At 56.4% G+C, this 461373-nt stretch carries 418 protein-coding genes, 4 tRNA genes, 3 pseudogenes, 1 riboswitch and 1 other annotated feature (2 of these 427 cut by a window edge); of the genes and pseudogenes, 228 read left to right on the plus strand and 197 right to left on the minus strand.

From position 1 onward, the window contains the following. From nnr to hflC, 9 genes are all read left to right on the plus strand, one after another. On the plus strand, nucleotides 1–47 hold the 3' end of the coding sequence (gene nnr, locus ACOKCT_RS04490) for a bifunctional ADP-dependent NAD(P)H-hydrate dehydratase/NAD(P)H-hydrate epimerase (RefSeq protein WP_420193194.1). It extends 1480 nt beyond the left edge of the window; 47 of the gene's 1527 nt are visible here — the last part of the coding sequence; the start codon falls outside the window, past its left edge; its stop codon occupies nucleotides 45–47. Next, on the plus strand, nucleotides 40–501 hold the full coding sequence (tsaE, locus tag ACOKCT_RS04495) for a tRNA (adenosine(37)-N6)-threonylcarbamoyltransferase complex ATPase subunit type 1 TsaE (protein WP_103177963.1): 462 nt from the start codon (nucleotides 40–42) through the stop codon (nucleotides 499–501). The genes nnr and tsaE overlap by 8 nt, the downstream gene beginning before the upstream one ends. 16 nt (nucleotides 502–517) lie before the next feature. Then, nucleotides 518–1852, plus strand: coding sequence for an N-acetylmuramoyl-L-alanine amidase AmiB (gene amiB / locus ACOKCT_RS04500; RefSeq protein WP_263951581.1), 1335 nt, complete (start codon nucleotides 518–520; stop codon nucleotides 1850–1852). Between the two features lie 9 nt (nucleotides 1853–1861). Further along, complete coding sequence (mutL, locus tag ACOKCT_RS04505; protein ID WP_103177965.1) at nucleotides 1862–3709, plus strand: DNA mismatch repair endonuclease MutL; 1848 nt, start codon at nucleotides 1862–1864, stop codon at nucleotides 3707–3709. Then, a complete protein-coding gene (miaA, locus tag ACOKCT_RS04510) occupies nucleotides 3702–4652 on the plus strand; it encodes a tRNA (adenosine(37)-N6)-dimethylallyltransferase MiaA (RefSeq protein WP_103177966.1) in 951 nt (316 codons plus the stop codon). Before mutL ends, miaA begins: the two co-directional genes overlap by 8 nt. A gap of 85 nt (nucleotides 4653–4737) precedes the next feature. After that, nucleotides 4738–5046: an RNA chaperone Hfq gene (gene hfq / locus ACOKCT_RS04515; RefSeq protein ID WP_032616179.1), complete on the plus strand. Its 309-nt coding sequence runs from the start codon at nucleotides 4738–4740 to the stop codon at nucleotides 5044–5046. Between the two features lie 77 nt (nucleotides 5047–5123). Beyond that, nucleotides 5124–6404 carry a ribosome rescue GTPase HflX gene (hflX, locus tag ACOKCT_RS04520; RefSeq protein ID WP_103177967.1) on the plus strand — a complete coding sequence of 427 codons (1281 nt, stop codon included), beginning with the start codon at nucleotides 5124–5126 and terminating at the stop codon, nucleotides 6402–6404. Nucleotides 6405–6520: 116 nt separating this feature from the next. After that, on the plus strand, nucleotides 6521–7777 hold the full coding sequence (gene hflK, locus ACOKCT_RS04525; protein WP_103177968.1) for an FtsH protease activity modulator HflK: 1257 nt from the start codon (nucleotides 6521–6523) through the stop codon (nucleotides 7775–7777). A 2-nt stretch (nucleotides 7778–7779) separates the two neighbouring features. Next, complete coding sequence (gene hflC, locus ACOKCT_RS04530) at nucleotides 7780–8781, plus strand: protease modulator HflC (RefSeq protein WP_103177969.1); 1002 nt, start codon at nucleotides 7780–7782, stop codon at nucleotides 8779–8781. 41 nt (nucleotides 8782–8822) lie between these two features. On the opposite strand, the gene ACOKCT_RS04535 is transcribed toward hflC, so the two are convergent. Next, nucleotides 8823–9113 (minus strand): hypothetical protein, encoded by a 291-nt coding sequence (locus tag ACOKCT_RS04535; protein WP_103177970.1) that lies wholly within the window; start codon nucleotides 9111–9113, stop codon nucleotides 8823–8825. A gap of 360 nt (nucleotides 9114–9473) precedes the next feature. On the opposite strand from ACOKCT_RS04535, the gene ACOKCT_RS04540 reads away from it, so the two are divergent. The 4 genes from ACOKCT_RS04540 (at nucleotide 9474) to rlmB (ending at nucleotide 14675) form a co-directional block, all read left to right on the plus strand. After that, on the plus strand, nucleotides 9474–10772 hold the full coding sequence (locus ACOKCT_RS04540; RefSeq protein ID WP_039028486.1) for an adenylosuccinate synthase: 1299 nt from the start codon (nucleotides 9474–9476) through the stop codon (nucleotides 10770–10772). A gap of 201 nt (nucleotides 10773–10973) precedes the next feature. Further along, a complete protein-coding gene (gene nsrR, locus ACOKCT_RS04545) occupies nucleotides 10974–11399 on the plus strand; it encodes a nitric oxide-sensing transcriptional repressor NsrR (RefSeq protein WP_032616184.1) in 426 nt (141 codons plus the stop codon). A gap of 38 nt (nucleotides 11400–11437) precedes the next feature. Next, nucleotides 11438–13879: a ribonuclease R gene (gene rnr, locus ACOKCT_RS04550; protein ID WP_156653768.1), complete on the plus strand. Its 2442-nt coding sequence runs from the start codon at nucleotides 11438–11440 to the stop codon at nucleotides 13877–13879. 64 nt (nucleotides 13880–13943) lie between these two features. Then, nucleotides 13944–14675 (plus strand): 23S rRNA (guanosine(2251)-2'-O)-methyltransferase RlmB, encoded by a 732-nt coding sequence (gene rlmB, locus ACOKCT_RS04555; RefSeq protein WP_039028446.1) that lies wholly within the window; start codon nucleotides 13944–13946, stop codon nucleotides 14673–14675. An 87-nt stretch (nucleotides 14676–14762) separates the two neighbouring features. On the opposite strand, the gene ACOKCT_RS04560 is transcribed toward rlmB, so the two are convergent. Then, nucleotides 14763–16052 carry an MFS transporter gene (locus ACOKCT_RS04560; RefSeq protein WP_103177972.1) on the minus strand — a complete coding sequence of 430 codons (1290 nt, stop codon included), beginning with the start codon at nucleotides 16050–16052 and terminating at the stop codon, nucleotides 14763–14765. Between the two features lie 182 nt (nucleotides 16053–16234). Between ACOKCT_RS04560 and ACOKCT_RS04565 the strand changes: the two genes are divergently transcribed. Continuing rightward, nucleotides 16235–17857, plus strand: coding sequence for an isovaleryl-CoA dehydrogenase (locus ACOKCT_RS04565; protein WP_159340438.1), 1623 nt, complete (start codon nucleotides 16235–16237; stop codon nucleotides 17855–17857). A gap of 3 nt (nucleotides 17858–17860) precedes the next feature. Here ACOKCT_RS04565 and ACOKCT_RS04570 read toward each other — a convergent pair whose 3' ends face one another. The 3 genes from ACOKCT_RS04570 to bsmA all read right to left on the minus strand — a co-directional run bounded on the left by ACOKCT_RS04570 (nucleotide 17861) and on the right by bsmA (nucleotide 20709). Beyond that, entirely contained in the window at nucleotides 17861–19786 is a 1926-nt protein-coding gene (locus tag ACOKCT_RS04570) for a methyl-accepting chemotaxis protein (protein WP_159340439.1), read from the minus strand. Between the two features lie 171 nt (nucleotides 19787–19957). Then, a complete protein-coding gene (yjfN, locus tag ACOKCT_RS04575) occupies nucleotides 19958–20245 on the minus strand; it encodes a DUF1471 family protease activator YjfN (RefSeq protein ID WP_103177975.1) in 288 nt (95 codons plus the stop codon). Nucleotides 20246–20379: 134 nt separating this feature from the next. Further along, nucleotides 20380–20709, minus strand: coding sequence for a biofilm peroxide resistance protein BsmA (bsmA, locus tag ACOKCT_RS04580; RefSeq protein WP_159340440.1), 330 nt, complete (start codon nucleotides 20707–20709; stop codon nucleotides 20380–20382). A 138-nt stretch (nucleotides 20710–20847) separates the two neighbouring features. Here bsmA and yjfP point away from each other — a divergent pair, with 138 nt between their 5' ends. Then, nucleotides 20848–21579, plus strand: coding sequence for an esterase (yjfP, locus tag ACOKCT_RS04585; RefSeq protein WP_103177976.1), 732 nt, complete (start codon nucleotides 20848–20850; stop codon nucleotides 21577–21579). On the opposite strand, the gene ulaR is transcribed toward yjfP, so the two are convergent. Together ulaR and ulaG are read right to left on the minus strand one after the other, a co-directional pair. Then, entirely contained in the window at nucleotides 21576–22331 is a 756-nt protein-coding gene (gene ulaR / locus ACOKCT_RS04590) for an HTH-type transcriptional regulator UlaR (protein WP_103177977.1), read from the minus strand. The two genes, yjfP and ulaR, sit on opposite strands and share 4 nt — an antisense overlap. 108 nt (nucleotides 22332–22439) lie before the next feature. Next, entirely contained in the window at nucleotides 22440–23504 is a 1065-nt protein-coding gene (ulaG, locus tag ACOKCT_RS04595; protein WP_420193195.1) for an L-ascorbate 6-phosphate lactonase, read from the minus strand. Between the two features lie 354 nt (nucleotides 23505–23858). Between ulaG and ulaA the strand changes: the two genes are divergently transcribed. The 6 genes from ulaA to ACOKCT_RS04625 are packed head-to-tail and all read left to right on the plus strand — an operon-like array spanning nucleotide 23859 to nucleotide 28268. Then, nucleotides 23859–25259: a PTS ascorbate transporter subunit IIC gene (ulaA, locus tag ACOKCT_RS04600; protein ID WP_103177979.1), complete on the plus strand. Its 1401-nt coding sequence runs from the start codon at nucleotides 23859–23861 to the stop codon at nucleotides 25257–25259. 12 nt (nucleotides 25260–25271) lie between these two features. After that, nucleotides 25272–25577 (plus strand): PTS ascorbate transporter subunit IIB, encoded by a 306-nt coding sequence (gene ulaB / locus ACOKCT_RS04605; RefSeq protein WP_103177980.1) that lies wholly within the window; start codon nucleotides 25272–25274, stop codon nucleotides 25575–25577. Nucleotides 25578–25587: 10 nt separating this feature from the next. Then, on the plus strand, nucleotides 25588–26055 hold the full coding sequence (gene ulaC / locus ACOKCT_RS04610; RefSeq protein ID WP_159340442.1) for a PTS ascorbate transporter subunit IIA: 468 nt from the start codon (nucleotides 25588–25590) through the stop codon (nucleotides 26053–26055). Between the two features lie 13 nt (nucleotides 26056–26068). Further along, nucleotides 26069–26719, plus strand: coding sequence for a 3-keto-L-gulonate-6-phosphate decarboxylase UlaD (locus ACOKCT_RS04615; protein ID WP_103177982.1), 651 nt, complete (start codon nucleotides 26069–26071; stop codon nucleotides 26717–26719). A 9-nt stretch (nucleotides 26720–26728) separates the two neighbouring features. Next, on the plus strand, nucleotides 26729–27595 hold the full coding sequence (locus ACOKCT_RS04620) for an L-ribulose-5-phosphate 3-epimerase (protein ID WP_159340443.1): 867 nt from the start codon (nucleotides 26729–26731) through the stop codon (nucleotides 27593–27595). Further along, nucleotides 27582–28268 carry an L-ribulose-5-phosphate 4-epimerase gene (locus tag ACOKCT_RS04625; protein ID WP_103177984.1) on the plus strand — a complete coding sequence of 229 codons (687 nt, stop codon included), beginning with the start codon at nucleotides 27582–27584 and terminating at the stop codon, nucleotides 28266–28268. Before ACOKCT_RS04620 ends, ACOKCT_RS04625 begins: the two co-directional genes overlap by 14 nt. An 85-nt stretch (nucleotides 28269–28353) precedes the next feature. On the opposite strand, the gene yjfY is transcribed toward ACOKCT_RS04625, so the two are convergent. Next, the gene (gene yjfY / locus ACOKCT_RS04630) at nucleotides 28354–28629 is read right to left on the minus strand and encodes a DUF1471 family protein YjfY (RefSeq protein WP_103177985.1); all 276 of its coding nucleotides are present in this window, start codon (nucleotides 28627–28629) and stop codon (nucleotides 28354–28356) included. A 344-nt stretch (nucleotides 28630–28973) separates the two neighbouring features. Between yjfY and rpsF the strand changes: the two genes are divergently transcribed. The 5 genes from rpsF (at nucleotide 28974) to ACOKCT_RS04655 (ending at nucleotide 31508) form a co-directional block, all read left to right on the plus strand. Continuing rightward, nucleotides 28974–29369, plus strand: coding sequence for a 30S ribosomal protein S6 (gene rpsF / locus ACOKCT_RS04635; protein ID WP_103177986.1), 396 nt, complete (start codon nucleotides 28974–28976; stop codon nucleotides 29367–29369). Nucleotides 29370–29375: 6 nt separating this feature from the next. After that, a complete protein-coding gene (gene priB, locus ACOKCT_RS04640) occupies nucleotides 29376–29690 on the plus strand; it encodes a primosomal replication protein N (protein WP_103177987.1) in 315 nt (104 codons plus the stop codon). A 4-nt stretch (nucleotides 29691–29694) separates the two neighbouring features. After that, nucleotides 29695–29922, plus strand: a complete 228-nt coding sequence (rpsR, locus tag ACOKCT_RS04645) for a 30S ribosomal protein S18 (RefSeq protein ID WP_000135199.1) — start codon at nucleotides 29695–29697, stop codon at nucleotides 29920–29922. A gap of 41 nt (nucleotides 29923–29963) precedes the next feature. Continuing rightward, the gene (rplI, locus tag ACOKCT_RS04650; RefSeq protein WP_103177988.1) at nucleotides 29964–30413 is read left to right on the plus strand and encodes a 50S ribosomal protein L9; all 450 of its coding nucleotides are present in this window, start codon (nucleotides 29964–29966) and stop codon (nucleotides 30411–30413) included. Between the two features lie 153 nt (nucleotides 30414–30566). Next, a complete protein-coding gene (locus ACOKCT_RS04655) occupies nucleotides 30567–31508 on the plus strand; it encodes a DMT family transporter (RefSeq protein ID WP_159340444.1) in 942 nt (313 codons plus the stop codon). A gap of 23 nt (nucleotides 31509–31531) precedes the next feature. Here ACOKCT_RS04655 and ACOKCT_RS04660 read toward each other — a convergent pair whose 3' ends face one another. Beyond that, complete coding sequence (locus ACOKCT_RS04660; protein WP_114316074.1) at nucleotides 31532–32173, minus strand: OapA family protein; 642 nt, start codon at nucleotides 32171–32173, stop codon at nucleotides 31532–31534. A 231-nt stretch (nucleotides 32174–32404) separates the two neighbouring features. Between ACOKCT_RS04660 and fklB the strand changes: the two genes are divergently transcribed. Then, nucleotides 32405–33025 carry an FKBP-type peptidyl-prolyl cis-trans isomerase gene (fklB, locus tag ACOKCT_RS04665; protein ID WP_168191996.1) on the plus strand — a complete coding sequence of 207 codons (621 nt, stop codon included), beginning with the start codon at nucleotides 32405–32407 and terminating at the stop codon, nucleotides 33023–33025. 308 nt (nucleotides 33026–33333) lie between these two features. Beyond that, nucleotides 33334–34743 carry a D-serine/D-alanine/glycine transporter gene (gene cycA / locus ACOKCT_RS04670; protein ID WP_103177992.1) on the plus strand — a complete coding sequence of 470 codons (1410 nt, stop codon included), beginning with the start codon at nucleotides 33334–33336 and terminating at the stop codon, nucleotides 34741–34743. Between the two features lie 88 nt (nucleotides 34744–34831). Here the strand turns inward: cycA and ytfE are convergent, their stop codons facing one another. Next, a complete protein-coding gene (ytfE, locus tag ACOKCT_RS04675; RefSeq protein ID WP_180210219.1) occupies nucleotides 34832–35494 on the minus strand; it encodes an iron-sulfur cluster repair protein YtfE in 663 nt (220 codons plus the stop codon). 243 nt (nucleotides 35495–35737) lie between these two features. Between ytfE and ACOKCT_RS04680 the strand changes: the two genes are divergently transcribed. Next, a complete protein-coding gene (locus tag ACOKCT_RS04680; RefSeq protein WP_159340445.1) occupies nucleotides 35738–37387 on the plus strand; it encodes a methyl-accepting chemotaxis protein in 1650 nt (549 codons plus the stop codon). Nucleotides 37388–37473: 86 nt separating this feature from the next. Here the strand turns inward: ACOKCT_RS04680 and ACOKCT_RS04685 are convergent, their stop codons facing one another. From ACOKCT_RS04685 to ACOKCT_RS04695, 3 genes are all read right to left on the minus strand, one after another. Further along, on the minus strand, nucleotides 37474–38439 hold the full coding sequence (locus ACOKCT_RS04685) for a DMT family transporter (protein WP_336997266.1): 966 nt from the start codon (nucleotides 38437–38439) through the stop codon (nucleotides 37474–37476). Nucleotides 38440–38514: 75 nt separating this feature from the next. Continuing rightward, a complete protein-coding gene (locus tag ACOKCT_RS04690) occupies nucleotides 38515–39339 on the minus strand; it encodes an AraC family transcriptional regulator (RefSeq protein WP_220435221.1) in 825 nt (274 codons plus the stop codon). Nucleotides 39340–39420: 81 nt separating this feature from the next. Next, nucleotides 39421–40269, minus strand: coding sequence for an SDR family oxidoreductase (locus ACOKCT_RS04695; RefSeq protein WP_220435222.1), 849 nt, complete (start codon nucleotides 40267–40269; stop codon nucleotides 39421–39423). Nucleotides 40270–40358: 89 nt separating this feature from the next. Between ACOKCT_RS04695 and ACOKCT_RS04700 the strand changes: the two genes are divergently transcribed. After that, nucleotides 40359–40739 (plus strand): winged helix-turn-helix transcriptional regulator, encoded by a 381-nt coding sequence (locus tag ACOKCT_RS04700; RefSeq protein ID WP_220435223.1) that lies wholly within the window; start codon nucleotides 40359–40361, stop codon nucleotides 40737–40739. A gap of 91 nt (nucleotides 40740–40830) precedes the next feature. Here ACOKCT_RS04700 and ACOKCT_RS04705 read toward each other — a convergent pair whose 3' ends face one another. Then, entirely contained in the window at nucleotides 40831–42774 is a 1944-nt protein-coding gene (locus ACOKCT_RS04705) for a bifunctional 2',3'-cyclic-nucleotide 2'-phosphodiesterase/3'-nucleotidase (protein WP_420193196.1), read from the minus strand. A gap of 191 nt (nucleotides 42775–42965) precedes the next feature. On the opposite strand from ACOKCT_RS04705, the gene cysQ reads away from it, so the two are divergent. Beyond that, entirely contained in the window at nucleotides 42966–43706 is a 741-nt protein-coding gene (gene cysQ / locus ACOKCT_RS04710; RefSeq protein WP_114316070.1) for a 3'(2'),5'-bisphosphate nucleotidase CysQ, read from the plus strand. Here cysQ and ACOKCT_RS04715 read toward each other — a convergent pair. Then, a complete protein-coding gene (locus ACOKCT_RS04715) occupies nucleotides 43700–44257 on the minus strand; it encodes a YtfJ family protein (RefSeq protein ID WP_220435225.1) in 558 nt (185 codons plus the stop codon). The two genes, cysQ and ACOKCT_RS04715, sit on opposite strands and share 7 nt — an antisense overlap. A 329-nt stretch (nucleotides 44258–44586) precedes the next feature. On the opposite strand from ACOKCT_RS04715, the gene ACOKCT_RS04720 reads away from it, so the two are divergent. Further along, nucleotides 44587–44793, plus strand: a complete 207-nt coding sequence (locus ACOKCT_RS04720; protein WP_032616223.1) for a DUF1107 domain-containing protein — start codon at nucleotides 44587–44589, stop codon at nucleotides 44791–44793. 58 nt (nucleotides 44794–44851) lie between these two features. On the opposite strand, the gene ACOKCT_RS04725 is transcribed toward ACOKCT_RS04720, so the two are convergent. Together ACOKCT_RS04725 and msrA are read right to left on the minus strand one after the other, a co-directional pair. Then, nucleotides 44852–46189 (minus strand): hemolysin family protein, encoded by a 1338-nt coding sequence (locus ACOKCT_RS04725; RefSeq protein WP_103178002.1) that lies wholly within the window; start codon nucleotides 46187–46189, stop codon nucleotides 44852–44854. A gap of 188 nt (nucleotides 46190–46377) precedes the next feature. Next, nucleotides 46378–47019, minus strand: coding sequence for a peptide-methionine (S)-S-oxide reductase MsrA (msrA, locus tag ACOKCT_RS04730; protein ID WP_103178003.1), 642 nt, complete (start codon nucleotides 47017–47019; stop codon nucleotides 46378–46380). A 223-nt stretch (nucleotides 47020–47242) separates the two neighbouring features. Here msrA and tamA point away from each other — a divergent pair, with 223 nt between their 5' ends. Genes tamA through ACOKCT_RS04745 form a run of 3 tightly spaced genes read left to right on the plus strand, consistent with a single transcriptional unit; the run spans nucleotide 47243 to nucleotide 53096 of the window. After that, complete coding sequence (tamA, locus tag ACOKCT_RS04735) at nucleotides 47243–48976, plus strand: autotransporter assembly complex protein TamA (RefSeq protein ID WP_420193197.1); 1734 nt, start codon at nucleotides 47243–47245, stop codon at nucleotides 48974–48976. Then, nucleotides 48973–52749 carry an autotransporter assembly complex protein TamB gene (gene tamB, locus ACOKCT_RS04740; RefSeq protein ID WP_220435226.1) on the plus strand — a complete coding sequence of 1259 codons (3777 nt, stop codon included), beginning with the start codon at nucleotides 48973–48975 and terminating at the stop codon, nucleotides 52747–52749. The genes tamA and tamB overlap by 4 nt, the downstream gene beginning before the upstream one ends. A 2-nt stretch (nucleotides 52750–52751) precedes the next feature. After that, complete coding sequence (locus tag ACOKCT_RS04745; RefSeq protein WP_103823030.1) at nucleotides 52752–53096, plus strand: gamma-glutamylcyclotransferase family protein; 345 nt, start codon at nucleotides 52752–52754, stop codon at nucleotides 53094–53096. A gap of 146 nt (nucleotides 53097–53242) precedes the next feature. Here the strand turns inward: ACOKCT_RS04745 and ppa are convergent, their stop codons facing one another. Next, the gene (gene ppa, locus ACOKCT_RS04750; RefSeq protein WP_103178006.1) at nucleotides 53243–53770 is read right to left on the minus strand and encodes an inorganic diphosphatase; all 528 of its coding nucleotides are present in this window, start codon (nucleotides 53768–53770) and stop codon (nucleotides 53243–53245) included. 308 nt (nucleotides 53771–54078) lie between these two features. Here ppa and ytfQ point away from each other — a divergent pair, with 308 nt between their 5' ends. The 5 genes from ytfQ to ACOKCT_RS04775 all read left to right on the plus strand — a co-directional run bounded on the left by ytfQ (nucleotide 54079) and on the right by ACOKCT_RS04775 (nucleotide 60324). Continuing rightward, on the plus strand, nucleotides 54079–55035 hold the full coding sequence (gene ytfQ / locus ACOKCT_RS04755) for a galactofuranose ABC transporter, galactofuranose-binding protein YtfQ (RefSeq protein ID WP_103178007.1): 957 nt from the start codon (nucleotides 54079–54081) through the stop codon (nucleotides 55033–55035). 103 nt (nucleotides 55036–55138) lie between these two features. Further along, nucleotides 55139–56641 (plus strand): galactofuranose ABC transporter, ATP-binding protein YtfR, encoded by a 1503-nt coding sequence (ytfR, locus tag ACOKCT_RS04760; RefSeq protein WP_420193198.1) that lies wholly within the window; start codon nucleotides 55139–55141, stop codon nucleotides 56639–56641. 10 nt (nucleotides 56642–56651) lie between these two features. Beyond that, nucleotides 56652–57677 (plus strand): galactofuranose ABC transporter, ATP-binding protein YtfT, encoded by a 1026-nt coding sequence (gene ytfT / locus ACOKCT_RS04765; RefSeq protein ID WP_420193199.1) that lies wholly within the window; start codon nucleotides 56652–56654, stop codon nucleotides 57675–57677. After that, the gene (yjfF, locus tag ACOKCT_RS04770; RefSeq protein WP_103178010.1) at nucleotides 57664–58662 is read left to right on the plus strand and encodes a galactofuranose ABC transporter, permease protein YjfF; all 999 of its coding nucleotides are present in this window, start codon (nucleotides 57664–57666) and stop codon (nucleotides 58660–58662) included. The genes ytfT and yjfF overlap by 14 nt, the downstream gene beginning before the upstream one ends. A gap of 93 nt (nucleotides 58663–58755) precedes the next feature. Continuing rightward, the gene (locus tag ACOKCT_RS04775) at nucleotides 58756–60324 is read left to right on the plus strand and encodes a methyl-accepting chemotaxis protein (RefSeq protein WP_220435229.1); all 1569 of its coding nucleotides are present in this window, start codon (nucleotides 58756–58758) and stop codon (nucleotides 60322–60324) included. Here ACOKCT_RS04775 and ACOKCT_RS04780 read toward each other — a convergent pair. After that, a complete protein-coding gene (locus ACOKCT_RS04780) occupies nucleotides 60299–60643 on the minus strand; it encodes a LysR family transcriptional regulator (protein ID WP_220435230.1) in 345 nt (114 codons plus the stop codon). The two genes, ACOKCT_RS04775 and ACOKCT_RS04780, sit on opposite strands and share 26 nt — an antisense overlap. Nucleotides 60644–60802: 159 nt before the next feature. After that, nucleotides 60803–61801, minus strand: a complete 999-nt coding sequence (fbp, locus tag ACOKCT_RS04785) for a class 1 fructose-bisphosphatase (protein WP_103178013.1) — start codon at nucleotides 61799–61801, stop codon at nucleotides 60803–60805. A gap of 179 nt (nucleotides 61802–61980) precedes the next feature. Between fbp and mpl the strand changes: the two genes are divergently transcribed. Next, a complete protein-coding gene (gene mpl, locus ACOKCT_RS04790) occupies nucleotides 61981–63354 on the plus strand; it encodes a UDP-N-acetylmuramate:L-alanyl-gamma-D-glutamyl-meso-diaminopimelate ligase (protein ID WP_103178014.1) in 1374 nt (457 codons plus the stop codon). 91 nt (nucleotides 63355–63445) lie between these two features. Here mpl and yjgA read toward each other — a convergent pair whose 3' ends face one another. Next, entirely contained in the window at nucleotides 63446–63997 is a 552-nt protein-coding gene (gene yjgA, locus ACOKCT_RS04795; protein ID WP_103178015.1) for a ribosome biogenesis factor YjgA, read from the minus strand. A gap of 95 nt (nucleotides 63998–64092) precedes the next feature. On the opposite strand from yjgA, the gene pmbA reads away from it, so the two are divergent. Together pmbA and cybC are read left to right on the plus strand one after the other, a co-directional pair. Continuing rightward, nucleotides 64093–65445 (plus strand): metalloprotease PmbA, encoded by a 1353-nt coding sequence (gene pmbA, locus ACOKCT_RS04800; RefSeq protein ID WP_220435232.1) that lies wholly within the window; start codon nucleotides 64093–64095, stop codon nucleotides 65443–65445. Nucleotides 65446–65605: 160 nt separating this feature from the next. After that, a complete protein-coding gene (gene cybC / locus ACOKCT_RS04805) occupies nucleotides 65606–65989 on the plus strand; it encodes a cytochrome b562 (RefSeq protein ID WP_220435233.1) in 384 nt (127 codons plus the stop codon). A gap of 73 nt (nucleotides 65990–66062) precedes the next feature. On the opposite strand, the gene ACOKCT_RS04810 is transcribed toward cybC, so the two are convergent. Beyond that, complete coding sequence (locus tag ACOKCT_RS04810) at nucleotides 66063–66341, minus strand: Hok/Gef family protein (protein WP_309236373.1); 279 nt, start codon at nucleotides 66339–66341, stop codon at nucleotides 66063–66065. 299 nt (nucleotides 66342–66640) lie between these two features. On the opposite strand from ACOKCT_RS04810, the gene ACOKCT_RS04815 reads away from it, so the two are divergent. From ACOKCT_RS04815 to ACOKCT_RS04860, 10 genes are read left to right on the plus strand one after another with little or no spacing between them, the layout of a single operon-like run. After that, nucleotides 66641–66979, plus strand: coding sequence for a glycine dehydrogenase (locus tag ACOKCT_RS04815; protein ID WP_103823041.1), 339 nt, complete (start codon nucleotides 66641–66643; stop codon nucleotides 66977–66979). Between the two features lie 10 nt (nucleotides 66980–66989). After that, the gene (locus ACOKCT_RS04820) at nucleotides 66990–67352 is read left to right on the plus strand and encodes an SFCGS family glycine-rich protein (RefSeq protein ID WP_006179053.1); all 363 of its coding nucleotides are present in this window, start codon (nucleotides 66990–66992) and stop codon (nucleotides 67350–67352) included. 2 nt (nucleotides 67353–67354) lie between these two features. After that, on the plus strand, nucleotides 67355–67654 hold the full coding sequence (locus tag ACOKCT_RS04825) for a DUF4312 family protein (RefSeq protein ID WP_006810338.1): 300 nt from the start codon (nucleotides 67355–67357) through the stop codon (nucleotides 67652–67654). Between the two features lie 22 nt (nucleotides 67655–67676). Next, nucleotides 67677–68453, plus strand: coding sequence for a DUF4311 domain-containing protein (locus ACOKCT_RS04830; protein ID WP_039030609.1), 777 nt, complete (start codon nucleotides 67677–67679; stop codon nucleotides 68451–68453). 13 nt (nucleotides 68454–68466) lie between these two features. Next, nucleotides 68467–69108 (plus strand): DUF4310 family protein, encoded by a 642-nt coding sequence (locus tag ACOKCT_RS04835; protein WP_103178023.1) that lies wholly within the window; start codon nucleotides 68467–68469, stop codon nucleotides 69106–69108. Nucleotides 69109–69150: 42 nt separating this feature from the next. Continuing rightward, nucleotides 69151–70284, plus strand: coding sequence for an amidohydrolase/deacetylase family metallohydrolase (locus tag ACOKCT_RS04840; protein WP_220435234.1), 1134 nt, complete (start codon nucleotides 69151–69153; stop codon nucleotides 70282–70284). Beyond that, the gene (locus ACOKCT_RS04845) at nucleotides 70268–71386 is read left to right on the plus strand and encodes a DgaE family pyridoxal phosphate-dependent ammonia lyase (protein ID WP_220435235.1); all 1119 of its coding nucleotides are present in this window, start codon (nucleotides 70268–70270) and stop codon (nucleotides 71384–71386) included. The genes ACOKCT_RS04840 and ACOKCT_RS04845 overlap by 17 nt, the downstream gene beginning before the upstream one ends. Then, nucleotides 71383–72123, plus strand: a complete 741-nt coding sequence (gene dagF, locus ACOKCT_RS04850) for a 2-dehydro-3-deoxy-phosphogluconate aldolase (protein ID WP_420193200.1) — start codon at nucleotides 71383–71385, stop codon at nucleotides 72121–72123. The genes ACOKCT_RS04845 and dagF overlap by 4 nt, the downstream gene beginning before the upstream one ends. A 54-nt stretch (nucleotides 72124–72177) precedes the next feature. After that, complete coding sequence (locus tag ACOKCT_RS04855) at nucleotides 72178–73314, plus strand: lactonase family protein (protein ID WP_220435237.1); 1137 nt, start codon at nucleotides 72178–72180, stop codon at nucleotides 73312–73314. 19 nt (nucleotides 73315–73333) lie between these two features. Continuing rightward, entirely contained in the window at nucleotides 73334–75244 is a 1911-nt protein-coding gene (locus ACOKCT_RS04860; RefSeq protein WP_420193201.1) for a BglG family transcription antiterminator, read from the plus strand. Between the two features lie 2 nt (nucleotides 75245–75246). Here the strand turns inward: ACOKCT_RS04860 and nrdG are convergent, their stop codons facing one another. From nrdG to treR, 5 genes are all read right to left on the minus strand, one after another. Beyond that, nucleotides 75247–75711, minus strand: a complete 465-nt coding sequence (gene nrdG, locus ACOKCT_RS04865; RefSeq protein WP_220435239.1) for an anaerobic ribonucleoside-triphosphate reductase-activating protein — start codon at nucleotides 75709–75711, stop codon at nucleotides 75247–75249. A 243-nt stretch (nucleotides 75712–75954) separates the two neighbouring features. After that, complete coding sequence (nrdD, locus tag ACOKCT_RS04870; RefSeq protein ID WP_220435240.1) at nucleotides 75955–78093, minus strand: anaerobic ribonucleoside-triphosphate reductase; 2139 nt, start codon at nucleotides 78091–78093, stop codon at nucleotides 75955–75957. A 370-nt stretch (nucleotides 78094–78463) separates the two neighbouring features. Continuing rightward, entirely contained in the window at nucleotides 78464–80119 is a 1656-nt protein-coding gene (gene treC / locus ACOKCT_RS04875; RefSeq protein ID WP_420193202.1) for an alpha,alpha-phosphotrehalase, read from the minus strand. Between the two features lie 48 nt (nucleotides 80120–80167). Then, the gene (gene treB / locus ACOKCT_RS04880; RefSeq protein ID WP_220436662.1) at nucleotides 80168–81586 is read right to left on the minus strand and encodes a PTS trehalose transporter subunit IIBC; all 1419 of its coding nucleotides are present in this window, start codon (nucleotides 81584–81586) and stop codon (nucleotides 80168–80170) included. 125 nt (nucleotides 81587–81711) lie between these two features. Continuing rightward, the gene (gene treR / locus ACOKCT_RS04885) at nucleotides 81712–82659 is read right to left on the minus strand and encodes a trehalose operon repressor TreR (RefSeq protein WP_220435242.1); all 948 of its coding nucleotides are present in this window, start codon (nucleotides 82657–82659) and stop codon (nucleotides 81712–81714) included. A gap of 388 nt (nucleotides 82660–83047) precedes the next feature. Here treR and mgtA point away from each other — a divergent pair, with 388 nt between their 5' ends. Together mgtA and ACOKCT_RS04895 are read left to right on the plus strand one after the other, a co-directional pair. Then, the gene (gene mgtA, locus ACOKCT_RS04890; protein WP_420193203.1) at nucleotides 83048–85750 is read left to right on the plus strand and encodes a magnesium-translocating P-type ATPase; all 2703 of its coding nucleotides are present in this window, start codon (nucleotides 83048–83050) and stop codon (nucleotides 85748–85750) included. A 153-nt stretch (nucleotides 85751–85903) separates the two neighbouring features. Then, nucleotides 85904–88288 (plus strand): beta-N-acetylhexosaminidase, encoded by a 2385-nt coding sequence (locus tag ACOKCT_RS04895; RefSeq protein WP_420193204.1) that lies wholly within the window; start codon nucleotides 85904–85906, stop codon nucleotides 88286–88288. A gap of 137 nt (nucleotides 88289–88425) precedes the next feature. Here the strand turns inward: ACOKCT_RS04895 and gbpA are convergent, their stop codons facing one another. The 5 genes from gbpA to ACOKCT_RS04920 form a co-directional block, all read right to left on the minus strand. Then, entirely contained in the window at nucleotides 88426–89874 is a 1449-nt protein-coding gene (gene gbpA, locus ACOKCT_RS04900) for an N-acetylglucosamine-binding protein GbpA (protein ID WP_420193205.1), read from the minus strand. 185 nt (nucleotides 89875–90059) lie between these two features. Continuing rightward, on the minus strand, nucleotides 90060–90446 hold the full coding sequence (gene ridA, locus ACOKCT_RS04905) for a 2-iminobutanoate/2-iminopropanoate deaminase (protein WP_103823057.1): 387 nt from the start codon (nucleotides 90444–90446) through the stop codon (nucleotides 90060–90062). A 68-nt stretch (nucleotides 90447–90514) separates the two neighbouring features. Further along, nucleotides 90515–90976, minus strand: coding sequence for an aspartate carbamoyltransferase regulatory subunit (gene pyrI, locus ACOKCT_RS04910; RefSeq protein ID WP_103823058.1), 462 nt, complete (start codon nucleotides 90974–90976; stop codon nucleotides 90515–90517). Between the two features lie 12 nt (nucleotides 90977–90988). Continuing rightward, nucleotides 90989–91921, minus strand: coding sequence for an aspartate carbamoyltransferase (gene pyrB / locus ACOKCT_RS04915; RefSeq protein WP_420193206.1), 933 nt, complete (start codon nucleotides 91919–91921; stop codon nucleotides 90989–90991). Nucleotides 91922–91955: 34 nt separating this feature from the next. Then, complete coding sequence (locus ACOKCT_RS04920) at nucleotides 91956–92087, minus strand: pyrBI operon leader peptide (RefSeq protein ID WP_370463881.1); 132 nt, start codon at nucleotides 92085–92087, stop codon at nucleotides 91956–91958. Between the two features lie 176 nt (nucleotides 92088–92263). On the opposite strand from ACOKCT_RS04920, the gene ACOKCT_RS04925 reads away from it, so the two are divergent. The 5 genes from ACOKCT_RS04925 (at nucleotide 92264) to ACOKCT_RS04945 (ending at nucleotide 99043) form a co-directional block, all read left to right on the plus strand. Further along, entirely contained in the window at nucleotides 92264–92716 is a 453-nt protein-coding gene (locus tag ACOKCT_RS04925) for a YhcH/YjgK/YiaL family protein (RefSeq protein ID WP_420193207.1), read from the plus strand. A 188-nt stretch (nucleotides 92717–92904) separates the two neighbouring features. Then, a complete protein-coding gene (locus ACOKCT_RS04930) occupies nucleotides 92905–93813 on the plus strand; it encodes a dihydrodipicolinate synthase family protein (RefSeq protein ID WP_420193208.1) in 909 nt (302 codons plus the stop codon). A 14-nt stretch (nucleotides 93814–93827) separates the two neighbouring features. After that, nucleotides 93828–95795 carry a YjhG/YagF family D-xylonate dehydratase gene (locus ACOKCT_RS04935; protein ID WP_420193209.1) on the plus strand — a complete coding sequence of 656 codons (1968 nt, stop codon included), beginning with the start codon at nucleotides 93828–93830 and terminating at the stop codon, nucleotides 95793–95795. Nucleotides 95796–96034: 239 nt separating this feature from the next. Beyond that, entirely contained in the window at nucleotides 96035–97417 is a 1383-nt protein-coding gene (locus ACOKCT_RS04940) for an MFS transporter (protein WP_156237649.1), read from the plus strand. A gap of 12 nt (nucleotides 97418–97429) precedes the next feature. Then, a complete protein-coding gene (locus tag ACOKCT_RS04945; RefSeq protein WP_420193210.1) occupies nucleotides 97430–99043 on the plus strand; it encodes a glycoside hydrolase family 43 protein in 1614 nt (537 codons plus the stop codon). A 4-nt stretch (nucleotides 99044–99047) separates the two neighbouring features. Here ACOKCT_RS04945 and ACOKCT_RS04950 read toward each other — a convergent pair whose 3' ends face one another. Next, nucleotides 99048–99806 carry an IclR family transcriptional regulator gene (locus tag ACOKCT_RS04950; RefSeq protein ID WP_420193211.1) on the minus strand — a complete coding sequence of 253 codons (759 nt, stop codon included), beginning with the start codon at nucleotides 99804–99806 and terminating at the stop codon, nucleotides 99048–99050. A gap of 254 nt (nucleotides 99807–100060) precedes the next feature. On the opposite strand from ACOKCT_RS04950, the gene ACOKCT_RS04955 reads away from it, so the two are divergent. Further along, nucleotides 100061–100420, plus strand: coding sequence for a hypothetical protein (locus tag ACOKCT_RS04955; protein ID WP_114388072.1), 360 nt, complete (start codon nucleotides 100061–100063; stop codon nucleotides 100418–100420). Between the two features lie 64 nt (nucleotides 100421–100484). Here ACOKCT_RS04955 and argF read toward each other — a convergent pair whose 3' ends face one another. Both argF and argL read right to left on the minus strand, forming a co-directional pair. After that, nucleotides 100485–101489 carry an ornithine carbamoyltransferase gene (gene argF, locus ACOKCT_RS04960; RefSeq protein ID WP_420193212.1) on the minus strand — a complete coding sequence of 335 codons (1005 nt, stop codon included), beginning with the start codon at nucleotides 101487–101489 and terminating at the stop codon, nucleotides 100485–100487. Next, a complete protein-coding gene (argL, locus tag ACOKCT_RS04965; RefSeq protein WP_371413825.1) occupies nucleotides 101459–101764 on the minus strand; it encodes a putative translational regulatory protein ArgL in 306 nt (101 codons plus the stop codon). Before argL ends, argF begins: the two co-directional genes overlap by 31 nt. Here argL and rraB point away from each other — a divergent pair. From rraB to ACOKCT_RS04995, 6 genes are all read left to right on the plus strand, one after another. Further along, nucleotides 101654–102076 carry a ribonuclease E inhibitor RraB gene (gene rraB / locus ACOKCT_RS04970; protein WP_103178050.1) on the plus strand — a complete coding sequence of 141 codons (423 nt, stop codon included), beginning with the start codon at nucleotides 101654–101656 and terminating at the stop codon, nucleotides 102074–102076. The two genes, argL and rraB, sit on opposite strands and share 111 nt — an antisense overlap. Nucleotides 102077–102120: 44 nt before the next feature. Next, a complete protein-coding gene (miaE, locus tag ACOKCT_RS04975) occupies nucleotides 102121–102879 on the plus strand; it encodes a tRNA isopentenyl-2-thiomethyl-A-37 hydroxylase MiaE (RefSeq protein ID WP_420193213.1) in 759 nt (252 codons plus the stop codon). A gap of 34 nt (nucleotides 102880–102913) precedes the next feature. Then, a complete protein-coding gene (locus tag ACOKCT_RS04980; protein WP_420193214.1) occupies nucleotides 102914–103645 on the plus strand; it encodes a topoisomerase II in 732 nt (243 codons plus the stop codon). 104 nt (nucleotides 103646–103749) lie between these two features. Continuing rightward, a tRNA-Leu gene (locus ACOKCT_RS04985) sits at nucleotides 103750–103834 on the plus strand. 358 nt (nucleotides 103835–104192) lie between these two features. Continuing rightward, the gene (locus tag ACOKCT_RS04990) at nucleotides 104193–104918 is read left to right on the plus strand and encodes an HNH endonuclease (RefSeq protein ID WP_420193215.1); all 726 of its coding nucleotides are present in this window, start codon (nucleotides 104193–104195) and stop codon (nucleotides 104916–104918) included. Nucleotides 104919–104978: 60 nt separating this feature from the next. Further along, a protein-coding gene (locus tag ACOKCT_RS04995) for an IS3 family transposase (protein WP_114386812.1) occupies nucleotides 104979–106126 on the plus strand; the annotation gives its coding sequence in 2 pieces (ribosomal slippage) (nucleotides 104979–105216 and nucleotides 105216–106126; 1149 coding nt in all). 15 nt (nucleotides 106127–106141) lie between these two features. On the opposite strand, the gene ACOKCT_RS05000 is transcribed toward ACOKCT_RS04995, so the two are convergent. The 7 genes from ACOKCT_RS05000 to glaH all read right to left on the minus strand — a co-directional run bounded on the left by ACOKCT_RS05000 (nucleotide 106142) and on the right by glaH (nucleotide 113462). Then, nucleotides 106142–106939 carry an HNH endonuclease gene (locus ACOKCT_RS05000; protein ID WP_420193216.1) on the minus strand — a complete coding sequence of 266 codons (798 nt, stop codon included), beginning with the start codon at nucleotides 106937–106939 and terminating at the stop codon, nucleotides 106142–106144. A 125-nt stretch (nucleotides 106940–107064) separates the two neighbouring features. Further along, the gene (gene symE / locus ACOKCT_RS05005) at nucleotides 107065–107397 is read right to left on the minus strand and encodes an endoribonuclease SymE (RefSeq protein WP_420193217.1); all 333 of its coding nucleotides are present in this window, start codon (nucleotides 107395–107397) and stop codon (nucleotides 107065–107067) included. 305 nt (nucleotides 107398–107702) lie between these two features. Further along, a complete protein-coding gene (gene csiR / locus ACOKCT_RS05010; protein WP_420193218.1) occupies nucleotides 107703–108386 on the minus strand; it encodes a DNA-binding transcriptional regulator CsiR in 684 nt (227 codons plus the stop codon). A gap of 45 nt (nucleotides 108387–108431) precedes the next feature. After that, entirely contained in the window at nucleotides 108432–109715 is a 1284-nt protein-coding gene (gene gabT, locus ACOKCT_RS05015; protein ID WP_420193219.1) for a 4-aminobutyrate--2-oxoglutarate transaminase, read from the minus strand. 17 nt (nucleotides 109716–109732) lie between these two features. Next, nucleotides 109733–111181, minus strand: coding sequence for an NADP-dependent succinate-semialdehyde dehydrogenase (gabD, locus tag ACOKCT_RS05020; RefSeq protein ID WP_420193220.1), 1449 nt, complete (start codon nucleotides 111179–111181; stop codon nucleotides 109733–109735). A 23-nt stretch (nucleotides 111182–111204) separates the two neighbouring features. Then, a complete protein-coding gene (lhgO, locus tag ACOKCT_RS05025) occupies nucleotides 111205–112473 on the minus strand; it encodes an L-2-hydroxyglutarate oxidase (RefSeq protein ID WP_420193221.1) in 1269 nt (422 codons plus the stop codon). A gap of 11 nt (nucleotides 112474–112484) precedes the next feature. Continuing rightward, complete coding sequence (gene glaH / locus ACOKCT_RS05030; RefSeq protein ID WP_420193222.1) at nucleotides 112485–113462, minus strand: glutarate dioxygenase GlaH; 978 nt, start codon at nucleotides 113460–113462, stop codon at nucleotides 112485–112487. 348 nt (nucleotides 113463–113810) lie between these two features. Between glaH and ACOKCT_RS05035 the strand changes: the two genes are divergently transcribed. Both ACOKCT_RS05035 and patD read left to right on the plus strand, forming a co-directional pair. Further along, entirely contained in the window at nucleotides 113811–115292 is a 1482-nt protein-coding gene (locus tag ACOKCT_RS05035; protein WP_420193223.1) for an APC family permease, read from the plus strand. 33 nt (nucleotides 115293–115325) lie between these two features. Beyond that, nucleotides 115326–116750 carry an aminobutyraldehyde dehydrogenase gene (gene patD, locus ACOKCT_RS05040; protein ID WP_420193224.1) on the plus strand — a complete coding sequence of 475 codons (1425 nt, stop codon included), beginning with the start codon at nucleotides 115326–115328 and terminating at the stop codon, nucleotides 116748–116750. A 90-nt stretch (nucleotides 116751–116840) separates the two neighbouring features. Here patD and ACOKCT_RS05045 read toward each other — a convergent pair whose 3' ends face one another. From ACOKCT_RS05045 to ACOKCT_RS05060, 4 genes and pseudogenes are all read right to left on the minus strand, one after another. Then, nucleotides 116841–117662, minus strand: a complete 822-nt coding sequence (locus tag ACOKCT_RS05045; protein ID WP_420193225.1) for an alpha/beta fold hydrolase — start codon at nucleotides 117660–117662, stop codon at nucleotides 116841–116843. A gap of 30 nt (nucleotides 117663–117692) precedes the next feature. Continuing rightward, nucleotides 117693–119303, minus strand: coding sequence for an MFS transporter (locus ACOKCT_RS05050; protein ID WP_420193226.1), 1611 nt, complete (start codon nucleotides 119301–119303; stop codon nucleotides 117693–117695). Next, a complete protein-coding gene (locus ACOKCT_RS05055; protein WP_114317152.1) occupies nucleotides 119300–119710 on the minus strand; it encodes a DoxX family protein in 411 nt (136 codons plus the stop codon). Before ACOKCT_RS05055 ends, ACOKCT_RS05050 begins: the two co-directional genes overlap by 4 nt. A gap of 5 nt (nucleotides 119711–119715) precedes the next feature. Beyond that, a pseudogene (locus ACOKCT_RS05060) lies at nucleotides 119716–120069 on the minus strand (amidohydrolase); the annotation flags it as partial. Between the two features lie 21 nt (nucleotides 120070–120090). On the opposite strand from ACOKCT_RS05060, the gene ACOKCT_RS05065 reads away from it, so the two are divergent. Then, complete coding sequence (locus ACOKCT_RS05065; RefSeq protein ID WP_420193227.1) at nucleotides 120091–124563, plus strand: trifunctional serine/threonine-protein kinase/ATP-binding protein/sensor histidine kinase; 4473 nt, start codon at nucleotides 120091–120093, stop codon at nucleotides 124561–124563. Here the strand turns inward: ACOKCT_RS05065 and ACOKCT_RS05070 are convergent. The 6 genes from ACOKCT_RS05070 to ACOKCT_RS05095 form a co-directional block, all read right to left on the minus strand. Next, nucleotides 124555–125172, minus strand: a complete 618-nt coding sequence (locus ACOKCT_RS05070) for a response regulator transcription factor (protein ID WP_039030554.1) — start codon at nucleotides 125170–125172, stop codon at nucleotides 124555–124557. The two genes, ACOKCT_RS05065 and ACOKCT_RS05070, sit on opposite strands and share 9 nt — an antisense overlap. A 167-nt stretch (nucleotides 125173–125339) precedes the next feature. Continuing rightward, entirely contained in the window at nucleotides 125340–126647 is a 1308-nt protein-coding gene (locus ACOKCT_RS05075) for an McrC family protein (RefSeq protein WP_420193228.1), read from the minus strand. Further along, a complete protein-coding gene (locus ACOKCT_RS05080) occupies nucleotides 126644–128689 on the minus strand; it encodes an AAA family ATPase (protein ID WP_420193229.1) in 2046 nt (681 codons plus the stop codon). Before ACOKCT_RS05080 ends, ACOKCT_RS05075 begins: the two co-directional genes overlap by 4 nt. Nucleotides 128690–128823: 134 nt before the next feature. Next, nucleotides 128824–129210 carry a VOC family protein gene (locus tag ACOKCT_RS05085; RefSeq protein WP_114316009.1) on the minus strand — a complete coding sequence of 129 codons (387 nt, stop codon included), beginning with the start codon at nucleotides 129208–129210 and terminating at the stop codon, nucleotides 128824–128826. Between the two features lies 1 nt (nucleotide 129211). After that, nucleotides 129212–130369, minus strand: coding sequence for an MFS transporter (locus ACOKCT_RS05090; RefSeq protein ID WP_420193230.1), 1158 nt, complete (start codon nucleotides 130367–130369; stop codon nucleotides 129212–129214). After that, nucleotides 130366–130524, minus strand: a complete 159-nt coding sequence (locus tag ACOKCT_RS05095; protein ID WP_168194500.1) for a hypothetical protein — start codon at nucleotides 130522–130524, stop codon at nucleotides 130366–130368. Before ACOKCT_RS05095 ends, ACOKCT_RS05090 begins: the two co-directional genes overlap by 4 nt. 97 nt (nucleotides 130525–130621) lie before the next feature. On the opposite strand from ACOKCT_RS05095, the gene ACOKCT_RS05100 reads away from it, so the two are divergent. Then, on the plus strand, nucleotides 130622–131392 hold the full coding sequence (locus tag ACOKCT_RS05100; RefSeq protein WP_420193231.1) for a DeoR/GlpR family DNA-binding transcription regulator: 771 nt from the start codon (nucleotides 130622–130624) through the stop codon (nucleotides 131390–131392). Here ACOKCT_RS05100 and ACOKCT_RS05105 read toward each other — a convergent pair. Beyond that, nucleotides 131389–131685 (minus strand): SH3 domain-containing protein, encoded by a 297-nt coding sequence (locus ACOKCT_RS05105; RefSeq protein WP_114388052.1) that lies wholly within the window; start codon nucleotides 131683–131685, stop codon nucleotides 131389–131391. The two genes, ACOKCT_RS05100 and ACOKCT_RS05105, sit on opposite strands and share 4 nt — an antisense overlap. A 208-nt stretch (nucleotides 131686–131893) precedes the next feature. On the opposite strand from ACOKCT_RS05105, the gene ACOKCT_RS05110 reads away from it, so the two are divergent. After that, nucleotides 131894–133015 (plus strand): cupin domain-containing protein, encoded by a 1122-nt coding sequence (locus ACOKCT_RS05110; protein WP_114388051.1) that lies wholly within the window; start codon nucleotides 131894–131896, stop codon nucleotides 133013–133015. A 41-nt stretch (nucleotides 133016–133056) separates the two neighbouring features. Here the strand turns inward: ACOKCT_RS05110 and ACOKCT_RS05115 are convergent, their stop codons facing one another. Next, nucleotides 133057–133242, minus strand: coding sequence for a DUF2767 domain-containing protein (locus tag ACOKCT_RS05115; RefSeq protein WP_114317151.1), 186 nt, complete (start codon nucleotides 133240–133242; stop codon nucleotides 133057–133059). A gap of 210 nt (nucleotides 133243–133452) precedes the next feature. Here ACOKCT_RS05115 and ACOKCT_RS05120 point away from each other — a divergent pair, with 210 nt between their 5' ends. From ACOKCT_RS05120 to foxA, 3 genes are all read left to right on the plus strand, one after another. Then, nucleotides 133453–133686, plus strand: coding sequence for a DUF2171 domain-containing protein (locus ACOKCT_RS05120; protein WP_103178088.1), 234 nt, complete (start codon nucleotides 133453–133455; stop codon nucleotides 133684–133686). 137 nt (nucleotides 133687–133823) lie between these two features. After that, nucleotides 133824–134804 carry a helix-turn-helix domain-containing protein gene (locus ACOKCT_RS05125; RefSeq protein WP_114388050.1) on the plus strand — a complete coding sequence of 327 codons (981 nt, stop codon included), beginning with the start codon at nucleotides 133824–133826 and terminating at the stop codon, nucleotides 134802–134804. Between the two features lie 121 nt (nucleotides 134805–134925). Beyond that, the gene (gene foxA / locus ACOKCT_RS05130) at nucleotides 134926–137034 is read left to right on the plus strand and encodes a ferrioxamine B receptor FoxA (protein ID WP_420193232.1); all 2109 of its coding nucleotides are present in this window, start codon (nucleotides 134926–134928) and stop codon (nucleotides 137032–137034) included. A 102-nt stretch (nucleotides 137035–137136) separates the two neighbouring features. Here the strand turns inward: foxA and ACOKCT_RS05135 are convergent, their stop codons facing one another. Then, the gene (locus ACOKCT_RS05135) at nucleotides 137137–138552 is read right to left on the minus strand and encodes a PLP-dependent aminotransferase family protein (protein ID WP_420193233.1); all 1416 of its coding nucleotides are present in this window, start codon (nucleotides 138550–138552) and stop codon (nucleotides 137137–137139) included. A 176-nt stretch (nucleotides 138553–138728) separates the two neighbouring features. Between ACOKCT_RS05135 and ACOKCT_RS05140 the strand changes: the two genes are divergently transcribed. Next, entirely contained in the window at nucleotides 138729–138890 is a 162-nt protein-coding gene (locus ACOKCT_RS05140; protein WP_420193234.1) for a DUF1127 domain-containing protein, read from the plus strand. 170 nt (nucleotides 138891–139060) lie between these two features. Here ACOKCT_RS05140 and ACOKCT_RS05145 read toward each other — a convergent pair whose 3' ends face one another. Beyond that, the gene (locus ACOKCT_RS05145; protein WP_420193235.1) at nucleotides 139061–140452 is read right to left on the minus strand and encodes a PLP-dependent aminotransferase family protein; all 1392 of its coding nucleotides are present in this window, start codon (nucleotides 140450–140452) and stop codon (nucleotides 139061–139063) included. Nucleotides 140453–140552: 100 nt separating this feature from the next. On the opposite strand from ACOKCT_RS05145, the gene ACOKCT_RS05150 reads away from it, so the two are divergent. Then, nucleotides 140553–141032 carry a carboxymuconolactone decarboxylase family protein gene (locus ACOKCT_RS05150; RefSeq protein ID WP_103178094.1) on the plus strand — a complete coding sequence of 160 codons (480 nt, stop codon included), beginning with the start codon at nucleotides 140553–140555 and terminating at the stop codon, nucleotides 141030–141032. Here ACOKCT_RS05150 and ACOKCT_RS05155 read toward each other — a convergent pair. After that, nucleotides 141019–141921, minus strand: a complete 903-nt coding sequence (locus tag ACOKCT_RS05155; RefSeq protein WP_420193236.1) for a LysR family transcriptional regulator — start codon at nucleotides 141919–141921, stop codon at nucleotides 141019–141021. The genes ACOKCT_RS05150 and ACOKCT_RS05155 overlap by 14 nt on opposite strands. Before the next feature lie 100 nt (nucleotides 141922–142021). Here ACOKCT_RS05155 and ACOKCT_RS05160 point away from each other — a divergent pair, with 100 nt between their 5' ends. The 4 genes from ACOKCT_RS05160 (at nucleotide 142022) to ACOKCT_RS05175 (ending at nucleotide 144991) form a co-directional block, all read left to right on the plus strand. After that, entirely contained in the window at nucleotides 142022–143437 is a 1416-nt protein-coding gene (locus tag ACOKCT_RS05160; protein WP_420193237.1) for an aldehyde dehydrogenase family protein, read from the plus strand. A 172-nt stretch (nucleotides 143438–143609) separates the two neighbouring features. After that, nucleotides 143610–143933: an antibiotic biosynthesis monooxygenase family protein gene (locus tag ACOKCT_RS05165; RefSeq protein WP_420193238.1), complete on the plus strand. Its 324-nt coding sequence runs from the start codon at nucleotides 143610–143612 to the stop codon at nucleotides 143931–143933. Further along, entirely contained in the window at nucleotides 143926–144321 is a 396-nt protein-coding gene (locus ACOKCT_RS05170; RefSeq protein ID WP_220435283.1) for an amino acid-binding protein, read from the plus strand. Before ACOKCT_RS05165 ends, ACOKCT_RS05170 begins: the two co-directional genes overlap by 8 nt. Beyond that, nucleotides 144296–144991, plus strand: coding sequence for an ArsR/SmtB family transcription factor (locus ACOKCT_RS05175; RefSeq protein ID WP_420193239.1), 696 nt, complete (start codon nucleotides 144296–144298; stop codon nucleotides 144989–144991). The genes ACOKCT_RS05170 and ACOKCT_RS05175 overlap by 26 nt, the downstream gene beginning before the upstream one ends. 52 nt (nucleotides 144992–145043) lie before the next feature. On the opposite strand, the gene ACOKCT_RS05180 is transcribed toward ACOKCT_RS05175, so the two are convergent. Continuing rightward, nucleotides 145044–145544, minus strand: coding sequence for a GNAT family N-acetyltransferase (locus ACOKCT_RS05180; RefSeq protein ID WP_220436665.1), 501 nt, complete (start codon nucleotides 145542–145544; stop codon nucleotides 145044–145046). A 24-nt stretch (nucleotides 145545–145568) separates the two neighbouring features. Then, nucleotides 145569–145838: a DUF1778 domain-containing protein gene (locus ACOKCT_RS05185; protein WP_103823103.1), complete on the minus strand. Its 270-nt coding sequence runs from the start codon at nucleotides 145836–145838 to the stop codon at nucleotides 145569–145571. Nucleotides 145839–146162: 324 nt separating this feature from the next. Here ACOKCT_RS05185 and ACOKCT_RS05190 point away from each other — a divergent pair, with 324 nt between their 5' ends. From ACOKCT_RS05190 to ACOKCT_RS05210, 5 genes are all read left to right on the plus strand, one after another. Then, entirely contained in the window at nucleotides 146163–146552 is a 390-nt protein-coding gene (locus tag ACOKCT_RS05190; protein ID WP_420193240.1) for a hypothetical protein, read from the plus strand. Between the two features lie 96 nt (nucleotides 146553–146648). Continuing rightward, a complete protein-coding gene (locus ACOKCT_RS05195; RefSeq protein WP_114315995.1) occupies nucleotides 146649–147116 on the plus strand; it encodes a MarR family winged helix-turn-helix transcriptional regulator in 468 nt (155 codons plus the stop codon). Beyond that, entirely contained in the window at nucleotides 147116–148183 is a 1068-nt protein-coding gene (locus tag ACOKCT_RS05200; protein ID WP_103823106.1) for an HlyD family secretion protein, read from the plus strand. Before ACOKCT_RS05195 ends, ACOKCT_RS05200 begins: the two co-directional genes overlap by 1 nt. Before the next feature lie 2 nt (nucleotides 148184–148185). After that, the gene (locus ACOKCT_RS05205) at nucleotides 148186–149265 is read left to right on the plus strand and encodes a DUF2955 domain-containing protein (protein WP_103823107.1); all 1080 of its coding nucleotides are present in this window, start codon (nucleotides 148186–148188) and stop codon (nucleotides 149263–149265) included. An 84-nt stretch (nucleotides 149266–149349) separates the two neighbouring features. After that, the gene (locus tag ACOKCT_RS05210) at nucleotides 149350–151023 is read left to right on the plus strand and encodes a hypothetical protein (protein ID WP_420193241.1); all 1674 of its coding nucleotides are present in this window, start codon (nucleotides 149350–149352) and stop codon (nucleotides 151021–151023) included. Nucleotides 151024–151039: 16 nt separating this feature from the next. Here the strand turns inward: ACOKCT_RS05210 and ACOKCT_RS05215 are convergent, their stop codons facing one another. Further along, nucleotides 151040–151165 carry a hypothetical protein gene (locus ACOKCT_RS05215; protein ID WP_255410173.1) on the minus strand — a complete coding sequence of 42 codons (126 nt, stop codon included), beginning with the start codon at nucleotides 151163–151165 and terminating at the stop codon, nucleotides 151040–151042. An 88-nt stretch (nucleotides 151166–151253) separates the two neighbouring features. Here ACOKCT_RS05215 and ACOKCT_RS05220 point away from each other — a divergent pair, with 88 nt between their 5' ends. Both ACOKCT_RS05220 and ACOKCT_RS05225 read left to right on the plus strand, forming a co-directional pair. Next, a complete protein-coding gene (locus ACOKCT_RS05220; RefSeq protein ID WP_420193242.1) occupies nucleotides 151254–152330 on the plus strand; it encodes a hypothetical protein in 1077 nt (358 codons plus the stop codon). Beyond that, the gene (locus ACOKCT_RS05225) at nucleotides 152327–153400 is read left to right on the plus strand and encodes a glycoside hydrolase family 88/105 protein (RefSeq protein ID WP_420193243.1); all 1074 of its coding nucleotides are present in this window, start codon (nucleotides 152327–152329) and stop codon (nucleotides 153398–153400) included. Before ACOKCT_RS05220 ends, ACOKCT_RS05225 begins: the two co-directional genes overlap by 4 nt. Nucleotides 153401–153430: 30 nt before the next feature. Here ACOKCT_RS05225 and ACOKCT_RS05230 read toward each other — a convergent pair whose 3' ends face one another. The 3 genes from ACOKCT_RS05230 to ACOKCT_RS05240 form a co-directional block, all read right to left on the minus strand. After that, nucleotides 153431–154711, minus strand: coding sequence for a DUF445 domain-containing protein (locus tag ACOKCT_RS05230; protein WP_420193244.1), 1281 nt, complete (start codon nucleotides 154709–154711; stop codon nucleotides 153431–153433). A gap of 143 nt (nucleotides 154712–154854) precedes the next feature. Then, nucleotides 154855–155499, minus strand: coding sequence for a LysE family translocator (locus ACOKCT_RS05235; RefSeq protein ID WP_420193245.1), 645 nt, complete (start codon nucleotides 155497–155499; stop codon nucleotides 154855–154857). 47 nt (nucleotides 155500–155546) lie between these two features. After that, entirely contained in the window at nucleotides 155547–156290 is a 744-nt protein-coding gene (locus ACOKCT_RS05240; protein WP_114388032.1) for an AraC family transcriptional regulator, read from the minus strand. A gap of 358 nt (nucleotides 156291–156648) precedes the next feature. Here ACOKCT_RS05240 and ACOKCT_RS05245 point away from each other — a divergent pair, with 358 nt between their 5' ends. The 4 genes from ACOKCT_RS05245 to ACOKCT_RS05260 all read left to right on the plus strand — a co-directional run bounded on the left by ACOKCT_RS05245 (nucleotide 156649) and on the right by ACOKCT_RS05260 (nucleotide 159387). Further along, nucleotides 156649–156867: a polymorphic toxin type 44 domain-containing protein gene (locus ACOKCT_RS05245; RefSeq protein WP_420193293.1), complete on the plus strand. Its 219-nt coding sequence runs from the start codon at nucleotides 156649–156651 to the stop codon at nucleotides 156865–156867. Continuing rightward, nucleotides 156845–157267 carry a hypothetical protein gene (locus tag ACOKCT_RS05250; protein ID WP_103178112.1) on the plus strand — a complete coding sequence of 141 codons (423 nt, stop codon included), beginning with the start codon at nucleotides 156845–156847 and terminating at the stop codon, nucleotides 157265–157267. The genes ACOKCT_RS05245 and ACOKCT_RS05250 overlap by 23 nt, the downstream gene beginning before the upstream one ends. Before the next feature lie 5 nt (nucleotides 157268–157272). Continuing rightward, nucleotides 157273–157452: a hypothetical protein gene (locus tag ACOKCT_RS05255; protein WP_420193246.1), complete on the plus strand. Its 180-nt coding sequence runs from the start codon at nucleotides 157273–157275 to the stop codon at nucleotides 157450–157452. Nucleotides 157453–158016: 564 nt separating this feature from the next. Beyond that, on the plus strand, nucleotides 158017–159387 hold the full coding sequence (locus ACOKCT_RS05260) for an NAD-dependent succinate-semialdehyde dehydrogenase (RefSeq protein ID WP_214421590.1): 1371 nt from the start codon (nucleotides 158017–158019) through the stop codon (nucleotides 159385–159387). A gap of 63 nt (nucleotides 159388–159450) precedes the next feature. Here ACOKCT_RS05260 and ACOKCT_RS05265 read toward each other — a convergent pair whose 3' ends face one another. The 40 genes and pseudogenes from ACOKCT_RS05265 to hpaG form a co-directional block, all read right to left on the minus strand. After that, entirely contained in the window at nucleotides 159451–159996 is a 546-nt protein-coding gene (locus ACOKCT_RS05265; protein ID WP_103823123.1) for a YfaZ family outer membrane protein, read from the minus strand. A 366-nt stretch (nucleotides 159997–160362) separates the two neighbouring features. Then, nucleotides 160363–161316, minus strand: a complete 954-nt coding sequence (yjiA, locus tag ACOKCT_RS05270; RefSeq protein ID WP_103178117.1) for a GTPase — start codon at nucleotides 161314–161316, stop codon at nucleotides 160363–160365. A 10-nt stretch (nucleotides 161317–161326) separates the two neighbouring features. Continuing rightward, entirely contained in the window at nucleotides 161327–161530 is a 204-nt protein-coding gene (locus tag ACOKCT_RS05275; protein ID WP_032616354.1) for a YbdD/YjiX family protein, read from the minus strand. A 96-nt stretch (nucleotides 161531–161626) separates the two neighbouring features. Further along, nucleotides 161627–163780 (minus strand): carbon starvation CstA family protein, encoded by a 2154-nt coding sequence (locus ACOKCT_RS05280; protein ID WP_114315979.1) that lies wholly within the window; start codon nucleotides 163778–163780, stop codon nucleotides 161627–161629. Nucleotides 163781–163992: 212 nt separating this feature from the next. Then, nucleotides 163993–164262 carry a YkgJ family cysteine cluster protein gene (locus ACOKCT_RS05285; protein ID WP_103823127.1) on the minus strand — a complete coding sequence of 90 codons (270 nt, stop codon included), beginning with the start codon at nucleotides 164260–164262 and terminating at the stop codon, nucleotides 163993–163995. Beyond that, nucleotides 164259–165830 carry a cobalamin adenosyltransferase gene (locus tag ACOKCT_RS05290; protein ID WP_269776043.1) on the minus strand — a complete coding sequence of 524 codons (1572 nt, stop codon included), beginning with the start codon at nucleotides 165828–165830 and terminating at the stop codon, nucleotides 164259–164261. Before ACOKCT_RS05290 ends, ACOKCT_RS05285 begins: the two co-directional genes overlap by 4 nt. Before the next feature lie 46 nt (nucleotides 165831–165876). Further along, entirely contained in the window at nucleotides 165877–166959 is a 1083-nt protein-coding gene (locus ACOKCT_RS05295) for a chemotaxis protein (protein ID WP_103823129.1), read from the minus strand. 43 nt (nucleotides 166960–167002) lie between these two features. Next, nucleotides 167003–167902, minus strand: a complete 900-nt coding sequence (locus ACOKCT_RS05300; protein ID WP_290503544.1) for a helix-turn-helix transcriptional regulator — start codon at nucleotides 167900–167902, stop codon at nucleotides 167003–167005. Nucleotides 167903–168106: 204 nt separating this feature from the next. After that, complete coding sequence (locus ACOKCT_RS05305) at nucleotides 168107–169354, minus strand: capsule biosynthesis protein (protein ID WP_420193247.1); 1248 nt, start codon at nucleotides 169352–169354, stop codon at nucleotides 168107–168109. A gap of 85 nt (nucleotides 169355–169439) precedes the next feature. Next, entirely contained in the window at nucleotides 169440–171443 is a 2004-nt protein-coding gene (locus tag ACOKCT_RS05310; RefSeq protein WP_420193248.1) for a capsular polysaccharide biosynthesis protein, read from the minus strand. 50 nt (nucleotides 171444–171493) lie between these two features. Further along, nucleotides 171494–172042, minus strand: coding sequence for a dTDP-4-dehydrorhamnose 3,5-epimerase (gene rfbC, locus ACOKCT_RS05315; RefSeq protein ID WP_032175613.1), 549 nt, complete (start codon nucleotides 172040–172042; stop codon nucleotides 171494–171496). A 52-nt stretch (nucleotides 172043–172094) separates the two neighbouring features. Next, a complete protein-coding gene (rfbA, locus tag ACOKCT_RS05320; RefSeq protein ID WP_059308801.1) occupies nucleotides 172095–172967 on the minus strand; it encodes a glucose-1-phosphate thymidylyltransferase RfbA in 873 nt (290 codons plus the stop codon). 147 nt (nucleotides 172968–173114) lie between these two features. After that, nucleotides 173115–174002, minus strand: a complete 888-nt coding sequence (gene rfbD / locus ACOKCT_RS05325) for a dTDP-4-dehydrorhamnose reductase (protein ID WP_313228238.1) — start codon at nucleotides 174000–174002, stop codon at nucleotides 173115–173117. Further along, nucleotides 174002–175087, minus strand: a complete 1086-nt coding sequence (gene rfbB / locus ACOKCT_RS05330) for a dTDP-glucose 4,6-dehydratase (RefSeq protein WP_313228240.1) — start codon at nucleotides 175085–175087, stop codon at nucleotides 174002–174004. The genes rfbD and rfbB overlap by 1 nt, the downstream gene beginning before the upstream one ends. A 145-nt stretch (nucleotides 175088–175232) precedes the next feature. Further along, on the minus strand, nucleotides 175233–176255 hold the full coding sequence (locus ACOKCT_RS05335) for a glycosyltransferase family 1 protein (RefSeq protein WP_420193249.1): 1023 nt from the start codon (nucleotides 176253–176255) through the stop codon (nucleotides 175233–175235). Then, entirely contained in the window at nucleotides 176243–178252 is a 2010-nt protein-coding gene (locus ACOKCT_RS05340) for a glycosyltransferase family 2 protein (RefSeq protein WP_420193250.1), read from the minus strand. The genes ACOKCT_RS05335 and ACOKCT_RS05340 overlap by 13 nt, the downstream gene beginning before the upstream one ends. Before the next feature lie 67 nt (nucleotides 178253–178319). Next, on the minus strand, nucleotides 178320–179228 hold the full coding sequence (locus tag ACOKCT_RS05345; protein WP_420193251.1) for a glycosyltransferase family 92 protein: 909 nt from the start codon (nucleotides 179226–179228) through the stop codon (nucleotides 178320–178322). Nucleotides 179229–179457: 229 nt separating this feature from the next. Continuing rightward, nucleotides 179458–180141 (minus strand): cytidylyltransferase domain-containing protein, encoded by a 684-nt coding sequence (locus ACOKCT_RS05350; RefSeq protein ID WP_420193252.1) that lies wholly within the window; start codon nucleotides 180139–180141, stop codon nucleotides 179458–179460. Beyond that, a complete protein-coding gene (locus ACOKCT_RS05355; RefSeq protein ID WP_420193253.1) occupies nucleotides 180138–180794 on the minus strand; it encodes an HAD family hydrolase in 657 nt (218 codons plus the stop codon). The genes ACOKCT_RS05350 and ACOKCT_RS05355 overlap by 4 nt, the downstream gene beginning before the upstream one ends. Then, the gene (locus tag ACOKCT_RS05360) at nucleotides 180778–182391 is read right to left on the minus strand and encodes an aldolase catalytic domain-containing protein (protein WP_420193254.1); all 1614 of its coding nucleotides are present in this window, start codon (nucleotides 182389–182391) and stop codon (nucleotides 180778–180780) included. The genes ACOKCT_RS05355 and ACOKCT_RS05360 overlap by 17 nt, the downstream gene beginning before the upstream one ends. Further along, nucleotides 182379–183473, minus strand: coding sequence for a hypothetical protein (locus tag ACOKCT_RS05365; protein WP_420193255.1), 1095 nt, complete (start codon nucleotides 183471–183473; stop codon nucleotides 182379–182381). Before ACOKCT_RS05365 ends, ACOKCT_RS05360 begins: the two co-directional genes overlap by 13 nt. Next, on the minus strand, nucleotides 183457–184452 hold the full coding sequence (locus ACOKCT_RS05370; protein ID WP_420193256.1) for a hypothetical protein: 996 nt from the start codon (nucleotides 184450–184452) through the stop codon (nucleotides 183457–183459). The genes ACOKCT_RS05365 and ACOKCT_RS05370 overlap by 17 nt, the downstream gene beginning before the upstream one ends. Nucleotide 184453: 1 nt before the next feature. Beyond that, on the minus strand, nucleotides 184454–187765 hold the full coding sequence (locus tag ACOKCT_RS05375) for a glycosyltransferase (RefSeq protein ID WP_420193257.1): 3312 nt from the start codon (nucleotides 187763–187765) through the stop codon (nucleotides 184454–184456). 300 nt (nucleotides 187766–188065) lie between these two features. Further along, nucleotides 188066–189268: a sugar transporter gene (locus ACOKCT_RS05380; RefSeq protein WP_420193258.1), complete on the minus strand. Its 1203-nt coding sequence runs from the start codon at nucleotides 189266–189268 to the stop codon at nucleotides 188066–188068. Between the two features lie 14 nt (nucleotides 189269–189282). After that, nucleotides 189283–189933 carry an ABC transporter ATP-binding protein gene (locus tag ACOKCT_RS05385; protein ID WP_047721809.1) on the minus strand — a complete coding sequence of 217 codons (651 nt, stop codon included), beginning with the start codon at nucleotides 189931–189933 and terminating at the stop codon, nucleotides 189283–189285. A gap of 12 nt (nucleotides 189934–189945) precedes the next feature. Beyond that, the gene (locus ACOKCT_RS05390) at nucleotides 189946–190689 is read right to left on the minus strand and encodes an ABC transporter permease (RefSeq protein WP_249577082.1); all 744 of its coding nucleotides are present in this window, start codon (nucleotides 190687–190689) and stop codon (nucleotides 189946–189948) included. Between the two features lie 111 nt (nucleotides 190690–190800). After that, nucleotides 190801–192564 (minus strand): polysaccharide biosynthesis/export family protein, encoded by a 1764-nt coding sequence (locus ACOKCT_RS05395; protein ID WP_420193259.1) that lies wholly within the window; start codon nucleotides 192562–192564, stop codon nucleotides 190801–190803. Nucleotides 192565–192581: 17 nt separating this feature from the next. Continuing rightward, nucleotides 192582–192956, minus strand: coding sequence for a hypothetical protein (locus ACOKCT_RS05400; protein ID WP_032180729.1), 375 nt, complete (start codon nucleotides 192954–192956; stop codon nucleotides 192582–192584). A 490-nt stretch (nucleotides 192957–193446) separates the two neighbouring features. Then, nucleotides 193447–193959 (minus strand): 4-hydroxyphenylacetate 3-monooxygenase reductase subunit, encoded by a 513-nt coding sequence (locus ACOKCT_RS05405; protein WP_263951470.1) that lies wholly within the window; start codon nucleotides 193957–193959, stop codon nucleotides 193447–193449. Between the two features lie 17 nt (nucleotides 193960–193976). Continuing rightward, complete coding sequence (gene hpaB / locus ACOKCT_RS05410; RefSeq protein ID WP_039030502.1) at nucleotides 193977–195539, minus strand: 4-hydroxyphenylacetate 3-monooxygenase, oxygenase component; 1563 nt, start codon at nucleotides 195537–195539, stop codon at nucleotides 193977–193979. Nucleotides 195540–195770: 231 nt separating this feature from the next. Continuing rightward, nucleotides 195771–196687 (minus strand): annotated as a pseudogene (locus ACOKCT_RS05415) (nucleotidyl transferase AbiEii/AbiGii toxin family protein). Beyond that, nucleotides 196680–197453, minus strand: coding sequence for a type IV toxin-antitoxin system AbiEi family antitoxin (locus tag ACOKCT_RS05420; protein ID WP_103178139.1), 774 nt, complete (start codon nucleotides 197451–197453; stop codon nucleotides 196680–196682). Before ACOKCT_RS05420 ends, ACOKCT_RS05415 begins: the two are co-directional and overlap by 8 nt. Before the next feature lie 101 nt (nucleotides 197454–197554). Next, a complete protein-coding gene (gene hpaA, locus ACOKCT_RS05425; protein WP_313228260.1) occupies nucleotides 197555–198445 on the minus strand; it encodes a 4-hydroxyphenylacetate catabolism regulatory protein HpaA in 891 nt (296 codons plus the stop codon). Between the two features lie 9 nt (nucleotides 198446–198454). After that, nucleotides 198455–199801, minus strand: a complete 1347-nt coding sequence (hpaX, locus tag ACOKCT_RS05430; protein WP_313228262.1) for a 4-hydroxyphenylacetate permease — start codon at nucleotides 199799–199801, stop codon at nucleotides 198455–198457. A 17-nt stretch (nucleotides 199802–199818) separates the two neighbouring features. Beyond that, complete coding sequence (hpaI, locus tag ACOKCT_RS05435) at nucleotides 199819–200616, minus strand: 4-hydroxy-2-oxoheptanedioate aldolase (RefSeq protein ID WP_313228264.1); 798 nt, start codon at nucleotides 200614–200616, stop codon at nucleotides 199819–199821. A 10-nt stretch (nucleotides 200617–200626) separates the two neighbouring features. Continuing rightward, nucleotides 200627–201430, minus strand: coding sequence for a 2-oxo-hept-4-ene-1,7-dioate hydratase (hpaH, locus tag ACOKCT_RS05440; protein WP_313228286.1), 804 nt, complete (start codon nucleotides 201428–201430; stop codon nucleotides 200627–200629). A gap of 201 nt (nucleotides 201431–201631) precedes the next feature. Beyond that, the gene (locus ACOKCT_RS05445) at nucleotides 201632–202012 is read right to left on the minus strand and encodes a 5-carboxymethyl-2-hydroxymuconate Delta-isomerase (RefSeq protein WP_103178144.1); all 381 of its coding nucleotides are present in this window, start codon (nucleotides 202010–202012) and stop codon (nucleotides 201632–201634) included. A 9-nt stretch (nucleotides 202013–202021) separates the two neighbouring features. After that, nucleotides 202022–202873, minus strand: coding sequence for a 3,4-dihydroxyphenylacetate 2,3-dioxygenase (gene hpaD / locus ACOKCT_RS05450; protein ID WP_180209944.1), 852 nt, complete (start codon nucleotides 202871–202873; stop codon nucleotides 202022–202024). Between the two features lies 1 nt (nucleotide 202874). Then, a complete protein-coding gene (gene hpaE, locus ACOKCT_RS05455) occupies nucleotides 202875–204341 on the minus strand; it encodes a 5-carboxymethyl-2-hydroxymuconate semialdehyde dehydrogenase (protein ID WP_103178146.1) in 1467 nt (488 codons plus the stop codon). Further along, the gene (gene hpaG, locus ACOKCT_RS05460) at nucleotides 204341–205615 is read right to left on the minus strand and encodes a 4-hydroxyphenylacetate degradation bifunctional isomerase/decarboxylase (protein WP_313228266.1); all 1275 of its coding nucleotides are present in this window, start codon (nucleotides 205613–205615) and stop codon (nucleotides 204341–204343) included. Before hpaG ends, hpaE begins: the two co-directional genes overlap by 1 nt. 272 nt (nucleotides 205616–205887) lie before the next feature. Between hpaG and hpaR the strand changes: the two genes are divergently transcribed. Both hpaR and tsr read left to right on the plus strand, forming a co-directional pair. Further along, nucleotides 205888–206328, plus strand: coding sequence for a homoprotocatechuate degradation operon regulator HpaR (gene hpaR, locus ACOKCT_RS05465; protein ID WP_313228268.1), 441 nt, complete (start codon nucleotides 205888–205890; stop codon nucleotides 206326–206328). A gap of 85 nt (nucleotides 206329–206413) precedes the next feature. Beyond that, entirely contained in the window at nucleotides 206414–208078 is a 1665-nt protein-coding gene (tsr, locus tag ACOKCT_RS05470) for a methyl-accepting chemotaxis protein (RefSeq protein WP_103178149.1), read from the plus strand. A gap of 112 nt (nucleotides 208079–208190) precedes the next feature. Here the strand turns inward: tsr and ACOKCT_RS05475 are convergent, their stop codons facing one another. Together ACOKCT_RS05475 and ACOKCT_RS05480 are read right to left on the minus strand one after the other, a co-directional pair. After that, nucleotides 208191–209552, minus strand: a complete 1362-nt coding sequence (locus ACOKCT_RS05475; protein ID WP_180209948.1) for an MFS transporter — start codon at nucleotides 209550–209552, stop codon at nucleotides 208191–208193. A 207-nt stretch (nucleotides 209553–209759) separates the two neighbouring features. Continuing rightward, nucleotides 209760–210674, minus strand: coding sequence for a GntR family transcriptional regulator (locus ACOKCT_RS05480; RefSeq protein ID WP_313228270.1), 915 nt, complete (start codon nucleotides 210672–210674; stop codon nucleotides 209760–209762). Nucleotides 210675–210822: 148 nt separating this feature from the next. On the opposite strand from ACOKCT_RS05480, the gene ACOKCT_RS05485 reads away from it, so the two are divergent. Then, the gene (locus tag ACOKCT_RS05485) at nucleotides 210823–211845 is read left to right on the plus strand and encodes a zinc-binding alcohol dehydrogenase family protein (RefSeq protein ID WP_313228271.1); all 1023 of its coding nucleotides are present in this window, start codon (nucleotides 210823–210825) and stop codon (nucleotides 211843–211845) included. Nucleotides 211846–211924: 79 nt separating this feature from the next. Here the strand turns inward: ACOKCT_RS05485 and opgB are convergent, their stop codons facing one another. From opgB to ACOKCT_RS05525, 8 genes are all read right to left on the minus strand, one after another. Continuing rightward, nucleotides 211925–214216 (minus strand): phosphatidylglycerol--membrane-oligosaccharide glycerophosphotransferase, encoded by a 2292-nt coding sequence (gene opgB / locus ACOKCT_RS05490; RefSeq protein WP_103181024.1) that lies wholly within the window; start codon nucleotides 214214–214216, stop codon nucleotides 211925–211927. Nucleotides 214217–214431: 215 nt separating this feature from the next. Continuing rightward, complete coding sequence (locus tag ACOKCT_RS05495; protein ID WP_103178152.1) at nucleotides 214432–214938, minus strand: DUF2501 domain-containing protein; 507 nt, start codon at nucleotides 214936–214938, stop codon at nucleotides 214432–214434. An 83-nt stretch (nucleotides 214939–215021) separates the two neighbouring features. Then, nucleotides 215022–215759, minus strand: a complete 738-nt coding sequence (gene dnaC / locus ACOKCT_RS05500) for a DNA replication protein DnaC (protein WP_103178153.1) — start codon at nucleotides 215757–215759, stop codon at nucleotides 215022–215024. Further along, nucleotides 215756–216301 carry a primosomal protein DnaT gene (gene dnaT, locus ACOKCT_RS05505; protein ID WP_156653883.1) on the minus strand — a complete coding sequence of 182 codons (546 nt, stop codon included), beginning with the start codon at nucleotides 216299–216301 and terminating at the stop codon, nucleotides 215756–215758. Before dnaT ends, dnaC begins: the two co-directional genes overlap by 4 nt. Before the next feature lie 105 nt (nucleotides 216302–216406). Further along, complete coding sequence (locus ACOKCT_RS05510) at nucleotides 216407–216835, minus strand: organic hydroperoxide resistance protein (protein ID WP_103178155.1); 429 nt, start codon at nucleotides 216833–216835, stop codon at nucleotides 216407–216409. 30 nt (nucleotides 216836–216865) lie between these two features. Then, nucleotides 216866–217507: a TetR family transcriptional regulator gene (locus ACOKCT_RS05515; protein WP_156653884.1), complete on the minus strand. Its 642-nt coding sequence runs from the start codon at nucleotides 217505–217507 to the stop codon at nucleotides 216866–216868. 66 nt (nucleotides 217508–217573) lie between these two features. Continuing rightward, nucleotides 217574–218047 carry a threonine/serine exporter gene (locus ACOKCT_RS05520; RefSeq protein WP_103178157.1) on the minus strand — a complete coding sequence of 158 codons (474 nt, stop codon included), beginning with the start codon at nucleotides 218045–218047 and terminating at the stop codon, nucleotides 217574–217576. Then, complete coding sequence (locus ACOKCT_RS05525) at nucleotides 218038–218814, minus strand: threonine/serine ThrE exporter family protein (RefSeq protein ID WP_103178158.1); 777 nt, start codon at nucleotides 218812–218814, stop codon at nucleotides 218038–218040. The genes ACOKCT_RS05520 and ACOKCT_RS05525 overlap by 10 nt, the downstream gene beginning before the upstream one ends. 435 nt (nucleotides 218815–219249) lie before the next feature. On the opposite strand from ACOKCT_RS05525, the gene ACOKCT_RS05530 reads away from it, so the two are divergent. Both ACOKCT_RS05530 and bglJ read left to right on the plus strand, forming a co-directional pair. Next, a complete protein-coding gene (locus ACOKCT_RS05530) occupies nucleotides 219250–219981 on the plus strand; it encodes a helix-turn-helix transcriptional regulator (RefSeq protein WP_103181025.1) in 732 nt (243 codons plus the stop codon). Continuing rightward, nucleotides 219981–220616, plus strand: a complete 636-nt coding sequence (gene bglJ, locus ACOKCT_RS05535) for a DNA-binding transcriptional activator BglJ (protein ID WP_103178159.1) — start codon at nucleotides 219981–219983, stop codon at nucleotides 220614–220616. The genes ACOKCT_RS05530 and bglJ overlap by 1 nt, the downstream gene beginning before the upstream one ends. A gap of 41 nt (nucleotides 220617–220657) precedes the next feature. Here the strand turns inward: bglJ and ACOKCT_RS05540 are convergent, their stop codons facing one another. Beyond that, nucleotides 220658–221116 (minus strand): YbaK/EbsC family protein, encoded by a 459-nt coding sequence (locus ACOKCT_RS05540; RefSeq protein WP_156653886.1) that lies wholly within the window; start codon nucleotides 221114–221116, stop codon nucleotides 220658–220660. Between the two features lie 328 nt (nucleotides 221117–221444). Here ACOKCT_RS05540 and ACOKCT_RS05545 point away from each other — a divergent pair, with 328 nt between their 5' ends. Further along, complete coding sequence (locus ACOKCT_RS05545) at nucleotides 221445–222788, plus strand: PTS sugar transporter subunit IIC (protein ID WP_103178161.1); 1344 nt, start codon at nucleotides 221445–221447, stop codon at nucleotides 222786–222788. A gap of 55 nt (nucleotides 222789–222843) precedes the next feature. On the opposite strand, the gene fhuF is transcribed toward ACOKCT_RS05545, so the two are convergent. Next, complete coding sequence (gene fhuF, locus ACOKCT_RS05550; protein WP_313228273.1) at nucleotides 222844–223632, minus strand: siderophore-iron reductase FhuF; 789 nt, start codon at nucleotides 223630–223632, stop codon at nucleotides 222844–222846. 156 nt (nucleotides 223633–223788) lie between these two features. Between fhuF and ACOKCT_RS05555 the strand changes: the two genes are divergently transcribed. Next, nucleotides 223789–224019: a DUF1435 domain-containing protein gene (locus ACOKCT_RS05555; RefSeq protein WP_103178163.1), complete on the plus strand. Its 231-nt coding sequence runs from the start codon at nucleotides 223789–223791 to the stop codon at nucleotides 224017–224019. A 39-nt stretch (nucleotides 224020–224058) separates the two neighbouring features. Here the strand turns inward: ACOKCT_RS05555 and ACOKCT_RS05560 are convergent. The 4 genes from ACOKCT_RS05560 to rsmC form a co-directional block, all read right to left on the minus strand. Then, nucleotides 224059–224144, minus strand: a tRNA-Leu gene (locus ACOKCT_RS05560). Between the two features lie 31 nt (nucleotides 224145–224175). After that, nucleotides 224176–224262: transfer RNA gene (locus tag ACOKCT_RS05565), tRNA-Leu, on the minus strand. A 29-nt stretch (nucleotides 224263–224291) separates the two neighbouring features. Further along, nucleotides 224292–224378: transfer RNA gene (locus ACOKCT_RS05570), tRNA-Leu, on the minus strand. A 141-nt stretch (nucleotides 224379–224519) separates the two neighbouring features. Then, nucleotides 224520–225548, minus strand: coding sequence for a 16S rRNA (guanine(1207)-N(2))-methyltransferase RsmC (gene rsmC, locus ACOKCT_RS05575; protein WP_103178164.1), 1029 nt, complete (start codon nucleotides 225546–225548; stop codon nucleotides 224520–224522). Between the two features lie 102 nt (nucleotides 225549–225650). On the opposite strand from rsmC, the gene ACOKCT_RS05580 reads away from it, so the two are divergent. The 8 genes from ACOKCT_RS05580 (at nucleotide 225651) to ACOKCT_RS05615 (ending at nucleotide 232058) form a co-directional block, all read left to right on the plus strand. After that, the gene (locus ACOKCT_RS05580) at nucleotides 225651–226064 is read left to right on the plus strand and encodes a DNA polymerase III subunit psi (protein ID WP_103178165.1); all 414 of its coding nucleotides are present in this window, start codon (nucleotides 225651–225653) and stop codon (nucleotides 226062–226064) included. After that, the gene (gene rimI, locus ACOKCT_RS05585) at nucleotides 226033–226476 is read left to right on the plus strand and encodes a ribosomal protein S18-alanine N-acetyltransferase (protein ID WP_103178166.1); all 444 of its coding nucleotides are present in this window, start codon (nucleotides 226033–226035) and stop codon (nucleotides 226474–226476) included. Before ACOKCT_RS05580 ends, rimI begins: the two co-directional genes overlap by 32 nt. 17 nt (nucleotides 226477–226493) lie before the next feature. Next, nucleotides 226494–227171, plus strand: a complete 678-nt coding sequence (gene yjjG, locus ACOKCT_RS05590) for a pyrimidine 5'-nucleotidase (RefSeq protein ID WP_103178167.1) — start codon at nucleotides 226494–226496, stop codon at nucleotides 227169–227171. Nucleotides 227172–227261: 90 nt separating this feature from the next. Further along, complete coding sequence (prfC, locus tag ACOKCT_RS05595) at nucleotides 227262–228851, plus strand: peptide chain release factor 3 (protein ID WP_103178168.1); 1590 nt, start codon at nucleotides 227262–227264, stop codon at nucleotides 228849–228851. Nucleotides 228852–229155: 304 nt separating this feature from the next. Continuing rightward, complete coding sequence (gene osmY, locus ACOKCT_RS05600) at nucleotides 229156–229773, plus strand: molecular chaperone OsmY (RefSeq protein WP_103178169.1); 618 nt, start codon at nucleotides 229156–229158, stop codon at nucleotides 229771–229773. 126 nt (nucleotides 229774–229899) lie between these two features. Continuing rightward, entirely contained in the window at nucleotides 229900–230061 is a 162-nt protein-coding gene (locus tag ACOKCT_RS05605) for a DUF1328 domain-containing protein (RefSeq protein WP_002887716.1), read from the plus strand. 147 nt (nucleotides 230062–230208) lie between these two features. Then, the gene (locus ACOKCT_RS05610; protein ID WP_103178171.1) at nucleotides 230209–231279 is read left to right on the plus strand and encodes a patatin-like phospholipase family protein; all 1071 of its coding nucleotides are present in this window, start codon (nucleotides 230209–230211) and stop codon (nucleotides 231277–231279) included. Further along, nucleotides 231276–232058: a TatD family hydrolase gene (locus ACOKCT_RS05615; protein WP_103178172.1), complete on the plus strand. Its 783-nt coding sequence runs from the start codon at nucleotides 231276–231278 to the stop codon at nucleotides 232056–232058. The genes ACOKCT_RS05610 and ACOKCT_RS05615 overlap by 4 nt, the downstream gene beginning before the upstream one ends. Here the strand turns inward: ACOKCT_RS05615 and ACOKCT_RS05620 are convergent. Next, nucleotides 232053–232913, minus strand: coding sequence for a YjjW family glycine radical enzyme activase (locus tag ACOKCT_RS05620; RefSeq protein ID WP_103178173.1), 861 nt, complete (start codon nucleotides 232911–232913; stop codon nucleotides 232053–232055). The two genes, ACOKCT_RS05615 and ACOKCT_RS05620, sit on opposite strands and share 6 nt — an antisense overlap. Next, nucleotides 232885–234435 (minus strand): YjjI family glycine radical enzyme, encoded by a 1551-nt coding sequence (locus tag ACOKCT_RS05625; RefSeq protein WP_180209058.1) that lies wholly within the window; start codon nucleotides 234433–234435, stop codon nucleotides 232885–232887. The genes ACOKCT_RS05620 and ACOKCT_RS05625 overlap by 29 nt, the downstream gene beginning before the upstream one ends. Before the next feature lie 261 nt (nucleotides 234436–234696). Between ACOKCT_RS05625 and deoC the strand changes: the two genes are divergently transcribed. The 5 genes from deoC to yjjJ all read left to right on the plus strand — a co-directional run bounded on the left by deoC (nucleotide 234697) and on the right by yjjJ (nucleotide 240491). Next, nucleotides 234697–235476, plus strand: coding sequence for a deoxyribose-phosphate aldolase (gene deoC, locus ACOKCT_RS05630; protein ID WP_168192000.1), 780 nt, complete (start codon nucleotides 234697–234699; stop codon nucleotides 235474–235476). A gap of 124 nt (nucleotides 235477–235600) precedes the next feature. Then, complete coding sequence (gene deoA / locus ACOKCT_RS05635) at nucleotides 235601–236923, plus strand: thymidine phosphorylase (protein ID WP_103178176.1); 1323 nt, start codon at nucleotides 235601–235603, stop codon at nucleotides 236921–236923. A 51-nt stretch (nucleotides 236924–236974) separates the two neighbouring features. Beyond that, complete coding sequence (deoB, locus tag ACOKCT_RS05640; RefSeq protein WP_103178177.1) at nucleotides 236975–238198, plus strand: phosphopentomutase; 1224 nt, start codon at nucleotides 236975–236977, stop codon at nucleotides 238196–238198. Between the two features lie 105 nt (nucleotides 238199–238303). Further along, nucleotides 238304–239026: a purine-nucleoside phosphorylase gene (deoD, locus tag ACOKCT_RS05645; protein WP_103178178.1), complete on the plus strand. Its 723-nt coding sequence runs from the start codon at nucleotides 238304–238306 to the stop codon at nucleotides 239024–239026. 136 nt (nucleotides 239027–239162) lie between these two features. After that, nucleotides 239163–240491 carry a type II toxin-antitoxin system HipA family toxin YjjJ gene (gene yjjJ / locus ACOKCT_RS05650; protein ID WP_420193260.1) on the plus strand — a complete coding sequence of 443 codons (1329 nt, stop codon included), beginning with the start codon at nucleotides 239163–239165 and terminating at the stop codon, nucleotides 240489–240491. 70 nt (nucleotides 240492–240561) lie between these two features. Here the strand turns inward: yjjJ and lplA are convergent, their stop codons facing one another. Together lplA and ACOKCT_RS05660 are read right to left on the minus strand one after the other, a co-directional pair. Beyond that, nucleotides 240562–241578 carry a lipoate--protein ligase LplA gene (gene lplA, locus ACOKCT_RS05655; RefSeq protein WP_103178180.1) on the minus strand — a complete coding sequence of 339 codons (1017 nt, stop codon included), beginning with the start codon at nucleotides 241576–241578 and terminating at the stop codon, nucleotides 240562–240564. Nucleotides 241579–241613: 35 nt separating this feature from the next. Further along, nucleotides 241614–242261 carry a YtjB family periplasmic protein gene (locus ACOKCT_RS05660; protein WP_103178181.1) on the minus strand — a complete coding sequence of 216 codons (648 nt, stop codon included), beginning with the start codon at nucleotides 242259–242261 and terminating at the stop codon, nucleotides 241614–241616. 122 nt (nucleotides 242262–242383) lie between these two features. On the opposite strand from ACOKCT_RS05660, the gene serB reads away from it, so the two are divergent. From serB to nadR, 3 genes are read left to right on the plus strand one after another with little or no spacing between them, the layout of a single operon-like run. Beyond that, the gene (serB, locus tag ACOKCT_RS05665; protein WP_103178182.1) at nucleotides 242384–243352 is read left to right on the plus strand and encodes a phosphoserine phosphatase; all 969 of its coding nucleotides are present in this window, start codon (nucleotides 242384–242386) and stop codon (nucleotides 243350–243352) included. A gap of 11 nt (nucleotides 243353–243363) precedes the next feature. Continuing rightward, nucleotides 243364–244749 carry a DNA repair protein RadA gene (radA, locus tag ACOKCT_RS05670; protein ID WP_103823183.1) on the plus strand — a complete coding sequence of 462 codons (1386 nt, stop codon included), beginning with the start codon at nucleotides 243364–243366 and terminating at the stop codon, nucleotides 244747–244749. Nucleotides 244750–244784: 35 nt separating this feature from the next. Next, nucleotides 244785–246017 carry a multifunctional transcriptional regulator/nicotinamide-nucleotide adenylyltransferase/ribosylnicotinamide kinase NadR gene (gene nadR / locus ACOKCT_RS05675; protein ID WP_103178184.1) on the plus strand — a complete coding sequence of 411 codons (1233 nt, stop codon included), beginning with the start codon at nucleotides 244785–244787 and terminating at the stop codon, nucleotides 246015–246017. A 107-nt stretch (nucleotides 246018–246124) separates the two neighbouring features. Here the strand turns inward: nadR and ettA are convergent, their stop codons facing one another. Beyond that, entirely contained in the window at nucleotides 246125–247792 is a 1668-nt protein-coding gene (gene ettA / locus ACOKCT_RS05680; RefSeq protein WP_103178185.1) for an energy-dependent translational throttle protein EttA, read from the minus strand. A 220-nt stretch (nucleotides 247793–248012) separates the two neighbouring features. Between ettA and sltY the strand changes: the two genes are divergently transcribed. Then, nucleotides 248013–249950, plus strand: coding sequence for a murein transglycosylase (gene sltY, locus ACOKCT_RS05685; protein WP_103178186.1), 1938 nt, complete (start codon nucleotides 248013–248015; stop codon nucleotides 249948–249950). Nucleotides 249951–250005: 55 nt separating this feature from the next. Further along, nucleotides 250006–250332, plus strand: coding sequence for a trp operon repressor (gene trpR / locus ACOKCT_RS05690; RefSeq protein ID WP_103178187.1), 327 nt, complete (start codon nucleotides 250006–250008; stop codon nucleotides 250330–250332). A 60-nt stretch (nucleotides 250333–250392) separates the two neighbouring features. Here trpR and yjjX read toward each other — a convergent pair whose 3' ends face one another. Beyond that, entirely contained in the window at nucleotides 250393–250908 is a 516-nt protein-coding gene (gene yjjX / locus ACOKCT_RS05695) for an inosine/xanthosine triphosphatase (RefSeq protein WP_159340007.1), read from the minus strand. 49 nt (nucleotides 250909–250957) lie between these two features. On the opposite strand from yjjX, the gene gpmB reads away from it, so the two are divergent. Beyond that, entirely contained in the window at nucleotides 250958–251605 is a 648-nt protein-coding gene (gene gpmB / locus ACOKCT_RS05700; RefSeq protein WP_103178188.1) for a 2,3-diphosphoglycerate-dependent phosphoglycerate mutase GpmB, read from the plus strand. On the opposite strand, the gene robA is transcribed toward gpmB, so the two are convergent. Then, complete coding sequence (robA, locus tag ACOKCT_RS05705) at nucleotides 251602–252471, minus strand: MDR efflux pump AcrAB transcriptional activator RobA (RefSeq protein ID WP_103178189.1); 870 nt, start codon at nucleotides 252469–252471, stop codon at nucleotides 251602–251604. The two genes, gpmB and robA, sit on opposite strands and share 4 nt — an antisense overlap. A 212-nt stretch (nucleotides 252472–252683) precedes the next feature. Here robA and creA point away from each other — a divergent pair, with 212 nt between their 5' ends. Genes creA through creD form a run of 4 tightly spaced genes read left to right on the plus strand, consistent with a single transcriptional unit; the run spans nucleotide 252684 to nucleotide 256690 of the window. Then, the gene (creA, locus tag ACOKCT_RS05710) at nucleotides 252684–253154 is read left to right on the plus strand and encodes a protein CreA (protein WP_103178190.1); all 471 of its coding nucleotides are present in this window, start codon (nucleotides 252684–252686) and stop codon (nucleotides 253152–253154) included. 14 nt (nucleotides 253155–253168) lie between these two features. Further along, complete coding sequence (gene creB / locus ACOKCT_RS05715) at nucleotides 253169–253858, plus strand: two-component system response regulator CreB (RefSeq protein WP_420193261.1); 690 nt, start codon at nucleotides 253169–253171, stop codon at nucleotides 253856–253858. Beyond that, on the plus strand, nucleotides 253858–255282 hold the full coding sequence (gene creC, locus ACOKCT_RS05720; protein ID WP_103178192.1) for a two-component system sensor histidine kinase CreC: 1425 nt from the start codon (nucleotides 253858–253860) through the stop codon (nucleotides 255280–255282). The genes creB and creC overlap by 1 nt, the downstream gene beginning before the upstream one ends. Nucleotides 255283–255340: 58 nt before the next feature. Continuing rightward, on the plus strand, nucleotides 255341–256690 hold the full coding sequence (gene creD, locus ACOKCT_RS05725) for a cell envelope integrity protein CreD (RefSeq protein ID WP_103178193.1): 1350 nt from the start codon (nucleotides 255341–255343) through the stop codon (nucleotides 256688–256690). Nucleotides 256691–256735: 45 nt separating this feature from the next. Here the strand turns inward: creD and arcA are convergent, their stop codons facing one another. After that, a complete protein-coding gene (arcA, locus tag ACOKCT_RS05730; RefSeq protein WP_039030451.1) occupies nucleotides 256736–257452 on the minus strand; it encodes a two-component system response regulator ArcA in 717 nt (238 codons plus the stop codon). Nucleotides 257453–257547: 95 nt separating this feature from the next. Between arcA and yjjY the strand changes: the two genes are divergently transcribed. The 7 genes from yjjY to ACOKCT_RS05765 all read left to right on the plus strand — a co-directional run bounded on the left by yjjY (nucleotide 257548) and on the right by ACOKCT_RS05765 (nucleotide 264400). Next, nucleotides 257548–257688 (plus strand): protein YjjY, encoded by a 141-nt coding sequence (gene yjjY, locus ACOKCT_RS05735; RefSeq protein WP_001541509.1) that lies wholly within the window; start codon nucleotides 257548–257550, stop codon nucleotides 257686–257688. A gap of 399 nt (nucleotides 257689–258087) precedes the next feature. Beyond that, a complete protein-coding gene (locus tag ACOKCT_RS05740) occupies nucleotides 258088–258774 on the plus strand; it encodes a tRNA/rRNA methyltransferase (protein WP_103178194.1) in 687 nt (228 codons plus the stop codon). 212 nt (nucleotides 258775–258986) lie between these two features. Further along, on the plus strand, nucleotides 258987–259055 hold the full coding sequence (gene thrL, locus ACOKCT_RS05745) for a thr operon leader peptide (RefSeq protein WP_103181027.1): 69 nt from the start codon (nucleotides 258987–258989) through the stop codon (nucleotides 259053–259055). Then, nucleotides 258994–259112: a sequence feature (Thr leader region), on the plus strand. It overlaps the preceding gene by 62 nt. 25 nt (nucleotides 259113–259137) lie before the next feature. Beyond that, a complete protein-coding gene (thrA, locus tag ACOKCT_RS05750; protein WP_156653894.1) occupies nucleotides 259138–261600 on the plus strand; it encodes a bifunctional aspartate kinase/homoserine dehydrogenase I in 2463 nt (820 codons plus the stop codon). A 1-nt stretch (nucleotide 261601) separates the two neighbouring features. Next, entirely contained in the window at nucleotides 261602–262531 is a 930-nt protein-coding gene (gene thrB, locus ACOKCT_RS05755) for a homoserine kinase (RefSeq protein WP_103178196.1), read from the plus strand. A 3-nt stretch (nucleotides 262532–262534) separates the two neighbouring features. Beyond that, the gene (gene thrC, locus ACOKCT_RS05760; RefSeq protein WP_420193262.1) at nucleotides 262535–263821 is read left to right on the plus strand and encodes a threonine synthase; all 1287 of its coding nucleotides are present in this window, start codon (nucleotides 262535–262537) and stop codon (nucleotides 263819–263821) included. 291 nt (nucleotides 263822–264112) lie between these two features. After that, the gene (locus ACOKCT_RS05765; RefSeq protein ID WP_103178198.1) at nucleotides 264113–264400 is read left to right on the plus strand and encodes a DUF2502 domain-containing protein; all 288 of its coding nucleotides are present in this window, start codon (nucleotides 264113–264115) and stop codon (nucleotides 264398–264400) included. A gap of 30 nt (nucleotides 264401–264430) precedes the next feature. On the opposite strand, the gene yaaA is transcribed toward ACOKCT_RS05765, so the two are convergent. Together yaaA and ACOKCT_RS05775 are read right to left on the minus strand one after the other, a co-directional pair. Next, nucleotides 264431–265204 (minus strand): peroxide stress protein YaaA, encoded by a 774-nt coding sequence (gene yaaA, locus ACOKCT_RS05770; protein ID WP_103178199.1) that lies wholly within the window; start codon nucleotides 265202–265204, stop codon nucleotides 264431–264433. Nucleotides 265205–265270: 66 nt separating this feature from the next. Then, a complete protein-coding gene (locus ACOKCT_RS05775) occupies nucleotides 265271–266701 on the minus strand; it encodes an alanine/glycine:cation symporter family protein (RefSeq protein ID WP_103178200.1) in 1431 nt (476 codons plus the stop codon). Between the two features lie 261 nt (nucleotides 266702–266962). Between ACOKCT_RS05775 and tal the strand changes: the two genes are divergently transcribed. The 3 genes from tal (at nucleotide 266963) to ACOKCT_RS05790 (ending at nucleotide 270028) form a co-directional block, all read left to right on the plus strand. Beyond that, nucleotides 266963–267916, plus strand: coding sequence for a transaldolase (gene tal / locus ACOKCT_RS05780; RefSeq protein WP_103178201.1), 954 nt, complete (start codon nucleotides 266963–266965; stop codon nucleotides 267914–267916). Nucleotides 267917–268027: 111 nt separating this feature from the next. Then, nucleotides 268028–268615, plus strand: coding sequence for a molybdopterin adenylyltransferase (mog, locus tag ACOKCT_RS05785; RefSeq protein WP_103178202.1), 588 nt, complete (start codon nucleotides 268028–268030; stop codon nucleotides 268613–268615). A gap of 123 nt (nucleotides 268616–268738) precedes the next feature. After that, nucleotides 268739–270028 carry an MFS transporter gene (locus ACOKCT_RS05790; RefSeq protein ID WP_156653895.1) on the plus strand — a complete coding sequence of 430 codons (1290 nt, stop codon included), beginning with the start codon at nucleotides 268739–268741 and terminating at the stop codon, nucleotides 270026–270028. 27 nt (nucleotides 270029–270055) lie between these two features. Here the strand turns inward: ACOKCT_RS05790 and ACOKCT_RS05795 are convergent, their stop codons facing one another. From ACOKCT_RS05795 to satP, 4 genes are all read right to left on the minus strand, one after another. Next, nucleotides 270056–271192 (minus strand): ABC transporter substrate-binding protein, encoded by a 1137-nt coding sequence (locus tag ACOKCT_RS05795; RefSeq protein WP_159340005.1) that lies wholly within the window; start codon nucleotides 271190–271192, stop codon nucleotides 270056–270058. Between the two features lie 17 nt (nucleotides 271193–271209). Next, the gene (locus ACOKCT_RS05800) at nucleotides 271210–271986 is read right to left on the minus strand and encodes an ABC transporter ATP-binding protein (RefSeq protein WP_420193263.1); all 777 of its coding nucleotides are present in this window, start codon (nucleotides 271984–271986) and stop codon (nucleotides 271210–271212) included. Next, nucleotides 271983–273056, minus strand: a complete 1074-nt coding sequence (locus ACOKCT_RS05805) for a FecCD family ABC transporter permease (RefSeq protein WP_103178206.1) — start codon at nucleotides 273054–273056, stop codon at nucleotides 271983–271985. The genes ACOKCT_RS05800 and ACOKCT_RS05805 overlap by 4 nt, the downstream gene beginning before the upstream one ends. Before the next feature lie 249 nt (nucleotides 273057–273305). Continuing rightward, nucleotides 273306–273875 carry an acetate uptake transporter gene (satP, locus tag ACOKCT_RS05810; RefSeq protein WP_103178207.1) on the minus strand — a complete coding sequence of 190 codons (570 nt, stop codon included), beginning with the start codon at nucleotides 273873–273875 and terminating at the stop codon, nucleotides 273306–273308. A 296-nt stretch (nucleotides 273876–274171) separates the two neighbouring features. Here satP and dnaK point away from each other — a divergent pair, with 296 nt between their 5' ends. From dnaK to nhaR, 4 genes are all read left to right on the plus strand, one after another. Then, nucleotides 274172–276091 (plus strand): molecular chaperone DnaK, encoded by a 1920-nt coding sequence (gene dnaK / locus ACOKCT_RS05815; protein ID WP_103178208.1) that lies wholly within the window; start codon nucleotides 274172–274174, stop codon nucleotides 276089–276091. Nucleotides 276092–276177: 86 nt separating this feature from the next. Continuing rightward, nucleotides 276178–277311: a molecular chaperone DnaJ gene (dnaJ, locus tag ACOKCT_RS05820; protein WP_103178209.1), complete on the plus strand. Its 1134-nt coding sequence runs from the start codon at nucleotides 276178–276180 to the stop codon at nucleotides 277309–277311. A gap of 172 nt (nucleotides 277312–277483) precedes the next feature. Next, the gene (nhaA, locus tag ACOKCT_RS05825) at nucleotides 277484–278659 is read left to right on the plus strand and encodes a Na+/H+ antiporter NhaA (RefSeq protein ID WP_159340004.1); all 1176 of its coding nucleotides are present in this window, start codon (nucleotides 277484–277486) and stop codon (nucleotides 278657–278659) included. A 59-nt stretch (nucleotides 278660–278718) separates the two neighbouring features. Then, nucleotides 278719–279618 (plus strand): transcriptional activator NhaR, encoded by a 900-nt coding sequence (gene nhaR / locus ACOKCT_RS05830; protein WP_103178211.1) that lies wholly within the window; start codon nucleotides 278719–278721, stop codon nucleotides 279616–279618. A gap of 59 nt (nucleotides 279619–279677) precedes the next feature. Here nhaR and rpsT read toward each other — a convergent pair whose 3' ends face one another. Continuing rightward, complete coding sequence (rpsT, locus tag ACOKCT_RS05835; protein ID WP_008502037.1) at nucleotides 279678–279941, minus strand: 30S ribosomal protein S20; 264 nt, start codon at nucleotides 279939–279941, stop codon at nucleotides 279678–279680. 154 nt (nucleotides 279942–280095) lie between these two features. Between rpsT and ACOKCT_RS05840 the strand changes: the two are divergent. From ACOKCT_RS05840 to ispH, 6 genes and pseudogenes are all read left to right on the plus strand, one after another. Next, nucleotides 280096–280263, plus strand: a pseudogene (locus ACOKCT_RS05840) (DUF2575 domain-containing protein). A gap of 7 nt (nucleotides 280264–280270) precedes the next feature. Further along, nucleotides 280271–281209, plus strand: coding sequence for a bifunctional riboflavin kinase/FAD synthetase (ribF, locus tag ACOKCT_RS05845; RefSeq protein ID WP_103823205.1), 939 nt, complete (start codon nucleotides 280271–280273; stop codon nucleotides 281207–281209). 33 nt (nucleotides 281210–281242) lie between these two features. Continuing rightward, nucleotides 281243–284059 carry an isoleucine--tRNA ligase gene (ileS, locus tag ACOKCT_RS05850; protein WP_420193264.1) on the plus strand — a complete coding sequence of 939 codons (2817 nt, stop codon included), beginning with the start codon at nucleotides 281243–281245 and terminating at the stop codon, nucleotides 284057–284059. Then, nucleotides 284059–284559 (plus strand): signal peptidase II, encoded by a 501-nt coding sequence (gene lspA / locus ACOKCT_RS05855; RefSeq protein ID WP_420193265.1) that lies wholly within the window; start codon nucleotides 284059–284061, stop codon nucleotides 284557–284559. The genes ileS and lspA overlap by 1 nt, the downstream gene beginning before the upstream one ends. Before the next feature lie 93 nt (nucleotides 284560–284652). After that, nucleotides 284653–285102, plus strand: coding sequence for an FKBP-type peptidyl-prolyl cis-trans isomerase (gene fkpB, locus ACOKCT_RS05860; RefSeq protein ID WP_103178216.1), 450 nt, complete (start codon nucleotides 284653–284655; stop codon nucleotides 285100–285102). A gap of 1 nt (nucleotide 285103) precedes the next feature. Continuing rightward, nucleotides 285104–286054 (plus strand): 4-hydroxy-3-methylbut-2-enyl diphosphate reductase, encoded by a 951-nt coding sequence (ispH, locus tag ACOKCT_RS05865; RefSeq protein ID WP_028015471.1) that lies wholly within the window; start codon nucleotides 285104–285106, stop codon nucleotides 286052–286054. Nucleotides 286055–286073: 19 nt separating this feature from the next. Here the strand turns inward: ispH and ACOKCT_RS05870 are convergent, their stop codons facing one another. After that, nucleotides 286074–286976 carry a LysR family transcriptional regulator gene (locus tag ACOKCT_RS05870; protein WP_156653899.1) on the minus strand — a complete coding sequence of 301 codons (903 nt, stop codon included), beginning with the start codon at nucleotides 286974–286976 and terminating at the stop codon, nucleotides 286074–286076. Nucleotides 286977–287068: 92 nt separating this feature from the next. Between ACOKCT_RS05870 and ACOKCT_RS05875 the strand changes: the two genes are divergently transcribed. Continuing rightward, nucleotides 287069–287710: an alanyl-tRNA editing protein gene (locus ACOKCT_RS05875; RefSeq protein ID WP_159340001.1), complete on the plus strand. Its 642-nt coding sequence runs from the start codon at nucleotides 287069–287071 to the stop codon at nucleotides 287708–287710. Nucleotides 287711–287913: 203 nt separating this feature from the next. Further along, a complete protein-coding gene (locus ACOKCT_RS05880) occupies nucleotides 287914–288684 on the plus strand; it encodes a glucose-6-phosphate isomerase family protein (RefSeq protein ID WP_103178219.1) in 771 nt (256 codons plus the stop codon). A 28-nt stretch (nucleotides 288685–288712) separates the two neighbouring features. Here the strand turns inward: ACOKCT_RS05880 and ACOKCT_RS05885 are convergent, their stop codons facing one another. Genes ACOKCT_RS05885 through ACOKCT_RS05905 form a run of 5 tightly spaced genes read right to left on the minus strand, consistent with a single transcriptional unit; the run spans nucleotide 288713 to nucleotide 293014 of the window. Then, nucleotides 288713–289531, minus strand: a complete 819-nt coding sequence (locus tag ACOKCT_RS05885) for a PTS system mannose/fructose/sorbose family transporter subunit IID (protein ID WP_103178220.1) — start codon at nucleotides 289529–289531, stop codon at nucleotides 288713–288715. Then, complete coding sequence (locus ACOKCT_RS05890) at nucleotides 289531–290328, minus strand: PTS mannose/fructose/sorbose/N-acetylgalactosamine transporter subunit IIC (protein WP_103178221.1); 798 nt, start codon at nucleotides 290326–290328, stop codon at nucleotides 289531–289533. The genes ACOKCT_RS05885 and ACOKCT_RS05890 overlap by 1 nt, the downstream gene beginning before the upstream one ends. 10 nt (nucleotides 290329–290338) lie before the next feature. Further along, nucleotides 290339–290833 (minus strand): PTS system mannose/fructose/N-acetylgalactosamine-transporter subunit IIB, encoded by a 495-nt coding sequence (locus ACOKCT_RS05895; protein WP_420193266.1) that lies wholly within the window; start codon nucleotides 290831–290833, stop codon nucleotides 290339–290341. 10 nt (nucleotides 290834–290843) lie between these two features. Further along, entirely contained in the window at nucleotides 290844–291272 is a 429-nt protein-coding gene (locus ACOKCT_RS05900) for a PTS sugar transporter subunit IIA (RefSeq protein WP_420193267.1), read from the minus strand. A gap of 2 nt (nucleotides 291273–291274) precedes the next feature. Then, a complete protein-coding gene (locus tag ACOKCT_RS05905) occupies nucleotides 291275–293014 on the minus strand; it encodes a class I mannose-6-phosphate isomerase (protein ID WP_420193268.1) in 1740 nt (579 codons plus the stop codon). A 183-nt stretch (nucleotides 293015–293197) separates the two neighbouring features. Between ACOKCT_RS05905 and ACOKCT_RS05910 the strand changes: the two genes are divergently transcribed. From ACOKCT_RS05910 to ACOKCT_RS05930, 5 genes are all read left to right on the plus strand, one after another. Then, nucleotides 293198–294205 carry a LacI family DNA-binding transcriptional regulator gene (locus tag ACOKCT_RS05910; protein WP_420193269.1) on the plus strand — a complete coding sequence of 336 codons (1008 nt, stop codon included), beginning with the start codon at nucleotides 293198–293200 and terminating at the stop codon, nucleotides 294203–294205. Between the two features lie 133 nt (nucleotides 294206–294338). Next, nucleotides 294339–295160: a 4-hydroxy-tetrahydrodipicolinate reductase gene (gene dapB / locus ACOKCT_RS05915; protein ID WP_420193270.1), complete on the plus strand. Its 822-nt coding sequence runs from the start codon at nucleotides 294339–294341 to the stop codon at nucleotides 295158–295160. A gap of 455 nt (nucleotides 295161–295615) precedes the next feature. Then, nucleotides 295616–296764, plus strand: coding sequence for a glutamine-hydrolyzing carbamoyl-phosphate synthase small subunit (carA, locus tag ACOKCT_RS05920; protein ID WP_103178227.1), 1149 nt, complete (start codon nucleotides 295616–295618; stop codon nucleotides 296762–296764). A gap of 18 nt (nucleotides 296765–296782) precedes the next feature. Next, nucleotides 296783–300007 carry a carbamoyl-phosphate synthase large subunit gene (gene carB, locus ACOKCT_RS05925; protein WP_159339996.1) on the plus strand — a complete coding sequence of 1075 codons (3225 nt, stop codon included), beginning with the start codon at nucleotides 296783–296785 and terminating at the stop codon, nucleotides 300005–300007. Nucleotides 300008–300195: 188 nt separating this feature from the next. Then, a complete protein-coding gene (locus tag ACOKCT_RS05930; protein WP_420193271.1) occupies nucleotides 300196–300429 on the plus strand; it encodes a YgdI/YgdR family lipoprotein in 234 nt (77 codons plus the stop codon). Nucleotides 300430–300480: 51 nt separating this feature from the next. On the opposite strand, the gene ACOKCT_RS05935 is transcribed toward ACOKCT_RS05930, so the two are convergent. Beyond that, a complete protein-coding gene (locus tag ACOKCT_RS05935) occupies nucleotides 300481–302958 on the minus strand; it encodes an autotransporter outer membrane beta-barrel domain-containing protein (RefSeq protein WP_420193272.1) in 2478 nt (825 codons plus the stop codon). Between the two features lie 190 nt (nucleotides 302959–303148). On the opposite strand from ACOKCT_RS05935, the gene ACOKCT_RS05940 reads away from it, so the two are divergent. The 4 genes from ACOKCT_RS05940 (at nucleotide 303149) to folA (ending at nucleotide 306698) form a co-directional block, all read left to right on the plus strand. Beyond that, a complete protein-coding gene (locus tag ACOKCT_RS05940; protein WP_231736585.1) occupies nucleotides 303149–303319 on the plus strand; it encodes a hypothetical protein in 171 nt (56 codons plus the stop codon). 396 nt (nucleotides 303320–303715) lie between these two features. After that, nucleotides 303716–304246: a glutathione-regulated potassium-efflux system oxidoreductase KefF gene (gene kefF / locus ACOKCT_RS05945; RefSeq protein ID WP_103178231.1), complete on the plus strand. Its 531-nt coding sequence runs from the start codon at nucleotides 303716–303718 to the stop codon at nucleotides 304244–304246. Further along, nucleotides 304239–306104 carry a glutathione-regulated potassium-efflux system protein KefC gene (kefC, locus tag ACOKCT_RS05950; protein WP_420193273.1) on the plus strand — a complete coding sequence of 622 codons (1866 nt, stop codon included), beginning with the start codon at nucleotides 304239–304241 and terminating at the stop codon, nucleotides 306102–306104. The genes kefF and kefC overlap by 8 nt, the downstream gene beginning before the upstream one ends. A 114-nt stretch (nucleotides 306105–306218) precedes the next feature. Next, the gene (gene folA / locus ACOKCT_RS05955) at nucleotides 306219–306698 is read left to right on the plus strand and encodes a type 3 dihydrofolate reductase (protein ID WP_103178233.1); all 480 of its coding nucleotides are present in this window, start codon (nucleotides 306219–306221) and stop codon (nucleotides 306696–306698) included. 44 nt (nucleotides 306699–306742) lie between these two features. On the opposite strand, the gene apaH is transcribed toward folA, so the two are convergent. From apaH to lptD, 6 genes are read right to left on the minus strand one after another with little or no spacing between them, the layout of a single operon-like run. After that, nucleotides 306743–307591: a bis(5'-nucleosyl)-tetraphosphatase (symmetrical) ApaH gene (apaH, locus tag ACOKCT_RS05960; protein ID WP_180209037.1), complete on the minus strand. Its 849-nt coding sequence runs from the start codon at nucleotides 307589–307591 to the stop codon at nucleotides 306743–306745. 2 nt (nucleotides 307592–307593) lie between these two features. Next, nucleotides 307594–307971: a Co2+/Mg2+ efflux protein ApaG gene (gene apaG / locus ACOKCT_RS05965; RefSeq protein WP_103178235.1), complete on the minus strand. Its 378-nt coding sequence runs from the start codon at nucleotides 307969–307971 to the stop codon at nucleotides 307594–307596. A gap of 3 nt (nucleotides 307972–307974) precedes the next feature. Further along, the gene (rsmA, locus tag ACOKCT_RS05970) at nucleotides 307975–308796 is read right to left on the minus strand and encodes a 16S rRNA (adenine(1518)-N(6)/adenine(1519)-N(6))-dimethyltransferase RsmA (protein WP_103178236.1); all 822 of its coding nucleotides are present in this window, start codon (nucleotides 308794–308796) and stop codon (nucleotides 307975–307977) included. Further along, nucleotides 308793–309779 (minus strand): 4-hydroxythreonine-4-phosphate dehydrogenase PdxA, encoded by a 987-nt coding sequence (gene pdxA / locus ACOKCT_RS05975; protein WP_103178237.1) that lies wholly within the window; start codon nucleotides 309777–309779, stop codon nucleotides 308793–308795. Before pdxA ends, rsmA begins: the two co-directional genes overlap by 4 nt. Further along, entirely contained in the window at nucleotides 309779–311065 is a 1287-nt protein-coding gene (gene surA, locus ACOKCT_RS05980) for a peptidylprolyl isomerase SurA (RefSeq protein WP_103178238.1), read from the minus strand. Before surA ends, pdxA begins: the two co-directional genes overlap by 1 nt. 53 nt (nucleotides 311066–311118) lie before the next feature. Next, nucleotides 311119–313473: an LPS assembly protein LptD gene (gene lptD / locus ACOKCT_RS05985; protein ID WP_420193274.1), complete on the minus strand. Its 2355-nt coding sequence runs from the start codon at nucleotides 313471–313473 to the stop codon at nucleotides 311119–311121. Nucleotides 313474–313713: 240 nt separating this feature from the next. Here lptD and djlA point away from each other — a divergent pair, with 240 nt between their 5' ends. Next, nucleotides 313714–314532, plus strand: coding sequence for a co-chaperone DjlA (gene djlA / locus ACOKCT_RS05990; RefSeq protein WP_103178240.1), 819 nt, complete (start codon nucleotides 313714–313716; stop codon nucleotides 314530–314532). Nucleotides 314533–314574: 42 nt separating this feature from the next. Here djlA and rluA read toward each other — a convergent pair whose 3' ends face one another. The 6 genes from rluA to araB all read right to left on the minus strand — a co-directional run bounded on the left by rluA (nucleotide 314575) and on the right by araB (nucleotide 324764). Next, nucleotides 314575–315234, minus strand: a complete 660-nt coding sequence (gene rluA / locus ACOKCT_RS05995; protein WP_420193275.1) for a bifunctional tRNA pseudouridine(32) synthase/23S rRNA pseudouridine(746) synthase RluA — start codon at nucleotides 315232–315234, stop codon at nucleotides 314575–314577. A gap of 12 nt (nucleotides 315235–315246) precedes the next feature. Beyond that, nucleotides 315247–318153, minus strand: a complete 2907-nt coding sequence (rapA, locus tag ACOKCT_RS06000; RefSeq protein ID WP_114387961.1) for an RNA polymerase-associated protein RapA — start codon at nucleotides 318151–318153, stop codon at nucleotides 315247–315249. Between the two features lie 129 nt (nucleotides 318154–318282). Next, entirely contained in the window at nucleotides 318283–320640 is a 2358-nt protein-coding gene (gene polB / locus ACOKCT_RS06005; RefSeq protein WP_420193276.1) for a DNA polymerase II, read from the minus strand. Between the two features lie 154 nt (nucleotides 320641–320794). Then, on the minus strand, nucleotides 320795–321490 hold the full coding sequence (araD, locus tag ACOKCT_RS06010; RefSeq protein ID WP_420193277.1) for an L-ribulose-5-phosphate 4-epimerase: 696 nt from the start codon (nucleotides 321488–321490) through the stop codon (nucleotides 320795–320797). Between the two features lie 51 nt (nucleotides 321491–321541). Further along, nucleotides 321542–323044 carry an L-arabinose isomerase gene (gene araA, locus ACOKCT_RS06015; protein ID WP_159339993.1) on the minus strand — a complete coding sequence of 501 codons (1503 nt, stop codon included), beginning with the start codon at nucleotides 323042–323044 and terminating at the stop codon, nucleotides 321542–321544. 10 nt (nucleotides 323045–323054) lie between these two features. Beyond that, a complete protein-coding gene (gene araB / locus ACOKCT_RS06020; RefSeq protein WP_156653910.1) occupies nucleotides 323055–324764 on the minus strand; it encodes a ribulokinase in 1710 nt (569 codons plus the stop codon). 335 nt (nucleotides 324765–325099) lie between these two features. Here araB and araC point away from each other — a divergent pair, with 335 nt between their 5' ends. Continuing rightward, nucleotides 325100–325945: an arabinose operon transcriptional regulator AraC gene (gene araC, locus ACOKCT_RS06025; RefSeq protein WP_103823228.1), complete on the plus strand. Its 846-nt coding sequence runs from the start codon at nucleotides 325100–325102 to the stop codon at nucleotides 325943–325945. Nucleotides 325946–326074: 129 nt separating this feature from the next. Continuing rightward, the gene (locus ACOKCT_RS06030; protein WP_103178247.1) at nucleotides 326075–326842 is read left to right on the plus strand and encodes a DedA family protein; all 768 of its coding nucleotides are present in this window, start codon (nucleotides 326075–326077) and stop codon (nucleotides 326840–326842) included. 6 nt (nucleotides 326843–326848) lie between these two features. Here ACOKCT_RS06030 and thiQ read toward each other — a convergent pair whose 3' ends face one another. The 4 genes from thiQ to sgrR all read right to left on the minus strand — a co-directional run bounded on the left by thiQ (nucleotide 326849) and on the right by sgrR (nucleotide 331923). Beyond that, entirely contained in the window at nucleotides 326849–327544 is a 696-nt protein-coding gene (gene thiQ / locus ACOKCT_RS06035) for a thiamine ABC transporter ATP-binding protein ThiQ (protein WP_159339991.1), read from the minus strand. After that, nucleotides 327528–329138, minus strand: coding sequence for a thiamine/thiamine pyrophosphate ABC transporter permease ThiP (thiP, locus tag ACOKCT_RS06040; protein WP_156653911.1), 1611 nt, complete (start codon nucleotides 329136–329138; stop codon nucleotides 327528–327530). The genes thiQ and thiP overlap by 17 nt, the downstream gene beginning before the upstream one ends. Continuing rightward, complete coding sequence (gene thiB, locus ACOKCT_RS06045) at nucleotides 329114–330097, minus strand: thiamine ABC transporter substrate binding subunit (protein WP_420193278.1); 984 nt, start codon at nucleotides 330095–330097, stop codon at nucleotides 329114–329116. The genes thiP and thiB overlap by 25 nt, the downstream gene beginning before the upstream one ends. 34 nt (nucleotides 330098–330131) lie before the next feature. Next, nucleotides 330132–330231, minus strand: a riboswitch (TPP riboswitch). Between the two features lie 36 nt (nucleotides 330232–330267). Continuing rightward, entirely contained in the window at nucleotides 330268–331923 is a 1656-nt protein-coding gene (sgrR, locus tag ACOKCT_RS06050; protein WP_420193279.1) for an HTH-type transcriptional regulator SgrR, read from the minus strand. An 87-nt stretch (nucleotides 331924–332010) separates the two neighbouring features. On the opposite strand from sgrR, the gene sgrT reads away from it, so the two are divergent. Next, the gene (sgrT, locus tag ACOKCT_RS06055; RefSeq protein ID WP_103178252.1) at nucleotides 332011–332163 is read left to right on the plus strand and encodes a glucose uptake inhibitor SgrT; all 153 of its coding nucleotides are present in this window, start codon (nucleotides 332011–332013) and stop codon (nucleotides 332161–332163) included. A 101-nt stretch (nucleotides 332164–332264) separates the two neighbouring features. Beyond that, complete coding sequence (locus tag ACOKCT_RS06060) at nucleotides 332265–333443, plus strand: sugar efflux transporter (protein WP_420193280.1); 1179 nt, start codon at nucleotides 332265–332267, stop codon at nucleotides 333441–333443. Between the two features lie 45 nt (nucleotides 333444–333488). Here the strand turns inward: ACOKCT_RS06060 and leuD are convergent, their stop codons facing one another. From leuD to leuL, 5 genes are all read right to left on the minus strand, one after another. After that, on the minus strand, nucleotides 333489–334094 hold the full coding sequence (gene leuD, locus ACOKCT_RS06065) for a 3-isopropylmalate dehydratase small subunit (RefSeq protein ID WP_103178254.1): 606 nt from the start codon (nucleotides 334092–334094) through the stop codon (nucleotides 333489–333491). A 10-nt stretch (nucleotides 334095–334104) separates the two neighbouring features. Continuing rightward, on the minus strand, nucleotides 334105–335505 hold the full coding sequence (gene leuC / locus ACOKCT_RS06070; protein WP_103823236.1) for a 3-isopropylmalate dehydratase large subunit: 1401 nt from the start codon (nucleotides 335503–335505) through the stop codon (nucleotides 334105–334107). Between the two features lie 2 nt (nucleotides 335506–335507). Then, nucleotides 335508–336599 (minus strand): 3-isopropylmalate dehydrogenase, encoded by a 1092-nt coding sequence (gene leuB / locus ACOKCT_RS06075; protein WP_103178256.1) that lies wholly within the window; start codon nucleotides 336597–336599, stop codon nucleotides 335508–335510. Beyond that, nucleotides 336599–338170, minus strand: a complete 1572-nt coding sequence (gene leuA / locus ACOKCT_RS06080; protein WP_103178257.1) for a 2-isopropylmalate synthase — start codon at nucleotides 338168–338170, stop codon at nucleotides 336599–336601. The genes leuB and leuA overlap by 1 nt, the downstream gene beginning before the upstream one ends. A gap of 93 nt (nucleotides 338171–338263) precedes the next feature. Then, nucleotides 338264–338350, minus strand: a complete 87-nt coding sequence (gene leuL / locus ACOKCT_RS06085; protein ID WP_103178258.1) for a leu operon leader peptide — start codon at nucleotides 338348–338350, stop codon at nucleotides 338264–338266. Between the two features lie 635 nt (nucleotides 338351–338985). Between leuL and leuO the strand changes: the two genes are divergently transcribed. The 23 genes from leuO to mutT all read left to right on the plus strand — a co-directional run bounded on the left by leuO (nucleotide 338986) and on the right by mutT (nucleotide 366133). Further along, entirely contained in the window at nucleotides 338986–339930 is a 945-nt protein-coding gene (gene leuO / locus ACOKCT_RS06090; RefSeq protein ID WP_103178259.1) for a transcriptional regulator LeuO, read from the plus strand. A 385-nt stretch (nucleotides 339931–340315) separates the two neighbouring features. Next, a complete protein-coding gene (gene ilvI, locus ACOKCT_RS06095) occupies nucleotides 340316–342040 on the plus strand; it encodes an acetolactate synthase 3 large subunit (protein ID WP_103178260.1) in 1725 nt (574 codons plus the stop codon). Beyond that, entirely contained in the window at nucleotides 342040–342531 is a 492-nt protein-coding gene (gene ilvN / locus ACOKCT_RS06100; RefSeq protein WP_032616525.1) for an acetolactate synthase small subunit, read from the plus strand. Before ilvI ends, ilvN begins: the two co-directional genes overlap by 1 nt. A gap of 179 nt (nucleotides 342532–342710) precedes the next feature. Beyond that, the gene (cra, locus tag ACOKCT_RS06105; protein ID WP_103178261.1) at nucleotides 342711–343715 is read left to right on the plus strand and encodes a catabolite repressor/activator; all 1005 of its coding nucleotides are present in this window, start codon (nucleotides 342711–342713) and stop codon (nucleotides 343713–343715) included. Nucleotides 343716–344313: 598 nt separating this feature from the next. Continuing rightward, a complete protein-coding gene (mraZ, locus tag ACOKCT_RS06110) occupies nucleotides 344314–344772 on the plus strand; it encodes a division/cell wall cluster transcriptional repressor MraZ (protein WP_103178262.1) in 459 nt (152 codons plus the stop codon). A 2-nt stretch (nucleotides 344773–344774) separates the two neighbouring features. Next, nucleotides 344775–345716, plus strand: a complete 942-nt coding sequence (gene rsmH / locus ACOKCT_RS06115) for a 16S rRNA (cytosine(1402)-N(4))-methyltransferase RsmH (protein WP_103178263.1) — start codon at nucleotides 344775–344777, stop codon at nucleotides 345714–345716. Then, complete coding sequence (gene ftsL, locus ACOKCT_RS06120) at nucleotides 345713–346078, plus strand: cell division protein FtsL (protein ID WP_103178264.1); 366 nt, start codon at nucleotides 345713–345715, stop codon at nucleotides 346076–346078. The genes rsmH and ftsL overlap by 4 nt, the downstream gene beginning before the upstream one ends. Before the next feature lie 15 nt (nucleotides 346079–346093). Beyond that, a complete protein-coding gene (locus ACOKCT_RS06125; RefSeq protein WP_114315899.1) occupies nucleotides 346094–347860 on the plus strand; it encodes a peptidoglycan glycosyltransferase FtsI in 1767 nt (588 codons plus the stop codon). Next, complete coding sequence (gene murE / locus ACOKCT_RS06130; RefSeq protein WP_103178266.1) at nucleotides 347847–349334, plus strand: UDP-N-acetylmuramoyl-L-alanyl-D-glutamate--2,6-diaminopimelate ligase; 1488 nt, start codon at nucleotides 347847–347849, stop codon at nucleotides 349332–349334. The genes ACOKCT_RS06125 and murE overlap by 14 nt, the downstream gene beginning before the upstream one ends. Then, on the plus strand, nucleotides 349331–350689 hold the full coding sequence (murF, locus tag ACOKCT_RS06135; protein WP_156653914.1) for a UDP-N-acetylmuramoyl-tripeptide--D-alanyl-D-alanine ligase: 1359 nt from the start codon (nucleotides 349331–349333) through the stop codon (nucleotides 350687–350689). The genes murE and murF overlap by 4 nt, the downstream gene beginning before the upstream one ends. Beyond that, nucleotides 350683–351765: a phospho-N-acetylmuramoyl-pentapeptide-transferase gene (gene mraY, locus ACOKCT_RS06140; RefSeq protein WP_103178268.1), complete on the plus strand. Its 1083-nt coding sequence runs from the start codon at nucleotides 350683–350685 to the stop codon at nucleotides 351763–351765. The genes murF and mraY overlap by 7 nt, the downstream gene beginning before the upstream one ends. Before the next feature lie 2 nt (nucleotides 351766–351767). After that, entirely contained in the window at nucleotides 351768–353084 is a 1317-nt protein-coding gene (murD, locus tag ACOKCT_RS06145) for a UDP-N-acetylmuramoyl-L-alanine--D-glutamate ligase (RefSeq protein ID WP_103178269.1), read from the plus strand. Next, nucleotides 353084–354328: a cell division protein FtsW gene (gene ftsW, locus ACOKCT_RS06150; RefSeq protein ID WP_039030375.1), complete on the plus strand. Its 1245-nt coding sequence runs from the start codon at nucleotides 353084–353086 to the stop codon at nucleotides 354326–354328. The genes murD and ftsW overlap by 1 nt, the downstream gene beginning before the upstream one ends. Next, nucleotides 354325–355389: an undecaprenyldiphospho-muramoylpentapeptide beta-N-acetylglucosaminyltransferase gene (gene murG, locus ACOKCT_RS06155; RefSeq protein WP_103823248.1), complete on the plus strand. Its 1065-nt coding sequence runs from the start codon at nucleotides 354325–354327 to the stop codon at nucleotides 355387–355389. Before ftsW ends, murG begins: the two co-directional genes overlap by 4 nt. A 59-nt stretch (nucleotides 355390–355448) precedes the next feature. Next, nucleotides 355449–356924: a UDP-N-acetylmuramate--L-alanine ligase gene (murC, locus tag ACOKCT_RS06160; RefSeq protein ID WP_103178271.1), complete on the plus strand. Its 1476-nt coding sequence runs from the start codon at nucleotides 355449–355451 to the stop codon at nucleotides 356922–356924. Beyond that, nucleotides 356917–357837 carry a D-alanine--D-alanine ligase gene (locus ACOKCT_RS06165; RefSeq protein WP_103178272.1) on the plus strand — a complete coding sequence of 307 codons (921 nt, stop codon included), beginning with the start codon at nucleotides 356917–356919 and terminating at the stop codon, nucleotides 357835–357837. Before murC ends, ACOKCT_RS06165 begins: the two co-directional genes overlap by 8 nt. A 1-nt stretch (nucleotide 357838) precedes the next feature. Next, a complete protein-coding gene (gene ftsQ, locus ACOKCT_RS06170; RefSeq protein ID WP_103178273.1) occupies nucleotides 357839–358672 on the plus strand; it encodes a cell division protein FtsQ in 834 nt (277 codons plus the stop codon). Between the two features lie 2 nt (nucleotides 358673–358674). Beyond that, the gene (gene ftsA, locus ACOKCT_RS06175; RefSeq protein WP_103178274.1) at nucleotides 358675–359931 is read left to right on the plus strand and encodes a cell division protein FtsA; all 1257 of its coding nucleotides are present in this window, start codon (nucleotides 358675–358677) and stop codon (nucleotides 359929–359931) included. Nucleotides 359932–359994: 63 nt separating this feature from the next. Continuing rightward, nucleotides 359995–361146 carry a cell division protein FtsZ gene (gene ftsZ, locus ACOKCT_RS06180; protein ID WP_103178275.1) on the plus strand — a complete coding sequence of 384 codons (1152 nt, stop codon included), beginning with the start codon at nucleotides 359995–359997 and terminating at the stop codon, nucleotides 361144–361146. A 101-nt stretch (nucleotides 361147–361247) separates the two neighbouring features. Continuing rightward, nucleotides 361248–362165, plus strand: coding sequence for a UDP-3-O-acyl-N-acetylglucosamine deacetylase (gene lpxC, locus ACOKCT_RS06185; protein ID WP_103178276.1), 918 nt, complete (start codon nucleotides 361248–361250; stop codon nucleotides 362163–362165). A 251-nt stretch (nucleotides 362166–362416) separates the two neighbouring features. Next, the gene (secM, locus tag ACOKCT_RS06190) at nucleotides 362417–362920 is read left to right on the plus strand and encodes a secA translation cis-regulator SecM (protein ID WP_139156317.1); all 504 of its coding nucleotides are present in this window, start codon (nucleotides 362417–362419) and stop codon (nucleotides 362918–362920) included. A 60-nt stretch (nucleotides 362921–362980) separates the two neighbouring features. Continuing rightward, the gene (gene secA / locus ACOKCT_RS06195; RefSeq protein WP_103178277.1) at nucleotides 362981–365686 is read left to right on the plus strand and encodes a preprotein translocase subunit SecA; all 2706 of its coding nucleotides are present in this window, start codon (nucleotides 362981–362983) and stop codon (nucleotides 365684–365686) included. A gap of 57 nt (nucleotides 365687–365743) precedes the next feature. Further along, complete coding sequence (mutT, locus tag ACOKCT_RS06200) at nucleotides 365744–366133, plus strand: 8-oxo-dGTP diphosphatase MutT (protein ID WP_103178278.1); 390 nt, start codon at nucleotides 365744–365746, stop codon at nucleotides 366131–366133. Nucleotides 366134–366171: 38 nt separating this feature from the next. Here mutT and yacG read toward each other — a convergent pair whose 3' ends face one another. From yacG to coaE, 3 genes are read right to left on the minus strand one after another with little or no spacing between them, the layout of a single operon-like run. Then, on the minus strand, nucleotides 366172–366366 hold the full coding sequence (gene yacG, locus ACOKCT_RS06205; protein WP_103178279.1) for a DNA gyrase inhibitor YacG: 195 nt from the start codon (nucleotides 366364–366366) through the stop codon (nucleotides 366172–366174). Between the two features lie 9 nt (nucleotides 366367–366375). Then, nucleotides 366376–367119: a cell division protein ZapD gene (zapD, locus tag ACOKCT_RS06210; RefSeq protein ID WP_103178280.1), complete on the minus strand. Its 744-nt coding sequence runs from the start codon at nucleotides 367117–367119 to the stop codon at nucleotides 366376–366378. Continuing rightward, nucleotides 367119–367730, minus strand: a complete 612-nt coding sequence (coaE, locus tag ACOKCT_RS06215; protein ID WP_103178281.1) for a dephospho-CoA kinase — start codon at nucleotides 367728–367730, stop codon at nucleotides 367119–367121. Before coaE ends, zapD begins: the two co-directional genes overlap by 1 nt. Nucleotides 367731–367965: 235 nt before the next feature. Between coaE and ACOKCT_RS06220 the strand changes: the two genes are divergently transcribed. Further along, the gene (locus ACOKCT_RS06220) at nucleotides 367966–369009 is read left to right on the plus strand and encodes a GMP reductase (protein WP_103178282.1); all 1044 of its coding nucleotides are present in this window, start codon (nucleotides 367966–367968) and stop codon (nucleotides 369007–369009) included. Between the two features lie 31 nt (nucleotides 369010–369040). Here the strand turns inward: ACOKCT_RS06220 and hofC are convergent, their stop codons facing one another. The 4 genes from hofC to nadC form a co-directional block, all read right to left on the minus strand. After that, the gene (gene hofC, locus ACOKCT_RS06225) at nucleotides 369041–370237 is read right to left on the minus strand and encodes a protein transport protein HofC (protein WP_103178283.1); all 1197 of its coding nucleotides are present in this window, start codon (nucleotides 370235–370237) and stop codon (nucleotides 369041–369043) included. Beyond that, nucleotides 370227–371612, minus strand: coding sequence for a type II secretion system protein GspE (gene gspE / locus ACOKCT_RS06230; protein ID WP_103178284.1), 1386 nt, complete (start codon nucleotides 371610–371612; stop codon nucleotides 370227–370229). The genes hofC and gspE overlap by 11 nt, the downstream gene beginning before the upstream one ends. After that, the gene (ppdD, locus tag ACOKCT_RS06235) at nucleotides 371609–372061 is read right to left on the minus strand and encodes a prepilin peptidase-dependent pilin (protein WP_156653917.1); all 453 of its coding nucleotides are present in this window, start codon (nucleotides 372059–372061) and stop codon (nucleotides 371609–371611) included. The genes gspE and ppdD overlap by 4 nt, the downstream gene beginning before the upstream one ends. A gap of 183 nt (nucleotides 372062–372244) precedes the next feature. Beyond that, complete coding sequence (gene nadC / locus ACOKCT_RS06240; RefSeq protein ID WP_103823262.1) at nucleotides 372245–373138, minus strand: carboxylating nicotinate-nucleotide diphosphorylase; 894 nt, start codon at nucleotides 373136–373138, stop codon at nucleotides 372245–372247. An 87-nt stretch (nucleotides 373139–373225) separates the two neighbouring features. On the opposite strand from nadC, the gene ampD reads away from it, so the two are divergent. Continuing rightward, entirely contained in the window at nucleotides 373226–373789 is a 564-nt protein-coding gene (ampD, locus tag ACOKCT_RS06245; protein ID WP_180210889.1) for a 1,6-anhydro-N-acetylmuramyl-L-alanine amidase AmpD, read from the plus strand. Further along, nucleotides 373786–374640, plus strand: a complete 855-nt coding sequence (ampE, locus tag ACOKCT_RS06250) for a beta-lactamase regulator AmpE (protein WP_420193281.1) — start codon at nucleotides 373786–373788, stop codon at nucleotides 374638–374640. The genes ampD and ampE overlap by 4 nt, the downstream gene beginning before the upstream one ends. Nucleotides 374641–374658: 18 nt before the next feature. Here the strand turns inward: ampE and ACOKCT_RS06255 are convergent, their stop codons facing one another. The 3 genes from ACOKCT_RS06255 to aroP all read right to left on the minus strand — a co-directional run bounded on the left by ACOKCT_RS06255 (nucleotide 374659) and on the right by aroP (nucleotide 378548). Continuing rightward, nucleotides 374659–375609, minus strand: coding sequence for a family 43 glycosylhydrolase (locus ACOKCT_RS06255; protein ID WP_103178289.1), 951 nt, complete (start codon nucleotides 375607–375609; stop codon nucleotides 374659–374661). Nucleotides 375610–375619: 10 nt separating this feature from the next. Continuing rightward, complete coding sequence (locus ACOKCT_RS06260) at nucleotides 375620–377017, minus strand: glycoside-pentoside-hexuronide (GPH):cation symporter (RefSeq protein ID WP_420193282.1); 1398 nt, start codon at nucleotides 377015–377017, stop codon at nucleotides 375620–375622. Nucleotides 377018–377177: 160 nt separating this feature from the next. Next, nucleotides 377178–378548, minus strand: coding sequence for an aromatic amino acid transporter AroP (aroP, locus tag ACOKCT_RS06265; RefSeq protein WP_420193283.1), 1371 nt, complete (start codon nucleotides 378546–378548; stop codon nucleotides 377178–377180). Nucleotides 378549–379086: 538 nt separating this feature from the next. On the opposite strand from aroP, the gene pdhR reads away from it, so the two are divergent. The 5 genes from pdhR to ACOKCT_RS06290 all read left to right on the plus strand — a co-directional run bounded on the left by pdhR (nucleotide 379087) and on the right by ACOKCT_RS06290 (nucleotide 386690). Then, nucleotides 379087–379851, plus strand: a complete 765-nt coding sequence (pdhR, locus tag ACOKCT_RS06270; protein WP_039030352.1) for a pyruvate dehydrogenase complex transcriptional repressor PdhR — start codon at nucleotides 379087–379089, stop codon at nucleotides 379849–379851. A gap of 121 nt (nucleotides 379852–379972) precedes the next feature. After that, nucleotides 379973–382636 carry a pyruvate dehydrogenase (acetyl-transferring), homodimeric type gene (aceE, locus tag ACOKCT_RS06275; RefSeq protein ID WP_103178292.1) on the plus strand — a complete coding sequence of 888 codons (2664 nt, stop codon included), beginning with the start codon at nucleotides 379973–379975 and terminating at the stop codon, nucleotides 382634–382636. Between the two features lie 14 nt (nucleotides 382637–382650). Beyond that, nucleotides 382651–384555, plus strand: a complete 1905-nt coding sequence (gene aceF, locus ACOKCT_RS06280) for a pyruvate dehydrogenase complex dihydrolipoyllysine-residue acetyltransferase (protein WP_103178293.1) — start codon at nucleotides 382651–382653, stop codon at nucleotides 384553–384555. A 199-nt stretch (nucleotides 384556–384754) separates the two neighbouring features. Next, a complete protein-coding gene (gene lpdA, locus ACOKCT_RS06285; protein WP_103178294.1) occupies nucleotides 384755–386179 on the plus strand; it encodes a dihydrolipoyl dehydrogenase in 1425 nt (474 codons plus the stop codon). 226 nt (nucleotides 386180–386405) lie between these two features. Continuing rightward, the gene (locus ACOKCT_RS06290) at nucleotides 386406–386690 is read left to right on the plus strand and encodes a hypothetical protein (RefSeq protein ID WP_103178295.1); all 285 of its coding nucleotides are present in this window, start codon (nucleotides 386406–386408) and stop codon (nucleotides 386688–386690) included. 87 nt (nucleotides 386691–386777) lie between these two features. Here the strand turns inward: ACOKCT_RS06290 and ACOKCT_RS06295 are convergent, their stop codons facing one another. Next, nucleotides 386778–387569, minus strand: a complete 792-nt coding sequence (locus ACOKCT_RS06295; RefSeq protein ID WP_103178296.1) for a DUF2950 family protein — start codon at nucleotides 387567–387569, stop codon at nucleotides 386778–386780. Between the two features lie 10 nt (nucleotides 387570–387579). Then, nucleotides 387580–389085: a DUF3300 domain-containing protein gene (locus ACOKCT_RS06300; RefSeq protein ID WP_420193284.1), complete on the minus strand. Its 1506-nt coding sequence runs from the start codon at nucleotides 389083–389085 to the stop codon at nucleotides 387580–387582. Nucleotides 389086–389399: 314 nt separating this feature from the next. On the opposite strand from ACOKCT_RS06300, the gene acnB reads away from it, so the two are divergent. Beyond that, complete coding sequence (gene acnB, locus ACOKCT_RS06305) at nucleotides 389400–391997, plus strand: bifunctional aconitate hydratase 2/2-methylisocitrate dehydratase (protein ID WP_156653918.1); 2598 nt, start codon at nucleotides 389400–389402, stop codon at nucleotides 391995–391997. Nucleotides 391998–392154: 157 nt separating this feature from the next. After that, nucleotides 392155–392517, plus strand: a complete 363-nt coding sequence (gene yacL / locus ACOKCT_RS06310; protein WP_103178299.1) for a protein YacL — start codon at nucleotides 392155–392157, stop codon at nucleotides 392515–392517. Between the two features lie 30 nt (nucleotides 392518–392547). Here yacL and speD read toward each other — a convergent pair whose 3' ends face one another. From speD to ACOKCT_RS06325, 3 genes are all read right to left on the minus strand, one after another. Further along, nucleotides 392548–393342, minus strand: coding sequence for an adenosylmethionine decarboxylase (gene speD / locus ACOKCT_RS06315; RefSeq protein WP_103181029.1), 795 nt, complete (start codon nucleotides 393340–393342; stop codon nucleotides 392548–392550). Nucleotides 393343–393347: 5 nt separating this feature from the next. Next, nucleotides 393348–394205 (minus strand): polyamine aminopropyltransferase, encoded by an 858-nt coding sequence (gene speE, locus ACOKCT_RS06320; protein WP_103178300.1) that lies wholly within the window; start codon nucleotides 394203–394205, stop codon nucleotides 393348–393350. Between the two features lie 110 nt (nucleotides 394206–394315). After that, nucleotides 394316–394663, minus strand: a complete 348-nt coding sequence (locus tag ACOKCT_RS06325; protein ID WP_103178301.1) for a YacC family pilotin-like protein — start codon at nucleotides 394661–394663, stop codon at nucleotides 394316–394318. Between the two features lie 145 nt (nucleotides 394664–394808). Between ACOKCT_RS06325 and cueO the strand changes: the two genes are divergently transcribed. Then, nucleotides 394809–396362 carry a multicopper oxidase CueO gene (cueO, locus tag ACOKCT_RS06330; RefSeq protein ID WP_420193285.1) on the plus strand — a complete coding sequence of 518 codons (1554 nt, stop codon included), beginning with the start codon at nucleotides 394809–394811 and terminating at the stop codon, nucleotides 396360–396362. A 91-nt stretch (nucleotides 396363–396453) separates the two neighbouring features. On the opposite strand, the gene ACOKCT_RS06335 is transcribed toward cueO, so the two are convergent. Further along, nucleotides 396454–398841, minus strand: coding sequence for a glucose/quinate/shikimate family membrane-bound PQQ-dependent dehydrogenase (locus ACOKCT_RS06335; RefSeq protein ID WP_103178303.1), 2388 nt, complete (start codon nucleotides 398839–398841; stop codon nucleotides 396454–396456). A 205-nt stretch (nucleotides 398842–399046) separates the two neighbouring features. Between ACOKCT_RS06335 and hpt the strand changes: the two genes are divergently transcribed. Next, nucleotides 399047–399583, plus strand: coding sequence for a hypoxanthine phosphoribosyltransferase (gene hpt, locus ACOKCT_RS06340; protein ID WP_103178304.1), 537 nt, complete (start codon nucleotides 399047–399049; stop codon nucleotides 399581–399583). A gap of 76 nt (nucleotides 399584–399659) precedes the next feature. Here hpt and can read toward each other — a convergent pair whose 3' ends face one another. Next, the gene (can, locus tag ACOKCT_RS06345; RefSeq protein ID WP_103178305.1) at nucleotides 399660–400322 is read right to left on the minus strand and encodes a carbonate dehydratase; all 663 of its coding nucleotides are present in this window, start codon (nucleotides 400320–400322) and stop codon (nucleotides 399660–399662) included. 107 nt (nucleotides 400323–400429) lie between these two features. Here can and ACOKCT_RS06350 point away from each other — a divergent pair, with 107 nt between their 5' ends. The 4 genes from ACOKCT_RS06350 (at nucleotide 400430) to ACOKCT_RS06365 (ending at nucleotide 403979) form a co-directional block, all read left to right on the plus strand. Then, nucleotides 400430–401356 (plus strand): ABC transporter ATP-binding protein, encoded by a 927-nt coding sequence (locus ACOKCT_RS06350; protein ID WP_103178306.1) that lies wholly within the window; start codon nucleotides 400430–400432, stop codon nucleotides 401354–401356. Continuing rightward, the gene (locus tag ACOKCT_RS06355) at nucleotides 401353–402123 is read left to right on the plus strand and encodes an ABC transporter permease (protein WP_103178307.1); all 771 of its coding nucleotides are present in this window, start codon (nucleotides 401353–401355) and stop codon (nucleotides 402121–402123) included. Before ACOKCT_RS06350 ends, ACOKCT_RS06355 begins: the two co-directional genes overlap by 4 nt. Before the next feature lie 105 nt (nucleotides 402124–402228). Next, the gene (locus ACOKCT_RS06360) at nucleotides 402229–402669 is read left to right on the plus strand and encodes a PTS sugar transporter subunit IIA (RefSeq protein WP_103178308.1); all 441 of its coding nucleotides are present in this window, start codon (nucleotides 402229–402231) and stop codon (nucleotides 402667–402669) included. A 62-nt stretch (nucleotides 402670–402731) separates the two neighbouring features. After that, entirely contained in the window at nucleotides 402732–403979 is a 1248-nt protein-coding gene (locus ACOKCT_RS06365; protein WP_420193286.1) for a polysaccharide deacetylase family protein, read from the plus strand. Between the two features lie 2 nt (nucleotides 403980–403981). On the opposite strand, the gene panD is transcribed toward ACOKCT_RS06365, so the two are convergent. From panD to thpR, 9 genes are all read right to left on the minus strand, one after another. Further along, nucleotides 403982–404362 carry an aspartate 1-decarboxylase gene (panD, locus tag ACOKCT_RS06370; protein ID WP_032616579.1) on the minus strand — a complete coding sequence of 127 codons (381 nt, stop codon included), beginning with the start codon at nucleotides 404360–404362 and terminating at the stop codon, nucleotides 403982–403984. Nucleotides 404363–404447: 85 nt separating this feature from the next. Further along, a complete protein-coding gene (panC, locus tag ACOKCT_RS06375; RefSeq protein ID WP_103823278.1) occupies nucleotides 404448–405302 on the minus strand; it encodes a pantoate--beta-alanine ligase in 855 nt (284 codons plus the stop codon). An 11-nt stretch (nucleotides 405303–405313) separates the two neighbouring features. Beyond that, nucleotides 405314–406105: a 3-methyl-2-oxobutanoate hydroxymethyltransferase gene (panB, locus tag ACOKCT_RS06380; RefSeq protein ID WP_103178311.1), complete on the minus strand. Its 792-nt coding sequence runs from the start codon at nucleotides 406103–406105 to the stop codon at nucleotides 405314–405316. A 122-nt stretch (nucleotides 406106–406227) separates the two neighbouring features. After that, the gene (gene folK, locus ACOKCT_RS06385; protein WP_103178312.1) at nucleotides 406228–406707 is read right to left on the minus strand and encodes a 2-amino-4-hydroxy-6-hydroxymethyldihydropteridine diphosphokinase; all 480 of its coding nucleotides are present in this window, start codon (nucleotides 406705–406707) and stop codon (nucleotides 406228–406230) included. Continuing rightward, complete coding sequence (gene pcnB, locus ACOKCT_RS06390) at nucleotides 406704–408101, minus strand: polynucleotide adenylyltransferase PcnB (protein ID WP_210405546.1); 1398 nt, start codon at nucleotides 408099–408101, stop codon at nucleotides 406704–406706. The genes folK and pcnB overlap by 4 nt, the downstream gene beginning before the upstream one ends. 53 nt (nucleotides 408102–408154) lie before the next feature. Then, the gene (gene gluQRS / locus ACOKCT_RS06395) at nucleotides 408155–409042 is read right to left on the minus strand and encodes a tRNA glutamyl-Q(34) synthetase GluQRS (RefSeq protein ID WP_103178314.1); all 888 of its coding nucleotides are present in this window, start codon (nucleotides 409040–409042) and stop codon (nucleotides 408155–408157) included. Between the two features lie 72 nt (nucleotides 409043–409114). Then, a complete protein-coding gene (gene dksA, locus ACOKCT_RS06400) occupies nucleotides 409115–409570 on the minus strand; it encodes an RNA polymerase-binding protein DksA (protein ID WP_012016093.1) in 456 nt (151 codons plus the stop codon). 177 nt (nucleotides 409571–409747) lie between these two features. Then, the gene (gene sfsA, locus ACOKCT_RS06405) at nucleotides 409748–410452 is read right to left on the minus strand and encodes a DNA/RNA nuclease SfsA (protein WP_103178315.1); all 705 of its coding nucleotides are present in this window, start codon (nucleotides 410450–410452) and stop codon (nucleotides 409748–409750) included. Nucleotides 410453–410464: 12 nt separating this feature from the next. Continuing rightward, entirely contained in the window at nucleotides 410465–410995 is a 531-nt protein-coding gene (gene thpR, locus ACOKCT_RS06410; RefSeq protein ID WP_103178316.1) for an RNA 2',3'-cyclic phosphodiesterase, read from the minus strand. Nucleotides 410996–411068: 73 nt separating this feature from the next. Here thpR and hrpB point away from each other — a divergent pair, with 73 nt between their 5' ends. The 6 genes from hrpB to fhuB all read left to right on the plus strand — a co-directional run bounded on the left by hrpB (nucleotide 411069) and on the right by fhuB (nucleotide 422331). Then, complete coding sequence (gene hrpB, locus ACOKCT_RS06415; protein WP_420193287.1) at nucleotides 411069–413498, plus strand: ATP-dependent helicase HrpB; 2430 nt, start codon at nucleotides 411069–411071, stop codon at nucleotides 413496–413498. 112 nt (nucleotides 413499–413610) lie between these two features. Beyond that, a complete protein-coding gene (gene mrcB, locus ACOKCT_RS06420; RefSeq protein ID WP_263951330.1) occupies nucleotides 413611–416127 on the plus strand; it encodes a bifunctional glycosyl transferase/transpeptidase in 2517 nt (838 codons plus the stop codon). A gap of 236 nt (nucleotides 416128–416363) precedes the next feature. Beyond that, entirely contained in the window at nucleotides 416364–418613 is a 2250-nt protein-coding gene (gene fhuA / locus ACOKCT_RS06425) for a ferrichrome porin FhuA (RefSeq protein WP_103178319.1), read from the plus strand. Between the two features lie 54 nt (nucleotides 418614–418667). Continuing rightward, nucleotides 418668–419465 carry a Fe3+-hydroxamate ABC transporter ATP-binding protein FhuC gene (gene fhuC / locus ACOKCT_RS06430; RefSeq protein WP_420193288.1) on the plus strand — a complete coding sequence of 266 codons (798 nt, stop codon included), beginning with the start codon at nucleotides 418668–418670 and terminating at the stop codon, nucleotides 419463–419465. Then, complete coding sequence (fhuD, locus tag ACOKCT_RS06435; RefSeq protein ID WP_420193289.1) at nucleotides 419465–420352, plus strand: Fe(3+)-hydroxamate ABC transporter substrate-binding protein FhuD; 888 nt, start codon at nucleotides 419465–419467, stop codon at nucleotides 420350–420352. The genes fhuC and fhuD overlap by 1 nt, the downstream gene beginning before the upstream one ends. After that, nucleotides 420349–422331: a Fe(3+)-hydroxamate ABC transporter permease FhuB gene (gene fhuB / locus ACOKCT_RS06440; protein ID WP_159339970.1), complete on the plus strand. Its 1983-nt coding sequence runs from the start codon at nucleotides 420349–420351 to the stop codon at nucleotides 422329–422331. The genes fhuD and fhuB overlap by 4 nt, the downstream gene beginning before the upstream one ends. A gap of 93 nt (nucleotides 422332–422424) precedes the next feature. On the opposite strand, the gene hemL is transcribed toward fhuB, so the two are convergent. Next, nucleotides 422425–423705 (minus strand): glutamate-1-semialdehyde 2,1-aminomutase, encoded by a 1281-nt coding sequence (gene hemL / locus ACOKCT_RS06445; RefSeq protein WP_159339969.1) that lies wholly within the window; start codon nucleotides 423703–423705, stop codon nucleotides 422425–422427. A gap of 177 nt (nucleotides 423706–423882) precedes the next feature. Between hemL and clcA the strand changes: the two genes are divergently transcribed. Both clcA and erpA read left to right on the plus strand, forming a co-directional pair. Further along, nucleotides 423883–425259 (plus strand): H(+)/Cl(-) exchange transporter ClcA, encoded by a 1377-nt coding sequence (gene clcA / locus ACOKCT_RS06450; protein WP_159339968.1) that lies wholly within the window; start codon nucleotides 423883–423885, stop codon nucleotides 425257–425259. Nucleotides 425260–425338: 79 nt separating this feature from the next. Continuing rightward, complete coding sequence (erpA, locus tag ACOKCT_RS06455) at nucleotides 425339–425683, plus strand: iron-sulfur cluster insertion protein ErpA (protein WP_039030319.1); 345 nt, start codon at nucleotides 425339–425341, stop codon at nucleotides 425681–425683. A gap of 40 nt (nucleotides 425684–425723) precedes the next feature. On the opposite strand, the gene ACOKCT_RS06460 is transcribed toward erpA, so the two are convergent. The 3 genes from ACOKCT_RS06460 to mtnN are packed head-to-tail and all read right to left on the minus strand — an operon-like array spanning nucleotide 425724 to nucleotide 427855. After that, a complete protein-coding gene (locus tag ACOKCT_RS06460; RefSeq protein ID WP_214421634.1) occupies nucleotides 425724–426347 on the minus strand; it encodes a TRIC cation channel family protein in 624 nt (207 codons plus the stop codon). Between the two features lie 16 nt (nucleotides 426348–426363). Beyond that, nucleotides 426364–427164 (minus strand): vitamin B12 ABC transporter substrate-binding protein BtuF, encoded by an 801-nt coding sequence (gene btuF, locus ACOKCT_RS06465; protein ID WP_420193290.1) that lies wholly within the window; start codon nucleotides 427162–427164, stop codon nucleotides 426364–426366. Next, nucleotides 427157–427855, minus strand: coding sequence for a 5'-methylthioadenosine/S-adenosylhomocysteine nucleosidase (mtnN, locus tag ACOKCT_RS06470; RefSeq protein WP_148568694.1), 699 nt, complete (start codon nucleotides 427853–427855; stop codon nucleotides 427157–427159). The genes btuF and mtnN overlap by 8 nt, the downstream gene beginning before the upstream one ends. Nucleotides 427856–427937: 82 nt before the next feature. Between mtnN and dgt the strand changes: the two genes are divergently transcribed. From dgt to cdaR, 3 genes are all read left to right on the plus strand, one after another. Beyond that, nucleotides 427938–429452: a dGTPase gene (gene dgt / locus ACOKCT_RS06475; protein ID WP_420193291.1), complete on the plus strand. Its 1515-nt coding sequence runs from the start codon at nucleotides 427938–427940 to the stop codon at nucleotides 429450–429452. A 130-nt stretch (nucleotides 429453–429582) separates the two neighbouring features. Further along, complete coding sequence (degP, locus tag ACOKCT_RS06480) at nucleotides 429583–431010, plus strand: serine endoprotease DegP (RefSeq protein ID WP_103178329.1); 1428 nt, start codon at nucleotides 429583–429585, stop codon at nucleotides 431008–431010. Nucleotides 431011–431169: 159 nt separating this feature from the next. After that, nucleotides 431170–432327: a DNA-binding transcriptional regulator CdaR gene (gene cdaR / locus ACOKCT_RS06485; RefSeq protein ID WP_103178330.1), complete on the plus strand. Its 1158-nt coding sequence runs from the start codon at nucleotides 431170–431172 to the stop codon at nucleotides 432325–432327. A gap of 91 nt (nucleotides 432328–432418) precedes the next feature. On the opposite strand, the gene ACOKCT_RS06490 is transcribed toward cdaR, so the two are convergent. The 4 genes from ACOKCT_RS06490 to map all read right to left on the minus strand — a co-directional run bounded on the left by ACOKCT_RS06490 (nucleotide 432419) and on the right by map (nucleotide 437307). After that, entirely contained in the window at nucleotides 432419–432808 is a 390-nt protein-coding gene (locus tag ACOKCT_RS06490; protein WP_032616607.1) for a DUF3461 family protein, read from the minus strand. Between the two features lie 111 nt (nucleotides 432809–432919). Continuing rightward, nucleotides 432920–433744, minus strand: coding sequence for a 2,3,4,5-tetrahydropyridine-2,6-dicarboxylate N-succinyltransferase (dapD, locus tag ACOKCT_RS06495; protein WP_008501915.1), 825 nt, complete (start codon nucleotides 433742–433744; stop codon nucleotides 432920–432922). 30 nt (nucleotides 433745–433774) lie between these two features. Beyond that, nucleotides 433775–436450 carry a bifunctional uridylyltransferase/uridylyl-removing protein GlnD gene (glnD, locus tag ACOKCT_RS06500; RefSeq protein WP_103181030.1) on the minus strand — a complete coding sequence of 892 codons (2676 nt, stop codon included), beginning with the start codon at nucleotides 436448–436450 and terminating at the stop codon, nucleotides 433775–433777. Nucleotides 436451–436512: 62 nt separating this feature from the next. After that, the gene (map, locus tag ACOKCT_RS06505) at nucleotides 436513–437307 is read right to left on the minus strand and encodes a type I methionyl aminopeptidase (RefSeq protein WP_103178331.1); all 795 of its coding nucleotides are present in this window, start codon (nucleotides 437305–437307) and stop codon (nucleotides 436513–436515) included. Nucleotides 437308–437628: 321 nt separating this feature from the next. Between map and rpsB the strand changes: the two genes are divergently transcribed. From rpsB to tilS, 20 genes are all read left to right on the plus strand, one after another. Further along, a complete protein-coding gene (gene rpsB, locus ACOKCT_RS06510; RefSeq protein ID WP_103178332.1) occupies nucleotides 437629–438354 on the plus strand; it encodes a 30S ribosomal protein S2 in 726 nt (241 codons plus the stop codon). Between the two features lie 117 nt (nucleotides 438355–438471). After that, the gene (gene tsf / locus ACOKCT_RS06515) at nucleotides 438472–439323 is read left to right on the plus strand and encodes a translation elongation factor Ts (protein ID WP_103178333.1); all 852 of its coding nucleotides are present in this window, start codon (nucleotides 438472–438474) and stop codon (nucleotides 439321–439323) included. A gap of 149 nt (nucleotides 439324–439472) precedes the next feature. Further along, nucleotides 439473–440198 (plus strand): UMP kinase, encoded by a 726-nt coding sequence (gene pyrH / locus ACOKCT_RS06520; RefSeq protein WP_032616613.1) that lies wholly within the window; start codon nucleotides 439473–439475, stop codon nucleotides 440196–440198. 168 nt (nucleotides 440199–440366) lie between these two features. After that, nucleotides 440367–440924: a ribosome recycling factor gene (gene frr, locus ACOKCT_RS06525; RefSeq protein ID WP_103178334.1), complete on the plus strand. Its 558-nt coding sequence runs from the start codon at nucleotides 440367–440369 to the stop codon at nucleotides 440922–440924. A 92-nt stretch (nucleotides 440925–441016) separates the two neighbouring features. Further along, nucleotides 441017–442216: a 1-deoxy-D-xylulose-5-phosphate reductoisomerase gene (gene ispC, locus ACOKCT_RS06530; protein ID WP_103178335.1), complete on the plus strand. Its 1200-nt coding sequence runs from the start codon at nucleotides 441017–441019 to the stop codon at nucleotides 442214–442216. Between the two features lie 185 nt (nucleotides 442217–442401). Next, nucleotides 442402–443160, plus strand: a complete 759-nt coding sequence (ispU, locus tag ACOKCT_RS06535; protein ID WP_103178336.1) for a (2E,6E)-farnesyl-diphosphate-specific ditrans,polycis-undecaprenyl-diphosphate synthase — start codon at nucleotides 442402–442404, stop codon at nucleotides 443158–443160. Between the two features lie 12 nt (nucleotides 443161–443172). Further along, complete coding sequence (gene cdsA / locus ACOKCT_RS06540; RefSeq protein WP_039030306.1) at nucleotides 443173–444030, plus strand: phosphatidate cytidylyltransferase; 858 nt, start codon at nucleotides 443173–443175, stop codon at nucleotides 444028–444030. Between the two features lie 11 nt (nucleotides 444031–444041). Continuing rightward, nucleotides 444042–445394 (plus strand): sigma E protease regulator RseP, encoded by a 1353-nt coding sequence (rseP, locus tag ACOKCT_RS06545; RefSeq protein ID WP_103178338.1) that lies wholly within the window; start codon nucleotides 444042–444044, stop codon nucleotides 445392–445394. A 29-nt stretch (nucleotides 445395–445423) separates the two neighbouring features. Continuing rightward, entirely contained in the window at nucleotides 445424–447841 is a 2418-nt protein-coding gene (gene bamA, locus ACOKCT_RS06550) for an outer membrane protein assembly factor BamA (RefSeq protein ID WP_103178339.1), read from the plus strand. A 118-nt stretch (nucleotides 447842–447959) separates the two neighbouring features. Beyond that, the gene (gene skp, locus ACOKCT_RS06555) at nucleotides 447960–448454 is read left to right on the plus strand and encodes a molecular chaperone Skp (RefSeq protein ID WP_103178340.1); all 495 of its coding nucleotides are present in this window, start codon (nucleotides 447960–447962) and stop codon (nucleotides 448452–448454) included. A 3-nt stretch (nucleotides 448455–448457) separates the two neighbouring features. Next, the gene (gene lpxD, locus ACOKCT_RS06560; protein ID WP_103823301.1) at nucleotides 448458–449483 is read left to right on the plus strand and encodes a UDP-3-O-(3-hydroxymyristoyl)glucosamine N-acyltransferase; all 1026 of its coding nucleotides are present in this window, start codon (nucleotides 448458–448460) and stop codon (nucleotides 449481–449483) included. 102 nt (nucleotides 449484–449585) lie between these two features. Continuing rightward, nucleotides 449586–450041, plus strand: a complete 456-nt coding sequence (gene fabZ / locus ACOKCT_RS06565) for a 3-hydroxyacyl-ACP dehydratase FabZ (protein WP_007373234.1) — start codon at nucleotides 449586–449588, stop codon at nucleotides 450039–450041. Nucleotides 450042–450044: 3 nt separating this feature from the next. Further along, nucleotides 450045–450833, plus strand: coding sequence for an acyl-ACP--UDP-N-acetylglucosamine O-acyltransferase (lpxA, locus tag ACOKCT_RS06570; RefSeq protein WP_103178342.1), 789 nt, complete (start codon nucleotides 450045–450047; stop codon nucleotides 450831–450833). After that, nucleotides 450833–451981, plus strand: coding sequence for a lipid-A-disaccharide synthase (gene lpxB / locus ACOKCT_RS06575; protein WP_263951325.1), 1149 nt, complete (start codon nucleotides 450833–450835; stop codon nucleotides 451979–451981). The genes lpxA and lpxB overlap by 1 nt, the downstream gene beginning before the upstream one ends. Further along, entirely contained in the window at nucleotides 451978–452574 is a 597-nt protein-coding gene (rnhB, locus tag ACOKCT_RS06580) for a ribonuclease HII (RefSeq protein WP_103178344.1), read from the plus strand. Before lpxB ends, rnhB begins: the two co-directional genes overlap by 4 nt. Nucleotides 452575–452608: 34 nt before the next feature. Beyond that, nucleotides 452609–456091, plus strand: a complete 3483-nt coding sequence (gene dnaE / locus ACOKCT_RS06585; RefSeq protein ID WP_103178345.1) for a DNA polymerase III subunit alpha — start codon at nucleotides 452609–452611, stop codon at nucleotides 456089–456091. 12 nt (nucleotides 456092–456103) lie between these two features. After that, a complete protein-coding gene (accA, locus tag ACOKCT_RS06590) occupies nucleotides 456104–457063 on the plus strand; it encodes an acetyl-CoA carboxylase carboxyl transferase subunit alpha (protein ID WP_103178346.1) in 960 nt (319 codons plus the stop codon). Nucleotides 457064–457163: 100 nt separating this feature from the next. Then, nucleotides 457164–459302, plus strand: coding sequence for a lysine decarboxylase LdcC (locus ACOKCT_RS06595; RefSeq protein WP_263951324.1), 2139 nt, complete (start codon nucleotides 457164–457166; stop codon nucleotides 459300–459302). A gap of 59 nt (nucleotides 459303–459361) precedes the next feature. Continuing rightward, entirely contained in the window at nucleotides 459362–459751 is a 390-nt protein-coding gene (locus ACOKCT_RS06600) for a VOC family protein (protein WP_103178348.1), read from the plus strand. A 62-nt stretch (nucleotides 459752–459813) separates the two neighbouring features. Beyond that, a complete protein-coding gene (gene tilS / locus ACOKCT_RS06605; RefSeq protein ID WP_159339963.1) occupies nucleotides 459814–461106 on the plus strand; it encodes a tRNA lysidine(34) synthetase TilS in 1293 nt (430 codons plus the stop codon). 28 nt (nucleotides 461107–461134) lie between these two features. Here the strand turns inward: tilS and rof are convergent, their stop codons facing one another. After that, on the minus strand, nucleotides 461135–461373 hold the 3' portion of the coding sequence (gene rof, locus ACOKCT_RS06610) for a Rho-binding antiterminator (protein WP_103178350.1). 22 nt of this gene lie beyond the right edge of the window; 239 of the gene's 261 nt are visible here — the last part of the coding sequence; the start codon falls outside the window, past its right edge; it ends in the stop codon at nucleotides 461135–461137.

Genomic DNA, 461373 nt, shown 5'->3' on the forward strand with positions numbered 1-461373 from the left:
TAAGGCGTGTCGTTAACCCGAAAATAACTGACGTAGAAAATGATTAATCGCGTGATCCCTTTACCCGACGAACAAGCAACTTTAGATCTCGGCCAGCGCGTGGCGCAGGCCTGCGAGGGCGCAACAGTCATCTATCTGTATGGCGACCTTGGCGCGGGTAAGACCACCTTTAGCCGGGGCTTCTTACAGGCGCTGGGACATCAGGGTAATGTGAAAAGCCCGACCTACACGCTGGTCGAGCCCTACACCCTGGAAAACCTGATGGTCTACCACTTCGATCTCTATCGCCTTGCCGATCCTGAAGAGCTGGAATTTATGGGGATCCGTGACTACTTTGCCAACGATGCCATTTGCCTGGTCGAGTGGCCGCAGCAGGGGACCGGTGTTTTACCTGAACCCGATGTTGAAATTCACCTGGAGTATCAGGCGCAAGGGCGTGAAGCCCGCGTGACTGCTCTCTCCGCATCAGGAAATTCGATACTGGCGCGTTTAGCCGGTTAAGTTAAGAGATAACGGGATGATTAATCGCGTTAAAAGCTGGCTGATAGCTGCAACGGTGCTGTTTTGCGCACAGGCCGGGGCGGCAACCTTGTCCGATATTCAGGTTTCCAACGGAGACACTCAGGCCCGGATCACCTTCAGCTTTATGGGCGATCCTGAGTATGCGTTTTCGCAGGACGATAGGCGCAGCGTCGCGCTGGATATTAAACAGACCGGCGTTATCAAGGGGCTGCCGTTACAGTTCAGCGGCAACAACCTGGTGCGCAGCATTCGTTCCGGTACGCCAAAAGATGCGCAATCCCTGCGTCTGGTGGTGGATTTAACGCAAAACGGCAAGACCCGGGCGGTGAAGCAACAAAACGGGGCGAACTATATGGTGGTCTTTACCATCAACGCCGATGCACCACCGCCGCCTCCGCCGCCACCGGTCGTGGTCAAGCGGGTGGAAGAGCCTGTCGTTGCACCGCGCCCTTCGGAGCCCGCACGAAATCCGTTTAAATCCGGCAGCGATCGTATTACCAGCGTCACCAGTAGCAACACGGTGACCCGTCCCGCGGTGCAGGCGCGCCCGGCAAGCGGCGATAAAGTTATTATCGCCATCGATGCTGGACACGGTGGCGATGATCCTGGCGCCATCGGGCCGGGGGGAACGCGTGAGAAAAACGTGACCATCGCCATTGCCCGTAAGCTGCGGACCTTGCTGAACGACGACCCGATGTTTAAAGGCGTGTTAACCCGTGACGGTGACTATTTTATCTCGGTCATGGGCCGTTCTGACGTGGCGCGTCAGCAGAATGCCAATTTCCTGGTCTCAGTGCATGCCGATGCAGCTCCCAACCGCAACGCGACGGGGGCGTCCGTATGGGTACTTTCCAACCGTCGCGCCAACAGCGAAATGGCAAACTGGCTTGAGGAACATGAAAAGCAATCCGAGCTGTTAGGCGGGGCGGGCGACGTGCTGGCGAACAGCCAGTCGGATCCCTACCTGAGCCAGGCGGTACTGGATTTACAGTTCGGCCATTCCCAGCGTGTCGGGTATGATGTAGCGACTAACGTCCTGAATCAGCTGCAAAGTGTCGGTTCCCTGCATAAGCGCCGCCCGGAACATGCCAGCCTCGGCGTGCTGCGTTCGCCGGATATTCCGTCCATTCTCGTGGAGACGGGCTTCATCAGTAATAACGGTGAAGAGCGCCTGCTGGCCAGTGACAGCTACCAGCAGCAGATTGCCGAAGCGATTTATAAAGGCCTGCGTAAGTACTTTGATGCGCATCCGCTCCAGTCTGCCCCACAGGGTGTCGCGGGGCAGACCGCCAGCGCCATGTTACCGGGCGAGTCAACCTCGACCAATTAAGGAGCTATCATGCCGATTCAGGTTCTGCCGCCGCAGCTTGCGAACCAAATCGCCGCCGGTGAGGTGGTAGAACGACCTGCGTCGGTAGTGAAAGAGCTGGTGGAAAACAGCCTTGATGCGGGCGCCACCCGCATCGATATCGATATCGAACGCGGCGGAGCGAAGCTCATCCGGATCCGTGATAACGGCTGCGGCATCAAAAAAGAGGAGCTGGCGCTGGCGCTGGCTCGTCACGCAACCAGCAAAATCGCCTCCCTCGACGATCTCGAAGCCATTATCAGCCTCGGTTTCCGCGGCGAAGCGCTGGCCAGTATCAGCTCCGTCTCCCGCTTAACGCTCACCTCCCGCACGGCGGAACAGCCGGAGGCCTGGCAGGCTTATGCCGAAGGCCGGGATATGGACGTGACGGTCAAACCTGCTGCGCATCCGGTGGGAACGACGCTGGAGGTGCTGGATCTCTTCTACAACACCCCCGCGCGGCGCAAGTTTATGCGCACCGAGAAAACCGAATTTGGCCATATCGACGAGATTATTCGCCGCATCGCCCTGGCGCGCTTCGATGTCACCATCAATCTGAGCCATAACGGCAAGATGATGCGCCAGTATCGCGCCGTGGCGCAGGGCGGGCAGAAAGAGCGCCGGTTGGGTGCCATCTGCGGTACGCCGTTTTTGGAAAAGGCGCTGGCCATTGAGTGGCAGCATGGCGATCTGACCCTGCGTGGTTGGGTGGCCGATCCGAAAGCGAGCAGCGCGGCTTTTGCAGAGATCCAGTATTGCTACGTGAACGGACGCATGATGCGTGACCGTCTTATCAACCATGCGATCCGCCAGGCGTGCGAGGATAAACTCGGTGCCGGTGAGCAGCCCGCTTTTGTGCTCTATCTGGAGATCGACCCGCACCAGGTGGATGTCAATGTCCATCCGGCGAAACATGAGGTGCGTTTTCACCAGTCCCGGCTGGTGCATGACTTCATCTACCAGGGGGTGCTGAGCGTATTGCAGCAGCAGGCCGAACCGAGCCTGCCGTTGAGCGAAGAGGTGCCTGCGCCGCGTCAAATCCCGGAGAACCGCATCGCGGCGGGTAGAAACCAGTTCGCTGAGCCCGCTGTGGCGCGGGAACCTGCCGCACCGCGTTTCTCGTCTGGCGGATCAGCTTCCCGGGCGTCCGGGGCGAATTATCCACATGCCCAGCCGGGCTACCAGAAGCAGGCAGGCGCGGTGTATCGCACCTTGCTGGACACCCCGGCTCCGGCACAAAAAACGGCTGAGGCTGCTCCCACAGCACCTGCCCTGATGGGCCATAACCAGAGTTTTGGTCGGGTGCTGACCATCATAGCACCCGATGCCGCGCTGCTTGAGCAGGACGGTCATCTGGCGCTGTTATCCCTGCCGGTCGCCGAACGCTGGCTGAAACAGGCGCAGCTGGCGCCCGGTCCCCATCAGGCCTGCGCCCAGCCGCTGTTGATCCCGGTGCGGATTAAAATCTCGCCGCAGGAGACGCAGGTGGTGCAGCGTCATCAGGCTGCCCTTGCTGAAATGGGTATCGAAATGGTGCTGGAATCGCATCATGTGACGCTTCGTGCCGTGCCTTTACCCTTACGCCAACAAAATTTACAAAACTTGATTCCTGAACTGATAGGCTACCTGGCGCAGCAGACAACGTTTGATGCCGCCAATACTGCACAGTGGATCGCCCGCCAGCTGGCCAGCGATCACCCAGCGTGGAGTATGGCGCAGGCTATCACCGTGCTGGCGGAGGTTGAACGCCTCTGCCCGCAGCTGGTGAAGGCTCCGCCGGGTGGTTTATTACAACCTGTTGATTTACAAACGGCTAAGGCCGCCCTGAAAAATGAGTGATGTAAGCAATACCCGCCTGCCTAAGGCGATATTTTTGATGGGGCCAACGGCCTCGGGTAAAACCGCGTTAGCCATTGAGTTACGTAAAGTTTTGCCAGTAGAGTTGATTAGCGTTGATTCCGCCCTTATTTATCAGGGGATGGATATTGGTACGGCAAAGCCTAACGCAGACGAGTTGCGCGCGGCGCCGCACCGATTGCTGGACATCCTTGACCCGGCGCAGGCTTATTCGGCGGCTGATTTTCGTCGCGATGCGCTGGCGCATATGGCTGAGATCACAGCAGCAGGGCGTATCCCGCTGCTGGTGGGCGGAACAATGCTCTATTTCAAAGCGTTACTGGAAGGGTTGTCGCCGTTACCTTCGGCAGACCCGGCCATTAGAGCAAAGATTGAGCATCAGGCAGCAGAGCAGGGATGGGGCGCACTGCATGCGCAGCTGGCAGAAATTGATCCGGTTGCGGCAGCACGTATTCATCCAAATGATCCGCAAAGGCTTTCCCGGGCACTGGAAGTTTTTTTCATTTCGGGTAAAACTTTAACGGAACTGACGCAAACGTCAGGAGAGGCTCTGCCGTATCAGGTGCATCAGTTCGCCATCGCCCCGGCGAGCCGTGAACTGCTCCATCAGCGAATTGAGCAGCGTTTTCATCAGATGTTGGCTTCAGATTTTGAAGCAGAAGTGCGGGCGCTATTTGCCCGTGGAGATTTGCATACGGATATGCCTTCCATTCGTTGTGTGGGTTATCGCCAGATGTGGTCATACATTGAAGGTGAGATTTCGCATGATGAAATGGTTTATCGAGGTATTTGCGCCACGAGACAGTTAGCGAAGCGCCAGATTACCTGGTTGCGCGGTTGGGAGGGAGTTCACTGGTTAGACAGTGAAAAACCGCAACAGGCGTTACACGATGTATTACAGGTTGTTGGTGATATCGCAGACTGAATGTGTACAATTAAGCCGTATCGTGCGCAATTTTTCAGAATCGCAAGGTTCTAAGTACAAAACAAGCATATAAGGAAAAGATAGAATGGCTAAGGGGCAATCTTTACAAGATCCGTTCTTGAACGCACTGCGTCGGGAACGTGTTCCAGTTTCTATTTATTTGGTGAATGGTATTAAGCTGCAAGGTCAGATTGAATCTTTCGATCAGTTCGTGATCCTGTTGAAAAACACGGTCAGCCAGATGGTTTATAAGCACGCGATTTCTACTGTTGTTCCGTCTCGCCCGGTATCTCATCACAGCAATAACGCTGGCGGCGGTTCCAGTAACTACCATCATGGCAGCAACGCGCAGGGTTCTTCTGCGCCTGCGCAGGACAGCGAAGAGACCGAATAAGGTTACTGGCTGTTATTTCCATATCGGGGAGCCAGGTTTTCTGCGTTCCCCGCTGATCTTTTTTGAGAGGTTTACGCTTGTTTGACCGTTACGATGCCGGTGAGCAGGCGGTGCTGGTACACATCTATTTTTCGCAAGACAAAGATATGGAAGATCTCCAGGAGTTTGAATCTCTGGTCTCTTCCGCCGGTGTCGAAGCAATGCAGGTGATTACCGGTAGCCGTAAAGCGCCGCACCCAAAGTTTTTTGTTGGTGAAGGTAAAGCAGTAGAGATTGCGGATGCCGTAAAAGCGACTGGCGCATCGGTCGTGCTGTTTGATCACGCCCTGACACCGGCCCAGGAACGCAACCTGGAACGTCTGTGCGAATGTCGTGTTATCGATCGGACGGGTTTGATTTTAGACATTTTTGCCCAACGTGCACGTACCCATGAAGGGAAATTGCAGGTTGAGCTGGCGCAGTTGCGCCATCTGGCGACGCGCCTGGTGCGTGGCTGGACACACCTTGAACGGCAAAAGGGCGGGATTGGTTTGCGCGGCCCGGGTGAAACCCAGCTTGAAACCGACCGTCGCTTGCTGCGTGGCCGTATTACCCAAATCCTCTCTCGGCTGGAAAAAGTTGAGAAGCAACGTGAGCAGGGGCGCCGCTCCCGACAGAAAGCAGACATCCCGACGGTGTCGCTGGTCGGTTATACCAACGCCGGTAAATCCACCCTGTTTAACCAGATTACTGAGGCCCAGGTTTACGCCGCAGACCAGCTGTTTGCGACCCTGGATCCGACGCTGCGCCGCATTGATGTGACGGATGTCGGAGAAACCGTGCTGGCGGATACCGTTGGGTTTATCCGTCATCTGCCGCACGATCTGGTGGCCGCGTTTAAAGCCACCCTGCAGGAGACCCGTCAGGCGACGTTGCTGTTGCACGTTATCGACGCTGCGGATGTACGCGTTCAGGAAAATATTGATGCAGTGAATATCGTGCTGGAAGAGATTGATGCCCACGAGATCCCGACGCTGCTGGTGATGAACAAGATCGATATGCTGGACAATTTCGAACCGCGTATCGACAGGGATGAAGAGAACATACCGATTCGGGTCTGGCTTTCTGCGCAGACCGGTGTCGGTGTACCACTGCTTTTCCAGGCTTTAACAGAACGTCTTTCCGGTGAAGTGGCTCAGCACACGCTGCGTCTGCCACCCGAGGAAGGCCGACTGCGCAGCCGTTTTTATCAGCTTCAGGCGATAGAAAAAGAGTGGATGGAGGATGACGGCAGCGTGGGGTTGCAGGTGCGTATGCCAATCGTCGACTGGCGTCGCCTCTGTAAACAAGAACCTGCGCTGGTCGACTACGTCGTCTGACCGGAAAGGAGATGCCTGAAGGATTTTGCCCTTTGGGATACCCGAACCGCTGCGAATGCTCCGGCATGCCAGGCGTTTGAGGGTATATCACCGCATAACAAATATGGAGCACATACATGGCGTGGAATCAGCCCGGTAATAACGGACAAGACCGCGACCCGTGGGGGAGCAGCAATAATCAAGGCGGCAACTCCGGGGGAAATGGCAACAAAGGTGGTCGCGAGCAGGGGCCACCCGATCTGGATGATATCTTCCGCAAGCTGAGCAAAAAGCTGGGCGGACTCGGCGGTGGTAAAGGCACTGGCGGCGGTACTGGCCAGGGGCCGCGTCCTCATATGGGCGGTCGTGTGGTGGGCATTGTTGCCGCAGCGGCGGTGATTATCTGGGCTGCCAGCGGGTTCTACACAATCAAAGAAGCCGAGCGCGGTGTTGTCACCCGTTTTGGCAAATTCAGCCATCTGGTTGAGCCAGGCCTGAACTGGAAGCCGACCTTTATCGATGACGTCACGGCGGTGAACGTTGAATCGGTACGCGAACTGGCGGCATCCGGCGTGATGCTGACGTCAGACGAAAACGTGGTGCGCGTTGAGATGAACGTGCAGTATCGTGTGACCGATCCTGAACGTTACCTCTTTAGCGTGACCAGCGCCGATGACAGCCTGCGTCAGGCGACCGACAGCGCCCTGCGTGGCGTGATCGGTAAATACACCATGGACCGCATTCTGACCGAAGGCCGTACCGTTATTCGTAGCGATACCCAGCGTGAGCTGGAAGAGACCATTCGTCCGTATAACATGGGTATCACCCTGCTGGACGTCAACTTCCAGGCTGCTCGTCCGCCGGAAGAGGTCAAAGCGGCGTTTGACGATGCGATTGCTGCCCGTGAAAACGAACAGCAGTACATCCGTGAGGCTGAAGCCTACACCAACGAAGTTCAGCCGCGTGCGAACGGTCAGGCACAGCGTATTCTGGAAGAGGCGCGAGCCTATAAGACCCAGACCGTGCTGGAAGCCCAGGGTGAGGTGGCTCGCTTTGCGAAAATCCTGCCGGAATATAAAGCCGCGCCGGAAATTACCCGTGAGCGTCTCTATATCGAAACCATGGAGAAAGTGCTGAGCCATACCCGTAAGGTGCTGGTCAATGACAGCAAAGGTGGCAACCTGATGGTTCTGCCGCTGGATCAGATGCTGAAAGGCGGTAACGCGCCGGCGACAAAAAATGACAACAGCGGTGCCAACAACCTGCTGCGTCTGCCACCTGCGTCTTCCGGAAACGCCAGCGCAAACACCCGCTCTTCTTCAAGCGATGGTGACATCATGGACCAACGCCGCGCCAACGCGCAGCGTAACGACTACCAGCGTCAGGGGGAATAACGATGCGTAAGTCAGTAATTGCGATCATTATTATCGTGCTGGTTGTGCTTTACACCTCAATTTTTGTGGTTAAAGAGGGCGAGCGTGGGATTAAATTCCAGTTCAGCAGCGTCGTGCGTGACGGCGACAAGCGTCCGGTCATTTATGAGCCAGGCCTGCACTTCAAAGTGCCGTTTATTCAGTCTGTGAAAACGCTTGATGCGCGTATCCAGACGATGGATAACCAGGCCGACCGTTTCGTGACTAAAGAGAAAAAAGACCTGATCGTTGACTCCTATATCAAGTGGCGTATCAGCGACTTCAGCCGTTACTTCCTGGCAACCGGCGGCGGCGACGTCTCTCAGGCCGAAGTGCTGCTGAAACGTAAGTTCTCTGACCGTCTGCGTTCTGAGATTGGTCGTCTGGATGTCCGGGACATCGTAACCGACTCCCGCGGTCGTCTGACCTCTGAAGTACGCGATGCGCTGAACTCCGGTTCTGCCGGCACGGAAGATGAAGTGACAACCCCAGCGGCTGACGATGCCATCGCCAAAGCGGCTGAACGCGTTCAGGCTGAAACCAACGGTAAAGTGGCGGTTATCAACCCGAACAGTATGGCGGCATTGGGTATCGAAGTGGTTGACGTGCGTATCAAGCAGATCAACCTGCCAACGGAAGTCTCTGAGGCGATCTACAACCGTATGCGTGCCGAGCGTGAAGCGGTAGCCCGTCGTCATCGTTCACAGGGTCAGGAAGAGGCTGAAAAGCTGCGTGCAACCGCAGACTATGAAGTGACCAAAACCCTGGCAGAAGCGGAGCGTCAGGGCCGTATCCTGCGCGGTGAAGGCGATGCCGAAGCGGCGAAGCTGTTTGCGGATGCCTTCAGCCAGGATCCAGACTTCTATGCCTTTATCCGTAGCCTGCGTGCCTACGAGAGCAGCTTCCAGAGCAATCAGGACGTTATGGTTCTCAGCCCGGATAGCGATTTCTTCCGCTATATGCGCTCGCCTACGACACCACGATAAGCAGCGTTAAAAATGGCGCCATAAGGCGCCATTTTTTTATCTTAATTACCCAGCAGCTTGCTAAACAGCCCGCCGATAACAGGCAGCGATCCCAGCGTAGACTCAATGGTATAGCCGACAGTCGAACCCACCGATTGACCTAATTTTTCGCCCAGAGTGGGAGCAATTTGCCCAAGGTTAATGTTACCGATCAGGGGAACATCCACGCTCAGCAGATCGCCTGCGGTGGTCCAGGCAAAGTTACCGATCTTGCCACCCAGCGAAGCGATGCCATCCTGCAACCAGCCCGCGCCGCTTACAGCTTCAATTTCTAAAAGAGTCAATTCTTTCATTTTCATCATCCTAATTAGTGTAATTACAACAACAACTCATATTTGAGATGCGGGCAAAGGGTGACAATTTTTAAAATAAGCGGCAAGGCCAGAATTTATGAATTTTTAACTTCACATACGGAATCATATAACCGCTCCGCCGGTAACCCGATAAAAGGCCTTTGTTAAAAAACTCACATCAATTTGCCAGGTGCTTCGCCATGATTAGTGATGTGATTCGTCTCGCTCCACAACATATTGAGGTAATCGTTTAACTGCGCATAAAGCAGTCCGTTTCGCCGAAATTTGTATACAAAAAAAGCTGAACATCATCAAAACCGATGGTAGAATCCATTTTTAAGCAATCGGTGATTTTGAAAAATGGGTAACAACGTCGTCGTACTGGGCACCCAATGGGGTGACGAAGGTAAAGGGAAGATCGTCGATCTTCTGACTGAACGTGCTAAGTTTGTTGTACGTTATCAGGGTGGTCACAACGCAGGCCATACTCTCGTAATCAACGGTGAAAAAACCGTCCTCCATCTTATTCCATCAGGCATTCTTCGTGACAATGTGACCAGCATCATCGGTAACGGTGTTGTGCTGTCTCCTGCTGCGCTGATGAAAGAGATGAAAGGTCTGGAAGACCGTGGCATCCCGGTTCGCGAGCGTCTGCTGCTCTCTGAAGCCTGTCCGCTGATCCTCGACTACCACGTTGCGCTGGATCTGGCGCGTGAAAAAGCACGCGGCGCGAAAGCGATCGGTACCACCGGCCGTGGTATCGGCCCGGCTTACGAAGATAAAGTCGCCCGTCGCGGTCTGCGTGTTGGCGATCTGTTCGATAAAGCCACCTTTGCTGAAAAACTGAAAGAGGTGATGGAATATCACAACTTCCAGCTGGTGAACTTCTACAAAGTTGACGCCGTTGACTACCAGAAAGTGCTGGATGACGTCATGGCGATCGCTGACATCCTGACCGGTATGGTTGTTGATGTATCCGATCTGCTGGACCAGGCGCGCAAGCGTGGCGATTTCGTCATGTTCGAAGGTGCGCAGGGTACGCTGCTGGATATCGACCACGGTACCTATCCATACGTAACCTCCTCCAACACCACCGCAGGTGGCGTGGCAACCGGCTCTGGCCTGGGTCCGCGTTATGTGGATTACGTTCTGGGCATCATCAAAGCTTACTCCACTCGCGTGGGTGCGGGTCCGTTCCCGACCGAACTGTTTGATGAAACCGGCGAGTTCCTGTGCAAGCAAGGTAACGAGTTTGGCGCGACCACCGGTCGTCGTCGTCGTACCGGCTGGCTGGATGCGGTTGCTGTGCGCCGTGCGGTGCAGATCAACTCCCTGTCTGGCTTCTGCCTGACCAAGCTGGACGTCCTGGATGGTCTGAAAGAGGTGAAAATCTGTGTTGCCTACCGTATGCCGGATGGCCGTGAAGTGACCACCACTCCACTGGCCGCTGACGACTGGCAGGGCATTGAGCCGATCTACGAAACCATGCCAGGCTGGTCTGAAACCACCTTTGGCGTGAAAGAGCGTAGCGGTCTGCCGCAGGCAGCGCTGGATTACATCCAGCGTATTGAAGAGCTGACCGGCGTGCCGATTGATATCATCTCTACCGGCCCGGATCGTTCTGAAACCATGATCCTGCGCGACCCGTTCGACGCATAATGAGGGTTTCGCCCGGCGGCGCTACGCTTGCCGGGCCTACAACACCCATCACAGGCCGGAAAGCGATGCGCATCCGGCTTTTTCGTTCTCCTTTCCCCCTTTCAGTTTAAATAAATTCGCCGTTGACTATCTGGCTGGTTTATCATCATTAATGAATATCTCTGCGGATATACCGCGTTTTACCCTTTTCCTGAGGTTGATGTGCAGTTAACAAGTTTCACCGATTACGGATTGCGTGCGCTGATTTACATGGCGTCGTTACCCGCTGGACAGATGACCAGTATCTCTGAGGTGACAGAGGTCTACGGTGTGTCCCGTAATCATATGGTCAAAATAATCAATCAACTTAGCCGAGCCGGATATGTTGCTGCCGTCCGCGGGAAAAATGGCGGCATCCGCCTCGGTAAACCGGCACAGAGTATTCGTGTTGGTGATGTGGTGCGCGAACTGGAGCCATTGTCTCTGGTGAACTGCAGCAGTGCGTTCTGCCACATTACCCCCGCCTGTCGACTGAAACAGGCGCTTTCAAAGGCTGTGCAAAGTTTTCTCATGGAACTGGATAACTACACGCTGGCCGATTTGGTTGAAGAGAATCAACCGCTATATAAATTATTGCTGGTGGAATGAAGAAAACGTCCACCGGAGATGACAACGGAGGAACCGCTATGTCACAAGATCCTTTCCAGGAACGCGAAGCCGAAAAATACGCGAACCCTATCCCCAGCCGCGAGTTCATCATTGAACACCTCACAAAACGTGAAAAACCTGCCAACCGTGAAGAACTTGCCGCTGAACTGAACATTGAAGGCGAAGAGCAAATTGAAGCCCTTCGCCGCCGCCTTCGCGCAATGGAGCGCGACGGACAACTCGTCTTTACCCGCCGTCAATGCTATGCCCTGCCGGAGCGTCTCGATCTGCTGAAAGGCATGGTAATTGGCCACCGTGATGGTTACGGCTTCCTGCGCGTCGAAGGCCGCAAGGACGACCTCTACCTCTCATCTGAACAGATGAAAATGTGCATTCACGGCGACCAGATCCTGGCCCAGCCGCTGGGTGCAGACCGCAAAGGGCGTCGTGAAGCGCGCGTTGTGCGTGTGCTGGTGCCAAAAACCAGCCAGATCGTAGGCCGCTACTTCACGGATGCCGGCGTGGGTTTTGTGGTGCCGGATGATAGCCGCCTGAGCTTTGACATCCTCATTCCGCCTGAAGAGGTGATGGGCGCGCGGATGGGCTTTGTGGTGGTGGTTGAGCTGACTCAGCGTCCAACCCGTCGTACCAAAGCGGTCGGTAAGATTGTGGAAGTGCTGGGCGATAACATGGGCACCGGCATGGCCGTGGATATGGCACTGCGCACCCATGAAATCCCCCACGTCTGGCCAAAAGCCGTTGAAGAGCAGGTTGAAGGGCTGAAAGAGCAGGTACCGGAGTCGGCAAAAGCGGGCCGCGTGGATCTGCGCAGCCTGCCGCTGGTCACCATTGATGGCGAAGACGCCCGTGACTTTGATGACGCCGTCTACTGTGAGAAAAAACGCGGCGGCGGCTGGCGTCTGTGGGTAGCGATTGCCGATGTGAGCTATTACGTCCGGACCGGTACGCCGCTGGATGGCGAAGCGCGTAACCGCGGCACCTCGGTCTACTTCCCGTCCCAGGTGGTACCGATGCTGCCGGAAGTGCTCTCCAACGGCCTGTGCTCGCTTAACCCGCAGGTTGACCGTCTCTGCATGGTTTGTGAAATGACCATCTCCAGCAAGGGGCGTTTAACCGGCTACAAATTCTATGAAGCGGTGATGAGTTCACATGCGCGCCTGACCTATACCAAAGTGTGGCATATGCTGCAGGGGGATCGGGATCTGCGTGAACAGTACGCTCCGCTGGTGAAGCACATCGAAGAGCTGCATAACCTCTATAAAGTGCTGGAGCAGGCGCGTGAAGAGCGCGGCGGGATCTCATTTGAGAGTGAAGAGGCGAAGTTCATCTTTAACGCTGAGCGTCGCATTGAGCGTATCGAACAGACCCAGCGTAACGATGCCCACAAGCTGATTGAAGAGTGCATGATCCTGGCGAACATCTCCGCGGCACGCTTCGTTGAGAAAGCCAAAGAGCCTGCGCTGTTCCGTATCCACGACAAACCGACCACCGAAGCTATTACCTCTTTCCGTACCGTACTGGCGGAGCTGGGTCTTGAGCTGCCGGGGGGCAACAAGCCGGAGCCGCGCGATTACGCCGAGCTGCTGGAATCGATTAGCGATCGCCCTGACGCGGAAATGCTGCAAACCATGCTGCTGCGTTCCATGAAGCAGGCAATTTACGATCCTGAGAACCGCGGCCACTTTGGTCTGGCGTTGCAGTCTTATGCGCACTTTACCTCGCCGATCCGCCGTTATCCGGATCTGTCACTGCACCGTGCCATTAAGTATCTGCTGGCACATGAGCAGGGCCACAAAGGCAACACGACCGAAACCGGGGGTTATCACTACTCCATGGAAGAGGTCCTGCAGCTGGGCCAACACTGTTCCATGACCGAACGCCGCGCTGATGAAGCGACGCGCGACGTGGCGGACTGGCTGAAGTGTGACTTTATGCTGGATCAGGTCGGGAACATCTTTAAGGGCGTGATTGCCAGCGTCACCGGTTTTGGCTTCTTTGTACGCCTTGATGAACTCTTTATCGATGGTCTGGTGCATGTCTCATCCCTGGATAACGACTACTACCGTTACGATCAGGTTGGGCAGCGCCTGACCGGCGAGTCCAGCGGCCAGACCTACCGTCTGGGCGATCGCGTGGAAGTGAAGGTCGAAGCCGTCAACATGGACGAGCGTAAGATTGATTTCAGCCTGATCTCCAGCGAACGCGCGCCACGTAACGTAGGTAAAACCGCGCGGGATAATGCGAAGAGAGGGGCCGCCGGAAAAACCAGCGGCAAACGCCGTCAGGCCGGTAAGCGGGTAAACTTCGAGCCGGACAGCGCCTTCCGTGGTGAGAAAAAACAAAAGCCGAAGGCCGCGAAGAAAGAAGCCAGAGCCGCCAAAAAACCGTCGGCCAAAACCCAAAAAATAGCTGCGGCGACCAAAGCGAAGCGCGCGGCAAAGAAAAAAGTGGCGGAGTAATTCTCCCCTGACCTTGATCCTCTCCCGGCAGGGAGAGGTGAACAGTAATTAATGAGAACCATCAATGAGTGAAATGATTTACGGCATCCACGCGGTGCAGGCCCTGCTGGAGCGCGCACCGGAGCGTTTTCAGGAAGTCTTTATTCTGAAAGGGCGTGAAGATAAACGCCTGATGCCGCTGATCCATGCCCTGGAAGCGCAGGGCGTGGTGATCCAGCTGGCGAACCGTCAGTACCTGGATGAGAAAAGCGAAGGGGCAGTACACCAGGGCATCATCGCCCGCGTGAAGCCGGGCCGCCAGTATCAGGAGAACGATCTGCCGGATCTGATCGCCGCGCTGGATAACCCGTTCTTCCTGATCCTCGACGGCGTGACCGATCCGCACAACCTCGGTGCCTGCCTGCGTAGCGCCGATGCGGCGGGCGTCCATGCGGTGATTGTGCCAAAAGATCGCTCCGCGCAGCTCAACGCGACGGCCAAAAAAGTGGCCTGCGGCGCGGCGGAGAACGTACCGTTGATCCGCGTGACCAACCTGGCGCGCACCATGCGTCAGTTACAGGAAGAGAACATCTGGATCGTCGGTACTGCGGGTGAGGCAGACCATACCCTGTTCCAGAGCAAAATGACCGGTCGTCTGGCGCTGGTGATGGGGGCGGAAGGTGAAGGCATGCGCCGTCTGACGCGGGAGCATTGCGACGAACTGATCAGCATTCCGATGGCGGGCAGCGTCTCGTCCCTGAACGTTTCCGTAGCAACCGGCATCTGCCTGTTCGAAGCGGTACGCCAGCGCGGGTAGTCTGTTGTGCCCGGTGGCGCTGCGCTTACCGGGCCCACGGTCCGTGCTGTTGTAGGCCGGGTAAGGCGAAGCCGCCACCCGGCACTATCACTCCTCCAGCGACCGCAAATGGTCATCCTTCTTAAGCGTCATCAGCGCCACAATACTCACCACCGCCGTGACCATCACGTAATAGGCCGGAATATCCAGGTTCCCCGTCTCTTTTATCAGCCCGGTAATGATTAGCCCCGCACAGCCCGAGAAGATGGCGTTCGACAGCGAATAGGCCAGCCCCAGTCCGGTATAGCGCACCCTGGTCGGGAACATCTCTGACAGCATGGCCGGGCCTGGCCCTGCCAGCATCCCCACCAGGCCACCGGCAATCAGCACCACTATCGCTTTCACCGCCAGGGTGCTGGACTCCGCCTGCAAAATTTTCAGCAGCGGCAGGGCAAGAATCAGCAGCAGCGCGGCGGCGATAACCATCACCGTGCGGCGTCCGATGCGGTCGCTGAGGATCCCCGATGGGATAATGGTCAGCGCAAAACCGATATTGGAGATGACCGCAATCAGCAGCGCCTGGTTAAAGCCCGTATGCAGGGCCGATTGCAGGTAGGCGGGCATGATCACCAGATAGGTATAGCCGGCGGCAGACCACACCATCACCCGGCCAATTCCCATCCCGATGGCTTTCAGCGTGTCGCTGGTGCGCGCCTTCACGGCCACCGGTTTGGTTTGTTGCTTCACGAAGCTGGGCGTCTCTTCCATGCTCACCCGCAGCCACAGGGCCACCGCCCCCAGCGGCAGGGCGATAAAGAAGGGAATGCGCCAGCCCCAGTCGTGCAGGGCGTCTGGCGTCAGCAGCGCGGAGAGCAGCGCCACAATGCCCGCGCCGGCCAGCAGACCCAGCGCGACGGTAAAGGACTGCCATGCGCCGTAGAGCCCACGTTTACCGCGCGGGGCGAACTCGGTCATCAGCGACACCGCACCGCCATACTCTCCCCCGGCGAAAAGCCCCTGCAGGATCCGCAGACCGGTGATGATGAGCGGGGCGGCAATGCCGATGCTGGCATAGACCGGCACGATGCCGATTGCCGCGGTTGCCAGGGTCATCATCACCAGCACGATAATCAGTGTGGGTTTGCGGCCGATGCGATCGCCAATCCGGCCAAATATGATGGCCCCCAGCGGACGAAAGAAGAAGGCGATGGCGAAAGAGGCGTAGGTGAGGATCAGGCTGGTCAGTCCCGCCTCACCGCTGAGCTGAAAGAAGTTCTTCGCGATCACGGTGGCGAGAAAGCCGTACACCGCAAATTCGTACCATTCGATGAAATTACCAATTGAGCCAGCAATTAAAGCGCGTTTATGGGCATCCGGCGCCCGTTGAGTGGTTTGCATCGTCATCTCTCCATGAGGGTAAGAATAAATTATTCACCATAACAAACGATAAGAAATTTATTATTCGTTCATTGTGTGACCAGATTCACGCTTGAGCGTGGCGATATTGTGCGCCCGCTGCTGTGCAGCGCCTGCCCGGTTTGTCCATACTTATTCCATTGCCATAGAAGGAGGGATACGTTATGCACTGGCAGACGCACACTGTTTTTAATCAGCCTGCGCCACTCACCAACAGCAACCTGTTTCTTTCCGATCGCGCGCTGTGTGAAGCGGTCAATCGTGAAGGTGCCGACTGGGACGCCGGGCTGCTCGCCAGCATCGGTCAACAGCTGGGTACGGCAGAATCCCTGGAGCTTGGCCGCCTGGCCAACGCCAATCCCCCTGAACTGCTGCGCTATGATGCCAGCGGAACCCGGCTGGATGATGTGCGCTTCCATCCCGCCTGGCACCTGCTGATGCAGGGGCTTTGTGCCAACCGGGTACATAACCTGGCGTGGGAGGAGGAGGCGCGAAAAGGGGCCTTCGTGGCCCGGGCGGCACGTTTTATCCTCCATGCGCAGGTTGAGGCCGGCACGCTTTGCCCCATCACCATGACCCACGCCGCTACGCCGCTTTTGCAGCAGGCGCTACCGCGCGCGTTTCACGACTGGCTGGCGCCGTTACTGAGCGACCGGTATGACTCGCATCTGGCGCCGGGTAACCAGAAGCGCGGCCTGCTTATCGGGATGGGAATGACGGAAAAGCAGGGCGGATCGGATGTTCTCAGCAACACCACCCGGGCAGAACGCTGCGGCGACGGGAGTTATCGGCTGGTGGGGCATAAGTGGTTTTTCTCGGTGCCGCAAAGCGATGCCCACCTGGTGCTGGCGCAGGCCAAAGGCGGCCTGTCGTGCTTCTTCGTCCCCCGTTTTCTGCCCGACGGTCTGCGCAATGCCGTGCATCTGGAGCGCCTGAAAGAGAAGCTGGGTAACCGCTCGAACGCCAGCAGCGAAGCCGAGTTCCTCGATGCCACCGGCTGGCTGCTGGGCGAAGAGGGGGAAGGGGTGCGCCAGATCCTGAAGATGGGCGGCCTCACCCGTTTCGACTGCGCGCTCGGCAGCCACGGCCTGATGCGCCGGGCCTTCTCGGTGGCGTTGTACCATGCCCACCAGCGGCAGACTTTTGGCAAAAACCTGATCGACCAGCCGCTGATGCGCGATGTGTTAAGCCGCATGGCGCTCCAGCTGGAGGGGCAGACGGCGCTCTTGTTCCGCCTCGCGCGGGCCTGGGATCGCCGGGACAATGAACACGAAGCCCTGTGGGCGAGGCTGTTTACTCCGGCCGCGAAACTGGCGATCTGCAAAGCGGGGATACCCTTCGTCGCCGAAGCGATGGAGGTTCTTGGCGGCATTGGCTATTGCGAAGAGAGCGAGCTGCCGCGCCTGTACCGTGAGATGCCGGTTAACAGCATCTGGGAAGGCTCGGGCAATATCATGGGGCTGGACGTGCTGCGGGTGCTGGCGAAGCAGCCTGGCGTGATCGATCTGCTCTTGGCAGATTTTGCCGAGGTTAAAGGTCAGGATCGTCATTTCGATCGCAGCTGGCGGCAGCTTCAGCAAAAACTGCGTAAACCGCAGGAGGCGCAGGGCAGAGAGATCGCCCGGCAGATTTACCTGCTGGGCGCAGGGGCGCAGATGCTGCGCCACGCTTCTCCGCCACTGGCGCAGGCCTGGTGCCGTGAAATGCTCGACGCCCGTGGCCGATCGTTGCTCAGCGAGCAGGTCCAGGACGACCTGCTGCTGCGCGCCACGGGCGGCGTGGCCTGATCCTTACAGGCGGAACAGGCTGACCAGCTCGGTCAGGTGTGAACCCTTCTCCCGCAGGGTTTGCGCCGTCTGTTCGCTGCGTGAGACGCGGTCGGCGTTGATATGCGACGCTTCGCCGATATGGGTCATCGCCAGATTCACCTGACCGATACCCGCCGACTGCTCGTGGGAGGCATGGTTAATCTCGGTTACCAGCGCCTTGATGTTATCGATGTGCGCGATGATGCTCTCCATCGCCTGGCGGGTCTGCTCCGACAGGGCGTGGCCTTCGCTCACCTTGCTGAGCGTATCGCCAATCAGCTGCTCAATCTCCTTCACCGCGTTGGCGCTGCGCGCTGCGAGGGCGCGGACCTCCTGGGCTACCACGGCGAAGCCTTTACCGTGCTCGCCCGCCCGGGCGGCTTCGACGGCGGCGTTGAGCGCCAGAATATTGGTCTGGAAGGCGATCCCCTCAATCACCCGGGTAATGGCTTCGATACGTTTCGATGCCTCGCGAATATCATCCATGGTGGAGACAGCATTGCTGACGGTCTTCCCGCCCTGGTGCACCGCCCGGGAGGTTTCGCCGACCAGATGCTGGGTCTGCTCCATATTGGCGGCGTTCTGCTGCACGGTGGCCGCCAGCTGCTCCATACTGGCGGATGTCTCCTCCACGCTGCTGGCCTGCTTATTGATCTGCTCGGAGATCTCGCCGGTATCCGCCGCCAGGGCGTTGGTCCCCAGATGAATATCGCCCGCAGCTTCCCGCACCTGGAGCACGATTTTTTGCAGCCCGCCGCCAATGCCGTTGATGGCGCCGATCAACTGACCTACCTCATCCTGACGGGTGGCGGGCAGGGTGGCGCGCAGATCGCCTGCGGCATACTGTTCGGCCAGGCCAATCACATCGCGCAGCGGGCGCGTGAGCCAGCGGCGGATAATAAACACGAACAGCATGGCAAAGAGCGCGGAAAGCGCCACGCCCGCCAGCAGGAAGCGGTCGCGCATGTTGGTCACATCAGCCAGCAGTACGGTTTTATCCACCTCGCCCACAATCGTCCAGTTCCAGCCCGGTAGCGGTGTCCAGGCCATGATCAACGTGCGGCCATCAGCGCTCTGGCGTTCCAGAGTGCCGGATTGATCCCCCAGCAGCTGTTGCTGAACGGCGTTATCCCACTTCGGCAGCTCTCCCTCCTCTGCGCTATGGAACAGGTACTGGCCGTGGTTCTTGCCGTTACTGCGGTTCAGTACAAAGAAGTGACCGCTCTCGCCCAGACGGCGGCTAAGGATCTTCTCGCGCATGACGTTCCAGGAGTGGGTAATGTCGACCCCAACGAAGATAATGGCGATCACCTGCCCGCCCGCATCTTTTACCGGCTGGTACTGGGTGATATAGCGCTTACCGAACAGCAGGGCGAGGCCGCGATATACCTCGCCTTTGTTGACCACTTCCCATGCCGGGCTGGCATGGTCGAGTACCGTACCGATGGCCCGGTCGCCGTTCTCTTTACGCAGCGAGGTCGCCACGCGGACAAAATCGTCGCCGCTACGGACAAAGAGCGTAGAGATCGCGCCGGTGCGATTCAGAAAATCATCGGGGGTGGTGTTGTTCTCATGCAGTTCCGTATCGCCGCCTTTCAGCAGGGGGACGCTCTGGTCGTTGATGACGCGGGTCTGGCTGGCATCAATACTCAGCGGCTGCGGTAAAAAGGTGGTGAACAGGCGGGTGTAACTTTCTACCTCTTCGGTGAGGCTGGTATTGAACATCTGCACCATATCCACCACGCCGGTAGACTGGTTATGCAGGTCTTCTACGGCCAGCGATTCAAGTTTTTGACTGGCGTTGTAGCTCAGGAGAAAGGTGAAAAGTAAAAAGAGAGTGGCAACACTCAAGCCGGTAAGCAGCGATAGCTTTGTGCCCAGACCTGCACGGCGGAAAAAGTTGATCATAAATTGCTCATTGTTAAAAAGGTATCGCTTTTCAACGGCAGAGCGGGGATAACATTTATTGGCTTTATGTAACAAAATGTTACAAAGTTATCTCGGAGGAGTTATGGCAAGGATAATAGAATTGTAAAGATTAAAAAGCCACTCTTTTTTAGTGGCTTTTATTGACGATTTTCAGACATAAAGTATGGCCTGCGCCCGCCAGCGATCGGCATGGCTCTCTTCCTGCATTTTTATGATGCGATACCATGAGGCACCCTGCTCATCGGCCTTCAGCGCGATCATGCGCTCTACGTCCTGCGGGCTCCCTGAGATATCACTCACAGAGATCAATCCAATTTCGTTTAAACCCGTCACACAATCAGCGCTGGCAAATTCAGCTGACTGTGCTGCCGTACTCACCAGACCGGCTGAGAGTAGCAGTGTGGTCAAAGCAAGAGATCGTTTCATCGTCAGCTCCATTTTACGTGTCCCCGGTATCCGCCGGGCAATCCTTCGCTAATAAACTCATTCCATTGTCACTGGCTGGAGTTTATTGTGGACAGGAAAACGTCTATGGACGCAAAGCAGTGTAAATGTCGTTTAAATACCGCGCGTTATTTACGGTATAAAATGGCTTGCGAATACCATTGTCCCGTCACGATGGTTTCATCGATAAGGACAATGACGTAATAATCTGCTTTCGCGGCGACAGCTTTTGCTTTAATGGCCTCTGCCGCATCATCGGGAGAGCCTCGCTCGAGTGCGGTCACGGTACCCATTCGCTGTAATCCTTCCGTTTGATTACGACGTATCTCCTGGGGGTGATCGGCGACCGGTGGCGCAGGCTGCGGCGTACCTTGCAATACGCTACATCCGCCCAACAACACCATCAGCGTTAAAGCAGCAAACTTTCGCATAAACCTGTCTCGTTTCCTGATAGCCATAGTGTAGATCTCTGTTGATTTGACATTGGGGGAATGTTCCCAAATTGTTAGCTATAGCGTAAATTTCGAATGAAAATTGTGTGAAAGCGTAAGCCAGTTCTCAACATTATGATTCACCCATAAGTATGAGGCCCAATAATGATTGAACTTGAAGTACGGCAGCTTGGCGACCATGAGATTGTACATGCTGTTCCGGCAGGAAAAGGGGCTAAACCGCTTCCGGTTGTTATTTTTTATCATGGTTTTACCTCATCAAAACTGGTCTACAGCTATTTTGCGGTGGCGCTGGCGCAGGCAGGTTTTCGGGTGGTAATGCCGGATGCCCCCGATCACGGGGCCCGTTTTAGCGGTGATGAGCAAGCCCGCCTGGGACAGTTCTGGCCGATCCTGCATGGCAACCTCACCGAGTTTGCCCCGCTGCGGGATGCGCTATATCAGGCCGGGCTGGTGGCCGATGAACGGCTCGCGGTGGCCGGGGCTTCAATGGGGGGAATGACCGCGCTGGGCATTATGGCGCGCTATCCGGAGGTCAAATGTGTGGCAAGCCTGATGGGCTCGGGCTACTTTACCTCGCTGGCCCGCACGCTGTTTCCGCCGCAGCAACCCGGGTCATTCGCGTCGATGGTCGCACCGCTTGCTGACTGGGAGGTAACGACCGCGCTACCGCGTCTGGCTGACCGCCCGCTGCTGCTGTGGCACGGTGAGGAGGATGATGTGGTGCCCGCCGGGGAGACGTTCCGCCTGCAACAGGCGTTGCAGCAGGAAGGGCTGGATAAAAATCTGACCTGTCTGTGGGAGGCGGGAGTCAAACACCGTATTACGCCGGGTGCGCTCGACGCCACGGTCGCGTTTTTCCGCCAGCACCTTTAAACGCGCAGGATCTTCACACCCTGATCTTCCAGTTTCTGGAGGATCTGTGGATTAGCGTTTTTACCCGTGATCACCATGTCTATCTGCTCGGCACGGCTGAAGAGCATGCCCGCACGTTCCCCAACCTTGCTGCTGTCGACCAGGACCACCAGCTTGCCGACCACGTTCAGCATCTTCTGCTCCGCCATCGCCGTCAGCATGTCGGTTTTATACAGCCCTTCGGCGGTGAGCCCCTTGCCGCTGGTAAACATCCAGTGGCCGGCATAGAGCGTGTTCTCGCTGTCCTGCGGGCTTAGGGTGATGGACTGGCTCTTGTTGTACTGCCCGCCCATGATCACCACGCTTTCGTGCTCCTGGTCGATCAGGTAGTTGGCCAGCGGCAGGTAGTTGGTGATGATCTGCACCGGTTTGCCGCACATCTCACGACCCAACAGAAAGGCGGTGGAACCGCAGTTGATCACCACGCTTTCGCCAGGATTAACCAGCTGGGAGGCGGCTCTGGCAATACGCACTTTCTCGTCGTGGTTCTGCGCCTGATGGATATTCATCGGCGACCAGCGTGGGCGCTGCTGGCTGATCCCTTCCGCGCCGTTACGCACCTTTTTCAGCTTGCCGCTCTCATCAAGTTTGTTGATATCCCGGCGTGCCGTGGCGGGAGAAACGCCCAGCCGGGCAATCACCTGCTCAACGGTAACAAACCCCGTTTGCGCCAGGAGTTCCAGTAAGATTTGATGACGTTGTGCTTCTGTCATGAGCTATTCCGAAATAAATTGATTTTAAAAGATGATATTTGAAATAGCCTGAAATTACTAAGCAAAAGTTGGAATCGCCAGGCACAGCGCCTGGCGATGAGGGGACAATTACAGGAAAGATTTGAACGGCAGATCCGGCTCAATGGTAAAGCAGTCGTCAAAGCCGCGCGGGTAGTGATATTCGAAATTATCTTTATCCAGCGGCCAGGTAAACTTGCCGCCCACCTGCCAGATAAAGGGCTTAAAGCCATATTTCAGACGATCTTTTTTCATCTCCCACAGCACGCGGATCTCCTGCGGATCGGCCTGGAAGTTTGACCAGATATCATGGTGGAACGGGATCACCATCCGGGTATTCAACGCTTCAGCCATGCGCAGAATGTCAGCGCTGGTCATCTTATCGGTGATGCCGCGCGGGTTTTCGCCATAGGAGCCCAGCGCCACGTCGATATGGTGCTCGTTACCGTGTTTGGCATAGTAGTTGGAGTAGTGTGAGTCACCGCTGTGGTACAGCGTACCGCCCGGGGTTTTGAACAGGTAGTTTACCGCACGTAGGTCCATGCCGTCCGGTAACACACCCGCGGCCTTCTGATCGGCTGGCAGAGTAATCAGCGCTGTACGGTCAAACGCGTCGAGGGCATGAATTTCAATGTCTTTGATTTTCACCACATCGCCCGGTTTCACCACGATGCAGCGCTCTTTTGGCACGCCCCAACCGATCCACAAATCGACGCAGGTCTGCGGTCCAATGAAAGGCACGTCATCTGCACAGTTCTGCATGACTGCCGCCGCGACGTTAACGTCGATGTGATCGTTGTGATCGTGGGTCGAGAGGACGGCATCTATCTGACGAATCGCAAAGGGATCAAGGACAAATGGTGTGGTACGCAGGTTTGGCTGCAGCTTCTCGACGCCCGCCATACGCTGCATCTGATGGCCTTTTTTCATCAGTGGGTTGCCGTGGCTCTGTTTGCCGGTGCCGCACCAGAAATCGACGCAAACATTAGCCCCGCCCTGAGATTTCAGCCAGATGCCGGTACAACCCAGCCACCACATTGCAAATGTGCCCGGCGCGACCTGCTCCTGCTCGATCTCCTCATTCAGCCAGCTTCCCCATTCCGGGAAGGTGCTGAGGATCCATGATTCGCGGGTAATAGTGTTCACTTTACTCATAGTCAGACTCCCTCTCTATCACAAGTAATCATTTGATGACATGTTTTGATTGATATTGTCACCAATGAATCAGCATTGCAATGGTGTTCTGCGAGCGTTACGCCAATATAAAGCTGCTCTGATTAAAAATAATATACGTGATTTTTATGCTTTTTATTATATAACTTATTGAAATAAATGATTTTTATTGGTGTTTTGCAGATGCAGATAAAGACATTGCACTTAGGGTGGAAATAATTTGCGTGATACGTCACAAATAATCAAATTCAATCTTGTCGTGATTATTTGTGATTACTAGAGTGGGGGCCTGTTGTACGAACACCAGGCATCGTATTGCCTTTACCGGAGAGTGTTATGGAGATCCTCTACAGCGTCTTTACCGTCTTTTTTAATCAGGTCATGACCAACGCCCCGTTGCTGTTGGGTATCGTGACGTGCCTGGGTTATATCCTGCTGCGTAAAAGCGTGAGCGTGATAATCAAAGGCACCATTAAAACCATCATCGGTTTTATGCTGCTTCAGGCGGGTTCAGGCATTTTAACCAGCACCTTTAAACCCGTTGTTGCCAAAATGTCGGAAGTCTATGGCATCAACGGCGCCATATCAGACACCTACGCCTCAATGATGGCCACTATCGAACGTATGGGAGATGCCTATAGCTGGGTAGGGTACGCCGTCCTGCTCGCACTGGCGCTGAACATCATTTACGTTCTGCTGCGTCGGATTACCGGCATCCGCACCATCATGCTCACCGGCCACATCATGTTCCAGCAGGCTGGATTGATTGCGGTTTCCCTCTATATCTTCGGCTACCCGATGTGGACCACCATTATCTGCACGGCGATCCTGGTCTCGCTCTATTGGGGCATCACCTCCAATATGATGTACAAGCCGACGCAGGAAGTGACCGACGGCTGCGGTTTCTCTATCGGCCACCAACAGCAGTTTGCCTCATGGATTGCCTATAAAGTCGCCCCCTATCTGGGGAAAAAAGAGGAGAGTGTTGAAGATCTGAAGCTGCCCGGCTGGCTGAATATCTTCCACGACAATATCGTCTCTACTGCCATCGTGATGACCATTTTCTTCGGTGCGATCCTGCTCTCATTCGGTATTGATACGGTGCAGGCGATGGCCGGTAAAACGCACTGGTCTATCTATATCCTGCAAACCGGCTTCTCCTTCGCGGTAGCGATTTTCATCATCACCCAGGGCGTGCGCATGTTCGTGGCCGAACTGTCTGAGGCCTTCAACGGTATTTCTCAACGCCTGATCCCTGGCGCCGTACTGGCAATTGACTGCGCGGCGATCTATAGCTTCGCGCCGAACGCCGTCGTCTGGGGCTTTATGTGGGGCACCATCGGCCAGCTGATTGCGGTGGGCATCCTGGTGGGCTGCGGCTCCTCCATCCTGATCATTCCTGGCTTTATCCCGATGTTCTTCTCCAACGCCACTATCGGCGTGTTCGCTAACCACTTTGGCGGCTGGCGCGCGGCGCTCAAGATCTGCCTGGTAATGGGCATGGTTGAAATCTTCGGCTGCGTGTGGGCGGTCAAACTGACCGGTATGAGCGCCTGGATGGGCATGGCGGACTGGTCGATTCTGGCACCGCCGATGATGCAGGGCTTCGCCTCTGTCGGCCTTGCCTTTATGGGCGTCATCATTCTGATTGCACTGGCGTATATGTTCTTCGCCGGCCGTACGCTGCGGGCGGAAGAAGATGCGGAAAAACAAACAGCAGAAGTTTCTGCTCACTAAGGAGTTTTGATTATGACCGTACGTATCCTGGCTGTGTGTGGCAATGGGCAAGGGAGCTCCATGATCATGAAGATGAAAGTGGACCAGTTTTTAACCCAGTCAAACATTGACCACACGGTAAACAGCTGCGCGGTGGGTGAATACAAAAGTGAACTGAACGGCGCGGACATCATCATCGCTTCTACCCACATCGCCGGTGAGATTAGCGTCGCAGGCAATAAATACGTGGTAGGGGTGCGCAACATGCTGTCGCCTGCGGACTTCGGCCCAAAATTGCTGGAAGTGATCAAAGCGCACTTTCCGCAAGATGTGAAGTAAGGAGAGGCATATGAAACTACGTGATTCGCTGGCGGAGAATAACTCCATCCTTCTCCAGGCCGAAGCCAGCACCTGGCAGGAGGCGGTAAAGCTGGGCGTTGATCTGCTGGTTAAGGCGGATGTCGTTGAGCCGCGCTATTACCAGGCCATTCTTGATGGCGTTGAGCAGTTCGGGCCCTATTTTGTGATTGCGCCAGGGCTGGCGATGCCGCATGGCCGCCCGGAAGAGGGGGTCAAAAAAACCGGTTTCGCCCTGGTCACCCTGAAAACGCCGCTGGTGTTTAACCACGAAGATAACGATCCGGTAGACATCCTGATCACCATGGCGGCCGTTGATGCCAATACTCACCAGGAGGTGGGCATTATGCAGATCGTCAACCTGTTTGAAGATGAAGCCAATTTTGACCGTTTACGCGCCTGCCGTACCGCGCAGGACGTGCTGGATTTAATCGACAATGCCACTGCGGCGGCAGCTTAAAAGGGAGTTGAACATGTCATTACCAATGTTGCAGGTTGCGCTGGATAACCAGACTCTGGCCCACGCTTACGAAACCACGCGTCTGATTGCGGAAGAGGTGGACATTATCGAAGTGGGCACCATTCTGTGCGTAGGGGAGGGGGTCCGTGCCGTCCGCGATCTGAAAGCCCTCTATCCGCATAAGATTGTGCTGGCCGACGCCAAAATTGCCGATGCGGGCAAAATCCTGTCGCGGATGTGTTTCGAAGCCAATGCCGACTGGGTGACGGTCATCTGCTGTGCAGATATCAACACCGCGAAAGGCGCGCTGGAGGTCGCGAAGGAATTTAACGGTGACGTGCAGATCGAACTCACGGGCTTCTGGACCTGGGAGCAGGCAGAAGCGTGGCGCGCTGCAGGTATTCAGCAGGTGGTCTATCACCGCAGCCGCGATGCGCAGGCTGCGGGGGTTGCGTGGGGCGAGGCGGATATCAGCGCCGTTAAGCGTCTGGCGGATATGGGCTTTAAGGTTACGGTGACGGGCGGGCTGGCGCTGGAGGATTTGCCGCTGTTTGCCGGTATTCCAATCCACGTCTTTATCGCCGGTCGCAGCATTCGCGATGCCGCCTCGCCGGTGGAAGCGGCGCGTCAGTTTAAACGTTCCATCGCCCAGCTGTGGGGATAAGGAGCGGTTATGTTAAGCAAACAGGTTCCGCTTGGCATCTATGAGAAGGCGCTCCCCACCGGGGAGTGCTGGCTTGAGCGGCTGCAGCTGGCGAAACGGCTGGGATTCGATTTCGTTGAAATATCGGTGGATGAGACGGATGCGCGCCTCTCCCGTCTCGACTGGAGCCGCGAGCAGCGTCTGGCGCTGGTGGACGCTGTCGCCGAAACCGGCGTAAGAGTTCCCTCGATGTGCCTGAGCGCCCACCGTCGTTTCCCGCTCGGCAGTGAAGATGACGCGGTGCGGGCGCAGGGCCTTGAGATCATGCGTAAAGCGATTCGCTTTGCGCAGGACGTCGGGATCCGCGTAATCCAGCTTGCCGGTTATGACGTTTACTATCAGGAAGCCAATGATGAGACGCGTCGTCGTTTCCGTGATGGCCTGAAAGAGAGCGTTGAAATGGCCAGCCGCGCGCAGGTCACCCTGGCGATGGAGATCATGGATTATCCGTTGATGAACTCCATCAGCAAGGCATTGGGTTATGCCCATTACCTGAATAATCCGTGGTTCCAGCTCTATCCCGACATCGGCAATCTCTCTGCGTGGGATAACGACGTGCAGATGGAGCTACAGGCCGGCATTGGGCATATCGTGGCGGTACATGTGAAGGATACCCGCCCCGGCGTCTTCAAAAACGTACCGTTTGGCAGCGGAGTCGTCGATTTTGAACGCTGTTTCCAGACGTTAAAACAGAGTGGCTATTGTGGGCCTTACCTGATCGAGATGTGGAGTGAAACGTCGGACGATCCCGAGCGCGACGTGGCGCAGGCGCGCGACTGGATACTTGAACGTATGGCGCGAGCCGGGCTTGGGGAGGAAGATCATGCAGCAGCTTAAACAGCAGGTGTTTGAGGCAAACATGGATTTGCCGCGCTACGGTCTGGTGACCTTTACCTGGGGAAATGTCAGCGCGATTGACCGTCAGCGCGGGCTGGTGGCGATCAAACCCAGCGGAGTGGCCTACGAGACCATGCGCGTGGATGACATGGTGGTGGTGGATCTCAGCGGCAATGTGGTGGAGGGGCAATGGCGACCCTCATCTGATACCGCGACCCACCTGGCGCTCTATCGGCGTTATCCCTCCCTTGGCGGGATAGTGCATACCCACTCGACCCATGCGACCGCCTGGGCGCAGGCAGGGCTGGCGATCCCCGCGCTCGGCACCACCCATGCAGACTACTTCTTTGGCGATATCCCCTGCACGCGCGCGCTCACCGAAGAGGAGGTGCTCGGCGAGTACGAACTCAATACCGGCAAGGTGATCATTGAAACGCTGGGTGACGGCGAACCGCTGCACAGGCCGGGGATTGTGGTCTTTCAGCATGGCCCTTTTGCCTGGGGAAGTGATGCTCACGACGCCGTACACAATGCCGTGGTAATGGAAGAGGTGGCGAAAATGGCGTGGATAGCGCGAGGAATTAATCCACACCTGAAGCCTGTCGACAGCTATCTGATGAACAAACACTTTATGCGCAAGCATGGTGAAAATGCTTATTACGGGCAGAAATGAAAGTAAAAAAAGCCCCCGGGCAGGGGGCTAATGAGACTATGACAATTTTTTCGTTGTTGGCTTTCCTGGTGCTAGCGTCAAAGCGTTACCGATAGATATCTGCGCTGACGTGCATATTGCCGTTGCTGCCCGGTTCACGGGTGAGCATGACGTGATAGTAGCGGGCATCCCGCGCATCGGCTTCTGCATTAATGGCTTCAGTCGCTTCACTTTCCGTGGCGAAGTTATGGTTGATATAAATGACGCCCAGACTTTGCACATCATCCATATTTCTGGCCTGTCGGCCATCAACCTGAATGGCTGCTGTCGCGTTTGCACAAAGCAAAAGCGCAGCCAGAACGGCAAGGGTGATTTTTTTCATGATATGCGCTCCACGACTCACTACGGTGCGACGATATTCACGGCTGTCTTTTGTCCAGAGACAGGGTCTGATTAAAGTGTAAGCACGATTCTTACAGGCTATGGCGACCATTTCTGATGCAGTTGTTCAAAAAATCGCCGCGATCGGCCGTGAGTAATGGTAAATCACCCACTTAGACCCGCTTTGCGCTTTGTGCGAATTATTTGCGCAATCAGCTTGAGTTTCGGGGGGCGCGCAAGTATTATGACGCGTCAATTTTTCAGCCGACCTTTAACACGTTCCTTGCCTCCCCGGGCCTCGGCTGACCCAGACAGGAGGCTGAATAATCCGTAAGGAGCAATTCGATGCGTCATTACGAAATCGTTTTTATGGTCCATCCTGACCAGAGCGAACAGGTTCCGGGTATGATCGAGCGCTACACTGGTGCAATCACTGCAGCAGAAGGCACGATCCACCGTCTGGAAGACTGGGGCCGTCGTCAGCTGGCTTATCCGATCAACAAACTGCACAAAGCTCACTACGTTCTGATGAACGTTGAAGCTCCGCAGGAAGCGATCGATGAGCTGGAAACTAACTTCCGCTTCAACGATGCCGTTATCCGCAGCATGGTTATGCGTACCAAAAACGCAGTGACCGAAGCATCTCCGATGGTTAAAGCGAAAGACGAGCGCCGTGAGCGTCGCGATGATTTCGCAAACGAAACCGCAGATGATTCTGATGCTGGGGATTCTGAAGAGTAATTTCTGATGACCAACCGTCTGGTGTTGTCCGGTACCGTGTGCAGGACCCCACTTCGCAAGGTCAGCCCATCAGGAATTCCTCACTGCCAGTTCGTGCTTGAGCATCGTTCAGTGCAGGAGGAAGCCGGGTTTAACCGGCAGGCGTGGTGCCAAATGCCCGTTATTATTAGCGGTCACGAAAACCAGGCCATTACTCACAGTATAACGGTCGGTAGCGCAGTAACGGTTCAGGGGTTCATCTCTTGCCACAAGGCAAAGAACGGCCTGAGCAAACTTGTTCTGCATGCCGAGCAGATTGATTTGATAGATTCTGGAGACTAGCCAAATGGCACGTTATTTCCGTCGTCGCAAGTTCTGCCGTTTCACCGCGGAAGGCGTTCAAGAGATCGACTATAAAGATATCGCAACGCTGAAAAACTACATCACCGAAAGCGGTAAGATTGTCCCAAGCCGTATCACCGGTACTCGTGCAAAATACCAGCGTCAGCTGGCTCGCGCTATCAAACGCGCTCGCTACCTGTCTCTGCTGCCGTACACTGATCGTCATCAGTAATCGGGCACGGTCCATTAATACGACTTTAAGAGGATAAGGTAATGCAAGTTATTCTGCTTGATAAAGTAGCAAACCTGGGCAGCCTGGGTGATCAGGTAAACGTTAAAGCGGGCTACGCTCGTAACTTCCTGGTTCCACAGGGTAAAGCTGTTCCTGCTACCAAGAAAAACGTAGAGTTTTTCGAAGCACGTCGTGCTGAACTGGAAGCCAAACTGGCTGACGTTCTGGCGGCTGCTAACGCTCGCGCTGAGAAAATCAACGCACTGGGCACCGTTACCATCGCGTCTAAATCTGGCGACGAAGGTAAACTGTTCGGTTCCATCGGTACTCGCGACATCGCTGACGCTGTAACTGCAGCTGGCGTTGACGTTGCTAAGAGCGAAGTTCGTCTGCCGAACGGCGTTCTGCGTACCACCGGTGAGCACGAAGTGGACTTCCAGGTTCACAGCGAAGTCTTCGCGAAACTGGTTGTTAACGTTGTTGCTGAGTAAGTAATTACTCTTCACCACGTCGAAGCGCCGGCCTTGTGCCGGCGTTTTGCTTTTTAACGTCTCCTGTTACTTTCTTTGTGACTTGTATGGTGGCTATTCCTTGCGCATTCCCTGATAATAAAATGAAACGCTATTTTATCTTTGGGATTTGTCATGGATACCGCTCTGCCTGCACCGCTTTTCTCCCGTAAAAACATCGTGTTCGCCAGCGCTACGCTGTGCTGTCTGCTATGGGGTAGCTCCTATCCCGCGATCAAGAGTGGCTACGAACTCTTTCATATCGCCACCAACGACATTCCATCAAAAGTGGTCTTTGCGGGTTATCGCTTTGTTTTTGCTGGCCTGCTATTGCTGCTGCTCGCTTTGGCCCAGCGCAAGCCGATTGGTCGGCTCAGCCCGCGCCAGTTCGGGCAACTGACGATACTGGGCCTGACGCAGACCACGATCCAGTACACGTTCTTTTATATCGGTCTGGCATACACAACGGGCGCCAAAGGGTCGATCATGAACGCGACCGCCACCTTCTTCAGCGTCATGCTGGCGCACTTTATCTATCAGAACGACAGGATCAGCTACAACAAAGCCCTCGGTTGTATCCTCGGGTTTGCCGGGGTGATGATCGTGAACTTTAACAGCGGCTTGCAGGACTTCCACTTCGTCTGGAACGGGGATGGTTTTGTGGTGCTGGCGGCGTTTATCCTCTCTGCCGCCACGCTGTACGGCAAACGCATCTCGCAGACGGTGGATCCGATGGTGATGACCGGCTGGCAGCTGGCGATAGGTGGTGTGATGCTGGTGGCAGGCGGCTATATCACCGGCGGAACGCTGGCCGTTCCCAGCGTCAAAGCGGCGGCCATCCTGGGCTACCTGACTCTGCTCTCCTCGGTGGCGTTTGCACTGTGGAGTTTGCTGCTGAAACACAACCGCGTCAGTATGATCGCCCCGTTCAACTTCTTAGTGCCGGTGGCCGGAACCGTCCTCTCGGCCATTTTCCTCGGTGAAAATATCCTGGAGATCAAATATGTCGTGGCGCTGGTGCTGGTCTGCTCTGGGATCTGGTGGGTGAATAAAGTCAGTGGAAAAGAGGCCCGGTAAGCGTTACGCCACCGGGCGAAGCGCTATCTGGCGCGGATGAAGCTGCCGTCAGACTGACGGGTAAACAGCACCTGCTGGCCGTTGCCGCTGTCAATGGTCAGCCCTGTCACCACGCCGCTCGCATTCTGGCGAATCTGCACCATCTGGCCGTTTTGCAGGTTACTCAGCGGCTTGCCTGGTCCCTCAACCTGCGCCATGGCATAGACGTCGGTCGGCGGCAGGTTGTGATCGCGGAACAGCTGCGCCATCGTTTTGCCCGACTCTACACGGTAGGAACGCCACTGCTGTTCAATACCGGGAGGGGATTGCTGGGATTGCACCGGCGCGGCGGCCTGCTCCTGGGGCTGCTCTTCCTGAATCGGCTCCGGCTCAACAGGTGCGACCTGGCCGGGATCGTTAGAGGGTGACACCAGCTGCGTTTGCATCGGCTGTGAATCTGGCTGCGGCTGCGTCTGCGAACGGAAATCCAGTTCGGCATCACGACGCACGGGCGCTGTGGCGCTGTCGTCCGCGCCGCCTGGCAGCAGAAAACCGACAATGACCATCAGCGCACCGATAATAATGCCTCTGCGGTGCAGCGGCGGCAGCGGGTCCATGATGCGAAAGTTATCTGGCGCATGCCAGATTTTCGTCAGGGTAGGTTTTAGTTCAAATGGCCCGGGCATGGCTCTCCTCCTGCTCCGCGTCTTTTTTCCTGTCCCGAAAAGTATAGTTTGCTAACTGCCTGATGAGCGTAACAAAGCCAGCTTCCGTGACACGCATTCGGGAAAAATCCAGATAGCCTCTATTGTTTCCGTTTCGTCGTAATTTGTCATCTTTCCATAAGACAAAGTTTTACCGGATGGAAGGTGGCTGTTATGCTGCCCGCTACTTTAAATGTGATGGAAGGAAATCCCATGACCACCCCGACTTTTGACACAATCGAAGCGCAGGCAAGCTACGGCATTGGTTTGCAGGTAGGACAGCAGCTGAGCGAATCAGGTCTGCAGGGTCTGTTACCTGAAGCGCTGGTGGCGGGTATCGCCGATGCGCTGGAAGGTAAACAACCAGCGGTTCCGGTAGATGTGGTTCACCGCGCGCTGCGTGAAATCCACGAACGTGCAGACGCTGTGCGTCGCGCCCGTTTCGAAGAGATGGCTGCGGCAGGCGAGAAATTCCTTGAAGAGAACCGTGAGCGTGAAGGCGTGAACAGCACCGAAACCGGTCTGCAGTTCCGCGTTATCACCCAGGGCGAAGGTCCAATCCCGGCGCGTACCGACCACGTTCGCGTGCACTACACCGGTAAACTGATTGACGGCACCGTGTTCGACAGCTCTGTTGCCCGCGGCGAACCGGCAGAATTCCCGGTAAACGGCGTGATCCCAGGCTGGATCGAAGCCCTGACCCTGATGCCGGTGGGTTCTAAATGGGAGCTGACTATCCCACAGAACCTGGCCTACGGCGAGCGTGGCGCTGGCGCCTCTATTCCGCCATTCAGCACCCTGGTCTTTGAAGTTGAGCTGCTGGAAATCCTGTAAGCGGCCTCTCCTCTTCCTCTCCCCGGCAGGGGAGGGGAAATTAGTTAAAAAACCTATAGTTACGCCCCAATCAACAGATTATCTTGCAAAAGGTCACAGTAAGTGTATTTTTGTGAGCTGTTTTGCGTGGCTTAAGTGATATGTCACTCAATTTCAACATATTGTTAACATAATATTTAAATCAAAGTATTCATCCCGCCGATTCTTACCTAATATCGATGTGTCCTTAACCGGGGCATCGCTTTTCGACGTAATAAAGGGCCAGAAGAGCCTAAACAACACAGGCAGTAACAACAGGAAAACATCACATGGTAGATCAGGTAAAAGTCGTTGCCGACGAAGAGGCACCGTCTGAACAATCGCTACGGCGAAATCTCACAAACCGTCATATTCAGCTTATCGCCATCGGCGGCGCTATCGGTACCGGGCTGTTTATGGGGTCAGGCAAAACCATCAGTCTTGCCGGGCCGTCGATCATTTTTGTCTATATGATCATCGGCTTTATGCTCTTTTTCGTAATGCGGGCAATGGGCGAGCTGCTGCTCTCGAATCTCGAATACAAATCCTTTAGCGACTTTGCCTCCGACCTTCTCGGGCCGTGGGCGGGCTATTTCACCGGCTGGACCTACTGGTTCTGCTGGGTGGTGACCGGGATGGCCGACGTCGTCGCCATTACGGCTTACGCGCAGTTCTGGTTCCCGGGACTGTCGGACTGGGTGGCCTCGCTGGCGGTCATCATTCTGCTGCTGAGCCTTAACCTCGCCACCGTAAAAATGTTCGGTGAGATGGAATTCTGGTTCGCGATGATCAAAATCGTCGCCATTGTCGGCCTGATTGTGGTCGGCCTGGTGATGATCATGACCCACTTTACCTCCCCGAGCGGCGTGCAGGCCTCGTTCACTCATCTCTGGAATGACGGGGGCTGGTTCCCGAAAGGGCTGAGCGGATTCTTTGCCGGCTTCCAGATTGCGGTCTTCGCTTTCGTGGGGATTGAGCTGGTGGGAACCACTGCCGCAGAAACCAAAGATCCTGAGAAGTCACTGCCGCGGGCGATTAACTCCATTCCCGTGCGTATCATCATGTTCTACGTCTTCGCGCTGATCGTGATTATGTCGGTGACGCCGTGGAGCTCCGTGGTACCCAGCAAGAGCCCGTTCGTTGAGCTGTTTGTGCTGGTCGGTTTACCGGCGGCGGCAAGCCTGATTAACTTCGTGGTGCTGACCTCCGCGGCCTCTTCGGCTAACAGCGGCGTCTTCTCCACCAGCCGTATGCTGTTTGGTCTGGCGCAGGAAGGGGTGGCCCCGAGTGCGTTCGCCAAGCTCTCTAAACGTGCGGTACCGGCGAAAGGGCTGACCTTCTCCTGTATCTGCCTGCTGGGCGGCGTGGTGATGCTCTACGTGAACCCAAGCGTGATTGGCGCCTTCACCATGATCACCACGGTTTCGGCGATCCTGTTCATGTTCGTCTGGACCATCATCCTCTGCTCGTACCTGGTGTACCGCAAACAGCGTCCGCACCTGCATGAAAAATCCATCTACAAAATGCCGTGGGGCAAGCTGATGTGCTGGGTCTGCATGGCCTTCTTCGTGTTTGTGCTGGTACTGCTGACCCTGGAAGAGGATACCCGTCAGGCGCTGATGGTCACGCCGCTGTGGTTTATCGCCCTGGGACTGGGCTGGCTGTTTATCGGTAAGAAGCGGATGGCTGGCATGCGTTAATTGTGTTGTGCCGGGTGGCGGCTGCCTTACCCGGCCTACGGTTCGTTGCTTTTGTAAGCCCGGTAAGCGCTAACGCTACCGGGCTTTTTTATTCCCCGGCCAGCGCCCGCGGGAACAGGACGTTATTCTCCAGACTGATGTGCTCCATCAGATCGTCGATCATCTCGTTAATGCCGTTATACATCGCGCGCCAGGTGGTGCAGGCATCCGCAGGTGGGGTCACGTTATGGGTGATGTGCTTGATCACCTCAATCAGTTCACCGGCGTCGTCGTGCTCGCTTTCCATCACGCTGATCGGCCCCATCGCCTGGCTGCCCATTCCCTGTTTGATCATCGGGAACAGGATCTGCTCCTCTTTCATCATATGGCTGGAGAGCTCTTCATGCAGCAGGGTCAGGTTCTTTGCCAGGCCGCGCGGTACAGAGGCTTTATCAGCATGGACGCGCTCAACTTTGGTGGCCTGCAGGATCAGCTCCGGTAGCTGTTCGCGGTGGCGATCGTGAAAGCGCACGATGATGTGATCGATGATTTCGGCCAGCGCCACGCTGCGCCACTCTTTTTCCAGCGGCTGCTCGGCCAGCTTCGCCAGTTCTGCTTCGATGAGGTCCAGATCCAGTTCCTTACGCGACGCGGCACGCGCCAGGGTTTGCTTACCGCCGCAGCAGTAATCCATATCGTATTTACGAAACAGCGCGGAAGCGCGTGGGATGGAGAGCGCCAGCTCGCCTAAAGGTTGGTCGCGGAAGGCCATGGTCGTTACCTCATCGTTATTTGATAAGATGTATTTTAAATGCATCTTTTAGGCGAAGCTATAACCCTTTATAGGCAGGGGTAAAAAAGCGATACAGATCACAAAAAAATGCCGATTTAACTCTATGAATGGATTTAAAAAACGGGTTTAGAAACTTTTTAAAGGCACAGAGACGGTAAACAACCCGCTGCGCCTGCCGATAGATACAGGTCAGACAATACCTGCATATAAAAAAGGCAACGCATGTTTAAACGTATAAAAGTGATAACCCTTCTGATTTCGGTGCTGCTGGCGCTCGGGATCATGCAACTGATCTCCGCCGGCATTTTCATCAATGCGCTTAATAACGACAAAGAGAACTTCACCGTTTCCCAGGTTTCCAGCCAGAATGTGGCCGAGTTCACCGACGCCTGGATCAGCCTTAACCAGGCGCGCGTCACCCTCAACCGCGGCATGCTGCGCCTGCAAAGCAGCATGGCTTCGCAGATAAACGGCGGGCAGCTGAACGAGCTGGTCAACACGGCAAAAAATCTGCTGGCAGACGCCCAGTCCCATTACGACAAATACTACGCGCTGCCGGAAACGCCGGGCCTGGATGAAAAACTCTCCAGCCAGCTGGAAGAGCAGTACCGCATCTACTCGGCCACCCTGACCCAGATGAACCTTCTGCTCTCCCAGGGCAACCTCGAAGATATGTTTAAGCAGAACGCCGAGCAGAAGCAGACCGCAATGCAGAAAGTCTATCGTGAATGGCGCCAGGCTCAGGCAGCCCTTACCGATAAAGGCATCGAAGATAACGAGAGCGACTACAAACGCATCCTGTGGATCCTTTCCGGGATGATGCTTCTGGTGATCGCCGTGATTGTCTCCAGTTGGATCGCCATGCGCCGTGTGCTGCTGCTGCCGCTGCAGGAGGTCATCGATCATATTCGCGCTATCGCCGCGGGTGACCTGACGCAGCCTGTTGACGTTCAGGGCAAAAACGAAATGGCGGTGCTGGCCTATAACGTTCACGAGATGCAGAAGGCGCTGGCGAACACCGTAGGTGTGGTGCGTGAGGGCTCCGACACCATTTATACCGGTGCGGGCGAAATCTCCGCAGGCAGCAACGATCTCTCTTCCCGTACCGAGCAGCAGGCGGCCTCGCTGGAAGAGACTGCCGCCAGCATGGAACAGCTGACCGCCACCGTGAAGCAGAACGCCGATAATGCCCGTCAGGCGTCACGCCTGGCGCTGGATGCCTCAAGCACCGCCAAAAAAGGCGGAAACGTGGTGGAAGGGGTGGTGCGCACCATGGACGAGATCGCCAACAGTTCCAGCAAAATCGCCCAGATCACCAACGTGATTGACGGCATCGCCTTCCAGACCAACATCCTGGCGCTGAACGCGGCGGTAGAAGCGGCGCGTGCCGGGGAGCAGGGACGCGGATTTGCGGTGGTGGCAGGGGAAGTTCGCACCCTGGCCCAGCGCAGCGCCCAGGCGGCGAAAGAGATCAAAGGGCTGATTGACGACTCGGGTGCCCGGGTCAGCGCCGGTTCCGCGCTGGTGAATGAGGCCGGGGAGACGATGGCGGAGATCGTCAGCGCCGTAACCCGCGTCACCGACATTATGGGCGAAATTGCGTCCGCCTCTGATGAGCAAAGCCGGGGTATCGATCAGGTCGGCCAGGCGGTGGCCGAGATGGATCGCGTGACCCAACAGAACGCCTCGCTGGTGGAGGAGTCTGCGGCGGCAGCGGCAGCGCTGGAAGAGCAGGCGGCACGCCTGAACGAGGCGGTGGCGGTATTTAAGATTGCGAAGGGCCCGGTGGCTAAGGCTGCGCCGGTGAAAACCTATGCTGCAAAAGCCAAACCGGTACAGGCGACCACCGACGCCAACTGGGAAACCTTCTGACAGAGGCCGGGTGGCGCTAACGCTTACCCGGCCTACGGAACGCATGACTTTGTAGGCCCGGCAAGCGCAGCGCCGCCGGGCAATAATTACAGCTCCGAAGCCGGAACGACCGAAATTTTTTCCGGCTTTGCTTTTACCGCAATCACCACCCCCACCACCAGCAACACAATTCCCGTGCCGGTTAACAGCGGCGGCAGGCTCTGGCGCATCAGGAAGGTATAGAGCAGACCGGCCAGGGTTTCGAAGACAATCAGCGGCCCTAAGATCACCGTCGGTAATTTCTGGCTGGCGACGTTCCAGCACAGGGCGCCCACCCATGAGCAGCAGACGGCAATCGCCAGCATCAGACCGAGAAAGACCCATGGCCGTGGCCCCAGCGGCAGGGCAAAGTCCGGCTGCTGCACGTTCAGCCATGCGCAGGCGGCAAGGTAGCCCAGTAACGAGACCGGCAGTGTCACCAGCGCCTGGGCGGTGGCCCACATCATCGGATGTTTGTCGGGGTTTTCCCGCAGCCAGCGGGCGTTACGCAGGGCGTACCATGCCCAGCAGACCACCGACACCGACGCCAGCAGGATCCCCGAAACATAGCGCCAGCCACTGCCTCCGGCCACGCCGTGACGCAGCTCGGCGATATTCACGCACACCAGCCCCAGCGCAATGGCAAACAGCCCCGGGAGCATCTTTGACCACGCCAGCTTACCATCGCGCTGGCTGTAGAGCAGGTTGGCGAACACCGGGATCACCACCGGCAGCGTGCCGATGATCATGGTCGACACCGGGGCCCCGGTACGCTGGATCGCGCTTGCCAGGCAGACGTAATAGATCAGGTTGCCCATCATCGTCAGAGACAGGGCGGTGAGCCAGTCCCGGCCTTTCAGCTGGCGTAACCGCGCCCGGCCGAGCCAGGCGATCGGCAGGGCGATCAGCCCCAGCGCCAGATAGCGCCCCATCGACTGTAGCGCCGCCGGGTATTCCGGGACGATCAGCGGCCCGACAAAAATCAGTCCCCACATTAACCCTGCAAGCAGGGCATACAACACGCCGCTAATCATTTTTCCCTCCCTCTGCTCTGAACCTGCTGGCAGTGTAGAAAGGCAACAGAGGGCGGTATTGTATGAGATTGCGCATTAGCGCTGCGTTACCTGTTTCTGGTAGCGCACCGGCGTAATGCCATAGCGACGGGTAAAGGCCCGGGTCAGGTGCGACTGATCGGTCAGGCCCGTCGCGGCGGCCACCTCTGCCGCCGGGAGTCCCTGGGTGAGAAAGGCTTTGGCGCGCCACAGGCGGATCGCCATCAGCATCTGATGCGGTGTGACGTGAAAATGGGCTTTGAACTGGCGCTGGAAATGGTACGGGCTGAGCGACACCACCTGCGCCAGCTCATCGAGGGTCAGGGAGTGCATATAGTTGTCATGCAGATAGTCGCGCACGCGCTCGAAGCGATGCGCCCCTTCGTGCCGCACCGGGGCATGGCGCGCCAGCGGCTGGAAGGTATCAATAAGATCCAGCAGCAGCCCTTTTTGTGCCAGCGGATCGTCGGTATGCCACAGGCCGTAGATCAGCTGACAGATCTGCTGTGAACGGCGGGGATCGTGGCGGGTCACATCGCTGAACCACCAGTGGCGGATGCCTGTCACCTCCTCCAGCAGCTCCGGCTCGAGATAGATCATCCGGTAGCGCCAGCCGTCGGCAGTTTCGGCCTCGCCGGTATGCAGTTCATCGGGATTCATGGTGACGACGGAGTGAACGGGGGCAACGTATTGCGTGCCGCGATAGCGGAAGCGTTCGGCACCGGCTTCTATGGCGCCAATACCGAAGGCTTCATGGGTGTGGGGCTCAAAGGCGTAGCGGGAGATATGGGCGTGATACAGCTCCACGCCCGGCAGCTGCGCCAGATGGCGAAAGCGCGCGCTGTCTCTCTCATCGAAAAACTGTTCAGGTACGCCTTGCACGGTGAGCCTCCTCGCGGGTCAGAGTCTCATTATCAGAGATGACCCGCAGGGATGCCACACTAATTAACCATGTTTTAACAATTACAGGATGTGCTTCACGCTCTCCGCAAGCGTGGTGGTCGGGCGGCCCAGCAGGGCGCTCAGGGTGCGGCTGTCATCAAATAGGCCGCCTTTCGAGGCACCAATATCGGAGTCGGCCAGCATCTCCGCCAAACCTGCCGGCAGACCCACTCCCTTCAGCGCGGCGGCAAAATCGGCTTCGCTCAGGTTCTGATAGACCACGTTTTTACCGCTCTGGCGACTCAGCTCGGCAGCAAGCTCGCTTAATGTCCACGCCTGGTCGCCTGCCAGCTCATAAACTTTACCGGCATGACCCTCTTCGCTGATAACGCGGGCCGCAGCGGCGGCATAGTCGGCGCGGGTGGCGGAGGCGATTTTGCCTTCACCGGCCGCACCAATAAACACGCCGTGTTCCAGCGCAGGCGGGGCGCTGGCGAGGTAGTTTTCGGTGTACCAGCCGTTACGCAGCAGGGCGAAAGGAATACCGGATTCGGCCAGCGCTTTTTCGGTGGCGACGTGCTCCACATGCAGGCCCAGCGGGGAAGTGTCGGCATGCAGCAGGCTGGTGTAGGCGATAAATTTCACGCCCGCCGCCTTCGCCGCGTTAATGACGTTCTGATGCTGCGGCGCGCGCTGGCCCACTTCGCTGGAGGAGATCAGCAGCAGTTTATCCACGCCCACGAGTGCGGTGGTGAAAGCGGCCTGGTCGGTATAATCGGCCTGACGCACGGTCACACCCTGCCGGCTTAGCGCTTCGGCCTTCGCCGGGTTGCGTACAATGGCGACCAGTTGGCTGGCAGGAACGGTTCTCAGCAGCTGTTCAATAACGAGTTGGCCAAGCTGGCCGGTAGCGCCTGTAATTGCGATCATGATGAATATCCTTCGTCTCGGGTGAATGTTGTGGCACACTATCACTCAAACTAACTTTTAGTAAGTACGTACAAAAAGGTAAGTATCTCATGGCAAACCCAACCCTCAGCGAGCAAATGCGCGACGGCAATCTCTTTGCCGAGCAGTGCCCTTCCCGGGATGTGCTTAAGCATGTGACCAGCCGCTGGGGCGTGCTGATCCTGGTGGCATTACGTCAGGGGACGCATCGCTTTAGCGATCTGCGCCGCAAGATGGGCGGGGTGAGCGAGAAGATGCTGGCCCAGTCGCTACAGGCGCTGGAGCAGGATGGCTTTGTCAATCGTGTGTCGTATCCGGTAGTGCCCCCGCACGTGGAGTACAGCCTGACCCCATTGGGGGAAGAGGTGAGTGAGAAGGTAGCGGCGCTGGCCGACTGGATCGAGCTGAATTTGCCCCAGGTGATGAGCAACCGGAATGAACGGGTTTTGTAGGCCCGGCAAGCGCAGCGCCGCCGGGCATTGTGCGGTCTGCTTGCCGGGTGGCGGCTGCGCCTTACCCGGCCTACGAAACGGCAACGTGCTTTTACCTGCTTAAATTTAACTGATAAATCGCAAATCCAATCTCATCGGTCGCGACCTGCTGCATCGGGTACTGCGCTTTCTCTTTGATAAACGCCGCCGCTTTTTCCGTTGGTGCGGTCTCAAAGCGGATATCCAGCTTCACATCGCTGTGAACAGGGGCCAGACGCCAGTTGTTGTCTGCTGCCGGATGGATTTCGCCGCTCTTCTTCGACTGCTCGCCAATCCACGTTGCCAACACCGAACGGTTCTCATCCGGTGAGGCGAAGGCGATATGGCTGTCGCCGGTCCCGGCAAACTTACCGCCGTAAGCGCGGTAGTTGTTGGTCGCCACCAGGAAGGTCGCTTTCGGATCAATCGGCTTACCGTTAAAGGTCAGGTTCTTAATGCGTTCGGCCTGGGCATTCACCACCTGGCACTCGCCGTCATATTTCGCCGGCTGGGAGACATCAATCTGGTACTCCACCCCGTCGATCACATCGAAGTTATAGGTGCGAAAACCGTCCCAGTTAATCAGCGACTGCGGTTTGGTGCTGGTCGGGTCGATCTGGTTAAACTGGCCCGCTGAGCACTCCAGCCACTCCTTCACCTCCTGGCCCGTGGCTTTGACCACCACCAGGGTGTTCGGATAGAGATAGAGATCGGCGGCGTTACGGAAGGTCAGTTGGCCTTTTTCGACTTCAACATAGCTGGCCGGATCGTTCTTGCGTCCACCCACTTTAAACGGCGCCGCAGCGGAGAGGACCGGCAGTTTCGCCAGATCCGGATCGCCCTGAATATAGCGCTCCACGTAGGCTTTCTGCGCCATGTTCACCACCTGCACGGTAGGATCGTCCTGCACCAGCGCCAGATAGCTGTACATGTTGTCGGCAGATTTGCCGATAGGTTTGCTGACAAACTCACGGGTGACGTCGTGATCGTGCTTCAGCACCTCGACGATCTTTTTATCCTCGCCCACCAGCGCTTTTTTAGCGGCCAGATCGTAGATCGGGCGGGCTTCGGCCTTCGACTGGGTGACCTGCCATTTACCGCCGTCATTATTCAGCACCAGATCGACCACCCCAAGGTGATCCCCCCACATGCCCGGCATCACCGCGGGCACGCCGTTCAGGGTGCCTTTGGCAATGTCAGCCCCTTTAATGCTGGCGAAATCTTTGCCCGGGAAGACCGCATGGGCGTGGCCGAAGAGAATGGCGTCCACCCCTTTGACTTCGCTGAGGTAGTAGACCGAGTTTTCCGCCATCGCCTGGTATGGATCGGCAGAGAGACCGGAGTGGGCTACCACCACCACCAGATCGGCGCCTTTCTCGCGCATCTCCGGCACATACTTGCGGGCGGTTTCGGTGATGTCATTGACCGTCACTTTGCCGCTCAGGTTGGCCTTATCCCAGGTCATGATCTGTGGCGGGACAAAACCGATATAACCGATCTTCAGGGTCTGCGGTTTCCCGTCCTGATCGACCACGGTGGTCTCTTTGATCAGATAAGGGGTAAACAGCGGCTTCTGGGTCTTAACGTCGATGATATTGGCGTTAACGTACGGGAATTTGGCTCCTGAAAGCGCCATATGCAGATAGTCCAGCCCGTAGTTAAACTCATGGTTACCCAGGTTACCCACCGCGTAATCCAGGGTGTTCAGCGCCTTGTAGACCGGATGCACATCACCCTTTTTCAGACCTTTCGCCGCCATGTAATCCCCAAGCGGGCTACCCTGAATTAAGTCCCCGTTATCGACCAGGACGCTGTTTTTCACTTCGCTACGGGCTGCGTTAATCAGGCTTGCGGTACGCACCAGACCAAATTTTTCCGTCGGGGCGTCTTTGTAGTAGTCGAAGTCCATCATATTGCTGTGCAGGTCGGTGGTTTCCAGAATGCGGAGATCAACCGTCGCTGCCTGTACGCTCGCCGCAATCAGCGTCGCCAGGAGCGTTGCGCTAAACTTAATCATCAGAGGAGTCCTTTTATTCGATCCAGGCCACAAAAGAATATGTATCTATATTTTTTTGCTTACAGAATTGTGAATCCTGCCAGAAAAAAGGGCCCTGAAACCGGAATTGCTTCACAGATAGCGGATTTATTCACAATGCGATATAAATAAAACAAAGAGTTATACCCACTGTGATAACAAAGAGGTGGAGAATGTTAGATAAAATTTGTCAGCTCGCACGGGAAGCGGGCGAGGCCATTATGCAGGTCTACGATGGCAAGATCCCAATGGACACGATCCGTAAAATCGACGACTCCCCAGTGACCGCAGCCGATCTCGCGGCGCACGGGGTGATCCTGAAAGGCTTGCAGGCGTTAACGCCCGATATCCCTGTGCTTTCCGAAGAAGATCCCCAGCCCTGGGAGGAGCGTCAGCACTGGCAGCGTTACTGGCTGGTTGATCCGCTGGACGGCACCAAAGAGTTCCTCAAGCGTAACGGTGAATTCACGGTAAATATTGCCCTGATTGATAAAGGCAAAGCAGTGCTGGGGGTGGTCTACGCCCCGGTGCTGAAGGTGATGTACAGCGCCGCCGACGGCAAAGCGTGGAAAGAGGAGTGCGGCGTGCGCAACCCGATCCAGGTGCGTGACGCCCGGCCACCGCTGGTGGTGATCAGCCGCTCTCACTCGGATAACGAACTTGAGGAGTATCTGCATCAGCTTGGCGAGCACCAGACAACGTCGATCGGGTCATCGCTGAAGTTCTGCCTGGTGGCAGAAGGGCAGGCGCAGCTCTATCCCCGCTTTGGGCCAACCAACGTCTGGGATACGGCGGCAGGCCATGCCGTTGCCGCCGCCGCGGGGGCCCATGTTCACGACTGGCAGGGCAAGCCGCTCGACTATACCCCGCGGGAATCCTTCCTTAATCCAGGCTTCCGGGTCTCGCTTTACTGACCGACCAACTTATGCAGCAGGGCGACCACCTGCTGCACCTCCTCCTGGGTCAGCGCCCCGTCTTTCGCCCACTGCACTTTACCTTGCTTGTCCAGCACGACGACGGCTGAGCTCTCTTCTTCCAGTTGCCAGGCGCCGCGGGCTGCGCCGTTGCTGTCGACGATGAACTGTGACCATGGGTAGAGCTTTTTATTACTCTCCAGGCTGCTGCGCACGAACATGCCGGACCCCGGTATCGCATCATCGGTGTTTACTACGGTAGTGGTCTGATAAGTATCTTTTGGTAAATGTGCCGACTTGATCGCTTCAATCAGGGTTGCGTTTTTCTCTTTTGCCGAGGTGCGACCGGCAATATGTAGCACCACTCGCACTTTGCCAGGAAGCTGCGCGCTATTCCAGGTTTTGTAGCTAAACTCATTATTGTCGAGGATCAATTCTCCCCGGTCGGCAATGCCCACCGGTGGCACACGTTGTCCCTTCTCAAAATTATGTGCGGAAGCCATCAGTGGCAGCATCAGGCAGGCAGTTGCCAGGATGTTACGTATGGTCATGGTGTTTTCCTTTTTGTTTTATTAGCAGGTGATCCGACCACTTGGTCTGATGTTTTAATCATAAGTGCGATCGCGGCGCTTTACCCGCAATCCCGGTGCCAGAGTGAGGGGGAACGCACATATCTGCACAAAAACGATGGCTTATACTGCCCGAAAGTTACGATTGCAAAGAATATTCTGATTATTTGTCATCAAAAGGTAAATAAACTTATGCAGACTGGGTATCACCATTTTTCTCGTCTATAGTCATTGGGCAACAAAATTTGCGCTCCAGAGGGTCGGCCCGATTGTGGTGCCGCAAGAGCGTATGATTCGCAGGAGATAATAGAATGAAAATTTTTCAACGCTACAATCCGCTTCAGGTAGCTAAATACGTAAAAATCCTGTTCCGTGGACGGTTGTATATCAAGGACGTTGGCGCTTTTGAGTTTGATAAGGGCAAGATCCTTGTCCCAAAAGTGAAGGATAAACAGCACTTTTCTGTGATGTCCGAAGTCAACCGTCAGGTTATGCGTCTGCAAACTGAGATGGCTTAACCAACGTGCTATGCAGTAAAAGAAACGGCTCCCGATGGGAGCCGTTGATGTTTCTGGTTTAGGCCGAGGCGTTCTCTTCAGCATCCGGCATTTTTGGCACGAGCACCGTCGGTTTGTTGTCGATGCGCGTCACCAGAAGTTGATCGATGCGGTAGTTGTCGATATCCACCACCTCGAACTTATACCCCGAGAACTTCACCGAGTCGGTGCGTTTCGGGATTTTACGCAGCATAAACATCATAAAGCCGCCAATGGTCTCGTAGTTGCCCGACTGCGGGAACTCGTCGATGTCCAGCACGCGCATCACGTCGTCGATAGGCGTACCGCCGTCCACCAGCCATGAGTTCTCATCGCGCGCCACAATCTGCTCTTCCAGACCCTGGCCCACCAGATCGCCCATCAGGGTGGTCATGACATCATTGAGGGTGATGATCCCCACCACCAGCGCATATTCGTTCATGATCACCGCAAAGTCTTCCCCGGCGGTTTTGAAACTTTCCAGCGCTTCGGAGAGCGTCAGGGTGTCCGGGACAATCAGGGTATTGCGGATCTGCACCCCGCTGTTCAGCGTCAGGCTCTGGTTCGCCAGCACGCGGTTCAGCAGGTCTTTGGAGTCGACATAGCCGATGATGTGATCGATATCTTCATTACAGACCAGGAACTTGGAGTGCGGATGTTCCGCCACCTTTTTCTTCAGGCTCTGCTCATCTTCGTGCAGATCGAACCAGATCACGTTCTCACGTCCGGTCATGGATGACGGCACGGTACGGGATTCCAGCTCAAACACGTTCTCGATCAGCTCATGCTCCTGCTTACGCAGCACCCCCGCCAGCGCGCCGGCTTCGAATACCGCGTAGACATCGTCAGAGGTGATGTCATCTTTACGCACCATCGGCAGTTTAAACAGACGGAAAATGGTATTGGCCAGTCCGTTAAAGAACCACACCAGCGGGCGGAACACGAAGAGACAGAAGCGCATCGGGTTGATGATGCGCAAAGCCACAGCTTCTGGCGCAATCATACCGATGCGTTTCGGGGTCAAATCGGCAAAGAGAATGAACAGGCCAGTCACCAGCGAGAAGGAGAGAATGAAGCTCAGCTGCTCGGAAAGCTCAGGGGAGAAGTATCGGGAGAAAACGCTATGGAATGCGGGCGAGAATGCAGCATCACCCACAATACCGCCAAGAATGGCGACCGCATTGAGGCCGATTTGCACCACGGTAAAGAACATCCCCGGGTTTTCCTGCATTTTCAGGACGCGTTGGGCATTGAGATCGCCATCATCGGCGAGCAGTTTAAGTTTAATTTTACGGGATGCGGCCAGAGAGATTTCTGAAATAGAGAAAAATGCACTGACAGCGATGAGACAAAGTATTACTAAAATACTGTTTAACATATCTTATCCGGCTTCTCGCCAGATCCTCGGAGGGAAGTTGGTCATACAGGTGTGTAGATATTTTGAACACCGGTCCGAAGCGGTAGGCCGGTTATTTCGAGGGGTAGTATAGCGTAAACGGCTGTAAAGTCGCCAGAGATCGCATTTTGAGCCGGTTTTGCTCGTCAACAGGCAAAACCGGCTTACTGTTATGCCAGCTGCGGCGGCAGGCAGACACCAATGCCACCGATACCGCAGTAGCCGTACGGATTTTTATGCAGATACTGCTGGTGGTCATCTTCCGCATAATAGAACGGTAAGGCGTTGGTGATTTCGGTCGTCACCGGGCGATCGTCACCGGCGGCGTGCATCGCCTGCTGGAAGCGCGCCAGACTGTCGCGGGCGGCGGCATCCTGTTCCGGCGTGAGCGGATAGATCGCCGAGCGGTACTGGGTACCGTGGTCATTGCCCTGACGCATACCCTGCGCAGGATCGTGGTTTTCCCAGAATACCTGCAGCAGCTGTTCGTAGCTGACGACGTTCGGATCATATACTACGCGTACCGCCTCGGCGTGACCGGTCTGGCCGGAGCAGACTTCGCGGTAGGTTGGGTTCGGGGTATAGCCCCCGGTATAGCCTGCCGCGGTGCTGTAGACGCCCGGCAGTTGCCAGAAGAGGCGCTCCACGCCCCAGAAACAACCCATCGCGAACAGGGCAATTTCCATCCCTTCCGGGACGTTGGTCATAGAGTGGCCGTTGACGGCATGGAGAGTCGCGACAGGCATAGGGGTGTTACGTCCCGGTAATGCGTCCGCCTGAGCAACCAGGTGCTTTTTATCAAATAAACTCACGGTGTGGCCTCCGGGTGGGTGATGTTTGGGTTAAGGTTGTCACGACGCGTTTAATTGAACACAATAAATGCGGTGAATGAGTCTAGATTTAAACATAAGAAATATTAGGGTGTTTAACCATTTTTCAACCCGCGTATTGGGTTTTGGGCTTTTGCCGTGATTTGCTGCGGAGCGGCACTTCATATGCTTCCAGGGGTGGAAACAAGGATATTCAGGAGAAAACGTGCCAAAAATCCGCCAGTTATGTTTAGCCAGTCTCTTGCTGACAAGCGGAATCGCCAGCGCGGCGAACGTTCGTTTACAGGTTGAGGGGCTATCCGGGGCGCTGGAAAAAAACGTACGCGCACAGCTCTCCACTATTGAGAGCGACGAAGTGACGCCCGATCGTCGCTTTCGCGCTCGCGTGGACGATGCCATCCGTGGCGGTTTAAAAGCGCTCGGCTACTACGAGCCGACCATCGACTTCGAACTGCGTCCACCGCCGGCCAAAGGGCGGCAGGTGTTGATTGCCCGCGTCAAGCCTGGGGTTCCGGTGCTCATCGGCGGCACGGACGTGGTGCTGCGCGGCGGCGCGCGTACCGATCAGGACTATCTTGAACTGTTGAACACGCGGCCAAAGAACGGCACCGTGCTCAATCACAGCGACTATGACGGCTTCAAAAAAGATCTGACGAAGGTGGCGCTGCGCAAAGGCTACTTCGACAGCCAGTTCAATAAAAGTCAGCTCGGCATCGCCCTCGACCGCCATCAGGCATTCTGGGATATCGACTACGACAGCGGAGAACGCTACCGCTTTGGTGATGTGACCTTCGAAGGCTCGCAGATCCGTGATGAGTATTTGCAGAATCTGATCCCTTTTAAAGAGGGCGACTATTACCAGTCGAAAGATCTGGCCGAGCTCAACCGCCGTCTGTCAGCTACCGGCTGGTTTAACTCCGTGGTGGTGGCGCCGGAGTTTGATAAAGCGCGACAGACCAAAGTGCTGCCGCTGCACGGCGTGGTATCGCCACGCACCGAGAACACCATTGAGACCGGGGTGGGCTACTCCACTGACGTCGGCCCGCGCGTAAAAGCGACGTGGAAAAAGCCGTGGATGAACTCCTACGGCCACAGCCTGACCAGCAACGTCAGTCTCTCAGCCCCGGAACAGCAGCTCGATTTCAGCTATAAAATGCCGCTGCTGAAAAATCCGCTTGAGCAATATTACCTGGTGCAGGGCGGCTTTAAGCGTACCGATCTGAACGACACCGAAGCGGATTCCACGACCCTCGCCGTGTCGCGCTACTGGGATCTCTCCAGCGGCTGGCAGCGCGCCATCAACCTGCGCTGGAGCCTCGACCACTTTACCCAGGCCAACGTCACCAACACCACCATGCTGCTCTATCCGGGGGTGATGATCAGCCGGACCCGTTCCCGCGGCGGCCTGATGCCGGACTGGGGGGATTCCCAGCGCTATTCGATAGACTACTCCAATACCGCCTGGGGCTCGGATGTGGATTTCTCCGTGGTACAGGCGCAAAACGTCTGGATCCGCACCTTTTATGACCGTCACCGCTTTGTGGTGCGTGGCAACCTGGGCTGGATTGAAACCGGCGACTTTGAAAAAGTGCCGCCGAATCTGCGCTTCTTCGCCGGGGGCGATCGCAGCATTCGTGGCTATAAATACAAATCCATCGCGCCAAAAGATGACGACGGCAAGCTGATCGGGGCCTCGAAGCTGGCTACCGGCTCGCTGGAGTATCAGTACAACGTCACCGGAAAATGGTGGGGCGCGACCTTTATCGACAGCGGAGAAGCGGTGAGCGATATCCGCCGCAGCGACTTTAAAACCGGCGCAGGCGTCGGGGTGCGCTGGGAGTCACCGGTCGGGCCGATCAAGCTCGATTTCGCCGTGCCGGTGGGCGATAAAGATGAACACGGTTTACAGTTTTACATCGGTCTGGGGCCGGAATTATGAGTTTATGGAAGAAAATCAGCCTCGGCGTGTTGCTGTTTATCCTGCTGCTGCTGGCTGCGGTGGCCTTTCTGGTGGGGACCACCAGCGGGCTGCATCTGCTGTTTAAGGCGGCAGACCGCTGGGTGCCGGGGCTGGAGATTGGCCAGGTCACCGGCGGCTGGCGCGACTTACACCTGAAAAACGTCCGCTATGACCAGCCGGGCGTGGCGGTCAACGCCGGGGATCTGCATCTGGCGGTGAAGCTCAGCTGTCTGCGCGACAGCAGCCTGTGCATTAACGATCTGTCGTTAAAAGATGTCTTCGTGACGATAGATTCCAAAAAAATGCCACAGTCAGAGCCCGTTGCCGAAGAGGAGAGCGGGCCGCTGGATCTCTCCACGCCATACCCGATATCGCTTAACCGGGTGGCGCTGAATAACATCAACGTCAAAATCGACGACACCACCGTGTCGGTGATGGACTTCACCTCCGGCCTGCGCTGGCAGGAGAAAAACCTGACCCTGACCCCGACTTCTCTGCAAGGGCTGCTGATTGCCCTGCCGAAAGTGGCGGAGGTGGCCCAGGAAGAGATCGTCGAGCCTAAAATTCAGAACCCGCAGCCGGAAGAGAAGCCGCTGGGCGAAACCCTGAAGGATCTCTTCTCGAAACCGGTCCTGCCGGAGATGACCGACGTTCACCTGCCGCTGAACCTTAATATTGAAGAGTTTAAGGGCGAGCAGCTGCGCCTTACCGGCGATACCGATCTGACGGTCTTCAACATGCTGCTGAAAGTGAGCAGCATCGACGGCAACATGAAGCTCGACGCGCTGGATATCGACACCAACCAGGGGAGCGTCAACGCCACCGGCAACGCCCTGTTGCGGGATAACTGGCCGGTGGATATCACTCTCAACAGCACCCTGAACATCGACCCGATTAAAGGCGAGAAGGTGAAGCTGAAGGTGGGCGGCGCCATGCGCGAACAGCTGGAGTTTGGCGTGAACCTCTCCGGCCCGGTTGACGTGGTGCTGCGCGGCCAGACCCGGCTTGCAGAGGCGGGCCTGCCGCTCAACCTTGAGGTGGTGAGTGAGCAGCTCTACTGGCCATTTACCGGTGAGAAGCAGTACCAGGCCGATGACGTGAAGCTGAAGCTCACCGGCAAAATGACCGATTACACCCTGTCGTTCCGCACTGCGGTGAAAGGGGAGGGGCTGCCGCCTGCCGGCATCACTCTGGATGCGAAGGGCAACGAGCAGCAGATCAATCTCGACAAGCTGACGGTGGCGGCGCTGGAGGGCAAAACCGAGCTGACGGCGCTGCTCGACTGGCAGAAGGCGATCAGCTGGCGCGGGGAGCTGAAGCTCACCGGGATCAACACCGCCAAAGAGGTGCCGGACTGGCCCTCGAAGCTCGACGGGCTGATTAAAACCCGCGGTAGTCTCTACGGCGGTAGCTGGCAGATGGAGGTGCCGGAGCTGAAAATCACCGGCAACGTGAAGCAGAACAAAGTGGATGTGAACGGCTCGCTGAAGGGCAACAGCTACCTGCAGTGGGTCATCCCGGGCCTGCACGTCGCGCTGGGGCGCAACACCGCCGATATTAAGGGCGAGCTGGGGGTGAAAGATCTCGATCTGGATGCCACCATCGACGCGCCGAATCTGGATAATGCCCTGCCGGGGCTGGGCGGAACCGCGAAAGGACTGCTGAAGGTGCGCGGCACGGTAGAAGCCCCGCAGCTGCTGGCGGATATCACCGCCAACGGCCTGCGCTGGCAGGATCTCACCATCGCCCGGGTGCGGGTGGATGGCGACGTGAAATCCACCGATCAGATCGCCGGGCACCTGAACCTGCGGGTCGATCGCATTTCCCAGCCGGGCCTCAACCTTAATCAGGTGACCCTGGAAGCCAAAGGCAGCGAGAAACAGCACGATCTCCAGCTGCGCATTCAGGGTGAACCGGTCTCCGGCCAGCTGCACCTGGCGGGCAGCTTTGACCGCCAGGAGACCCGCTGGAAGGGCACCCTGGATAACACCCGCTTCGCCACCCCGGTGGGGCCGTGGTCGTTATCGCGCGCTATTGCCCTGGATTACCGCAACGCAGAACAGAAGATCAGTATCGGGCCGCACTGCTGGACCAACCCGAATGCCGAACTGTGCGTGCCGCAGACCATTGACGCAGGCGCAGAAGGGCGGGCGGTGGTCAACCTTAACCGCTTCGATCTGGCGATGCTCAAGCCGTTCATGCCAGACACTACGCAAGCAAGCGGCGTGTTCAGCGGCAAGGCGGATGTCTCCTGGGATACCACCAAACCGGGGCTGCCGGAGGGCAACGTCACGCTCGCCGGGCGTAACGTGAAAGTGACGCAGGTGGTGAACGATGCGCCGCTGCCGCTGGCCTTCAGCACCCTCAATCTCACCGCCGATCTGCATAACAACCGCGCCGAGCTGGGCTGGCTGATCCGCCTCACCAACAACGGGCAATTGGACGGCCAGATCCAGGTGACCGATCCGCAAGGACGGCGCAACCTGGGGGGCAACGTCAATATCCGCAACCTTAACCTGGCGATGGCGAATGCCATCTTCTCCCGCGGTGAGAAGGCGGCAGGCATGCTGAATGCCAACCTGCGGCTCGCGGGCAGCGCCCAGAGCCCACAGCTGTTCGGTCAGATGCAGCTGAACGGGGTGGATATCGACGGCAACTTTATGCCGTTCGATATGCTGCCGAGCCAGCTGGCGATGAACTTTAACGGTATGAGCTCGACGCTTACGGGCACCGTGCGTACCCAGCAAGGGCAGATCAACCTCAGCGGCGATGCGGACTGGAGCCAGCTTGATAACTGGCGCGCCCGGGTGGCGGCCAAAGGCAGCAAGGTGCGGATCACCGTGCCGCCGATGGTGCGTTTAGACGTCTCGCCGGATGTGGTCTTTGAGGCCACGCCGCAGCTGTTCACCCTTGATGGCCGCGTCGATGTACCGTGGGCCCGTATCGTGGTGCATGAACTGCCGGAAAGCGCGGTGGGCGTCTCCAGCGATGAGGTCATGCTCAACAACAACCTCCAGCCGGAAGAGCCACAGAGCGCCTCTATCCCGATCAACAGCAACCTGATCGTACACGTAGGCAACAACGTGCGCCTGGATGCGTTTGGGCTGAAGGCCAGACTGACCGGCGATCTGAAAGTCGCGCAGGATAAACAGGGGCTGGGCCTGAACGGGCAGATCAATATTCCGGAAGGGCGTTTCCACGCCTACGGCCAGGATTTGATGGTGCGTAAAGGCGAACTGCTCTTCTCCGGCCCGCCGGATCAGCCGCTGCTGAATATCGAAGCGATCCGTAATCCGGAGGCCACCGAAAATGATGTGATCGCCGGGGTGCGCGTGACGGGCACCGCGGACGAACCGAAAGCGGAAATTTTCTCTGACCCGGCCATGTCCCAGCAGGAAGCGCTCTCATACCTGCTGCGCGGGCAGGGGCTGGACAGCAATCAGAGCGACAGCGCGGCGATGACCTCAATGTTAGTCGGTCTGGGGGTTGCACAAAGTGGTCAGGTTGTGGGTAAAATCGGCGAGACGTTTGGCGTAAGCAATCTGGCGCTGGACACCCAGGGGGTCGGCGACTCCTCTCAGGTGGTGGTCAGCGGCTATGTACTGCCGGGTCTGCAGGTGAAATATGGTGTGGGGATCTTTGACTCATTAGCAACTCTCACGTTACGCTATCGCCTGATGCCTAAGCTATATCTGGAAGCGGTGTCTGGCGTAGACCAGGCACTCGATCTGCTCTATCAGTTTGAGTTTTAGCAATGCGAATATTTGTCTACGGCAGTTTAAGAACAAAGCAAGGCAACAGCCACTGGATGACTAACGCCCAGTTGCTGGGGGATTACAGTATCGAGAACTACCAGCTGTACAGCCTGGGCCACTATCCAGGCGCCGTTCCGGGAGAAGGAGCAGTACACGGTGAGGTTTATCGTATTGATAATGCCACGCTGGCCGAACTTGATGCCTTGCGCACCAAAGGCGGGGAATATGCTCGCCGGTTAATCCAGACACCCTACGGCAGTGCATGGATGTACGTGTACCAACGTTCGGTGGAAGGTCTGACGCTGATTGAAAGCGGTAACTGGTTAGACAGAGACCAGTACTGATATGAATAACGCCACCTTCGGGTGGCGTTGTTTTTTCAGGCCGCACAGATTTTGTAGGCCGGGTAAGGCGCAGCCGCCACCCGGCAAAAGGCCGCACAGACAAAAAAAAGCCCCGACAAGTCGGGGCTCTCTTCACGCAGTAAGCATTACTTCTTAGCGCGTTCGAAGGAGGCAACGATTTCCGCTTTAGCGGCTTCTGCGTTGTCCCAGCCTTCCACTTTCACCCATTTGCCTTTCTCGAGATCTTTGTAGTGCTCGAAGAAGTGGGCGATCTGCGCTTTCAGCAGCTCTGGCAGGTCGTTCACATCTTTGATGTGATCGTACTCTTTGCTCAGCTTGGTGTGCGGTACCGCAACCAGTTTCGCATCTTCACCCGCTTCGTCGGTCATTTTCAGCACGCCAACCGGACGGCAGCGGATCACGGAGCCCGGCTGCAGTGGATATGGCGTTGGGACCAGCACGTCTACCGGGTCACCGTCCAGAGACAGGGTGTGGTTGATGTAACCGTAGTTGCACGGATAGAACATCGCGGTAGACATGAAACGGTCAACGAACAGTGCGCCGGTGTCTTTGTCGATTTCGTATTTGATAGGATCAGCGTTCGCCGGGATTTCGATAACTACGTAGATGTCTTCCGGCAGTTCTTTACCCGCTGGGACGTTGAGTAAGCTCATGTCTGTGTCCTTTAAATGATTGGTAATCAAGTGGCGAGTATTATAGCCAACTGGCGCGGAATGTCTCCGCCTGTTTTCGCCAATCCCTGTTCCTGAAAACCATTATCAGCACTTTCTCATGACAAGATAATCCATAAACTCAGCCGCATTTTTAATGGCTCAGTGAAAGCGATTACAAACTTGTGATTAACGTTTTATTCACTTTTCCGAAGTGTGATGTAACACACTCCGTTACATCTCGCATTGTCTATAGTCTCTTCGCAGAACATTTTTTACCCAACAATAAACTACCCTACGAGGACGCACTTATGTGGAAGCGCTTACTTCTTGTCACAGCAGTTTCGGCAGCCATGTCGTCTATGGCGATGGCCGCCCCCTTAACCGTAGGATTTGCCCAGGTCGGCTCAGAGTCCGGCTGGCGCGCCGCTGAGACCAACGTCGCGAAGAGTGAGGCCGAAAAACGCGGCATCACGCTGAAGATCGCCGATGGTCAGCAAAAACAGGAAAACCAGATCAAAGCGGTACGCTCTTTTATCGCTCAGGGCGTTGACGCCATCTTCATTGCCCCGGTCGTGGCGACGGGTTGGGAACCGGTTCTGAAAGAAGCGAAAGATGCCGAAATTCCGGTCTTCCTGCTCGATCGTTCCATCGATGTAAAAGACAAATCTCTCTATATGACAACCGTTACTGCCGACAACGTGCTGGAAGGCAAATTGATTGGTGAATGGCTGGTGAAACAGGTGGATGGTAAGCCGTGTAATGTGGTGGAACTGCAGGGCACCGTCGGCGCTAGCGTGGCCATCGACCGTAAGAAAGGCTTTGCTGATGCCATCTCCAAAGCATCAAACATCAAGATTATCCGTTCTCAATCCGGCGATTTCACCCGCAGTAAGGGGAAAGAGGTCATGGAGAGCTTTATCAAAGCTGAGAACAACGGCAAGAACATCTGCATGGTTTACGCCCATAACGATGACATGGTGATCGGCGCTATCCAGGCGATTAAAGAGGCGGGCCTGAAGCCGGGTACCGACATCCTGACCGGCTCTATCGACGGCGTACCGGATATCTATAAAGCGATGATCGACAAAGAGGCCAACGCCAGCGTGGAACTGACGCCAAACATGGCAGGTCCGGCCTTTGACGCGCTGGAGAAATTCAAGAAAGACGGCACCATGCCAGAGAAAGTCACGATCACCAAGTCCACGCTCTATCTGCCTGATACCGCTGCAGAAGAGTTAGAGAAGAAGAAAAATATGGGCTACTAAGCTCGACTGAAAATGCCGGGCGACGCTGCGCTTGCCCGGCCTGCGGCTCGCTTTTTGTAGGCCGGATAAGCGTAGCGCCATCCGACATGATGCAGGGGGAACCATGACCACAGACCAACACCAGGAAATCCTCCGCACAGAAGGATTAAGCAAATATTTTCCCGGCGTAAAAGCGCTGGATAACGTCGATTTCAGCCTGCGGCGTGGCGAGATCATGGCCCTGCTGGGTGAAAACGGCGCCGGAAAATCGACCCTGATTAAAGCCCTGACCGGTGTCTATCATGCCGATCGCGGCACCATCTGGCTGGAAGGCCACGCCATATCGCCCAAAAATACCGCCCATGCCCAGCAACTGGGTATCGGGACGGTCTATCAGGAAGTGAACCTGCTGCCGAATATGTCGGTGGCGGATAACCTGTTTATCGGCCGCGAGCCACGTCGCTTTGGCCTGCTGCGCCGTAAAGAGATGGAAGACCGCGCCACAAAACTGATGGCGTCATACGGTTTCTCTCTCGACGTCCGCGAGCCGCTCAACCTCTTCTCGGTGGCGATGCAGCAGATCGTCGCCATCTGCCGGGCTATCGATCTCTCGGCAAAAGTGCTGATCCTCGATGAACCTACCGCCAGCCTGGATACCCAGGAGGTCGAAATGCTCTTCACCTTGATGCGCCAGCTGCGCGACCAGGGGGTGAGCCTGATTTTTGTCACCCACTTCCTCGATCAGGTGTATGAGGTGAGCGACCGTATTACCGTCCTGCGTAACGGCGGCTTCGTCGGCTGTCGCGAAACCCGGGAGCTGCCGCAAATCGAGCTGGTGAAAATGATGCTGGGCCGCGAGCTGGAGAGCAATGCCCTGCAGCGTGCGGGCCGGACGCTGCTCAGCGAGAAGCCGGTGGCGGCGTTTAAAGGGTACGGCAAGAAAGGCACCATTGCGCCCTTTGATCTTGAGGTGCGCCCGGGCGAAATCGTCGGACTGGCGGGGCTGTTAGGGTCGGGACGTACCGAAACGGCAGAGGTGATCTTCGGGATTAAACCTGCCGACAGCGGCACTGCGCTGATCAAAGGTAAACCGCAGACGCTGCGCTCTCCGCATCAGGCTTCCAGCCTGGGGATCGGTTTCTGCCCGGAAGATCGCAAGACCGACGGTATTATCGCCGCCGCTTCGGTGCGCGAGAACATCATTCTGGCCCTGCAGGCCCAGCGCGGCTGGCTGCGTCCCATTCCCCGTAAAGAGCAAAATGTGATTGCCGAGCGCTTTATTCGCCAGCTGGGCATCCGCACCCCGAGTGCGGAGCAGCCGATCGAATTTCTCTCCGGCGGTAACCAGCAGAAGGTGCTGCTGTCACGCTGGCTGCTGACCAAGCCGCAGTTCCTGATCCTCGACGAGCCGACCCGCGGTATCGACGTAGGAGCGCACGCGGAAATTATCCGCCTGATCGAAACCCTCTGCGCCGACGGTCTTGCGCTGCTGGTGATCTCCTCGGAGCTGGAGGAGCTGGTGGGGTATGCGGATCGGGTGATCATCATGCGCGACCGTCAGCAGGTGGCCGAGATCCCGCTGGATGCGCTCTCCGTTCCGGCAATCATGAACGCCATTGCGGCATAAGGAGTAGATCGTGATGTCACGTTCACTTTCTCAGACCGGCGAGACGAAGCGCCGCTTCAGCTGGCCCACCGGCACGCCGCAAATCATTGCGCTGATCCTGGTGTTGCTGGTGGACAGCCTCGTTTCGCCGCATTTTTATCAGATTATCCTCCAGGATGGGCGCCTGTTCGGCAGTCCGATTGATATTTTAAACCGCGCCGCGCCGGTCGCCCTGCTGGCGATCGGCATGACCTTGGTGATTGCCACCGGCGGTATCGACCTGTCGGTCGGGGCGGTGATGGCGATTGCCGGGGCGACGGCGGCCTCAATGACCGTGGCCGGACACAGCCTGCCGGTGGTGCTGCTGGCGACGCTGGGCACCGGCGTGCTCGCGGGATTGTGGAACGGCATCCTGGTGGCGATCCTCAAAATCCAGCCCTTTGTCGCCACCCTCATTTTAATGGTGGCCGGACGCGGGGTGGCGCAGCTGATCACCTCCGGGCAGATCGTCACCTTCAACGCCCCGAATCTGGCGTGGATTGGCAGCGGATCGCTGCTCTTCTTCCCGACGCCGGTGATTATTGTGGTGGTCGCCCTGATCGCCTTCTGGCTGTTCACCCGCAAAACCGCCCTCGGGATGTTTATCGAAGCGGTGGGGATTAACATTCGCGCCGCGAAAAACGCCGGGGTCAGCACCCGTCTGATGGTGATGCTCACCTACGTGTTGAGCGGGGTCTGTGCCGCCATTGTCGGGATTATCGTCGCGGCGGATATTCGCGGGGCCGATGCCAATAACGCCGGGCTCTGGCTGGAACTGGATGCGATCCTCGCGGTGGTGATTGGCGGCGGCTCGCTGATGGGCGGGCGCTTCAACCTGCTGCTGTCGGTGATTGGCGCGCTGATTATCCAGGGGATGAACACCGGGATCCTGCTGTCGGGTTTCCCGCCGGAACTCAACCAGGTGGTGAAAGCGGTGGTGGTGCTCTGCGTGCTCATCGTGCAGTCGCCGCGCTTTATCAGTCTCATTAAGGGGATGCGTGGTCATGATAAAACGTAATTTACCGCTCATGATAACCCTGGGCGTGTTTGTGCTGGGGTATCTCTACTGCCTGACGCAGTTCCCCGGTTTTGCTTCGACGCGGGTGATCTGCAACATCCTGACCGACAACGCCTTCCTCGGGATCATCGCCGTCGGCATGACCTTCGTGATCCTCTCCGGCGGGATCGACCTCTCCGTCGGGTCGGTGATCGCCTTTACCGGCGTCTTCCTGGCTAAGGCGATTGGCTACTGGGGGATCTCTCCGCTGCTGGCCTTCCCGCTGGTGCTGGTGATGGGCTGCGCCTTTGGCGCCTTTATGGGACTGCTGATCGACGCCCTGAAGATCCCGGCGTTTATTATCACCCTCGCCGGGATGTTCTTCCTGCGCGGCGTCAGCTATCTGGTGTCGGAGGAGTCGATCCCGATTAACCATCCGGTCTACGACACCCTCTCAAGCCTGGCGTGGAAAATTCCCGGCGGTGGCCGGCTGAGTATTCTCGGGCTGGTGATGCTGGGCGTGGTGGTGATCGGCATTTTCCTCGCCCACCGCACCCGCTTTGGCAACGAAGTGTATGCCATCGGCGGTAACGCCACCTCGGCGAACCTGATGGGGATTTCCACCCGTAGCACCACCATTCGTATCTATATGCTCTCCACCGGGCTGGCGACACTGGCGGGGATCGTCTTCTCCATTTACACCCAGGCGGGCTATGCGCTGGCGGGGGTAGGGGTGGAGCTGGACGCGATTGCCTCGGTGGTGATTGGCGGCACGCTGCTCAGCGGCGGCGTCGGCACGGTGCTAGGCACGCTGTTTGGGGTGGCGATCCAGGGGCTGATCCAGACCTATATTAACTTCGACGGCACCCTCAGCTCGTGGTGGACCAAGATTGCGATTGGCATTCTGCTGTTCATCTTTATCGCCCTGCAGCGCGGCCTGACGGTGCTCTGGGAGAACCGCCAGAACTCGCCTGTCACACGGGTGAGCACCACCAGCAAGCTATAAGCGCCTGAATTTACGTCAAGTCTAAATCTTTTCCGGTAGCGGCCGATAACCCTTAATTCTGTCCAGATTTATCTCGCTACCGGAAATTACATCATGCTTAAAACGCTATCGATTCGTACCGGCTTGCTTTCGTTACTGGCCGTTATGACCCTTCTGCTGCTGCTTGTCAGCGGTATCGGCATTTATGCCCTCACCCAGAGCTCCTCCTCTTTGCAGCGCATTAACCATCTTCAGGGCGAACAGCTGGTGCAGCTCAACTCGGGCTACACCCTGATCCTGCGCGCGCGCAACGAGGCGGGGCAGGCCGTCCGCATGATGGAGGTGGGGCTGCTGGATGACGCCACAAAATCGGTGAAAAACATCAATGACGAACTCAAACAGGCGCAAACCACGCTGAAAAGCGTGATCGATAGCGGGGTAAACGATCCCGAAGGTGAGGCGCTGCTGAAGAAAGTTGCCGCGAGCCTCGCCGCCTATAATGCTGAGGGGATCGTGCCAATGCAGAACGCCCTGAATGCGCAGAATGCCGATGACTATTACGATCTGCTGGAGAACCGTCTGGTGCCGGTAGCGCGTCAGTTTGATAACGATATGCAGGCCTTCCAGGCCTGGAGCGACAGCCGGGGCAAAGCTGAAGTCGCCGCGGTGCAGGCGAGTAAAAGTCGGGTGATGCTGCTAATCATCGTCGCCGCGCTGCTGACCGCGGGCATTATCGTGCTGGCGTGGCTGGCACTGCGCCATATGCTGCTGAAGCCGCTCTCCTCCTCTATCGCCCAGCTTGAACACGTGGCCGCCGGGGATCTGACCCACGCCCTGACCACTCCCGCAAGCCAGGAGTTTAACCGTCTCAACGCCGCCATTGAGGGAATGCGCCAGTCGCTGATGGGCTCGGTGCTGCGGGTGCGTGACGCCAGCTCGCAGATCGATACCGGCAGCCGGGAGCTGACCGCAGGCAATATGCACCTTGCCCAGCGTACAGAATCGACCGCCACCTCGCTGGAGCAGACCGCGGCCAGCATGGAAGAAATCACCGCCACGGTGAAGCAGAACGCCCACAACGCCGAGCAGGCGCATCAGGTGGCGAAGACGATGTCAGATACCGCTGACCGCGGCAGCGAGATGGTCTGTTATGTCATTGAGAAGATGCGCGATATCTCCGGCAGCGCCGATCGTATCGCCGATATTCTCAGCGTGATCGACGGTATCGCCTTCCAGACCAATATTCTGGCGCTGAATGCCTCGGTGGAAGCCGCCCGCGCGGGTGAGCAGGGGCGCGGCTTTGCGGTGGTGGCCGGTGAGGTCCGTAACCTCGCCAGCCGTAGCGCCGATGCGGCAAAAGAGATCCGCACGCTCATTAGCGATTCGCAGGCGCACGTCAGCGAAGGCAGCGAACTGGCGCAGCAGGCGGGGGAAACCATGGACGAGATCGCCAACGAGGTGATGCGCATGACCCGCCTGATGCGTGAGATCGCCAATGCCTCGCACGAGCAGAGCCGTGGTATTGAGCAGGTGAATATTGCGGTCAACCAGATGGACGAAACCGCGCAGCAAAACGCGGCGCTGGTCCAGCAATCGTCCGCCGCGACGCGCTCGCTGGAAGAGCAGTCCCGCGAGCTCATCGAGGCGATGTCACTGTTTAAGCTGTCGTCGCAACAGGCGTAGCCTTATCGTCTTCCGGTGTCGGGAGGCTTTCCGCGCCAGCCGGGGTGCTGGCGATATGGTCATGAATGGCGCCCAGCAGCTTTTCCATCTCGGCGGTCAAGCGCAACGCATAAGGCGTTGGCTCAAGAAACAGACCCTTGCGGGTAAACAGCGGCTCATTAAACAGCATGCCAAAGCGTTTCAGGGCCAGGCTGACTGCTGGCCTGGACATCTCAAGACGTGAAGAGGCTTTGGCCATGCTCCCGCACCTGACGACTTCAATAAATACCGGAATCAGATTGAGATCGATGCCAGTGGATGAGCGAGAGAGGTTTTTCATATCGGCTGATTTCCATTGAACGCTATTTGAACGCCGTCATGATGACGCATTGATTCAGCGGGTTACAGCAGCATTTTTATATAGTTTTATACCAACAAAGATATAAATGTTTGGAAAAACAAAAGGGGCCGAGCGGCCCCTTTTGGTCAAACTCAACAATCAGGCATCCGGAAATTCACGGATAAAGCGTTCCACGTCGTCAACCATATGATCGTTGCCAACGAAGAAGGAACGGCGCTGGTGCAGGCTTTCAGGAATGATATCCATAATCCGCTCTTTGCCGTCGCTGGCTTTACCGCCCGCCTGTTCGGCGAGGAAGGCCATTGGGTTGCACTCATACAGCAGGCGCAGCTTACCTTCCGGGTGGCTGGCGGTGCTTGGGTAGAGGTAGATACCGCCCTTCAGCAGGTTGCGGTGGAAATCCGCCACCAGGGAGCCGATATAACGCGAGGTATAAGGGCGCTGGGTCGATTTATCCTCTTCCTGGCAGAATTTAATGTACTTCTTCACCCCGGCCGGGAATTTAATGTAGTTCCCTTCGTTGATGGAGTAAGTGCTGCCTTTCTGCGGGAAGCGCATGCGCTCCTGGCACAGGCAGAATACACCCAGCGACGGATCGTAGGTAAAGGCATGGACGCCGCAGCCGGTGGTGTAGACCAGCATGGTGGAGGAGCCATATACCACATAACCCGCAGCAACCTGCTTATTGCCCGGCTGCAGGAAATCTTCTTCGGTGACCGGCGTGCCGACAGGGGTGACGCGACGGTAAATGGAGAAAATGGTGCCGACAGAGACGTTAACGTCGATGTTGGAGGAGCCATCCAGCGGATCCATCAGGACGACATACTTGGCGTGTTCACACCCTTCAAAGACGACGATTTCATCTTCTTCCTCGGAGGCGATCCCCGCAACGATGTCGCGTGCGCGCAGTGCAGCTTTCAGTTTTTCATTCGCGAACAGATCGAGTTTCTGTTGAACTTCGCCCTGCACGTTTTCAGCACCGCTGGCACCCAGGATATCGACCAGTCCGGCTTTGTTGATATCGCGATGGATGATCTTGGCGCCCAGCTTTATTGCCGACAACAAAGCAGTGAGCTCACCGGTAGCATGCGAGAACTCGTGCTGCTTTTCGACAATAAATTCACCTAACGTTTTCATAACACTTTCCCTGCATTGGATGTTGAGTAAAGTTGTTGATGCCCAACAATCTTAACAAACTTTCAAATTGTCGCGCAGAGGTGAATCGCGCCAGCTTGCTACAGATTTTCCTGAAATGCATTTCTCTGCTGCTGACATATGCGTAAAATGTGCGCCACATTGAAGAAGGATAGTGACGTATGCGCATTCATATATTGGGGATTTGTGGCACTTTCATGGGCGGCCTGGCTATGCTGGCGCGCGCTCTTGGCCATGAGGTGACAGGTTCGGACGCCAATGTGTATCCGCCGATGAGCACGCTGCTGGAAAACCAGGGCATTGATCTGATTCAGGGCTACGACGCCAGCCAGCTGGAGCCGCAGCCGGATCTGGTGATCATCGGAAACGCCATGACCCGGGGTAATCCCTGCGTAGAAGCCGTGCTGGAAAGGAATATTCCCTACATGTCAGGGCCGCAGTGGCTGCATGATTTCGTTCTGCGCGATCGCTGGGTGCTGGCGGTGGCGGGAACCCACGGCAAAACCACCACCGCCGGTATGGCGACGTGGATCCTCGAAGCCTGCGGCTACAAGCCGGGCTTTGTGATTGGTGGCGTACCGGGGAACTTTGACGTTTCTGCCCGTCTGGGCGAGAGCCCGTTCTTTGTTATTGAGGCGGACGAATATGACTGCGCGTTCTTTGATAAACGCTCCAAGTTCGTTCATTACTGCCCGCGCACGCTGATCCTCAACAACCTTGAGTTTGACCACGCGGACATTTTCGACGACCTGAAAGCGATTCAGAAGCAGTTCCACCACCTGGTGCGCATCGTACCGGGCCAGGGACGCATCATTCTGCCGGAGAACGACATTAACCTGAAGCAGACCCTGGCGATGGGGTGCTGGAGCGAGCAGGAGCTGGTGGGCGAGCAGGGCCACTGGCAGGCGAAAAAGCTCACCAATGATGCCTCCCGCTGGGAAGTGTTGCTGGATGGCGAAAAAGTCGGGGAAGTGCAGTGGGCGCTGGTGGGCGAACACAACATGCATAACGGCCTGATGGCGATTGCCGCGGCCCGTCATGTGGGCGTCTTGCCTGCCGATGCGGCCAACGCGCTGGGCTCCTTTATCAATGCCCGTCGTCGTCTTGAGCTGCGCGGCGAAGCCAATGGCGTGACGGTGTATGACGATTTTGCCCATCACCCGACCGCGATCCTCGCGACGCTGGCTGCCCTGCGCGGCAAAGTGGGCGGCACGGCACGCATTCTGGCCGTACTGGAACCGCGCTCCAACACCATGAAGATGGGGATTTGCAAAGACGATTTAGCCCCCTCTTTAGGTCGCGCGGACGAGGTCTTCCTCCTGCAACCGCAGCACATTCCGTGGCAGGTGGCGGAAGTGGCCGAAGCCTGCGTCCAGCCTGCGCACTGGAGTGCCGACGTGGATACGCTGGCGGAGATGGTGGTGAAAACCGCGCAGCCGGGCGATCACATTCTGGTGATGAGCAACGGCGGGTTTGGTGGGATCCATCAGAAACTGCTGGACGGTCTGGCGAAGAAAGCAGAAGCAGTGGCGTAAAAAAAAGCCCGGTAGCGTTAACGCTGACCGGGCTTTTTTTGTAGGCCGGATAGGCGTTTACGCCACCATCCGGCAAACAGCAAGTAAGATATTAACCTTCGGCTTCCGCCAGCTCGCGCAGATACTGGAAAATCAGACGTGCAGACTTCGGCGGCTTGTTCGCCTCTTTCTCTTTTTTCGCGTTACGGATCAGAGAGCGCAACTGCTGGCGATCGGCGTCCGGCCACAGGTTCAGCACTTCCGGTACGGCGTCATCGCCCTGTTCAATCAGACGATCGCGGATCTGCTCCAGCTTATGGAACAGCGCAACCTGCTGGTTGTGGCGGTTTTTCAGCTTATCCAGCGCCTGGCGAATCGGCTCTACGTCGCGCTGGCGCAATAATTTACCAATCAACTGAAGCTGGCGGCGACGGCCCTCTTTCTTGATGCGCTGTGCCAATTCGATGGCGGCACGCAGATCCGGGTCGAGCGGGATTTTATCCAGCGCATTCTTACCCAGCTCTACCATCTCCGCACCAAGCTGTTTTAACTCTTCGGCGTCGCGTTTAATTTCACTTTTACTGACCCAGATGATCTCATCATCTTCGTCTTCGATGTCATCACCGGGAACGTCGTCGAGCCAGTCTTCGGGCTGCTTAGTCATGTCAGGCTCCTTAAAAAAAGAGGCTAATGTTACCAGTTTAGACGCGTACTGAGAAACGGTTCTCTGTTAGACTTCAGCTAACTACACCTTACATTATGGCATTTACGATGAAAGTGATCTCACAAGTTGCAGCGCAGCGTAAAGCACTGGAAGAGGCCGTCTCCATGGCCCTGGAGCTGGCGTCAGCGAAATCGGACGGGGCAGAAGTCGCCGTCAGCAAAACCACTGGCCTGAGCGTCAGCACCCGTTATGGCGAAGTGGAAACCGTTGAATTTAATAGCGATGGCGCGTTAGGGATTACTGTTTATCACCAGAACCGTAAAGGCAGCGCCTCCTCTACCGATTTAAGTCCTGACGCCATTGCGCGGACCGTGCAGGCGGCGCTGGATATCGCCTCCTACACCTCTCCAGACCCCTATGCCGGGGTGGCTGACAAAGAGCTGCTGGCCTTTGAGGCCCCGGATCTGGATCTCTTTCATCCGGCGGAAGTGACCCCGGACGAAGCCATTGAGTTCGCCGCTCGCGCGGAGCAGGCCTCCCTTAATGCCGATAAGCGTATCACCAATACCGAAGGCGGCAGCTTTAATAGCCACTACGGCATTAAAGTCTTTGGCAACAGCCACGGCATGTTGCAGGGCTATTGCTCCACCCGTCACTCTCTTTCCAGCTGCGTGATTGCCGAAGAGAACGGCGACATGGAGCGCGATTACGCCTATACCATTGGCCGCGCGATGGGCGATCTGCAGACGCCGGAGTGGGTTGGGGCGGAGTGTGCAAAACGCACCTTATCCCGCCTGGCTCCGCGTAAACTCTCTACCATGAAAGCACCGGTTATCTTTGCCAATGAAGTGGCGACCGGGCTGTTCGGGCATCTGGTCGGCGCGATTGCCGGCGGCGCGGTCTACCGTAAATCCACCTTCCTGCTCGATGCGCTGGGAACGCAAATCCTGCCGGAGTGGCTGACCATTGAAGAACACCCACACCTGCTGAAAGGACTGGCCTCCACGCCGTTCGACAGCGAAGGCGTGCGCACCGAGCGTCGCGATATCGTCAAAGAGGGCATCCTGACCCAGTGGCTGCTGACCAACTACTCCGCACGCAAACTGGGGCTTAAGAGCACCGGCCATGCGGGCGGTATCCACAACTGGCGCATTCCGGGCCAGGGCCTGAGTTTTGAGCAGATGCTGAAAGAGATGGGCACCGGGCTGGTAGTCACCGAGCTGATGGGGCAGGGCGTGAGCGGCGTCACCGGCGACTATTCGCGCGGGGCGTCTGGCTTCTGGGTGGAAAACGGTGAGATTCAGTATCCGGTGAGCGAAATTACCATTGCCGGTAACCTGAAAGATATGTGGCGCAATATCGTGACGGTGGGCAACGATATTGAAACGCGCAGTAATATCCAGTGCGGTTCCGTTCTGTTACCGGAAATGAAAATCGCCGGTCAGTAATACCCGTCATACTTCACGCCGCAGATGCGTTGGCTGCGCGCGCTCACCCCGGTCACTTACTTATGTAAGCTCCCGGGGATTCACGCGCTTGCCGCCTTTCTGCAACGCGAATTATTTAGGGTATTAGTCGGTTTTTTTAATAATAAAAAGGAAGTGAGCAATGCGTAAAACCCTGTTAGCTATCCTCGCAGCGTCATCGCTGGTCATGAGCACCCCGGTCTTTGCCGACCTTGAAGACAATATGGACACCCTCAGCGAAAACCTGAAAGTTGTGCAAAAAACCGATAACGCGGCGGAGATGAAAGAGGCGTTAACCAAAATGCGTACCGCGGCGGTAGACGCGCAAAAAGAGACTCCGCCAAAGCTGGAAGGCAAAGCGGAAGATAGCCCGGAGATGAAAGATTTCCGCCATGGCCTTGAGACGCTGGTGGGCCAGATTGACGGCGCGCTGAAGCTGGCGAACGAAGGCAAAGTGAAAGAGGCCCAGGCGGCAGCCGATGGCTTTGTTACCACGCGCAATACCTATCACAAAAAATACCGTTAATGGGTGCCTGAGCCTTACGTCCTTGATACACTCATGAAATGCAGGGGGATTGTACTCCCCCCGCATACTCGCTCTACTCCTTGCCAGAGTTGCAATCCAGTCGGGCAGTCACCTCCAGTGAACCTTTGCGATAGCTAATTTCGCAAAGGTTTCGCCGGGTTATCAGTGTGAGCAGGATTGCTGTTATTGCGGCAATCGTTGTTACTCTGATAATAAGTTTTGTGCTTTTCATGGATGCCTCCTTGCTTTTAAAGCGGGCGAGGTAGCGAACTCCACGTGTTCGGACGTGTCGTTTCGAGCCCCCGCCCTGATTTTTCGTCAGGCGGGGCTTTCCACTTCCCGTCCCATGCATGAGACGGTCAGTCTCAAGCACCCACGGCCACTCTAACGAATCCTCATAAGAAAACCTTATCCAGCTCACACTTCTACGAGTCTGCTCGTAAACTTTTTCACTTCCACAACGTGGCTTTTGCCATTCAGGAGCGTGATATTCATCACGTTAGGCCAGCGAAAAATCGTTATTCAGCGCAATTATGTGGCACAGATCACTGGTGCCGCTCTCCTTTCCACTTCGAAGTGGAAAACAACTCGCTACAAACCCCTGACACCCGGCGTTAGTTTTATCCCAGAGCCAATAACGGGGTAAGACGAGTGATTAACGGAACGGTAATAAACGACACTGGAGACCAGGCGGCGCAAACTGAACAGCTGGCCGACACCATGCTCAGGCAGATTTTCGCCCTGCTTAGTCATCACCACATTATCCCCAATGCCGTTCAGGAGCAGATGCTGACCTCCCACGTTCGCGCCATGGCGCACCGGTCGGTAACCGGAGAGCCGTTGCCGGAGGTCGAGGCTGACCTGTTTGACGAAATTTCACCAGAATCCATGCGACTTGCCCGTGAAGTGGTGGCGCAGTTTGGCAATCTTCCTGATGAAGAAGCCTGGCTGCTCTCCGTTCATTTCGAAGTCGCCAAAGACAACCTTTAAGGAGCACATCATGGAACAAATTACAGTGGTCATCGGCGATCGCCTGGGTAAAGGCCAGAAGGTTGCAGCAGGCGTTGAAAAAGCGGGTGGCCGTGCGGTCGTGGTGCCGGGCATGGCGGCAGATATGAAGCTGGGCGACGTGATGAAGGCGGAGAACGCCACCTTCGGTATCTCCTTCTGCGGCAGCGGCGGCGCGGGCGCTATCACCGCCCAGACCAAATATGGCTACAAAGCGAAGTACGGCATGCGCTCGGTCGATGAAGGCGTCACCGCCATCAACGAAGGCTGCAACGTGCTCGGCTTTGGCTTTATGGATAAAGAAGAGCTGGGCGAGCGTCTGGTTCAGGCGTGGCAGAAGAAGCACGGCGCATAAGCATGAAAGAACAGTTCACCACCACGGTGAGAGTGAAGGGCAAGGGCGACGCCAAAGCGCGCGCCTTTGCCGACGCGCTGAACCATGTTCAGGCCGCGGTGATGAAAGCATCGCCGCATATCTTACTGCGTATTGAGCCACAGGATGTGCAGGTTGTTCAGGCGCAAGAAGCGGTGCGTAAAGAGGCGTTTCTGTTCTTCTTTTTGCGCCGGGAAAGACGCACCTACAGCGTGGAGCTGGACGTGACCGTCAACGTGACTGCCATCAATCTGGACCAGGTGGACTTTGTCACGCAACGCTGATTCTTACTAATAGGGCAGACGAATGTTCCTGATAATTTTAATAAAATCGCTCATCATCGGCGGCCTGGTTGGCGTCGGCGTTGGGGCCGGGGCTGCACGCATGTTTCATGCGCCTACCACACAGGGTATGGGCGCTTTTCGTACGTTGGGGGAGCTGAACTCCTGCGAGGGGGATCCGGCGTCCCACTTCTCCTTTGGGTTAGGCTTCTTCTTTAACGCCTGGGCCTCGTCGGTTGCGGCGGGTTCCTTCACCCAGGACGTTGATCACCGCATCATCCCGAACTGGGGTGCCGCGGCGCTGATGATCAAAAACCGCAACGTCGGCGAGACGCTGCACGATCCCCGCAAAATGGCGATCGCCTGCGGCGTGATCGGCATGATTGTCGTCACCTTCCTGAACCTCACCGCCTCCTCCGTTCCGGCTGCGTTGCAGGTCACCGCCGTTAAGGTGCTGGTGCCGGCGGCAAACCTGCTGGTTAACACCGTGATGCCGGTGATCTTCTGGCTGGCGGCCATCGACGCGGGTAAAAAATCGGGCTTCTGGGCCACCGTCTTTGGCGGCGCGGCGCAGCTGATTATGGGTAACGCCGTGCCGGGTCTGGTGCTGGGTATTCTGATCGGTAAAGGGGTGGAAGAGAGCGGCTGGAACCACGTCACCAAAGTGATGATGGCGGCCATCGTTCTGCTCTTCGTGCTGAGCGGCTTCTTCCGCGGCTTCGACATGAAGATGATCGAATCCTTCCATCTGACCGTGCCGAACTGGCTCGACATGATCCACAACTCGCTCAGCGGCAAGTAACAGGAGCCTCTAAATGGAACAGAATAAAGGTTTTTGGTATGCCGACTGGTCGTTCCCGATCTTTGTTGGCCTGCTCTCCTCCGGCGTCTTCGCCGGGACACACATGTATTACCTCTACGGCATCGGCGCCTTTAACGAAGTGGCCTTCGTGGCGATGCTGAAAGCGGGCATCGATACCGGTGCCTACGGCGCGGTGGCGGCGTTCGGCGCCAGCTTCCTGTTCGCCCGTATTATCGAAGGCTCCCTGGTGGGGATTCTGGATATCGGCGGGGCGATCCAGACCGGCGTCGGCTTAGGCGTGCCGGCGTTGCTGCTGGGGGCGGGCATCATGTTCCCGGTGACCAACTTTATCGCCTCGCTGGCAACCGGCCTGGTGATTGGCCTGGCGATTGGCTACGTCATCATTCTGGCGCGTAAGTTCACCATCAATCAGAGCAACTCCACCTACGGGGCAGACGTGATGATGGGCGCGGGTAACGCCTCCGGCCGCTTCCTCGGGCCGTTAATTATCCTCAGCGCGATGACCGCCTCGATCCCAATCGGCATCGGTTCCCTGCTGGGCGCACTGCTGTTCTATATCTGGCAGAAGCCGATTACCGGTGGCGCCATCCTCGGCGCAATGCTTTTGGGCTGGCTGTTCCCGGTCGCCCTTTAATACCCGCGGGCGCTTCGGCGCCCGTCTTCTCAGGAGAACCCCATGTTTGATTTACTCCTGCGCCGTGCGCGCTTCACCGACGATACCCTGACCGATATCGCCATTCAGGACGGGAAGATCGCGGCGGTTGGCGACATCACCGATCCCGCACAGCACACCGTTGAACTCAACGGTGACACGTACGTCAGTGCAGGCTGGATTGATTCCCACGTTCACTGCTACCCGAACTCGCCGATTTATCACGACGAGCCGGACAGCGTCGGTATCGCCACCGGCGTCACCACCGTGGTGGACGCGGGCAGTACCGGGGCGGACGACGTGGATGATTTTTACGCGATCACCCGCAAGGCCACAACCGAGGTCTTTGCCCTGCTGAACATCTCCCGCGTGGGGCTGATTGCCCAGAACGAGCTGGCAAACATGGCCAATATCGACGCCGACGCGGTAAAGCAGGCGGTGAAGCGCCACCCTGATTTTATCGTCGGCCTGAAAGCGCGCATGAGCAGCAGCGTGGTGGGTGAGAATGGCATTACGCCGCTGGAACGTGCGAAGGCCATCCAGAGAGAGAACGGCGATCTGCCGCTGATGGTGCACATTGGCAACAACCCGCCAAACCTCGACGAAATCGCCGAACTGCTGAGTTCAGGCGACATCATCACCCACTGCTACAACGGCAAACCGAACCGCATTCTGACCCCCTCCGGGGAGCTGCGCGCCTCCATCACCTCCGCCCTGAAGCGCGGCGTGCGGCTGGACGTGGGCCACGGCACGGCGAGCTTCAGCTTTGAGGTGGCGAAACGCGCCATCGCGATGGGCATTCTGCCGCACACCATCAGCTCGGATATCTACTGCCGCAACCGCATCAACGGCCCGGTAGGTAGCCTGGCGAGCGTGATGTCGAAGTTCCTCGCCATCGGCATGTCGCTGCCGCAGGTGATTGAGTGCGTCACCGCCAACGCGGCCGAGGGCCTGCGCCTGACGCGCAAAGGCCGCATTCAGCCGGGTTTCGACGCCGATCTGACGCTCTTCACCCTTAAGCGCCAGCCAACACTGCTGGTGGATGCCGAAAACGACAGCCTGCAGGCTGAAAACATTCTGGTGCCGCTTGCCGCGATCCGCGCGGGCAAGGGCTACATGACCGAACAAGGGAGCACGGAACATGCCTTCAATTTTTGAGAAATATAATTTAAAACAGGTGATTAACACCTCCGGGCGCATGACGGCGCTCGGCGTCTCCACCCCGCGCCCGGAAGTGGTGCAGGCTGCAATGGACGGCATGAACCAGTACTTCGAGATGAAGGATCTGGTGAACAAAACTGGTGAATACATTGCAAAACTGCTGGATGTGGAAGGGGCAACCGTCGTCTCCTGCGCCTCGGCGGGCATCGCCCAGTCGGTGGCGGCGGTGCTGGTGAAGGAGAGCGACTGGCTGCTGGAGAATCTCCACGTCACCCCGATTGAGAACAATGAGATCGTCCTGCCGAAAGGCCACAACGTGAACTTTGGTGCCCCGGTGGGCACCATGGTGGCGCTGGGCGGCGGCAGGCTGGTGGAAGCGGGCTACGCCAATGAATGCTCCGCCGATCAGCTGGCGGCGGCGATCACCCCGCGCACCGCGGCGATCATGTACATCAAATCCCACCACTGCGTGCAGAAGAGCATGCTCAGCGTCGAACAGGCGGCGGTAGTTGCGCGTAAACACGACCTGCCGCTGATCGTCGATGCCGCAGCGGAAGAGGATCTGCACACTTACTACCGCGCCGGGGCTTCTCTTGTTATCTACAGCGGCGCGAAGGCGATCGAAGGGCCCACCAGCGGGCTGGTGATCGGCAGAACCCAGTATGTGGAGTGGGTGAAGCGTCAGACGGCGGGCATTGGCCGGGCGATGAAGGTGGGTAAAGAGGGCATTCTGGGCCTCACCTGCGCCATCGAACACTACCTGACGGCGACCAAAGAGAGCGGGGCGGAGATGGTGGCGAAGATGACGCCGTTTATCGACGCGCTCAACACCCTGAACGGCGTCACCGCCCGCGTGGTGTGGGACAGCGCGGGCCGCGACATCGCCCGCACCGAGATTAAGTTCGACGAAGCCACCACCGGCGTCGGCACCGGCGATCTGGTGCATGCGCTGAAGCAGGGCGAATACGCCATCTACTTCCGCGGCTATAAAGCGAACGAAGGGATTATCGAAGCGGACGTGCGCAGCGTCAGCGCAGAGCAACTGAACATTGTCTACCGCCGCATCAGTGAAGTATTAGGCCAGGAGAAAACCGCATGAAACTGACCCCCAATTTTTACCGTGACCGCGTCTGCCTGAACGTGCTGGCCGGCTCGAAAGCCAATGCCAGGGCCATTTACGAGGCGGCGGAAGGTCATGTGCTGGTAGGCGTGCTCTCCAAAAATTACCCGGACGTGGCAAGCGCGGTGGCGGATATGCGCGAGTACGCTCAACTTATCGATAACGCCCTCTCCGTGGGGCTGGGGGCGGGTGACCCGAACCAGTCGGCGATGGTGAGCGAGATCGCCCGTCAGGTGCAGCCGCAGCACGTCAACCAGGTCTTCACCGGCGTGGCGACCAGCCGCGCGCTGCTGGGTCAGAGTGAGTCCGTGGTTAACGGCCTGGTCTCCCCCACCGGCACCGTCGGGATGGTGAAAATCTCCACCGGCCCGCTGAGCAGCGCGGCACCTGATGGGATCGTCCCGGTGGAAACGGCCATTGCCCTGCTGAAAGATTTTGGCGGCAGCTCAATCAAATACTTCCCGATGGGCGGCCTGAAATGCCGGGACGAATACCAGGCGGTGGCGGAAGCCTGCGCCCGTCACGACTTCTGGCTGGAGCCGACCGGGGGTATCGATCTGGAAAACTTTGAGGAAATCCTGCAGATCGCCCTCGATGCAGGCGTGAGCAAGATCATCCCGCATATCTACAGCTCGATTATCGACAAAGCCAGCGGGGATACGCGTCCGGAAGATGTGCGTACGCTGCTGGAGATGACGAAAAAACAGGTTAAGTAGTCCCTCACCCTAACCCTCTCCCGCCGGGGGAGGGAAACATGATCAGGAGCCACCATGCACACCCGTAACCTGCTTGTCGCTTCACTCTCAATGCTTGCCACCGCCGCTGTCGCTCAGACCCAGTACGCCTGGGTGGGCACCTACAACCCCAACGGCGAAGGGCTCTACCGCTTTACCGTCGACCCGCAATCCGGCGCGCTTGCCAACAAAACGCTGGTGAGCAAACTGCCGAACGCCGCGCAGTTAACCGTCTCCCACGACGGTAAAACGCTCTATCTGGCAAGCGAAGTGGAGCAGGGGGTGGTGCAGGCGCTGCGGGTGGGCGATAACGGCGAGCTGAGCGAACTGAATCAGGTGGCCTCCGGCGGTGCGGGGCCGGTCTATCTCTCGCTGACGCCGAACGGCAAGCACCTGCTGGTGGCCAACTATGTCAGCGGATCCATTGCGGTGCTGCCGATCAACGCTGACGGCAGCCTGGGTAATGCCACGGATACCCACCAGGATCAAGGCGAGCCGGGTGCCGCTAAACCCGAAGCCGCCGTAGAGGGCAGTTTTGCTATCAGCGATCATAACGGCCCCCATGCGCACATGATCGCCGCCGATCCGAGCGGGAAATATGTCTTTGCCACCGATCTGGGGCTGGATCGTATCTATCAGTACCGTTTTGACGATCGCACCGGGAAGCTCACCCCGAACGATCCGCCGTTTATCAGCGCCTCTTCGAAAGGGGCCGGGCCGCGCCATTTCGTCTTTACGCCAAAAGGTGACGCCCTGTGGCTGATAAACGAAGAGGCGTCTACGCTGACCCATTATGCCGTAGAGGCCAACGGCACGCTGAAAGAGGGCAAGAGTGTCTCTGCGCTGCCAGCCGGCTACAAGGGCACCAGTTTTGCCGCCGGGCTGGCGTTAAGTGGTGATGGTAAGCAGTTGTATGTTGCTAACCGTTTGCATAACAGCATCGGCCACTTTACCGTAACGGCGGAAGGAACGCTGACGCATCAGGACGATGTCTGGACGCGGGGCGATTACCCGCGCACCCTGACGCTGGATAAACAGGGGCGCTGGCTCTATGTCATGAACCAGCGCAGCGACAACATCACCCGGTTTCGCGTGGCGCAGGACGGCAAGCTGAGCGTCGAGCCAGACTATACCCCGGTCGGCAGTCCATCCCAGATGGTCATTTCACCCTAAGCTGTAAGAGGACAACCCCGTGCGATTTCCCAACCAACGTTTAGCGCAACTGTTCGAGATGTTGCAAAACGAGACGCTGCCGCAGGACGAACTGGCGCAACGGTTGTCGGTCTCCACGCGTACCGTCCGGGCTGATATCACCGCGCTGAACGCGCTACTGGCGGGGAACGGGGCGCAGTTTATCCTTAGCCGGGGTAACGGCTATCAACTGAAAATTGACGATCCGGCGCGCTATCAGCTGTTGCAGGCTTCGCATCCGCGGACGTTGCGTATTCCGCGCACCGGCCCTGAACGGGTGCACTACCTGGTGGTGCGCTTTCTCACCTCGGCATTCTCCCTCAAGCTGGAGGATCTGGCCGACGAGTGGTTTGTCAGCCGCGCCACGCTGCAAAGCGATATGGCGGAGGTGCGCGAGTGGTTTCATCGCTATCGCCTGACCCTGGAGACCCGCCCGCGCCACGGCATGAAGCTGTTTGGCAGCGAGATGGCGATCCGCGCCTGCCTCACCGATCTGCTATGGCAGCTGGCGCAGCAGGACAACCTTAATCCGCTGGTGACGGAAGTGGCACTCAATGCGGGCGTGCCGGAGCAGCTCGCCGCCGTGCTGCATGAGACCTTTACCCGCCACCATATCCGCCTGACCGATGAGGGCGAGCTGTTTTTACGGCTCTACGGCGCGGTAACGGTGCGACGCATCAGCGAAGGCTATCCGCTGCCGGAGTTTAACGCCGAAGAGGTGGCCGAGAATGTGCGCGACGCGGCGCGGGATATCGCCAGCGCCATCGCCCGGCTGGCAGATAAAACGCTGTCGCCTTCGGAGGTGACCTGGCTGGGAGTACATATCGCCGCGCGTCAGGTGCAGGAGATCTCCCCCAGCGCCATTAACGCCGATGATGAAGAGGCGCTGATGAACTACATCCTGCGCTATATCAACACCCACTATAACTACAACCTCCTCGACGACGCCCAGCTCCACGCGGATCTGCTGACCCACATAAAAACCATGATCACCCGGGTGCGCTATCAGATCATGATCCCCAATCCGCTGCTGGATAACATCAAGCAGCACTATCCGATGGCGTGGGACATGACCCTGGCGGCGGTGTCGAGCTGGGGCAAGTACACCCCGTATGCGATCAGCGAAAACGAGATTGGCTTCCTGGTGCTGCATATCGGCGTCGGCCTGGAGCGCCACTACAACATTGGCTATCAGCGCCAGCCGCGGGTGATGCTGGTGTGCGACGCAGGCAACGCGATGGTGCGGATGATCGAGGCCGTTTTGCAGCGCAAGTATCCGCAAATCGAGGTGACGCGCGTGCTGACGCTGCGGGAGTATGAGCAGTGCGAGAACATCAGCGAAGATTTCGTCATCTCCACCGCGCGGATCGGCGAAAAAGCCAAGCCGGTGGTGATGATCGCCCCGTTCCCGACCGACTATCAGCTTGAGCAGATCGGCAAGCTGGTGCTGGTGGACAGAACGCGCCCCTGGATGCTGGAAAAGTACTTTGACGCCAGCCACTTCCGCGTGATTAATCAACCCATCGACCAGCAGACGCTGTTCCGTGAGCTGTGCGGTCAGCTACAGGAGGAGGGGTTTGTGGATGCGGATTTTCTCGACTCGGTGGTGGAGCGCGAGGCCATCGTCAGCACCCTGCTCGGCGACGGCATCGCCCTGCCGCACTCCCTCGGTTTGCTGGCACAAAAAACCGTGGTCTACACCGTGCTGGCCCCGCAGGGGATTCAGTGGGGGGATGAAACCGCGCACGTGATCTTCCTGCTGGCGATCAGTAAAAGCGAGTATGAAGAGGCGATGGCTATCTACGATATCTTCGTCACTTTCCTGCGCGAGCGGGCGATGACCCGGCTCTGTCAATGTCACGACTTTGCGGAGTTTAAAGCCGTGGCGATGGAGAGTTTGAGCCGGTTTTGAGCTCAACGCAGATGATGCACCACCTGGTTACTGCTGCCGCGCCAGATAAGCATCGGATCTTTCAGATCCTGCACAAATTTGCCGTCGATCAGCACGTTGATCAGATCCACCACCTGCATTTGCTCATCGTTCAGTTCGTCCAGCTTATAACCCGTCCACACCCAGATATCTTTGCCCGGGCACTCGGCGCGAATGCGCTGCACCAGCTTAAGGATATCCGGCACGTTTTGCGGGTGCAGCGGATCGCCGCCGGAGAGCGAAATCCCCTGGCGTTTGATGCGCGTGTCGTTGAGATCGTCGATGATCCGCTGTTCCATCTCCGCGGTAAACGGCATGCCGGAGTTGAGCCGCCAGGTGCTTTTGTTGTAGCAGCCGGGGCATTCATGAACGCAGCCGGAGACAAACAGGGTGCAGCGGGTGCCGGGGCCGTTGACGATGTCGACGGGGTAGTACTGGTGATAGTTCATTTTCGCTTCTCAATTGACGCCATTACTGCGTTGGCCGCTCTCACTCACCCGGGTCACTTACTTATGTAAGCTCCCAGGGATTCGCTCGCTTGCCGCCTTGTCCTGGCGCCAATTGCTTTGCGAAAAGTATTGCGTCGGCAGAATAACCACGCCGGGTGTCGCGTAGCGATCCCGGCCTACAATGAGAGTGCGGTCCGTAGGCCCGGTAAGCGCAGCGCCACCGGGCATTAACGTGGCAGCGGATTAACCGATCTGCCCATTCCCCAGATGCTTCACGCGGCGCTTCACCTCTTCCTGCTTACCTGCATTGAACGGACGGGCGTCCGGGCTGCCGAGGTAACCGCACACGCGGCGAGTCACGGAGACGCGGGCGGCGTCGTGGTTACCGCATTTCGGGCAAGTGAAGCCTTTGCTGGTGCACTCGAACTCACCGGTAAAGCCGCACTCGTAGCACTCGTCGATAGGCGTGTTGGTGCCGTAGTAGGGCACGTGCTGATAGCTGTAATCCCACACGTCTTCCAGCGCCTTCAGGTTGTGCTGAATGTTCGGGTACTCGCCGTAACAGATAAACCCGCCGCTTGCCAATGGTGGGTAGGCTGCTTCAAAATCGATCTTGTCGTACGGGTTGACCTTCTTCTCCACGTCGAGGTGGAAGCTGTTGGTGTAGTAGCCCTTATCGGTGACACCTTCCACCACGCCAAACTCGGCGGTATCCAGGCGGCAGAAGCGGTCGCACAGGTTTTCGCTCGGGGTGCTGTAGAGGCTGAAGCCGTAGCCGGTTTCCTCTTTCCACCGATCCACCGCGTCGCGCAGGCGCTGGACGATAGCGATACCTTTCTCACGCAGGGCTTCGCTGTCGTAGATGTGCTGGTCGCCAAACAGGGCGTTAATGGTTTCGTGAATGCCGATATAGCCCAGCGAAATGGAGGCCCGGCCATTCTTGAAGATCTCCGACACATCATCGTCGGCCTTCAGGCGCACGCCGCAGGCCCCTTCCATATAGAGGATCGGGGCGACGCGGGCTTTGACCCCTTCCAGACGGGCGATACGGGTCATCAGCGCCTTACGCGCCAGCACCAGGCGCTCGTCCAGCAGTTTCCAGAATGTTGCTTCGTTGCCTTTGGCTTCCAGCGCGATGCGCGGCAGGTTCAGGCTGATCACGCCCAGGTTGTTACGCCCGTCGTGGATCTGCTCGCCGTTCTCATCTTCGTACACGCCGAGGAAGCTGCGGCAGCCCATGGGGGTTTTGAACGAGCCGGTGACTTTCACCACCTGGTCATAGTTCAGAATGTCCGGATACATGCGCTTGCTCGCGCACTCCAGCGCCAGCTGTTTGATGTCGTAGTTCGGATCGCCGAACTTGTGGTTCAAACCGTCGCGGATGGCGAACACCAGCTTCGGGAAGACCGCGGTTTTGCGGTTTTTGCCGAGGCCGGAAATGCGGTTACGTAGAATGGACTGCTGGATCAGGCGCGATTCCCAGCTGGTGCCCAGCCCAAAGCCAAAGGTGACAAACGGCGTCTGACCGTTGGCGGTGTGCAGGGTGTTCACCTCATATTCCAGCGACTGGAAGGCGTCGTAGCACTCTTTCTCGGTGCGGGAGCGGGCATATCCATCCGCATCCGGGATCTGCCACTCTTCCGCCACCTGGCGATGCTTGTTGAAGCTGGCGGTCACAAACGGGGCCAGTACTTCGTCGATCCGGTTGATGGTGGTGCCGCCATAAATGTGGCTGGCGACCTGGGCGATAATCTGCGCCGTCACTGCGGTGGCGGTGGAGATCGATTTTGGCGGTTCAATCTCGGCGTTGCCCATCTTGAAGCCGTGCGTCAGCATGCCCTTCAGGTCGATCAGCATGCAGTTGAACATCGGGAAGAACGGCGAATAGTCGAGATCGTGATAGTGGATATCCCCGCGCTCATGGGCCTGCACCACATCGCGTGGCAGCAGGTGCTGACGGGCGTAGTGTTTAGCCACAATACCGGCCAGCAGATCGCGCTGGGTGGGGATCACTTTGCTGTCTTTGTTGGCGTTTTCGTTGAGCAGCGCGGAGTTGGTCTGTTCCACCAGGCCGCGGATCTCCTGGTTCAGGCGACCGCGTTTTTCACGTTCAATATCCCGGTCGTGACGGTATTCAATGTAGGCGCGCGCCAGCTGCTTATACGGGCCGGACATCAGCTGGTTTTCCACCGCGGTCTGGATCTCGTTAATGTCGACCTTGCTGCGGCCCATCATCTGGTTGCTGACCACCTCTGCGACGGTGGCGCAGTAATCTGCGTCATCGACTCCCGCTGCTTTAGCTGCACGCAGAATCGCTTCCTGAATGCGCTCTGATTTGAAAGGCACGTTACAGCCATCTCGTTTCATCACATGCGGTGTCATGATCACTCCATTTAAGAACAGGTTATCCACAGAGGCAGGAAAAAGGCGCGGGAGCGTAACTCTCGACGCGCGCGCGATTTCTCCTGATTTCGACCCTTTTTATCCACAAATTTATGTTGTGTGGTGTCCGTCGTCTTGTGGAAATAATAGACCATGGATACAACATCTTGGGTCGGCGAGCATTCTAAGTTCTATATGTAGTGATTTGCATCAAACAAGTTTGCGATTTATTTGATTCAGGACAAGGTAAAAAACGAAGTGTACAGATGACGCGCGATAGAGGATTTGTAAATTTTGCAAGCCGAAATCGGGGTGATTTTCCACCCAAAAAGCGTGCGCCGGGCAACCGTGCGGTGCCCGGCACAGAAGGTTATGCCTGTAGCCACCAGACCGCTTCAAACGGCCTCAGGGTCATGGTGCCCGGCTGCGGCGAGACCTCGGCATAGTTGCTCATCACCACCTGCCAGTTGCCGTCCACCGTCTGCGGTTGCCAGGGCTGGCAGGCGCGGCTCAGGTTAGCCACCACCATCAGCGTCTGGCCCTGCCACTGACGGCGGTAGCACCACAGCGACGGGTGATCCGGGAGCAGATCCGCATAATCCCCCCAGGTCAGCACCGGCAGGGTTTTATGCAGCGTAATCAGCCTCTGGTAGGTGTAAAACACCGAGTCGGGATCGGCCAGCGCCGCGGCGACGTTGATCGTCTCTGCGTTATCGCTCAGGGCGATCCACGGCTCGCCGGTGGTGAAGCCAGCGTTGGGGGAGGCATCCCACTGCATCGGCGTGCGGCTGTTGTCGCGGGATTTGCTCGCGAGGATCGCCAGCAGCTCATCGGCGTCCCGCCCCTGCGTGCGCAGTTCGGCGAACATGTTGTGGCTCTCCACGTCCCGGTAGTCGGTGATGCGGGTGAAGTGTGGATTGGTCATGCCAATCTCTTCACCCTGATAGATGTAAGGGGTACCCTGCATGCCGTGCAGCACCATCGCCAGCATCTTCGCCGCCGGGACGCGGTACTCTCCCTCATCGCCAAAACGTGAGACGATGCGCGGCTGATCGTGGTTACACCAGAACAGCGCGTTCCACGCCCGGTTGTGCATCCCCTGCTGCCAGTGGCTGAACAGGGCCTTCAGCGCCACGAAATCGGGCTTCGCCAGCGTCCACTTCTCGCCGTTGGGATAATCCACCTTCAGGTGGTGGAAGTTAAAGGTCATCGACAGCTCACGCCCGTCGAGCGCCGCGTACTGCTGGCAGTGCGCCAGGCTGGTGGAGGACATCTCGCCCACCGTCATCAGATTGCGCGGGGTAAAGACCTCCCGGCTCATCTCCTGCAAAAACGCGTGTATGCGCGGGCCATCGGTATAGAAGCGGCGGCCATCACCGATCGCATCGTCGGGGAAGTCCTGGTCTTTCGACACCAGGTTAATCACGTCGAGACGCAGGCCGTCCACGCCGCGATCGGCCCAGAACTCGCACACCTTTTTCAGCTCGGCGCGCACCTGCGGGTTCTCCCAGTTGAGATCGGCCTGCTCCGGAGCAAAGAGGTGCAGATAGTACTGCTCGCTTTCGGCGTGCCAGCGCCAGGCCTTGCCGCCAAACTTGGAGCGCCAGTTGTTGGGAGTCTGCTCCGGGGTGCCGTCGCGCCAGATATAGAACTCACGGTACGGGCTGGCTTTATTGAGCGACTCGCGGAACCAGGGGTGCTGGGTGGAGGTATGGTTAAACACCATATCCAGCACGATGCGTATCCCGCGCTCATGAGCCTGGGCCACCAGCGCGTCGAAATCGTCCAGCGTGCCGTAGGCCGGATCGATGCTAACGTAGTTTGCCACGTCGTAGCCGTTATCCACCTGTGGGGAGATGTAGAACGGCGTCAGCCAGAGGGCGTCAACGCCGAGGGTTTTCAGGTAGTCGAGACGCGACGTCACGCCGCGCAGATCGCCGGTGCCGCGCCCGGTGGTGTCCTGGAAGCTCTTCGGGTAGATCTGATAGATGACGCCGTTCTGCCACCAGTGAGGAAGGGTATTCATAATGCGTTCCTGCAAATGCGAAGGGGCGCAACTGCGCCCCGAAGAAGATTAAACCGCCTGCAATGTGCCCTGACGATACTTGCGCTGATAGACAACGGTCGTGAGCGCCATCGGCACGACGATCGCCACGGCCATCGCCAGCGCGAAGACCTGCCAGAAGGCGGTCTGGATGGAGAGGATGCCCGGCAGACCGCCGACGCCGATGCCGTTGGCCATCACGCCGTTCAGGCCACACAGCAGGCCCGCCAGCCCGGAGCCGATCATCGCGCAGAGCATCGGGAAGCGATATTTCAGGTTGATGCCGTACATCGCCGGTTCGGTGACGCCGAGATAGGCGGAGATGGCCGCCGGAACCGAGATCTCACGTTCGTTATGCTTACGGCTGACGATGATGATGCCGGTGACTGCCGAGGCCTGCGCAATGTTCGACAGGGCGATCAGCGGCCACACCGGGGTGCCGCCGAGGCTCTGGATCATCTGCATATCAATCGCCAGGGTGGTCTGATGCACGCCGGTGATCACCAGTGGAGCATAGAGGAAGCCAAACAGCGCGGCGCCAATCGGGGCGAAGCTGCCGGTCATCAGGTGACGCACCGCGTACGCCACGCCGTCACCAATCATGCGGCCAAACGGACCGATAAAGGCGTGGGCGAGGAACACCGCGAGGATCAGGGAGCAGACCGGCACCACCACCAGGTAGAGGTAGTCTGGCACCATACGCTTAAGACGGGTTTCAATCATCCCCAGCGCCAGGCCCGCGAGCAGGGCCGGGATCACCTGCGCCTGATAGCCCACTTTGGCGATGGTGAACAGGCCGAAGTTCCACACCTCAGGTACCTGCTGACCAAGTAAGTAAGCGTTCATTAACTGCGGAGAGACCAGCGTTACGCCCAGTACGATGCCGAGGATTGGCGTACCGCCCATTTTGCGCACCGCCGACCAGCAGATCCCTACCGGCAGATAGAAGAAGATCGCCTCGCCAATCAGCCACAGGAAGTCATAGATGCTCTGCAACGCCGGGTACATCTGCGCCAGGGTTTTGCCGCCGCTCATTGGCACATCGCCAATCACGTTACGGAAGCCGAGGATCAAGCCGCCGCTGATCAGCGCCGGCAGCAGCGGGAAGAAAATCTCCGCGAAATGTGAAATGAGCTGTTCATGCCACTTCATATTCTGGCGCGCGGCCTTTTTGGCCTGCTCTTTATCCGCCGATGAATGACCGGTGGTGGCCAGCAGCGCCTTGTAGTAGTCGCCCACCTCGGTGCCGATCACCACCTGGAACTGTCCGGCGTTGGTGAAGCAGCCTTTCACCATCGATAGCTCTTCGATCGCTTTCGGGTTGGCTTTGGCCGGGTCGTTCAGCACAAAACGCAGGCGGGTAATGCAGTGGCTGACTGTGGCGATATTGTCACGTCCGCCAACCAGCACGATCAGCTGGTCGATATCCGTTTGTTTTACTTTGCTCATCATGAAACCTCATGACAGATGGTAGGGGTTATGGACTGGGGGCAAGCCTACTCTTTCAGCATAATTCGGAAAATGGGAACGTTCCCGAAATCGGGCGAGGATCACAATAAAGCCTCTTATGACGCTCAGGAGAGGGCGACGGGAATGACGATCTGACGCGGTTTGCTACGGCCGTTAATCTGCTCAATCAATTGCCTGGCGGCCTGACGACCGGAGTCGGCGTAGCCGGGATCGACGGTGATGATCTCCGGGTGCAGGAACTTCATCAGCGGCGTATTGCCCACGCTCGCCAGCTGCAGGTTATCGATTCGCTGTTCTTGTAAGTACTTACTTGCGCCCAGAGCCAGAGTATCCGTGGCACAGAGCAGGGCGGTGGTCTGCGGGGTCAGCACGTCGGCCACCTTTTCATAACCCTGCTTCATGCCAAGGCCGGGTAACGCGGCTACGGCGGGGAGCGCGTGCTGTTTACAAAACGCGAGGTAGGCAGCATGACGGCGCTGACCGGTGGTAACATCGCTGTGCGGCACGCCGAGATAGCTGATATGGCGATGGCCGCTCTCATACAGGCGCTGCATCAGGGTGAGAATCGCCCCTTCGTCGTCATAGCATACGGAGGCAAACCCGCGGGCATCCCGCGCCATCAGCACCAGCGACGGCTTCCAGGGGATGAGCATCTCTTCATTGATGCCGGTAAAGCCAAACAGCACCACGCCATCAATGTTGCGGCGTTTCAGCATGCCGAGGTGCTCTTCCACCATCTGCGGCGAGAACTTGCTCTCCATCATGATCGGATCGTAGCCCTGCTCATAGAAGGCGGGCAGCATGGTCTGTACGGCCAGGTTCTCTGAAAGCGAATCCAGACGGGTGACGATGATCGCCACCACTTTATCGCTCTGCCCACGCATGGCGCGCGCCGAGCGGGAAGGGGAAAAACCGTGCTGGTTCATAACCGCCTCGACCCGTTCGCGCGTGCGCTGGCTGACACCACTTTCGTTGTTCAGCACCCGTGAGACGGTGGACTTACCCACGCCGCTCAGACGCGCAATATCTTTAATGGTGAGGCGGTTCTGCATGCTTTATATCCTGTTATGCATCAATGAAATAATCATTAATCCTAAGTCGGGTCCCGGGTTGTGCAATGGGCAATGTCTGGTTTACGTTTGGTTTAATACCCGGCCGTTATCATACCGCCCGAATTGCCGTACGCGGTATGGCTAAAACGCTATAGTGCGCACCGACTTACCTTTTTTTCTTACCGGAGGCTGTATGGATCCCGATCCCACCCCTCTCCCGACAGGGAGAACCCGTTCACTCCGGTAAGCCTTTTCACTGCCTTACCGGATGCGTAGGGCAGTGACGTATTCCCGCGTCCCTGCATAACTGATATCGCCGCTCAGGTGTGGCTCTGTCACGTCTGAAGGCAAAACTGCGCCCGTTTTTTGCGGGTGCGGGGGACTTGTTATGTTCAAAAATTTCACACAGCAGCTGTTTACCCGGCTGAGCCGTCACCTGCCGCGCCGTCTGGTGCAGCGCACCCCTATGGCAACCGGCAAAAGTGATGCCGCTATTCCCGCCACCCTTGCCGCCCACTGCCTGCAGGTTGCCGCCATGGATGAGCCCGCCCTGTGGCGGACGTTTGGCAGCCACCCGGAAGGGCTCACCGCCGCCGAGGTTCAGGCTACCCGCGCCCTTCACGGCGAAAACACCATCCCGGCGCAACAACCGGCCCGCTGGTGGGTGCATCTGTGGGCCTGCTACCGCAACCCTTTTAACCTGCTGCTGACGGTGCTTGGTCTTATCTCTTATGCCACAGAAGACCTGTTTGCCGCCGGGGTGATCGCCCTGATGGTGGGCATCTCCACGCTGCTGAACTTTATTCAGGAGGCCCGCTCCACCCGCGCGGCGGATGCCCTGAAGACGATGGTCAGTAATACCGCCACCGTCCTGCGCACCCTCAACGACAAAGGGGAAAGCGGCTGGCAGGAGATCCCCATTGATCAGCTGGTGCCGGGGGATCTGGTGAAGCTGGCGGCCGGGGACATGATCCCGGCAGATTTACGCATTATCCAGGCCCGCGACCTGTTCGTGGCCCAGGCGTCGTTGACCGGCGAATCCCTGCCGGTAGAGAAAGTCGCCCACAGCCGCGATCCGCAGCAGAAAAACCCGCTGGAGTGCGACACCCTCTGCTTTATGGGCACCACGGTGGTCAGCGGCACAGCGCAGGCGATGGTGATCGCCACCGGGGGCAACACCTGGTTTGGGCAGCTGGCCGGGCGCGTCAGCGAGCAGGAGAGCGAACCCAACGCCTTCCAGCAGGGGATTGGCCGCGTCAGCATGCTGCTGATCCGCTTTATGCTGGCGATGACCCCCATCGTGCTGCTGATTAACGGCTACACCAAAGGCGACTGGTGGGAGGCCGCGCTATTCGCCCTCTCGGTGGCGGTGGGGCTCACCCCGGAGATGCTGCCGATGATTGTCACCTCGACCCTGGCGCGTGGAGCGGTAAAACTCTCTAAGCAGAAGGTGATCGTCAAGCACCTCGATGCCATTCAGAACTTTGGCGCCATGGATATCCTCTGCACCGACAAAACCGGCACCCTGACCCAGGACAAGATCGTGCTGGAGCACCACACCGACATCGCAGGCAAGATCTGCGAGCGGGTGCTGGAAACCGCCTGGCTGAACAGCCACTACCAGACCGGGTTGAAAAACCTGCTCGACGTTGCGGTGCTGGAAGGGGTGGATGAAGCCACCGCCCGTGCCCTTTCATCCCGCTGGCAGAAGGTGGATGAGATCCCCTTTGACTTCGAACGCCGCCGCATGTCGGTGGTGGTGAGTGAAGAGCAGGGCGTGCATCAGCTGATCTGCAAAGGGGCATTACAGGAGATCCTCAATGTATCTACCCAGGTGCGGCATCACGGTGAAATTGTTCCCCTGGATGAGACCATGCTGCGACGCATCAAACGCGTCACCGACAACCTGAACCGCCAGGGGCTGCGGGTGGTGGCGGTCGCCAGCAAGTTCCTGCCCGCGCGGGAAGGTGACTATCAGCGTATCGACGAATCCGATTTGATCCTCGAAGGGTATATCGCCTTCCTCGATCCGCCAAAAGAGACCACCGCACCGGCGTTAAAGGCACTGAAAAAGAGCGGCATCACGGTGAAAATCCTCACCGGCGACAGCGAGCTGGTGGCGGCGAAAGTGTGCCGCGACGTGGGGCTGGATGCAGGCGAAGTGGTGACGGGCAGCGAAATAGACGCCCTCTCGGACGATGCGCTGGCGCTGCTTGCAAAGCGCACCACGCTCTTTGCACGCCTGACGCCAATGCACAAGGAGCGCATTGTCACTCTGCTGAAGCGTGAGGGGCACGTGGTGGGCTTTATGGGCGACGGCATTAACGACGCCCCCGCGCTGCGTGCGGCGGATATCGGCATCTCGGTCGACGGAGCGGTGGATATTGCCCGGGAGGCGGCGGATATCATTCTGCTGGAGAAGAGCCTGATGGTGCTGGAAGAGGGGGTGATCGAAGGTCGCCGTACCTTCGCCAATATGCTCAAGTACATCAAAATGACCGCCAGCTCCAACTTCGGCAACGTCTTCAGCGTCCTGGTGGCGAGCGCATTTCTGCCGTTCCTGCCGATGCTGCCGCTGCATCTGCTGATCCAGAACCTGATGTACGACATCTCGCAGGTGGCGATCCCGTTTGATAACGTCGACGACGATCAGATCCAGAAGCCGCAGCGCTGGGAGCCGGCAGAACTGGGCCGGTTTATGCTCTTTTTCGGCCCGATCAGCTCCATCTTCGACATTCTGACCTTCTGCCTGATGTGGTTTGTGTTCCACGCTAACACCCCGGAACAGCAGACTCTGTTCCAGTCCGGCTGGTTCGTGGTGGGGCTGCTGTCGCAAACGCTGATTGTGCATATGATCCGTACCCGGCGCATTCCGTTCCTCCAGAGCCGCGCCGCCTGGCCGCTGATCGTGATGACGGGGCTGGTGATGGTGCTCGGCATCGCGCTGCCGTTCTCGGGGCTGGCAGGCTACCTGCAACTGCAGGCGCTGCCGCTCAGCTACTTCCCGTGGCTGGTGGCGATCCTCGCCGGGTATATGACGCTGACGCAGCTGGTGAAAGGGTTTTATAGCCGCCGGTACGGGTGGCAGTGATTTTTGCCGGGTGGCGCTGCGCTTACCCGGCTACTGGCTTTCTTCCCAAATTCCACAACCTGTGATCGCCATCATCCGCCGTGCTTGACGCAAATTTGCGCACATGTTAACAGAATGTTTTGCCTTTTTCGGCCCGTCAAATAAGGAACATTCATGTTACGGTACAGCCTCTTAACCGCCGGGCTTATGCTCGGCTTTTCTGCGTTTGCGGCTCCCGCAGGCGATCTCCCCCTGATGCCCTGGCCTGCAAAGGTCGAACGTCCCGCCACTCAGGGCGCACTGGTCATTAACAATAACTTCCAGGTGAGCGTCTCTGGGGACGATCTTGGCGACGCGGTGGCACGTTTGCGCCAGCGGGTGGCGCTGCAAACCGGCTGGACGCTCCAGCCGCAGGCCGATAAGCCGGAAAAACCGACGGTGACCATCGCCATCGCCCGCAAGGTGGCACCACTGCCGAAACCGGACAGCGATGAAAGCTACAAACTCACCGTCGATGCCAGCGGGGTAAATATCACCGCCAACACCCGCTTCGGCGCGCTGCGTGCCATGGAGACCCTGCTTCAGCTGGTGCAGAACGGCCCGGAAAATACCTCTGTACCGTGGGTGACCATTGAAGATGCCCCGCGCTTCTCGTGGCGCGGCCTGCTGCTTGATTCGGCCCGCCACTTTATTCCGCTGGAGGACATCAAACGCCAGATCGACGGCATGGCGGCGGCGAAACTCAACGTGCTGCACTGGCACTTAACCGACGATCAGGGCTGGCGGTTTGCCTCGAAGCGCTACCCGAAACTGACCGAACTCGCCAGTGACGGACTCTTCTACACCCAGGATCAGATGCGTGACGTGGTGCGCTACGCCGCCGCGCGTGGTATTCGCGTGGTGCCTGAGATTGACATGCCCGGCCATGCGTCGGCCATCGCGGTGGCCTATCCGGAGCTGATGAGCGCCCCGGGCCCGTACGAAATGGAGCGGCAATGGGGCGTGCTCAAGCCAGTGATGGATCCCACCAAAGAGGCGACTTACACCTTCGCCGGCGCGATGATCGCTGAACTGGCGGCGATCTTCCCGGATCCCTATCTGCATATCGGCGGCGATGAGGTGGACGACACCCAGTGGAAAGCGAATCCCGCCATCCAGCAGTTTATGCGTGACAACAAGCTGGCGGACAGCCACGCGTTGCAGGCGTACTTTAACCGCAAGCTGGAGACGATCCTTGAGAAAAATCAGCGCCAGATGGTGGGCTGGGATGAGATCTTCCACCCGGATCTGCCCAAAAGCATTCTGATCCAGTCCTGGCAGGGGCAGGACGCGCTGGGCGAAGTGGCGAAGCAGGGCTACAAAGGGATCCTCTCTACCGGGTTCTATCTCGATCAGCCCCAGTACACCGCCTATCACTATCGCAATGAGATCGTGCCCCAGGGGCTGAACAATGTGCTTGTCATTACCGACAGCGACAGCGCCCAGAGCTGGTCCTTCACCCTGCCGCGCCTGAAGGGCAAGCCGCTGGAGGGCAGTTTTACCCTGATAAAAGGCGATGCGGGCTGGCGCGGCTTTATCGATTTCAGCGGCAAATCGCGGCGGGCGGTGCAGGATATCGTCTGGCGCAGCGACAATCAGGTGAGCTTCACCGTCGATACCTGGATGGGGGAGACCCGCCCGGTAGTGACGGTGAAAGAGGACAAGATTGACGGCTATTTCCTGTTGGGTAACAGCCGTTATCCGGTGACAGGCCAGCGGCTGGATGCGGTGCCGGAAGGGATCGCCCCGGCGGTGCCGGACGCCAGCCAGCAGGCTAATCTGCTGGGCGGCGAGGCGGCGCTATGGGCGGAAAACGTGGCGGCGCCGGTACTGGATATCAAACTGTGGCCGCGGACATTTGCAGTGGCGGAACGCCTGTGGTCGGCGCAGGAGGTGAAGGATATCGACAACATGTATACCCGCCTGCAGGCGATGGATAGCTGGTCGACGGTGTCGGTAGGGTTGCAGCAGCATGCCCGCCAGCAAGTACAGTTTACGCGTCTGGGGAACACCACCGACACGCTGCCGCTGACGATCCTCGCCCAGGCGCTGGAGCCTGCGCACTATTACACCCGTAACCATCTGAAGTTCCAGGCCGGGAACTACGATCTGTTTGAGCCGCTAAACCGTCTGGCCGACGCGCTCGCGCCGGAGAGCAACCAGGTGCGGCAGATGAACCGCTGGGTGGAGCGGCTGGTGAGCGATGCTGAGGATAGCGAAAGCGCGGAGTCGCTGCGCCATCTCTTTAACCGCTGGCAGAACAATACGCCGGACGTGCTGGCGCTGGCCGAAAACAGTTATCAGCTGAAGGCGATAACGCCGGTGATCCAGACGGTGGACAAGCTGGCGGCGATTGGGTTGCGCTTAACGGATCTGGTGGCGCGTCAGGGGACGCTGGATGATACGGAGATTGCGTCGATTCAGGGCGAGCTGGATAAGGCGGCGCAGATTCAGGATGAAGTGGTGATTGCGGCGGTCTATCCGCTGGAGAAACTGCTGCGCGCGACGCGCAATCAGTAAAAAAACGCCCGGTGGCGCTACGCTTACCGGGCTGACTAAAATTCGGTTCCGTAGGCCGGGGAAGGCGAAGCCGCCACCCGGCAAACAGACCACGGACCCCTGTGCCCGGCCTGTTCACCGGGCATCAGGAGAGCCTATTACTTCAGGGTCCACGCCATCTGCCAGTGAGAACCTACACCCGGTTCGAACTGGTTAGCAGTTGGAGCGTACTGCACGCAGTAGCCGCTGTAAGGTGCTTTCTTACACTGGTAGGTTTTGCCGTCTTTCGGCTGCAGTACCACGGTGCCCGCTTTGTAGGAAGCGATGTTCTGCGGGAAGGTATAGTCATATTTACCTGTAGTACCGGATGACGCTTCGTTCTCCAGCATCATGTCGATCACGTCCTGCGCGAACATTACGCCATCTTTGTTGGTGGCGAAGTATTTCAGCATGTGGTGACCAGCAGTCACGTCAGTCAGGTTCATGGTCACGTCCTGGTTGGCGTTATTCATCTCCTGCTTCAGGTAACCTTTTTCCGCACCCGCGTGGTTCATCGCACGCGCTTCCAGGCTCACATCGCCCTGGGTATTCACGTGGAAGGTCACGGTTGCTGCGCCGTTCTTGATTTTGGAGAACTGCACGTTGGTGATAGCGATATTTTCGTTCACCTGAGCCTGCTGCTCTTCATAGGAGATCGCGACAGATTTCAGGTTGCTGCCATCTTTCACATAGACGTTGTTCGCGCCGTGAACCGGGTTCACCACACCGCTCTCATCTTTAACACCTACGCGAACATCGCTGTGCGCGGCGTTGATTGCCTGCGCCAGGTCATAAGACCACTGGCTTGCCTGACCCTGGGAAGCGGAGGAGATGGTCAGTTCGGTGCGCATGGAGACCACTTCGCCATTAGCATCGAAGAAGCGGGCAATCACTTTATCGCCTGCATTGACGTTATTACCGGCGATCTGGCCGTTCAGGGTTTTCGTCCACTCGGATACCTGAGCCGGGGTTTCGTCAGGGATCACGTTGCCGCCGTTACCGAAATCTACGTCGATAGCCTGGTAGAAGCTGTTAGTGGTATCGGCAATTTCCCATACCGCGTAAATAACCTGGTAGCCGGTACGCTGTGGCACATTACAGGTCATTTCCTGACGCTGAGCTGGTGCTTGGCCATTACCATTTACAGTACAGAATGGCGTGGATTCAAATTGATCGCGGGTCAGCGGTTTATTTGGATTCCAGTCTTGTTTAGTAATATACCAACGCCAGTTGGTGGTTTTATGTGGAGCAGTATGATACCAGGTAAAGGTATTTTTACCGGCAGTAATCGGAGTTTTGGTCCATGCGTTCAGGCTCTGACGATCGAGCTGAGAATACTGCGTAATACCGGCGCTGGCCAGCTGTCCATCCGGCGGCAGCGCGCCAGTTGGGAAGCCAGAGGTGCGTTCAACGCTCTGCGGTTCCCACTGAACAGAACCACAATCAATATTTTTACCAAGCTTACACATATAAGCGCGGCTGGCTGGAGATTCTACATAGCCATGTGCTAAAGCCGATGAAGCAACCGTGAGTGTGGCAAGTGCCAACGCAATTTTAGACAGTTTCATTTTTTATTCCATTAAAAGGGACTAATAATTTTTTGGGCAGGGTCAGTTTCCCCTGGAATAAAAAATTGATCATTTCAATCGGTGATGAAAAATAATGATGAAAATGCTTGAAGTCTATTTATGGCTGTGTATTAACAAAATAAAAAAGGCAACCCGGGCTGCCTTTTGCATATTAAAATCAACTATTAGCGACGCACGGCAATCGCTTCGATTTCGATCTTCACATCTTTTGGCAGACGCGCCACTTCCACGCATGAGCGCGCCGGGAAGCTGGCGTTATGCTCGGTGAAGAAGGCTTCATAGGTGGCGTTAACGGTAGCAAAGTCGTTGAGATCTTTTACGAATACGGTTGTCTTAACGATATCGCCCACTTTCAGGCCAGCGGATTCAACGATCGCTTTGACGTTTTCCAGCGACTGACGCGCCTGAGCGGAGACATCTTCTGGCACATCACCGGTTTTTGGGTTCACCGGGATCTGGCCGGAGGTGATGATCATGCTGCCAAGATCAACGCCCTGAACGTAAGGGCCGATAGCTGCAGGTGCATTTTCCGTCGCGAGTACTTTGGTCATGATTTCTCCTGAATGAATACGAAAAGTCCCGGCCATTATAGAAAGCCAGGCATGCATTGCCACCTCAATTAGTTGGCCAGCACCACATTATGTGAAAACTCTTTTTCACAGTATTTGCATTTGAGTGCGATATCATTGGCGCGTTTTTTCACTGCAAAACTGGAGTTTACTGGCTCAGCATGGCTGATGCAGTTGCTGTTCGGGCACACCAGCACGCTCTCGATGCGCTCCGGCAGGCTCGGGCGGGATTTTCCCACCACTTCGTAGTCGTCGATGCGGTTAACGGTCGCTTCCGGGGCATACAGGGAGAGCTGGTTAACTTGCTCATCGGTCAGGAAGGTGTTCTCGATTTTAATCAGGTCTTTACGGCCCATCTCGCCGGAAGGCAGGTTCAGGCCAATGGTGATGCGCTGGTCGGTTTCGGTCAGTTTGAACAGGGTCAGCAGCTTAAAGCCCACCTGCGCAGGGATGTGGTCAATTACGGTGCCGCGCTTGATGGCTTCGACCTGGAGTTTGTTATCGTGTGTCATTGTCATTTCCCCTTACAGAGCTAAATCGCGATTCAGAACCAGTGCCAGTAACGCCTGACGGGCGAAGATGCCGTTTCCGGCCTGCTGGAAGTACCAGGCGTGCGGCGTTTTATCCACGTCGGTGGTGATCTCATCGATACGCGGCAGCGGGTGCAGCACCTTCATATTGTCGCGTGCGCCTTCAAGGTCGCTGGCGCGCAGGACGAACTGCGCCTTCACGTTGGCGTACTCCGACGGATCCAGACGCTCTTTCTGCACGCGGGTCATATAGAGAATATCCACTTCACCCATCACCTCTTCGATGCTGGCGTGCAGGCTCCACTGAATCTTTTTCTCATCGAGCATATCGAGGATGTACTGCGGCATCGCCAGCGCATCCGGGGCGATAAAGTAGAAGCGGTTGCCGTTGAATTTCGCCAGCGCCTGGGTCAGGGAGTGGACGGTACGGCCATATTTCAGGTCGCCGACCATGGCGATATTCAGGTTCTCCAGGCGGCCCTGGGTCTCCTGAATGGTGAACAGATCCAGCAGGGTCTGGGTTGGATGCTGGTTGGCGCCGTCACCGGCGTTCAATACCGGAACACTGCCGGAAAACTCGGTCGCCAGGCGGGCTGCCCCCTCCTGCGGGTGACGCATGACGATGGCGTCAACGTAGGTGCTGATGACCGAGATGGTGTCCGCCAGGGTTTCGCCTTTTTTACCGAGCGAGGTATTGCTGCTGTCGGAGAAGCCCACCACGCTCGCCCCAAGGCGGTGGATAGAGGTCTCAAACGACAGGCGGGTACGGGTGGAGGCTTCGAAGAAGCAGCTGGCGATCACCTTGTGCTTCAGCAGCTCCGGTTGTGGATTGGCTTTCAGTTTTGCCGCGGTTGCCAGAACCAGCTCCAGCTCTTCACGGCTGAGGTCGTTGATGGAAATGATGTGTTTTTGATAAAGCGGATTCATTTTTATCTCCTGACGCCGGGCAAAAAAAAGCCCCTCAAATGAGGGGCTTCTGGAATAGGGATCGCAACGGGAAGAAAAACAGCAGGCCAGCGTCTGCTTTAAGACGCGCTGGGGCACTCTGTCGAACATGTTTGAGCATGCTTCCTCCTGGCAAATTGTGGGGCATTATACGCAGCCTGACCCGCGGATCAAGCGAATAATGCACACTTTACGCAGCGAAAACGGTTGGGCGTGCATGGTTATGCGCAAGTGCAAATCCCGGTCAAAAAGTGGTGGTATGGCAGCTGAAATTCTCGTATAAAAGTTGAAAATGAAACGATGTTTTATATTGAGGATTTAAACATGATCGTTGGTAATATTCATAATCTACAGGCCTGGCTGCCACAAGAACTGCGTCAGGCGATCGAACACGTTAAAGCGCACGTAACCGATGCTACCCCGACCGGTAAACATGACATCGACGGCAACAACCTGTTCTATCTGGTCTCCGAGGACATGACCCAGCCGTTTGCCGAACGTCGCGCGGAGTACCACGCCCGTTATCTGGACATTCAGATCGTCCTGAAAGGCCAGGAAGGGATGACCTTCAGCACCCTGCCAAACGGCACGCCGGACACCGACTGGCTGGCGGATAAAGACATCGCTTTCCTGCCGGAAGGCGAGCAGGAGAAAACCGTGGTGCTGAGCGAAGGTGATTTCGTGGTCTTCTATCCCGGCGAAGTCCACAAGCCACTGTGCGCGGTGGGCAACCCGGCGCAGGTGCGCAAAGTGGTTGTGAAGATGCTGGTGGCCTGACGCCTTTCCCCTCTCCCGTCGGGAGAGGGAGTTTCATCCTTTCATTCCGTTCTGTGATCAAGCTTAAAAAACAGACACACCCTCGTGTTACCTGATTGTCCTTCGCTTTCTTCGCGTTCTAGTATAAAAGTTAAATAAACGAACGCTGTTCTATAATGTAGAACAAAATGAATCAGCAAGGAGATCGCATGCAGCAGACTGTACAGTTCTCGGGCATTATTCCCCCTGTCTCCACCCTCTTCACCGCCGACGGCAAGCTGGATAAAGCCGGTACCGCCGCGCTTATCGACCATATGATCGACGCCGGTGTCGATGGCCTGTTCTTTTTAGGCAGCGGCGGGGAGTTTTCCCAGCTCAACACCGCGGAGCGCAAAGCGATCGCCGAATTTGCCATCGCGCACGTGAAGTATCGTGTGCCGGTACTTATCGGTACCGGAGGCACTAACGCCCGGGAAACCATCGAGCTGAGCCAGCACGCCCAGCAGGCCGGTGCCGACGGCATCGTGGTGATCAATCCCTATTACTGGAAAGTGTCGGAAGCGAACCTGATCCGCTACTTCGAACAGGTGGCCGACAGCGTCACCCTGCCGGTGATCCTCTATAACTTCCCGGCCCTGACCGGGCAGGATCTGACCCCGCAGTTGGTTAAAACCCTGGTGGACTCCCGGGCCAATATCGTGGGCATTAAAGACACCATCGACTCGGTGGCCCATCTGCGCAGCATGGTCCTCACCGTCAAAGCGGCGCACCCGCAGTTTGTGGTGCTGTGCGGTTACGACGATCACCTGTTCAACACCCTGCTGCTGGGGGGCGACGGGGCGATCTCCGCCAGCGGCAACTTTGCCCCGCAGGTGTCAGTCAACCTGTTGCAGGCTTTCCGCGACGGCGACCTGGCCCGGGCGGCGCAGTATCATCAGACCCTGCTGCAAATCCCGCAGATGTATCAGCTGGATACGCCGTTTGTGAACGTGATCAAAGAGGCGATTTCCCTGTGCGTGCGCCCGGTCTCCACCCACGTGCTGCCGCCTGCCGGGCCGCTGGATGACACGCGCAAGGCGCAGCTGAAAACGCTGCTGCAACAGCTCAAGCTCTGCTGAACCGGAAGGTCACGATGTCGATAGAAACCATTTTTACCCCGCAGGATGACGCCTTCTATTCGGTGATCACCCACGCGGCGGGGCCGCAGGGGGCACTGCCCCTGACCCCGCAGATGCTGATGGAATCCCCCAGCGGCAATCTGTTTGGCATGACGCAGAACGCCGGGATGGGCTGGGATGCCAACAAACTCACCGGCAAAGAGGTGCTGATTATCGGCACCCAGGGCGGGATCCGCGCGGGAGATGGCCGCCCGGTGGCGCTGGGTTACCACACCGGTCACTGGGAGATTGGCCTGCAGATGCAGGCGGCGGCAAAAGAGATCACCCGCAACGGCGGAATACCTTTTGCCGCCTTTGTCAGCGACCCGTGTGATGGTCGCTCCCAGGGCACGCACGGGATGTTTGACTCCCTGCCGTACCGCAACGATGCGGCCATCGTGTTTCGTCGCCTTATCCGCTCCCTGCCCACGCGCCGGGCGGTGATTGGCGTCGCTACCTGCGACAAAGGGCTGCCTGCCACCATGATCGCCCTGGCCGCGATGCATACTCTGCCGACCATTCTGGTGCCGGGCGGGGCCACGCTGCCGCCAACCTTTGGCGAGGATGCCGGCAAGGTGCAGACCATCGGGGCGCGTTACGCCAACCATGAACTCTCGTTGCAGGAGGCTGCCGAGCTGGGCTGCCGCGCCTGCGCCACACCGGGCGGCGGCTGCCAGTTTCTCGGCACGGCGGGCACCTCGCAGGTGGTGGCGGAAGCCTTAGGTCTTGCGCTGCCCCATTCGGCGCTGGCTCCGTCGGGGCAGGACGTGTGGCTGGAGATCTCCCGTCAGTCCGCGCGGGCGGTGATTGAGCTGGATAACCGCGGCATCACCACCCGCGATATCCTCACCGATAAAGCCATTGAGAATGCGATGGTGATCCATGCCGCGTTCGGCGGCTCCACTAACCTGCTGCTGCACATCCCCGCCATTGCCCACGCGGCGGGCTGCACTATTCCGGACGTGGAACACTGGACGCGGATCAACCGCAAGGTGCCGCGGCTGGTGAGCGTATTACCGAACGGGCCGGATTATCACCCGACGGTGCGGGCCTTCCTTGCGGGCGGCGTGCCGGAAGTGATGCTCCATCTGCGCGATCTCGGTCTGCTGCATCTGGATGCGATGACCGTTACCGGCCAGACCGTCGGGGAAAACCTCGACTGGTGGCAGGGCTCTGAGCGGCGGGAACGCTTCCGCCAGTGCCTGCGCGAGCAGGACGGCGTTGATCCGGATGATGTGATCCTGCCTCCGGAGCGCGCAAACGCCCGCGGACTCACCTCCACGGTGGCCTTCCCGGTGGGCAACATCGCGCCAGAAGGATCGGTGATCAAGGCCACGGCCATCGACCCGTCGGTGGTGGGTGAGGATGGCGTTTACCGTCATACCGGCCGGGCGCGGGTGTTCGTCTCGGAAGCCCGGGCGATCAAGGCAATCAAAAACGGCGAGATCGCCCAGGGCGACATCATGGTGGTGATCGGCGGCGGGCCGTCCGGCACCGGCATGGAGGAGACCTACCAGCTTACCTCGGCGCTGAAGCATGTTTCCTGGGGTAAAACGGTCTCGCTGATCACCGATGCCCGCTTCTCTGGCGTCTCCACCGGGGCCTGTTTTGGCCATGTGGCCCCCGAGGCGCTGGCCGGTGGGCCGATTGGTAAGCTGCGGGATAACGACATCATCGAGATTGTGGTGGACCGTCTTACCCTGACCGGCAGCGTGAACTTTATCGGCACGCCACTGACGCCGCTCACCCCGGAAGAGGGCGCCATTGAACTGGCACGTCGCCAGCCGCATCCTGAACTGCATGCCCATGAATTTTTACCCGACGATACGCGTCTGTGGGCGGCATTACAGTCGGTGAGCGGCGGCACCTGGAAAGGGTGTATTTACGACACGGACAAAATTATCGAGGTTATTAACGCCGGTAAAAAAGCGCTCGGTCTTTAATTATATTTATTGCTCTTGTCGTCTACGGAAAATATTCCGTGGGCGGCTTTTCCATGCCTGTTATTTATTTATTTTTACGCTTTTAAAACAGTGATTTGATATATATCGAGCAGTGTCACAAAAGCAAAATAACGTAATTCAGAAATAAGATATGGCCATTGCTGATAAATTAATCAGCTTATTACACTCTATTAACACGTTATTGTGAATTCAGCACACTAAATAAGGGTGTATTTCTGATGATGCCATTAACCATGAAAGATAAAATTGGCTACGGGCTGGGTGACACCGCCTGCGGCTTTGTCTGGCAGGCGACCATGTTCCTGCTGGCCTATTTCTACACCGATGTGTTTGGTTTATCCGCTGGAATTATGGGCACGCTGTTTTTAGTCTCCCGCGTGCTGGATGCGGTAACCGACCCGCTGATGGGGCTGCTGGTGGACCGTACCCGCACCCGTTACGGCCAGTTCCGCCCGTTCCTGCTGTGGGGCGCAATCCCGTTTGGCCTCGTCTGTATGCTCACCTTCTACACCCCGGATTTCTCCGCCAACGGCAAAGTGATTTACGCCTGCGTCACCTATATCCTGTTGACCCTGGTCTATACCTTCGTGAATGTGCCCTATTGCGCCATGCCGGGGGTGATCACCGCCGATCCGAAGGAGCGCCATGCCATGCAGTCCTGGCGTTTCTTCCTCGCCGCGGCGGGATCGCTGGCGATCAGCGGCATTGCCCTGCCGCTGGTGGGGATCATCGGGAAAGGCAACGAGCAGCTGGGTTACTTCGGCGCGATGTGCGTGCTGGGGCTTTGCGGCGTGGTGCTGCTGTTCGTCTGCTTCTTCACCACCAAAGAGCGCTACACCTTTGAGGTGCAGCCGGGATCGTCGGTGGCGAAAGATCTGAAGCTGCTGCTGGGCAACAGCCAGTGGCGGATCATGTGCGCCTTCAAAATGATGGCGACCTGTTCCAACGTGGTGCGCGGCGGGGCGACGCTCTACTTTGTGAAATATGTGATGGATCATCCGGAGCTGGCGACCCAGTTCCTGCTTTACGGCAGCATTGCCACCATGTTTGGCTCGCTCTGTTCTTCCCGTCTGCTGGGCCGTTTCGACCGGGTGAAGGCCTTCAAGTGGATCATCGTCGCTTACTCCCTGATCAGCCTGCTGATTTTCTTCACCCCGGCCGAGCATATCGCCCTGATCTTTGCCCTCAACATCGTGTTCCTGTTCGTCTTTAACACCACCACGCCGCTGCAGTGGCTGATGGCCTCCGACGTGGTGGATTACGAGGAGAGCCGCAGCGGCCGCCGTCTGGACGGGCTGGTATTCTCCACCTACCTGTTCAGCCTGAAGATCGGCCTGGCGATTGGCGGCGCGGTGGTGGGCTGGATCCTGGCGTACGTGAACTACTCCGCCAGCAGCAGCGTGCAGCCGGTAGAGGTGCTCACCACCATCAAAATTCTGTTCTGCGTGGTGCCGGTGGCGCTCTACGTGGGCATGTTCATCATGCTGTCGTTTTACAAACTCACCGATGCGCGGGTGGAGGCCATCAGCCAGCAGTTACTCAAACATCGCGCAGCGCAGGGCGAAGCCATTCCCGCCGCGGCAACGGCAGCATCTCATTAAGCAGGAGGCACTATGTACACCATTACCAACCCGATTCTGACAGGCTTTAACCCCGACCCGTCGATGTGTCGCCAGGGCGAGGATTACTACATCGCCACCTCAACCTTCGAGTGGTTCCCGGGCGTGCGCATCTACCACTCCCGGGATCTGAAAAACTGGCGGCTGGTGAGTACCCCGCTGGATCGCGTGTCGATGCTGGACATGAAAGGCAACCCGGACTCCGGCGGCATCTGGGCGCCGTGCCTGAGCTACGCCGACGGGCAGTTCTGGCTGCTCTATACCGATGTGAAGATTGTCGACTCCCCGTGGAAAAACGGACGCAACTTCCTGGTCACCGCCCCCTCCATCGAGGGGCCGTGGAGCGAGCCGAGCCCGATGGGCAATGGCGGGTTCGATCCCTCCCTGTTCCACGATGACGATGGCCGCAAATACTACATCTACCGCCCGTGGGGGCCGCGCCACCACAGCAACCCGCATAACACCATCGTGATGCAGGAGTATGATCCGCAGACCTGCACGCTGTCGCCGGAGCGCAAAACCCTCTTCACCGGCACGCCGCTCTGCTACACCGAAGGGGCGCATATCTACCGTAAGGATGGCTGGTACTATCTGCTGGTCGCCGAAGGCGGCACCAGCTATGAGCACGCGGTGGTAGTGCTGCGCTCAAAAACCATCGACGGGCCCTACGAGCTACACCCGGAAGTGACGATGATGACCAGCTGGCACCTGCCGGAGAACCCGCTGCAAAAAAGCGGCCACGGCTCGCTGCTCCAGACCCACACCGGGGAGTGGTACATGGCCTATCTCACCAGCCGCCCGCAGCGCCTGCCGGGTATTCCGCTGCTGGGCTCCGGCGGGCGGGGATACTGCTCCCTGGGGCGTGAGACGGGGATCGCGCGCATTGAATGGCGTGATGGCTGGCCGTACGTGGAAGGCGGCAAGCATGCCCAACTGACGGTGCCTGGCCCGCAGATGACCGAGAGCGCCGCCGTGGCGCAGACCAACTGGCGAGACGACTTCGATGGCGAGCGCCTCGACCCGGAGCTACAGACCCTGCGCATTCCGTTCGACGACTCCCTCGGTTCCCTGCGGGCCCGTAAAGGCTTCCTGCGGCTGTACGGCAACGACTCACTGAACTCGACCTTCACCCAGTCCACGGTGGCGCGCCGCTGGCAGCACTTCACCTTCCGCGCGGAAACACGGATGGAGTTCGCCCCGCGTCACTTCCAGCAGAGCGCGGGGCTGACCTGCTACTACAACAGCAAAAACTGGAGCTACTGCTTTCTGGACTATGAGGAGGGGCAGGGCAGAACCCTCAAGGTGATCCAGCTCGACCACAACGTACCCTCATGGCCGCTGCACGAGCAGCCCATCCCGGTGCCGGATGAGGCGCAGAGCATCTGGCTGCGGGTGGATGTCGATCGCCTGGTCTACCGCTACAGCTACTCCTTTGACGGGGAGCAGTGGCACACCGTGCCGGTGACGTACGAGGCGTGGAAGCTGTCGGATGACTATATCGGCGGGCGGGGCTTCTTTACCGGCGCGTTTGTGGGGCTGCACTGCGAGGATATCAGCGGTGACGGCTGTCACGCCGACTTCGACTACTTCACCTACGAGCCGGTATAACGGCTCAGGCCGGGTAGCCCAGCGCGCGTGAGAGCTGGCGCCCGGCCTCCTGCAACTGCTCGCGGAAGCGGGCCAGCTCCTCGTCGTCCACCCGGGAGGTTAAGGTGGAGAGGCTCAGGGCGGCAATGACCCGGGACTCATGGTTACGCACCGGGACCGACACGCAGCGCACCCCTTGCTCGTTCTCTTCGCTGTCCAGGGCATAACCCTGCTCGCGGATCTGCGCCAGCGCGGCCAGCAGCGCCTCGCGGGAGGCCAGGGTCGCCGGGGTAAAGGTTGTGTACTGATAACCCTCAAGCAGCGTGTTCAGCTCGGCCTCGCCCAGCCAGGCGATCAGCACTTTGCCGATGGCGGTGGCATGCACCGGCAGGCGACGGCCAATACGCGAGTAGGCGATGGCCGCCAGCTTGCCTTCGATCTTCTCGATATAGACCCCTTCGCGCCCGTCCAGAATGCCCAGATGGGTGGTCTGCCCGGTACGCTCCGACAACGCCGTCAGGAAGTGCTTCGCTTTCTGGCGGATATCCATGGTGCTCACCACAAAGTGACCGCGCTCGACCAGCTTCATGCCGGGGCGATATTTACCGTTCTCCGGGTTCTGATCAATATAACCGTGCAGTTGCAGGGTTTTGAGGAGCGAATGGAGCGTGCTTTTGCTCAGGCCCATCTGTTTACTGATGTCGGTGATTTTGAGTTCCGTCGCCTGTTCGTTAAACAGATCGAGGATCTGTAAGGCACGTTCAACAGATTGAATAATAGGCATAAGATCGGGACATCCGCGCTGGAATCAGGGCCAAAACGTACCCTGTTTACGCTGAAAAATCAATCGATGCGGGAGGCAGGTTCTTTACGCCGGGTCATATTCATGCTGCTGTAATTTGACTTAAGTAAACTTTGAGGCTTATTACCCTTGATTGAAAGGATAGGCTGTACCTATTACCACATTTTGATTGTTCTTTTACACTTATTTACCGTATGGCTTTCCGCTTTCTGCATGCTCGTTTAAAAGGTATTTTGATGACCGCTTCTAAAACATGGATCACTTTAGGTACTATTGCCAGTCCGGCCACAGGAACGTTATTTTCAAAAGTTCTTACTCAGCATAATCATAAATATATTCTGTGGTATAACAGCGAGCAGCTTTTTAAACCGGGCGATGAAATAAAGGTGGTTTATAATCGTTTATTCGTGAACGACGAGCTACGCGATATCAATATCCTGCAAATCGATAAATACAGCCACACCCTGTGGCGCGTGATGCACAACATGTCCAGATGCCCCGGCCATCGCGATCCGGAGAGCAAACAGTGCGATGCCCCGGTAAAATGTATTTTTAAAAAGTGCCCCTACGGTAAGGTGCGGGTAACAGCAAATTAATTTCCTGAACGGATAATTTGAAAAGCAGGAGGGCCAAAACCCTCCCGTTATTTAAACGCAACCGTTATTCACCCAGGGTCGCAACCATCACCGCTTTAATGGTATGCATTCGGTTCTCTGCCTGGTCAAATACAATACTTGCCGCCGATTCAAATACCTCGTCCGTCACTTCCATTCCGCCATGCAGATCGAATTCCTTCGTCATCTGCTGACCCAGCGTGGTCTGGTCGTCGTGGAACGCCGGCAGACAGTGCAGGAACTTCACATTCGGGTTACCCGTCAGCGCCATCATCTGCGCATTCACCTGATAGCCGCGCAGCAGGGCGATACGCTCGGCCCACTTCTCTTTGGCTTCGCCCATCGACACCCACACGTCGGTGTAGATAAAGTCCGCGCCCTTCACGCCCGCCGCGACATCTTCGGTGAGGGTGATTTTGCCGCCGTTCTTTTCTGCCAGCGCGCTGCACTCCGCCACCAGGCACTCTTCCGGCCAGCAGGCTTTGGGCGCCACCAGACGGAGATCCAACCCGGTGAGCGCGGCTGCTTCCAGCATCGAGTTACCCATGTTGTTACGCGCATCGCCGGTATAGACCAGCACCATCTCGTTGAACGCCTTGCCCGGCAGGTGCTCCTGCATGGTGAGCAGGTCCGCCAGCAGCTGGGTGGGATGGAACTCGTTGGTCAGCCCGTTCCACACCGGCACGCCGGCAAATTCCGCGAGGGTTTCGACCACTTCCTGGCCGTGGCCGCGATACTGAATGCCGTCGTACATCCGGCCCAGCACCCGCGCGGTATCTTTAATTGATTCTTTATGCCCAATCTGGCTGCCGCTCGGCCCGAGATAAGTGACGCGTGCGCCCTGGTCAAATGCGGCAACTTCGAAAGAGCATCGTGTGCGGGTTGAGTCTTTTTCGAAGATGAGCGCGATGTTTTTGCCAGTAAGTTTCTGTACTTCTGTCCCTTTTTTCTTATCGGACTTCAGCTTTGCTGACAGGGCAAGCAGAGAGGTGAGCTGTGCAGGGGTAAAATCGAGCAATTTCAGGAAATGTTTTTTATACAGTTCAGACATTTTATCCTCACATGGCAAAGGCCACTTATTGAATTAAAATTCACTTTATCTGTATCAATATGCACATGCAACCCCGTTGCACAAATCTTTCTTACAAAGGTGGAGGCAAACACATCCGTGTGTGAAAATAGAAGTATCTGCCGCACTTTAAAGAGGAACGAGCCATGGCAAACCCAGAACTGCTGGAAGAACAGCGCGAAGAGACGCGACTGATTATTGAAGAACTGCTGGAAGACGGCAGCGATCCGGATGCGCTCTACACCATCGAGCACCATTTCTCTGCGGATGATTTCGAAGCGCTGGAGAAACTGGCGGTGGAAGCGTTCCGTCTGGGTTATGAAGTGACCGAGCCGGAAGAGCTGGAAGTGGAAGAGGGCGACACCGTCATCTGCTGCGATATCCTGAGCGAAGGTGCGCTGAAGGCAGAGCTGATCGACGCGCAGGTTGAACAGCTGATGAACCTGGCCGAGAAGTTTGAAGTGGAATACGACGGCTGGGGCACCTACTTCGAAGATCCGAACGGCGAAGAGGGTGACGAAGACGACGAAGATTTCATCGACGAAGATGACGACGGCGTGCGTCACTAATTGATTCAGCGGTGGCCTTTGCCACCGCTTTTCCAGGTACAAGAATGGATTACCCGCAGATACTCGCCCCTGTTTTAAACTTCCTCCAGTGCCCGACCCCGCAAGCATGGATTGATAAAGCCCGCGACCCGGCGAACCTGCCGCTGCTGCTCACCGACCATATGGTGTGCGAGCTCAAGGCCGCCCAGACCGCGCTGTTATTAGTGCGTAAATACGTCGCCGACGAGAGCGGGGCCGACGCACTGCTCGAGTGGCTCAAGCCCTACGAAGCCTTTACCTTCCGCGAAGGCCCGGAACCGGACTTTGTCGCCCTGCATAAGCAGATTGGCAAAAGCGTGATGCCGAAGACCGACGACCCCTGGGGCCAGGCGCTCATCGACAGCATGGTGCTGCTGATTAAAGAGGAGCTGCACCACTTCTGGCAAGTGCGGGAGGCGATGCTGACCCGCAATATCCCCTACGTCAAAATTACCGCCAGCCGTTACGCCAAAGGGATGCTGAAAGCCGTGCGCACCCACGAGCCGCTGACGCTGATCGACAAGCTCATCTGCGGCGCCTATATCGAAGCCCGCTCCTGCGAACGCTTCGCCGCGCTGGCACCGTTCCTCGACGACGATCTGCAGAAGTTTTACCTGTCGCTGCTGCGCTCCGAGGCGCGGCATTATCAGGACTATCTGACGCTTGCCCAACAGGTCAGCGACGAGGATATCTCTTCCCGGATACAGCTTTTTGGTGAAATTGAAGCCACACTTATCTCAACACCGGATAACGAGTTTCGCTTCCATAGCGGCGTGCCGGTGTAAATCGGCATAGCTAAAGGATTAAGGATGCGTAACGATGAGAAGAGCGTGGACACCTATAGTCGCAGTGGCAGTTATCTCCGCAGCAGTAGCCTTCTGGGTTTATTACGACAAGCAACGCCTGCAAAACACCCCCGATCACCGGCTTGATACTACCCTCAACGCCATGCCCTCCTGGCAGGTGCTGAAAGAGCAGGACCCCAGGTTTGTGACACGTATTCGCGAGCAGATCCTCACTATGCAAAAAGCGGGCGATTCTGAGCAGGACATTATCGACGTGGTCCAGCCGCAGATCCTTAGCCTGCAGATGTCGCGCCTGCAATATGCCCCCGACGCGAATGCGGTGGCGTATATGAAGATCAACATGGAGCAGACCGCCGCCATTCAGAAGGTGAGTGACGACGCCTGTTTTCGTTTTCTGTTTCCGGGCGTGAAGGGGGGCATCAACCCGATGCGGGTGCTGGATAAAGATATGATGCAGCGCCGCATGCAGGCCGACGCCGAGATGATGCGCGCGGGCTGGAGTAACGATCGCCACACCGTTACCCCGGAAGAACATGCCGCCGCGGTGGAAGATGTGCGCCCGATTATGCAGGAACTCACTGTTCAATACGGCAAGGATATCCGGTTGCTGGTGATGCCAGAGAACGCAGTGGGCAAAGAGAAGCTCACCTGCGAGATGGTGCAGGCGATGTGGGGCAAGGTGCTAAAGCTGCCGGAACAGAAGGCGGCGAGAGTGATTCGTATGGCGGTAACGGAACTGGATTGACGGGAGCGCTGGTTTTTTGGGCACTTAACGCGGTTTAGCGCGTCGCCGCTTGCATGGCGGCGCGCGACAGGTATAATCCACAACGTTTCCGCATCCCCTTCAGTGCCGAAGTGGCGAAATCGGTAGACGCAGTTGATTCAAAATCAACCGTAGAAATACGTGCCGGTTCGAGTCCGGCCTTCGGCACCATCGGAACATCAATAGACGTCAACGGACGTCTTTTTTTGTGCCTGAAATCCAGTATCCGCAAGGCTTTCCTCGCTTTTTTACACAACTTAATTCAACCGACTTATTGATGTGGATACATTTAAGGGTATATCCCAGTTCGATTATGTTCTTACTTGCATAGAACCTTTGAAAGGATGCTTAGCATGGCTCTGAGTGTTGTGAAACTTAGTTCGGCATAGGTTGAGGCAAAAGCTAAAAAATAATTAAGCCTTCGCTCTATGTGAAAATTTTTTCTAAAAAACTAACCGGATCAGTTTAGTTAACGCTCTTTTCAGACATAATCTGGTGATGAATTACGCTGGAAAAACACGATGTAACATTGAATAGCTCGGAAGACGATTTGCTTGAAGTGGCGTGGTATTTGTCGAAGTACGGTAAATCTCAACCACCTGTGGGACTGGGTGTTCAGATATGGAAAGAAGCTTATGCCATATTTTATCCCCGTTTCGGGGCGGGCAAAACCACTAGTGAGTTTCGCAATAGTCTGAAAAATAGTCGTGACCGTTTTGATTCCTGGCTTAGTGATGTGCGTGTCGGCTGGCGTGACGAGCAGGGCGCTCCTGCTGCGCTTTCTCATTCAGCGCAGCGTGTGCATCAGGTATTGAGTGTGCTTTCAGACAGTGCGATTGAGCAGCGCGTTCTTTCGTTAATATCTTCTGATGGAGATGAGCAGGTACAACGTGATTGTCTGGCTATTCAGCAGGATAAAAGTATTGAAGATACTGTACGCGAGCTGTTAATTGCGGCATGGCTAGGGCAGGGTACCTTTCGGAAAAATTGTCTCATGCTGTATCCGGCATGCCGTGTTACGGGAACGACTTTTGCGCCGTTACTGCGTGCCCGCCATATAAAACGGTGGGCTGCCTGCGAGAGTGGGAGTGAACGGCTTGATCCTTACAATGGTATTATATTAGCTGCGCATATTGATATTCTATTCGATCAGGGATGGATTTCGTTTGAGAACGATGGGCGTTTATTAATTAGTAAGGAGCTGGATATTAGTTTTAAAGAGCAGTTTTTGTTGCCCGAGAAAATAAAGGTATGAATCGCCACGGGTTTAACAGACACCTCAGAGTCATTTAAGATGACTTAAAGAGAGGTGCCCATGAGCGGTAAGCGTTATCCCGAAGAGTTTAAAATTGAAGCGGTAAAACAGGTTGTTGATCGCGGCCATTCTGTTTCCAGCGTGGCAACACGTCTCGGTATCACCACCCACAGTCTTTATGCCTGGATAAAGGCATATGGCCCGGATTCCTCAACCAATAAAGTCCAGTCAGACGCTCAGGCCGAGATCCGACGCCTCCAGAAAGAGCTGAAGCGGGTTACCGACGAACGGGACATATTAAAAAAAGCCGCGGCGTACTTCGCAAAGCTGTCCGACTGAGGTACGCCTTTATCCGTGACAACACCCATTGCTGGCCTGTCCGACTGCTTTGTCGGGTGCTGGATGTGCATCCGAGTGGTTTTTACGCCTGGCTTCAGCAGCCGGATTCACGGCGGCATCATGCTGACCTGAGGCTGACGGGGCTGATAAAGCAGTTCTGGCTGGAGTCGGGTTGCGTTTATGGTTATCGCAAGATCCACCTCGACCTGCGGGATACCGGACAACAGTGCGGAGTTAACCGTGTCTGGCGACTGATGAAGCGAGCCGGGATAAGGGCTCAGGTCGGGTACCGTAGCCCACGGGCACGTAAGGGTGAAACCAGCATCGTGACGCCCAACAGGCTCCAGCGGCAGTTCAACCCGGAAGCACCGGATGAGCGTTGGGTAACGGACATCACTTACATCCGGACTCACGAAGGCTGGCTGTATCTGGCTGTGGTTGTTGACCTGTTCTCGCGCAAAGTTATTGGCTGGTCAATGCAGCCCCGGATGACAAAGGATATTGTCCTGAATGCACTTCTGATGGCCGTGTGGCGACGTAATCCTCAAAAGCAGGTGCTGGTTCATTCTGATCAAGGCAGTCAGTACACAAGCTATGAGTGGCAGTCGTTCCTGAAATCATACGGGCTGGAGGGCAGTATGAGCCGTCGCGGTAACTGTCATGACAACGCAGTCGCAGAAAGTTTTTTCCAGCTACTGAAACGTGAACGGATAAAGAAAAAGATCTACGGAACGCGAGAAGAAGCCCGCGGTGATATTTTTGATTACATCGAAATGTTTTATAACAGTAAGCGTCGGCATGGTTCGAGTGATCATATGCCACCAACTGAATACGAAAACCAATATTATCAGCGGCTCGGAAGTGTCTAGATTATCTGTGGCGATTCATCCTGAATCGAACAACGTATCAATATGAGCAGCCAGCATGATGCCATTGTGCGGGTCCAGTCGTTCCTGAGCCGTCCGGCAGTCAGACCAGGGTTTAATGTGGCTGGCTCTCAGCAATGGCTGAAAGCTAATACCCGTTACAGGGCAAGCCGGATAAAGCTTAAGACAATCAGCGCGGAATGCACCTTGTCCAACTCTGGCCTGGATCAATGACGTTCGGGTGGTATCGCTAAGAGATAAATCTTTATTGATGATGTTGAGATCTTGCTGGATCAGATCAAAACGATCGAACGGGTCTTCGGCTTCCGCAATGTGCTCTGCTGTTTCAAAACCAAACTCATGGGACAGCTCAGAGCATAATTCTGTAGGTAAATATTGTCCCATTACCTGCTGCGCCAGTATATCAATCAATGACAACTGATTTTGTAACAACGAAAAGGAGGTAGCATCAAAGCCCCCTGACAGATTGCTATCTAAAACTTCTTTCAGTGAGGGTTCTACGGGGCTTTCGAGCAAGGAATCATTCACGCATTCCAGTGCCCAAAACCCATCGTTCTTTAAACGCCAGAAGGGCATAAGAACTTCATACTTGATCCGTTTAGGTCCGTAGCGCTTCAATAAATCGCGAAGCTGTTGCTGTATCTCAGTTTCAAAATGGAAAAGCCGTCCATGACCTTTCTTGTATTGAGAAAGAACATAAAGGATGAGCAATGGCTTATTCAGCGCTGGTGCATTGTCGTACCAGGCTGTTTTCATTTGGGCAATTTTGTGACTCAGGGATTTTGCGATAGTCATGTTTCTGTTACAGGAGCCAGTAGTTTCTGCGATGATGCTCGCAAAACTCTACCCGATCAACCTACCAGCTTCTCACAAGCAACAAAAAAGGCGCCCACCGACGCCTTAATCATTCATTCGCTATCTTAAACCTTTCGAAGCTTCCCGGAGATCACCCCAACAAAGTCCATCACCTGCTGTTGCTTCTGGTCCGACAGTTGGCTCACCTCACGCATCAGCTTCTCCATCTCCGGTTCTCCCTGTCGGGAGGTGAGGATCATACAGCCCTTCATCACCTTCACGTCCACCTTCGTTCCGGTGCTGAATCCAGCTTCATTTAGCCACAGGCCTTTCATGATAAACGCCGGGATGCGGGTGTAATCTCCATACCGCGTCGCATAACTTACGGTAAATACCCGGTCGTCAGCGGCAAAGACTTCTGGTTGCAGTGATTCTGCAATACAATCGATATCAGTCATGATTACTATTCGCTATTCATAGTGATTGTGATGAGCGATACGGGCATGTTGGCGCATGCCCGTATTGCGTTAAATAACACCTGTAAATCTAACCAGTAAATAAAAATAAGTCCAGATTAATATAAAACGTAATAAGCGCGTTTAGACTGCTTTTAAATATTAATAATGATGAATACAAAAAATGTTTTTAATTTATATGGCTTAACTGCAACGGGGAAATTAAAGGTTTTGTAATAAATATGCGGACATTGCACCTGAAAACTGGCAATAAACGGATAGTGCCCTTTTTAAGATGCATTTAACTTTCAGGTCGCCAGACCCACCCCCATCGCCCCCCGAATAATCGGAATCGGCGTCAGCAAATGCTGATACATCAGTTCCCCCGCCTTATCCGCATCCCGCGCCAGCACCGCGTCCATCAGCTTCTGATGCTCCACATGCTTCTCCTCCAGCATCGCAACAGACAAAACCGTCTTCCGCAGCCACACATACCGGTACCGCGCCGCCAGGTCGAACAGCCGCTCCCGCATCTGCATCAGATAGTGCGACCCACACCCCGCCACAATCGCAGTATGAAACGCCTGATGCCGCTGGTCCCACTCGTCCAGCATCGTCTCGCTGGCGTCGCGGGATTCCAGCTTGTTCAACAGATGTGCCCGGGCGAGCAGCTCCGCTTCCCACTCTTCGCCGCCGCGCGCAATGGCGAGGCGGACCAGCATCGCCTCCATGTTGGCGCGAGCATCAAAGATATCAAGCAGCTCCTGTTCGGACATGGGCGCCACCCGGTAGCCTTTCTGGTTAATGACCGTGACCAGCCCCTCGGCAACCAGCTGCGACAGCGCTTCGCGCAGCGGGCCGACGCCCAGCTCATAGCGGGAGGTCAGCAGGCTCATGCGCAGCTTCTCATCTGGCTGATAAACGCCGCGGATAATGTCGTTCTTCAGCCAGCGGTAGCCGTCGATGGCCGTCGCCTGGGAAATGATGGTCATGGTCCTGCTCCTTGAATATTGCCCGGTTGGCACCGGGCATAAAGATTAACCCTGCTTCGCCTCGTCAAAACACTCGGCGATAATCGCCAGCCCCTGCTGAAGCTGCGCCTCTTCCACGGTCAGCGGCACCAGGATGCGCAGCACGTTATGGTACGGGCCGCAGGAGAGCAGGATCAACCCCTTGTCCCGCGCCCGGGCCACAATCTGCGCCGTCAGGGCAGCGTCCGGTTTATGGTGGTCGCCCTCTTCAAACAGCTCGATGGCGATCATCGCCCCCAAGCCGCGAACGTCGCCGATCTCCCGGTGTTTTTCAGCAATAGCCAGCAGCCCTTCACGCAGGGTATTGCCCAGTTTGTTGGCTTTGCCCAGCAGATCCTCCTGCTCGAACACCTTCATCACCGCCAGCGCGGCGGCGCAGGCGATGGGGCTTCCGGCGTAGGTGCCGCCCAGCCCGCCCGGGGCGATGGCATCCATCACGTCGGCGCGGCCGGTAACGCCCGCCAGCGGGAAGCCACCGGCAATGGATTTGGCGAAGGTGGTGATGTCCGCCGCCACGCCCATCTGCTCCATGGCGAAGAAGGTGCCGGTGCGGCCTGCGCCGCTCTGCACTTCATCGGCAATCAGCATGATGCCGTGCTCGTCGCACAACGTGCGCAGGCGCTGCATAAAGGCAGGGGAGGCGGCGTAGAAGCCGCCTTCACCCTGGACGGGTTCGATCACGATGGCGGCGATATCTTCCGGCGCGGCATCGTTCTTGAAGATGCGATGGATGCTGGCGATGGCGTCGTCATCGCTGATGCCGTGCAGGGCGCAGGGATAGAGGGCGCGGTAGACGTGGCCCGGCATCAGCCCCATGCCCGCCGAGTAAGGGTTCACTTTCCCGGTGAGCGACAGGGTGTAGTGGGTGCGGCCATGGTAGGCCCCGGTAAAGGCGATGGTGCCGTTGCGCTTGGTGGCGGCGCGGGCGATTTTCACCGCGTTCTCCACCGCTTCGGAGCCGGTGGTCACCAGCAGGGTCTTTTTCGGGAAATCCCCCGGCACTTTCTGGTTCAGGGTTTCGCAAAGCTCCAGATAGGGTTCATAGGCCAGCACCTGGAAGCAGGTGTGCGACAGCTTTTTCAGCTGCGCTTCTACGGCGCTGACCACCTCCGGGTGCAGATGCCCGGTGTTCAGCACCGCAATCCCCCCGGCGAAATCAAGATACTCACGGCCTTCGACGTCCCACACCCGGCAGTTCTCGGCGCGGGCGGCAAAGATGGGGTGGATCTGGCCCACGCCGCGAGGGATGGCATTGCTACGACGCTGCATTAATTCTTTATTGCTGCTCATTTAAATCTCCTGAAAGATTAAAGGCCGATGCACATATATTTGATTTCTAAGTAATCTTCGATGCCGTATTTAGAACCTTCCCGACCCAGGCCAGAGGCTTTAATGCCGCCGAACGGGGCCACTTCGTTAGAGATAATGCCGGTGTTGATCCCGACGATGCCGTACTCCAGCGCCTCGCCGACGCGGAACACGCGGCTTAAATCGCGGGCGTAGAAGTAGGCGGCGAGGCCGAACTCGGTGTCGTTAGCCATATGGATCACGTCCGCCTCATCCTTAAAGCGGAACAGCGGGGCCAGCGGGCCGAAGGTCTCTTCTTTCGCCACTTTCGCATCACCGGGTACATCTACCAGAATAGTCGGCTGGAAGAAGTTGCCGCCTAATTTATGCAGCGATCCACCGGTAGCCACGCGGGCGCCTTTCTCCACCGCGTCGGCGATGTGTTCTTCGACTTTCTCCACCGCCTTGCCGTCAATCAATGGCCCGATAGTGACGCCCTGGGTCAGGCCGTCGCCAATCTGCATTTTTTCCACGGCCTGCTGGAGTTTTTCGGCAAAGCGGTCGTACACGCCCTCCTGCACGTACAGGCGGTTGGCGCAGACGCAGGTCTGCCCGGCGTTGCGGAACTTGGAGGCCAGCGCCCCTTCCACGGCCTTATCCAGATCGGCATCGTCAAAGACAATAAAGGGGGCGTTGCCGCCCAGCTCCAGCGAGACCTTTTTGATGTCCTTCGCGCACTGGGCCATCAGCTGGCGGCCAATATCGGTCGAGCCGGTAAAGGAGAGCTTGCGCACCAGCGGGTTGCTGGTCAGTTCGTTGCCAATGTCGGATGCCGAACCGGTGACCACGTTAAACACGCCTGCCGGAATGCCCGCGCGGCTCGCCAGTTCGGCCAGCGCCAGGGCGGAGTAGGGGGTCTGGCTGGCGGGTTTGAGGACCATGGTGCAGCCTGCCGCCAGTGCCGGGCCCGCCTTGCGGGTGATCATCGCCGCCGGGAAGTTCCACGGGGTGATGGCCGCCGTCACGCCAATCGGCTGCTTAATCACAATCAACCGCTTGTCCGCCTGATGGCCCGGAATGGTGTCGCCGTAAACGCGTTTCCCCTCTTCGGCGAACCACTCTATAAAGGAGGCGGCATAGCTAATCTCGCCTTTGGCTTCGGCCAGCGGTTTGCCCTGTTCGAGCGTCATCAGCTGGGCCAGATCGTCCTGGTTCGCCATCATCAAATCGAACCAGCGGCGCAGAATGTTGGCGCGCGCTTTGGCGGTGAGCGCGCGCCAGGCGGGCAGGGCGCGGTTCGCCGCCTCAATCGCCTCGCGGGTCTCACCGGCACCCATTTTCGGGACGCTGCCCAGGGTCTGACCGTTCGCCGGATTGGAAACGGCAATCGTCTCGCCGCTGTGCGCGTCGCACCACTCTCCTTCTATATATGCCTGCTGACGGAATAAGCTGGGATCGTTGAGTTGCATGATAGCTTCCTGTCTCAGAATGATTAACGGGTATAGGCGGCGTGTAGTGTCTCCACGCTGCAGGCTGCCCGCAGCGCGTGGCCGGGGTTGTGCTGACTGGCGAGCAGGGTCTGGACCTTGCTGACAATATGCGCCCCGATGGGGATCGCCGAGGTCGCCGCCGGTGAGGGCGCATTACAGGTATGGATGGTGCGCGGCGTGGTGACAAATAAAAAGTCGTCGATGAGCTTCCCTTCTGGCGAAACTGCCTGCGCCCTCACACCCGCAGGCCAGGGATGCAGATCTTTCAGGGTCAGGCTCGGGCAATATTTTTGCACCTGGCGCAGGTAGCCGCTTCTGCACAGGGAGTTTTTCATCTCGCCTAAGCCCGAGCGCAGGTTGTTTTGTAGCACCCGGCGAATGCCCGTTGAGCCCAGAATTTCCAGCATATCGGTGAGGGAGAGATCGCTCTTGCGGTAGCCCTCGCGCTTAAAGGCGAGCACCGCGTTGGGCCCCACCGTGACGCTGCCGTCGATCATCCGGGTAAGGTGTACGCCCAGGAACGGCATGGCCGGATCGGGGATCGGGTAGATAAGGTGGTTCACGATCTGATTGTGCTCCGGCGCCAGGCGGAAATACTCCCCGCGGAACGGACAGATAATAAAGCCGGGGTCGATGCCGAGCATTTTCACCAGCCGGTCGGCCATCAGCCCGGCGCAGGCAATCAGGGTAAGGGTTTCAAACTCGCGCCCGTCGCGGGTATGAATGACAACGCCGCTGGCGTGCTCCTTCAGGGCGCTGACCTCAGCGTTGAAAATCACCTCCCCGCCTTGTTGCTGGAAGCGTTTTGCCATCGCCGCTGCCACCTCGCGATAGCTGACGATCCCGCTGGAGGGGACAAAAATCCCGCCCAGCCCGGTGATGTTGGGCTCGCGCTCGCGCAGTTCGGCAGCGCTCAGCCACTCGCGCTCGATCCCGTTGGCGGCGGTGCGATCCCACAGTGCCTGCATCCGTGCCATCTCCAGCGGGGAGGTGGCGACCAGCATCTTGCCGCAGGTGTCATAGCGAATAGCGTTCTCATCGCAGAAGGCTTTGGTGGCCCGGTTCCCCGCCAGGCAGAACTGCGCCTTCAGGCTGCCGGGAGTGTAATAGACCCCGGCGTGGATCACCCCGCTGTTGCGCCCGGTCTGGTGGCAGGCCGGGCCAGCCTCCTTCTCCAGCAGGGCGATGCGGGCATCCGGGTAGAGCGCAATCAGCTGCATGGCGGTCGACATGCCGATAATGCCGCCGCCGGTAATGACAAAATCATACATCCGCGCTATCCCTACTGATGAGTCTGATAGTGGGTGGTGGCATAGCTGATATACCCGCGCTGACGCATCAGCTCCCGGCGCAGATCCGGGTGCGGGGTGAAGCGATCCCGGCCATGTAGCCAGAACATATTGTTAATCAGCAGGAACTTACCCACCGGGACCGGAATGGAGATGATGTTTTTGCTGCCCTCCAGCGCGTCAGAAAGTTCGCTCAGCCAGACACCCTCTTCAAAATCTTTCGGCTGTACGAACTGGTCGATATAGCGCATCACCGGGCGCCCCTGCTGGTCAACATCGAACACCGGGTGGAACACATCCTGAGAGACGTTTTTGCTCGGCGGTGCCGTCCAGCGCAGCGGGCGACGGGCCAGCGGATGGCTGAAGAATTTATCCAGCGCTTCCCAGTCGTCGAGGTGCAGCAGCAGGGAGTTGCCGCCCTGCATGTTCTGTTCGTCGATTTTCATCATCAGCACGTAGTCGGTCACTTCGTCGACGAAGGTGCCATCGTTGTGCAGCTCCAGCACGCGGTGGGGCTGGCGCAGGTAGCTGTCTGAGTTATCGACGTTTTTCACCGTAAAGCGGGCGTAGTACTGGCCGCTCATGGCGTCGTAATTGGAGCGGCCGATCAGGTGCGCCACCGCGGTGGCAATCTTCACCATCTCGTCCGCCTGGGCGACGTTATCCACCCCGTCGGCGGAGATCAGCAGGGCACCTTGGTCACGGCTGAGCAGGGTGTTCAGCAGCAGGGGCTGAAGCTGGTTGCCGCACAGGTCATCGAGGATCTTCGCCACCCGAAAGCGCAGGAAGGATTTGTACTCCAGCGCCTGGATGGGCCACTGCTCCACCTCCCGCAGGAACTGCTGCGTGACCTCCGCAGAGAACGTCAGCTCCAGCAGGCGCGGAGACTGTGCGGAGGGCGCAATGCTAAAACCGGTGATGGTCCGGGCTAACGCCTCGTCGGGCTGTTGTACGGCGGTCAGTGCATTCATCAGAATCAATCCTCTCAGAAAGTATTCAGGGAACGGGGTGTTTCGTAGCCATAAATTAAAAATATCTACGTTTTTGCAAAATGGATTTATTCAGGGGAGATTGTTTGAATTCTGTGATACAGGCAGGAAAAACAGGCGAAGTGGTCGGGAAAATACGCTCTCAGGTCGCTATCTGATCGCACTGGCGTGATGCGCCTCACGGAAAATGTTGGTTAACCATAACAAAAGCGTGACATATCCATACAAATCTTAACAAATCGCCCGGGCGACGCTGTACGGCCTTCAGGGGCTCTTCTATACCTTGATTCGTGTTACCTGCGACTCAACCACAACACAGAGAATAAACGTATGGAACAGACTTCTGGCAAGAAAAGTGAAGCTATTCATAGCGATAATACACAGCAATTTCACCGCTCCATCGGCCTTATCTCTAATTTTTCGCTCGGATTTACCTACCTCTCGCCGCTGACGGCGGTCTACTCCCTTTTTGCCCTGGCGGTGACGCTGGCGGGGCCACCGGCTATCTGGTGGATCCCGATTGTCGCCTGCGGGCAGTTGCTGGTGGCGTTGGTGTTTGGCGAAGTGGCGTCGCAGTATCCGATCACCGGCGGGTTGTACCCGTGGGCGCGCCGTCTGTGGGGGCGAAAATATGCGTGGATCGCCGCCTGGATCTACCTCTGGGCGCTGGTGGTGACCATCACCTCGGTGGCGGAATATACCGCCACCTTCGTCGGGTCACTGTTCGGTTTTGAAACCTCGGCAGGCAACATGCTGATCACCTCGGTGGTGCTGCTCCTGATGATGATGGCCATCAATATGTCGGGCACCAAAAACCTCGCCCGGGTGGCCCGAATTGGCTTCTGGTGCGAGATCGTCAGCGTGATTGCGCTGGGGATCTACCTGCTGATTTTCCACCGCGCGCAGCCCTTCTCGGTGGTCTTCGACTCGATGGGCGTGATCGCCAAAGATGGCAGCTACCAGCCGGCGTTTATGGCGGCGGCGCTGATCGGCCTGTTTATGTTCTTCGGCTTTGAAGCCTGCGGCAACGTGGCGGAAGAGGTGAAAAACCCGAGCAAGAAGATCCCGCTGGCGATGATCCTGAGTATCGTCTTTGGCGCCATCTCGGCGCTGATCTCGATCCTCGGCTATCTGTTGGCCTCCCCGAATCTGATGAACATCGTCAACGGTCAGATCGCCGATCCCATCCCGGCGATCCTCAATGAAGCCCTGGGGGAAACCGGCGCCACGGTGTTTATCATCATCGCGGTGATCGCCATGCTGTCGTGCATCCTGTCGCTACAGGCCGCGTTGAGCCGCCTGATCTTCTCCTTCTCCCGCGACCAGATGCTACCGGGTAGCGCCTGGATGTCGAAGCTGTCGAAAAACAGCGTCCCGGACAACGCGATGATCGTCAGTTGCCTGTTGCCGGTGCTCATCTGTGTGTGGGTTTACTTCCAGCCGGATAACCTGGCGCGCATCACCGCCTTTGCGGTTATCGGCATCTACATTTCGTTCCAGATGGTGGTGCTGGCGGCGCTGCGCCAGCGGCTGAAAGGCTGGAAACCGGCCGGGGAGTGGAGCGTCGGCGGCTGGGGCATGCTGGTCAATATCCTGGCCCTGGCCTACGGCCTGTGCGGTATCTGGCTGCTGGCCCAGCCTGCCGAGAGCGCAAGTTTTATCGACCGCTGGACGGTGCTGGTGGGGCTATCGGTGGTGGTGATCTCCGGCCTGATTTACATGGCGCTGGCCCGTCCGTTCGGGCGCTCAAACGCGCCGGAAAACGACGCGATCGAGCATGCAAAACGCCTTAACGCAGGACAATCTCTGTAATTCACTCAGACCATAAAAACAATGGAGTCGGCTATGCAACACAACTTACTGATCAATGGCGAACTGGTTGCGGGTTCAGGTGAGATGCAACCCGTGTACAACCCGGCTACCGGCGAGGTCCTGCTGGAAATAGCCGAAGCCAGCCCGGAACAGGTGGACGCCGCAGTGCAGGCGGCCGATCGCGCCTTCCGTACCTGGGGCCAGACTACGCCAAAAGCGCGCGCCGAGTGTTTGCTGAAGTTGGCGGAGGTGATTGAGCAGAACGCCGATACCTTTGCCCGTCTGGAGTCGCAGAACTGCGGCAAGCCGCTGCACTGCGTGCTGAACGACGAGATCCCGGCCATTGTCGATGTGTTCCGCTTCTTTGCGGGCGCCACCCGCTGCCTGAACGGTCTCGCCGCCGGGGAGTATATGGAGGGGCACACCTCGATGATCCGCCGCGATCCGGTGGGCGTTGTCGCCTCCATCGCCCCCTGGAACTACCCCCTGATGATGGCGGCGTGGAAGCTGGGCCCGGCGCTGGCGGCGGGCAACTGCGTGGTGCTCAAACCCTCTGAGATCACCCCGCTTACCGCCCTGAAGCTGGCCGAGCTGGCGAAAGATATCTTCCCAGCAGGGGTGATTAACGTCCTGTTTGGCCGGGGGAAAACCGTGGGCGACCCGCTGGCTGGCCACGACAAGGTGCGCATGGTCTCCCTGACCGGCTCCATCGCCACCGGGGAGCACATTATTTCCCATACCGCGCCGTCGATTAAGCGCACCCATATGGAGCTGGGCGGCAAAGCGCCGGTCATCGTCTTTAACGACGCCGATATCGACGCCGTCGTTGAAGGCGTTCGCACCTTCGGGTTCTACAACGCCGGGCAGGACTGCACCGCCGCCTGCCGTATCTATGCGCAAAAAGAGGTCTATAACACGCTGGTGGAAAAACTGGGCGTCGCCGTCGCCAGCCTGAAAATGGGCGCACCGGACGATGAAACCACCGAGCTGGGCCCGGTCAGCTCCGCCGCCCATCTGACCCGCGTCAGCGAGGCGGTAGAGCGCGCCAAAGCCCTGCCGCACATCCACGTGGTCACCGGCGGCAATGTGGCGGGCGGCAGCGGGTATTACTATCAGCCCACCCTGCTGGCTGGCGCGAAGCAGGAGGATGAGATCGTCCAGCGCGAGGTCTTCGGCCCGGTGGTGAGTGTGAGCATGTTTGACGATGAAGAGCAGGTGCTGGAGTGGGCCAATGATTCCCGATACGGGCTGGCCTCATCGGTCTGGACCCGGGATGTGGGCCGCGCACACCGCATGAGCGCCCGCCTGCAATACGGCTGCACCTGGGTGAACACCCACTTTATGCTGGTGAGCGAAATGCCGCACGGCGGGCAGAAGCTCTCCGGCTACGGCAAGGATATGTCGATGTACGGGCTGGAGGATTACACCGTGGTGCGGCACGTGATGGTGAAGCACTAACCGGCATTGCCCGGCGGCGCTCCGCTTGCACGGGCCTGGGGTTTTATTTCGTAGGCCGGGTAAGCGTAGCGCCACCCGGCGTTTAACCACTTACAGCGACTTCACAAACGTCAGCAGGTCTTCATTCAGTTGGTCCTGATGCGTCAGCGCAAAGCCGTGCGGCGCGTTGTCATACACCTTCAGCTGTGCGTTGCCGATCAGCTCCGCCGCCACTTTGCCGGTGGTTTCGAACGGTACGATCTGGTCGTTGCTGCCGTGGATCACCAGCGTCGGCACGTCGACTTTTGCCATATCCGGGCGGAAGTCGGTCTCGGCAAAGGCGGTCACGCAGTCCAGGGTGCCTTTCAGCGAGGCCAGCAGAGCGATGTTCAGGGTCTGGGTCAGGCCGCCTTCAGAGACTTTCTGCCCGGCGTTGAGGCCGTAGAACGGGGTGGCGAAATCGCTGATGAACTGGGCACGATCTTTCAGCAGCCCGTCACGAATGCCGGCGAAGACTGACTGATCCACACCCTGCGGATAAGAGTCGGATTTACCGAAGATCGGCGTTACCGCACCCAGCAGCGCCAGGCCAGCCACGCGGTCGGTGCCGTAGGTGCCGATATAGCGGCTCACGTCGCCGCCGCCCATGGAGAAGCCCACCAGGGTCACGTCACGCAGATCCAGCGCGGTGATCAGGTCGTTGATGTCCGATGCGAACGTGTCGTAGTCATAGCCATTCCACGGCTGATCCGAACGGCCAAAGCCGCGGCGGTCAAAGGCGATGGCGCGAAAGCCGCGCTCGGCCAGATAGTTAAGCTGGCTGTCCCACATGTCGGCATCCAGCGGCCAGCCGTGGCTGAACAGCACCGGCTTACCTGCACCCCAGTCTTTGTAGTAAATCTGCGTGCCGTCTTTCGCTTTAATCGTCGCCATAGTCTCTTCCTCAAAAGGTTGTTTTAGGTTTTAAACCGGCGCCACCAGATAGCGGGTCGCCGGGGGTGCATCGCCCTGATGAAAAGCCAGGACGCGGCTTTGCAGCAGGTGGTCATTCATGGTGTGCCGCTCCTGCAGGCGCAGGTGTTCCACCCACGATCCCAGCAGGAAGGTCTCGATATAAAGGCCCGGCCGGTCGATATCTTCATACACCGCCCAGCTGATGGCCCCCGCCCGGCGGCGTACCCGGCGCAGCTCGTGTACCGCCTGCAGAAAATCGGGTACCGCTTCGGGATCGACAAGGTACTCACAGGAGACCAGCACCGGCCCGCGCTCGTTGGGGATGTTCTCCCGGGCGTCGTCGGCGATAAGCCCGCTGGTGTCGAGGTTCAGATTGGGATCTTTCTCCAGCTTCCAGCGCAGCACCGTGGCGCTCGCCAGTAGCATCCCGATCGTCGCCACGCAGAGTGAGGTGGCGGTGTTGACGTGCGAGGCGATCTGCCCCCAGATGGCGCTGCCCGCGGTCATCGAGCCGAAGAAGACCGTCAGATAGACCGCCAGCGCCCGGGCCTTCACCCAGCGTGCGGCACTGCGTTGCGCCCCCAGGTTGAGGGTGGAGAGCACCGCGATCCACGCAAAGCCGGTAAAGAACTCAAACAGGTTCAGCAGCCAGAAGTGGCGCACAAAGGCCAGGGCCAGCATGGTGAGGGCGAAGACCAGGCTTGCCGCCACCATCAGTTGGTCGGCATTGAGGCGCTGACGCAGACGCGGCAGCAGCACCGCCCCGGCAATCGCCCCCAGACCGATACAGGCCAGCATGATGCCGTACCCCGCCGGGCCGAGGCCCAGCTCCCGGCGTGCCACCAGCGGCAGCAGCGCCCAGCCCGCGCTGGCGAAGACAAAGAACGCCACGGTACGAATTAAGACGTTACGCAGCACCGGGGCGGCGTGCACATAGCGCACCCCGGCACGCACCGCCGAGAAGAAGTGCTCCGGCGGCAGGCGCTGCACCGATGCCGCAGGTTTCCAGCGCCACAGCACCCAGGCTACGCCCAGCACCGACAGGGCGTTGAGCAGGAATACCATCCACGGCCCCGCCAGCGAGAGCAAAAAGCCCCCCAGCGCCGGGCCGATGGCGCGGCTGATGTTCACCCCCAGCGAGTTCAGCGCCACCGCCGGACCCAGCTCCGCCTTGCTCACCAGATCCGGCACCACCGCCTGGAACGGCGGCGAACTCATGGCGCTGCCGACGCTCAGCAGAAAGGCTGCCACCAGCAGCACCGTCGGGGTCACCTGGCCGGTAAATGACAGCACCGTCAGTCCCGCCGCGGCGATAAATACCCACAGCTGGGAAAAGAGCAGGTACTTACGCCGGTCGACGATGTCCGCCATCACCCCGGAGGGCAGGGCGAAGAGGAACATCGGCAGGCTGCTTGCCGCCTGCACCAGGGCGATATCCAGCGGATCGGCGCCCAGCGTCAGCATGCTCCAGTTCACGCCGACGTCGCTCATCCACGAGCCGACGTTCGACACCACCGTGGCGATCCACAGCATGCGGAATACTCGCTGGTGCAGCGGCTGCCACGTTGAGATCGCCGGGGCAGGCGGATGTTCGATGTGCGCGTCGGTCACCTGGGTCATGCGAATCTCTCCGTGGCACGTGTACGCAGCCGCCAGCCACCGGGGCCGGTGATGGCCAGGGTGGTGAAGATGATCAGCAGCAGCCAGCCAAACTGACCTTCGGCGATCGACCAGCCCGGATGCACTACCAGCATCGCCACCAGCAGCACGGCGATGATTGGCACGCAGGCCAGCCGGGTCGCCACGCCGAACAGGATCAGGATCGGGCAGATCACTTCGGCAACGATCGCCGGGATCAGGCTGAAGTACGGCCCGAAGCCAAAGGGATCTTCGATCCGCGTCAGTTCTTCGCTGAAGTGCAGCACTTTCGGCAGACCATGCACGTAGAGCAACAGCAGGCTGCCGGTGATGCGCAGGAAGAACAGCCCCAGGTCGATCCGGGGCAGGTTGGGTTGAGTTGAGTTCATCATGATCAGAACGCGAAGCAGCTGCAGCCCAGCGCTCCCCAGAAGGCGTTATCGTCGGCCACCGGCATCTCTGCCGTGCGGGCAAAGTCGTGCGAATGGTTGTGCACCCCGCACGGACCGCTGCAGTGGTGCGCAGGCTGCATCCCCACGCGGGCGGCCTGCGGTGGCGCGCTGCGGTAGTGACCCGGCACCTTGACCACCGGGGACCACTCCGGCAGAACCGGAATGGCAGGCGGCGCCAGCGGGCCGAAGCTGCCTGCGGCGTAAACGATGTTGCCATCCACCACCGTCAGCACCGACTCGATGCCCTTGATCTCCTCTTCCGCCACGCGGAAGTAGTCTTTGCTCAGCACCGCAACGTGCTGCTGGCGGTAGGCAAGGTGGATCAGTTTTCCCCCACGCTGCCCTATGCCGCCCTGAGCTCAGCCTTTCGCACCCTGGTGCTGCACCTGCTGGGGCTGTCGGCAACGGAGGTGACGCAGTGGAAGATCCGCCTGTCGCGGGAGCTGGAGGGGTATGAAGAGCTGGCCGTCAGCCTGGTGCCGGAGCTGCGGCTGCTGCTGGAGAACAAGCCGCGCTTCTCCAGCGACAGCTTCTCCCTCGATGCCCGGGCGCGCTTCAGCCATATGGTGCTGGCGCTGGTGAAGACCTTCGCCAGCGCGGGCTGCCCGCTGGTGCTGCTGCTGGATGATATCCACTGGATCGACGCCGCCAGCCTGCAAATTCTGGAGTACCTGCTGACCAACGCCAGTAACGTGCCGCTGCTGCTGGTGGTGGCGCACCGGGATGTCTGCCCGGTGCCGGACGCAACCCTGAATCAGCAGCTGGCGAACCTGCACCGGGCCTCGCGCAATACCACCGAGCTGCGCCCGGAGCCGCTGTCGGTGAAGGCGGTGTCGCGCTGGCTGGCGAGCATCTTCCATACCCGCTCCGCCAGCACCGCGGATCTGGCCGGGCTGATCCACGAGAAAACCGGCGGCAATCCGCTGTTTGTTCATGAGTTCTTCCGCCGTATCGTCGATGACGGGCTGGTAACGCACAACAAATATCAGGATAAGTGGCACTACGATCTGCACGCCATCCGCACCCGGCACTACACCGAAAATGTGGTCACGCTGGTGCTCCAGCAGCTGGAGGAGATGCCCGAAGAGACCCGTCGGCTGCTGGGCAGCATCGCCTGTCTGGGCGGCAGCGGCGAGCTGGAGATGGTCTGCCGGGTGGTGTCGATGTCGGTGGCGGAGATCCGCTACGCCCTGCATCCGGCGGTGACGGCGCAGCTGATCACCCTCAGCGACGAAGGCTATGCCTTTACCCACGACCGGGTTCAGGAGGCGGCCTTCGCCCTGCTGGATAACGCCGAGCGCAGCCGCCTGCACCTTACCACCGCCAGCCTGCTGGCGGAGTCGGCCCGTCAGGCGGCGGGTAACGAGATCCTGTTCCGCGCCGTCCACCACGTGACGGCGGCGCTGGACAGCATTCAGCCTGCGCCCCAGCGCCAGATGTTCCGCGAGCTGAGCCTGCTGGCCGCCCGCCGCGCCCGCCGCTCGGGGGATTATCTGTCGGCCCTGAGCTATATCCAGACCGCCCGGGCGCTGGGCAACGCCGGATCGGCGCCCGAGAGCGCCAGCGACTTTATTCTCGACAGCGAAGAGGCGGGCTGCGAGTTTGCGCTGGGCAATCTCGAGGCCACCCGCAGGCTGTGCGACCGCATTCTCGGCTCCCCCGGCGGGCTGGCGGAGAAAGCGCTGGCGGCCAACCTGCTGGCCGAAGTCTACATGCGCCAGTCCGACAACCGGCTGGCGCTGGAGGCAGCCCTCTGCTGGCTGGCGGTGTTTGGCATTCATGTCAGCCGCTTCCCGGAGACCGCCGAGTGCGACGAGGCCTGGCAGAGCCTGTGCAACCGCGTTGGCGAGAACCCGCAGGACCATTTTAGCCGCCTGCCGCTGATGAAAGATGGCGACACCGAGGCGGTGATGAACCTGCTCAACAGCGCCAGCCTGTTCGCCAGCTTCACCAGCTCGCGCCTGCATTTCATTCTACTGTGCCGGATGATGCACCTGACCCTGGATCACGGCATCACCGGCGCCTCCACCACCGCGATGGCGTGGTTCGGAGTGCTGATTGGTCACCGCTACGCTGAGTATCGCCTCGGCTTCCAGTACGGCACCCTGGCCCGGGAGCTGGTCAACCGCCACGGCTACGACGCCTTTGAAGCCAAAACCCTGCTGGCGCTGGATCAGCTTAGCGTCTGGACCCAGCCGCTGGGCTACACCATTGAGTGCGCCAAGGCCTGCTTCACCTCCGCTGTAACCCACGGCGATATGACGGTGGCCTGCTTCGCCGCCTGTCACCAGGTGATCAATTTCCTCACCCGAGGCGATCATCTCGACGCGGTGCTGATGAGCATTGAGCGCGGACTGGCCTTCGTGCGCAAAACCCATTTCCAGGACGTGGAGGCGATCCTGCTGATGCAGCGCTACTATGTGGAGCACCTGCGTACCCCGGTGAACGGGCAGTGGAGCGCCAGCGAGGTGCTACCGCAATCCCTGCTGCCCGGAGCTACAGAGCAGGCTCCGGAGCAGACCTCCACCATGCTGTTCTGGTTCTGGCTCTACCGCGGCATGGCCCACTTCGCCTGCGGCGAGTTCCCGCAGGCGGCAGATAATCTGGCCCAGGCCGGGCGCTTTGCCTGGTCCGCCCCGGGCCATATCCACCTGCTGGACTACCACCTTTACAGCGCGCTCACCCTCTCGCAGCAGCTGACCCCGGAGACCTTTTCCGCCGATCTGCGCCGTCAGATCCACCGTCATTACGACAAGATCGCCCTCTGGGCGCGGATTAACCCCGGCACCTTTGCCGATAAAGAGGCGTTGATCTACGCCGAGATCGTGCGCCTCGACGGCATGAACAGCATCGCTCTCGAACAGTACGAGAAGGCGGTGCGCCTGTCGCGCGAAGGGGGCTTCAACCCCTTCAACGCCCTGGCCCACGAGCTGGCGGGCCGCTTCGCCCACGCCTGCGGCTACACCACCGCCGCCGAGGCCCACTTCCGCGGGGCGATGACCGCCTGGGGCCGGGCCGGGGCGCAGTCCAAAATACGCCAGCTGGAGCGGGATTTCCCCTATCTGCTGGCCCCCGGCCAAGCCAACGCCTGGGACACCGTGGCCTTTGCCCGTAACGAGGAGATCCGCGACTTACAGAGTGTGATCAAGGCGTCGCGCGCCCTGTCGGAAGAGATTAACCTCGAACGGCTGATCGAAACCCTAATGACCATCCTGCTGGAGCGGGCCGGGGCGCAGCGTGGCTTTTTAATCCGGGTGAATGACAACAATATCCCGGAGATCGAGGCCAGCGCCAGCGCCACCACCGACGGGGTGCAGGTGCAGATCCGCAAAGAGGTGCCGACGGCCACCGAGATGCCGCTGACGGTACTGGCGGCGGTGATCCGCACCGGGCAGGAGATCCACACCGGCAAACCGGAAGAGTTCCACCCCTTCAGCCAGGACCCGTATCTGGTCACCTCCGGCGCGGCGGTGATGTGCGTGCCGATGTTCAAGCAGGCGCGGCTGGTGGGGGTGCTCTACCTGGAGAATCGCCTGATGCCGGAGGTCTTTACCGTCGAGCACTCCCGGGTGGTCAGCCTGCTGGGGGCACACGCCGCCATCTCGCTGGAGACCGCCCGGCTCTATGCCGAGCTGCTGGAGGAGAACCAGCAGCGGCGTCGGGTGGAGAAAGAGCTGCGGGCCAGCCAGACCTCGCTGATGCTGGGGGAGCAGATCAGCCATACCGGCAGCTGGCGCTGGGAGCTGCAGCAGGATCTGATGTTTATGTCGGAGGAGTATGCCCGCATTCTGGGCTTGCCGGAGAAGCAGAAGATGATCTCGATGGCGGAGTTTCTGACTTTCGTGCATCAGGATGACTATCCGCGCATCAGCACCCTGGTGACCGAGAGCGTGCGCGACGGCCTGACCATGCGCGCCGAGTTCCGCATTATTCGTGGCGACGGCGCCGTGCGCACCATTCTGGGGATTGGCGATCCGGTCGGCGTGGGCAGCGAGGTGAATGAGTATTACGGCATCATCACCGACATCACCACCCAGCGGACGGCGGAAGATGCCATGCGGGTGGCGCAGGCCGAGCTGGCCCGCGTCTCCCGGGCGACCACCGTCGGGCAGTTAACCTCATCCATCGCCCACGAGATCAACCAGCCGCTGATGTCGATTGTCGCGAATGCCGGAGCCAGCCTGCGCTGGCTGAACCGCGATCCGGCCCGGCTGGATAAGGCCAGGCTCGGGCTGGAGGAGATTGTCTCCGAGGGGGAGCGGGCAGGGGAGATCATTCGCAGCCTGCAGTCCCTCACCCGCAAACAGGATCCGGCCTTTGCCCGCATCGATCTGCATCATCTGGTGCGGCACATCATCACCCTGTCGCGCAGCGAGCTGGAGCGGCGGAGCATCAGCGTCAACTATGCCCTGGCGGCGGCAAACAGTTTTGTTGTGGCTGACAGCGTGCAGATCCAGCAGGTGCTGCTGAATCTGGTGATGAACGCGGTGGAGGCGATGGCCGAGATCAAAACGCGGCCCGGTATGCTGCTGCTCTCCACCTCGAACCCGGAAGGGGGCGGGATCACATTTGAAATCGCCGACAGCGGTACCGGCATCGCGCCGGGGCAGACCGAGCGTATCTTTGACTCGTTCTACTCCACCAAAGCTCAGGGGATGGGGGTGGGGCTGACCATCAGCTACAGCATTATCGAGCGCCATCGCGGCAAGCTGACGGCCCGCAACCGCGAGCCGTACGGCTCTGTCTTTGCCTTTACCCTGCCGCTGGCGGAGGGCGAGACGTCACTCTGAGGGCTGGCTTCTGGTCAGGCGCTCCGCGGCCCTGACCAGATCCGCCAGCGAGCGGGCCTGCATCTTCTCCATCACCCGTCGGCGGTGGACTTTGACGGTGATTTCACTCACCCCCAGCTCGGCGGCGATCTGCTTGTTCAGCATCCCGCTGATCGCCAGCTGCAACACCTCCTGCTCCCGCGGCGTCAGCGAGAGATGGCGCTGCTTCAGAGAGTACTGCTCCCGCAACTGCAGGGCGTTCTCTTCCGCCAGCTTCAGCGCGTCGCCAATGGAGTTCAGCAGATCGTTCGACGCCACCGGCTTGGTGAGAAACTCATACGCGCCGCCCTTCATCGCCTTCACCGTCATCGGAATGGTGCCGTGGCCGGTAAGATAGATTATCGGGATCTCGCGCCCGCTGGCCTTCAGGGAGTCCGCCACTTCAAACCCGCTGATGGTGGGCATCTGCATATCGAGGATCACGCAGGAGGGCACATCTTCAAAGGTGTGTTGCAGAAAAGATTCTGCCGAGGAGAAGTCGAGGGCGTTCAGCCCCGCGGATTCCAGCAGCCCGACCACGGACCGCCTGACAGCGTGATCATCATCAACGACATAGACAATGTGTTCCATTAATAGCCCCAATGTTTCAGCCTGACAGAGATGAGAGGATTTTCGCTCAGCGTGCAAGCTACCTCCCTGACGATCAAACGAGTATGGCGGCAGCTTTCGAACGCAATTACTCTAACACATTAATTCTCATTATCATTTAACAATATGATAACTATATGAAAGGCGAATTATTGCAGGCTCAGCGCATCGGGTAGCCGCAGCTCAGACGCTTGCAGGGTTTCGCCAATATAAAAGGGTACAATCCATAAGCGTATACCTGTATTGCAAAATTCGTAGGGCATTTGCAGCGGCTGATTAAAATGATCGTGTGCAGGGTAAATAAGTAACATATCCCCGTTGCCCTGTAGGTAGTTCACCCCGTATGCCAGCATCTGAACGAGATCGTCCCGGGACTGATCGAGCTGAGCCTTACGATCGTCCGCAATTTTCCATTTAATATCGCAAATGATTGTCGCTCCAGCGCTTCCCTCTCGCGGCCTTAATTTGATGTCGGGCCAAAGAGCAAAGAGTTCATCGCTGTTGAATCGCACCAGTTTATGTTCATAGACTTGTGGCTCCACATGCCAGCTGTGGCGATAGTGATGACGCATCCATGCCGTGACAAAAGACTCAAATACCGCCTCCATTGGGAAAAGCAGAGAGATGGCGCTGGATTCCCCCTGCATACAGTGAGGCGACTGACCCAGCAGGATCAACCGGGCCCAGGCGAGTGCATGTTCGTAATGGTGCATATGGCGATCCAGCCGCACCTGGTCGAAGGCAACGCGAACATCGTTGATAGACGGGATATCTTCAAAGTGTGCCTGCAATGGGCGAAGTTGCTGCAAAAGTTGTGGATGGCGCGTCTGGCGATAGACCTTAGCAAGCGCGGTTTTCAGGATGCAATTTTCCGGGCGTTCAACGTTGTACTCATCAAACTCAACCTGAAAACGATCCTTTCTTACACAATTTTTGCTGAGCTGGGCGGAGATCTGCAATTTTCCCTTCATCCACGGCAAATTATCCTGAAGACGCAAATAGTCTCGTTTGAGGCCCTGACGCACAATTTGCTGTACGCTATCGATAAATTGCTGAATAAACACATCCAACAGCGGCATTTTTGAGGTCCTGATGCTGGATGTGGAGGTAGCAATATGGCGAAAGGATTTTAGCGTACGCAGCATCATCAGGAGCTGTTGACGTGCGATGTCGACATTCTCTTCGCTGTGTCCAGTTTTTGGCAGCACTTCAATAAAGCTATTGCCGGGCAGGGCGATCACCCCGGCATAATTCTTTACCTGAAGGGTCTTTACACCACCCCGGCTACGTAAAGTAAGCAGGCGATGCGTGTTCTCCGCATCATCCCTCAGAGCGCGCTGCTCAAGCCACTCAAACAGGCGAGCGGGCAAGGCGACCGCATGAGCTACGCGGTCGCTATCTTTTTCACTTACCAGGTGTCCGTATTCGAAGACGGTAAAATGTTGTCGGGAACTCATTCCCCGTTACCTTTGCGTAAAGCATAAATTTGCTGCCAGGCGAGTGGGTTATTCCAGATGTCGTCATCTTCGTCAGCCAGCAAGAAACGGGAGCCGATCTCTTGCAGGTCGTTAGTGCCACTCATGCCGAAGAGGTCAGCGAACTGTTTCTGATCTTTTACCTCGCGGATAAATTGCAGTTGTTCGTCTTTCTGGTTATCGCCCAGCACCATGCGGATCTTTTGCCAGTCATTATAGAAGTACTCTTCCAGCAGCGGCAGAACCTTATTTCTCATGATCCGCTTGAGTCTTGCAAAGGCCAGTTCTTCGTCTTCTCTGGCCTGCACAACCGGGATGAAAAAGGCGTGACCCAGCGTATGTTCGCTGTCATACAGTACCTGGATGCGGTCATTTAGGGTTTGCAGCAGGCGCGGCAGATTTATGCCCTTAACGATGGTATTAGCCAGAACATCAATATCTGGCAGCATGGCTTCAAATTCGAACCGGCGTCGCAGGGCGGTGTCCAGCGCAGTGAGAGAGCGGTCGGCGGTATTCATAGTACCAATCAGATAGAGATTATTTGGCACGCTGAATGAGGTGGCGGAGTAAGGCAGCATAGCACTAAGCGCTTCAGGCTCTCCGGCGCGTTTAGAAGTTTCAATCAGCGTGATCAGCTCGCCGAAAATTTTAGAGATATTGCCACGGTTAATTTCGTCAATAATCAGGACGTAGTTTTGTCGTTTTTCAGGCGTCTCCTCAGGGTTTAAGGATATTTCGCCCTGATCAACCAGATAGTTAATAATGCTGCGTACATATGAAGGATTATGTACTTCAGCCTTCGGGTTTTGGTAAACCAGACGGATGTCTTTGAGGTAGGCATTATAGCCCTGGCCTAAATCATCTTTTTTCGATTGCGACGGGAAGATCCCAAAGGTAGTCTGGCTCTTATAAGTCAGCTGGAAAGGTTTTCCTCGCTGCGTTTCAAGGGTAATGCTCTCGCCTTCTGCCAGACGCCCTTGCAGACGGGCAAGCGCTTTATCAAGTTTTAGCTGAGCGCCTGCGTGACCGAATGCGGCATCCTCACAGATTTGTTTAAAAATACCCGGTTTGATTTCATAGCGAATATTACCGTCGTCAGTGGTCTCCGCTCTTAACCCCTCAATAAACTCCTCGTAGCCGAAGCTCTGATGGAAAGTAATAAAACGCACCCGTTTTTCATCAATCAGTCGGTCGTAGATTTTTTTTAGCTCGCGACGTTTTTCGGTTTCATCTTTACCAAACTGCTGCAAGTACGCTTCGGGTTCGCAGGCACGCACGGCCAGGGCAATAGTGCGATAGGTTTTACCGGTACCAGGCGGGCCATAAAGGATGGTATTTTTCGGCAGTTGCGGAGTGCTCACTTTTTCGTCCTGCTCCTCCTCTGAGAAGGTCATGTCACTGCCGAGTGTCGTGATATCATTTTTTTTCTCAATCACCTGGTTATAGAGATGCCAGAGTGACATGTTAAGTTCGATAGGATCGACCTCATCACCCAATGCTCTATGCAGCGCTTTTTTGAGATCCAGATTACGTACAAACCATTCCTGCTCCTTTGGAAGTCCGAGCTGAAAATGGTTATTGCAGTAGTTATAGCTACTGAAAAAATAACTGACGTTGACGACATTAGTGATTTGCTGAGGATAAAAGGCTGCAAAGGCGCGATGGCACAATGCCAAGTAAACTTTGTTCAGCACGCCGTCAGCTTTCAGCTTGTTCAGGCGTTTAATTACCTGTTCGTAATTGTCCAGGGAACACTCTTTAGCTATCTGACGGGTAAGTGCGAGAAGCTGTTTTTGCGCAGATTCGAATTCAAACTGGGACATGCCGCCCTGTTTCAGGCTTGAGATACCATTGCTGCGTTCATACCAGATCTGTCGGATCGTATCCGCACTAAAATTGGGGTTTTCTGCCTGAATCTTGTCAACAAGTTTGCGGTAGCGCTTACCCCATTCCGGGCTATACCGATCGTTTTTTGCAATGTGGGCGTTGAAGAAAGGGGCTAACGCAGATGAATCCTGAACCATGACGCACTCCATGTGTAGGGTAAAGAAATTAAGATAATCCGTATCTTATAGGATTTATCTGAATTGCGTCACTGCCTGTTCAGGGGAGGCAGTGACGAATTATCCGGTTGTGTTTCAGTCCTGAATGCGCTGTCTCACTCCCCCACCAGCTCAATACGGTTCCCGTCCGGGTCCGCAATGACCGCTTCATAATAGCCATCACCCGTCATCCTTGGGGCGCTCAGCAGCGTGTTATTCAGCCGCGCCTGCTCCGCCATCCGATCCACATCCGCCTTGCTGCCCACGTTCAGGGCAATATGCGCCCAGCCGACAAACTCCGGGTGCGACGGGCGATCGGGCAGATCGGGCACCGTCATTAGCTCGATGGTCGGCCCGTCGGAAAGCGTGATAAAGTGCGATTCAAAGCCCGGACGGTTTTTACTGAGGTAGCGTTCGTTACGCTGGCCGCCAAATATCGTCTGCCAGAAGTGGACCTGCGCGTCCAGGTTACGGGTCCAGAGTGCCACGTGTGCAATATTCATCTTATCCCTCGCTGTGGGCGGGTTGAGAGGCGGTGACGGTCACGGAGAGCAGTGCGACGACCAGCATCAGCACCATAATGACCATAAACGCCTGGGTTAAAGAGGTGGCATGCGCCACGAAACCGATAATCGCGGGCCCGGCGAGCACGCCGAGATAGCCCAGGGTGGTGATGGCCGGGACGGCGACCGCCTGCGGCATGCGGGTCTGACGGCCAACGGCGGAGAACATCACCGGCACGATATTGGCGCAACCGGCGCCCACCAGCACGTAGCCCAGCAGTGACAACTGCCACTGCGGGACAAAGGTCACCAGCGCAAACCCTGCGGCGGCCACGATGGCGCCCCCCACCACGGCGCGCAGCGCACCGGTGCGGGCGATCAGTTTATCGCCGGTTAGGCGGAAAAAGGTCATCGCCACCGAGAAGCAGGTGAAGCCCAGCCCGCCCAGCGACTCCGGCACGCCGCGCACCTCGGTCAGAAACACCGCGCTCCAGTCCAGTACCGTGCCTTCGGCGAGAAACACCGCAAAGCAGATGAGGCCGATCAGTAGCACCACGCCCCGCGGCACCGCAAAGGCCGGGCCAGAAGCGGGATTGGCCCAGGGCAGCAGCCCTTTCAGGCTGAAAGCGAGCATCAGGATAACGCTCAGGATGATGATCAGGCAGGCGATAAAAGCGCTGGCTCCGAGGGTCAACAGCAGGGTCATCGCCCCCGCACCCGCGATGCCGCCCACGCTGTACATGCCGTGAAAACCAGACATCACCGGCCCGGGGGCGTCGCGCTCAACGATGATCGCCTGAATATTCATGGCGCAGTCCGTCACGCCGACCCCCACGCCAAACAACAGCAATGTGGCGGCGAGCAGGCGTGGATCCGGGATGATAGCAAGCAGTGGGGTAGTGAGCAGGACGATCGCCATCGCGGTGATAATCACCCGGCGGCAGCCGTAGCGGCTGGTCAGCATCCCGGTGAGCGGCATCGCAATTAACGCCCCCATCCCCAGACAGAGCAGGAGCGAGCCAAGCGTGGCCTCGTTAACGTCGGTGTTGGCTTTGGCGAAAGGCACCAGCACCGCCCAGGTGGCGGTCACGTAACCGGCAATAAAAAAGACGATCCGGGTGGCAAGCCGCTGGACGGCTCCGGTGGTCTGAGAGGTCATTTCACATCCTTATCAGGTTTCAGTAACGGGGAGGCAGGCGTCTTGCGCTGCACCGTTTCCCCGGCGCGCGCATCTGCGTTCACAGGTTCAAACAGGAAGCCGTCATAGGGCTGAGTGGCGGGCACCTGCTGATGGTAATCATCATCGCGCTTCATTGTGACGCTCCGGTTGTGATGGCATGGATTGACAGAGCAGGCGTTCATGCAACATTATGCGCACTGTTGCTCGATTTAAATCCAGAGAAGATAATTTATGCTCGATTATGCAGCTTTCCCGGAACAACGACAAGATCGGATCCGCCAGATCCTGCAAGAAAATGGCCGGGTGGTCTGCGCCGACCTGGCGATCCGCATGCAGGTGTCGGAACACACGATTCGCCGTGATTTACATGAGCTTAGCAAAGAAGGGTTCTGTAAGAAGGTCTATGGCGGCGCGGTGTTACAGCTGGCCGATGCCGGGAACTTCTACAGCCGAGAGCAGCAAAACCACGCAAAAAAAGCCACGATCGCGCAGAAAGCGGCAACGCTGATCAAGCCGGGCAGCTGCATTTTTATTGATACCGGCACCACCAACCTCGCGCTGGCGAGGGCTCTGCCGCCGGATTTGGCCGTTACCGTGGTGACTAACTCCCCGGCCATCGCCGCGGAACTACTCCGTCACCCGCTGTGCGAGGTGATCATCACCGGCGGACAGATCCAGCGCAGCTCCGGCGGGGCCGTGGGGGCGACGGCGGCCAGCCAGATCCAGGGGATGATTTTCGATCAGGCGTTTATCGGCGGCTGCGCGATGGATCCTGGCATGGGGCTGACCGGGTTCGACTTTGCCGACTGCGAGTTCAAGAAAGCGGTAATTAGCCAGAGCAGCCAGACCATCGTGGCGCTCACCACCGACAAAATCCCCGGCGTGGCGCGCTTTGTAGTGGCGAAAAGCAGTGATATCGACGTGCTGGTGGTGGAAGCGAGCCTGGATCAGGAGGCGATCGCAGCGTTTACGGCAGAGGATGTGCGGGTTATCAGCGCCTAACGCACCGCAAACACCACCGCCGTCCAGCTAACGCGCGTAGCAGGGGGAAATTCGGGACAGGGCTGGATCGGCGTGCAGGCGCCCGCCCAGATAAAGGTCTCTTCATCAATCCGGTACCAGTGCGGATTGCCCTGCACCGCATCACCCACCACCGCCGCCTGAATGCGAACCACGCTTCCTTCAGGCAGCTCACCGGCCACAGGTGCGAAAACGGACGGGTTCTCCTTACGGGTATAAACCCCCATCAGGGTCTTTACGCTGGCGGAAACCGGCAGTTCAATAAACGGGCTCATGGCAGGCCTCATGACAATATGCTCTTAGTGATTAACGATATAAGTCGCTCTGTAACTCGCGCTCACGATAAAGCGTGAAACTGTCACCCTGTGTCATGCGAATGGCTGAATGCGGCAGGTTTTCATTCCCCCTTGACCCACGACAAGGCAGCGCGGCCCCACCTCTTCCTATAATCACACCCGTTTGTCTTTTTAACTGGTGCTAACCATGGCGTATCAACTCAACCTGAACTGGCCGGAATTTTTAGAAAAATACTGGCAAAAGAAACCCGTTGTTCTCAAAAACGCACTGCCCAATTTTGTCGATCCTATCAGCCCCGATGAGCTGGCAGGGCTGGCGATGGAGCCGGAGGTGGACAGTCGCCTGGTGAGCCATAAAGAGGGCAAATGGCATGCCAGCAACGGTCCGTTTGAACACTTCGATGGCTTAGGCGAAACCGGCTGGTCGCTGCTGGCGCAGGCGGTAAACCACTGGCACGCACCTTCTGCCGAACTGGTGCGCCCGTTCCGCGTGCTGCCGGACTGGCGTCTGGACGATCTGATGATCTCCTTCTCGGTGCCGGGCGGCGGCGTGGGTCCGCATATCGATCAGTACGATGTGTTTATCATCCAGGGGATGGGCAGCCGTCGCTGGCGCGTGGGTGACAAGCTGCCGATGCGTCAGTTCTGCCCGCATCCGGCGCTGCTCCATGTCGATCCTTTTGAGCCGATCATTGATGAAGATCTGGCCCCGGGCGATATTCTCTATATTCCGCCTGGATTCCCGCACGACGGCTTCACCCACGAGACGGCGCTCAACTACTCCGTAGGCTTCCGCGGGCCAAATGGCCGGGATCTGATCAGCAGCTTTGCCGATTACGCGCTGGAAAACGATCTGGGCGGGGAGCACTACAGCGATCCGGATCTCACCTGCCGGGAGCATCCGGGCCGGGTTGAAGCCTATGAACTTGAGCGTCTGCGCAAGATGATGATCGACATGATCAGCAAGCCAGATGATTTTACACAGTGGTTTGGCAGCTTCATCTCCACGCCGCGCCATGAGCTGGATATTGCCCCGGCGGAACCGGAGTACACCCCGGAAGAGGTGCTGGACGCGCTGACGGGCGGCGAAACGCTGACTCGCCTGAGCGGGTTGCGGGTGCTGAATGTCGGCGGCAGCTTCTTTATCAACAGCGAGCGGCTGGAGGTGTCGGATGCAAATGCAGCGGATGCACTGTGTCGTTACACCGAGCTTAGCCGTGCGGAGCTGGGGGATGCCCTGCAAAATCCGGCATTTGTGATAGAGCTGACCGGACTGATTAACCAGGGTTACTGGTTCTTCGACGAATGATCCCAAAGGCGGCGCGGGGCACAGGCCCCACGCCGCCACCTTTAAGCGGCGAGGATATGACAGGCTTTCCAGTAATCAAGAAGGCGCTCGTCATCAGGTTCTCGCTCCGCTTTACTTTTCATGGCCCGTGCCAGATTCTCTCTCGACACCTCCTGGCCTTTCTGGACGATATCTAAAACCGCTTCACCAAGAGCCAGGGATATTTCGGTACGATGCGTTTCTACCATATATGCCTCCGTGTTGAGTGCGTGAAGATAATTATGCGACATAATCACGTGCCTGGAATATTTCTCAGTTGATTCTTATATATTTCGTGCGAACCTTAAACGCGGCGGGAAATAATGTTTCGAAATGCTAATGAGGCGGTAGAAACGTTATTTTTGGACTACAGTTAGTTTCGTGTCACACCCGTAGAAACCAAATGAGGAGAATTAATTATGGTAAACCAGAGTGAAATCAAGGACCATGCTCAGGTAATGGCAAGCTGCGGTACCCACGTTGGCACCGTTGACCATCTTGACGGCAACCGCATTAAGCTGGCAAAAAATGACTCCGAGTCCGGCGGTAAACACCATTATATTCCGCTTGAATGGGTCGATAAAATCGACGGGAATAATGTGGTTCTGACCAAAGACCATAAAGAAGTGTTTGCCGGCTGGCAAGAAGCGTAATAATCGTCAGCACCAGGCGGATATATTTGAGCTCCGGCATCTTGTCGGAGCTTTATATTTATTAAATTTGCCTGCATTGCCGCCGCGTTAAAGGAGTGATACTGTTTTATTTTTAATATGCTTTTCCAGGCGCAGGTATGTCCGACACAATGCTCCCTCACCCGGCCCCCACAGCGAAAAAAACCTTTTCCGTTGCTGACTTTAAGGTCTTTGGCGAGCGCTACGGCATTGACTACCGTTTTCCGCTGCTCACTGATACATGCGCCAGCAGCAGCCCGGTTCTGCACGGCGATGTCGAAGAGATGATCCTGCCGTCCGGCATCTCATTAACCCACTCCGATGTCCGCGTTCTGCAACCCTATGAAACCACCTCCCGCCACAGCAGCCCGCTCTATGTGCTGGTGGTGCTGGAAGGGTGCGTGACCCTGACCCTCAGCGGCAAGGTTTACTCGGTGCGTCCGGGTATGGCTTTCAGCGCCAGGCTCAGCGAACAGCAGGCGATGTCTGCCCGTCATGATGCAGATATCGCCCTGAAAACCCTCTCTTTTGGTGTTTACCCCGACGATGCCCGCCGGGAAAACCTGCTCGCCTCTCTGCTGGCGCAGTGGGAGAGGCTGAATGCCCCCACCTTTGTCTGGCAGGTGCCGGATTTTGTGCTGGCCGGGATCCAGCATGCCCGCCAGCGCGAGCGCAGCAGCCTGTCGCGCCAGCTGCTGCTGGAAGGGGTGATGTACCAGCTCCTCGGCCATGGCCTGCACCTGCGGGAGCAGCAGGGCACGGCGCTTGCTGGCGCATCAAGCGGTGAACAGGCCCGGCTGGAGCAGATCCGCCATCTGCTGGAACAGGCTCCGGAGCAGGAGTACACCCTCGCCCAGCTGGCCGCTCAGGCAGCGATGAGCCCCAGTAGCCTGCGCAGCAAGTTCCGTCAGGCCTATGGCTGCACGGTATTCGACTACCTGCGCGACTGCCGCCTGGCGCTGGCGCGCCGCTATCTGCTGGAAGGCCACAGCGTACAGCAGGCGGCGTGGATGTCGGGCTACCAGCACGCCACCAACTTTGCCACCGCCTTTCGCCGTCGCTACGGTATCTGCCCCGGCGCGGTCCGTAACGGCTGCTAATCCCTTTTTTCCTCCATCGCCAACGCCATTCGTGCGGTTTGGCATTGCGCATACGTACTCTGGCAGCGCGCATAGCTATCTTCTAAATGAAAAAGGTAATAATTCTCATTAATAATTAGAAATGGCTCTGGAGATTTTCATGTTCGCTAAATCGCGGCTGGCACTGCTGGTGGGATGGATTACCGGGAGCGTCGCGCTCCCCCTGATGGCGCAGGAGACGCCAAAAACCGAAACGGTTGTTGTCACCTCGCAGATGCAGAGCGGCGCCACCAAGCTGGCGACGCCGGATATCGAGACCCCGCAGGCGGTGTCGATTGTTACCCATGAGCAGTTTGAGGAGCAGGGCGCCACCAGCGTCCGCCAGGCGGTGAGCTACACCCCGGGTGTCTACAGCAACCAGATCGGCGCCTCGAACCGCTTCGACTACATCGTGCTGCGCGGCTTCTCCGATGGCAGCCTGGATAACGTCTATCTCGACGGCCTGAAGATGATGGGCGACACCAACTCCCACAGCTCGCTGGTGGTTGACCCCTGGTTCCTGGAAAATATCGAAGTGGTGCGCGGCCCGGCCTCGGTGCTGTATGGCCGCTCGTCGCCGGGCGGGATCGTGGCGCTCACCTCGCGCAAACCGTCGTTCGATCCGGGCGGCGAGATCAAGCTGTTCGCCGGGAACAACGATCAGCGCGGGGCGATGTTTGACGTCACCGGCGCGCTGGACGATAACGACCGCGTGGCGGCCCGTCTGAGCGGCATGACCCGCTATGCCGATTCCCAGTTCGATCCGCTGAAAGAGGAGCGTTACGCCCTGATGCCGAGCCTGACCTGGCGCATCACCGATAACACCCGCCTGGATCTGATGGCCTACCTGCACCGCGATCCCGAAGGCGGGAGCCACTCCGGCCTGCCGTACGACGGCACCGTGGTGCCGCACAACGGAAAGATGATCTCTAACACCTTCTTCGAAGGCGAGGACGATTATGACAAGTACGATCGCCGCGAGGATATGGTCGGCTATAACATCGAGCACATGTTCGACAGCGGCTGGTCGGTGCGCCAGAAGCTGCGCTATCTGCACACCAAAGTGGAGCTGAACCAGGTCTATGCCGCGGGTTGGCTGAACGACACCGAACTCAACCGCGGTTACTCTGGCTCGGACGAGAAGATGAACGCCATCACCCTGGACAACCAGATCGACGGCAGCTTCGATACCTGGGCGGTTAACCACCGGGTGCTGATTGGCCTCGATTACCAGGATCGCAGCAACCACACCACCGGCTACTACGGCAGCTTCCCGCCGATCAACGCCTTCCACCCGGTCTACGGTGCCGGGCCGGACAGCATCACGATGTACAGCAAGGAGAAGCACAAGCTGCGCCAGACCGGCTACTACCTGCAGGATCAGCTCTCGCTGGACCGCTGGCGCCTGACCCTGGGCGGGCGCTATGACCAGGTGAGCGTCTCCAATGTCGACAAGCTCAACGATACCCGCAGCGATCTGGACAAGAATAACTTCAGCAGCCGCGCGGCGCTGCTCTACCTGTTCGATAACGGCATCGCGCCGTATATCAGCTACTCCACCGCTTTTACCCCGACCAGCTTTGCCGATGAGAACGGCGATCTGCTGGACCCGATGAAAGGCAAGCAGTGGGAAGCGGGGGTGAAGTTTGAGCCGGAGGGGATGAACAGCCAGTTCAGCGCCTCGGTGTTCCGCATCAACCAGAAAAACATCGCCACCAAAGAGGAGCCGACCGATCCATACCGCTCCATCGGCGAAATTGAATCGGAAGGGGTGGAGCTGGAAGCGGTAGGGCAGTTGACCGACAGCCTGCGCCTGCAGGCGGCCTACACCTATACCGACATTCGCTACAAGAAGAGCAGCCCGGAGGAAGAGGGCAAGCGTGCGGTCTATGCCCCACGCAACATGGCCAGCGGCTGGCTCAGCTATGACGTCAAAACCGGGCCGCTCGATGGCCTGACGATGGGCTCCGGTGTGCGTTACGTCAACGGCGTGACCAGCGATCGCATGAATACCCATACGCTGCCGTCGTACACGCTGGTGGATCTGGCGGTGGGCTATGACCTGTCGAAGGTGGGATTGACCGGGGTAAGCGCCCAGTTGAACGTCAACAACCTGACGGACGAAAGCTACGTGGCGGCCTGTAACTCGCTCTCCTACTGCTACTTTGGTGCCGAGCGCAGCATCGTCGGCAGCGTGTCGTGGACCTTCTGATGTGAAAATGCCCGGTGGCGCTGCGCTGACCGGGCCTACAAAAGAGTCGAACCGTAGGCCGGGTCAGGCGCAGCCGCCACCCGGCGAACAGACCGCACCGCGTTACTCCGCCATCGCAATATTCACCGCTTCCCCCATCTGCTCTACCGCCGCACGGTGCTTCTCGTTTGGCGGCAGGGCGCAGTTGATCCGCAAACAGTTCCGGTACTTGCCGGAGGCCGAGAAGAGCGATCCGGCGGCGATCTGGATGTTAAACCGCGTCAGCTCCCGCGACACGCAGACCATATCTACATGTTCCGGCAGCTCCACCCACAGCATGTAGCCGCCCATCGGGCGGGTCACACAGATGCCGCAGGGGAAGAACTGCCTGACCCAGCAGGTGTAGGTCTCGATATTCTGCTGGTAGATCTGGCGCATCCGCCGCACGTGGCGGTGGTAATACCCTTCCCGGATAAAGGTAGCCAGTGCCAGCTGGCTGGCGGGCACGTTGGTGCCGCTGGCGGCATACTTCATGTGCATAATCCGGTCGTGATAGCGGCCCGGGGCAATCCACCCCACCCGCAAACCGGGGGCGACAGTTTTGGTAAAGGAGTTGCACAGCAGCACCCGGCCATCGATGTCCAGCGAGTGAATGGTGGAGGGGCGGGGATATTCGAACGCCAGCTCGCCATAAATATCGTCTTCAAAAATGACGATATCGTGCCGCTGAGCCAGCGCCAGCAGCTGACGTTTGCGGGACTCGGGCATGATAAACCCCAGCGGGTTATTGCAGTTGGGCACCACAATCACCCCTTTGATCGGCCACTGCTCCAGCGCCAGCTCCAGGGCTTCGACGCTGATCCCCGTCACCGGATCGGTGGGGATCTCGATCGCCTTGATCCCCAGACCGCGCAGCATCTGCATGGTGCCGTAGAAAGAGGGGGATTCCAGCGCCACGATATCGCCGGGCTTACAGATGGTCAGCAGCGCCAGAGAGAGGGCGCTGTGGCAGCCGCTGGTGACGATCAGATCGTCGGCGGTGACCATCGATCCGGCGTCCAGCATCAGGCGGGCGATCTGCTCGCGCAGTTCACGTCGCCCGGCGAGTTCGTCATAGCTGAGCACCTCTTTAACGCTGTGCTGCACCACCCGGCTCAGCTCTTTCCACAGGGGCTTGAGGCTTGGCTGGGTCAGGTCGGGCTGACCGCCGCCAAACGCCGTGATGTCGGTTTTGTTGCGCCCTTCCATCAGGGTCAGCACCTCATCCCACTGGGTTACCTCCACCGGACGCTGAACCGGGCGCGACATTGCCGGCACCGGCGGCTGCGCCTTTCGCGGCGCGACAAAATAGCCCGAGCGCGGCTGGGGGGCGATCAGCTGTAAGTTTTCGAGGATCTGATAGGCCTGCTGTATGGTGCTGATGCTGACGCCGTGCTCCTGGCTCAGGGCACGCACCGAGGGTAAACGCTCCCCGCTGCGATAGAGCCCTTGTTCAATGCGTTCCGCCAGAAGATTGGCCAGATGTTGGTAGCGCGTCATGCTGTATCCCTTATTCTCACCATACAGAAAAGTAAACCGGTACAGATGGCGGTAAAAACTGCCATGCAGTTCCTGTTTTAGACGATCTGTATGTTAAAAAAAAGTAATTTTTGAATCTGTATTGGAAGGTGTGGGATCCGTGATGATAACCCCTCAGACACCCCGAGGAGAGCATCATGGAATTCCACGAAAATCGAGCCAAACGACCCTTTGCGATCTTTATCTGGATGGGAAAAGTCCTTGTCCGCTGGTATCGCATCAACCGCACACGCCGCATTCTGCAAGGCATGAGCGATGAGCAGTTAAAGGATGTGGGGCTGTCGCGCTTTGATATGTAAGAGAGGGGGGTGAAAGTATCCGGCCGCACCCGCGTTAACATCGCCCGGTGGCGCTGCGCTTACCGGGCCTACGGGGTTGTGCGGTCTGCTGCCCGGTGGCGCTGCGCTTACCGGGCCTACAAGGGCACGAACCGTAGGCCGGGTAAGGCGTAGCCGCCACCCGGCGCTTGTCAGCGCAACAGTGCCAGCGTCTGCTGTTTCGGTTTTTCCAGCAGAGCCACCGCCTCCTGGTACGACCGCACGTTGTTATACCCCATCACCAGCCCGTAGCGCTTGCCCGAGCCGCTGTACCACGCCGACAGGGCGTTGACCTGTAACTGCTGCTGTTGCCAGCAGTGGGCGATCTCCAGATCACAGCTGCCTTTGGTTAAGAACGCCACGATATGCATCCCGCCGTCGTTCTGCTCGGTGAAAAACCGGTCGCCGTAGACCGCGTGCAGGGCGGCAATCATCCAGTCGCGTCGCTGTTGATAGAGCGCGCGCATCTTTTTCAGATGGCGGAAGAAGTGGCCGTCGTTGATAAAGGCGGTGAGGATCTTTTGCGTCAGCACCGGCTGGCCGCTGGCGAGCAGATCGGCGCAGTCGTTAAAAGCTGTTACCGTGCTGGCGGGCATCACCACATAGCCGAGGCGCAGGGACGGCATCACGGTTTTGCTGAAGGTGCCCATGTAGATCACCCGATCCTGGCGATCGAGGCTTTTCAGCGACGGCAGCACCTTGCGGGTGTAGTGAAACTCGCCGTCATAGTCATCCTCAATGATCCACGCCTCGTTGCGGGTGGCCCAGTCGAGCAGTTGCTGACGGCGCGGCAGCGAGAGGGTAACCGCCAGCGGGCTCTGGTGCGATGGGGTGACGATGGCAAACCGGGCGTCGGCGTGGTGGTGCAGCAGGTAGTCTGTGTCCATCCCCGCACGATCTACCGGCACCGTATAGAGCCGGGGCACGATGCGCCGCAGCAGCTGCTGGCCCATAAAATAGCCCGGATCTTCAAACACCACCTTGTCGTTGCGGCTGGCGAGGGTATCGAGGATCAGGCGCAGGCTACCGCTGTAGCCGCTGGTGATCAGCACCTGATCCGGCGTGCAGGTCAGCCCGCGGGAGATGTTCAGGTAGCGGGCAATCGCCTGGCGCAGGGGAGCCCAGCCCATCACCGGCGGGTTGAGCATCTCCTCCTGACGCATGGCGCGCACCGCCTGGCCCGCCAGCAGCAGCCATTTTTTGTAGGGGAAGCTGTCCAGCGCCGGAATGCCGGGGCGTAAAAAACCGGCCCGTTCGCGCTGGCTGACCAGGGACTCCGGTAACGTGCCGGTGACGGGATCGTCGGGCGGCGGTGGCGCGGCGGGGAGGTTTAAGTCCGGGTTCACCCGGGTACCGCGCGCCCCCTGGCTCACCAGATACCCCTCGCCGATGAGAATGGCGTAGGCGGTTTCCACCGTTTTGCGCGCGACCTTCAGCTCCTCCGCCAGCACGCGAATGGCGGGCACCTTGTCGCCGGGCTTCAGTACGCCACGGGTGATGTTATCCCGGTAGCGGGTATAGATCTGGTGATAGCCCGGTTTCATGTCCTACCTCGTTTCGCAGTTTTTGTATCTTTTTACTATGTCATGAACGGCGTAAATTTGCCCCATCGCATGACCTGTACCGCACAAAAGAGGAAAGACCATGAGCACTCGCGTTAACCACCATAAAGCCACACCTGCCCTCGCTAAAGCGCTCTCCGACCTGAGCATGGCGGTGAGCCAGACCTCCATCGACCCGGCGCTGAAGCACCTGATCGACATTCGTGTCTCCCAGCTCAACGGCTGTACCTTCTGTCTGGATATGCACGCGAAAGAGGCGAAAATTGCGGGCGAGCGCGAGCTGCGCCTCTACCATCTGGCCGCATGGCGTGAATCCCCGCTGTTCAGCGCCCGGGAAAAAGCGGCGCTGGCCTTCGCCGAAGCGCTGACGCAGATCGGCCCGCACGGGATCAGTGACGTTCTCTATCGCAGCGTGGCGGAACACTACTCGGAAAAGGAGATTTCAGAGCTGAACTTTGCCATTGTGGCGATCAACGCCTGGAACCGCTTAGGCATCACCTCCCGTATGGAGCCGGGCTCCCTCGACGGTGCCTACGGTCTTAACAAGGCTAACCTCGAGTAAGGCCCCGCTCGCGGATCATCGCCACCAGCGCCTGCAACCCAGGCGGGACGTGACGATGGCCAGGGTAATAGAGACGCAGTCCGGCAAAGGGCTGCGTCCACTCCTCCAGCACGCTCACCAGCTCCCCGCTTTGCAGCTCCTGTTGAATATAGAGTTCCGGTAAAAATCCCACCCCCAGCCCGGCTTTTACCGCCCGGATCGAAGCAAATAGATTCGAGGTGGCAAAACGCGGCACCACCGCCAGGGCAATCTGCTCTCCGCGCCGCTCCAGCTCCCAGCGGTAGATCCCGCCGTGCGCCATCCGCATGCCGATCCCCTGATGTTGCAGCAGATCGTCCGGCGTACGCGGAATGCCGTGACGGGCAAAATAGTCTGGCGTGGCGGTGATGAGCTGGCGGATATCGGGGGTAAGCGGCACGGCGATCATATCCTGCGGGACCGATTCCGCGAGGCGGATCCCGGCGTCGTACCCTTCCGCCACGATATCGATCATCCGCGCTTCGCTTACCGCTTCGACGCGCATTTTCGGGTAGCGGATCATGTAGTCGATCAGCAGCGCGTCCAGGAACAGGGCGCCGACGTTGTTCGGCACGTTCAGGCGCAGGATGCCAGCGGGCTCGTCGGCATCGCTGTGGATCTCCAGGCTGGCCTGGCGGATCTCCTGCAAAGCCGGCCCCACGCGCGCGACAAAGCGTTGCCCCGCCTCGGTGAGGGCCACACTGCGGGTGGTGCGATTGAACAGGCGCGTTTGCAGGCGGCTTTCGAGCCCGGCAATGGCATTACTCGCGGCGGTGGCCGACATCCCCAGCTCCTGGGCGGCGGCGCGAAAGCTGCCGCGACGCACTACGGCCATGACCACTTCCAGCTCTGTCAGTCCTGAACGGTGCATAGATTATCCTGAAAATCGAAACAACCTTTGCAGCATAGCGTGGATTATCGTAACGGAGAAGGCGTGTCAGACTCGCTGCATCCAGTCTGAGGAGGTCGCTATGCATCACATCGAACAGGTTTATATCAACGGTGAGTTTGTCACCCCACACGGCACGGAGCGCTTCGATTTGTATAACCCGGCGACGGCACGCGTCATCGGTCAGGTGCGTCTGGCCGACGCGGTGGATGGCGAACGTGCCATTGCCGCGGCCAGAGCTGCGTTTCCGGCGTGGTCGAAAACCACAAAGCAGGTGCGCATTGCCGCCCTGCAACGGATGCACGCGGCGGTGGCCGCCCGCCACGACGATCTTCTGGCGGCGGTGGTTGAGGAGTATGGTGCCCCCGCGTCGCGCTCGGCCTGGATGGCGAGCTATCCGGCAGAGGTGATTGCCCAGGCCATTGCGGCGCTGGAGGCGTTCGAATTTACGACCGTCGCGGGTGCGGCCACAGTAGAGATGACCCCGCTTGGCGTGGCCGGGCTTATCACCCCGTGGAACAGCGATGCGGGCTTTATCTGCGGCAAACTGGCGGCGGCGCTGGCTGCAGGCTGCACCGCGGTGATCAAGCCCAGCGAGATGAGCGCCCTGCAAACGCAGATTGTGACCGAGGCGCTGCATGCCGCAGATCTGCCGCCGGGGGTGTTTAACATCGTGACCGGACGCGGCGATACGGTGGGGGAGACGATTAGCCGTCACCCGCATGTGGCAAAAATCTCCTTTACCGGGTCGACCCGGACCGGCAAAGCGATCCTGCGCAACGCGGCGGAGAACTTTACCCGCGTTACCCTTGAGCTGGGCGGTAAATCCCCGACGCTCATTCTTGAGGATGCCGATATCAGACAGGCGGTTCCGCTGGCGATCCAAGCCGGGTTGATGAACAGCGGGCAGGCGTGCGTGGCCGGTACGCGCATCCTGGTGCCGCAGTCGCGGAAAGCGGAATTCGAGCAGGCGCTGGCCCAGGCCATCGCGGTGGTGAAGTCGGGCGATCCGCGCGATGCGAAGACCGTGGTCGGCCCGATGGTGAGCGAGAGACAGTGGCAGCGGGTGCAGGGGTATATTCAGAAAGGGCTGGCAGAGGGGGCGCGTATGCTGGCGGGCGGGGTAGGGCGGCCGGAGGGTACCCGGGACGGCTGGTTTGTCCGGCCAACGCTGTTCACCGATGTGCATAACCAGATGGCTATCGCCCGGGAAGAGATTTTTGGTCCGGTGCTGTGCGTGATCGCCTACCGCGATGAGGCGGAGGCCATCGCCATTGCCAATGACACCGACTATGGCCTGAGCGCGCTGGTGCTCGGTGGCGACAGCGGGCGTGCCCGGCGCGTGGCGCAGCAGATCCAGGCGGGTCGCGTGCTGGTCAATACCCTCACACACGAGCCCAAAGCGCCGTTTGGCGGATTTAAGCACTCCGGCGTGGGGCGCGAGATGGGGGCCTGGAACATCAGCGCGTTTATGGAGCCGAAGTCGATCCTTGGCTAAAAAACGCCCGGCGGCGCAAGCTTGCCGGGCCTACGGTTCGTACCTGGGTAGGCCGGGTAAGCGCAGCGCCACCCGGCAGCCCCGGCGCACAAAAGCGACATTTCGCTCATCACCGAAGCATCACGTTTCTCTTTCCTTCATGCTCTCTTTAACCTCACAACGGAGAGAGATCATGATCGCAGTCCTGTTTGAAGCCAAAGCCGCGCCCGCGCATCAGGCGCGTTATCTGCAGCTGGCCGCGGAGCTGAAGCCGCTGCTGGCGGATATCGACGGTTTTATCGATATCGAACGTTTCCAGAGCCTGTCCACCGAGGGCAAAATTCTCTCCCTCTCCTGGTGGCGGGATGAAGAGGCGATTCGCCACTGGAAGCAAAACGTGTTTCACCAGGCCGCGCAGGCCGAAGGGCAGGCGTCCATTTTTTCCTGTTACCGTATTCGCGTGGCGCAGGTGGTGCGGGATTACAGCTCAGAAACCAGAGGGCACGCCGATGTATGACATCCATGTGATATTCAACGACACACCCGGCGAGCTGGCACGTTTTGGTCAACTGCTGGGGCGCAACGGCGTAGGGCTGGAGGGCGGCGGCGTGTTTGGCGTAGAGGCGCATTTCCTGGTGGAGGAGGGCGAAAAGGCCCAGCGCGTGCTCCTTGCCGCGGGTTTTAATGTGAAAGCGGTGCGAAAACCGCTGATCCGTAAGCTGAAACAGGCGCGCCCCGGCGAGTTGGGTGAGATTGCCGCGGCGCTGGCGTCGCAGGGGGTGACTATCCTGACGCAGTACAGCGATCACGCGAATCACCTTATTCTGCTGACGGATAATGATAAGCTGGCCGCAGAGATCACCGCGCCATGGGCTGCCAATGCTAAAGACGAGTTTACCTCCTGATAACAGCGCTGCACTGGAGCTGGCCGTTGCGGCTGTCGCAGCGGCGATGGCCGACCCGTCGCGTATCAAAATGCTCTGTGCCCTGATGGACGGGCGGGCGTGGACCGCCACGGAGCTTAGCGCGGCGGCGGATGTGGCCCCTTCAACCGCCAGCGGTCATCTCGCCCGGCTGGTGGACGGCAGGCTGATTACCTGCCTTTCTCAGGGGCGGCATCGCTACTATCGTCTGGCGGGGCACGACGTCGCTGAGCTGGTGGAGCAGATGATGGGGCTATCGTGGAGCCGTATCACGCCACCGGAAACCACCGCGCCTGCGTCGATGCGTTATGCCCGCACCTGCTACGACCATCTGGCGGGCATGGTCGCCGTGCAAATCTATGATTTTATGCAGGCCGAGGGCTGGCTGATGGCGGACGGTTCTGCCCTTACCGGGAAAGGCCGCGAGGCGTTCCTGGCCCTGGGTATCGCGCTTAAGGCTAACACCCGGCGCAAAGCCTGTAGCGCCTGCCTGGACTGGAGCGAGCGCCGCTTCCATCTGGGCGGTGAGGCAGGTGCAGCGCTGCTGGTTCATCTGGAAGCCAAAGGCTGGATCCAGCGGGTGGAAGGGTTTCGTGAAGTGACGGTGACGGCGTCAGGCCAGCGGGCCATTAACCGGTATTTCCGCCGTTGAGGTGTGTATCCCGTACGCCGGGATCGCTACGCGCCACCCGACGATTCGCAACCTACTCAACAAACAGCTTCTCGATTGATTTTGTAGGATAAAAAAGAGAGTTGGCATTGCTGCCGGTTAGCGAGATAAAGCCGAGCTTGAGATAAAACGCTTTCGCTTTATCGTTGAGTGCATCCACAAACATGCCGTGAATGCCAACGGCCTGTGAGGCCAGGTAGACCACTTTCATGGCATGGGTCACCAGCGTCATCCCCCAGCCCTGTCCCTGGAAATCCTGATGTATGGCGAGACGTCCTAACGTGACGCTGGGCACATTGACGTACGGCACTTTGCGCTGCTGCGTTTTTGAGGGCAGTGTCTCTTTCTCAAAGCAACTGCCGGACAACGTATAGTAACCCAGCACTTTTGGCTCAGGGTCATCGGTGACAAGAAGATAGGCGCGTAGCAGGCGCCCGCTGTGTTGGCGTGCAAGGTGATCGAACAGAAAGCGGTTCAGGGTGCTATCCCCGCAATTGAAGTCTGTTAAATCATAGCGAGCCTCATGCGAAAACATCCTTATCGTCAGTTTAGTCACGCCTTACTCCATGTTTTGTAAGCGTTTCGCTGCGCGTTTCAGCTGGTCGTTCGGCTCTGGCGGATTGTCGAGCGCATCCATCACCCGGTTCCACGAATTTTCATTGAGGATGAGACGACGATGCTGCTCAATGACCTCTGCAGCACGTTCAGAGGCACTGTTAACCATAAACTGGGTAATTGTCTGGTTAGTCATCGCCGCAGCCTCTTCGATCAGATCCTTGTCTTCTTCCGTTAACCTGAGGTCGATGCGCTGTTTTTTCAGTGCTGACATTTTTACTCCAGAAGTGATCTTTAACGTACGGAATTTTTCCGTACATGGACTATAAATCGGAAAGGCGGGATTTTCAATCAACGTGTGTGCTTTCCCGGCGTATACTTCGGCGCCCTTACGAATAGATATTATTTGTGCTGTGAATCCATTTAGCTGAATTCATATTTATTCATTATATTGTTTATTAGAATTGTCTTATATCAATAATTAATATTATTACGATTGCCAAACCTCACGCTTTATGAAAAGTTGATACTTATAATTGCAGCTTGGATATTAAGTTGCTCGCATAATGGAATATATTAACAGGGACGTGTATAAATTATGTCAACATTAAAAAGCTATGCTGAAAGCGTGTTATTTCAAAGCGTTATTTCTCTCGCGGGTGGGGAGTGTGCGCCGGATAGTCTGGCCGCCCTTTCCGAGAATTATATTTCCCGGCTCAGCAGCCACGATCTGCCGGTTACGCTACGTAACACCCTGAAAGAGATAAAATCTCTGGTCTCATTATTGAGCGATAAAAATAAAGCCACGTTATTTAAACATGAAGTGTGGATGAATAAAAACCACGAACTGGTGACGCTGATCGCGGAGCTTTATACCGAAGTCGTGGCATGGAATGCCGTTGAACAATACCTTTCAGCATCCGAGTTTCTCTTATTTTCCCAGGAGCACAAGCCCTTTCAGAACACGTTGCATAAGGTGATTAACTAGCCTGAACGTTTCGCAATTCCTGCTCTTAAAATCCTCGTTTCTTGATACTTACCCTGATAACTATTATCTTCTCAGCGTGTGAAACGAGGATCCCCCATGCGTGAAGAAGATCTGTTCTGCCGCAGGCCGATGGGCATGCGGATGGCAATGATTGTGCGTCAGTGGCGCGCAGTGATTGACGAAGCCATTCTCGACACCGGGTTAACCCAGTCGAGCTGGACGGTGATGATGCAGCTAAAGCAGTTGGGGGATAACGTCTCGGTGAGCGAACTGGCGGAGGTGCAGGGCATTGAACTGCCGCCGCTGATGCGCACCCTTTCACAGCTGGAAAAGCAGGGCTACCTGCTGCGCACTACATCGCCTTATGACAAGCGTATCCGGCTGCTGACGCTCACACCCGAGGGTAACGCGGTGCTGAAAACCCTGACCCAGATTATCGAGACGTTCCAGGAGCGGGTATCGCAGAATATCGCCCCGGAACATCTCGAGATTTTCAGCGCCACACTCAATCAAATCGCCTGCAACTTGCGGACTATCCGCGAAGAAGATAACAAGACCGAATAATCATGACCCCTGAACAAAAGTTTGCCCGCTGGGTAAGGGTAAGTATTGCCTCTTTCCTGCTGATGTTTGTCTATTTCATTATCGCTGATATCTGGATCCCGCTGACGCCGGACTCCACGGTGATGCGTGTGGTGACGCCCGTTTCCGCGCGCGTCTCCGGCTATGTAGCGGCGGTGCACGTGCATAATAACAGCCAGGTGAAGCGGGGCGATTTGCTGTTTGAACTCGATCCGACGCCATTCCGTAATAAAGTGGAAGCGGCGCAGATCGCGCTGGAGCAGGCGCGTCTCGCCAATCAGCAGCTGGACGCGCAAATTGTGGCGACCCAGGCGAGCCTGAAAACCGCCCAGCTCACCGCCCGTAACGACAAAGTTACCTTCGATCGCTATCAGAAACTCAGCACGTTGCAGAACGTCTCCCAGGCGGATCTGGATAAAGTCCGCACCACCTGGCAGGGCAGCGAGCAGGCGGTGGCGAATCTGGAAGCCACCATCCATCAGCTGCGTATTGAGCGCGGCGAGCGGGACGAAAAGCGTAACGTGACCCTGCAAAAATACCGCAACGCGCTGGACGAGGCGGAACTCAATCTCCGCTGGACGAAAATCTACGCCGAGGCGGACGGGACCGTCAGTAACGTGCAGCTGAGCCCCGGTTTTTATGCCACCTCCGGCTCGGCGGCGCTGGCGCTGGTGAATAACCAGAGCGATATCGTCGCCGATTTCCGGGAAAAGAGCCTGCGCCATACCCGTCAGGGAACCGATGCCGCCGTGGTGTTTGACGCCTTCCCGGGCCACGTTTTCCGCGCCCACGTCACCAGCAGCGACGCCGGTATTCTGGCCGGGCAGGAGGCCGTCAACGGCCAGCTCTCTGAGCCGGAAACCTCCAACCGCTGGGTGCGAGACGCGCAGCGCATGCGCATTCACGTGGCGCTGGACGAGCCGCTGCCAAAGCACCTGCCGACCGGGGCGCGCGCCACCGTGCAGCTCTATAACAGCGAAGGTCCGTTTGCCCGCTTCTTCTCCGGGATGCAGATCCACCTCGTCAGCCTGCTGCACTATGTGTACTGATTATGTCTATTAATACCCTGGCGCGGGTCTTTACCCCGCACGGCAACATCGTCTACACCGCCAACGACTTTCGCCAGACGCTGCGCATCGTCTTTGCCGGGATGATCGCCCTGAGCGTGTCGAGCTTCTACAACACCAGCTACGGCGTCTTTTTCGTGATCTACCCGATCATGCTGCTGTCGTTGGTGCCGGTGTTTAACCGCCACGTGGCAAAACAGTTTGTGTTCAGTTCGGCGCTGAACTGCATTGAAATGGTGTTTATCATCGGTTATCTGGCGCAATGGCCAGTGATCATGACCCTGGTGGTGTTTGGCCTCTATGTGATGCGTTTTCGCTTTATGAGCCAGGGGCCGCTGTTCCTCTTTGGCTCGATGGGGGTGGTGTGCCAGAGCACCATGCTCAACTTTATGAGCTACCCCACCACCAACTGGCACACGCTGCTCTTTTCCAACCTCGAAGCCAGCGTGATGGCGGTTTGCTTAAGCGCGCTGATGCACTATCTGCTGCCGGATGTCGAACCGCGAACGCCACCGCCGCGGCTGGAGAAAGACGCCGCCCGCGTGCGCCACGAATCGCTGCTCTCCGGGACCGTGGCGACGCTGATTTTTGTGGTGTTCCAGATAAGCGATCTCAGCGATTCGCTGTCGGCGCTGATGGCGGGCATCCTGATCCTCTTCCCGATGCACTATCGCGGCGCGGTAATGAGTTCGCTGTGGCGCGTGGTGGGGGTGGTGCTCGGCTGCCTCTATATTCTGCTGGTGCAGATGGTGCTCTACGATCACAGCAGCCACATGCTGCTGATGATGCCGCTGATTGGGCTCGGGCTGGCGTTTGGCGCCCGCCTGCACGTGATGGAGAAGGTGGGGGCCGGGGTCGGTTTTGCCAGCATCACCACCATCGGCATTATGTTCGGCCAGAACATGCACCCGGACGGCGACCTGGTGTTCAGCGATCTCTACCGCATCGTCTCGGTGACGGTGGCGCTGGTGGCGACCCTGACGATCGTGTTCCTTATGCATCTGTTTCTTAACTGCTTTGCGCCGACGCGCTATATCATCACGCCACCCGCCGGGGATAAATGATAATGTGCGGTAGTCTGCACATTAATTCATCCTTCTGTGGTAGTAATGCCGGTTGGCTAATCGGATGACAAAGGGAAGGGATCTATGTGGCAGACGCGGGCGCTGGAGCTGAATAATCAGGCTTACTGGAACTGGGAAAAGGCTTGCGAACTGGTGGACTGGGCCGTCGCGCATGACTTTAACACCGTGGTTGTCGGGCAGGTGGATCTGTTCGACAAACTGGTCTCCCCGAAAGGCTATACGCCGCATCTCGACAACGACCGCCTCTCCAGCCAGCAGCGTGCCCGCTGCGTCTACCTCAACCGGCTGGGCCAACTCTGCCAGCAAAAGGGGTTGCGTTTTTACCTGCAGGCCAAAGAGTTCAGCTTCCCTACCGAACTGCTGCTGGCGCACCCGCATCTGTTTGAGCCGGGCCACGGCGTGCGCCTCGACGTTGATTTCTGGTGCGGGTTCCTGACCCGTAAAATCGCCCTGATCTGCCAGCGGATTCCTGCCATTAGCGGCCTGCTGGTCGCGATCTCCAGCACCGACGGCCTGCTGCCCGTGTCGCGCCCTAACTGGGAGTTACAGGCAGAGGGCGAAGTCAATCAGGTCCAGCGCGACGCCCGAAGCCTGGCCATCTACAGCCGCTGCTTTAATGCCATGTCCCGCACCATGCAGGCCGAAAATAAACATCTGGTGCTGCGGGTATTTCCGGCGGGCAATCACGATCTGCACAACGTGCTGGAGGCAATCCGCCCGCTGCCCGAGAGCGTCAGCGTCTCCATTAAACTCACTCCGGAACGTTTCTGGCAGTCATTTCCCAATAACCCGGCCCTGCTGGCGGTGGAGGAGCGCGAAGTGTGGGCGGATATCGATCTGGTGGGCGAAGAGGTGGGCTGGGGCGTCTTTCCCTGGCTGCGCATCGACGAACTGCAGGGGCGTCTGCTGTGGTGCCGCTCGAATCCGGCGATCCGCGGCGTGGTGTGCAAAGCCAGCTGGGAAGGGGTGGATAACCACTGGGTGATGGGCACCCTGAGCGAGTGCAATCTGGTTGCCTGTAGCCGGATGTTAGCCAGCGAAGGCAGCCACCTTAGCGTGGCGCAACTGCTGCATAGCTGGCTGGATGAGCGCTATGGCTGGCAGCCGGATGCCGACACTTTTGCTGCCTTCCACGCGCTGCTTGAGCAGGCCGGGCAGGTGCTCTATGGCGCCATCTACGTGCGCGATCACGTTTTTCATCGCCACAGTCAGGTGCCGGAAAGCTATGGCCAGGCAGTGTGGAGCCTCTACGGGCAGCTCAACCGCAACCACTGGCTGCCGGGTTCGGAGCGCGATATTTTCTTCAGCGCCAGCGACGTGGAAGCCTCTGCCGCGTCGCTGGCGCGCATTGCCCGCGAAAAAGACGAGGCCCGGGACGCCTCGCAGACGTTACAGGAAGCGGCCCTGCGCTTTACCGACACCGCCGCCTTCCCGTATGCGCTGAAACGCCGCTGGCTTGAGGAGTGGCAGGGCTTTGCCCTCTATTGCCATCTGTTTGTCCATGCCCAGAAGGCGTTCTTTACCCTGCGCTTTGCCCGCGAGGTGGAGAACAGCTGGAGCATGCGCGAAATCTGCCAGATCAACATCCAGGAGCTCTATCGCAGCGCCGCCGAACTGGACGACTTCTGCTTAAAGCATGCCGATGCTTCTCCCGGCATGCACGTGCTGTTCGATGCCTCCCGCGTGCGCGCGCTGGCGGACAGCCTGAGCGAAGAGCTGAAAGCGCTGAAGTCTTAGTGTGATCAACATCACGTCAGGTGGAGAGGGCTAAAAACCTGACGTGATCGTCCTCATCATTCTTCTTCCTTGCCGGTTGCGTGGTGTGATCGGCATCACGCTGCATCGCTGCCTGTCGTCCGGTTTGTGAGTTGTCAGGCATATCCCTCCAATCCCCCTCCTGGGCTGCTCGCCCCGCAAGGCCAATCTGCTGATGATAGCGGCGTAATGGACGGGTTGATGAGGAAGATATGTCACAAGGTGACTGGCAGTTAGCACAGGGCGACGCACTCACGCGTTTTCTGGGGTCAGCGGCAAAAGCAGAGCGCTTTGCCGAGTTCTATACCGGTGAAACGACAGAGCCCACCATTGAGGTGGGGCCGGATGCGCCGTCGTTTTGCCGTCGGGTGTTCCTGAAGACCCACGCCCGGCGGCGGGTGGATCCCGCCCAGGCTCTGCCGTGCCGGGAAGGGGTTTTTAGCGGCGACAACAACATTCTCTCTTTTTCGGGCTTTTATCCACTGGCGTACCATCTGCAGCGCTGGCTGCGGGTGGATCTTTTTGCGCCCCATAGCGGCACCTTTACCTTTCGTCTGACGACCTGCGGCGGCGTGCGGATCTGGCGTGACGACGAGCCGCTGGCCTGCTTTACGCCCTTCACCCGCAACCGCATGCAGCACACCGAGGTCGCGCTACCGTTGAGCGCCGGTAAGAACCGCCTGCTGATCCATCTGGATGAACTGTTTGAACGCGATACAACATTTGCCCTGCAAATGGTCTACCTCGACGCGATCCCGCTTGGCTATGGGCTGCCGGAGGCGTGCCCGCAGCTCAGCGCCCCACGGCAGTACACGCCGCCTGCGCACAGCACGACGGCCCACGACGATAGCGGCCAACGCCTGTTGACGCTGATGGCGCAGCGGGAATATGGCCCGGAACTCGACGCGCTGCTGTACAGCACCCTGAAGCGCGTCAGCGCCCGGGAAGCGGGCTCGGTGTTTTCACTCCTGTCGCTGCTCGTTCTCTGGCATCGCCATCAGGGAGAGCACTTCCCGGCGGTGCTGTGGCGGCGGATAAAATCCACGCTGCTGGGCTATCGCTACTGGCACGATGAGCGGGGCTGCGACGTGATGGCGTTCTGGGGCGAGGAGAACGTACTCGCCTTCCAGACGGCGCAGTATCTGGCGGGGAAATTGTTCCCGGATGCGCTGTTTATCGCTTCTGGCCGTCTGGGGCATCAACAGCAACGTCTGGCGCTCGCACGTGCCGCCGATACCGGGGCATTACTGGCCCATGCAGAAACATTCTTAAAAGGGGCGACAGCATGAACAGCGCGCAGCAGAGGAAAATACTGGATCGCGTGGTGCGCGGTTTCTGCCGACTGAAAAATCTTGATGAAGTGGGGGCTGGAGACGGGTTCTCCATCAACTTCGAAGAGTGGGAATGGGAGATTGGCGTCGGGCTGTACGGCTTCTGGCGCTTTGCGGAACACCAGCAGGATGCGGCGCTGCAGCAGTCGATTCTGGCGTGGTACGAAACGCAGATTGCGAAAGGGCTGCCGGAGATGCAGATCAACACCACCGCGCCGATGATCGCCCTGGCGCTGGTGGCCGGGCATCATCAGCGCCAGGATCTGCTTGAGACGGTCAGCGACTGGGCCGACGCCCTGCTGCGCGACCTGCCAAAAACCGAAGAGGGCGGATTCCAGCACGTGGTGAAAGAGCAGGCGAACACCGGCCAGCTGTGGGATGACACGCTGTTTATGACCTGTCTGTTCCTCGGGGTGGCGGGGATTGTGCTCAAACGCCGGGATCTGATCGACGAGGCGAGCTACCAGTTCCTGCTCCACACCCGCTATCTCAGCGATCCGGTGAGCGGGCTGTGGTATCACGGCTGGACCTTTGTCGATAAGCACCATTTCGCCGGGGCGTTCTGGGCGCGCGGCAACGCGTGGATCACCGTCGCCATTCCGGAATTTATCGCGCTGATGGGCGAGCATCTGGACGCCAGCGTACGTCGCTATCTGGCGCAGGTGGTGGCGCGTCAGGTGCGCACGCTGTGCGATCTGCAGGCGGAGAACGGCATGTGGCACACGGTGCTGGACGATCCGCTTTCGCCGCAGGAGTCCTCCGCCACGGCGGGTATCGCCTGGGGGATGCTGCGCGGCGTGCGGATGGGCATTCTGGATGCGGCGGTGAGCAGGCATGCCCTGCGGGCGTTCGAGGCGGTGATGGCGCGCATTGACGAGGAGGGGATTGTGCTGGAAGCCTCCCGCGGCACCATGCTGGGCTGGGATATTCAGTACTACTGCGATATCGCGATGGCCCCGGTGCCCTACGCCCAGGCATTAACCATCCTGCTGCTGCTGGAGATCGATCAGGGCGGCTGGCTGGCGTAATGTGCAGAAGGCCGGCGATCCGGCCTTTTTTTAGCGGCCCAGCAGCGGCAGGAGTTCCGGCAGTTGTGAGAGTAAAAACAGGATCAGCCCAATCGTGCCGCCCACCAGCGTGCCGTTGACGCGGATAAACTGTAAGTCCTTGCCGATGTTCAGCTCAATCTGGCGGGACATATCTTTGGCATCCCAGCCTTTTACCGTGTCGCTGATATGACGGGTGAGGAAGCGGGCAAAATCGGGTGCCACGCGGTGCGCGGCCTGCTCCAGATGTTCGTTCAGCGAGGCGCGCAGGTTGTTGTCCGCCACCAGGGTTTCACCAAACCACAGCCCGGCGTTGGCAAGGCGCTGCTTCACGCGGGAGTCGTCGCGCTGCATATCGGCCTTCAGCCACTGGCGCAGGTCGGCCCACATCTCGCCCAGATAGCGGTTAAACGCCTCGTCGTTCTTCAGATACGTTTTGATGTTCTCGGCTTTGGCCGCGGTTTCCGGGTCGTTTTTCAGGTTATCAACCAGCTTAAATACCGCGCGGTCGAAGGCCTGGCGGATCTGATGGGTACGATCGTGGCTGACATCATCCAGGATGGCATTCACCGCGTTTGAAACCACCTCGGCGCTCTGATCCCCCAGCCACTCGGTGGGCAGCACCATCGATTTGCGCGGATGTTCGGTCTTCAGCCAGTGGACGATTTGCGCGGCGATAAAATCGCGCGTGCTGTCGCGCTGCAGCAGGGTAATCAGGCGATTAATCACCGCGTCCAGCAGCACCTGATGACGCCCGTTTTTCGTCATGCTTTCCAGCATGGCGGCGCTGGTTTCGCTGAAATCGACCTTATCCAGCGCTTTATGCACCGCCCGCTTCAGCATCCGCTGAATGCGCCCGTCGTCTGTCAGCTCCAGAAAACCGCTCATCACCTGCATGATGTGCTGCCCGACGCGCTCGGCGTTGTCCGGCTTGCTGAACCAGTTGCCGATAAGCAGCGCCGGTTCATGCTTGCGGATGAGCGCCACCAGCGACTGGGTATCAAGAAACTTCTCCTGCACAAACTGGCCGAGATTGTCGCCAATCCGGTCCTTATTGCGCGGGATAATCGCCGTATGTTTCGAAATAAAGGGGATCGGTACGCGACGAAACAGGGCCACCACGGCAAACCAGTCCGCCAGCGCGCCAACCATCGCCGCTTCGGCAATGGCTTTTACGCCGCGCACCCAGAAGGTTTGTGGCAGAAAGAGGGTAGCGATAAAGGTCGCGGCGGCAATCAGCAGCAGCGACAGCGCCAGTAGCTTGGCGCGTTTGAGTTCAGCGAGTTTTTCCATAGGGTTAAGGATAGAGGGAGAAAAGGCGAAGGGGCAAGGGAGCGGGCATTTTCCCCGGTGGCGCTGCGCTTACCGGGGCTACGAGGAGTGCCAGGGGGTTGTAGGCCTGATAAGCGTAGCGCCATCAGGCGTTTTCTCTGCATTCACAAGGGTAAGAAGAATCGCCATAAAATCCCTACGCCAAACGCAATCAGCACTACCCCCGCCACGCGCTCTATCTTCCAGAGGTGGTCGCTCAGCCGCCGCTGAACGGCGGGCAGGGCGATGAACGACACCACCGCCAGATCCCACGCCAGCACCACTGTGACCATCCAGATGCCGCTTACCGACTGCTGGAGCAGCGTCACATTCGGCCCGAGCAGGGCAGTCATCAGCGCCAGGTAAAAGAGGGCGTTTTTCGGATTTAATACCGCCGAGCCCAGGCCGAGCAGAAGCTGCCTGCGTAAGCCTGGGCGTTCCGGCTCCGCATTATCCAGCTTCAGGGTGCGGGCGCGGCTATGGAGCAGATGCCAGCCTATCCACAGCAGATACAGCCCACCCAGGAGTTCAATGGCGTTAAACAGTAGCGTGAACTGACGCAACGCGCTGGCGCCAACGATCACCAGCAGGATATAGAGCCCATTGCCCAGGGCTATCCCCACGCACAACCCGGCGCTGCCGCGCAGGCGATGACGGGCGGCGAATCCCATCAGCAAAAAGAAATCCGGGCCGGGGCTGAGCAGGGCGACGAAGTGCGCCAGCGCGAGCGCCAGAAAAGCGGGCGGAAAGAGAGCGGTAGTCAGTTCCATAGTGACCTCATCAGCAAAACTGAGGTCAGGCTACAGGGGATGGCGCGCTAATTATTGTCGGATATTGATCGCCCGGTTGCGTACTGGCGCGGCGTGGCGGCGGTGTAGCTGACAAAGGTTTTATGGAAGTGGCTCTGATCGGCAAAGCCGCTCTGGTAGCTGACGTCTGCGATGTTGTCCCCGGCGCGCAGTCGGGCTTTGGCGAACTCTACCCTTGAGATGGCAAGGAAGGTGCCGGGGGTCAGGCCGGTATCCTGCTTAAAGGTTCTGATTAGCGTCTCTTTGCGCAGGGAAAAGCGTCGGGCTAAAACATCCAGCGAGGGCGGTTCCTGCAGGCTTTGGCGCAGGGTCTGTAACAGCGCAAGGCTGGAAGGACGAAGAGGCTCAGGCGTGGCGCTGCTTTCAGCCAGAGCAGATAGCAGGGCGTTGATCGCCCCGGGCGACAGCGTGTCAACCACAGCCAGATACTGGCGGAAAAGCGCTTCGCTGCGGATCACCTGCATGGCGGGCTGAAGGTCAGTCTCCAGATAGAGCATGTGGTAACTGCGGGGTTGTCCCGCAACGGGGTTACAGCTGTGCGGCAGATGCGCGGGGATCACAATTAGATCGCCAGGATGGAGGGTGAACGGCTCGCCGTTGCAGGTGCAGCAGGTTTGCCCCTCGAGAATGGCGCCAATAGAAAGCTGGGCATGGCTGTGACGCTTATAGGCTTGCGTGCTCTGCCAGGTGCTGCGCAGCTCCACGCCGGGCTGGCGTATGAAGGTCTGATTGACTTGGCGGGTATGGGGCATAGCGGTCACCAGTGTGAAGGGTAAGGGGTTTAGGTGCTTATAGCATGAGCGGACAAAGGTGTCGCCTGGAATAATTTGGGAGAGGTCGTTATGTGATAAGAATAGTGGTATAAAATTCAGGGTTAAATAAAATAGCGACGACGCATCATGGACTTATAGGCGAAATTATCAAAGGAATGAATATATGGCCGTTATACCATTATTACCCAAAGAGGGTTTGGATCTTATTCATAAGAATATGCGCGAGGCGCGTATAAATGGAATGTCGAGAAATATGGCCTTGCCGCAAACTTATTACTGGTTCTATCAATAAGTCCGGAATCGAGGGCCCTGGGATTACAAACAGCAAGACAGAAAACTGGCAAATTTTGGCAATTTTAATTATGGTGCAACAGGATTTGCCGCGGGTATACCTGAGAAAACGCTCTATATGGGAGCGGGTTTTGCGCAGTCACATGCTAAGACGTCGCGTCCACAATGGGGTGCATGGCATGGCGAATTTCCCTATGGTGACGACCCGCGCGATCAGTTTTGGATTAAACAGGGAATAAACTATGCACGTCAGCACGGCTATTAAATGGTTACATCGGCTGATCACCATCCTGTTACTTATTATCGTTGCAGGCTATTTTTCTTATGAATACTTCATGGAGAGTCGAAGCGACGATCGTTTAGTGATGCAAAAGGAGATTTCAGAAAACGTGACGCTTTACGTCACGCAGTATGGGGGTGGGGCAACCGTGCCTGATGTCTATCGTTATTACCTGGATAAAAAAAATCAGACGATAGAGCAGCTCAGGGAAAGTGAGCCTTTTCTTGTTTCAGATAATGGCAGTGCCATAATTAGCGGCTACGGAAATACTATCAATGTTAAGTTATCAGGGCGTATCTACTCTTTCAGTAATCTTACAATGTTCTACGCTCAGGAAAATCTGGTTATCCCTGTGATTAATCTTACTGCTACAGGAGTACGTTAATTCATATGGACATGAAAAAGCATGCAGTGGTGAGACTCAAACGCGATGATATGCCACTACATATTATCCTGCATACTAATGAACTGTTAGCATTGGCAGAAAAGTCTGATAAGGAAATCGATTATAGCGATATTCCAGAAACTACCGATGAACAGTGGGGTAATGAGGTTCGCGGGAAATTTTAGTGATCTAAAATAACAGATGCCACCTGAAGGTGGCGCGCTCGATATAATTGGCTTCACCCTCGTAAAACCCTTTGTGGAAGCGGTTTTTATAGCAAGCCAACGATGGTGGCTCTATTTAGAAAAATAGAAATCGTGACAGTAAATTAAATGAAAAATAGCAATTTTTTCTCCTGTATGTATAAGCATATTTTAAAGGCTTTGATATTCTTGACGGTTCAGATCTGGAGTTTGTTTGAAGCCGTATTATTTGTAGGCGGGTTTATAGTTTGCCTTATGTTGCCTGTCGTGTGGCCAATGAAGTTCGTTTATGCCGCGTTATGGCTTGTTGTATTCTACGTATGTTTAAACGTTATTGGTGTATTAGAAAAATCTCTTGCCAGAAAAAAAAGCGAATAGGAAAAGATTGTCTTCAAAGACAGCTGGAACGAACGCTGCGTCGCCTGAATGGAGCAATTATATCTCACGCCACCCGCCGGGTGGCACACCCTGTATACCTAACTTTACCTGCGAAACCAGCTATTTTGACTACTCTTAATACCCCAAGCGGTAAAAAAGGAGGCAACAATGGCCTATCAGACAGTGAATCCTGCCAACAACAAACTCATCAAAGAATATCCTTCTCATACTGATGCTGACGTCGAAGCGGCGCTGAATACGGCTGATGCGCTCTACCATTCCGACTGGTCAAAGGGCAGTATCGACAAGCGCCTGGCGGTGCTGCATAAGCTGGCGGACCTTATTGATTCCCGCACTGAAGAGCTGGCAAAAATCGCCAGCGAGGAGATGGGTAAACTCATAGCCCAGAGCCGTGGCGAGGTAAAACTCTGCGCCCAGATAGCCCGCTACTACGCCGACAATGCGAAGCAGTTTCTTGCGCCGGTGAAGTATCCGTCGGAGCTTGGCGAAGCGTGGGTGGAGCATCACCCCATCGGCGTGGTGATGGCCGTAGAGCCGTGGAACTTCCCTTACTACCAGCTGATGCGCGTGCTGGCACCGAACCTGGCGGCGGGTAACCCGGTTATCGCCAAACATGCCAGCATCGTGCCACACTGTGCCGAGACCTTCGCCCATCTGGTGCGCGAAGCCGGCGCTCCGGACGGGGCGTGGACTAACCTGTTTATCTCTTCAGATCAGGTGGCCAATATCATCGCTGACGATCGTGTGCAGGGCGCGGCGCTGACCGGGTCTGAGAAGGCCGGTAGCATCGTGGCGGCCCAGGCGGCGAAGCACATCAAAAAATCGACCCTTGAGCTGGGCGGTAACGACGTCTTTGTGGTGCTGGACGATGCCGATCTGGAGAAGGCGGTAAAAATTGGCGTCAATGCGCGCCTGGCCAATGCCGGACAGGTCTGTACCGCAGCCAAACGCTTTATTATCCACGAGAAAGTGGCGGAGGAGTTCCTGGCGAAGTACACCGAAGCCTTTAAGCAGGTGAAGATTGGCGATCCGCTGGACGAGAGCACCACGCTTGGGCCGCTCTCCTCGAAAGACGCGCTGGAAACCCTGACAAAGCAGGTCGATGAGGCGGTGAAAAATGGCGCCACGCTGCATTACGGCGGCAAACCGGTGCAACGCGAGGGCAGCTTCTTTGAGCCGACCATCCTGACCAATATCACCCGCGATAACCCGGCGTACTTCGAAGAGTTCTTCGGCCCGGTGGCGCAGATTTATGTGGTGAAAAATGATGAGGAGGCGGTGAAACTCGCCAACGACTCGCACTACGGTCTGGGCGGCGCGATCTTCAGTAAAGATACCGATCGTGCCAGAAAGATGGCCTCGAAGATCGAAACCGGGATGGTGTGGATCAACTGGCTCACCGATACCGCGGCAGAGCTGCCGTTTGGCGGGGTGAAGCGTTCTGGTTACGGGCGTGAGCTGTCGGATCTGGGGATCAAAGAGTTTGTGAACCAGAAGCTGGTGGTGATCCGCCGGTAAAAGTTTTTACCGGAACAAAGGCGGCAGCGGATGCCGCCTTTTTTATGCTTCGGCCTGGTTTTATCAGAAGGTGACGCCGCCGCCAACGTAGGCGCCGTCAATCAGGGTGTGGCCCGGACGGCCATCTTTGCCGTCAACGCTGACGTGACGGTAACCCACCTTCAGGGTTACGGGGGTAACCGGCGTCCAGCTCACGCCGCCGTTGGCTTCAACGTAGTTTTTCACGCTGTTGTTCAGTCCTTCCGGCGCGACATAGCCTTCACCATAAACGTGGATGCTGTCGGTCAGGGCCAGGTTGACGCCACCACCGATAGGGAATGCCACGCCGTTATCGCCTTTCTTCGGTCCGAGGTAGATGGCTTTCGCACCGGCATTGAGCATCACCGGCCCCACTTCCAGGTTATAACCCGCGCCAACACCGCCGGTCTGGGTGCCGTCATCGGTGTTTTTCAGCCAGTTACCTTCGGCATACAAACCTGAGGAGGATTTACCCATCTCAAGGTTCAGATTGGTGAAGTTTTTGCTCTGCTCAATGCTGCCGCCCATGGCCATCGCGGAGCCAGAAATCGCGGTCAGTGCAGCAAGGATGAAGATATTAAGCTTTTTCATGTTTTATGCCTCGTCATCTAATTTGTCTGCGCACACCCTAACAGGCGAGGTTTATGGCTGCAAATGTGCTCATGAGCGCGGTTTTATGCTGATTTTGTGTGGATTTTGTTCAGATAATGTGAGCGAAAGGTGTAAATGGTGCCAGGTCAATCCTTAAATTTTTCACGTTGAGCGGAGGTTTAGATGAGCGCCTAAACAGAAACTGAACGGGGCGGGAAAAGTAATTAGTTAAGTATTAATTGAGTTTCTTATAATTTCCGAAAATGTTTCTGAAGTAACAGATAAAAACGTGGATTTACATTTTACATGAGCGGAACCTGATAAAAGATGATGCCCATAATGCTGATATGAGCATCATCCGGACTGTTACTTCCGTAATCCCGCAAACCCTGCGCGAATCTCTTCTTCTGGCAGTTCAATGCCAATAAACACCATGACGCTGTGCGGCTGCTCGTCGCCCCAGGGGCGATCCCAGTCGGCGCTGTAGAGACGCTGTACGCCCTGGAACAGCAGGCGGTTCGGTTCGCCGTCGATCCAGAGCATCCCTTTGTAGCGCAGCAGTTTGTCGGCAAACGACAGCAGCAGGTTCTCCATTACCCGGGAGACTTCGCTGATATCCACCGGGTAATCCAGCTCCACCACAATCGACGCCACGTCGTTCTGCTTGTCCGCCATAAAGTGGAAGCGCGGTTTAGTGGTGACATTCTCTTCCAGCATAAAGCCGTTGGTGTTGAACAGCTGAGACAGGTCGATATCGCCATGGGTGACGGTATAGATGGGGGCCCGGGAGTTGATGCGCATCAGGCGCTCGCGCAGTTTTTCACTCTCGCCCGCCACATCGGTTTTGGTCAGCAGGATGCGGTCGGCGTAGCCCACCTGCGACTGGGCGATGGTGAACTGGTTCATCTGGTCGTCGGCGTGGACCGCATCGACCAGGGCGATCACGCCGTCCAGCAAATAGCGCTGGCAGAGGATCTCATGGGAGAAAAAGGTCTGAATAATCGGGCCGGGGTCGGCCATGCCGGTGCACTCAATCACCAGGCGGTCGAAGTCGATCTCACCCCGATCGCGGCTGTCGAGCAGGTCGAGCAGGGCATCTTCGAGTTCGTTGGAGCGGGTGCAGCAGATGCAGCCATTGGTCAGGGTTTTGATCTGTGTGGCGCGATCGCCAATCAGCTGGTCGTCCACCGAGACTTCACCGAACTCGTTTTCGATGACGGCGATTTTAAAGCCGTGCTGTTCGTTAAGGATGTGACGCAACAGGGTGGTTTTGCCCGCGCCGAGAAAGCCGGTGAGTAGGGTAACTGCAATCGGTGTCATGGTCTCTCCTTCAGCAGCAGCGTACGCCGCCTTCTCCTCCTCCGCCGTAGCGCGCTTCCTGACGCTCGCGGAAGAATTCGTTGTAGGTCATGTACGGCTTATCCGGATGGTTGGTCTTCATATGCTCAACGTAGTTGTCATAGTCCGGAATGCCAATCAGCATTTTCGCTGCCTGACCGAGGTATTTTTTTGCTTCGCCTAAGTTACCAAACATTGTGCCATCCAGATAGAAAAAGCCCGGTGGCGCGCAGCGATCCGGGCCTACAGTACCGTTGTAGGGCGGGTCAGCGCAGCGCCACCCGCCATTGTTTTAGTGGTGTGAAGAGGTCTTCACGCCGCCTTCCGGCACCGGTACGTACGGCGTCTCTTTATCGGTACGACCCTCGGCGTTACGCACTTTCATCCAGGTTTTGATGCCGTAGAAGATGATGCTGTAGACCACCACCAGGAACAGAATGCTCAGACCCGCGTTGGTGTAGTTGTTCACCACGATATGGTTCATGTTGGCAATCTGCTGGGCAGTCAGCTCACTGCCGCCTGCGGCAATCTTCTCTTTGTACTGGTTAGCCATAAAGAAGAAGCCTTCCAGCTGCGGGTTGGAGCTGAACAGTTTCAGACCCAGCGCCCAGGTGGTGCAGAGCAGCAGCCACAGAGCAGGTACTACGGTCACCCAGATATATTTGGTGCGCTTCATCTTCACCAGCACCACGGTGCCGAGCACCAGGGCGACAGCCGCCAGCATCTGGTTAGAGATACCGAACAGCGGCCACAGGCTCTTCACGCCGCCCAGGGGGTCGACTACGCCCTGATACAGCAGATAGCCCCACAGACCTACGCAGCCCGCGGTACCCAGGATGCCCGCCACCAGCGAGTCGGTCTTCTTCAGGAACGGCACGAAGTTACCCAGCAGATCCTGGAGCATAAAGCGGCCTGCACGGGTACCGGCATCCAGCGCGGTAAGGATGAACAGCGCTTCGAACAGAATACCGAAGTGGTACCAGAATCCCATGTCCGCCCACGGCAGCACTTTGTGGAACACGTGGGCGATACCGACCGCCAGGGTTGGTGCGCCACCGGCACGGTTCAGCACCGACGGTTCGCCGATGTCTTTGGCCGTCTGCATGATCTGCTCAGGGGAGATCACAAAGCCCCAGGAGCTGACGGTCGCTGCCGCGTGGGCGCTTACGTCTTTCAGCTGCGCCATGATCAGCGCCGCGTTGTCACCGCCCATCTCATGCAGGTTCGGCATGGTAATGCCCAGGCCCGCAGGTGGGGTGTTCATCGCGAAGTAGAGACCCGGCTCGATGATGGAGGCCGCCACCAGGGCCATGACCGCTACGAAGGATTCCATCAGCATTGCGCCGTAACCGATAAAGCGCGCGTCGGTTTCGTTCGCCAGCAGTTTCGGCGTGGTGCCGGAGGCGATCAGGGCGTGGAAGCCAGAGACCGCACCACAGGCAATGGTGATAAACAGGAACGGGAACAGCGCGCCTTTCCACAGTGGACCGGTACCGTCGATGTACTGGGTCACCGCAGGCATTTTCAGCTCAGGGTTGATGATCACGATGCCGATCGCCAGACCGACGATCACGCCGATTTTCAGGAAGGTCGCCAGGTAATCGCGCGGCGCCAGAATGAGCCATACCGGCAGCAGGGCAGAGATAAAGGCGTAACCAATCAGCGCAAAGGTGATGGTGGTGTCTTTAAAGGTCAGCGCCGGGCCCCAGTACGGGTCGTGGGCAATCACGCCGCCGAAGTAGATGGAGGCCACCAGCAGCACAATACCGATCACTGACACTTCACCCACGCGGCCCGGACGCAGGAATCGCATATAGATCCCCATGAACAGCGCAATCGGCACGGTAGAGCAGACGGTGAAGACGCCCCACGGACTTTCCGCCAGCGCTTTCACCACGATCAGCGCCAGCACCGCAAGGATGATGATCATGATCAGGAAGCAGCCGAACAGGGCGATGGTGCCTGGAACGCGGCCCATCTCTTCTTTGATCATCTCACCCAGAGAAGCGCCGTTACGGCGAGAAGAGATAAACAGCACCATAAAGTCCTGCACCGCACCCGCCAGCACCACGCCCGCCAGCAGCCACAGGGTACCCGGCAGATAGCCCATCTGCGCCGCCAGGACTGGCCCAACCAGCGGACCCGCGCCTGCGATAGCCGCAAAGTGGTGACCAAACAGCACGTAGCGGTTGGTTGGCACGTAGTTCAGGCCGTCATTGTTAATGACCGCCGGGGTGGCGCGCGTCGGGTCGAGCTTCATGACCTTTTGCGCGATGTAGAGGCTGTAGTAGCGGTACGCCACCAGATAGACCGACACGGAGGCCACGACGATCCACAGGGCGCTGATGTGCTCGCCGCGACGCAGGGCGACGACGGCAAGGCAACATGCCCCGAGTATCCCAAGCAGCAGCCAGGGGACGTGCTTAAGTAGTTTTTTGATATCCATAATAAGACCTGGTTTTTAGATGAAAAAAGCGTCAGGGTTCGCTGTAGAGAGAGTGATTAATGCTACGGCGATCTTGCCAGAGCCTTGCGCGTGTAAAGGAAGGTAAATCGGTGAGTGGTTGTATGGCGGGATGAGCGGTCAACTGCGAGGGCGAGTGGTTCAGGCTCGCCGTCAGAGGAGGGAATTGTGTGAAGGGGATCACGAACCAGGGGTTAGTCCAGGGTTTCCAGTACCTTGCAGGCGATCTGGTTCAGGGCAATGAACTCGCTCCAGCTGTATTGCTGCTGATAATTCAGCACAAACTGTTTTTCCACCTGGCAAATAAGGGGGCGGGTTTCATAGATGCTGCACAATTTTGTCTCTATGCAGTAGTGGCGGCAAACGCCGTCGCCACGGTCGAGAAATCGGGTCTCATCAGCCCGGTTCACGTGGCGGCAGCAGGCGCCGCACTGATTGCAGGGAAACGCCGGGGCCAGAATCATAGTGATTTTAGCCAGTCGTTGACCGAGGCAAGGTTCCCTGCCTCGAAGGGCAGTTCGATGTTGCGTTTTTCGATCTCCTGACGCAGCAAGAACTCCCGTTCCAGCTCGGTGTTGACCAGCGTCAGGTGGTGGGAGAAAGACGCAAGCTCATCGGCATTCATCGAAAACTCAAGGGCTGCCAGCTCTTTCAGGTAGCGATCCAGTTCGACGTTTACTTTCTCGTAATAGGCTACCCCGCGCTGGAACTTATCCTGGAAACGGTCCAGAAACGCCCAGACGCTTTTCATCATGCTGCTATGCTCCAGAAAATAGTGCATCACCAGCGTGAGCAGGCCGGTCGCCAGCGCGCCGCAAAATGCTGCCAGCTCCGGGCCGAAGGGGAAGGCGAAGAGAGTTGAAAGATGTTCATTGATAACGACGCCCGCAGCAACTGCCACGCCAGCGGAAATGATTTTACTGACGGCTTTCATCAGCTCACCTGGCGCCAGGTTTTGCGGGTTAAAGACCATCACTTTCCACGCCTGCACCAGGTTATTCCACATCTCACGGATCAACCTCACCGCCATTTTTTGCGTAGTGAAGACGATATTCATCAGCGTGGTAGTCACGGTAGAGAGTACGCCGCCGATAGCCCCCTCTTTAAAGGCGATAAGGAATTCGCTGAACCTGACACGGATACGCTCCCATACGGCGCGAAGTGCCTCGCCAAGATCGCCCGCAAAATCGCTGGCCTGGAAGCGCTCGCGATGGCGTTGGTAAATGGCCGGAATGCGGTCGCGAAATTCGAACCACACCTCTGCCAGCACCAGGCCAAGCATCTGGCGAGTGCCCATTTTGAAGCCGTTAGCCAGGGATGCCTGTGAAATATTCAGGGCAAATTTACTGCTGGTGTAGTACGCCTGGTTTAACGTGGCATTGTAGCGAGCGCGGGCCTTCTCATCCGCCTCGCGCATCTTATCAAAATCGGCGCTGGCTTTATTTTCCAGCTTTTTCAGGCGCTTTTGTTCCTGCTCCGTAAGCGCCGGTTTGCTTTTCAGTTCGGCAATCTCGGTTGTCGTCGCCTGATATTGCTCCTGTAACACCTTAATGAACTCGCTCATCGGTTTGGCTTTTTTGGCTTTGTTGAGCGATTCGTTGGTGAAGGTCAGGTTGCTGGCATCATTCGCAAGGTCAGCGCCGTCCATCTCCGATAAAATGCGTCCGGCATCGTGGTGAATTTCATTGGCCGCAATGATGTGGTCAAGGTTAGTTACTCCATCGGCGGCGAAGGTTGCGCCGGTATAGCTGTCTTGTAGATCTCCCGCCTGGCGCTGTTTTTTGCCCTCGCGGTTGGTATCTATGTAGTTTTTATGATGATGATAGAGGGTGGAGTTATAGGCTTCGCGTTGTTCATAGCGCTGGCGCTCTGCTTCGGTGCCATAAATGTTTTGCCGGACATTATGGAGAGTATTTACATCGCCACCGGTTTTGTCTTCAAAGAGTAAAAAATCGAGTCCGAAAGAGGTGGTCAGGCTTTTCACGACCGTGGTGTGTAACTCTGATCCCCAGTCGAAGGTTGTTGTGCTCATGATAACGTTCCCTGAATAAGTTCGCCGGGCGGAGCCCGGCAGTAAGTTAGGCTTTCGCTAAAAAGCGAACATACTCCTGGTCTGAGGTTTCCAGGGCCTTATCCAGCGCCTGTTTGTTCAACACGTTGATGCCGTTTTCATCCACTTCCAGCTCAATAACGCCCTCGTCATTGATAACCGCCTCGTTCTGGGCGTTGGTCACCGGTTTGAACAGTGGGGTGGTGATGACATCGGTCATGATGGCGGCGAGCATGTACCCGTTTTGAATCGCCCGCAGGACGGATTCCGGTTCATTAATCTCTTTCTGACCTGCCGTGATTTTTTGATGGGTTGCTTTCAGGATGTCAAAATAGTCAGCGAAGGTGTCGTGCATGCGTACCAACGCGTGGTAAATGTTATCGACGTAGTGGTTCACATTTGCCAGATGCGCTTCGGCCTGATCCATCTGCGTGATGGCCTTGCGCACCTTACGCGCCATCTCCTGGGCATTTTCCAGCGCCTTCTCAGCATGATTGTTGTAGGCCCAGCCCATAATAGCTATCAGCGGGGCTACTACAGCGCCTCCCAGCACCATTGCACCGCCGGCCATTCCCCAGCCGCCAGCCGCCAGCGATCCGCCACCGATCGCAGCCATCGTGGCATTATAGGCAGCGGCGCCAGAGAGGGCGGCAATCGGCGTTCCGGTAGAGGCCGCCGCAAATGCCATCACCCCGCTGTAGACGGCAAACCCCGCTGCGGCACCAGAAGTACCTGCCCCAATGACAGTACCCAAAAACTCCGTCGCGGAAATAGAGAGTTTTTCAATCTGATTCAGACGATGCTGGGGAACCTGTACATTCAGATCTGTTTGTCCCTCTCTGGCCATTTTCTCTAACAACGCTTTAGCGATGGTATTGAATTCCTTAAATTCAGTACCAATTTGCAGTTCTTTCTCGCCCAGGCGTTCAAGCTTCTGTGAAGAGAGAGTATTAGCCGCCTCGAAAGTCTCCTTACGATTATCAAACCGTTCCTGTGCGCCATCGAAAATATCGTTAGCTTCGGATTTTTTTTGGTAGCCGTCGTACGCTTTTTTCCCGCCAAAGGCGGTCGCCGCTGCCGCAACGCCCAGAATGATAAAAGGTAATGCCATCTGTATTTCTCCGTTGTGTGTCGTCTGTAATGCAACGTCCGTCTTAATCCACAGACTCAGGGGTCGCTGCCAGGTAATCATGTAAAGTTTTTAAGAACGTGGCCTTCAGCCATGCCGGTTCCAGCACCTCGATGTTAGGCAGCCAGTAGAAGAGCAGCGGCAGGATCTGATTTTCATGTGCGGCATGGCAGCGCAGGGTGATGCCGTTTTTATCTTCCGCCAGAATTTCCTGGCCGGGCAGCAGATTGCGGCGTTTAAAATAGTGCGCAATAGTGGCGGGAATAAGCACATCCACTTCGAATGTCTCTTCGCTGACCCACGGGTCGGGATTTTTTTCCAGCAATTCGAGGGTGTCATTATCTGGCGAGAAGGTTTCGCTGCGAATATCCAGCCACTGAATAAGGCTTAAAGAAAACGATTTCAATCTGCCATCTTCGGTGGCTTGTAAATACCATATATTTTTTTTGTTAATTATTTTATAAGGGTTAACCTGGCGCGATTTTCCTTTATAGAGGATCTGGCAAATCTGCTGGCCCTTAATCGCCTTCTCAAAGGCCGCAAGCTGCGCGTGAATATCCCATTTTTCTTTCCGCTCGGCCTCGTTGCCGAGGATCATAATATGGTTTTCCTCCACCCGTGACTCCAGTTTCTGCCAGAATTCACGCCCTTTATCAGGAAAATAGTCATCCACATTCAGGAAGTTAGCAATGACGTGATGCAGCCCCGGTCCGGTGTGTCCTTGCGGGGAATGAATAAGCCGGTACAGCCCGTTTCCGGTGTACTCCACAATTGGCGAGAGTGCATTCAGATCGCGATAGACGGTGCGCTCAGTAATATTAAATTTATGCATCAATGCCTGGCGGTTAACCACGCCGTGTAAATGAAGCTCCAGCAGAATATCTACCAACCTTTCAGCCGAGCGACTCCTGGTCGGAATTGTCATATAGCTTTCCCGTGATTTAAAACATTGCTGTGAATTACGCCGGTGCGTGCTGACAAAATATGTCAGTGCAAAAAGCGGCGTGAAAATTTGTCTTAGGTTATAACGGCCAGATTAGGGGTAAACATTAGTTATTTTTACAACGAGGGGATAAAAGCGAGGGGCAGATCGGATCCGCCGGGGCAATCTCCCCGGCGTAGGGGTGAATTAGCGTTCGAGTTCGGAATCGGTAATGGAACCCGGCAGGGGGAGTTCGGTCGGAACGTTAAGCCAGTCGGACTTACCGTAAAACACGGCGTTGATCTGCGTGTTGTAGAGCAGGTGGGTACGAAAACGCTGGAACAGCTGCTTGTCAGGCGCGAAATCCGCTCGCCAGAACTGGTTCAACGGCCCCTGCCAGGTTAAGCCTTCGATGTCGTACAGCGCTTTGCCCATCACCTTGAGCGGCTTGTTGTGGATAAGCGCCGACAGCCCTGCAGTGCTGTTAACGGTGATCACACCCCGGGTGTGGGTCAGCAGGGCGGGCAGGGAGAGATCGTGGATATAGATCACCCGGTCAGCCGTAATGCCGTACTTCTCGCACAGCGTATTAATCAGCACGCCATAATAGCGATGACCGCGATCCATAGGGTGGTGCTTGAACACCAGATGGCGTTCTTTTGGCGCATGGCGGGCGAACGAGCGGATCACGGTTTCGATATAGTCACGCACGTCTTTATACGGGCTGTGATGAATGATCTGGCTGTCGTTGTAGACCTGCAAAATCGCCAGGTAGTAAGCGTTGTCCAGCGTTTCGGTGATATGCCGCAGCATGTGGCGCTCCTTCCAGCGATACCACAGCTTACGGCGGCCGGCACGGAACCAGCAGCGCATCTCATACCACGGGGAGAACGACTTGTGGTGGCGGTAGCCGCGATAGCGATGGCGACCAAACCAGCCCGCCGCGTAGTAGAGCATGGCGTGGGCGGCACGGTTAAAGGCGCTGGGCTTCCACGGCGTCGGGGTTTTCAGCTCCGGCAGCGGCTGCTCGCGATAATATTTCGCATCGATGGGCATTGAGGAGAAGGCGTTCACGCCCCCTTTTTCCAGGGTGATATAAAATGGCCGGAAATACCCCTCCTCAAAGGCGAGAAAGTCGATGGCTTTGCCGCGCGCCCACTTCTTCGCTTCGACATGCATCGGGCGGCAATCCCCGAAGCAGACGATGGTGTCGAAGGGGTAGGTTTTATGCAGGTCGCGCAGCCAGAAGGCAAAATTTTTCACCGGGCCGGTGTAGTGCAGCGACGTCTCTTTCGCCGCATACCAGGCGTCTCCGGCGTTAAAGCAGACCTGCTTTACTTCGCGGTGGCTGTGCTGCAGCCAGGTCGCCAGACGTGAAAAGCAGGGGCCCATCGGTCCTTGTAGTAAAAGATATCGACGGCCATTTAGCAGGTGGCGGATAGCTTGCTCTTCCATTATTTTTCCCAGATCGGTCCGTTGATGAAGAGTGAGTAACGGCTTGATGACCGCTTTTCTTTAATAAATCAGGATAAATAGTTTGCTAGCGAAGTGTCTGAACGAGATAGCTCAGTTTGAGCTGCCAGCGCTGCCAGCGGCTGGCTTTTTGCGATAAGGAGTGACCCTGCGCGGCCAGCTGGCGGATCAACTGCTCCGGGCTCATCCACAGCCCGCTCTGCCAGTCGATATAGCGCGGGTAGGCCACCAGCGTCAGATAGACCAGCGCCGCCAGCGAAAGAGGGCGCTGACGACGCGGGGCGGGATGCCTGTCTTCGGTGAGCCCCCAGCCGCTGTAGAACGGCTGGCCCCAGGTGGTGACCTTTACCCCCTGCACCAGTGCTTCAAAGCCGCTCAGCGAGGTCATGGTGTGCAGCTCATCCACATGGGGATAGAGACTGGTGAGGCCCAGATCCAGCACCTGGCTGTCGACGCAGCTTGCCAGACATTCGGCAGAGATAGCCCCGGCCCGGTTGCCCGCCACCACGTCCGGGTGCGGTTTAAACAGGATATGCGCCTCTGGTCTGGCGTCACGTACCGCCCACAGCAGCGCTTCGTTGCTGCGGATGACCGGGCTGCCGGTGAGGATCGAGGCATCGCCATCCACCTGGCCCACCACCAGCACCAGAGAACGGCCATCACCGGGTGGGGTGAAGGGCTGTACGGTGCCGACGTTATATTTGCTCACCCCGTGCTGGCGGAGCAGATCCACCAGCGTCTCACCGCGAGCCAGCTCCTGGTCGGTAAGCTCATGCTGATTTAGCAACTGCTCCAGCCCGCTTGGACGGCGACTGTCGAAGTAGATCCCCACCGGGTCGATGGAGAGCGACGAAGGGCGGCACAGATTCGAGCCCAGCCCCCGGGAGCGGATAAAACCATCTTCCACCCGGATGGCGCTTTTGAGTTCAGGATGACGGCTGCCCCACACCAGCACCTGTTCGTCGGCGGCCAGCGTTTCAGGCAGTTTGCGCACAAAGCGCAGCTCTTCGGCCAGCGGCTGGCAGAAGGCGCGCATAAAGGCGCGCTTCCACAGCGAGAAGCCCACCATATAGAGACGGCGATAGCGCGGGGCGGGATTCTGCTGACCGGCAATAATGTCGAGTACCTGCTCCACTTCGCAGCGCTGGCCCAGGATCGGGTCCAGATAGCGCGGGTAGAGGATCAGCGCCGCCGCCACCAGCTGGGGCAGGGCGATCGGCCCCTGGCGACGCGGGCAGGTTTTGCTGTCGTGGGTCAGCCCCCAGCCCGCATAAAACGGCATGCCGAAGCAGTAGACCGTTTTCCCGAGCAGCAGCGCTTCAAAGCCCATCTGGGAGGAGACGGTATAAACCGCCTCTACGCTGTTCAGCAGGGCATGGGGATGGCAGTGTTCGGCCACCACCTCCACATCGTCCAGCGCCAGCCGCGCCAGCACGCCGCTTTTTTTACCCAGCCGGGTATCCGGGTGGGTGCGCAGCAGCAGGCGGGCATCGGGGTGATTACGTCGGGCCGCCGCCACCATTGCGACAAAATCGTCTTCGCTTGCCAGCGCACCAGGAATGGAGAGATCCCCCGCCACCTGGTCAATCAGCAGCACTTTCGGGCGCGGGTCGTTATGCAGACGGGCCGCCAGCGTATCCGGCAGGCCGCTGCCTGCGGCATAGCAGTTGTACTTGGTGATGCCAAGACGCAGCAGTTCAGCTGTGAGCGCTTCGGCACGCGCCAGCATGCTGTCATCGCAGGGAGTCGCGATCAGCTCTTCAAGGCGGCTCGGCTGGCGGGCATCGTAGTAAATTCCCACAGGATCGGCGATCAGGGAGACGGCTTTGCCCCCCCTGGCGGGATGGCCAATATACCCGATAAAGCCATCCTCAAGCTGCCAGTACGGCAGGCCTAGATCGTGGGCTTTTTGTCTGATTTGGCGGGTATTGGTTTTTTGGCCCCAGCCGACCAGGACATCGTCTTGCGCCAGTGCTGTGTTGGTTTTAAAGGCGTGTAACGGGTGGCCCAGCATCGGCTCAAGCTGCGCTTTTCGCGCCAGGATCCCGGCTGAACCTGTATAGAATGTCATGTGCGCTCTGTGCATCAGAAAACGCCCCGCGTCACTGCAGGGCGTGGGACTCAGAAGTACTCTGCGTCAGGGAAGGATTTGGCAACGCTGTCTTTGGCGGAGGTGAGGATCTCGCTGTCGATTTCTGGCCAGGTAATACCAATGGTCTCATCGTTCCAGCGGATGCCGCGGTCGCTCTCCGGCGCGTAGTAGTTGGTGGTTTTATACAGGAACTCTGCGGAGTCGCTCAGGGTCATAAAGCCGTGGGCGAAACCTTCCGGGATCCACAGCTGGCGCTTGTTCTCGCCAGACAGATGCACACCCACCCACTGACCGAAGGTCGGGGAGCTTTTACGGATATCCACCGCCACGTCGAAGACTTCACCCGCCACGCAACGCACCAGTTTGCCCTGCGCATGTGGCGCCAGCTGGTAGTGCAGGCCACGCAGAACGCCTTTTGAGGATTTAGAGTGGTTGTCCTGCACGAAGTTGACGCTGCGGCCAATGGCAGCTTCGAACTGCTGGTGGTTAAAGCTTTCGAAGAAAAAGCCACGGTCATCGCCAAACACTTTTGGCTCAAAGATAAAGACGTCGGGGATTGCGGTCTGAATTACGTTCATGATTACGGCCTGATTGATAAATGGGGCATGACGCCCCAGGTGTTAATGGTGACTACTTGAGCATTTTCAGCAGATATTGCCCGTAAGCATTCTTCGCCAGCGGTGCAGCTAACTTGCGCACCTGGTCGGCATCGATAAACTTCAGACGGTAGGCAATCTCTTCAGGACAGGCCACTTTCAGCCCCTGACGGGTTTCAATGGTCTGAATGAAGTTGCTGGCCTCAATCAGGCTCTCGTGGGTGCCGGTATCAAGCCAGGCATAACCACGACCCATCATGGCGACCGACAGATCGCCCTGCTCAAGGTAGATACGGTTCACGTCAGTGATTTCCAGCTCGCCGCGCGGGGATGGTTTCAGGCTTTTGGCAATCTCAACCACGCGGTTGTCATAGAAGTAGAGACCCGTTACCGCATAGTTGCTTTTCGGTTCCAGCGGTTTCTCTTCCAGAGAGATGGCGGTGCCCTCATGGTCGAACTCCACCACGCCATAACGCTCAGGATCGTGTACATGATAGGCAAAGACGGTAGCGCCCGCAGGTTTGGCGGCGGCGGCTTCCAGCTGTTTTTGCAGGTCGTGGCCGTAGAAGATGTTGTCGCCCAGCACCAGCGCACAGTCGTCGCCGCCGATAAACTCTTCGCCGAGGATAAAGGCCTGCGCCAGGCCGTCCGGGCTTGGCTGCACTTTGTACTGCAGGTTCAGGCCCCACTGGCTGCCGTCGCCCAGCAGCTGCTCAAAGCGCGGTGTATCCTGCGGGGTGCTGATGATCAGGATGTCGCGGATACCGGCCAGCATCAGGGTGCTCAGCGGGTAGTAGATCATCGGCTTGTCGTAGATTGGCAGCAGCTGTTTGCTCACCGCCATGGTGACCGGATAGAGGCGAGTCCCTGACCCACCGGCCAGAATAATACCTTTACGCTTGTTCATAATCCTTCATTTCTTCTGTTTTGCTCGGGAGGGCGGCGAACCGCCATCCGGCATCTGTTTGATTGCTGTAGAGGGAGCTAAACGAGCCGCTCCCTGACAAAGGTCCGTGTCGATAAAACAAGGCATGCATAGCATACCCTGTTGCATTTACTTTCCAAGAATTTCGGCAAGCATGCGATCGACGCCGAGGGTCCAGTCCGGCAGCGTCAGCCCGAAGGTGCGCTGGAACTTGCTGGTATCGAGGCGTGAGTTATGCGGACGTTTTGCCGGCGTCGGAAACGCGCTGGTCGGCACTGCGTTCACCTGGGTGACCGCCAGCTCAACGCCTGCCGCCCGTGCAGTCGCGAAGACCCGCTGGGCATACTCGAACCAGGTGGTGGTGCCGGAGGCGATCAGGTGATAAAGGCCGGCGACCTCCGGCTTATCCTGGGCGATACGGATCGCATGCGCCGTGCAGTCAGCCAGCAGCTCTGCCCCGGTCGGCGCGCCAAACTGATCGTTGATCACCGACATTTCGCTGCGCTCTTTGCCAAAGCGCAGCATGGTTTTGGCGAAGTTAGCGCCACGGGCGGCATAGACCCAGCTGGTGCGGAACACCAGATGACGGGAGCAGAGCGCAGCAGCCTGCTCGCCCGCCAGCTTGGTTTCACCGTAGACGTTCAGCGGTGCAGTCTGGTCTGTCTCGACCCAGGGTTTTTCACCGCTGCCATCGAAGACGTAGTCGGTGGAGTAGTGCACCAGCCAGGCGCCCAGCGCCTCGGCTTCTTCAGCGATGGCGGCTACGCTTGTGGCGTTGAGCAGCTCGGCAAAGTCGCGCTCGCTCTCGGCTTTATCCACCGCGGTATGGGCGGCGGCATTGACGATCACGTCCGGCTTCAGCAGACGCACGGTCTCAGCCACGCCTTCAGGGTTACTGAAGTCGCCGCAGTAGTCGGTGGAGTCAAAATCCACCGCGGTGATGCGACCCAGCGGCAACAGCGCGCGCTGCAGCTCCCAGCCCACCTGGCCATTTTTGCCGAACAGCAGAATATGCATCAGTTACGCTCCTGATAGTTCTTCGCGATCCAGTCCTGATAACTGCCGCTTTTCACGTTGTTGACCCACTGCTGGTTATCCAGATACCACTGCACGGTTTTGCGGATACCGGACTCGAAAGTTTCCTGCGGCTGCCAGTTCAGCTCATGGCTCATTTTGCTGGCATCGATGGCGTAGCGACGGTCGTGGCCCGGGCGGTCAGTCACGTAGGTGATCTGGTCGCGGTAGGAACCGGTTTTCGGCACCATCTCGTCGAGCAGGCCGCAGATGGTGTGGACCACCTCCAGGTTCTGCTTCTCGTTATGGCCGCCGATATTGTAAGTCTCGCCCACCACGCCGGTAGTGACCACGGTGTAGAGCGCACGGGCGTGATCTTCCACATACAGCCAGTCGCGGATCTGATCGCCTTTGCCGTAGATGGGCAGCGCTTTGCCATCCAGCGCATTGAGGATCACCAGCGGGATCAGCTTCTCAGGGAAGTGATACGGGCCGTAGTTGTTGGAGCAGTTGGTGACGATGGTCGGTAGACCATAGGTACGACGCCACGCGCGCACCAGGTGATCGCTGGAGGCTTTCGACGCTGAGTACGGGCTGCTTGGCGCGTACGGCGTGGTCTCGGTAAAGAGCGGCAGCTCACTACCCGCACTCACTTCATCCGGGTGCGGCAGGTCGCCATACACTTCGTCGGTGGAGATGTGGTGGAAACGGAACGCCTGCTTGCGGGTTTCATCCAGCTCGCTCCAGTAAGCGCGAGCCGCTTCCAGCAGCGTGTAAGTGCCAACGATATTGGTTTCGATAAAATCAGCCGGGCCGGTAATGGAGCGATCCACGTGGCTCTCGGCGGCCAGATGCATCACCGCATCCGGTTTATGGGTGGCAAAGACCCGATCCAGCTCTGCACGATTGCAGATATCCACCTGTTCGAAGGCGTAACGGTCGCTCGCTGCAACCTCGGCCAGCGATTCCAGATTGCCCGCGTAGGTAAGCTTATCAAGGTTGATCACCGCATCCTGCGTATCCCGGATGATATGGCGAACAACAGCAGAACCGATAAAACCGGCTCCACCGGTTACAAGGATTTTCATAAGCGATTTTTACTTTTCTATTGAATGAAATGGTCACCAGAACACAATCTCTGCTATCCGTTCAGACCGTGTTTTAGCGGCAGGCAGTCTGAAATACAACGCCTGTTACAGGGTGGAAATCATTATTTCCCTTGCCGTCCCGTTTTTAACTGATTAACGAGTACGAGTATTCCTTCGCATTTTTCGCCAGCGTCTGACGTTTTTGCCCGGAATTCACCAGCAGTGCCAGGGTATCGATCCACTTCTGTGGATCGTTATTCAGCAGCACGCCATTGATATTTTGCTCTATAAAGTCACTGTAGGGCGCGCAGTTGCTGTAAACCCCCACTGCGCCCATGCGAACGAAATCATAAAATTTTACCGGCCCGCGCGCCATATTAAATTCTGACGCCAGTAACGGCGCCAGACCAATATCGATTCGGTGATGCTGGGTGTAATCCAGATAGTTCTGCCAGCTCATGGGATGCAGTACCGTCACGCGCGGCAGATCGCGATAGAGCTTATAGATTTCGTGTTCGCCAAAGATTTCGAAGCTGGCCTGCGGGCACTGGGCCAGCACCCCGTCCATCACCTCACGCAGCCAGTACTTTTCGGCCTGGTGCGAGCTGGAGCCGTGGTAAGCAATTTTTACCGGTTGCTTAACGGCCAGCAGCGGCGGCGTGGGCTGCGCGGGCACCACATCGGGGTTGAGGTGGGCATATTTACTGGCCAGGTAGGGCGTCGACACCCAGATACTGTCGCAGTGCGAGGTGATCCAGCGATGCTGGGCCGCAGAACGACGAATGATCTTCGTCCGGTAGGCTTTGGGTAGCGCCCCTAACGCGGACGGGTCAAACAGATCGTCATCCATGAAGTAGACCACCTGGGAGAGATCGTCGATGTTGCGCGCAATTTCGCGCTGCCACTCGGCGGAGATAAAGCGGATAACCACAATGGCCGCCCCTTTATCCACGTCGATAGTGGGCGTGGTTAAGGTATCCACCAGCTGACAGACCGCGCCGGGAAAGCGACGCCGGATGGCCGCTTCAAAATAGGCCAGCGTCGGTGAATTCCCTTCATGCAGAATCAACAGAGAGCGGCACGCCCAGTTGTCAGCAGGCGTCTCGCTGCTTTGCTTATTCAACTTCAGATACGGTTTAAAGAGTGCCTTTCTGATCAGTTCGTCCATGGCAGCACCACATTAGGAGCATGACTTAATGAGAAATCGGGTCGGTCATAGCTCAGGTTGGGATTGTATGCGGGATCGTGTGTGAGCCGCTGCGCCCAGCGTTTTTTCATATAGCGCAGCTCACCCTGGGAGCGCGCCAGCTGTTCTGGCGTGACATCTTTGCCGCGGGAGACCGACTCGTGGTGATACAGCTCGGCAAAGGGCGTCCAGACGATACGCCAGCCAGCCTCGCCGACCCGCAGACAGTAATCCACATCGTTAAAGGCCACCGGCAGGTTAACTTCATCTAAGCCGTTAAGGGACAAAAAGAGCTGGCGATGGGTGAGCAGACAGGCCGCCGTTACGGCGGAGAGCTCCTGGGCGCTCACCGCCCTGCGCTGGTAGCCGGGTTCATCGGCGGCCAGCCCACTGTGAAAATGGTCGGCGCAGCCACCCGGCCCGACGGCATCGCCCGCATGCTGGACCCGGCCATCGCCGTAGAAGAGCCTTGCCCCCACGATGCCGACGCCCGGGCGCAGCAGGTGGGAGACCATCTCATCCAGCCACTGCGGGTTAATCACCTCGGTGTCGTTATTAAGCAGGCAGATAAGCTCGCCCGTGGCCTCGCGCACCCCCGCATTGTTGATCGCAGAGTAGTTAAACGGATGATTCCAGGCGATAACCCGCACCCCGTACTCCCGGGTAATGTAGCCAAAATAAGCCAGCGTGTCGGGATCGTCGCTCTGGTTATCCATCACCATGATTTCAATGTTCGGGTAACGGGTGTGCTGCACCAGGCTTTCGATACACGGCCTGAGATGCGCCAGACCGTTGCGGGTGGGGATGATCACCGACACCCGGGGAAGCTGTTCCGGCAGCGGCCAGCGCCAGCGGCAGATGCCGTGCGGAGCTGACTCCAGCGTTACCCCGACGGGTAAATCTTGCAGCTGGTTTGCCAGGGTTTCGTAGCCATCCTGCTGCACAAGCGCGTCCGGGTCGTGCATCAGCAGGGCGGGGATATGCGCGATATCTTTGGGCGCGAGCTGCCGGGCCAGCTGCAACCAGCCGCGGTAGTTTTCACCCCCGTCCTGCGGGATGGCGAAGGTACCCTGTTCCCGCCAGAGGCCACTCCAGCCGATATAGTTCTGGCTGTGCAGCAGGGTTTCGTTCCAGTCCGGTTTGAAGTCCGGCGAGTGGCGTTTTCCTTTTTCATCCAGCAGATCGTGATCGCCGTAGATCCATTTTGCCTCTGGCGTCTGGCGCAGCTGGTGCGCCAGCCACACTAATGCGGCCGGAGCGAGTTCCGCCCCAACCGGAATGGCCCACTGCCATTCTCCCTCTGGCCTGACACTGTCAGAGGGGTGCTCCAGCACTGTGATATGCGTGGCCGGGTAACAGAGCGCCGCGATGCTGTCGAGCGTGCGCTGGCGTGATGCCTCATCGCCGCCGTTCACCAGATGCAGGCAGACGCGGGGCAGGTTGCCCCAGCGGGCCAGCAGGCGATCGATCAGACGGCGTTCACCGGGCTGCACGATATCGAAATTAGCCAGCCAGTGCTCATAGGCGTGCAGTGGCCTGTCGTCGCGGATTTTGCCCACCAGGTCGTAAGCCTGCTGTAAATCGGTAAACCACAGATGCCAGGACAGCCCCAGACGCTTGCGCTTTTGTGCATTCAGGCGCTGATAAAAAGGCCACACCCGGCGCAGACGGCGCCAGAGGCTGTTTGCTGCCGACACCTGGGCAAAACGGGCAATGTTAAGCTCACATTCCGCCCCTTCGCTGCTGGCGAGCAGCCCTACCTGAGTGGCGCCCACCGGCAACCAGACTAGCTCCTGTAGGGTACCGCGGCGGGTGATGGGCAGGATCTGCTCATGCCAGATGCCCTGACACTGCCAGCGCAGGCGGGTTTCACCCCGCGGCTGACGGGCACGCAGGGTGCCCTGGATCAGGAACCAGCCCGCACGGGATAAAGAAGAATCTGGCAGCGCCAGAGGGTGCCAATGGTAATCGCTTTGCATGAGTGGATTCACTACCCGGAAGCGGGTGAAGCCCGCTTCTGACTCCTGTCGAAATAAAAAACGTAGATTAGCCGATTAACTTTTTGACGCGGGTCGCCAGCCAGGAGTCGCTTTTCTGTGGACTCTCTTCTGCTGGCAAGGCATCCAGCTGCGCCTGTATTGCTGCCATTTCTGCTTTGACTTTAGGGGCCAGAGCCGCCGCCAGCAGGCAGGTTTCGTCGTTGCGATCGTGGGCTTTGAAATAGGCTTTGTGTTTTACACGGTTAGCCGAGGCTGCACTGCCGCGCAGGTGTTTACCGAGTAAAAACTCTTCCAGAGATTTAACCGCGTAATGGTTGACTCGTACACCGTTCCAGACCACTTCGGCACTGACGCCTGGACCATGTTTTGGGTGTAAAACCATGTCATTGCCCAGCGCATCGATATAGCGACCGTAGCGGAGGTCGGCAAAATGTGGGTTATGAAAATGGTTAACGCGCTCGGGTTTCACCACGCTTTTCACGTTGTGGTGGACGTTAAATTTAATCGGCGCGCGATGAGTAAAACGCTCCGTTACCAGGCCGTCTTCAGCAAAGAGCTCGCCACTGGAACCAAAAATGGCCCAGTTAAGCGCAATGGCGCTGACGCTTTCGTCATTAAAATGTGATGCGAAGAAATCAACCAGATTTACATCAGGCGATAAGGGCAATAAAAATTCATCGGCATCGATAAAGGCAAGCAGATCGATATCTGAACTGCAACTACGCAAAATTCGTTCGTAAGCAGGTAACTGCGGTTTTTGATTTCCGATGGTTGGAAAGTCAATAACGGTTACGACCTTCAACTTCGCTAAGCCTTCCAGGAGATCGCGAGAACCATCATTACTGCCATTGTCCGCAATAATAAAACCTGTTATTCCCAGAACTCGATGATAGGCAATCCACTCAAGCAGAGCACCTGATTCATTTTTTATAATTGCACCAATAAATATATTCAACGTGGCATCTCTAAAAGAGCGGTGAAGGGCAACGCAAAGCACAAAAATTTACGCTTGATTTTTTGAGTAGTAAAAAATTAATTCCTACATCTCAAAAACAACTATCTCATAACTATTTAATGCATGAATAAATACGGTTGCCCTTAACACGTGCAGTAAGAAAACCTAACAACTGTTAATTAGCGCAGTTGTTATTATACATTAGTGTATAAACTCAAAATCATTGCCCTCAACAATTTTTATTCTGAAATCTCCATATTGCTTCAGCAAGTTTAAAATCATCAGGCCAATCAATATCCAATGATTTCATTTTTTCTTGAATATAAACGAATGGCTTTTGACCGATTCGATCAGAAAAATTTTTATAATTACTAATGCTAGACAGAAATGCTCCGCTATCTATTTCATATAGAGGAGTGATAGTTTGGGTCATTGGCCACTTAAGTTCATCTCTACTATAACTTATAGGCTTTTCTTCATCCCAGATAAAACCCTGCAGTTTATGTGCAGTCATTAATGAATCATAGCCATTTTTGATGTTTAAAAAATATGCATCGATTATTCTTTGATAGTCATTTTCAGTAATAAATGGAGAAGTTACATGCGTCCACAGTATGTGTTCATCAGCGATAATGGAAGGCACATACTTAATCAGTTCATCTGTTGTGGTAGTACTACTTCCCAAATAATCCGGTCGTTCGTCTATGATTACTCTTGAGTCTTGATCTTTACTTGCAATTTCTAAGACTCTTTCGTCATTAGATGAAATAACAATAGAATTTATTAAATTACATTTTTTTAGCTGATCCAGTTTTATGGTTAACAAACCACCCTTAATATCAGCAAAGTCTTTAATGTTTTTATCTGAAATCCTTTGACTACCTTTACGACAAGGCAAAAATGCTGTAATCATTTTACCTCACTCCATGAATTAACTACATTATAGCCATTGTTCGTAGCGAGCATTATTAGAGTATCCTTTACATTCGAATAGGGCGTGTATGCAATGAAATCAATACCATTTTTTTTTGCTGCTTCAAAATCAGAAATGGCATCACCAAACATTATCGCCTTTTTTGAATGCTCCTTATCTAATATTTTGAAAATTATATTGCTTTTGGTTTCAGGAGATCCATAAATGCTTGAAAATAAATGCTCTAGCCCTCTTTCTTTAAAGGCTCTTATTAGTCCGAATTCTTCTGAACCGCTTGCTATATACTTCTTGCCTTTTAACGAGGTGATTAGCTCAATAAAACCAGGTGTTATTTTTGCTTCTAAATATAAATTATGACACTGATCGGAAAATTTATTTAAAATCTTGGGTCTAATATTGTCTTTTTGGTCTGGTTCAATATTCAAAAACTTATCAAGAAAAATTTCTACATGATGAAAGCGGGACAGGCCAAAGTTATTTTTGAAGTAATCAATACACTTTTCAATAAGTGTTGCTTCGAACCCTAGATCACGCAAGGCTTCTTCCATTGCCTCTATTTTTAGCTTGTTCGAGTCAAGAATTACGCCATCGCAATCAAAAATATATACATCATAATTATGAATGGATTGCATAAATAGAACCTTGAGTTACTGGATATTCGGTTGGGGTAAGTGAGACCAGTTCAGTAGAATCGTTAAGTTGCTTATACTGTCCAATAATTTCCAGCATTTCTTGCTGGCGGGTATCACCTTTTTCATAACCATCAAACCCAATAAGCTTAATTGAATTAGGGTTAGCTATTGCTAATATCCCAAAAACATAAGCACTAGTTAAGTCATACGGGGAATTAACAACATGCTTATCGACAGAAAATGTTTCTGAATTAATGTTGAAGCCAATATCGATGATATCCAAATGTTCGATGGATAACATTTCGGTAGTATTGAAGCGATGTTTTGGCAATATTACCGGCTTGCTTAATGATTTATATTTTTCAAATTCTGACAGGAATTTAACGTTATGAGAAAGAACGATATAATCTATATTAGATTCGTCAATGTATTTACTTAGGTTTACGGAAAGCACAATGGGTTTTTTAGTTTTGATATACAGCTCAATGGATTTTTTATAACGAGAACAAGAGTTGCCATTAGCAATAACTAATACTTCCTTTCCATTGAATTTATTTGCAAATTCGCTGGTACCTGTTGGCTTATCAGAGTTTGTGTTAAAGTTAAGGGCGGATTCAAGTACAGAACCATTATAAGACATTGTCCCTTCAAGATTGCTTAAATAATTAATTGCTCCTACAATCTCATCTGTACCATAATGGTTGTTAGATAATAGATTTTGTATATATGTTGGATGCACATCATTCTGAGCCCCAAGGAAATAAAGTAAATTAGTTCCCCAACCGTATTCCCTCTGCATTGCTTCAAAATGACGGATAACAAGATCATAAATTGGCGAAGGGTCATATTTATTTGTTTCACGATCTAAAATTGCTAATAAATTTTCAGTTGGAGTATTACCTGCGCCACGTCCCATACCAGTGATGGTTGTATCAAGCCATGAAACATCATTTTTCATAGCAGAGAGGGTGTTATCCAAGCCTTTACCCATATTATTATGAGTGTGAATACCAATTGGGCCATTCCATTCTTTACGAAGAGCAATAAGAATTCTCTCGACTTCGGCGCTATCCATATTCCCTAGAGAATCAGCAAAATAGAGAACGTCTAATACTCCCCATTCTTTTGCTTGTTTAGCTTTATTAGCAATTACATCAGCAGCTTTTCCGCCAGCCTGCATAAGGTTATAACCGACTATATAGCCCATCTCTTTAAGTTTTTTAACAATCGGGCCGGAATATTCTACTTCATTAAAATGCGCAGCAACCCTAACTAACTTTACTTTACTATTTTTTGCCGGTACAAAGAGTTTTTCTACCGCATCTTCAATACTCATAGGAGCTTTAAGAATCGTTTTTGCATCGACCATAACGCCATAAGTTGGGCCTTCAGGAAGACTCAATGTATTAAGATGTTGTTCGGTTGTATAAGCATACGCCCCTAAAAAGCCTGCCTGCGGGAAGTTTCTCAAACCTAACTCAACATAATCAATTCGAGCATCTGAAGCAGCTTTTAAATATGCAGTGACAACTTCTTCTGAAAAATCCCAGTTATTATAGTAGCCGCCATCACGTAAAGTACAATCTAAGATAAACATACACAATTCCTTATAAAAGTCTGGTTTAAAGATTCTTTGTAATAGTTGATATCAAAATTATTAAGTGAAGATGTTTTTAATGAGTGCTGCAATACTGCAAACATAAATAAAAAACACGGAATATCATTTGTAATTTCGAAGATTAATTCAGAGGGTGTTAATTTTTTGAGAGGTGATAGTTCATAATGCACTTTCTCCTTCCAATTGGATTTTTGAACATATGAAATTATTTTAGTTTTCTCAGGCTCACTTTTTGACTCGGAATATACAATAATTCTCCTATCATCTTTCCTTTTTGTAAATAATGCATCATCTGCTCTTGAAAGCTGAGTATTTATATTTAGAGATACAATCCCTTTTGATAAGTAAAGATTTATAGTTCTAAAAAAGGTGCCATTCCCTGTCAAAACAGTAGGGCTCGAACAATATAATTCTCTATCTATTTCATATTTCATTTTCAAGCTGGATAATAAACTGTCAGTAACAGTTTCACCCATAAATATATTAAATAAGAAATTATACCCAAGGATTGATGGGTGTAAGCTTGAATCAATATATAAATATTCTAAATTTAGCTGATCAAGTTCACTCAAAGGAATTGTTATATCTCGATATTTATCTTGTACGCCTTTGTAATTCCAGAGTGGATGTGAATATTCTCCCTTATCTAAATATCTTCCTGATTTTTTATTAATGAACTCACGTAAATACAAATCCCAAAATAAAAGTTTTACTTTTGTGATTTTTGATATTTCATCAAGTGCATTTAGAGACTTTTCATAAAGTATAGAATCATTTATGTTATTGATGTTGTTTTTGATTATACCAAGGTTTCTTTTTTCTTTTTTAGTAAATAAACCGTTACCAAATCTAAAATCACCAACAAGGACATAGATTTCATCGTATTTGTGCTCTGCATCTTTAAGAAATGATAAAAGTTCAGTATCCCAAATAGGCAGCCCACCTACAGCATAAGTGTCAAAGAGCGGCAGTTGGTTAAGTACATTTTTGAAAAGATATCGCCAACGTACTATATGAGAAGGTCCAACTATGCATTTTCTGCTGTTATTGCTTTCTAGCATCTAATTTGTCCTTAACCGCCTTGAAAAGGCTGACTTTATTTTCTAATCCTCTAAATCTTATAAATAGAGGTGAAAAATCAACAGGCTTATTATTTCCATTGAAAGAACAAATTCTAGAAGCGGAAGGGATATTATTCTTTAGGCAGCGGGTAGATGCGACTAAACTTAATTTTCCTAATTCAAGTAGGGCCGTGCAATCTGAAAGTTGACCTAACAACCAATCATTTCTTGGATTATATATGTCGAGTAAAGCATTGCGCGAGAAAATAAATTGTGAAAGTAAAAGGTTCCCAGCCTGATCCCATTGTTCATTATCAATGTAAAGAAGTGATAAAAGAATCATTCCTTGAATTGAATTCCAATAGCATAGCGGGTTAAGATTTATTCTATAGTAGTTTAATTTAACTAAGTTAAGAAATTCCTCTGCTTCTTTTTTTCTATTAACCGCAATCAACAGCATAGACATTGTTGCAGCTGAGGATACAAACCATCTTATAGAATGTGGATTAGTGTCATCAATTTTAGTATCAAACTTTCTTTTAAGTTCAATTATGTTTTCAACTAAATATTTACGGTGCTCAATGTCATCTATAATTCTATAGGAAATAATGGTTAGCATTGAACCCAAATAAGGACAATCATGGGGCAGATGATTTATGTTATTTTTGATTAGGAAAAATAGTTCATCGTTCGTAAATTTACGGGCACCAGCATTAACAATGCTTTCTGTCATATAGAAATCGTTATAGTAACTATCTTTGCATAATTTATATTTTTCAAAATCAACAGGGGTGCCATTAACTGTAATTTCACTCTCAAATATATCGAAAGCTTTTATGGGGATTCTTATTTTGAATGAATCGTTGTCTGAAATTACTTCATGAGGAGAAGTTAATGGGGTACCATTAATCTCAATGGCCGGATTTCCACATTTCCCTACTTCAATATATACATCATTGTTTTGAATAATAACGTTCACACTATTTTCCATAATACTCAACTAACTCCTCAACCTGTTCATTAGCCAATCGAATTTTGCTGTTTCTAGGGGCTTTTTTGAATTTAGTAGCGTCACGATCAATAATTTTTACAGCGTCACACAAACTTTCGAGTTCAGGCTTCACTATAAACCCTGATTCACCTTCAATAACATCTTCGCCAATTCCACCCAAGTCGCTGGCAACAACCCAACAGCCACATGCAGTAGCTTCACGAGTCACAAGACCATAACTTTCTGGCCAAGTAGAAGGCGCAAATAAAACGTCCATCTGGCGATACAGTTTGACAATATCTTTCTGCGGGACTCGTCCGATAATAGTGATTGGTACATTTTCCCATAGTGTTTTTTCAACAAAGCTTTCATCTTTACTATGATCGACCACGATCATGCTAATATTTCTCGGTTGAACTTTTTCTATCGCTTTTTTAAGTAAGAAAAAACCTTTGTGAGCTGACATGCCACCAATATGGCCGCAAATAACACGGGTACTGTCGCTTGTATCTTTAGGAGCCCATGGCTGATTCGAACTGATACCATTACGATTCACCCGGATCTGATTGAATCCATTTTTGCGATAAATTTCTGCAAATGCTTCTGAAACAGTCAATACTTCTTCTGCATTTAATAATAAATCAGATAAGTATTCAATACGTTCAATAGACTGAGAGAAATTGACGTTGTTTGGTAACAGCCGCGGAGCGAAGCGGTCCGGATGACCCTCTGGGTACAACTTACCTTCTGAATCTACAAGGAACTGGAAATCTGAAATCCACCATGCATCATGAGCAGTAACAATATATGGTATGCCCATATCCCGGGTTGCTTCTACTACAGAACCTGTAAGTCTTTGCACACAATGGAAATGAACTAAATCTGGTTTTTCAAGTTCTAAAAATTGCTCAAAAAGGTCGTACATTTTTGCATCTTGCGGATGCCAATCCATATTCTCCCGGTGAAGAATAGTTGAACGATAAACTGTTATACCATCTTGCTGATAGATATCTAGCTGATAAGGAGTCGTACAACGCTCATCAGAAGTGAAAACAACAAGCTCTATTTCATCTCCATAATCTGACTGTAAAATCGCTACGTTGTCGGCCACGACACGTGTAGCACCACCTATAGCTTGCGGTGGATAAAAGACGTTGACCAGTGCGACCTTACGCTTTTTCGTTTTCACCGGTGCGAGAGCCTCTAACTGCGCGACAAGTTCTTTCCCAAGCGAAACCACACTGTAATTATGTTCAACTTTAGTTAAAGCTTTTTTTGCCATCTCTTTGCGTAGAGAGGCATCTTCTATCAGATGACTTAATGCAATAACCCATTCTTCTTCATTGGTGGCAAGATACGCATCTTCTCCATGCACGAGAACATCCCTGTAATTCTGCGTACTACTGACTACAGAAGGGATACCAAAGCATGCGGCTTCAAACCATTTTAATTCGCTTTTACACGCGTTAATAACATCGTCGTGTAATACCGCAAGGTTAATATCTGCTTGTTGCAACAAACTCCAGTAAGCCTTGATACTCGAAAGAGGCGGTACTTGTTTGAGCTGACTGGCAAAACGTTCCGTAAAGCTTGTTGGTAACTTCAAATATCCAGCAATGACTAAGCGTACATGTGGATATTTGACTAAAATCTGCGTCAGGGCTGGGAGAGCTTGTTCAATGAAATCGCTATTATGTGCCTGTGTCCCACTGCCGTAGAAAATGTCTATGAAATCACGATTTTCACGGTCAACAGGCTTGATGATGCTGTGTTTATCTAGGCCATTGCGATGCAGTAAACAGATTCCTGTTGTGACTAATGCTTTAAGCTTGTCACAAAGAGGGAGTGTTGATGCAAGCCCGTAACTGCATAAACGAGCCGCTGAATTAAACAGTGCCATGCCCTTGCGAAGCTCAATATGAGTATCGAGAGAAAGATACCCACCGTAAGTATCAAGATCTGCGGGATAAATAGTATCGAAAATCAAATCATCAATTTCATAAATCGATATTTTTCCGGCTGCATTTATTTGTGCAATAGACTTAATGACTTCCGGAACAGCAGGCACTCTATAGAAAATGACCACATCATGTAAGGCTAACTGATTTGAATTCTCAGCCAGAGTAGTCCAGTCAACGCAAGTGACGACTTTACCTTGGCTTTCCAGTTGTTCCGCTTTTTGTTCAATGCGATAGCGTACGCATTGTGGCACATGATAATCACCCACAATAAGGATTTTATCATGGTTGATTTGTGACTTAGGTTTTACGTTATCACTCGCACCGTTAGCAGCGATATATGCTTTGTATATTGTTTCGGTATAAAGCCAAGTCTGGTCTTGCAAAATATCTCGCTTGTCTAGCGATGAAAGTAATTGTAATTTACCAGCAAAAGATAAATAATATTTATTTACGTATTGATCTAATTGTTCTCTTTGACTGGTAAATTCTGGATATAAATTTAGTCCTTTAGTAATTGCAGATAATGCTTCATAGTGTAAGTTATTAGCGCTTTCTGCCTGAGCTAAAAGGAGAAACAGCCAGCGGCTTGGATTATCATTCGGATTTAAGTATTGCTGATTGATTGCTTCGTAATAAACCTCAGCAGCAGTTTTATAATCGCCTGCATCTAAATAAGTATTGCCTAATAGTTCCAGAACTCGAGCTGTTGGGTAAAAATACAAAGCCATACGATAAGCTGAACGAGTCGCCTGACGCTCATGTTCTGAGCCATTGCCTTTATATTTAAGGTAAAATGATTTTCCAAGGCGCTCATAGAATGCGGCATTATCAACAGGGGTGTCAGCAAATTTAATAGGTTGAGAAAGATTACCGCCTAGCACATCCTGAATAAGTTGGATAGTTACATCTTGTCCATTTTTTTTATTGCGTTCAAAGACCGCAACAATATCACTTTCATTTAAATCAAGTATGTTATAACCACCGTGTATTTTCATCCATTCAACTAATGTCCTGGCTCGACCTTCTTTTTTACCATGGATCAACCAATGCACTTTAGCCTGGGTTTTATTAATTTTACCATTCTTGCTAACGTCAGGATAATTCCTGCAATAAAAATCAGGATCTATATCAAATTCTGTTTCTTGAACATCATTTATATCATGATTTTTGAGTAATTGTTGCAAGCTAGGATAGCGCTGTTCTTTTTGACCAAACTTCTGCCAATGACGATGTAATCCTTCCTCAGATATTGCAGAAAGATCGCTATAATACTGTCCATAGAAATGAGTATCTAGCTCAGGGGACAAAATCATTTTTTTCTTACGCTTGAACTTAAACATGCATTTATCTTTTCAGTGGGATTTTTTTATTTGCGATAAAGATATTATATTGAATAGGTTTGCTTCAATTGAACCCGACTTATAAATTTTATCGTACGTGTAATCTAATCAATCTCATATAAGGCGAATTAATCTATATGAACTAAAATAATATCATGTACAGTTTTATTTTTTTCATGAATATGAACCTCCTTGTTTTATTTAATGAATATAGTTATAAGGGAATGAAGACTTTATCTTTCTTTATATTTATATTTAATTTTATGCAGGTTAATTGGTTTCATTAATAATTTCTTATCATTAATCCTGATGCTCACGTAGGGTTGCAATACCCATCACAATCAGACCATATAGCAAGCAGAGTAGAACCCCTGTGGTCAGAAGGTTGTAGAGACGACGTGGATACTCTGCGTCTTCTGCCAGCGTTGGCTGGCTGATAACCAGCAGGTGCTTAAGTTTGCGGTACGCCTCCACGCGAGCTTGTTCCAGGCTAATCAGTCCGGTTTTATACAGATCTGCCGCCAGGGTCGCTTGGGTTTGCACATCCATATAGCGCGCCGTCACTTCGTTCATCGCATCTTTATCAGCACCGGTAAGTCTGGATTGCTCCTGAGCCAGTTGCTGCGTTAAGGCATCAACCCTGGCCTGCACGGAAACAACAGCTGGGGCGGTTTCTTTCATATAGCTTTGCAGCTGTTTTAACTGGGCCTGTTGTTGTGCCAGTTGAGCTTCAATCTGACTTACTACACCAAGACGTGCACTGCTGGTCGACTCCGGGCTGATAAGGTGATGGCTATTCTGGAAATCGAGGACTTTAGCTTTCTCAGTCTGCACACGCTGATAGGCGCGATCGACTTCTTTCTCAACAAAGGCCAATTGTTCCAGCGCCACCTGATGTCCCAGTTTATTGATAAAACGATCAGATTCCTGGAGCATCATTGCCACGACGCGCTGTCCATAGGCAGGATCAAACGCCTGTAATTCAATGGTCAGCACACCGGAAAGCTCATCCAGATGTAACGACAGGTGCTGGCGATAATATTTGATAAACTCTTCCCTGCTGACATTGTCCGGCAGGCGGGAGAAATAATCGACTTTAGAACTCTGGTAATGAGCTTTCAAACCCAGCTCTTTATCCAGTTTATCGAGCAAATCGGGGGATTTAAGGTAATCCTGAATGATCAGTATGTCTTCATGATTACTGCCACCAATTCCCAGCATGGACAGGGCATCAGGCAACATTTTGATCTGGTCGGCCTGCTTCACCACCAGCTCTGCCCGGCTGACATAGCGATCCGAAACAATGACGCAAAAATAAAGTGCGGCAATGGCAAAACATGCCACCACCCACAAAAAGCTACCGAGTTTAAGGCTCTTTTTCCATGAGCGGTGGGCAAGCTTGAAACCGCTGGAGTCAACAATGAAATGTTTGGGTTTGGTCTTTAATTTATTTAGCTTGCGCATCAAACCGGAGGATTTGTTAGAGCGGGTTGGCTGAATCATGATTTTTGGGCTTGTTATAGTTTCTGATAAATACGGATGGCATCTTCGATATCGTCGAACAACTCAAGGGTGCTGTTGCGCAGCAAAATACCCATATCGCATTGTTGGCGTAAGTTTTTCATATCGTGCGAGACCATGATCAAACTGGCGGTCTCGCGTTTTTGGTTAAAAACATCAATACATTTTTGTTTAAAGCGGGCGTCGCCCACTGACATAATTTCGTCGGTCAGGTAGATATCAAAGTCAAAGGCCATACTGACAGCAAAGGAAAATTTTGATCTCATTCCACTGGAGTAGCCTTTAATCGGCAGTTCAAAATGTTGACCAATTTCCGAGAACTCTTTTACCCACTCTTCGATAGCCAGCGTATCGCGAACGCCATGAATCCGGCAGACAAAACGGGTATTTTCACGCCCGGTCATGCTGCCCTGAAAACCTCCGTTTAGCGCCAGAGGCCAAGATACACGACAGTGACGTGTCAGTTTTCCCTTACTGGGCATATCCATCCCGCCCAGCAGACGCAACAGAGTAGATTTTCCTGCTCCGTTGACGCCTAAGATACCGATATTGCGGTCGCGGGGTAACGTGATGCTCACGTCACGCAGAACGTAGTTGCGACCAAATTTGGTGGGGTAATACTTCGAGACGTTTTCCAGAATGATCATGCTTATTCTACTTTAGCTGGCAATCAAGCGACGATGACTCAGGCGGTAACAGCTCATTGCGAACGTCAGCAGTACCAACGTCACAGCCGAAAAATACATCCCACTTACATTCGGGCTGGCATAGCCGGAGATCCAGCTGCTTCGGATTAGCTCAACGGCATGAACCAGCGGGTTCCACAAAAACCAGTGTTGATAATTTGAGGGTATGGTCGCGAGGGGGTACATCACGCAGGAGATAAACATCAAGGGCATCATCAGCAGGCTAAGGAACTTATCAGCTTCTTTGAATAAATTACCCAGTACACAAAAAATAATGCCCAGCGAAAACGAAAAGATCATTAACATGAAATAGATAAGAACGACCTCTAAAGGGTCGCTGGGGATGGCATCAAAACCAAACCACAGCAATCCTAGTACCAGTACGCAGCCCACAACCATGCCAATAACTGTTTCGAGGATAAAACGGGAAACAAAGGTCGCGAAGGGGGTAACTTGTCTGTAGCAAAACAAGCCCTTGTTCGCATTAACGGCAGATTGCAGTTTGCTGACCACATTCCTGAAAAAGAGGAAAGGCAGATAACTTGCAGTAATAAACAGTGGTGCTGGAGCTCCACCAAATCCGCTATGCCCGCGCATGCCAAAAATCAAACTAAAAGCACCAATCATCAACAGCGGATCCAACAGCGCCCAGGCATACCCCAGCCGGTAACTGCCAAATCTCGTTTTCAGTTCACGAATAAGCAGGCCAAACGTCACATCCCTCAGCACCTGGAACGAGCTGCGGGGCGTCTGGTTGAGAACAGGTTTAAGCATAAGAAGGCCGATATCACAGAACGGGCCCGCGATGGGGCGAGCCCGCATAAAGGGTTAGTTCAGGACCACGTTGGCCGCCACAGCAACCTGATAGATGACCTGGGTGATGTCCTTGATGGACTGCATCATTTTGCTGTCCACTTTCGGCATGACCAGAATCTGATCGCCCGGCATCACATCGCCACCGTCTTTAAACTCCATCAGCCCGTTGGCATGCACCACGGCAATGCGCTTGTCGTTCGCACGGTCGGTATAGCCGCCCGCCCAGGCTACGTAGTCTTCCAGACTGGCGTTTTTGTTGTAGACCACCGCCTGCGGCATCATCACTTCGCCACCCACCTGAATCAGGTCGGTTTTGTTCGGGATCACAATCTGGTCGCCCTGTTCCAGCAGGATGTTGGCGATCACGCCCTTATCGGACACCACCACTTTACCCAGCGGCTGGATTTTGCGGGCTTTTTCCACAAAGCGCATCACCAGTTCGGCCTCTTTGGTGCGAATGGAGGCTTCGCCGTCAGAGCTGGCAGGCGCGGTAAAGACGCTGCGCTCCAGGCGGTTGAGGGAGTCTTCCAGCATCTCTTTCTGCCGCGCGGCCACGCTCTTACGCATGATGTAGATCGAGCCGTAATCCGCCATGTTCGGGTCAATCGGGATGTGGTTCAGCAGATCGTGCAGACGGGTCTCTTTACGCACGGTGAAGTAGGATGGCCCGCGATAGCTGCCCATCACCTGCACATCGTACACCTGCGCATGCATGTCGTCGTTGAACAGCACTTTATCGCCGTCGCTCAGCTGAATGCGGTCGAAATCTTTATAGGGCATATAGACCGAGAACGGGCCACTGGCGCGATCGCCAATCACGCCCACGTGGCTCACCTTGGCGAGGGGCAGGGCGTAGTCGATCAGCTCTGAGCCGAGCGCGGTGCTGTTCTTCAGCTCGAAGCGGAACGGGTTACGCACTTTACCCGCCACGTTGATCATCGGCCCCTGGGGTTCAACCAGAATCACATCCTGATCTTTAAGGGACAGCTTCGGCATTTTGCCCTGCTGCATAAACTCATACAGGTCGATCTGCTGGATCACGCGGTTCTGGCGCAATACTTTAATATGACGATAGCTTCCGCGGTCGGAGTCGATGCCGCCAGCGCGTTTCAGGAAATATAAAACGCTGTCGGAAGATTGTCCGGCATATTGTCCCGGACGAATGACGGGTCCGGTGACATATATACTGACCGGCGTCGCGGTAAGTAAATTAACGTAAACATTAACGTTATTGGTGAAAACTTCGCTGATATGGCTGGTAACCAGGTTATTAACCTTACTGGCCGCCACATTCTTGACATTAATCGGCCCGACATCGGGAATAAAAATATTGCCCTGATTATCGACGGTCACGACGTTGGAAAAATTGACTGCGCCCCAGATCCAGATATTCAGCTTATCGCCGGGGGCGATCAGGTAATTATCGTTTAAGCCGTCGCTGCGCTCGGTTTCATAACCACCGGCAAACAGGTTGGCACCGTATGGAGGGGGGAGGCCGGACTCGGACTGCGGCAGTAATTTACGCACATCAGACTCGCCCGGCAGTAACATGCCCTGGCGGTTTTGCTGTGCGAAAGTCCCGGTGGTGGAGGAGGTGTTTGCCTGGCCGCTCATCGCTTGCTCGCCGCCAAGCTGCAGTCGGCCATCGCCGTTGTCTGCCGGGGTGTTCATCCCAAATGCCTGGGCTTCTTGCTGGGTGGGGGCGGCGAAAGAGGCGCAGGAGACGCAGGCCAGTAACAGGACGGCACTCAATTGCCGAAAATTCGTTATCTTCACAACATTTCTCTTCAAAATTATTGCACGGCAAGCAGGTTACTGGCGGAAGCCTGTTCCAGCTGCGGTACCAGATACCAGGTGTCACCGTTCTTACAGGTCACACCGTGCTGCGACTGGTTGTAGTTGCGATTACGCAGCAGTTCTATGCATTCCAGCCCCAGGGCGGAGACATAACGCTGGCCCAGAATATAGGTATTGCCATTGGCGCTGAGCGCGGCGCCCTGCGGCAGGGTGTTCAGAGGTTGTTGCAGATTGGCTGCCATAGCCTGGAGGTCGGTAGAAGCAGTCTGATTCACAAGCGGTCGGGATGCTTCAACCTGCTTCGGGGAATATGCGCAGCCACTCAGCATGAGGGCGAGCGAAATCACCAGAAGGCGAGTTGCGTTCTTCATAGATCAATATTTTCCAACAATGCAATAACTGGAATGTGAAATAAAACTTTGATGGTATTTAACTGATTTTAATAGCGAAGCAGTAAAGAAATCTTGCAGGTGCAGGAGCAGCAAAAACGCAGGTGTTGAGTAAGAAAATCCAAAAAAAGGGTAGGCTACCGCACGGAAAATGACCATTCCGGTTAAAATGTGTGCGATTTTCTTTAGGGTGCTGCCATAAAAAAACTATTCAGTAAACAACTAAATCGTTTTTTAATATTCATGAAAGTTTTTTTGTGTGTCGCAGATTACATAATTAGGAAGAATCTGTCATTTGAAATTCATTCAAACTGGACATGAAACACGTAAAAATAGCAAAACCCTATTAACTCTGGTGGGGGCAGGAAATTTCTTTATCGGCTATAGGAGTTAATTTGCGTGATTATTTCTAAGGTAAACTAAATGGTTTAAAAAGTAGCCAGTTGCAAAACAACTGGCTAAGGTAAAGGAATTAAGCGGTCATTTCTTGTTCAATTAGCACCGGATGAAATCTGCGCTTAAAGTAAATCAGGCCGTGTCCCTCCTGGCTCAGGTGGATATTCTTAATCTCCACCAGGTAGACCAGATGGGTGCCGATGGCCTGTACCTGGCTGATCTCACCTTCCAGGCTTGCCAGCGCCTCTTTTAATACCGGCTGGGCCAGCACACCTTTTTGCCAGCAGGAGAGGGTGAACCGCTCCTCCATGCTCATGCCGGTCATGCCGGCAAAATGGCGCGCCATCAGCTCCTGTTCGTGATTGAGTACGTTGATGCACAGCTTGCCGTTACCCTGGAAAACCGGGTTCATGGCGCTGCTGGCATTCAGGCAGACCATCACCGAGGGGGGCGTATCCGTTACCGAGCAGACGGCGGTAGCGGTGATGCCGCAGCGTCCGGCTTCGCCATCGGTGGTAATCACATTGACCGCCGCAGAGAGGCTGGCCATCGCGTCGCGAAAACGCAGACGTTGTTCATCATGTTGCATCTTGAGCTCCCGCTGCCCTATTTCAGCAGCTTGTCCAGCAGGTTGATATCGGTGTTGTTGTGCAGGTGCGGAACCGTCCAGCCGTTCTGGTCATATTCAGACAGGCAGCGGTCGACCATCGCCATCATCTTGTCCATGTTGCCGGAGGTCTGCGCCTGACGCAGGCACTGCAGGCGGATTTCATCCTGGCTACCGGAGTAGTTGATCTCGTACAGCTCATGGCGACCGCCAAACTCGCTGCCGATGGCATCCCACATCAGTTTTAAAATCTTGATGCGCTCCACGTGGTCCATGCCGTTGGAGCCGCGCACATATTTCGCCAGGTATTTGTCGATCTGCGGGTTGTTCAGGTCGCGGGCGCTGGACGGCAGGTAGATCAGGCCGCTGGTGACGTTACGCTCAATGATATTTTTGATCTTCGCGTAGGCCATCGGCGCCATCACGCGGTAGGTTTGCAGCGCCGCGTGGTCCGGCAGGTACGCGCCATTCACCCACGGTGTGGCTTCCGAGCACATGGAGTCGCTCAGCGCCCAGAACATGTTGCGCCAGGCCACCACTTCCCCGAGGTCGGCCTGCACGCCGCGGAACTCGGCGGTGCCGGTACATTCAAGCGACTTCTTCAGCAGCCCGGTGATGAAGTCGAGCTTCACCGCCAGACGTACACACGCCTGTAGCGGATACATGCGGGCGAAACCGCCTTCCATGGTCCAGCGACGGCAGCGGTCAAAGTCGCGGTAGATGAGCACGTTTTCCCACGGGATCAGCACATTATCCATCACCAGGATCGCATCGTTCTCGTCGAAACGGCTGGTGAGCGGGTAGTCGTAAGGGGAGCCGGTCGCGCCTGCCACCAGTTCGTATGACGCGCGGGAGATCAGCTTCACCCCTTCGGCATCCATCGGGGCGACAAACATCAGGGCAAAGTCGGGGTTATCCCCCATCACCTGGGCCGAGCCAAAACCGATCATGTTGTAGTGGGTCAGCGCCGAGTTGGTGGCAACCACCTTCGCGCCGCTGACGATGATCCCGGCGTCGGTCTCTTTCTCCAGCTTGATGTAGACATCTTTCACTTCGTCAGCCGGTTTGTGGCGATCGATCGGTGGGTTGACGATGGCGTGGTTAAAGTAGAGGCCGGTTTCCTGAATACGGGTGTACCAGTTGCGGGCGTTCTGTTCGAATTGACCATAAAACGCCGGGTTCGCCCCCAGCGCGCAGCCGAAGGCGGCTTTATAGTCCGGGGTGCGTCCCATCCAGCCGTAGCTCAGGCGCGACCACTCGGCAATGGCGTCGCGCTGCTGGCGCAGGTCGCTGGCACTTTTCGCCACGCGGAAAAACTTATGGGTGTATCCGCCGCTGCCGGTATCGGTATTCCAGCAGAGCGTGTCCTGCATGTCAGGTTTGTGCAGCGCATCGTAGAGCTGCGCGACCGAGGCCGCCGCATTGCGAAACGCCGGATGGGTGGTCACATCTTTCACGCGCTCGCCATAGATGTAGATCTCACGGCCATCCTGCAGGCTTTTCAGATACTCTTCGCCGGTTAACGGACGCTGGGTGCTTGCGCGGAAATCTTCAGGTTTCATAGGGACCTCGTATCGGAAGATGGTTGTTAAATTTATGTGTTGTTTTTGTTGTTTAATTGAAGCGTGAGAGAGGCGGGTCGTGAAGGGACGAATGGGTCAACGACGGGTACTTTTCAGACAGGTGCAAGATTTGTGATCGGGGTGGATTTTGCCGGGTGGTGCTGCGCTTACCCGGCCTACAATCCGTAGCCCCGGTAAGCGCAGCGCAAGCGGGAGAAGGCGCTTAATAAATTAGCTTATCCACTTTTCCAGAACCCTTTCCAGTTTCTTCAGTGACTGAGCGCGTTTTTCTTCTGACATCCTGCTGATATTGCGCAATTTCCATTGAACGGCTGGCAAATGTTGAATTGGGCTTTCAGGCGCTAAATTCCAGTCAGGAGCACCACGTTTAAAGGACATAAGAAAATCGAAATCCTGATGAGTGAAATGTTCTTTCAACGCGTTTAACATTCTTTCCGGAACGTTAACCAGCTCCTTAAGGGATACATCCTGAATAGTCATGCCGTTAAATTCGTTTTGAAAGGGCCCGGTAATATCCTTCCAGCGCGGGCTAAGAACCTCGGATAGAGGACGATTATGGCTGAGCAGGTAAGCGATAAAACCATTGAAAATAGCGCGGTCGATACCTTGTGTATCAAGAAGCATTTTACATCGTAAAAGTCTCTGGGATGCTGACGATCCAGCGCGGCGCATAACTTGCCGCCATACAAATCAGGGAGTGAGACGACCGGGATCGCGGCAAACCCAAATTCATCTTCTACGGTTTCCACGACATCCCGTTCTTGCGGGGGATACAACGTTCCCCGGGCGACAGGTGAAACTTCAATTTTAATTTGTGCATCGTCAGTGGTGACAATGATGCGCATCTCGTCGGGATTATTCGTTTGCAGCACTGCGCTGATCCCCGATTGAGCCTCCAGTTCATTAGCGATGCGGGTGAGTGCATCGCGTACATTGGGCAGAGCCACCTCCCTGCTTTCCAGGGGTATGTAGGCAAGATCGATATCAACTGACAATCGGGGAAAATTGTGAATAAACAGATTGATCGCAGTTCCACCTTTGAGCGCAAAACAGGACTCGTTGGCAACATAGGGTAGTGCGCGCACCAGCAAAGCGACCTGGCGGTGGTAGGGGGAGGTTCTATCCATAGTTTCTTCCCTTCAGATTGAAATTTTCGGGTACGGTGATCTGGTATTGCGTGTTCAGCTTGCCATTGGCAACGATTTGTCGGTTGCCCGATCCCAGGTCAATTTTGCTGATATCAATGCGTTTGAGCCAAGCATGCTCATAGAAACTGGCGAAAAATAGATACAGACGCTTGGTTTGAACTGCCTGGCTGAGCACAAGCAAACTCTCTATTTTACGTGGGTTAAGATTAACCAGCCCCTGAAAAAGCTCGGCTGCGTGTTCAAATGAGATGTCCTGAGGCACTGCGCTTAACAGTTCGTAAGTTGCTAGTTCTGGCCCGCTGGCTGTTAATTTTTTTCCTTTTATCTCAAGCTCAGTACGGTACTTTTCGTCCAGTTGAGGAAGCTTCAGACCTGATACCACTCGCCAGTCAACATCGGGAAATTCTTTGAACCATTTTGGAAGCAGCGTTTTGTTTTCAGCGCTAAGCCAGCATTGACTCTGGTTAAGCTGTAGATAATGAGAACGGCCTTGCCAGGACAAGCTGGTTAGTCCGGCCAGATAAACAGGGGCAGCAAGCTGGTTCTGTAGACATTCCAGTGCATCGCTCCAGTCCGGTTCACGCCCCGCGCGTGCATAAACGCCGGCACGCAGTTTATTTAACCAACCATTTTGCGCATATTTGAATGCCAGAGAGGGTGAGATGTCGTTTCGTGTCAGCCAGGACTGCAAAACCAGGCTGCCAGGAGAGGTGTTTTGCAGTAGCCAGTTTAATTTTGATGACATAGATTCACTCAGGGTGTCACTATAATAAAAAAAGTAAACTACCCGCTGCGTGAGATGTCAAGGCCATCTGTTTTCAACCTCCACCGTCCCCCTGGCAAAACTCACGACACTGGCACTTTCTGTGCCCGATACTTGCTTGGCGAACACCCTACTAAGCGGTTAAAAAACCGCGCGAAATAGGCCGGGTCTTTGAATCCCAGCTGCCAGGCAATCTCATTCACGGCGCTGTCGGAGAAGACCAGCAGCCGCCTGGCTTCGCGCAGCTGGCGGTCGAAGATGAGCCGTTTCGGCGGCCGGTTGGCGAAACGGCGGCAGATGTCGGTCAGCCGCGATTCGGTGAGGTGCAGTTCGCTGGCATATTCCGGCACCGTCCAGTGCTGGTGGAAGTGCGCGTCAACCAGCTGAGTAAAGCGCTGAAATAGTTTCAGTTCGCCGCGCATGCCGTAGGCCTCGTGATCGTCGAGCGGGGCGTTGCGCAGCAGCAGGGTGAATACCGCCTGCGCCAGCAGTGCCAGGGTGTGCTCCCGCCCGGGAAGCTGGGCGGTGGATTCGCGTTCAATCAGCCGCCAGTAATGAGAAAGCGCCGCCAGCTCATCGGGTTTATCGGCCAGCGACAGGCAGATGCCCGGCAGCCCGAAGGTCTCCCGGGTGCCGGGGTAGAGCACTTCCAGCAGCGGCCAGATCAGATCTTCATGCACCGTCAGCACGTGTCCGTCGCTGTCCGATTCGGTGAAAAACGCGTGCGGCACCGAGGGCGGCGTCAGGACAAACAGCGGGGCCTGCACCGAGTAACGGTGATCGTCCAGCTGCAGCTCAATCTGCCCGGTATCCAGAAAGTGCATCTGAAAATAGCGGTCGTGGCGATGGGCCTGCATATCGCGGCCAAAGAAGGCCGCCATACGCGCAAAGGACTGGTAATGCACATCGTCCGTTCCCAGGCTCTCGTCGTACTCTTTGCTGATGTCGATATTGGCAATCGGGCTCTGGCACATAACCGCTCCTCAATGGATCTTCTGCGTCGCCATGTCCGGCACGTTTGCACGGCTCTCCTGCCGGGTCATCGGAATACGCGTCAGCACCAGCGCACCCACCACCAGCAACCCGGCCACGAACCACAGCCCGGAGCTGAAGCTGCCGGTGGCATCGCGCAGGATGCCAATCAGCAGCGGACTGACGGCGGAGCCGACGTTGCCGATGGCGTTGATCACCGCCAGCGCCACCGCCCGGGACTGCAGGCTAATAACCTGATCTGGCGTGGTCCAGAAGATCGCCATGGCGGTAAACGATCCGGTTGAGGCCATGATGATGCCAAGCAGCTGGATCAGGCTGTGATCGGTGGCCGAGGCCAGCAGCCATCCCGCCGCCGCAAAAAGGTACGGCAGGATGGTGTGCTTTTTTCGTTCTTTCAGCCTGTCGGAGCGACGGCTCCACCAGATCATCCCGAGGATGGTGCAAAACTGCGGGATCGCCGCCAGCAGGCCGATCACGATATTGCTGCTGCCGGTATTAAAGCTTTGCAGGATCTGCGGCGTCCAGATGTTGATGGCGCTCAGCGTATTGGTCAGGCAGAAGTAGGCCAGGGTGTAGAGCAGCACCGCCGGGGTCAGCACTTCGCGCAGCGTCGAGCGCGGCGTGGCGGCATGGGCAATGGCGTTCTCCTGCTCGCGGGCGATCATCGTTTTCAGGGTCTGCTTCTCTTCGTCGTCCAGCCAGGTGGCCTGATCCGGCGTGTCGTTCAGGAAGAACCAGGTCACCACCCCAAGCACCACCGACGGCAGACCTTCCAGCAGGAACAGCCACTGCCAGCCCTTCAGGTTCCACAGCCCGTCCATCGCCAGGATGTAGCCGGAGAGGATCGAGCCCAGCATCATGGTCACCGGCATGGCGATCATAAAGAGCGCGTTGGCGCGGGCGCGGTGATAGGCGGGGAACCACCAGGTGAGATAGACCAGGATCCCCGGCAGGAAACCGGCTTCGGCAATGCCCACCAGCATACGCAGCACGTAGAGCGTCTGCGGGCTGGTGGCGAACATGGTGCAGGTGGAGGCGATCCCCCACACCACCATGATCCCGGCGATCCAGCGCCGGGCGCCGATCTTCGCCAGCATGATGTTGCTGGGGATCCCGCACAGCACGTAGGTGACGTAAAAGAGCGTTGCGGCCAGGCCAAACATGGTGGAGGTGAGGCCCAGATCTTTGCCCATCGTCAGCCCGGCAAAGCCAATGTTAATGCGATCGAGAAACGAGAAGACAAAGAGAATAAAGAGAAACACGATCAAACGACGGAACAGCTTATTGATGACGCGATGTTCAACGGCTTTATTATCTTGCAGGGTAGAGGTCGTCATGGTGCGCTCCAGATCGTTCAGTAGACGGATTTATTGTTATTAACTGACGTAACCGGGTTATCGATAAAGCGTGCCGCCAGCGCTTCGGCGCTGCGGGCGAGCAGGGTGGTGTCGACGCCGACGGCGACAAACAGCGCCCCGAGTTCGAGATAGCGACGGGCCAGCTGCTCGTTCGCCATCAGGATGCCGGGCGCTTTGCCCGCCGCCCGGATCTGCGCGATGGCCTGTTCAATGGCGGCCTGTACTTCCGGATGCTGCGGATTACCGGCAAAGCCCATGTCGGCGCTGAGATCCGCCGGGCCGATAAACACCCCGTCGACGCCCTCCACATCCAGGATCTGCGGCAGGTTTTTTAGCGCTTCGCGGGTTTCAATCTGTACCAGCACGCACATAGCGTCGTTGGCCTGGTGCAGGTAATCCGGGATGCGGTTCCAGCGTGATGCCCGGGCCAGGGCGCTGCCGACGCCGCGAATACCCGCAGGCGGGTAGCGGGTTGCGCGCACCGCTAGCCGCGCCTCGTCGGCGTTTTGTACCATCGGCACCAGCAGGGTTTGCGCCCCCACATCCAGCAGCTGTTTGATCTGCACCGGATCGTTCCACGATGGGCGCACCACCGGCTGGCTGGGGTAGGGGGCGATGGCCTGGAGCTGGGCGAGAACGGTCTGCACGCTGTTAGGGGCGTGCTCACCGTCGATCAGCAGCCAGTCGAAGCCTGCCCCCGCCAGCAGTTCGGCGCTGTAGCTGCTGGTCAGCCCCAGCCATAAGCCGATCTGGGGTTTGCCCGCTTGCAGTGCCGCTTTGAATGCGTTTTCCATGGTCGTCTCCTCACACAAAGCGGCAGCTGATGGAGCCCATGTTGCCGTAGTCCACGTGGAAGGTATCGCCTCTGCTGGCGGGCACCGGACGGGTAAACGAACCGCCGAGGATGATCTGGCCGGGTTCCAGCTGTACGTCGTAGGGGGCCAGCTTGTTCGCCAGCCATGCCACGCCGTTGGCCGGGTGGTTGAGCACGCCCGCGGCAACGCCGGTCTCTTCGATCACGCCGTTGCGATAGAGCAGGGCAGAGATCCAGCGCAGATCCAGCTCGTCCGGGCGGATCGGGCGCCCGCCGAGGATCACGCCCGCGTTGGCGGCGTTATCGGAGATGGTGTCGAACACCTTGCGCGGGCGCTGGGTTTCCGGATCGATGTTGTGGCAGCGGGCGTCGATCAGCTCCAGCGCGGGGATGACGTAATCCGTGGCGTTGTAGACATCGAATATCGTGCAGTTCGGGCCGCGCAGCGGTTTCGCCAGCACGAAGGCCAGCTCCACCTCAATGCGCGGAACGATAAAGCGATCGGTGGGGATATCGCTGCCGTCATGGAAGAACATATCGTCCAGCAGGGCGCCGTAATCTGGCTCGCTGATCTGCGAGCTGGCCTGCATCGCCTTCGAAGTAAGGCCGATCTTGTGGCCTTTCAGGGTGCGGCCTTCGGCGATTTTCAGGCTTACCCATTCGCGCTGGACGGCGTAGGCGTCGTCAATGGTGATCTGCGGGTAATCCAGCGAGATCGCACGGATCTGCTCCCGGGTCTGTTCCGCCTGATGCAGGCGATGGGCAATCAGGGTGTGGGTCTGTTTGTCGAGCATGGCGATATCCTGTGGCATTGCATTGCCGGGTGGCGCTACGCTTACCCGGCCTACGGTTGATGCTGCTGTTTGCCGGGTGGCGCTGTGCTTACCCGGCCTACGATTGATGCTGCTGTTTGCCGGGTGGCGCTGCGCTTACCCGGCCTACGTTCGGGGCCGTTGTAGGCCCGGTAAGCGCAGCGCCACCGGGCGAGAAGACGGCTACGTAAACAACGCGTGTACGTTGTTTTGTTTGTAATTGAGCGTCGGGTGCAGTTCATCGAGCTCAAACGACAGCGCCAGATAGCGGGCGGCCATGAGGTCGGCAAAATGCGCTTTGATCAGCGCAAACAGCATTTCACCCACCTCTTCCCGGCTTTCCAGGCTGCGCCCGGCGCCAATCTTCAGCGTCATATGCACAAAGGCGTAATCCTGTTTGCCGTCGGCCATCTGCCAGGTATCCAGCCAGTGGGCGCGGCTGCGGATCCCGCCGAGGGGGAAGATGCCCGTAGCGGCCAGCGCCTCGTTGACTTTGGCGAACAGCCCCGGCAGGTCGGCCTGGTCGCGGATGTTGTCGGTGCATTCAGCAATAAAGTGCGGCATGGGACATCCTTATGCGGGCAGAGGAAAAACGGCGTTAACCTGACCGGTGCCGGAGCTGGGGAATAGCTCGGTGAGAAACTCCACCTTGCCGTCGTATCTGTCCCAGCCGAGCATGCCCAGCAGCATTACCGTGTCGTGCATATTGCCTTCGCCGTAGCAGTAGTCGGCGTACTCCGGCAGCATGCTGCAGAACTCTTTGAACTGGCCTTCGCGCCACAGCTTCACCACCCGCTCATCCATCTGGCGATCAAACTCGCGGGTGTAGCTGTTCATCCCCTCTTCGGCGCGCTGGTCGTCAATAAAGCGGTGTGAGAGCGAGCCGCTGGCAAGCACCGCCACGGTGCCGTCATATTTCTCGATGGCGCTCAGGATTGCCTCACCCAGCCTGCGGCTGTCGGCAAAGTCATGTACCGTGCAGAAGGCCGAGATGGAGACCACTTTGAAGTGCTTGTCGGCGTTCATGTAGCGCATCGGCACCAGGGTGCCGTACTCCAGCTTCAGGCTCGGAATGTTGTGCGCTTTGGCGCGCACGCCAAGCTTCACCGCCTCGTCGGCAATCAGCTGGCCCAGCGCCGGGTTGCCGTCGTAGTCGTAGGTCATGTCGCGGATAAAGTGCGGCAGCTCATTGCTGGTGTAGACGCCCGAAAAATGGTCCGCACAGTTGATGTGATAGGCGCTGTTCACCAGCCAGTGGGTGTCGAAGACGATAATGGTATCGACGCCCATCTCGCGGCAGCGTCTGCCGATCTCTTTATGCCCCTCGATGGCCCCCTGACGGCAGCCAAAGTTTTTACCGGGGATCTCAGAGAGATACATCGACGGAACGTGGGTGATTTTTGCTGCTAACGCTAACTTGCCCATTTCATACCCCCCACTTCGGGATCGGATGGTCGCCCATCGAGATACAGACGTTTTTCATCTCGGCGAAGACTTCAAAGCTGTACTCGCCGCCTTCGCGTCCGGTGCCGGAGGCCTTCACGCCGCCAAACGGCTGGCGCAGGTCGCGCACGTTCTGGGTGTTCACAAACACCATGCCCGCCTCGATATTGCGCGCCAGACGCAGCACCTTGCTGACGTCCTGGGTCCAGATGTAGGACGCCAGGCCGTACTCCACGTCGTTCGCCAGGCGCAGCCCTTCCGCTTCGTCCTTAAACGGCAGCAGGCAGGCCACCGGGCCGAAGATCTCCTCCTGCGCCACGCGCATGCGGTTGTCGACATCCGCCAGCACCGTTGGGCGCAGGAAGTTGCCGCCTTTCAGATGGACAGGCAGATCCGCCGGTTTATCCGGGCCGCCCGCCAGCAGGGTCGCCCCCTCTTCAATGCCCAGGCGGATATAGCCGGAGACTTTCTCCCAGTGCTGTTGGCTGATAAGGGCCCCGATCTGGGTATTCGGATCGGTCGGATCGCCCACCCGCAGGCGGTTGGCGCGCTCGGCGAAGCGTTTGACGAATTCCGGGTAGATGCTCTGCTGGATGAAGATGCGCGAGCCCGCGGTGCAGCGTTCGCCGTTGATGGAGAAGATGGTGAACAGGGCGGCATCCAGGGCGCGTTCGATATCGGCATCTTCAAACACCAGCACCGGCGATTTGCCCCCCAGCTCCATGGAGTATTTTTTCAGCCCGGCGCTCTGCATGATGCGCCGTCCGGTGGCGGTGCCGCCGGTAAAGGAGACGGCTCGCACGTCGTGATGGCGCACCAGCGCGTCGCCTGCCGTGGCGCCATAGCCCTGCACCACGTTCAGCACCCCCGCCGGAATGCCCGCCTCCAGCGCCAGCTCGCCTAAGCGGTCAGCGGTGAGCGGCGACAGCTCGGACATCTTCAGCACCGCGGTGTTACCCAGCGCCAGGCAGGGGGCGACCTTCCAGGTGGCGGTCATAAACGGCACGTTCCATGGCGAGACCAGGGCGCAGACCCCCACCGGTTGCACCAGGGTGTAGTTCAGCATCTTGTCATCGACCGGATAGGTCTTGCCGTTCATCTGCTGGCACACTTCGGCGAAGAACTCGAAGTTGTGCGAGGCGCGCGGGATCAGCACGTTTTTGGTCTGGTGGATCGGCAGACCGGTGTCGGCGGTCTCCATCGCGGCGATCTCCGGCACGTTCTGGTCAATCAGCTCGCCCAGGCGACGCATCAGGCGTGCGCGCTCTTTCATCGGCAGGTTGGCCCATTTCGGGAACGCCGCTTTGGCTGCTTCGACGGCCTGGTTGATCTCATCTGCGCCGCCGGAAGCCACCTCCGCCAACACCTCGCCGGTAGCCGGGTTGGTAGTGTGGAAGGTGTCGCTACCCGCCACGTTTTTACCGTTGATCCAGTGGTTAATCTTTTTCATTATTTGGCCTCCTCGCTGACAATCCGGTTGACCAGACGGCCAACGCCTTCCACTTCCACGACCACTTCATCTCCCGGGCGCACGTCGGCGAGCCCTTTCGGCGTGCCGGTGGCGATCATGTCCCCCGGTTGCAGGGTCATAAATTCACTTAAGTAAGCAATCAGGAACGGGATGCTGAAGATCAGATCCGCCGTGGTCCCTTCCTGACGTAATTCACCGTTGACGAAAGTGCGCAGGGTGAGATTATGCGGATCGGGAATGGCTGCTTTTGGCACGATGTTGGGGCTGATGGGGGTTAACCCGTCGCGGCTTTTGACCCGCAGATTCGGGCGGTAGTAGTTTTCGAGATAGTCGCGGATGGCGTAGTCGTTACAGACCGTGTAGCCCGCAACAAAATCCATCGCCTCAGCTTCGCTGACCTTACGCGCGGTTTTGCCGATCACCACCACCAGCTCCGCTTCGTAGTGCATGTAGTCGACGTTGTCCGGGCGCACCGAAGTCTGGTTGTCACCGTTGAAGGTGTTGGGCGCTTTGATAAAGACCAGCGGTTCGGTGGGGGGCTTAAAGTCCAGCTCGCTGGCGTGATCGGCGTAGTTCAGGCCGAGGGCAAACAGCGTGGGGTGAGGATTTACACCCTGAGCGATGGCGACGTCGCGTTCATCGACAACCGGGTTTTCCAGCGCCGGAAAGCCTTCTGCCAGAATGCGCACGCGGTCGCCTGGCTGGAGCGGCACGCGCGAGTGCGGGGTGCCGAGCAGAATCGCGTCGCCGGGGTTGAGCGTTGCAAACTCACTCAGGGCGCTCAGCAGTTCAGCGGCGTTACGCTGCAAATCGGCGGTGTTCCAGTGGTCTGCTTCGCGACCGTTGATCTCGGTGATGATGTTCAGGTTATCCACGTTGTCGACGGCGGCGAGTTCACCCAGCGGGCAAAATCCATCCCGGCATTTGGCTTTGATTGCCGGGCGGTAGAAGCTCTCTTCCGGCAGGCTCACCTCGTTTGCCAGCGCGTACCCGGCAATGTAGTCGGCGGCCTCTTCCGGGCTGACTTTGCTCGCGGTTTTGCCGACAATCAGCGCCACCGTGGCGCCGCTCAGCACCTGTTCCCCTTCAGGATGCGGAATAGCATCGCCGGCGCGGATCAGAGTGTTGCGCGGTTTGATAAACCAGACGGCGGTTTCCGGTGGCGTGTTGTACGGGGGCTGGTTAAACGCGTCGCGCCAGGCGTCGACCTGGCTGCGGTGATTGAGTGCCACCGCAAAAACAGTACCTTTCATTACTTTCTCCTCGGGCCCGGGTCGCGGGTTTTGAGTTCATTAATATGTTAATGATTAGTTTTTAGTCCCTCGCTGTCTGTTTGGCAAACAAAAGTGAATATTTTGTGATAGTGATAACAATAAATTCACATTTACCTAAAATTAATGATATATATCAGTTGGTTAATATTTTAATGTGATATCTGTTAGACTTTTCAGTCGCGCCGCTGGTGCGCAGAGAGAGCGTTATGCATTGATTGTTTCGTTATTAATGATGTTGAGGTGGGAGCGCCATGCACGATTCGTTAACTATCGCACTACTCCAGGCGCGGGAAACCGCGATGACCTTTTTTCGCCCGATTATCAAGCAGCAGAATCTGACGGAGCAGCAGTGGCGGATCGTGCGCGTGCTGGCGGAGCATCCGTCGATGGATTTTCATGACCTGGCCTTCCGCACCTGTATTCTGCGCCCGAGCCTGACCGGGATCCTGACGCGTATGGAGCGCGACGGGCTGGTGCTGCGCTTAAAGCCGCTCAACGACCAGCGCAAGCTCTATGTCTCCCTCACCAAAGAGGGGAACGCCCTGTATGAACGCGCCCAGGCGCGGGTGGAAGAGGCCTATCAGCAGATTGAGGCGCGGTACACGCCGGAAAAAATGCAGCAGCTGACGGCGCTGCTACAGGAGTTTATTGCGCTGGGCGATGGGCAGGCTAACAGCCAGGAAAAGGAGTAGATCGCTTCGGTCATCAACACAATTTCCGTAAAGTTTTCCCATTCCAGGCCGAAAATTCTGTACCTGTCTGGTGGAATGAGAAATCATGTTAAATCGTATCAAGATTGTTACCAGCTTATTGCTGGTTTTGGTTATTTTTGGCCTATTACAGCTCACATCCGGTGGTCTTTTCTTTAATGCCCTGAAGCATGACAAAGAAAACTTCACCGTCCTGCAAACCATTCGTCAGCAACAATCCACGCTTAACAGCAGCTGGGTAGCGTTGCTGCAAACCCGTAACACCCTGAACCGCGCGGGCATCCGCTACATGATGGATCAGAACAACATCGGTAGCGGTGCCACCGTGAACGATCTGATGCAGATTGCTGCTGCTTCACTGAAGCAGGCGGAAAAAAGCTGGGCGGAGTACGAAGCCCTGCCGCGTGACCCGCGTCAGAGTGAAGGCGCCGCGCTGGAAATTAAACGTAACTACGATATCTATCATGGTGCGCTGGCCGAACTGATCCAGCTGCTGGGCGCAGGCAAGATCAATGAGTTCTTCGATCAGCCGACCCAGAGCTACCAGGATGGCTTTGAGAAGCAGTACGTTAACTATCTGCAGCAGAACGATCATCTGTATCAGACCGCCGTGGACGACAGCAACAGCTCTTACAGCCAGGCCCTCTGGATCCTGCTCAGCGTGCTGATCCTGGTGCTGGTGGTGATTGTCGGCGTGTGGCTGGGTATCCGTCACTCTCTGATCTCTCCGCTGAACCGTCTGACTGACAGCATTCGTCATATCGCCGGCGGCGATCTGGTGAAACGCATCGAAGTGGAAGGTTCTAACGAGATGGGGCAGCTGGCCGATACGCTGCGTCACATGCAGGCTGAACTGATGCGTACCGTCGGCGACGTGCGTAATGGCGCTAATGCCATCTACAGCGGCGCGAGCGAAATCTCCATGGGTAACAACGATCTCTCCTCCCGTACCGAGCAGCAGGCGGCCTCGCTGGAAGAGACCGCAGCCAGCATGGAAGAGCTGACCGCCACCGTGAAGCAGAACGCCGAGAACGCCCGTCAGGCGAGCCATCTGGCGCTGAGCGCATCCGAAACCGCGCAGAAAGGCGGCAAAGTGGTGGATAACGTGGTGCAAACCATGCGTGACATCGCCGGAAGTTCGCAGAAGATTGCTGACATCATCAGCGTCATCGACGGTATTGCCTTCCAGACCAACATCCTGGCGCTGAACGCGGCGGTAGAAGCGGCGCGTGCCGGTGAGCAGGGGCGTGGTTTTGCGGTGGTCGCGGGTGAAGTCCGTAACCTGGCCCAGCGCAGCGCCCAGGCCGCACGCGAGATCAAGAGCCTGATTGAGGACTCCGTGGGTCGCGTCGAAGTGGGTTCCACGCTGGTGGAAAGCGCCGGTGAGACCATGGGTGAAATCGTCAGCGCGGTGACCCGCGTAACCGACATTATGGGTGAGATCGCCTCTGCCTCTGATGAGCAGAGCCGCGGGATCGACCAGGTGGGTCTGGCGGTGGCCGAGATGGATCGCGTCACCCAGCAGAACGCCTCGCTGGTGCAGGAATCTGCGGCTGCGGCAGCGGCACTGGAAGAGCAGGCGAGCCGTCTGACTCAGGCAGTGGCGGTGTTCCGCATTCAGCAGGAGCAGCAGAAAGCCCATGCACACGCGGCGGTGAAAACCGTGACGTCGCCGGTAACGACGCGCAAAGCGGCGGTTACCGACAGCGGTGACAACTGGGAAACCTTCTGATGTGAATAGCGCCCTGTTCAGGCAGGGCGCTGTTTTTGTGCCCGGCGGCGCTGCGCTTGCGCGGGCCTACGATTTTGTAGGCCGGGTAAGGCGAAGCCGCCACCCGGCACTATTACTGCTGGCGCGGATCGCTGATCGGCTGACGCACCAGGAAGATATAGGCTAACGCCCCCAGCGCCGTGACGCAGCCGCAGATGATCAGCGCCAGGCGGAACGAGTGGGTGGTGTCGACGATAAACCCGGTGACAATCGGGGCAAACGAGGCGCAGATGAAACTGGCGAAGTTTTGAATGCTGCCCACCGAGGCGGTCATTCGTGATGCCACGGCCACATGGATCAATCCCCAGCACGACGTGCCCGCAAAGTGGATGCAGAACAGCGCCATCCCAATCAGCAGTACCGCACTCATAGCCGTGGTCGCTTCCGGTACCACGAAGGTGAAGGCCGCCGAACAGAGCATCCCGCTGATAATGCACAGCTTACGGCTGCGTACCGGCGCCATGCCGCGTTTCACCAGCGCATCGGTGGTGAAGCCATTGACTAACATCCCCGCCGCACCAAACAGAAACGGAATGGCCGCCATCAGGCCGGTGCTTTTCAGATCCAGGTTATAGGCCGTTTGCAGATAGCCCGGCAGCCAGGCCAGATAGAGCCAGGCGGTATAGTTGATGCCGCTAAAGCCCAGCATCATTCCCCACATGGTGCGGTTGCGGAACAGGCTGCGCCATTCAGCAAAGCTTAAGGGATCGCGACGGGTGTTAACGCTACCGGCGTTGAGGTACGCCTGCTCGACGCCGCTCAGCTCAAGCTCCTCGCGGTTGCGATAGAGCATGTACCAGCCAATGGCGAGGAAAATACCCAATACGCCGATGGTGATAAACATCCCGCGCCAGCCCATCACCAGCATCATTGCCGCCAGCAGCGGCGGGCTGATGGCCACGCCGATGGTCGAGGCGGCGTTGAAAAAGCCCATCGGACGGCCACGCTCTTTGATGTTGAACCAGTCGTTAATTACTTTTACGCCACAGGGGTTCATCGGCGCTTCGCCAATCCCCATCCCGATGCGCACCAGCACGAACTGGGTAAAGCTGTGAACCATCCCGGACATCGCCTGGAACAGCGACCAGAAGAACATTCCCAGCCCCAGCATCAGGCGCGGGCCTTTGCGGTCCAGCAGCGGGCCGCAGGGCAGCTGGGCGATACCATACGCCAGCGAGAACACCGATAGCAGGGCGCCGATCTCGGTGGCGCTGAGACCCAGCTCCTCGCGAATGGTAAGATTTGCCACCGACAGCGAGCTGCGATCGAGATAATTAATGACCGCGGCAAAAAACAATAACAGCATCGCTGTCGTCTGGATGCGCTTTATTCGCGCGCTACGCTGAATAGCACCTGTTGGCGGCAGAGAAATATCTGTTGTCTTTTCTTTGTCAAAGGTGGTCTGCGGGTCGAGAGTTATATTGCTTTTTTCCACGCCGGACTCCTGAATTATTGTAGGGGTATTCTCTGATCTTTTATTAGAGAAATATCTATAACGATAAGTGATGGAATATCCGCATTCCTCACCGCGCAATAAAAAATTAAGTCGACTCCCGGTGAGCATAGGCAGCCGTTATTTTCCCGCGTGTGTCCGATCGCGGAAGCGTGCTGTCCGTAAAGATTTGCTGTTTTTAATCGGTACTTAATAAAAGACCGTCGCGCTCTGGTTAATGGAGCGGATCATCGACTGTTTCGCGGTATGCAGGTGATTACGCATCGCCAGATTGGCATCCAGATCGTTGCGGCAGATAAGCGCGCTAAGGATGGTCATATGCTCATCGATGGCGATGATATTGCGCTGCTTCAGGTCGCTCTCGTCCCACTGGTAGTGGAAATGGAAGATGAATGAGATGATCTCCAGCGACTGGTTGAAAAAGATGTTGTTGGCGGCGGAGAGCAGCAGGGAGTGGAAGTCGCGATCCAGCCGGGAGAACTGGCGGAAGCTGTCGCCGATGCTGTCGCGCAGGGCGCGGTGCTCCTCCAGCAGGGTGCGGGCCTGGAGCCAGCGCGGGTCGCTGTCGGGCAGATTGAGGAAATGCTGCAGGGCGTGGGTTTCGAGCATTTCGCGCAGCTCGAATAGCTGCTCAGCCCACGACTGGTCAAACTGCTTCATTCGCCACTGGCCGCGCTTTTCGCTCTCGATCAGGTTGTAGCGGCTAAATTTAAGTAAGTACTCCCTTACCACCACCGGGCTGACGCCTGCGCTACGCGCCAGCGCCAGCTCCGAAAAGGCCTCTCCGGCACGCAGAATGCGCTGGTTGATCATCGACAAAAAACTCTGCTCAAAAAGCCGGGTCTGCTCGGCCAGCGGCGCGATCTCGCAGGTGAAACCATCGCTGGCGTCGGGCTTGCGGGCAATCACGTAGTCATTGTTCACCCGCGTCAGTACGCCGCAGTCGCAGAGATGGGCCTGGATGTGGCGCACGGTGGTGCGACTGATGTTGTACATCTCCGCCAGCGCGCTTTGTGAGGGCAGCGGTGACGGAATGTGGCCCCTCGCCATGTCGTCGATCACCTGGTTAATCACGTTATGACGCAAATTTTGCGAACGGCTCATGAAAGATTCCTTCTGGCAGAAAAGGGGGCATTAAAACCCTATTTAAAACGGCTTTATGCGCGGCAATTCACAAATCCCTTTATTGCCCACCCGTTATTTTGCGTTTTCATCAATATCTGAAACCACGACAGAACGGGAGAAACAAAAAATGATGACGATGAATACGCTGGTATGTCAGGAACCGAAAAAATTACTCTGGACGCAGCGGGAAGTGCCCGTTCCCGGCGATAATGAGGCGCTGATAAAAATAAAAACGGTGGGCATTTGCGGGACCGATATACATGCCTGGGGCGGCAATCAACCCTTTTTTAATTATCCCCGTGTGCTTGGGCATGAAATATGTGGCGAGGTGGTAGGGATCGGCAAAAATATTCGCACGCTGCATCAAGGCCAGCAGGTAGCCGTCATTCCTTACGTCGCCTGCCAGCACTGTCCGGCCTGCCTGAGCGGCAAAACCAACTGCTGCGAAGCTATCTCGGTGATCGGCGTACATCAGGACGGCGGTTTTAGCGAGTATCTGTCGGTGCCGGTGAGCAACCTGCTGCCCGCAGACGGGATCGACCCCGAGGCGGCGGCCCTGATCGAGCCGTTTGCGATAAGCGCCCATGCGGTACGCCGCGCAGCCATTCAGCCGGGAGAGCACCTGCTGGTTGTGGGGGCCGGACCGATTGGCCTGGGGGCGGCGGCGATTGCGCATGCGGATGGCGCGCAGGTGGTGGTCGCCGATACCAGTCCCGCCCGGCGAGAACATGTGCAGCGCTCTCTGGGCGTAGCGGCGCTCGATCCCTCGGCAGCCGATTTTACCGATCGGCTGCGGGCGCAATACGACGGGGCCCTGGCGCAGAAGGTGATTGACGCTACCGGTAATCCGCAGGCGATGAACAATACCGTCAATCTGATCCGCCACGGCGGCACCATCGTCTTTGTCGGGCTGCACAAGGGCGATCTGCAATTCTCCGATCCGGAGTTTCATAAGAAAGAGACCACCATGATGGGGAGCCGCAACGCCACCGGGGAGGATTTCGCCAAAGTGGGACGGCTGATGGCTGAAGGCAAATTGACGGCAGGGATGATGCTGACCCACCGCTACGCGTTTCGTGAGCTGGCGGAAGTGTATGAGGCGGAGGTGATTAATAATCGCGGTCTGATTAAGGGCGTGATTGGCTTTTAACGGTTGCCATGCAGCGCCCGGGGAGGTGTTGGGCGCTGTTTTTTTCTTGCGAAGCGGGAGAGGCGAGCCTCTCCCGGGGTTACCCTTCCGCGTTAACCACTTTGATCTCCACCATCCCGATCCCCAGCTGGCGCGGAGAGTGGCCGAGAATATTCCCCTCGTTAGTGGACTCCGGTGCAGGCGGAACAATCACCAGCGTGCTGCTGTGCGACGGGTTGTCGAAATGCAGCGTCGTGGTGGTGACCTCGTTCCCCAGCGTCAGGGTCTGCTCTTTATCGCCAATACGTACCGGGATCGGTTTGTTAGCGTTTGGTCCCCAGGCTTTGGCGGTGATCACCAGGTCGAATTTCGCCGGCAGCGGCTGGTTATATTCGATCTTCACCTCATCACCCAGTTGGGCGTTAGACCAGCGTCCCCAGGATTCCGGACGCGAGATCCCGCTGAACTGCTTCACCTCTTCGGGTGCCCCGGCCACGTTAAAGACAAAGCTGTCAGCCTTGTAGCGGATGTCGTTGTCGGACACCTTGAGCATGTCGACGTTGCGCTGATAGCGATCGGTGCTGATCACTGTATCTTTAAACGCCGTCTTGCCCTTCCACTGCGCTTTATCGACATGCTGCACGGTCTGCTCGCCGCCTAACTGGCCCTGAGAAACACACCAGTCGGTAGAGAGCGCCAGCGGCTGCGACCAGAGCTGACCCATCTTGTAGCAGCGATCGACCCAGACGAAGTTATCCCGCGGGGCGAAATCCGCCAGCTGGTAGCGCAGCGGAGCCGAGTATTCGCTTTCCGGCAGCGGTTCCACTCGCTTATCGGAAACGCGCAGCAGCAGCGGCAGGCGGAAGTGGCTGTCGGAGAAGGCCATCATGTTTTTCTGGCTGTCGATGGTGAATTCTTTCAGCTCTTTCGGGAAGTTCCACAGGCGAATGACGTCCGGTTTCCACGCCAGCACTTTTTCCTTCATGTTGAGGAACACTTCAGATAGCGACTGCCCGGAGAGGCTACTGCGGCCCAGGCCGATAAAGTTATCCCCGCCGAGGATATCCAGCACCGTCGCGCCGTTATCCATGGTGTTGCGCTTCACGGCCATCACCTCCTGCTGCGGCTTATCGCCACGCAGGATAAAGAACAGGTTGCTGCGATCGTGCTTGTTCAGCGCATCCCAGGCGGTGTTTTTCATCGCCAGATGGTCGGAAGAGACCACAATCACCGTGTTTTTGAAGTACGGCGAGGCTTTGATTTTTTCGATCAGCGCCGCAATGTGCTCCTGACTACAGCCCACCGCGCTAAAGGATTGATTGGGCTTGCCGTCAAGGGCATAGCGCTTGCGCTGGCAGGTGCGGGAGATAAAGCCGTCCGGGTGGTGCGTATCCACCGTCAGGGCAAACAGCGAGAAGCGTTTGCCGGACTGTGACAGCGCCTCGAATTTTTTCCAGGTTTCATCCAGCACCGTATCGTCATAGAAGCCCCAGTCGTTACGGTAGGTCGGATCCGCGACGGTGGTTTTTAACTCTTCTGCACCGTAGAGATGGTCAAAACCGTGGGACTTCAGGAACACATCTTTCCCGGCGAAACGCAGGTTGGCGCCCTGCATGAAGTAGTTCTCGTACCCGGAGTTTTTCAGGATATCGCCGAGACAGATATTCTGCGGGAAGAAGCTCGACACCGATGCGGAAGCGTTACCTTCAAACGGGGCGAACAGCGGAATGCCACACTGGGAGGCGACCATGCCGGCGATGGTGTAATCGGTGCCAGGCAGCTGCGCGGTGTGGCTGAAATCGATCCCCTCATTTTTGATAGCACCCAGCTCCGGCGCGAGATCCGGGAAGGCGTCATTATCAAAGTAGGTGCGCTCCAGGCTTTCGCCATAGATATAGACCAGGTTGAGTTTCGGGTTTGGAATGGTTTTACCCGGCTCTTTGTAATACGCCGCAAAGTCGGGATCGCCATCGCGGGACTGGGATTTCACCAGCTCGGTGATCTGGTGAAACGCCGGACTGGCATCCACCGAGGCGAGGGCCAGTACCAGCGCCAGCAGGCTATAACCGAGATGATGCGGATGATGACGGCGGCGGCGCAGGATCCAGCCCAGCAGGCCGAATACCGCCACCAGGGCAACCACCACACCAATACCTGGAAGTATGTACTTACTAACCCCGGCACCGGTCAGACTGTTGGTCAGGGTATAGAGAACAGCATCGTTAATGCCGTCGCCGGTAAAGTAGTCACTGGCGTAGAGGGTAATGTTCAGTACGACAAAAAGCCCCAGCACCAGCAGGGTGACAGCAAACCACCAGGTGTTACGACCCGCTTTGCGGGAATAGATAACCACCGAGGCGATAAACAGGGCAACAGAAATAAACTCTGACAACAGCTTATCCTCAACAAAGGCATCCGCCGATTGGCGGATTAACTGTTTAATTTTTGGGTGATCCAATGTAATGGCGATGCCATCAAGCTGCAATTGTAGTGTCACGCAATTGTGCTGTTGTTAGGATTTGGTTTAGAAAATCGAATGTTTGACGGGCGTCGCTTTCTGCGGGGAAGGGGAGAAACGCCGCGGCAGCCGTCGCGGCGTGTCGGGGATCAGGAGATAAAGCTCATTCCCTGTTTCAGGACAAAATCACAGGCCTGGGCTTTGACCTTCTTCGCCAGCGGAGAGTTGCCGATGGTTTCCAGATTCAGCTGTTCGCCGTTATTGGCATTCAGCAGACCCTGGATCCCTTCCAGATAGTTAGTGTCCTGCTGCTGCTCTTCCTGGGTGTCGAGACCCAGCTTACCCAGCACCTGATTTTTAATGTTGGTGGCGTCGGTCATCGAGGCCAGCTTCTCTTTGGCGCAGTACTCGAGAATCCCGGCTGCGTTATTCATGTTGCTGGCAGAGAGCGACTGGGTGCCGTTGTTGAGCAGACCGGTGAGCGAGGAGAGGGAGAGGCCACCGCTCTGGGAGGTTGTGGTGGTGCTGTTGCTGCTGCCCGCGCTGAGCTGGCTGGCGGCGCTGTTGAGCGTATCCTGCCAGGAGGAGGCCGCCTGGGCTGTACCGGTCATCAGGAGGGCGCTGACTGCGGCGCTAAGAAGAAAATGTGTTTTCATAAGACCTACTCTGTCGATTGCCCGCCGGGGCGGAATGGCAGCCAGTATAAACCTCGCGACAGTGCAGGACTTGGGTAAATATCCTAATACTCTTTACCGGTAACGCGGCTGCGATAGCTTTCCCAGTCAAAAATCACATACAGACTGTTACCCAGTTTCATGCGATCCATCACCCGCTCGCCCAGCAGACGGGTCATCTCTTCAACGTTATGGTTGGTCAGCATGCCGGTCGGGCGTTTGGAGGAGGAGCGGCGATCGACAATCTGGTTAATGATCACCTTTTCATAGCGCGATTCGGTCTGCACGCCGATTTCATCAATCACCAGCAGATCCACGTTACTCAGATCGTTCAACAGCTGTTCTTCGCTGGTCTCCCGGTTGCTGAAGGTATCTTTCATGGCGGACATGATGTCAGCCACGGTGATGATCAGCACCGATTTACCGCGCAGCAGTAGCTCGTTGCAGATGGCCGCCGCGAGATGATTTTTGCCGGTGCCCGGCTTGCCGCTGAAGATAAAGCTGGCGATGTTGCCGTCAAACTCTTCTACGTACTGGCGCGCCTGTTGCAGAGCCTGGAGCTGTCCCTGGGTCTCCACCTTGTAGTTGTCGAAGGAGCAGTTCTGATGCAGAGGACGAATGCCGGAGCGGTTAAAGGTGCGCTGCATCTTCATGGCGCGGTTCTCCCGCGCCAGCGCCGCCGCACGGATCTTACCCTGCTCTTTTTGCCACGCCAGCAGCTCTTCACCGGTGGTAAAGGCCGGTTTGACGTTAGCGGGCATGATCTTCTGCAGACGTTTCATCAGTTCGCCGAACTCTTTCATTTGGCACCTCGGAATCCGTGGGGGATCTGTTTATCCGGTTCTGAAAAGGTATTCACATCGCGTCTGGCCTGGTTGCCGCTGCTGGCCCGGTTGATCTGCACGCTGCGCGCCAGCTTCTGCTGCCACTGGATATGGTGAAAGACTTTCCCTTCCGCCTGCCAGTAGGCGGTAAAAGCGGCCAGCTCCTCAGGGGCGACGGGCTGGGTGAGGGCAATGCCCCACAGCGCCGCCTGACGCTGGAAATCGGGGTCCGGCTGCCAGCCATTGTACATGGCGAATTTGCCCATCGGCACCGCAACCGGCGCGCTGGTAGGCTCCTCGAAGAATTGAGTATCCAGAGTGACGTCACTGGCCGGGCGCGCCAGGCGCGCTTCCAGCTCCAGCAGCTCGGCCAGACGCTGCGGCGTGATGGCGTAAAAAGCCGGTGCGTTATCGGCGAAAACGGCGACAGTACCGCCTTGCGCCCTGGACAGCACGCCGCGGGGATCGTGCATAAAGGCATCAATGCCAGTGACGCTGGTGGTCAGGATTCTGGAGGACATAATACTTCTCTACTGAGTTACTGCGGACGAGATATGGGCTTATGGTAGCACAGAGAGGAGGGGGCAGGCAGGGGTCTGAAACCCGCTCCCTGACCCCCTGAAAAATCAGGAGATAATATTCAGCGTCACATCGATATTGTTGCGGGTGGCGTTAGAGTACGGGCAGACAATGTGCGCCGCATCCACCAGCTTTTTCGCCTCACTGGCGTCCATCCCTGGCAGGTGAATATTCAGTTTCGCTTCGATGCCAAACCCGGTTGGCAGCGGCCCGATCCCCACTTCGCCCTCAATAAAGGCATCCTGCGGCATGGTGATTTTGTCGCGGTTAGCCACAAATTTCATGGCGCCGAGAAAACAGGCTGAGTAGCCCGCCGCGAACAGTTGTTCCGGGTTGGTGACTTCACCGCCCGCGCCGCCCATCTCTTTGGGGACGCCCAGTTTGACATCCAGCACGCCGTCGGACGAGGTGGCGCGACCATCACGGCCGCCGGTAGCTTTGGCTTTGGCGGTATAGACAACTTTTTCTAAAGACATGGTAGGTTCCTTATCTCAGGGGTGAAAGCGCTAAGGACAGGTATAACGCAAGGCAACCTGAACCGCCATTTTTCGATAGTGTTGCCGCTGGGCCTGTTCATCAGCGCCATCCTCAAACAGCAGGGTGAAGGTGTAGCTGTTGGCCACATAGTGAAAGCTGAAGCTGCTGATGAGGCGATGCAAATCCCGGGCGTTCACCGTCTGGTTAAAGAGTTGCTTCTCTTTGCCGCGTTTGAGGATGGTTTCCAGCAGATCCAGCGCGCTGCGGTTCACCTGGCGCAGCAAGGCCGACTGCTGCATAAACCGGCCCCGCTGCATGTTCTCCATACAGATAATGCGGATGTAGTCCGGATGGTCGGCGTGATAGTCAAAGGTGGTTTCCACCAGCTCCACCAGCGCTTCTACCGGCGGCATTGCATCCAGGCTGAGCTGCATCTCACTGGCGCGGATCTGCGTGTAGACATATTCCAGCACCAGCAGGTAGAGGTTCTCTTTGGTCTTAAAGTGATACACCACCATCCGTTTGGTGGTGCCCGCTTTCTCGGCGATCTGCTCCATGCGTGCGCCGTTAAGCCCGTACTCGGCAAACAGCGAGAGGGCGCTGAGGAAGATTTTGTCTTTCAGGCGGGAGCCGTCACCGTTTTCCGCGTTTTCGCTGCCGGGGTTAGACACATCTGCTCCTTACTTAGCCACATGAGAGCAGAGGATTATCACCACGGCAGCGGGAGAACACAACTCTCAAACCCGGGGGCGTTTGCGGTAGAGCCATAGCCCGGGGATCGACAGCCCGATTGAGAGGGCGCCGACGATTGACGAGGCTTTCAGGAAGTTAGTCAGCAGCATGATCATCTGCGCTTCGCTGTAGCCAAAGTGGCTAATTTTCACCGCCGAGATCATCGCGGTATAGGCAGAGATGCCCGGAAACATGGGGATCACCGCCGCGACGGTAAAGACTTTCGGATGCGCCAGATACCAGCGTGACCACTGGATCCCAATGCTGCCCACCAGCATCGAGGCCATAAAGGTCGACCATTCGATATTCATCCCGGCGGTCATCATCGTCATACGCGAGCCGTGGCCGATCGCCCCCAACAGCGCACACCACGGCAGGGCGCGATGGGGTACGTTAAATACCATGGCAAAACCCACCGCCGGAATGGCCGACAACATCATGTCCTGGGCCAGCGCCCAGAGAAAATCGATTACGCCCATCCGCGAAGTCCCCATAACGTCATGGCCATCACCACCCCAATACAGGTGGCGAGGGTGAGTAAACTGGCTATCGCCCAGCGGGCAAGACCGGTATTGATGTGACCTTTGAACATATCGGCCACGGCATTAATCAGCGGAAAGCCCGGCACCAGCAGCAGCACGCTGGCGGCCATGGCGATGGTCGGGGTGGTGGCAAAACCCGGCAGCCGCAGCAGCAGGCCGGAAACCGTGGTGGCGACAAAGGCGGTGATGCAGAAGTTAATTTGCGGGTGCAGATGCCGGCCCGTCAGCACCTGACGCACGTACATGGCGAGGGTGCTGGCGATAAAGGTCACCATAGCGCCATCCCAGCCGCCGTTGTTAAGTTTACAGAAGCAGGCGCAGGAGAGGCCCACCATCAGCACTACCAGCCAGCGTGGATAGCGCAACGGCTTGATCTGGCTGAAGCGTTTTTCGACCCCCTGCGCATCCAGCAGCTTGTGTTCCGCCATGATCACGATGTGTTGCACCTCGGTGACGACGTGCATGTTGATCCCACGATCGTGGTTTTTACGCGTTGAGGTCAGACACTGGCCCGCTTTAATGGTGGTCAGCACAATCGCGTTAGAGGAGATGGCGCTCTCTACGCTGTCCATACCCAGAGCCAGCCCCAGTCGGGTAGAGAGCTCCTCCACCAGGGCGCTTTCGGCACCGTGTTGCAATAAAAAAAGGCCGCACTGAATACACAGTCGCGTGACGGCGCGTTGTGAGGATTGATCTGCCTGCATCTTTTGCCCTGAGGAGAGAGTGACGGGTGGATAGCCGGAATGTCTACTTTTAGCACACAAGCCGGTAGCGTTTGCTCTGGGCCAGATCAAGGTTTGAGCAGATTGATGCGGTAAATATACTTTTCGTTGAGCGAATTAATTATTAATTTCTATGGTTTTTATATTTACATATTTATTAAATCTATATTTAGAATATCTAACTTTCTCTTTTTAAAAATATAATGCACTACAGGTTAACATTGAAGAGTTATTTTGCGATATTAATGCTGTTTTGGCGGTGTATATATTTGTGATGCTGGTTCTTATCGCACTCTCATTTCGCTCAGCTAATGAAAAAGGAAAGACATTACATTTTTACGTCGCCCTGTTAAACAAACAGGTAATTAAGTTAGATGAACGACGTGGAATGAACGTATGAATGGATTCGGAGCGCAAATGCCGTCATTGATCTGTAAAAGTGTAATAATAATTGGAAAATCACCCATAATGCAGACCGGCCTCGGTAGCATTATGTCACGCTATTTCCCGGACTACGATCGTTCTTACTGTCGGACCCATGAAGAACTGACGCTTCTCCAATTGCGTCGCGCAGTTGTGGTCATCGTTGATATTTCAGATGAACAGCGTAATCCGCTTAATATATGCAATCAGTATCACGCATTACAAAATCAGTATCGGGATATTCACTGGATATTTTTGGTTTCTCGGGCAATTTATCCCCTCGCTGTTGAGCACTTGATGCGTCCAGAAAGTACGTTGCTATCCAACATGGAGCCCGTCGAAAGTGTGGTTAAGGCTATCCAGGCGGGTAGCGAAAACGCTGAACGTATTAGCCAGACGCTATTAATACCCGATCCAGATGATTTATATGACAACCAGGATGAAGTCATGTTGACCTTCTCGGAGCGCAAAGTATTACGCTTACTGGGAAAAGGATGGGGAATTAATCAAATCGCCGCATTGCTGAAAAAGAGTAATAAAACGGTAAGTGCGCAAAAAAACAGTGCCATGAGAAGACTTGCTTTAACGAGTAATGCCGAAATGTACGCGTGGATTAACAGCACTAAGGGAATGAAAGAGCTGAGTTTATTCTCTGCCTATGGAGAGCAAGACGAATGGAAAAGAACGCGAACAAAAGACATATCGCTATCGTCGAAAAGTGCATGATGAGTGGTATGGGGCTTAAGCATCTTTTTGCCAGCCCCGCACTTAAAAATTATGAAGTCCACCTGTTTAATAACATTAATAGTTTCCAGTCCTCACTTAGTTTTGTTCCATACACGTCGTTAATTTACTCCCTCTCGGATGAGCGGGAAGAGCGGCGTAATTGCCTGGTCTGTATTAAGGAAGTGGCTGCCACATACGGCATGATTCAGCGAATCGTACTGGCATCAGATGAGGCAGAAGCGAGCCTGATTAATCAGCTTTCGCCGTCACGCCTGCATGGGGTGATTCTCAAATCTGAGCCGCTCGCCGACCTGCAGGAGCACCTGAGCAAAATATTGAGCGAGAACCGACGGGTTAATGACGGGCATAATAACCACTGGAATATTCATCGTGGAAGACTGCTTAGCCCAACCGAGCGCGCCATTTTGCAGTTTATGTCGTGCGGCTTCTCCATCCCGGAAATTGCCACCCGGCTCGATCGCAACATCAAAACCATTCGTGCGCATAAATTCAATGCCATGATTAAGCTCGGGGTGCGTTCCGACGTGGGATTACTGCACGCAGCGGATATCCTGACCCATTTTCCCGTCCCGGATCCCCGCAACTCGCGCTTCATTTCCCAACACTTTTCATAACCCATGCAAAAGTCTGCGCCAGAACGGTTCTGGCGCGGGACTTACAGACAAACGTCTACCCATGTTGCCTGAGTGAGCTCGGCCATTCTTTCCGGAGAAATACGCACCGCGCTGTGGATCGCACCGGCAGCGGGCAGCACTTCCGCATACTGTCTGAGAGAGATGTCGCAATAGACCGCCAGCGGCGTTTCCAGTCCGAAAGGGCAGACGCCACCCACAGGATGCCCTGTGATTGTCACCACCTCGTCACTACTCAGCATTCGGGCCTTTGCGCCAAACGTCTGCTTCAGCTTTTTGTTATCAAGACGCGCATCGCCTTTGGCAACCACGAGGATCACCTCATCTTTAATTTTTAGCGACAGCGTTTTCGCTATCTGACCCGGCGCGACGTTGTGGGCCTCGGCAGCCAGCGCAACGGTAGCGGTACTTTGACCCAGTTCGATGACTTCAACATCCGGGGCGTGGTCAGCGAAAAACTGGCGCACAGACTGCAAACTCATTGTTTCCTCCAGAAAAATATTCTGCGTAGTCGTTCATAAGAGATGATGCCCTTTAAATATTTACCAGGTCACACGCTTCTGATATCAGCGATTTCTGGATCATCTTCACAATCACGGAAACCGGTTACAGTAACCGGTTGCAGACCATGATGCGGAGATTAATACTGATTACGTCACTTCCCCTGTATCCAATAATAAGAGTCGATTATGAAACCTATCCGTTTGAGCAGTCCCGCTGGTAAGCGAGCCAGCAAGGTGGTGAAAGTGGTATATGGAACACCGTGCGGCGTCACAACGCCCGAAACGATCGTCTGACAGGAGAGCCGTTATGTCTGCCAACCATGCTGCGTTTAACCTGATATTCCGATTTGTTGAAAACTATGTCAGCCCCATTGCCGGACGCATCTCCTCCCAGCGTCACGTGATGGCGATCCGCGACGGTTTTATCTCCGCGATGCCGTTTATGATTGTGGGCTCGTTCTTATTAGTGTTTGCTTACCCGCCGTTTTCGCCGGACACCACATGGGGCTTTGCCCGCGCCTGGCTGGATATGGCAAAACAGTTTGAAGGCCAGATCCTCACCCCCTTCGATATGACGATGGGCGTGATGTCCCTCTATATCTGTGCCGCTATCGCCTACAACCTGGGCAAGCATTATGTAAAAGCGTATCAGCTCGATCCCTTCATGTGCGCCATGCTGTCGCTGATGGCCTTCCTGCTGATCGCCGCGCCAAAAACCAAAGGCGCATTGCCGGTGGACAGCCTCGGCGGGACGGGGATCTTCACCGCCATTCTGGTGGCGATCTACTGCGTGGAGATGATGCGTTTTCTGAAGGCGCACAATATCGGTATTCGCCTGCCCGACCAGGTGCCGCCGATGATCAAGAACTCCTTCGACCTGCTGATCCCGGTGCTGGTGGTGGTGCTAACCCTCTATCCACTGAGCCTGCTTATTCAGTCGCAGTTTGGCATGCTGATCCCGCAGGCGATCATGGCCATCTTTAAACCGCTGGTGGCGGCGGCGGACTCGCTGCCGGCAATCCTGCTGGCGGTGCTGATTGGTCACCTGCTGTGGTTTGCGGGCATCCACGGGGCGGCGATTGTCTCCGGTATGCTGCAGATGTTCTGGCTCACCAACCTGGGGATGAACCAGACCGCGCTGGCGCAAAGCGCGCCGCTGCCACACATCTTTATGGAGGCGTTCTGGACTTTCTTCATTGTGATTGGCGGCTCCGGGGCCACGATGGGGCTGGTGTTCTGCTATCTGCGTAGCCGTTCGGCGCACCTGCGTTCCATTGGACGGCTGAGCGTGGTGCCGAGTATTTTCAACATCAACGAACCGGTGATCTTCGGTACGCCTATCGTGATGAACCCGGTGTTCTTTATCCCGTTCCTGCTGGCGCCAATGGTCAACGCGGTGCTGGCGTGGGCGGCGATGAAGCTGGATCTGATTGGCCGCGTGATTTCGGTGGTTCCCTGGACCGCTCCTGCGCCGGTGGGGGCTGCCTGGGCGCTGGGCTGGGACTTCAGGGCGGCGATCCTGGTCCTGCTGTTAGCGATGGTCTCCGCCATCATCTACTACCCGTTCTTTAAGGTGTACGAGAAGCAGCTGCTGGCGCAGGAGGCCGAAGAGGCCCAGCGTGCAGAAGAAGAGAGTCAGCAGGTCGCGTAATAAAAGCAAAACGGCAACCCTTGGGTTGCCGTTTTCATCTATTGGACCTGATAAACTATTTCAGCGTGCAATCGCCGCACTGCTGAACGTCCGGCAGGCGATAGCGCTGACAGCAGGTACGACGCACCAGCAGGCCGTCGCGCGGGACGACGGTGCGATAAAGCGGGTTGTCACGCCCATCGGAGAGCTGGCGGGCAAAGAAAATCGCCTGACGCAGCGCGTCCACTTTCTCATCCCCCAGCAGGGGTTTCATTTCGGTCAAATACCAGTGAATTAAATAGCCGGTATTGCTCCAGATAAGTTTGCCGTTGATCTCACCCGTCGCTTCCAGGACGTCAACCACCGGGACCAGCGCGCGTGTCACCAGCATTTCCATACGCTGCCGGGCCGAAAGGGAGGTTGCCTGGCTGTCTTCCTGAACGTCGATCCAGAAGCAGGCTGCGCGCCCGGTTTCGTGAAACTCAACGTGGAAATGTTCCGGGGAAATATCCAGCGCCACATCCTGGGTCAGCAGGGCCAGCATCATCGGTGGGACCATCAGCCCGATATACCACTGTGCCCACAGCGACAGCAGCGGCTTGTTTTCCCGCGCCATCGTGGGCTGGTTGCGGTAGATATGATCGGAGTAGGTCGCCAGCAAAGACTGCAGTTCGGCAGGACGCTGCCACTGCGCCAGCGTCATGGCGTGATGAGGATGGGGTTCATCCAGCTTGATGACATCCAGCAGATAGGCACGCGTCTGACCGATAGCCTCACGCATCGCGTCCGCAAGCCCTGAAGGCCCGGCCGACAGTGGCGTTTGCCAGATAATATTCTCAACAGCGTGTGCGGAACGTGTGGCCATAAGTTAGCTGGATAAAAATCTAAATGATAATGATTGCCAATCCTAACTATAGATAAATCCGTGCGCAAGGCTTTTTACACATTCAGGTTTAACGCTGACAAATGAGAAAATCTATCATATGATATTGGTTATCATTATCGGTTTGAGAGATGAATCATGTTGAGCAGAGCGTTGGGAAGTGGCTGGGGCGTGATACTGCCGGGAATGGTCATGGCCGGGCTGGCGTGTACCGATCTGTCGTTAGCGGTCTGGAAAGTGATTATCGCGTCGGGTTTGCTGATTTCATCCGCCATGATCTGGCATAAACAACTGCGGCATTTCGTGCTGCTGCCATCATGTGTTGCGCTGATTGCGGGAATGTGGGTGCTGGTAATGAATCTGAACTAACGGGAGAAAAAGAGAGAAAATCAGGAGAGATAAGATAATTGGTGCGAGGGGGGGGACTCGAACCCCCACATCCTAAGGACACTAACACCTGAAGCTAGCGCGTCTACCAATTCCGCCACCTTCGCACAGTCATCTTATTTTTTGATATCGCCTCGTTGGTGCGAGGGGGGGGACTCGAACCCCCACATCCGTAAGGACACTAACACCTGAAGCTAGCGCGTCTACCAATTCCGCCACCTTCGCCCAGTGCGAGCAATATCAATCATGGTTATTGGTGCGAGGGGGGGGACTCGAACCCCCACATCCGTAAGGACACTAACACCTGAAGCTAGCGCGTCTACCAATTCCGCCACCTTCGCAGACCATCGATACAGTAAAAGTATCGTAACCACGGAGGCGCATTCTAGATGTTTTCAGCTTTTCGTCAACAGATAATTGTGCGGGAGATATTATTTGCTGCAAAAATGGCCTGAACGGGCGGCTCAGGCCAGCGGGAGACGTTACTTCTTCGCCTGGCGAGTCATGATGGCGCGGTAGATCTTAAAGCGGCCAGTTTGCGCCAGCACTTCGTGGAAGCCGAAGACTTCATCCAGCACTTTCGGGTACGGCAGGAAGGCGTTCGCCACGATTCGCAGCTCACCGCCGCTGTTCAGATGGCGTACCGCGGTACGAATCAAGGTCTGTGCTGCTTCGAGGCTGGTTTCCACACCGTCATGGAATGGCGGATTAGAGATAATCATATCGAAACGGCCGGTCACGTCGGAGAGGACGTTGGAGGCAAAAACTTCGCCTTCAATGTTGTTGGCCGCCAGGGTCGCGCGGCTGGCTTCGATGGCGGATGCACCCACATCGGTGAGGGTTAAACGCACTTTCGGCGAGTGGCTTGCCAGCACAGCGGAGAGCACGCCTGCGCCACAGCCGACATCCAGCACTTTGCCTTTGGTGTGCGGCGTAAAGGTGGAGAGCAGCAGCTGGCTGCCCACGTCCAGACCGTCACGGCTGAAGACGCCCGGCAGGGTTTTGATGGTCAGGCCATCCAGCTGATATTCGCCCCAGTATTTTTCCGCGTCGAAGGTCGGTTTTTTGTCCAGGCGGCCATGGTAGAGGCCGCAGCGGCGGGCGCTGTCGACTTTGTTCAGCGTGACGTACTCCGCCAGCATCTGCTCAGCGCTGCGCACGCCGCTGCGGTTTTCACCGATCACGAAGATATCGCAACCCACCGGCAGGAGGGAGAGCAGGTTCATCAGCTGGAACTGGGCTTCGGGTTTGTTCTTCGGCCAGTAGTAGATCAGCGTATCGCAGTCGGCCACGTCGGCCTGTTCCGCCACCAGGCTGAAACGGGCGCGCTCGCCCATCTGACGGCTCAGGACCTGCCAGTGGTGATACTGCTGGGTGTGCGCACGGCTGTCGGCGCACTCGAAACGGGCAGGCAGGTCATCCTGCATATCTCCGGCAAACAGAATACGGCTTTGTTCGAAATCATCACTGTGACGCAGCAAGACTTCACTTGCCGGGGTAAATGCAGACATGAATTGTTCCTCAATAAACACAGGCGGGGATTATAGTAGGTAGATGGCGCAGATTCGACACATTTGGTATATTTGCGCGCCTGACAAACAGGAGTTTTTGCAATGGCATCCCGACGAGACAGGCAACTACAGCAACTGGGCATCACCCAGTGGGCGCTGCGCCGCCCGGCGGCATTGCAGGGCGAAATCGCCATCTCGCTACCGGCGCATATTCGTCTGGTGATGGTGGCGCAAAGCCTGCCCGCCCTGAGCGAGCCGGTGATCGCCGACGTACTTCGGGCGCTGAGGCTGGGTGCCGATCAGGTGCTACAACTGACGCCCGATCGCGTGGCCATGCTGCCCGAGGGCAGCCGCTGCAACAGCTGGCAGCTTGGCGTAAGAGAAGAGATTGCTCTGGAGGGGGCGAGTATGGCCTCTCCGGCGCTGGACGAACTTAACGTAAACCCGGCGGCACGTCGCGCGCTGTGGCAACAAATCTGCGAACATGAACACAATTTCTTCCCTCACGACGACTGATTTAGCGCAGGCTTTTGAGATCGAAAAACGCGCCCACGCCTTTCCGTGGAGTGAAAAAACCTTTGCCAGCAACCAGGGTGAGCGTTACCTGAACTATCGGCTGGATGTCGATAATCAGCTGGCGGCATTCGCCATCACGCAGGTCGTTCTGGATGAAGCGACGCTGTTTAACATCGCTGTGGATCCTGCTTTCCAGCGCCGTGGGCTGGGCAGAGAACTGCTGGAACATTTAATTCGCGAGCTGGAAGCACGAGACGTGTTCACGCTGTGGCTGGAAGTACGGGCGTCGAACGTCGCCGCCATCGCACTCTATGAAAGCCTGGGCTTTAACGAGGCGACGATCCGCCGTAACTATTACCCCACCGCAGAAGGACGTGAAGACGCCATCATCATGGCTCTGCCGCTTGGATAACTAAAAAGGTTGTAACAATGAACTGGGACTGGATTTTCTTTGACGCCGATGAAACGCTGTTTACCTTCGATTCGTACGGCGGCTTACAGCGGATGTTTCTCGACTACAGCGTGACCTTTACTGCTGAAGATTTCCAGGCTTACCAGACGGTGAATAAACCGTTGTGGGTGGATTACCAGAACGGGGCGATCACCGCGTTACAGCTGCAGCACCAGCGTTTTCAGGGGTGGTCGGAGCGTCTGAACGTTCCGCCAGGCGATCTGAACGACGCCTTCCTTAATGCAATGGCTGAAATCTGCGCCCCGCTGCCGGGCGCCGCGTCGCTGCTCGCCTCCCTGAAAGGCAAGGCGAAGCTCGGGATCATCACCAACGGCTTTACCGCGCTCCAGCAGATCCGCCTTGAGCGGACCGGTTTCCGTGACTACTTTGATTTATTAGTGATTTCAGAACAGGTGGGCGTGGCGAAACCGGCCCCGCAAATCTTTGATTATGCGCTGGCCCAGGCCGGAAACCCTGACCGGGCGAAAGTGCTGATGGTGGGGGACACGGCGGAGTCGGATATCCTTGGTGGAATGAACGCCGGGCTCTCCACCTGCTGGCTGAACGCGCACAACCGCACCCTGCCGGAGGGGATCACACCGACCTGGACCGTGACCTCCCTGAGCGAACTGGAGCAACTCCTGTGTAAACATTGATTGCCTGCCCCCCATTGATGGGTAAAATAGCCGCATTTTCGTATTCATGATGCGCGGCCCGCTGCCGCGCTTTTTAAAGAAGATTGAATTATGACGTTGTCTCCTTATCTGCAAGAGGTGGCGAAACGCCGTACTTTTGCCATTATCTCTCACCCGGATGCCGGTAAAACCACCATCACCGAAAAGGTGCTGCTGTTCGGACAGGCGATCCAGACCGCCGGTACGGTAAAAGGCCGTGGCTCCAGCCAGCATGCAAAATCGGACTGGATGGAGATGGAAAAGCAGCGTGGGATCTCGATTACCACCTCCGTAATGCAGTTCCCGTATCACGACTGCCTGGTGAACCTGCTGGACACCCCGGGGCACGAAGACTTCTCCGAAGATACTTACCGTACCCTGACGGCGGTGGACTGCTGTCTGATGGTGATCGATGCCGCAAAAGGCGTTGAGGATCGTACCCGTAAGCTGATGGAAGTTACCCGTCTGCGTGACACGCCGATCCTGACCTTCATGAACAAACTCGACCGTGACATCCGCGATCCGATGGAGGTGATGGATGAGGTAGAGCGTGAGCTGAAGATCGCCTGTGCGCCAATCACCTGGCCAATTGGCTGCGGTAAGCTGTTTAAAGGCGTTTACCATCTCTACAAAGACGAAACCTACCTCTACCAGAGCGGTAAAGGTCACACCATTCAGGAAGTGCGCGTCGTTAAAGGGCTGGATAACCCTGATCTGGACGCGGCTGTCGGCGAAGAGCTGGCAGAACAGCTGCGTGAAGAGCTGGAGCTGGTCAAAGGCGCTTCCCACGAATTTGATAAAGAGCTGTTCCTGAGCGGTGAAATCACGCCGGTCTTCTTTGGTACCGCGCTGGGTAACTTTGGCGTGGACCATATGCTGGACGGTCTGGTGGAGTGGGCGCCGCAGCCGATGCCGCGTAATACCGACTCCCGTGAAGTAGTTGCCAGCGAAGAGAAGTTTACCGGCTTCGTCTTCAAGATTCAGGCCAACATGGACCCGAAACACCGCGACCGCGTGGCGTTTATGCGTGTGGTATCCGGCAAATATGAAAAGGGCATGAAGCTGCGCCAGGTGCGTACCGGTAAAGATGTGGTGATCTCCGACGCGCTGACCTTTATGGCCGGTGACCGTTCCCACGTGGAAGAGGCGTATCCGGGCGACATCATTGGCCTGCATAACCACGGCACCATCCAGATTGGCGACACCTTTACTCAGGGTGAGATGATGAAGTTCACCGGTATTCCGAACTTCGCACCGGAGCTGTTCCGCCGTATCCGCCTGAAAGATCCGCTGAAGCAGAAACAGCTGCTGAAAGGGCTTGTTCAGCTGTCGGAAGAGGGGGCGGTGCAGGTATTCCGTCCTATCGCCAATAACGATCTGATTGTCGGCGCCGTGGGCGTGCTGCAGTTTGACGTGGTGGTTGCCCGTCTGAAGAGCGAGTACAACGTTGAAGCGATTTACGAATCGGTCAACGTGGCGACGGCGCGCTGGGTAGAGTGTTCTGACGTGAAGAAATTCGAAGAGTTCAAGCGTAAAAACGAGGTTCAGCTGGCGCTCGATGGCGGTGATAATCTCACCTATATCGCCCCAACCATGGTTAACCTGAACCTGGCGCACGAGCGTTATCCCGATATTCAGTTCCGCAAAACCCGCGAGCATTAATCCCTTCCCGGAGCACGGCAGCTGCCGTGCTCTGCTTAAATCCCTGCCTTATTAATCCCTTGCGGAATGTTCTTAATTCAACGGCTTTTGCTGCTTATTGCTCATTTTTTGCCCAATTCTGAAAGCGGACCTGTGAGAGTGATCTATATTTAACTCAGTGTTTAACACCGGGCGCAGATGAAAGTTTCATTCAATGCGTGTTGATAAGGTTCTCATCTCGCCCGAGTGTTGATTGGTAGTACTAAAGACTACTTGCACGTGATGTTTGACGCTCGAATTCGGAGCAAACCACAGGAATACATCGATGAATACTAAAAAACTGAAGATTTCGAAAACTCTGCTGGCGGTAATGATGGGTAGCGCTCTGGTATGCGGTTCTGCAATGGCAGAAACCACTGCAACCGACAAAGCGCAATCCACCGCGAACACCGCAGGGGAAAAAATCGATAACTCTATGAATAAAGTCGGTAACTTCATGGATGACAGCTCTATCACAGCAAAAGTAAAAGCTGCGCTGGTAGACGCTGATGACATTAAAAGCACCGATATCTCTGTAGAAACCGATAAAAACGTCGTCACGCTGAGTGGCTTCGTTGAAAGCCAGGCGCAGGCTGAAAAAGCGGTCTCCGTGGCGAAAGGCATTGAGGGCGTAAAATCTGTCAGCGACAAACTGCATGTTCGCGACGGCAAGGAACAGTCTGCTAAAGGCTATGCCGGTGACGCTGCTACTACCAGCGAAATCAAAGCGAAACTGCTTGCCGATGACATCGTCCCTTCACGTAATGTGAAAGTGGAAACCACCGACGGCGTGGTACAGCTCAGCGGTGAAGTCGAGTCTAAGGCACAGAGCGACCGTGCTGAAAGTATCGCTAAAGCCATTGATGGCGTGAAAAGCGTTAAAAACGATCTGAAAGTGAAATAAAACTCCAAAATTCGTCCTTCTGGCTGAGGCCAGAAGGCGAGATAAGAATTACACATGTAGATATCGCCGTGAGCAACCTGAGCGCTCACCATGCGGTCGACATTAACTATGGTAAAGGAGAGTCATATGTTTCGTTGGGGCATCATTTTTCTGGTTATCGCGTTAATTGCCGCCGCTCTGGGTTTTGGTGGTCTGGCGGGTACCGCGGCGGGCGCGGCGAAAATTGTCTTCGTCGTCGGTATTATCCTGTTCCTGGTAAGCCTGTTCACCGGACGTCGTCGTCCATAGCTCAGGTAACCGTATGTTGATGAAAAGGCCCATGTTAAGCATGGGCCTTTTTCTTTGGCTGACCTTTTCGCATACATCCTGTTTGGGAAACCCGCCGGTGTAGGCTACTGTGTAGTGACATAACAAATAAAAAACAGGAAAGCAGAGGTGGGGCAGCGAATTCCGGTTACGCTCGGCAATATTGCGCCGTTAGCACTGAAACCCTTTCGGCCAGGCCAGATTGCGCTGGTTTGCGAAGGGGGTGGGCAGCGAGGGATCTTCACGGCTGGCGTGCTGGATGAGTTTATGCGCGCGCAATTTAACCCGTTCGATCTCTATTTTGGCACCTCCGCCGGGGCGCAGAACCTCTCGGCCTACGTCTGTAATCAGCCGGGCTACGCCCGCAAAGTGATCATGCGTTACACCACCTCCCGCGACTTCTTCGATCCGTTGCGCTTTGTGCGTGGCGGCAATCTTATCGATCTCGACTGGCTGCTGGATGCTACCGCAAGCAAAATGCCGCTGGCGATGGACAACGCCTCGCGCCTGTTCGATACCGGCAAAGCCTTCTGGATGTGCGCCTGCCGCGGCGACGACTACTCGGCGAGCTATTTTTCGCCGCAAAAAGAGACCTGGCTCGATATTCTTCGCGCCACCAGCGCCATCCCCGGCTTCTACCGGACGGGGGCGCTGCTGGATGGGATAAGCTATCTCGATGGTGGTGTCAGCGATGCGGTCCCGGTGCAGGAAGCGGCCCGGCGGGGGGCAAACACCATTGTGGTGATCCGCACCGTGCCCTCGCAGATGTACTATACGCCGCAGTGGTTTAAGCGGATGGAACGCTGGCTGGGTGAAAGCAGTCTGCAACCGATGCTCAATCTGGTGTCGCACCATGAGGCGAGCTATCACGCCATCCAGCAGTTTATTGAAAAACCACCGGGTAAACTGAGGATCTTTGAAATCTATCCGCCAAAGCCGCTCAACAGCATGGCGCTGGGCAGCCGCGTACCGGCCCTGCGGGACGATTACAAAACCGGGCGTCTGTGCGGACGCTATTTCCTGGCGACGGTGGGCAAAATGCTGGCCGAGCGTCCACCGCTGCGCCGCCATCAGCGGATCATCGCCCCTGCTACGGTGGTGGTTCCCCCGGCAAGCGTGGCCAACGATGTTGTTGCCACACCGTTAATCGATGCCCCGCAGGCGAACGACACTCTGTTTGATAATGAGGATCTGGCGTGACTTACCGCTTTATTGATACCCATTGCCACTTTGATTTTTCTCCCTTCACCGGCGATGAGCCCGCCAGCATCCAGCGTGCCGCCGGAGCGGGGGTTATGGCGATCGTGGTGCCGGCCATTGATGCGGCGAGCATCGATCGCGTGCTGGATCTCGGCGCGCGCTACCCGGCGCTCTATATGGCGCTGGGTCTGCATCCGATTGTGATCGAAAACCATCAGGATGCCGATCTGGAAAAGCTGGAGGCGGCGCTCGCGGCACGTCCGGAAAGGCTGGTGGCGGTGGGGGAGATCGGCCTCGATCTCTATCGCGAGGATCCTCACTTCGAGCGGCAGGAGACGATCCTCGATGCGCAGCTGAAGCTGGCCAAACGCTACGATCTGCCGGTGATCCTCCACTCCCGGCGCACCCATGACAAGCTGGCGATGCACCTTAAGCGCCACAATCTGCCGCGTACCGGGGTGGTACACGGCTTTGCCGGCAGCCTGCAACAGGCGCAGCGCTTTGTGGCGTTGGGCTATAACATTGGCGTCGGCGGCACCATTACCTATCCCCGCGCCAACAAAACCCGTGAGGTGATGGCGCAGCTCCCCCTCTCCGCGCTGGTGCTGGAAACCGATGCCCCGGATATGCCGCTCAACGGGTTTCAGGGGCAGCCGAACCGCCCGGAGCAGGCGGCAAGGGTCTTTACCACCCTGTGTGAACTGCGCCCGGAGCCCGCGGAGGAGATCGCCCAGGCGCTGCTGGACAATACCCGCGCGCTGTTCGGCCTGTCGCTATAGATAGAGCGCCGGGCGGATCACGCTGATCTGCTCGCGCTCCAGCAGCTGCGCCAGGGGCTCAACATCCTCAGCCGTTGCGCTGCGCCAGTGCCGGGCTTCGCCATAGACGCCGTGCGCGTGAAAGGCGTTGATCCTGACGGGAACATCCCCCAACTGGCGGATAAATTTGATCAGTTCGCGACGGTGCGTCAGGTAATCACAGCGATCCGGGATCACCAGCAGGCGCAGCTCGCTCAGCCGGCTGTGCGCTGCCAGCCAGCGGATGCTGTGCTTGATGAGGGGGTTTTCGCGTCCGGTCAGATAGCGGTGGTGTTCATTACCCCAGGCCTTGAGATCCACCATCGCGCCATCAAACACCGGGAGCAGTTTCTGCCAGCCGGTTTCGCTTAGCAGGCCGTTGCTGTCCACCAGGCAGGTCAGATGCAGTAGCTGCGGATCGGCTTTTAGCCTCGAAAACAGCGCCACCAGAAACGGCAGCTGAGTGGTGGCCTCCCCGCCGCTGACGGTAATGCCGGAGATAAACGGCGCGACCTTGCGGATCTGCGCCACCATCTCTTCCACACTATAGCGCTGCGCCATAGGCGTCGCCTGCTGCGGGCACATTTGCAGGCAGGTGTCGCACTGCTGGCAATGCGCCTCATCCCACCAGACGCGCCCGGCCTGAACGTTCAGCGCCTCATGCGGGCAGTGCGGCACGCAGGCGGCGCAGTCGTTGCAACGTCCTATTGTCCACGGGTTGTGGCAGGTTTTGCAGCGCAGGTTACATCCCTGCAGAAACAGGGCCAGGCGGCTGCCGGGCCCGTCGACGCAGGAGAACGGGATAACCTTACTGACTAAAGCGCATCTGTTGTTCATGGCTTATCACGCGCGGCTGGCGCTCCAGAATGCGGGTGTTGCGGGCGGCCTCTTCTCCCAGCCAGGTGGTGTTGGTGCGGGAACCTTCTGCGCGATATTTTTCCAGCTCGGACAGCCGCACCATATAGCCCGTCACGCGAACCAGATCGTTGCCCGACACGTTGGCACTGAATTCACGCATTCCGGCGCGGAAGGCACCCAGACAGAGTTCCACCACCGCCTGCGGATTGCGTTTCACGGTTTCATCCAGCGTCAGGATGTCGCTGATCCCGGCGTGATAGTGACGGTGATGCGGGGCCACCGCCAGCAGGTGGTTGATGGGGTCGGGCTCGTCCCCATACGGCAGACGCGCCCCCGGCGTGGTGCCCACATCGGAACTGATCCCCGACTGGGCATGCAGCATGGCGCGTTTTTTCCAGCCATGTTTAACCGGGGTCGCTTCCACGAACGCTGCCAGCTGTTCGCTGATGCGATATCCCAGCGCATTAGCCTGGTCATCCTGGCCGTAGCGCCCGTTGATCCCGGCCTTTTCACACAGCACGTTCACCGCCTCAGCCAGGCCATACATACCGAACATCGGCACAAAGCTGTCGGGATCGATCAGCCCTTCTTTAACCAGGAAGCTATGCTCAAAGAAGCCGGAACGCTGGTACAGGAAGTCGCAGCGCGCATCGATAATGGCTATCTGCTGCTGGCAGTAGTGCGGCAGGGTGCAGGTAAAGAACGCCTCCACCGTCTCGCTCTGTTCGGCGATGGCTTTCAGGTTGAGGCGCACCAGGGTGCTGCCTCCGCCCGCCAGCGGCAGCGAGTTGTAACAGCTGACCACACCGTAGCCCTTTTTTGTGAAAATTTTATCATTCACCGGACCGTTGGCAATGTGCGGCTTGCTGCATTCGCAGATGTTTTTCGCCACCTCCAGCAGCAGGGAATCCGGGGTGATATCCGGATCATAAATAAAGGTAAGGTTGGGTGAAACCTGCTTAAGCTCTGCATCGGCACGTAAGATGGCGCGCGTGACTGGCCCCTCTGCCGGGCCGATATTGGCATGGACGAAGGCATCAGGCAGGGTGCGATCGAGGTAGCGCCAGAAACGTTTTATTCGAATATCGATTTCTTCTTGTGTTAGAATTTTAACATACGGCTGCAACAGCGTATCGAGATGGCCGAGAAAGACCGGCATGCCGGTGACGGAGGGAACATGGTGATAAAGGATTGTCAGCAGCGACAGCGCATCATCCAGATCCTGAGCGCCCTCCAGCTCCAGCCACGCCGAACCCTGTTTCAGGAACAGCGCATAGTCGGGCAACACGTAGCGCGGTTTGTAAGGCGCGTGGCCTTCAAACATATCGCAGATAAACCCCCCGGCCAGCGCCAGGCGCGCATCGTTATCCAGCGCGGGATAGGGCAGGTTGTTTTCCGCCTCCAGCGCCAGAAAATGGCGTTTTTGTTCGGGGCTTAACATCGGGCTTGTCACAATTTTCTGGCAACGTTGTTGCAGGGCGGCGGGTGTGGAGAGGGACATTGTCGCTTCCTTATTGTTCTGCATGGACAGAGGAAGAGTGTAAAAAGAGTCCCGCCTGCTGCCTTTGATCCTGCGCGGGTGCCTGACGCTTTAATCCGCAGTTGCAGCTTAATTATTTGAAGTTGATCGCATTACGGTAATGCAAATTTGTATGCATTTTTCATTAACTGTGATGAATGTCGAAGTGAGAATGCGGGTGAATGTTAGAATACTCACAGACCCGCAAGGTGAAATTTTACGGCTATATGCCCGGAGAATGTTATGACCGATTTAACCGCCAGCAGCCTGCGCGCACTGAAACTGATGGATCTGACCACCCTGAATGACGACGACACCAACGAAAAAGTGATCGCGCTGTGTCATCAGGCGAAAACCCCGGTGGGCACCACCGCGGCTGTCTGTATCTACCCGCGTTTCATTCCCATCGCGCGTAAGACCCTGAAAGAGCAGGGCACGCCGGAGGTGCGTATTGCCACGGTGACGAACTTCCCGCACGGCAACGACGACATCGAGATCGCGCTGGCCGAAACCCGCGCCGCCATTGCCTATGGCGCTGATGAAGTGGATGTGGTCTTCCCGTACCGCGCGCTGATCGCGGGTAACGAGCAGGTCGGTTTCGATCTGGTGAAAGCCTGTAAAGAGGCCTGCGCCGCGGCAAACGTACTGCTGAAAGTGATCATCGAAACCGGCGAACTGAAAGAAGAGGCGCTGATTCGCAAAGCGTCTGAAATCTCCATCAAAGCCGGGGCAGACTTCATTAAAACCTCCACCGGTAAAGTGCCGGTGAACGCCACTCCGGAAAGCGCACGCATCATGATGGAAGTGATCCGCGACATGGGCGTGGAAAAAACCGTGGGCTTCAAACCGGCGGGCGGCGTGCGTACCGCAGAAGATGCGCAGCAGTTCCTGGCGATTGCCGATGAGCTGTTCGGTGCCGACTGGGCCGATGCCCGTCACTACCGTTTTGGCGCATCCAGCCTGCTGGCGAGCCTGCTGAAAGCGCTGGGTCACGGCGACGGTAAGAGCGCAAGCAGCTACTAATAGCACTACTCGTTGTAAGCCGGATAAGGCGTAGCCGCCCTCCGGCGTTATTCCGCTTCGCCGGGTGGCGCTACGCTTACCCGGCCTACGGTTAGCCTTCGACTCACTTCCTCAGGGGGTTATTTTGTTTCTCGCACAAGAAATTATTCGTAAAAAACGTGATGGTCATGCTTTAAGCGACGAAGAGATCCGTTTCTTTATCAACGGCATTCGCGACAATACCATCTCTGAAGGGCAGATTGCCGCCCTGGCGATGACCATTTTCTTCCACGATATGGCGATGCCGGAGCGCGTGTCGCTGACCATGGCAATGCGGGATTCAGGAACCGTTCTGGACTGGAAAGGCCTTAACCTTAATGGCCCAATCGTGGACAAACACTCCACCGGCGGCGTGGGTGATGTCACCTCGCTGATGCTGGGGCCAATGGTCGCTGCCTGCGGCGGCTACATTCCTATGATTTCCGGGCGCGGCCTCGGTCATACCGGCGGCACGCTCGACAAACTGGAAGCCATTCCGGGCTTCGATATCTTCCCGGATGACAATCGCTTCCGCGACATCATTAAAGATGTGGGTGTGGCGATTATCGGCCAGACCAGCTCCCTTGCCCCGGCGGATAAGCGTTTTTACGCCACGCGTGACATTACCGCGACCGTCGATTCCATCCCGCTGATCACCGCCTCGATCCTCGCCAAGAAGCTGGCCGAAGGGCTGGATGCGCTGGTGATGGACGTCAAAGTGGGCAGCGGCGCCTTTATGCCGACTTACGAACTCTCAGCCCAGCTTGCCGAAGCGATTGTTGGCGTGGCTAACGGCGCTGGGGTGCGCACCACCGCGCTGCTTACCGATATGAACCAGGTGCTCGCCTCCAGCGCGGGTAACGCGGTCGAAGTCCGCGAAGCGGTGCAGTTCCTGACCGGTGAGTACCGTAACCCGCGTCTGTTTGACGTCACCATGGCGCTGTGCGTCGAGATGTTGATCTCCGGTAAGCTGGCGAAAGATGACGCCGACGCCCGCGCGAAGTTGCAGGCGGTGCTGGACAACGGCAAAGCGGCGGAGATCTTTGGCCGCATGGTGGCGGCGCAAAAAGGCCCGACCGACTTCGTGGAAAACTACGCCAAATACCTGCCTACCGCGATGCTCAGCAAAGCGGTCTATGCGGATACCGAAGGCTTTGTCTCGGCAATGGACACCCGCGCGCTGGGGATGGCGGTGGTGTCGATGGGCGGCGGTCGTCGTCAGGCTTCCGACAGCATTGATTACAGCGTCGGCTTCACCGATATGGCCCGTCTGGGCGACAGCGTTGACGGTCAACGTCCGCTGGCGGTGATCCATGCGAAGGATGAAAACAGCTGGCAGGAGGCGGCGAAAGCGGTGAAAGCGGCCATTACCCTGGCAGATAATGCCCCAGAAAGCTCGCCTTCGGTCTATCGTCGTATTACCGAATAGCGGTATACTGATCTGATCGCTTTTTTATGAAGCACTGAGTACGGAGAACATATGAAACGTGCATTTATTATGGTGCTGGACTCTTTCGGCATCGGCGCTACAGAAGATGCAGATCGCTTTGGTGACAACGGTGCAGACACCATGGGTCACATTGCTGAAGCCTGTGCAAAAGGCGAAGCGAACAACGGTCGTCAGGGCCCTCTGAATCTGCCAAACCTGACCCGCCTGGGTCTGGTTAAGGCCCACGAAGGTTCTACCGGCAACGTTGCCGCCGGTATGGACGCTAACGCGGAAGTGGTGGGCGCGTACGCCTGGGCGCACGAGCTCTCTTCCGGGAAAGACACCCCGTCAGGTCACTGGGAAATCGCCGGTGTGCCGGTTCTGTTTGACTGGGGCTATTTCTCCGATCACGAAAACAGCTTCCCGCAGGAGCTGCTCGATAAGCTGGTTGAGCGTGCGAACCTGCCGGGTTACCTCGGCAACTGCCACTCTTCCGGTACCGTCATTCTGGATCAGCTCGGCGAAGAGCACATGAAAACCGGGAAGCCGATTTTCTACACCTCCGCTGACTCTGTGTTCCAGATTGCCTGCCACGAAGAGACCTTTGGTCTGGATCGCCTGTACGAGCTGTGCGAAATCGCCCGTGAAGAGCTGACCGAAGGCGGCTACAACATTGGCCGCGTGATCGCGCGTCCGTTTGTGGGTGACAAGCCGGGCAACTTCCAGCGTACCGGTAACCGTCACGACCTGGCCGTTGAACCGCCAGCGCCGACCGTGCTGCAGAAACTGGTTGATGAGAAAGGGGGCCAGGTGGTCTCTGTCGGTAAAATCGCCGATATCTACGCTAACTGCGGCATCACCAAAAAAGTGAAAGCCACCGGTCTGGATGCGCTGTTCGACGCCACCGTCAAAGAGATGAAAGAGGCGGGTGATAACACCATCGTCTTTACCAACTTCGTGGACTTCGACTCCTCCTGGGGCCACCGTCGCGACGTTGCGGGTTATGCTGCCGGTCTGGAGCTGTTCGACCGCCGTCTGCCGGAGCTGATGGAACTGGTGGGTGAAGATGACATTCTGATCCTGACCGCCGACCACGGCTGCGACCCAACCTGGACCGGTACCGACCACACCCGCGAGCACATTCCGGTGCTGGTCTACGGTCCGAAAGTGAAACCAGGCTCTCTGGGCCATCGTGAAACTTTCGCGGATATCGGCCAGACGATTGCAAAATACTTTGGTACGTCTGACATGGAATATGGCAAAGCCATGTTCTGATGACGCTGCCCGGCGGCGCGTGGCTTGCCGGGCCTACGTTTTTTGTAGGCCGGGTAAGGCGCAGCCGCCGCCCGGCAAAACAACATACTAATAAGGGAACTGAAGATGGCAACTCCTCACATTAATGCAGAGATGGGTGATTTCGCTGACGTCGTATTGATGCCGGGCGACCCGCTGCGCGCGAAGCACATCGCCGAAACCTTCCTCGAAGATGTGCGTGAAGTGAACAACGTTCGCGGTATGCTGGGCTTCACCGGTACCTACAAAGGCCGCAAAATTTCCGTTATGGGTCACGGCATGGGTATCCCATCCTGCTCCATCTATACCAAAGAGCTGATCACCGATTTCGGCGTGAAGAAAATCATCCGCGTCGGCTCCTGCGGTGCCGTGCGTATGGACGTTAAGCTGCGTGACATCGTGATCGGCATGGGCGCCTGCACCGACTCCAAAGTTAACCGCATGCGTTTCAAAGATCATGACTTCGCGGCCATCGCCGACTTTGACATGGTGCGTAACGCCGTTGACGCCGCCAAAGCGCTGGGCGTTGATGCCCGCGTGGGCAACATCTTCTCTGCGGACCTCTTCTACGCGCCAGACGGCGGTGAGATGTTCGACGTGATGGAGAAATATGGCATCCTGGGCGTGGAGATGGAAGCGGCGGGTATCTACGGTGTGGCGGCTGAGTTCGGTGCGAAAGCCCTGACCATCTGCACCGTGTCTGACCACATCCGTACTCACGAGCAGACCACTGCCGCTGAGCGTCAGACCACCTTCAACGACATGATCAAGATCGCGCTGGAATCCGTTCTGCTGGGCGATAAAGAGTAAGATTTACTGCGGGGGCGTTCTGCCCCCGTTTTTTTATCTATTCACCTTTCACATCCAACCTCCGCATTTTTCTTTACATTTCATCTGAATATGCTATGAAATTTATTCAAGTATCTATTCATGAAACCATTCATTGATGACAGCGATTAATGATCTGCTGCTACAGGGCCCGCGTGGAGCGCCTGAGCTTCGCCAGCATCTGGGCATCAGCCAGGCGACATTTTCGCGTCTGGTGGCTACCCAGCAACAGGTGATCCAGTTTGGAAAAGCGCGCGCCACGCGCTACGCCCTGCTGCGCCCTGTGCGGGGCAGCAGCGTATTTCCTTTCTGGCAAGTGAATGCTGAGGGTCGGGCCATCAGAGGCGGGGAGATTTACCCCACCTGGCCGCAGGGAAGCTGCCTTGTGCTACAGGCTGATGGGCAATGGCAATGGTTTGATAGTCTTCCCTGGTATCTGACCGACCTTCGCCCTCAGGGTTTTTTAGGACGGGCGTGGGGCCGCCGCCTGGCACAGCAATTCTCGCTGCCGGAAGATATTCGTCTCTGGCAGGAAAGCGATGTGCTTTATGCCCTTAGCCAGTTTCCTGGTGAGCATTCCGGTGGTTGGCTGGTGGGTGAGAAGAACTACCAACGTTGGCTCTGTGCAACCCCTCCGCAGCCCATTACCGACTTTCAAAAAAACCGGGTCTATGCGCAGCTATCCCGGGAGGCGCTGGCAGGGGAGATCGTAGGTTCTTCTGCGGGTGGGGAACAACCCAAGTTCTCCTGCTTTGTCCAAACGGCAACGGGTGACGCGCATATGCTGGTCAAGTTTACTGCGCCACAAAGTAGCGCAGTCTCTGTACGATGGGGCGATCTGCTGTTTGCCGAGGCTATCGCGCACAGCACGCTTACCCGGGCAGGGCTCGCGGCAAGCGATGCCATCGCGCTACAAGGGGAAAGCGGCCAGGTTTTTCTTGAGGCTAAACGCTTTGACTGCGAAGGCGTCACGGGCAGACGCGCCATCCTCTCCCTTGAGGCGGTACAAAGTGAATTTGTCACCGCGAGCGGAGCATGGCCGCACACGGTTGAGAAGCTCGTGCAGGCTGGCATCGTAGAGGCAACCGCTGCGGGACAGGTCGAAAAGATATGGGCGTTTGGGCGCCTTATCGCTAACAGCGATATGCACGCGGGGAACCTCTCTTTTTACTATTCCGCGTTCCCGTTATCCCTTGCCCCGGTTTATGACATGTTGCCCATGGCGTTTGCGCCTTCCAGCGCGGGTATGATGCGGGAAGAGGCGTGCGAGTTGCGTTTCGATAGCACAATATCGCGTCAGGCATGGGAATTTGCCCTGCCACTGGCGGCACAATTCTGGCAGCAGGTGATGGATGAAAAGCGGATAAGTGAAAATTTCCGCACGATCGCCGCGGGGATGAAAACGCGGTTAAGCGATATTGCAGTAATGGTCCAGAGAATGGCGTGAATGTTCTGCCGGGTGGCGGCTTCGCCTTACCCGGCCTACGGTTACAGGCCCGCGCAAGCGGGCTTTTTTATTACCGTACCGCCCGTGCAATCCAGGCTGACAGCTCCCGCAGCTCTTTTTCCTGTTCCGGGAAATCGCCGATCAGGGCATCGCACTCTTGTTGCAGCCTATCCGCACGGTACAAACAGCCCTGCAGACGCGCCGCCAGCGCCTCTAGCGGCGCCGGGTTCAGGCTGTCGGTAAAGACCTGGGTACGCGAGATATGGCCCTTCTCGACGTCGAAGTGCAGCTCCACGCCGCCCCACGTAAAGCGCTCATCCAGCAGGTGCGAGAAGGCAGGCGCCTGACCGAAGTTCCACTCCCAGCTGCTCTGGCGGGCAAAGGTTTCGGCAAAGTTCGGCAGATCCGGCGTCTTGTCAGGTGAAATGAGTTCGGCTTCAACCCGCTCGCCGTAATGGGCAAAAAACGCCTCGCGGATAGCGTCGCAGATCCGCTCATGGGTGATGCCCGGCAGCAGATCCACCAGATTGGCAACCCGCCCGCGCACGGAGGTAATGCCCTTGGCCTGCAACTTTTTCTGGTCGGGATTGAGGTAGTTCGCCAGGCGGCTGAGATCGGCATTTAATAACAGGGTGCCGTGATGGAAACCCCGGTCCATCGTTTCGCGATAGGCCGAGCCGGAGACCTTCCGGTCACCTTCATCTGTTTTTACCACCAGGTCGTTGCGCCCGGAGGCTTCCGCCGTGGCCCCCAGCGCCTGCAGCGCGTTCAGAACGATGCTGGTGGAGATGGTTTTGTCGTACTCCGGCTTTCCGGCCATAAAGGTAAAGCAGGTGTTGCCGAGGTCGTGGAATACCGCGCCGCCGCCGCTGCTGCGACGGGCCAGGCGCACATTGTCCTCTTCCATGCGCCGCGTGTTGCACTCTTTCCACGGGTTTTGCGCCCGGCCAATGACCACCGTGTCGGCGTTGCGCCACAGGAACAGCACCCGCTGCGTGGCGGGCATCTGGCGGAAGATGCACTCTTCTACCGCAAGGTTAAACCAGGGATCGTATGAATCTGAGATAAGCAGACGCAATGTAGACATGCAGATTTCCTTTCCTGAAACGGTTATCGACTCAATCACTCGCTTTTCTTTTCGCTCTCTTCCTCTTCAGGCACCGATTTACTGGCGGTGAGCAGGAATGGCGACTGCTGCCAGCGGGTGCGTTTGCCCTGCAGCAGCGTGCGGGTCAGCACCACGCCGATCGCCAGCGACAACAGCAGCATCAGGCGCAGAATATTGGTGGTGTTATCCACCTGCTTGGCCTCGGTGGCCAGGGTATGGGTGTCGAGCGTCAGACGCAGATAGCCGAGCGGGCCGTTTTTACCCTGAATCGGCTCCACCAGCTGCTGGTTAAAGTAGCCGCCCGCTTTTTTACCATCCAGCGCCAGCCTGTCGCGCACGTCGACATGCTCGCCGGAGCGGGCAATGAGGGCTCCTTCTTCATCGTAAACGCTGGCATCCAGGATGCGGCTCTCTTCCGTCAGAAGATGCAGCACCTGGGTGATGCGCTTTTCATCCGGCGTTTCGGTGCGCATCAGCGGGGCGATGTTGAGCGACACCTGACGCGCAAGGGTGTGCGCCAGCTCTTCAAGCTGCGGATTACGCTGCCGTTGATGATTCTGGCTGAACCACGATGCGCCCTGCATCAGCGCCACTAACAGGGCGAGACAGGAGAGGACAATCACGGCACGATGAAGCCGGAATTTCAGTTTTGCACGAGCCATATTCCACCTGCTGAAAATTTTCGGGGTTAATGTTGCCAGAAGTGATGGTTACAAGGTAGCCTCATGCGTTATTTTCCCTCCCCTGGATGATTCCCGGCGCGAACGATTTTACAGGAGCTTTAATGCCAAACATTACCTGGTGCGACCTGCCCAATGATCTCTCTCTCTGGCCAGGATTGCCGCTCTCATTAAGTGGTGATGAGGTAATGCCACTGGATTACCATGCTGGTCGTAGCGGCTGGCTGCTGTATGGACGCGGCCTGGATAAACAGCAGTTAACGACGTATCAGCGCAAGCTGGGCGCGGCAATGGTGATCGTGGCAGCCTGGTGTGTGGAAGATTATCAGGTGATTCGTCTGGCCGGTTCTCTGACCCAGCGTGCCACCCGTCTGGCGCATGATGCGGGTCTCGATGTCGCGCCGCTGGGTAAAATCCCGCATCTGAAAACGCCGGGCTTGCTGGTGATGGACATGGATTCAACCGCCATCCAGATCGAGTGCATCGACGAAATTGCTAAACTGGCGGGTACTGGCGAGATGGTGGCCGAAGTGACCGAACGGGCCATGCGCGGCGAACTGGACTTCACCGCCAGCCTGAAACAGCGCGTGGCGACCCTGAAAGATGCCGACGCAAATATCCTGATGCAGGTCCGGGAAAAGCTCCCCCTGATGCCGGGGCTGGTGCAGCTGGTGCTGAAGCTGGAAACCCTGGGCTGGAAAGTGGCCATCGCCTCCGGCGGGTTCACCTTCTTTGCCGAGTATCTGCGTGACAAGCTGCGCCTGGACGCGGTGGTCGCCAACGAGCTTGAGATCCGCGACGGCAAACTGACCGGAAACGTGGTTGGCGATATCGTTGATGCCCAGTTCAAGGCCAACACCCTGACGCGTCTGGCGGAAAAATATGAGATCCCGGTTGCCCAGACGGTGGCCATTGGCGACGGCGCGAACGATCTGCCGATGATTAAAGTGGCCGGGCTTGGCATCGCCTACCATGCCAAACCGACCGTGAACGAAAAGACGGAAGTCACTATCCGTCATGCTGACCTGATGGGGGTGTTCTGCATTCTCTCTGGCAGCGTAAACCAGAAATAAAGAGGTAAAACGTGGCGAAAGCTCCAAAACGCGCATTTGTCTGTAATGAATGTGGTGCGGATTATCCGCGCTGGCAGGGGCAGTGCAGCGCCTGTCATGCCTGGAACACCATCACCGAAGTGCGCGGAGTTGCCGCTTCACCCACCGTTGCCCGTAATGAGCGTCTGAGCGGTTATGCGGGCAACGCAGGCGTATCGAAAGTCCAGAAGCTCTCCGACATCAGCCTTGAAGCCCTGCCGCGCTTCTCAACCGGTTTTAAAGAGTTTGACCGGGTGCTGGGCGGCGGCGTGGTGCCGGGCAGCGCCATTCTGATTGGCGGAAACCCGGGCGCCGGGAAATCGACCCTGCTGCTGCAAACCCTCTGCAAGCTGGCGGCGCAGATGAAAACACTCTACGTCACCGGGGAGGAGTCGCTGCAGCAGGTGGCGATGCGTGCCCACCGGCTGGGGCTGCCCACCAGCGAGCTGAATATGCTCTCCGAAACCAGCATCGAGCAGATCTGCATGATTGCTGAAGAAGAGCAGCCGAAGCTGATGGTGATCGACTCCATTCAGGTGATGCACATGGCCGATATCCAGTCGTCGCCGGGGAGCGTCGCCCAGGTGCGCGAAACTGCCGCCTACCTGACGCGCTTTGCGAAAACGCGCGGCGTGGCGATCATCATGGTCGGCCACGTCACCAAAGATGGCGCCCTGGCGGGGCCGAAAGTGCTGGAGCACTGTATCGACTGCTCCGTGATGCTGGATGGTGACGCCGATACCCGTTTCCGTACCCTGCGCAGCCATAAGAACCGCTTTGGCGCGGTGAATGAGCTGGGCGTCTTTGCCATGACCGAGCAGGGGCTGCGTGAAGTGAGCAACCCGTCCGCCATCTTCCTGAGCCGCGGCGACGAAGTCACCTCCGGCAGCTCGGTAATGGTGGTCTGGGAAGGGACGCGCCCGCTGCTGGTGGAGATCCAGGCCCTGGTCGATCACTCGATGATGGGCAATCCCCGTCGCGTGGCGGTGGGGCTGGAGCAAAACCGTCTGGCAATTTTGCTGGCGGTGCTGCACCGTCACGGCGGCCTGCAGATGGCGGATCAGGATGTGTTTGTCAACGTGGTCGGCGGCGTCAAGGTCACCGAAACCAGTGCCGACCTGGCGCTGCTGCTGGCGATGGTCTCCAGCCTACGTGATCGCCCGTTGCCGCAGGATCTGGTGGTCTTTGGCGAGGTCGGCCTGGCCGGCGAAATCCGCCCGGTGCCGAGTGGTCAGGAGCGCATCTCCGAGGCGGCAAAACATGGCTTCCGCCGGGCGATTGTCCCCGCCGCCAACGTGCCGAAAAAAGTGCCGGAAGGGATGAAGGTCTTTGGCGTGAAAAAACTTGCTGATGCGTTAAATGTCTTTGACGACTTATAATTACCTGATCGATGTTGCAGGAGGCACCATAATTTATGTCGTCATTTGACTATATCAAGACCGCGATCCGCCAGAAAGGCTGCACCTTGCAGCAGGTGGCGGAAGCCAGCGGTATGACCAAGGGCTATTTAAGCCAGCTGCTGAATGCCAAAATCAAAAGCCCCAGCGCGCAGAAGCTGGAAGCGCTGCACCGCTTTCTGGGGCTTGAGTTTCCACGTATGCAGAAGAACATCGGCGTGGTGTTCGGCAAGTTTTATCCGCTGCATACCGGGCATATCTACCTCATCCAGCGCGCCTGTAGCCAGGTGGACGAGCTGCACATCATCATGGGCTACGACGACAAGCGCGACCGCGAGCTGTTTGAAGCGAGCGCCATGTCCCAGCAGCCCACCGTCCCGGACCGCCTGCGCTGGCTGCTTCAGACCTTCAAGTACCAGAAAAACATCCGCATTCATGCCTTTAACGAAGAGGGGATGGAGCCCTATCCCCACGGCTGGGATGTCTGGAGCAACGGTATAAAAGCCTTTATGGAAGAGAAAGGGATCCAGCCAAACTGGATCTACACCTCTGAAGAGTCTGACGCCTCGCAATATCCCGAACATCTGGGCACCGAAACGGTGCTGATCGACCCTAAACGTACCTTTATGAATATCAGTGGCGCCCAGATCCGCGAAAACCCGTTCCGCTACTGGGAATACATCCCGACGGAAGTGAAGCCGTTCTTCGTGCGCACCGTGGCGATCCTCGGTGGTGAGTCCAGCGGTAAGTCCACGCTGGTCAACAAGCTGGCGAACATCTTCAACACCACCAGCGCCTGGGAGTATGGCCGGGATTACGTCTTCTCGCACCTCGGCGGCGACGAGATGGCGCTGCAATATTCCGACTACGACAAGATTGCACTGGGGCACGCCCAGTACATTGATTTTGCGGTGAAATACGCCAATAAAGTGGCGTTTGTCGATACCGATTTCGTCACTACCCAGGCGTTCTGTAAAAAATATGAAGGGCGCGAGCACCCGTTTGTGCAGGCGCTGATCGACGAGTACCGCTTCGACTTAGTGATCCTGCTGGAGAACAACACCCCCTGGGTGGCGGACGGGATGCGCAGCCTGGGCAGCTCGGTGGACAGGAGAGAGTTCCAGACCATGCTGGTGGAGATGCTTGAAGCGAACAATATCGACTTTGTGCATGTGGAAGAGGCGGACTATGACAACCGATTCCTGCGCTGCGTGGAGCTGGTGAAAGAGATGATGGGCGAGAAGGGGTAAGCCCTTTGCCGCTCTGTTTGCCGGGCCGACAAAACCGTAGGCCGGGTAAGGCGAAGCCGCCACCCGGCACACATAAAAACGGCAACCCGTGGGTTGCCGTTTTGCCTTTACTTGGCGATACGCTTGTACTTGATACGCTTTGGCTCCAGCGCGTCGGCGCCCAGCGTGCGTTTCTTGTACTCTTCGTATTCGGTGAAGTTACCTTCGAAGAACTCCACTTTACCCTCATCCTGATAATCCAGAATGTGGGTTGCGATACGGTCGAGGAACCAACGGTCGTGGGAGATCACCATGGCGCAGCCCGGGAACTCCAGCAGGGCGTTTTCCAGCGCGCGCAGGGTTTCGATGTCGAGGTCGTTGGTCGGTTCATCGAGCAGCAGCATGTTACCGCCAACCTGCAGCAGTTTTGCCAGATGCAGACGACCACGCTCACCGCCGGACAGCTCGCCCACGCGTTTACCCTGATCAACCCCTTTAAAGTTAAAGCGGCCCACATAGGCGCGGCTTGGCATTTCGGTGTTGCCGATACGCATGATATCCAGGCCGCCGGAAACTTCTTCCCAGACGGTTTTGCTGTTATCCATTGCGTCGCGGAACTGATCCACGGAGGCCAGCTTCACGGTTTCGCCGAGGGTGATGGTGCCGCTGTCAGGCTGTTCCTGACCGGACATCATGCGGAACAGGGTCGATTTACCCGCGCCGTTCGGACCGATGATGCCGACGATCGCGCCTTTCGGTACCGAGAAGCTCAGATCGTCGATCAGCACGCGATCGCCGTAGGATTTACGCAGGTTGCTGACTTCAACCACTTTGTCACCCAGACGGGCTCCAGGTGGAATAAACAGTTCGTTGGTTTCGTTACGTTTCTGGTATTCGGTGTTGTTCAGCTCTTCGAAGCGCGCCAGACGGGCTTTGCCCTTAGACTGACGGCCTTTAGTGCCCTGACGAACCCACTCCAGCTCTTTCTCAATGGATTTGCGACGGGCCGCTTCCTGAGAGGCTTCCTGCGCCAGACGCTGGTCTTTCTGCTCCAGCCAGGAGGAGTAGTTACCTTCCCACGGAATACCTTCCCCGCGGTCCAGCTCCAGGATCCAGCCGGCAACGTTATCAAGGAAGTAACGGTCGTGGGTGATCGCCACCACGGTGCCTTCGAAGTCGTGCAGGAAGCGTTCCAGCCACGCCACAGATTCCGCATCCAGGTGGTTGGTGGGTTCGTCGAGCAGCAGCATGTCTGGCTTTTCCAGCAGCAGACGGCACAGCGCCACGCGGCGGCGCTCACCACCGGAGAGGTTGGCGATTTTTGCATCCCAGTCTGGCAGGCGCAGGGCATCGGCCGCACGCTCCAGCTGCACGTTCAGGTTATGACCGTCGTGTGCCTGGATGATCTCTTCATATTTACCCTGCTGGGCCGCGAGCTTATCGAAGTCTGCATCCGGCTCTGCGTACTTCGCGTACACCTCGTCCAGACCTTTCAGCGCGTTAACCACTTCGGAAACGGCTTCTTCAACAGATTCACGAACGGTGTGCTCCGGGTTCAGCTGCGGTTCCTGGGGCAGGTAACCGATTTTAAGGCCAGGCTGCGGACGGGCTTCACCTTCGATCTCTGTATCGATGCCCGCCATGATGCGCAGCAAGGTGGACTTACCGGCACCGTTGAGACCCAGCACACCAATTTTTGCGCCCGGGAAGAAGCTCAGCGAGATATTTTTAAGAATATGACGTTTCGGCGGTACCACTTTGCCGACACGATGCATGGTATAAACGAATTGAGCCACGTTGGACTTCGCCTCTTTTATCGTGATGAGAATAGTGGCGAAGTGTAGCCTTTTTCCCCGCCTAATCCCAGCCATCGACGGCAGGAGTGTTAAAACGCGCAAGAAAGGTAAAAATGTGTCGGTAACGTGGCGCGTTGCGGGATGCCTGGTTAGCATAAGTTAATTACGTTTTTGCGCGGCACGATGCTGCATTTAATGACGATTAACAGAGGATGAGCGTGTGGTAAAAGCCAAACAAGTGGGCTGGCGACTGTTGGCTGCCAGCGTCTGCGTGCTGACCATCAGCAGCGCGGCGCGAGCCGATTCACTGGATGAACAACGTAACCGCTATGCCCAGATCAAACAGGCATGGGATCAGCGACAGATGGAGACGGTGCAGGCCTTGATGCCGACGTTGAAAGATTACCCGCTCTACCCCTATCTGGAATACCGCCAGCTCACCGACGATCTGATGAACCAGCCGACGATCACCGTCCAAAACTTTATCCAGGCCAACCCGACGCTGCCTCCGGCGCGTACCCTACAGTCGCGCTTTGTCAACGAGCTGGCCCGCCGTGAAGACTGGCGCGGCCTGCTGGCCTTTAGCCCTGAAAAACCCGGTACCACCGAAGCGCAGTGTAACTACTACTACGCGAAGTGGGCGACAGGCCAGCAGGAAGAGGCCTGGAACGGCGCCAAAGCGCTATGGCTCACCGGTAAAAGCCAGCCCAACGCCTGCGACTCGCTGTTCGGCGCCTGGCGCGCCTCCGGCAAGCAGGATCCTTTAGCGTATCTGGAGCGCATCCGTCTGGCGATGAAAGCGGGCAACACCCGTCTGGTGACCGCGCTCGCCGGACAGATGCCGCCGGAGTATCAGACCATCTCCAGCGCGCTGATCCAGCTGGCGAACGATCCGAAGACGGTGATGGACTTTGCCCGCACCACGGGCGCCACCGATTTTACCCGCCAGATGGCGGCAGTGGCGTTCACCAGCGTGGCGCGGGACGACGTGGAAAACGCCCGGTTGATGATCCCATCCCTTGCCCAGGCGCAGCAGCTCAATGAGGATCAGACCCAGGAGCTGCGCGATATCGTGGCGTGGCGACTGATGGGCAGCGATGTCACCGATGAACAGGCGCGCTGGCGCGATGACGCCATCATGCGTTCCCAGTCCACCTCGCTGGTGGAGCGCCGCGTGCGCATGGCGCTGGGCAACGGCGATCGCCGCGGCCTGAATACCTGGCTGGCGCGCTTGCCGATGGAGGCGAAAGAGAAGGATGAATGGCGCTACTGGCAGGCGGATCTTCTGCTGGAGCGGGGGCGTGAGGAGGAGGCGAAATCCATTCTGCACAGCCTGATGCAGCAGCGCGGTTTCTATCCGATGGTCGCGGCCCAGCGACTCGGCGAGGAGTACACCTTAAAGATTGATAAAGCGCCGTCCGGCGTCAACGCGGCTCTGGTAAATGGGCCGGAGATGGCGCGGGTGCGCGAGCTGATGTACTGGAATCTGGACAACACCGCCCGCAGCGAATGGGCGAACCTGGTCACCAGCCGCACCGTCGACGAAAAAGCGCAGCTGGCGCGCTATGCCTTTGATAATCACTGGTGGGATCTCAGCGTCCAGGCGACGATCGCCGGTAAGCTGTGGGATCATCTTGAGGAGCGTTTCCCGCTGGCCTATAAGGATCTGTTCGAACGCTATACCCGCGGCAAAACTATCCCGCAGAGCTATGCGATGGCGATTGCCCGTCAGGAGAGCGCCTGGAACCCGAAAGTGCGCTCGCCGGTGGGGGCCAGCGGTCTGATGCAGGTGATGCCCGCCACCGCCGCCCATACGGTGAAGAAGTTTAGTATCCCGGGTTACACCAGCCCGTCGCAGCTGCTGGATCCGGAGACCAATATCAATATTGGCACCACCTATCTGCAGAGCGTCTACGATCAGTTCGGCGATAACCGTATCTTCGCCTCGGCGGCCTATAACGCCGGTCCGGGCCGCGTGCGCACCTGGCTTGGCAACAGTGCCGGCCGCATTGACGCGGTGGCGTTTGTCGAGAGCATTCCGTTCTCAGAAACCCGCGGCTATGTGAAGAACGTCCTGGCGTATGATGCTTACTATCGCTACTTCATGGGAGAGAAAGATACCCTGATGAGCGACAGTGAGTGGCAGCGACGTTACTGATCGGTGGGGTTATGTTATGCTTGTACTCGTTTAAGAGTACGAAAGGCGGCATAACATGACCCAGCATTCCCCTTATTCATCGGCGATGGCCGAGCAACGTCATCAGGAGTGGCTTCGTTTTGTGGAGCTGCTTCGTCAGTCTTATGAACAGGATCTGCATCTGCCGCTGCTGCAGCTGATGCTGACCCCCGACGAGCGCGAGGCGCTGGGCACCCGGGTGCGGATCATCGAGGAGCTGCTGCGCGGTGAGATGAGCCAGCGCGAGCTGAAAAGCGAGCTGGGGGCGGGGATCGCCACCATCACCCGCGGATCGAACAGCCTGAAATCGGCGCCGGTTGAATTGCGCCAGTGGCTGGAGCAGGTGCTGCTGAAAAACGCCTGATGGCGCTGCGCTTATCAGGCCTACACAAGACGTGTGTACCGTAGGCCGGATAAGGCGTAATTACCTGTATATCGCGTTATGAAACGGACTTAACGCCAGGATCACCGCCTGATGGTAAACGCTTGAGCGCGTCAGCGCCCCGGCGGTAAAGACCCCAATCGCCCCCTCTTTGCGCCCAATCTCATCAATGCCGGTGTATTTCGACATCACCGGCCCAAGGGCTTCCCCTTCGCGCACTTTATCCAGGATGATCTCCGGAAGGGGCAGGGTAGCGGAACGGGCTTCGCCGCGCTGCTCCCGGCTCTCGATAACCACCCAGCTAAAAGTTGCGCCTTCGTCAATGCCCGCTTCAATCGCCACCCAAAAGTCCGCATCTGGACAGGCGGCCTTCGCATTGGCTACGCGGTTCCGTGCGCCAGCGCGGGTTTCTTCGCTGCCGATTGGCTGTTCCGGGACGCCGCTCTCGACGTTGAGGGATTCAATATGGCAGGATCCTTCGCCGAAGATCTCGTCAAATGCCCTTTGAATTGCCTGAATTTTGGCAGGATTAGTGGTAGCAGAGACAACCTGGTGCATAATTAAGCCTAACTCTAAAAATATCATCGCAGTATAACGGAAAAAAAGCATGTTACAGGTATACCTTGTTCGCCACGGTGAAACGCAGTGGAACGCCGAGCGACGTATTCAAGGCCAGTCAGACAGTCCACTCACTGCCAAGGGCGAACATCAGGCCTGGCAGGTTGGCGAACGTGCCAAAACATTGGGCATCACCCACATCATCGCCAGCGATTTAGGTCGCACGCGACGCACAGCGGAGATTATCGCGCAGGCCTGCGGCTGCGATGTCACCGTGGATGCCCGCCTGCGTGAGCTGGATATGGGGGTGCTGGAACAGCGTCTTATCGATACCCTGACGGAAGAAGAAGAGTCCTGGCGTCGTACGCTGGTCAACGGCAGCGAAGATGGCCGAATTCCACAAGGCGAATCCATGCTGGAGCTGAGCGAGCGGATGCATGCGGCGCTGGCAGCCTGTCTGGATCTTCCCGAGGGCAGTCGGCCATTGCTGGTGAGTCACGGGATGGCGTTGGGTTGTCTGGTCAGCACCATCCTTGGGCTTCCGGCCTGGGCTGAACGCCGCCTGCGTCTGCGTAACTGCTCGCTTTCCCGCATCGACTATCAGCAAAGTCCGTGGCTGGCTTCAGGCTGGATTGTGGAGATGGCAGGGGATATCTCGCATCTCGATGCCCCTGCGTTAGATGAGCTACAGCGTTAACGGCGGATAGGAATCAGGTATTCGCAGCGCAGGTCGATTGGGCGTTCTTCCGGTCTCACATCCGTTGACGGATAGTAACGCTCAATATCCTGCCCCTTTCTGCGGTTCAGGTTCAGCATCGGCATACAGGTGCCGTACACCGTCATGATAAAGTCCTGCACGCCGGTACCCAGCCCTTCATAGGTGAACATCACATATTCGCCGCCTTCCAACACGACCGGTTTCGACCCCTGAATATAGCCATTGGCCATTTCCGGCGTTAATGCGGTGGTATAGAACACTTCCTGCTCGTCATCTTTTTCCAGGCTTGGACGCGTCTCGTTCAGGCCATACAGCAGCGGCGGAATGGCCGGCGCATGGCTGAGGAAATCACGCCAGAACTGAACCCGCATCTGATGACGGAATTCGGAGATCTGTTCCAGCGAGCAGGAGTAGCTTTGCGTCGTGCCGACCAGATGCGTCTCTGGCAGAGTGACGAACTCATGCTGAGGCAGGGTGAACTCGCCAAGGCGCAGCGGCGGGCACATACCGAATGAACTCCAGTCCGGGGAGCGGCGGTAGAGCGCAGGGGTCAACGAGAACTGTTTTTTGAACGCGCGGGTAAAGGTCTGCTGTGAATCAAAGCGGTACTGTAAGGCGATATCCAGAATTGGACGCGCAGTCAGGCGAAGCGCCACGGCGGACTTGGAGAGGCGACGTGCGCGGATATAGGCGCCAATGGCATGACCGGTGACATCCTTAAACATCCGCTGTAAATGCCACTTAGAATATCCCGCTTTTGCCGACACATTATCGAGTGACAACGGCTGATCCAGATGGCCTTCCAGCCAGGTAAGAAGATCGCGAATAATTCCAGCCTGATCCATATACTATCCTCATCCTTTAAACAGCAGATACCCTGCTAACAGGTTAGCGGATAATAGCATTTTTTGATGTTTTAGCATTCAGTGTTTTTTTTGCGCTTAAATGCGATTTTCCTTGTTATCCAGGGAGATATTTTCTAATGCTGTGATCTTGCTGCTTTTTTTATATCATTGTTGAATAATTACGCAGTTCAATCTTCAAATATGGTAACAATATGAAATACAAGACATTGATCGTTATGACGCTGCTGTTATTAGTGGGGCGCGCCGTGCAGGCCGAGGAGATTGGCTCTGTCGATACCGTATTCAAAGTTTTCGGGCCGGACCATAAAATTGTTGTCGAAGCTTTTGACGATCCCGATGTAAAGAACGTGACCTGCTATATCAGCCGGGCAAAAACGGGCGGGATAAAAGGGGGCCTTGGGCTGGCGGAAGACACCTCCGACGCGGCGATCTCTTGTCAGCAGGTGGGGCCAGTTGAGCTGAGCGACAAGATCAAAAACGGTAAGGCACAGGGCGATGTAGTATTCCAGAAACGCACCTCGCTGGTGTTCAAAAAACTGCAGGTGGTGCGTTTCTATGATGCGAAACGTAACGCGCTGGCTTACCTGGCCTACTCGGATAAGGTCGTTGAAGGTTCACCTAAGAACGCGCTGAGCGCGGTGCCCATTATGCCGTGGCATTAATTCAGGGACACGCCATGCAGCAACCTGTGGTCTGGCTGGTTGAAGACGAAATCAGCATCGCCGATACGCTGATCTACATGCTCCAGCAGGAGGGATTTGCGGTAAAGGCCTTTGAACGTGGCCTTCCGGTGCTGGAGGAAGCGCGCCGACAAAGCCCGGCGCTCGCCATCCTGGACGTGGGGCTGCCGGATATCAGCGGTTTTGAGCTCTGCCGTCAGCTGCTGGCCCGGCATCCTTCGCTACCGGTGCTGTTCCTGACGGCCCGCAGCGATGAAGTGGACAAGCTGCTCGGTCTGGAGATTGGCGCAGATGATTACGTCGCCAAACCCTTCTCGCCCCGGGAGGTATGCGCCCGGGTGCGGACCATTTTACGGCGCATGCAAAAGTCCGCTGCGCCTTCAGAGATTGTCCGTATCAGCGAGTTTGAACTGAATGAACCTGCCGCCAGGATCAGCTGGTTTGGTGAGCCATTACCCCTGACACGCTACGAGTTCCTGCTGCTTAAAACGCTGCTGAACGCGCCGGGCCGCGTCTATTCCCGCCAGCAATTGATGGATAAAGTCTGGGGAGAGGAGGGCGACAGCTTCGATCGCACTGTGGATACCCATATTAAAACCCTGCGCGCCAAACTGCGGGCCGTGAATGACCAGCTTTCCCCTATCAGCACCCACCGCGGCATGGGTTATAGCCTGGGATTATATTAATGCGCATAGGCATGCGGCTGTTGCTGGGATACTTCCTGATTGTGGCCATCGCCGCGTGGTTTGTGCTGTCGATCTTTGTTCAGGAGATCAAGCCCGGCGTGCGCAGGGCAACCGAAGGCACGCTGATTGACACCGCGACGCTGCTGGCGGAAGTGGGGCGAGACGATCTGCTCGCAGGCAACCCGCAGGAGGGCAAGCTGGCGCAGGCCTTTTCCCGGCTCCACCAGCGCCCGTTTCGCGCCAATATTGGCGGCATTCATAAAGTGCGTAACGAATATCACGTCTACATGACCGATGCCCGCGGCCGGGTGGTATTTGATTCCACCGGCCTGGCCGTGGGGAAGGATTACGCGCGCTGGAATGACGTCTGGCTGACGCTGCGCGGGGAGTATGGCGCCCGCAGTACGCCGAGCGATCCGCAGGATCCGGAGAGTACGGTCATGTACGTTGCCGCGCCGGTGGTCGATCGGGGCAAGATTATCGGCGTATTGTCGGTAGGAAAGCCCAATAGCGCGATGGCGCCGGTGATCCAGCGCAGCGAGCGACGGATCCTGTGGGCCGGCGGCGCGCTGCTGGGGATTGCGTTGCTCATTGGTCTGGCGGTGGCCTGGTGGATCAACCGCTCGATTAACACCCTGTCGCGCTATGCCGACTCGGTGACCAATGATACCCCGCTGCCGTTGCCCGATCCGGGCAGCAGTGAACTGCGCAAACTGGCGCAGGCGCTGGAGAACATGCGTGTTCGTCTGGAGGGAAAAAATGATATCGAAAATTATGTGCATGCGCTCACCCACGAACTGAAAAGCCCGCTGGCCGCGATCCGCGGTGCGGCCGAGATCCTGGCAGAGCAGCCCCCGCCGCAGGTGGCGGCGCGGTTTATTGATAATATTCTGGCGCAAAACGCGCGCATGCAGTCGCTGGTTGAAAAACTTCTCGCTCAGGCCAGGCTGGAAAACAGGGTCGAGATCGTTCCGGTCAGTGTCAGCATTGATGAGCTGTTCACACGCCTTGCCGATGCGCGCGCGGCGACGCTCGCCTCCCGAAACATCACTCTGAACTGGCAAAGGAGCGGGTGCTGCGTGGAGGGCGATGCCGATCTGCTTGAGCAGGCGCTGGGCAATTTACTGGATAACGCTATCGACTTTACCCCGCCGGGTGGGGCGATCCAGCTTGCCGCTACGCAGGCGTTCAGGCAGGTCACCATCACCGTGACGGATAACGGAAGCGGCATCCCGGATTATGCGCAGGCGCGAATCTTTGAGCGCTTCTACTCCCTCCCGCGCGAGAACGGGTTGAAAAGTAGCGGGCTGGGGCTGGCCTTTGTGCTGGAGGTGGCGCGTCTGCATCAGGGGAGCATCGATCTGCGAAACCGGACTGACGGCGGCGTGACGGCCACCCTGATACTTCACCGTCCCTTCACATAACTTCAAACTGACCCCACATAGCCTGGTTAGGCTCTCCTCATCACAAAGGAGACCTGATATGAAATCCCCCCTGTTCTGGAAAGTCAGCACCCTGTTAGGGTGCATTCTGCTGTTACTCATCCCACTGATGCTGGTGGGCAATCTGATTTCGGAGCGTGAGAGCTATCGCAACGAGGTCGAAAACACCCTTCGCCAGAGTACCAGCGGCCCGCAGCAGCTGGTGGGCCCGCTGATCGCCATTCCGGTAACGGAGATCTATTACAAACAGGAAGAGGCGAAAAAGGTGGAGTATAAGAAGCGTTATATGCACTTCATTCTGCCGGAGACGCTACTGGTTGAGGGCAATCAGCACGTGCAAACGCGCAATATCGGCATCTATGACGGACAAATCTGGAATACCGATCTCAACATTAAGGCGCAGTTTACGACGGAAAAACTGGCGGAGTTGCAGGGTGAGACGATGACGCTCGGCAAGCCGTTTATCGTGGTCGGCGTCGGGGATGCGCGCGGGATAGGGGCAGTGAGCATCTCAAAAATCAATGGTGAGACGTTAAGCATCGAGCCTGGCGCCGGGGTGTACGGGGCGTTATCCGGCATTCACATCCCACTGACCGACAACGCGCTGGCGGCAAAAACCGTCTCGCTGGAGATGTCGCTCAATCTGGCCGGTACCGGCAGCTTTGCCGTGGTTCCAGTGGGACGTAACAGCGAAATGACCCTGAACAGTAACTGGCCGCACCCGAGCTTTATGGGCAATTACCTGCCGGTTAAGCACGAGATTAGCGCGTCTGGTTTCCAGGCAAACTGGAAAAGTAGCTGGTTTGCGAACAATCTTGCGGGCTGGTTCAACGACAACGAGATCCCTGAATGGAGTGCGATCCCGGCGTTTAGCGTCACGGTGGCGACCCCCGCGGATCAGTATCAGCTGACCGACCGCGCGATTAAGTACGCCATTTTACTGATTGCTTTGACGTTTATGGCCTTCTTCGTCTTTGAAACTTTAACCGGATTGCGGCTGCACCCGATGCAGTACCTGCTGGTGGGACTGGCGCTGGTGCTGTTCTATCTGGTGCTACTGGCGTTGTCTGAGCATGTGGGCTTTACACCCGCATGGATTATCGCCAGCCTGGTAGGGGCGCTAATGAACGGCGTCTATCTGCAGGCAGTGCTGAAAAGCTGGAAACGCAGTGGCCTGTTTGTGCTGGCGCTGCTGGGGCTGGACGTGGTGATGTGGTTCCTGCTGCGTTCAGAAGAGAGTGCGTTGCTGCTGGGCTCTGCGGTGCTGGTGCTGGCCCTGTTCGCGGTAATGTATCTCACGCGCCACTTTGACTGGTACTCGCTCTCCCAGCCGAAGCGCACGGCGCCATCCGGGTCATCGGATAAAGATACGATGCGGTTATGGAAATAAAAAAAACGGCGCCAGGGCGCCGTTTTTTATGACTTATGTGCAGAATTATTCCTGCAGGTCGCCGCAGAAACGATAGCCTTCACCATGAATGGTGGCGATAATTTCTGGTGTATCCGGCGTGGATTCGAAATGTTTACGAATACGGCGGATAGTCACGTCAACGGTACGGTCGTGTGGCTTCAGCTCACGGCCGGTCATTTTTTTCAGCAGTTCTGCACGGGACTGGATCTTGCCCGGGTTTTCGCAGAAGTGCAGCATGGCGCGGAATTCGCTGCGCGGCAGTTTGTACTGGTCGCCCTGCGGGCTCACCAGAGAACGGCTATTAATATCCAGTTCCCAGCCGTTGAATTTGTAGCTCTCTACGCTACGACGCTCTTCGCTGACCGTGCCCAGGTTCATGGTGCGGGACAGCAGATTGCGTGCACGAATGGTTAACTCGCGTGGGTTAAACGGTTTGGTGATATAGTCATCCGCGCCGATTTCCAGGCCAAGAATTTTATCAACTTCGTTGTCGCGGCCGGTCAGGAACATTAACGCAACGTTCGCCTGTTCACGCAGTTCACGTGCCAGCAGAAGGCCGTTTTTACCCGGCAGGTTGATGTCCATGATAACCAGGTTGATATCATTTTCAGAAAGGATCTGATGCATCTCTGCGCCATCGGTCGCTTCAAAGACATCGTAGCCTTCTGCTTCGAAAATGCTCTTTAACGTGTTGCGTGTTACCAACTCGTCTTCAACGATAAGAATGTGCGGGGTCTGCATGTTTGCTACCTAAATTGCCAACTAAATCGAAACAGGAAGTACAAAAGTCCCTGACCTGCCTGATACATGCCACAAATTAACATGACCGGCGTAACGTGACTAAAGTACGTAATTGCGTTCTTGATGCACTTTCCATCAACGTCAACAACATCATTAGCTTGGTCGTGGGTACTTTCCCTCTGGACCCGACAGTGTCAAAAACGGCTGTCATCCTAACCATTTTAACAGCAACATAACAGGCTAAGTGACACCAGACACCCAATAAAACTACGCTTCGTTGACATATATCAAGTTCAATTGTAGCACGTTAACAGTTTGATGAAATCATCGTAGCGGATCGCTAGCCTTTGTCACAAATTTTCAACAAACCAACTAGTTGCGACCGTTAATTAATAAACAAGGTGAATCCAATGTCAACATTGAACCTGAGAAATCATTATCATTATTAAACATAGGGATAAGTATTGTTCATTAACATTATCGCTTAAAGTTCATTCACGAAATAGTTTAGTATTTTTAATTTGTAGTGAAATGCTATTTCAGTGATTTCTGTTACGAATTTGTAAATTCGTGATGCGTAATATGATGATGTGTATCACATTTTTATCGGCTAACTGCCTAAAAAGAGAGCATAAATGCATTTGTCTATCGTACTGGTATCCCCAGCAAGAGCAGAAAATATCGGTGCCGCCGCACGGGCAATGAAGACCATGGGGTTTACCGATTTACGAATCGTTGCCAGCGACGCGCACAACGAACCTGCGGCGCGTTGGGTTGCCCATGGATCTGGAGATATCTTAGATAATTTAACGACTTACGAAACGCTGGCCGACGCGCTGCACGATATCTCTTATACCGTCGCTACCACCGCACGCAGCCGATCTAAGTTTCATTACTACGCCACGCCCGCTGAACTGGTGCCGTTACTGGCAGAAAAAAGCCAGTGGCTGCCCAACATGGCGCTGGTTTTTGGCCGGGAAGATTCCGGCCTGACGAACGAGGAACTGGCACTCGCAGACGTGCTGACCGGCGTGCCGATGGTGGCAGATTATCCGTCGCTAAATTTAGGTCAGGCCGTGATGGTGTACTGCTATCAATTAGCATCCTTGATGCAAAATCCTGCTCCACCTCCGGCTGAGGTGGATGAAAACCAGCTTTCTGCTCTGCGTGCGCGTACCGAACGCCTGCTGACCTCGCTGAATGTCGCCGACGATCAAAAAATGGCGGAGTGGCTACAGCAGCGGTTAGGTCTGTTAGGTCAGCGAGACACGGCAATGTTGCACCGATTACTGCACGATATCGAAAAAAAACTGGCAGAGTAAAATTCTGTCATACTTTTTTGTTATGGTTGAATGCGCCAAAAAGCGTACTGCGCACGGTCCGATCCGGACGGAAATAAAAACTCAGGCAGAGATACGTGAAAGGGCCGGAAAATGTGATCAAATTAGAAATTCGTTGACTTACCGGCACGTATGCTTTAACCAATAGGGTCAGACAGCACAGACAGATAATAATGACAGAGTACACAACATCCATGAAACGCATCAGCATCACCACCATTACCACCACCATCATCATTACCACAGGTAACGGTGCGGGCTGACGCGTACAGGAAAGAAAAGAAAAAAGCCCGCACCTGAACAGTGCGGGCTTTTTTTTCGGCTAAAGATCACGAGGTAACAACCATGCGAGTGTTGAAGTTCGGCGGTACATCAGTGGCAAATGCAGAACGATTTCTGCGTGTTGCCGACATCCTGGAGAGCAATGCCAGGCAGGGGCAGGTGGCGACGGTTCTCTCTGCCCCGGCTAAAATTACCAATCACCTGGTGGCGATGATTGAAAAAACCATCGGGGGTCAGGATGCACTGGTGAACATCAGCGACGCTGAACAGATCTTTGCCAACCTGCTACAGGGCCTGGCGGATGCACAGCCTGGCTTTCCTCACGCCCAGCTGAAAGCCTTCGTTGAGCAAGAGTTCGCTCAGATTAAACACGTTCTGCATGGTATCAGCCTGTTGGGGCAGTGCCCGGACAGCATCAACGCGGCACTGATCTGCCGCGGCGAAAAACTCTCTATCGCCATTATGGCGGGTCTGCTGGAAGCCCGTGGTCATAACGTCACGGTGATCGATCCCGTCGAAAAACTGCTCGCTGTTGGCCATTACCTCGAATCAACTGTAGATATCGCCGAATCTACCCGACGCATTGCGGCAGGCAAGATTCCTGCCGACCATATGATCCTGATGGCGGGCTTCACCGCCGGGAATGAAAAAGGGGAGCTGGTGGTGCTGGGCCGTAACGGCTCCGACTATTCCGCTGCCGTGCTGGCCGCCTGCCTGCGGGCCGACTGTTGTGAGATCTGGACTGACGTCGACGGCGTCTATACCTGCGACCCGCGCCAGGTGCCCGATGCCCGCCTGCTGAAGTCGATGTCTTATCAGGAGGCGATGGAGCTCTCCTACTTCGGGGCCAAAGTGCTTCACCCGCGTACTATCGCCCCTATCGCCCAGTTCCAGATCCCCTGCCTGATTAAAAACACCGGTAATCCACAGGCGCCAGGCACGCTGATTGGCGCCAGCAGCAATGAAGATGGTCTGCCGGTAAAAGGTATCTCCAACCTCAATAATATGGCGATGTTCAGCGTCTCCGGGCCAGGCATGAAAGGGATGGTTGGCATGGCGGCGCGCGTGTTTGCGGCCATGTCGCGCAACGGCATCTCGGTGGTGTTAATCACCCAGTCCTCTTCTGAATACAGCATCAGCTTCTGCGTCCCGCAGGTGGACTGCCTGCGCGCCCGCCGTGCGCTGGAAGAGGAGTTCTATCTTGAGCTGAAAGAGGAGCTGCTGGAGCCGATGGCGATTCAGGAGCATCTGGCGATCATCTCCGTAGTCGGTGACGGTATGCGCACCCTGCGTGGTATCTCCGCGAAGTTCTTTGCGGCGCTGGCGCGGGCGAACATCAATATTGTCGCCATTGCCCAGGGCTCATCGGAGCGCTCCATCTCCGTGGTAGTGAATAATGATGATGCAACCACCGGCGTGCGCGTCACCCACCAGATGCTGTTTAACACTGACCAGGTGATCGAGGTGTTCCTGATTGGCGTCGGCGGCGTCGGCGGTGCGTTACTGGAGCAGCTGAAGCGCCAGCAGGAGTGGCTGAAGAAAAAGCATATCGATCTGCGCGTCTGCGGCATCGCTAACTCAAAAGCCCTGCTGACTAACGTCCACGGACTGAATCTGGAGAACTGGCAGGCAGAGCTGGCGGAAGCGAAAGAGCCGTTTAACCTTGGCCGCCTGATCCGCCTGGTCAAAGAGTACCATCTGCTGAACCCGGTGATCGTCGACTGTACCTCCCACCAGGCGGTGGCCGATCAGTATGCCGACTTCCTGCGTGAAGGCTTCCACGTGGTGACGCCAAATAAAAAGGCCAACACCTCGTCGATGGATTACTACCATCAGATGCGCCACGCGGCGGCAAAATCCCGCCGTAAGTTCCTGTACGACACCAACGTCGGCGCCGGGCTGCCGGTTATCGAAAACCTGCAAAACCTGCTCAATGCCGGGGATGAACTGCAGCGTTTCTCCGGCATCCTGTCGGGCTCGCTCTCCTTTATCTTTGGCAAGCTGGACGAAGGCATGAGCCTGTCGGAAGCGACCAAAATGGCGCGTGAGCTGGGCTACACCGAGCCCGATCCGCGTGACGATCTCTCCGGCATGGATGTGGCGCGCAAGCTGCTGATCCTCGCCCGCGAAACGGGGCGTGAGCTGGAGCTGTCGGATATCGTCATCGAGCCGGTGCTGCCGGAGAGTTTTGACCACGCTGGCGATGTCGCCACCTTTATGGCGAATCTGCCGCAGCTGGATGACGCTTTCGCCTCCCGGGTGGCAAAAGCCCGTGATGAAGGCAAGGTATTGCGCTATGTTGGCAACATTGAAGAAGATGGCGTCTGCCGTGTCAAAGTGGCGGCGGTAGACGGTAACGATCCGCTCTTCAAAGTGAAAAACGGCGAAAACGCCCTCGCGTTTTACAGCCACTATTATCAGCCTCTGCCGTTGGTCCTGCGCGGCTATGGCGCGGGAAATGATGTGACGGCGGCGGGCGTATTTGCCGACCTGCTGCGTACCCTGTCATGGAAGTTAGGAGTTTAATATGGTCAAAGTTTATGCCCCGGCTTCCAGCGCCAATATGAGCGTCGGGTTTGATGTGCTGGGTGCGGCGGTGACGCCAGTGAATGGCGCATTGCTGGGTGATACGGTTACGGTAGAAGCGGCGGATAGCTTCAGTCTGAACAACGTCGGGCGTTTCGCCAGCAAGCTGCCGAGCGAACCGCGCGAAAATATTGTCTATCAGTGCTGGGAGCGTTTTTGTCAGGAGATCGGTAAAAACGTCCCGGTCGCCATGACGCTGGAAAAAAGCATGCCGATTGGCTCCGGGCTGGGTTCCAGCGCCTGTTCCGTCGTCGCTGCGCTGGTGGCGATGAACGAACATTGCGGCAAGCCGCTGAATAACACCCGCCTGCTGGCCCTGATGGGCGAGCTGGAAGGACGCATCTCCGGCAGCATTCATTATGATAATGTCGCCCCCTGTTTCCTGGGCGGCATGCAGTTGATGATCGAAGAGAACGGCATTATCAGCCAGCAGGTGCCAGGCTTTGATGAGTGGCTATGGGTGCTGGCCTATCCGGGCATCAAAGTGTCGACCGCGGAAGCGCGCGCTATTCTGCCGGCGCAGTATCGCCGTCAGGACTGCATCGCCCATGGCCGTCATCTGGCAGGCTTTATTCATGCCTGCTATACCCGTCAGCCAGGGCTTGCAGCAAAACTGATGAAAGATGTTATTGCCGAGCCGTACCGCACTAAACTGCTGCCTGGCTTTGACGAGGCACGCAGTGCCGCACTGGATATTGGCGCACTGGCCTGCGGCATCTCCGGTTCCGGACCGACCCTGTTTGCGCTGTGCGACAAACCGGATACGGCTGAGCGGGTGGCAGGTTGGCTGGAGAAAAATTACCTGCAAAATCAGGAAGGCTTTGTTCATATTTGCCGTCTGGATACGGCGGGCGCACGAGTACTGGGATAAACGATGAAACTCTACAATCTTAAAGATCATAACGAGCAGGTAAGCTTTGCACAGGCAGTAACGCAGGGGCTGGGCAAAAACCAGGGGCTGTTCTTCCCGCACGATCTGCCGGAATTCGGTTTGACCAAAATTGACGAGATGCTGAAGCAGGATTTCGTCACCCGCAGCACCAAAATTCTCTCGGCGTTTATCGGCGACGAGATCCCACCAGAGCTGCTCGAAGAGCGCGTTCGTGCGGCCTTTGCCTTCCCGGCACCGGTAAGCCAGGTCGAGCCGGATGTCGGCTGCCTTGAGCTGTTCCACGGTCCGACGCTGGCGTTTAAAGATTTTGGCGGCCGCTTTATGGCGCAGATGCTGACTCACATCAGCGGCGATAAGCCAGTAACCATCCTGACGGCTACCTCTGGCGATACCGGGGCGGCGGTCGCGCATGCCTTCTACGGCCTGAAAAACGTCCGCGTCGTGATCCTCTACCCGCAGGGTAAAATCAGCCCGCTGCAGGAAAAACTCTTCTGTACGCTCGGCGGCAACATTGAAACCGTCGCTATCGACGGGGATTTCGATGCCTGTCAGGCGCTGGTTAAGCAGGCCTTCGATGATGAAGAGCTGAAAGTGGCATTGGGTCTGAACTCCGCCAACTCCATCAACATCAGCCGCCTGCTGGCGCAGATCTGCTATTACTTCGAAGCGGTGGCGCAACTGCCGCAGGAAGCGCGTAATCAGCTGGTGATCTCGGTGCCGAGCGGCAACTTTGGCGATCTGACAGCCGGCCTGCTGGCGAAGTCTCTGGGCCTGCCGGTGAAACGCTTTATCGCGGCCACCAACGCCAACGACACCGTTCCCCGCTTCCTGAAAGAGGGCAAGTGGACGCCAAATGCGACGCAGGCCACCCTGTCTAACGCGATGGATGTGTCACAGCCTAATAACTGGCCGCGTGTGGAGGAGCTGTTCCGCCGTAAAATCTGGCGTCTGAATGAGCTGGGCTACGCTGCGGTGACTGACGAAACCACCAAAGAGACAATGCGTGAGCTGAAGCAGCTGGGCTACGTCTCTGAACCGCATGCCGCGGTGGCGTATCGCGCCCTGCGCGATCAGCTGAACCCGGGCGAGTACGGCCTGTTCCTCGGCACCGCGCACCCGGCGAAGTTCAAAGAGAGCGTGGACGCGATCCTGGGCGATTCCCTGCCGCTGCCGAAAGAGCTGGCCGAACGTGCCGATCTGCCGCTGCTGTCGCACAACCTGCCGGCCGATTTTGCGGCGCTGCGTAAGTTGATGATGACGCGCGGGTGATTGTTTGTTGCCGGGTGGCGCTTCGCTTACCCGGCCTACACGAGCTCGAATTGTAGGCCCGCCAGGCACAGCGCCGCCGGGCATCAGGCCGCACAATCCAGCCGGGGACGCCTCTGCGTTACCCGGCTTTTTTATGGAGAAATTAAGGAGAGAAATAGCAGGGAAAAAGTAGAAATTCCCAATAAATGCGGATACTTACAGAATAGGATTGCAGAGAATAACATCCTGCCTATCCCTCACGTAATCTCCTTACATCGGCCCACAACGGGCAGGATGAATAAGGAGTAACCTATGTCGAAACTGAAACCTGTGCTGATCGCGCTTTCTCTGATGCTGGTGGCTCCGATGGCGGCTCAGGCCTCTGAAATCACTCTGGTACCGGCGGTCAAACTGCAAATTGGCGATCGGGATAATCGTGGACACTACTGGGATGGCGGTCACTGGCGCGACCATGACTGGTGGAAATCTCACTACGAGTGGCGGGATAACCGCTGGCATCCGCATGGCGAGCATCACGATAATCGCCATCACGATCGCCATGATGACCACCGTCCGGGACCGGGCTGGAAGCATCACTAAGATTTCCCCGCCGGGCGGCGGGGAAGGTGATTACTGCTCGTGACGCTTAAACACCAGCTCACCTTTCCCTGACGCTTCCTCATCAAAGAAATAGCCTTCGCTGTCGAATGCTTTCAGCTGCTCTGGCTGGGTCAGACGGTTTTCAATGATGTAGCGGCTCATCAACCCGCGGGCTTTTTTGGCGTAGAAGCTGATCACTTTGAATTTGCCATTCTTCTCGTCCAGGAAGACCGGCTTGACGATCTCCGCGTTCAGCTTTTTCGGTTTGACCGCTTTGTAGTACTCATCTGATGCCAGGTTAATGATAACGTTATCACCCTGGGCCGCCAGCGCCGCGTTCAGCGTGTCGGTGATGGTCTCTCCCCAGAACTGATAGAGATCTTTCCCTCTCGCGTTTTCCAGGCGGATCCCCATCTCCAGGCGGTAAGGCTGCATCAGATCCAGCGGGCGCAACACCCCGTACAGGCCGGAGAGCATGCGCAAATGCTGCTGGGCAAAATCAAAATCCGCTTCGCTAAAGGTTTCTGCCTGCAGGCCGGTATAAACATCGCCTTTAAAGGCCAGAATCGCCTGACGCGCGTTGAATGGGGTGAAATCGGGCTGCCAGTCGTGAAAACGGGTGGCATTCAGATCCGCCAGCTTGTCGCTGATGCTCATCAGGGTCGCAATTTGCGGAGCCGAAAGCTTACGCGCCTCGCGGATCAGCTGTTGCGAGTGATCCAGCAGTTCCGGCTGGGTATAGCGCTCGGTGGCAAGCGGGCTCTGGTAGTCGAGCGTTTTGGCAGGTGAAATCAGAATCAGCATATCCAGTCCTTGCAGAAGAATGAGTGCGACTTTAGCAAAAAAAACGCCCTGGGTGATCGATGGCTGTTATTGACGCGGCAAATCATCCCAGGCGCCGGGGGCGAGCTGTGCTTCAATCTCGGGATAACGCGAGACATCAAAGACCGGCTGGACACCCAGCTTGCGCTGACGCAGATAGTCCCGGGCAATCAGGGTCACCACCGGGGAGAGCAGCAGGATAGCCGTCAGGTTGGCGATGGCCATCAGGGCCATGATGATATCCGCCAGCTGCCAGACCGTCGGCAGGCTTAACAGCGATCCGAGCAGCACCATCAGCACAACGCCGCCCCGTAATACCCAGCGCGATCGCCGGGCATCGGGATGCAGAAAGATCAGGTTATTTTCGGCATAGATGTAATTCACCACGATGGAGCTGAACGCGAACAGGATGAGGATAAACCCGACGAATCCCGCTCCCCAGCCCCCGGTCAGGTTTATCAGGGCCTGTTGCAGCAGCTGTATGCCTGCGGTATCTGCTGGCAGATCCATAGGCCCTGCCAGCAGCACAATCATGGCGCTGGCGGTACCGATAATGATGGTATCGACGAAGACGCCGATCATCTGCACCAGTCCCTGAGAGGCCGGGTGAGGGGGACAGGAGGCGGCGGCTGCGGCGGCATTCGGGGTTGAACCCATGCCCGCTTCGTTGGAAAACATGCCGCGCTGGAAACCTGCCGTCAGGGCCTGGCTCAGGGTGTAGCCCAGCGCCCCGGCGGCCGCTTCGCGCCAGCCAAAGGCGCTTTTGACGATCAGGCTGAAGACGGCGGGTAACTGTCCGGCATGCCAGACGCAAATGACCAGGCTGCTCATGACCCACAGCAGCGCCATCGTCGGCACCATCCACTGCATCAGCCGGGCGACGCCTTTGATGCCGGTGACGATCGCCAGCAGCGTGAACGCGGCCAGCATGCCGCCGGTGATGATTTCCGGGCAGTCGAAGGCGAAGCGCAGCGCATGGGCCACCGAGTGGGCCTCGACGGTGTTAAAAATAAGACCGTAGGCGACGAGCAAAAAGAGTGAAAAGAGCACGCCCATCCAGCGCATGCCGAGGCCCCGGGCCATGTACCAGGCCGGGCCACCGCGAAATTGCCCCTGTTTATCCGCTTCCTTATAAAGCTGCGCCAGCGAGCACTCTGCGAAGGAGGTCGCCATGCCGATAATGGCGGTCATCCACATCCAGAATATCGCCCCCGGGCCGCCAGCGGAGATGGCCAGCGCGACTCCGGCCAGGTTACCGCTACCGAGCCGGGCCGCCAGGCTGGTACAGAGCGCCTGGAATGAGGTTAAGCCTCCCGGCTGGGGGCTCAGGCTATTTTTCAGATTAATGCGCAGTTGAGGAAGGGAGCTAAATTGAATAAACCCGCTGCGAACAGTGAACCAAAGACCTGCCGCAAAAAGCAGGTATATCATCACCGAACCCCACAGAATTTCATTAATAAACGACAGATAATCAGGCACTAACGTCCCTCGTGTTGATGCCAAAGTGCATAGGTAATCGCTTCGAGCGATTGAACAAACAGTGAATGGGTAATCTGTTAATTTGCTGAGTTTATCACAGTATCTTTCAGCGCATTGTCTGCGGTTGCGCTGACCTTCCGTCGTGTTATCATCAGGGCAGACCGGTTACATCCCCCTAACAAGTAAACCTGTCATTTTTCCGTTTCTGGCATCTTGCTGGTAACGCGAATTATCCAGGGCAAGTTAAAGAGAAACACTATCATGACGGATAAATTAACCTCCCTTCGTCAGTTCACGACTGTTGTCGCTGACACCGGAGATATCGCGGCAATGAAGTTGTACCAGCCGCAGGATGCCACAACGAACCCTTCTCTGATCCTTAACGCTGCACAGATCCCTGAATACCGTAAACTGATCGACGATGCCGTTGCCTGGGCGAAAAGCCAGAGCAGCGATCGCGCACAGCAGGTAGTGGATGCTACCGACAAACTGGCAGTGAACATCGGTCTGGAGATCCTGAAACTGGTTCCGGGCCGCATCTCCACTGAAGTGGATGCGCGTCTCTCTTACGACACCGAAGCGTCCATCGCGAAAGCCAAACGCCTGATCAAGCTGTACAACGATGCGGGTATCAGCAACGACCGTATCCTGATCAAACTGGCTTCCACCTGGCAGGGCATTCGCGCTGCAGAGCAGCTGGAAAAAGAGGGCATCAACTGTAACCTGACTCTGCTGTTCTCCTTCGCGCAGGCGCGTGCGTGTGCAGAAGCGGGTGTCTACCTGATCTCGCCATTCGTGGGCCGTATTCTGGACTGGTACAAAGCCAACACCGATAAGAAAGAGTACGCGGCAGCGGAAGATCCGGGTGTGGTTTCCGTTACCGAGATCTACGAGTACTACAAACAGCACGGTTATGAAACCGTGGTGATGGGCGCAAGCTTCCGTAACGTGGGCGAGATCCTGGAACTGGCTGGCTGTGACCGTCTGACCATCGCCCCTGCGCTGCTGAAAGAGCTGGCAGAAAGCGAAGGCGCAATCGAGCGTAAGCTGAGCTTCAGCGGTGAAGTGAAAGCCCGTCCAGAGCGCATCACTGAATCTGAGTTCCTGTGGCAGCACAACCAGGATCCAATGGCGGTAGACAAACTGGCGGACGGTATCCGTAAGTTTGCCATCGACCAGGAAAAACTGGAAAAAATGATCGGCGACCTGCTGTAATCATTCCAGCGTGACCGGGCTCCCGGTCACGCTACCTTTCTCATACCCTGTCTGAATCGCCTTCCTGCGTGTATCATTCCCCTCAATCTGTATTGTTTGAATGGAATGGATATGAATACCTTACGCATTGGCTTAGTTTCCGTCTCAGATCGCGCCTCCAGCGGTGTCTATGAAGATAAAGGCATCCCCGCGCTGGAAGCCTGGCTGGCGTCTGCCCTGACTACGCCGTTTGAAGTACAAACCCGTCTGATCCCCGACGAGCAGGCCGTGATTGAGCAAACCCTGTGTGAACTGGTGGATGAAATGAGCTGTCACCTGGTGCTGACAACCGGCGGTACCGGTCCGGCACGACGCGATGTGACCCCGGACGCAACGCTTGCCGTCGCCGACCGTGAAATGCCGGGCTTTGGCGAACAGATGCGCCAGATCAGCCTACACTTTGTGCCAACGGCCATCCTGTCACGCCAGGTCGGTGTGATCCGCAAGCAGGCTCTGATTCTCAATTTACCGGGCCAGCCAAAGTCGATTAAAGAGACGCTGGAAGGCGTTAAAGAGGCTGACGGCAAAGTGGTGGTGGCGGGAATCTTTGCAAGTGTACCGTATTGTGTACAGCTTCTGGAAGGACCTTACGTCGAAACCGATCCGCAGGTAGTAGCAGCTTTTCGTCCTAAAAGCGCGAGACGTGAAACAATATCCTGAAATTAACCAGAATGTGACATAAGCTGTAACGGCAGTAGCGTGCTGATTGATTTACGGTATAGTAATTTTTTCTTTACGATAGCTGTAAATATTACTCAACAATTCAGCCCAGAATGGTTCGCTATGTCACATTACAACCGGCCCCTCAATCGACAGGATTATAAAACCCTCACGCTTGCCGCACTCGGCGGCGCGCTGGAGTTTTATGACTTCATCATTTTCGTCTTCTTCGCCGCTGTCGTCGGGGAGCTGTTCTTCCCGGCTGATATTCCCGAATGGCTGCGTCAGGTTCAGACCTTTGGCATTTTTGCCGCCGGTTATCTGGCGCGCCCGCTGGGCGGCATCGTGATGGCCCACTTCGGCGATCTGGTCGGGCGCAAGAAGATGTTCACCCTCAGCATCCTGCTGATGGCGGTACCTACCCTGGCGATTGGCCTGCTGCCTACCTATGCCTCCATGGGCATTCTCGCGCCGGTCCTGCTGCTGCTGATGCGTATTCTGCAGGGGGCGGCGATCGGCGGTGAAGTACCAGGGGCATGGGTATTTGTGGCGGAACATGTTCCGGCCCGGCGGATCGGCATTGCCTGCGGCACACTGACCGCAGGACTGACCGTCGGCATTCTGCTGGGCTCGGTGGTGGCGACGCTGGTGAATACCAGCATGACCCAACAGGCGGTACACGACTGGGGCTGGCGTATTCCATTCCTGCTGGGCGGCGCGTTTGGTCTGGTCGCCATGTATCTGCGCCGCTGGCTGCAGGAGACACCGGTATTCCTTGAGATGCAGCAGCGTAAGACGCTGGCGCAGGAGCTGCCGGTGAAAGCGGTGGTGGTGCGGCACAGAAAGGCGGTGGTGGTGTCAATGCTGCTCACCTGGCTGCTCTCGGCGGGTATCGTGGTGGTGATTTTGATGTCGCCGGTCTGGCTGCAAAAACAGTATGGCTTTGCGCCGGCGGTGACGCTGCAGGCTAACAGCATCGCCACCATCATGCTGTGCTTTGGTTGCCTGATTGCCGGGCTGGCGGTGGATCGTATCGGCTCCAGCCTGACCTTTATTATTGGCAGCCTGCTGCTGGCCGGGTCGAGCTGGGCGTTTTACCATCTTGCGGGTAGCCATCCTGAACAGCTGTTCCTGCTGTATGGCACCGTGGGGCTTTGCGTAGGTGTGGTTGGGGCGGTGCCGTATGTGATGGTCCGCGCCTTCCCGCCTGAGGTGCGCTTCACCGGTATTTCGTTCTCCTATAACGTCTCGTACGCCATCTTCGGCGGCCTGACGCCGGTTGCCGTAACCCTGCTGATGGGGATATCGCCGATGGCGCCCGCCTGGTATGTGCTGGCGCTCTCGTTGATGGGACTGGCGCTGGGGATCTGGCTGCGCCAGAAACCGGTAGAAGTACCGGTCCTCGCGGGATAGCAAAATGCCGGGCTGGGCCCGGCATTTTTATGAGTGCGAAGGGGTGTAGCTCAGGATGATGTTCTCATCCGGGATATGGGTGAAGTCAGCGATAATCGCGTGGTAATCCGCCTGTGGATCCATGTCGTTAAAGAGTGCTGGATAGAAAATTTTACTCAACGCCTCGATGGCGACGATGTTGTATGGGTTGTTATAGAAGTGGTGATACAGCGCCCCGGTATGACCCTGCGCCACCGCCGGAATAGCGGCAACCCCCTGACGCGCCACAAGCGCATTGAACGCTGCGGTGACCTTCTCTGCCGGGACGTTATAGCCAAACGGGATAATGGCCGAGCCTTTGCCCGGACGCTTAGAGCCGGTCATCAGGTAGTAGTCCGGGTTGAGGGAGATGATTTTTTCCACCGAAACATTCCCGCTCGCCCCAGGCAGCAGCTGTGAGCCTATGTTGGTGCCACCCGCCGCTTCAACCAGTCCCCCCCAGCCGTTACGCGCATGGGTAAAACAGCAGCCATTATCCAGCCCGCCAACACCGGCGATCGGTTCGATAAAGACCAGCGGTTTTTTGCTGACGGTCGCCAGACGCTGGTGGATTTTATCCAGACGCTGTTGATAGAAATCGATGTAGGCTTGCGCGCGTTCGGTCTGACCCAGCACCTGGCCCAACAGGGCGATACTCGGCAGGGTATTCTTTACCGGATGCAGCTCGTAATCCACGAAGAGGACCGGAATGTGCAGGGCCTCGAGCTTCGTCAGTACGCCAGATTGCACCAGCGACGGTTTAGCGCGAAGCTGGGCGATCATCAGGTCCGGCTGGCGGGAGAGCACCGTTTCGAGATCGACATTGCCCTGGTCGGAAAACTTCATGTCGAGGATCTTCTCCGCTTCTGGCCATTTCCGCTTCAGCACGTTCCAGGTTTCGGTATCCTGCTTTTTCGGCAGATTGTTCCACGCCACCACCCTGGCGAACGGGTTCTCGCGCACCAACAGCGCCAGCGCGAAGATGTCCCGCCCGTCCTGCAAAATGATGCGCTGCGGTTCGTGTTCCACCGTCACCGTGCGGTTATCCATATCCTTGACCGTCACGGGCCAGCTTTGCGCCTGGGCGATAAGCGGGGTAATGAAGAGGACCAGCCCCCCGGCGGCTGCGATGAGTTTTTTTAGCATCCTGTTTTCCATCTCTTTTAGGGTGTTAATCCGTCGACCACCACATGGGGCAGCCTGCGGGAACAGTATTCGACTCGTCCCTCCACGCCATATACCGTCGCCAGATTAGCAGGGGTAACAACCTCTCCCGGCAGGCCGCTGGCAATCAGTTCACCGCCTTTCAGCATCAGGGCATAGTTAGCGTGGCGCAGGGCAATGTTGATGTCGTGAATCACCACGACAGTGACGATGTTGCGCAGCCGCGTTTCGCGGGCGACGATATCCATCACATGGAACTGATAGTTGAGGTCGAGGGCACTCAGGGGCTCGTCCAGCAACAGCAAATCGGGCTGGCGGATCAGGGACTGAGCGAGGCCAATCAACTGCTTTTGCCCGCCGGAGAGCCGGTTGAGAAAACGCATCGCCAGATGAGCAACACCCAGTTTTTCAAGGATGGCGTACGCCTCCTGTTCAACATTTTGCGTATCGACGCTGCCGCTGGCCCGACGGGCGACAATCACCGATTCCAGCGCATGCAGGTGCACACCCTGAGGCAGGGATTGCGGGAGATAAACCACCTTCTGCGCCCGCGTTGCCGAGGGCAGCATCATCAGATCCTCGCCATTCAGCCGTAACTCGCCCTGCGCAGGATTCAGGTCCGCCAGGGCGCGCAGCAGGGTCGATTTACCGGAGCCGTTCGGCCCCAGCAGGGCGGTGATCTCGCCGCGGGGGAGCAGGGGCGTGGTGAGCCCGCTGATGATCTTTGTCTTGCGATAGCCGGTGTGCAGTTCCCGGACGCGAAGGCCGTCGGTCATACGTTCCCCCGGTTGCGAATAATGATGCTCAGGAAGAACGGCACGCCCACCAGCGAGGTGACAATCCCTACAGGAATAATGACGCCGGGAACGATGTTCTTGGAAAAAACGGAGGCCAGCGAAAGCACCAGGGCGCCAACCAGCATGCTGCCAGGGAGATAAAAACGGTGATCCTCGCCAAACATCATGCGGGAGATATGCGGCGCCACCAGGCCTATAAAACCCACTGGCCCGACAAAGGCGACCGTCAGCGACGAGATAATACTGATGCGTAAGAGCGTCGCCAGACGCAGCTTTTTTACGTTAATGCCGAAGCTGACGGCACGATCTTCGCCCAGACGCAGCGCCGTGAGTTTCCATGCATTTTTCAGCGACAGCGGCACGATAATCAGCAGGGCTACGGCCAGGATCGCCAGCTTATCCCATGAGGCTCTTGCCAGGCTGCCCATCGTCCAGAATACCAGTCCCTGCAGCGTATCTTCGCTGGCGACAAACTGCAGGATGGAGATTAGCGCGTTAAAGGTAAAGACCAGCGCGATACCGAACAACACCACGCCGGAGGTGGCCACGCGGGTCCAGCGGCTGATGCCATCCAGAATAAAGCAGGCCAGCAGGGCAAAGATAAAGGCGTTTGCCGGAATAAACCACTTATCGTCAATGCCGGGAACGCCCAGCCCGAGCACTATCGCCAGCGCGGCACCGAAGGAGGCGGCAGACGACACGCCCAGCGTAAATGGACTGGCGAGCGGGTTATTCAGGATGGTTTGCATCTCTGCCCCGGCAAGCCCCAGGGCCATGCCAACGGCGACAGCCATCAGCGCGAACGGCAGCCGCAGTTCCCAGACGATAACGCGCGTGCCGGCATCGACAGAAGCGGCATCCATTAAGGTGTGCCAGAGCGTGGAAACGGAGATGCCCGACGGGCCGAGGATAAAATCGAGGATCAGGGAGCAGATAATGAAGAAGAGCAGTACGCCTGCCAGAGTAAAACGCCTGACCAGGACTTTACGGTAATGCGACGCGATAATGGCTTCGCCAGTTTGCTCGCGAGCGGCAAGGCTGGAGTTCATCAGATAACCCTATGCAACACAAAAGAATCATTTATCCCCTGCGCGTTCCATTTTGGCGGCCGTCTGATATCCATTATCCGGGATGCCCGGGCAACACTATTCGCAATGATAATGCTTATCAATTGAATATGAGGATTATTGCCGTTCTGTTTACGTATCGTTTCTGATGCGGGCAAAAAACAAGCAGATTAGAAGGGGAAGGTATAACCGGAGAGGGGAGTCGTGCCCGCGGAGCGGGCACGAAAGGGATCAGTGTTTTTCACCAATCGGCAGAACGGTGCGACCGAACTGCTCGTTCAGGACTTCACCCATTGCCAGGTAGATGGCGCTGGCACCGCAGACCAGGCCAACCCAGCCCGCCACGTGGATAATGGCTTCGCCGTTATCCACCAGGTGACCCACTGCCAGCAGGGCGAACAGCACGGTCAGGCTCAGGAAGACGAACTGCAGCGCGCGGTTACCCACCAGCGTGCCGAAGAACATGAACAGCGTGAAGACGCCCCACAGGCCCAGATAGACACCCAGGAACGGCGTATTAGCCGCATCGGTCAGGCCCATTTTCGGCATCAGCAGAATGGCGACCAGGGTCAGCCAGAATGAACCGTAAGAGGTAAATGCGGTTAAACCGAAGGTATTGCCTTTCTTATATTCCAGCAGGCCCGCGAAGATCTGTGCGATACCGCCATAAAAAATGCCCATCGCCAGGATAATGCCATCCATCGGGAACATCCCGATATTATGCAGGTTCAGCAGAATGGTGGTCATGCCAAAACCCATCAGGCCCAGCGGAGCCGGATTAGCCAACTTAGTGTTGCCCATAAGTCCTCAAAAAAATCATCATTAATATGGTGAAATAGTGGTTCCCACGCCAATACTCCCTGGCGGGGCGCGGCATCATAATGGGCGCCATCGATGCCGTCTATGATCTAATCAGGGTGAAATTAAAAAATTTTTTATCCGTCCCCCTTGATGGATGCCGTTGCGACCCCATCTTGTAGTCAACCGCAGTGTGTGGACCTGAAAAAATTCAAATCTGGGCAGTTGAAAAAGCACCTTTTGCCCTTATTACAGGTACACAACCACATGTTGACCGAATTTATAGTGGAGACGTTTAGATGGGTAAAATTATTGGTATCGACCTGGGTACTACCAACTCTTGTGTAGCGATTATGGACGGCACAACTGCACGTGTGCTGGAGAATGCCGAGGGCGATCGCACCACGCCTTCTATCATTGCCTATACCCAGGATGGTGAAACTCTGGTTGGTCAGCCGGCTAAACGTCAGGCAGTGACAAACCCGCAAAACACGCTGTTTGCGATTAAGCGCCTGATTGGCCGTCGCTTCCAGGACGAAGAAGTTCAGCGTGATGAAGCCATCATGCCTTACAAAATCATCGGCGCTGAAAACGGCGACGCCTGGATTGATGTTAAAGGCCAGAAAATGGCACCGCCGCAGATCTCTGCTGAAGTGCTGAAAAAAATGAAGAAAACGGCGGAAGATTACCTGGGTGAGCCGGTAACTGAAGCGGTTATCACCGTACCAGCCTACTTCAACGATGCACAGCGTCAGGCGACCAAAGACGCGGGCCGTATCGCGGGCCTGGAAGTCAAACGTATCATCAACGAACCAACCGCAGCGGCACTGGCTTACGGTCTGGATAAAGAAGTTGGCAACCGCACCATCGCGGTATACGACCTTGGTGGTGGTACTTTCGATATCTCTATTATCGAAATCGACGAAGTTGACGGCGAAAAAACCTTCGAAGTACTGGCAACCAACGGTGATACCCACCTGGGTGGTGAAGACTTCGACAGCCGTATGATCAACTACCTCGTTGACGAATTTAAGAAAGATCAGGGCATTGACCTGCGTAACGATCCGCTGGCGATGCAGCGCCTGAAAGAAGCCGCAGAAAAAGCGAAAATCGAGCTCTCTTCTGCGCAGCAGACCGACGTGAACCTGCCGTACATCACTGCAGACGCCACCGGTCCAAAACACATGAACATCAAAGTGACTCGCGCGAAACTGGAAAGCCTGGTAGAAGACCTGGTTAACCGTTCCATCGAGCCGCTGAAAGTTGCGCTGCAGGATGCGGGCCTGTCCGTATCTGAAATCCAGGACGTTATCCTGGTAGGTGGTCAGACTCGTATGCCAATGGTTCAGAAGAAAGTCGCTGAATTCTTTGGTAAAGAGCCGCGTAAAGACGTTAACCCGGACGAAGCCGTTGCTATCGGTGCTGCTGTTCAGGGCGGCGTACTGACCGGTGATGTTAAAGACGTACTGCTGCTGGACGTTACCCCGCTGTCTCTGGGTATCGAAACCATGGGCGGTGTGATGACTCCGCTGATCGCCAAAAACACCACCATCCCGACCAAGCACAGCCAGGTGTTCTCTACCGCTGAAGACAACCAGTCTGCGGTAACCATCCATGTGCTGCAGGGTGAGCGTAAACGTGCCGCAGATAACAAAGATCTGGGCCAGTTTAACCTCGACGGTATCAGCCCGGCGCCGCGCGGTATGCCTCAGATCGAAGTCACCTTCGACATCGATGCTGACGGTATCCTGCACGTTTCCGCGAAGGACAAAAACAGCGGTAAAGAGCAGAAGATCACCATCAAGGCCTCTTCTGGTCTGAACGAAGAAGAGATCCAGAAAATGGTTCGCGAAGCAGAAGCGAATGCCGAGTCTGACCGTAAGTTCGAAGAGCTGGTTCAGACCCGCAACCAGGGTGACCATCTGCTGCACAGCACCCGTAAGCAGGTTGAAGAAGCGGGCGATAAACTGCCTGCTGACGACAAAACGGCTATCGAGTCTGCACTGAGCGCGCTGGAAACTTCCCTGAAAGGTGAAGACAAAGCCGATATCGAAGCGAAAATGCAGGCACTGGCGCAGGTTTCCGAGAAGCTGATGGAGATCGCACAGCAGCAGCACGCACAGCAGCAGGCTGGCGCAGGCGCTGACGCTTCTGCGAACAACGCGAAAGATGACGATGTTGTCGACGCAGAGTTTGAAGAAGTGAAAGACAAAAAATAATCGCCCTTTGAACGGGTAATACACTGGCACGGGCGAAGAGGTTTCCTCTCCGCCCGTGCACGCATGTTAGGGGCAGATAAAACAAGATGGCAAAGCAAGACTATTACGAGATTTTAGGCGTTTCCAAAACAGCGGAAGAGCGTGAAATCAAAAAGGCGTACAAGCGCCTGGCCATGAAATATCACCCGGACCGCAACCAGGGTGACAAAGAGGCCGAAGCCAAATTTAAAGAGATCAAAGAAGCCTACGAAGTCCTGACCGATGCGCAGAAACGTGCGGCTTACGATCAGTACGGTCATGCCGCGTTTGAACAGGGCGGTATGGGCGGCGGCGGATTTGGCGGCGGCGGCGCAGATTTCAGCGATATCTTTGGTGACGTGTTCGGCGATATCTTCGGCGGCGGCCGCGGTCGCCAGCGTGCAGCCCGTGGTGCAGACCTGCGTTACAACATGGAGCTGACGCTGGAAGAGGCGGTCCGTGGCGTGACGAAAGAGATCCGCATCCCGACGCTGGAAGAGTGTGATGTTTGCCACGGCAGCGGCGCGAAGGTGGGCACCAAGCCGCAGACCTGTCCAACCTGTCATGGCTCCGGTCAGGTGCAGATGCGTCAGGGCTTCTTCGCGGTGCAGCAGAGCTGTCCGCACTGTCAGGGTCGCGGTACGCTGATCAAGGATCCGTGCAACAAATGTCACGGTCACGGTCGCGTCGAGAAGACCAAAACCCTCTCCGTTAAAATCCCGGCGGGCGTGGATACCGGCGATCGTATTCGTCTCTCTGGCGAAGGCGAAGCAGGCGAGCATGGCGCACCGGCAGGCGATCTGTACGTTCAGGTACAGGTGAAGCAGCACGCGATTTTTGAACGTGAAGGTAACAACCTGTACTGCGAAGTGCCGATCAACTTTGCGATGGCGGCGATGGGCGGTGAGATTGAAGTGCCAACGCTGGACGGTCGTGTAAACCTGAAAGTGCCTGGCGAAACCCAGACCGGCAAGCTGTTCCGTATGCGCGGCAAAGGGGTGAAATCCGTCCGTGGCGGCGCGCAGGGCGACCTGCTTTGCCGCGTGGTGGTAGAAACCCCGGTTGGCCTGAACGAAAAACAGAAGCAACTGCTGAGAGAATTGCAGGATAGCTTTGGTGGCCCAACAGGTGAAAACAACAGCCCGCGCTCCAAAAGCTTCTTTGATGGCGTGAAAAAATTCTTTGACGATTTGACTCGCTAATGCTGAGCTAACGTTGTCCCCGAAGCCCGGAAGCGATTCCGGGCTTTTTTATCCCTGAAGTAATCAGATCGAAAAAACTGAGTCTATAGTTAACATTAACCTGCTTTTGCCGATGAATATCCGTGCGTATGATGGTTTTAACGAAGGATTGTCGTAAAAAGAGAGAGTAATAGTGAAACTTTTGAATCGTTTTTTCCGCAATGAGGCCTCTGGAGGCATCATACTCATGCTGGCTGCAGCCATCGCTATGCTGCTGGCAAACCTGGGCCCAACCCGCGGCCTGTATCACGCTTTTCTGGAAACACCCGTTGAGTTACGTGTCGGCGTGCTGGAAATCAACAAGAACATGCTGCTGTGGATCAACGATGCACTGATGGCGGTCTTTTTCCTGCTGGTGGGGCTGGAGGTCAAGCGTGAGCTGGTCCAGGGCTCCCTGGCAAGCCGTCAGCGCGCGGCGTTTCCGGTGATTGCCGCCATCGGCGGGATGGTGGTTCCGGCCCTCATCTTTCTGGCTTTTAACTATCAGGATCCCATTGCCCGGGATGGCTGGGCGATCCCGGCAGCAACGGACATCGCCTTTGCGTTGGGCGTTCTCGCGCTGTTAGGTAATCGCGTGCCGATGGAGTTAAAAATCTTCCTGATGGCCCTGGCGATCATCGATGACCTGGGCGCAATCGTCATTATTGCCCTGTTCTATACCAGCGAGCTGTCGGTGCTGTCGCTGGCGGTTGCGGCGGCGGCCATCGCGGTACTGGCGCTGCTCAATATCTGCAATGTCCGTCGTATTGGTATCTATCTCCTGGTGGGTATGGTGCTGTGGACGGCTGTACTGAAATCGGGCGTGCATGCCACTCTGGCCGGCGTGATTATCGGTTTCTTCGTGCCGCTGAAGGCGCAAGAGGGTGAATCGCCGGCGAAGCAGCTCGAGCACGTGCTGCATCCGTGGGTCGCCTTTATGATCCTGCCGCTCTTCGCCTTCGCAAACGCGGGTGTTTCCCTTGAGGGCGTCACGCTGGATGGATTGATGTCGATGCTGCCGCTGGGGATCATCGCCGGGCTGTTTATCGGTAAGCCGCTGGGGATTGGCCTCTTCTGCTGGATGGCGCTGAAACTGAAGCTTGCCACCCTGCCGCACGGAACCACCTGCCGGCAGATCATGGCCGTCGGCGTGCTGTGCGGGATCGGCTTTACTATGTCGATCTTTATCTCAACACTGGCGTTTGGCGCGAATGCCCCTGAGCTTATCATCTGGGCTAAGCTGGCTATCTTAACCGGATCGCTGTTGGCTGCGTTTGTAGGTTATATGTTGCTGAAGACGAAATTGCCCTCGCAGGCGCATCCGGCGTAACGGGACTCCGGGAGGGACAGGCAGCCCTCCCGTTAACACAATCAGGGAGCGAGGATCATATGTCTCATCTTAACTACAACCATCTTTACTACTTCTGGCATGTCTACAAAGAGGGGTCGGTTGTCGGCGCTGCAGAGGCGCTCTACCTGACGCCGCAGACGATTACCGGGCAGATAAAAGCGCTGGAGGAGCGCCTGCAGGGCAAGCTCTTCAAGCGTAAGGGGCGCGGTATTGAGCCAAGCGAACTGGGTGAACTGGTGTTTCGCTACGCCGACAAAATGTTCACCCTGAGCCAGGAGATGCTCGATATTGTGAATTACCGTAAGGAGTCGAACCTGCTTTTTGATGTGGGCATTGCAGATGCGCTGTCAAAGCGGCTGGTCAGCGGGGTGCTGGATGCGGCAGTCGTGAAGGATGAGCAGATCCACCTGCGCTGTTTTGAATCGACGCACGAGATGCTGCTGGAGCAGCTGAGCCAGCATAAGCTGGATATGATTATCTCTGACTGCCCCATCGACTCCACGCAGCAGGAAGGCCTTTTTTCGGTGAAGATTGGCGAATGCGGCGTCAGCTTCTGGTGCAGCAATCCGCCGCCAGAAAAACCGTTCCCCGCCTGTCTGGAAGAGCGCCGTTTACTGGTTCCCGGGCGTCGTTCGATGCTGGGACGCAAGCTGCTGAACTGGTTTAACTCCCAGGGGCTGAACGTTGAAATTCTGGGTGAGTTTGACGATGCCGCATTGATGAAAGCGTTCGGGGAAGCGCATAACGCCATTTTTGTCGCCCCGACGCTCTATGCGCAGGATCTCTATGCGGATGAGAAGATTACCGAGATAGGCCGGGTGGACAACGTGATGGAAGAGTATCACGCCATTTTTGCCGAAAGGATGATCCAGCATCCGGCGGTGCAGCGTATCTGTAATCAGGATTACGCTGCGCTGTTTACGCCACCGGTACTCTGAAGGCATAAAAAAACCCGCATTAAGCGGGTTCTTTTAAAACAAGCAACAACAAATAGCGATTAAGCCAGTTTGTTGATCTGCGCGGTCAGGTTAGCCTTATGACGCGCTGCTTTGTTTTTGTGGATCAGACCTTTAGCAGCCTGACGATCCACGATTGGTTGCATTTCGTTAAATGCGTTCTGCGCAGCAGCTTTGTCGCCAGCTTCGATAGCTGCGTATACTTTCTTGATGAAAGTACGCATCATAGAGCGACGGCTTGCATTGTGCTTACGAGCCTTTTCAGACTGGATAGCACGTTTCTTAGCTGATTTGATATTAGCCAAGGTCCAACTCCCAAATATGATCTATGTGGACAATTCAAAGGCCGAGGAATATGCCCTCTATACCTTCTTTTGTCAATGGATTTGTGCAAATAAGCGCCGTTAATGTGGCGACGCTACGTTACGTAGTGATGGCGCAGGATTCTACCAGCTTGTCGTGTCTGAATACAGCTTTTCGGCACAAAAAACGTTATCTGCCGACAGTTTTTTTCGCTCTGAAAGGTCAGCATGATGAAATCATTACAGCTTTCTGTTTTGCGGCAACAATCGCCGGTTAACCTTAACCGCTGTACAAGGTATACTCTGGCGATTTTCACTGTTTTGAGCCAGTCATGAAGCTGATACGCGGCATACATAATCTCAGTCAGGCCCCGCACGGGTGTGTGCTGACTATTGGTAATTTCGACGGCGTGCATCGTGGGCATCAGGTGCTGTTGCAGGGATTGCGTGAAGAGGGACGGGCACGGGGTCTGCCGGTCGTCGTAATGATTTTTGAACCGCAGCCGCTGGAGCTCTTCGCCAGCGAGAAGGCGCCTGCGCGACTGACCCGTCTGCGTGAAAAATTACGCTATCTGGCGCAGTGTGGCGTGGACTATGTCCTGTGCGTCCGGTTCGACCGACGCTTTGCCGCCCTGACGGCACAAAATTTTGTTGGCGACCTGCTGGTCGATCGCCTCGGGGTACAGTTTTTGGCGGTGGGTGATGATTTCCGCTTTGGCGCTGGTCGTCAGGGGGATTTCTTGCTATTACAGAAGGCTGGTCTGGAGTATGGCTTTGACGTCACCAGCACCCAGACCTTTTGCGAAGGCGGCGTGCGCATCAGCAGCACGGCGGTTCGCCAGGCTCTAGCCGATGACGATCTGGATACCGCCGCAAAACTGCTCGGACGCCCGTTCTCCATTTCCGGACGCGTCGTGCACGGCGATGAACTGGGTCGCACCATTGGTTTCCCTACGGCGAATGTACCGCTGCGCCGTCAGGTTTCCCCGGTTAAAGGGGTTTATGCGGTAGAAGTGACGGGGCTGGGTGATAAGCCTTTACCGGGTGTTGCCAATATTGGTACCCGTCCGACAGTTGCTGGCGTGCGCCAGCAGCTCGAAGTGCATTTGCTGGACGTTGTAATGGACCTCTACGGTCGCCATATAGATGTAATCCTGCGTAAAAAAATACGCAATGAGCAGCGATTCGCCTCGCTTGATGAGCTGAAAGCGCAAATCGCGAGAGATGAATTAACAGCCCGCGAAATATTTGGGCTATCGAACCCGGCTTAATGCCTGAGATATAAATACGGAACCGAGAATCTGATGAGTGACTATAAATCAACCCTGAATTTGCCGGAAACAGGGTTCCCGATGCGCGGCGATCTCGCCAAGCGCGAACCGGGAATGCTGGCGCGTTGGACCGATGATGACCTGTACGCCATCATCCGTGCAGCCAAAAAAGGTAAAAAAACTTTCATTCTGCATGATGGCCCTCCCTATGCGAATGGCAGCATTCATATTGGTCACTCTGTAAACAAGATTCTGAAAGATATTATCGTTAAGTCCAAAGGCTTAATGGGCTATGACTCGCCTTACGTTCCAGGCTGGGACTGCCACGGTCTGCCGATCGAGCTGAAAGTGGAGCAGGAGTTTGGCAAGCCGGGTGAAAAATTCACCGCTGCTGAATTCCGTGCTAAATGCCGCGAATATGCCGCCACGCAGGTGGATGGTCAGCGTAAAGACTTTATCCGTCTGGGCGTACTGGGCGACTGGTCGCATCCGTACCTGACCATGGACTTCAAAACCGAAGCCAACATCATCCGTGCGCTGGGTAAAATCATCGGCAACGGCCACCTGCATAAAGGTGCTAAGCCGGTGCACTGGTGTGTGGACTGCCGCTCTGCGCTGGCAGAGGCAGAGGTTGAGTATTACGACAAAACCTCTCCGTCCATCGACGTAGCCTTTGAAGGCGTCGATCAGGATGCGCTGCAGGGCAAATTTGGTCTGCCGGGCGTCAACGGCCCAATCTCGCTGGTCATCTGGACCACCACGCCGTGGACCCTACCTGCCAACCGCGCGATCTCCCTCTCTGCGGAGTTCGAATATGCGCTGGTGCAGGTTGAAGGCCGCGCGCTGATTCTGGCGAAAGATCTGGTTGAGAGCGTGCTGAAGCGCGCGAATATCACCGACTATAAGGTACTCGGCACCGTGAAGGGCGCTGAGCTGGAGCTGATGCGCTTTAAGCATCCGTTCCTCGATTTCGATGTTCCGGCGATCCTGGGCGAGCACGTTACCCTGGAAGCGGGTACCGGTGCGGTACATACCGCCGGTGGCCACGGCCCGGACGACTACAACATCAGCCTGCAGTACGGTCTGGAAATCGCTAACCCGGTTGGCCCGGATGGCGCGTACCTGCCTGGCACATACCCGACGCTGGACGGTGTTAACGTCTTTAAAGCCAACGATATCATCGTCAACATGCTGCGCGACAACGGCTCGCTGCTGCACGTTGAAAAAATGCAGCACAGCTATCCATGCTGCTGGCGCCACAAAACGCCAATCATCTTCCGTGCGACCCCGCAGTGGTTCGTGAGCATGGACCAGAAAGGGCTGCGCGCGCAGTCATTGAAAGAGATCAAAGGCGTGCAGTGGATCCCGGACTGGGGCCAGGCGCGTATCGAGTCCATGGTGGCGAACCGTCCTGACTGGTGTATCTCCCGTCAGCGTACCTGGGGCGTACCGATGTCTCTGTTCGTGCATAAAGAGACGCAGGAGCTGCACCCGCGCACGCTGGAGCTGATGGAAGAAGTGGCTAAGCGCGTTGAAGTGGACGGCATTCAGGCGTGGTGGGATCTCGATTCCCGTGACATCCTGGGCGCAGATGCGGATAGCTACGAGAAGGTGCCGGATACGCTGGACGTCTGGTTCGACTCCGGATCTACCCACGCCTCCGTGGTTGACGTGCGTCCTGAGTTTGCCGGTCACGCTGCCGACATGTATCTGGAAGGTTCTGACCAACACCGCGGCTGGTTCATGTCATCCCTGATGATCTCCACCGCCATGAAGGGCAAAGCGCCTTACCGTCAGGTACTGACCCACGGTTTCACCGTCGATGGTCAGGGCCGCAAGATGTCTAAATCTATCGGTAACACCGTTTCTCCGCAGGACGTGATGAACAAGCTGGGCGCGGATATTCTGCGTCTCTGGGTGGCATCTACCGACTACACCGGCGAAATGGCGGTTTCTGACGAGATCCTGAAGCGTGCTGCCGACAGCTATCGTCGTATCCGTAACACCGCGCGTTTCCTGCTGGCGAACCTGAATGGTTTCGATCCGGCAAAAGATATGGTGAAACCGGAAGAGATGGTGGTGCTGGATCGCTGGGCGGTAGGCTGTGCCCAGGCGGCGCAGGAAGATATCGTCAAGGCGTACGACTCCTACGACTTCCACGAAGTAGTGCAGCGCCTGATGCGCTTCTGCTCCATCGAGATGGGCTCGTTCTATCTCGACATCATCAAAGACCGTCAGTACACCGCCAAAGCGGACAGCGTGGCGCGTCGTAGCTGCCAGACTGCGCTGTACCACATCGCGGAAGCGCTGGTGCGCTGGATGGCGCCGATCATGTCCTTCACCGCAGATGAGATCTGGGGCTACCTGCCAGGCGACCGTGAGAAGTATGTCTTCACCGGCGAGTGGTATGAAGGTCTGTTTGGTCTGGGCGAAACCGAAGCCATGAACGATGCCTTCTGGGACGAGCTGCTGAAAGTGCGCGGCGAAGTGAACAAAGTCATCGAGCAGGCGCGTACCGACAAGAAAGTGGGCGGCTCTCTGGAAGCGGCAGTAACCCTGTTCGCTGAACCAGAGCTGGCGGCGAAGCTGACTGCGCTGGGTGATGAATTACGATTTGTCCTGTTGACCTCCGGTGCAAAAGTTGCGGATTATGCCGATGCGAGCGCTGATGCCCAGCAGAGCGAACTGCTCAAAGGGCTGAAAGTGGCGCTGGCAAAAGCCGACGGCGAGAAGTGCCCGCGCTGCTGGCACTACACGACCGATGTCGGTCAGGTGGCGGAACACGCAGAGATCTGCGGACGCTGTGTCAGCAACGTCGCCGGTGATGGCGAAAAACGTAAGTTTGCCTGATGAGTAAATCACTCTCTTCAACAGGGCTGCGCTGGCTGTGGCTGGTGGTGGTCGTGCTGATTATTGATTTGGGCAGCAAGTTCCTGATCCTCCAGAACTTTGCTCTGGGGGATACGGTTCCGCTGTTCCCGTCGCTTAATCTGCACTATGCGCGTAACTATGGCGCAGCGTTTAGCTTCCTTGCGGACAGCGGCGGCTGGCAGCGCTGGTTCTTTGCCGGTATCGCCCTCGGTATCTGCGTGGTACTGGCTGTGCTGATGTACCGTTCGAAAGCCACGCAAAAGCTGAACAACATCGCCTACGCGCTGATCATTGGCGGCGCGCTGGGTAACCTGTTCGACCGTCTGTGGCACGGCTTTGTGGTCGATATGATCGACTTCTACGTCGGCAACTGGCACTTCGCCACCTTCAATCTGGCCGATACGGCGATTTGTATCGGTGCGGCGCTGATTGTGCTGGAAGGCTTCTTGCCGAAGCCCGCAGCGAAAGAGCAGGCGTAACAAACCCGCCGGGCGGCGCTGCGCTTGCACCGGCCTACGATGAGTAGGCCCGGTAAGCGCAGCGCCACCGGGCAAAATGAGTGAGCACTCTGCATGTCTAAATCCGTACAGTCCAACAGCGCGATGCTGGTTCATTTCACGCTGAAACTCGATGATGGCTCCACGGCGGAGTCCACCCGCAATAACGGCAAACCGGCGCTGTTCCGTCTGGGTGATACCTCTCTGTCTGAAGGTCTTGAGCAACAGCTGCTGGGGCTGAAAGAGGGGGATAAAAAAAGCTTTTCACTGGAGCCGGATGCAGCGTTTGGCGTGCCGTCCCCGGACCTGATCCAGTACTTCTCGCGTCGTGAATTTATGGATGCAGGAGAGCCTGAGATCGGGGCGATTATGCTCTTTACCGCTATGGATGGCAGCGAAATGCCAGGTGTGATCCGTGAAATCAACGGCGACTCGATTACCGTTGACTTCAACCATCCGCTTGCCGGGCGTACCGTTCATTTTGATGTAGAAGTGCTGGAAATCGATCCGGCACTGGAGGCCTGAAATGCAGATCCTGTTGGCTAACCCGCGCGGCTTCTGCGCCGGTGTAGACCGCGCTATCAGCATTGTTGAAAACGCGCTGGAGATCTACGGCGCGCCGATTTACGTGCGCCATGAAGTGGTACACAACCGCTACGTGGTCGACAGTCTGCGCGAGCGTGGGGCGATCTTTATCGAGCAAATCAGCGAAGTGCCGGACGGCGCTATTCTGATCTTCTCTGCTCATGGCGTTTCCCAGGCCGTGCGTAACGAAGCCAAAAGCCGCGATCTGACCGTATTCGACGCTACCTGTCCGCTGGTGACGAAAGTGCATATGGAAGTGGCCCGCGCCAGCCGTCGTGGTGAAGAGTCGATCCTGATTGGCCACGCCGGTCATCCGGAAGTCGAAGGTACCATGGGCCAGTACAGCAACCCGGAAGGAGGGATGTATCTGGTTGAGTCCCCAGAAGATGTCCTGACGCTGAACGTGAAAAACGAAGCCCGTCTGTCGTTTATGACGCAGACCACGCTTTCGGTTGATGATACGTCGGATGTGATTGACGCCCTGCGCCAGCGCTTCCCGAAAATCGTCGGGCCGCGTAAAGATGATATCTGCTATGCAACCACTAACCGTCAGGAAGCGGTGCGTGCCCTGGCTGAACAGGCGGATGTGGTGCTGGTAGTCGGCTCGAAAAACTCTTCTAACTCCAACCGTCTGGCCGAACTGGCGCAGCGAATGGGCAAGGCGGCGTTCCTGATCGACGACGCGACGGACATCCAGGAAGCGTGGGTTAAAAACGCGGCCTGTGTCGGTGTCACCGCCGGGGCTTCCGCGCCGGATATTCTGGTGCAGAATGTGATTGCTCGCCTTCAGGAGTTGGGTGGGGGTGAAGCCGTTCCGCTGGAAGGGCGCGAAGAGAACATCGTCTTCGAAGTCCCGAAAGAGCTGCGAATCGACGCCCGCGAAGTAGAATAAGGTTTAAAAATGCCAGTCATCAGGTGACTGGCATTTTTTCATTCAGATAGTTGATCATGGCTCGCATTCTGGCTGGCATATGCTTGTTACGCGTCCAGAGCAGCCATAAATCGCCCGAATAGCTGCTGATAAACGTCCACTCCGGCAGAACCTGTACTATTTCCCCTTTTTCAAGCGCCTCACGCGCCGTAAACAGCGGTAAACTCCCGATACCTACATGGTGTTTGACCGCATCCAGCCGCACGCCCGTGTGGTTAGCCGCGTAGCGGCCGTGTGTCTGTACCATCTCCGTTTTTCCCTGCGAGGTAAATTTCCAGCGTGAATCGGCCGGGGTTTCACCGAGCGAAATACAACTATGCCCCCGGAGGTCGTGCGGATGCTGAGGCGTGCCTGCGCGACGAAGGTATTCTGGCGTCGCGCAAATAATATGGGTTACCGGCATCAGCGGTTTTCCGTACAGGCCTGGCGAAGGGGTATCGGTGATCCGTAATGCCAGATCGACACCGTCATCGATCAGATCCATGTAGCGATCTTCCAGGCGCAGGCAGACATCTATTTGCGGATAGCGCGCCAGGAATGCTGGCATCAGCGGATGGATCACGAACCGTCCCACGGCTTTCGGTACGCTTATCGTGAGCTTTCCCTGCGCAATGGTTTGCAGACTACTGCCGGAATCCATTGCCTGTTGGGCCGCGTCCAGCATATCCAGGGCATGTTCATAAACTGATTTTCCGGTTTCGGTAAGCGCCAGCTTGCGCGTGGTACGGTTCAGTAACTTACACCCCATCTCCTTCTCCAGGCGTGAAACACAGCGGCTGATCGCTGAGGGGGTCGCGCCCGTAATACGGGCTACGGTTGAAAAATTGCCATGTTCGACAATGGTAACGAAGGTCGCGAGATCGGGAAGCAGTGCAGGTTTCATTTGTGCATACCAGGCAAGAGTGCATTGTTTGAAAGCCAGATTATCGATGCTTAAGTGATGAATATACTGTCAGGGTACAGAGGAGAACAACCATGACAGAACGACTTTATTACATCAGTGAAGCGACGGAAGGCCGCGCGAAAGTCATCCGTTGCACTGAAGAGGCGGATGGCCGTTACGCCGTCGAGCTGGATCAAACCCTTTTCCATCCGCAGGGTGGCGGACAACCAGCAGATCGGGGCTTCATCGCTGGGATCGCGGTGGAGAGCGTGAACCTGCGTGGAGAGCAGGTCATTCACATTCTGGCCCGGCCGCTTATGCCTGGTGAGGTGGACATTCAGGTGGATAAAAGTGCGCGGGTGCGACATTCCCGCTGGCACAGCGCAGGCCATTTGATCGGTTATGCCGGCGAGCGATGTGGTTGGGAACCGGTAAAAGCCCACCACTGGCCCGGTGAAGGACGGATTACCTTTACGGCCCGGGACCTTAATAGCGCAATGCCTGATGCTAGCGCGCTGACAGTTCTTATTAACGGCTGGAAAGCGGACAATCTGCCCCGTCATACAGCAATGGAAGCGGGCAGACGCCAGGTTCGCTTTGGCGATCTTCCTGCTTATGCCTGTGGCGGAACGCATGTTAGCCAGCTGGCGGAAATAGGTGAGATGGAGATCCTGGGGATGAAAATAAAAAAAGGGCAGTTGGTCGTCACTTATGCCCTTCACGAGCAGGCGTAACTGGAGCGTGATTAACCCGACAGAGCGGAAGGCTTCGCGGGAGGGGGACAGGTTAATCTGGTAAGCTTGTTGTGTTGTTCTCCTCGGGCCGGAGATAAACATGAATCCTGATATTACCCCGCCACCCCAGGTGGCATCGGCCGGCGGTTATGCGCTTCGCGTATTTGCCGCTGAACTTCACCCACAGGGATGGGAGGTCAGCCATGCTTAACGTTGGGCTGGATATGACCATTACACACCGTCCATTGGGTTTTAGCTACGGAGGCGACGTCACTGGCCCGATGCCGGAGATCCGAACGCTGGATCAGATCCGTCCGTCGCTGCGCAATCCGGACTGCGAAGGGCCAGAGCAGGTGTATGCCATCGCGATGGACGTGGCGAGGCTTGCAGACAGAGAGGAGCTGGAAAAGCGGAAACTGCTGTTTGGCGTGGTCACCTATGCCGCGGGTACGCTCGGCGATGAGCCGGTGCGTAGCCAGGGGCATGTTCACCGTATCAGCCAACACAGTGGATGGTCACCGCCCGAACTGTATGAGATCTGGCAGGGGAAAGCGATCGTCTACATGCAAGAGTATGTTGATGACGATCCCGGCCGCTGCTTTGCGGTGCTGGCGGGGCCGGGTGAAAAGGTACTGGTGCCGCCGGGGTGGGGCCATGCCACTATTTCCGCCTCGCCGGAGGAGCCCTTAACCTTTGGCGCCTGGTGCGACAGAGAATATGGCTTTGAGTATGAGGCCATTCGCGCCCGCAGGGGGCTCGCCTGGTATCCGCTGGTGCAGGGGAGGCATATCGTCTGGCAACATAATAAGCATTATATGGCAGGCAGGCTGCAGATGATTACGCCGCGCTGCTACAGCGAGTTTGGCATCACCGATGCGCCTGTCTACCAGCAGTTTATTGACGATCCCGCCCGCTTTCAGTTTATCTCCCGCCCGGATAAAACGGCGGAGCTATGGCGCAACTTCCATCCGTAACGTAAGCCGGGGCATCGCCCCGGCTCGTTTAACCGGCAAACAGACCGGATGCCACGCCAAGCGCGGCCAGCACCAGCAGTAGCAGCATGGCTTTCACCGGCGAGACCCCTTTTTTTGCCATCAGATACCAGGTGCCGAGCACGACCGCCAGCGGCAGCAACTGCGGGAAGATCCCATCGAGCATCTGCTGAACGTGGATATTCACCCCATCTTTAGTGATGAACTCCAGCCCGGTGCCCAGCTTCACGTAGCTTGCCGCCACGCCGCCCATGACGAAAACCCCTAGCAGCGAGAGCGCCTCACGCAGGCGTGCGGATTTGCTGCTTACCAGCATCTCCACCGAGCCGGAACCCATCCGGTAGCCCTTAAGAAACAGGAACCAGGAGCCAGGGAGCACGATCGCCAGCCAGGCGATAGCATAAAAAAGCGGCCCGAGAATATTCCCCCCCGCCGCCAGCGCCATTCCGATACTCAGCAGAATGGGGATCAGCATGCCGGGGATCATTGAGTCGCCGATGCCGGCGATCGGCCCCATCAGGCCCACCTTCAGGGTATTGATGGTGTCGCCGTCAATGGGTTCACCGTTGGCTTTTTTCTCTTCCAGGCCCAGCACCATGCCGTTAACTATCGCGCCAATCTGCGGTTCTGTGTTGTAGAACGAGGCATGACGGCGCAGCATTTCGGTGCGCTGCGTTGCGTCCGGATAGAGCTTTTTTGCCACCGGCAGCATGCTCAGGCAAAAGCCGAAGGATTCCAGGCGTTCAAAGCTCATCGACGACAGGTTATGCATCATCCATGCCCGCCAGCAGCGGCGCAGATCCTTACGGGTGAGTTTACGTTCTTCCATCAGAATTCATCCTCGTCGTCGTGCGTCGGTCTTGCGGCAACGGGTTGCGGTGCCTCCGGCTTGTAGTTGTAATGGATCAGCGCCAGCAGCGCGCCGACAATCACCAGCGCCACCATGTTCAGCTTCAGAAAGACAATGCAGACGAAACCGACCAGGAAGTAGATGAGCATGGTATAGCTTTTGATGATCTGCTTTAACAGAATGGCGATGCCCACGGCAGGCAGGATGCCGCCCAGCACGTTCATCGTGGAGAGCACGATTTGTGGCAGGCTATCCATAAAGCTGCTGATGTACTGGGCACCAAAATAGACCGCGATGAAGGCCGGAACAAAGCGCAGTACAAAGTTCATCGCCTGCGGCCAGATCGCGCTGTTGAGAAAGAGTCCCCGTTCGTCGCCGCGTTCCAGCGCAACATCCGCCCGGTGGTTCCAGTACGAATTCAGGACCATCATGGCGTTAAAGAGGATGGTGCCGGCGATGCCAATGGTGGCCGCCAGGGCAACGGCGACTTCGGGACCTTTACCGGAGAGAATGCCAAGGGCTATCGCAGGCCAGGCGACGAAGTTTAAATCCGCTGGCATCGAGCCGCCCGGGGTGACCATGGCGATATAGACAGCCTGAACCGCCACGCCAATCATGATACCGGTTTTTACGTCGCCAAGGATAAGCCCTACCAGCATGCCCGAAATCAACGGCCTGGAGATGAGATACCAGCCGCCTGTCAGGCCGAACAGCCAGGGACTGCTGAGCGCCCCGAGATAGCAAAACAGGCCGATTAATGATGCTTCGACAATCATTTCTGGCTCCTTATTTTATTTTTTGTTTAGCGTCCTGCCAGCTAAAGAAGCTGGCATCCGGCACCAGGCGAAACTCAATCACATGGCCCCGTTCGGCAAGCCACTCAAAGGCTGCGGCCTCCTCAGCGCTGACGGACTGGTTAGGCCCGATGGTCGTGGTGTTGGCGCGGGCGCTCATTGGCCCGACATTAATTTTCCCGTTGCTGTTTTTCAGGCTAATGCCCGCCTGTTCAATGCGCTGCAGCGTGACCGGCGATTTGCCGATCACGAAATAGCATTTCTCGCTGGCAATGACCTTCGGCAGCTTCTCAATGGCCGTAGCGGTATCAAATAGCCACACTTTGGTATCGGATACCGCCCCTTTCATGACCGACGAGAGCAGTGGGTCGGCCGCGACGGCATCGTCAATGGCGACGATGCCGTCGCAGGGCAGCTCTTTTGCCCAGCGTGTGACCAGCTGGCCGTGGATTACCCTGTCATCAATGCGTACGAAAGAAATCGTCATAGCTCTCTCCTTAAAAATCGTCTGTCTGTTCGGTCACCACGGTCCTGGCCTGGATGAGCGTGGGGAAAGTCAGTTCAAGAAGCTGTGCGGCGGCGTGTTGCACATCGTCCAGCTCAGTGACCTCATCGGTTTGCAGCAGCATCGGGAAATTCACCCCCGCTACCACGGCGATGGGCGGCTGGGTTAAGGGGGTAAATGCGGCTTCGCAGGCCACGTTCCAGGGCGTGCCGCTCTGCATATCGCACAGCACCAAAATGCCGCTGGCCCCCTCGCTGGCCTGCGCCAGAGCGGTAGTGAAATCATGGCGAAATCCTTCAATGCCTCTCTCTCCGGTGAGGCATACGGCGCGTAGATTTGGCAGTTCGCCATACACCATCTCCCCGCTTTCCAGCAGCGCGGCGGCCAGGGGGCCGTGTGTGGCAACGATAAACTGAATCATGCTTACCCCCTTACCCAGGCTTTAACGGTGGCCAGCTGCTGGCCGATGCCTTTACCCCAGGGAGAGATGCGGTATTCGCCCACGGCAGCAGGGACGATAAAGGTTTCGGCGTAATGCACCACGAAGGGTTCAAAGGCGTTGTCAGGACTGTCCACTCGCGCTTCTGCCCCCTCCACCAGGTTCAGCACGTTTACGCCGCCTTCCGTGTTGTGCAGGACTGGTTCGCTGAACCAGTGACGGCGGGTTTCAATAAATTCGCGTTCGTGCAGGCCGGTGCGCTCTTCGCGCCAGCCCTTTCCTTCGCTGACAGGCTCAAACTGGTTCACGAGATGCTTCTGTACCCAGCGGGTGTCACGCTGCCAGTCAATGACCTGCTCGCCATGCTCGAGGTGAACAGGGCGGGGCAGACCGTCCATGCCGAGACGGCCCCAGTCCCAGAGTTTGAAGGTGAAAATGTAAGGCGTGGCGCTGATCTCCAGCACCATCGTGCCGGAACCTGAGCAGTGAACCGTGCCGGCGGGGATCAGGAAGTGATCGTGTTTATGCGCCGGGATCTTGTTCACAAAGCGGGCGTCATCGAAGGCTTTTTCACCCTGAGCGGCGCGTTTGAGATCGTCCATCATTGCCTGTGGGTGGGTGCCGCTCACGGTGCCCAGGTAAACCACCGCGCCGGGCTCCGCCTCCAGAATGTAGTAACTCTCATCCTGGGTGTAGTGCATACCGAACTGCTGCTGGATGTACTCCGTTACCGGGTGCACCTGAAAGCTCAGGTTCTGCCCGCCGATGGTATCGAGAAAGTCGAAGCGGATTGGGAATTCTGCGCCAAACCGGGCGTGAATCTTTTCCCCCAGCAGCGAGCGGGGCTGAAGCAGAACCAGGTCCTGGGAGGGGATCTCGATCCGCACCGCGCCAAAACGCAGTAACAGGCTGTTTTCCTCGGGCACGCAATCAAAACACCACGCGTAGTTGGGCGCGGCGGGATCGAGATCGAACTGTTGTTTCATCCACTGGCCGCCCCAGACGCCGGGATCGAAGAAGGGCACCACGCGGAAAGGACGCCGGGTGGTGTGCGCCAGGCCCGCGCGCAGGGCGTCTCCGCAGACCATCGCCGGTGCGTTAGCGAGGGTGGTATCCAGCAGGAAATCAGCGCGTTTAAGGAGCGGTGTTTTGTGGCGATCGAACACCCGCCACTCAATAAAGAAGGCGCGCTTATAACGGCGGAGCATATCTTCAGTCTGGTTTTCGACGCCCCAGTTGCCCAGCTCGCCTTTGCGCATACGCTGCTGAATTTCCCAGCGCGGCAGATCGGCGTAGACCAGCACGTCGCCCGGATGGACCAGGGCAGCGCCGGAGCCATAAATCACCACCAGCCCCTCTTCACAAGCGGTGACCTGCTCTTGCAGAGCCTTTAGCTTCTCCCTGTCCATAAATTCCACTAGCTGGTGGCATGAAAGCACGCCAAAAACGCGGTCATCGGTGAGGTTACGCGCCAGCATCGCATGCAGCGCATCCTCATCGCGGCGGGCCCGTTCGGCATTAATCGTCAGCGCCGGACGGAGCGATGAGAACAACATCTGCTCCAGTTCGTCGAGACGTACGCCGGGATAGCAGTCGATAACCAGCACGGTGCGTTTCGGGTGCTGTTGCTGTGCAAGCGTACGTCCAATCGCCTCCCAGCCCTGCCAGGCGCGGTGGTCGAAGCCGCTTATGTTGACTTCAGGATGTTTATCGTAGGTGGTCATAGTCTCTCTCCTTCAATATTGATTAGGTTATTCGATTAACCGGCTTTGAAAAGAGTGGTTAACGCGATTAACCCGGCATTCCACGGCATTTACGGGTAATCTGCGGCGGTTCTGTGAAGGAGGTCACAGGGAAAAATGCAAAAATTAGGTTATTCGATTAATCTAAAGAAAAAAGGAGTCACCATGACGGGAATAACGCTGGCGGACGTGGCAAAACGGGCAGGCGTATCAACTGCAACGGTATCAATGGTGCTGTGCAACAAAGGGCGGATCTCCCAGGCCACGCGGGAGAAAGTACTCAGGGCGCTGGACGAGACGGGCTACGTCTATAACCAGACGGCGGCTAATCTGCGCAACCGGCGAAGTAACCAGGTCGGGCTGCTGCTTCACGATATTACCAACCCCTTCTACGGCGAAATGACGGCGGGGCTGAGCCACGAGATGGAGCGCCACGACCTGCTGCTGTTCCTGGCCAACAGCGAAGAGTCTTCATCGCGCCAGCAGAAGTTTGTTGATTCACTGATGCGCAACAACGTCTGCGGCATGGTGCTGTGTGCCGCGCGCGAAACGCCGCAGGCCTTTTTTGATGGCCTGAAGCGCCGCACTATTCCGGCGATTATGGTGGTGCGCCCGCTGAACGATCCAGATTTTGATTTCGTTGGCACTGATAACTTCCTCGGCACCCAGTTAGCCACGGAGCATCTGTTGCGGATGGGCCATCGCCATATCGCCTTTATCGGAGGAAGCGCGCGCTCCGGCTCGCGGGCGCAGCGCCTCGGGGGATTTACCAGCAAGCTGCTGGAGTATGGCGTAACGCCGAATCCGGAGTGGATCGTCACCGCCCAGGCCAGCCAAAGTGACGGGGCGCGCGTTGCGCTGGCTCTGCTGTCGCGCCATCCGCAGATCACAGCGGCTATCTGTTACCAGGACATCGTGGCGCTGGGCGTTATGCAGAGTGTACGCAAGCTGGGGCGCGAGCCGGGCAGTGATTTTGCGCTGGTCGGGTTCGATGACATTACCGAAGCGGGACTGGTTCAGCCTGCGTTAACCACGGTCTCCGTGGCCGCCAAAGAGATCGGTCGTAAGGCGGGCGAGCTGCTCTTTAGCCGCATTCAGGGGAATGACGAGCCGCCAAAGCGGATCATCCTGCCCCCTACGCTGGTGGTGCGTGAATCGTGCGGTTTTCGCTGACACCTATGTTTTTTACTGATATCTGACCCGTTTTATCATTAAATTCTAATTATCGGCGTTTTCAGATGGCGGCAATCTTGCTGGCTGGTTACTCTGGAAACGATTTACATCATTTTAACGTAAGAGAATAACTATGCATGATGCACAGGTCCGTGTCGCAATTGCGGGCGCGGGTGGCCGTATGGGCCGTCAGTTAATTCAGGCTACGCTGCAGATGGATGGCGTTGCGCTTGGCGCCGCGCTGGAGCGCGAAGGCTCTTCTTTATTAGGCGCGGATGCCGGTGAGCTGGCAGGCGTGGCTAAGACGGGCGTTACCGTGCAGAGCAGCCTTGATGCAGTAAAAGATGACTTTGACGTGTTTATCGATTTTACGCGCCCGGAAGGCACGCTGCATCACCTGGCGTTTTGCCGCCAGCACGGCAAGGGCATGGTGATCGGCACCACCGGTTTTGACGATGCGGGCAAACAGGCGATTCAGGATGCGGCGAAAGTCATCCCTGTCGTATTTGCGGCCAACTTCAGCGTGGGCGTGAACGTGATGCTCAAGCTGCTGGAGAAAGCGGCGAAGGTGATGGGCGACTATACCGATATCGAGATCGTTGAAGCGCACCATCGCTACAAAGTGGATGCACCGTCAGGTACGGCCCTGGCGATGGGCGAGGCGATTGCCCAGGCGATGGATAAGGATCTGAAAACGTGTGCCGTCTACACCCGTGAAGGTCATACCGGCGAACGCGTTCCGGGCACCATTGGTTTTGCCACGGTGCGTGCCGGTGACATTGTAGGCGAACATACCGCGATGTTTGCCGATGTTGGTGAGCGCGTTGAAATCACCCATAAGGCTTCCAGTCGTATGACTTTTGCAAATGGGGCTGTACGTTCTGCTATTTGGTTGAAAGGCAAAAAAGATGGTCTTTTTGACATGCGAGATGTGCTTGATCTTAACAACTTGTAATCATAGTTACCCTTCGTGATGTGGTTATTGCAGTCGTAATTAGTTGATTGCAAAGGGCAATATTTTATTGCCCTTTAATTTTTAAGTCTTTGGCATGATTTTTATATTAACTTCCCATAAATCTTCTTTTTCACCTCTATTTTTGTTTCAAACTTGTGAATTTTGACCAAATGGTCCACTTTTTTGGACCGCAACGGCAGTTCTAACAATAAAATGGGTTAGCAAGCGTTTTCCCAAGTGATTTAGTTGATCTTTTTGCCCGTTAACAACTCTCTTTCCCACCAGTGGCATAAAAATGACAGACAAAACCCACTTTTTGAGTTGACTTTCCCCTGCTTAATCTCCAGAATGCCGCCGTTTGCCGAAAATCCACTGGCAGCAGATTTGCATTGATTTGAACCCTGGTTATGAATTAATATGCAAATAAAGTGAGTGAATATTCTCTGGAGGGTGTTTTGATTAAGTCAGCGCTATTGGTTCTGGAAGACGGAACCCAGTTTATCGGTCGGGCCATTGGGGCAACAGGTTCGGCGGTTGGGGAAGTCGTTTTCAATACTTCAATGACCGGTTATCAAGAAATCCTCACTGATCCTTCCTATTCCCGCCAAATCGTCACTTTAACTTATCCCCATATTGGTAATGTCGGCTCCAACGCCGCTGATGAAGAGTCCTCCCAGGTCCACGCACAAGGTCTGATCATTCGTGACCTGCCGCTGATTGCCAGTAACTACCGCAGTACTGAAGACCTCTCTTCCTACCTGAAACGCCATAACATCGTGGCGATTGCCGATATCGATACCCGTAAGCTGACGCGTCTGCTGCGTGAAAAAGGTGCCCAGAACGGCTGCATCATCGCTGGCGACAACCTGGATGCGGCTCTGGCGCAGGAAAAAGCCAAAGCCTTCCCGGGTCTGAACGGTATGGATCTGGCAAAAGAAGTGACCACCGCTGAGTCCTACAGCTGGACGCAGGGTAGCTGGACGCTGGCTGGCGAACTGCCGGAAGCGAAAAAAGAGGAAGAGCTGCCGTTCCACGTGGTGGCCTACGACTACGGCGCCAAGCGCAACATCCTGCGTATGCTGGTGGATCGCGGCTGCCGCCTGACCGTTGTGCCGGCCAAAACCCCGGCAGACGAAGTACTGAAGATGAACCCGGACGGGATCTTCCTCTCTAACGGCCCGGGTGACCCGGCACCGTGCGATTACGCTATCGACGCGATTAAAACTTTCCTTGAAACCGACATTCCGGTATTCGGCATCTGCCTCGGCCATCAGCTGCTGGCGCTGGCGAGCGGTGCGAAAACCGTGAAGATGAAGTTCGGTCACCACGGTGGCAACCACCCGGTGAAAGATATCGACAACAACACGGTAATGATTACCGCACAGAACCACGGTTTTGCTGTCGATGAAGCCTCCATGCCTGCCAACCTCCGCGTCACGCACAAGTCGCTGTTCGATGGCACCCTGCAGGGCATTCATCGTACCGACAAACCGGCGTTCAGCTTCCAGGGACACCCGGAGGCAAGCCCAGGCCCGCACGATGCCGCGCCGCTGTTCGATCACTTCATCGAACTTATCGAGCAATACCGTAAGACCGCTAAATAATCAGGAGCCGAGAAGACCATGCCAAAACGTACAGACATAAAAAGCATCCTGATCCTTGGCGCTGGCCCGATCGTTATCGGCCAGGCCTGTGAATTTGACTACTCTGGCGCCCAGGCGTGTAAAGCCCTGCGTGAAGAGGGTTACCGCGTTATTCTGGTGAACTCCAACCCGGCCACCATCATGACCGACCCGGAGATGGCCGATGCGACCTATATCGAGCCGATTCACTGGGAAGTGGTACGCAAAATCATCGAAAAAGAGCGTCCGGATGCCGTACTGCCAACCATGGGCGGCCAGACGGCGCTGAACTGTGCGCTGGAGCTGGAGCGTCAGGGCGTGCTGGAAGAGTTCGGCGTGACCATGATTGGTGCCACCGCCGACGCGATTGATAAAGCGGAAGACCGCCGTCGCTTCGACGTGGCAATGAAAAAAATCGGCCTCGACACCGCGCGTTCCGGTATTGCACACAATATGGAAGAGGCGCTGGCGGTTGCCGCTGACGTGGGTTATCCGTGCATCATCCGTCCTTCCTTCACCATGGGCGGCACCGGCGGCGGTATCGCTTACAACCGTGAAGAGTTCGAAGAGATTTGTGCCCGCGGTCTGGATCTTTCTCCAACCAACGAGCTGCTGATTGATGAATCGCTGATCGGCTGGAAAGAGTATGAGATGGAAGTGGTGCGTGATAAAAACGACAACTGCATCATCGTCTGCTCTATTGAAAACTTCGACGCCATGGGCATCCACACCGGTGACTCCATCACCGTGGCACCCGCCCAGACCCTGACCGACAAAGAGTACCAAATCATGCGTAACGCCTCGATGGCGGTACTGCGTGAGATTGGCGTCGAAACCGGCGGCTCTAACGTGCAGTTCTCGGTTAACCCGAAGAACGGTCGTCTGATTGTTATCGAGATGAACCCGCGTGTATCCCGCTCCTCTGCGCTGGCATCGAAAGCCACCGGCTTCCCGATTGCCAAAGTGGCGGCGAAACTGGCGGTAGGTTATACCCTCGACGAGCTGATGAACGACATCACCGGCGGTCGTACTCCGGCCTCGTTCGAGCCGTCTATCGACTACGTTGTGACCAAAATTCCTCGCTTCAACTTCGAGAAATTTGCCGGTGCGAACGACCGTCTGACCACCCAGATGAAATCTGTCGGCGAAGTGATGGCCATTGGCCGCACCCAGCAGGAGTCCCTGCAGAAAGCGCTGCGCGGTCTGGAAGTGGGCGCCACCGGTTTCGACCCGAAAGTAAGCCTGGATGATCCGGAAGCCCTGACCAAAATCCGTCGTGAGCTGAAAGACGCGGGCGCCGAGCGTATCTGGTATATCGCCGACGCCTTCCGTGCGGGCATGTCCGTCGATGGCGTCTTCAACCTGACCAACATTGACCGCTGGTTCCTGGTGCAGATTGAAGAGCTGGTGCGTCTGGAAGAGAAGGTGGCAGAGCTGGGCATCAACGGCCTCGACGCTGACTTCCTGCGCATGCTCAAGCGTAAAGGCTTTGCCGACGCGCGTCTGGCTAAACTGGCGGGCGTACGCGAAGCGGAGATCCGCAAGCTGCGTGACCAGTACGACCTGCACCCGGTCTACAAGCGCGTGGATACCTGTGCGGCAGAGTTTGCGACCGACACCGCCTACATGTACTCCACCTATGAAGACGAGTGCGAAGCGAACCCGTCCGTTGACCGCGACAAAATCATGGTGCTGGGCGGCGGTCCAAACCGTATCGGCCAGGGCATCGAGTTCGACTACTGCTGCGTACATGCCTCCCTGGCGCTGCGCGAAGACGGTTACGAGACCATTATGGTCAACTGTAACCCGGAAACCGTCTCGACCGACTACGACACCTCCGACCGCCTCTACTTCGAGCCGGTAACGCTGGAAGATGTGCTGGAAATCGTGCGTATCGAGAAGCCAAAAGGGGTTATCGTGCAGTACGGCGGCCAGACTCCGCTGAAGCTGGCCCGCGCGCTCGAAGCGGCAGGTGTACCGGTTATCGGTACCAGCCCGGACGCGATTGACCGTGCGGAAGACCGCGAACGTTTCCAGCACGCCGTTGACCGTCTGAAGCTGAAACAGCCGGCTAACGCCACCGTTACCACCATTGAGCAGGCGGTTGAGAAAGCCAAAGAGATCACCTACCCGCTGGTGGTGCGCCCCTCTTACGTGCTGGGTGGCCGCGCAATGGAGATCGTCTACGACGAAGCCGACCTGCGTCGTTACTTCCAGACGGCGGTCAGCGTCTCTAACGATGCGCCAGTCCTGCTGGACCGCTTCCTGGACGATGCGGTAGAAGTGGATGTGGATGCTATCTGCGACGGCGAAAGAGTGCTGATTGGCGGCATCATGGAGCACATCGAGCAGGCGGGCGTGCACTCCGGCGACTCCGCATGTTCTCTGCCAGCCTATACGCTGAGCAAAGAGATTCAGGACGTGATGCGCGAGCAGGTGCAGAAACTGGCCTTCGAGCTGCAGGTACGCGGTCTGATGAACGTGCAGTTTGCGGTGAAAGACAATGAAGTCTACCTGATTGAAGTGAACCCACGTGCGGCACGTACCGTCCCGTTCGTCTCCAAAGCCACCGGTATCCCGCTGGCGAAAGTGGCGGCGCGCGTGATGGCTGGCCAGACGCTGGCGCAGCAGGGCGTAACCAAAGAGATTATCCCGCCGTACTACTCGGTGAAAGAGGTGGTGCTGCCGTTCAACAAGTTCCCGGGTGTTGACCCGCTGTTAGGGCCAGAGATGCGCTCAACCGGTGAAGTCATGGGCGTGGGCCGTACCTTCGCGGAAGCGTTTGCCAAGGCGCAGTTGGGCAGTAACTCCACCATGAAGAAACAGGGCCGTGCGCTGCTCTCCGTGCGCGAAGGCGACAAAGAGCGCGTGGTGGACCTGGCGGCGAAGCTGCTGAAGTATGGCTTTGAGCTGGATGCGACCCACGGCACCGCGATTGTGCTGGGTGAAGCGGGTATCAACCCGCGTCTGGTGAACAAGGTGCATGAAGGTCGTCCGCACATTCAGGACCGTATCAAGAATGGCGAATATACCTACATCATCAACACCACCGAAGGGCGGCAGGCGATTGAAGACTCCAAGCTGATTCGCCGCAGCGCGCTGCAGTACAAAGTGCACTATGACACTACCCTGAACGGCGGTTTTGCGACAGCGATGGCGCTGAACGCGGATGCCACCGAGAAGGTGATTTCTGTGCAGGAGATGCACGCGCAGATTAGCAAGTAACAAGCCTGTTATCGTAGGCCCGGTAAGCGAAAGCGACGCCGGGCAAATGGCGGGTGGCGCTTCGCTTACCCGCCCTACGATGGCTGCCTCCCTCTTCAGAACCTTCTGCTTTCTCATCTCCCATCAGTCAGTTAGCCTAAAATTATCAGGTCGATAATTAAATCCAACTGAAAAGCAGGGAGAACACCATGCGAAAGAATCTTCTACTGACTTCAATTTTTGCTGCCGCAGCTCTGTTCACCGTTGCCGGTTGTTCCTCTAACCAGGCGGTGAAAACTACTGACGGTAAAACCATCGTCACCGACGGAAAACCGCAGGTAGATGACGATACTGGAATGATGTCTATTGATAATGCCGAAACCGGTCAGACGGAACAGATTAACCGCGATCAGGTGAAATCCATGGGTGAACTGGATAACTGATAAAAAAATGCAGTGGCCTGCGCCACTGCATCGGTTGTTGCGGTAACAGGATTACCAGCGGTGATTTAACAGGATATGACCGCCATAGGCGTCGTAGCTGTTTTCGCCCCATTCGCCGCTGGCGCGCAGCGAGATCAGGGTGGTCTCGTTCAGCTTGCCCGTTACGCCTAGCTCCAGCTGTGCGCGGTCGTCCGGGGTATCGTTGCTGAAGGTTTCGCCGTTGAAAGCGATGTCGTTCTGTCCTGCCCCTTTCAGCCAGTTAACTGCCACATAAGGCTGCCACGCCTGAACATCTTTCTGGTCAAAGTAGCTGGATTTCACCCCTACGCGGCCAAGTACGCTGTCGTTATCAAGGGTAGAGATCCGTACGCCGTCGGCATCCTTATGATTTTCCTGGTCCAGGTAGCTGTAAATCGCCTGAATTTGCGGCTCGATTTTCCAGGTTCTCTCGTTTTCTGAATCAACAATCCAGGCATGGCCCGCTTCCAGCGACACGGCAAAACCGTGGCTGTTGTAAGATTCATTGTCGCGCCCATCGCTTCTCAGGCCGTTGTGATACCAGCCATAAGAGGCCCAGCTGTCGATATAGCTGCCTTTACGCAGCTTCTGATCTTCCTGCCAGGTGGCGTAGACGCCAACGTTCACACCATCGACCTTGCCGTGCGCGGAACGGTGGCTGCCGGTAGAGGTGGAGTCGGTTTTCGCCTGGCCTGCGCCAAACATCATCCCACTATGCAGAACACCAGTATCCATCTGCTTGCTGATGAAATCGCTGCCAACCTGCATGACGTACTGGGTCGTGTCATAGTTTACTTTTCCGCCTGCCACGTCATTGTCGTGATAGCGGCCTTTGACATACATCCAGGTATTGAGATCCTCACCATCGCGCAGCGTCAGCTGATCGCGATCGTCACGTTTGTGCAGGAACATCCCCTGGGCTGCCAGGTAGTTACCCATATAGGCGCCGACTTCAGGGGCCATGTTAGACGGTGCTGGTGGGGTATAGCCACCATCATCAGGGTTGGTATTGTTGCCGTTATCATCCGGCTCTGGTGCCGGCTGAGGGGCTGGCGTTGGGTCTGGCGTTGGATCGGGTGTTGGCTCGGGCGCAGGGGAAGGCGAAGTGTTCGCAGATTCCAGGTACCAGTTACCGTCGGTGTGCTTGTTCAGGCTGTATTCCCAGGCACCGGCAACGACAGGTCGGGAAAGGGAGAATGCGGCGTCGGAGTTACCACTAACTTTGACAACCTGCATACCGTTAACGGTTTGCGCACCCAGACCACCGATATTCGAGATGCGGATACCGGACTGGCCGGCACTATCACCGGTAATGGTCAGGTGATCGGTAGCAGAATCATCCTCTCCCAACACGCTGTTCATCAGGATCTGGCTACCGCTCGTCCCGGTATAGTTGCCGTTAATGACGAATCTGTTGCCGACGTGGTCATTAAGACCATTGACCTGCAGCGTACCGCTGTTGGTCACATTACCGTTGATGGTATTCGCAGTTGAAGGCGTTACGCTATTGCCAGAGATGGCATTCCAGGAGGCGAGGGTACCGCCGTTAAGAATATTGATGTTGTTATTAACGGTTCCGGCGCTGGCAAAGGTTGCTCTATTGCCAACGGTGACGGTAGCGGTATTGCCGCTGGTGCCCAGGGTTGCGCCTTCTGCGATCAGGGTGGTACCGCTATTCAGTAGGGTATTGCCGGTATAGCTGTTATTGCCGGTCAGGGTTAACAGATTAGCATCGATTTTTTTAACGTTGCCGCTGCCGGTAATATCCCCTGCGAAAACAGAGTCGGAGCCCTGGTTGAACGTGAAGGTGCCGTTATTGGTCAGGGTGCCGGTCAGAAAGCCTGTTTGGTCACCATTACCCAGCTGAAGATGGCCTGCCTCTGAAATCAGGGTATTACCGGCGTCGTTTTTTACGATGCCCGCCAGAGTCAGTTTACCTGAGTTGATCTTAATTGAGTCACCCGCGCCGATAATATCGATGTTGCCGGTCAGTGACCAGTCAGTACCGTCCATAGACAGCGAAGCAAAGCCATCACCTGCGTTCAGGCCGCGGAAATTGCTGTCTTCTGAGCCGCTATCCAGTAACGCTAAGGTGTTTGTTGTGGAATTGGTGGAGATGACATCGCCATCAAGCACAGATCCTTGCCCCAAAGTCAGCGTATTAGCCTGGGTACTCTCAAAGGTAATTGCACTTTCTGAACCTTTTATCAGGCCATTATTTCCTATATTAAGTCTGTGATTACCCGTGACGACAACACCGTTAACATCAGCCTCGATCTGCCCCCGATTATTAAGATTACTTTTGCCTGAAGCATCAAGCAGGATACCGTTATCGGTGCCGCCTTTTAACATTCCATCATTATCAATGATGACACTGGCACCGGAGGTGAACGCGGTTTTACCCTGGATCGTACCGGTATTTGTGATGTTGACGTTACTTGAATCTTCATGAATTTTAATACCGTATTCTGCCCCCAGAATTTTACCGGCGTTGTTTATGTCCCCACCCATATTTTCGACATAAATTCCGGTGGCACCCGTGGATTCGATTAATCCACTTTGCTGGTTATTTATGATTACTTTTTGTGAGCCTGTAGCGATAAGCATTCCATCGCCTACGCCAGACACTTTCCCATAGTTCGTGACACCGTCAATTACCTGCCCTTTGACCGTAACAGTGGGCATGTCAGTGGAATTGGTAATGCTGACATCTTCAGGAATGATGTATGTATTATCTGATGAAAAAGTCTGTGGGGCATCCGTGTTGTCATTAATTATGATTTCTGCGGATACCATTAACGGGGTAAATACTATTAATGCTGATAAAGCTGGAAAAATATTTTTCAACGATGCCGTTGTCTTATTTAATTGAGGGGTTTTGCTTGTCATTGTCACATCCGTTTTGTGATTTAAGAAAGCATATTTTAGTAATGAGGTGATTTTTTGTAAATCACTGCTTTTTAATGGTGTATTATTAATATTAAGTTAACCAATTGAGTTATCAGAGGTTTTTTTATGAATGGTGTTTTAAAATTATGGATTAAATTCATTTTATTGATAATGTTTTTGCATTAATCAAAAGAGAATAATCTTAATGCCAAATATGATGTTTATTTTTTATGGAATCAATAAAAATAATAGATTTCCAAGCAAAGCCATTTACCAATCTTTGCGGTTAATGCCAGCAAGGCCAGAGACCCCTTCAAACGCCTCGCTTTCCTGACTACACTGACAGTCACAACAAGAAAGCCGTTTACCCAGGTTAATCATGATACTCATTATCTACGCCCATCCTTATCCGCACCATTCGCATGCGAATAAGCGAATGCTCGATCAGGTAAAGACGCTGGAGGGTGTAGAAATCCGCTCGCTCTATCAGCTCTATCCTGACTTTAATATTGATATCGCCGCAGAGCAGGAGGCGATTTCCAGAGCCGATCTCATCGTCTGGCAGCATCCGATGCAGTGGTACAGCACGCCTCCGTTGCTGAAACTGTGGATCGATAAAGTCTTCTCGCACGGCTGGGCGTACGGTCATAACGGCAGAGCGCTCAAGGGTAAAAGCCTGCTGTGGGCGGTGACCACCGGTGGCGGCGAAAGCCATTTCGATATCGGTTCCTTCCCCGGCTTTGAGGTGCTGGCGCAGCCGCTGCAGGCGACCGCGCTCTATTGCGGGCTCAACTGGCTCCCGCCATTTGCTATGCACTGCACCTTCGTTTGCGACGACGAAACCCTTCAGGCGCAGGCGCGCCACTACAAACAACGTTTACTCGACTGGCAGGAGGCGCATCATGGATAGCCATACGCTGATTCAGGCGCTGATCTATTTGGGTGCCGCGGCGCTGATTGTGCCGGTTGCGGTGCGTCTGGGGCTGGGGTCGGTGCTGGGCTATCTGATTGCCGGCTGCGTCATTGGTCCGTGGGGTTTCCGGCTGGTCACCGATGCCGAGTCGATTCTGCACTTTGCGGAAATTGGCGTGGTGCTGATGCTGTTCGTGATTGGTCTGGAGCTGGATCCGCGTCGCCTGTGGAAACTGCGCGCCTCGGTATTTGGCGGCGGGGCATTGCAGATGCTGGCCTGCGGTCTGCTGCTGGGCGGATTCTGCATCCTGCTGGGCATGGACTGGAAAGTGGCGGAGCTGATCGGTATGACGCTGGCGCTCTCATCCACGGCGATCGCCATGCAGGCCATGAATGAACGTAACCTGACGGTTTCGCAGATGGGTCGCAGCGCCTTCTCAGTGCTGCTTTTTCAGGACATCGCCGCCATTCCGCTGGTGGCGATGATCCCGCTGCTGGCCGCTTCCGGGGCGTCAACTACCCTGGGCGCCTTTGCCCTTTCGGCCCTGAAAGTTGTCGGGGCGCTGGCGCTGGTGGTCCTGCTCGGGCGGTACGTCAGCCGACCGTTGCTGCGTTTTGTCGCCCGCTCCGGCCTGCGTGAAGTCTTCAGCGCCGTGGCCTTATTCCTGGTCTTCGGCTTTGGTCTGATGCTGGAGGAGGCCGGGCTCTCTATGGCGATGGGGGCGTTTCTGGCAGGCGTTCTGCTGGCGAGCTCCGAGTACCGCCACGCCCTGGAAAGCGATATCGAGCCCTTTAAGGGGCTGCTGCTGGGGCTGTTCTTTATTGGCGTGGGGATGTCGGTTGATTTCGGGACGTTAGTCACCCATCCGCTGCGCATCGCGATCCTGCTGGTGGGCTTCCTGGCCATTAAAATGCTCATGCTCTGGCTGGTGGCTCGCCCGCTGAAGGTTCCCGCGAAACAGCGGCGCTGGTTTGCGGTGCTGCTGGGGCAGGGGAGTGAGTTTGCCTTTGTGGTGTTTGGCGCGGCAAACATGGCTAACGTGCTCGATCCCGAATGGGCGAAGGCGCTGACGCTGGCGGTGGCGCTGTCAATGGCGGTAACCCCGCTGCTGCTGGTGGTGCTGACCCGTCTCGACGCTGCCAACACTGGTCAACAGCACGAGGCTGATGAAATTGATGAAGAGCAACCGCGGGTCATCATCGCCGGGTTTGGTCGCTTCGGTCAGATTGCGGGCCGTTTGCTGCTCTCCAGTGGGGTAAAAATGGTCATCCTCGATCACGATCCCGATCATATTGAAACCTTGCGTAAGTTTGATATGAAGGTCTTTTATGGCGATGCCACCCGCGTGGACCTGCTTGAATCCGCCGGGGCGCACAAGGCCGAAGTGTTGATCAACGCGATAGACGATCCGAAGAACAGCCTGCAGCTGGTTGAGCTGGCGAAGACGCACTTCCCGCATCTGAAAATCATCTCCCGCGCGCGCGATATCGATCACTACATCAAACTGCGTCAGACAGGTGTCGATGCCCCGGAGCGTGAAACCTTTGAAGGCGCGCTCAAATCCGGACGGCTGGCGCTGGAGAGCCTTGGCCTCGGGGCATATGAAGCCCGGGAGCGGGCCGATCTGTTCCGTCGCTTTAATATTGAGATGCTGGAGGAGATGGCGGAAATGGCGGAGAACGATGCCAAATCCCGCGCGGCAGTGGTTAAACGCACCAGCGCCATGCTGACCGAGATCATCAATGAGGATCGTAATCACCTCTCACTGACCCAGCGTCATGGCTGGCAGGGAACGGAAGAGGGTAAGCATACCGGCGATCCGCACGATGAGCCGGAGAGCAAACCTGTAGCGTGAAGAGGGGTTGCCAGCAAATATAAAAAATTTCCTGTTCTTTACTCTGCCGCCAGTCGACGAAAGATTAAGCTTTCCGTATAGTGGCGGCAATTTTTTGCATCCGGGAAATAATCAATGATCAGTCTGATTGCGGCGCTTGCGGTAGATCGCGTGATTGGTATGGAAAACGCCATGCCGTGGAATCTGCCTGCCGATCTCGCGTGGTTTAAACGTACAACGTTGAACAAGCCGGTAGTAATGGGCCGCCTGACCTGGGAGTCAATCGGGCGCCCGTTGCCGGGCCGTAAAAACATCGTAATAAGTAGCCAACCCGGCACGGACGATCGTGTTGAGTGGGTTAAATCCATCGACGAAGCCATTGCTGCCTGCGGCGATGCTGAAGAGATCATGGTGATTGGCGGGGGGCGTATCTATGAGCAATTCCTGCCGAAAGCGCAGAAACTATATCTGACCCACATTGATGCTGAAGTGGAAGGGGATACCCATTTTCCGGACTACGATCCTGACGAGTGGGAATCGGTGTTCAGCGAATTCCACGACGCGGATGCGCAAAACTCGCATAGCTACTGCTTCGAGATCCTTGAACGCCGCTAATGTGGTTACTGCACCTTTCCCGCCGGGAGAGGTGCAGCGCTCTTCTACGACGCTACGGCTTCATTTTCATCCAAATCCAGATGCCGGTTCGAAGGCTGCATAAACCAGGCTTTATCTTCCCAGCGCAGACAGGTGAGTTCTCCCCCCCAGCAGCAACCCGTATCCAGCCCATAAATGCCTTCAGGCGTGCCTTTCCCTTCCAGCGATGCCCAGTGGCCGAAGACGACACTGTACTGCTCCGTTACCGGGCCAGGGATTGCAAACCACGGCTTGAGCGGCGTCGGCGCGTTTTCCGGCACATCCTTGCAATACATATCCAGCTGACCATTCGGGAAGCAGTAACGCATGCGGGTGAAGGCGTTCGTGATAAAACGCAGGCGCGCAACGCCGCTGAGCTCCATGCTCCAGTTGTTGGGCATGTCGCCATACATCGCATCGAGGAAGAACGGGTAAGAGTCGCTGGCGAGCACCGCTTCGACGTCCCGGGCACACTCTTTGGCGGTTTGCAGATCCCACTGCGGGGTAATGCCCGCGTGCGCCATCACCAGTTTTTTCTCTTCGTCGATCTGCAGCAGCGGCTGGCGACGTAGCCAGTTAATCAGCTCATCGGCGTCGGGCGCTTCCAGCAACGGCGTGATCCTGTCTTTCGGTTTATTGCGGCTGATCCCGGCGTAGACCGCCAGCAGATGAAGGTCGTGGTTGCCGAGGACGATCCGCACGCTATCGCCCAGCGATTTGACATAGCGCAGGACTTCCAGCGAGCCAGGGCCGCGGGCAACGAGATCGCCCGTAAGCCACAGCGTGTCTGTACCTGGGGTAAAATCCACCTGCTTTAGCAAGGCGATCAGTTCATCGTAGCAACCGTGAACGTCGCCAATGAGATATGTAGACATGTTTAGTGAATGAGTGTTGGTACAGCCAGACGGAAAACAGGAATGGCAACGCGGAATGCATTGCCCTCGGTATCGACCATTTCATAATGGCCCTGCATGGTTCCCAGCGGCGTCTCGATTACTGCACCGCTGGTATACTGATACTCTTCGCCGGGCGCAATGTGCGGCTGTTCACCCACCACACCTTCGCCCTGCACTTCAATTTCACGGCCATTGCCGTTAGTGATAAGCCAGTAACGCCCCAGCAGCTGGACAGGGGTTCGCCCGAGATTGCGAATGGTCACGGTGTAAGCAAAAACAAAACGTTCTTCATCCGGTGTGGATTGAGACTCGATGTAAAGGCTTTGCACCTGAACACATACGCGGGGCGAATTAATCATGGCTTAGCTCTCCTTCGGCGGCGCATTTTCGCTGATGTAGTTAGCCAGCTTGCAGTACTGCTCTACGGAAATGTTTTCCGCGCGCATCGCCGGGTCGATACCCAACTGAGCTAACACGTCAACAGTAAACAGATTGCCAAGGCTGTTACGAATCGTTTTACGACGCTGGTTAAAGGCTTCTGTGGTGATGCGGCTCAGCACGCGCAGATCCTTCACCGGATACGGCTTCGTTTTATGCGGCACCAGGCGCACAACCGCTGAGTCAACTTTTGGCGGCGGCGTAAATGCCGATGGCGGTACTTCGAGTACCGGGATCACGTTACAGTAGTACTGTGCCATCACGCTTAAACGACCATACGCTTTACTGTTCGGCCCTGCAACCAGTCGATTAACGACCTCTTTTTGCAACATGAAGTGCATGTCAGCAATGGCATCAGTATAGCTAAACAGGTGGAACATCAGCGGCGTGGAGATGTTATACGGCAGGTTGCCGAATACGCGCAGCGGCTGGCCCATTTTCTCCGACAGTTCGCCGAAGTTCATGGTCATGGCATCCTGCTGATAAATGGTCAGTTTCGGCCCGAGGAACGGGTGCGTCTGCAGGCGCGCTGCCAGATCGCGATCCAGTTCGATGACGGTAAGCTCATCCAGACGCTCGCCAACCGGTTCGGTCAGAGCGGCGAGGCCCGGCCCGATTTCGACCATTGCCTGGCCTTTCTGTGGATTGATAGCCGAAACAATACTTTCGATCACGAACTGATCGTTGAGGAAGTTTTGCCCGAAACGTTTACGGGCTAAATGGCCCTGGTGGACGCGATTATTCATTGAGTATTAACAATCATTTTGATGGCGAGATTAAGCGCCGTAATAAAACTGCCGACATCTGCTTTTCCCTGGCCTGCTAAATCGAGCGCAGTACCGTGGTCAACAGAAGTACGAATAAAGGGTAAACCGAGGGTAATATTCACCCCGCGGCCAAATCCCTGGTATTTTAGCACGGGAAGGCCCTGATCGTGGTACATCGCCAGCACGGCGTCTGCATGATCGAGGTATTTCGGTTGAAACAGGGTATCGGCAGGCAGCGGCCCGCTGAGATTCATGCCTTTCGCGCGCATCTCTTCCAGCACCGGAATGATGGTGTCGATCTCTTCCATACCCATATGCCCACCTTCACCCGCATGTGGGTTCAGGCCGCATACCAGCACGTGCGGATCGGCAATACCGAATTTGGTGCGTAAATCGTGGTGCAGGATGGTAATGACGTCGCGCAGCAGATCCGGCGTAATGGCGTCGGAAATGGCTTTGATGGGCAGGTGCGTCGTCGCCAGGGCGACCCGCAGCTCCTCGGTTGCCAGCATCATCACCACTTTTGCGCTGTGTGACCGCTCTTCAAAAAACTCGGTATGACCGGTAAAGGCCACGCCGGCATCGTTGATCACCCCTTTATGGACCGGGCCGGTGATCAGCGCGGCAAATTCCCCGCTCAGACAGCCATCGCAGGCGCGCGCCAGCGTCTCCACCACATAATGACCATTTTCAGTGCTCAACTGGCCGGGGATAACCGGCGTGCGTAGCGGGACAGGTAGCAGCGTTAAGGTGCCTGCTTGCTGGGGAAGGGGAGCGTTTTCTGCCTGATACGGCAGAAGCGTGAGCGGGAGATTAAGCTGTTTCGCTCGCGCTTCGAGCACGCTGGCATCGGCGCAGATCACCAGTTCGACCGGCCAGCTGCGCTGGGCAAGCTGGACGACCAGGTCGGGACCAATCCCGGCGGGTTCGCCGGGAGTGATGACAACACGATGTTGTTTCATTAGTTGCTCAGGACTTTGACGTAGGCGCTGGCGCGTTGTTCCTGCATCCAGGTCGCTGCTTCTTCAGAGAACTTACGGTTGAACAGCATACGGTATGCACGATCTTTTTGCGCCGCATCGGTTTTATCCACATTGCGGGTATCCAGCAGCTCGATGAGGTGCCAGCCGAAGGTGGAGTGAACCGGTTCGCTCATCTGACCTTTGTTCATTCTCATCAGCGCATCGCGGAAGGCCGGATCGTAAATATCCGCAGCCGCCCAGCCCAGATCGCCGCCCTGATTCGCGGAACCTGGATCCTGAGAGAACTCTTTCGCGGCGTTGGCGAAGGAGGTTTTACCGCTGCGAATATCGGCGGCAATTTGCTCCAGCTTGGTACGCGCCTGCGTATCAGACATGATCGGCGAGGTTTTCAGCAGAATGTGGCGGGCGTGCACTTCCGTCACGGAGATGCTCTGGCTCTGGCCGCGCAGATCGTTCACTTTCAGAATATGGAAGCCCACGCCGGAACGGATTGGACCCACGATGTCGCCTTTCTTCGCCGTGCTCAGCGCCTGGGCAAAGATAGAAGGCAGCTCCTGAATACGACCCCAGCCCATCTGGCCGCCTTTCAGCGCCTGCTGGTCAGCGGAATAGGTGATCGCCAGTTTGCCGAAATCACCGCCATTACGCGCCTGATCGACGATGGAACGTGCCTGGCTTTCCGCCTCGGCCACCTGGTCAGAAGATGGGTTTTCTGCCAGGGGGATCAGGATGTGGCTCAGGTTCAGTTCGGTGCTGGCATCGTTCTGGTTGCCCACCTGTTTCGCCAGGGCATCCACTTCCTGCGGCAGGATGGTAACGCGGCGACGCACTTCGTTATTGCGCACTTCTGAAATCAGCATCTCTTTGCGGATCTGATTACGGTAGGTCGAATAGCTGATGCCGTCATAGGCCAGACGGCTGCGCATCTGGTCCGGGGACATATTGTTCTGCTTCGCAATGTTGGCGATAGCCTGATCGAGCTGCTCATCAGAGATCTTCACACCCATCTTCTGACCCATCTGCAGAACGATTTGATCCATGATCAAACGTTCAAGGATCTGATGACGCAGCGTGGAATCGTCCGGAAGTTGCTGACCTGCCTGACCCGCGTTGAGCTTCACAGACTGCATTAAACCATCAACGTCGCTCTCAAGTACCACACCGTTGTTCACAACGGCAGCGACTTTGTCGACAACCTGTGGGGCCGCGAAGCTGGTATTCGCGACCATAGCGATACCGAGCAGCAGCGTTTTCCAGTTCTTCATACTTTTTCCATATCAATTAACCGCAAAGCGGATTACGTGTTAAATCAAGTACATCACAATGAACTACGGTACGGCAGAATCGGTGAGCGCAGCATCTGCTGAGTACCCAGACCATAGTTGGAACTCAGGCCACGGAGTTCGATGTTAAAGCCGATGACGTTATCGTACTCGCTCTGATTTTTGTCTGGATCCCAGCCGTTAAGCTTACGTTCGTATCCAACGCGAATCGCGTAGCAGCAGGAGTTGTACTGCACACCCAGCATCTGATCTGCAGACTTATTCTGGTTGGTATCGAAGTAGTAGGCTCCCACCACCGACCAACGATCGGCAATTGGCCAGCTTGCGATGCCTCCCACCTGCGAAATGCCCTCTTTCGTTTGTTCGGACGTGGCAAAGTTAGGTAACGTCGCCTGGATATATTCCGGGCTGGCGTAACGATAGCTGAGCTGTACCATTCGGTCTGCATCACGACGGTACTCGATTGAACCGCTACCGGTGGCAACATTGTTCAGCCGCGTGTCATATTGCACGCCGCTGCGCAGACCCCAACGATCGGTTATGCGCCAGTAAGTATCTCCGGCCCATACCAGCGATCCTTTTTTGTCGTCCTTCTCCCACTGGATATTGTCATCACCGGTACGTGCTTCGGTGAAGTAGTAGATTTGACCCACAGAAGCATTAAAACGTTCAACTGCAGCATCATCATAAATACGCGTTGTGACCCCGGTGGTCACCTGGTTGGCCGATGCAATACGGTCCAGACCACCGTAAGTACGGTCGCGGAACAGGCCGCTGTAATCAGATTGCAGGAATGAAGAGTCATAGTTCTGGATATTGCTCTGATCGCGGTACGGCACATAGAGATACTGGGCGCGCGGCTCCAGCGTCTGGGTATAGCCCTCGCTCCAGTTCATGTCGCGCTCGAAGACGAGCTTGCCGTCCACTTTAAACTGCGGCAGCACGCGGTTAACGGAATCTTCCAGACGCGTGCCATGATTGGCATTGTACGTTTCCAGATTATCCTGCTGATAGTGGGTCGCCATCAGCTTCACTTCGGTATCGAGGCTGGCCCAGTCGTTTGAAACAGGCAGGTTAATCGTTGGCTCAAGGTGCAGACGCGTTGCTTCAGGCATGTCAGAGTCAGTATTGACGAAATGCACCGCCTGGGCGTAGACCCGGGTGTCAAAAGGACCCACATTATTCTGGTACCAGTTAACATCAAGCTGTGGCTCTGCAGCATAGGTGCTCTGCGTTTGGTCGCTAAAGACCTGGAACTGTTTGGTGGAAACGGTCGCGTCAAAATTCTGTACTACATAGCCCGCGCTGAATTTCTGCGTGGCGTAGCCATCGGTACTTGAGCCGTATTTAGAGGTAAAGTCGTTAAAATAGCTCGAGTCGCTGACTTTGGTGTAGTCGACGTTAAAACGCCACACCTGATCCATTACGCCCGAGTGCTGCCAGTAGTACAACCAGCGATGGCGATTATCCCCGGAGGTGTTTCTTGGATCATCCTCATACACTTTATCCGATGGCAGATAGTCCAGCTCCATCAGACCCGAACCCGCATGCGTCAGATAGCGGAACTCGTTCTCCCACATGATGTTGCCGCGCTTGTGGATATAGTGCGGCGTGATCGTCGCGTCCATGTTGGGCGCGATATTCCAGTAGTACGGCAGGTAGAACTCAAAGTAGTTTGAGGTGCTGTACTTGGCGTTCGGGATCAGGAAGCCGGAGCGACGTTTGTCACCCACGGGCAGTTGCAGATACGGGCTATAGAAGACCGGTACCGGGCCGAGCTTAAAGCGGGCGTTCCAGATCTCCGCAACCTGCTCTTCGCGGTCGTGGATCACTTCGCTACCTACCACGCTCCAGGTATCCGAGCCTGGCAGACAAGAGGTAAAGGTCCCGTTTTCCAGAATGGTGTAGCGGTTTTCACCGCGCTGTTTCATCAGGTCCGCTTTACCGCGACCCTGGCGGCCAACCATCTGGTAATCACCTTCCCAGACGTTAGTGTCTTTGGTATTCAGGTTCGACCAGGCTTTCGGACCTTTCAGGATGACCTGATTATCGTCATAGTGCACATTACCCAGCGCATCGACCGTACGTACCGGTTCGGCTGCGCCTTCTGGCTGTTTCTGGTGCAACTGCACTTCATCGGCCTGCAAGCGGCTGTTGCCCTGGTTAATATCCACATTCCCGCTAAACAGGGCGTCGTCAGGATAGTTCCCTTTTGCGTTGTCAGCGGTGATGGTAACCGGTAGCGTGTTCGTATCACCCTGTACCAGCGGGCGATCATAGCTGGGGATACCCAGCATACATTGCGAGGCGAGATCGGCTGCCAGACCCTGTTGACTGTACAGAGCCGTAGCTATCATCGTGGCCAGAAGGGTGGGGATACGTTTTTTCATACGTTTTATTTATTGTTCCGTCATCAGTGGCTTATCGCTGGCAAACGGTCAGAGACTATCTTACTCATCATCACAGTGCCAGCGTTAATCCTGCCCGTAAACGAGCCATGGTGATAGGCTCGTTATTGAATGACGAGTATGATAATGCAAATTATAGGCGATGTCCTTCACTTGACCGTGGCCAGGCCACCGGAATGATGGCGTTGCGCTGGATCAAATCGATCACCATTTGGGGAGTATATGCAGTATTGGGGAAAAATTATCGGCGTAGCGTTCGCTTTACTGATGGGCGCGGGCTTCTGGGGTATCGTTCTGGGGCTGCTTATCGGCCATATGTTTGATAAAGCGCGCAGTCGCAAGATGGCCTGGTTCGCTAACCAGCGTGAACGCCAGGCGCTTTTTTTTGCGACAACCTTCGAGGTAATGGGCCATCTGACCAAATCGAAAGGGCGTGTCACCGAGGCCGACATCCATGTCGCCAGCCAGTTTATGGATCGCATGAACCTGCACGGTGACTCCCGGGCGGCCGCGCAAAACGCATTTCGTATCGGTAAGGCGGATAACTATCCCCTGCGCGAAAAAATGCGTCAGTTCCGCAGCATCTGCTTCGGGCGCTTCGACTTAATTCGGATGTTTCTGGAGATTCAGATCCAGGCGGCGTTTGCCGATGGGTCGCTCCACCCGAACGAACGTGAAGTGCTGTATGTTATCGCCGAAGAGTTGGGCATTTCCCGCACCCAGTTCGATCAGTTCCTGCGCATGATGCAGGGCGGCGCACAGTTTGGCGGCGGCTATCAGCAACAGCAGGCGGGCGGTGGCGGCTGGCAGCAGGCGCAGCGTGGTCCTACCCTGGAAGATGCCTGTAATGTGCTGGGCGTGAAGCCAACCGATGAACCGACGACCATCAAGCGGGCCTACCGTAAGCTGATGAGCGAGCATCACCCGGATAAGCTGGTGGCCAAAGGTTTACCGCCAGAGATGATGGAGATGGCGAAGCAAAAAGCGCAGGAAATTCAGAAAGCCTACGAGCTTATCAAAGAGCAGAAGGGCTTTAAGTAAGGAAGCGGTTGGCCCGGCGGCAAGGTGCTGCCGGGCAACGGATCAAAAGTCTGCCGGTGCCTTAAAGGTCATCGGCGTACTGTATTCCGGGTGGGTGATGGTGAGCATCTGTGCATGCAGTTGCAGACGCGGCGCCATCGCCCGGGCTTCCGGCGTGGCATAAAAGCGATCCCCCAGAATCGGGTGACCCAGCGCCAGCATATGCACACGCAGCTGGTGCGAGCGGCCGGTAATCGGTTTTAGCAGCACGCGGGCGCTGTTGTCCGCCGCGTACTCCAGCACTTCATACTCGGTTTGCGCCGCCTTGCCGGTCTCGTAGCAAACCTTCTGCTTCGGGCGGTTAGGCCAGTCGCAGATCAGCGGCAGATCAACCAGCCCTTCCGCCGGTTGTGGATGACCCCAGACGCGCGCCAGGTACTGCTTCTTCGGCTCACGCTCACGAAACTGACGTTTCAGCTCGCGCTCTGCCGCCTTGGTCAGCGCCACTACAATCACTCCGCTGGTGGCCATGTCCAGACGGTGGACGGACTCCGCCTGCGGAAAATCACGCTGAACGCGCGTCATCACGCTGTCTTTGTGCTCATCCAGCCTGCCCGGCACGGACAACAAGCCGCTTGGCTTGTTGACCACCATAATATGCTCATCCTGATAGAGAATGACCAGCCACGGATCCTGCGGCGGATTGTAGGGTTCCATCAACATGTTTCGCTCCGCTTACTGATGCGTCACAACGATAAGGCGCAGCGCATCCAGACGCCATCCCGCCTGATTCAGGCTCTCAAGCACCTGCTGACGATTGGTTTCAATCGCCGCCAGTTCATCGTCACGAATATTGGGGTTCACCGCACGCAGGGCCTCGAGACGAGAGAGCTCCGCAGACAGTTTTTCATCCGCCTCGCTGCGCGCCGCGTCAATCAGGGCGCGCGCTGCTTTCTCAACCTGAGACTCACCCTGCTGGAGGATGGCGTAGACATCCTGCTGCACCGCATTCACCAGCTTGCTGCCGGTATGGCGATTCACCGCGCTCAGCTGGCGGTTAAAGCTCTCAAACTCGACCTGCGCCGCCAGGTTGGTACCGTTTTTGTCCAGCAGCAGACGCACCGGCGTGGCAGGCAGGAAACGGTTGAGCTGCAGCTGTTTCGGTGCCTGGGCCTCTACCACGTAGATCAGCTCCAGCAGCAGGGTACCCACCGGCAGCGCCTTGTTCTTCAGCAGCGAAATGGTGCTGCTGCCGGTGTCGCCGGAGAGGATCAGATCCAGACCGTTGCGGATCAGCGGGTGTTCCCAGGTGATGAACTGCGCATCCTCGCGGGACAGCGCCACATCACGTTCAAAGGTGATGGTGCAACCATCTTCCGGCAGGCCCGGGAAGTCCGGCACCAGCATGTGATCGGACGGGGTCAGCACAATCAAGTTCTCGCCGCGATCGTCCTGGTTGATACCGACGATATCAAACAGGTTCATGGCGAAGCTGATCAGGCTGGTATCGTCATCCTGCTCTTCAATGCTCTCTGCCAGCCGCTGGGCCTTTTCACCGCCGTTGGAGTGGATCTCCAGCAGACGGTCACGACCCTGCTCCAGCTGCGCTTTCAGGGCGTCATGCTGTTCACGGCAAGTTTTGATCAGCTCGTCAAAGCCCTCGGTATTTTCCGGCGCCGCCAGATAGCCCGTCAGCTCGTTATGCACGCTATCGTAAATGGTACGACCGGTCGGGCAGGTATGTTCAAACGCATCCAGCCCTTCGTGGAACCAGCGCACCAGCACCGACTGGGCGGTTTTTTCCAGATACGGAACGTGGATCTGAATGTCGTGCGCCTGACCGATACGGTCCAGACGACCGATACGCTGCTCCAGCAGATCCGGGTTGAACGGCAGATCGAACATCACCAGACGGCTGGCGAACTGGAAGTTACGCCCCTCGGAGCCGATTTCGGAGCAGAGCAGCACCTGTGCCCCGCTGTCCTCTTCGGAGAACCATGCCGCCGCGCGGTCGCGCTCGATAATGGACATACCTTCATGGAACACCGCCGCGCGAATACCTTCCCGCTCGCGCAGAACCTGCTCAAGCTGAAGCGCGGTGGTGGCTTTGGCGCAGATGACCAGCACTTTCTGGGAACGGTTGGCGGTCAGATAACCCATCAGCCATTCAACGCGCGGGTCGAAGTTCCACCAGGTGCCGGTATCGCCTTCAAACTCCTGATAAATCTGTTCCGGATAGAGCATGTCCCGGGCGCGCTCTTCCGCTGTTTTACGCGCGCCCATGATGCCGGAAACTTTGATCGCCGTCTGATACTGGGTGGGCAGCGGCAGGCGAACGGTATGCAGCTCGCGTTTCGGGAAGCCTTTCACCCCGTTACGGGTATTACGGAACAGCACGCGGCTGGTGCCGTGCCTGTCCATCAGCATGGAGACCAGCTCCTGGCGTGCGGCGTCGGCGCCTTCACGATCGCTGTTGGCCGCCTGGAGTAGCGGCTCGATATCCTGCTCGCCAATCAGATCGCTCAGGGTGTTGAGCTCGTCGTTGGAGAGGTGCTTGCCCGCCAGCAGCAGGGCAACGGCATCCGCCACCGGGCGATAATTTTTCTGCTCTTCGACAAAGAGGTCAAAGTCATGGAAACGGTTTGGATCCAGCAGGCGCAGACGCGCGAAGTGGCTCTCCAGACCCAGCTGTTCCGGCGTAGCGGTGAGCAGCAGTACGCCAGGTACGCGCTCGGCCAGCTGTTCAATCGCCATATATTCACGGCTCGGCGCGTCGACATTCCACACCAGATGGTGCGCTTCATCGACCACCATGATGTCCCACTCGGCATCACAGAGGTGCTCAAGACGCTGCTTGCTGCGGCGCACGAAGTCCAGGGAGCAGATCACCAGCTGTTCGGTTTCGAACGGGTTATCGGCGTCGTGCTGGGCTTCGGCGTAGCGCTCGTCATCAAACAGGGAGAAACGCAGGTTGAAGCGGCGCAGCATCTCCACCAGCCACTGGTGCTGCAGGGTTTCTGGCACCACAATCAGCACGCGCTCGGCCGCGCCGGAGAGCAGCTGCTGGTGCAGGATCATGCCCGCTTCGATGGTTTTACCTAAACCGACTTCATCCGCCAGCAGGACGCGCGGCGCATGGCGGCGGCCAACGTCATGGGCGATGTTGAGCTGATGGGGGATCAGGCTGGTGCGCTGGCCACGCAGACCGCTCCACGGCATGCGGTACTGCTCGCTCTGGAACTTGCGCGCACGGTAGCGCAGCGAGAAGCGATCCATACGGTCGATCTGACCGGCGAACAGGCGATCCTGAGGTTTGCTGAAGACCAGTTTGCTGTCGAGCAGCACTTCGCGCAGCATGACGCCCGTCTCTTCGGTATCCAGTCGGGTTCCGATATAGGCGAGCAGTCCATTCTCTTCTTTTACGTCTTCAATCTTCAGCTGCCAGCCTTCATGGCTGGTAACGGTGTCGCCCGGGTTGAACATCACGCGGGTGACAGGGGAATCATTGCGAGCATACAGACGGTTTTCACCGGTGGCGGGGAAAAGGAGAGTCACCATACGCGCATCCAGCGCCACTACAGTTCCTAACCCAAGTTCGCTTTCTGTGTCGCTGATCCAGCGTTGACCAAGTGTAAAAGGCATATTTGTTCGGCTCTAATCTTTAATTGCAGGCAATAGTTCAACCACCGTTCAGGAATGACGGTCGTCGAATAATGGGTCCGGGAATGGAAAGGGCGCTATGGTACTGGATGGCAGCGATTTCGTCACCTGTCAAAATAGCCCCAACTGACCTGTCATCAGTGTAGCAAAGTCGTCGTCCATGAACGGTAAAATTCCCTCTGCGACGGGCTGTAGCTGGCGCGTGAGGTAGTGCTCATAGTCAAGGGGCGAACGCTGATAATCCACCGGCTCCGGGCCGCTGGTGGTCCAGACATACTTGATGGTGCCTCGGTTCTGGTATTGCGGCGCGCGCCCAAGACGGACGTTCTCTTCATCGGCAAGCCGGGCGGCACGAACGTGGGGCGGCACGTTGCGCTGATACTCCGCCAGCGGGCGACGCAGGCGCTTGCGGTAGACCAGCTGGTCATCCAGTTCGCCCGCCATCAGGCTGGCGATGGTCTCGCGCACAAACTCCTGGTAGGGTTCGCGCCGAAAAATTTTCAGATAAAGCTCCTGCTGGAAACGCTGCGCCAGCGGGGTCCAGTCGGTACGGACGGTTTCCAGCCCTTTAAATACCATCCGCTGCTTTTCCCCCTCCTGGATAAGCCCGGCATAGCGCTTCTTGCTGCCCTGATCGGTTCCCCGAATGGTGGGCATTAGAAAACGGCAGAAGTGGGTCTCATACTCCAGCTCCAGAGCGCTGGTCAGGCCAGCCTGATGCAGATGCGTTCGCCACCAGCTGTTAACAAATTCCACCAGCGACTGGCCAATGGCGGCAGCCTCCGCTTCGGCGTGGGCGCCCCTGAGCCAGACGAAGGTCGAATCGGTATCGCCATAAATCACATCATAGCCCTGGGATTCCACCAGCACTTTGGTCTGGCGCATGATCTCGTGGCCGCGCATGGTAATCGACGAGGCCAGGCGCGGGTCGAAGAAACGGCAGGCGCTGGTGCCGAGCACGCCATAAAAGGCATTCATGATGATCTTCAGCGCCTGGGAAAGCGGCTTATTGCCGTGGCGCTTGGCCTCTTCGCGCCCGTACCAGATCTGGCTGACGATCTCCGGCAGGCAGTGTTTTTCCCGGGAGAAACGCGCCCCGAGGAAGCCCTCAGTGCTGTGCTGCTCATCCGGCTGGGCGAGCCCTTCCACCAGGCCGACCGGATCGATAAGAAAGGTGCGAATGATCGACGGATAGAGGCTTTTGTAATCCAGCACCAGCACCGAGTCGTACAGGCCGGGGCGGGAGTCCATCACATAGCCGCCGGGGCTGGCCTGGGGCGGCACGTCACCGAGATTGGGGGCTACATAGCCCGCCCGGTGCATGCGCGGAAAGTAGAGATGGCTGAAGGCGGCCACGGAGCCGCCGTGGCGGTCGGCCGCCAGGCCATTGACCGTGGCGCGCTCCAGCAGAAACGGCATGATCTCGGTTTTGTGGAAAATCCGCGTCACCAGCTCGCAGTCTTTCAGGTTATAGGTCGCCAGGGCCGGTTTATCTTCGGCGAAGCGGCGGTCAATTTCGTCCATCCTGTCCCAGGGATTGTCGATGGATTTACCTTCCCCGAGCAGCTCCTGCGATACCGATTCCAGCGAGAATGACGAGAAGCTCCAGAAGGCAGATTTCAGCGCCTCGATGCCGTCGATAATTAAGCGCCCGTTCGCCTGGGCAAAGAAGACGCCGTTTTTAAAGCCGTGCTCGCGCCACTCCAGCTCGCTGTTGCCGCGTCCGAGCAGCAGAGGGATGCGGTAGCGCTCGGCATGTTTTTGCAGAATGCGCAAATCAAACTGCACTACGTTCCAGCCGATGATGACGTCCGGGTCGTGCCGGGCAAACCAGGCATTCAGTTTTTCGATCAGCTGCGGGCGGCTGTTGACGTACTCCAGCTGGAAATCGAGCCCCGAGGCATCGCCGTTGGCCGGGCCCAGCATATAGACAACCCGCTGGCCGCAGCCTTCGATGCCGATGCAGTACAGCTCCCCGTGCCGGGTGGTTTCAATGTCCAGCGACGCCCATTTCAGGGGCGGGCGATAGTGCGGATTGGGTTTGAGACGGGCGTTGATCAGCCGTGCGCCCTGGGGCGTACCGTCCACCCAGACCGGGGCGGTGATAAAGCGCTCCATCAGAAAGCGCTCCGGGGGGCGAATATCGGCTTCGTACAGGGTCACGCCCGCCTCGCGCAGCAGCTTTTCATAACGCATCAGCTGGCGGTGGGCACGGCAGTATAGGCCGTAAACCGGACGACGGTGGAAATCTTTCAGCTCAAGGGGCGTCAGCCGCCAGCCGTTTTCACCCTGCAGCAACTGGCGGGCTTTTTCGACGTCAGGCTCGGGAATAAAGGCAACGGACTCCTGGACAGACAGGGTGACGTTTAGCGGGCCGGTATCTGTCGCCAGCCAGAATTCAACTTCGGTACCCTGGGGCGTATCCCGCCAGTGCCGGGTGAGTAAAAAGCCTTGTTGCGCCTGCGCCACGCCGTTCTCTCATAAAACAAAACCAGGCCTGATTATAGCCTGGTTAAGGGGGGTTTGCTGGGGTTTTATACAGGTATGCTTTGCCGGATGGCGCTGCGCTTATCCGGCCTGGGAGACCTGTAGGCCCGGTAAGCGTAGCGCCACCGGGCGGGTTTTACTGCCCGTAATAGGCCTTCGCGCCGTGCTTACGCAGATAGTGTTTATCCAGCAACGTCTGCTGCATATCCGGCAGCTGCGGCGCCAGCTGGCGGCAGAAGATGCCCATATAGGCCACCTCTTCCAGCACGATAGCGTTATGCATCGCATCCTCGGCATTTTTACCCCACGCAAACGGGCCGTGAGAGTGAACCAACACCCCCGGCATCTGCGCGGCGTCGATACCCTGTTTCTCGAAGGTTTCAACAATCACGTTGCCGGTCTCCCACTCATACTCGCCGTTGATCTCGGCATCGGTCATCTTGCGGGTGCAGGGGATGGTGCCATAGAAGTAGTCGGCGTGGGTGGTGCCGGTCGCCGGGATCGGCTGGCCTGCCTGCGCCCAGATAGTGGCGTGGCGGGAGTGAGTGTGGACGATGCCGCCGATGGACGGGAAGGCTTGATAGAGCAGGCGATGCGTTGGCGTATCGGAGGAGGGCTTTTTCTTCCCCTCAACCACTTCACCGGTGGCGATGCTCACCACCACCATATCCTCGGCAGTCATTACCCGGTAGTCGACGCCGGACGGTTTAATGACGAACACGCCTGCTTCGCGGTCCACGGCACTGACGTTGCCCCAGGTCAGGGTAACGAGATTATGTTCCGGCAGGGCGAGGTTGGCTTCAAGCACCTGACGTTTGAGATCTTCCAGCATGTATCCTCCAGGAAAAAAGGCCCGCCCTGCGGCAGGCCAAAGGTTCCCCTGTTAACGTTTTGAACCGTAGTAGACTTCGTTCCAGCGCAGCGCATCTTTAAAGGCTGGCAGACGGGTGTCGTTATCAATGACCGTCAGTTCGATATCGTGCAGTTCCGCGAACTGACGCATGTCGTTGAGATCCAGCGCATGGCTGAAGACGGTATGGTGCGCGCCACCTGCTACGATCCAGGCTTCGGAAGCGGTTGCCAGATCCGGCTGGGCTTTCCACAGGGCGTTCGCCACCGGCAGTTTCGGCAGGGAATGCGGCGTTTCAACGGCGTCGACGCAGTTCACCAGCAGGCGGAAACGATCGCCCAGATCGATCAGGCTGGCGTTAATGGCCGGACCGGTACGGGTGTTGAAGATCAGACGCGCTGGATCGGCTTTGCCGCCGATGCCGAGATGCTGAACGTCGAGGATCGGTTTTTCATCCACGGCGATCGACGGGCAGACTTCCAGCATGTGCGAACCCAGCACCAGATCGTTGCCGTCCTCGAAGTGGTAGGTGTAATCCTCCATAAAGGAGGTGCCGCCCTGCAGACCGGTCGACATCACTTTCATGATGCGTAGCAGAGCGGCAGTTTTCCAGTCGCCTTCACCGGCAAAGCCGTAGCCCTGCTGCATCAGACGTTGTACCGCCAGGCCCGGAAGCTGCTTCAGGCCGTGAAGATCTTCAAAGGTGGTGGTAAAGGCATGGAAGCCGCCCTGTTCCAGGAAGCGTTTCATGCCCAGCTCAATACGGGCTGCATCCAGCACGTTCTGGCGCTTATCACCATTCACCTGTGCCGCCGCCGTCAGGCGATAGCTGCTTTCGTACTCATCCACCAGCGCATTAACGTCGCCATCGCTGATTTCATTGACGACCTGCACCAGATCGCCCACCGCCCAGGTGTTGACGGAAAAACCAAATTTGATCTGCGCGGCCACTTTATCGCCGTCCGTTACCGCCACTTCACGCATGTTGTCGCCGAAGCGCACCACTTTCAGCTGGCGGGTATCCTGCTTCGATACGGCCTGGCGCATCCAGGAACCAATCCGCTGGTGCGCCTGCTTGTCCTGCCAGTGGCCAGTGACGACAGCATGCTGCTGGCGCATACGCGCGCCGATGAAGCCGAACTCACGGCCGCCGTGCGCGGTCTGGTTCAGGTTCATAAAGTCCATATCAATGCTGTCCCACGGCAGCGCCGCGTTGAACTGGGTATGGAACTGCAGCAGCGGTTTGTTGAGGATGGAGAGGCCGTTGATCCACATCTTGGCCGGAGAGAAGGTGTGCAGCCACACCACCAGACCCGCGCATTTATCGTCGTAGTTAGCATCGCGACAGATATGGGTAATTTCATCCGGGGAGGTGCCCAGCGGCTTCAGCACCAGCTTGCACGGCAATTTTGCTTCCGCATTCAGGGCGTTTACGACATGTTCTGCGTGTTGAGTCACCTGGCGCAGGGCTTCCGGCCCATAAAGATGCTGGCTACCAATCACAAACCACACTTCATAATTATTAAAAATCGTCATTATCGTGTCCTTAATGTGTCAGGGTTGCCGTAGATTCCGGGATGTTCTTAACCGGGGCGGCGACAGGGAGATAGTGCTGCTCAGCGCTCTTCGCCCACTGCTGGTAGCGCTGATAAAGCTGTTCAAAACGTTGCGCCTGCTGCGCGCGCGGCTGCAGGGTACTTTCCACCTTGCTCGCCATATGCTGCTGCGCTGTCGGAATGTCGGTGTGTACGCCCGCCGCCACCGCCGCGAAGATCGCCGCGCCCAGGGCACAGCACTGATCCGAGGCGACAATCTGCAGCGGACGGTTCAGCACGTCGCAGCAGGCCTGCATGATCACCGGGTTCTTACGGGCGATACCGCCCAGCGCCATCACCTCATTGACGGCGATCCCCTGTTCGGTAAAGCACTCCATAATGGCGCGCGCGCCAAAGGCGGTAGCCGCTACCAGCCCGCCAAACAGCGCCGGGGCGTCGGTGGCGAGATTCAGATCGGTAATCACCCCTTTCAGGCGCTGGTTGGCATTCGGCGTACGGCGGCCGTTAAACCAGTCGAGAACGACCGGAAGATGATCGAGGGAAGGATTCTTCGCCCAGGCGTCGGTCAGCTGCGGCAGGAGCTGTTTTTTGCTCTCTGCGATCTGGGTTTTCAGTTCCGGATGGGCGGCGGCCAGTTGATCCAGCGGCCAGCCCAGCAAGCGGCCAAACCAGGCGTAGATGTCGCCAAAGGCGGACTGACCCGCTTCCAATCCGATAAAGTCCGGTACCACGCTGCCGTCAACCTGGCCGCAGATACCTTTTACGGCGCGATCCCCGACGCTGGCTTTATCCGCTGTCAGGATGTCGCAGGTGGAGGTGCCGATCACTTTCACCAGTGTGTTGGGCTGTGCGCCCGCGCCGACTGCGCCCATGTGGCAGTCAAAAGCGCCGCCGGAAATGGCCACCGTCTGGGGCAGGCCCAGGCGTTCCGCCCACTCGGCGCAGAGCGTGCCGACCGGGATATCAGCGGTCCAGGTATCGGTAAAGAGCGGGTAGTCGAGGTTCTGGTTGATGATCGGGTCGAGTTCGTCAAAGAAGGCGGCAGGCGGCAGGCCACCCCAGCTTTCATGCCAGAGGGATTTGTGCCCGGCGCTACAGCGACCGCGACGGATATCCTGCGGACGGGTAGTGCCGGAGAGCAGGGCCGGAACCCAGTCACACAGCTCAATCCAGGAGACTGCCGCTTTTGCCACCTGCGGATCCTGACGGGTAACGTGCAGGATCTTCGCCCAGAACCACTCGCTGGAGTAAATGCCGCCGATGTAGCGGGAGTAGTCGTTTTTGCCTGGCTGATGGCACAAACGGGTGATGGCTTCGGCTTCTTCCACCGCGGTATGGTCTTTCCACAGCACAAACATGGCGTTCGGGTTATCGGCGAATGCCGGATGCAGTGCCAGAACGTGACCATCGGCGTCAATCGGCGCCGGGGTAGAGCCGGTGCTGTCCACGCCAATCCCGACGATCTGAGCGCGCTGCGCCTCGCTTAACTCTGCCAGCACGGTTTTGATTGCCGCTTCCATCGACTCGATATAGTCACGTGGATGATGGCGGAACTGATTGTTTGGCGCATCGCAATAGCGCCCCTCTTGCCAGCGCGGATACCACTCGACGCTGGTTGCTATCTCCTGACCCGTAGTGCATTCCACTGCCAGGGCGCGTACTGAGTCACTGCCAAAATCGAGGCCAATCGCAATTGCCATGGTGTTGCTCCATCAAAAAACAGATATGAATGAACATTAGAGAGTGAGGGGGAAAATCGTCAGGCGGGATCCGCTAATCTTATGGATGATTTTGCTGTGACATGGGAAAGTGTGACGCCGAGCAAATAATCCATGTGGACATTTCTGCCGTGGTTATAGACACTTTTGTTACCGCCGACCCGCTCGATGTTACGGATAAATCGCAACGGAAGCGTTATGATGGCGGATCTGAAAGCGGGCTGATACCTTTTCGATCTTTGTGTAGCCCGTTTTTATGCCGCTTTTGATGATATGGACAAATGGTTTCCTTCAGGACTGCCAGGAGGACTGAAAATATGGCTGAAACGCAAAGCGATCCGCTGCTGCCGGGCTACTCGTTTAACGCGCATCTGGTGGCGGGACTGACGCCCATTGAGGCTGACGGCTATCTCGATTTTTACGTTGACCGACCGCTGGGGATGAAGGGCTATATCCTCAACCTGACCGTGCGCGGAGAGGGGGTGATCAAGAATGGCGATCAGACCTTCGTCTGCCGTCCGGGCGATATTCTGCTCTTCCCGCCGGGTGAAATTCATCACTATGGCCGTCATCCCGATGCCCGGGAGTGGTATCACCAGTGGGTCTACTTCCGCCCGCGCGCTTACTGGCAGGAGTGGCTGGCCTGGCCGTCGATGTTTGCCCATACCGGTTTTTATCGCCCGGATGAAGCGCATCAGCCGCAGTTTCGGGAACTGTTTGCCCAGATCATCGAGGCCGGGCAGGGCGGGGGGCGCTATGCCGAGCTGCTGGCCATCAACCTGCTGGAACAGCTACTGCTGCGCCGGATGGAGGCGATCAATGAATCGCTCAACCCGCCGCTGGATCACCGGGTGCGCGAAGCCTGCCAGTACATCAGCGACCACCTGGCGGACAGCCAGTTTGATATCGCCAGCGTCGCCCAGCATGTCTGCCTGTCGCCGTCGCGTCTGTCGCACCTGTTCCGCCAGCAGCTGGGGGTGAGCGTACTGAGCTGGCGCGAGGATCAGCGCATCAGCCAGGCCAAGCTGCTGCTCAGCACCACCCGCATGCCAATTGCCACCGTCGGGCGCAACGTGGGCTTTGAGGATCAGCTCTACTTTTCCCGGGTCTTTAAAAAATGCACCGGCGCCAGCCCCAGCGAATTTCGCGCAGGGTGTGAATAGAAAGTAAATAAAACTAAACAAGTTCGCTGGATCCTGTTCACACCCGGTAAACTATTCAGACAATTGTTGTCTTGACGCAGCAGGGCGCTCTTCGCAGAATCCCTGCTTCGTCACCTGACCGGAACTGTTATGCAGGCATTGCTGGAACATTTTATTACCCAGTCCGTTACCTATTCGCTCGTCGCCGTCGCGCTCGTGGCCTTCCTGGAATCTCTGGCGCTGGTTGGACTGATCCTGCCCGGCACGGTGATGATGGCCGGGCTCGGCGCGCTGATTGGCAGTGGCGAGGTTAACTTCTGGCAGGCGTGGCTGGCGGGGATCGTCGGCTGTCTGCTGGGCGACTGGATCTCATTCTGGCTGGGCTGGCGCTTTAAAAAGCCGCTGCACCGCTGGTCATTCATGAAAAAGAACAAAGCCCTGCTCGATAAAACCGAGCATGCCCTGCATCAACACAGCATGTTCACCATTCTGGTGGGGCGATTTGTTGGCCCGACGCGCCCCCTGGTGCCGATGGTGGCGGGGATGCTGGATCTGCCGGTGGCGAAATTTATCGTGCCGAACCTGATTGGCTGTCTGTTCTGGCCGCCAATTTACTTCCTGCCGGGCATCCTGGCCGGCGCGGCAATCGATATTCCTGCCGGTGTACAGAGCGGGGGCTTCCGCTGGCTGCTGCTGGCGACCGCGCTGCTGCTGTGGCTGGCGGCCTGGCTCTGCTGGCGGCTGTGGCGCAGCGGGAAAGCGTCCTCGGATCGCCTCAGCCGCTATCTGCCGCGTGGACGCTTATTCTGGCTGGCTCCCGTCACCCTGGGCGTGGCGCTGGTGGCACTGGTGATGCTGGTCCGTCACCCGATGATGCCGGTGTATGGCGAGATCCTGCTTAAGGTTGTCAGCCGCTGATCGGCATCAGTGGATCCCCAGCAGGCGCGACGCGCTCGCGTTTCCGCTTGCCAGCTGTTCCGTATCGCCATCCCAGGCGATACGGCCATCGGCAATCACCACCGACCGGGGGGCGATCCTGAGCGCATCTTCCACACTGTGCGATACCATCAGCATCGTCAGCTGCTGGCGCCCGCACACCTCTTTGACCAGCAGCAGCATCTCCTGGCGTAAGGCGGGATCGAGTGCCGAAAAGGGCTCGTCCAGCAGCAGGACAGGCTGCTCACGCACCAGACAGCGCGCCAGCGCGACGCGCTGACGCTGACCGCCCGAAAGCTCACCCGGCAGACGTTCCAGCAGATCGCCGATCCCCATCTGCAGCGCGATGTCGCTTAGCTTCTGCTGTTGCACTGCGTTGAGCCTGAGGCCGGGATGCATGCCCAGGCCAATGTTCTGGCGCACGTTCAGATGAGTAAAGAGATTGTTTTCCTGAAACAGCATCGACACCGGGCGCGCAGCAGGCGGCGTGCGGGTGTGATCGTGACCATTAAGGATGATGCTGCCGTTGGCCGGTTGCAGAAAACCGGCGATCAGATTGAGAAAGGTGCTTTTCCCGGCGCCGCTGGGGCCGAGCACGGCGATAAGTTCGCCCCGGCGCACGGACAAGTTGAAGCGCATCGGCAGGTGCTGATAAAGCCAGGTTACATCAGTCAGTTTTAACATCACGCCCCGGTAGTTTTTCGATAACGGTAAATAACGCAAAGCAGAGCAGCAGCAGCAGTAGCGCCGTGACGGCCCCGTCCTGGCTGCGATACGAGCCGATCTGCTGATAGAGCCAGAACGGCAGGGTGCGGAAATCATCATTGCCAAACAGCGCCACCACGCCGAAATCGCCGATCGACAGTACGCAGGCAAAGGCCAGCGCCTGGGCCAGCGGGCGCTTCAGGGCGCGCAGCTCTACCACCTTCAGCCGCTGCCAGCCGTGCATCCCCAGCGAGTCGCAAAGCAGGGTGTAGCGGGCGCTGAGGTCGCGCATCGGATTTTCCAGCACTTTCAGCGCGTAGGGAATGGCCATCAGGGCGTTGGTGAAGATGACAATGCCATCGGCCGATTCGGGCAGGCCAATGGTGCTGTTGAACAGCAGGAAAAAGCCGCTCGCCAACACGATGCCGGGCATCGCCAGGATCAGCATGCCGCTGAGATCCAGCGCCTGTCCGGCCACAATCGCCTGACGGGCATAGAGCTCCCGGCTGCTCCACAGCAGCATCATGGTCAGCAGGACGCAAAGCAGCCCGGCGCCCAGGGCAATGCGCAGCGAAGTGCCCAGCGCCTGCCATAGCACCGGCTGTTGCAGCACCGACACCAGGTTAAGATTCAGGCCATCCACCACCACCGCCAGCAGCGGCGGGAGCAACAACAGCAGGGCGAGGGTAATGAGCAGGCCATCGGTCAGGCGGCTGCGCAGGCTATCCTGCGGATCGCGCCAGCCGGCAAGCTGGCTGGCGCCGATGGGGATCGCTTTTCCCAACCGCTGGCTCAGCATCACCAGCCCCAGGCAGCAGACCATCTGCACCATCGCCAGCAGGGCCGCGCGGCCCGGATCGTAGTCGTAACTCAGGGCCTGATAGATGGCGAGCTCGATGGTGGTGGCCTGCGGCCCGCCGCCGAGCGAGAGCACGGTGGCGAAGCTGGCAAAGCAGAGCATAAAGATCAGGGCGGCGACGGGGGGGATCTGGCGGCGCAGCCATGGCCATTCGACAAAACGGAAAAATGACCCGCCACGCATCCCAAGCTGGGCGGCAAGCTGGCGCTGTTCGCCGGGGATATTTTCCAGCGCCTGTAAGAGCAGGCGCGTTGCCATCGGCATGTTGAAAAAGAGGTGCGCCAGCAGGATCCCCTGCAGGCCATAGGGCGAGAAGCGCCACTCAAGCCCGAGTGCCTGGAATAGCGCGGCCAGCCAGCCCTGACGCCCGTAAACGCTGAGAATGCCAAATACCGCCACCAGTACCGGCAGGATCAGGGTCATGGCGCACAGGCGTAGCAGCGCCTGCCTGCCAGGGAAGCGACGCCGGTAGAGCGCGCGGGCAAGAAATATCGCGGGCACCACGGAGAGCAGGGCGGAGAGAAACGCCTGCCAGAACGAGAAGCGGATAACGTGCCACAGATAGCTGTCGTGCAGAAGCGCCGCGACGTCGGTGGCTGGCGCGTTAAACCACAGCGCCAGAAATGCGCCCAGGGCGACGGCCACCATCAGCGTGGCGGCCAGCAGCCCCGGCAGCAACCAGCCGGCGATTAACGGCTGACGGCGCGTTGCCATTCACTGACCCATGCTGCACGTTTCCCGGCCACTTCCTGCGAAGTAAATTCCAGCGTGGTTTGCGGTTTCACCAGGGTATCAAAACCTGCCGGTAACGTCACATTGGTCACCGGGTACATCCAGTTGCCGGTCGGGATGGCATTCTGGAACGACGGAGAAACCATAAATTTCAGGAACTTCTCAGCCAGCTCCGGCTGTTTGCTGGCTGCGGTCCGGGCGGCGACCTCAACCTGCAGATAGTGACCTTCAGCAAAGTCAGCGGCGGCATAGTTCTCTTTTTTCTCGGCGATGATGTGGTACGCCGGGGAGGTGGTATAGCTCAGCACCAGATCGCTTTCCCCTTTCAGGAACAGACCATAGGCTTCGCTCCAGCCTTTGGTCACGGTGACCGTTTTGGCGGCCAGTTTCTGCCAGGCTTCCGGGGTCTTGTCGCCGTAGACCTTTTGCATCCACAGCAGCAGACCCAGCCCCGGGGTGCTGGTGCGGGGATCTTCGTAGATCACCCGCCACTTCTGGTCGCTCTCAACCAGCTCTTTCAGGCTCTTTGGCGGATTTTTCAGCTTGTTTTTGTCGTAGACGAAGGCGAAGTAGCCGTAATCGAAAGGCACAAAGGTGTCGTTCTTCCAGCCGCCAGGGACGTTAACCGCATCGGCCGCCACACCGCTTTTGGCGAACAGCCCGGTCTGGGTGGCTGCTTCCAGCAGATTGTTATCCAGCCCCAGCACCACGTCGGCTTTGCTGTTTTTGCCTTCCATGCGCAGGCGGTTCAGCAGCGAGACGCCATCCTCCAGCGCCACGAACTTCAGCTCGCACTTGCAGTCGGCCTCAAAGGCTTTTTTGACCGCCGGGCCCGGGCCCCAGTCGGCAGCGAAAGAGTCATAGGTGTAGACCGTCAGGACAGGACTGGCAACGGCAGGCAGCGCAACCAGCGCCAACAGGGGAAGAACAGTTTTGAACACTTTGCACCTCATTGTTTGAGAGTGGCAAAGGATTTTGAGCAACAGCCTCAAATCCCTTCGCCGGCGTTATCCGGATCAGGTTCGACGGGTATTTTCTCAGCACACGCTTTCACGCAGCACCCCGTTGAGAACGGCAGTATTGTAATGATTTGGTGAATATTACGAAAGTGTTATGGTTCCGGCGGCGCAAACCACGCCGATTTAAAATCAAACCACCCCAGCGTATTCATACGCAAGCCGCGCATACTGCGCTGCCCCTGGATCATCAGCCAGTGGTGGATCAGCGGGACGATCGCCTGCTGGGCGAGCAGCTGCTGGCACCAGACCGCAAGATTCATCTCACCCGCGCGCCACTCGGCGGCGTCCTGTTGCCAGTCGCGCTCAATACAGTTTTGCAGAAGCGGCACCTCATAGAGATGTGAGAACAGCGAGAAATCCAGCGGCAGGGTGAAGTTGACGCTGTTGAGCCAGATGTCGCTCACGATCTCGCCGCGATGCCACTCCTCATAGCTGACCTCCTGAATGTTCAGCGTCACCTGCTCGGCGGCGAGCAGCTCGCTCATCATTCTGGCGATCACCCGATGTTCGATATGTTCGCGGTAGAAGGTCAGGGTGAGGCTCTCCAGCCCGGCCGGTTTGTCGCCACGTCCCGGACGGGCATGGTGCCAGCGCGGCAGCAGGCCATACGCCGGGAACCAGTAGGACTGATACACTTCCTCAGCCTGATAGATCAGGTTCGCCGGGGAGAGGATACGGCTTACCCACTGGCGCACCTCGGCGCTGGCCCCGCGGTGGGAGCGGGCGTCAAACAGCAGATAGTAACAGCCCTCTTCAAGCCGACTTTCCACCGCCTTTTCCCCCTCGGTTGGCCCCTCCAGGGTCAGGCCGACGCTCAGCTCTTCGTTGATATCCGGCAACACCCAGACGTTCACCTCGTCAATCAGCGCCCGGTAGCCGAAGTAATCATCGAAGGCGCGGATCTTAAGCTGGTTATTGTTATTACGGGAAACCGCATACGGCCCGGTGCCCACCGGCAGGCTGGCAAAGTTGTGCATCGTTTCCCACTCCCGCGGCAGGATCATCGACGGCACATACCCCAGCAGCCACGGCAGCCAGCGGTCGGGCTGCGTAAGCTGAATATCGAGCGTCCAGGCGGTGGGCGACTGGACCCGGCTGATGTGTGAATAGAGGGGCAATTCGCGGGCCCGTTGCAGGGTGGCAATGACGTCGGCCATCTCCAGCTCGCGTCCATGGTGGAAATGGATGCCAGGCCGCAAGAAAAAGCGCCAGTGCAACGGGGAAAGTTGCTGCCAGTGGTGGGCAATGTCGGCTTCCAGTTCCCCATTTTCCTCATTTATGCGCGTCAGCCCACTAAAGATTTGCCGCGCCATATGGGTTTCGGAGCGCCGTAATGCACTCCCCGGCAACAGGTTTTTCATCGGGCGATAATAGAGCACGCGCAGAATGTGCTTGCCCTGGCGGAAGCTGCGCCCGAGGTGGGAGACCAGCATCTGGCGCACCGCGGCTTTATCGCCGACCAGCTGCACCAGCTGCTCGATGCGATCCTGCTCCAGCAGATCCTCCGCCCGCTGCTGCTGAAGCGCCAGGCCGGTATACAAAAAGGTGAGGCGCGAGCGCTTGCCGCGCCCGGCCTCCGCTTCCCAGCTCAGCCACCCCTGCTGCTGCATGGTGTTGAGCAGGGTGCGCATATGGCGGCGCGAACAGCTGAGCAGGTCGGCCAGTTCGCTGAGCGTGGTCTCCCGGGTCTGGCCGTCACAGCACTGCCAGAGGCGAATGAATTGTTGTTGCAGACGACCAGAGGGCATAAAAGAGGAACTCCTGACAAAAAATCAGCAATTTATTAATCCCTATATTAAGCCAATAATTCACTTCGATGAAGCGAGGAGGTAAATATGAAGAGGTCTGCCACAAATCAGTTTTACCAACAGTACTTCTCAGCGACAAAGGGAGTGTCCTGGCTGGCCCGCCGGTGTGCAGAGCAACGGCTGAAAATACTGGAAGAGCTGATGCAGTGGGAGGTGACAACGTCGACCTCGGAACGCTGAATTGCTTCGATCATGTGTGACTGAGTATTGGTGCTAATCACCACGCCAGCAGGTATCATCTGCTGGCTTTTTTCGTTTTCTCGTGCGCTAAAGGAACAGTGATGCTCTGGTTAATGACGATGGGACGCCGTCTCAACGGTGTGTATGCCGCTTTTTTAATGGTGGCGTTTATGATGGGCGTAGCCGGAGCACTGCAGGCGCCGACCCTGAGTCTGTTCCTGAGCCGCGAGGTGGGCGCCCAACCGTTCTGGGTGGGGCTGTTCTATACCGTCAATGCCGTCGCTGGGATCCTGGTCAGCCTGTGGCTGGCGAAGCGTTCGGACAGCCAGGGCGATCGCCGCAAGCTGATCCTCTTTTGCTGCGCGATGGCGATTGGCAACGCGCTGCTGTTTGCCTTTAACCGCCACTACCTGACCTTATTAACCTGCGGCGTACTGTTGGCCTCGGTTGCCAATACCGCCATGCCGCAGCTGTTTGCTCTGGCGCGGGAATATGCCGACAGCTCTGCGCGTGAGGTGGTGATGTTCAGCTCGGTGATGCGTGCGCAGCTTTCGCTGGCGTGGGTCATCGGTCCGCCGCTGGCGTTTATGCTGGCGCTTAACTACGGCTTTACCACTATGTTCTCTATTGCGGCGGCCATTTTTGCCATCAGCCTGGCGCTGATCGCCTTCGCGCTGCCTTCTGTGGACAGGGTGAATTCGGCGACCGCCGTTCCGGTGACGGAGGTCAGCGGCTGGAAAGATAAAAATGTCCGCAGGCTGTTTATTGCTTCCACGCTAATGTGGACCTGTAACACCATGTATATCATCGACATGCCGTTGTGGATCAGCAGCGATCTGGGGCTGCCGGACAAGCTGGCCGGGATCTTAATGGGCACTGCCGCCGGGCTGGAGATCCCGGCAATGATCCTTGCGGGTTATTACGTCAAACACGTTGGTAAACGGCGGATGATGGTGATCGCGGTGGCGGCGGGGGTGCTCTTTTATCTGGGGCTGATCCTCTTCCACAGCCGCGAGGCCTTGCTTGGCCTGCAACTCTTTAACGCGATCTTTATTGGAATCATCGCCGGGATTGGCATGCTCTGGTTCCAGGATCTGATGCCGGGCAGGGCGGGGTCGGCAACCACGCTCTTTACCAACAGTATCTCTACCGGCGTGATCCTGGCGGGGGTGATTCAGGGCGCGCTGGCACAAAGCTACGGCCACTCTGCGGTTTACATGGCTATTGCGGGGATTTCGCTGGTGACGCTGGTGCTCACCTGGCGGGTTAAAGATGTCTGAATAAAAAAAGAGTCCATTGACTGTGCAATGGACTCTTTAGCGTGATTAGCCCATAAAGGCTGGCTGCTTGCTCTCGTAGGCGGCAATGGCCTCTTCGTGCTGCAGGGTCAGTCCGATGCTGTCAAGGCCGTTAATCATGCAGTGGCGGCGGAACGCGTCGATGTTAAAGCTGTAGATTTTATCCCCGGCTTTTACGACCTGCGCTTCCAGATCCACTTCAAAGGTCATGCCCGGGTTGCCCTGCACCAGGGTAAACAGCTCGTCGACCTGTTCATCACTCAGCGTGACCGGCAGCAGCTGGTTGTTGAAGCTGTTGCCGTAGAAGATGTCGGCAAAGCTCGGGGCAATTACCACTTTGAAACCGTAATCGGTCAGCGCCCACGGCGCATGCTCGCGCGATGAGCCACAGCCGAAGTTTTCCCGCGCCAGCAGGATAGATGCGCCTTTGTACTCAGGAAAGTTCAGCACGAACTCCGGGTTCGGCTGCTGGCCTTTGTCATCCAGAAAACGCCAGTCGTTAAACAGGTGCGCGCCAAAACCGGTGCGGGTTACCTTCTGCAAAAACTGCTTTGGAATGATGGCGTCGGTGTCGACGTTAGCCGCGTCCAGAGGGACCACCAGGCCAGTATGTTGGGTAAATTTCTCTGCCATGATGGTCTCCTTATTTCAGGCTGCGAATATCGGCGAAGTGGCCGGTCACTGCGGCTGCCGCGGCCATCGCCGGGCTGACCAGATGCGTGCGTCCACCGCGCCCCTGACGACCTTCAAAGTTACGGTTGCTGGTGGAAGCGCAGCGCTCGCCCGGGTTCAGGCGGTCGTTGTTCATCGCCAGACACATGGAGCAGCCCGGCAGACGCCATTCAAAGCCTGCTTCAATGAAAATCTTATCCAGACCTTCAGCTTCCGCCTGCGCTTTGACCGGGCCGGAGCCTGGGACCACCAGCGCCTGCACACCCGGCGCCACTTTACGGCCTTTCGCCACTTCTGCCGCGGCGCGCAGATCTTCGATGCGCGAGTTGGTGCAGGAACCAATAAACACTTTATCAATGCTCACGTCGGTCAACGGTACGCCCGGCTTCAGTCCCATATAGGCCAGCGCTTTCTCTGCGCTGGCGCGCTCAACCGGATCGGCGAACGAGGCCGGATCGGGAACGCTGTCGTTAACGGAGATGACCTGCCCCGGATTCGTGCCCCAGGTGACCTGCGGCGCAATCGCTTCGGCCTGCAGGGTGACCACGGTGTCGAATACCGCACCCTCGTCGGTTTTCAGGGTTTTCCAGTACGCGACCGCGTCGTCAAAATCCTGGCCTTTCGGGGCGTGCAAACGCCCCTTCACATAGTTGAAAGTCGTTTCGTCAGGCGCAACCAGACCAGCTTTCGCACCCATTTCAATCGCCATGTTGCACAGGGTCATACGGCCTTCCATGCTCAGGGCCTGGATTGCGCTGCCGCAGAACTCCACCACATGTCCGGTGCCGCCTGCGCTACCGGTTTTACCGATGATCGCCAGCACGATGTCTTTGGCAGTGATGCCCGGTGCGGCCTCGCCGGTCACCTCAATTTTCATGGTCTTCGCACGGCCCTGTTTCAGGGTCTGGGTCGCCAGCACATGTTCCACTTCGGAGGTGCCGATACCAAAGGCCAGGGCACCAAACGCGCCGTGGGTCGCGGTGTGGGAGTCGCCGCAAACGATGGTCATGCCCGGCAGGGTGATACCCTGTTCAGGGCCCATCACATGGACGATGCCCTGGTAAGGGTGGTTCAGATCGTACAGCTCAACGCCAAACTCGTTGCAGTTCTTGATCAGCTCCTGCATCTGAATGCGCGCCATCTCACCGGAGGCGTTGATGTCTTTAGTCTGGGTTGAGACGTTATGGTCCATCGTCGCGAAGGTTTTGCCCGGCTGGCGCACCGGACGCTTGTGCGCGCGCAGGCCATCGAACGCCTGTGGCGAGGTCACTTCGTGCACCAGATGGCGATCGATATAGAGCAGCGGGGTTTCGTTCTGCGCTTCATAGACCACGTGAGCATCATAAATTTTTTCGTACAACGTCTTCGCCATGATTACACCCCTTCAGCGACATAGCGGGCAATGATATCGCCCATTTCTTCAGTACTGACCGCCGCGTTGCCGCGGGCTAAATCGCCGGTGCGCACACCCTCTTCCAGGGCGCGGTTGATGGCGTTTTCGATCGCGGTAGCTGCCTCGTTAGCATCCAGGCTGTAGCGCAAAAGCAGCGCCAGAGAGAGGATCTGCGCGATCGGGTTGGCGATGTTTTTACCCGCGATATCCGGTGCGGATCCGCCAGCCGGTTCGTACAGGCCAAAACCTTCTTCGTTCAGGCTGGCGGACGGCAGCATCCCCATGGAGCCGGTGATCATCGCGCACTCGTCAGAGAGAATGTCCCCGAACAGGTTGGAACAGAGCAGGACGTCAAACTGGGACGGATCTTTAATCAGCTGCATGGTGGCATTGTCGATGTACATATGCGCCAGCTGAACGTCCGGATACGCCTGAGCAATCTCGTTAACGATTTCGCGCCACAGGATGGAGGATTGCAGCACGTTAGCTTTATCGATCGAGGTCACTTTATGGCCGCGTTTGCGGGCAGATTCGAACGCGATACGGGCGATACGTTCAATCTCAAAACGGTGATACACCTCGGTATCGAACGCTTTTTCGTGCTGACCGCTGCCTTCGCGGCCTTTCGGCTGACCAAAGTAGATACCGCCGGTCAACTCACGGACGCACAGAATGTCGAAGCCGTTGGCGGCGATATCGGCGCGCAGCGGACAGAACTCTTCCAGCCCCTGATAGAGTTTGGCCGGACGCAGGTTGCTGAACAGCTTGAAGTGTTTACGCAGTGGCAGCAGCGCCCCGCGCTCTGGCTGCTCGGCCGGTGGCAGATGTTCCCATTTCGGGCCGCCTACGGAGCCGAACAGGACCGCGTCGGCATTCTCACAGCCGGTCACGGTTGCCTGCGGCAAGGGCGTACCGTGGTTATCGATCGCGATACCGCCTACATCGTAGTGGCTGGTGGTAATTTTCATCGCAAAACGGGTGCGGACAGCGTCCAGCACCTTCAGCGCCTGTGCCATAACTTCGGGACCAATTCCGTCGCCCGGTAACACAGCAATATGGTAATTCTTCGACATTACACGGTTTCCTTATTGTTCTCTTTATTCTGAGCTTTGCGTTGCAACTCTTTTTCGACTTCCGCGGCGCGCCAGATATTGTTCAGGACGTGAACCATCGCTTTAGCGGAGGATTCGACGATATCGGTCGCCAGGCCCACGCCGTGGAAGCGGCGGCCGTTATAGTTGACCACGATGTCTACCTGGCCCAGCGCGTTTTTACCCTGGCCTTTCGCCGTCAGGTCATATTTCACCAGCTCAACGTCATATTCCGTGACGCGGTTAATGGCCTGGTAGATGGCATCTACCGGACCGTTGCCGTTGGCCGCTTCGGCTTTGATCTCGTCGCCGCAGGCCAGCTTGACGGAGGCGGTCGCGATGTCGCTTGAACCCGACTGCACGCTGAAGTAGTCCAGACGGAAATGCTCTGGCTCTTCCTGCTGCTTGTTGATAAACGCCAGCGCTTCCAGGTCGTAGTCAAATACCTGGCCTTTTTTATCGGCCAGCTTCAGGAAGGCGTCGTACAGATGATCCATGTTGTAGTCGGTCTCTTTATAGCCCATCTCTTCCATGCGGTGTTTAACCGCCGCGCGGCCAGAGCGGGAGGTCAGGTTCAGCTGCACCTGATTCAGACCGATCGATTCCGGGGTCATGATTTCGTAGTTTTCGCGGTTCTTCAGCACGCCGTCCTGGTGAATACCGGAGGAGTGAGCGAAGGCACCGGTGCCGACAATCGCTTTGTTCGCTGGGATCGGCATGTTGCAGATCTGGCTCACGGTCTGGCTGGTGCGCCAGATCTCCTGGTGATTGATGCGGGTATGCACATCCATGATGTCCTTGCGCACCTTGATCGCCATGATCACCTCTTCCAGTGAACAGTTGCCGGCGCGCTCACCGATACCGTTCATGGCACCTTCAACCTGACGCGCCCCGGCGTGGACCGCGGCAATGGCATTGCCGACAGCCAGGCCTAAATCGTCGTGGGTGTGAACGGAGATAATCGCTTTATCAATATTCGGCACACGCTCATACAGGCCAGTAATGATCCTGGAGAACTCGAACGGCATGGTGTAGCCGACGGTGTCCGGGATGTTGATAGTGGTGGCACCGGCACGGATGGCCGCTTCAACCACACGGGCCAGATCCTCAATCGGCGTGCGGCCTGCATCTTCACAGGAGAACTCAACGTCGTCAGTATAATTGCGGGCGCGTTTCACCATATAGATGGCGCGCTCGATCACCTCATCCAGGGTGCTGCGCAGCTTGGTGGCGATATGCATCGGCGAGGTAGCAATAAAGGTGTGAATACGGAAGGCTTCGGCGACCTTCAGCGACTCGGCGGCCACATCGATATCTTTCTCGACGCAGCGAGCCAGGGCGCACACACGGCTGTTTTTTACGCTGCGGGCGATGGTCTGAACGGATTCAAAATCCCCCGGGGAAGAGACCGGGAAGCCCACTTCCATTACGTCTACGCCCATACGTTCAAGGGCCAGAGCAATCTGCAATTTCTCTTTAACGCTCAGGCTTGCCTGTAATGCTTGTTCACCGTCACGTAAGGTCGTATCGAAAATAATGACTTGCTGGCTCATGGGTTAGGTCCTTGTCTGAATTTGGGCGCCTTGCTACGAGCATAAAAAAACCCGCGCAGTGGCGCGGGTTTTTTGTCTTAACCAGAGAACGATTCAACGCTGAATTTCGCCCGCCAGTCTACCGCGCACAGTGGATGCGTTTAGTAGTAGTAGACCGGTGAAACGAATGCTGCGAATCATGAATCAAGCTCCAGATAAATAAGATATGCTTTTAGTGGTACTGGATACGCGGAATGATGTCAACCCCTGCCAGGCGAAAACACCTCTTCGCCTTCGCGACCCGGGCAGAAAGAATTAGCTTATTGTGCTGGTTTTTCCCTTTTTTGCCATTTTCTTATTCTGAGTTATGTGTGCGAATTTATCAGTTGAATCGTTTGCATATACTTTATTGCAATTGTTTAAAATCCAGGAATAATAAGCCAGCGTTTTGAATTCCTTAACTTTCATCACGTTACCATAATAATTTGGGTGTTGCAGGTTAGAAGGTGATTGGTCTGATAAGAGAATGTTAACTAATTTAATTAAGTCACTGTTAATATTTCATTAAAACTTAAATAGGCCTTAACGAAATGCCATATTGTTTATTTATGAAATCTATGGTTTCATTCGCAATATAAACTAATCGATATGCTTTCTCGCTTTTTTAAGCATGTTTTCTTATCTTATGCCTGAGCTCTGTCACGGCTGGCGGGTATTTATATATTCCTAATTTGTAACATTTCTCTTTAGCTTGTTTTATATGCGTGATAAATCATATTTTCTAAATTTATTGTTACACACGAGGAAAGGAGTTCAGCGTGACAGTGGAGCAGGGTATGTGTGAAGAAAGTAGCGAAAAATCGTCTGTGTCAGAGGGGGCAAAACCACAGCTCCGTACGGTGGACCTGAATCTTTTAACGGTTTTCGATGCGGTCATGCAGGAACAAAATATTACGCGTGCCGCCCAGTCGCTGGGAATGTCTCAGCCCGCTGTCAGTAATGCCGTTGCAAGACTCAAGGTTATGTTTAATGACGAGTTATTCGTTCGTTATGGCCGCGGTATCCAGCCTACTGCCCGTGCCTATCAGCTGTTTGCATCGGTACGTCAGGCGCTTCAGCTTGTGCAGAATGAACTTCCGGGCTCCGGGTTTGATTCAAGCAGCAGCGAGCGTGTTTTCCATCTGTGCGTTTGCAGCCCTCTGGATAATTATCTGACCTCACTTATTTATAATAAAGTCGAGGAAGTTGCGCCCAATATACATTTGGTTTTCAAGTCATCCCTTAACCAGAATACGGAACATCAGCTGCGATATCAGGAGACGGAGTTTGTTATTGGCTACGAAGAATTTCGTCGCCCCGAATTTTCTTGCGTACCATTATTTAAGGACGAAATGGTACTGGTTACCAGCAAAGCGCATCCGCGCCTTAATGGTATGTTGCAGGAGAGCGATATTTATCGCGAACAGCATGCGGTTGTTGCCCTCGATCGCTACGCCTCTTTTAGCCAGCCGTGGTACGACACGCCAGATAAGCAGGCCTGTGTAGCCTATCAGGGGATGGCAATGGTCAGCGTATTAAATGTTGTCTCGCAAACTCACCTGGTTGCCATCGCCCCGCGCTGGCTGGCTGAAGAGTTTGCCGATCCGTTGAACCTGCGAATTATGGTGTTGCCGCTGAACCTTAACTCACGCACCTGCTATCTCTCATGGCATGAAGCAGCCGGTCGCGATAAAGGCCATCAGTGGATGGAAGAGCTGCTGGTTAACGTCTGCCGGCGATAAATGCGGTCAGGATAAATTTCAGTGTTATTGCTATTTATCCTGACTTTCTTATCGTTTCTGAAATATTATTCTGCTGAAGATATTTTCATTGCCTTTTCCTGGCCGTAAAAATGGATGAATTACTGTGGCGCCGCCTTTTTAAATGATGAACGCTCACTCCCTCCCGTTCTCGCAGTAGATTTATCCATAACAATTATTAATACCTTATCTTTCTTCTTTTGGGATCCCGCGCCAGCTGAGGTTTGCTAATTGCCTGCCTCACGGCTAGCGGTTATGGTAACTGTCACTCTGCACAATAAAAATCGCCAGGGGTAACCCTGACAAAAAAGACGGCGCAGTGCATATTTCTCCTGTCCGTCTGAAACGATAAGCCTGGAGGCAAATCATGGAGATGTTGTCTGGCGCCGAAATGGTCGTCCGATCGTTAATCGATCAGGGCGTGAAGCAAGTGTTCGGTTACCCGGGAGGCGCGGTCCTCGATATTTATGACGCACTACATACCGTTGGCGGTATCGATCACGTCCTGGTGCGTCATGAGCAAGCTGCCGTGCATATGGCTGATGGACTGGCACGCGCGACAGGTGAGGTGGGGGTCGTGCTGGTAACATCCGGTCCTGGCGCGACGAACGCCATTACGGGTATCGCCACCGCCTATATGGACTCCATTCCAATGGTGGTGCTCTCCGGTCAGGTTGCAACCTCGCTGATTGGCTATGATGCCTTTCAGGAGTGTGACATGGTCGGCATCTCCCGTCCGGTAGTGAAACACAGTTTCCTGGTCAAGCAGACGGAAGATATTCCGGGCGTGCTCAAAAAGGCCTTCTGGCTGGCGGCCAGCGGGCGTCCCGGGCCGGTGGTAGTTGACCTTCCGAAAGATATTCTCAACCCGGCCAATAAATTGCCTTATGTCTGGCCGGAGTCGGTCAGCATGCGTTCGTATAACCCCACGACCCAGGGACATAAGGGACAGATTAAGCGCGCCCTGCAAACCCTGATGGCGGCTAAAAAGCCGGTGGTCTATGTTGGCGGCGGGGCGGTGAACGCCCAGTGTGAAGCACAGCTGCGCGCGCTTATCGAAAAGCTGAACCTGCCGGTGGCCTCTTCATTAATGGGGCTCGGGGCGTTTCCAGCCACCCATCGACAGGCGCTTGGCATGCTCGGTATGCACGGCACATATGAAGCCAATATGACGATGCATAACTCCGATGTCATTTTTGCCGTTGGGGTGCGCTTTGACGATCGCACCACCAATAACCTGGCGAAATATTGCCCTGATGCCACGGTGCTGCACATTGATATCGATCCCACCTCGATTTCCAAAACCGTGCCGGCGGATGTGCCCATTGTGGGCGATGCGCGTCATGTGCTGGATCAGATGCTGGAGCTGCTGGCGCAGGAAAATTATGCTCAGCCGCTGGATGAGATTCGTGACTGGTGGCTGCAGATTGAGCAGTGGCGTGCGCGTCAGTGCCTGAAATACGATACCCAAAGTGAGAACATTAAGCCGCAGGCGGTGATCGAAACGCTCTGGCAGCTGACCAAAGGCGACGCTTATGTGACCTCGGATGTCGGCCAGCACCAGATGTTTGCCGCCCTCTATTACCCGTTTGATAAGCCACGTCGTTGGATCAACTCCGGTGGTCTGGGCACTATGGGCTTTGGCCTGCCTGCCGCGCTGGGCGTGAAGCTGGCATTACCGGAAGAGACAGTGGTTTGCGTGACCGGCGATGGCAGTATCCAGATGAATATTCAGGAACTCTCCACCGCGCTGCAGTACGAACTGCCGGTGCTGGTGCTCAATCTGAATAACGGCTATCTGGGGATGGTGAAGCAGTGGCAGGATATGATCTATTCCGGTCGCCATTCGCAATCCTATATGAATTCATTGCCGGATTTTGTGCGTCTGGCAGAGGCTTACGGCCACATTGGTATGCGTATCAGTCATCCGGCAGAGCTGGAAGCGAAGCTCAGTGAAGCCCTTGAGCACGTTAAAAATAACCGCCTGGTCTTTGTCGATGTGGTTGTGGATGGCACCGAGCATGTTTATCCGATGCATATTCGCGGCGGCGGTATGGATGAAATGTGGTTAAGCAAAACGGAGAGAACCTGATGCGCCGGATATTATCTGTATTACTGGAAAACGAGTCCGGTGCGCTGTCGCGCGTGATTGGGCTCTTTGCACAGCGTGGCTACAATATTGAAAGCCTGACGGTAGCGCCGACGGACGATCCCACGCTTTCCCGCATGACCATCCAGACGGTGGGCGATGCCAAGGTGCTGGAGCAGATCGAAAAGCAGCTGCATAAACTGGTGGATGTCTTGCGCGTCAGCGAGCTGGGGCAGGGAGCCTATGTTGAACGTGAGATTATGCTGGTGAAAATTCAGGCCACCGGTTATGGGCGTGAAGAGGTGAAACGCAATGCGGATATCTTCCGCGGGCAGATCATTGATGTCACCCCCTCTATCTACACCGTTCAACTTGCTGGCACCAGCGATAAGCTGGATGCTTTCCTCGCCTCGGTGCGGGATGTGGCAAAAATTGTCGAAGTGGCGCGTTCAGGCGTTGTGGGACTTTCCCGCGGTGACAAAGTGATGCGTTAAAGATAAAAAGTTCGCCTCTCTATTGCCCGGTGCGATTTACCGGGCTTTTTTTTGCGCACCGATGCCGGAGTCGCGACAAAAGCGGTTGCCGCACAGACTATTCTGCGTTTAGATGTTACAAGATTAAGTCATAACCCTGACAAGGTCATGGACTCTTTTATATTTTTTAAGGGGCAATTGTGAAACTGGATGAAATCGCCAGGCTCGCCGGCGTGTCACGAACTACGGCAAGCTATGTGATTAACGGTAAAGCGAAGCAGTATCGGGTCAGCGACAAGACCGTTGAGAAAGTCATGGCAGTGGTTCGTGAACATAACTACCATCCGAATGCTGTCGCCGCGGGCCTGCGTGCCGGACGCACCCGTTCGATCGGCCTGGTGATCCCGGATCTGGAAAACACCAGTTACACCCGGATCGCAAACTATCTTGAGCGCCAGGCGCGTCAGCGCGGCTATCAACTGTTGATCGCCTGCTCAGAAGATCAGCCCGATAACGAAATGCGTTGCATTGAACATCTGCTCCAGCGTCAGGTCGATGCCATTATCGTTTCAACCTCGTTACCCCCGGAGCATCCTTTCTATCAGCGCTGGGCCAATGATTCATTCCCGATTGTCGCCCTCGACCGTGCGTTAGATCGCGAGCATTTCACTAGCGTAGTCGGTGCCGATCAGGACGATGCTGAAATGCTGGCGGCGGAGCTGCGCACCTTCCCGGCGGAAAATGTCCTTTACCTGGGGGCGTTGCCGGAACTCTCCGTGAGCTTCCTGCGCGAGCAGGGTTTCCGCACCGCCTGGAAAGACGATCCCCGTAAAGTGGATTTCCTCTATGCCAATAGCTACGAGCGCGAAGCCTCGGCGCAGCTGTTTGAGAAGTGGCTGGAAACTCATCCGATGCCGCAGGCGCTGTTCACCACCTCTTTTGCCCTGTTGCAGGGAGTGATGGACGTGACGCTGCGCCGCGAAGGTAAGCTGCCTTCCAATCTGGCAATTGCGACCTTTGGCGATCACGAACTGCTCGATTTCCTGCAGTGTCCGGTGCTGGCAGTCGCCCAGCGTCATCGTGACGTGGCAGAGCGGGTGCTGGAGATTGTGCTGGCGAGTCTCGATGAGCCGCGTAAGCCTAAACCGGGGCTGACGCGCATCCGTCGTAACCTCTATCGTCGCGGCATATTGAGCCGGTCATAAGGGACGCAGGGCAGTGGAAACTGCCCTGAATTTATTGCATTTATCCACTCAGCAATTCCCCTACTCTTTTTAAGATAATTCTTTAAAAAGTATCGCCTGAGCGCCTTTTTATTTCACTTTGCTATTTAAAATTTCTTTTCATGTTTATTTAATTGTCATTAATGAGATTATTTGTATTATTTTGTTACACAACCGATCATCATTGCTGAATTATCAGCCATTTTTACCCCGCAAATTTGTCGCCATCCGCTTGCCAGCGTTCGACGCGGCGTCAGCGTTGAATCTGGCGCTGTTCACCCCTGACGATATGGCTTAAAATGCCGCCCGCGTCGCAAACTGACACTTTATATTTGGTTGCGGCGAGATGAGTGATTTTTAACGCTGGTCTGCATATTCGAGTTTTTTCTCACAAATATTCATCACGTTAATTTTGCCTCGCCAGTTGTACGGTTAATAGCCTGATTAACTTCCGTTCGTAAATCAGTAACATTTAGACTGATGTCGCGGAAGTCCTGGCTTGACAAGCTTTTCCATCGCTCCGTAAACTCCCTTAAGTGGGAATTTGTGGGTAAAAGTGGTGAGGAGGGGTGAGACTGGCATGTTCCGTGGAGCGACGTTAGTCAATCTCGACAGCAAAGGGCGTTTGTCGGTACCAACCCGATATCGCGACCAGCTGAACGAGAGCGCTTCTGGTCAAATGGTCTGCACCATTGACATCAACCACGCCTGCCTGCTGCTTTACCCCTTGCCTGAATGGGAAATCATTGAGCAAAAGCTGTCTCGACTGTCGAGCATGAACCCGCAGGAGCGTCGCGTACAGCGGCTGTTATTGGGTCATGCCAGTGAATGTCAGATGGATAGCGCGGGGCGTTTATTGATTGCGCCAGTGCTGCGGCAGCATGCGGGTCTGACAAAAGAAGTGATGCTGGTCGGACAGTTCAATAAGTTTGAACTGTGGGATGAAACGGCCTGGTATCAACGGGTCAAGGAAGATATCGACGCTGAGCAGTCTGATTCCGCGACATTGTCGGAACGATTGCAGGATTTGTCTCTATAAATATGATGGAAAATTATAAACATACGACGGTGCTACTGGATGAGGCCGTCAATGGCCTGAATATTCGTCCTGATGGCATCTATATTGATGGCACTTTTGGCCGGGGTGGCCACTCACGTTTAATCCTCTCCCAACTGGGCGCGGAAGGCCGTTTGCTGGCGATCGATCGCGATCCGCAGGCGATTGCGGTGGCAAAAACTATTGATGACCCACGCTTTTCTATCGTTCATGGTCCTTTCTCCGCGCTGGCTGATTACGTCAGCGAGCGCGATTTAACCGGCAAGATCGACGGCATTCTTCTCGATCTTGGCGTCTCCTCACCGCAGCTTGATGATGCTGAACGTGGCTTCTCCTTTATGCGCGACGGTCCGCTGGATATGCGTATGGATCCGACGCGCGGCCAGTCCGCCGCCGAGTGGCTGCAAACGGCTGATGAAGCGGATATCGCCTGGGTGATCAAAACCTTCGGCGAAGAGCGTTTTGGCAAGCGTATCGCGCGCGCCATCGTTGAGCGCAACCGCATTGAGCCGATGACCCGTACCAAAGAGCTGGCTGAAGTGATCGCGGCGGCAACGCCGGTGAAGGATAAGTACAAACATCCCGCCACCCGTACTTTCCAGGCAATTCGCATCTGGGTGAACAGCGAGCTCGAGGAGATCGAGCAGGCGCTGAAAAGTTCGCTTGGCGTACTCGCGCCGGGTGGTCGCCTGTCGATTATCAGCTTCCACTCGCTGGAAGATCGCATCGTGAAGCGTTTTATGCGCGAGCAAAGCCGTGGTCCGCAGGTGCCGGCCGGGTTACCGATGACGGAAGAGCAGCTCAAAAAGCTGGGGGGCCGTCAGCTGCGCGCATTGGGCAAGTTAATGCCGGGCGAGGCAGAAGTGGAAGAGAATCCCCGCGCCCGTAGTTCAGTGCTGCGCATTGCAGAAAGGACGAGTGCATGATCGGCAAAGTGGCAGGCACCTTAAGCAAGGTCAAAGAGACGTTAGGCAGCAACGAGCGTCATGCGTTGCCGGGCGTGATCTGGGACGATCTGTTGCGTTTCGGCAAGCTGCCACTGTGCCTGTTTATTTGCATCATTGTGTCGGCGGTCACCGTTGTGACCACCGCTCACCATACCCGTTTGTTAACGGCGCAGCGCGAACAGCTGGTGCTGGAGCGTGATGCGCTGGATATCGAGTGGCGAAATCTGATCCTCGAAGAAAATGCGCTCGGCGATCACAGCCGGGTGGAACGGATCGCAACGGAAAAGCTGCAGATGCAGCATGTTGATCCCTCTCAGGAAAATATCGTAGTACAAAAATAAGGAAAAACGCGACGCATGAAATCCGCGGCGAAGGCGCTAAAACCAAAACGTCAGGAAGAACAGGCCAGCTTTATCAGCTGGCGTTTTGCGTTGCTGTGCGGCTGCATTTTACTGGCGCTGGGTTTCCTGCTGGGACGCGTGGCGTGGCTGCAGATCATTGCCCCCGACATGCTGGTGCGCCAGGGCGATATGCGCTCTCTGCGCGTTCAGGAAGTCTCGACATCGCGTGGCCTGATTACCGACCGTTCTGGTCGTCCGCTGGCGGTCAGCGTACCGGTAAAAGCGATCTGGGCGGATCCTAAAGAGCTGCATGACGCTGGCGGGATCTCACTGGATAACCGCTGGAAGGCGCTATCGGATGCGCTGAAAATGCCGCTCGATCAGCTGGCCGCTCGCGTCAATGCTAACCCGAAAGGGCGCTTTATCTATCTGGCGCGTCAGGTAAACCCTGACATGGCCGACTACATCAAAAAGCTGAAGCTGCCCGGCATTCACCTGCGTGAAGAGTCGCGTCGCTACTACCCGTCCGGGGAAGTGACCGCCCACCTGATTGGCTTTACCAACGTCGACAGCCAGGGGATTGAAGGCGTTGAGAAGAGTTTCGATAAATGGCTGACCGGTCAACCGGGCGAGCGCGTGGTGCGTAAAGACCGTTATGGTCGCGTGATTGAAGATATCTCTTCAACCGACAGCCAGGCGGCGCACAATCTGGCGTTGAGTATTGACGAGCGTTTACAGGCGCTGGTCTACCGTGAGCTGAATAACGCCGTCGCCTTTAACAAAGCGGAATCCGGCAGCGCCGTGCTGGTGGATGTCAGCACCGGTGAAGTGCTGGCGATGGCCAACAGCCCGTCTTACAACCCGAACAATTTTACCGGCACGGCCAAAGACGCCATGCGTAACCGTGCCATCACCGACGTCTTCGAGCCGGGTTCCACGGTGAAACCGATGGTGGTGATGACCGCCCTGCAGCGCGGTATCGTCAATGAAAACACCGTGCTGAATACCGTGCCTTACCGCATCAACGGTCACGAGATCAAAGACGTGGCGCGTTACAGCGAATTGACCCTCACCGGGGTTTTACAGAAGTCGAGTAACGTTGGTGTTTCTAAGCTGGCGTTAGCGATGCCGTCCTCAGCGTTAGTAGAAACTTACTCACGTTTTGGGCTGGGAAAGGCGACCAATTTGGGGTTGGTCGGAGAACGCAGTGGCTTATATCCTCAAAAACAACGGTGGTCTGACATAGAGAGGGCCACCTTCTCTTTCGGCTACGGGCTAATGGTAACGCCGTTACAGTTGGCGCGTGTCTATGCAACGATTGGCAGCTATGGCGTCTATCGCCCGCTCTCAATTACCAAAGTTGATCCCCCGGTTCCCGGTGAGCGTATCTTCCCGGAATCGATCGTCCGTACCGTCGTTCACATGATGGAAAGCGTGGCGCTGCCCGGCGGCGGCGGCGTGAAGGCGGCGATCAAAGGCTATCGCATCGCCATCAAAACCGGTACGGCGAAAAAAGTCGGGCCAGATGGCCGCTACATCAATAAATACATTGCATATACCGCAGGCGTTGCGCCTGCGAGTAATCCGCGTTTTGCGCTGGTGGTCGTCATCAACGATCCACAGGCGGGTAAATACTACGGTGGCGCCGTTTCCGCGCCGGTCTTCGGTGCCATCATGGGCGGCGTACTGCGCACCATGAACATCGAGCCGGATGCGCTGGCAACGGGCGAGAAAAGTGAATTTGTAATTAATCAAGGCGAGGGAACAGGTGGCAGATCGTAATTTGCGCGACCTTCTTGCTCCGTGGGTAACAGGCTTACCTGCGAGAGAACTGCGAGAGATGGTACTCGACAGCCGTGTGGCTGCCTCGGGCGATCTTTTTGTGGCAGTCGTAGGTCATCAGGCGGACGGGCGTCGCTATATCCCGCAGGCGATAGCGCAAGGTGTTGCTGCCATTATTGCTGAGGCAAAAGATGAGGCCACTGACGGTGAAATCCGTGAAATTCACGGCGTGCCGGTCATCTATCTCAGCCAGCTGAATGAACGTCTCTCTGCGCTGGCGGGACGTTTTTATAACGAACCTTCTGACCGGTTGCGTCTGGTTGGCGTGACCGGCACTAACGGTAAAACCACCACCACGCAGCTGATGGCGCAGTGGGCGCAACTGCTGGGTGAAACCAGCGCGGTAATGGGTACCGTGGGCAATGGTCTGCTGGGCAAAGTGAACCCAACGGAAAATACCACCGGCTCTGCCGTTGACGTACAGCACGTGCTGGCCGGTCTGGCGGGGCAGGGTGCGACCTTTGCGGCGATGGAAGTCTCTTCTCACGGGCTGGTACAGCACCGTGTCGCGGCGCTGAAATTTGCCGCCTCTGTGTTCACTAACCTGAGCCGGGATCACCTCGACTACCATGGCGACATGGAGAACTACGAAGCGGCGAAATGGCAGCTCTATGCCACGCATCACTGCGGTCAGGCGATTATCAACGCCGATGACGAAGTGGGTCGCCGCTGGCTGGCTAAACTGCCGGATGCCGTTGCGGTCTCCATGGCCGATCGTATCAACCCGAACTGCCACGGCCGCTGGCTGAAGGCCACCGACGTGACCTATCACGATAGCGGCGCGACCATTCGCTTTGCCTCGAGCTGGGGCGAGGGCGAAATCGAAAGCCGTCTGATGGGGGCGTTCAACGTCAGCAATCTTCTGCTGGCCCTCGCGACCCTGCTGGCGCTCGGCTATCCACTGGCGGAACTGCTCCGTACCTCCGCGCGCCTGCAGCCGGTTTGTGGCCGCATGGAAGTCTTCACCGCCCCAGGCAAACCGACGGTGGTGGTGGATTATGCCCACACGCCGGATGCGCTGGAGAAAGCGCTGGAAGCCGCGCGCCTGCACTGCGCCGGTAAACTGTGGTGCGTCTTTGGCTGCGGCGGCGATCGTGATAAAGGCAAACGTCCGCTGATGGGTGCCATTGCTGAACAGTTCGCGGATATCGCGGTCGTGACCGATGACAACCCGCGCACCGAAGAGCCGCGCGCCATCATCAACGACATTCTGGCCGGTATGCTGGATGCGGGCCGTGCCCGTGTGGTGGAAGGCCGCGCAGAAGCGGTGACCAACGCCATCATGCAGGCTAACGAGAACGATGTGGTGCTGCTGGCCGGTAAAGGCCACGAAGATTATCAGATTGTCGGCACCAACCGTCTGGATTACTCCGACCGTGTAACCGCGGCGCGTCTGCTGGGAGTGGTGGCATGATCAGCGTAACGCTAAGCCAGCTTGCGACGATCCTGCGCGCAGACGTCAGCGGCGATGAGATGAGTTTCGATGCGGTGACCACCGACACGCGTAAAATCACTCCCGGCTGCCTGTTTGTGGCGCTTAAGGGTGAGCGTTTCGATGCCCACGATTTCGCCGAACAGGCGAAAGCCGCCGGGGCAGGTGCGCTGCTGGTAAGCCGTAAACTGGATATCGACCTGCCGCAGGCGGTGGTAAAAGATACCCGTCTGGCGTTTGGTGAACTGGCGGCATGGGTTCGCCAGCAGGTTCCGACGCGCGTTGTGGCGCTGACCGGCTCCTCTGGTAAAACGTCCGTTAAAGAGATGACGGCCGCCATCCTCACCCAGTGTGGCAATACCCTCTATACCGCAGGCAATCTGAACAACGATATTGGCGTACCGATGACGCTGCTGCGTCTGACCCGCGAGCATGAGTTTGCGGTAATCGAACTCGGTGCCAATCACCAGGGTGAAATCGCCTGGACCGTTAGCCTGACGCAACCGGAAGCGGCGCTGGTGAATAACCTGGCGGCGGCGCACCTCGAAGGCTTCGGCTCGCTCGAAGGCGTGGCAAAAGCGAAGGGCGAGATCTACACCGGCCTGCCGGCCAACGGTATCGCCATTATGAATGCCGATAATAACGACTGGCTGAACTGGCAAAGTGTTATCGGGGATCGCAAAACCTGGCGCTTTTCGCCTAATGCCGCGAACAGCGACTTCACCGCCAACAACATTCACGTGACCTCTCACGGCACCGAATTTACGTTGCAGACCCCAACGGGGAATGTGGAGGTGCTGCTGCCTCTGCCGGGTCGCCACAACATCGCCAATGCCCTGGCGGCGAGTGCACTGGCGATGGCCGTCGGCGCGCCGCTGTCTGCTATCAAAAGCGGGCTGGCAAACCTGAAAGCCGTTCCCGGACGCCTGTTCCCGATCCCGCTGGCGGAAAACAAACTGCTGCTGGACGACTCCTACAACGCCAACGTCGGCTCCATGACTGCCGCCGTACAGGTGCTGTCTGAGATGCCTGGCTATCGCGTGATGGTGGTTGGCGATATGGCCGAGCTGGGCGATGAAAGCGAAGCCTGCCACCAGCAAGTGGGTGAGGCGGCAAAAGCCTCCGGTATCGATCGCGTGTTAAGCGCGGGACATCTCAGCAATTTTATCAGCCAGGCCAGCGGCGTCGGTGAGCATTTTGCCGATAAAGCGGCGTTGATCGCTCGCCTTAAGGCACTGGTTGCAGAACAACAAATTGTGACAGTTTTAGTGAAAGGTTCACGCAGTGCCGCCATGGAAGAGGTCGTGCACGCTTTACAGGAGAACGGGACATGTTAGTTTGGCTGGCCGAGCATTTGGTCAAATATTATTCCGGCTTTAACGTCTTTTCCTATCTGACGTTTCGCGCCATCGTCAGCCTGCTGACTGCGCTGTTCATCTCATTGTGGATGGGTCCGCGCATGATTGCCCGTCTGCAAAAACTCTCTTTCGGCCAGGTCGTGCGTAACGACGGTCCGGAATCACACTTCAGTAAACGCGGTACGCCGACCATGGGCGGCATTATGATCCTCACCGCGATTGTGGTGTCGGTGCTGCTGTGGGCTTACCCGTCAAACCCGTACGTCTGGTGCGTGCTGGTGGTACTGGTGGGGTACGGGATTATCGGTTTTGTTGATGACTACCGCAAAGTGGTGCGTAAAGACACCAAAGGTCTGATCGCCCGCTGGAAATATTTCTGGATGTCGGTGATTGCACTGGGCGTGGCCTTCGCGCTCTATCTGGCAGGAAAAGACACCCCGGCCACCGAGCTGGTGGTGCCGTTCTTTAAAGATGTCATGCCGCAGCTGGGCCTGTTCTACATCCTCTTGTCCTACTTTGTGATTGTCGGTACCGGCAATGCCGTCAACCTGACCGACGGCCTGGATGGCCTGGCCATTATGCCAACCGTCTTTGTCGCAGCGGGCTTTGCTCTGGTGGCGTGGGCGAGCGGCAACATGAACTTCGCCAGCTATCTGCATATTCCTTATCTGCGTCACGCCGGTGAGCTGGTGATCGTCTGCACGGCGATTGTCGGCGCAGGTTTAGGCTTCCTGTGGTTCAACACCTACCCGGCGCAGGTCTTTATGGGGGACGTCGGTTCTCTGGCACTGGGCGGCGCGCTGGGCATTATCGCCGTGCTGCTGCGCCAGGAGTTCCTGCTGGTGATCATGGGCGGTGTGTTCGTGGTTGAAACCCTGTCGGTGATCCTGCAGGTAGGCTCCTTCAAGCTGCGCGGTCAGCGCATCTTCCGGATGGCACCTATCCATCACCACTATGAACTGAAAGGCTGGCCGGAACCGCGCGTCATCGTGCGCTTCTGGATTATTTCGCTGATGCTGGTGCTGATTGGCCTGGCAACGCTGAAGGTACGTTAATCATGGCAGATTACCAGGGTAAAAAAGTCGTTATCATCGGGTTAGGCTTAACCGGCCTCTCCTGCGTGGACTTTTTCCTCGCGCGGGGCGTGACGCCGCGTGTGATGGACACGCGTGTCTCTCCGCCTGGTCTGGATAAACTGCCGGAACAGGTTGAACGCCACCTTGGTGGTCTGAATGATGACTGGCTGCTGGCAGCCGATCTGATTGTGGCCAGCCCCGGTATGGCGCTGGCGCACCCTTCACTGAGCGCCGCGGCCGATGCGGGCGTTGAGATTGTCGGTGATATCGAGCTGTTCTGCCGTGAAGCGCAGGCGCCTGTTATCGCCATTACCGGCTCTAACGGAAAAAGCACCGTCACCACCCTGGTGGGTGAGATGGCGAAAGCGGCGGGCAAAAATGTCGGCGTTGGCGGCAACATTGGTTTGCCGGCGCTGATGCTGCTGGACAAAGGCTGTGAGCTGTACGTACTGGAACTCTCCAGCTTCCAGCTGGAGACCACCTCCAGCCTGCATGCAGCCGCGGCCACGATCCTGAACGTGACCGAAGATCATATGGACAGGTATCCGTTTGGTCTGCAGCAGTATCGCGCAGCCAAACTGCGTATTTACGAAAATGCGAAAGTCTGCGTCGTTAACGCCGATGATGCCCTGACCATGCCAGTACGCGGCGCTGATGACCGCTGCATCAGTTTTGGTATCACCATGGGTGATTATCATCTGAACCGGCAGTTGGGTGAAACCTGGCTGCGGGTGAAAGGTGAGAAAGTGCTGAACGTGAAGGAGATGAAGCTTTCCGGTCAGCATAACTACACCAATGCGCTGGCGGCGCTGGCGCTGGCGGATGCCGTCGGTCTTCCACGTTCCTCCAGCCTGCAGGCGTTAACCACCTTTACCGGACTGGCGCACCGTTTCCAGCTGGCGCTGGAGAATAACGGGGTACGCTGGATCAATGATTCCAAAGCCACCAACGTCGGCAGCACCGAAGCGGCGCTGAACGGCCTGCACGTCGACGGCACTCTGCATCTGCTGCTGGGTGGCGACGGTAAATCTGCCGATTTCACCTCCCTGAAGCAGTATCTCTCCGGCGATAACATCCGTCTCTACTGCTTTGGTCGTGACGGCAGGGAACTGGCTGAACTGCGTCCTGAGATTGCCGAGCAGACCGAAACCATGGAACAGGCAATGCGCCTGATTGCCCCTCGCGTGAAGCCGGGCGATATGGTGCTGCTCTCTCCGGCCTGCGCCAGCCTCGATCAGTTTAAGAATTTCGAACAGCGGGGCGATCTCTTTACCCGCCTGGCGAAGGAGTTAGGCTGATGCGTTTCTCTCTCCCTCGCCCAAAAATGCCGCGCCTGCCAGGATTTGGCATCCTGGTCTGGATCTCGTCGGCATTAAAAGGCTGGGTCATGGGCTCCCGGGATAAAGACTCCGATAGCCTGGTGATGTACGACCGCATGCTGCTCTGGCTTACGCTGGGGCTGGCGGCGATTGGTTTTATTATGGTGACCTCGGCATCGATGCCTGTTGGGCAACGACTGGCGAACGATCCTTTCCTGTTTGCCAAGCGTGACGGGCTCTACATCATCCTGGCGTTCTGTCTGGCGATGGTGACGTTACGCCTGCCGATGGCGTTCTGGCAGCGCCACAGTACCGCCATGCTCATCGCCTCGATCGTGATGCTGCTGATCGTGCTGGTGGTCGGGAGCTCGGTGAACGGGGCATCGCGCTGGATTGCTTTTGGCCCGCTGCGTATTCAGCCGGCGGAATTTACCAAGCTCTCGCTCTTCTGCTATCTCGCCAACTACCTGGTGCGTAAGGTGGATGAGGTGCGTAACAACCTGCGCGGCTTCTTAAAACCGATGGGCGTGATTCTGGTGCTGGCGGTACTGCTGCTGGCCCAGCCGGACCTCGGTACCGTGGTGGTACTGTTCGTCACCACGCTGGCGATGCTGTTCCTGGCGGGGGCGAAACTGTGGCAGTTCATCGCCATCATCGGGATGGGGATCTCCGCGGTCGTGCTGCTGATCCTCGCCGAGCCGTATCGTATCCGCCGCGTGACCTCTTTCTGGAACCCCTGGGAAGATCCGTTCGGCAGCGGTTATCAGCTGACACAGTCGCTGATGGCGTTTGGCCGCGGTGAAATGTGGGGCCAGGGGCTGGGGAACTCGGTCCAGAAACTGGAATATTTACCCGAAGCGCATACCGACTTCATCTTCTCCATTATTGGGGAAGAACTGGGTTATATCGGTGTGGTATTAGCGCTATTAATGGTATTCTTCGTCGCTTTCCGTGCGATGTCGATTGGCCGAAAAGCGCTGGTTATCGATCACCGTTTTTCAGGCTTTTTAGCCTGCTCAATCGGGATCTGGTTTAGCTTCCAGGCGCTGGTTAACGTAGGTGCCGCAGCAGGTATGCTGCCAACCAAAGGTCTGACGTTGCCATTAATCAGTTACGGTGGTTCGAGTCTGTTGATCATGTCGACCGCCATTATGTTCTTGTTACGCATAGATTATGAAACGCGTCTGGAAAATGCCCAGGCGTTTACACGAGGTTCACGATGAATCAACCGAAGCGGTTAATGGTGATGGCGGGCGGTACTGGCGGGCATGTGTTCCCCGGGCTCGCGGTTGCGCACCATTTAATGGATCAGGGCTGGCAGGTACGCTGGCTGGGAACCGCAGACCGCATGGAGGCCGATCTGGTGCCGAAGCACGGGATTGAGATCGACTTTATTCGTATTTCTGGCCTGCGCGGCAAGGGGATCAAAGCGTTGCTGCTGGCGCCGGTGCGTATTTTCAACGCCTGGCGTCAGGCGCGGGCGATCATGAAGCGTTTTAAGCCGGACGTGGTGCTGGGGATGGGCGGTTATGTCTCCGGCCCAGGCGGACTGGCGGCGTGGTCGCTCGGTATTCCGGTTGTGCTTCACGAGCAGAACGGTATCGCGGGCCTCACCAATAAATGGCTGGCGAAAATTGCCAGCAAAGTGATGCAGGCTTTTCCAGGGGCATTCCCGAAAGCCGACGTGGTAGGCAACCCGGTGCGTGTTGACGTGCTGGCCCTGCCGTTGCCGCAGGAGCGACTCGTTGGCCGTGAAGGGCCGGTGCGGGTGCTGGTCGTGGGCGGCTCACAGGGCGCGCGCGTGCTGAACCAGACCCTGCCGCAGGTGGCGGCGAAGCTCGGCAGCGCGGTGACCATCTGGCATCAAAGCGGAAAAGGCGCGCAGCAAACGGTAGAGCAAGCTTATGCCGAAGCCGGACAGCCGCAGCATAAAGTGACCGAATTTATCGACGACATGGCGGCGGCGTATGCCTGGGCCGATGTCGTGGTCTGCCGCTCCGGCGCGCTGACGGTGAGCGAGATCGCCGCCGCTGGCTTGCCGGCGCTGTTTGTGCCGTTCCAGCACAAAGACCGTCAGCAGTACTGGAATGCGCTGCCGCTTGAAAAAGCCGGTGCCGCGAAAATTTTTGAACAGCCGCAGTTTACCGCCGACGCGGTCGCCACCACCCTGGCGGGCTGGGACCGGGAGACATTGCTGGCGATGGCGCAGCACGCACGTGCCGCCGCGATCCCGGATGCAACGGAGCGGGTGGCGAAAGAAGTGAGCCTGGCAGCCCAGGCGTAACCCTCGCAGCGCGTGTTGCGCTGCACGATTTTTTTGAAGTAGTCGATGGCGTTTAGAGAATGAATACACAACAACTGGCGAAACTGCGTTCAATCGTGCCCGAGATGCGTCGCGTCCGGCACATTCACTTTGTTGGCATCGGCGGCGCCGGTATGGGCGGTATTGCCGAGGTGCTGGCGAATGAAGGCTACCAGATCAGCGGGTCCGATCTGGCGCCGAACCCTGTTACGCAACAGTTGGCGTCGCTGGGTGCGACCATCTATTTTAATCACCGTCCGGAAAATGTGCTGGATGCGAGCGTGGTCGTGGTCTCCAGCGCCATTCCCGCCGATAACCCGGAAATCGTTGCCGCACATGAAGCGCGTATCCCGGTGATCCGCCGCGCGGAGATGCTGGCCGAGCTGATGCGTTTTCGTCACGGTATTGCCATTGCCGGTACGCACGGTAAAACCACCACCACGGCGATGGTCTCCAGTATTTATGCCGAAGCGGGTCTCGATCCGACCTTCGTGAACGGCGGCCTGGTCAAAGCGGCGGGCGTGCATGCTCGCCTGGGGCACAGCCGTTATCTCATCGCGGAAGCGGATGAGAGTGACGCCTCGTTCCTGCATTTGCAGCCGATGGTGGCGATTGTGACCAACATCGAAGCCGACCATATGGATACCTACCAGGGCGACTTCGAAAATTTAAAGCAAACCTTTATAAACTTTTTGCACAACCTGCCGTTTTATGGACGTGCGGTCATGTGCGTTGACGATCCGGTGATCCGCGAGCTGCTGCCGCGTGTCGGACGTCAGATCACCACATACGGTTTCAGCGAAGATGCTGATGTCCGCATAGAGAGCTTCAAACAGATTGGTGCGCAGGGTCATTTCACCCTGGCACGTCAGGATAAAGAGCTGCTGCATGTGACGCTTAACGCGCCAGGACGTCATAACGCCCTTAACGCTGCGGCAGCCGTTGCGGTCGCCACAGAGGAAGGCATTGACGACGAGGCGATTCTGCGGGCCCTGGAAAGCTTCCAGGGAACCGGGCGCCGTTTTGATTTCCTCGGCGAGTTTCCGCTGGAGGGGGTTAACGGCAAAAGCGGCACCGCGATGCTGGTGGATGACTACGGACACCACCCGACAGAAGTGGATGCCACGATCAAAGCGGCGCGCGCGGGCTGGCCGGACAAAAATCTGGTTATGCTGTTCCAGCCACACCGTTACACCCGTACCCGTGACCTGTACGATGATTTCGCGAATGTGCTCTCGCAGGTTGATACGTTGCTGATGCTCGAAGTGTACTCAGCGGGTGAGGCGGCCATTCCGGGTGCCGACAGCCGTTCGCTGTGCCGTACCATTCGTGGGCGCGGCAAGGTCGACCCGATTCTGGTCTCCGATCATGCACAGGCGGCAGCCATGCTTGCCCCAGTGTTGACCGGCAATGATTTGATTCTGGTGCAGGGGGCAGGAAATATCGGCAAAATCGCCCGTACACTGGCCGAAATCAAACTTAAGCCGCAAATTTCGGAGGAAGAGCATCATGGCTGATAAGATTGCGGTCCTCGCTGGCGGCACCTCGGCTGAGCGCGAGGTCTCCCTGAACTCTGGCGCCGCGGTGTTGGCCGGGTTGCGGGAAGGCGACGTTGATGCGCACCTGGTCGATCCGAAAGAGATCGACGTGACGCGCCTGAAAGAGATGGGTTTTGACAAAGTGTTTATCGCGCTGCACGGTCGCGGCGGTGAAGACGGCACGTTGCAGGGCTTGCTGGATATCATTGGCCTGCCTTATACCGGCAGCGGCGTGATGGCGTCGGCCATCTCTATGGACAAACTGCGCAGCAAGCTGCTCTGGCAGGGCGCCGGGTTACCGGTTGCGCCTTGGGTGGCACTGACACGCCGTGAATTTGAGCAGGGCCTTGACGCCAGCGTCACTGAACGTATTGCAGCGCTGGGATTACCAGTGATTGTGAAACCCAGCCGTGAAGGCTCAAGCGTAGGAATGTCTAAAGTAGACGAAGCAGGCGATATATCATCTGCATTAGCGCTGGCATTTCAACATGATGAAGAAGTTCTGGTTGAAAAATGGCTAAGCGGACCGGAATTTACCGTTGCGATGCTCGGGGAAGAAATTTTACCGTCAATTCGTATCCAACCTGCCGGAACCTTCTATGATTATGAGGCGAAGTATCTCTCTGATGAGACGCAATATTTCTGCCCAAGTGGTCTGGATGCCGGGCGTGAAGCATTATTAAGCGCTCTGGTGCTAAAAGCCTGGCATGTTCTTGGCTGCCGTGGTTGGGGAAGAATCGACGTCATGCAGGATAGCGACGGGCAATTTTATCTGCTGGAAGCCAATACCTCACCGGGTATGACCAGCCACAGTCTGGTGCCGATGGCGGCTCGCCAGGCGGGAATGAGCTTCTCGCAGCTGGTGGTCCGCATTCTGGATCAGGCGGGCTGATATGTCTCAGGCTGCGCTGAACACGCGAAACCGCGACGAGGAAGAAGAATATACTTCCCGGCGGAGTAATGGAACGCGTCTTGCAGGGATTACCTTCCTGCTCGCCGTGCTGTGTACTGTGTTTGTTAGCGGCTGGATGGTGCTCGGCTGGATGGAAGATGCACAACGTCTGCCTCTGTCGAAACTGGTGGTAACGGGTGACCGTCACTACACGCGTAATGATGATATCCGTCAGTCGATCCTGGCATTGGGATCGCCTGGCACCTTCATGACGCAGGATGTGAACATTATTCAGAGTCAGATTGAGCGCCTGCCGTGGATTAAACAGGCAAGCGTCAGAAAGCAATGGCCTGATGAATTGAAGATTCATCTGGTTGAATATGTACCCATTGCGCGTTGGAATGATCAGCATATGGTTGACGTAGAGGGAGTTTCTTTCAGCGTCCCGGCCGATCGTGTCAGCAAGCAAAATTTACCTATGTTATATGGGCCGGAAGGCAGCGAAAACGAAGTGCTGGAAGGTTTTCGTAGCATGGGGAAGGTGCTGGCTAAGGATCGTTTTACCCTGAAACAGGCTGCAATGACGGCGCGTCGTTCCTGGCAGTTGACGCTGACGAACGATATTAAGCTGAACCTGGGGCGGGGTGACACGATGAAGCGTCTGGAACGTTTTGTAGAACTCTATCCCGTTCTGCAGCAGCAGGCGCAGGCTGAAGGCAAAAGGATTAGCTACGTTGATTTGCGCTATGACTCAGGCGCATCGGTCGGGTGGACCCCGGCCCCGGTTGAGGAACCTAATCAGCAACAGAATCAGGCTCAGGTACAGGCAGAATAACAATGATCAAGGCGACGGACAGAAAACTGGTAGTAGGACTGGAGATTGGCACTGCGAAGGTTGCTGCTTTAGTAGGGGAAGTTCTGCCCGACGGTATGGTCAATATCATTGGTGTGGGTAGCTGCCCCTCCCGTGGTATGGATAAAGGTGGGGTAAACGACCTCGAGTCGGTGGTGAAATGCGTACAGCGCGCCATCGATCAGGCCGAACTGATGGCAGATTGCCAGATTTCCTCCGTGTATCTGGCACTCTCTGGCAAACATATCAGCTGCCAGAACGAGATCGGTATGGTGCCGATCTCAGAAGAAGAAGTCTCGCAGGAAGACGTCGAGAACGTAGTGCATACTGCGAAGTCGGTGCGTGTCCGCGATGAGCATCGCGTACTGCATGTGATCCCGCAGGAATACGCCATCGATTATCAGGAAGGCATTAAAAATCCGGTGGGGCTTTCAGGCGTGCGTATGCAGGCAAAAGTGCACTTGATCACATGTCACAACGATATGGCGAAGAACATTGTTAAAGCCGTGGAACGTTGTGGCCTGAAAGTTGACCAACTTATTTTCGCCGGTCTGGCGGCAAGTTATTCGGTGCTGACTGAAGACGAACGTGAGCTGGGCGTCTGTGTCGTCGATATCGGCGGTGGTACTATGGACATGGCCGTCTACACCGGCGGAGCGCTGCGCCACACCAAAGTTATCCCTTATGCAGGGAATGTGGTCACCAGCGATATCGCGTATGCCTTTGGTACGCCACCGAGCGATGCTGAGGCGATTAAAGTGCGCCACGGGTGTGCGCTGGGCTCTATCGTTGGTAAAGATGAGAGCGTCGAAGTGCCGAGCGTCGGTGGTCGTCCGCCGCGCAGCCTGCAGCGCCAGACGTTGGCCGAGGTCATTGAGCCGCGTTATACCGAGCTGCTCAACCTCGTGAACGAAGAGATTTTGCAATTACAGGAACAGCTTCGCCAGCAGGGGGTTAAACATCATCTTGCGGCGGGGATTGTATTAACCGGCGGCGCGGCGCAAATTGAAGGTCTTGCGGCTTGCGCTCAGCGCGTGTTCCATACGCAGGTGCGCATTGGGGCACCGCTGAACATCACCGGTCTGACGGATTATGCTCAGGAGCCGTATTACTCAACGGCAGTGGGCTTGCTTCATTACGGGAAGGAAACCCATCTTAGTGGCGAAGCAGAAGTAGAAAAACGCACGTCGGTGGGTTCGTGGTTTAAACGAATCAACACCTGGCTGCGAAAAGAGTTTTAATTTTTGTAAGAGACCGGAGAGAATTAACGGTTTCAGGCGACAGGCACAAAACGGAGAGAAACTATGTTTGAACCTATGGAACTGACCAACGACGCGGTGATTAAAGTCATCGGCGTCGGTGGCGGCGGCGGTAATGCGGTAGAGCACATGGTGCGCGAGCGCATCGAAGGCGTTGAATTCTTCGCGGTGAACACCGATGCGCAGGCACTGCGTAAGACGGCTGTTGGCCAGACAATTCAGATCGGCGGCGGCATCACCAAAGGGCTGGGCGCTGGGGCAAACCCGGAAGTCGGCCGTAACGCTGCAGAAGAAGATCGTGAAGCACTGCGTGCGGCACTTGATGGTGCAGACATGGTGTTTATTGCCGCAGGCATGGGCGGTGGTACCGGAACCGGTGCTGCGCCAGTTGTTGCTGAAGTGGCTAAAGATTTAGGTATCCTGACTGTTGCCGTTGTGACCAAGCCTTTCAACTTTGAAGGCAAGAAGCGTATGGCGTTTGCAGAGCAGGGTATCACCGAGCTGTCCAAGCATGTGGACTCGCTGATCACTATTCCAAACGACAAACTGCTGAAAGTGCTGGGTCGTGGCATCTCTCTGCTGGACGCTTTTGGCGCGGCGAACGATGTTCTGAAAGGCGCAGTCCAGGGTATCGCCGAGCTGATCACCCGTCCAGGCCTGATGAACGTCGACTTTGCTGACGTGCGCACCGTGATGTCCGAAATGGGCTACGCGATGATGGGTTCCGGCGTGGCGAAAGGTGAAGACCGTGCAGAAGAAGCCGCTGAAATGGCGATCTCTTCTCCGCTGCTGGAAGATATCGATCTGTCTGGCGCGCGCGGCGTGCTGGTTAACATCACTGCGGGCTTCGACCTGCGTCTGGATGAGTTCGAAACCGTGGGTAACACCATTCGTGCGTTCGCCTCTGATAACGCAACCGTGGTAATCGGTACTTCCCTTGATCCGGAAATGAACGATGAGCTGCGCGTAACGGTTGTTGCGACCGGTATCGGTATGGACAAACGTCCTGAGATCACCCTGGTGACCAACAAAACTGCACAGCAGCCGGTGATGGATCGCTACCAGCCGCACGGCATGGCACCATTGACCCAGGAGCAGAAACCCGCAGCTAAGGTGGTGAATGACAATACGCCACAAACGCAGAAAGAGCCGGATTATCTGGACATTCCAGCATTCCTGCGTAAACAAGCTGATTAAGAATTAGCTGGAATTAGGGAATTTACGCTCTTTGTGCTAAACTGGCCGCCCGATAGTGATGTACACTCTCGGTTGGATAAGTAACTTGGCGAGATTATACGATGATCAAACAAAGGACATTAAAACGTATCGTTCAGGCGACAGGTGTCGGTTTACATACCGGCAAGAAAGTCACCCTGACGTTGCGCCCTGCGCCGGCCAATACCGGGGTCATCTATCGTCGCACCGACTTGAATCCACCGGTAGATTTCCCGGCTGATGCCAAATCTGTGCGTGATACCATGCTCTGTACTTGCCTGGTGAATGAGCATGACGTGCGGATCTCTACCGTAGAGCACCTGAATGCCGCCCTGGCGGGTCTGGGTATCGACAACATTATTGTTGAAGTCGATGCGCCGGAAATCCCGATTATGGATGGCAGTGCTGCACCGTTCGTCTACCTGTTGTTGGACGCCGGCATCGAAGAACTGAACAGTGCGAAGAAATTCGTACGTATCAAAGAGACCGTTCGTGTCCAGGATGGCGACAAATGGGCTGAATTCAAGCCGTTTAATGGTTTTTCGTTGGATTTCACCATCGACTTCAACCATCCGGCGATTGATTCCAGCACCCAGCGCTATGCGATGAACTTCTCTGCTGATGCGTTTATGCGTCAGATCAGTCGAGCGCGTACGTTTGGTTTCATGCGTGATATCGAATATCTGCAGTCCCGCGGCCTGTGCCTGGGCGGCAGCTTCGATTGTGCCATCGTTGTTGACGATTATCGCGTACTGAACGAAGACGGCCTGCGTTTTGAAGACGAATTCGTTCGTCACAAAATGCTGGATGCGATCGGCGACCTGTTCATGTGTGGTCACAACATCATTGGTGCGTTTACCGCGTATAAATCCGGTCACGCACTGAACAACAAATTGTTGCAGGCTGTTCTGGCAAAACAGGAAGCCTGGGAATATGTGACCTTCGAAGACGAAGCTGAACTGCCTCTGGCATTCAAAGCACCGAGCACGGTTCTGGCGTAACGGTAAATTCCGTTATGTAAATTCGACTGGTTGACCTGGCACTCTCTCCGGCCAGGAAGACCAGTCGTTTTTGTTTTTATCTTCCCCGTATTGCTGTAGTCAATGGCTCGTTTGCTGATTTCATCACCATTTTTAACCTCCTCTGTGGCGCATTACTGCTGCTGCAACCCGGCTTTAGTGTTACTATCTGGGCGCGAAAATATAAAAATCATACGGTGAGCCTGAAGGTTCACTTACTTGTGGTGGGGCAATTGAGCGGAATTCTGACGCGCTGGCGACAATTTGGCAGACGTTACTTCTGGCCGCATCTCCTTCTGGGGATGGTCGCGGCGAGTCTTGGCCTGCCCGCGCTCAGCAGTAACACCGAAACCGCAAATCCGGCAAAGACCACCACCACCCGCCACGATCTGAGCACGCGGGTCAATTTCACGAATCTCGCCCTGCTGGAAGCGAACCGCCGACCCAATTTCACGGTGGATTACTGGCATCAGCATGCGATTCGTACCGTCATCCGGCATCTCTCCTTTGCCATGGCGCCGCAGGCGTTACCTGTTGTCGAAGAGCCTTTACCGGTACAGGCGCACCATCTGGCGCTGCTCGATACACTCACCACGCTGCTTACGCAGCAAAGCAAGCCGCCGGTTATTGTCCGTCAGGTCGCGCTTGCCACACTTTATCCACAAACCGCTTTCTCTGTGTCCGCCTGGATTAGCCAGGTGCAGGGCATCCGCGCCGGACCTCAACGCCTCAGCTAAATTAACCGTTGTTCAATACCTTAATTTAACTGCCCATCATGGGGCGTTTGAGAATTTATTATGTTAATCAAATTACTAACAAAAGTTTTCGGTAGTCGTAACGATCGTACCCTGCGCCGCATGCGCAAAGCCGTCAGCGTCATCAACAGCCTTGAGCCGGCGATGGAAAAACTCTCTGATGAAGAGCTGAAAGCCAAAACCGCTGAATTCCGTGCCCGCCTTGAAAAAGGTGAAACCGTTGAAAGCCTGATCCCGGAAGCGTTCGCCGTGGTGCGTGAAGCGAGTAAGCGCGTGTTTGGCATGCGTCATTTCGACGTGCAGCTGCTGGGCGGGATGGTGCTGAACGACCGCTGCATCGCTGAGATGCGTACCGGTGAAGGTAAAACCCTGACCGCAACCCTGCCTGCCTACCTTAACGCCCTGTCGGGTAAAGGTGTGCACGTGGTTACCGTCAACGACTATCTGGCGCAGCGTGATGCCGAAAACAACCGTCCACTGTTCGAATTCCTCGGTATGACCGTCGGGATCAACATGTCTGGTTTGCCGGCCCCTGCGAAACGCGAAGCCTATAACGCCGACATCACCTACGGGACCAACAACGAATACGGCTTTGACTACCTGCGTGACAACATGGCCTTCAGCCCGGAAGAGCGCGTCCAGCGTAAGCTGCACTATGCGCTGGTGGATGAGGTGGACTCCATTCTGATCGACGAAGCGCGTACGCCGCTGATCATCTCTGGTCCGGCTGAAGACAGCTCCGAGATGTATCGCAAAGTCGATAAAATCATTCCGCACCTGATCCGTCAGGAAAAAGAGGACTCCGACACCTTCCAGGGTGAAGGTCACTTCTCCGTTGATGAAAAAGCCCGCCAGGTGAACCTGACCGAGCGCGGTCTGGTGCAGATCGAAGAGCTGCTGGTTGCCCAGGGCATTATGGAAGAGGGCGAGTCACTCTATTCCCCAGGCAATATCATGCTGATGCACCACGTCACTGCCGCCCTGCGCGCCCACGTGTTGTTTACCCGTGACGTGGACTACATCGTTAAGGATGGCGAAGTTATTATCGTCGACGAACATACCGGCCGTACCATGCAGGGTCGTCGCTGGTCCGACGGTCTGCATCAGGCCGTTGAAGCCAAAGAAAATGTCGATATCCAGAACGAGAACCAGACGCTGGCATCCATTACCTTCCAGAACTACTTCCGTCTGTACGAGAAGCTGGCAGGGATGACCGGTACGGCGGATACCGAAGCCTTCGAATTCAGCTCCATCTATAAGCTGGATACCGTAGTCGTTCCAACCAACCGTCCAATGATCCGTAAGGATATGCCGGACCTGGTCTACATGACCGAAGCGGAAAAAATTCAGGCCATCATCGAAGATATTCGCGACCGTACCGCCGCAGGCCAGCCGGTTCTGGTGGGGACTATCTCCATCGAAAAATCGGAAGTGGTCTCCAATGAGCTGACCAAAGCCGGGATCAAACACAACGTCCTGAACGCCAAGTTCCACGCTAAAGAGGCCGATATCGTTGCCCAGGCGGGCTATCCGGCAGCCGTGACCATCGCCACCAACATGGCGGGTCGTGGTACCGACATCATGCTGGGCGGTAGCTGGCAGGCTGAAGTGGCTGCGCTGGAAAACCCAACCCCGGAACAGATCGCGCAGATCAAAGCCGACTGGCAGGTTCGTCACGATGCGGTTCTGGCTGCGGGCGGTCTGCACATCATCGGTACGGAACGTCACGAATCCCGTCGTATTGACAACCAGCTGCGTGGCCGTGCGGGTCGTCAGGGTGATGCCGGTTCTTCACGCTTCTATCTGTCGATGGAAGATGCGTTGATGCGTATTTTCGCCTCTGACCGTGTGTCGGGCATGATGCGTAAACTGGGTATGAAACCGGGCGAAGCGATTGAACACCCGTGGGTGACCAAAGCCATCGCCAACGCCCAGCGTAAAGTGGAAAGCCGTAACTTCGATATTCGTAAGCAGCTGCTTGAGTATGATGATGTGGCCAACGACCAGCGTCGCGCTATCTACACCCAGCGTAACGAACTGCTGGACGTTTCCGACGTGAGCGAAACCATTAACAGCATTCGCGAAGATGTCTTCAAAGCGACTATCGATAACCATATTCCACCGCAATCTCTGGAAGAGATGTGGGATGTTGAAGGTCTGCAGGCGCGTCTGAAAAACGACTTCGACCTGGATCTGCCGATTCAGGAGTGGCTGGATAAAGAGCCGGAGCTGCATGAAGAGACCCTGCGCGAGCGTATTTTCGCTAACGCCCTTGAGGTCTATAAGCGTAAGGAAGAGGTGGTTGGCGCTGAGATGATGCGTCATTTCGAAAAAGGCGTGATGCTGCAAACCCTGGACTCCCTGTGGAAAGAGCACCTGGCAGCGATGGACTATCTGCGTCAGGGTATTCACCTGCGTGGCTATGCGCAAAAAGATCCGAAGCAGGAGTACAAGCGTGAATCCTTTGCGATGTTTGCCTCTATGCTTGAATCACTGAAGTACGAAGTGATCAGCACCCTGAGCAAAGTCCAGGTGCGCATGCCGGAAGAAGTGGAAGAGATGGAACAGCAGCGTCGTGAAGAAGCGGAGCGTCTGGCTCAGATGCAGCAGCTTAGCCATCAGGACGACGAAGAAGCCGCCGCCGCCGCAATTGCCGCGCAGTCCGGTGATCGTAAGGTCGGTCGTAACGATCCGTGCCCGTGCGGTTCCGGTAAAAAATACAAACAGTGCCATGGCCGTCTGAGCTAAGCCTGTAAAACACGTAAAAGGCGCAGATATCTGCGCCTTTTTTATGGATGCAAGACAATGAAAATACTGCAAATCGCTGTCGGGATCATTCGTAATTCCGATAACCAAATCTTTATTACCCAGCGTGCGGCCGATGCGCACATGGCGAATAAGTGGGAGTTTCCTGGCGGTAAGATTGAGTCCGGCGAGACGCCGGAACAGGCGCTTATCCGCGAGCTTCAGGAAGAGGTGGGCATCACGCCGCGCGGTGCGACCCTGTTCGATAAACTGGAATATACCTTTCCCGATCGCCATATCACGCTGTGGTTCTGGCTGGTGGAAAACTGGGAGGGGGAACCCTGGGGCAAAGAGGGACAGCCTGGAAACTGGGTGACGCTGAACGCGCTGGATGCCGATAAATTCCCACCGGCAAATGCGCCTGTCATTGCGCGTTTAGTGGCGGACTGACTGGCCTGCGAGCGAGGTGCCGGCAGGCCATGGGGACATTACTGCTGCTCTTCGCTCCAGTCATCGCTGTCGGACATATCGCCTGAGCTTGGAATGCGTTTCTCTTCCGCAGCCCACTCGCCCAGATCGATTAGCTGGCAGCGCTTGCTGCAAAAAGGGCGGAACGGGCTCTGTTCGCCCCAGACAACGGGCTTGCCACAGGTGGGGCAGTTCACGGTGGTGACTTCAGACATCTTAACTCCTTAGCAGCACGCCAGTTCAAAGTCGAGGCGTTCCGGCACCAGACCATGTTCACTGTCGAGCGGCATGAAACGGATCGCAAAGCGGCTCTTATGGCCTGAAATTTGCGGGTAAAGCTGATCGGCAAGGGAGAGCTGCAGGCGCAGGAGATCCGCATCTTCACCGTTATCCTGATAAAAACCATTCAGGCTGGTTTGCTTGCGGAATGGCGCTGAATTGCGGATTAAATCCAGGATCAGCGACAGCGCCTGGTTCAGCGGCTCAAGGCTGTTCAGCCAGCTTTGCACCTGCATATCGCGCTGTTCCTGCGGCATATGCAGCCAGATATGCAAGGTCGGTAAATCGAAACTGCAGCAGCCGCCGGGAATGCTCAGACGCTGACGCACCAGGGCGACCAGGCGGTCTTCACGCAAAAACTGGCCGATACGCGGCGCCGCCATTAATACGCCGCTGCTGTTTTTCAGCTGCTGGCGCAGGCTGTCGATGCGGCTGTTATCCACCCCCGGCACTTCTGCCCAGGCCTGCAGTTTACGCTGCTGGCGCTCCAGCTCTTTCAGTAATTCTGTGCGGACTTCGCCACGCTCTAACACATCCAGCAGATCGCTCACGTTGCGGAAAAAGTGCAGCGCCGTGGTGTGGTCATGAACCGGAAGCAGGCCGGAAAGCTGCTGGATCAAAAATTCGATGCGCAGCCAGGTGCGCATTTTTTCATTGAGGGGATGCTCGAAAAGAACATGGGTGTGCATTAGGCTTTTTCCTGTAAAACGGCCTGCGCCAGATATTGCTGATGCAGGCGAGCCACATCCGATGCAATGGCATCCGGTGAGCCGTTATTATCAATCACATCATCCGCGACGGCCAGGCGCGCTTCACGCGTGGCCTGCGCGGCAAGAATTTGTTCCGCATGTTCACGCCCGACGTTATCACGGGCGATGGTGCGCTGAATTTGTGTTGCCGGAGAGACATCCACAACCAGTACCCGGTCCGCTTTGTCATGGAGATTATTTTCCACAAGAAGCGGGACAACCCAGAGCACATAGGGTGAAGTCGCGTGTGCTATCTGTTTCTGCGTCTCCTGCTGGATAAGCGGGTGAAGCAGGGCGTTAAGCCAGGCTTTCTCTTCAGGATGCGTGAAAATGCGTTCGCGCAGCATTCGACGATTAAGGGTGCCGTCAGGCTCGATAATGTCGCTGCCGAAATGGTCTGCAATAGCGCGTAGTGCGGGTGTACCTGGCTCTACCACCTGGCGGGCAAGGATGTCGGCATCAATTATCGTGATACCCAGACGAGAGAAGGCGTCAGCCACAGTGCTTTTGCCACTGCCAATGCCTCCCGTTAATGCAACGATGTACCCCATTAAATAAAATCCTGGGAAATATTCATTATTGATATCAATTGCTTAAGATTTAATCTTTTATCAGCGAAGATTAAGCCCTGCTTACGTACTTTTTACCAGGTAAATTTATAGGATTGTAGCGTAAAAAAAGTGATTTTCGCAGTCTTGCGCAACAGGTATTAGTGCGTATGATAGCGTCACTGGAGTTGTGTGTTACGTTTTTCGACATTTACCCCAGTACCCCAGGAATCCGCAAATGCGTATCGAAGAAGATTTGAAGTTAGGTTTCAAAGACGTTCTTATCCGCCCTAAACGTTCTACTCTGAAAAGTCGCTCCGACGTTGAACTTGAACGTCAATTCACCTTTAAGCATTCCGGTCAGACCTGGTCTGGCGTACCTGTTATCGCCGCTAACATGGATACCGTCGGAACGTTTGCGATGGCAAAAGCGCTGGCTTCCTTCGACATTCTGACCGCTGTACACAAGCACTACAGCGTGGAAGAGTGGAATGCGTTTGCAGGCTCCGTATCTGAAAACGTGCTGAAGCACGTGATGGTCTCTACCGGCACCTCTGATGCCGATTTCGAAAAAACGAAACAGATCCTGATTGCTAACCCAAACCTTAACTTCATCTGTATTGATGTTGCGAATGGTTATTCTGAACACTTCGTTCAGTTCGTCAGCAAGGCGCGTCAGGCCTGGCCGACCAAAACCATTATTGCAGGTAACGTGGTTACCGGTGAAATGTGTGAAGAGCTGATCCTCTCCGGGGCAGATATCGTGAAAGTGGGGATTGGTCCGGGTTCTGTCTGCACCACGCGCGTTAAAACCGGCGTTGGTTATCCGCAGCTGTCAGCAGTGATCGAGTGTGCTGACGCAGCCCACGGTCTGGGTGGTCAGATCATCAGTGACGGTGGATGCACCATGCCGGGCGACGTGGCAAAAGCATTCGGCGGCGGCGCAGACTTCGTGATGCTGGGCGGTATGCTGGCTGGCCACGAAGAGAGCGGCGGTACCGTTGTTGAAGAAAACGGTGAAAAATTCATGCTGTTCTACGGCATGAGCTCTGAATCGGCCATGAACCGCCACGTGGGTGGTGTTGCGCAGTATCGTGCCGCTGAAGGTAAAACCGTTAAGCTGCCTCTGCGTGGCCCGGTTGAAAATACCGCGCGTGATATCCTGGGTGGCCTGCGTTCAGCATGTACCTATGTGGGGGCGTCCCGCCTGAAAGAGCTGACCAAGCGCACGACCTTTATCCGCGTTCAGGAGCAGGAAAACCGCGTTTTCAACAGCCTGTAATGCTTCTCGCTGGCGCGTTTTCGCGCCAGCGTTATCCCGCACTCATCGCATCCCCCAGATGGAAAATCGGTAGATACATCGCGACCACCAGCGTGCCGATAATCAATCCCGTCACAATCAGCAGTACTGGCTCCAGCAGTGAGGCTAAATTGTCGGCCTGCTGAAAGGTCTGCTCATTATGATGCTGCGCCAGGTTGCTCAGCATGGTGTCCAGCGCGCCCGATGCTTCGCCTGTGCGTACCAGCTGAATGCAGAGTGGCGTAAAAATTTCTGCCTCATTCAGGGCTGACCAGATGGGCAACCCCTGCATAATGCGATGCCGTATCGCCTGTAATTTCTCCTGCCAGAAGGGGCACTCCAGCGTCTCCTCCGTACTTTCCAGCCCTTGTATAAAGGCGATGCCCGCCTGTTGCGTGAGCGAGAGAACGGTGAATATCTGGCTGAGCTTTTGCCCCCGTACCAGCGGACCAATCACCGGGCTATTCAGCAGCAGACGCTGGGTGGCATATCGCCATCGTCGTTTGCGGCGAAGAAACAGCAGGCCGGATGTTATCGCTATAAGACTGAACAGTAGCGCCGCCCCCCGCTCCTGAAGCACGTTTGCCAGCCCCATCACTGCCCGCGTCAGGGCAGGTAACGGGGTGTTAAAGGTTTTATAGATAGCGGCAAACTCCGGCAGCACGAGCGTCACCATCGCCAGCACTACGGCGAAAGCCAGACCGAGAATGATTACCGGATAACGCAGCGCTTTTATTACCTTTGCGCTGAGTTGTTGCTGGGTTTTTTGCTGCTGCGCGAGCTGGCGACAACATTCGTCCAGCTTGCCGGTCAGCTCCCCGGTTTTGATCATCGAAACATAAAGCGGCGGAAAAACATGCGGCCATTTTTTCAGGGCGTCAGAGAAGGCACACCCGGCACTGAGATCGTCGGCGACGCTTTGCAACAACGCCTGCCATTGTCTGGCCGGGTGCTGCTGCGCCAGAAGCGCCAGCCCTGCCGACAGGGTTAACCCCGCCTGTAGCAATGTCGCCAGCTGATGGATAATGTCGTAGCGATGCTGCGCCTGCCACCGTGTCTGTTGCACGCATCGCCTGAGTTCCAGGGGAACGAGCGCTTTGCCATGCAGGATAGCCCATGCCGTTTGTTTGTCGGGTGCCCAAAGCGCGCCCGCCTGCCGCTCCCCCTGCGGGCTGAGTGCCCGCCAGCGCCAGAGTTGATTACCTGCCATCGGGCGCGCCCAGCATCTGCACCAGCTCTTCGAGGGTGGTGTGCCCCTGTTCTACCGCCATGCAGCCATGCTCAAACAGCGTGGTCATACCCGTCTGTCGGGCCAGCTTTTCGATCTCTTCCACCGACGCTCCGCTGGCAATGGCGGTGCGCAGCTCGCGGGTGATTACCATCACCTCGAAGATTGCCACCCGGCCATAAAAACCGTGGTAGCAGCGGTCGCAACCCACCGGCAGCCAGTGCGGCAAAGGGCGAGGCCACAACGCCTGGGGCAGGGGGGCATCCCGGCGGGCCTCCTGACGACAGTGCGGGCACAGCCGACGTACCAGCCGCTGGGCGATCACCAGAGACAATGCCGAAGAGATCATCCAGCGCGCCACGCCCATCTGCTGCAGGCGAACCAGCGTTTCGGCGGTAGAGTTGGTATGCAGCGTCGACAGCACAAGATGGCCAGTCTGGGCGGCATTGATCGCGATCCCGGCCGTTTCGCCATCACGTATTTCGCCCACCATGATGATGTCTGGATCCTGGCGTAGAAATGCACGCAATACGCTCTGGAAGGTTAACCCCGCCCGGGGGTTTATGGGGGTCTGGTTTAGCCCCTCGAGCGGGATTTCGACAGGATCTTCTACGCTGCAGATGTTCACAGCGGGCGTATTCCGGGCCTGTAACGCGCTGTAAAGGGTAACGGTTTTACCGCTGCCGGTGGGGCCCGTCACCAGAATCAGCCCCTGGGATTTATGCAGCGCTTCGGCGAATAATCGCTGCTGGATGGTGCTCATGCCCAGCTGATCCAGCAGGAGCGCCTGCTGCTCCTGCTGCAAAAGCCGCAGCACGATTTTTTCTCCATTGCGACAGGGAAGCGTGGCAATTCGAAACGAGACGGGGGCGCCGGAGAGCTCAACCGTAAATTGTCCATCCTGGGGTAAGCGCCGCTCGGCGATATCCAGATTGCCCAGCACCTTCAGCCTGGCGATCAGCGTAGTGCCCAGTTCGGACGAAAGAGGCTGTTGCGGATACAACACGCCGTCGATGCGTAACCGGATCTGCCAGCTCTCGTCGGCGGGCTCGATGTGAATATCCGATGCCCGCTGGCTCATCGCCTGCATCAGGGTGCGGTTGAGGATCTCAATGGCGGAGCGGGTTGAGATGGCGGCCACAGGCAGATGCGAGTCTGACGCGGTTTGCCGGTGCTTTTCCATTCTCTCGCTGGTCCAGCATTCGATATCTATCCTTTTCTGCGTCGCGAAACGTAACGCCTCCAGCAGCCCAACAGGCGGGTTACCCACCACGGCAATCGTGATGCTGTCCGGGGCGCTGGTCAGCAACAAAGCGTTGTGACGCTGACACAGCGCGGTGAGCTGGTCAGAATTCATTGCACGTTCTCCTCGCCAGCCGTAAAGCGGAACACCTCTTCACAGGCCTGCTTCAGCGCGCTGTCGTTGGCAATGGTGCAAACGCGCGTCCAGCCGGTGATGCCGTTGCCGTTATTCCATTGCGGCGTCATCACGACCTCCAGACCGTTCAGGCTCTCCTGACCCGTCAGGGTAACGGTACCCTTGACAATGCTCATGGCTGAGACATAGCGGGAGGTGGCAGGGGAGGGAACGCCGTTGACGCCCGCGTCGCAGCTTTCTGTCCCGCCATGATCGAGCGCGCAGAGTTCGACGGCGGTACGGTAGGGCAGGAAGGTTTGCAGCATGTCAGTGAGGGCGGCTTTTCGCAGGTAGTTCTGATAGGCCGGAATGCCGATGGCGCTAAGAATGGCGACGATGCCGATGACGACCATTAGCTCGATGAGGGTAAATCCTTTTTGTCTTTCCATGAGTCGCTCCTTGTGTGAACTGGCGCTACTGTGGCAGCACGGCAGAGCAGGGGCGAGCGGCAAAAATCATTTTGGGAAGCAGGATTCAGCGAGGAGTGTTGATGTTACAGCGTGATACAAGGGGGTTGCGAGAAGGGTCGGAAATCGGGGGAGCCCGGCCTCGGCAGACCGGGCTGAAGTCAGCTAGCGAAAGCGCATCGACAGATCGAGGGCGCGAATGTGTTTAGTCAGTGCGCCAACGGAGATGAAATCGACGCCGGTTTCGGCAAATTCACGTAAGGTTTCACGCGTCACGTTGCCAGAGACCTCGAGACGGGCCTGACCATTGGTACGCTTCACGGCTTCACGCATCTGCTCAGTTTCGAAGTTATCCAGCATGATGATGTCGGCACCCGCTTTCAGGGCGTCTTCCAGTTCCTGCAGGCTTTCTACTTCTACTTCGACCGGCACATCCGGGTGCAGCCAGAAGGCTTTTTCTACCGCCTGGCGAACGGAGCCGGAGGCGATAATGTGGTTCTCTTTAATCAGGAAGGCATCGGACAACCCCAGGCGATGGTTGGCGCCGCCGCCGCACAGCACGGCATATTTCAGCGCGGTACGCAGGCCGGGCAGGGTTTTGCGCGTATCCAACAGCTGGGTGTTTGTGCCTTCCAGCAGGTTGACGTAGCGGCGCACTTCGCTTGCCACGCCCGAGAGCGTCTGGACAAAGTTCAGCGCGGTGCGTTCACCGGTGAGCAGGACGCGCGATGGCCCTTCCAGTTCAAAGAGCGGCTGGTTAGCCACAATGCTGTCGCCATCTTCGACATGCCACGTCACCTGTACGCCATCCCCGGCCAGTTGCGTAAAGACCTCTTCCACCCAACGTTTGCCACAGAAAACGCCATCCTCACGGGTGATGACAACCGCATGGGAACGGGCATCCTCCGCCAGCAGCTGGGCGGTAATGTCGTTGTCTGCGTTGACGTCTCCACCCAGATCTTCGCGCAGCGCATTGGCGACGCTTGCCGGAATATCCATATTTATACGTTCCAGCAGTACGTTACGTCTGTGGTCGGGGTTGTAGCGGCGTGGCGGCATGTTAAAACTCCAAATTGGTAACGAATCATAAGATTGAAACATGCTACTCTGAACCGGGAATCAGCACCATATATAAGGAGATCCTGCATGCACTCAGAACATGGCTGGCTGGTGGAGGCTCGGCGTGTTCCTTCGCCACACCATGATTGCCGTCCAGAGGATGAAATCCCGTCGCTGCTGGTTGTGCATAACATCAGCCTGCCGCCCGGCGAGTTCGGCGGCCCGTGGATTGACGCGTTATTCACCGGGACAATCGATCCCGATGCTCACCCCTTTTTCGCAGAAATTGCCCACCTGCGCGTTTCTGCCCATTGTCTGATTCGTCGTGACGGCGAGATCGTCCAGTATGTTCCTTTCGATAAACGCGCCTGGCATGCGGGCGTTTCTCAGTATCAGGGGCGTGAACGCTGCAACGATTTTTCCATCGGTATTGAGCTCGAAGGGACAGATACGCTGCCCTACACCGATGCCCAATATCAGCAACTGGCTGCGGTAACGCGCACGCTGATTTCACTCTACCCGGCTATCGCCCACAACGTGACTGGGCACAGCGATATTGCGCCGCAGCGCAAGACCGATCCCGGCCCGGCGTTTGACTGGGAACGATTCAAAACCCTGCTTACCGCCCTGTCAGAAAAGGAGATGACATGACGTTATTTACCATGCTGCTGGTGTTGATTGCCGAGCGTTTGTTTAAGCTGGGCGAGCACTGGCATCTGGATCATCGGATGGAAGTGCTGTTTCGTCGCATCCGCCACTTTTCCATGATTCGCACACTGCTGATGACGGCGGGCGTGATGGTGGTGGTATTCCTGTTGCTGCGGTCGCTATATGGCCTCTTCTTCAACGTGCCGCTGCTGGTGGTGTGGATCCTGCTCGGTGTACTCTGTATTGGCGCAGGTAAGGTTCGTCTGCACTACCATGCCTACCTGAAGGCGGCCACTAACGGTGACCTGCATGCCCGTGGGGCGATGGCCAGCGAGCTGACCTTAATTCACGGTATTCCGCCGGAGTGCGATGAACGCGAGTTTTTACGCGAACTGCAGAATGCGCTGCTGTGGATTAACTACCGCTTCTATCTGGCGCCGTTGTTCTGGTTTGTGGTGGGCGGCGCGTGGGGCCCGGTTCTGCTGATGGGCTATGCGTTTTTACGCGCCTGGCAGAGCTGGCTGGCACGTTATCTGACCCCGCACGAGCGGTTGCAGTCTGGTATCGATGCGATCCTGCACGTGGTGGACTGGCTGCCGGTGCGGCTGTTCGGCGTGGTGTATGCCCTGATCGGCCACGGCGAGAAAGCCCTGCCGGCATGGTTCGCCTCGCTGGGCGATCGCCACACCTCGCAATATCTGGTGTTAACACGTCTGGCCCAGTTCTCCCTGGCCCTCGAGCCGCACACGGATAAGATCGCAACGCCGAAAGCGGCGGTCTCGATGGCTAAGAAAACCTCTTTTGTGGTGGTGGTGATTGTGGCGCTGCTGACCATCTACGGCACGCTGATCTAAACCAGCGCGCCGCAGGCTTCAGAGTGTATCAGCTGACGGGATGCCGAAATCGGGCATCCCGTTTTCGTTCCAGTTTACGGTTTTCAGGCGGGTGTGGCGGTTTGGATCGTACAGCGGATCGCCTTCGATTTCGGTGTAGTTGCGCGCATGGTAAACCAGCACGTCTTCCCCCTCCGGCGTTTGGGTAAAGCTGTTATGTCCCGGTCCGTACTGGCGATTCTCGTAGCTGGTGGTGAACACCGGCTGCGGGGATTTATGCCAGTTCGCCGGGTTACGTGGGTCAGCATTGAGGTCGATCCAGAGCAGTCCCATGCAGTAGTTTTCATCGGTGGCGCTGGCGGAGTAGCTGATAAATAGCCGATCGCCGTGGAACAGCACCGCCGGACCTTCGTTGACCCAGAAACCGCGGCACTCCCAGTCATATTCCGGTTTGCTGAGCATCACCGGATCGCCTTTGAGCGTCCATGGGTTTTCCATTTCGCACAGATAAAGGTTCGAGTTACCGGTGATATCCGGGGCTTTTTGCGCCCAGAGATACCAGCGTTTACCCTGATGGACAAAGGTGGTGGCATCCAGCGCAAAGGTATCAAAGTGCGTTTTGATCTGCCCCTTCTCTACCCATTTGCCGGTGAGCGGGTCGCTGTCGGCGCACTCCAGGGCATACATCCGGTGCTGGAACATGCCCAGCTCGTCCAGCGCCTGGGTGTGGGCCGCCGCGAAGTAGATGTACCATTTGCCGTCGATAGCATGCAGTTCCGGGGCCCAGATCAGATTACCCATCGGGCCGCTGTCGGGCTTATGCCAGACCACGACCTCTTGTGCGCTGCGCAGCCCTTCCAGCGAGTCGGCGCGGCGGATTGCCAGCCGGTCATACTCCGGAACCGAGGCAATAAAGTAGTACTGCCCTTCATGATGAAGAATGTACGGATCGGCGCGTTGTTCAATAAACGGGTTTGGCCAGGTTTGCATTCGGCTCTCCTTATTTCGTCTCAGCGGCGCTGAGTTCCTGATACTCGTTCAGCTCGCGGTAGTTATTGCGACGCTTCTCCAGGTCTTCCTGGATCCGCTTCATCGTTTCGCGGTCGACCTTCAGCAGACGCACCACGCCTGCGGTAATGAGGTATCCGATGCCAGGGATAACGGTGAAGAGCAGGACGATACCGTTGATGGCGTCAGCGCTTTGCGCTTTTGCGCCGGCATCATAACCGTACCAAGAGAGCAGGAAGCCCACCATGGCACCGGCAATGGCCAGACCCAGCTTGAGGAAGAAGATATTGCCGGAGAAGCTGATCCCGGTGATACGTTTCCCGGTTTTCCATTCGCCGTAGTCATCCACGTCGGCCATCAGGGACCAGTGCAGCGGGGATGGGATCTGGCGCAGGATGTTCAGCAGGAAGTAGAGCACCACAATGGTCACGGTGGCTTTTGGATCGAAGAAATAGAAGGCGCAGGAGAAGATCGCCAGCGCAATGTTGGTCCAGAAGAAGACCTTCAGTTTACACCAGCGGTCGGTCAGCACTTTTGCCATAACGCTGCCGAGCATCATGCCCACCACACCCAGGCTGATAAACAGGGTCGCAAAGTGGGTGCTTTGGCCCATCACCCAGGTGACGTAATACATGGTGGCCGCCATGCGGATAAAGCCAGGGCAGACGTTACACAGGGTCAGCAGCAGGATGCGCACCCACTGGTCGTTCTTCCAGACATCTTTCAGATCGTTTTTCAGTTCGTCATGGGTCTGTACCGCCGGGCGCACACGTTCGCGCACCGTGGCGAAGCAGAACAGGAACATGCAGGTGCCAATCAGCGCCAGCACGGTCATGGCCATCTGATAACCTTTGGCTTTGTCCTCGCCGCCGAACCAGTCGGCCATCGGCAGCAGCGTCAGCGACAGCAGCAGCGTGGCAATACCCACCAGCACAAAGCGGTAGGACTGGCAGGCAACACGCTCTTTAGGATCGTTGGTGATCACCCCGCCCAACGAGCAGTAGGGAATGTTAATCGCCGTATAGGTCAGAGAGAGCAGGAAGTAGGTGACGAAGGCATAGATAACTTTGCTGTTGTAGGTCCAGTCCGGGGTGGTGAACATCAGGATGCTGAAGAGCGCATAGGGGAAGGCGATCCACAGCAGCCATGGACGAAATCGCCCATACTTACTGCGGGTACGGTCGGCAATAGCCCCCATAATCGGGTCGGTAACGGCATCAATTACGCGTACCGAGAGCAGCAGTACGCCCACCAGGGCCGGTGCCAGGCCAAAAATATCCGTATAAAAATAATTCACAAACAACATGATGGCGCCAAAGATGATGTTGCACCCGGCATCACCCATCCCATAGCCGATCTTTTCTTTCACTGATAATTTATTGTTATCCATCGACGTTTCTCCGAGTAGCGGTATGGAGAGAATTATTCGCTGGCAAAGGAAAATATGCGTTGCAATATAACGTCGCTGATATGGATAAAATTGCTGTTGAAGGGAAAGTGTGAGGAAGGTAACAACCCTCTGCGTCCGGGAGGACGCAGAGGGGAGAGGATTAGTGCGCTTTTACCGTTTTAGCATTTTTCTGCTTACACATGTAGCCCACCCCGAGGATCACAATCCATACCGGGAGCAGGTAGACCGAAATGGCCATGCCTGGGGTCATCAGCATAATAACCAGTACGGCGGCCATGAACAGCAGGCAAACCCAGTTACCCAGCGGGTAGAGCAGGGCAGGGAAACGTGTTTTCACGCCCTGCTGCTGCTTGGCACGACGGAACTTCATGTGCGCCAGGCTAATCATCGCCCAGTTGATCACCAGGGCAGAGACCACCAGCGCCATCAGCAGGCCGAAGGCCGATTCCGGCGCCAGGTAGTTGATGAGCACGCAGAGTGCGGTCACCACAGCCGACACCAGGATGGTGTTCACCGGTACGCCACGTTTATCCACAGAGAGCAGCGCTTTCGGGGCGTTACCCTGCTGGGCCAGGCCGAACAGCATACGGCTGTTGCAGTAGACGCAGCTGTTGTAAACCGACAGCGCCGCGGTCAGTACTACTACGTTCAGCGCGTTCGCTACTAAAGTGTCGCCCAGCTCGTGGAAGATGAGGACAAACGGGCTGGTATCTGCGGTGACGCGGGTCCATGGCAGCAGGGAGAGCAGCACGGCCAGCGAGCCCACATAGAAGATCAGGATACGGTAGATAACCTGGTTGGTCGCTTTCGGGATGCTCTGCTCCGGGTTGTCTGCTTCCGCGGCGGTGATACCCACCAGCTCCAGCCCCCCGAAGGAGAACATGATGATCGCCATCATCATCACCAGTCCGGTCATGCCGTGCGGCAGGAAGCCGCCCTGATCCCACAGGTTGCTGACGCTTGCCTGCGGGCCGCCATTGCCGCTGAAGAGCAGCCAGCCGCCGAACAGGATCATCGCCACAACGGCGATAACTTTAATAATGGCAAACCAGAACTCCATCTCGCCGAACACTTTCACGTTGGTCAGGTTAATGGCGTTGATGACCACAAAGAAGACTGCCGCTGAGGCCCAGGTTGGGATTTCAGGCCACCAGAACTGGATATATTTACCGACCGCGGTCAGTTCCGCCATCGCGACAAGAACATAGAGGACCCAGTAGTTCCAGCCGGACGCGAAGCCGGCAAAACTGCCCCAATATTTATAAGCAAAATGGCTGAAGGAACCGGCTACCGGTTCTTCAACCACCATCTCGCCCAACTGACGCATAATAAGGAATGCGATAAAACCGGCAATGGCATAGCCCAGAATAATACCCGGCCCGGCAGACTGAATAACCGATGCGCTACCCAGAAACAGGCCGGTACCGATCGCACCACCGAGGGCAATAAGCTGGATATGGCGGTTTTTAAGGCCGCGCTTTAGCTGATCGCCGTGCTGTTGACCTTCCATTATAAAACCTCGTGTGTGGTTGTTATGTTCACGCTCTGGCGTGTGTAATTATGAAATTCCATTTCATGTATTTATTAGTTTACGGTTCAATTGGCTGAAATAACCGGCTGTGTCTTCCGTATTCGGAAGAATAGTGGTAAGCGACGGCGAATGCACCTGCTTTATGCGAGGAGAAAGCGAGTTCGAATAAAAAGAAAGCATTTGTAAATCGTCCCGTTTAATTCCCTTTATCAACCTATAGAATAAAAATGCGCCATAAGTGGGCAGAATTTCATTTTTTACTCCGCTAAATCGGTTCAGATCGCACTTTTCACCGTTTCAATAAAGTTAAAACTGCCTCTTTCGGGGTAATCAATTCATTTGTGCAGAGTTACATTTTTGAAACGTTATTTCTGTAAGGTTGTTAAAATAAGCAGGGTTTAATGATTTCAATCAAAACCAATATGGACACAAGGTGAATACTTTGTTACTTTAGCGATACGAACATGAAATTGGTAAGACCAATTGACTCCGGGCAAAAAGGCGTAAGACAGGGAATATGGCCTACAGCAAAATTCGCCAACCAAAATTATCCGATGTGATTGAGCAGCAGCTGGAGTTTTTGATCCTTGAGGGGACCCTGCGCCCCGGTGAAAAACTACCACCTGAACGCGAACTGGCTAAACAGTTCGACGTTTCCCGTCCCTCGCTGCGTGAGGCGATCCAACGCCTTGAAGCCAAGGGCCTGCTGCTTCGTCGCCAGGGGGGCGGAACCTTTGTGCAAAACAGCCTGTGGCAGAGTTTCAGCGACCCGTTAGTGGAGCTGCTCTCCGACCACCCAGAATCCCAGTTTGATCTGCTTGAGACCCGTCACGCGCTTGAAGGCATCGCGGCTTATTACGCGGCGCTGCGCAGCAATGATGCCGATCGCGAGCGCATCCGCGAACTGCATCAGGCCATCGAACGGGCTCAGGAATCCGGCGATCTCGACGCCGAGTCCGACGCCGTCGTCCAGTATCAAATCGCCGTCACTGAAGCGGCCCACAACGTGGTGCTCCTCCATCTGCTACGCTGCATGGAGCCAATGCTTGCCCAGAACGTTCGTCAGAATTTTGAATTGTTGTATGCCCGCCGGGAGATGCTTCCGCTGGTCAGCAACCATCGCACCCGAATATTCGAGGCGATAATGGCCGGGGAGCCGGAGCAGGCGCGTGAAGCGTCGCACCGTCACCTGGCTTTCATTGAGGAAATCTTGCTGGACCGCAGCCGTGAACAGTCGCGTCGCGAACGTTCATTACGCCGCATACAGCAACGAAAGGATTAAGCGCCAGTTTTTTAGAGCGCGGCAACTAAACGCAGAACCTGTCTTATTGCGTTTTCTGGCGAAAATGCAATGGGACAGGTTCCAGACAAATCAACGTATTAGATAGATAAGGAATACCCCCATGTCAGAACGTCTCCAAAATGACGTGGATCCGATCGAAACTCGCGACTGGCAACAGGCGATCGAATCGGTCATCCGTGAAGAAGGTGTTGAGCGCGCTCAGTATCTGATTGAACAGATGCTTTCTGAAGCCCGCAAAGGCGGCGTGAAAGTAGCTGCAGGTGCAGGGGCTAACAACTACGTAAACACGATTGCCGTTGAAGACGAACCGGAATATCCGGGCAATCTGGATCTGGAACGCCGTATCCGTTCTGCAATCCGCTGGAACGCCATCATGACCGTTCTGCGCGCATCCAAAAAAGATCTGGAGCTGGGTGGCCACATGGCATCCTTCCAGTCCTCTGCAACCGTTTATGAAGTGTGCTTTAACCACTTCTTCCGCGCGCGCACCGAGAAAGACGGCGGCGACCTGGTCTACTTCCAGGGCCACATCTCTCCGGGCGTCTACGCACGTGCGTTCCTGGAAGGTCGTCTGACTGAAGAGCAGATGAACAACTTCCGTCAGGAAGTTCACGGTAAAGGTCTCTCCTCCTATCCGCACCCGAAACTGATGCCAGAATTCTGGCAGTTCCCGACCGTTTCCATGGGTCTGGGCCCAATCGGTGCGATCTACCAGGCTAAATTCCTGAAATATCTGGAACATCGTGGCCTGAAAGATACCTCTCAGCAGACCGTTTACGCCTTCCTGGGCGACGGCGAGATGGATGAGCCAGAATCCAAAGGCGCGATCACCATCGCGACCCGTGAGAAGCTGGACAACCTCTGCTTCATCATCAACTGTAACCTGCAGCGTCTGGATGGTCCGGTAACCGGTAACGGCAAGATCATCAACGAACTGGAAGGCATCTTCGCAGGTGCTGGCTGGAACGTTATTAAAGTGATGTGGGGCGGTCGTTGGGACGAGCTGCTGCGTAAAGATACCAGCGGTAAGCTGATCCAGCTGATGAACGAAACCGTTGACGGCGACTACCAGACCTTCAAATCCAAAGACGGTGCCTATGTTCGTGAGCACTTCTTCGGTAAATATCCTGAAACCGCAGCCCTGGTTGCAGACTGGACTGACGAGCAGATCTGGGCCCTGAACCGTGGTGGTCACGATCCGAAGAAAGTCTACGCTGCACTGAAAAAAGCGCAGGAAACCAAAGGTAAAGCAACCGTCATCCTGGCTCATACCGTTAAAGGTTATGGCATGGGTGACACTGCCGAAGGTAAAAACATCGCGCACCAGGTTAAGAAAATGAACATGGACGGCGTGCGTTATATCCGCGACCGTTTCAACGTTCCAGTGACCGACGAGCAGGTTGAAAACCTCTCTTACATCACCTTCCCGGAAGGTTCTGAAGAGCACACCTATCTGCACGCGCAGCGTCAGAAACTGAACGGCTACCTGCCGTCCCGTCAGGTGAACTTCACTGAGAAACTGGAACTCCCAGCGCTGGAAGACTTCTCTCAGCTGCTGGAAGAGCAGAACAAAGAGATCTCTACCACTATCGCCTTCGTGCGTGCCCTGAACGTGATGCTGAAGAACAAGTCGATCAAAGATCGTCTGGTGCCAATCATCGCGGACGAAGCGCGTACCTTCGGTATGGAAGGTCTGTTCCGTCAGATCGGTATCTACAGCCCGAACGGCCAGCAGTACACCCCGCAGGACCGTGAGCAGGTTGCATACTACAAAGAAGACGAGAAAGGCCAGATCCTGCAGGAAGGTATCAACGAGCTGGGCGCAGGCGCATCCTGGCTGGCTGCTGCGACCTCCTACAGCACCAACAACCTGCCGATGATCCCGTTCTACATCTACTACTCCATGTTCGGGTTCCAGCGTATCGGCGACCTGTGCTGGCAGGCAGGCGACCAGCAGGCTCGCGGCTTCCTGATCGGTGGTACTTCCGGTCGTACGACCCTGAACGGCGAAGGTCTGCAGCACGAAGATGGTCACAGCCACATTCAGTCTCTGACTATCCCGAACTGTATCTCTTACGATCCGTCTTACGCGTACGAAGTGGCAGTCATCATGCATGACGGTCTGCAGCGCATGTACGGTGAAGCGCAAGAGAACATTTACTACTACATCACCACCCTGAACGAAAACTACCACATGCCGGCCATGCCGGAAGGTGCCGAGGAAGGTATCCGTAAAGGTATCTACAAACTCGAAACCGTTGAAGGTAGCAAAGGTAAAGTTCAGCTGCTGGGCTCCGGTTCTATCCTGCGTCACGTCCGTGAAGCAGCGCAGATCCTGGCGAAAGACTACGGTGTGGGCTCCGACGTGTACAGCGTAACCTCCTTCACTGAACTGGCGCGTGATGGCCAGGATTGTGAGCGCTGGAACATGCTGCACCCGCTGGAAACTCCGCGCGTTCCGTACATCGCTCAGGTGATGAACGACGCTCCGGCCGTAGCATCTACTGACTACATGAAACTGTTCGCAGAGCAGGTTCGTACTTACGTTCCAGCTGATGATTATCGCGTACTGGGTACTGACGGCTTCGGTCGTTCTGACAGCCGCGAAAACCTGCGTCACCACTTCGAAGTTGATGCTTCTTACGTGGTTGTAGCAGCCCTGGGCGAACTGGCTAAACGTGGCGAAATCGATAAGAAAGTGGTTGCGGACGCAATTACCAAATTCAACATCGATGCAGAAAAAGTTAACCCGCGTCTGGCGTAAGAGGTAAAAGAATAATGGCTATCGAAATCAATGTACCGGACATCGGGGCTGATGAAGTTGAAATCACCGAGATCCTGGTCAAAGTAGGCGACAAAGTTGAAGCTGAACAGTCGCTGATCACCGTAGAAGGCGACAAAGCCTCTATGGAAGTCCCGTCTCCTCAGGCTGGCATCGTTAAAGAGATCAAAGTCTCTGTTGGCGATAAAACCGAGACTGGCAAACTGATCATGATTTTCGATTCCGCCGATGGTGCAGCCGCTGCTGCACCTGCGCAGGAAGAGAAGAAAGAAGCCGCTCCAGCCGCCGCTGCTCCAGCAGCTGCTGCGGCAGCGAAAGAAGTTAACGTGCCTGACATCGGTGGTGACGAAGTTGAAGTCACTGAGATCCTGGTGAAAGTGGGCGATACCGTTGCGGCTGAGCAGTCCCTGATCACCGTAGAAGGCGATAAAGCTTCTATGGAAGTGCCAGCACCGTTCGCGGGCACCGTTAAAGAGATCAAGATCAACACCGGTGACAAAGTCTCTACTGGCTCCCTGATCATGGTCTTCGAAGTGGCGGGTGCTGAAGGCGCTGCGGCTCCAGCGAAAGCGGAAGCTGCTCCGGCTCAGGCTGCTGCTCCAGCTGCGGCTGGCGGTGCGAAAGAGGTTAACGTTCCTGACATCGGTGGTGACGAAGTTGAAGTCACCGAAGTGATGGTGAAAGTGGGCGATAAAGTTGCCGCTGAACAGTCACTGATCACCGTTGAAGGCGACAAGGCTTCTATGGAAGTGCCTGCGCCGTTCGCCGGTACCGTTAAAGAGATCAAAATCAGCACCGGCGACAAAGTTTCTACTGGCTCCCTGATCATGGTCTTCGAAGTGGAAGGCGCTGCGCCTGCAGCCGCTCCGGCCGCTGCTGCTGCGCCAGCACCTGCTGCTGCACCGGCTCAGGCTGCTAAACCAGCTGCCGCTCCGGCTGCGAAAGCGGAAGGCAAATCTGAGTTCGCTGAAAACGACGCATACGTCCACGCGACCCCGCTGATTCGTCGCCTGGCGCGCGAATTCGGTGTGAACCTGGCGAAAGTGAAAGGGACTGGCCGTAAAGGTCGTATCCTGCGTGAAGACGTTCAGGCTTACGTGAAAGAGGCGGTTAAACGCGCTGAAGCGGCACCTGCTGCTGCCACCGGTGGCGGTATCCCGGGCATGCTGCCTTGGCCGAAAGTGGACTTCAGCAAGTTCGGCGAAATCGAAGAAGTGGAACTGGGCCGTATCCAGAAAATCTCTGGTGCTAACCTGAGCCGTAACTGGGTGATGATCCCGCACGTTACCCACTTCGACAAAACCGATATCACCGATCTGGAAGCGTTCCGTAAACAGCAGAACGCCGAAGCTGAGAAGCGTAAACTGGACGTGAAATTCACCCCAGTGGTCTTCATCATGAAGGCAGTTGCTGCGGCTCTGGAACAGATGCCACGCTTCAACAGCTCCCTGTCCGAAGATGGCCAGAAGCTGACGCTGAAGAAATACATCAACATCGGTGTTGCGGTTGATACGCCAAACGGTCTGGTTGTTCCGGTCTTTAAAGACGTGAACAAGAAGAGCGTTACCGAGCTGTCTCGTGAACTGACCACCATCTCCAAGAAAGCGCGTGATGGTAAGCTGACTGCCGGCGAAATGCAGGGCGGCTGCTTCACTATCTCCAGCATCGGCGGCCTGGGTACTACCCACTTCGCGCCGATTGTTAACGCGCCGGAAGTGGCGATCCTTGGTGTCTCCAAGTCTGCGATGGAGCCGGTGTGGAATGGTAAAGAGTTTGTGCCGCGTCTGATGATGCCAATCTCTCTCTCCTTCGACCACCGCGTGATCGACGGTGCTGATGGTGCGCGCTTTATCACCATCATCAACAACATGCTGAGCGACATTCGCCGCCTGGTGATGTAAGTAAAAAAGCCGGCCTGACGGCCGGCTTTTTTCTGTTAATCTCATGTGGTTCGTGAGGTTATTGGCGAAAGCGGAAATTCGTGAGCCGTTTGTTGTTTCAAAATTGTTAACAATTTTGTAAACTGCGGGCGGATAGAACGTCCCGGTGGATGAAGGGCGACAAAGTACCTGGACCGCCGGAAATCAATAAGAGGTCATGATGAGTACTGAAATCAAAACTCAGGTCGTGGTACTTGGGGCAGGCCCGGCAGGTTATTCTGCTGCCTTCCGTTGCGCTGATTTAGGTCTGGAAACCGTCATCGTAGAACGCTACAACACCCTGGGTGGTGTTTGTCTGAACGTCGGCTGTATCCCTTCTAAAGCGCTGCTGCACGTAGCGAAAGTTATCGAAGAAGCCAAAGCGCTGGCTGAACACGGTATCGTCTTCGGCGAGCCGAAAACCGATATCGATAAAATTCGTACCTGGAAAGAGAAAGTCATCAATCAGCTGACCGGCGGTCTGGCTGGTATGGCTAAAGGCCGTAAAGTAAAAGTAGTTAACGGTCTGGGTAAATTCACCGGGGCCAACACCCTGGAAGTGGAAGGCGAAAACGGCAAAACCGTAATCAACTTCGACAACGCGATCATCGCGGCGGGCTCCCGTCCGATCGAACTGCCATTCATTCCACATGAAGATCCGCGCGTATGGGACTCCACCGATGCGCTGGAGCTGAAAGAAGTACCAAAACGCCTGCTGGTTATGGGCGGTGGTATTATCGGTCTGGAAATGGGTACCGTTTACCATGCGCTGGGTTCAGACATTGACGTGGTTGAGATGTTCGACCAGGTTATCCCGGCTGCTGACAAAGACATCGTTAAAGTCTTCACCAAACGCATCAGCAAGAAATTCAATCTGATGCTGGAAACCAAAGTGACTGCCGTTGAAGCGAAAGAAGACGGTATTTACGTTTCCATGGAAGGCAAAAAAGCCCCTGCTGAAGCGCAGCGTTACGACGCCGTGCTGGTGGCGATCGGTCGTGTGCCGAACGGTAAAAACCTCAATGCAGGTGCAGCGGGCGTGGAAGTGGACGACCGTGGTTTCATCCGCGTTGACAAACAGCTGCGCACTAACGTGCCGCACATCTTTGCTATCGGCGATATCGTCGGTCAGCCAATGCTGGCGCACAAAGGTGTTCACGAAGGCCACGTTGCCGCAGAAGTTATCGCCGGGATGAAGCACTACTTCGACCCGAAAGTGATCCCATCTATCGCCTACACCGAGCCAGAAGTGGCATGGGTCGGTCTGACCGAGAAAGAAGCGAAAGAGAAAGGCATCAGCTACGAAACTGCCACCTTCCCGTGGGCTGCTTCTGGCCGTGCTATCGCTTCCGACTGCGCAGACGGTATGACCAAACTGATCTTCGACAAAGAGACTCACCGTGTGATCGGTGGTGCGATTGTCGGCACCAACGGCGGCGAGCTGCTGGGCGAGATCGGTCTGGCGATCGAAATGGGTTGCGACGCTGAAGACATCGCGCTGACCATCCACGCTCACCCGACTCTGCACGAGTCTGTTGGCCTGGCGGCAGAAGTGTTTGAAGGCAGCATCACCGACCTGCCAAACGCGAAAGCGAAGAAGAAGTAAGCTTACGCTGACCAGCCAGAAGGCGCTCTCTGCTTTCTGGCTCTTAATCAGGCGGCCTGTGGCCGCTTTTTTTGTGCCTGCCAACCTGCCGGTGTGTTAACAATTTTGACAATTGATTATCTAAACAACACCTTGTTTCACAAGAAATAATTCCCAGTAACTTGTCATTCCCTGACACTGGTAACGTAGTAAACTAGTAGCAAGGTAATTAAATTGAGGGAATGTAATGAAACGCTTTTTAAAGCCTGCTCTGTTAATGACTGTTCTGGTATCCGGTATGGCCTGCGCCAGCGATCCGGTGATTCCGTGGGCCGCTAACAGCGGGGTAACCGAAAGTACGCACATTGCTGCGATGGGGCAGGATCTGAATGCGCGGCACCAACAGATCACCCATACTCAGGAAGGCGTCTGGGCAGCGAACTCTGGCAGTATTCATGATGATGAGGCGGCCTTAACCAGCACGAAATCGGCTTTTAAAGGCTATCCTGAGCTGATGCCGCATCAGGGATAATGCTGATTCCCGGATGCGGAGCAAACACCTTATCCGGGCTTGTTTATAATCGCCCGGGTAAGGCGAAGCCGCATCCGGGCCCATTCCTTAGCGGGCCACCGGCTGCCAGCCTGGCGCCGTCGTAAAGGCGCTCATCGCCTGCGCCTGTTGCTGTGAATCCGCGCCGAGATTGCGCTGATACACCTTGTCATCTTGATCGATGATAAAGCTCATTATCCCTGTCTGACCGTAGCTTACGGGCCAGGCGACCATCGCAAATCCCTCCTGAGCGGGTAAGATGCGGAAATGATAGCCGTGGTAGCCTTCGCCCGGTTGCGGCGGGTTGAATGCCGGACCCAGCGGGCTTGGCGCTTCGCCTGGGACTGTGGGCCAGTAAAGACCCTCTTTTTTCCCCGGAGTGCTGACGATGCTTTGTGCATACCGATGATTCAGCGCGTAGTAACTCTGCTGGGCATCAACATACGCATGCAGCGCTTCCATGGCCGCCAGTTCATTTCGACCGATTTCCCGGGTCTGAATTTCCTCTGCGCCAGCCTTCATATCAAAGCGCCAGCCTTCGGCGGTTTTAACCAACGGGACAGGTAGCTGCCAGCCGCTGCTGCCAACGGCCAGATGGGCAACCTCTCCGTCGAGGACTATCTCATGCTTAACCTGCCAGTCGCGCAGAAAACGATCCACCGCGTCAGGATCGACCCCTTCCGGCGGTAGCGCATCGTGCCAGTTATCACCCAGCAGATCCTGCATGGCGCGTTGATCTTGCTCGCTAATGGCTTTGGTCAGCGCGCTGGCAGCCCCGTCGGGCGTAGGAAAATGCGCCTGGGCGACGGCAAATGATGAAACCATCAGCAATAAGACGCCCGCGATCGGTTTACTTTTCATGACGGCTTCCTTAACGATGGCGTAATTCACGGTGTTCAACATGGCGTTCGAACCGCTGCTCTCGCAGTTCCGCACGCTGCTCGCCGTTAAGCGAAGCGCGTTGGCGGCTTTCCAGCCCGCGTTGCTGCTGGGCCCGCCAGTTAGCTGAGCGGCTGTCGTTACCGCTCAGCGCATTGGCGCGTAGTGGTCGGGAGTCATGCTCCACAGGGCGCGCAGCCTGTTTGTACTCAGTATGCGGCTGGCTAAGGCGATGCTGCATCCGGGGCGGTGGGCTGTCGTAACCACGGAAATTGTTCCGCTGTGAGATCTGTTTAAGCTGCTGGCTGGAGGTCGGATGCTGTCCATGCAGGGTTGCAGGTTGCCTGAGCTGGGTCAGTGATTTGCCCGTCGACTGCTGCACCTGCGCCATCGCCGCCTGACGCTGGCTGTCGCGGTTGACCGACTGATGCTCTGTCGCGCTCAGCCCCTGGGAAACATGGGTCTGGTGAAAGTGGCTGGCGAGCTGGCTATTGGTGTAGGGAACGCCGTTGCGATAAGCCGGGTTATGCTGCCAGGCCATGTGGTTATCTGTGCGGTGCTCTCCGGTTATCTTGTTGTAATTGTTAACGTTGATATTGATATTATCGCCATTATGCGAATAACCATCATGATGATGGTCGTCGTGATGATCGTCATCGTGATGATGGTGGTCATCGTCGTGATGATCCCAGTCGATACTGCTAAAGAGCGCGTAGGTGGTGGCGACACCCAGGCTATAGCCAAACCCTTTCACAAAGCTGCTGGTAAATTGCTGACCGGGAGAAGGGGGCAGATATACCGGCGGATAGCTGGCGTTGGGCCAGGTTCCATACACCACAGATGGGTTATAGGATGGCACATAGACCACCTGCGGGTCGGCAGGCTCTATTTTGATCACCGTCTGGCTGGGCGTGGAGGCTGTTTTCACCGTAGCGGTTGAGGTGGGTACTGTCGCTACCGTCACTTTTTGCTGCGGCGTCGATGTTAACGCCCCGGTTTGCTGCGCCAGCGCGCGCAGGCGTTGCACGGCGTCCATCACATCTTTTGGCTGCGCCAGGAAAGCGTCTCCCAGATTTTGTACCCATTCGGGGTTGCCGCCCAGCAACGACATAAGCTGCGGGAAGGCGACCAGGGATTTCACGCTGGCGTCCCAGGGCTGACCGGAGACGGCCTGAATGGCGGCATCACCCTCCATTTTGGGATTATCCTGCGACCACTGCGCCGCCTGGATAACGCTGGAAGGGTAGGTCGAGGCCATCAGAATCTGTGACAGGAGGGGGTCGGGATAGAGCGCGATGGGCGCAACCCTCTGGTCAATTTGTGCGGCGCTATAGACTGGGGCGGCAACGGGCGCTGGTGGAGTGGCAGCCGTTGTAGCTGGCGCAGCTTCGCTTACGGTTTCTGGCGCGCGGCTTTTAACATACATCACCCCGGAGGCGGCAAATAGCCCGACGCTACAGAGAAGGGCGAGCAACGTTGGGGAAAAGGGCAGCTTCATAAAGACTCCGAAGAGAAGAGTTATGCCGGGAGTATAATCTTCCCGTCCCTCGCTTTTTGACTTTACGGGTGGAACCGTGGGCCTTCATCGGGCAAAGAGTGTGACTATTTATTACACAGCAGCGTGCCGCTACACCATGCTTAACGATTCAGCAAACAATTTAATGTTGCTTTTTTGTAAACGGATTAACACTGTCTGAAAATCCTGCTATGCTGCCCGACGCGGTATCGGGCATATACCCTACAAACTGCTGTCTCACAGGAGCGTGAAGAGAACGCCCGCCGCATATGACAATGAGAGCGAGGAGAACCGTCGTGCTAGAAGAATACCGTAAGCACGTAGCAGAACGTGCCGCCGAGGGGATTGTACCCAAACCGTTAGATGCAACCCAAATGGCCGCGCTCGTCGAGCTGCTGAAGAATCCGCCAAAAGGCGAAGAAGAATTCCTGTTAGATCTGTTGATCAACCGCGTACCGCCAGGCGTAGATGAAGCTGCCTACGTAAAAGCCGGTTTCCTTGCTGCGATTGCCAAAGGCGACGCAACCTCCCCACTGGTTACCCCTGAAAAAGCGATTGAACTGCTCGGCACCATGCAGGGTGGTTATAACATTCATCCGCTGATCGATGCCCTGGACAGCGACACGCTGGCGCCTGGCGCCGCCAAAGCCCTGTCCCATACGCTGCTCATGTTCGATAACTTCTACGACGTAGAAGAGAAAGCCAAAGCGGGCAACAGCTACGCGAAGCAGGTGATGCAGTCCTGGGCGGATGCCGAGTGGTTCCTGAGCCGCCCTGCGCTGGCGGAAAAAATGACCGTTACCGTCTTCAAGGTGACGGGCGAAACTAACACCGATGACCTCTCTCCGGCGCCGGATGCGTGGTCACGCCCGGATATCCCACTGCACGCCCTGGCGATGCTGAAAAACGCCCGCGAAGGCATTGAGCCGGATCAGCCAGGCGCTGTCGGCCCGATCAAACAGATCGAAGCTCTGCAGAAAAAAGGCTTCCCGCTGGCGTATGTGGGTGACGTAGTCGGTACCGGCTCTTCCCGTAAATCCGCGACCAACTCCGTGCTGTGGTTCATGGGTGATGATATCCCACACGTGCCGAACAAACGTGGCGGTGGCCTGTGCCTCGGCGGCAAAATTGCGCCAATCTTCTTCAACACCATGGAAGATGCGGGGGCACTGCCAATTGAAGTGGATGTCTCTAACCTGAACATGGGCGACGTGATTGACGTTTACCCGTTCAAAGGCGAAGTGCGTAACCACGAAACCAACGAGCTGCTGGCGAGCTTTGAACTGAAAACCGACGTGCTGATTGACGAAGTGCGTGCCGGTGGCCGTATCCCGCTGATCATCGGTCGTGGCCTGACTACCAAAGCGCGTGAAGCGCTGGGTCTGCCGCACTCAGACGTATTCCGTCAGGCAAAAGACGTGGCGGAAAGCAACCGTGGTTACTCTCTGGCGCAGAAAATGGTTGGCCGTGCATGCGGCGTAGCCGGTATCCGTCCGGGTGCGTACTGCGAGCCGAAGATGACCTCCGTGGGCTCTCAGGATACCACCGGTCCGATGACCCGTGACGAACTGAAAGACCTGGCGTGCCTGGGCTTCTCCTCAGACCTGGTGATGCAGTCCTTCTGCCACACCGCGGCCTATCCGAAGCCGGTTGACGTCACCACGCACCACACGCTGCCAGACTTCATCATGAACCGCGGCGGTGTCTCCCTGCGTCCGGGCGACGGCGTGATCCACTCCTGGCTGAACCGCATGCTGCTGCCGGATACCGTCGGTACCGGTGGTGACTCCCACACCCGCTTCCCGATTGGCATCTCCTTCCCGGCGGGCTCCGGCCTGGTGGCCTTTGCTGCCGCGACCGGCGTCATGCCGCTGGACATGCCGGAATCGGTGCTGGTGCGTTTCAAAGGTAAAATGCAGCCGGGCATCACCCTGCGCGACCTGGTGCATGCGATCCCGCTGTACGCCATCAAACAGGGCCTGCTGACCGTTGAGAAGAAAGGTAAAAAGAACATCTTCTCTGGCCGTATCCTGGAGATCGAAGGTCTGCCGGAGCTGAAAGTGGAGCAGGCGTTCGAGCTGACCGATGCCTCCGCCGAGCGTTCCGCTGCGGGCTGTACCATCAAGCTCAACAAAGAGCCGATTATCGAGTACCTGACCTCCAACATCGTGCTGCTGAAGTGGATGATTGCTGAAGGCTACGGCGACCGCCGTACCCTGGAGCGTCGTATTCAGGGCATGGAGAAATGGCTGGCAGATCCACAGCTGCTGGAAGCCGACGCCGATGCAGAATATGCCGCGGTGATCGAGATCGACCTGGCTGACATCAAAGAGCCAATCCTCTGTGCGCCGAACGATCCGGATGACGCGCGTCTGCTCTCTGACGTTCAGGGCGACAAGATCGACGAAGTGTTCATCGGCTCCTGCATGACCAACATCGGTCACTTCCGCGCTGCCGGTAAACTGCTGGATACCCACAAAGGCCAGCTGCCAACCCGTCTGTGGGTGGCGCCGCCAACCCGTATGGATGCGGCTCAGCTGACGGAAGAGGGCTACTACAGCGTGTTTGGTAAGAGCGGGGCGCGTATCGAAATCCCTGGCTGTTCCCTCTGTATGGGTAACCAGGCGCGCGTGGCTGACGGTGCGACGGTGGTTTCCACCTCTACCCGTAACTTCCCGAACCGTTTAGGTACCGGTGCAAACGTCTACCTGGCCTCTGCGGAGCTGGCGGCGGTTGCTGCGCTGATTGGTAAACTGCCAACGCCGGAAGAGTACCAGACCTTCGTGTCGCAGGTAGATAAGACCGCGGTGGATACCTATCGCTATCTGAACTTCGACCAGCTCTCTCAGTACACCGAGAAAGCGGACGGGGTGATCTTCCAGACGGCGGTGTAATCAACGCCTCATTGCCCGGTGGCTCGACGCTTACCGGGCCTGTCAAACCCATCGCACACGCGGTGGGTTTTTTATTTTCATTCCTTCCACCCGTTCGGCTTTTTTTCTTCCCCGCTGCTGCGATAATTACTGCAAGAGCTTTGCAGAGGAAAATACTATGGATTACGAATTTCTGCGTGATATCACCGGTGTGGTGAAAGTGCGGATGTCGATGGGCCACGAGGTGGTCGGTCACTGGTTCAACGAGGAAGTAAAAGAGAACCTGGGCCTGCTCGATGAAGTGGAACAGGCTGCGCGCACGGTCAAAGGCAGTGAACGATCCTGGCAACGCGCCGGGCATGAATACACGCTGTGGATGGATGGCGAAGAGGTCATGGTTCGTGCCAATCAGCTGGAGTTTTCCGGCGACGAGATGGAAGAGGGGATGAGCTACTACGATGAAGAGAGTCTGTCGCTGTGTGGCGTAGAGGATTTCTTGCAGGTGGTGGCGGCCTACCGCGAGTTCGTGAAGCAGAAATAGTATCAGGAGCATCCCTGCTCCTGACGCATCTTATACGGTCGCGATATTGCGGCCGTAGTAAATTTCGCGCATCTCTTTCCACAGCAGGTCAGTAATGACCTTGCGCTCATCTTCGCTTAAATCTTCCGGCCGGGTATGGAACATGTAGTGCTTCAGGTCGAACTCCTTAAGCAGCATCTTGGTATGGAAGATATTCTCCTGATAAACATTCACATCCATCATGTCATACAGCGCTTTCATGTCTTCAGACATGAAGTTCTGAATGGAGTTAATTTCATGGTCGATAAAGTGCTTCATACCATTGATATCGCGGGTAAAACCGCGCACACGGTAGTCAATGGTCACGATATCGGACTCAAGCTGATGAATTAAGTAATTGAGCGCGTTAAGCGGGGAGATCACGCCGCAGGTCGACACTTCAATATCGGCGCGGAAAGTACACAGCCCACCTTCCGGATGGCTCTCCGGGTAGGTATGTACGCAGATATGGCTTTTATCGAGATGGGCAACCACCGCTTCCGGCAGCGGACCGGGATGCTCCGTATGGTCGATAAGGGTGGGATCGACGGGCTCCTCGCTGACCAGAATGGTGACGCTGGCACCCTGGGGTTCATAATCCTGACGCGCAATGTTCAGGATATTGGCGCCAATGATAGAGCAGGTTTCTGACAGGATCTCAGTCAGTCGGTTGGCGTTATAGAGTTCATCGATATAGGCGATATAACCATCGCGCTCTTCCGCCGTTTTTACATAGCAGATATCGTAAATACAAAAACTCAGGCTTTTGGTCAGGTTGTTAAAGCCATGCAGTTTCAGCTTTTTCAATTCGTTCACCCCCTCAGAGCATCGTGCAAATATTGCGGTAAGGCAAAGGCTGCGGTATGGACGGCCGGATTGTAATAGCGGCAGGTCAGATTCGCCTGCTGGAAGCGCGCCTGAATGATGCCGGTGGAGAGATGGCGCAGGGCATCGTTGTCCGTGGCCCAGGCAAAGGTCATGACACCGCCGTAATAGGTCGGGATTGCCGCCTGGTAGAAGCTGACGTCGGTAAAGTAGTGGCTCAGCTTGCGGTGGCTGTCGATGGCCTCGTCCTGCTGCAGGAAGCAGACGCCGTTCTGGGCAACGAAGATACCGCCAGGGTTCAGGCAGCGTTTGCAGCCTTCATAGAAGGCCGAGGTAAAGAGACTCTCACCGGGACCAATCGGATCGGTGCAATCGGAGATGATCACATCGAAGGTCTGCGTCGTCTGGTTAACAAAATTGACGCCGTCGTCGATCACAAGCGTAAAGCGCGGATCGTCGTAGCTGCCAGCATTATGGTTCGGCAGGTACTGGCGGCAGAAAGAGACGACGCCCGCGTCAATCTCGACCATGGTGATGCTTTCAATGGATTTATGGCGGGAGACTTCGCGTAGCATAGCGCCGTCGCCGCCGCCGATGATCAGCACATGTTTCGCATTGCCGTGTGCCAGCAGCGGGACGTGGGTCATCATTTCATGATAAATGAACTCGTCACGCTCGGTGGTTTGCACTACGCCATCCAGCGCCATCACCCGGCCAAAGGCCGCGTTTTCGAAAATGATCAGATCCTGATGATCGGTTTTCTCATGATAGAGCACGTTATCAATGGCAAAGTACTGTCCAAAATGGTCATGCAGCGTTTCATGCCACATATTTTTTTCGGCCATGGGATGATACCTCCTTTGTTAACACCCGCATAAAACGGGGGCAACATCATAGCTAACTATGACCGTGGTTGCACGGTCATAAATTCAGCAAAGGGGCATCGGATGAGGATTTACTTAACGTAGGCAAGAAGACTCAGCGAGTCGCGAGCCAGGGCTTTACATTTTTTTGCCGTGGGAATGCCGATGCCGCTGAGATCGCGGTAGCTGTCTTCACCGAGGGTTTTCATGTCAAAACTGTCGTAGTTGCTCAGATCCCACTGGTTCTGTTGAGCAAAAAAGACCAGGGCGCGGCGAATCTGACCGTTGGGTAAATTCTGGTAGCCGCAGTCGTTTTTCAGGAACACGAACACCGCCGTTAAATCCGCCATATCTTCGGCTTCATTTTCACTCAGCGCATAGCTGTTTGCGCAACTAATCATCAGGGTGCTGAACAGAATTGTTCGGAAAAACGTCTTCATTGCTTCTACCAATACGTCACGGAAATTCAACGTTAGCACACTTCCCGCCGGTGCGACGATCTTTATTATTGCGGCTTTTCTTGACCTTCCGGCAAGGGGAGGGTTTATGCTCAGAACATTGACTGCTGCGAATAAGGAGATGAACATGCAACGCCGTGATTTTTTAAAATATTCTGCCGCACTGGGCGTCGCCAGTGCGCTGCCCCTCTGGAGCCGCGCGGCCTTTGCCGCCGAGCGGCCTGTTTTGCCGATCCCGAATTTACTCGCTCCCGATGCACGCAATCAGGTGAATCTGGTGGTGCAGGCGGGGAAAACCGCCTTTGGTGCGCATCACGCTACCACCTGGGGTTACAACGGCAACCTGCTGGGCCCGGCCATTCAGCTACGCAAGGGAAAAGCGCTGACCGTTAACATTCATAATACCCTGAACGAAGAGACCACCGTCCACTGGCACGGTCTGGAGGTGCCGGGTGAGGTAGACGGCGGACCGCACGGTATCATTAAGCCCGGCGGCCAGCGGACGGTGACCTTTACTCCGGAGCAGCGAGCGGCGACCTGCTGGTTTCATCCCCATCAGCACGGTAAAACCGGCCATCAGGTGGCGATGGGGTTAGCCGGGCTGGTACTGATTGAGGATGACGAAAGCCGTCTGCTGCGCCTGCCAAAGCAGTGGGGCATTGACGATGTACCGGTGATCGTGCAGGACAAGAAATTTACCGCCGACGGGCAAATTGACTATCAGCTGGATGTGATGAGCGCCGCGGTGGGCTGGTTTGGCGACACGCTGCTGACCAACGGGGCGATCTACCCGCAGCACAATGCGCCGAAAGGGTGGCTGCGCCTGCGTCTGCTCAACGGCTGTAATGCCCGCTCGCTCAATTTCGCCGCCAGCGATAAGCGTCCACTCTATGTCGTCGCCAGCGACGGCGGGCTGCTGGCTGAGCCGGTAAAAGTGACCGAACTGCCGATGCTGATGGGGGAGCGTTTCGAGGTGCTGGTGGACATCAGCGACGGCAAGCCCTTTGACCTGATAACCCTGCCGGTAAGCCAGATGGGGATGGCGGTGGCGCCGTTCGATAAACCGCAGCCGGTACTGCGCATTCAGCCGCTGCTGGTGACCGCCTCGGGCGCACTGCCGGACACCCTGACCACGCTGCCCGCACTGCCGTCGCTGGAGGGGCTGACCCAGCGCAAGCTCCAGCTCTCCATGGACCCGATGCTCGACATGATGGGCATGCAGGCGTTGATGAAGAAGTATGGCGACCAGGCGATGGCGGGGATGCATCACGGCCAGATGAAGGGTCATATGAATCATGGCCAGATGGGGGGAATGGATCACAGCATGCATGGGTTCGATTTCCACAACGGCAACCGGATCAATGGCAAAGCCTTCGATATGCACACGCCGCAGTTTGCCGCCGCTAAAGGGCAGTATGAACGTTGGACGATCTCCGGGGAAGGGGACATGATGCTGCATCCGTTCCATATTCACGGCACCCAGTTCCGCATCCTGACGGAAAACGGCAAAGCGCCAGCGGTGCATCGCGCAGGCTGGAAGGATACGGTGCGCGTTGAAGGCGGAGTGAGCGAGGTGTTAGTGAAGTTCGATCATGACGCGCCGAAGGAGTATGCCTATATGGCGCACTGCCATCTGTTAGAGCATGAAGATACCGGGATGATGCTGGGGTTCACGGTATAAAAAAAGCCCGGTGGCGCTACGCTTACCGGGCCTACGTGAGCTCGAACTGTAGGCCGGGTAAGGCGAAGCCGCCACCCGGCTTTTTAGTCACTTATTTTTCATCAGGCAACGCATAGGCAACAATATAGTCGCCCATCTTCGTCCCAAACGAACCATGACCCCCCGCAGAGATGACAACATACTGCTTGCCATTCACTTCATAGGTCATCGGTGTAGCCTGTCCACCCGCAGGCAGACGGCCCTGCCACAGTTTCTCACCGTTGGTCATGTTGTACGCGCGCAGGTAGTTATCTGCGGTTGCCGCGATGAACAGCACGTTACCAGCGGTGGAGATTGGACCACCCAGCATCGGCATACCCATATTGAACGGCACCGGGATCGGCATCGGGAACGGCATGCTGTCCTGTGGCGTACCAATACGTTTTTTCCAGACGACCTGGTTAGTTTTCAGATCCAGCGCAGAGATATAACCCCAGGCAGGCTGTTTACACGGCAGGCCAAACGGAGAGAGGAACGGGTTCAGCGTCACGCCATACGGCACGCCGTACTGCGGCTGAATACCGGATTCCGTACCGGTGCCCTGGGCATCTTTCGGCTGTTCCATCGGGTTGCCCGGGCCGCGTGGGATCAGTTTAGAGACAAACGGCAGCGCCATCGGGTTGGCAATCGCCACCTGACGGTTCGGGTCAACGGAGATACCGCCCCATTCGAACATCCCCAGGTTACCCGGGAACACCAGCGTGCCCTGCTCGGATGGTGGAGTGAAGATGCCTTCATAGCGCAACTGGTGGAACATCACGCGGCATACCAGCTGGTCGAACATGGTGGCGCCCCACATGTCCGCGCCGCTGAGATCTTTCTTCGGACGGAAGCTCAGATCGGAGAACGGCTGGGTTTTGGTGACATAGTCGCCTTTCGCCGCGCCCTGCGGAACCGGTTTTTCCGGTGCCGGCACGACCAGCTCGCCGTTACGACGGTCCAGCACGAAGATGTTGCCTGTTTTCGCCGGGGCGTAGATCACCGGTACGGTTTTACCGTTGACGGTAATGTCTGCCAGCGTCGGCTGGGACGGCATGTCCATATCCCACAGATCGTGGTGAACGGTCTGGTAGCTCCACGCCAGTTTACCGGTGGTCGCATTCAGCGCCAGAACAGAGCTGGCATAACGCTCCTGCTCTGGCGTGCGGTTGCCACCCCAGATATCCGGCGTGGTCACACCCATCGGCAGGTAGACCAGGTCCAGCTTCGCGTCATAGGCGGCTGGCGCCCAGGAGTTTGGCGAGTTGAAGGTAAAGGTGTGTTCATCCGACGGGATAGCGTTTGGATCTTTCGCACCCGGATCGAAGGCCCACAGCAGTTTACCGGTGTTAACGTCAAAACCGCGGATCACGCCGGAGGTTTCGCGAACGGAGAAGTTATCCGTTACCGAACCGGCAATCACGATAGTTTTATCAGTGATGATTGGCGGTGAAGTAGGTTCATACAGACCCGGGGTCTGATCCGGCATGTTGGTCTGCAGATTCAGAACACCTTTGTTGGCAAAGGTTTCGCACAGCTTGCCGGTTTCGGCGTTAATGGCAAACAGACGACCGTCGTTCACCGGCAGCATAATGCGGCGCGGGCAGTCGGCGATCACCTCCGGGCTGGCGTTATCGGCACGCGCTTCGTGGTAAGAGACGCCACGGCAGGTCACGTGCTGGAACTGGTTGTTGGTTTTCAGCTGCGGATCGAAGTGCCATTTCTCTTTACCGGTGGCCGCATCAAGCGCGAACAGACGCTGGTGCGCAGTACAGAGGTAAAGCATGTTGCCCACTTTAATTGGGGTCACTTCGTTGGTCAGTTCACCCGGATCGTTCGGCATCTTAAGATCGCCGGTACGGAATACCCAGGCTTCTTTCAGGTTTTTCACGTTGTCCGCGTTGATCTGCTTCAGCGGGGAGTAACGCTGACCTTCCTGGTTACGGCCATAGGCAGGCCAGTCACCATCTGCCACGTCGGAGATCGCCGCCGCAGGCGTAGATTCCGCATTCAGGGTGCCTTTCACCTCCTGCGGATCGTTAAAGCCAGCCCAGGTCAGGATGCCACCGCTAATCAGCAGCGCCACGACCAGGGCGGCAACCGCACCGCTGGAGCGCACAAGCAGACGACGCCAGACGAAAGGCAGGATCAGCCAGATACCGAAGAAGACCAGAATGTCGCTACGCGGGGTCAGGGCCCAGAAGTCGAAGCCGACCTCCCATACGCCCCAGATCATCGTAGCCAGCAGCAGGGCCGCGTAGAGCCACAGTGCCGATTGTTTACTGCGCCAGAGAAGCAGGGTGACGCCGAGCATAACCACACCTGCTACCGGGTAGTACCAGGAGCCGCCAATGGCTACCAGCCAGACCCCGCCGATTAACAGATACAGTCCGCAAAATGCAGCGAACAGGGCTGTTAGCCTCACGAGCAAACGTGAATGTTGATTTTTTGTTTCCGCCATAAAAGACACTCGATAAGTTTGTTAATTATTTAGTAGCAATTAATTATAGGACTTAACAAGTGTGATCGGAATCACAAATATGGCTTTTGTGAACTCATGCGCCAGGAGGATCCATTTGCTGGTATACTTCAGGGCTTATGAAGCGATGCCGGACGCGAATCCATAGGCATTGAGAAATTCGTTATAAAATCATACGGTTAGTAAAATGAAACATACTGTTGAAGTGATGATCCCTGAAGCGGAGATCAAAACGCGTATCGCCGAACTTGGTCGTCAGATCACCGAACATTATAAAGACAGCGGCAGTGAGATGGTGCTGGTGGGTCTGTTACGCGGTTCCTTCATGTTTATGGCCGATCTCTGCCGCGAAGTGCAGGTCTCCCATGAAGTCGATTTTATGACCGCCTCCAGCTATGGCAGCGGCATGTCGACCACCCGTGATGTTAAAATTCTCAAAGATCTGGATGAAGACATTCGTGGCAAAGATGTTCTGATTGTGGAAGACATCATCGATTCCGGGAACACCCTGTCAAAAGTACGCGAAATTCTCAGCCTGCGCGGCCCAAAATCGCTGGCGATTTGTACCCTGCTGGATAAACCGACCCGCCGTGAAGTGGACGTTCCCGTGGAGTTTGTCGGTTTCTCGATCCCGGACGAATTTGTGGTGGGCTACGGGATTGACTACGCGCAGCGCTATCGCCATCTGCCGTATGTCGGCAAAGTGGTGCTGCTGGACGAGTAAGGCGGATATTACCCGTTGGCGCTACGCTTAACGGGCCTGCGGACTAAAAACGGCAACTTGCGTTGCCGTTTTGCGTTTACTTGTGGTTAACGTGCTTCTGGGTCAGGTTAGAGACACCCTGACGGTAGCGCTGCTCCAGCGTCTCTCGGTTGGTTGCGGTCACTTCCAGATCGCGCAGCAGGCCATCGTGAATGCCATACGCCCAGCCGTGGATCGTCACCTTCTGCCCACGTTTCCACGCCGACTGCATAATGGTGGAGTGGCCGAGGTTGTAGACCTGTTCCATCACGTTCAGCTCGCACAGGGTGTCCAGGCGGCGCTCCTGCGGCATTTGACCCAACAGTGAGCTATGTTTGAACCAGATATCACGAATGTGCAGTAGCCAGTTGTCGATAAGGCCCAGTTCCGGGTTTTCGACCGCCGCCTGCACGCCGCCGCAGCCGTAGTGACCACAAATGATGATGTGTTCGACTTCCAGAACATCTACCGCATACTGCACCACGGAGAGACAGTTCAGGTCGGTGTGGATCACCAGGTTCGCAACGTTGCGGTGAACAAAGAGTTCGCCAGGTTCAAGGCCGGTAAGACGTTCAGCCGGAACGCGGCTGTCGGAGCATCCAATCCAGAGAAAGCGTGGTTTCTGAGACTGAGACAGTTTCTCAAAAAATCCGGAATCTTCTTCCAGCAGCATCTTTGACCATAGTGCGTTATTGCTGATGAGTGTATCTATGTCATTCATGGAGGCTAACGGCCTGTAACCGAGTGATTGCGTTGCGCTACTATAGGGTAACCCGACTTTTAATGAAACCACACAACGTGTGTCAGAACTATAGGTAAGTTTATTTCATGGCGATTGCACTTGAGCTTGAGCAACTTAAAAAAACCTATCCGGGCGGCGTCCAGGCGCTGCGCGGGATAGATCTCAAAGTAGAAGCCGGTGATTTTTATGCGCTTCTGGGGCCTAACGGGGCAGGTAAATCCACCACCATCGGTATCATCAGCTCGCTGGTGAACAAATCCTCCGGCCGGGTGAGCGTGTTTGGCTATGACCTGGAGAAAGATGTGGTCAACGCCAAACGCCAGCTGGGGCTGGTGCCGCAGGAGTTTAACTTCAATCCGTTTGAGACCGTACAGCAGATTGTGGTGAACCAGGCGGGTTACTACGGCGTCGAGCGCAAAGAGGCGGTCGCGCGCAGCGAAAAGTATCTTAAGCAGCTCGATCTGTGGGAGAAACGCAACGAACGTGCGCGGATGTTGTCCGGCGGCATGAAGCGTCGTCTGATGATTGCCCGCGCCCTGATGCACGAGCCAAAGCTGCTGATCCTCGATGAGCCCACCGCCGGGGTGGATATCGAGCTTCGCCGCTCAATGTGGAGCTTTTTGAAGGATTTAAACGACAAAGGCACCACCATTATCCTCACCACCCACTATCTGGAAGAGGCTGAGATGCTCTGTCGCAATATCGGCATCATTCAGCACGGCGAGCTGGTGGAAAACACCTCAATGAAAGATCTGCTCTCCAAGCTGAAGTCAGAGACGTTCATTCTCGACCTGGCGGCAAAAAGTCCGCTGCCGAAGCTGGTCGGCTATCAGTATCGTCTGGTGGATACCTCCACGCTTGAAGTGGAAGTGCTGCGCGAGCAGGGGATCAACAGCGTCTTCAGCCAGCTGAGCGAGCAGGGGATTCAGGTATTAAGTATGCGTAACAAAGCAAACCGACTGGAAGAGCTGTTCGTCTCGCTGGTCCATGAGAAACAAGGAGATCGCGCATGATGCAGCTTTACTGGGTGGCGCTGAAAAGTATCTGGGCCAAAGAGATCAACCGTTTCATGCGTATCTGGATCCAGACCCTGGTTCCGCCGGTGATCACCATGACCCTCTACTTTATTATCTTCGGCAACCTGATTGGCTCGCGCATCGGCGAGATGCACGGCTTTACCTATATGCAGTTTATTGTGCCGGGCCTGATCATGATGGCGGTCATCACCAACGCCTACGCCAACGTGGCGTCGTCGTTCTTCAGCGCCAAGTTCCAGCGCAACATTGAAGAGCTGCTGGTGGCGCCGGTGCCTACCCACGTCATCATCGCCGGTTACGTCGGGGGCGGGGTCGCGCGCGGCCTGTGCGTCGGCATTCTGGTCACCGCCGTTTCGCTGTTCTTTGTGCCATTCCAGGTGCACTCCTGGCTGTTTGTCGGCCTGACGCTGCTGCTGACGGCGATACTGTTCTCTCTGGCGGGGCTGCTGAACGCGGTATTCGCTAAAACCTTTGACGATATCAGCCTGATCCCGACCTTCGTTCTGACGCCGCTCACCTACCTCGGTGGGGTCTTCTACTCCCTGACGCTGCTGCCGCCGTTCTGGCAGGGGCTGTCACACCTGAACCCTATCGTCTATATGATCAGCGGCTTCCGCTTTGGTTTCCTCGGCATTTCCGATGTGCCGCTGGTGACGACCGTTGGCGTGCTGGTGATCTTTATCGTTGCCTTCTATCTGCTGTGCTGGAATCTGATCCAGCGCGGACGTGGGCTGCGTAGCTAACCATCAGGCCCGGCGGCGTTACGTTGCCGGGCCGCTTTATTGACCACCGTCACCCCCATACCTTATCTCTCCCGCTACACTACCCCTTTCTGATGAGAGGCGACGATGCTGGGTTGGGTAATAACGTGCCATGAAGAACACGCGCAGCTGATGGCGGATCGGCTTGCCGCTCGCTTTGGGCCGCTGGAGCAATGCCAGGTGGTCAATTTCTGGCGCGGCTTAAGCTGCAATATGCTCAGCCGTATGTTGTGTGATGCCCAGCATCAAGCCGACAGCGGTGACGGGGTGATCTTTCTGACCGACATCTCCGGCGCTGCGCCGTATCGCGCAGCCGCCCTGCTCAGCCATAAGCATGAGAATTGCGAAGTGATCTCCGGGATAAGCTATCCGCTGCTGGAGATGATGTACCCCCTGCGTGAAACGACCGACAGCGTCAGCTTTCGTAACACCATCGTGGCCCACGGCGCGCCGGACGTCAGCAGCCTGTGGCACCAGCAGCAGAAAAACCCGCCCTTCGTTCTGCTGCATGGACCGGAGAAATATTAAACATTGGTATTACCGGTGCTTTTGCTACAATGTCGTCCGATTTTCGTACTGAATAATTCTCTATGTTCTCGCGTATTTTTCTTCTGCTTCTTCTGCTGGTTTCCGGCGGCGCTTCTGCCAGTCTGCTAAGCCCGCAAGGGGCTCCGGCCCGTTATATGCAAACCACCGAAGATGCCACCATCTGGGCGCAGGTAGGTAACCGCGTCGTGACCGTCGGCAATGTGCGCGCCGGGCAGATCATCGCCGTTTCTCCCACCCCGGCGGATTACTATGAGTTCCGGTTTGGCTTTGGCACCGGTTTTATCGACAAAGGGCATCTGGGCGAAGTGCAGGGCAAACAGCGGGTGGAGGATAGCCTGGGCGATCTGAACAAGCCTCTCAGCAACCAGAATTTAATTACGTGGAAGGATACGCCGATCTACAACGCGCCCAGCGCCGGTAGCGCCCCGTTCGGTACGCTGGCAGATAATCTGCGCTATCCGATCCTCAATAAACTCAAGGATCGCCTGAATCAGACGTGGTATCAGATCCGCATCGCTAACCGTCTGGCCTGGGTCAGCAGCATGGATGCGCAGGAAGATAATGGCCTGCCGGTGCTCACTTATCACCATATCCTGCGCGATGAAGAGAACACCCGTTTCCGCCATACCTCAACCACCACCAGCGTACGTGCCTTCAATAACCAGATGACCTGGCTGCGCGACCAGGGCTATACCACGCTGACCCTGTATCAGCTCGAAGGTTATGTGCGTAACAAAATGAACCTGCCCGCCAGGGCAGTGGTGATCACCTTTGACGACGGCCTGAAATCGGTCAGCCGCTACGCCTGGCCAATCCTCAGGCAGTACGGCTTTCACGCCACGGCCTTTATTATCTCGTCGCGCATCAAAGCGCATCCGCAGAAGTGGGATCCAAAGACGCTGCAGTTTATGAGCATTTCCGAGCTGCGGGAGATCCAGGATGTTTTTGACGTGCAGTCGCACACCCATTTCCTGCACCGGGTGGACAATAACCGCCATCCGATCCTGCTCAGCCGCAGTTACCACAACATCGTGATGGATTTCAAACACTCCCGCCGCGCGCTGGCGCAGTTTAACCCGCACGTGCTCTATCTTTCGTACCCCTTTGGCGGTTACAACGATAATGCGGTAAAAGCGGCGAATGACGCCGGTTTTCATCTGGCGGTGACGACGGTAAAAGGCAAGGTAAAGCCGGGAGATAATCCGTTCTTGTTAAAGCGTTTGTACGTTCTCAGAACGGATTCTTTAGAGACCATGTCGCGGCTGATCAGCAATCAGCCGCAGGGGTAGCATCAGGCAACCTGAACGGGGATCGCTTTCGCGGTGCGTTTCATGTCGTTGTCGCCTTCGAAATAGGCCACTTTCGGCTGCCAGCGGCGGGCTTCCTCGTCGGACATCATAACGAAGCTGGCGATGATGACGATATCGCCCACGTTGGCACAGTGCGCGGCCGCACCGTTCACGGAGATGATTTTAGAACCCCGTTCAGCCGCGATAGCATAGGTTGAGAAACGATTGCCGTTACTCACGTTCCAGATATCAATGGCTTCGTTTTCAAGAATACCCGCCGCGTCGAGAAAATCCTGATCGATCGCGCAGGAGCCTTCATAGTGCAGATCGGCCTGAGTGACCTTCACACGGTGAAGCTTACCTTGCAACATTTTGCGAATCATGATGTTACCTTTACTCTTCTTCGTAACCCACTTGCCCGCAAGTGGGAAGGGAAACTAATCCATTAGCTATCTATCAGCTCAGTCATTACTGAGCCAGTTCAACGACACTGTTGTCGATCAGGCGCGCCTGACCGAGCCATGCAGCAACCAGGATCACCGCGCGTTTGCTGGTGGCAGAGAGCTCCAGCAGCGTATCGGCATCGCGGATCTGAATATCATCAGCCCGGAAGCCTTTGTCATTCAGCTCCTGTTCGGCAATGGCGATAATCTCTTCACTGCTCAGCGCCTTCTGTTGCAGCTTTTCAACCATCGCGCTCATCACCTTATACAGACCCGGCGCGATTTTACGCTGGTCAGCGGTGAGGTAGCCGTTGCGGGAGCTCAGCGCCAGGCCATCTTTGGCACGCACGATCGGTACGCCAACGATGTCGATGTCGTAGCCCATGTCGGCTACCATCTTGCGGATCAGCGCCAGTTGCTGGAAATCTTTCTCGCCGAAACAGGCGATATCCGGCTGCACAAGGTTAAACAGCTTGCTGACGATGGTAGAAACACCGCGGAAATGACCCGGACGGCTGGCGCCTTCCAGCATGGTGGAGATACCCGGTACGTCCACATAGGTCGTCTCTTCCGTACCCTTAGGATAGACATCATTCGGTGCCGGGGCGAAGACGAAATCGACCTGATGCTTTTTCAGCTTCTCGCAATCTTCCTGCAGCGTGCGCGGGTAGCGGGCCAGGTCGTCGGCACGGTCAAATTGCATCGGGTTAACAAAAATGCTCACCACTACCACATCGGCACGGGCTTTGGCTTCGTCCACCAACTTCATGTGGCCGTCATGCAGGTTGCCCATGGTGGGAACCAGCGCGATACGTTTACCTTCCTGGCGCAGGCGACGAATATGCTGGCGCAGCAGCGGCAGGGTTTCAATGATTAGCACAACAAGACTCCTTACTGGAAACTGTGTTCTTCACCCGGGTAAACACCCGATTCAACGTCGGCAATATACTGCCTGACTGCGCCGCGCATGTCGCCTGCGTCGATAAGGAAATTCTTCGCAAATTTTGGGATATGCCCGCCGGTAATGCCAAACGCATCGTGCATCACCAGAATTTGTCCGTCGGTGACGTTACCGGCGCCAATGCCGATCACCGGAATAGAAAGCGCCTCGGTAATGCGTTTCGCCAGCGACACCGGCACGCACTCCAGCACCAGCAGCTGTGCCCCTGCGGCTTCTAACGCCTGCGCATCATCAAACAGGGTCTGGGCAGCGTCACCGCGGCCCTGCACCTTATAGCCACCGAAGATATTGACCGACTGCGGGGTTAACCCCAGATGGCCGCATACCGGCACCGCGCGCTCGGTGAGCATGCGTACGGTCTCAACCAGCCAGGCGCCGCCTTCCACTTTGACCATGTTGGCACCGGCGCGCATCACCGTGGCGGCATTTTCAAACGCCTGCTCCGGTGTGGCGTAGGCCATAAACGGGAGATCGGCGAGCAGCAGAGAAGCTGGGGCTCCGCGGCGAACCGCCCGGGTATGATAAGCAATATCTTCTACCGTTACCGGCAGAGTGGAGTCATGTCCCTGGACCGTCATCCCTAACGAGTCGCCGACCAGCATGACGTTAATCCCCTCTTCGGCAAAGAGTTTGGCGAAGCTGTAGTCATAGGCGGTAATGGTGGCGAAGCGCTGCTTGTCCTGTTTGCATTTCTGCAGGGTGGCGATGGTGGTTGGTTTCATACTGTTTCCTGATAGCCCAAAGCGAATCTTTGCGCATTCTAACAGTAACATTCGGGGGAACAATGATTTTACGTAACCGATTAACCATAAATATTTCATGGTTAATCAACGGAAATTTACTGTTACCAGTGAGCTGGTTTTTCGGCGTTAAGCTGCGTCAGCAGGGCGCTCAGACTTTCGCCGTCGGGGAAGATCAGGTCGGGGGCAATTTCAAACAGCGGCCAGAGCATAAAGCCGCGGCGTTTCATGTCGTAATGCGGCACGGTCAGGCGTTCGGTGTTAATCACCGCATCACCAAACAGCATGATATCCAAATCGAGGGTGCGCGGTCCCCAGCGCTCTTCTTTACGCACGCGCCCCTGCTGCAGCTCAATGCGCTGGGTGTTGTCCAGCAGCGCGTCGGCGCTAAGGGCGGTTTCCAGCGCAATGGCGGCGTTGAGGTAGTCGGGCTGATCCTGCGGGCCCAGCGGGGGCGTGCGATAGAAAGAGGAGAGGGCGACAACGCGGCTCTGCGGAATGTCGCCCAGCGCCTGGACGGCAGCATTGACCTGCTCCAGCGGAGAGGCCAGATTACTGCCGATGGCGATATAGGTCAGCGTCATGCGGCCCCTTCGCGGCGTGGAGCACGCTTACGTGGACGACGATGGCGGCGACGCGGCGCCGGCTCTTCATCGAGACCGGTCAGCATGTCCTTCTGCGCCGGTGGCGCAGAAACCTGGAACTCACCCCACCACTGCACCAGCGCCTGCAGCTCGCGGTTGTTCTCCGCTTCGGCACGCAGGGCCATCAGATCGTAAGCCGCACGGAATTTTGGATGCTCCATTAACTTCCATGCGCGTTTACCCTGACGACGGGACATCCGCAGCTGAAGCTGCCAGATATCACGCACCAGCGTGGTGATGCGTTTCGGGATCGCCAGCGAACGGCAGGCTTCATCCAGCACATCGTTAGCGGCCAGGGCGAAGGCATCGTAGTAGGCCAGACCGCTCTCCTGAGCAATCTTCTGTGCCGTCTCCAGCAGCGGATACCAGAACATCGCCGCAAAGAGGAATGCCGGGTTAACGCGCATATCGTTCTGAATGCGGTTATCGGTATTCTTCAACACCTGGTCGATGATACGTTCCATCGCGCTGTCACCTTTTTCGGTGAAGTTGCGCGTAATGGTCGGGAACAGGGGCTGGAACAGGCTGTATTCGCGCAGCAGCTGATAGGTGGCAAAACCGTGACCAGCCTGCAGCAGCTTCAGCGCCTCTTCAAACAGACGCGCCGGGGGCACATCGTTGATCAGCGTTGCCAGGCGCGGGATCGGCTCGGCGGTTTCCGGGCTGATGTGCATACCCAGCTTGGCGGCAAAACGCACGGCACGCAGCATCCGCACCGGATCTTCGCGGTAGCGGGTTTCCGGGTTGCCGATCAGGCGAATCAGACCCGCTTTAAGATCCGGCACCCCACCCACGAAATCGCGGACGGTAAAGTCAGCCACGCTGTAATACAGGCTGTTGATAGTGAAATCGCGACGCTGGGCATCTTCTTCGATAGAACCGAAGATATTGTCACGCAGCAGCATACCGTTCTGGCCGCGCTGGGAAGTGGTGCGATCGGTTGGCGTGCCTTCGTGATGACCACGGAAGGTGGCCACTTCGATGATCTCCGGCCCAAACATCACGTGAGCAAGACGGAAGCGGCGGCCAACCAGACGGCAGTTGCGGAATAATTTCCGCACCTGCTCAGGCGTGGCGCTGGTGGTCACGTCAAAATCTTTCGGCTTTTTGCCCAGCAACAGGTCACGCACCCCGCCACCAACGAGATACGCCTCATAGCCAGCTTTATTCAGGCGATAAAGCACCTTAAGGGCGTTTTCACTGATATCTTTGCGGGAAATAGCATGCTGTTCGCGCGGAATAACCGACATCGTATTTTGAACAATGACGTCATCCGCCATGCTCTCATCGCGGCTCAGCACCTTACGGCAAAAATTAGCGACTCGGGTAAAAATAGTACACCTCGGTAGTGTGTGTTTCAGAATTCAGGACAAAAAATAGCGGCTAATCATAGCTCAGCGAGACGCATTTGAGAATGCTGGATTTTCGGCACGCGAATGAGCGACCAGTTGGCCACCGCTTTTTCCAGCAATTCTTCGGTGCGCAGATCCTGCCACTCATTTGTTACATCCTGGTTTAGAAATTGTAAAGCATTGATAAGAACAGGGCGAGGATCGCCGGTCGGTAATGCGGGGGCATGATTCTGTTTCGAGAGTTTCATCCCTTTTTCATTCACCACCAGCGGCAGGTGAATGTAGTCCGGAACCGGCCAGCCAAACAGCCGGTAGAGCGAAATCTGCCGGACGGTAGGTTCAATCAGGTCGGCTCCGCGCACAATTTCGTTTACGCCCTGGAAATGGTCATCCACCACCACCGCCAGGTTATAAGCAAACAGCCCGTCCCGCCGATGGATAATGAAATCCTCGCCCGCCAGGCGCGCATCGGCGTGGAGTTCACCCTGTAACCGGTCGGTAAAGCAGGTGACGGGATGCTGTTGCATCACCCGCACCGCCGCATTTTCCGGGCCGTGATGCAGGGTGCGGCAGTGGCCGTCATAGACGCCGCCGACGCGCTGAATGCGGGCGCGGGTGCAGGTGCAGTAGTACGAAAGACCCTCGGCATGCAGCCAGGCCAGGCGTTCGCGGTAGGCTTCGTGGCGTTGGGATTGCCAGAGAACATCGCCGTCCCAGTGCAGGCCGTAATGTTCCAGCTGTCGCAGAATGGACTCTGCCGCACCGGGAACTTCACGCGGAGGGTCGATATCTTCAATACGCACGCGCCAGATACCCTGTCGGGCACGGGCTTGCAGATAGCTGCCAAGGGCGGCAATAAGCGAGCCGAAATGCAGTTCGCCAGAGGGGGATGGCGCGAAGCGCCCAATATAGTCAGCAGGCATAATTACACGGCGCAGAAAGTAATCAGGCGGGAGAGAACTCCCGCCTGTGGTAGCGTCATAACAGGGCTGGCATTAACCGGCCATCTGTTTTTCGCGGATTTCTGCCAGCGTTTTACAGTCGATGCACAGGTCGGCTGTCGGACGGGCTTCCAGACGACGAATGCCGATTTCGACACCGCAGGACTCGCAGAAGCCGAAATCTTCGTCTTCGACTTTTTTCAGCGTTTTCTCAATCTTTTTGATCAGCTTGCGCTCGCGGTCACGGTTACGCAGTTCGAGGCTGAATTCTTCTTCCTGGGCGGCACGGTCTACCGGATCCGGGAAGTTAGCCGCTTCGTCCTGCATATGTGTAACGGTGCGATCGACTTCATCCCGGAGTTGATTACGCCATGCTTCAAGGATTCGCTTGAAGTGTGATAGCTGGGCTTCATTCATATACTCTTCGCCCGGCTTCTCTTGATACGGCTCCACCCCAGCGATGGCGAGAATACTCAGGGACGATGTTTTACGGTTTTGCCCTTCTTGCATGTTGCTTCTCCTTAACACGCACTATCGATCCCCGTGTTGGGGGAAAAATCAGGCCGCTATAAATAGCAGATGCTTTTCCGTAAGGCAATTATCTAAACGTAACACTTGACAAGCCTGTGAGGAAAAGCGTATTTGCGCACACGACCAGAATACTTATTAGCCAACGCTCAACCCCTTTCATAACGTGGCGGGGAGAGCGGATCTCAGAGTGATATTATCGGCAGAAAGTTCAGCTTTATACACCAAAACCTCTACCCCCTGCTTTTGTGCCTCATTCAACAGTTGCGCGTACTTAAGGTCAATATGGCGGGCGGGTGAAAATCGCCCAATTGCGCTGTGCAATACTGCAAATAACAGCACGGCGCGTTTGCCCGCCGCCGCTACACTCATAAGCTCCCGGAGGTGCTTCTGCCCTCGCAGCGTCACCGCATCCGGGAAATAACCGTTATCTTTCTCAGCTAACGTCACTGATTTCACTTCAATATAGCACTCGGGGCGATCGTCTGCCTGCAACATAAAGTCGATTCTGCTGCTTTCGCTGCCATATTTTACTTCGCTTTTTAGCGTGTTATAGCCGCGCAGTTCCGGAATAAAATCCAGACTAATCGCCTCTTTGACCAGCTGGTTCGCTCGCAGCGTATTGACGCAAATATATTCTCCGTCCGCGGTCTGGGTTATTTCCCAGGTGTGAGGATATTTACGTTTGATATTACTGGAGGTGGAGTACCAGACGGTATCCCCCGGCGTGGCGCAGCCGGTCATCGCCCCGGTATTGGGGCAGTGCAGGGTCAGGGTTTCACCGTTAGGCGTTACCACGTCGGCAAGAAAACGTTTATAGCGTTGTACCAGCGTGGCGGGTTGTAGGGCAGGGGTAAACTGCATGCAAATTCCTTGTTATTCGGTAAGCGTCCAGCGCTGGAGCGGCGTGTAGCGCGTGCGCCCGCCTGCGAAACGGCTCTCGTAGAGGACAAAATCTTTCACCGCAAACGACCAGTGAAAACCCGGTGGCGGAATGGCCACGGCGTGGCTGGCATCGCGCAGCAGGGTGATATGCGGATGAAACGGCTGGGGGCTTTGATAGCAGCCGCTGCGCGCCGCCTGGGCCCGCAGCATGTTGGCCAGCTGTAATAAACCCCGCGGCGGCTGGCGAGTACCCAGCCAGACCACGCGGGAGCGCAGCCACTGTCCGGCATCGTCCAGCGTCAGGGTAAACTCCGGCTGACGGATGCGTCCGGCCATTGCCGCCAGCGCCTGCTGTTTCTCAGGGCTGACATCCCCTAAAAACGCCAGCGTCAGGTGCAGGTTGCCGCCCGCCACCGGACGGCCCGCTTCCGGCGCAAAGTGGTCGGCGCGCCAGCGGACGATCTGCCGCTGGAGCGAGGCAGGCATTTCAATGGCAAAAAACAACCTTTTTGACTCGGACATACGGCGCACTCGGTAATGAATTGTGGCGATGCTACAATGTACGCCGTCTAAAGTTAACCCTCTGGAGCCATTCGTGTCCTTGTTGCCGGTCGCCGCTGTCCTTCCCGATCTCCTTCACGCCTTACAACATGCCCCCCAGGTGCTGCTGAACGCGCCAACCGGTGCGGGCAAATCGACCTGGCTGCCGCTGCAGATCCTGGCGCAGGGGGCGATCAACGGCAAAATCATCCTGCTCGAACCGCGCAGGCTCGCGGCCCGCAACGTGGCGCAGCGCCTGGCGGAGCTGCTGGGGGAAAAGCCCGGCGAGACGGTCGGCTACCGGATGCGCGCCGAAACCTGCGTGGGGGCCAACACCCGGCTGGAGGTGGTCACCGAGGGGATCCTCACCCGGATGCTGCAGCAGGATCCCGAGCTTAACGGCACAGGGCTGGTGATCCTTGATGAGTTCCACGAGCGCAGCCTGCAGGCGGATCTGGCGCTGGCGCTGCTGCTGGATGTCCAGCAGGGACTGCGGGACGATCTCAAACTGCTGATCATGTCCGCGACCCTGGATAACGCGCGGCTCCAGCGCCTGCTGCCGGAGGCGCCCACCATCGTGTCTGAGGGCCGTACTTTTCCGGTGGAGCGGCGCTATCAGTCGCTCTCCACCCATCTGCGTTTCGACGAAGCGGTGGCGGTCGCCACCGCCGAGCTGCTGCGCCAGGAGCCGGGCTCGCTGCTGTTGTTCTTACCCGGCGTGATTGAGATCCAGCGGGTACAGGAGCAGCTGTCACGTCGCGTAAGTGATGACGTGGTGCTCTGCCCGCTGTATGGCGCGCTGCCGCTGGCCGAGCAGCGTAAAGCGATCCTGCCAGCCCCGCCAGGGCAGCGCAAAGTGGTGCTGGCGACCAATATTGCCGAAACCAGCCTGACCATCGAGGGCATCCGGCTGGTGGTGGACTCCGCCCAGGAGCGGGTGGCGAATTTCGACCCGCGCACCGGCCTGACCCGCCTGCTGACCCAGCGCGTGAGCCAGGCTTCCATGACCCAGCGCGCCGGGCGCGCCGGGCGACTGGAGCCGGGAATCTGCCTGCATCTTACGCCGTTTGAGCAGGCAGAACGCGCCGCGGCGCAGGGCACGCCCGAAATTATGCAAAGCGATCTCAGCGGCCTGCTGATGGAACTGTTGCAGTGGGGCTGCCGGGAACCCTCGCAATTAAACTGGCTGGATCTGCCGCCTGCGACTAACCTTGCGGCGGCCCGGCGCTTATTAACGCAGCTTGGGGCGCTGGCGGGAGAGAAGCTCACCGCCTTTGGTCAGAAGATGGCGAAGTCTGGCAACGATCCGCGGCTGGCGGCCATGCTGGCCAGCGCGACGGATGACGACGATATTGCGACGGCGGCAAAGCTGGCCGCTATCCTTGAACAGCCGCCGCGTGGCACCAGTAGCGATCTGGCTCAGGCCTTCTCCCGCAATCAGCCGGAGTGGCAGCAGCGTGCCCGGCAGTTGAGTGCGCGCCTGAACAGCCGGGGCGGGGCGCCGGAGAGCGACCGGGTGCCCGTGCTGCTGGCGAAGGCGTTTCCCGACCGGATCGCCCGCCGCCGTGGGCTTGATGGACGCTATCAACTGGCAAATGGCATGGGCGCGATGCTACAGAGCGACGACGCCATGACCCGCCACGAGTGGCTGATTGCGCCGCTACTGTTGCAGGGCAGCCAGTCGCCGGATGCCCGTATTCTGCAGGCCATAGCTGTGGATATTGATACTCTGATCGCCGCTTCTCCGGGCCTGGTGGAACAGTCTGACACCGTGGAGTGGGATGAAGCGCAGGGCACGCTGAAGGCGCTGCGGCGTTCGCAGATTGGCCGCCTGACGGTGAGCGTTAAGCCGCTGGCAAAGCCCTCGGAAGAGGAGCTGCATCAGGCGATGCTTAACGGCATCCGCGATAAAGGGCTCAGCGTGCTGAACTGGACCCCGGAGGCGGAGCAGTACCGGCTTCGCCTGCACTGCGCGGCGCAGTGGCTGCCGGAGTACGCGTGGCCCGCGGTAGACGAAGCCTCGCTGCTGGCAAATCTGGAAAACTGGTTACTGCCGCAAATGAGTGGCGTACACTCCCTGCGCGCGCTAAAAGCGCTGGATGTTAAGGCGGCATTACAGAACTTAACCGACTGGTCGTTACGCCAACGTCTGGATACCGAGCTTCCAGGGCATTACACTGTGCCCACCGGCAGCCGGATAGCCATTCGTTATCATGAAGATAATCCTCCGGCGCTGGCGGTACGCATGCAGGAGATGTTTGGCGAGGCGACCACGCCTGCCATTGCGCAGGGGCGGGTGCCGCTGGTGCTGGAGCTGTTGTCACCGGCCCAGCGTCCGCTGCAGATCACCCGGGATTTGGGTGCATTCTGGGCTGGCAGCTACCGCGAGGTGCAAAAAGAGATGAAAGGGCGTTATCCCAAACATGTCTGGCCGGACGACCCGGCAAATACCGCGCCGACCCGGCGCACGAAGAAGTATTCGTAGCGCCACCCGGCAATACCCTCTGAGAGGGTAAATTTGAGAGATTTCTTCTTCCTCCATCAGGGGGAAGACCAGAGAATCGGGCCTTTGCGCCTGATAGTTGCGGAGAGAAAGCATGGCGGGGAATGACCGCGAGCCAATTGGACGTAAAGGAAGACCTGCCCGTCCGGCAAAAGAAAAGGCAGGCCGTCGACGCCTCAGAGATGAAGAGTACGACGATGTTGATAATGAGTATGACGATGACGCACCTGCGCCACGTAAAGGAAAAGGCAAAAAAGGTAAACCTCGTGGCAAGCGCGGCTGGTTCTGGCTGCTGCTGAAGCTGTTTATTGTTTTCCTCATCCTGCTGGCGGTCTATGGCGTCTATCTGGATCAAAAGATCCGCAGCCGCATTGACGGCAAAGTCTGGCAGCTGCCGGCGGCGGTCTATGGCCGGATGGTTAACCTTGAGCCGGATATGTCCATCAGCAAGAATGAGATGGTCAAGCTGCTGGAGGCGACCCAGTACCGCCAGGTGACGAAGATGACCCGTCCCGGCGAGTTTACGGTGCAGGCGAAGAGCATTGAGATGATCCGCCGTCCGTTTGACTTCCCGGACAGTAAAGAGGGGCAGGTGCGCGCGCGTCTGACCTTCGATGGCGATCATCTGGAAACCATTGAGAACATGGAGAACAACCGTCAGTTCGGTTTCTTCCGTCTCGATCCGCGGCTGATCACCATGCTCTCCTCGCCAAACGGCGAGCAGCGCCTGTTTGTGGCGCGTAATGGCTTCCCGGATCTGCTGGTGGATACCCTGCTGGCGACCGAGGACCGTCACTTCTATGAGCACGATGGCGTCAGCCTCTACTCCATTGGTCGTGCGGTGCTGGCGAACCTGACCGCAGGACGCACGGTGCAGGGGGCAAGTACCCTGACCCAGCAGCTGGTGAAGAACCTGTTCCTCTCCAGCGAACGCTCCTACTGGCGTAAGGCCAACGAAGCCTACATGGCCGTGCTGATGGATGCGCGCTACAGCAAAGACCGCATTCTTGAGCTCTACATGAACGAGGTCTATCTCGGTCAGAGCGGCGACAATGAAATTCGCGGCTTCCCGCTGGCGAGCCTCTACTACTTTGGCCGTCCGGTGGAAGAGCTGAGCCTCGACCAGCAGGCGTTGCTGGTGGGCATGGTTAAGGGTGCCTCCATCTACAACCCGTGGCGTAACCCGAAACTGGCTCTGGAGCGGCGTAATCTGGTGCTGCGTCTGCTGCAACAGCAGCAGGTGATCGACCAGGAACTGTATGACATGCTCAGCGCACGTCCGTTAGGCGTACAGCCGCGCGGCGGCGTCATCTCCCCGCAGCCTGCATTTATGCAGATGGTGCGTCAGGAGCTGCAGGCCAAACTGGGCGATAAGGTTAAAGATCTCTCCGGCGTGAAGATCTTCACCACCTTTGACTCCGTGGCGCAGGATGCCGCAGAGAAGGCGGCGGTAGAAGGTATTCCGGCGCTGAAAAAACAGCGCAAGCTGAACGATCTGGAGACCGCGATGGTGGTAGTCGATCGCACCACCGGCGAAGTGCGGGCGATGGTCGGCGGGGCAGAGCCGCAGTTTGCGGGCTATAACCGCGCCATGCAGGCACGCCGTTCGATCGGCTCTCTGGCTAAACCGGCGACCTATCTCACCGCTTTGAGCCAGCCGAACCAGTATCGTCTCAACACCTGGATCGCCGATGCCCCGATTGCCCTGCGCCAGCCGAATGGCCAGGTCTGGTCGCCGCAGAACGACGATAAGCAGTACAGCGGCCAGGTGATGCTGGTGGACGCCCTGACGCGTTCCATGAACGTGCCGACGGTTAACCTTGGGATGGCGCTTGGCCTGCCAGCAGTCACCGATACTTGGCTAAAACTGGGCGTGCCGAAAGATCAGCTGCATCCGGTTCCGGCCATGCTGCTGGGGGCCCTGAACCTGACGCCAATTGAAGTGGCGCAGGCGTTCCAGACCATCGCCAGCGGCGGGAACCGTGCTCCGCTCTCTGCGCTGCGTTCAGTGATTGCCGAAGACGGCACCCCGCTGTACCAGAGCTTCCCGCAGGCGGAGCGTGCCGTACCGGCGCAGGCTGCCTATATGACCCTCTGGACCATGCAGCAGGTTGTGCAGCGCGGTACCGGGCGTCAGCTGGGGGCGAAGTACCCTGGCCTGCATCTGGCGGGTAAAACCGGGACCACCAATAACAACGTCGACACCTGGTTTGCGGGTATCGACGGACGTGAAGTGGTGATCACCTGGGTAGGGCGCGATAACAACCAGCCAACCAAGCTGTATGGTGCCAGCGGGGCGATGTCTATCTACCAGCGCTATCTGGCTAACCAGTCGCCGGTGCCGTTAACCCTGACGCCACCGGAAGATATCGTCGATATGGGCGTGGATGAGTCGGGCAACTTTGTGTGTGGCGGCGGTATGCGCCGTGTGCCGGTCTGGACCAGCAACCCGGACTCCCTGTGTCAGCAGGCTGCCCCGGAACCATCGGGTAATCCGTTTGACCAGTCTTCTCAGCCGCAGTCGCAGCCGCAACAACAGCAGCCGCAGCAGCCCGAGAAGAAGGAGAGCGACGGTGTCGCGGGCTGGATCAAGGATATGTTCGGCGGTTAACTCACCACTATTCCCTCTCCTGCGGGAGAGGGAATTTTCACCTCAATTAAACATCCCTCCAACACTCAAATCTCCATTTATTAACCCTCTATTTTCCATTGTTTAATTCTTATACCCTCATTTCCTGTAGGGGCGCATATCACTTGCTATGCCGTGAATGTTTCGCATAATATGCTGCGGTCATAATAATAATTCTCGTTTACGTTATCATTCACGCTTTCATCAGAGATATACCAATGGCGCTTTCAAAAACTGCTCAGCCAATGCAATCTTCACTGCGTAAAATCGCAGTTGTTGTAGCCACAGCGGTTAGCGGCATGTCTGCTTACGCTCACGCTGCCGAAACCCCTAAAAAAGAAGAAACCATCACCGTCACCGCAGCGCCTGCTCCGCAGGAGAGCGCCTGGGGACCGGCGGCGACCATTGCGGCACGCCAGTCCGCTACCGGCACCAAGACGGATACCTCCATTGAGAAGGTGCCGCAGTCGATTTCCGTTGTGACCGCGGAAGAGATGGCGCTGCACCAGCCGCGCTCGGTGAAAGAAGCACTGAGCTATACGCCAGGGGTGGCAGTCGGTACGCGTGGCGCGTCCAATACTTACGATTACCTGATTATTCGTGGCTTTGCTGCCGATGGCCAAAGCCAGAACAACTACCTCGACGGCATGAAGATGCAGGGCAACTTCTATAACGACGCGGTAATTGACCCTTATATGATCGAGCGCGCGGAAGTGATGCGCGGCCCGACCTCCGTTCTCTACGGCAAAAGCAGCCCGGGTGGTTTGCTGAATATGGTCAGCAAGCGTCCACTGACCGAGCCGCTGAAAGAGGTGCAGTTTAAGGTCGGGACGGATAGTCTGTTCCAGACCGGGTTTGACTTCAGCGATGCGCTGGACGACGACGGGGTTTACTCTTACCGCCTGACCGGTCTGGCGCGTTCTAACAACGCCCAGCAGGAGCGTGCGGAAGAGCAGCGTTACACCATTGCGCCATCCTTCTCCTGGCGTCCGTCTGATAAAACCAACTTCACCTTCCTCTCCTATTTCCAGAACGAACCGGAGACCGGTTACTACGGTTGGTTGCCGAAAGAGGGCACGGTTGATCCATTGCCAAACGGCGATCGCCTGCCGACCGACTTCAACGAAGGGGCGAAAAACAATACCTACTCCCGTAACCAGAAGATGGTCGGGTATAGCTTCGATCACGAATTCAACGACACCTTCACCGTGCGTCAGAACCTGCGTTTTGCCGAGAATAAAACCTCGCAGAACAGCGTCTATGGTTACGGCGTCTGCTCCGATGCGGCGAACAGTGGCAACGCCCTCTGTAACGCGTTATCACCTGCGGACAAAGGCCATTACCTGGCGCGTAAATATGTGGTTGACGACGAGAAGCTGCAAAACTTCACCGTTGATACCCAGCTGCAGAGCAAATTCGCCACCGGCGACGTTGACCATATCCTCCTGACCGGCGTTGACTATATGCGTATGCGTAACGATATCAACGCCTGGTTTGGCTATGACGCTTCCGTTCCGCTGCTGGATCTCTACAACCCGGTGTACAGCGATTTCGATTTCGACTCAAAAAACCCGGCGAACTCCGGTCCGTATCAGATCCTGAACAAGCAGCAGCAGACCGGTCTCTACGTGCAGGATCAGGCGCAGTGGAACAAGGTGCTGGTCACCCTGGGTGGCCGTTACGACTGGGCAGAGCAGGATTCGTTTAACCGCGTCGCGGGCACCACCGCATCACGTGATGACAACCAGTTCACCTGGCGCGGCGGGGTGAACTACCTGTTCGATAACGGCGTGACGCCATACTTCAGCTACAGCGAATCTTTCGAGCCCTCTTCCCAGACCGACGCGCAGGGTAAGCCGTTTGCGCCTTCTAAAGGCAAGCAGTACGAAGTGGGCGTGAAGTACGTGCCGAGCGATCGTCCGATCGTTCTGACCGGGGCCCTGTATCAACTGACCAAAACCAACAACCTGATGGCCGATCCTGCGGGCTCGTTCTTCTCGGTTGAAGGCGGCGAGATCCGCGCCCGCGGCGTGGAGATCGAAGCCAAAGCAGCGCTGTCTGCCAGCGTGAACGTGGTGGGGTCTTACACCTACACCGACGTGGAGTACACCACCGACACCAACTACAAAGGCAACACCCCGGCGCAGGTGCCTGAGCATATGGCTTCCCTGTGGGGGGATTACACCTTCTATGATGGCGCACTCTCTGGCCTGACCCTGGGCACCGGCGGTCGCTTCTCCAGCTCCAGCTATGGCGATCCGGCGAACTCCTTTAAGGTGGGCAGTTACGCAGTGATGGATGCGCTGGTGCGCTACGATCTGGCGCGCTTTGGCATGGCGGGCTCGAACGTGGCGCTGCACGTGAACAACCTGCTGGATCGTGAATACGTCGCCAGCTGCTTCAACACCTATGGCTGCTTCTGGGGAGCAGAACGCCAGGTTGTTGCGACTGCGACCTTCCGCTTCTAACCTTTAAATTTGGGCACGTTTTTCGTGCCCTTTTCTTTACTTAAGTTGGCTGACATGCAGGAAAACAACCCGCAATCCGATACCACTTTTGCACTCGATGGCGTCTCCTTTCGCGTTCCCGGACGCATGCTGCTGCATCCCCTTTCGCTGACCTTCCCCGCAGGCCAGGTGACCGGCCTTATCGGCCATAACGGCTCCGGCAAATCCACCTTACTGAAAATGCTCGGCCGCCATCAGCCGCCGTCTGAGGGCGATATCCTGCTGGATGGACAGCCGCTGGAGAGCTGGAACAGCAAGGCCTTTGCCCGCAAGGTGGCCTATCTGCCGCAGCAACTGCCGCAGGCGGAAGGGATGACCGTCCGCGAGCTGGTGGCGATTGGCCGTTATCCCTGGCATGGCGCGCTGGGGCGTTTTGGCGTGGCCGACCGCGAGAAAGTGGAAGAGGCGATTGCGCTGGTGGGGTTAAAACCGCTGGCCCATCGTCTGGTGGATAGCCTCTCCGGCGGCGAACGCCAGCGGGCCTGGATCGCCATGCTGGTGGCGCAGGATAGCCGTTGTTTACTGCTGGATGAGCCGACATCGGCCCTCGATATCGCCCATCAGGTGGATGTGCTGGCGCTGGTGCATCGCTTAAGCCAGCAGCGCGGGCTGACGGTGATTGCGGTGCTGCACGACATCAACATGGCGGCGCGTTACTGCGATTACCTGGTGGCGCTGCGCGGCGGGGAGATGATCGCCCAGGGCACGCCTGCCGAGCTGATGCGCAGCGAGACGCTGGAAAACATTTACGGCATTCCTATGGGTATTCTGCCGCATCCTGCGGGAGCGGCACCGGTGAGCTTTGTCTACTGATGCCTGATTTTATGATTAGCCGTCGCCACCTGCTGACGGCCATGGCCCTCTCGCCGCTGCTGTGGAAAATGAACACGGCGCAGGCTGCCGCAATCGATCCGCAGCGCATTGTGGCCCTGGAGTGGCTCCCCGTTGAGCTGCTGCTGGCGCTCGGCGTGACCCCTTACGGCGTGGCCGATATTCCTAACTACACCCTGTGGGTGAACGAGCCCCGGCTGCCAGAGTCGGTTATCGACATCGGCCTGCGTACCGAGCCCAACCTCGAACTGCTCACCCAGATGAAACCCTCGTACCTGGTCTGGTCGGCCGGGTATGGCCCGTCAGAAGAGAAGCTGGCGCGCATTGCGCCGGGGCGGGGTTTTGCCTTTAGCGACGGGAAAAAGCCGCTGGCTAACGCCCGCAAATCGTTAACCGAGATGGCGCAGCTTCTGAATCTGGAGAGTGCGGCCCGCCAGCATCTCGACCATTTCGACAGCGTGATTGACAGTTTCAAACCGCGCTTCGCCGGTCGTGGAGATCGCCCGCTACTGATGGTGACGCTGCTCGATGCCCGTCATATGCTGGTGTTTGGCAATAACTGCCTGTTCCAGGAAGTGCTGGATCGCTATGGGATTAAAAACGCCTGGGAAGGGGAGATGACCTTCTGGGGGAGTACCGCCGTCGGCATCGACCGTCTGGCGGCGTTTAAGGATGTGGATGTGCTCTGCTTCGATCACGGCAATGAACGGGAAATGCAGACCCTAATGGCGACGCCGCTGTGGCAGGCGATGCCGTTTGTCCGCCAGCAGCGCGTGAAGCGCGTTCCCGCGGTGTGGTTCTACGGCGCGACGCTGTCGGCAATGCACTTTGCCCGCGTGCTGGATAGCGCCCTGGGAGGCCAGGCATGAGGTCACGGATTGCCCTTTTCCCGGCGCTGTTTATGGCGCTGCTGCTGGCCGTTGCGCTGGGCTTAACCTGGTGGAACCTGAGCATTGCGCTGCCGCGGAGCGAGTGGGGCAGCGCGCTGGCCGCCCCGGATATCGACAATATTCAACAGATGCTGTTCCACTACAGCCTGCTGCCGCGGCTGGCGATCTCGCTGCTGGTGGGGGCCGGGCTTGGGCTGGTGGGCGTACTGTTCCAGCAGGTGCTGCGTAACCCGCTCGCCGAGCCAACCACTCTGGGGGTGGCAACCGGTGCCCAGCTGGGGATGACCATCATCACCCTGTGGGCGCTACCGGGCGTACTGGCGGCGCAGTTCGCCGCGCTGGTGGGCGCTTGCGTCGTCGGGGCGATTGTCTTTGGCGTGGCCTGGGGTAAACGCCTCTCGCCGGTCACCCTGATCCTGGCAGGCCTGGTGGTGAGCCTTTACTGCGGCGCGGTTAACCAACTGCTGGTGATTTTCCATCACGACCAGCTGCAAAGCATGTTCCTCTGGAGCACCGGGACGCTGACGCAAACCGACTGGAGCATCGTCCAGCGCCTGTGGCCGCAGCTGCTCGCCGGCGTGGTGCTGACTCTGCTGCTGCTGCGCCCGCTTACCCTGATGGGTCTTGATGATGGCGTGGCGCGTAACCTCGGGCTGGCGCTCTCCCTGGCGCGTCTGGCAGCGCTGACGCTGGCGATTGTTATCAGTGCTCTGCTGGTGAATGCTGTGGGCATCATCGGCTTTATCGGCCTGTTCGCGCCGCTGCTGGCGAAAATGCTGGGGGCGCGGCGCTTGCTCTCCCGACTGATACTGGCCCCGCTGATTGGGGCGCTGATCCTCTGGCTCTCTGACCAGGTGATCCTCTGGCTTACCCGGGTGTGGATGGAGGTCTCCACCGGTTCTGTAACCGCCCTGATCGGCGCGCCGCTGCTGCTGTGGCTGCTGCCGCGTCTGCGCAGCATGAGCGCCCCGGCGATGAACGCGGGCGATAAAGTGCAGGCCGAGCGCCACCACGTGGTGTGGTTTGCCCTGGCAGGCGGCGCGGTACTGCTGCTGGCGGTGATAGCGGCGATGGCGTTTGGCCGGGATGCGCAGGGATGGCACTGGGCGAGCGGAGCGATGCTTGACGAACTGTTGCCGTGGCGCGCGCCGCGTATTTTTGCCGCCCTGATGGCCGGGGTGATGCTAGCGGTGGCGGGTTGCATTATTCAGCGTCTTACCGGTAACCCGATGGCGAGCCCGGAAGTGCTGGGGATCAGCTCCGGTGCGGCGTTCGGCGTGGTGCTGATGCTCTTCTTTGTACCGGGTAATGCCTTCGGCTGGCTGATGCCTGCGGGTAGCCTTGGTGCCGCAGCGACGCTGCTGATTATCCTGGTCTCTGCCGGGCGCGGCGGCTTCTCGCCGCACCGGATGCTGCTGGCGGGGATGGCGCTGAGCACCGCCTTCACCATGCTGCTGATGATGCTGCAGGCCAGCGGCGATCCGCGTATGGCGCAGATCCTGACCTGGATTTCCGGCTCAACCTATAATGCGACAACCGAACAGGTTATGAGCACCGGGATAGCAATGCTCCTCCTGCTGGCGCTGGTGCCGCTCTGCCGTCGCTGGCTGACGGTGCTGCCGCTGGGTGGCGACACGGCCCGTTCGGTGGGCATGGCGTTGAACCGCTCGCGAATCGGCCTGCTGCTGCTGGCGGCAGCGCTGACGGCGACGGCGACCCTGACGATTGGCCCGCTGAGTTTTATCGGGCTGATGGCGCCGCACATCGCGCGGATGATGGGCTTCCGTCGGACGATGCCGCACATTGTGATGTCGGCGTTAATCGGAGGGATACTGCTGGTGTTCGCCGACTGGTGCGGCCGGATGGTGCTGTTCCCGTATCAGATCCCGGCGGGGCTGCTCTCCACCTTTATCGGTGCGCCGTACTTTATCTATCTGCTGAGGAAGCAGAGCAGGTAAAAAATGCCGGGTGGCGGCTTCGCCTTACCCGGCCTACGGTTCGAGGGTTTTGTAGGCCGGGTAAGCGTTAGCGCCACCCGGCAAACAACATCATCAGAGCTTCGCAAACACCCGGCGCGCCGCCTCGATGGTTTTGTTGATGTCCTCTTCGCTGTGCGCAACCGACATAAAGCCCGCCTCAAACGCCGACGGCGCCAGGTAAACGCCCTCGTCCAGCATCAGATGGAAGAAGCGCTTGAAGCGCTCAACGTCGCACTGCACCACATCCTGATAGCAGGTGACGGTTTTAGCCGTGGTGAAGAAGAGGCCGAACATGCCGCCCACGTGGTTTACCACCAGCGGAATACCCACATCTTCCGCCGCGTCCAGCAGACCGTTTGCCAGTTGGGTAGTGCGATCGGTCAGGGTGGTGTGGATCCCCGGCTGGGCCACTTCGGTCAGACAGGCGAAACCGGCGGCCATGGCAATTGGGTTACCGGAGAGGGTGCCCGCCTGGTAGACCGGACCGGTTGGGGCCAGCGCATCCATCACCTCTTTGCGACCGCCGAAGGCGCCCACCGGCATGCCGCCGCCGATGATTTTGCCCAGACAGGTGAGATCCGGCACCACGTCGTAATAAGACTGGGCGCCCGCCAGCGCCACGCGGAAGCCGGTCATCACTTCGTCGATAATCAGCAGCGCGCCGAACTCATCGCACAGCGCACGCAGGCCCTGCAGGAAGCCCGGCTGCGGTGGAATGCAGTTCATGTTGCCCGCCACCGGCTCAACGATGATGCAGGCGATCTCCTGCGGATACTGCTCAAAGGCGGCACGCACCGAATCGAGATCGTTATAGGTACAGGTCAGGGTGTGCTTCGCGAAATCCGCCGGCACGCCCGGAGAGTTCGGCTGGCCGAGGGTCAGGGCGCCGGAACCGGCTTTCACCAGCAGACAGTCGGCATGACCGTGGTAGCAGCCTTCAAATTTGATAATTTTGTCACGGCCGGTAAAACCACGGGCCAGACGGATGGCGCTCATGGTCGCTTCGGTACCGGAGTTCACCATGCGCACCATATCCATGGTCGGGACCAGTTCAGTCACCAGCTCCGCCATTTTGACTTCCATCTCGGTTGGCGCGCCGAAACTCAAACCGCGCTCCGCCGCTTCGATGACCGCGTTACGGATAGCCGGGTGGTTATGTCCCAGTACCATCGGGCCCCATGAGCCGACATAGTCGATATAGGCTTTGCCATCCACATCATACAGATAGGCGCCATCGGCACGTTCAATAAACAGCGGTGTACCGCCCACGCCGGTAAAGGCACGGACCGGGGAGTTAACACCGCCAGGGATTAGCTCGCGGGCAGCGCTGTAAAGCGTTTCAGACTTACTCATGGCGTGATTCCTGGCTCGTATAAAATGGTTAAGCGCACTATTCTAAGTGATTCGTGGAAGGTTATGAAATTTTTACCCTGGTAATGCATTAACAATTGTTAAGCAATTTTCAGGAGACGGCTGGACGGTCTCTGGTAAAATCCCTGCGGCGATTTGTATGACGAAAACTAACAGGCAATGAAATCAGATTCCCCCTCATTTGAAGAACAACAATTTGCGCGTGCGCAACATCGTATCAGCATCCGTCGGCTGCTCAACCGCGACAAGACGCCACTGGCAATTTTGCTGGGCGCAGCCGTTGTCGGCACGCTGGCAGGGCTGGTGGGCGTCGCGTTTGAAAGGGCCGTTAATGGCGTGCTGAACTGGCGTATTGGCACCGTTGCGGGTTATGCCGATCGTGAAGGGGTAGTCTGGATCCTGGCGTTCGGCTTATCTGCCCTGCTTGCGATGGTCGGTTATTTTCTGGTGCGTAAATTAGCCCCGGAAGCGGGCGGCTCGGGGATCCCTGAGATAGAAGGGGCGCTCGAAGAGCTGCGTCCGGTCCGCTGGTGGCGTGTACTGCCCGTTAAGTTTATCGGCGGAATGGGGACGCTTGGAGCGGGGATGGTGCTCGGACGGGAAGGGCCGACCGTACAGCTGGGCGGTAATGTTGGCCGTATGGTCAGCGATCTGTTCAGGATGCGCAGCGCTGAAGCACGCCATACGTTGCTGGCAACCGGTGCCGCCGCGGGGCTTTCCGCTGCGTTTAATGCCCCGCTGGCGGGGATCCTCTTTATCATTGAAGAGATGCGCGCCCAGTTTCGCTATAACCTGATCTCGATTAAAGCGGTCTTTACCGGCGTGATTATGTCGAGCATTGTCTTTCGGCTTTTCAATGGCGAAGGGGCGGTCATTGAGGTCGGTAAGTTGACCAACGCCCCGGTCAATACGCTCTGGCTTTATCTGATCCTCGGCATGATTTTTGGCATTGTTGGCCCGCTGTTTAATGCCCTTATTATTCGCGCTCAGGATATGTTCCAGCGGATCCACGGCGGCAATACAACCCGATGGGTGCTGGTGGGTGGCCTGCTGGGGGGCGTGTGCGGAGTGCTGGGCTTTATCGAACCCAACGCGGCTGGGGGTGGCTTTGGGCTGATCCCTATTGCGGCTGCGGGTAACTTCAGCATTGGCCTGCTGCTGTTTATGTTTATCTCGCGGGTCATCACCACCGTACTCTGCTTCTCTTCCGGCGCCCCTGGCGGCATTTTTGCCCCGATGCTGGCGTTGGGTACGTTGCTGGGTACGGCCTTTGGCATGGCTGCCGCCGCAGGCTTCCCGGCGTATCATCTTGAGGCCGGTACCTTTGCCATCGCCGGAATGGGGGCGCTGCTGGCGGCATCGTTGCGCGCGCCGCTGACCGGCATTGTGCTGGTGCTGGAGATGACCGACAATTACCAGCTCATTTTGCCAATGATCATTACCTGCCTGGGGGCCACACTATTAGCCCAGTTCCTCGGCGGACAACCGCTATACTCCACCATTCTTGCCCGTACCCTGGCGAAGCAGAATACTTGAATGAATTACCAGGGTATTAGATAATGACAACAAGAATTGGGTGATTTTTACCCACTAGCAGTATTCATGGGAGCATAAGATGAGTGATGACGTAGCGCTGCCGTTGCAGTTTACCGAAGCAGCAGCCAAAAAAGTAAAAGACCTGATTTCCGATGAAGACAACCCGGAGCTGAAATTGCGTGTATACATTACTGGCGGCGGCTGCAGCGGCTTCCAGTATGGCTTCACCTTTGACGATCAGGTTAACGATGGCGACATGACCATTGAGAAGCAGGGCGTCGCGCTGGTCGTAGACCCGATGAGCCTGCAGTATCTGGTCGGTGGTTCTGTTGACTATACCGAAGGTCTGGAAGGTTCACGCTTTGTGGTAACCAACCCGAACGCTACCAGCACCTGCGGGTGTGGTTCTTCGTTCAGCATCTGACGGTAATGCCCGGTGGCGCTTCGCTTACCGGGCCTACTCGCTATCTTCCATTATCATCCAGCGCAAAGGTTGGCAGCTTCAGATGCCAGCGGATTGCCGCCAGTCTGATTGCCAGCGTTACCACCATCCCCAGCATCGCCGCATGTTCCAGCGGAACATGAAAGGTATACCAGGCCGTGGCGTGAACGATCCCGCCCAGAATACAGGCCGTAGCGTAGATTTCCGTTCGCAGGATCATCGGCACTTCGCGCGCCAGAATATCGCGGATAATCCCGCCGCCCACGCCGGTCACCACCCCCATACAGATCGCCACCATCGGGCCGGTGCCAGCCATAAAGGCTTTGTTTACGCCAATCCCGACGAACACCGCGAGGCCCACCGCATCCAGCACCGGCAGCAGCCATTTCGGCAGGCGACGCGGCTGGCGAACGAGAATGATGGTTAGCATACAGGTGACCATGGCGACCACCAGGTCGGTGGGATCCTTGACCCAGAATACCGGGCCATGATCCAGCGCCATGTCGCGGATCGTTCCGCCGCCGACGGCCGTGACCACACCTAAGACCAGCACGCCAAACGGATCCATGCGTAACTTACCGGCCAGCAGAACGCCGGAAATCGCAAAAACGGCTGTGCCAAGAATATCCAGCCAGTAAACGAGCATCGTAATCCTCGAGAAATTAGTGGCTCTGCGACAGCGCAGAGCAGAGTTGTTTTGCGGCGAGGATAATACGCGGGCTCGCGCGCTCAAACCAGTCACTGTTCAGCGGAATCACGGGTATTTTTAGCTGACCTTGCCAGTACTGTTCTATTTTAGGAATATCGCCCGCCGAACCGCCCACCACAATCGCCTGAGGCTGGCGCGCCAGTACCTGCTCACGGCTCACCTGGGGCCAGGGAACCCGGCTGGCCGCGAAGATATTTTCTCCGCCACACAGCTCAACAACCTGATGTTGCAAAGAACCCTGGCTGGTGGTGAACAGCGGCTGTTGACCGAACTGAATAAATACCCGCTTTTTCGGCAGTGCGCCGTAGGTGGTCTTTAGGGCGGCAAAATCAGCCATCATCTGCTGCGCGGCCTGTTGCGCCTGTCCTGGTGTCGGGCTCCAGCGGGCGAGATCGCGCAGGGCCCGGGCGATCTGTTCAATGCGGGTGGCATCGATCCACTGCACTTTTATGCCGAGCGAGGTGAGCTGGTTGACCTGACGCTCGGCATTGCCGCCGCGCCAGGCCAGCACCAGATCGGGCTTCAGCGCGACGATGCGTTCAACATTTATGCCTTGCCAGGTGGCGACCTGTTCAATGTTAGCGGCTTCGGGAGGATAGTCGGAATAACTGCTGACCCCGACGGGGGTGATCCCGGCGGCAAACGCCAGTTCGGTATTGGCAGGGGAGAGGGTAATTACACGCGGCGCGGCCAGAAGCCACGCCGGTGTCAGCAGAAGCAGCGCAAGCAGCGCCCTTTTGAGCGGCTTAGCCACGCGCCAGTTTCTGCACCAGCGTCTCAACCATCAGGCTGGACTGTTTGGCAGCAACCACGAGGAACTCGTCGAAGCTCAGGTGGGACTGCTGATCGGCAACGTCGGAGATGGCACGAACCACGACAAACGGCACGCTGAAGTTATGGCAAACGTGCGCGATGGCGGTCGCTTCCATTTCCACGGCGATCGCCTGCGGGAAGTTGTGACGGATTTTCGCCAGGTTCACGGAGCCGTTGATAAAGGCGTCGCCGCTGACAATCAGGCCGCGCACGGCGTTAAGGTTCAGCTCTGCGATGCAACTTTCCGCAGCGGCAACCAGTTTTTCATCGGCCTTAAAGCCTGCCGGGCAGCCCGGAAGCTGGCCATACTCGTAACCAAAGGCGGTCACATCGGCGTCGTGGTAGCGCGCTTCGTCAGAGACCACGATATCGCCCACTTTCAGGGTTGATGCAAGACCGCCCGCAGAGCCGGTGTTAATAATCACGTCTGGCTTGCAGCGCTCCAGCAGCAGGGTGGCGCCCAGCGCGGCGGAAACTTTACCGATACCCGATTTCAGCAGAGCTACTTCAGTTCCGTTCAGCGTGCCAGTGTAAATTTCGCAACCGCCCAGAGAGAGGGTCTGACGGTTCTCAATTTTGTCACGCAGCAGCGTAACTTCTTCTTCCATTGCTCCAATAATACCGATTTTCATAGATTTACTCGCGATGTGCCTTGTTAAGATGCATAGTCTATCATGCGGTTAAGGGGAAACGCATTCTCACGCGGGGGAGCACATGGCACCAATCGATTTTCGCACCAAAATTAACTGGCAGCGTCGCTACCGCTCTCCGCAGGGGAACAAGAGCGAACACGATATCCTGCGGATCTTCGAAAGCGACCGCGGGCGCATCATTAACTCTCCGGCGATCCGTCGGTTACAGCAAAAAACGCAGGTCTTTCCGCTCGAACGCAACGCCGCCGTGCGTACCCGGCTCACCCACTCGCTGGAGGTTCAGCAAGTTGGACGCTACATCGCCAAAGAGATCCTGAGCCGCCTCAAAGAGCAGCGCCTGCTGGCAACCTACGGCCTGGACGAGCTGACGGGGCCGTTCGAAAGCATCGTTGAGATGGCGTGCCTGATGCACGATATCGGTAATCCCCCCTTTGGTCATTTTGGCGAAGCGGCGATCAATGACTGGTTCCGCCAGCGTCTGTACCCTGCCGATGCGGCAAGCCAGCCGCTGAGCGACGATCGCTGCGTGGTGCAGGATTTGCGGCTGCGTGAAGGCGAAGAGGCGCTGAACGCGCTTCGTCGCAAGGTGCGCCAGGATTTGTGTCACTTTGAGGGGAATGCACAGGGCATCCGGATGGTGCACTCCCTGATGCGCATGAACCTCACCTGGGCACAGGTGGGATGCATTCTGAAATATACCCGTCCCGCCTGGTGGCAGGGCGATCCCCCCGCGACGCACAATTATTTGATGAAAAAGCCGGGCTATTATTTCTCTGAAGAGGCGTATATAGAGCGGCTGCGTCAGGAGCTCTCTCTTCCGCAGTATGGTCGTTTTCCATTAACCTGGATTATGGAAGCGGCAGACGATATCTCCTATTGCGTTGCCGATCTGGAAGATGCCGTCGAAAAAAGAATATTCAGCGTCGAGGGGCTTTATCAGCATCTTTATGATGCCTGGGGTAACCATGAAAAAGGTTCATTGTTTTCGCAGGTTGTCGAAAACGCGTGGGAGAAATCACGTTCGAACACCCTCAGCCGCAGCACCGAAGATCAGTTCTTTATGTATTTACGCGTCAATACCCTTAATAAACTGGTGCCCTATGCGGCTGAGCGTTTTATAGACAATATTGAACAGATCTACCGCGGGGAATTTAACCATGCGCTGCTCGAGGATGATAGTGGATTCAGTCAACTCCTTGAGCTCTATAAGAATGTGGCGATGCGGCACGTGTTCAGCCATCCGGATGTCGAGCAGCTGGAATTACAGGGCTATCGCGTGATAACCGGCCTGCTGGAGATCTATCGCCCGCTGCTGCAATTATCGGTGGACGACTTTAGTGAGCTGGTTGAAAAGGAACGGGTACGCCGTTTTCCGATTGAAACCCGGCTATTTCATAAACTTTCGACGCGCCATCGGCTGGCATATGTGGAATCTATCGGTAAATTAAATCGCCAGCAGGCGGACTGGCCGGTGCTGGAGTTTTATTATCGCTGCCGGCTGATTCAGGACTATATCAGCGGAATGACGGACTTGTATGCATGGGATGAATACCGCAAGTTGATGGCGGTGGAATAAAGGGGAGTTTTGTAAAGACGGACAATAAATTTTTACTTTTTCCAGAAACTTAATACCGGAACTAAGCGCAGCAAAACGAATCTGATATACACAGCAATTGTGCGTGACCTGTAAATCGAGATTAAGAAACATGAAAAAAACCACTTTAGCAATGAGTGCACTGGCTCTGAGTTTAGGATTAGCGTTGTCTCCACTGTCTGCTAGCGCAGCGGAGACCGTATCGTCGGCCGCCACTGCACAGCAGATGCCAAGCCTGGCGCCGATGCTGGAAAAAGTGATGCCATCGGTGGTCAGTATCAATGTCGAGGGCAGCACCACCGTCAACACGCCACGCATGCCACGTAACTTCCAGCAGTTCTTCGGCGATAACTCGCCGTTCTGCCAGGACGGTTCACCGTTCCAGAGCTCTCCATTCTGCCAGGGCGATGGCGGCGGTAACGGCGGCGGCCAGCAGCAGAAGTTTATGGCGCTGGGCTCCGGTGTCATCATCGATGCCGCCAAAGGCTACGTCGTCACCAACAACCACGTGGTGGATAACGCCACCAGCATTAAGGTTCAACTGAGCGACGGGCGTAAGCTCGACGCCAAAATCGTCGGGAAAGATCCTCGCTCTGATATCGCCCTGATTCAGATTCAGGATCCGAAAAACCTGACCGCGATTAAGCTCGCCGACTCTGACGCGCTGCGCGTGGGGGATTACACCGTGGCTATCGGTAACCCGTTCGGTCTGGGTGAGACGGTCACCTCTGGTATCGTTTCTGCCCTTGGCCGTAGCGGTCTGAACGCAGAAAACTACGAAAACTTTATCCAGACGGATGCGGCGATTAACCGCGGTAACTCCGGTGGTGCGCTGGTCAACCTGAACGGTGAGTTGATCGGGATTAACACCGCGATCCTCGCCCCGGACGGCGGCAACATCGGCATTGGCTTCGCTATCCCAAGTAACATGGTGAAAAACCTGACGGCGCAAATGGTTGAGTTTGGTCAGGTTAAGCGCGGTGAGCTGGGTATTCTGGGCACCGAGCTGAACTCCGAGCTGGCGAAAGCCATGAAGGTTGATGCCCAGCGCGGTGCCTTTGTCAGCCAGGTCATGCCAAACTCCTCCGCAGCGAAAGCGGGGATCAAGGCCGGTGACGTGATCACCACCCTGAACGGCAAACCGGTAAGCAGCTTCGCGGCACTGCGTGCGGAAGTGGGCTCCATGCCGGTAGGCAGCAAAGTGACCCTGGGTCTGCTGCGTGAAGGTAAACCGGTTAATGTGAACCTGGAACTGCAGCAGAGCAGCCAGAATCAGGTGGATGCCGGCACCATCTTCAGCGGCATCGAAGGTGCGGATATGAGCAACAAAGGCCAGGATAAAGGCGTGTCGGTGGACAACGTTAAAGCCAACAGCCCGGCTGCCCGTATCGGCCTGAAGAAAGGGGATGTGATTATCGGCGCCAACCAGCAGCCGGTTAAGAACATCGCTGAACTGCGCAAAATCCTCGACAGCAAACCGTCGGTACTGGCGCTGAATATCCAGCGTGGCGACACCTCTCTCTATCTGCTGATGCAGTAATCCGTTCAGCCCCTGCTTCCCTACGGAAACAGGGGCTTTTTTCTGCCTTTCTGTGAACCCTTCCACAAGTCCATACTTCTCCCTGTGAGTTTGTGCATTTGCACAATGCGGCACTGATTAATCTTCCTTATGCTTGAGCTCTGCTCAGAGGAGGGCGACATGGCTGGCTGGCATCTTGATACCAAAATGGCGCAGGATATTGTGGCGCGAACAATGCGCATCATCGACACCAATATCAACGTGATGGACGCACGTGGCCGGATCATCGGCAGTGGCGATCGCGAGCGTATTGGGGAATTGCACGAAGGTGCACTGCTGGTGCTCTCCCAGGGGCGCGTGGTGGATATTGATGACGCGGTGGCGCGACATCTGCACGGTGTGCGGCAGGGGATCAACCTGCCGCTGCGCCTTGAGGGCGAAATTGTCGGGGTTATCGGGCTGACCGGTGAGCCGGAATCTTTGCGCAAATATGGCGAGCTGGTCTGTATGACGGCGGAGATGATGCTGGAGCAATCCCGCCTGATGCACCTGCTGGCGCAGGACAGCCGCCTGCGTGAAGAGCTGGTCATGAACCTGATCCAGGCGGAAGAGCATACCCCGGCATTAACGGAGTGGGCTCAACGCCTGGGTATCGACCTTAACCAGCCCCGCGTTGTAGCGGTCATTGAGGTCGATAGCGGGCAGCTGGGCGTCGATAGCGCCATGGTGGAGCTGCAACAGCTGCAGAACGCGCTGGCCACGCCGGAGCGCAATAACCTGGTGGCGATCGTCTCGTTAACGGAAATGGTGGTGCTGAAACCGGCGTTAAACCAGTTTGGCCGCTGGGATGCAGAAGATCATCGTCGCCGCGTGGAGCAGCTGATTGCGCGGATGAAAGAGAACGGGCAGCTGCGTTTTCGTGTGGCATTAGGTAACTATTTTACCGGTCCGGGAAGCATCGCCCGCTCCTGGCGCACGGCCCGAACCACGATGATGGTCGGCAAGCAGCGTATGCCGGAAAGCCGCAGCTATTTTTACCAGGATTTGATGTTGCCGGTGCTCCTCGACAGCCTGCGCGGCGGCTGGCAGGCCAACGAACTGGCGCGTCCGCTGGTGCGTCTGAAAGCGATGGATAACAACGGCCTGCTGCGGCGCACCTTACAGGCATGGTTCCGTCATAACGTACAGCCACTGGCGACCTCAAAAGCGCTCTTTATTCATCGTAATACGCTGGAGTACCGCCTGAACCGGATATCGGAGTTAACGGGGCTGGATCTGGGGAATTTTGACGACCGTCTGTTGCTGTATGTGGCCTTGCAGTTGGACGAGCAGCGGTAATTTTTGCCCGGTGGCGTTGCGCTTACCGGGCCTACAAAACCCGGGAGTAGGCCGGGTAAGGCGAAGCCGCCACCCGGCACACAGGAACGGCTTATTTGTTACGGGTCAGCTTCTCAAGATCCGCTTCGATTTCCGTGATCTTGTGGGCAACCACGCTTTCCAGATGACGCAGGTCATCCAGGATCTTACGCTTCAGATCCACTTCAGTGCGATCGCGCTGGCAAATCTGATCCAGTTCATCGATCACATAGCGCAGATTTGGGCTGATCTCCTGCACCTCTTTGTAACCCTGGCCGATGCCATCGGCAACGACAGTTTTACGCTGGCGCGGGTACTTGAACTTTACACTTTTGGCGAAGAACTCGCCCTTATCCTTGTGAAAATAGATTTTCAGGATATCGTTATTGGCTTCCTGACGGAGGCTGTAACGGTCAATTTCATCAGGATTAGTAATGCCCAGACTTTTCAGATTATCGTACATAGCGGTACCCTTGATCTCAACATAACCCATGAATAATTCACGAAAAAATCTATTTTCGCCACCCTCAGATATAAAAAAAGCGGGGTCGCCCCCGCTTTTTGTTATACCCGATTAATCGATGGTGCGCAGTAGTTCGTTGATACCAACTTTGCCGCGAGTTTTCGCATCGACTTTTTTAACGATCACCGCACAGTACAGGCTGTATTTGCCATCTTTAGAAGGCAGGTTGCCGGATACCACCACGGAGCCCGCCGGAACGCGACCGTAATGCACTTCACCGGTTTCACGATCGTAAATACGGGTGCTCTGGCCGATGTAGACGCCCATGGAGATCACGGAACCTTCTTCTACGATCACGCCTTCAACCACTTCGGAGCGTGCGCCGATGAAGCAGTTGTCTTCGATAATGGTCGGATTAGCCTGCAGCGGCTCAAGAACCCCACCGATACCCACGCCGCCAGAGAGGTGAACGTTTTTACCGATCTGCGCACAGGAGCCAACGGTCGCCCAGGTATCTACCATGGTACCTTCGTCAACGTAAGCACCGATGTTAACGTAAGAAGGCATCAACACGGTGTTGCGGGCAATGAATGCACCCTGACGAACGGCTGCTGGTGGCACCACGCGGAAGCCTTCTTTCTGGAAACGCGCTTCGTCGTAATCGGCGAATTTCATCGGGACTTTATCGAAGTAGCGGCTTTCCGCACCGTCGATAACCTGGTTATCGTTAATACGGAAAGAGAGCAGTACCGCTTTCTTCAGCCACTGGTGAGTGACCCACTGACCGTCGATCTTTTCGGCTACACGCAGCGCGCCGGAATCAAGCAGAGAAATAACCTGATTAACCGCCTCGCGGGTCACGGTATCCACATTTGCCGGAGTAATTTCGGCGCGACGCTCAAAAGCGGACTCAATAACGTTCTGTAACTGCTGCATAGTTCAACTCTTTCCAGGTAAAAAAAAACATCACCCTTTATCGTTTGGATTGAGGGCTGCTGTCAACCGTTGTTGCACTTCCTGTTGCAGGGCATTATTAAGCCCACGACGGTCGGCGGTGGCGATTATAAATAAATCTTCTACTCGCTCGCCAATGGTTGTAATTCTGGCGCCATGCAGCGAAATTCCCAGATCCGCAAAAACCTGCCCGACCCGGGCCAGCAGCCCCGGCTGGTCGAGGGCGATCAGCTCGAGAAACGATTTCCGGTCGGTATGGGTGGGCAGGAAATTGACCTCGGTATCGACGGTAAAGTGGCGCAGTTTTGCCGGTTGCCGACGGGGCTGCGGCGGCTGCCAGCTGCGCTGGGTGATCGCCTGCTCCAGCCCGAAGCGGATCGGCTCGTGACGATCTGCCGACAGCGGACTGCCGTCCGGCTCCAGCACAATAAAGGTATCCATCGCCATGCCGTCGCGGGTGGTGAAAATCTGCGCGTCATGCACGCTGAGGTTACGTCTGTCGAGTTCCGCACAGACGGCGGCGAACAGGTAAGGGCGGTCGGGGCTCCAGATGAAGATCTCTGTTCCCCCACGGGTCGCCTGCGGGCTCAGCAGGATCAGCGGTTTCGTCAGATCGTGCTGCAACAGATGGCGCGCATGCCAGGCCAGCTGGTTTGGGCTGTGGCGCACAAAATAGTTGGCGCGGCAGCGGGCCCAAATCTGATGCAGCGCCTCTTCATTAATATTCTCCATCCGCAGCAGCGCCAGAGCCTGCATCTGATGATGGCGCACGCGTTCGCGCATGTCCGGGGTGCTCTGCATGCCGCGACGCAGCTGTTTCTCGGTGGCGAAATAGAGCTCGCGCAGCAGGCTCTGCTTCCAGCTGTTCCACAGCGTCTCGTTGGTGGCGCAAATATCGGCTACCGTCAGGCAGACCAGGAAGCGCAGGCGATTTTCCGTCTGTACCTCTTCGGCAAACTGTTTGATTACCTCAGGATCCTGAATATCGCGCCGCTGGGCGGTGACCGACATCAGCAGATGATGGCGGACCAGCCAGGCGACCAGCTGGGTTTCGCGCGAATTGAGCCCGTGTAGTTCGGCGAATTTCAGCACGTCCTCCGCACCCAGGATCGAGTGGTCGCCGCCGCGCCCTTTGGCGATATCGTGGAACAGGGCGGCAATCAGGATCAGCTCCGGGTTGGTGAGACGAGGCCAGAGTTCAACGCAGAGTGGGTGACGGCTGCGCACCTCCTCCTGGGCGAAGCTCTCCAGCTTCAGCATCACGCGGATGGTGTGTTCATCAACGGTATAGGCATGGAACAGGTCAAACTGCATCTGGCCGACGATATGCGACCACTGCGGCATATAGGCCCAGAGCACGCTGTGACGGTGCATTGGCAACAGCCCGCGGCTTACCGCACCCGGATGACGCAACATGCTCAGAAAAAGCGACCGCGCTTCCGGAATGTAGCACAGCGGCTGAGTGAGATGGCGGCGGGCATGGCGCAGATGGCGCAGGGTGGTGGAGTAGATCCCGGTGATGGTGCTGTTACGCACCATGGCGTAAAACATCCGCAGGATCGCTTCCGGCTTGCGGATGAACAGCGTCTCGTCACGCAGGTCGATCAGCGTGCCCCGCAGCTGAAACTCATCGTCGATCGGACGCGGTTTTTCATCGGCGGTCAGGGCGAGGATCGCCTCATCAAACAGCTGCAATAGCATCTGATTAAGCTCCCCCACGCGACGGGTAACGCGGAAGAAATCTTTCATCATCTGCTCGACCGGCTCGTTGCCTTCGCCGCTGTAGTGCAGGCGCTGGGCGACGCTTAACTGACGATCGAACAGCAGGCGGTTGTCGTAGCGGGTCACTTCGAGATGCAGGGCAAAACGGATGCGCCACAGCAGGTGCAGGCACTCATTTAGCTCGTTACGCTCCGCTTCGGTGAGAAAACCAAAACCGACCATCTCATCGAGCGAAGTGGCGCCGAAATGGCGACGGGCCACCCACTGCAGGGTATGAATATCGCGCAGGCCGCCGGGGCTGCTTTTGATGTCCGGCTCCAGGTTGTAGCTGGTACCGTGGTAGCGCTGGTGGCGCACCTGCTGTTCATCGACTTTGGCGGCGAAGAACTTCTCCGATGGCCAGAACCCCTCGCTGAAAATATGTTTTTGCAGCTCAAGAAACAGCGCCACGTCGCCAATCAGCAGACGCGATTCAATCAGGTTGGTGGCGACGGTGAGATCGGATAACCCCTCCAGCAGACACTCTTCCAGGGTACGTACGCTGTGGCCGACTTCCAGCTTGACGTCCCACAGCAGGGTCAACAGTTCGCCCACTTTTTGCGCCTGCTCGTCAGGCAGCTTTTTGCGGCTCAGGATCAGCAGATCGATATCCGACAGCGGGTGCAGCTCGCCACGACCATAGCCGCCAACGGCCACCAGCGCGACGTCGGCCAACTGGCCAAAACCGTAATCAATCCACAAACGCTGCAGAAGCTGATCGATAAATTCCGTGCGCGCCTCAATCAGCGCTTCGGCGGAGATCCCGCTGTCAAAGGCCTCGCCCAGCCAGCGCTGGAAAGTGTCGATATGCGCTTTAATACCCGCGCACGTCAGCTCGGCCGTGGGCCATACGCCGGGGTTATCCGGCTGACCAGGAAGGGTGGGGAGTGCCGTATTGGCATACTGTTCGGGTAAAAGGTTACTCATTGCGCGCCACCCATAAGAAAAAACGATAGCCATTAAAAAAGCCGGCATTTGCCGGCTTCTTATCATGCGTCTTGCGAGAGTATCGCCGGGATGGTGTCATCCTTGCGTAACGTCAGAATTTCGCAGCCGTTGTCTGTCACCACAATAGTATGCTCGTACTGGGCAGACAAGCTCCGGTCTTTGGTTTTAACCGTCCAGCCATCCTTCATGGTACGGATGCGGTAATCGCCGGAGTTGACCATCGGCTCGATGGTGAAGGTCATGCCCGCCTGCAGCACCACGCCGCCGTCATCAGCATCATAGTGCAGAACCTGCGGCTCTTCGTGGAAGACCCGGCCAATACCGTGACCGCAGTATTCGCGCACCACAGAGAAACCCTGGGCTTCAACGAATTTCTGAATCGCCGCACCGAGAGTACGCAGGCGAATGCCCGGCTTAACCATCTTCAGCGCCAGATAAAGGCTCTCCTGGGTCACCTTGCACAGGCGCTCACCCAGAATGGTTGGTTTGCCGACGATGAACATCTTAGAGGTGTCACCGTGGTAGTCATCTTTAATGACGGTCACGTCGATGTTAACGATGTCGCCATCTTTCAGCAGTTTTTCGTCATCCGGAATGCCGTGGCACACCACTTCATTAATAGAGATGCAGACGGATTTCGGGAAGCCGTGATAGCCGAGGCAGGCGGAGACCGCATGCTGCTCGTTCACGATATAGTCGTTACAGATGCGATCCAGTTCGCCTGTGCTAACGCCCGGCTTAACGAACGGCTCGATCATTTCCAGCACTTCAGCGGCCAGACGACCGGCGACGCGCATCTTTTCAATTTCTTCAGGTGTCTTAATAGAGATAGCCATGTAATCTGTCCATCGGTGTCGTTTTTTTCGACAATACTAGTCTAAGTGTTGTCAATGGTAACAGTCAGGCGCACATGCTGCCAAACTGAGATTCCTTTACCGCACACACCGCCAACAATTGTTGGTTTCGGGTAGCGATTTGTGATATAAAGCGCGCCGGACTTCCGATCCATTTCAGATACACAGGATGGACGGGAGCGACAAATCTCACTTTGTGTAACAACACACACGTATCGGCACATATTCCGGGGTGCCCTTTGGGGTCGGTAATATGGGATACGTGGAGGCATAACCCCAACTTTTAAATAGAGGTTTTAAAACATGGCAACTGTTTCCATGCGCGACATGCTCAAGGCTGGTGTTCACTTCGGTCACCAGACCCGTTACTGGAACCCGAAAATGAAGCCTTTCATCTTCGGCGCACGTAACAAAGTTCACATCATCAACCTTGAGAAAACTGTACCAATGTTCAACGAAGCCCTGGCTGAGCTGAACAAGATCTCTTCCCGTAAAGGTAAGATTCTGTTCGTTGGTACTAAGCGCGCTGCAAGCGAAGCTGTGAAAGAAGCTGCTAACAGCTGCGACCAGTTCTTCGTGAACCATCGCTGGCTGGGCGGTATGCTGACTAACTGGAAAACCGTTCGTCAGTCCATCAAGCGCCTGAAAGATCTGGAAACCCAGTCTCAGGACGGTACTTTCGAAAAGCTGACCAAAAAAGAAGCGCTGATGCGCACTCGTGAGCTGGACAAGCTGGAAAACAGCCTGGGCGGTATCAAAGACATGGGCGGCCTGCCGGACGCACTGTTCGTTATCGATGCTGACCACGAGCACATCGCAATCAAAGAAGCTAACAACCTGGGTATCCCAGTATTCGCAATCGTTGATACCAACTCCGATCCGGACGGTGTTGACTTCGTTATCCCGGGTAACGACGATGCAATCCGTGCTGTTAGCCTGTACCTGAGCGCTGTAGCTACTACCGTTCGTGAAGGCCGTTCCCAGGATCTGGCTTCTCAGGCGGAAGAAAGCTTCGTAGAAGCTGAATAATAAGGTTCTACCCCTTATTAGTACCGTGTATGAATAGGGGCCCATTACCGGCCCCTTTTTTCAATTTATACTGTTTGGCCGCAGGCCGGGCAGTTCACATCTCCCGAGGATTTTAGAATGGCTGAAATTACCGCATCCCTGGTAAAAGAGCTGCGTGAACGTACTAGCGCAGGCATGATGGAGTGTAAGAAAGCGCTGGTTGAAGCTAACGGCGACATCGAGCTGGCTATCGAAAACATGCGTAAATCCGGTGCGATCAAAGCAGCTAAGAAAGCAGGCAACGTTGCTGCTGACGGCGTGATCAAAACCAAAATCGAAGGCAACTTCGGCGTGATTCTGGAAGTTAACTGCCAGACTGACTTCGTTGCTAAAGATGGTGGTTTCCAGGCATTCGCTGACAAAGTACTGGACGCAGCTGTTGCAGGTAAAGTGACTGATGTTGAAGTCCTGAAAGCACAGTTCGAAGAAGAGCGCGTTGCGCTGGTAGCGAAAATCGGTGAGAACATCAACATCCGCCGTGTTGCTATCCTCGAAGGTGACGTTCTGAACAGCTACCAGCACGGTGCACGTATCGGTGTTCTGGTTGCGGCTAAAGGCGCTGACGAAGAGCTGGTTAAACAGCTGGCAATGCACGTTGCTGCAAGCAAGCCAGAATTCGTTAAGCCAGAAGACGTCTCTGCTGAAGTGGTAGAAAAAGAGTACCAGGTTCAGCTGGACATCGCCATGCAGTCTGGCAAGCCAAAAGAGATCGCAGAGAAAATGGTTGAAGGCCGCATGAAGAAATTCACCGGCGAAGTTTCTCTGACTGGTCAGCCATTCGTTATGGATCCAAGCAAATCTGTTGCGCAGCTGCTGAAAGAGCACAACGCTGACGTAACTGGCTTCATCCGCTTCGAAGTGGGCGAAGGCATCGAGAAAGTTGAGACTGACTTCGCAGCAGAAGTTGCTGCAATGTCCAAGCAGTCTTAATCAGCGAAAAGAAGCCGCCTGAGGGCGGCTTCTTTTTGTGTACGGCAGTGTAATTCAGCCAGACGCCTATAGAGTCTGTGTTGAGATGCGATATATCATGTCGCCAGAATTAACCTCATCTTAATCGTTGACAGTCCCAGGAAAGAAATATGGCTACCAATGCAAAACCTGTTTACAAACGTATTCTGCTTAAGCTGAGTGGCGAAGCGCTGCAGGGGTCGGAAGGCTTCGGTATTGACGCAAGCATCCTTGACCGCATGGCGCAGGAGATCAAAGAACTGGTTGAACTGGGCATCCAGGTTGGCGTAGTCATTGGCGGTGGTAACCTTTTCCGTGGTGCAGGGCTGGCAAAAGCTGGCATGAACCGCGTTGTGGGCGATCACATGGGTATGCTGGCAACGGTCATGAATGGCCTGGCAATGCGTGATGCCCTGCATCGTGCCTATGTGAATGCGCGCCTGATGTCCGCTATTCCTTTGAATGGCGTCTGTGATAACTACAGCTGGGCCGAAGCGATCAGCCTGCTGCGCAATAACCGCGTGGTGATCCTCTCCGCCGGTACGGGTAACCCGTTCTTTACGACCGATTCCGCAGCCTGCCTGCGCGGTATCGAAATCGAAGCCGATGTGGTGCTGAAAGCCACTAAAGTGGATGGCGTGTTTACTGCCGATCCGGCAAAAGATCCTGCGGCGACCATGTACGATCAGCTGACCTATAGCGAAGTACTGGATAAAGAGCTGAAAGTGATGGATCTTGCCGCCTTCACGCTGGCTCGCGACCACAAATTGCCGATTCGTGTCTTCAACATGAATAAGCCTGGCGCGCTGCGTCGCGTTGTAATGGGCGAAAAAGAAGGCACTTTGATCACGGAATAATTTCCGTCGACGATAAATACAGGTAAGATTCCGCTCTACTTTCTATGGGTTTCTTACCTGGACACGCCCCGGGCGTTGTCATGAATTAAACGGGACTATACTTAGCACATCATTAACGGTGGTGCTGGCGGATAGTCTGCCTGAGACAAGTTTTCAAGGATTCGTAACGTGATTAACGACATCAGAAAAGATGCTGAAGTACGCATGGATAAATGCGTCGAAGCGTTCAAAAACCAAATCAGCAAAATTCGTACAGGCCGTGCTTCCCCAAGCCTGCTGGACGGCATCGTGGTGGAATACTACGGCACGCCGACTCCACTGCGTCAGCTGGCTAACGTGACGGTCGAAGATACCCGTACGCTGAAAATCAACGTCTTTGACCGCTCTATGGGCCCGGCCGTTGAGAAAGCGATCATGGCCTCCGATCTGGGTCTGAACCCAAGCTCAGCCGGTACAGACATTCGCGTTCCACTGCCACCGCTGACCGAAGAGCGTCGTAAAGACCTGATCAAAGTGGTACGTGGCGAAGCCGAGCAGGGCCGTGTTTCCGTACGTAACGTTCGCCGTGACGCGAACGATAAAGTGAAGGCGCTGCTGAAAGAGAAAGAGATCAGCGAAGACGACGATCGCCGTTCCCAGGACGACGTTCAGAAACTGACCGACGCCGCTATCAAGAAAATTGACGCGGCGCTGGCAGAAAAAGAAGCAGAACTGATGCAGTTCTGATTTCTGTCGTAATCTGATAAAACGCCGTACAGAAGGCCTTTGGGCTTTGCTGGCGGCGTTTTGCTTTTCTGGTTCACTTTTCCGGGCATCTCATGAAGCAATTAACACTCCTTGGCTCGACCGGCTCAATTGGTTGCAGCACTCTCGATGTTGTTCGCCATAATCCAGACCACTACGCGGTGGCCGCCCTTGTCGCAGGCAAAAACGTTCATCGTATGGTGGAACAGTGTCTGGAGTTCACCCCGCGCTACGCGGTGATGGATGATGAAGCGAGCGCCCGGCAGGTTAAGGCGTTGCTGGCGGAGAAGGGCAGCCGTACCGAGGTGCTGAGCGGGCCAGAGGCCGCCTGTGAAATGGCCGCGCTGGACGACGTCGACCAGGTCATGGCCGCTATCGTCGGCGCGGCGGGGTTACTGCCTACGCTGGCCGCGATCGATGCCGGAAAATCCGTTTTGCTGGCCAATAAAGAGTCGTTGGTAACCTGTGGCCGCCTGTTTATGGACGCCGTGAAGCGCAATGGCGCGCGCCTTTTGCCGGTAGATAGCGAACATAACGCGATTTTTCAGAGTTTACCGCAACCCTTTCAGGAGAACCTGGGGTACGCTGATCTCGAGCAGAATGGCGTCTCTTCTATCCTGCTTACCGGGTCTGGTGGCCCGTTCCGTGACACGCCGCTGTCTGAACTGGTCTCAATGACTCCGGATCAGGCATGCCGTCATCCGAACTGGTCGATGGGGCGTAAAATCTCCGTTGATTCGGCCACCATGATGAATAAAGGTCTGGAATATATTGAAGCCCGCTGGTTATTTAACGCCTCGGCAGCGCAGATGGAAGTGTTGATTCATCCCCAGTCGGTGATCCACTCCATGGTGCGTTATCGTGATGGCAGCGTGATGGCGCAGTTAGGTGAACCTGATATGCGCACGCCTATCGCCCATACGATGGCCTGGCCAAACCGCGTAAGCTCAGGCGTTAAGCCACTCGATTTTTGCAAGCTGAGTGCGCTGACGTTTAGCGCGCCTGATTATCAGCGTTATCCATGTCTGAAGCTGGCAATGGAGGCCTTCGAGCAGGGGCAAGCGGCGACGACCGCACTTAACGCGGCGAACGAAATCGCTGTCGCCGCCTTCCTCGAAAAGCAGATCCGCTTTACGGATATCGCTGCGCTGAATCTGTCTGTGCTTGAGGCGATGGATCTACGCGAACCGCAAAGTGTGGATGACGTATTGACCGTCGACGCGAAAGCGAGGCTCACGGCGCAAAAAGCGGTGACGCACCTCGCAAGCTGGTGATAATCCACCCGCAGGTGGTCTTGCTATTTGTTAGCGTTGGGCTTCAGTGATATAGTCTGCGCCACCTGATTGCGGGTAGTTGACGTTCTGTGGTCAGGTAAGCCGTGGTATGACACGGCTTTTTTACGTAAAGGCTTCAGTATTCCTGAGTACCGTTAAATCCTTTCAGGGACCAAAAACGCGTTATGTTGTCTGCGAACCAACCAATAAGCGAAAACTTGCCGGCTCATGGCTGTCGTCATGTAGCAATCATCATGGATGGCAATGGCCGCTGGGCGAAAAGACAAGGGAAGATCCGAGCCTTTGGGCATAAAGCTGGGGCGAAATCTGTGCGCCGCGCGGTTTCTTTTGCCGCCAATAACGGCATTGACGCGTTAACGCTCTATGCTTTCAGCAGTGAAAACTGGAATCGACCTGCGCAGGAAGTTAGCGCGTTGATGGAATTGTTCGTGTGGGCGCTAGACAGCGAAGTAAAAAGCCTGCACCGCCACAACGTTCGCCTGCGTATTATCGGCGATACCAGTCGTTTTAACTCACGTCTGCAGGAACGCATTCGTAAAGCGGAGGCGTTGACCGGGCAAAATACCGGCTTAACGCTTAATATCGCTGCGAATTATGGCGGACGTTGGGATATTGTCCAGGGTGTGCGGCATTTGGCTGAACAGGTTCAGGAAGGGCTTTTAAGGCCGGACCAGATTGATGAAGAGGCGCTGAGCAAGCAAATCTGCATGAGTGAACTGACACCCGTGGATTTAGTAATTAGGACAGGGGGAGAACATCGCATCAGTAACTTTTTGCTGTGGCAAATTGCCTATGCCGAACTTTACTTTACAGATGTTCTTTGGCCCGATTTTGATGAACAAGACTTTGAAGGTGCGCTGCATGCCTTTGCCAATCGAGAGCGTCGTTTCGGTGGTACCGAGCCTGGTGGCGAAAACGCCTGATGGGGGTAGCTTTTGCTGAAGTATCGCCTGATTTCTGCGTTTGTTTTAATACCTGTTGTCATCGCGGCGCTGTTTTTACTGCCTCCGGTGGGATTTGCGATTGTCACACTGGTCGTTTGCATGCTGGCGGCGTGGGAATGGGGACAGCTTAGCGGCTTTACCTCGCGTTCCCAGCGGGTATGGCTGGCGGTGCTGTGCGGCCTGATGCTGGCGCTGATGCTCTTCATGCTGCCAGAGTACCATCACAATATCCATCAACCGATCATTGCAGGTTCGCTCTGGCTTTCGCTGGGATGGTGGCTGGCAGCGTTGCTGCTGGTGCTCTTCTATCCGGGCTCGGCCTCGCTGTGGCGTAACTCGAAAGTGCTGCGCCTCTGCTTTGGGCTATTTACCATCGTTCCTTTCTTCTGGGGAATGCTTGCCCTGCGCACCTGGCACTATGACGATAACCCATACAGCGGCGCGTTATGGCTGCTTTATGTCATGATTCTCGTCTGGGGGGCTGACTCTGGCGCCTATATGTTTGGTAAACTGTTTGGCAAACATAAGCTGGCCCCGAAAGTCTCTCCGGGTAAAACCTGGCAGGGCTTTATCGGTGGTCTGTTTACGGCGGCGATTATCTCCTGGGGTTACGGCGTATGGGCCAACCTCGAGGTCGCACCGGCAACATTATTGGTCTGTTCAATTGTCGCAGCGCTGGCTTCCGTGCTGGGTGATTTGACCGAGAGTATGTTTAAGCGTGAAGCAGGGATCAAAGACAGTGGCAATCTCATTCCAGGGCACGGTGGTATCCTGGATCGCATAGACAGCCTGACGGCGGCAGTACCCGTGTTTGCCTGCCTGTTTTTGCTGGTGTTTGGGACGATTTAACGGAAGGTTTTATGCTTAGCATTCTCTGGAATCTGGCGGCATTCATTGTTGCACTGGGTGTACTTATCACGGTGCATGAATTTGGCCATTTCTGGGTTGCTCGGCGCTGTGGCGTGCGTGTTGAGCGCTTTTCCATTGGCTTTGGTAAAGCGCTCTGGCGTCGTACCGATCGCCACGGCACAGAATTTGTTATTGCCCTCATCCCCTTAGGCGGCTACGTCAAGATGCTGGATGAACGCGTAGAGTCGGTTGCTCCTGAAATGCGCCACTACGCGTTCAACAACAAAACTGTTGGTCAGCGCGCCGCTATCATTGCTGCCGGTCCGGTTGCAAATTTCATCTTTGCCGTCTTTGCTTACTGGCTGGTGTTTATTATCGGTGTCCCTGGCGTTCGTCCGGTTGTTGGTGAAATTACACCCAACTCCATCGCGGCAAGCGCGCAAATTAATCCGGGGATGGAACTTAAAGCAATTGATGGCATCGAAACCCCTGACTGGGATGCCGTTCGGTTACAACTGGTCGCCAAAATTGGCGATGAGAGAACCACCGTCAGCGTGTCATCTTTCGGTTCAGAGCAACGTCAGAATAAAATTCTGGATTTGCGCCACTGGACCTTTGAGCCGGACAAGGAAGATCCTGTTGCGGCATTAGGTATCCGGCCGCGCAGCGCGCAGATTGAACCGGTACTGGCTGAAGTCCAGGCTGATTCAGCAGCGCGTAAAGCAGGTTTGCAAGCTGGCGACAGGATCGTTAAAGTCGATGGTCAGCCTTTAACGCAATGGATGACCTTTGTTACTCTGGTGCGTGATAATCCAGGAACGCCGCTGGCGCTGGAGATAGAAAGGCAGGGGAGTCCGCTCTCCTTAACGTTGATTCCGGATACCAAGCCGGGCGGCGGAAAGGCTGAAGGGTTCGCAGGCGTGGTGCCTAAAGTGATCCCGCTGCCTGATGAGTACAAGACAATACGCCAGTATGGGCCGTTCAGCGCCATCCTTGAAGCCACGGATAAAACATGGCAATTGATGAAGCTGACCGTGCAGATGCTGGGGAAATTGATTACCGGTGATGTAAAACTGAACAACCTCAGTGGGCCGATCTCGATCGCTCAGGGGGCTGGGATGTCAGCAGAGTTCGGGGTGATTTACTATCTGATGTTTCTTGCGCTCATTAGCGTGAACCTCGGGATAATCAACCTGTTCCCACTTCCCGTTTTAGACGGGGGCCATCTGCTGTTTTTAGCGATAGAGAAGCTAAAAGGCGGGCCGGTATCCGAGCGAGTTCAAGACTTTAGTTATCGCATTGGTTCGATTTTACTGGTGCTGTTAATGGGGCTTGCACTTTTCAATGATTTCTCTCGGTTGTAAGAGAGTGTTAGGAAGAACGCATAATAACGATGGCGATGAAAAAGTTGCTCATAGCGTCGCTGCTGTTTAGCAGCGCGACCGTATACGGTGCTGACGGGTTCGTAGTGAGAGATATTCATTTCGAAGGCCTTCAGCGAGTCGCCGTTGGTGCGGCCCTCCTCAGTATGCCAGTGCGCCCAGGCGACACGGTTAATGATGAAGACATTAGTAATACCATTCGCGCCCTGTTTGCCACTGGCAACTTTGAGGACGTTCGCGTTTTGCGCGATGGTGATACGCTACTGGTTCAGGTGAAAGAGCGCCCGACAATTGCGAGCATCACCTTCTCCGGCAACAAGTCGGTGAAAGACGATATGCTCAAGCAGAACCTTGAGGCCTCTGGCGTTCGCGTTGGCGAATCCCTGGATCGCACCACCCTCTCTGATATTGAGAAAGGGCTGGAAGATTTCTACTACAGCGTCGGTAAATACAGCGCCAGCGTGAAAGCGGTTGTCACGCCGCTGCCGCGTAACCGTGTCGATCTGAAACTGGTCTTCCAGGAAGGTGTTTCCGCGAAGATTCAGCAGATCAACATCGTTGGTAACCATGCATTCAGCACCGATGAACTGATCTCAACGTTCCAGCTGCGTGATGAAGTGCCGTGGTGGAACGTTGTTGGCGACCGTAAGTATCAGAAACAGAAACTGGCGGGCGATCTCGAAACCCTGCGCAGCTACTACCTGGATCGCGGTTACGCCCGTTTCAACATTGACTCGACCCAGGTCAGTCTGACTCCGGACAAGAAAGGCATCTACATTACCGTTAACATCACTGAAGGCGATAAGTATACGCTTTCGGGCGTTGAAGTAAGCGGTAACCTCGCGGGCCATTCTGCAGAGATTGAGAGCCTGACCAAACTGCAGCCGGGTGAACTCTATAGCGGTTCCAAAGTCACCAAAATGGAAGATGGCATTAAAAAGCTGCTCGGCCGTTATGGTTACGCTTACCCGCGCGTTCAGACCCAGCCTGAAATCAACGATGCGGATAAAACCGTTAAGCTGCACGTCAACGTCGATGCGGGTAACCGTTTCTACGTGCGTAAGATCCGCTTTGAGGGTAACGATACCTCCAAAGATTCTGTCCTGCGCCGCGAAATGCGCCAGATGGAAGGGGCGTGGCTGGGCAGCGACCTGGTTGATCAGGGTAAAGAGCGTCTGAACCGTCTGGGTTACTTCGAAACGGTGGATACCGACACCCAGCGTGTGCCAGGTAAACCGGATCAGGTTGATGTCGTTTACAAGGTTAAAGAGCGTAACACCGGTAGCTTTAACTTTGGTGTCGGTTACGGCACAGAAAGTGGCGTTAGCTTCCAGGTGGGTGTACAGCAGGATAACTGGTTAGGTACGGGCTACTCCGTGGGTATCAACGGTACCAAGAACGACTACCAGACTTACTCTGAGCTCTCCGTGACTAACCCTTACTTCACCGTTGATGGTGTGAGTCTGGGCGGCCGTATCTTCTATAACGACTTTAAAGCGGATGATGCGGACCTGTCTTCGTATACCAACAAAAGCTACGGCGTTGATGGTACGCTCGGTTTCCCGGTTAACGAATATAACACCCTGCGTGCGGGCTTAGGTTACGTCCATAACGACCTGTCGAACATGCAACCGCAGGTGGCAATGTGGCGTTATCTGGACTCTATCGGACAGTCTGCCAGCACCTCGAATGATGATAACGGTTTTGCCGCAGATGACTTCACCTTCAACTATGGCTGGACGTACAACCGCCTCGACCGTGGTTTCTTCCCGACCGAAGGTTCGCGCGTCAACCTGAACGGTAAAGTGACCATTCCGGGCTCGGATAACGAGTTCTACAAGGTTACGCTGGATACCGCCTCCTACTTCCCGATCGATGAAGACCATAAATGGGTGGTTCTGGGTCGTACACGCTGGGGCTACGGCGATGGTTTAGGTGGCAAAGAGCTGCCATTCTATGAAAACTTCTATGCGGGTGGCTCAAGTACCGTACGTGGCTTCCAGTCCAATAACATTGGTCCGAAAGCAGCCTACTACGGCGGTAACGACGAAGATAACTGCGATAAGTCTTCATCAAGCGAAGTATGTAGCTCCGACGATGCAGTAGGCGGTAACGCCATGGGTGTTGCCAGCCTGGAGTTTATTACCCCTACGCCGTTTATCAGCGATAAGTATGCCAACTCCGTTCGTACCTCCTTCTTCGTGGATGCGGGTACCGTATGGGATACTAACTGGGAAAATACCAGTGCGACCAGGGCTGCAGGTATTCCGGACTACAGCGATCCGAGCAATATTCGTATGTCTGCGGGTCTCGCACTACAATGGATGTCACCGCTGGGGCCGTTGGTCTTCTCTTACGCCCAGCCGTTTAAGAAATATGATGGAGACAAGGCGGAGCAGTTCCAGTTTAACATTGGTAAAACCTGGTAATTGTCCGTCGCAAAGGAATGCGTTGGCAGTGTAGCGCTGACAACTGGCGATCGCAGGATCGCCTTGCCACGCAAAGAACGGTACCTTCGGGTGCCAATGGGATGGTAAGGAGTTAATTGTGAAAAAGTGGTTATTAGCTGCAGGTCTCGGTTTAGCGATGGCAACTTCTGCTCAGGCAGCGGACAAAATTGCAATCGTCAATATGGGTAACTTGTTCCAGCAGGTTGCGCAGAAAACGGGTGTTTCTGCCAAGCTGGAGAGCGAGTTCAAAGGCCGTGCAAGCGAACTGCAGGGTATGGAAAACGATCTGCAATCCAAAATGCAGCGTCTGCAGCGCGATGGTTCTACCATGAAAGCGAGCGAACGTAGCAAACTGGAAAAAGACGTAATGGCTCAGCGTCAGACTTTCTCTCAGAAAGCGCAAGCTTTTGAGCAGGATCGTCAACGTCGTTCTAACGAGGAGCGCGGCAAGCTGGTTACCCGTATCCAGTCCGCTGTGAAAGCTGTAGCTGCCGATCAGAGCATCGATCTGGTTGTTGATGCCAACGCCGTTGCATTCAACAGCAGCGATGTTAAAGACATCACCGCTGATGTCCTGAAACAGGTTAAATAAGTAATGCCTTCAATTCGACTCGCTGATTTAGCTCAGCAGTTGGATGCAGAATTACACGGTGATGGCGATATCGTCATCACCGCTGTTGCGTCCATGCAATCTGCTAAAGCAGGCAATATCACCTTCATGGTAAGCCCTAAGTACCGTGAACATCTGGCGCTTTGCCAGGCGTCTGCTGTCGTCATGACGCAGGACGATTTGCCGTTTGCCGCAGGTGCTGCGCTGGTAGTGAAGAACCCCTACCTGACGTATGCCCGTATGGCACAAATTCTGGATACCACGCCGCAGCCGGCGCAAAACATCGCACCCAGTGCGGTGATTGACCCAACGGCGCAGCTGGGTAACAACGTATCAATTGGTGCAAATGCGGTTATCGAATCAGACGTCGTGCTGGGCGATAACGTGGTCATCGGTGCCGGTTGCTTCGTCGGTAAAAAAACAAAAATTGGTGCTGGCTCTCGCCTGTGGGCCAATGTCTCTGTTTATCATGAGATCGAAATTGGCGAAAACTGCCTGATCCAGTCCAGTACTGTTATCGGTTCGGATGGTTTCGGTTATGCCAACGATCGTGGTAACTGGGTTAAGATCCCGCAGCTTGGCCGGGTGATCATCGGCGATCGCGTCGAAATCGGTGCATGTACGACTATTGACCGTGGTGCGCTTGATGACACGATCATCGGTAATGGTGTTATCATCGATAACCAGTGCCAGATTGCACATAACGTTGTGATTGGCGACAATACTGCGGTTGCCGGTGGCGTTATTATGGCGGGCAGCCTGAAGATTGGCCGTTACTGTATGATTGGCGGCGCCAGCGTCATTAACGGGCATATGGAAATATGCGATAAGGTTACGGTTACCGGTATGGGCATGGTTATGCGTCCAATCACCGAACCGGGCGTCTACTCTTCAGGCATTCCGTTGCAGCCTAACAAAGTGTGGCGTAAGACTGCAGCCCTGGTGATGAATATTGATGATATGAGCAAGCGCCTCAAGGCCATTGAGCGCAAAATCGATCAACAAGACTAAGCGTTCACCCGTTTAACGCACACTTCCCGGCCTGTCGGCTTTCTTATAAACCGGCAGGCCGTGTTATTATTGCCATTCAGATATTTTGACAGGAAGAGTATTTTGACTACTGACACTCATACTCTGCATATTGAAGAGATTTTAGAACTTCTGCCGCACCGCTATCCGTTTTTGCTGGTAGACCGTGTGCTGGATTTTGAAGAAGGTCGTTTTCTGCGCGCAGTGAAAAATGTTTCTGTAAACGAGCCATTCTTCCAGGGGCATTTCCCTGGGAAGCCTATCTTCCCGGGCGTATTGATCCTGGAAGCGATGGCTCAGGCTACCGGTATTCTGGCGTTTAAAAGCGTTGGGAAGCTGGAGCCAGGTGAGCTCTATTACTTCGCAGGTATCGACGAAGCGCGCTTCAAGCGCCCGGTCGTGCCTGGTGATCAGATGATCATGGAAGTGACTTTTGAAAAAACGCGTCGCGGCCTGACTCGCTTCAAAGGCGTAGCTCTGGTTGACGGCAAGGTTGTTTGCGAAGCTACCATGATGTGTGCGCGTAGCCGGGAGGCCTGATACGTGATTGATAAAACCGCCTTTATTCATCCAACCGCCATTGTGGAAGAGGGTGCCGTTATCGGTGCTAACGTCCACATTGGTCCATTCTGTATTGTTGGACCCCATGTCGAAATTGGTGAGGGTACCGTACTGAAATCTCATGTCGTGGTGAATGGTCATACGACTATTGGCCGCGACAACGTGATCTATCAGTTCGCCTCCATCGGTGAAGTTAACCAGGATCTGAAATATGCTGGCGAACCAACCCGTGTGGAAATTGGCGATCGTAACCGCATTCGCGAAAGCGTCACCATTCATCGTGGCACAGTACAGGGCGGTGAGTTGACGAAGGTGGGCAGCGATAACCTGTTTATGGTCAACGCGCATATCGCGCATGACTGTACCGTGGGTGACCGCTGCATTCTCGCCAACAACGCAACGCTGGCGGGACACGTATCAGTTGATGATTATGCAATCATTGGCGGCATGACCGCTGTCCATCAGTTCTGCATCATTGGTGCGCATGTGATGGTTGGCGGCTGCTCCGGCGTGGCGCAGGACGTTCCGCCATATGTGATTGCACAGGGTAACCATGCGACGCCGTTTGGCGTCAACATCGAAGGCCTTAAGCGTCGCGGTTTTAGCCGTGAAGCGATTATGGCTATCCGCAACGCTTACAAGCAGTTGTACCGTAACGGTAAAACGCTGGAAGAGGCTAAGCCGGAAATTGCCGAACTGGCGAAGCAGCATCCTGAGGTGAACGCGTTTGTGGAGTTCTTCGCACGCTCAACCCGTGGTCTGATTCGTTAATGGTCGATAGTCGTCCGCTTACGATCGCCCTCGTCGCCGGAGAAACCTCCGGCGATATTCTTGGTGCTGGTCTGATTCGAGCGCTCAAAGCGCGCGTTCCCAACGCGCGCTTTGTCGGCGTTGCTGGCCCATTGATGCAGGCTGAAGGCTGCGAAGCCTGGTACGAAATGGAAGAGCTGGCGGTGATGGGCATCGTCGAGGTACTGGGTCGCCTGCGCCGGTTGCTGCACATCCGCGCCGATCTGACGCGTCGTTTTACCGAACTTAAGCCCGATGTGTTCGTGGGTATTGATGCGCCTGACTTCAACATTACCCTTGAAGGTAATCTGAAAAAACAGGGGATCAAAACCATCCATTATGTCAGTCCGTCCGTCTGGGCGTGGCGACAGAAACGCGTTTTCAAAATAGGCAGATCGACGAATCTGGTATTGGCCTTCCTGCCTTTCGAAAAAGCGTTTTACGATAAATTCAACGTTCCGTGCCGCTTTATCGGCCATACCATGGCCGACGCCATGCCGCTGGATCCCGATAAAAATGGTGCACGTGACCTGCTGGGTATTTCACATGATGCCCACTGTCTGGCGCTGTTGCCGGGGAGCCGCGGCGCAGAAGTCGAAATGCTCAGCGCTGATTTTCTGAAAACCGCGCAAATCCTGCGTCAGACTTACCCTGACCTGGAAGTGGTCGTGCCGCTGGTGAATGCCAAACGCCGGGAGCAGTTCGAGCGTATTAAGGCGGAGGTCGCCCCCGATCTGCATGTCCATCTGTTAGATGGCAAAGGGCGTGAGGCGATGGTGGCCAGCGATGCCGCGTTGCTGGCATCGGGTACCGCTGCGCTGGAGTGCATGCTGGCAAAATGCCCGATGGTCGTGGGTTATCGTATGAAGCCGTTTACCTTCTGGCTGGCAAAACGGCTGGTGAAAACGGATTACGTCTCCCTGCCGAACCTGCTTGCCCGACGTGAGCTGGTGAAAGAGTTGCTGCAGGATGAGTGCCATCCGCAGGCATTAGCCGCTGCGCTGCTGCCGCTGCTGGCTAACGGCAAAACCAGCCATGAAATGCATGACACATTCCGGGTACTGCATCAGCAAATCCGCTGTAATGCCGACGAGCAGGCAGCTGACGCGGTGCTGGAGTTAGCGAAATGATGGAATTTGTTTACCCTCACGCCCATCTGGTGGCGGGAGTGGATGAAGTAGGGCGTGGGCCGCTGGTGGGCGCAGTGGTGACTGCCGCAGTGATCCTCGATCCTGCTCGTCCGATTATCGGTCTGAATGACTCGAAGAAATTATCCGAGAAGCGCCGCCTGGCCTTATACGATGAAATTAAAGAGAAAGCGCTGGCCTGGAGTGTCGGGCGGGCGGAACCGCATGAGATCGACGAACTGAATATTCTGCATGCCACCATGCTGGCGATGCAGCGTGCCGTCGCCGGGCTGAGCGTGGTGCCGGAGTATGTGCTGATCGACGGTAATCGTTGCCCGGCGCTGCCCATGCCGTCGCTGGCGGTGGTAAAGGGCGACAGCCGGGTGGCGGAAATTAGTGCCGCCTCGATCGTGGCTAAAGTCACGCGCGATGCTGAAATGGCCGCGCTGGATCTCACATTTCCCCAGTATGGTTTTGCCCAGCATAAGGGGTATCCTACCGCTTTCCATCTGGAAAGACTGGCTGAACACGGCGCAACTGAGCACCACCGCCGCAGTTTTGGACCGGTAAAACGCGCACTGGGACTGATGTCCTGAATCAAGACGCCAATAAGTAACGCGGAATCTGAAGATGGCTGAACCACGTTTCGTACACCTGCGGGTGCACAGCGACTATTCCATGATTGATGGGCTGGCGAAGACCGGGCCGCTGGTGAAAAAGGCGGCCTCGCTTGGCATGCCTGCGCTGGCGATCACCGACTTCACTAACCTGTGCGGTCTGGTGAAGTTCTACGGAACGGCGCACGGTGCCGGAATGAAGCCGGTAATTGGGGCTGATTTTCATGTACAGAGCGAGCTTCTCGCCGATGAAATGACGCAAATTACCGTCCTGGCGCTGAACAATACCGGCTATCAGAACCTGACGCTGCTCATCTCCCGTGCCTATCAGCGCGGCTACGGCCCGCAGGGCCCGTGGATCGATCGCGCGTGGCTGGCGGAGCTGAATGAGGGGCTGCTGCTCATCTCCGGCGGGCGCATGGGCGACGTAGGCCGATGCCTGCTGCGCGGCAACACTGCCCTGGTGGAGCAGTGCGTCGATTTTTATAAAGAGTATTTCCCGGATCGCTTCTACCTGGAGCTGATCCGCACCGGTCGCCCTGATGAAGAGAGCTATCTGCACGCCGCGGTGGCCCTGGCGGAAGAGCAGGGCCTGCCGGTAGTTGCCACCAACGATGTGCGCTTCATCAACGCCGACGATTTTGACGCCCATGAAATTCGCGTCGCTATCCACGATGGTTTTACCCTCGACGATCCGAAACGCCCCCGCAACTATTCGCCGCAGCAATATATGCGCAGCGAAGAGGAGATGTGCGAGCTGTTTTCCGATATCCCGGAAGCGCTGGAGAACAGCGTAGAGATCGCAAAGCGCTGTAACGTCACCGTCCGTCTGGGTGAATACTTCCTGCCGCAGTTCCCGACCGGCGACATGACCACCGAAGACTTTCTGGTCATGAAATCAAAAGAAGGTCTGGAAGAGCGCCTTGAGTTTCTCTTCCCGGATCCGGCCGTTCGCGCCGAGAAGCGTCCGGAGTATGACGAGCGTCTGGACGTTGAACTCCAGGTTATTAACCAGATGGGGTTCCCCGGCTACTTCCTGATCGTTATGGAGTTTATCCAGTGGTCGAAAGACAACGGCGTACCGGTAGGGCCGGGCCGTGGTTCGGGTGCCGGATCGCTGGTGGCCTATGCGCTGAAAATTACCGATCTCGATCCGCTGGAATTTGACCTGCTGTTCGAACGCTTCCTCAACCCGGAACGTGTCTCCATGCCCGACTTCGACGTTGACTTCTGTATGGAGAAACGCGACCAGGTCATTGAACACGTGGCAGACATGTACGGTCGTGACGCGGTATCGCAGATCATTACCTTCGGTACCATGGCGGCAAAAGCAGTTATCCGCGACGTGGGCCGCGTACTGGGGCATCCGTACGGCTTTGTTGACCGCATCTCGAAGCTGGTGCCGCCTGACCCGGGCATGACCCTGGCGAAAGCGTTCGAAGCGGAGCCGCAGCTGCCGGAAATCTACGAGGCGGATGAAGAGGTCAAAGCGCTGATCGACATGGCGCGCAAGCTGGAAGGTGTCACCCGAAACGCCGGTAAACACGCCGGTGGGGTGGTCATTGCACCGACCAAAATTACCGACTTTGCGCCGCTCTACTGCGATGAATCGGGCCTGCATCCGGTCACCCAGTTTGACAAGAACGACGTGGAATACGCCGGGCTGGTGAAGTTTGACTTCCTCGGCTTGCGTACGCTCACCATCATCGACTGGGCGTTGAAGATGATCAACCCGCGCCGGGCCAAGCAGGGCCTGGAGCCGATTGATATCGCCGCGATCCCGCTCGATGACAAGAAAAGTTTCGACATGCTGCAACGCTCGGAGACCACGGCGGTCTTCCAGCTTGAATCCCGCGGCATGAAAGATTTGATCAAGCGTCTGCAGCCTGACTGCTTCGAAGATATGATCGCGCTGGTGGCGCTGTTCCGTCCGGGGCCGCTGCAGTCCGGGATGGTAGATAACTTTATCGACCGTAAGCATGGCCGCGAGGAGCTCTCCTATCCGGATGTTCAGTGGCAGCATGAAAGCCTGAAGCCGGTGCTGGAGCCAACCTACGGCATCATCCTGTATCAGGAACAGGTCATGCAGATCGCCCAGGTGCTCTCCGGCTACACCCTCGGCGGCGCGGATATGCTGCGTCGAGCAATGGGTAAGAAAAAGCCGGAAGAGATGGCCAAGCAGCGCTCTATATTTGAAGATGGGGCGAAGAAAAACGGCATCGACGGCGAACTGGCGATGAAAATCTTCGATCTGGTGGAGAAATTTGCCGGATACGGATTTAACAAGTCACACTCCGCCGCCTACGCGCTGGTCTCCTATCAGACGCTGTGGCTGAAGGCGCACTACCCGGCCGAGTTTATGGCCGCGGTGATGACCGCCGATATGGACAACACCGAGAAGGTGGTCGGTCTGGTGGATGAGTGCTGGCGCATGGGGCTGAAAATCCTGCCGCCTGACATCAACTCCGGTCAGTACCACTTCCACGTCAATGACGACGGGGAGATTGTCTACGGCATCGGCGCGATTAAAGGGGTGGGTGAAGGGCCGATCGAAGCGATCATCGAAGCCCGTAACCAGGGCGGCTACTTCCGCGAGCTGTTTGACCTCTGTGCGCGTACCGATATTAAAAAGCTCAACCGCCGGGTGCTGGAAAAGCTGATTATGTCCGGGGCGTTCGATCGTCTCGGGCCGCATCGCGCGGCGCTGATGAACTCGCTGGGGGACGCCCTGAAGGCCGCCGACCAGCACTCAAAAGCCGAGGCCATTGGGCAGGCGGATATGTTCGGCGTGCTGGCAGAAGAGCCGGAGCAGATTGAACAATCCTATGCCAGCTGTCAGCCGTGGCCGGAACAGACCGTGCTGGATGGTGAGCGCGAGACGTTAGGCCTGTATCTGACCGGGCATCCGATCAATCAGTATATTAAAGAAATTGAGCGCTATGTCGGAGGCTACCGGCTGAAAGACATGCATCCGACAGAACGTGGTAAGATTACTACGGCTGCGGGGCTCGTCATTGCTGCGAGGGTTATGGTCACCAAACGCGGCAATCGTATCGGCATCTGTACGCTGGATGACCGTTCCGGGCGGCTGGAGGTGATGTTATTCACCGACGCGCTGGATAAATACCAGCAGCTGCTGGAAAAAGACCGCATACTTATCGTCAGCGGACAGGTCAGCTTTGATGACTTCAGCGGGGGACTTAAAATGACCGCCCGCGAAGTGATGGACATTGACGAAGCCCGGGAAAAATATGCTCGCGGGCTTGCTATCTCGCTGACGGACAGGCAAATTGATGACCAGCTTTTAAACCGACTCCGTCAGTCTCTGGAACCCCACCGCTCGGGGACCATTCCAGTACATCTCTACTATCAGAGGGCGGATGCGCGTGCACGGTTGCGCTTTGGTGCGTCGTGGCGTGTCTCTCCGAGCGATCGTTTACTGAACGATCTACGTGGCCTCATTGGTTCGGAGCAGGTGGAACTGGAGTTTGACTAATACAGGAATACTATGAGTCTGAATTTCCTTGATTTCGAACAGCCGATTGCAGAGCTGGAAGCGAAAATCGATTCTCTGACTGCCGTGGGCCGTCAGGATGAAAAACTGGATATTAACATCGACGAAGAAGTGCATCGTCTGCGTGAAAAAAGCGTAGAACTGACGCGTAAAATCTTTGCCGATCTCGGCGCATGGCAGGTTGCTCAACTGGCTCGCCATCCTCAGCGTCCGTACACCCTGGATTATGTCCGCCTGGCGTTTGATGAATTCGACGAACTGGCTGGTGACCGCGCATACGCTGACGATAAAGCTATCGTTGGTGGGATTGCGCGTCTCGACGGCCGTCCGGTGATGATTATTGGCCACCAGAAGGGGCGCGAAACCAAAGAAAAAATTCGCCGCAATTTCGGGATGCCAGCACCAGAAGGTTATCGTAAAGCCCTGCGTCTGATGGAGATGGCCGAGCGTTTTAACATGCCGATCATCACCTTCATCGACACCCCGGGAGCCTATCCTGGTGTCGGCGCGGAAGAGCGCGGTCAGTCTGAAGCGATTGCCCGTAACCTGCGTGAAATGTCACGTTTAAGCGTGCCGGTTATCTGCACCGTTATCGGTGAAGGTGGTTCCGGTGGCGCGCTGGCCATTGGTGTGGGCGATAAAGTGAATATGCTGCAGTACAGCACCTATTCCGTTATCTCCCCGGAAGGGTGTGCCTCCATTCTGTGGAAAAGCGCCGATAAAGCCCCGATGGCTGCGGAAGCGATGGGCATTATCGCTCCTCGCCTGAAAGAGCTGAAGCTGATCGATACCGTTATCCCGGAACCGCTGGGTGGCGCGCATCGTAAGCCAGAAGTGATGGCCGCCTCCCTGAAGGCGCAGCTGCTGGCTGATCTCGCAGACCTCGACGTGCTGAGCAAAGAAGATCTGCTGAACCGCCGTTACCAGCGTCTGATGAGCTACGGCTACGCATAAGCTACGCAATAATCTTAAAAGCCGCACCCTGTTGCGGCTTTTTTTATGTCCATGGTTTACCTCAACTATGCTTAGCTAATGTTTTTTAAGGAGGTAAACCGTGAACATCATTGCTATTATGGGGCCGCACGGCGTCTTTTATAAAGACGAACCCATCAAGGAGCTGGAGCAGGCGCTGGCATCGCGCGGGTTTCAACTAATCTGGCCGCAGAACAGCGCCGATCTACTGAAGTTTATTGAACATAACCCCCGTATCTGCGGCGTCATCTTCGACTGGGACGAGTACGATATGGAGTTGTGCAGCGACATCAACCAACTCAATGAATACCTGCCGCTCTACGCCTTTATCAATACCCACTCCACGATGGATATCAGCGCCCAGGATATGCGCATGGCGCTGTGGTTCTTCGAGTACTCGCTGGGGGTGGCCGAGGATATCGCTACCCGCATTCAGCAATATACCGGCGAGTACCTCGATACCATAACCCCGCCGTTTACCCGCGCCCTTTTCACCTACGTAAAAGAGGGGAAGTACACCTTCTGTACCCCCGGTCATATGGCGGGAACCGCGTATCAGAAAAGCCCGGTGGGCTGTCTGTTCTATGACTTCTTTGGCGGGAACACCCTGAAGGCGGATGTGTCGATCTCGGTGACGGAGCTGGGATCGCTGCTGGATCATACCGGCCCGCATCTCGAAGCTGAAGAGTATATCGCCCGTACATTTGGTGCCGAGCAGAGCTATATGGTGACCAACGGTACCTCGACGTCGAACAAGATCGTTGGCATGTACGCTGCGCCGGGCGGCAGCACTTTACTGATCGACCGCAACTGCCATAAATCTCTGGCGCACCTGCTGATGATGAGTGACGTGGTGCCGCTCTGGCTGTCGCCGACCCGCAACGCGCTGGGCATTCTGGGCGGGATCCCGCGCCGGGAATTTTCTCATGCGGCAATAGAGCGCAAAGTGGCAGCCGTGCCGGGCGCAAGCTGGCCGGTTCACGCGGTGATCACCAACTCCACCTACGACGGCCTGCTGTACAACACCAACTGGGTGAAACAGACCCTCGATGTGCCCTCCATCCATTTTGATTCTGCCTGGGTCCCCTATACCAATTTCCATCCCATCTATGCCGGAAAAAGCGGGATGAGCGGTGAACGCCTGCCGGGTAAAGTGTTCTTCGAAACCCAGTCCACGCACAAAATGCTGGCTGCGTTTTCTCAGGCCTCGCTGATTCACATTAAGGGCGAGTACGATGAAGATACCTTCAACGAAGCCTTTATGATGCACACCACCACCTCGCCCAGCTATCCGCTGGTGGCCTCCATTGAAACTGCGGCAGCGATGCTGCGTGGTAATCCCGGTAAGCGCCTGATCAACCGCTCCGTTGAGCGCGCCCTGCACTTCCGCAAAGAGGTTCAGCGCCTTAAAGATGAAGCCGACGGCTGGTTCTTCGATATCTGGCAGCCGGACGACATTGACGAAGCTGAATGCTGGCCGGTGGCGCCGGGCGAGAGCTGGCATGGTTTCCGCGATGCCGATGAGGATCATATGTTCCTCGATCCGGTCAAAGTCACCATTCTGACGCCAGGTATGGACGAGCAGGGAGTGATGAGTGAAGAGGGGATCCCGGCGGCGCTGGTAGCGAAATTCCTCGACGAGCGCGGCGTGGTGGTCGAAAAAACCGGGCCGTACAATCTGCTTTTCCTGTTCAGTATCGGTATCGACAAAACCCGGGCGATGGGTTTGCTGCGCGGATTGATGGAGTTTAAGCGCGCCTACGATCTGAATTTGCGGGTCATGAACATGCTGCCGGATCTCTATGCCGAAGATCCCGACTTCTACCGCAACATGCGTATTCAGGATCTGGCTAAAGGCATTCACAAGCTCATTCGTCAGCACGACTTGCCGCGACTGATGCTTCAGGCGTTTGATGTCCTGCCAGAAATGAAGCTCACCCCGCATCACGCCTGGCAGCGTCAGGTGAAGGGGGAGGTAGAGACGGTCGATCTGGAGGATCTGGTTGGCCGGGTGTCGGCCAATATGATCCTCCCTTATCCTCCTGGTGTGCCGCTGCTTATGCCCGGTGAGATGATCACCGAGAAGAGCAGGGCGGTTCTCGATTTCCTGTTAATGCTCTGCTCGATTGGCCGCCACTATCCCGGCTTTGAAACCGACATCCACGGTGCCAAACGGGATGAAAACGGCATCTACCGGGTACGGGTCTTAAAAGCGTCATGACCCCTTGCACGGCAAGGGGGTTCGGATATAACGTTCAGGCACACCAATAAGGAGAGGCTATGCTGGGTTTAAAGCAGGTTCATCACATTGCAATCATTGCCACCGACTATGCCGCCAGTAAGGCGTTTTACTGCGATACGCTGGGATTTACCCTGCAAAGTGAGTTTTACCGCGAAGAGCGTGATTCCTGGAAAGGCGACCTGGCGCTGAATGGTCAGTATGTCATTGAGCTCTTTTCGTTCCCCTTCCCGCCGGCGCGTCCGTCCCGGCCCGAAGCCTGCGGTTTACGTCATCTGGCGTTCAGTGTGGATGACATTGACCAGGCGGTAGAGCATCTTGAATCCCACGGTGTTAAGTGCGAAGCCATCCGTATCGATCCCTTCACCGGAAAGCGCTTCACCTTTTTCAACGATCCTGATGGCCTGCCGCTGGAGCTCTACCAGCAGTAACGCTTGCCTCGCCAGGGAATGCCCGGTAACGTGCCGGGCACCTTTCTGGATAAATGACGACGATGACCACAGCCGACCTTCAGCAAGCTCTTCACCCGTACCGCCGACTGCTGGTGGGCTTTAGTGGTGGCCTGGATTCCACGGTATTGCTGCATCAGCTAATGCTGTGGCGGGAACAGGAGCCGGACCTTGAGCTGCGCGCTATCCATATTCACCATGGCCTGAGCCCCCACGCCGACAGCTGGGTCGCCCATTGCCAGCACCTGTGCCAGCAGTGGAATATCCCGCTGATCGTGGCGCGGGTAACGCTGGCGGAGGAGGGGCTGGGGCTGGAGGCGCAGGCGCGTAAAGCGCGTTATGCCGCCTTTCGTGAGGCCCTGTTACCGGATGAAGCGCTGGTCACGGCGCAACATCTGGACGATCAGTGTGAAACTTTTCTGCTGGCGCTAAAGCGCGGCAGTGGCCCGGCGGGGCTGTCGGCCATGCCCGCGCGGGCGCGTTTTGCCGGTACCGAACAAATTCGTCCCCTCATTGGTGAAACGCGAGACTCGCTGCTGGCCTGGGCGCAGCGTTGGGATCTGCGCTGGATTGAGGATGAAAGCAACCAGGACGACAGCTATGACCGCAATTTTTTGCGTCTGCGCGTCCTGCCGCTGCTGGCAGAGCGTTGGCCGCATTTTGCTCAGGCCACCTCCCGCAGCGCCACGCTGTGCGCGGAGCAGGAGCACCTGCTGGATGAACTGCTGGCAGACGAGCTTTCAACATTAGTCTCCCCAGACGGGGCGCTGGCTATCGCGCCGCTACAGGCGATGAGTGCGGTACGCCGGGCCGCGTTGCTGCGCCGATGGCTGGCGCTGCACGGGGCGTTAATGCCGTCACGCGACATGCTTAATCGCATCTGGGATGAGGTGGTGCTGGCCCGGGAAGACGCGGCACCGCGGCTGCGTTCCGGCGAAGGTGAAATTCGTCGCTTTCGCGGTCAGCTATGGTGGGTGAAAGTCCACGCCTCGCTGGCCGATCGGGTTATCGACTGGCCGTTACTGGAGCGGCCCCTCTCTCTGCCGGAAGGGCTGGGTACGCTTCATCTCAAGACGGGGGGCGCTCTTCGACTGCCGCGGGCAGATGAGCCCGTGACGGTGCGCTTTCGCGCCAGCGGTACGCTGCACATTGTCGGGCGAAACGGCGGACGCAAGATCAAAAAAATCTGGCAGGAACTTAACGTTGCCCCCTGGCGTCGGGACAGCACGCCGCTTCTATTCTACGGAGAAACGTTGGTGGCAGCGGCGGGGGTGTTTGTAACGCATGAAGGGGCGGCTGAAGCGGAGCGGGGCGTAGAGCTGGAGTGGAAAACGTAACGGGCAGCAGGCTGCCCGTTACACGGGATCAGGACTCGCTCACCACAACGGTGCCGATTTCGGGATGACTGAAGCTGGCTATTTTATCGAGACGCAGTTCGCGCGTTGCGCCGCCTTCTTCCACAACCAGATACTCCACGTTCTTACGGGAAACCAGATCGTTCGCCCTGGCCTTCAGCACTTCGCCATCTTTTAACGCCAGCGTAAGAAGCAGGTGATGCTGGCAGGCGAGTTCGAGATTGTCGTAATCATCGCAGTTAATAGGTT

Origin of the sequence: Leclercia sp. M-A074-M (assembly GCF_965195605.1) — a bacterium.
Taxonomy (GTDB): Bacteria; Pseudomonadota; Gammaproteobacteria; order Enterobacterales; family Enterobacteriaceae; genus Enterobacter.

Excerpts from the sequence above, each read along its gene's own strand:
- lhgO (WP_420193221.1), bottom strand. The coding sequence starts at position 112,473 with ATGTATGATTTTGTCATTACCGGCGGCGGCATTATCGGCATGTCGACC.
- treR (WP_220435242.1), bottom strand. The coding sequence starts at position 82,659 with ATGCAGAACCGCCTCACCATTAAAGATATTGCGCGTCTGAGCGGCGTG.
- lpdA (WP_103178294.1), top strand. The coding sequence starts at position 384,755 with ATGAGTACTGAAATCAAAACTCAGGTCGTGGTACTTGGGGCAGGCCCG.
- ACOKCT_RS05135 (WP_420193233.1), bottom strand. The coding sequence starts at position 138,552 with ATGACGCGCTACCAACATCTGGCCAATCTTCTGGCGGAACGCATTGAA.
- ACOKCT_RS05935 (WP_420193272.1), bottom strand. The coding sequence starts at position 302,958 with ATGGGTGGGGACATAAACAACGCCGGTAAAATTCTGGGGGCAGAATAC.
- ACOKCT_RS04935 (WP_420193209.1), top strand. The coding sequence starts at position 93,828 with ATGTCGATAGAAACCATTTTTACCCCGCAGGATGACGCCTTCTATTCG.
- ACOKCT_RS04620 (WP_159340443.1), top strand. The coding sequence starts at position 26,729 with ATGTTAAGCAAACAGGTTCCGCTTGGCATCTATGAGAAGGCGCTCCCC.
- ftsL (WP_103178264.1), top strand. The coding sequence starts at position 345,713 with ATGATCGGCAAAGTGGCAGGCACCTTAAGCAAGGTCAAAGAGACGTTA.
- fbp (WP_103178013.1), bottom strand. The coding sequence starts at position 61,801 with ATGAAAACGTTAGGTGAATTTATTGTCGAAAAGCAGCACGAGTTCTCG.
- ACOKCT_RS05105 (WP_114388052.1), bottom strand. The coding sequence starts at position 131,685 with ATGAGCCCGTTTATTGAACTGCCGGTTTCCGCCAGCGTAAAGACCCTG.
- dnaT (WP_156653883.1), bottom strand. The coding sequence starts at position 216,301 with ATGTCCTCCAGAATCCTGACCACCAGCGTCACTGGCATTGATGCCTTT.
- rfbA (WP_059308801.1), bottom strand. The coding sequence starts at position 172,967 with ATGAACAAGCGTAAAGGTATTATTCTGGCCGGTGGGTCAGGGACTCGC.
- symE (WP_420193217.1), bottom strand. The coding sequence starts at position 107,397 with ATGACTGATATCGATTGTATTGCAGAATCACTGCAACCAGAAGTCTTT.
- priB (WP_103177987.1), top strand. The coding sequence starts at position 29,376 with ATGACCAACCGTCTGGTGTTGTCCGGTACCGTGTGCAGGACCCCACTT.
- ACOKCT_RS04720 (WP_032616223.1), top strand. The coding sequence starts at position 44,587 with ATGAAAATTTTTCAACGCTACAATCCGCTTCAGGTAGCTAAATACGTA.
- aceE (WP_103178292.1), top strand. The coding sequence starts at position 379,973 with ATGTCAGAACGTCTCCAAAATGACGTGGATCCGATCGAAACTCGCGAC.
- ACOKCT_RS05385 (WP_047721809.1), bottom strand. The coding sequence starts at position 189,933 with ATGATCATTCTGGAAAACGTCTCGAAGTATTACCCCACCAAATTTGGT.
- ACOKCT_RS05295 (WP_103823129.1), bottom strand. The coding sequence starts at position 166,959 with ATGGCATTACCTTTTATCATTCTGGGCGTTGCGGCAGCGGCGACCGCC.
- creD (WP_103178193.1), top strand. The coding sequence starts at position 255,341 with ATGAAATCCCCCCTGTTCTGGAAAGTCAGCACCCTGTTAGGGTGCATT.
- hpaX (WP_313228262.1), bottom strand. The coding sequence starts at position 199,801 with ATGACGACCTCTACCCTGCAAGATAATAAAGCCGTTGAACATCGCGTC.
- speE (WP_103178300.1), bottom strand. The coding sequence starts at position 394,205 with ATGGCCGAAAAAAATATGTGGCATGAAACGCTGCATGACCATTTTGGA.
- ACOKCT_RS05150 (WP_103178094.1), top strand. The coding sequence starts at position 140,553 with ATGAGCACTCGCGTTAACCACCATAAAGCCACACCTGCCCTCGCTAAA.
- ACOKCT_RS05905 (WP_420193268.1), bottom strand. The coding sequence starts at position 293,014 with ATGACCACCTACGATAAACATCCTGAAGTCAACATAAGCGGCTTCGAC.
- ACOKCT_RS05260 (WP_214421590.1), top strand. The coding sequence starts at position 158,017 with ATGGCCTATCAGACAGTGAATCCTGCCAACAACAAACTCATCAAAGAA.
- ACOKCT_RS05895 (WP_420193266.1), bottom strand. The coding sequence starts at position 290,833 with ATGACGATTTCTTTCGTACGCATTGATGACAGGGTAATCCACGGCCAG.
- ACOKCT_RS06460 (WP_214421634.1), bottom strand. The coding sequence starts at position 426,347 with ATGCTCGTTTACTGGCTGGATATTCTTGGCACAGCCGTTTTTGCGATT.
- clcA (WP_159339968.1), top strand. The coding sequence starts at position 423,883 with ATGAAATCAGATTCCCCCTCATTTGAAGAACAACAATTTGCGCGTGCG.
- dnaC (WP_103178153.1), bottom strand. The coding sequence starts at position 215,759 with ATGAAAGAGTTCGGCGAACTGATGAAACGTCTGCAGAAGATCATGCCC.
- lspA (WP_420193265.1), top strand. The coding sequence starts at position 284,059 with ATGAGTAAATCACTCTCTTCAACAGGGCTGCGCTGGCTGTGGCTGGTG.
- thrC (WP_420193262.1), top strand. The coding sequence starts at position 262,535 with ATGAAACTCTACAATCTTAAAGATCATAACGAGCAGGTAAGCTTTGCA.
- ACOKCT_RS04540 (WP_039028486.1), top strand. The coding sequence starts at position 9,474 with ATGGGTAACAACGTCGTCGTACTGGGCACCCAATGGGGTGACGAAGGT.
- fhuB (WP_159339970.1), top strand. The coding sequence starts at position 420,349 with ATGAGGTCACGGATTGCCCTTTTCCCGGCGCTGTTTATGGCGCTGCTG.
- ACOKCT_RS05225 (WP_420193243.1), top strand. The coding sequence starts at position 152,327 with ATGAACAGCGCGCAGCAGAGGAAAATACTGGATCGCGTGGTGCGCGGT.
- ACOKCT_RS06490 (WP_032616607.1), bottom strand. The coding sequence starts at position 432,808 with ATGTACGATAATCTGAAAAGTCTGGGCATTACTAATCCTGATGAAATT.
- dapB (WP_420193270.1), top strand. The coding sequence starts at position 294,339 with ATGCATGATGCACAGGTCCGTGTCGCAATTGCGGGCGCGGGTGGCCGT.
- ACOKCT_RS05090 (WP_420193230.1), bottom strand. The coding sequence starts at position 130,369 with ATGACCTCTCAGACCACCGGAGCCGTCCAGCGGCTTGCCACCCGGATC.
- ACOKCT_RS05240 (WP_114388032.1), bottom strand. The coding sequence starts at position 156,290 with ATGCCCCATACCCGCCAAGTCAATCAGACCTTCATACGCCAGCCCGGC.
- ACOKCT_RS04855 (WP_220435237.1), top strand. The coding sequence starts at position 72,178 with ATGCACACCCGTAACCTGCTTGTCGCTTCACTCTCAATGCTTGCCACC.
- coaE (WP_103178281.1), bottom strand. The coding sequence starts at position 367,730 with ATGGGGTACATCGTTGCATTAACGGGAGGCATTGGCAGTGGCAAAAGC.
- folK (WP_103178312.1), bottom strand. The coding sequence starts at position 406,707 with ATGACGCTGACCTATATCGCCATCGGCAGTAATCTGGCCTCTCCGCTG.
- apaH (WP_180209037.1), bottom strand. The coding sequence starts at position 307,591 with ATGTCTACATATCTCATTGGCGACGTTCACGGTTGCTACGATGAACTG.
- arcA (WP_039030451.1), bottom strand. The coding sequence starts at position 257,452 with ATGCAGACCCCGCACATTCTTATCGTTGAAGACGAGTTGGTAACACGC.
- ACOKCT_RS04825 (WP_006810338.1), top strand. The coding sequence starts at position 67,355 with ATGAAAGAACAGTTCACCACCACGGTGAGAGTGAAGGGCAAGGGCGAC.
- ACOKCT_RS04685 (WP_336997266.1), bottom strand. The coding sequence starts at position 38,439 with ATGATTAGCGGCGTGTTGTATGCCCTGCTTGCAGGGTTAATGTGGGGA.
- gabT (WP_420193219.1), bottom strand. The coding sequence starts at position 109,715 with ATGAGCAGCAATAAAGAATTAATGCAGCGTCGTAGCAATGCCATCCCT.
- ACOKCT_RS05300 (WP_290503544.1), bottom strand. The coding sequence starts at position 167,902 with ATGACAATTCCGACCAGGAGTCGCTCGGCTGAAAGGTTGGTAGATATT.
- glaH (WP_420193222.1), bottom strand. The coding sequence starts at position 113,462 with ATGAATGCACTGACCGCCGTACAACAGCCCGACGAGGCGTTAGCCCGG.
- nadR (WP_103178184.1), top strand. The coding sequence starts at position 244,785 with ATGTCGTCATTTGACTATATCAAGACCGCGATCCGCCAGAAAGGCTGC.
- cybC (WP_220435233.1), top strand. The coding sequence starts at position 65,606 with ATGCGTAAAACCCTGTTAGCTATCCTCGCAGCGTCATCGCTGGTCATG.
- fkpB (WP_103178216.1), top strand. The coding sequence starts at position 284,653 with ATGTCTAAATCCGTACAGTCCAACAGCGCGATGCTGGTTCATTTCACG.
- murD (WP_103178269.1), top strand. The coding sequence starts at position 351,768 with ATGGCAGATTACCAGGGTAAAAAAGTCGTTATCATCGGGTTAGGCTTA.
- ftsZ (WP_103178275.1), top strand. The coding sequence starts at position 359,995 with ATGTTTGAACCTATGGAACTGACCAACGACGCGGTGATTAAAGTCATC.
- argF (WP_420193212.1), bottom strand. The coding sequence starts at position 101,489 with ATGTCTGAACTGTATAAAAAACATTTCCTGAAATTGCTCGATTTTACC.
- ACOKCT_RS04680 (WP_159340445.1), top strand. The coding sequence starts at position 35,738 with ATGTTTAAACGTATAAAAGTGATAACCCTTCTGATTTCGGTGCTGCTG.
- leuB (WP_103178256.1), bottom strand. The coding sequence starts at position 336,599 with ATGTCGAAGAATTACCATATTGCTGTGTTACCGGGCGACGGAATTGGT.
- gspE (WP_103178284.1), bottom strand. The coding sequence starts at position 371,612 with ATGAATTCTGACCAGCTCACCGCGCTGTGTCAGCGTCACAACGCTTTG.
- sgrR (WP_420193279.1), bottom strand. The coding sequence starts at position 331,923 with ATGCCCTCTGGTCGTCTGCAACAACAATTCATTCGCCTCTGGCAGTGC.
- hflC (WP_103177969.1), top strand. The coding sequence starts at position 7,780 with ATGCGTAAGTCAGTAATTGCGATCATTATTATCGTGCTGGTTGTGCTT.
- fklB (WP_168191996.1), top strand. The coding sequence starts at position 32,405 with ATGACCACCCCGACTTTTGACACAATCGAAGCGCAGGCAAGCTACGGC.
- yacL (WP_103178299.1), top strand. The coding sequence starts at position 392,155 with ATGGATTACGAATTTCTGCGTGATATCACCGGTGTGGTGAAAGTGCGG.
- ispH (WP_028015471.1), top strand. The coding sequence starts at position 285,104 with ATGCAGATCCTGTTGGCTAACCCGCGCGGCTTCTGCGCCGGTGTAGAC.
- ACOKCT_RS04535 (WP_103177970.1), bottom strand. The coding sequence starts at position 9,113 with ATGAAAGAATTGACTCTTTTAGAAATTGAAGCTGTAAGCGGCGCGGGC.
- ACOKCT_RS05110 (WP_114388051.1), top strand. The coding sequence starts at position 131,894 with ATGGCGTATCAACTCAACCTGAACTGGCCGGAATTTTTAGAAAAATAC.
- carB (WP_159339996.1), top strand. The coding sequence starts at position 296,783 with ATGCCAAAACGTACAGACATAAAAAGCATCCTGATCCTTGGCGCTGGC.
- thrA (WP_156653894.1), top strand. The coding sequence starts at position 259,138 with ATGCGAGTGTTGAAGTTCGGCGGTACATCAGTGGCAAATGCAGAACGA.
- ACOKCT_RS05360 (WP_420193254.1), bottom strand. The coding sequence starts at position 182,391 with ATGTTTATCTTAGATTGTACTTTACGTGATGGCGGCTACTATAATAAC.
- ribF (WP_103823205.1), top strand. The coding sequence starts at position 280,271 with ATGAAGCTGATACGCGGCATACATAATCTCAGTCAGGCCCCGCACGGG.
- ACOKCT_RS04655 (WP_159340444.1), top strand. The coding sequence starts at position 30,567 with ATGGATACCGCTCTGCCTGCACCGCTTTTCTCCCGTAAAAACATCGTG.
- rsmC (WP_103178164.1), bottom strand. The coding sequence starts at position 225,548 with ATGTCTGCATTTACCCCGGCAAGTGAAGTCTTGCTGCGTCACAGTGAT.
- panD (WP_032616579.1), bottom strand. The coding sequence starts at position 404,362 with ATGATTCGCAAAATGTTGCAAGGTAAGCTTCACCGTGTGAAGGTCACT.
- ACOKCT_RS04695 (WP_220435222.1), bottom strand. The coding sequence starts at position 40,269 with ATGATCGCAATTACAGGCGCTACCGGCCAGCTTGGCCAACTCGTTATT.
- nhaR (WP_103178211.1), top strand. The coding sequence starts at position 278,719 with ATGTCTCATCTTAACTACAACCATCTTTACTACTTCTGGCATGTCTAC.
- ACOKCT_RS04560 (WP_103177972.1), bottom strand. The coding sequence starts at position 16,052 with ATGCAAACCACTCAACGGGCGCCGGATGCCCATAAACGCGCTTTAATT.
- mraY (WP_103178268.1), top strand. The coding sequence starts at position 350,683 with ATGTTAGTTTGGCTGGCCGAGCATTTGGTCAAATATTATTCCGGCTTT.
- gbpA (WP_420193205.1), bottom strand. The coding sequence starts at position 89,874 with ATGAAACTGTCTAAAATTGCGTTGGCACTTGCCACACTCACGGTTGCT.
- tsr (WP_103178149.1), top strand. The coding sequence starts at position 206,414 with ATGTTAAATCGTATCAAGATTGTTACCAGCTTATTGCTGGTTTTGGTT.
- ACOKCT_RS05890 (WP_103178221.1), bottom strand. The coding sequence starts at position 290,328 with ATGATTGTCGAAGCATCATTAATCGGCCTGTTTTGCTATCTCGGGGCG.
- ACOKCT_RS05740 (WP_103178194.1), top strand. The coding sequence starts at position 258,088 with ATGCATTTGTCTATCGTACTGGTATCCCCAGCAAGAGCAGAAAATATC.
- ACOKCT_RS05285 (WP_103823127.1), bottom strand. The coding sequence starts at position 164,262 with ATGATTCTGGCCCCGGCGTTTCCCTGCAATCAGTGCGGCGCCTGCTGC.
- folA (WP_103178233.1), top strand. The coding sequence starts at position 306,219 with ATGATCAGTCTGATTGCGGCGCTTGCGGTAGATCGCGTGATTGGTATG.
- treC (WP_420193202.1), bottom strand. The coding sequence starts at position 80,119 with ATGAATACCCTTCCTCACTGGTGGCAGAACGGCGTCATCTATCAGATC.
- ACOKCT_RS05445 (WP_103178144.1), bottom strand. The coding sequence starts at position 202,012 with ATGCCGCACTTTATTGCTGAATGCACCGACAACATCCGCGACCAGGCC.
- deoD (WP_103178178.1), top strand. The coding sequence starts at position 238,304 with ATGGCAACTCCTCACATTAATGCAGAGATGGGTGATTTCGCTGACGTC.
- hpaD (WP_180209944.1), bottom strand. The coding sequence starts at position 202,873 with ATGGGCAAGTTAGCGTTAGCAGCAAAAATCACCCACGTTCCGTCGATG.
- yjfY (WP_103177985.1), bottom strand. The coding sequence starts at position 28,629 with ATGAAAAAAATCACCCTTGCCGTTCTGGCTGCGCTTTTGCTTTGTGCA.
- ACOKCT_RS05185 (WP_103823103.1), bottom strand. The coding sequence starts at position 145,838 with ATGTCAGCACTGAAAAAACAGCGCATCGACCTCAGGTTAACGGAAGAA.
- ACOKCT_RS05880 (WP_103178219.1), top strand. The coding sequence starts at position 287,914 with ATGCTTAACGTTGGGCTGGATATGACCATTACACACCGTCCATTGGGT.
- yacG (WP_103178279.1), bottom strand. The coding sequence starts at position 366,366 with ATGTCTGAAGTCACCACCGTGAACTGCCCCACCTGTGGCAAGCCCGTT.
- ACOKCT_RS05215 (WP_255410173.1), bottom strand. The coding sequence starts at position 151,165 with ATGCCTGACAACTCACAAACCGGACGACAGGCAGCGATGCAGCGTGAT.
- dnaE (WP_103178345.1), top strand. The coding sequence starts at position 452,609 with ATGGCTGAACCACGTTTCGTACACCTGCGGGTGCACAGCGACTATTCC.
- aroP (WP_420193283.1), bottom strand. The coding sequence starts at position 378,548 with ATGGAAGGTCAACAGCACGGCGATCAGCTAAAGCGCGGCCTTAAAAAC.
- foxA (WP_420193232.1), top strand. The coding sequence starts at position 134,926 with ATGGCTCTGGAGATTTTCATGTTCGCTAAATCGCGGCTGGCACTGCTG.
- deoC (WP_168192000.1), top strand. The coding sequence starts at position 234,697 with ATGACCGATTTAACCGCCAGCAGCCTGCGCGCACTGAAACTGATGGAT.
- ACOKCT_RS05180 (WP_220436665.1), bottom strand. The coding sequence starts at position 145,544 with ATGTTTTCGCATGAGGCTCGCTATGATTTAACAGACTTCAATTGCGGG.
- thiP (WP_156653911.1), bottom strand. The coding sequence starts at position 329,138 with ATGGCAACGCGCCGTCAGCCGTTAATCGCCGGCTGGTTGCTGCCGGGG.
- ACOKCT_RS04810 (WP_309236373.1), bottom strand. The coding sequence starts at position 66,341 with ATGCATGGGACGGGAAGTGGAAAGCCCCGCCTGACGAAAAATCAGGGC.
- ACOKCT_RS05805 (WP_103178206.1), bottom strand. The coding sequence starts at position 273,056 with ATGAACTCCAGCCTTGCCGCTCGCGAGCAAACTGGCGAAGCCATTATC.
- deoB (WP_103178177.1), top strand. The coding sequence starts at position 236,975 with ATGAAACGTGCATTTATTATGGTGCTGGACTCTTTCGGCATCGGCGCT.
- dapD (WP_008501915.1), bottom strand. The coding sequence starts at position 433,744 with ATGCAGCAGTTACAGAACGTTATTGAGTCCGCTTTTGAGCGTCGCGCC.
- ftsA (WP_103178274.1), top strand. The coding sequence starts at position 358,675 with ATGATCAAGGCGACGGACAGAAAACTGGTAGTAGGACTGGAGATTGGC.
- ACOKCT_RS05625 (WP_180209058.1), bottom strand. The coding sequence starts at position 234,435 with ATGTCCCTCTCCACACCCGCCGCCCTGCAACAACGTTGCCAGAAAATT.
- rluA (WP_420193275.1), bottom strand. The coding sequence starts at position 315,234 with ATGTTGATGGAACCCTACAATCCGCCGCAGGATCCGTGGCTGGTCATT.
- surA (WP_103178238.1), bottom strand. The coding sequence starts at position 311,065 with ATGAAGAACTGGAAAACGCTGCTGCTCGGTATCGCTATGGTCGCGAAT.
- ilvI (WP_103178260.1), top strand. The coding sequence starts at position 340,316 with ATGGAGATGTTGTCTGGCGCCGAAATGGTCGTCCGATCGTTAATCGAT.
- ACOKCT_RS05170 (WP_220435283.1), top strand. The coding sequence starts at position 143,926 with ATGTATGACATCCATGTGATATTCAACGACACACCCGGCGAGCTGGCA.
- hpaR (WP_313228268.1), top strand. The coding sequence starts at position 205,888 with ATGCACGATTCGTTAACTATCGCACTACTCCAGGCGCGGGAAACCGCG.
- ACOKCT_RS04565 (WP_159340438.1), top strand. The coding sequence starts at position 16,235 with ATGCACTGGCAGACGCACACTGTTTTTAATCAGCCTGCGCCACTCACC.
- araD (WP_420193277.1), bottom strand. The coding sequence starts at position 321,490 with ATGCTGGAAGATCTCAAACGTCAGGTGCTTGAAGCCAACCTCGCCCTG.
- hflK (WP_103177968.1), top strand. The coding sequence starts at position 6,521 with ATGGCGTGGAATCAGCCCGGTAATAACGGACAAGACCGCGACCCGTGG.
- ppdD (WP_156653917.1), bottom strand. The coding sequence starts at position 372,061 with ATGGAAAGACAAAAAGGATTTACCCTCATCGAGCTAATGGTCGTCATC.
- ACOKCT_RS06220 (WP_103178282.1), top strand. The coding sequence starts at position 367,966 with ATGCGTATCGAAGAAGATTTGAAGTTAGGTTTCAAAGACGTTCTTATC.
- ACOKCT_RS05175 (WP_420193239.1), top strand. The coding sequence starts at position 144,296 with ATGCTAAAGACGAGTTTACCTCCTGATAACAGCGCTGCACTGGAGCTG.
- mpl (WP_103178014.1), top strand. The coding sequence starts at position 61,981 with ATGCGCATTCATATATTGGGGATTTGTGGCACTTTCATGGGCGGCCTG.
- yjjX (WP_159340007.1), bottom strand. The coding sequence starts at position 250,908 with ATGCACCAGGTTGTCTCTGCTACCACTAATCCTGCCAAAATTCAGGCA.
- rsmA (WP_103178236.1), bottom strand. The coding sequence starts at position 308,796 with ATGAATAATCGCGTCCACCAGGGCCATTTAGCCCGTAAACGTTTCGGG.
- ACOKCT_RS05400 (WP_032180729.1), bottom strand. The coding sequence starts at position 192,956 with ATGAAGAACGCAACTCGCCTTCTGGTGATTTCGCTCGCCCTCATGCTG.
- ACOKCT_RS05660 (WP_103178181.1), bottom strand. The coding sequence starts at position 242,261 with ATGGCTCGTGCAAAACTGAAATTCCGGCTTCATCGTGCCGTGATTGTC.
- leuL (WP_103178258.1), bottom strand. The coding sequence starts at position 338,350 with ATGATTCGCAGCATTCGTTTCACCGGTCTACTACTACTAAACGCATCC.
- ACOKCT_RS05485 (WP_313228271.1), top strand. The coding sequence starts at position 210,823 with ATGATGACGATGAATACGCTGGTATGTCAGGAACCGAAAAAATTACTC.
- ampE (WP_420193281.1), top strand. The coding sequence starts at position 373,786 with ATGACGTTATTTACCATGCTGCTGGTGTTGATTGCCGAGCGTTTGTTT.
- ACOKCT_RS06365 (WP_420193286.1), top strand. The coding sequence starts at position 402,732 with ATGTTCTCGCGTATTTTTCTTCTGCTTCTTCTGCTGGTTTCCGGCGGC.
- murC (WP_103178271.1), top strand. The coding sequence starts at position 355,449 with ATGAATACACAACAACTGGCGAAACTGCGTTCAATCGTGCCCGAGATG.
- ACOKCT_RS06295 (WP_103178296.1), bottom strand. The coding sequence starts at position 387,569 with ATGAAAAGTAAACCGATCGCGGGCGTCTTATTGCTGATGGTTTCATCA.
- ACOKCT_RS06355 (WP_103178307.1), top strand. The coding sequence starts at position 401,353 with ATGATGCAGCTTTACTGGGTGGCGCTGAAAAGTATCTGGGCCAAAGAG.
- ACOKCT_RS05510 (WP_103178155.1), bottom strand. The coding sequence starts at position 216,835 with ATGTCTTTAGAAAAAGTTGTCTATACCGCCAAAGCCAAAGCTACCGGC.
- gpmB (WP_103178188.1), top strand. The coding sequence starts at position 250,958 with ATGTTACAGGTATACCTTGTTCGCCACGGTGAAACGCAGTGGAACGCC.
- bamA (WP_103178339.1), top strand. The coding sequence starts at position 445,424 with ATGGCGATGAAAAAGTTGCTCATAGCGTCGCTGCTGTTTAGCAGCGCG.
- ACOKCT_RS05525 (WP_103178158.1), bottom strand. The coding sequence starts at position 218,814 with ATGCAGGCAGATCAATCCTCACAACGCGCCGTCACGCGACTGTGTATT.
- ytfE (WP_180210219.1), bottom strand. The coding sequence starts at position 35,494 with ATGGCCTTCCGCGACCAACCTTTAGGCGAGCTGGCGCTCTCCATCCCA.
- ACOKCT_RS05220 (WP_420193242.1), top strand. The coding sequence starts at position 151,254 with ATGTCACAAGGTGACTGGCAGTTAGCACAGGGCGACGCACTCACGCGT.
- ACOKCT_RS06600 (WP_103178348.1), top strand. The coding sequence starts at position 459,362 with ATGCTGGGTTTAAAGCAGGTTCATCACATTGCAATCATTGCCACCGAC.
- ACOKCT_RS05405 (WP_263951470.1), bottom strand. The coding sequence starts at position 193,959 with ATGCAACATGATGAACAACGTCTGCGTTTTCGCGACGCGATGGCCAGC.
- ACOKCT_RS05045 (WP_420193225.1), bottom strand. The coding sequence starts at position 117,662 with ATGGCGACGATTAAAGCGAAAGACGGCACGCAGATTTACTACAAAGAC.
- ACOKCT_RS04570 (WP_159340439.1), bottom strand. The coding sequence starts at position 19,786 with ATGATCAACTTTTTCCGCCGTGCAGGTCTGGGCACAAAGCTATCGCTG.
- ACOKCT_RS06325 (WP_103178301.1), bottom strand. The coding sequence starts at position 394,663 with ATGAAGACGTTTTTCCGAACAATTCTGTTCAGCACCCTGATGATTAGT.
- creA (WP_103178190.1), top strand. The coding sequence starts at position 252,684 with ATGAAATACAAGACATTGATCGTTATGACGCTGCTGTTATTAGTGGGG.
- csiR (WP_420193218.1), bottom strand. The coding sequence starts at position 108,386 with ATGACCATCATTTCCCAGGCGACGGCCATCGACGGCTACCGCTGGCTG.
- ACOKCT_RS05310 (WP_420193248.1), bottom strand. The coding sequence starts at position 171,443 with ATGACATTCTATACAGGTTCAGCCGGGATCCTGGCGCGAAAAGCGCAG.
- hpaH (WP_313228286.1), bottom strand. The coding sequence starts at position 201,430 with ATGCTCGACAAACAGACCCACACCCTGATTGCCCATCGCCTGCATCAG.
- hpaI (WP_313228264.1), bottom strand. The coding sequence starts at position 200,616 with ATGGAAAACGCATTCAAAGCGGCACTGCAAGCGGGCAAACCCCAGATC.
- ACOKCT_RS06290 (WP_103178295.1), top strand. The coding sequence starts at position 386,406 with ATGAAACGCTTTTTAAAGCCTGCTCTGTTAATGACTGTTCTGGTATCC.
- ACOKCT_RS05115 (WP_114317151.1), bottom strand. The coding sequence starts at position 133,242 with ATGGTAGAAACGCATCGTACCGAAATATCCCTGGCTCTTGGTGAAGCG.
- ACOKCT_RS05055 (WP_114317152.1), bottom strand. The coding sequence starts at position 119,710 with ATGAACTCAACTCAACCCAACCTGCCCCGGATCGACCTGGGGCTGTTC.
- tsf (WP_103178333.1), top strand. The coding sequence starts at position 438,472 with ATGGCTGAAATTACCGCATCCCTGGTAAAAGAGCTGCGTGAACGTACT.
- ACOKCT_RS05355 (WP_420193253.1), bottom strand. The coding sequence starts at position 180,794 with ATGCAATCCATTCATAATTATGATGTATATATTTTTGATTGCGATGGC.
- dagF (WP_420193200.1), top strand. The coding sequence starts at position 71,383 with ATGAAACTGACCCCCAATTTTTACCGTGACCGCGTCTGCCTGAACGTG.
- lpxB (WP_263951325.1), top strand. The coding sequence starts at position 450,833 with ATGGTCGATAGTCGTCCGCTTACGATCGCCCTCGTCGCCGGAGAAACC.
- ACOKCT_RS05900 (WP_420193267.1), bottom strand. The coding sequence starts at position 291,272 with ATGATTCAGTTTATCGTTGCCACACACGGCCCCCTGGCCGCCGCGCTG.
- hpt (WP_103178304.1), top strand. The coding sequence starts at position 399,047 with ATGAAACATACTGTTGAAGTGATGATCCCTGAAGCGGAGATCAAAACG.
- ACOKCT_RS05140 (WP_420193234.1), top strand. The coding sequence starts at position 138,729 with ATGGAATTCCACGAAAATCGAGCCAAACGACCCTTTGCGATCTTTATC.
- ACOKCT_RS05495 (WP_103178152.1), bottom strand. The coding sequence starts at position 214,938 with ATGAAAACACATTTTCTTCTTAGCGCCGCAGTCAGCGCCCTCCTGATG.
- dnaK (WP_103178208.1), top strand. The coding sequence starts at position 274,172 with ATGGGTAAAATTATTGGTATCGACCTGGGTACTACCAACTCTTGTGTA.
- leuO (WP_103178259.1), top strand. The coding sequence starts at position 338,986 with ATGTGTGAAGAAAGTAGCGAAAAATCGTCTGTGTCAGAGGGGGCAAAA.
- ACOKCT_RS05265 (WP_103823123.1), bottom strand. The coding sequence starts at position 159,996 with ATGAAAAAGCTTAATATCTTCATCCTTGCTGCACTGACCGCGATTTCT.
- ACOKCT_RS05235 (WP_420193245.1), bottom strand. The coding sequence starts at position 155,499 with ATGGAACTGACTACCGCTCTCTTTCCGCCCGCTTTTCTGGCGCTCGCG.
- ACOKCT_RS05000 (WP_420193216.1), bottom strand. The coding sequence starts at position 106,939 with ATGACTATCGCAAAATCCCTGAGTCACAAAATTGCCCAAATGAAAACA.
- map (WP_103178331.1), bottom strand. The coding sequence starts at position 437,307 with ATGGCTATCTCTATTAAGACACCTGAAGAAATTGAAAAGATGCGCGTC.
- cycA (WP_103177992.1), top strand. The coding sequence starts at position 33,334 with ATGGTAGATCAGGTAAAAGTCGTTGCCGACGAAGAGGCACCGTCTGAA.
- glnD (WP_103181030.1), bottom strand. The coding sequence starts at position 436,450 with ATGAGTAACCTTTTACCCGAACAGTATGCCAATACGGCACTCCCCACC.
- creB (WP_420193261.1), top strand. The coding sequence starts at position 253,169 with ATGCAGCAACCTGTGGTCTGGCTGGTTGAAGACGAAATCAGCATCGCC.
- fhuD (WP_420193289.1), top strand. The coding sequence starts at position 419,465 with ATGCCTGATTTTATGATTAGCCGTCGCCACCTGCTGACGGCCATGGCC.
- leuA (WP_103178257.1), bottom strand. The coding sequence starts at position 338,170 with ATGAGCCAGCAAGTCATTATTTTCGATACGACCTTACGTGACGGTGAA.
- nrdG (WP_220435239.1), bottom strand. The coding sequence starts at position 75,711 with ATGAACTATCACCAGTACTACCCCGTCGACATCGTCAACGGCCCCGGC.
- ACOKCT_RS05160 (WP_420193237.1), top strand. The coding sequence starts at position 142,022 with ATGCATCACATCGAACAGGTTTATATCAACGGTGAGTTTGTCACCCCA.
- dnaJ (WP_103178209.1), top strand. The coding sequence starts at position 276,178 with ATGGCAAAGCAAGACTATTACGAGATTTTAGGCGTTTCCAAAACAGCG.
- lpxC (WP_103178276.1), top strand. The coding sequence starts at position 361,248 with ATGATCAAACAAAGGACATTAAAACGTATCGTTCAGGCGACAGGTGTC.
- ACOKCT_RS05885 (WP_103178220.1), bottom strand. The coding sequence starts at position 289,531 with ATGGAAGAACGTAAACTCACCCGTAAGGATCTGCGCCGCTGCTGGCGG.
- ACOKCT_RS06350 (WP_103178306.1), top strand. The coding sequence starts at position 400,430 with ATGGCGATTGCACTTGAGCTTGAGCAACTTAAAAAAACCTATCCGGGC.
- ACOKCT_RS05280 (WP_114315979.1), bottom strand. The coding sequence starts at position 163,780 with ATGGATATCAAAAAACTACTTAAGCACGTCCCCTGGCTGCTGCTTGGG.
- ftsQ (WP_103178273.1), top strand. The coding sequence starts at position 357,839 with ATGTCTCAGGCTGCGCTGAACACGCGAAACCGCGACGAGGAAGAAGAA.
- hemL (WP_159339969.1), bottom strand. The coding sequence starts at position 423,705 with ATGAGTAAGTCTGAAACGCTTTACAGCGCTGCCCGCGAGCTAATCCCT.
- sfsA (WP_103178315.1), bottom strand. The coding sequence starts at position 410,452 with ATGCAGTTTACCCCTGCCCTACAACCCGCCACGCTGGTACAACGCTAT.
- yjjG (WP_103178167.1), top strand. The coding sequence starts at position 226,494 with ATGAACTGGGACTGGATTTTCTTTGACGCCGATGAAACGCTGTTTACC.
- ACOKCT_RS05870 (WP_156653899.1), bottom strand. The coding sequence starts at position 286,976 with ATGAAACCTGCACTGCTTCCCGATCTCGCGACCTTCGTTACCATTGTC.
- ACOKCT_RS05070 (WP_039030554.1), bottom strand. The coding sequence starts at position 125,172 with ATGGAACACATTGTCTATGTCGTTGATGATGATCACGCTGTCAGGCGG.
- accA (WP_103178346.1), top strand. The coding sequence starts at position 456,104 with ATGAGTCTGAATTTCCTTGATTTCGAACAGCCGATTGCAGAGCTGGAA.
- ACOKCT_RS04945 (WP_420193210.1), top strand. The coding sequence starts at position 97,430 with ATGTACACCATTACCAACCCGATTCTGACAGGCTTTAACCCCGACCCG.
- ACOKCT_RS05540 (WP_156653886.1), bottom strand. The coding sequence starts at position 221,116 with ATGAGTTTGCAGTCTGTGCGCCAGTTTTTCGCTGACCACGCCCCGGAT.
- ACOKCT_RS05930 (WP_420193271.1), top strand. The coding sequence starts at position 300,196 with ATGCGAAAGAATCTTCTACTGACTTCAATTTTTGCTGCCGCAGCTCTG.
- araC (WP_103823228.1), top strand. The coding sequence starts at position 325,100 with ATGGCTGAAACGCAAAGCGATCCGCTGCTGCCGGGCTACTCGTTTAAC.
- robA (WP_103178189.1), bottom strand. The coding sequence starts at position 252,471 with ATGGATCAGGCTGGAATTATTCGCGATCTTCTTACCTGGCTGGAAGGC.
- ACOKCT_RS05340 (WP_420193250.1), bottom strand. The coding sequence starts at position 178,252 with ATGCAAAGCGATTACCATTGGCACCCTCTGGCGCTGCCAGATTCTTCT.
- serB (WP_103178182.1), top strand. The coding sequence starts at position 242,384 with ATGCCAAACATTACCTGGTGCGACCTGCCCAATGATCTCTCTCTCTGG.
- tal (WP_103178201.1), top strand. The coding sequence starts at position 266,963 with ATGACGGATAAATTAACCTCCCTTCGTCAGTTCACGACTGTTGTCGCT.
- ACOKCT_RS04840 (WP_220435234.1), top strand. The coding sequence starts at position 69,151 with ATGTTTGATTTACTCCTGCGCCGTGCGCGCTTCACCGACGATACCCTG.
- ACOKCT_RS05100 (WP_420193231.1), top strand. The coding sequence starts at position 130,622 with ATGCTCGATTATGCAGCTTTCCCGGAACAACGACAAGATCGGATCCGC.
- ACOKCT_RS05940 (WP_231736585.1), top strand. The coding sequence starts at position 303,149 with ATGCTGACATCTTCAGGAATGATGTATGTATTATCTGATGAAAAAGTC.
- ACOKCT_RS04615 (WP_103177982.1), top strand. The coding sequence starts at position 26,069 with ATGTCATTACCAATGTTGCAGGTTGCGCTGGATAACCAGACTCTGGCC.
- ACOKCT_RS05520 (WP_103178157.1), bottom strand. The coding sequence starts at position 218,047 with ATGGGCGTAATCGATTTTCTCTGGGCGCTGGCCCAGGACATGATGTTG.
- ACOKCT_RS04780 (WP_220435230.1), bottom strand. The coding sequence starts at position 60,643 with ATGAAAAACCTCTCTCGCTCATCCACTGGCATCGATCTCAATCTGATT.
- ACOKCT_RS04625 (WP_103177984.1), top strand. The coding sequence starts at position 27,582 with ATGCAGCAGCTTAAACAGCAGGTGTTTGAGGCAAACATGGATTTGCCG.
- rnr (WP_156653768.1), top strand. The coding sequence starts at position 11,438 with ATGTCACAAGATCCTTTCCAGGAACGCGAAGCCGAAAAATACGCGAAC.
- yjfN (WP_103177975.1), bottom strand. The coding sequence starts at position 20,245 with ATGGAGCTGACGATGAAACGATCTCTTGCTTTGACCACACTGCTACTC.
- ACOKCT_RS04955 (WP_114388072.1), top strand. The coding sequence starts at position 100,061 with ATGACCGCTTCTAAAACATGGATCACTTTAGGTACTATTGCCAGTCCG.
- thpR (WP_103178316.1), bottom strand. The coding sequence starts at position 410,995 with ATGTCCGAGTCAAAAAGGTTGTTTTTTGCCATTGAAATGCCTGCCTCG.
- zapD (WP_103178280.1), bottom strand. The coding sequence starts at position 367,119 with ATGCACACCCATGTTCTTTTCGAGCATCCCCTCAATGAAAAAATGCGC.
- rplI (WP_103177988.1), top strand. The coding sequence starts at position 29,964 with ATGCAAGTTATTCTGCTTGATAAAGTAGCAAACCTGGGCAGCCTGGGT.
- thiQ (WP_159339991.1), bottom strand. The coding sequence starts at position 327,544 with ATGTTAAAACTGACTGATGTAACCTGGCTTTATCAGCACCTGCCGATG.
- ACOKCT_RS05530 (WP_103181025.1), top strand. The coding sequence starts at position 219,250 with ATGCCGTCATTGATCTGTAAAAGTGTAATAATAATTGGAAAATCACCC.
- creC (WP_103178192.1), top strand. The coding sequence starts at position 253,858 with ATGCGCATAGGCATGCGGCTGTTGCTGGGATACTTCCTGATTGTGGCC.
- hpaE (WP_103178146.1), bottom strand. The coding sequence starts at position 204,341 with ATGAAAAAGATTAACCACTGGATCAACGGTAAAAACGTGGCGGGTAGC.
- ACOKCT_RS04705 (WP_420193196.1), bottom strand. The coding sequence starts at position 42,774 with ATGATTAAGTTTAGCGCAACGCTCCTGGCGACGCTGATTGCGGCGAGC.
- hpaG (WP_313228266.1), bottom strand. The coding sequence starts at position 205,615 with ATGAAAGGTACTGTTTTTGCGGTGGCACTCAATCACCGCAGCCAGGTC.
- rlmB (WP_039028446.1), top strand. The coding sequence starts at position 13,944 with ATGAGTGAAATGATTTACGGCATCCACGCGGTGCAGGCCCTGCTGGAG.
- ACOKCT_RS05380 (WP_420193258.1), bottom strand. The coding sequence starts at position 189,268 with ATGATTCAGCCAACCCGCTCTAACAAATCCTCCGGTTTGATGCGCAAG.
- ACOKCT_RS06360 (WP_103178308.1), top strand. The coding sequence starts at position 402,229 with ATGCTGGGTTGGGTAATAACGTGCCATGAAGAACACGCGCAGCTGATG.
- rfbC (WP_032175613.1), bottom strand. The coding sequence starts at position 172,042 with ATGAACGTAATTCAGACCGCAATCCCCGACGTCTTTATCTTTGAGCCA.
- ACOKCT_RS05075 (WP_420193228.1), bottom strand. The coding sequence starts at position 126,647 with ATGAGTTCCCGACAACATTTTACCGTCTTCGAATACGGACACCTGGTA.
- thrB (WP_103178196.1), top strand. The coding sequence starts at position 261,602 with ATGGTCAAAGTTTATGCCCCGGCTTCCAGCGCCAATATGAGCGTCGGG.
- ACOKCT_RS05085 (WP_114316009.1), bottom strand. The coding sequence starts at position 129,210 with ATGAATATTGCACACGTGGCACTCTGGACCCGTAACCTGGACGCGCAG.
- ulaG (WP_420193195.1), bottom strand. The coding sequence starts at position 23,504 with ATGAGTAAAGTGAACACTATTACCCGCGAATCATGGATCCTCAGCACC.
- ACOKCT_RS05035 (WP_420193223.1), top strand. The coding sequence starts at position 113,811 with ATGGAACAGACTTCTGGCAAGAAAAGTGAAGCTATTCATAGCGATAAT.
- ACOKCT_RS05050 (WP_420193226.1), bottom strand. The coding sequence starts at position 119,303 with ATGACCCAGGTGACCGACGCGCACATCGAACATCCGCCTGCCCCGGCG.
- yjfF (WP_103178010.1), top strand. The coding sequence starts at position 57,664 with ATGATAAAACGTAATTTACCGCTCATGATAACCCTGGGCGTGTTTGTG.
- rpsF (WP_103177986.1), top strand. The coding sequence starts at position 28,974 with ATGCGTCATTACGAAATCGTTTTTATGGTCCATCCTGACCAGAGCGAA.
- ppa (WP_103178006.1), bottom strand. The coding sequence starts at position 53,770 with ATGAGCTTACTCAACGTCCCAGCGGGTAAAGAACTGCCGGAAGACATC.
- leuC (WP_103823236.1), bottom strand. The coding sequence starts at position 335,505 with ATGGCGAAGACGTTGTACGAAAAAATTTATGATGCTCACGTGGTCTAT.
- miaE (WP_420193213.1), top strand. The coding sequence starts at position 102,121 with ATGGATTACCCGCAGATACTCGCCCCTGTTTTAAACTTCCTCCAGTGC.
- ampD (WP_180210889.1), top strand. The coding sequence starts at position 373,226 with ATGCACTCAGAACATGGCTGGCTGGTGGAGGCTCGGCGTGTTCCTTCG.
- rapA (WP_114387961.1), bottom strand. The coding sequence starts at position 318,153 with ATGCCTTTTACACTTGGTCAACGCTGGATCAGCGACACAGAAAGCGAA.
- ACOKCT_RS05580 (WP_103178165.1), top strand. The coding sequence starts at position 225,651 with ATGGCATCCCGACGAGACAGGCAACTACAGCAACTGGGCATCACCCAG.
- ACOKCT_RS04820 (WP_006179053.1), top strand. The coding sequence starts at position 66,990 with ATGGAACAAATTACAGTGGTCATCGGCGATCGCCTGGGTAAAGGCCAG.
- fhuA (WP_103178319.1), top strand. The coding sequence starts at position 416,364 with ATGGCGCTTTCAAAAACTGCTCAGCCAATGCAATCTTCACTGCGTAAA.
- yjiA (WP_103178117.1), bottom strand. The coding sequence starts at position 161,316 with ATGACACCGATTGCAGTTACCCTACTCACCGGCTTTCTCGGCGCGGGC.
- ACOKCT_RS04925 (WP_420193207.1), top strand. The coding sequence starts at position 92,264 with ATGATCGTTGGTAATATTCATAATCTACAGGCCTGGCTGCCACAAGAA.
- ytfR (WP_420193198.1), top strand. The coding sequence starts at position 55,139 with ATGACCACAGACCAACACCAGGAAATCCTCCGCACAGAAGGATTAAGC.
- kefF (WP_103178231.1), top strand. The coding sequence starts at position 303,716 with ATGATACTCATTATCTACGCCCATCCTTATCCGCACCATTCGCATGCG.
- ulaA (WP_103177979.1), top strand. The coding sequence starts at position 23,859 with ATGGAGATCCTCTACAGCGTCTTTACCGTCTTTTTTAATCAGGTCATG.
- sgrT (WP_103178252.1), top strand. The coding sequence starts at position 332,011 with ATGAAGAGGTCTGCCACAAATCAGTTTTACCAACAGTACTTCTCAGCG.
- rpsB (WP_103178332.1), top strand. The coding sequence starts at position 437,629 with ATGGCAACTGTTTCCATGCGCGACATGCTCAAGGCTGGTGTTCACTTC.
- ACOKCT_RS05230 (WP_420193244.1), bottom strand. The coding sequence starts at position 154,711 with ATGGAAAAACTCGCTGAACTCAAACGCGCCAAGCTACTGGCGCTGTCG.
- lpxD (WP_103823301.1), top strand. The coding sequence starts at position 448,458 with ATGCCTTCAATTCGACTCGCTGATTTAGCTCAGCAGTTGGATGCAGAA.
- gluQRS (WP_103178314.1), bottom strand. The coding sequence starts at position 409,042 with ATGCCTGCTGACTATATTGGGCGCTTCGCGCCATCCCCCTCTGGCGAA.
- ACOKCT_RS05145 (WP_420193235.1), bottom strand. The coding sequence starts at position 140,452 with ATGAAACCGGGCTATCACCAGATCTATACCCGCTACCGGGATAACATC.
- ilvN (WP_032616525.1), top strand. The coding sequence starts at position 342,040 with ATGCGCCGGATATTATCTGTATTACTGGAAAACGAGTCCGGTGCGCTG.
- ACOKCT_RS04950 (WP_420193211.1), bottom strand. The coding sequence starts at position 99,806 with ATGCCTATTATTCAATCTGTTGAACGTGCCTTACAGATCCTCGATCTG.
- lptD (WP_420193274.1), bottom strand. The coding sequence starts at position 313,473 with ATGAAAAAACGTATCCCCACCCTTCTGGCCACGATGATAGCTACGGCT.
- ACOKCT_RS05095 (WP_168194500.1), bottom strand. The coding sequence starts at position 130,524 with ATGAAGCGCGATGATGATTACCATCAGCAGGTGCCCGCCACTCAGCCC.
- cysQ (WP_114316070.1), top strand. The coding sequence starts at position 42,966 with ATGTTAGATAAAATTTGTCAGCTCGCACGGGAAGCGGGCGAGGCCATT.
- ridA (WP_103823057.1), bottom strand. The coding sequence starts at position 90,446 with ATGACCAAAGTACTCGCGACGGAAAATGCACCTGCAGCTATCGGCCCT.
- treB (WP_220436662.1), bottom strand. The coding sequence starts at position 81,586 with ATGAGCAAAGTAAAACAAACGGATATCGACCAGCTGATCGTGCTGGTT.
- secA (WP_103178277.1), top strand. The coding sequence starts at position 362,981 with ATGTTAATCAAATTACTAACAAAAGTTTTCGGTAGTCGTAACGATCGT.
- ACOKCT_RS05365 (WP_420193255.1), bottom strand. The coding sequence starts at position 183,473 with ATGCTAGAAAGCAATAACAGCAGAAAATGCATAGTTGGACCTTCTCAT.
- cdaR (WP_103178330.1), top strand. The coding sequence starts at position 431,170 with ATGGCTGGCTGGCATCTTGATACCAAAATGGCGCAGGATATTGTGGCG.
- ACOKCT_RS05305 (WP_420193247.1), bottom strand. The coding sequence starts at position 169,354 with ATGGAAGAGCAAGCTATCCGCCACCTGCTAAATGGCCGTCGATATCTT.
- argL (WP_371413825.1), bottom strand. The coding sequence starts at position 101,764 with ATGGTGCTCGATGGTGTAGAGCGCATCCGGATCGCTGCCGTCTTCCAG.
- tsaE (WP_103177963.1), top strand. The coding sequence starts at position 40 with ATGATTAATCGCGTGATCCCTTTACCCGACGAACAAGCAACTTTAGAT.
- yjgA (WP_103178015.1), bottom strand. The coding sequence starts at position 63,997 with ATGACTAAGCAGCCCGAAGACTGGCTCGACGACGTTCCCGGTGATGAC.
- mog (WP_103178202.1), top strand. The coding sequence starts at position 268,028 with ATGAATACCTTACGCATTGGCTTAGTTTCCGTCTCAGATCGCGCCTCC.
- ACOKCT_RS05210 (WP_420193241.1), top strand. The coding sequence starts at position 149,350 with ATGTGGCAGACGCGGGCGCTGGAGCTGAATAATCAGGCTTACTGGAAC.
- rfbB (WP_313228240.1), bottom strand. The coding sequence starts at position 175,087 with ATGAAAATCCTTGTAACCGGTGGAGCCGGTTTTATCGGTTCTGCTGTT.
- ACOKCT_RS04700 (WP_220435223.1), top strand. The coding sequence starts at position 40,359 with ATGGCAAACCCAACCCTCAGCGAGCAAATGCGCGACGGCAATCTCTTT.
- ispC (WP_103178335.1), top strand. The coding sequence starts at position 441,017 with ATGAAGCAATTAACACTCCTTGGCTCGACCGGCTCAATTGGTTGCAGC.
- ACOKCT_RS06260 (WP_420193282.1), bottom strand. The coding sequence starts at position 377,017 with ATGGATAACAATAAATTATCAGTGAAAGAAAAGATCGGCTATGGGATG.
- rfbD (WP_313228238.1), bottom strand. The coding sequence starts at position 174,002 with ATGCATATTCTGCTGTTCGGCAAAAATGGCCAGGTGGGCTGGGAGCTG.
- rpsR (WP_000135199.1), top strand. The coding sequence starts at position 29,695 with ATGGCACGTTATTTCCGTCGTCGCAAGTTCTGCCGTTTCACCGCGGAA.
- ACOKCT_RS04725 (WP_103178002.1), bottom strand. The coding sequence starts at position 46,189 with ATGTTAAACAGTATTTTAGTAATACTTTGTCTCATCGCTGTCAGTGCA.
- ACOKCT_RS05125 (WP_114388050.1), top strand. The coding sequence starts at position 133,824 with ATGTCCGACACAATGCTCCCTCACCCGGCCCCCACAGCGAAAAAAACC.
- araB (WP_156653910.1), bottom strand. The coding sequence starts at position 324,764 with ATGGCAATTGCGATTGGCCTCGATTTTGGCAGTGACTCAGTACGCGCC.
- ulaR (WP_103177977.1), bottom strand. The coding sequence starts at position 22,331 with ATGACAGAAGCACAACGTCATCAAATCTTACTGGAACTCCTGGCGCAA.
- pdhR (WP_039030352.1), top strand. The coding sequence starts at position 379,087 with ATGGCCTACAGCAAAATTCGCCAACCAAAATTATCCGATGTGATTGAG.
- degP (WP_103178329.1), top strand. The coding sequence starts at position 429,583 with ATGAAAAAAACCACTTTAGCAATGAGTGCACTGGCTCTGAGTTTAGGA.
- ACOKCT_RS05335 (WP_420193249.1), bottom strand. The coding sequence starts at position 176,255 with ATGGACGAACTGATCAGAAAGGCACTCTTTAAACCGTATCTGAAGTTG.
- ACOKCT_RS06060 (WP_420193280.1), top strand. The coding sequence starts at position 332,265 with ATGCTCTGGTTAATGACGATGGGACGCCGTCTCAACGGTGTGTATGCC.
- ACOKCT_RS05620 (WP_103178173.1), bottom strand. The coding sequence starts at position 232,913 with ATGAACAACAGATGCGCTTTAGTCAGTAAGGTTATCCCGTTCTCCTGC.
- bglJ (WP_103178159.1), top strand. The coding sequence starts at position 219,981 with ATGAGTGGTATGGGGCTTAAGCATCTTTTTGCCAGCCCCGCACTTAAA.
- trpR (WP_103178187.1), top strand. The coding sequence starts at position 250,006 with ATGACCCAGCATTCCCCTTATTCATCGGCGATGGCCGAGCAACGTCAT.
- ACOKCT_RS05765 (WP_103178198.1), top strand. The coding sequence starts at position 264,113 with ATGTCGAAACTGAAACCTGTGCTGATCGCGCTTTCTCTGATGCTGGTG.
- ACOKCT_RS06165 (WP_103178272.1), top strand. The coding sequence starts at position 356,917 with ATGGCTGATAAGATTGCGGTCCTCGCTGGCGGCACCTCGGCTGAGCGC.
- fhuF (WP_313228273.1), bottom strand. The coding sequence starts at position 223,632 with ATGGCCACACGTTCCGCACACGCTGTTGAGAATATTATCTGGCAAACG.
- gabD (WP_420193220.1), bottom strand. The coding sequence starts at position 111,181 with ATGCAACTCAACGATCCCAGCTTATTCCGTCAGCAGGCATATATAGAA.
- ACOKCT_RS05250 (WP_103178112.1), top strand. The coding sequence starts at position 156,845 with ATGCACGTCAGCACGGCTATTAAATGGTTACATCGGCTGATCACCATC.
- ACOKCT_RS05190 (WP_420193240.1), top strand. The coding sequence starts at position 146,163 with ATGTCAACATTAAAAAGCTATGCTGAAAGCGTGTTATTTCAAAGCGTT.
- kefC (WP_420193273.1), top strand. The coding sequence starts at position 304,239 with ATGGATAGCCATACGCTGATTCAGGCGCTGATCTATTTGGGTGCCGCG.
- ACOKCT_RS05605 (WP_002887716.1), top strand. The coding sequence starts at position 229,900 with ATGTTTCGTTGGGGCATCATTTTTCTGGTTATCGCGTTAATTGCCGCC.
- ACOKCT_RS06300 (WP_420193284.1), bottom strand. The coding sequence starts at position 389,085 with ATGAAGCTGCCCTTTTCCCCAACGTTGCTCGCCCTTCTCTGTAGCGTC.
- pdxA (WP_103178237.1), bottom strand. The coding sequence starts at position 309,779 with ATGAAACAACATCGTGTTGTCATCACTCCCGGCGAACCCGCCGGGATT.
- pyrI (WP_103823058.1), bottom strand. The coding sequence starts at position 90,976 with ATGACACACGATAACAAACTCCAGGTCGAAGCCATCAAGCGCGGCACC.
- ACOKCT_RS04940 (WP_156237649.1), top strand. The coding sequence starts at position 96,035 with ATGATGCCATTAACCATGAAAGATAAAATTGGCTACGGGCTGGGTGAC.
- ACOKCT_RS05375 (WP_420193257.1), bottom strand. The coding sequence starts at position 187,765 with ATGTTTAAGTTCAAGCGTAAGAAAAAAATGATTTTGTCCCCTGAGCTA.
- ACOKCT_RS04715 (WP_220435225.1), bottom strand. The coding sequence starts at position 44,257 with ATGACCATACGTAACATCCTGGCAACTGCCTGCCTGATGCTGCCACTG.
- nrdD (WP_220435240.1), bottom strand. The coding sequence starts at position 78,093 with ATGACACCGCATGTGATGAAACGAGATGGCTGTAACGTGCCTTTCAAA.
- yjjJ (WP_420193260.1), top strand. The coding sequence starts at position 239,163 with ATGACAGCGATTAATGATCTGCTGCTACAGGGCCCGCGTGGAGCGCCT.
- rseP (WP_103178338.1), top strand. The coding sequence starts at position 444,042 with ATGCTTAGCATTCTCTGGAATCTGGCGGCATTCATTGTTGCACTGGGT.
- mutL (WP_103177965.1), top strand. The coding sequence starts at position 1,862 with ATGCCGATTCAGGTTCTGCCGCCGCAGCTTGCGAACCAAATCGCCGCC.
- ACOKCT_RS05420 (WP_103178139.1), bottom strand. The coding sequence starts at position 197,453 with ATGTCATCAAAATTAAACTGGCTACTGCAAAACACCTCTCCTGGCAGC.
- yaaA (WP_103178199.1), bottom strand. The coding sequence starts at position 265,204 with ATGCTGATTCTGATTTCACCTGCCAAAACGCTCGACTACCAGAGCCCG.
- ACOKCT_RS04920 (WP_370463881.1), bottom strand. The coding sequence starts at position 92,087 with ATGCCCCACAATTTGCCAGGAGGAAGCATGCTCAAACATGTTCGACAG.
- dksA (WP_012016093.1), bottom strand. The coding sequence starts at position 409,570 with ATGCAAGAAGGGCAAAACCGTAAAACATCGTCCCTGAGTATTCTCGCC.
- ACOKCT_RS05480 (WP_313228270.1), bottom strand. The coding sequence starts at position 210,674 with ATGAGCCGTTCGCAAAATTTGCGTCATAACGTGATTAACCAGGTGATC.
- tilS (WP_159339963.1), top strand. The coding sequence starts at position 459,814 with ATGACCACAGCCGACCTTCAGCAAGCTCTTCACCCGTACCGCCGACTG.
- ACOKCT_RS05195 (WP_114315995.1), top strand. The coding sequence starts at position 146,649 with ATGCGTGAAGAAGATCTGTTCTGCCGCAGGCCGATGGGCATGCGGATG.
- patD (WP_420193224.1), top strand. The coding sequence starts at position 115,326 with ATGCAACACAACTTACTGATCAATGGCGAACTGGTTGCGGGTTCAGGT.
- ulaB (WP_103177980.1), top strand. The coding sequence starts at position 25,272 with ATGACCGTACGTATCCTGGCTGTGTGTGGCAATGGGCAAGGGAGCTCC.
- yjfP (WP_103177976.1), top strand. The coding sequence starts at position 20,848 with ATGATTGAACTTGAAGTACGGCAGCTTGGCGACCATGAGATTGTACAT.
- ACOKCT_RS04930 (WP_420193208.1), top strand. The coding sequence starts at position 92,905 with ATGCAGCAGACTGTACAGTTCTCGGGCATTATTCCCCCTGTCTCCACC.
- pyrH (WP_032616613.1), top strand. The coding sequence starts at position 439,473 with ATGGCTACCAATGCAAAACCTGTTTACAAACGTATTCTGCTTAAGCTG.
- satP (WP_103178207.1), bottom strand. The coding sequence starts at position 273,875 with ATGGGCAACACTAAGTTGGCTAATCCGGCTCCGCTGGGCCTGATGGGT.
- djlA (WP_103178240.1), top strand. The coding sequence starts at position 313,714 with ATGCAGTATTGGGGAAAAATTATCGGCGTAGCGTTCGCTTTACTGATG.
- mraZ (WP_103178262.1), top strand. The coding sequence starts at position 344,314 with ATGTTCCGTGGAGCGACGTTAGTCAATCTCGACAGCAAAGGGCGTTTG.
- ACOKCT_RS05120 (WP_103178088.1), top strand. The coding sequence starts at position 133,453 with ATGGTAAACCAGAGTGAAATCAAGGACCATGCTCAGGTAATGGCAAGC.
- hofC (WP_103178283.1), bottom strand. The coding sequence starts at position 370,237 with ATGGCAGGTAATCAACTCTGGCGCTGGCGGGCACTCAGCCCGCAGGGG.
- ACOKCT_RS06030 (WP_103178247.1), top strand. The coding sequence starts at position 326,075 with ATGCAGGCATTGCTGGAACATTTTATTACCCAGTCCGTTACCTATTCG.
- murF (WP_156653914.1), top strand. The coding sequence starts at position 349,331 with ATGATCAGCGTAACGCTAAGCCAGCTTGCGACGATCCTGCGCGCAGAC.
- ACOKCT_RS05875 (WP_159340001.1), top strand. The coding sequence starts at position 287,069 with ATGACAGAACGACTTTATTACATCAGTGAAGCGACGGAAGGCCGCGCG.
- ACOKCT_RS04845 (WP_220435235.1), top strand. The coding sequence starts at position 70,268 with ATGCCTTCAATTTTTGAGAAATATAATTTAAAACAGGTGATTAACACC.
- murG (WP_103823248.1), top strand. The coding sequence starts at position 354,325 with ATGAATCAACCGAAGCGGTTAATGGTGATGGCGGGCGGTACTGGCGGG.
- ACOKCT_RS05255 (WP_420193246.1), top strand. The coding sequence starts at position 157,273 with ATGGACATGAAAAAGCATGCAGTGGTGAGACTCAAACGCGATGATATG.
- ACOKCT_RS05790 (WP_156653895.1), top strand. The coding sequence starts at position 268,739 with ATGTCACATTACAACCGGCCCCTCAATCGACAGGATTATAAAACCCTC.
- ulaC (WP_159340442.1), top strand. The coding sequence starts at position 25,588 with ATGAAACTACGTGATTCGCTGGCGGAGAATAACTCCATCCTTCTCCAG.
- panB (WP_103178311.1), bottom strand. The coding sequence starts at position 406,105 with ATGAAACCAACCACCATCGCCACCCTGCAGAAATGCAAACAGGACAAG.
- ACOKCT_RS05800 (WP_420193263.1), bottom strand. The coding sequence starts at position 271,986 with ATGACCGACGGCCTTCGCGTCCGGGAACTGCACACCGGCTATCGCAAG.
- ACOKCT_RS05205 (WP_103823107.1), top strand. The coding sequence starts at position 148,186 with ATGTCTATTAATACCCTGGCGCGGGTCTTTACCCCGCACGGCAACATC.
- ACOKCT_RS04895 (WP_420193204.1), top strand. The coding sequence starts at position 85,904 with ATGTTACGGTACAGCCTCTTAACCGCCGGGCTTATGCTCGGCTTTTCT.
- prfC (WP_103178168.1), top strand. The coding sequence starts at position 227,262 with ATGACGTTGTCTCCTTATCTGCAAGAGGTGGCGAAACGCCGTACTTTT.
- can (WP_103178305.1), bottom strand. The coding sequence starts at position 400,322 with ATGAATGACATAGATACACTCATCAGCAATAACGCACTATGGTCAAAG.
- mgtA (WP_420193203.1), top strand. The coding sequence starts at position 83,048 with ATGTTCAAAAATTTCACACAGCAGCTGTTTACCCGGCTGAGCCGTCAC.
- apaG (WP_103178235.1), bottom strand. The coding sequence starts at position 307,971 with ATGATTAATTCGCCCCGCGTATGTGTTCAGGTGCAAAGCCTTTACATC.
- ACOKCT_RS05080 (WP_420193229.1), bottom strand. The coding sequence starts at position 128,689 with ATGGTTCAGGATTCATCTGCGTTAGCCCCTTTCTTCAACGCCCACATT.
- ileS (WP_420193264.1), top strand. The coding sequence starts at position 281,243 with ATGAGTGACTATAAATCAACCCTGAATTTGCCGGAAACAGGGTTCCCG.
- araA (WP_159339993.1), bottom strand. The coding sequence starts at position 323,044 with ATGACGATTTTTAATAATTATGAAGTGTGGTTTGTGATTGGTAGCCAG.
- ACOKCT_RS06255 (WP_103178289.1), bottom strand. The coding sequence starts at position 375,609 with ATGCAAACCTGGCCAAACCCGTTTATTGAACAACGCGCCGATCCGTAC.
- hfq (WP_032616179.1), top strand. The coding sequence starts at position 4,738 with ATGGCTAAGGGGCAATCTTTACAAGATCCGTTCTTGAACGCACTGCGT.
- ACOKCT_RS06335 (WP_103178303.1), bottom strand. The coding sequence starts at position 398,841 with ATGGCGGAAACAAAAAATCAACATTCACGTTTGCTCGTGAGGCTAACA.
- tamB (WP_220435226.1), top strand. The coding sequence starts at position 48,973 with ATGAGTTTATGGAAGAAAATCAGCCTCGGCGTGTTGCTGTTTATCCTG.
- dgt (WP_420193291.1), top strand. The coding sequence starts at position 427,938 with ATGGCACCAATCGATTTTCGCACCAAAATTAACTGGCAGCGTCGCTAC.
- ACOKCT_RS04830 (WP_039030609.1), top strand. The coding sequence starts at position 67,677 with ATGTTCCTGATAATTTTAATAAAATCGCTCATCATCGGCGGCCTGGTT.
- ACOKCT_RS04980 (WP_420193214.1), top strand. The coding sequence starts at position 102,914 with ATGAGAAGAGCGTGGACACCTATAGTCGCAGTGGCAGTTATCTCCGCA.
- mutT (WP_103178278.1), top strand. The coding sequence starts at position 365,744 with ATGAAAATACTGCAAATCGCTGTCGGGATCATTCGTAATTCCGATAAC.
- ytfQ (WP_103178007.1), top strand. The coding sequence starts at position 54,079 with ATGTGGAAGCGCTTACTTCTTGTCACAGCAGTTTCGGCAGCCATGTCG.
- leuD (WP_103178254.1), bottom strand. The coding sequence starts at position 334,094 with ATGGCAGAGAAATTTACCCAACATACTGGCCTGGTGGTCCCTCTGGAC.
- osmY (WP_103178169.1), top strand. The coding sequence starts at position 229,156 with ATGAATACTAAAAAACTGAAGATTTCGAAAACTCTGCTGGCGGTAATG.
- amiB (WP_263951581.1), top strand. The coding sequence starts at position 518 with ATGATTAATCGCGTTAAAAGCTGGCTGATAGCTGCAACGGTGCTGTTT.
- ftsW (WP_039030375.1), top strand. The coding sequence starts at position 353,084 with ATGCGTTTCTCTCTCCCTCGCCCAAAAATGCCGCGCCTGCCAGGATTT.
- ACOKCT_RS05555 (WP_103178163.1), top strand. The coding sequence starts at position 223,789 with ATGTTGAGCAGAGCGTTGGGAAGTGGCTGGGGCGTGATACTGCCGGGA.
- rnhB (WP_103178344.1), top strand. The coding sequence starts at position 451,978 with ATGATGGAATTTGTTTACCCTCACGCCCATCTGGTGGCGGGAGTGGAT.
- miaA (WP_103177966.1), top strand. The coding sequence starts at position 3,702 with ATGAGTGATGTAAGCAATACCCGCCTGCCTAAGGCGATATTTTTGATG.
- hpaB (WP_039030502.1), bottom strand. The coding sequence starts at position 195,539 with ATGAAACCTGAAGATTTCCGCGCAAGCACCCAGCGTCCGTTAACCGGC.
- cueO (WP_420193285.1), top strand. The coding sequence starts at position 394,809 with ATGCAACGCCGTGATTTTTTAAAATATTCTGCCGCACTGGGCGTCGCC.
- ACOKCT_RS05275 (WP_032616354.1), bottom strand. The coding sequence starts at position 161,530 with ATGTTTGGTAACTTAGGCGAAGCAAAAAAATACCTCGGTCAGGCAGCG.
- nadC (WP_103823262.1), bottom strand. The coding sequence starts at position 373,138 with ATGCCGCCACGCCGCTACAACCCCGACCACAGACGTAACGTACTGCTG.
- ACOKCT_RS04835 (WP_103178023.1), top strand. The coding sequence starts at position 68,467 with ATGGAACAGAATAAAGGTTTTTGGTATGCCGACTGGTCGTTCCCGATC.
- ACOKCT_RS05165 (WP_420193238.1), top strand. The coding sequence starts at position 143,610 with ATGATCGCAGTCCTGTTTGAAGCCAAAGCCGCGCCCGCGCATCAGGCG.
- aceF (WP_103178293.1), top strand. The coding sequence starts at position 382,651 with ATGGCTATCGAAATCAATGTACCGGACATCGGGGCTGATGAAGTTGAA.
- ACOKCT_RS05350 (WP_420193252.1), bottom strand. The coding sequence starts at position 180,141 with ATGATTACAGCATTTTTGCCTTGTCGTAAAGGTAGTCAAAGGATTTCA.
- hpaA (WP_313228260.1), bottom strand. The coding sequence starts at position 198,445 with ATGTGCCAGAGCCCGATTGCCAATATCGACATCAGCAAAGAGTACGAC.
- rimI (WP_103178166.1), top strand. The coding sequence starts at position 226,033 with ATGAACACAATTTCTTCCCTCACGACGACTGATTTAGCGCAGGCTTTT.
- lplA (WP_103178180.1), bottom strand. The coding sequence starts at position 241,578 with ATGTCTACATTGCGTCTGCTTATCTCAGATTCATACGATCCCTGGTTT.
- ACOKCT_RS05155 (WP_420193236.1), bottom strand. The coding sequence starts at position 141,921 with ATGCACCGTTCAGGACTGACAGAGCTGGAAGTGGTCATGGCCGTAGTG.
- fhuC (WP_420193288.1), top strand. The coding sequence starts at position 418,668 with ATGCAGGAAAACAACCCGCAATCCGATACCACTTTTGCACTCGATGGC.
- mtnN (WP_148568694.1), bottom strand. The coding sequence starts at position 427,855 with ATGAAAATCGGTATTATTGGAGCAATGGAAGAAGAAGTTACGCTGCTG.
- rraB (WP_103178050.1), top strand. The coding sequence starts at position 101,654 with ATGGCAAACCCAGAACTGCTGGAAGAACAGCGCGAAGAGACGCGACTG.
- ACOKCT_RS04775 (WP_220435229.1), top strand. The coding sequence starts at position 58,756 with ATGCTTAAAACGCTATCGATTCGTACCGGCTTGCTTTCGTTACTGGCC.
- ispU (WP_103178336.1), top strand. The coding sequence starts at position 442,402 with ATGTTGTCTGCGAACCAACCAATAAGCGAAAACTTGCCGGCTCATGGC.
- pmbA (WP_220435232.1), top strand. The coding sequence starts at position 64,093 with ATGGCATTTACGATGAAAGTGATCTCACAAGTTGCAGCGCAGCGTAAA.
- ACOKCT_RS06125 (WP_114315899.1), top strand. The coding sequence starts at position 346,094 with ATGAAATCCGCGGCGAAGGCGCTAAAACCAAAACGTCAGGAAGAACAG.
- ACOKCT_RS04745 (WP_103823030.1), top strand. The coding sequence starts at position 52,752 with ATGCGAATATTTGTCTACGGCAGTTTAAGAACAAAGCAAGGCAACAGC.
- rsmH (WP_103178263.1), top strand. The coding sequence starts at position 344,775 with ATGATGGAAAATTATAAACATACGACGGTGCTACTGGATGAGGCCGTC.
- ACOKCT_RS04660 (WP_114316074.1), bottom strand. The coding sequence starts at position 32,173 with ATGCCCGGGCCATTTGAACTAAAACCTACCCTGACGAAAATCTGGCAT.
- pyrB (WP_420193206.1), bottom strand. The coding sequence starts at position 91,921 with ATGAATCCGCTTTATCAAAAACACATCATTTCCATCAACGACCTCAGC.
- erpA (WP_039030319.1), top strand. The coding sequence starts at position 425,339 with ATGAGTGATGACGTAGCGCTGCCGTTGCAGTTTACCGAAGCAGCAGCC.
- ACOKCT_RS05290 (WP_269776043.1), bottom strand. The coding sequence starts at position 165,830 with ATGAGCACAACAACCTTCGACTGGGGATCAGAGTTACACACCACGGTC.
- ACOKCT_RS05910 (WP_420193269.1), top strand. The coding sequence starts at position 293,198 with ATGACGGGAATAACGCTGGCGGACGTGGCAAAACGGGCAGGCGTATCA.
- ACOKCT_RS05795 (WP_159340005.1), bottom strand. The coding sequence starts at position 271,192 with ATGCTAAAAAAACTCATCGCAGCCGCCGGGGGGCTGGTCCTCTTCATT.
- bsmA (WP_159340440.1), bottom strand. The coding sequence starts at position 20,709 with ATGGCTATCAGGAAACGAGACAGGTTTATGCGAAAGTTTGCTGCTTTA.
- ACOKCT_RS05545 (WP_103178161.1), top strand. The coding sequence starts at position 221,445 with ATGTCTGCCAACCATGCTGCGTTTAACCTGATATTCCGATTTGTTGAA.
- mrcB (WP_263951330.1), top strand. The coding sequence starts at position 413,611 with ATGGCGGGGAATGACCGCGAGCCAATTGGACGTAAAGGAAGACCTGCC.